The organism is Amycolatopsis sp. WAC 04197, from assembly GCF_003947475.1.
Classification (GTDB): domain Bacteria; phylum Actinomycetota; class Actinomycetes; order Mycobacteriales; family Pseudonocardiaceae; genus Amycolatopsis; species Amycolatopsis japonica.
On the sequence record NZ_QHJK01000001.1, the window covers coordinates 1,010,620 to 1,425,514 of the forward strand.

Annotated in this window: 392 protein-coding genes, 1 rRNA gene and 1 other RNA gene (1 of these 394 cut by a window edge); 216 read left to right on the plus strand and 178 right to left on the minus strand. The window is 68.9% G+C overall.

What is annotated here, in order from left to right:
- On the plus strand, positions 1-594 hold the 3' portion of the coding sequence (locus DMC64_RS05070; RefSeq protein WP_125732304.1) for a triacylglycerol lipase. The gene continues 261 nt to the left of window position 1, outside the view; only the last 594 of its 855 coding nucleotides appear in the window; its start codon lies off the left edge, out of view; the stop codon is at positions 592-594.
- 3 nt (positions 595-597) lie between these two features.
- On the opposite strand, the gene DMC64_RS05075 is transcribed toward DMC64_RS05070, so the two are convergent.
- The 3 genes from DMC64_RS05075 to DMC64_RS05085 form a co-directional block, all read right to left on the minus strand.
- Complete coding sequence (locus DMC64_RS05075) at positions 598-1,593, minus strand: DUF2203 family protein (RefSeq protein ID WP_125732306.1); 996 nt, start codon at positions 1,591-1,593, stop codon at positions 598-600.
- A gap of 21 nt (positions 1,594-1,614) precedes the next feature.
- Positions 1,615-2,208, minus strand: coding sequence for a hypothetical protein (locus DMC64_RS05080; RefSeq protein WP_125732308.1), 594 nt, complete (start codon positions 2,206-2,208; stop codon positions 1,615-1,617).
- 82 nt (positions 2,209-2,290) lie between these two features.
- Positions 2,291-2,800: a hypothetical protein gene (locus tag DMC64_RS05085; RefSeq protein ID WP_233629569.1), complete on the minus strand. Its 510-nt coding sequence runs from the start codon at positions 2,798-2,800 to the stop codon at positions 2,291-2,293.
- Positions 2,801-3,046: 246 nt separating this feature from the next.
- Here DMC64_RS05085 and DMC64_RS05090 point away from each other — a divergent pair, with 246 nt between their 5' ends.
- Together DMC64_RS05090 and DMC64_RS05095 are read left to right on the plus strand one after the other, a co-directional pair.
- Positions 3,047-4,270 carry an NADP-dependent isocitrate dehydrogenase gene (locus DMC64_RS05090; RefSeq protein WP_037332460.1) on the plus strand — a complete coding sequence of 408 codons (1,224 nt, stop codon included), beginning with the start codon at positions 3,047-3,049 and terminating at the stop codon, positions 4,268-4,270.
- Positions 4,271-4,460: 190 nt separating this feature from the next.
- Positions 4,461-4,766 (plus strand): hypothetical protein, encoded by a 306-nt coding sequence (locus tag DMC64_RS05095; RefSeq protein WP_081975676.1) that lies wholly within the window; start codon positions 4,461-4,463, stop codon positions 4,764-4,766.
- Positions 4,767-4,826: 60 nt separating this feature from the next.
- On the opposite strand, the gene DMC64_RS05100 is transcribed toward DMC64_RS05095, so the two are convergent.
- The gene (locus DMC64_RS05100) at positions 4,827-5,570 is read right to left on the minus strand and encodes an MBL fold metallo-hydrolase (RefSeq protein ID WP_125732310.1); all 744 of its coding nucleotides are present in this window, start codon (positions 5,568-5,570) and stop codon (positions 4,827-4,829) included.
- Between the two features lie 45 nt (positions 5,571-5,615).
- Here DMC64_RS05100 and DMC64_RS05105 point away from each other — a divergent pair, with 45 nt between their 5' ends.
- Together DMC64_RS05105 and DMC64_RS05115 are read left to right on the plus strand one after the other, a co-directional pair.
- Entirely contained in the window at positions 5,616-6,422 is an 807-nt protein-coding gene (locus DMC64_RS05105) for an exodeoxyribonuclease III (protein WP_037332458.1), read from the plus strand.
- Positions 6,423-6,751: 329 nt separating this feature from the next.
- Complete coding sequence (locus tag DMC64_RS05115) at positions 6,752-7,606, plus strand: hypothetical protein (protein ID WP_125732314.1); 855 nt, start codon at positions 6,752-6,754, stop codon at positions 7,604-7,606.
- Here the strand turns inward: DMC64_RS05115 and DMC64_RS05120 are convergent.
- Positions 7,600-8,100 carry a cupin domain-containing protein gene (locus DMC64_RS05120; protein WP_125732316.1) on the minus strand — a complete coding sequence of 167 codons (501 nt, stop codon included), beginning with the start codon at positions 8,098-8,100 and terminating at the stop codon, positions 7,600-7,602. The two genes, DMC64_RS05115 and DMC64_RS05120, sit on opposite strands and share 7 nt — an antisense overlap.
- A gap of 65 nt (positions 8,101-8,165) precedes the next feature.
- On the opposite strand from DMC64_RS05120, the gene DMC64_RS05125 reads away from it, so the two are divergent.
- Positions 8,166-8,669 carry a MarR family winged helix-turn-helix transcriptional regulator gene (locus tag DMC64_RS05125; protein WP_125732318.1) on the plus strand — a complete coding sequence of 168 codons (504 nt, stop codon included), beginning with the start codon at positions 8,166-8,168 and terminating at the stop codon, positions 8,667-8,669.
- A 56-nt stretch (positions 8,670-8,725) separates the two neighbouring features.
- Here DMC64_RS05125 and DMC64_RS05130 read toward each other — a convergent pair whose 3' ends face one another.
- A complete protein-coding gene (locus tag DMC64_RS05130; protein ID WP_038519463.1) occupies positions 8,726-9,613 on the minus strand; it encodes a glycoside hydrolase family 19 protein in 888 nt (295 codons plus the stop codon).
- Between the two features lie 399 nt (positions 9,614-10,012).
- Between DMC64_RS05130 and DMC64_RS05135 the strand changes: the two genes are divergently transcribed.
- The gene (locus DMC64_RS05135; protein WP_037332451.1) at positions 10,013-10,342 is read left to right on the plus strand and encodes a hypothetical protein; all 330 of its coding nucleotides are present in this window, start codon (positions 10,013-10,015) and stop codon (positions 10,340-10,342) included.
- A gap of 470 nt (positions 10,343-10,812) precedes the next feature.
- Here DMC64_RS05135 and DMC64_RS05145 read toward each other — a convergent pair whose 3' ends face one another.
- Positions 10,813-11,559, minus strand: a complete 747-nt coding sequence (locus DMC64_RS05145; RefSeq protein WP_037332450.1) for a trypsin-like serine protease — start codon at positions 11,557-11,559, stop codon at positions 10,813-10,815.
- A 163-nt stretch (positions 11,560-11,722) separates the two neighbouring features.
- On the opposite strand from DMC64_RS05145, the gene trpS reads away from it, so the two are divergent.
- Both trpS and DMC64_RS05155 read left to right on the plus strand, forming a co-directional pair.
- Positions 11,723-12,742: a tryptophan--tRNA ligase gene (trpS, locus tag DMC64_RS05150; protein ID WP_125732320.1), complete on the plus strand. Its 1,020-nt coding sequence runs from the start codon at positions 11,723-11,725 to the stop codon at positions 12,740-12,742.
- A gap of 41 nt (positions 12,743-12,783) precedes the next feature.
- Positions 12,784-13,806, plus strand: a complete 1,023-nt coding sequence (locus DMC64_RS05155) for a YhjD/YihY/BrkB family envelope integrity protein (RefSeq protein ID WP_037332446.1) — start codon at positions 12,784-12,786, stop codon at positions 13,804-13,806.
- A 1-nt stretch (position 13,807) separates the two neighbouring features.
- On the opposite strand, the gene DMC64_RS05160 is transcribed toward DMC64_RS05155, so the two are convergent.
- The gene (locus tag DMC64_RS05160; RefSeq protein WP_037332444.1) at positions 13,808-14,032 is read right to left on the minus strand and encodes a hypothetical protein; all 225 of its coding nucleotides are present in this window, start codon (positions 14,030-14,032) and stop codon (positions 13,808-13,810) included.
- A gap of 130 nt (positions 14,033-14,162) precedes the next feature.
- Entirely contained in the window at positions 14,163-15,401 is a 1,239-nt protein-coding gene (locus DMC64_RS05165) for a D-alanyl-D-alanine carboxypeptidase family protein (RefSeq protein ID WP_125732322.1), read from the minus strand.
- A 43-nt stretch (positions 15,402-15,444) separates the two neighbouring features.
- Here DMC64_RS05165 and DMC64_RS05170 point away from each other — a divergent pair, with 43 nt between their 5' ends.
- Together DMC64_RS05170 and DMC64_RS05175 are read left to right on the plus strand one after the other, a co-directional pair.
- On the plus strand, positions 15,445-15,699 hold the full coding sequence (locus DMC64_RS05170) for an SCO4848 family membrane protein (protein WP_125732324.1): 255 nt from the start codon (positions 15,445-15,447) through the stop codon (positions 15,697-15,699).
- 78 nt (positions 15,700-15,777) lie between these two features.
- Positions 15,778-17,190, plus strand: coding sequence for a S8 family serine peptidase (locus tag DMC64_RS05175; RefSeq protein WP_125732326.1), 1,413 nt, complete (start codon positions 15,778-15,780; stop codon positions 17,188-17,190).
- A gap of 52 nt (positions 17,191-17,242) precedes the next feature.
- Here the strand turns inward: DMC64_RS05175 and DMC64_RS05180 are convergent, their stop codons facing one another.
- Entirely contained in the window at positions 17,243-18,160 is a 918-nt protein-coding gene (locus DMC64_RS05180) for a hypothetical protein (protein ID WP_125732328.1), read from the minus strand.
- Positions 18,161-18,300: 140 nt separating this feature from the next.
- On the opposite strand from DMC64_RS05180, the gene DMC64_RS05185 reads away from it, so the two are divergent.
- On the plus strand, positions 18,301-19,515 hold the full coding sequence (locus tag DMC64_RS05185; protein ID WP_233629570.1) for a M14 family zinc carboxypeptidase: 1,215 nt from the start codon (positions 18,301-18,303) through the stop codon (positions 19,513-19,515).
- 73 nt (positions 19,516-19,588) lie between these two features.
- Here the strand turns inward: DMC64_RS05185 and DMC64_RS05190 are convergent, their stop codons facing one another.
- The 5 genes from DMC64_RS05190 to sdhC form a co-directional block, all read right to left on the minus strand.
- The gene (locus tag DMC64_RS05190) at positions 19,589-20,554 is read right to left on the minus strand and encodes a hypothetical protein (protein WP_125732330.1); all 966 of its coding nucleotides are present in this window, start codon (positions 20,552-20,554) and stop codon (positions 19,589-19,591) included.
- A 170-nt stretch (positions 20,555-20,724) separates the two neighbouring features.
- On the minus strand, positions 20,725-21,495 hold the full coding sequence (locus DMC64_RS05195) for a succinate dehydrogenase iron-sulfur subunit (protein ID WP_016331256.1): 771 nt from the start codon (positions 21,493-21,495) through the stop codon (positions 20,725-20,727).
- Positions 21,495-23,249 (minus strand): succinate dehydrogenase flavoprotein subunit, encoded by a 1,755-nt coding sequence (gene sdhA / locus DMC64_RS05200; RefSeq protein ID WP_125732332.1) that lies wholly within the window; start codon positions 23,247-23,249, stop codon positions 21,495-21,497. The genes DMC64_RS05195 and sdhA overlap by 1 nt, the downstream gene beginning before the upstream one ends.
- A 31-nt stretch (positions 23,250-23,280) precedes the next feature.
- Positions 23,281-23,700, minus strand: coding sequence for a succinate dehydrogenase hydrophobic membrane anchor subunit (locus DMC64_RS05205; protein WP_007032045.1), 420 nt, complete (start codon positions 23,698-23,700; stop codon positions 23,281-23,283).
- A gap of 2 nt (positions 23,701-23,702) precedes the next feature.
- A complete protein-coding gene (gene sdhC, locus DMC64_RS05210) occupies positions 23,703-24,146 on the minus strand; it encodes a succinate dehydrogenase, cytochrome b556 subunit (protein ID WP_073847418.1) in 444 nt (147 codons plus the stop codon).
- A 546-nt stretch (positions 24,147-24,692) separates the two neighbouring features.
- On the opposite strand from sdhC, the gene DMC64_RS05215 reads away from it, so the two are divergent.
- The 6 genes from DMC64_RS05215 (at position 24,693) to DMC64_RS05240 (ending at position 31,527) form a co-directional block, all read left to right on the plus strand.
- Positions 24,693-25,832 (plus strand): BMP family protein, encoded by a 1,140-nt coding sequence (locus DMC64_RS05215; protein WP_037332429.1) that lies wholly within the window; start codon positions 24,693-24,695, stop codon positions 25,830-25,832.
- Between the two features lie 81 nt (positions 25,833-25,913).
- Entirely contained in the window at positions 25,914-27,494 is a 1,581-nt protein-coding gene (locus tag DMC64_RS05220) for an ABC transporter ATP-binding protein (RefSeq protein ID WP_073847419.1), read from the plus strand.
- Positions 27,491-28,588 (plus strand): ABC transporter permease, encoded by a 1,098-nt coding sequence (locus tag DMC64_RS05225; protein ID WP_038519432.1) that lies wholly within the window; start codon positions 27,491-27,493, stop codon positions 28,586-28,588. The genes DMC64_RS05220 and DMC64_RS05225 overlap by 4 nt, the downstream gene beginning before the upstream one ends.
- Positions 28,585-29,859 (plus strand): ABC transporter permease, encoded by a 1,275-nt coding sequence (locus tag DMC64_RS05230; RefSeq protein ID WP_037332425.1) that lies wholly within the window; start codon positions 28,585-28,587, stop codon positions 29,857-29,859. Before DMC64_RS05225 ends, DMC64_RS05230 begins: the two co-directional genes overlap by 4 nt.
- Position 29,860: 1 nt before the next feature.
- A complete protein-coding gene (locus DMC64_RS05235; RefSeq protein ID WP_016331264.1) occupies positions 29,861-30,250 on the plus strand; it encodes a cytidine deaminase in 390 nt (129 codons plus the stop codon).
- A complete protein-coding gene (locus tag DMC64_RS05240; protein ID WP_125732334.1) occupies positions 30,247-31,527 on the plus strand; it encodes a thymidine phosphorylase in 1,281 nt (426 codons plus the stop codon). The genes DMC64_RS05235 and DMC64_RS05240 overlap by 4 nt, the downstream gene beginning before the upstream one ends.
- Positions 31,528-32,007: 480 nt before the next feature.
- On the opposite strand, the gene DMC64_RS05245 is transcribed toward DMC64_RS05240, so the two are convergent.
- A complete protein-coding gene (locus tag DMC64_RS05245; RefSeq protein WP_016331266.1) occupies positions 32,008-33,096 on the minus strand; it encodes a hypothetical protein in 1,089 nt (362 codons plus the stop codon).
- 209 nt (positions 33,097-33,305) lie between these two features.
- Here DMC64_RS05245 and DMC64_RS05250 point away from each other — a divergent pair, with 209 nt between their 5' ends.
- Both DMC64_RS05250 and DMC64_RS05255 read left to right on the plus strand, forming a co-directional pair.
- Positions 33,306-34,406 (plus strand): adenosine deaminase, encoded by a 1,101-nt coding sequence (locus DMC64_RS05250; RefSeq protein ID WP_125732336.1) that lies wholly within the window; start codon positions 33,306-33,308, stop codon positions 34,404-34,406.
- Between the two features lie 65 nt (positions 34,407-34,471).
- Complete coding sequence (locus DMC64_RS05255) at positions 34,472-35,677, plus strand: MFS transporter (protein ID WP_052120351.1); 1,206 nt, start codon at positions 34,472-34,474, stop codon at positions 35,675-35,677.
- Positions 35,678-35,697: 20 nt separating this feature from the next.
- Here the strand turns inward: DMC64_RS05255 and DMC64_RS05260 are convergent, their stop codons facing one another.
- On the minus strand, positions 35,698-36,942 hold the full coding sequence (locus DMC64_RS05260; RefSeq protein ID WP_037332421.1) for a hypothetical protein: 1,245 nt from the start codon (positions 36,940-36,942) through the stop codon (positions 35,698-35,700).
- Positions 36,943-37,093: 151 nt separating this feature from the next.
- Between DMC64_RS05260 and DMC64_RS05265 the strand changes: the two genes are divergently transcribed.
- Positions 37,094-39,598, plus strand: a complete 2,505-nt coding sequence (locus DMC64_RS05265) for an RNA helicase (RefSeq protein ID WP_125732338.1) — start codon at positions 37,094-37,096, stop codon at positions 39,596-39,598.
- Positions 39,599-39,816: 218 nt separating this feature from the next.
- Here DMC64_RS05265 and DMC64_RS05270 read toward each other — a convergent pair whose 3' ends face one another.
- Both DMC64_RS05270 and DMC64_RS05275 read right to left on the minus strand, forming a co-directional pair.
- Positions 39,817-40,443 (minus strand): hypothetical protein, encoded by a 627-nt coding sequence (locus DMC64_RS05270; RefSeq protein WP_125732339.1) that lies wholly within the window; start codon positions 40,441-40,443, stop codon positions 39,817-39,819.
- A 54-nt stretch (positions 40,444-40,497) separates the two neighbouring features.
- Positions 40,498-41,088 carry an NADPH-dependent F420 reductase gene (locus tag DMC64_RS05275; protein ID WP_125732341.1) on the minus strand — a complete coding sequence of 197 codons (591 nt, stop codon included), beginning with the start codon at positions 41,086-41,088 and terminating at the stop codon, positions 40,498-40,500.
- 76 nt (positions 41,089-41,164) lie between these two features.
- On the opposite strand from DMC64_RS05275, the gene DMC64_RS05280 reads away from it, so the two are divergent.
- The gene (locus DMC64_RS05280) at positions 41,165-41,524 is read left to right on the plus strand and encodes a helix-turn-helix domain-containing protein (protein ID WP_125732343.1); all 360 of its coding nucleotides are present in this window, start codon (positions 41,165-41,167) and stop codon (positions 41,522-41,524) included.
- 82 nt (positions 41,525-41,606) lie between these two features.
- On the opposite strand, the gene DMC64_RS05285 is transcribed toward DMC64_RS05280, so the two are convergent.
- A complete protein-coding gene (locus DMC64_RS05285; RefSeq protein WP_125732345.1) occupies positions 41,607-42,587 on the minus strand; it encodes a sugar-binding transcriptional regulator in 981 nt (326 codons plus the stop codon).
- Positions 42,588-42,716: 129 nt separating this feature from the next.
- Between DMC64_RS05285 and DMC64_RS05290 the strand changes: the two genes are divergently transcribed.
- The 4 genes from DMC64_RS05290 to DMC64_RS05305 are packed head-to-tail and all read left to right on the plus strand — an operon-like array spanning position 42,717 to position 46,801.
- Positions 42,717-43,721, plus strand: a complete 1,005-nt coding sequence (locus tag DMC64_RS05290; protein WP_125732347.1) for a zinc-dependent alcohol dehydrogenase family protein — start codon at positions 42,717-42,719, stop codon at positions 43,719-43,721.
- Positions 43,714-45,054, plus strand: a complete 1,341-nt coding sequence (locus DMC64_RS05295) for a sugar ABC transporter substrate-binding protein (RefSeq protein WP_125732349.1) — start codon at positions 43,714-43,716, stop codon at positions 45,052-45,054. The genes DMC64_RS05290 and DMC64_RS05295 overlap by 8 nt, the downstream gene beginning before the upstream one ends.
- Entirely contained in the window at positions 45,054-45,989 is a 936-nt protein-coding gene (locus tag DMC64_RS05300) for a carbohydrate ABC transporter permease (protein ID WP_125732351.1), read from the plus strand. The genes DMC64_RS05295 and DMC64_RS05300 overlap by 1 nt, the downstream gene beginning before the upstream one ends.
- Positions 45,986-46,801, plus strand: coding sequence for a carbohydrate ABC transporter permease (locus tag DMC64_RS05305; RefSeq protein ID WP_125732353.1), 816 nt, complete (start codon positions 45,986-45,988; stop codon positions 46,799-46,801). Before DMC64_RS05300 ends, DMC64_RS05305 begins: the two co-directional genes overlap by 4 nt.
- A 71-nt stretch (positions 46,802-46,872) precedes the next feature.
- Here the strand turns inward: DMC64_RS05305 and DMC64_RS05310 are convergent, their stop codons facing one another.
- Together DMC64_RS05310 and DMC64_RS05315 are read right to left on the minus strand one after the other, a co-directional pair.
- Positions 46,873-47,067: a ferredoxin gene (locus tag DMC64_RS05310; protein WP_037332400.1), complete on the minus strand. Its 195-nt coding sequence runs from the start codon at positions 47,065-47,067 to the stop codon at positions 46,873-46,875.
- An 8-nt stretch (positions 47,068-47,075) separates the two neighbouring features.
- The gene (locus DMC64_RS05315) at positions 47,076-48,290 is read right to left on the minus strand and encodes a cytochrome P450 (RefSeq protein ID WP_125732355.1); all 1,215 of its coding nucleotides are present in this window, start codon (positions 48,288-48,290) and stop codon (positions 47,076-47,078) included.
- 216 nt (positions 48,291-48,506) lie between these two features.
- Here DMC64_RS05315 and DMC64_RS05320 point away from each other — a divergent pair, with 216 nt between their 5' ends.
- Positions 48,507-49,145, plus strand: coding sequence for a TetR/AcrR family transcriptional regulator (locus DMC64_RS05320; protein WP_037332398.1), 639 nt, complete (start codon positions 48,507-48,509; stop codon positions 49,143-49,145).
- Positions 49,146-49,261: 116 nt separating this feature from the next.
- On the opposite strand, the gene DMC64_RS05325 is transcribed toward DMC64_RS05320, so the two are convergent.
- Genes DMC64_RS05325 through DMC64_RS05345 form a run of 5 tightly spaced genes read right to left on the minus strand, consistent with a single transcriptional unit; the run spans position 49,262 to position 54,350 of the window.
- Positions 49,262-50,128, minus strand: a complete 867-nt coding sequence (locus DMC64_RS05325; RefSeq protein WP_125732357.1) for an aldehyde dehydrogenase family protein — start codon at positions 50,126-50,128, stop codon at positions 49,262-49,264.
- The gene (locus tag DMC64_RS05330) at positions 50,121-51,554 is read right to left on the minus strand and encodes an aldehyde dehydrogenase family protein (RefSeq protein WP_125732359.1); all 1,434 of its coding nucleotides are present in this window, start codon (positions 51,552-51,554) and stop codon (positions 50,121-50,123) included. The genes DMC64_RS05325 and DMC64_RS05330 overlap by 8 nt, the downstream gene beginning before the upstream one ends.
- 3 nt (positions 51,555-51,557) lie before the next feature.
- Positions 51,558-52,532: a deoxyribose-phosphate aldolase gene (gene deoC, locus DMC64_RS05335; protein WP_016331285.1), complete on the minus strand. Its 975-nt coding sequence runs from the start codon at positions 52,530-52,532 to the stop codon at positions 51,558-51,560.
- A gap of 19 nt (positions 52,533-52,551) precedes the next feature.
- Positions 52,552-53,712 (minus strand): serine hydrolase, encoded by a 1,161-nt coding sequence (locus DMC64_RS05340; RefSeq protein ID WP_125732361.1) that lies wholly within the window; start codon positions 53,710-53,712, stop codon positions 52,552-52,554.
- Between the two features lie 26 nt (positions 53,713-53,738).
- Positions 53,739-54,350 carry a DUF1707 domain-containing protein gene (locus DMC64_RS05345; RefSeq protein ID WP_125732891.1) on the minus strand — a complete coding sequence of 204 codons (612 nt, stop codon included), beginning with the start codon at positions 54,348-54,350 and terminating at the stop codon, positions 53,739-53,741.
- A gap of 105 nt (positions 54,351-54,455) precedes the next feature.
- Between DMC64_RS05345 and DMC64_RS05350 the strand changes: the two genes are divergently transcribed.
- From DMC64_RS05350 to DMC64_RS05365, 4 genes are all read left to right on the plus strand, one after another.
- Complete coding sequence (locus tag DMC64_RS05350; protein ID WP_125732363.1) at positions 54,456-54,899, plus strand: protein-tyrosine phosphatase family protein; 444 nt, start codon at positions 54,456-54,458, stop codon at positions 54,897-54,899.
- Positions 54,900-54,917: 18 nt separating this feature from the next.
- Positions 54,918-55,541: a uracil phosphoribosyltransferase gene (gene upp / locus DMC64_RS05355; protein ID WP_037332384.1), complete on the plus strand. Its 624-nt coding sequence runs from the start codon at positions 54,918-54,920 to the stop codon at positions 55,539-55,541.
- 80 nt (positions 55,542-55,621) lie between these two features.
- The gene (locus DMC64_RS05360; protein WP_125732893.1) at positions 55,622-56,215 is read left to right on the plus strand and encodes an RNA polymerase sigma factor; all 594 of its coding nucleotides are present in this window, start codon (positions 55,622-55,624) and stop codon (positions 56,213-56,215) included.
- Positions 56,212-57,468 (plus strand): hypothetical protein, encoded by a 1,257-nt coding sequence (locus DMC64_RS05365; RefSeq protein ID WP_125732365.1) that lies wholly within the window; start codon positions 56,212-56,214, stop codon positions 57,466-57,468. The genes DMC64_RS05360 and DMC64_RS05365 overlap by 4 nt, the downstream gene beginning before the upstream one ends.
- A 300-nt stretch (positions 57,469-57,768) precedes the next feature.
- On the opposite strand, the gene DMC64_RS05370 is transcribed toward DMC64_RS05365, so the two are convergent.
- A complete protein-coding gene (locus DMC64_RS05370; protein WP_037332377.1) occupies positions 57,769-58,365 on the minus strand; it encodes a TetR/AcrR family transcriptional regulator in 597 nt (198 codons plus the stop codon).
- A gap of 84 nt (positions 58,366-58,449) precedes the next feature.
- Between DMC64_RS05370 and DMC64_RS05375 the strand changes: the two genes are divergently transcribed.
- From DMC64_RS05375 to DMC64_RS05385, 3 genes are read left to right on the plus strand one after another with little or no spacing between them, the layout of a single operon-like run.
- Positions 58,450-58,851, plus strand: a complete 402-nt coding sequence (locus tag DMC64_RS05375; protein WP_037332376.1) for a MerR family transcriptional regulator — start codon at positions 58,450-58,452, stop codon at positions 58,849-58,851.
- Positions 58,848-59,831 carry an aldo/keto reductase gene (locus tag DMC64_RS05380; protein ID WP_199754883.1) on the plus strand — a complete coding sequence of 328 codons (984 nt, stop codon included), beginning with the start codon at positions 58,848-58,850 and terminating at the stop codon, positions 59,829-59,831. Before DMC64_RS05375 ends, DMC64_RS05380 begins: the two co-directional genes overlap by 4 nt.
- A gap of 25 nt (positions 59,832-59,856) precedes the next feature.
- On the plus strand, positions 59,857-60,858 hold the full coding sequence (locus DMC64_RS05385) for an aldo/keto reductase (RefSeq protein WP_125732367.1): 1,002 nt from the start codon (positions 59,857-59,859) through the stop codon (positions 60,856-60,858).
- Positions 60,859-60,906: 48 nt separating this feature from the next.
- On the opposite strand, the gene hisS is transcribed toward DMC64_RS05385, so the two are convergent.
- The 8 genes from hisS to DMC64_RS05425 form a co-directional block, all read right to left on the minus strand.
- Positions 60,907-62,193, minus strand: a complete 1,287-nt coding sequence (gene hisS / locus DMC64_RS05390; RefSeq protein ID WP_125732369.1) for a histidine--tRNA ligase — start codon at positions 62,191-62,193, stop codon at positions 60,907-60,909.
- Positions 62,194-62,229: 36 nt separating this feature from the next.
- Positions 62,230-62,619: a hypothetical protein gene (locus tag DMC64_RS05395; protein WP_073847440.1), complete on the minus strand. Its 390-nt coding sequence runs from the start codon at positions 62,617-62,619 to the stop codon at positions 62,230-62,232.
- Positions 62,620-62,680: 61 nt separating this feature from the next.
- Positions 62,681-63,859, minus strand: a complete 1,179-nt coding sequence (locus DMC64_RS05400) for an amidohydrolase family protein (protein ID WP_125732371.1) — start codon at positions 63,857-63,859, stop codon at positions 62,681-62,683.
- Entirely contained in the window at positions 63,856-64,989 is a 1,134-nt protein-coding gene (locus DMC64_RS05405) for an MAB_1171c family putative transporter (protein WP_125732373.1), read from the minus strand. The genes DMC64_RS05400 and DMC64_RS05405 overlap by 4 nt, the downstream gene beginning before the upstream one ends.
- Positions 64,986-65,507: a hypothetical protein gene (locus DMC64_RS05410; protein ID WP_037332365.1), complete on the minus strand. Its 522-nt coding sequence runs from the start codon at positions 65,505-65,507 to the stop codon at positions 64,986-64,988. Before DMC64_RS05410 ends, DMC64_RS05405 begins: the two co-directional genes overlap by 4 nt.
- On the minus strand, positions 65,504-65,896 hold the full coding sequence (locus DMC64_RS05415) for a helix-turn-helix domain-containing protein (protein WP_125732375.1): 393 nt from the start codon (positions 65,894-65,896) through the stop codon (positions 65,504-65,506). Before DMC64_RS05415 ends, DMC64_RS05410 begins: the two co-directional genes overlap by 4 nt.
- Before the next feature lie 403 nt (positions 65,897-66,299).
- Positions 66,300-66,752 (minus strand): flavodoxin family protein, encoded by a 453-nt coding sequence (locus DMC64_RS05420; RefSeq protein ID WP_125732377.1) that lies wholly within the window; start codon positions 66,750-66,752, stop codon positions 66,300-66,302.
- A 1-nt stretch (position 66,753) separates the two neighbouring features.
- On the minus strand, positions 66,754-68,391 hold the full coding sequence (locus DMC64_RS05425; RefSeq protein WP_199754885.1) for a phospho-sugar mutase: 1,638 nt from the start codon (positions 68,389-68,391) through the stop codon (positions 66,754-66,756).
- A gap of 29 nt (positions 68,392-68,420) precedes the next feature.
- Here DMC64_RS05425 and DMC64_RS05430 point away from each other — a divergent pair, with 29 nt between their 5' ends.
- Positions 68,421-69,578, plus strand: a complete 1,158-nt coding sequence (locus tag DMC64_RS05430) for a glycosyltransferase (protein ID WP_125732380.1) — start codon at positions 68,421-68,423, stop codon at positions 69,576-69,578.
- Between the two features lie 72 nt (positions 69,579-69,650).
- On the opposite strand, the gene DMC64_RS05435 is transcribed toward DMC64_RS05430, so the two are convergent.
- The 3 genes from DMC64_RS05435 to DMC64_RS05445 are packed head-to-tail and all read right to left on the minus strand — an operon-like array spanning position 69,651 to position 71,831.
- Entirely contained in the window at positions 69,651-70,436 is a 786-nt protein-coding gene (locus DMC64_RS05435; RefSeq protein ID WP_037332359.1) for a purine-nucleoside phosphorylase, read from the minus strand.
- Positions 70,429-70,860, minus strand: coding sequence for an ABA4-like family protein (locus tag DMC64_RS05440; RefSeq protein WP_125732383.1), 432 nt, complete (start codon positions 70,858-70,860; stop codon positions 70,429-70,431). Before DMC64_RS05440 ends, DMC64_RS05435 begins: the two co-directional genes overlap by 8 nt.
- The gene (locus tag DMC64_RS05445; protein WP_125732385.1) at positions 70,857-71,831 is read right to left on the minus strand and encodes a hypothetical protein; all 975 of its coding nucleotides are present in this window, start codon (positions 71,829-71,831) and stop codon (positions 70,857-70,859) included. Before DMC64_RS05445 ends, DMC64_RS05440 begins: the two co-directional genes overlap by 4 nt.
- 75 nt (positions 71,832-71,906) lie before the next feature.
- Between DMC64_RS05445 and DMC64_RS05450 the strand changes: the two genes are divergently transcribed.
- Positions 71,907-72,629 carry a MerR family transcriptional regulator gene (locus DMC64_RS05450; protein WP_199754886.1) on the plus strand — a complete coding sequence of 241 codons (723 nt, stop codon included), beginning with the start codon at positions 71,907-71,909 and terminating at the stop codon, positions 72,627-72,629.
- Here the strand turns inward: DMC64_RS05450 and DMC64_RS05455 are convergent.
- Positions 72,573-74,339 (minus strand): serine/threonine-protein kinase, encoded by a 1,767-nt coding sequence (locus DMC64_RS05455; protein WP_125732387.1) that lies wholly within the window; start codon positions 74,337-74,339, stop codon positions 72,573-72,575. The two genes, DMC64_RS05450 and DMC64_RS05455, sit on opposite strands and share 57 nt — an antisense overlap.
- 362 nt (positions 74,340-74,701) lie before the next feature.
- Between DMC64_RS05455 and DMC64_RS05460 the strand changes: the two genes are divergently transcribed.
- The 6 genes from DMC64_RS05460 (at position 74,702) to DMC64_RS05485 (ending at position 82,742) form a co-directional block, all read left to right on the plus strand.
- Positions 74,702-76,582 carry a methylmalonyl-CoA mutase family protein gene (locus DMC64_RS05460; RefSeq protein ID WP_125732389.1) on the plus strand — a complete coding sequence of 627 codons (1,881 nt, stop codon included), beginning with the start codon at positions 74,702-74,704 and terminating at the stop codon, positions 76,580-76,582.
- Entirely contained in the window at positions 76,582-78,750 is a 2,169-nt protein-coding gene (gene scpA / locus DMC64_RS05465) for a methylmalonyl-CoA mutase (protein ID WP_125732391.1), read from the plus strand. The genes DMC64_RS05460 and scpA overlap by 1 nt, the downstream gene beginning before the upstream one ends.
- 3 nt (positions 78,751-78,753) lie before the next feature.
- The gene (meaB, locus tag DMC64_RS05470; protein ID WP_125732394.1) at positions 78,754-79,752 is read left to right on the plus strand and encodes a methylmalonyl Co-A mutase-associated GTPase MeaB; all 999 of its coding nucleotides are present in this window, start codon (positions 78,754-78,756) and stop codon (positions 79,750-79,752) included.
- Between the two features lie 72 nt (positions 79,753-79,824).
- Positions 79,825-80,124, plus strand: a complete 300-nt coding sequence (locus tag DMC64_RS05475) for a hypothetical protein (protein WP_038519335.1) — start codon at positions 79,825-79,827, stop codon at positions 80,122-80,124.
- A gap of 238 nt (positions 80,125-80,362) precedes the next feature.
- Entirely contained in the window at positions 80,363-81,661 is a 1,299-nt protein-coding gene (locus tag DMC64_RS05480; protein WP_081975674.1) for an amidohydrolase, read from the plus strand.
- Positions 81,662-81,899: 238 nt separating this feature from the next.
- Positions 81,900-82,742, plus strand: a complete 843-nt coding sequence (locus DMC64_RS05485) for a DUF559 domain-containing protein (protein WP_125732901.1) — start codon at positions 81,900-81,902, stop codon at positions 82,740-82,742.
- Positions 82,743-82,825: 83 nt separating this feature from the next.
- Here the strand turns inward: DMC64_RS05485 and DMC64_RS05490 are convergent, their stop codons facing one another.
- Positions 82,826-83,278: a gamma-glutamylcyclotransferase gene (locus DMC64_RS05490; RefSeq protein WP_179948472.1), complete on the minus strand. Its 453-nt coding sequence runs from the start codon at positions 83,276-83,278 to the stop codon at positions 82,826-82,828.
- Between the two features lie 127 nt (positions 83,279-83,405).
- Here DMC64_RS05490 and DMC64_RS05495 point away from each other — a divergent pair, with 127 nt between their 5' ends.
- From DMC64_RS05495 to DMC64_RS42650, 5 genes are all read left to right on the plus strand, one after another.
- Complete coding sequence (locus tag DMC64_RS05495; RefSeq protein ID WP_016331316.1) at positions 83,406-84,809, plus strand: NAD(P)H-quinone dehydrogenase; 1,404 nt, start codon at positions 83,406-83,408, stop codon at positions 84,807-84,809.
- 104 nt (positions 84,810-84,913) lie between these two features.
- Complete coding sequence (locus DMC64_RS05500) at positions 84,914-85,354, plus strand: hypothetical protein (protein WP_125732903.1); 441 nt, start codon at positions 84,914-84,916, stop codon at positions 85,352-85,354.
- A gap of 151 nt (positions 85,355-85,505) precedes the next feature.
- Positions 85,506-86,159 (plus strand): class F sortase, encoded by a 654-nt coding sequence (locus DMC64_RS05505; protein ID WP_125732396.1) that lies wholly within the window; start codon positions 85,506-85,508, stop codon positions 86,157-86,159.
- A gap of 5 nt (positions 86,160-86,164) precedes the next feature.
- Complete coding sequence (locus DMC64_RS05510) at positions 86,165-86,707, plus strand: hypothetical protein (protein ID WP_125732397.1); 543 nt, start codon at positions 86,165-86,167, stop codon at positions 86,705-86,707.
- 13 nt (positions 86,708-86,720) lie between these two features.
- The gene (locus DMC64_RS42650) at positions 86,721-87,302 is read left to right on the plus strand and encodes a hypothetical protein (protein WP_158634206.1); all 582 of its coding nucleotides are present in this window, start codon (positions 86,721-86,723) and stop codon (positions 87,300-87,302) included.
- An 81-nt stretch (positions 87,303-87,383) separates the two neighbouring features.
- Here the strand turns inward: DMC64_RS42650 and glpK are convergent, their stop codons facing one another.
- Together glpK and DMC64_RS05525 are read right to left on the minus strand one after the other, a co-directional pair.
- Positions 87,384-88,895 carry a glycerol kinase GlpK gene (gene glpK / locus DMC64_RS05520; protein WP_037332341.1) on the minus strand — a complete coding sequence of 504 codons (1,512 nt, stop codon included), beginning with the start codon at positions 88,893-88,895 and terminating at the stop codon, positions 87,384-87,386.
- Between the two features lie 14 nt (positions 88,896-88,909).
- The gene (locus DMC64_RS05525) at positions 88,910-89,665 is read right to left on the minus strand and encodes an MIP/aquaporin family protein (RefSeq protein ID WP_199754887.1); all 756 of its coding nucleotides are present in this window, start codon (positions 89,663-89,665) and stop codon (positions 88,910-88,912) included.
- Between the two features lie 235 nt (positions 89,666-89,900).
- On the opposite strand from DMC64_RS05525, the gene DMC64_RS05530 reads away from it, so the two are divergent.
- Positions 89,901-91,640 carry a glycerol-3-phosphate dehydrogenase/oxidase gene (locus tag DMC64_RS05530; protein WP_052120197.1) on the plus strand — a complete coding sequence of 580 codons (1,740 nt, stop codon included), beginning with the start codon at positions 89,901-89,903 and terminating at the stop codon, positions 91,638-91,640.
- A gap of 97 nt (positions 91,641-91,737) precedes the next feature.
- Positions 91,738-93,201 carry an aldehyde dehydrogenase family protein gene (locus DMC64_RS05535; protein ID WP_125732400.1) on the plus strand — a complete coding sequence of 488 codons (1,464 nt, stop codon included), beginning with the start codon at positions 91,738-91,740 and terminating at the stop codon, positions 93,199-93,201.
- Between the two features lie 121 nt (positions 93,202-93,322).
- On the opposite strand, the gene DMC64_RS05540 is transcribed toward DMC64_RS05535, so the two are convergent.
- The 5 genes from DMC64_RS05540 to DMC64_RS05560 all read right to left on the minus strand — a co-directional run bounded on the left by DMC64_RS05540 (position 93,323) and on the right by DMC64_RS05560 (position 97,026).
- Positions 93,323-93,853: a GNAT family N-acetyltransferase gene (locus tag DMC64_RS05540; RefSeq protein WP_125732402.1), complete on the minus strand. Its 531-nt coding sequence runs from the start codon at positions 93,851-93,853 to the stop codon at positions 93,323-93,325.
- 21 nt (positions 93,854-93,874) lie between these two features.
- Positions 93,875-94,249 carry a DUF1707 domain-containing protein gene (locus DMC64_RS05545; RefSeq protein ID WP_037332336.1) on the minus strand — a complete coding sequence of 125 codons (375 nt, stop codon included), beginning with the start codon at positions 94,247-94,249 and terminating at the stop codon, positions 93,875-93,877.
- A 41-nt stretch (positions 94,250-94,290) separates the two neighbouring features.
- Entirely contained in the window at positions 94,291-94,755 is a 465-nt protein-coding gene (locus DMC64_RS05550) for a DUF1707 domain-containing protein (RefSeq protein ID WP_037332334.1), read from the minus strand.
- Between the two features lie 46 nt (positions 94,756-94,801).
- On the minus strand, positions 94,802-96,592 hold the full coding sequence (locus tag DMC64_RS05555) for an acetyl/propionyl/methylcrotonyl-CoA carboxylase subunit alpha (RefSeq protein ID WP_125732404.1): 1,791 nt from the start codon (positions 96,590-96,592) through the stop codon (positions 94,802-94,804).
- Positions 96,593-96,741: 149 nt separating this feature from the next.
- Positions 96,742-97,026 (minus strand): SAV_915 family protein, encoded by a 285-nt coding sequence (locus tag DMC64_RS05560; RefSeq protein ID WP_037332331.1) that lies wholly within the window; start codon positions 97,024-97,026, stop codon positions 96,742-96,744.
- A gap of 83 nt (positions 97,027-97,109) precedes the next feature.
- Here DMC64_RS05560 and DMC64_RS05565 point away from each other — a divergent pair, with 83 nt between their 5' ends.
- Complete coding sequence (locus DMC64_RS05565) at positions 97,110-97,793, plus strand: hypothetical protein (RefSeq protein WP_125732907.1); 684 nt, start codon at positions 97,110-97,112, stop codon at positions 97,791-97,793.
- 116 nt (positions 97,794-97,909) lie between these two features.
- Here the strand turns inward: DMC64_RS05565 and DMC64_RS05570 are convergent, their stop codons facing one another.
- Together DMC64_RS05570 and DMC64_RS05575 are read right to left on the minus strand one after the other, a co-directional pair.
- Positions 97,910-99,274 carry a dicarboxylate/amino acid:cation symporter gene (locus tag DMC64_RS05570; RefSeq protein WP_125732406.1) on the minus strand — a complete coding sequence of 455 codons (1,365 nt, stop codon included), beginning with the start codon at positions 99,272-99,274 and terminating at the stop codon, positions 97,910-97,912.
- Between the two features lie 100 nt (positions 99,275-99,374).
- Entirely contained in the window at positions 99,375-100,001 is a 627-nt protein-coding gene (locus DMC64_RS05575) for a nucleoside triphosphate pyrophosphatase (protein ID WP_125732408.1), read from the minus strand.
- A 166-nt stretch (positions 100,002-100,167) separates the two neighbouring features.
- On the opposite strand from DMC64_RS05575, the gene DMC64_RS05580 reads away from it, so the two are divergent.
- Complete coding sequence (locus DMC64_RS05580) at positions 100,168-101,973, plus strand: glycoside hydrolase family 3 protein (protein ID WP_199754888.1); 1,806 nt, start codon at positions 100,168-100,170, stop codon at positions 101,971-101,973.
- Positions 101,974-102,098: 125 nt separating this feature from the next.
- Here the strand turns inward: DMC64_RS05580 and DMC64_RS05585 are convergent, their stop codons facing one another.
- From DMC64_RS05585 to DMC64_RS05635, 11 genes are all read right to left on the minus strand, one after another.
- On the minus strand, positions 102,099-103,709 hold the full coding sequence (locus tag DMC64_RS05585; RefSeq protein ID WP_125732412.1) for a DHA2 family efflux MFS transporter permease subunit: 1,611 nt from the start codon (positions 103,707-103,709) through the stop codon (positions 102,099-102,101).
- Positions 103,690-104,316: a PadR family transcriptional regulator gene (locus tag DMC64_RS05590; RefSeq protein ID WP_125732414.1), complete on the minus strand. Its 627-nt coding sequence runs from the start codon at positions 104,314-104,316 to the stop codon at positions 103,690-103,692. The genes DMC64_RS05585 and DMC64_RS05590 overlap by 20 nt, the downstream gene beginning before the upstream one ends.
- Positions 104,317-104,416: 100 nt before the next feature.
- Complete coding sequence (locus DMC64_RS05595) at positions 104,417-104,737, minus strand: hypothetical protein (protein ID WP_016331336.1); 321 nt, start codon at positions 104,735-104,737, stop codon at positions 104,417-104,419.
- Positions 104,734-104,940 (minus strand): DUF397 domain-containing protein, encoded by a 207-nt coding sequence (locus DMC64_RS05600; RefSeq protein ID WP_037332315.1) that lies wholly within the window; start codon positions 104,938-104,940, stop codon positions 104,734-104,736. The genes DMC64_RS05595 and DMC64_RS05600 overlap by 4 nt, the downstream gene beginning before the upstream one ends.
- A 197-nt stretch (positions 104,941-105,137) precedes the next feature.
- Positions 105,138-105,971: a helix-turn-helix transcriptional regulator gene (locus DMC64_RS05605; protein ID WP_125732416.1), complete on the minus strand. Its 834-nt coding sequence runs from the start codon at positions 105,969-105,971 to the stop codon at positions 105,138-105,140.
- A 61-nt stretch (positions 105,972-106,032) separates the two neighbouring features.
- Positions 106,033-106,251 (minus strand): acyl-CoA carboxylase subunit epsilon, encoded by a 219-nt coding sequence (locus DMC64_RS05610; protein WP_016331339.1) that lies wholly within the window; start codon positions 106,249-106,251, stop codon positions 106,033-106,035.
- Entirely contained in the window at positions 106,248-107,885 is a 1,638-nt protein-coding gene (locus DMC64_RS05615) for an acyl-CoA carboxylase subunit beta (RefSeq protein WP_125732418.1), read from the minus strand. Before DMC64_RS05615 ends, DMC64_RS05610 begins: the two co-directional genes overlap by 4 nt.
- Before the next feature lie 140 nt (positions 107,886-108,025).
- The gene (locus tag DMC64_RS05620) at positions 108,026-108,688 is read right to left on the minus strand and encodes a response regulator transcription factor (protein ID WP_037332311.1); all 663 of its coding nucleotides are present in this window, start codon (positions 108,686-108,688) and stop codon (positions 108,026-108,028) included.
- Positions 108,685-109,836 (minus strand): sensor histidine kinase, encoded by a 1,152-nt coding sequence (locus DMC64_RS05625; RefSeq protein ID WP_125732420.1) that lies wholly within the window; start codon positions 109,834-109,836, stop codon positions 108,685-108,687. Before DMC64_RS05625 ends, DMC64_RS05620 begins: the two co-directional genes overlap by 4 nt.
- A gap of 68 nt (positions 109,837-109,904) precedes the next feature.
- Positions 109,905-110,723, minus strand: coding sequence for an SRPBCC family protein (locus tag DMC64_RS05630; RefSeq protein ID WP_125732422.1), 819 nt, complete (start codon positions 110,721-110,723; stop codon positions 109,905-109,907).
- Between the two features lie 52 nt (positions 110,724-110,775).
- Complete coding sequence (locus DMC64_RS05635) at positions 110,776-111,546, minus strand: NAD(P)H-dependent oxidoreductase (protein WP_125732424.1); 771 nt, start codon at positions 111,544-111,546, stop codon at positions 110,776-110,778.
- A gap of 43 nt (positions 111,547-111,589) precedes the next feature.
- On the opposite strand from DMC64_RS05635, the gene DMC64_RS05640 reads away from it, so the two are divergent.
- The 5 genes from DMC64_RS05640 to DMC64_RS05660 are packed head-to-tail and all read left to right on the plus strand — an operon-like array spanning position 111,590 to position 115,930.
- The gene (locus DMC64_RS05640; RefSeq protein ID WP_072028828.1) at positions 111,590-112,600 is read left to right on the plus strand and encodes a GlxA family transcriptional regulator; all 1,011 of its coding nucleotides are present in this window, start codon (positions 111,590-111,592) and stop codon (positions 112,598-112,600) included.
- 52 nt (positions 112,601-112,652) lie between these two features.
- Positions 112,653-113,351: a lysoplasmalogenase family protein gene (locus tag DMC64_RS05645; RefSeq protein ID WP_125732428.1), complete on the plus strand. Its 699-nt coding sequence runs from the start codon at positions 112,653-112,655 to the stop codon at positions 113,349-113,351.
- Between the two features lie 59 nt (positions 113,352-113,410).
- A complete protein-coding gene (locus DMC64_RS05650; protein WP_125732909.1) occupies positions 113,411-113,728 on the plus strand; it encodes a helix-turn-helix transcriptional regulator in 318 nt (105 codons plus the stop codon).
- The gene (locus DMC64_RS05655; protein WP_125732430.1) at positions 113,725-114,165 is read left to right on the plus strand and encodes an SRPBCC family protein; all 441 of its coding nucleotides are present in this window, start codon (positions 113,725-113,727) and stop codon (positions 114,163-114,165) included. Before DMC64_RS05650 ends, DMC64_RS05655 begins: the two co-directional genes overlap by 4 nt.
- A gap of 4 nt (positions 114,166-114,169) precedes the next feature.
- Positions 114,170-115,930 (plus strand): prolyl oligopeptidase family serine peptidase, encoded by a 1,761-nt coding sequence (locus DMC64_RS05660; protein WP_125732432.1) that lies wholly within the window; start codon positions 114,170-114,172, stop codon positions 115,928-115,930.
- On the opposite strand, the gene DMC64_RS05665 is transcribed toward DMC64_RS05660, so the two are convergent.
- The 5 genes from DMC64_RS05665 to DMC64_RS05685 form a co-directional block, all read right to left on the minus strand.
- A complete protein-coding gene (locus DMC64_RS05665; protein ID WP_125732434.1) occupies positions 115,927-116,352 on the minus strand; it encodes a VOC family protein in 426 nt (141 codons plus the stop codon). The two genes, DMC64_RS05660 and DMC64_RS05665, sit on opposite strands and share 4 nt — an antisense overlap.
- Before the next feature lie 46 nt (positions 116,353-116,398).
- A complete protein-coding gene (locus DMC64_RS05670; RefSeq protein ID WP_125732436.1) occupies positions 116,399-117,022 on the minus strand; it encodes a LysE/ArgO family amino acid transporter in 624 nt (207 codons plus the stop codon).
- Between the two features lie 153 nt (positions 117,023-117,175).
- Positions 117,176-117,511 (minus strand): thioredoxin, encoded by a 336-nt coding sequence (gene trxA, locus DMC64_RS05675; protein ID WP_125732438.1) that lies wholly within the window; start codon positions 117,509-117,511, stop codon positions 117,176-117,178.
- The gene (locus DMC64_RS05680; RefSeq protein ID WP_016331353.1) at positions 117,512-117,907 is read right to left on the minus strand and encodes a MerR family transcriptional regulator; all 396 of its coding nucleotides are present in this window, start codon (positions 117,905-117,907) and stop codon (positions 117,512-117,514) included.
- A 42-nt stretch (positions 117,908-117,949) separates the two neighbouring features.
- Entirely contained in the window at positions 117,950-118,345 is a 396-nt protein-coding gene (locus DMC64_RS05685; RefSeq protein WP_125732440.1) for a nitroreductase/quinone reductase family protein, read from the minus strand.
- A gap of 27 nt (positions 118,346-118,372) precedes the next feature.
- On the opposite strand from DMC64_RS05685, the gene DMC64_RS05690 reads away from it, so the two are divergent.
- From DMC64_RS05690 to DMC64_RS05700, 3 genes are read left to right on the plus strand one after another with little or no spacing between them, the layout of a single operon-like run.
- Positions 118,373-119,203: an alpha/beta fold hydrolase gene (locus DMC64_RS05690; protein ID WP_125732442.1), complete on the plus strand. Its 831-nt coding sequence runs from the start codon at positions 118,373-118,375 to the stop codon at positions 119,201-119,203.
- Complete coding sequence (locus DMC64_RS05695; protein WP_233629571.1) at positions 119,182-119,763, plus strand: histidine phosphatase family protein; 582 nt, start codon at positions 119,182-119,184, stop codon at positions 119,761-119,763. The genes DMC64_RS05690 and DMC64_RS05695 overlap by 22 nt, the downstream gene beginning before the upstream one ends.
- A complete protein-coding gene (locus DMC64_RS05700) occupies positions 119,748-119,972 on the plus strand; it encodes a PASTA domain-containing protein (RefSeq protein WP_125732444.1) in 225 nt (74 codons plus the stop codon). Before DMC64_RS05695 ends, DMC64_RS05700 begins: the two co-directional genes overlap by 16 nt.
- Before the next feature lie 101 nt (positions 119,973-120,073).
- Here DMC64_RS05700 and DMC64_RS05705 read toward each other — a convergent pair whose 3' ends face one another.
- Positions 120,074-120,550: a hypothetical protein gene (locus DMC64_RS05705; RefSeq protein WP_125732446.1), complete on the minus strand. Its 477-nt coding sequence runs from the start codon at positions 120,548-120,550 to the stop codon at positions 120,074-120,076.
- A gap of 53 nt (positions 120,551-120,603) precedes the next feature.
- Entirely contained in the window at positions 120,604-121,719 is a 1,116-nt protein-coding gene (locus tag DMC64_RS05710; protein ID WP_199754889.1) for a C40 family peptidase, read from the minus strand.
- A gap of 80 nt (positions 121,720-121,799) precedes the next feature.
- Here DMC64_RS05710 and DMC64_RS05715 point away from each other — a divergent pair, with 80 nt between their 5' ends.
- The 6 genes from DMC64_RS05715 (at position 121,800) to DMC64_RS05740 (ending at position 125,963) form a co-directional block, all read left to right on the plus strand.
- Complete coding sequence (locus DMC64_RS05715) at positions 121,800-122,624, plus strand: biotin--[acetyl-CoA-carboxylase] ligase (RefSeq protein WP_125732448.1); 825 nt, start codon at positions 121,800-121,802, stop codon at positions 122,622-122,624.
- A gap of 97 nt (positions 122,625-122,721) precedes the next feature.
- On the plus strand, positions 122,722-123,294 hold the full coding sequence (locus DMC64_RS05720; protein WP_037335809.1) for a PH domain-containing protein: 573 nt from the start codon (positions 122,722-122,724) through the stop codon (positions 123,292-123,294).
- Positions 123,294-124,226 (plus strand): hydroxymethylglutaryl-CoA lyase, encoded by a 933-nt coding sequence (locus tag DMC64_RS05725; RefSeq protein WP_125732450.1) that lies wholly within the window; start codon positions 123,294-123,296, stop codon positions 124,224-124,226. Before DMC64_RS05720 ends, DMC64_RS05725 begins: the two co-directional genes overlap by 1 nt.
- A complete protein-coding gene (locus tag DMC64_RS05730) occupies positions 124,223-124,717 on the plus strand; it encodes a hypothetical protein (protein ID WP_233629572.1) in 495 nt (164 codons plus the stop codon). Before DMC64_RS05725 ends, DMC64_RS05730 begins: the two co-directional genes overlap by 4 nt.
- A gap of 173 nt (positions 124,718-124,890) precedes the next feature.
- On the plus strand, positions 124,891-125,691 hold the full coding sequence (locus tag DMC64_RS05735) for a TNT domain-containing protein (protein WP_125732452.1): 801 nt from the start codon (positions 124,891-124,893) through the stop codon (positions 125,689-125,691).
- The gene (locus tag DMC64_RS05740; protein ID WP_007031910.1) at positions 125,688-125,963 is read left to right on the plus strand and encodes a hypothetical protein; all 276 of its coding nucleotides are present in this window, start codon (positions 125,688-125,690) and stop codon (positions 125,961-125,963) included. The genes DMC64_RS05735 and DMC64_RS05740 overlap by 4 nt, the downstream gene beginning before the upstream one ends.
- A 6-nt stretch (positions 125,964-125,969) precedes the next feature.
- Here DMC64_RS05740 and hisN read toward each other — a convergent pair whose 3' ends face one another.
- Positions 125,970-126,755: a histidinol-phosphatase gene (gene hisN, locus DMC64_RS05745; protein WP_125732454.1), complete on the minus strand. Its 786-nt coding sequence runs from the start codon at positions 126,753-126,755 to the stop codon at positions 125,970-125,972.
- A 42-nt stretch (positions 126,756-126,797) separates the two neighbouring features.
- On the opposite strand from hisN, the gene DMC64_RS05750 reads away from it, so the two are divergent.
- The 3 genes from DMC64_RS05750 (at position 126,798) to DMC64_RS05760 (ending at position 129,365) form a co-directional block, all read left to right on the plus strand.
- On the plus strand, positions 126,798-127,502 hold the full coding sequence (locus DMC64_RS05750) for a response regulator transcription factor (RefSeq protein ID WP_016331364.1): 705 nt from the start codon (positions 126,798-126,800) through the stop codon (positions 127,500-127,502).
- Between the two features lies 1 nt (position 127,503).
- On the plus strand, positions 127,504-128,787 hold the full coding sequence (locus tag DMC64_RS05755; RefSeq protein ID WP_037332277.1) for an ATP-binding protein: 1,284 nt from the start codon (positions 127,504-127,506) through the stop codon (positions 128,785-128,787).
- A gap of 65 nt (positions 128,788-128,852) precedes the next feature.
- Entirely contained in the window at positions 128,853-129,365 is a 513-nt protein-coding gene (locus DMC64_RS05760) for a hypothetical protein (protein WP_233629573.1), read from the plus strand.
- Here the strand turns inward: DMC64_RS05760 and DMC64_RS05765 are convergent.
- The 8 genes from DMC64_RS05765 to DMC64_RS05800 form a co-directional block, all read right to left on the minus strand.
- Positions 129,343-129,756 (minus strand): hypothetical protein, encoded by a 414-nt coding sequence (locus DMC64_RS05765; RefSeq protein ID WP_037332271.1) that lies wholly within the window; start codon positions 129,754-129,756, stop codon positions 129,343-129,345. The two genes, DMC64_RS05760 and DMC64_RS05765, sit on opposite strands and share 23 nt — an antisense overlap.
- 4 nt (positions 129,757-129,760) lie before the next feature.
- The gene (locus DMC64_RS05770) at positions 129,761-130,393 is read right to left on the minus strand and encodes a response regulator transcription factor (protein ID WP_037332269.1); all 633 of its coding nucleotides are present in this window, start codon (positions 130,391-130,393) and stop codon (positions 129,761-129,763) included.
- Positions 130,394-130,528: 135 nt separating this feature from the next.
- Positions 130,529-131,176: a response regulator transcription factor gene (locus tag DMC64_RS05775; RefSeq protein ID WP_125732456.1), complete on the minus strand. Its 648-nt coding sequence runs from the start codon at positions 131,174-131,176 to the stop codon at positions 130,529-130,531.
- A 220-nt stretch (positions 131,177-131,396) separates the two neighbouring features.
- A complete protein-coding gene (locus DMC64_RS05780; RefSeq protein ID WP_125732458.1) occupies positions 131,397-132,233 on the minus strand; it encodes an NAD(P)H-binding protein in 837 nt (278 codons plus the stop codon).
- 11 nt (positions 132,234-132,244) lie between these two features.
- Positions 132,245-133,603 (minus strand): MDR family MFS transporter, encoded by a 1,359-nt coding sequence (locus tag DMC64_RS05785; protein WP_125732460.1) that lies wholly within the window; start codon positions 133,601-133,603, stop codon positions 132,245-132,247.
- Between the two features lie 237 nt (positions 133,604-133,840).
- Positions 133,841-134,380: a GtrA family protein gene (locus tag DMC64_RS05790; protein ID WP_016331373.1), complete on the minus strand. Its 540-nt coding sequence runs from the start codon at positions 134,378-134,380 to the stop codon at positions 133,841-133,843.
- A gap of 180 nt (positions 134,381-134,560) precedes the next feature.
- Positions 134,561-135,061, minus strand: a complete 501-nt coding sequence (locus tag DMC64_RS05795) for a GtrA family protein (RefSeq protein WP_125732462.1) — start codon at positions 135,059-135,061, stop codon at positions 134,561-134,563.
- A 10-nt stretch (positions 135,062-135,071) separates the two neighbouring features.
- The gene (locus DMC64_RS05800; RefSeq protein WP_125732464.1) at positions 135,072-137,324 is read right to left on the minus strand and encodes a sigma-70 family RNA polymerase sigma factor; all 2,253 of its coding nucleotides are present in this window, start codon (positions 137,322-137,324) and stop codon (positions 135,072-135,074) included.
- Between the two features lie 257 nt (positions 137,325-137,581).
- Here DMC64_RS05800 and DMC64_RS05805 point away from each other — a divergent pair, with 257 nt between their 5' ends.
- The 6 genes from DMC64_RS05805 (at position 137,582) to DMC64_RS05830 (ending at position 143,557) form a co-directional block, all read left to right on the plus strand.
- Positions 137,582-138,454, plus strand: a complete 873-nt coding sequence (locus DMC64_RS05805; protein ID WP_037332256.1) for a hypothetical protein — start codon at positions 137,582-137,584, stop codon at positions 138,452-138,454.
- A gap of 82 nt (positions 138,455-138,536) precedes the next feature.
- Positions 138,537-139,889 carry a glycosyltransferase 87 family protein gene (locus DMC64_RS05810; protein WP_037332255.1) on the plus strand — a complete coding sequence of 451 codons (1,353 nt, stop codon included), beginning with the start codon at positions 138,537-138,539 and terminating at the stop codon, positions 139,887-139,889.
- Entirely contained in the window at positions 139,864-141,069 is a 1,206-nt protein-coding gene (locus tag DMC64_RS05815; RefSeq protein WP_125732465.1) for a glycosyltransferase 87 family protein, read from the plus strand. The genes DMC64_RS05810 and DMC64_RS05815 overlap by 26 nt, the downstream gene beginning before the upstream one ends.
- A gap of 13 nt (positions 141,070-141,082) precedes the next feature.
- Positions 141,083-142,267, plus strand: a complete 1,185-nt coding sequence (locus DMC64_RS05820) for a 5-(carboxyamino)imidazole ribonucleotide synthase (protein ID WP_125732467.1) — start codon at positions 141,083-141,085, stop codon at positions 142,265-142,267.
- 12 nt (positions 142,268-142,279) lie between these two features.
- A complete protein-coding gene (gene purE / locus DMC64_RS05825; protein WP_037332250.1) occupies positions 142,280-142,777 on the plus strand; it encodes a 5-(carboxyamino)imidazole ribonucleotide mutase in 498 nt (165 codons plus the stop codon).
- Positions 142,778-142,930: 153 nt separating this feature from the next.
- Positions 142,931-143,557 carry a DUF3558 domain-containing protein gene (locus DMC64_RS05830; protein ID WP_125732469.1) on the plus strand — a complete coding sequence of 209 codons (627 nt, stop codon included), beginning with the start codon at positions 142,931-142,933 and terminating at the stop codon, positions 143,555-143,557.
- A 3-nt stretch (positions 143,558-143,560) separates the two neighbouring features.
- On the opposite strand, the gene DMC64_RS05835 is transcribed toward DMC64_RS05830, so the two are convergent.
- On the minus strand, positions 143,561-145,210 hold the full coding sequence (locus DMC64_RS05835) for a class I adenylate-forming enzyme family protein (RefSeq protein WP_125732471.1): 1,650 nt from the start codon (positions 145,208-145,210) through the stop codon (positions 143,561-143,563).
- A gap of 105 nt (positions 145,211-145,315) precedes the next feature.
- Between DMC64_RS05835 and DMC64_RS05840 the strand changes: the two genes are divergently transcribed.
- Together DMC64_RS05840 and DMC64_RS05845 are read left to right on the plus strand one after the other, a co-directional pair.
- Positions 145,316-146,488, plus strand: a complete 1,173-nt coding sequence (locus tag DMC64_RS05840) for an acyl-CoA dehydrogenase family protein (RefSeq protein WP_174492065.1) — start codon at positions 145,316-145,318, stop codon at positions 146,486-146,488.
- 164 nt (positions 146,489-146,652) lie between these two features.
- Positions 146,653-147,081 carry a hypothetical protein gene (locus DMC64_RS05845; protein ID WP_037332246.1) on the plus strand — a complete coding sequence of 143 codons (429 nt, stop codon included), beginning with the start codon at positions 146,653-146,655 and terminating at the stop codon, positions 147,079-147,081.
- On the opposite strand, the gene DMC64_RS05850 is transcribed toward DMC64_RS05845, so the two are convergent.
- On the minus strand, positions 147,029-147,481 hold the full coding sequence (locus DMC64_RS05850) for a hypothetical protein (protein WP_125732475.1): 453 nt from the start codon (positions 147,479-147,481) through the stop codon (positions 147,029-147,031). The genes DMC64_RS05845 and DMC64_RS05850 overlap by 53 nt on opposite strands.
- Positions 147,482-147,615: 134 nt before the next feature.
- On the opposite strand from DMC64_RS05850, the gene DMC64_RS05855 reads away from it, so the two are divergent.
- Positions 147,616-148,041, plus strand: a complete 426-nt coding sequence (locus DMC64_RS05855) for a DoxX family protein (protein ID WP_125732477.1) — start codon at positions 147,616-147,618, stop codon at positions 148,039-148,041.
- Positions 148,042-148,104: 63 nt separating this feature from the next.
- On the opposite strand, the gene DMC64_RS05860 is transcribed toward DMC64_RS05855, so the two are convergent.
- From DMC64_RS05860 to DMC64_RS05870, 3 genes are all read right to left on the minus strand, one after another.
- Positions 148,105-148,812, minus strand: coding sequence for a TIGR03089 family protein (locus DMC64_RS05860; RefSeq protein ID WP_125732478.1), 708 nt, complete (start codon positions 148,810-148,812; stop codon positions 148,105-148,107).
- Positions 148,813-148,822: 10 nt separating this feature from the next.
- Positions 148,823-150,142: an LCP family protein gene (locus DMC64_RS05865; RefSeq protein WP_199754891.1), complete on the minus strand. Its 1,320-nt coding sequence runs from the start codon at positions 150,140-150,142 to the stop codon at positions 148,823-148,825.
- A gap of 88 nt (positions 150,143-150,230) precedes the next feature.
- A complete protein-coding gene (locus DMC64_RS05870; protein ID WP_125732480.1) occupies positions 150,231-151,763 on the minus strand; it encodes an LCP family protein in 1,533 nt (510 codons plus the stop codon).
- A gap of 151 nt (positions 151,764-151,914) precedes the next feature.
- Between DMC64_RS05870 and rfbB the strand changes: the two genes are divergently transcribed.
- Both rfbB and rfbD read left to right on the plus strand, forming a co-directional pair.
- Positions 151,915-152,898 (plus strand): dTDP-glucose 4,6-dehydratase, encoded by a 984-nt coding sequence (gene rfbB, locus DMC64_RS05875; protein ID WP_125732482.1) that lies wholly within the window; start codon positions 151,915-151,917, stop codon positions 152,896-152,898.
- A gap of 4 nt (positions 152,899-152,902) precedes the next feature.
- Complete coding sequence (gene rfbD, locus DMC64_RS05880) at positions 152,903-153,775, plus strand: dTDP-4-dehydrorhamnose reductase (RefSeq protein WP_199754893.1); 873 nt, start codon at positions 152,903-152,905, stop codon at positions 153,773-153,775.
- A gap of 58 nt (positions 153,776-153,833) precedes the next feature.
- Here the strand turns inward: rfbD and DMC64_RS05885 are convergent, their stop codons facing one another.
- Genes DMC64_RS05885 through DMC64_RS05895 form a run of 3 tightly spaced genes read right to left on the minus strand, consistent with a single transcriptional unit; the run spans position 153,834 to position 158,372 of the window.
- A complete protein-coding gene (locus DMC64_RS05885; protein ID WP_125732486.1) occupies positions 153,834-154,922 on the minus strand; it encodes a glycosyltransferase family 1 protein in 1,089 nt (362 codons plus the stop codon).
- Positions 154,915-157,428, minus strand: coding sequence for a glycosyltransferase (locus DMC64_RS05890; RefSeq protein ID WP_125732488.1), 2,514 nt, complete (start codon positions 157,426-157,428; stop codon positions 154,915-154,917). Before DMC64_RS05890 ends, DMC64_RS05885 begins: the two co-directional genes overlap by 8 nt.
- A gap of 32 nt (positions 157,429-157,460) precedes the next feature.
- Positions 157,461-158,372 carry a glycosyltransferase family 2 protein gene (locus tag DMC64_RS05895; RefSeq protein WP_125732490.1) on the minus strand — a complete coding sequence of 304 codons (912 nt, stop codon included), beginning with the start codon at positions 158,370-158,372 and terminating at the stop codon, positions 157,461-157,463.
- A 19-nt stretch (positions 158,373-158,391) separates the two neighbouring features.
- On the opposite strand from DMC64_RS05895, the gene DMC64_RS05900 reads away from it, so the two are divergent.
- The 4 genes from DMC64_RS05900 (at position 158,392) to DMC64_RS05915 (ending at position 162,773) form a co-directional block, all read left to right on the plus strand.
- Positions 158,392-159,447 carry a glycosyltransferase family 1 protein gene (locus tag DMC64_RS05900; RefSeq protein WP_125732917.1) on the plus strand — a complete coding sequence of 352 codons (1,056 nt, stop codon included), beginning with the start codon at positions 158,392-158,394 and terminating at the stop codon, positions 159,445-159,447.
- Positions 159,448-159,517: 70 nt separating this feature from the next.
- Positions 159,518-160,654: a glycosyltransferase family 1 protein gene (locus DMC64_RS05905; protein WP_037332234.1), complete on the plus strand. Its 1,137-nt coding sequence runs from the start codon at positions 159,518-159,520 to the stop codon at positions 160,652-160,654.
- Between the two features lie 156 nt (positions 160,655-160,810).
- Positions 160,811-161,674 (plus strand): glycosyltransferase family 2 protein, encoded by an 864-nt coding sequence (locus DMC64_RS05910; protein ID WP_199754895.1) that lies wholly within the window; start codon positions 160,811-160,813, stop codon positions 161,672-161,674.
- Positions 161,675-161,732: 58 nt separating this feature from the next.
- Positions 161,733-162,773 (plus strand): serine hydrolase, encoded by a 1,041-nt coding sequence (locus tag DMC64_RS05915; protein WP_125732491.1) that lies wholly within the window; start codon positions 161,733-161,735, stop codon positions 162,771-162,773.
- 61 nt (positions 162,774-162,834) lie between these two features.
- Here the strand turns inward: DMC64_RS05915 and DMC64_RS05920 are convergent, their stop codons facing one another.
- Together DMC64_RS05920 and DMC64_RS05925 are read right to left on the minus strand one after the other, a co-directional pair.
- Positions 162,835-163,335: a hypothetical protein gene (locus DMC64_RS05920; protein ID WP_185927248.1), complete on the minus strand. Its 501-nt coding sequence runs from the start codon at positions 163,333-163,335 to the stop codon at positions 162,835-162,837.
- A 125-nt stretch (positions 163,336-163,460) separates the two neighbouring features.
- Positions 163,461-163,913, minus strand: coding sequence for an HldE family cytidylyltransferase (locus tag DMC64_RS05925; protein ID WP_016331402.1), 453 nt, complete (start codon positions 163,911-163,913; stop codon positions 163,461-163,463).
- A 74-nt stretch (positions 163,914-163,987) separates the two neighbouring features.
- Between DMC64_RS05925 and DMC64_RS05930 the strand changes: the two genes are divergently transcribed.
- On the plus strand, positions 163,988-164,884 hold the full coding sequence (locus DMC64_RS05930; protein ID WP_037332224.1) for a DNA-3-methyladenine glycosylase: 897 nt from the start codon (positions 163,988-163,990) through the stop codon (positions 164,882-164,884).
- 1 nt (position 164,885) lies between these two features.
- On the opposite strand, the gene DMC64_RS05935 is transcribed toward DMC64_RS05930, so the two are convergent.
- From DMC64_RS05935 to DMC64_RS05965, 7 genes are read right to left on the minus strand one after another with little or no spacing between them, the layout of a single operon-like run.
- Entirely contained in the window at positions 164,886-165,077 is a 192-nt protein-coding gene (locus DMC64_RS05935; RefSeq protein ID WP_125732495.1) for a hypothetical protein, read from the minus strand.
- Between the two features lie 9 nt (positions 165,078-165,086).
- Positions 165,087-165,437 (minus strand): GntR family transcriptional regulator, encoded by a 351-nt coding sequence (locus tag DMC64_RS05940; protein WP_037332219.1) that lies wholly within the window; start codon positions 165,435-165,437, stop codon positions 165,087-165,089.
- 20 nt (positions 165,438-165,457) lie between these two features.
- Positions 165,458-166,120, minus strand: coding sequence for a hypothetical protein (locus DMC64_RS05945; protein ID WP_233629594.1), 663 nt, complete (start codon positions 166,118-166,120; stop codon positions 165,458-165,460).
- A gap of 30 nt (positions 166,121-166,150) precedes the next feature.
- Positions 166,151-166,696 (minus strand): NUDIX hydrolase, encoded by a 546-nt coding sequence (locus DMC64_RS05950; protein WP_125732497.1) that lies wholly within the window; start codon positions 166,694-166,696, stop codon positions 166,151-166,153.
- Positions 166,693-168,030: a coenzyme F420-0:L-glutamate ligase gene (locus DMC64_RS05955; protein WP_199754896.1), complete on the minus strand. Its 1,338-nt coding sequence runs from the start codon at positions 168,028-168,030 to the stop codon at positions 166,693-166,695. The genes DMC64_RS05950 and DMC64_RS05955 overlap by 4 nt, the downstream gene beginning before the upstream one ends.
- Complete coding sequence (gene cofD, locus DMC64_RS05960) at positions 168,023-169,021, minus strand: 2-phospho-L-lactate transferase (RefSeq protein ID WP_125732501.1); 999 nt, start codon at positions 169,019-169,021, stop codon at positions 168,023-168,025. Before cofD ends, DMC64_RS05955 begins: the two co-directional genes overlap by 8 nt.
- Positions 169,018-169,752: an N-acetyltransferase gene (locus tag DMC64_RS05965; protein ID WP_125732920.1), complete on the minus strand. Its 735-nt coding sequence runs from the start codon at positions 169,750-169,752 to the stop codon at positions 169,018-169,020. Before DMC64_RS05965 ends, cofD begins: the two co-directional genes overlap by 4 nt.
- A gap of 52 nt (positions 169,753-169,804) precedes the next feature.
- Here DMC64_RS05965 and DMC64_RS05970 point away from each other — a divergent pair, with 52 nt between their 5' ends.
- From DMC64_RS05970 to dapC, 3 genes are all read left to right on the plus strand, one after another.
- A complete protein-coding gene (locus tag DMC64_RS05970) occupies positions 169,805-170,005 on the plus strand; it encodes a hypothetical protein (RefSeq protein ID WP_037332209.1) in 201 nt (66 codons plus the stop codon).
- A 110-nt stretch (positions 170,006-170,115) separates the two neighbouring features.
- Positions 170,116-170,436 (plus strand): ferredoxin, encoded by a 321-nt coding sequence (gene fdxA / locus DMC64_RS05975; protein ID WP_016331413.1) that lies wholly within the window; start codon positions 170,116-170,118, stop codon positions 170,434-170,436.
- On the plus strand, positions 170,433-171,524 hold the full coding sequence (gene dapC, locus DMC64_RS05980; RefSeq protein WP_038519157.1) for a succinyldiaminopimelate transaminase: 1,092 nt from the start codon (positions 170,433-170,435) through the stop codon (positions 171,522-171,524). Before fdxA ends, dapC begins: the two co-directional genes overlap by 4 nt.
- Positions 171,525-171,530: 6 nt before the next feature.
- Here dapC and DMC64_RS05985 read toward each other — a convergent pair whose 3' ends face one another.
- A complete protein-coding gene (locus DMC64_RS05985; RefSeq protein ID WP_125732503.1) occupies positions 171,531-172,139 on the minus strand; it encodes a TetR/AcrR family transcriptional regulator in 609 nt (202 codons plus the stop codon).
- Between the two features lie 79 nt (positions 172,140-172,218).
- Here DMC64_RS05985 and DMC64_RS05990 point away from each other — a divergent pair, with 79 nt between their 5' ends.
- Entirely contained in the window at positions 172,219-173,622 is a 1,404-nt protein-coding gene (locus DMC64_RS05990) for an FAD-dependent monooxygenase (protein WP_125732505.1), read from the plus strand.
- On the opposite strand, the gene DMC64_RS05995 is transcribed toward DMC64_RS05990, so the two are convergent.
- The 3 genes from DMC64_RS05995 to DMC64_RS06005 form a co-directional block, all read right to left on the minus strand.
- Positions 173,598-174,566 carry a CHAD domain-containing protein gene (locus tag DMC64_RS05995; RefSeq protein WP_125732507.1) on the minus strand — a complete coding sequence of 323 codons (969 nt, stop codon included), beginning with the start codon at positions 174,564-174,566 and terminating at the stop codon, positions 173,598-173,600. The two genes, DMC64_RS05990 and DMC64_RS05995, sit on opposite strands and share 25 nt — an antisense overlap.
- A 241-nt stretch (positions 174,567-174,807) precedes the next feature.
- Positions 174,808-175,794, minus strand: a complete 987-nt coding sequence (gene dapD / locus DMC64_RS06000) for a 2,3,4,5-tetrahydropyridine-2,6-dicarboxylate N-succinyltransferase (RefSeq protein WP_125732509.1) — start codon at positions 175,792-175,794, stop codon at positions 174,808-174,810.
- 28 nt (positions 175,795-175,822) lie between these two features.
- Positions 175,823-176,212, minus strand: a complete 390-nt coding sequence (locus DMC64_RS06005) for a hypothetical protein (protein ID WP_233629574.1) — start codon at positions 176,210-176,212, stop codon at positions 175,823-175,825.
- Positions 176,213-176,260: 48 nt separating this feature from the next.
- Here DMC64_RS06005 and dapE point away from each other — a divergent pair, with 48 nt between their 5' ends.
- Positions 176,261-177,334, plus strand: a complete 1,074-nt coding sequence (gene dapE, locus DMC64_RS06010; RefSeq protein WP_125732513.1) for a succinyl-diaminopimelate desuccinylase — start codon at positions 176,261-176,263, stop codon at positions 177,332-177,334.
- Here dapE and DMC64_RS06015 read toward each other — a convergent pair.
- The 6 genes from DMC64_RS06015 to DMC64_RS06045 form a co-directional block, all read right to left on the minus strand.
- Complete coding sequence (locus DMC64_RS06015; RefSeq protein ID WP_199754898.1) at positions 177,327-178,214, minus strand: aminoglycoside phosphotransferase family protein; 888 nt, start codon at positions 178,212-178,214, stop codon at positions 177,327-177,329. The two genes, dapE and DMC64_RS06015, sit on opposite strands and share 8 nt — an antisense overlap.
- Positions 178,211-179,464 (minus strand): helix-turn-helix transcriptional regulator, encoded by a 1,254-nt coding sequence (locus tag DMC64_RS06020; RefSeq protein WP_125732515.1) that lies wholly within the window; start codon positions 179,462-179,464, stop codon positions 178,211-178,213. The genes DMC64_RS06015 and DMC64_RS06020 overlap by 4 nt, the downstream gene beginning before the upstream one ends.
- A gap of 85 nt (positions 179,465-179,549) precedes the next feature.
- Positions 179,550-180,605, minus strand: a complete 1,056-nt coding sequence (locus DMC64_RS06025) for a chitinase (protein ID WP_038519138.1) — start codon at positions 180,603-180,605, stop codon at positions 179,550-179,552.
- 374 nt (positions 180,606-180,979) lie between these two features.
- Positions 180,980-182,566 carry a M28 family peptidase gene (locus DMC64_RS06030; protein ID WP_125732517.1) on the minus strand — a complete coding sequence of 529 codons (1,587 nt, stop codon included), beginning with the start codon at positions 182,564-182,566 and terminating at the stop codon, positions 180,980-180,982.
- A gap of 96 nt (positions 182,567-182,662) precedes the next feature.
- Positions 182,663-184,930, minus strand: a complete 2,268-nt coding sequence (locus tag DMC64_RS06040) for a M4 family metallopeptidase (RefSeq protein ID WP_125732519.1) — start codon at positions 184,928-184,930, stop codon at positions 182,663-182,665.
- A gap of 277 nt (positions 184,931-185,207) precedes the next feature.
- Positions 185,208-186,524 carry a helix-turn-helix domain-containing protein gene (locus tag DMC64_RS06045; RefSeq protein WP_233629575.1) on the minus strand — a complete coding sequence of 439 codons (1,317 nt, stop codon included), beginning with the start codon at positions 186,522-186,524 and terminating at the stop codon, positions 185,208-185,210.
- A 183-nt stretch (positions 186,525-186,707) separates the two neighbouring features.
- Here DMC64_RS06045 and DMC64_RS06050 point away from each other — a divergent pair, with 183 nt between their 5' ends.
- From DMC64_RS06050 to DMC64_RS06060, 3 genes are all read left to right on the plus strand, one after another.
- Positions 186,708-188,570, plus strand: a complete 1,863-nt coding sequence (locus DMC64_RS06050; protein ID WP_125732523.1) for a glycoside hydrolase family 9 protein — start codon at positions 186,708-186,710, stop codon at positions 188,568-188,570.
- 112 nt (positions 188,571-188,682) lie between these two features.
- Positions 188,683-189,468 carry a TIGR00730 family Rossman fold protein gene (locus tag DMC64_RS06055; protein WP_016331429.1) on the plus strand — a complete coding sequence of 262 codons (786 nt, stop codon included), beginning with the start codon at positions 188,683-188,685 and terminating at the stop codon, positions 189,466-189,468.
- On the plus strand, positions 189,468-190,046 hold the full coding sequence (locus DMC64_RS06060; RefSeq protein ID WP_037332184.1) for a TIGR00730 family Rossman fold protein: 579 nt from the start codon (positions 189,468-189,470) through the stop codon (positions 190,044-190,046). The genes DMC64_RS06055 and DMC64_RS06060 overlap by 1 nt, the downstream gene beginning before the upstream one ends.
- Positions 190,047-190,425: 379 nt before the next feature.
- Here DMC64_RS06060 and DMC64_RS06065 read toward each other — a convergent pair whose 3' ends face one another.
- A complete protein-coding gene (locus DMC64_RS06065) occupies positions 190,426-191,100 on the minus strand; it encodes a 1-acyl-sn-glycerol-3-phosphate acyltransferase (protein ID WP_037332183.1) in 675 nt (224 codons plus the stop codon).
- 51 nt (positions 191,101-191,151) lie between these two features.
- Between DMC64_RS06065 and DMC64_RS06070 the strand changes: the two genes are divergently transcribed.
- On the plus strand, positions 191,152-192,054 hold the full coding sequence (locus tag DMC64_RS06070) for a glucosyl-3-phosphoglycerate synthase (protein WP_125732525.1): 903 nt from the start codon (positions 191,152-191,154) through the stop codon (positions 192,052-192,054).
- Here the strand turns inward: DMC64_RS06070 and cydC are convergent.
- The 4 genes from cydC to DMC64_RS06090 are packed head-to-tail and all read right to left on the minus strand — an operon-like array spanning position 192,043 to position 197,333.
- Complete coding sequence (gene cydC, locus DMC64_RS06075) at positions 192,043-193,593, minus strand: thiol reductant ABC exporter subunit CydC (RefSeq protein WP_125732527.1); 1,551 nt, start codon at positions 193,591-193,593, stop codon at positions 192,043-192,045. The two genes, DMC64_RS06070 and cydC, sit on opposite strands and share 12 nt — an antisense overlap.
- On the minus strand, positions 193,590-195,149 hold the full coding sequence (gene cydD, locus DMC64_RS06080) for a thiol reductant ABC exporter subunit CydD (protein ID WP_125732530.1): 1,560 nt from the start codon (positions 195,147-195,149) through the stop codon (positions 193,590-193,592). The genes cydC and cydD overlap by 4 nt, the downstream gene beginning before the upstream one ends.
- A gap of 9 nt (positions 195,150-195,158) precedes the next feature.
- Complete coding sequence (locus DMC64_RS06085; protein ID WP_125732532.1) at positions 195,159-196,151, minus strand: cytochrome d ubiquinol oxidase subunit II; 993 nt, start codon at positions 196,149-196,151, stop codon at positions 195,159-195,161.
- Between the two features lie 3 nt (positions 196,152-196,154).
- Positions 196,155-197,333 (minus strand): cytochrome ubiquinol oxidase subunit I, encoded by a 1,179-nt coding sequence (locus DMC64_RS06090; RefSeq protein ID WP_125732534.1) that lies wholly within the window; start codon positions 197,331-197,333, stop codon positions 196,155-196,157.
- Positions 197,334-197,473: 140 nt separating this feature from the next.
- Here DMC64_RS06090 and DMC64_RS06095 point away from each other — a divergent pair, with 140 nt between their 5' ends.
- The 7 genes from DMC64_RS06095 to DMC64_RS06125 are packed head-to-tail and all read left to right on the plus strand — an operon-like array spanning position 197,474 to position 201,087.
- On the plus strand, positions 197,474-197,800 hold the full coding sequence (locus DMC64_RS06095) for a helix-turn-helix transcriptional regulator (RefSeq protein ID WP_005155407.1): 327 nt from the start codon (positions 197,474-197,476) through the stop codon (positions 197,798-197,800).
- Complete coding sequence (locus DMC64_RS06100; RefSeq protein WP_125732536.1) at positions 197,797-198,462, plus strand: permease prefix domain 1-containing protein; 666 nt, start codon at positions 197,797-197,799, stop codon at positions 198,460-198,462. The genes DMC64_RS06095 and DMC64_RS06100 overlap by 4 nt, the downstream gene beginning before the upstream one ends.
- Positions 198,459-199,109 carry a permease prefix domain 1-containing protein gene (locus tag DMC64_RS06105; RefSeq protein WP_125732538.1) on the plus strand — a complete coding sequence of 217 codons (651 nt, stop codon included), beginning with the start codon at positions 198,459-198,461 and terminating at the stop codon, positions 199,107-199,109. The genes DMC64_RS06100 and DMC64_RS06105 overlap by 4 nt, the downstream gene beginning before the upstream one ends.
- The gene (locus DMC64_RS06110) at positions 199,106-199,780 is read left to right on the plus strand and encodes a permease prefix domain 1-containing protein (RefSeq protein WP_081975670.1); all 675 of its coding nucleotides are present in this window, start codon (positions 199,106-199,108) and stop codon (positions 199,778-199,780) included. The genes DMC64_RS06105 and DMC64_RS06110 overlap by 4 nt, the downstream gene beginning before the upstream one ends.
- Complete coding sequence (locus DMC64_RS06115) at positions 199,777-200,079, plus strand: DivIVA domain-containing protein (RefSeq protein ID WP_072028781.1); 303 nt, start codon at positions 199,777-199,779, stop codon at positions 200,077-200,079. The genes DMC64_RS06110 and DMC64_RS06115 overlap by 4 nt, the downstream gene beginning before the upstream one ends.
- Positions 200,076-200,525 carry an SRPBCC family protein gene (locus DMC64_RS06120; protein ID WP_037332167.1) on the plus strand — a complete coding sequence of 150 codons (450 nt, stop codon included), beginning with the start codon at positions 200,076-200,078 and terminating at the stop codon, positions 200,523-200,525. The genes DMC64_RS06115 and DMC64_RS06120 overlap by 4 nt, the downstream gene beginning before the upstream one ends.
- Positions 200,518-201,087, plus strand: coding sequence for a DNA-3-methyladenine glycosylase I (locus DMC64_RS06125; protein WP_125732540.1), 570 nt, complete (start codon positions 200,518-200,520; stop codon positions 201,085-201,087). Before DMC64_RS06120 ends, DMC64_RS06125 begins: the two co-directional genes overlap by 8 nt.
- Before the next feature lie 94 nt (positions 201,088-201,181).
- On the opposite strand, the gene DMC64_RS06130 is transcribed toward DMC64_RS06125, so the two are convergent.
- Entirely contained in the window at positions 201,182-201,976 is a 795-nt protein-coding gene (locus tag DMC64_RS06130; protein WP_037332165.1) for an enoyl-CoA hydratase/isomerase family protein, read from the minus strand.
- A gap of 195 nt (positions 201,977-202,171) precedes the next feature.
- On the opposite strand from DMC64_RS06130, the gene DMC64_RS06135 reads away from it, so the two are divergent.
- Together DMC64_RS06135 and DMC64_RS06140 are read left to right on the plus strand one after the other, a co-directional pair.
- The gene (locus DMC64_RS06135) at positions 202,172-202,339 is read left to right on the plus strand and encodes a DUF3117 domain-containing protein (protein WP_005155393.1); all 168 of its coding nucleotides are present in this window, start codon (positions 202,172-202,174) and stop codon (positions 202,337-202,339) included.
- Between the two features lie 90 nt (positions 202,340-202,429).
- Positions 202,430-203,893: a M17 family metallopeptidase gene (locus tag DMC64_RS06140; RefSeq protein ID WP_125732542.1), complete on the plus strand. Its 1,464-nt coding sequence runs from the start codon at positions 202,430-202,432 to the stop codon at positions 203,891-203,893.
- Between the two features lie 8 nt (positions 203,894-203,901).
- On the opposite strand, the gene DMC64_RS06145 is transcribed toward DMC64_RS06140, so the two are convergent.
- Together DMC64_RS06145 and DMC64_RS06150 are read right to left on the minus strand one after the other, a co-directional pair.
- Positions 203,902-204,513 carry a phosphatase PAP2 family protein gene (locus DMC64_RS06145; RefSeq protein WP_125732543.1) on the minus strand — a complete coding sequence of 204 codons (612 nt, stop codon included), beginning with the start codon at positions 204,511-204,513 and terminating at the stop codon, positions 203,902-203,904.
- A gap of 69 nt (positions 204,514-204,582) precedes the next feature.
- Entirely contained in the window at positions 204,583-205,467 is an 885-nt protein-coding gene (locus tag DMC64_RS06150) for a LysR family transcriptional regulator (protein ID WP_199754922.1), read from the minus strand.
- 105 nt (positions 205,468-205,572) lie between these two features.
- Here DMC64_RS06150 and DMC64_RS06155 point away from each other — a divergent pair, with 105 nt between their 5' ends.
- The gene (locus DMC64_RS06155; protein WP_125732924.1) at positions 205,573-206,808 is read left to right on the plus strand and encodes an MFS transporter; all 1,236 of its coding nucleotides are present in this window, start codon (positions 205,573-205,575) and stop codon (positions 206,806-206,808) included.
- Positions 206,809-206,831: 23 nt separating this feature from the next.
- On the opposite strand, the gene DMC64_RS06160 is transcribed toward DMC64_RS06155, so the two are convergent.
- Positions 206,832-207,482 (minus strand): O-methyltransferase, encoded by a 651-nt coding sequence (locus DMC64_RS06160; RefSeq protein ID WP_125732548.1) that lies wholly within the window; start codon positions 207,480-207,482, stop codon positions 206,832-206,834.
- A 178-nt stretch (positions 207,483-207,660) separates the two neighbouring features.
- Between DMC64_RS06160 and sigE the strand changes: the two genes are divergently transcribed.
- Both sigE and DMC64_RS06170 read left to right on the plus strand, forming a co-directional pair.
- Positions 207,661-208,281, plus strand: a complete 621-nt coding sequence (sigE, locus tag DMC64_RS06165; RefSeq protein ID WP_037332153.1) for an RNA polymerase sigma factor SigE — start codon at positions 207,661-207,663, stop codon at positions 208,279-208,281.
- Complete coding sequence (locus tag DMC64_RS06170; RefSeq protein ID WP_125732550.1) at positions 208,278-208,973, plus strand: anti-sigma factor; 696 nt, start codon at positions 208,278-208,280, stop codon at positions 208,971-208,973. Before sigE ends, DMC64_RS06170 begins: the two co-directional genes overlap by 4 nt.
- A 9-nt stretch (positions 208,974-208,982) precedes the next feature.
- On the opposite strand, the gene DMC64_RS06175 is transcribed toward DMC64_RS06170, so the two are convergent.
- Positions 208,983-209,618 carry a hypothetical protein gene (locus tag DMC64_RS06175; RefSeq protein WP_199754899.1) on the minus strand — a complete coding sequence of 212 codons (636 nt, stop codon included), beginning with the start codon at positions 209,616-209,618 and terminating at the stop codon, positions 208,983-208,985.
- A 160-nt stretch (positions 209,619-209,778) separates the two neighbouring features.
- On the opposite strand from DMC64_RS06175, the gene DMC64_RS06180 reads away from it, so the two are divergent.
- Positions 209,779-211,320, plus strand: a complete 1,542-nt coding sequence (locus DMC64_RS06180; RefSeq protein ID WP_125732552.1) for a trypsin-like peptidase domain-containing protein — start codon at positions 209,779-209,781, stop codon at positions 211,318-211,320.
- A gap of 55 nt (positions 211,321-211,375) precedes the next feature.
- The gene (gene tatB, locus DMC64_RS06185; protein ID WP_037332145.1) at positions 211,376-211,786 is read left to right on the plus strand and encodes a Sec-independent protein translocase protein TatB; all 411 of its coding nucleotides are present in this window, start codon (positions 211,376-211,378) and stop codon (positions 211,784-211,786) included.
- 96 nt (positions 211,787-211,882) lie between these two features.
- Here the strand turns inward: tatB and DMC64_RS06190 are convergent, their stop codons facing one another.
- The 4 genes from DMC64_RS06190 to DMC64_RS06205 form a co-directional block, all read right to left on the minus strand.
- Positions 211,883-213,028: an Mrp/NBP35 family ATP-binding protein gene (locus tag DMC64_RS06190; protein WP_037332142.1), complete on the minus strand. Its 1,146-nt coding sequence runs from the start codon at positions 213,026-213,028 to the stop codon at positions 211,883-211,885.
- 159 nt (positions 213,029-213,187) lie between these two features.
- The gene (locus DMC64_RS06195; protein WP_037332140.1) at positions 213,188-213,697 is read right to left on the minus strand and encodes a DUF1003 domain-containing protein; all 510 of its coding nucleotides are present in this window, start codon (positions 213,695-213,697) and stop codon (positions 213,188-213,190) included.
- Positions 213,690-214,988 carry a magnesium transporter MgtE N-terminal domain-containing protein gene (locus DMC64_RS06200; RefSeq protein ID WP_063272129.1) on the minus strand — a complete coding sequence of 433 codons (1,299 nt, stop codon included), beginning with the start codon at positions 214,986-214,988 and terminating at the stop codon, positions 213,690-213,692. The genes DMC64_RS06195 and DMC64_RS06200 overlap by 8 nt, the downstream gene beginning before the upstream one ends.
- A 44-nt stretch (positions 214,989-215,032) precedes the next feature.
- Entirely contained in the window at positions 215,033-215,944 is a 912-nt protein-coding gene (locus DMC64_RS06205) for an aminoglycoside phosphotransferase family protein (protein ID WP_125732553.1), read from the minus strand.
- 88 nt (positions 215,945-216,032) lie between these two features.
- Here DMC64_RS06205 and DMC64_RS06210 point away from each other — a divergent pair, with 88 nt between their 5' ends.
- Complete coding sequence (locus DMC64_RS06210; protein ID WP_125732555.1) at positions 216,033-216,878, plus strand: slipin family protein; 846 nt, start codon at positions 216,033-216,035, stop codon at positions 216,876-216,878.
- Here DMC64_RS06210 and DMC64_RS06215 read toward each other — a convergent pair.
- Genes DMC64_RS06215 through DMC64_RS06225 form a run of 3 tightly spaced genes read right to left on the minus strand, consistent with a single transcriptional unit; the run spans position 216,875 to position 218,286 of the window.
- A complete protein-coding gene (locus DMC64_RS06215) occupies positions 216,875-217,510 on the minus strand; it encodes a DUF4190 domain-containing protein (RefSeq protein ID WP_125732557.1) in 636 nt (211 codons plus the stop codon). The genes DMC64_RS06210 and DMC64_RS06215 overlap by 4 nt on opposite strands.
- A gap of 52 nt (positions 217,511-217,562) precedes the next feature.
- Positions 217,563-217,937 (minus strand): DUF4190 domain-containing protein, encoded by a 375-nt coding sequence (locus DMC64_RS06220; protein ID WP_125732559.1) that lies wholly within the window; start codon positions 217,935-217,937, stop codon positions 217,563-217,565.
- 31 nt (positions 217,938-217,968) lie between these two features.
- Positions 217,969-218,286, minus strand: a complete 318-nt coding sequence (locus tag DMC64_RS06225; RefSeq protein ID WP_125732560.1) for a DUF4190 domain-containing protein — start codon at positions 218,284-218,286, stop codon at positions 217,969-217,971.
- A 158-nt stretch (positions 218,287-218,444) separates the two neighbouring features.
- On the opposite strand from DMC64_RS06225, the gene DMC64_RS06230 reads away from it, so the two are divergent.
- The 7 genes from DMC64_RS06230 (at position 218,445) to DMC64_RS06260 (ending at position 225,634) form a co-directional block, all read left to right on the plus strand.
- Complete coding sequence (locus DMC64_RS06230; RefSeq protein WP_037332128.1) at positions 218,445-219,641, plus strand: acyl-CoA dehydrogenase family protein; 1,197 nt, start codon at positions 218,445-218,447, stop codon at positions 219,639-219,641.
- 60 nt (positions 219,642-219,701) lie between these two features.
- Entirely contained in the window at positions 219,702-220,217 is a 516-nt protein-coding gene (locus DMC64_RS06235) for a general stress protein (protein WP_037332126.1), read from the plus strand.
- Positions 220,218-220,442: 225 nt separating this feature from the next.
- On the plus strand, positions 220,443-221,765 hold the full coding sequence (locus DMC64_RS06240; protein ID WP_125732562.1) for an ABC transporter substrate-binding protein: 1,323 nt from the start codon (positions 220,443-220,445) through the stop codon (positions 221,763-221,765).
- Positions 221,762-222,712 (plus strand): carbohydrate ABC transporter permease, encoded by a 951-nt coding sequence (locus DMC64_RS06245; RefSeq protein WP_125732564.1) that lies wholly within the window; start codon positions 221,762-221,764, stop codon positions 222,710-222,712. Before DMC64_RS06240 ends, DMC64_RS06245 begins: the two co-directional genes overlap by 4 nt.
- Positions 222,712-223,554 carry a carbohydrate ABC transporter permease gene (locus DMC64_RS06250; RefSeq protein WP_038519055.1) on the plus strand — a complete coding sequence of 281 codons (843 nt, stop codon included), beginning with the start codon at positions 222,712-222,714 and terminating at the stop codon, positions 223,552-223,554. The genes DMC64_RS06245 and DMC64_RS06250 overlap by 1 nt, the downstream gene beginning before the upstream one ends.
- A 3-nt stretch (positions 223,555-223,557) precedes the next feature.
- A complete protein-coding gene (locus DMC64_RS06255; RefSeq protein ID WP_125732566.1) occupies positions 223,558-224,736 on the plus strand; it encodes an ABC transporter ATP-binding protein in 1,179 nt (392 codons plus the stop codon).
- 136 nt (positions 224,737-224,872) lie between these two features.
- Positions 224,873-225,634: an NPP1 family protein gene (locus DMC64_RS06260; protein ID WP_125732568.1), complete on the plus strand. Its 762-nt coding sequence runs from the start codon at positions 224,873-224,875 to the stop codon at positions 225,632-225,634.
- 7 nt (positions 225,635-225,641) lie between these two features.
- On the opposite strand, the gene DMC64_RS06265 is transcribed toward DMC64_RS06260, so the two are convergent.
- Positions 225,642-225,842 carry a PspC domain-containing protein gene (locus DMC64_RS06265; RefSeq protein ID WP_063774594.1) on the minus strand — a complete coding sequence of 67 codons (201 nt, stop codon included), beginning with the start codon at positions 225,840-225,842 and terminating at the stop codon, positions 225,642-225,644.
- 199 nt (positions 225,843-226,041) lie between these two features.
- Between DMC64_RS06265 and DMC64_RS06270 the strand changes: the two genes are divergently transcribed.
- Positions 226,042-226,965, plus strand: a complete 924-nt coding sequence (locus tag DMC64_RS06270) for a hypothetical protein (protein ID WP_125732570.1) — start codon at positions 226,042-226,044, stop codon at positions 226,963-226,965.
- Between the two features lie 67 nt (positions 226,966-227,032).
- On the opposite strand, the gene DMC64_RS06275 is transcribed toward DMC64_RS06270, so the two are convergent.
- Positions 227,033-227,713, minus strand: a complete 681-nt coding sequence (locus DMC64_RS06275; protein WP_125732572.1) for a TetR/AcrR family transcriptional regulator — start codon at positions 227,711-227,713, stop codon at positions 227,033-227,035.
- A gap of 122 nt (positions 227,714-227,835) precedes the next feature.
- Here DMC64_RS06275 and DMC64_RS06280 point away from each other — a divergent pair, with 122 nt between their 5' ends.
- Positions 227,836-229,359, plus strand: coding sequence for an MFS transporter (locus DMC64_RS06280; protein WP_125732574.1), 1,524 nt, complete (start codon positions 227,836-227,838; stop codon positions 229,357-229,359).
- A gap of 78 nt (positions 229,360-229,437) precedes the next feature.
- Here DMC64_RS06280 and DMC64_RS06285 read toward each other — a convergent pair whose 3' ends face one another.
- From DMC64_RS06285 to corA, 3 genes are all read right to left on the minus strand, one after another.
- Positions 229,438-230,277: a ParB N-terminal domain-containing protein gene (locus DMC64_RS06285; RefSeq protein WP_037332111.1), complete on the minus strand. Its 840-nt coding sequence runs from the start codon at positions 230,275-230,277 to the stop codon at positions 229,438-229,440.
- The gene (locus tag DMC64_RS06290) at positions 230,274-230,921 is read right to left on the minus strand and encodes a metallophosphoesterase (RefSeq protein ID WP_037332110.1); all 648 of its coding nucleotides are present in this window, start codon (positions 230,919-230,921) and stop codon (positions 230,274-230,276) included. Before DMC64_RS06290 ends, DMC64_RS06285 begins: the two co-directional genes overlap by 4 nt.
- A gap of 178 nt (positions 230,922-231,099) precedes the next feature.
- Positions 231,100-232,188, minus strand: coding sequence for a magnesium/cobalt transporter CorA (gene corA / locus DMC64_RS06295; RefSeq protein ID WP_037332108.1), 1,089 nt, complete (start codon positions 232,186-232,188; stop codon positions 231,100-231,102).
- Between the two features lie 250 nt (positions 232,189-232,438).
- On the opposite strand from corA, the gene DMC64_RS06300 reads away from it, so the two are divergent.
- Together DMC64_RS06300 and DMC64_RS06305 are read left to right on the plus strand one after the other, a co-directional pair.
- Complete coding sequence (locus DMC64_RS06300) at positions 232,439-233,017, plus strand: MaoC family dehydratase (protein ID WP_225949972.1); 579 nt, start codon at positions 232,439-232,441, stop codon at positions 233,015-233,017.
- Positions 233,018-233,050: 33 nt separating this feature from the next.
- The gene (locus DMC64_RS06305) at positions 233,051-234,154 is read left to right on the plus strand and encodes a DUF2332 domain-containing protein (RefSeq protein ID WP_037332105.1); all 1,104 of its coding nucleotides are present in this window, start codon (positions 233,051-233,053) and stop codon (positions 234,152-234,154) included.
- 611 nt (positions 234,155-234,765) lie between these two features.
- On the opposite strand, the gene DMC64_RS06310 is transcribed toward DMC64_RS06305, so the two are convergent.
- Entirely contained in the window at positions 234,766-235,179 is a 414-nt protein-coding gene (locus tag DMC64_RS06310) for an NUDIX hydrolase (RefSeq protein WP_125732576.1), read from the minus strand.
- Between the two features lie 186 nt (positions 235,180-235,365).
- Between DMC64_RS06310 and DMC64_RS06315 the strand changes: the two genes are divergently transcribed.
- The 7 genes from DMC64_RS06315 (at position 235,366) to DMC64_RS06345 (ending at position 240,066) form a co-directional block, all read left to right on the plus strand.
- A complete protein-coding gene (locus DMC64_RS06315) occupies positions 235,366-235,527 on the plus strand; it encodes a hypothetical protein (protein ID WP_005167589.1) in 162 nt (53 codons plus the stop codon).
- Positions 235,528-235,551: 24 nt separating this feature from the next.
- Positions 235,552-236,112 (plus strand): PH domain-containing protein, encoded by a 561-nt coding sequence (locus DMC64_RS06320; protein ID WP_016331479.1) that lies wholly within the window; start codon positions 235,552-235,554, stop codon positions 236,110-236,112.
- A 51-nt stretch (positions 236,113-236,163) separates the two neighbouring features.
- Positions 236,164-237,027, plus strand: coding sequence for a PHP domain-containing protein (locus tag DMC64_RS06325; protein ID WP_125732578.1), 864 nt, complete (start codon positions 236,164-236,166; stop codon positions 237,025-237,027).
- Positions 237,024-237,653, plus strand: coding sequence for a MarC family protein (locus DMC64_RS06330; RefSeq protein WP_016331481.1), 630 nt, complete (start codon positions 237,024-237,026; stop codon positions 237,651-237,653). The genes DMC64_RS06325 and DMC64_RS06330 overlap by 4 nt, the downstream gene beginning before the upstream one ends.
- Positions 237,654-238,068: 415 nt before the next feature.
- The gene (locus tag DMC64_RS06335; RefSeq protein ID WP_037332100.1) at positions 238,069-238,929 is read left to right on the plus strand and encodes a PD-(D/E)XK nuclease family protein; all 861 of its coding nucleotides are present in this window, start codon (positions 238,069-238,071) and stop codon (positions 238,927-238,929) included.
- A 34-nt stretch (positions 238,930-238,963) separates the two neighbouring features.
- Positions 238,964-239,302: a hypothetical protein gene (locus DMC64_RS06340; protein ID WP_037332099.1), complete on the plus strand. Its 339-nt coding sequence runs from the start codon at positions 238,964-238,966 to the stop codon at positions 239,300-239,302.
- Positions 239,303-239,421: 119 nt separating this feature from the next.
- Positions 239,422-240,066 (plus strand): hypothetical protein, encoded by a 645-nt coding sequence (locus DMC64_RS06345; protein WP_125732580.1) that lies wholly within the window; start codon positions 239,422-239,424, stop codon positions 240,064-240,066.
- Between the two features lie 41 nt (positions 240,067-240,107).
- Here DMC64_RS06345 and DMC64_RS06350 read toward each other — a convergent pair whose 3' ends face one another.
- Together DMC64_RS06350 and DMC64_RS06355 are read right to left on the minus strand one after the other, a co-directional pair.
- Positions 240,108-241,502: a hypothetical protein gene (locus DMC64_RS06350; protein ID WP_125732582.1), complete on the minus strand. Its 1,395-nt coding sequence runs from the start codon at positions 241,500-241,502 to the stop codon at positions 240,108-240,110.
- Between the two features lie 36 nt (positions 241,503-241,538).
- Positions 241,539-243,137 carry a DEAD/DEAH box helicase gene (locus tag DMC64_RS06355; RefSeq protein WP_125732584.1) on the minus strand — a complete coding sequence of 533 codons (1,599 nt, stop codon included), beginning with the start codon at positions 243,135-243,137 and terminating at the stop codon, positions 241,539-241,541.
- Positions 243,138-243,600: 463 nt separating this feature from the next.
- On the opposite strand from DMC64_RS06355, the gene DMC64_RS06360 reads away from it, so the two are divergent.
- From DMC64_RS06360 to DMC64_RS06370, 3 genes are all read left to right on the plus strand, one after another.
- Positions 243,601-244,254: a ferritin-like fold-containing protein gene (locus DMC64_RS06360; protein ID WP_037335764.1), complete on the plus strand. Its 654-nt coding sequence runs from the start codon at positions 243,601-243,603 to the stop codon at positions 244,252-244,254.
- 60 nt (positions 244,255-244,314) lie between these two features.
- On the plus strand, positions 244,315-244,545 hold the full coding sequence (locus DMC64_RS06365; protein ID WP_005167610.1) for a DUF3107 domain-containing protein: 231 nt from the start codon (positions 244,315-244,317) through the stop codon (positions 244,543-244,545).
- Positions 244,546-244,659: 114 nt separating this feature from the next.
- Positions 244,660-245,940 carry a heparan-alpha-glucosaminide N-acetyltransferase domain-containing protein gene (locus DMC64_RS06370; RefSeq protein ID WP_125732586.1) on the plus strand — a complete coding sequence of 427 codons (1,281 nt, stop codon included), beginning with the start codon at positions 244,660-244,662 and terminating at the stop codon, positions 245,938-245,940.
- 112 nt (positions 245,941-246,052) lie between these two features.
- Here DMC64_RS06370 and DMC64_RS06375 read toward each other — a convergent pair whose 3' ends face one another.
- Together DMC64_RS06375 and DMC64_RS06380 are read right to left on the minus strand one after the other, a co-directional pair.
- Entirely contained in the window at positions 246,053-246,379 is a 327-nt protein-coding gene (locus DMC64_RS06375) for a DUF4873 domain-containing protein (protein WP_125732587.1), read from the minus strand.
- Complete coding sequence (locus DMC64_RS06380) at positions 246,376-247,143, minus strand: TetR/AcrR family transcriptional regulator (protein ID WP_038519016.1); 768 nt, start codon at positions 247,141-247,143, stop codon at positions 246,376-246,378. Before DMC64_RS06380 ends, DMC64_RS06375 begins: the two co-directional genes overlap by 4 nt.
- A gap of 50 nt (positions 247,144-247,193) precedes the next feature.
- On the opposite strand from DMC64_RS06380, the gene DMC64_RS06385 reads away from it, so the two are divergent.
- The gene (locus DMC64_RS06385) at positions 247,194-248,102 is read left to right on the plus strand and encodes a diiron oxygenase (protein WP_037332087.1); all 909 of its coding nucleotides are present in this window, start codon (positions 247,194-247,196) and stop codon (positions 248,100-248,102) included.
- The gene (locus tag DMC64_RS06390) at positions 248,099-249,022 is read left to right on the plus strand and encodes an alpha/beta fold hydrolase (RefSeq protein ID WP_125732591.1); all 924 of its coding nucleotides are present in this window, start codon (positions 248,099-248,101) and stop codon (positions 249,020-249,022) included. Before DMC64_RS06385 ends, DMC64_RS06390 begins: the two co-directional genes overlap by 4 nt.
- A gap of 469 nt (positions 249,023-249,491) precedes the next feature.
- Here DMC64_RS06390 and DMC64_RS06395 read toward each other — a convergent pair whose 3' ends face one another.
- Positions 249,492-250,028 carry a carboxymuconolactone decarboxylase family protein gene (locus DMC64_RS06395; protein ID WP_037332083.1) on the minus strand — a complete coding sequence of 179 codons (537 nt, stop codon included), beginning with the start codon at positions 250,026-250,028 and terminating at the stop codon, positions 249,492-249,494.
- 102 nt (positions 250,029-250,130) lie between these two features.
- On the opposite strand from DMC64_RS06395, the gene DMC64_RS06400 reads away from it, so the two are divergent.
- Positions 250,131-251,171 carry an amidohydrolase family protein gene (locus DMC64_RS06400; protein WP_125732593.1) on the plus strand — a complete coding sequence of 347 codons (1,041 nt, stop codon included), beginning with the start codon at positions 250,131-250,133 and terminating at the stop codon, positions 251,169-251,171.
- A gap of 35 nt (positions 251,172-251,206) precedes the next feature.
- Positions 251,207-252,625, plus strand: a complete 1,419-nt coding sequence (locus tag DMC64_RS06405) for an amidohydrolase family protein (RefSeq protein WP_125732594.1) — start codon at positions 251,207-251,209, stop codon at positions 252,623-252,625.
- Between the two features lie 73 nt (positions 252,626-252,698).
- Here the strand turns inward: DMC64_RS06405 and DMC64_RS06410 are convergent, their stop codons facing one another.
- Entirely contained in the window at positions 252,699-253,322 is a 624-nt protein-coding gene (locus DMC64_RS06410) for a TetR/AcrR family transcriptional regulator (RefSeq protein ID WP_037332079.1), read from the minus strand.
- A gap of 244 nt (positions 253,323-253,566) precedes the next feature.
- On the opposite strand from DMC64_RS06410, the gene DMC64_RS06415 reads away from it, so the two are divergent.
- From DMC64_RS06415 to moeZ, 3 genes are all read left to right on the plus strand, one after another.
- Positions 253,567-254,424 (plus strand): alpha/beta fold hydrolase, encoded by an 858-nt coding sequence (locus DMC64_RS06415; protein ID WP_199754901.1) that lies wholly within the window; start codon positions 253,567-253,569, stop codon positions 254,422-254,424.
- Positions 254,425-254,505: 81 nt separating this feature from the next.
- Positions 254,506-255,672 carry a DUF3152 domain-containing protein gene (locus DMC64_RS06420; protein ID WP_125732596.1) on the plus strand — a complete coding sequence of 389 codons (1,167 nt, stop codon included), beginning with the start codon at positions 254,506-254,508 and terminating at the stop codon, positions 255,670-255,672.
- A gap of 118 nt (positions 255,673-255,790) precedes the next feature.
- A complete protein-coding gene (gene moeZ / locus DMC64_RS06425) occupies positions 255,791-256,969 on the plus strand; it encodes an adenylyltransferase/sulfurtransferase MoeZ (RefSeq protein WP_016331501.1) in 1,179 nt (392 codons plus the stop codon).
- 312 nt (positions 256,970-257,281) lie between these two features.
- Here the strand turns inward: moeZ and DMC64_RS06430 are convergent, their stop codons facing one another.
- Positions 257,282-258,250: a hypothetical protein gene (locus DMC64_RS06430; protein ID WP_233629576.1), complete on the minus strand. Its 969-nt coding sequence runs from the start codon at positions 258,248-258,250 to the stop codon at positions 257,282-257,284.
- Positions 258,251-258,355: 105 nt separating this feature from the next.
- Between DMC64_RS06430 and DMC64_RS06435 the strand changes: the two genes are divergently transcribed.
- Positions 258,356-259,153 carry a TIGR02569 family protein gene (locus DMC64_RS06435; protein ID WP_125732599.1) on the plus strand — a complete coding sequence of 266 codons (798 nt, stop codon included), beginning with the start codon at positions 258,356-258,358 and terminating at the stop codon, positions 259,151-259,153.
- A gap of 1 nt (position 259,154) precedes the next feature.
- Here DMC64_RS06435 and DMC64_RS06440 read toward each other — a convergent pair whose 3' ends face one another.
- The 3 genes from DMC64_RS06440 to DMC64_RS06450 are packed head-to-tail and all read right to left on the minus strand — an operon-like array spanning position 259,155 to position 262,615.
- On the minus strand, positions 259,155-261,398 hold the full coding sequence (locus tag DMC64_RS06440) for an FtsX-like permease family protein (protein WP_125732601.1): 2,244 nt from the start codon (positions 261,396-261,398) through the stop codon (positions 259,155-259,157).
- Positions 261,395-262,075 (minus strand): ABC transporter ATP-binding protein, encoded by a 681-nt coding sequence (locus tag DMC64_RS06445; RefSeq protein WP_125732603.1) that lies wholly within the window; start codon positions 262,073-262,075, stop codon positions 261,395-261,397. The genes DMC64_RS06440 and DMC64_RS06445 overlap by 4 nt, the downstream gene beginning before the upstream one ends.
- Positions 262,076-262,090: 15 nt before the next feature.
- On the minus strand, positions 262,091-262,615 hold the full coding sequence (locus DMC64_RS06450) for a PadR family transcriptional regulator (RefSeq protein WP_016331506.1): 525 nt from the start codon (positions 262,613-262,615) through the stop codon (positions 262,091-262,093).
- Positions 262,616-262,807: 192 nt separating this feature from the next.
- Here DMC64_RS06450 and DMC64_RS06455 point away from each other — a divergent pair, with 192 nt between their 5' ends.
- The 6 genes from DMC64_RS06455 to DMC64_RS06480 are packed head-to-tail and all read left to right on the plus strand — an operon-like array spanning position 262,808 to position 271,637.
- Complete coding sequence (locus DMC64_RS06455; protein WP_233629577.1) at positions 262,808-264,877, plus strand: molybdopterin oxidoreductase family protein; 2,070 nt, start codon at positions 262,808-262,810, stop codon at positions 264,875-264,877.
- A complete protein-coding gene (locus DMC64_RS06460; RefSeq protein ID WP_125732606.1) occupies positions 264,874-266,301 on the plus strand; it encodes an FAD-dependent oxidoreductase in 1,428 nt (475 codons plus the stop codon). Before DMC64_RS06455 ends, DMC64_RS06460 begins: the two co-directional genes overlap by 4 nt.
- Positions 266,302-266,330: 29 nt before the next feature.
- Positions 266,331-267,689 (plus strand): NarK/NasA family nitrate transporter, encoded by a 1,359-nt coding sequence (locus DMC64_RS06465; protein ID WP_125732608.1) that lies wholly within the window; start codon positions 266,331-266,333, stop codon positions 267,687-267,689.
- On the plus strand, positions 267,689-270,193 hold the full coding sequence (gene nirB, locus DMC64_RS06470) for a nitrite reductase large subunit NirB (RefSeq protein WP_125732610.1): 2,505 nt from the start codon (positions 267,689-267,691) through the stop codon (positions 270,191-270,193). Before DMC64_RS06465 ends, nirB begins: the two co-directional genes overlap by 1 nt.
- Positions 270,190-270,537 (plus strand): nitrite reductase small subunit NirD, encoded by a 348-nt coding sequence (gene nirD, locus DMC64_RS06475; RefSeq protein ID WP_125732612.1) that lies wholly within the window; start codon positions 270,190-270,192, stop codon positions 270,535-270,537. Before nirB ends, nirD begins: the two co-directional genes overlap by 4 nt.
- On the plus strand, positions 270,534-271,637 hold the full coding sequence (locus DMC64_RS06480; protein WP_125732614.1) for a uroporphyrinogen-III synthase: 1,104 nt from the start codon (positions 270,534-270,536) through the stop codon (positions 271,635-271,637). The genes nirD and DMC64_RS06480 overlap by 4 nt, the downstream gene beginning before the upstream one ends.
- Positions 271,638-271,699: 62 nt before the next feature.
- Here the strand turns inward: DMC64_RS06480 and DMC64_RS06485 are convergent, their stop codons facing one another.
- Positions 271,700-272,818, minus strand: a complete 1,119-nt coding sequence (locus DMC64_RS06485; protein ID WP_125732616.1) for a DNA glycosylase AlkZ-like family protein — start codon at positions 272,816-272,818, stop codon at positions 271,700-271,702.
- 9 nt (positions 272,819-272,827) lie between these two features.
- Complete coding sequence (locus DMC64_RS06490) at positions 272,828-273,223, minus strand: DUF3224 domain-containing protein (protein ID WP_038518972.1); 396 nt, start codon at positions 273,221-273,223, stop codon at positions 272,828-272,830.
- A gap of 60 nt (positions 273,224-273,283) precedes the next feature.
- Here DMC64_RS06490 and DMC64_RS06495 point away from each other — a divergent pair, with 60 nt between their 5' ends.
- The 3 genes from DMC64_RS06495 to DMC64_RS06505 are packed head-to-tail and all read left to right on the plus strand — an operon-like array spanning position 273,284 to position 276,398.
- Positions 273,284-274,252 (plus strand): YafY family protein, encoded by a 969-nt coding sequence (locus DMC64_RS06495; protein ID WP_125732618.1) that lies wholly within the window; start codon positions 273,284-273,286, stop codon positions 274,250-274,252.
- A complete protein-coding gene (locus DMC64_RS06500; protein ID WP_125732620.1) occupies positions 274,245-275,054 on the plus strand; it encodes a uroporphyrinogen-III synthase in 810 nt (269 codons plus the stop codon). The genes DMC64_RS06495 and DMC64_RS06500 overlap by 8 nt, the downstream gene beginning before the upstream one ends.
- 54 nt (positions 275,055-275,108) lie before the next feature.
- Positions 275,109-276,398 carry a sensor histidine kinase gene (locus DMC64_RS06505; protein ID WP_037332051.1) on the plus strand — a complete coding sequence of 430 codons (1,290 nt, stop codon included), beginning with the start codon at positions 275,109-275,111 and terminating at the stop codon, positions 276,396-276,398.
- A 258-nt stretch (positions 276,399-276,656) separates the two neighbouring features.
- Here DMC64_RS06505 and DMC64_RS06510 read toward each other — a convergent pair whose 3' ends face one another.
- Together DMC64_RS06510 and DMC64_RS06515 are read right to left on the minus strand one after the other, a co-directional pair.
- Positions 276,657-277,484: a siderophore-interacting protein gene (locus DMC64_RS06510; RefSeq protein WP_125732622.1), complete on the minus strand. Its 828-nt coding sequence runs from the start codon at positions 277,482-277,484 to the stop codon at positions 276,657-276,659.
- Between the two features lie 14 nt (positions 277,485-277,498).
- Positions 277,499-277,822, minus strand: coding sequence for an MGMT family protein (locus DMC64_RS06515; protein ID WP_037332048.1), 324 nt, complete (start codon positions 277,820-277,822; stop codon positions 277,499-277,501).
- A 54-nt stretch (positions 277,823-277,876) separates the two neighbouring features.
- Between DMC64_RS06515 and DMC64_RS06520 the strand changes: the two genes are divergently transcribed.
- Positions 277,877-281,092, plus strand: coding sequence for an ATP-dependent DNA helicase (locus DMC64_RS06520; protein ID WP_199754903.1), 3,216 nt, complete (start codon positions 277,877-277,879; stop codon positions 281,090-281,092).
- Positions 281,089-284,346: an ATP-dependent helicase gene (locus DMC64_RS06525; RefSeq protein WP_125732625.1), complete on the plus strand. Its 3,258-nt coding sequence runs from the start codon at positions 281,089-281,091 to the stop codon at positions 284,344-284,346. The genes DMC64_RS06520 and DMC64_RS06525 overlap by 4 nt, the downstream gene beginning before the upstream one ends.
- A 66-nt stretch (positions 284,347-284,412) precedes the next feature.
- Here DMC64_RS06525 and DMC64_RS06530 read toward each other — a convergent pair whose 3' ends face one another.
- Entirely contained in the window at positions 284,413-284,799 is a 387-nt protein-coding gene (locus DMC64_RS06530) for a hypothetical protein (RefSeq protein WP_125732627.1), read from the minus strand.
- Between the two features lie 88 nt (positions 284,800-284,887).
- Between DMC64_RS06530 and DMC64_RS06535 the strand changes: the two genes are divergently transcribed.
- Together DMC64_RS06535 and DMC64_RS06540 are read left to right on the plus strand one after the other, a co-directional pair.
- The gene (locus DMC64_RS06535; RefSeq protein ID WP_037332041.1) at positions 284,888-285,964 is read left to right on the plus strand and encodes a TrkA family potassium uptake protein; all 1,077 of its coding nucleotides are present in this window, start codon (positions 284,888-284,890) and stop codon (positions 285,962-285,964) included.
- A gap of 126 nt (positions 285,965-286,090) precedes the next feature.
- Entirely contained in the window at positions 286,091-286,498 is a 408-nt protein-coding gene (locus DMC64_RS06540; protein WP_125732936.1) for a hypothetical protein, read from the plus strand.
- 239 nt (positions 286,499-286,737) lie between these two features.
- Here DMC64_RS06540 and DMC64_RS06545 read toward each other — a convergent pair whose 3' ends face one another.
- Positions 286,738-287,823 carry a neutral zinc metallopeptidase gene (locus DMC64_RS06545; RefSeq protein ID WP_370323664.1) on the minus strand — a complete coding sequence of 362 codons (1,086 nt, stop codon included), beginning with the start codon at positions 287,821-287,823 and terminating at the stop codon, positions 286,738-286,740.
- Positions 287,824-288,039: 216 nt separating this feature from the next.
- Between DMC64_RS06545 and DMC64_RS06550 the strand changes: the two genes are divergently transcribed.
- The 6 genes from DMC64_RS06550 (at position 288,040) to DMC64_RS06575 (ending at position 294,040) form a co-directional block, all read left to right on the plus strand.
- Complete coding sequence (locus DMC64_RS06550; RefSeq protein WP_125732629.1) at positions 288,040-289,146, plus strand: hypothetical protein; 1,107 nt, start codon at positions 288,040-288,042, stop codon at positions 289,144-289,146.
- Complete coding sequence (locus DMC64_RS06555; protein WP_125732631.1) at positions 289,140-289,781, plus strand: DUF4129 domain-containing protein; 642 nt, start codon at positions 289,140-289,142, stop codon at positions 289,779-289,781. Before DMC64_RS06550 ends, DMC64_RS06555 begins: the two co-directional genes overlap by 7 nt.
- Positions 289,778-290,902, plus strand: coding sequence for a DUF4350 domain-containing protein (locus tag DMC64_RS06560; RefSeq protein WP_125732633.1), 1,125 nt, complete (start codon positions 289,778-289,780; stop codon positions 290,900-290,902). The genes DMC64_RS06555 and DMC64_RS06560 overlap by 4 nt, the downstream gene beginning before the upstream one ends.
- A 17-nt stretch (positions 290,903-290,919) precedes the next feature.
- Entirely contained in the window at positions 290,920-291,879 is a 960-nt protein-coding gene (locus DMC64_RS06565) for a MoxR family ATPase (protein WP_073847551.1), read from the plus strand.
- Positions 291,879-293,165, plus strand: coding sequence for a DUF58 domain-containing protein (locus DMC64_RS06570; protein ID WP_125732635.1), 1,287 nt, complete (start codon positions 291,879-291,881; stop codon positions 293,163-293,165). The genes DMC64_RS06565 and DMC64_RS06570 overlap by 1 nt, the downstream gene beginning before the upstream one ends.
- A 92-nt stretch (positions 293,166-293,257) precedes the next feature.
- On the plus strand, positions 293,258-294,040 hold the full coding sequence (locus DMC64_RS06575) for an RICIN domain-containing protein (protein ID WP_125732637.1): 783 nt from the start codon (positions 293,258-293,260) through the stop codon (positions 294,038-294,040).
- Between the two features lie 17 nt (positions 294,041-294,057).
- Here DMC64_RS06575 and DMC64_RS06580 read toward each other — a convergent pair whose 3' ends face one another.
- A complete protein-coding gene (locus DMC64_RS06580) occupies positions 294,058-295,131 on the minus strand; it encodes a hypothetical protein (RefSeq protein ID WP_125732639.1) in 1,074 nt (357 codons plus the stop codon).
- 17 nt (positions 295,132-295,148) lie between these two features.
- Positions 295,149-296,156, minus strand: coding sequence for a stage II sporulation protein M (locus tag DMC64_RS06585; protein WP_125732641.1), 1,008 nt, complete (start codon positions 296,154-296,156; stop codon positions 295,149-295,151).
- 61 nt (positions 296,157-296,217) lie between these two features.
- Between DMC64_RS06585 and DMC64_RS06590 the strand changes: the two genes are divergently transcribed.
- The gene (locus DMC64_RS06590) at positions 296,218-297,099 is read left to right on the plus strand and encodes an RDD family protein (protein ID WP_125732643.1); all 882 of its coding nucleotides are present in this window, start codon (positions 296,218-296,220) and stop codon (positions 297,097-297,099) included.
- Positions 297,100-297,347: 248 nt separating this feature from the next.
- Here DMC64_RS06590 and DMC64_RS06595 read toward each other — a convergent pair whose 3' ends face one another.
- Entirely contained in the window at positions 297,348-298,610 is a 1,263-nt protein-coding gene (locus tag DMC64_RS06595) for a neutral zinc metallopeptidase (RefSeq protein ID WP_125732645.1), read from the minus strand.
- Between the two features lie 268 nt (positions 298,611-298,878).
- Here DMC64_RS06595 and DMC64_RS06600 point away from each other — a divergent pair, with 268 nt between their 5' ends.
- From DMC64_RS06600 to nudC, 5 genes are read left to right on the plus strand one after another with little or no spacing between them, the layout of a single operon-like run.
- Positions 298,879-300,648 carry a DUF2207 domain-containing protein gene (locus DMC64_RS06600; RefSeq protein ID WP_370323668.1) on the plus strand — a complete coding sequence of 590 codons (1,770 nt, stop codon included), beginning with the start codon at positions 298,879-298,881 and terminating at the stop codon, positions 300,646-300,648.
- Positions 300,649-300,682: 34 nt separating this feature from the next.
- Positions 300,683-302,269 carry a DUF2207 domain-containing protein gene (locus DMC64_RS06605; RefSeq protein ID WP_125732941.1) on the plus strand — a complete coding sequence of 529 codons (1,587 nt, stop codon included), beginning with the start codon at positions 300,683-300,685 and terminating at the stop codon, positions 302,267-302,269.
- 21 nt (positions 302,270-302,290) lie between these two features.
- Positions 302,291-303,610 carry a pitrilysin family protein gene (locus DMC64_RS06610; protein WP_037332018.1) on the plus strand — a complete coding sequence of 440 codons (1,320 nt, stop codon included), beginning with the start codon at positions 302,291-302,293 and terminating at the stop codon, positions 303,608-303,610.
- Positions 303,607-304,983 (plus strand): pitrilysin family protein, encoded by a 1,377-nt coding sequence (locus DMC64_RS06615; RefSeq protein WP_125732647.1) that lies wholly within the window; start codon positions 303,607-303,609, stop codon positions 304,981-304,983. The genes DMC64_RS06610 and DMC64_RS06615 overlap by 4 nt, the downstream gene beginning before the upstream one ends.
- Positions 304,983-305,996, plus strand: a complete 1,014-nt coding sequence (gene nudC, locus DMC64_RS06620; RefSeq protein ID WP_037332016.1) for an NAD(+) diphosphatase — start codon at positions 304,983-304,985, stop codon at positions 305,994-305,996. Before DMC64_RS06615 ends, nudC begins: the two co-directional genes overlap by 1 nt.
- Before the next feature lie 259 nt (positions 305,997-306,255).
- Here the strand turns inward: nudC and DMC64_RS06625 are convergent, their stop codons facing one another.
- Both DMC64_RS06625 and DMC64_RS06630 read right to left on the minus strand, forming a co-directional pair.
- On the minus strand, positions 306,256-306,612 hold the full coding sequence (locus tag DMC64_RS06625; RefSeq protein ID WP_063276351.1) for a hypothetical protein: 357 nt from the start codon (positions 306,610-306,612) through the stop codon (positions 306,256-306,258).
- On the minus strand, positions 306,609-306,986 hold the full coding sequence (locus DMC64_RS06630) for a TetR/AcrR family transcriptional regulator (RefSeq protein WP_125732649.1): 378 nt from the start codon (positions 306,984-306,986) through the stop codon (positions 306,609-306,611). The genes DMC64_RS06625 and DMC64_RS06630 overlap by 4 nt, the downstream gene beginning before the upstream one ends.
- A 140-nt stretch (positions 306,987-307,126) precedes the next feature.
- Between DMC64_RS06630 and DMC64_RS06635 the strand changes: the two genes are divergently transcribed.
- From DMC64_RS06635 to DMC64_RS06665, 7 genes are all read left to right on the plus strand, one after another.
- Entirely contained in the window at positions 307,127-307,372 is a 246-nt protein-coding gene (locus tag DMC64_RS06635; RefSeq protein ID WP_125732651.1) for a hypothetical protein, read from the plus strand.
- A gap of 277 nt (positions 307,373-307,649) precedes the next feature.
- Positions 307,650-308,900, plus strand: coding sequence for an ROK family transcriptional regulator (locus DMC64_RS06640; RefSeq protein WP_037332012.1), 1,251 nt, complete (start codon positions 307,650-307,652; stop codon positions 308,898-308,900).
- Between the two features lie 10 nt (positions 308,901-308,910).
- Complete coding sequence (locus tag DMC64_RS06645) at positions 308,911-310,293, plus strand: extracellular solute-binding protein (protein ID WP_037332011.1); 1,383 nt, start codon at positions 308,911-308,913, stop codon at positions 310,291-310,293.
- A gap of 4 nt (positions 310,294-310,297) precedes the next feature.
- The gene (locus DMC64_RS06650; protein ID WP_199754904.1) at positions 310,298-311,287 is read left to right on the plus strand and encodes a carbohydrate ABC transporter permease; all 990 of its coding nucleotides are present in this window, start codon (positions 310,298-310,300) and stop codon (positions 311,285-311,287) included.
- Complete coding sequence (locus DMC64_RS06655; RefSeq protein WP_073847562.1) at positions 311,284-312,177, plus strand: carbohydrate ABC transporter permease; 894 nt, start codon at positions 311,284-311,286, stop codon at positions 312,175-312,177. Before DMC64_RS06650 ends, DMC64_RS06655 begins: the two co-directional genes overlap by 4 nt.
- Positions 312,174-313,439 carry a 6-phospho-beta-glucosidase gene (locus tag DMC64_RS06660; RefSeq protein ID WP_125732653.1) on the plus strand — a complete coding sequence of 422 codons (1,266 nt, stop codon included), beginning with the start codon at positions 312,174-312,176 and terminating at the stop codon, positions 313,437-313,439. Before DMC64_RS06655 ends, DMC64_RS06660 begins: the two co-directional genes overlap by 4 nt.
- On the plus strand, positions 313,424-314,428 hold the full coding sequence (locus DMC64_RS06665) for an N-acetylglucosamine kinase (RefSeq protein ID WP_037332006.1): 1,005 nt from the start codon (positions 313,424-313,426) through the stop codon (positions 314,426-314,428). Before DMC64_RS06660 ends, DMC64_RS06665 begins: the two co-directional genes overlap by 16 nt.
- Positions 314,429-314,485: 57 nt before the next feature.
- On the opposite strand, the gene DMC64_RS06670 is transcribed toward DMC64_RS06665, so the two are convergent.
- From DMC64_RS06670 to DMC64_RS06685, 4 genes are read right to left on the minus strand one after another with little or no spacing between them, the layout of a single operon-like run.
- Positions 314,486-314,995: an SRPBCC family protein gene (locus DMC64_RS06670; RefSeq protein WP_125732655.1), complete on the minus strand. Its 510-nt coding sequence runs from the start codon at positions 314,993-314,995 to the stop codon at positions 314,486-314,488.
- Positions 314,992-315,318, minus strand: a complete 327-nt coding sequence (locus tag DMC64_RS06675) for a helix-turn-helix transcriptional regulator (protein WP_016331552.1) — start codon at positions 315,316-315,318, stop codon at positions 314,992-314,994. The genes DMC64_RS06670 and DMC64_RS06675 overlap by 4 nt, the downstream gene beginning before the upstream one ends.
- Positions 315,319-315,361: 43 nt before the next feature.
- Positions 315,362-316,729, minus strand: coding sequence for a gluconate:H+ symporter (locus DMC64_RS06680; RefSeq protein WP_125732657.1), 1,368 nt, complete (start codon positions 316,727-316,729; stop codon positions 315,362-315,364).
- Positions 316,729-317,220, minus strand: coding sequence for a gluconokinase (locus DMC64_RS06685; protein WP_037331999.1), 492 nt, complete (start codon positions 317,218-317,220; stop codon positions 316,729-316,731). Before DMC64_RS06685 ends, DMC64_RS06680 begins: the two co-directional genes overlap by 1 nt.
- A 103-nt stretch (positions 317,221-317,323) precedes the next feature.
- On the opposite strand from DMC64_RS06685, the gene DMC64_RS06690 reads away from it, so the two are divergent.
- Both DMC64_RS06690 and DMC64_RS06695 read left to right on the plus strand, forming a co-directional pair.
- The gene (locus DMC64_RS06690) at positions 317,324-318,019 is read left to right on the plus strand and encodes a FadR/GntR family transcriptional regulator (RefSeq protein WP_125732659.1); all 696 of its coding nucleotides are present in this window, start codon (positions 317,324-317,326) and stop codon (positions 318,017-318,019) included.
- Positions 318,020-318,057: 38 nt separating this feature from the next.
- Entirely contained in the window at positions 318,058-319,011 is a 954-nt protein-coding gene (locus DMC64_RS06695; RefSeq protein WP_199754905.1) for a CobD/CbiB family cobalamin biosynthesis protein, read from the plus strand.
- A 546-nt stretch (positions 319,012-319,557) separates the two neighbouring features.
- Here DMC64_RS06695 and DMC64_RS06700 read toward each other — a convergent pair.
- Genes DMC64_RS06700 through DMC64_RS06710 form a run of 3 tightly spaced genes read right to left on the minus strand, consistent with a single transcriptional unit; the run spans position 319,558 to position 321,540 of the window.
- Positions 319,558-320,178, minus strand: a complete 621-nt coding sequence (locus DMC64_RS06700; protein ID WP_125732661.1) for an FMN-binding negative transcriptional regulator — start codon at positions 320,176-320,178, stop codon at positions 319,558-319,560.
- 55 nt (positions 320,179-320,233) lie between these two features.
- Positions 320,234-321,055 (minus strand): SURF1 family protein, encoded by an 822-nt coding sequence (locus DMC64_RS06705; protein WP_125732663.1) that lies wholly within the window; start codon positions 321,053-321,055, stop codon positions 320,234-320,236.
- A gap of 23 nt (positions 321,056-321,078) precedes the next feature.
- The gene (locus tag DMC64_RS06710; RefSeq protein ID WP_037331995.1) at positions 321,079-321,540 is read right to left on the minus strand and encodes a low molecular weight protein-tyrosine-phosphatase; all 462 of its coding nucleotides are present in this window, start codon (positions 321,538-321,540) and stop codon (positions 321,079-321,081) included.
- A 130-nt stretch (positions 321,541-321,670) separates the two neighbouring features.
- Between DMC64_RS06710 and DMC64_RS06715 the strand changes: the two genes are divergently transcribed.
- Positions 321,671-321,991, plus strand: coding sequence for a hypothetical protein (locus tag DMC64_RS06715; RefSeq protein WP_125732665.1), 321 nt, complete (start codon positions 321,671-321,673; stop codon positions 321,989-321,991).
- A 97-nt stretch (positions 321,992-322,088) separates the two neighbouring features.
- Here DMC64_RS06715 and DMC64_RS06720 read toward each other — a convergent pair whose 3' ends face one another.
- Positions 322,089-322,643 carry a chorismate mutase gene (locus tag DMC64_RS06720; RefSeq protein ID WP_125732667.1) on the minus strand — a complete coding sequence of 185 codons (555 nt, stop codon included), beginning with the start codon at positions 322,641-322,643 and terminating at the stop codon, positions 322,089-322,091.
- A gap of 31 nt (positions 322,644-322,674) precedes the next feature.
- Between DMC64_RS06720 and DMC64_RS06725 the strand changes: the two genes are divergently transcribed.
- From DMC64_RS06725 to DMC64_RS06740, 4 genes are all read left to right on the plus strand, one after another.
- Positions 322,675-323,496, plus strand: a complete 822-nt coding sequence (locus tag DMC64_RS06725) for a Nif3-like dinuclear metal center hexameric protein (RefSeq protein ID WP_038518888.1) — start codon at positions 322,675-322,677, stop codon at positions 323,494-323,496.
- A gap of 17 nt (positions 323,497-323,513) precedes the next feature.
- Entirely contained in the window at positions 323,514-324,251 is a 738-nt protein-coding gene (locus DMC64_RS06730; RefSeq protein WP_125732669.1) for a zinc ribbon domain-containing protein, read from the plus strand.
- Positions 324,248-325,357 (plus strand): bifunctional RNase H/acid phosphatase, encoded by a 1,110-nt coding sequence (locus tag DMC64_RS06735; protein ID WP_174492060.1) that lies wholly within the window; start codon positions 324,248-324,250, stop codon positions 325,355-325,357. Before DMC64_RS06730 ends, DMC64_RS06735 begins: the two co-directional genes overlap by 4 nt.
- A 112-nt stretch (positions 325,358-325,469) precedes the next feature.
- Positions 325,470-327,206: a hypothetical protein gene (locus DMC64_RS06740; protein ID WP_125732671.1), complete on the plus strand. Its 1,737-nt coding sequence runs from the start codon at positions 325,470-325,472 to the stop codon at positions 327,204-327,206.
- A 47-nt stretch (positions 327,207-327,253) separates the two neighbouring features.
- On the opposite strand, the gene sfnG is transcribed toward DMC64_RS06740, so the two are convergent.
- Genes sfnG through DMC64_RS06760 form a run of 4 tightly spaced genes read right to left on the minus strand, consistent with a single transcriptional unit; the run spans position 327,254 to position 332,161 of the window.
- Positions 327,254-328,345 (minus strand): dimethylsulfone monooxygenase SfnG, encoded by a 1,092-nt coding sequence (gene sfnG / locus DMC64_RS06745; RefSeq protein WP_125732673.1) that lies wholly within the window; start codon positions 328,343-328,345, stop codon positions 327,254-327,256.
- A gap of 33 nt (positions 328,346-328,378) precedes the next feature.
- Positions 328,379-331,204: an AAA family ATPase gene (locus tag DMC64_RS06750; protein ID WP_125732675.1), complete on the minus strand. Its 2,826-nt coding sequence runs from the start codon at positions 331,202-331,204 to the stop codon at positions 328,379-328,381.
- Positions 331,205-331,235: 31 nt separating this feature from the next.
- On the minus strand, positions 331,236-331,595 hold the full coding sequence (locus tag DMC64_RS06755; protein WP_233629581.1) for a zf-HC2 domain-containing protein: 360 nt from the start codon (positions 331,593-331,595) through the stop codon (positions 331,236-331,238).
- 11 nt (positions 331,596-331,606) lie between these two features.
- Complete coding sequence (locus DMC64_RS06760) at positions 331,607-332,161, minus strand: sigma-70 family RNA polymerase sigma factor (RefSeq protein ID WP_037331979.1); 555 nt, start codon at positions 332,159-332,161, stop codon at positions 331,607-331,609.
- 246 nt (positions 332,162-332,407) lie between these two features.
- On the opposite strand from DMC64_RS06760, the gene DMC64_RS06765 reads away from it, so the two are divergent.
- The 5 genes from DMC64_RS06765 (at position 332,408) to rnpB (ending at position 336,038) form a co-directional block, all read left to right on the plus strand.
- The gene (locus tag DMC64_RS06765; RefSeq protein ID WP_125732679.1) at positions 332,408-333,058 is read left to right on the plus strand and encodes a DUF4142 domain-containing protein; all 651 of its coding nucleotides are present in this window, start codon (positions 332,408-332,410) and stop codon (positions 333,056-333,058) included.
- Positions 333,055-333,864 carry a ferredoxin gene (locus tag DMC64_RS06770; RefSeq protein WP_125732681.1) on the plus strand — a complete coding sequence of 270 codons (810 nt, stop codon included), beginning with the start codon at positions 333,055-333,057 and terminating at the stop codon, positions 333,862-333,864. Before DMC64_RS06765 ends, DMC64_RS06770 begins: the two co-directional genes overlap by 4 nt.
- Complete coding sequence (locus DMC64_RS06775) at positions 333,861-335,144, plus strand: NAD(P)/FAD-dependent oxidoreductase (protein ID WP_125732683.1); 1,284 nt, start codon at positions 333,861-333,863, stop codon at positions 335,142-335,144. Before DMC64_RS06770 ends, DMC64_RS06775 begins: the two co-directional genes overlap by 4 nt.
- Positions 335,065-335,625 (plus strand): hypothetical protein, encoded by a 561-nt coding sequence (locus tag DMC64_RS06780; RefSeq protein WP_233629582.1) that lies wholly within the window; start codon positions 335,065-335,067, stop codon positions 335,623-335,625. Before DMC64_RS06775 ends, DMC64_RS06780 begins: the two co-directional genes overlap by 80 nt.
- 14 nt (positions 335,626-335,639) lie before the next feature.
- An RNA gene (gene rnpB / locus DMC64_RS06785) (RNase P RNA component class A) lies at positions 335,640-336,038 on the plus strand.
- Between the two features lie 98 nt (positions 336,039-336,136).
- Here the strand turns inward: rnpB and DMC64_RS06790 are convergent.
- From DMC64_RS06790 to DMC64_RS06805, 4 genes are read right to left on the minus strand one after another with little or no spacing between them, the layout of a single operon-like run.
- Complete coding sequence (locus DMC64_RS06790; protein ID WP_125732685.1) at positions 336,137-336,772, minus strand: hypothetical protein; 636 nt, start codon at positions 336,770-336,772, stop codon at positions 336,137-336,139.
- A 50-nt stretch (positions 336,773-336,822) separates the two neighbouring features.
- Positions 336,823-337,965 (minus strand): hypothetical protein, encoded by a 1,143-nt coding sequence (locus DMC64_RS06795; RefSeq protein WP_037331972.1) that lies wholly within the window; start codon positions 337,963-337,965, stop codon positions 336,823-336,825.
- A 5-nt stretch (positions 337,966-337,970) separates the two neighbouring features.
- Positions 337,971-338,303, minus strand: coding sequence for a hypothetical protein (locus tag DMC64_RS06800; RefSeq protein WP_037331971.1), 333 nt, complete (start codon positions 338,301-338,303; stop codon positions 337,971-337,973).
- Between the two features lie 25 nt (positions 338,304-338,328).
- On the minus strand, positions 338,329-338,829 hold the full coding sequence (locus DMC64_RS06805; protein WP_037331969.1) for a YbaB/EbfC family nucleoid-associated protein: 501 nt from the start codon (positions 338,827-338,829) through the stop codon (positions 338,329-338,331).
- Between the two features lie 305 nt (positions 338,830-339,134).
- On the opposite strand from DMC64_RS06805, the gene DMC64_RS06810 reads away from it, so the two are divergent.
- The 9 genes from DMC64_RS06810 to DMC64_RS06850 all read left to right on the plus strand — a co-directional run bounded on the left by DMC64_RS06810 (position 339,135) and on the right by DMC64_RS06850 (position 349,430).
- Positions 339,135-339,998 carry a hypothetical protein gene (locus DMC64_RS06810; protein WP_038518857.1) on the plus strand — a complete coding sequence of 288 codons (864 nt, stop codon included), beginning with the start codon at positions 339,135-339,137 and terminating at the stop codon, positions 339,996-339,998.
- A 443-nt stretch (positions 339,999-340,441) separates the two neighbouring features.
- Positions 340,442-340,708 (plus strand): hypothetical protein, encoded by a 267-nt coding sequence (locus DMC64_RS06815; RefSeq protein WP_005166545.1) that lies wholly within the window; start codon positions 340,442-340,444, stop codon positions 340,706-340,708.
- Between the two features lie 9 nt (positions 340,709-340,717).
- Positions 340,718-341,194, plus strand: coding sequence for a hypothetical protein (locus DMC64_RS06820; protein WP_076153445.1), 477 nt, complete (start codon positions 340,718-340,720; stop codon positions 341,192-341,194).
- A 3-nt stretch (positions 341,195-341,197) separates the two neighbouring features.
- Positions 341,198-344,152 carry an ATP-binding protein gene (locus DMC64_RS06825; protein ID WP_125732687.1) on the plus strand — a complete coding sequence of 985 codons (2,955 nt, stop codon included), beginning with the start codon at positions 341,198-341,200 and terminating at the stop codon, positions 344,150-344,152.
- Entirely contained in the window at positions 344,149-346,314 is a 2,166-nt protein-coding gene (locus DMC64_RS06830; protein ID WP_037331964.1) for a hypothetical protein, read from the plus strand. Before DMC64_RS06825 ends, DMC64_RS06830 begins: the two co-directional genes overlap by 4 nt.
- 3 nt (positions 346,315-346,317) lie before the next feature.
- Positions 346,318-346,914: a hypothetical protein gene (locus DMC64_RS06835; RefSeq protein WP_037331963.1), complete on the plus strand. Its 597-nt coding sequence runs from the start codon at positions 346,318-346,320 to the stop codon at positions 346,912-346,914.
- Positions 346,915-346,918: 4 nt separating this feature from the next.
- Complete coding sequence (locus DMC64_RS06840) at positions 346,919-347,917, plus strand: C40 family peptidase (protein ID WP_037331962.1); 999 nt, start codon at positions 346,919-346,921, stop codon at positions 347,915-347,917.
- 93 nt (positions 347,918-348,010) lie between these two features.
- Entirely contained in the window at positions 348,011-349,198 is a 1,188-nt protein-coding gene (locus DMC64_RS43620) for a hypothetical protein (RefSeq protein WP_305016977.1), read from the plus strand.
- Between the two features lie 34 nt (positions 349,199-349,232).
- On the plus strand, positions 349,233-349,430 hold the full coding sequence (locus DMC64_RS06850; protein WP_037331961.1) for a hypothetical protein: 198 nt from the start codon (positions 349,233-349,235) through the stop codon (positions 349,428-349,430).
- A gap of 151 nt (positions 349,431-349,581) precedes the next feature.
- Here the strand turns inward: DMC64_RS06850 and DMC64_RS06855 are convergent, their stop codons facing one another.
- Positions 349,582-350,547: an AAA family ATPase gene (locus tag DMC64_RS06855; protein WP_037331959.1), complete on the minus strand. Its 966-nt coding sequence runs from the start codon at positions 350,545-350,547 to the stop codon at positions 349,582-349,584.
- Between the two features lie 134 nt (positions 350,548-350,681).
- Between DMC64_RS06855 and DMC64_RS06860 the strand changes: the two genes are divergently transcribed.
- A complete protein-coding gene (locus DMC64_RS06860; RefSeq protein ID WP_125732949.1) occupies positions 350,682-352,091 on the plus strand; it encodes an RNB domain-containing ribonuclease in 1,410 nt (469 codons plus the stop codon).
- Positions 352,088-352,849: a helical backbone metal receptor gene (locus DMC64_RS06865; RefSeq protein WP_125732691.1), complete on the plus strand. Its 762-nt coding sequence runs from the start codon at positions 352,088-352,090 to the stop codon at positions 352,847-352,849. Before DMC64_RS06860 ends, DMC64_RS06865 begins: the two co-directional genes overlap by 4 nt.
- A gap of 39 nt (positions 352,850-352,888) precedes the next feature.
- On the opposite strand, the gene DMC64_RS06870 is transcribed toward DMC64_RS06865, so the two are convergent.
- Positions 352,889-354,319 carry an aldehyde dehydrogenase family protein gene (locus tag DMC64_RS06870; protein ID WP_125732693.1) on the minus strand — a complete coding sequence of 477 codons (1,431 nt, stop codon included), beginning with the start codon at positions 354,317-354,319 and terminating at the stop codon, positions 352,889-352,891.
- A complete protein-coding gene (gene gabT / locus DMC64_RS06875) occupies positions 354,316-355,647 on the minus strand; it encodes a 4-aminobutyrate--2-oxoglutarate transaminase (protein WP_199754906.1) in 1,332 nt (443 codons plus the stop codon). Before gabT ends, DMC64_RS06870 begins: the two co-directional genes overlap by 4 nt.
- Before the next feature lie 110 nt (positions 355,648-355,757).
- Here gabT and DMC64_RS06880 point away from each other — a divergent pair, with 110 nt between their 5' ends.
- Positions 355,758-357,227: a PucR family transcriptional regulator gene (locus DMC64_RS06880; protein ID WP_199754907.1), complete on the plus strand. Its 1,470-nt coding sequence runs from the start codon at positions 355,758-355,760 to the stop codon at positions 357,225-357,227.
- On the opposite strand, the gene DMC64_RS06885 is transcribed toward DMC64_RS06880, so the two are convergent.
- A complete protein-coding gene (locus DMC64_RS06885) occupies positions 357,211-357,945 on the minus strand; it encodes a cache domain-containing protein (protein WP_125732699.1) in 735 nt (244 codons plus the stop codon). The two genes, DMC64_RS06880 and DMC64_RS06885, sit on opposite strands and share 17 nt — an antisense overlap.
- 32 nt (positions 357,946-357,977) lie before the next feature.
- Positions 357,978-358,721: a FadR/GntR family transcriptional regulator gene (locus tag DMC64_RS06890; RefSeq protein ID WP_037331950.1), complete on the minus strand. Its 744-nt coding sequence runs from the start codon at positions 358,719-358,721 to the stop codon at positions 357,978-357,980.
- Positions 358,722-358,879: 158 nt separating this feature from the next.
- Between DMC64_RS06890 and DMC64_RS06895 the strand changes: the two genes are divergently transcribed.
- From DMC64_RS06895 to DMC64_RS06915, 5 genes are all read left to right on the plus strand, one after another.
- Positions 358,880-360,301 (plus strand): gamma-aminobutyraldehyde dehydrogenase, encoded by a 1,422-nt coding sequence (locus DMC64_RS06895; protein ID WP_125732701.1) that lies wholly within the window; start codon positions 358,880-358,882, stop codon positions 360,299-360,301.
- Positions 360,302-360,321: 20 nt separating this feature from the next.
- The gene (locus tag DMC64_RS06900) at positions 360,322-361,416 is read left to right on the plus strand and encodes an ABC transporter ATP-binding protein (protein WP_370323669.1); all 1,095 of its coding nucleotides are present in this window, start codon (positions 360,322-360,324) and stop codon (positions 361,414-361,416) included.
- 28 nt (positions 361,417-361,444) lie between these two features.
- Positions 361,445-362,650: an ABC transporter substrate-binding protein gene (locus DMC64_RS06905; protein WP_073847580.1), complete on the plus strand. Its 1,206-nt coding sequence runs from the start codon at positions 361,445-361,447 to the stop codon at positions 362,648-362,650.
- A 73-nt stretch (positions 362,651-362,723) separates the two neighbouring features.
- A complete protein-coding gene (locus DMC64_RS06910) occupies positions 362,724-363,608 on the plus strand; it encodes an ABC transporter permease (protein ID WP_125732705.1) in 885 nt (294 codons plus the stop codon).
- A 9-nt stretch (positions 363,609-363,617) separates the two neighbouring features.
- Positions 363,618-364,424 (plus strand): ABC transporter permease, encoded by an 807-nt coding sequence (locus DMC64_RS06915; protein WP_037331945.1) that lies wholly within the window; start codon positions 363,618-363,620, stop codon positions 364,422-364,424.
- Between the two features lie 45 nt (positions 364,425-364,469).
- Here DMC64_RS06915 and DMC64_RS06920 read toward each other — a convergent pair whose 3' ends face one another.
- The gene (locus DMC64_RS06920; RefSeq protein ID WP_125732707.1) at positions 364,470-367,460 is read right to left on the minus strand and encodes a PQQ-dependent sugar dehydrogenase; all 2,991 of its coding nucleotides are present in this window, start codon (positions 367,458-367,460) and stop codon (positions 364,470-364,472) included.
- A gap of 440 nt (positions 367,461-367,900) precedes the next feature.
- On the opposite strand from DMC64_RS06920, the gene DMC64_RS06925 reads away from it, so the two are divergent.
- Positions 367,901-377,443, plus strand: a complete 9,543-nt coding sequence (locus DMC64_RS06925) for an RHS repeat-associated core domain-containing protein (protein ID WP_125732709.1) — start codon at positions 367,901-367,903, stop codon at positions 377,441-377,443.
- Between the two features lie 29 nt (positions 377,444-377,472).
- A complete protein-coding gene (locus DMC64_RS06930) occupies positions 377,473-377,709 on the plus strand; it encodes a hypothetical protein (RefSeq protein ID WP_125732711.1) in 237 nt (78 codons plus the stop codon).
- Between the two features lie 551 nt (positions 377,710-378,260).
- On the opposite strand, the gene pip is transcribed toward DMC64_RS06930, so the two are convergent.
- The 3 genes from pip to panB form a co-directional block, all read right to left on the minus strand.
- The gene (pip, locus tag DMC64_RS06935) at positions 378,261-379,232 is read right to left on the minus strand and encodes a prolyl aminopeptidase (protein WP_125732713.1); all 972 of its coding nucleotides are present in this window, start codon (positions 379,230-379,232) and stop codon (positions 378,261-378,263) included.
- Positions 379,233-379,321: 89 nt separating this feature from the next.
- Positions 379,322-380,296 (minus strand): right-handed parallel beta-helix repeat-containing protein, encoded by a 975-nt coding sequence (locus DMC64_RS06940; RefSeq protein WP_125732716.1) that lies wholly within the window; start codon positions 380,294-380,296, stop codon positions 379,322-379,324.
- A 408-nt stretch (positions 380,297-380,704) separates the two neighbouring features.
- Complete coding sequence (gene panB / locus DMC64_RS06945; protein ID WP_125732718.1) at positions 380,705-381,580, minus strand: 3-methyl-2-oxobutanoate hydroxymethyltransferase; 876 nt, start codon at positions 381,578-381,580, stop codon at positions 380,705-380,707.
- Between the two features lie 244 nt (positions 381,581-381,824).
- Here panB and lysX point away from each other — a divergent pair, with 244 nt between their 5' ends.
- Positions 381,825-385,142: a bifunctional lysylphosphatidylglycerol synthetase/lysine--tRNA ligase LysX gene (lysX, locus tag DMC64_RS06950; RefSeq protein WP_125732720.1), complete on the plus strand. Its 3,318-nt coding sequence runs from the start codon at positions 381,825-381,827 to the stop codon at positions 385,140-385,142.
- Positions 385,143-385,202: 60 nt separating this feature from the next.
- Here lysX and DMC64_RS06955 read toward each other — a convergent pair whose 3' ends face one another.
- On the minus strand, positions 385,203-386,438 hold the full coding sequence (locus tag DMC64_RS06955) for a cytochrome P450 (RefSeq protein ID WP_037335719.1): 1,236 nt from the start codon (positions 386,436-386,438) through the stop codon (positions 385,203-385,205).
- 454 nt (positions 386,439-386,892) lie between these two features.
- On the opposite strand from DMC64_RS06955, the gene DMC64_RS06960 reads away from it, so the two are divergent.
- The 8 genes from DMC64_RS06960 (at position 386,893) to DMC64_RS06995 (ending at position 400,542) form a co-directional block, all read left to right on the plus strand.
- Complete coding sequence (locus DMC64_RS06960; RefSeq protein ID WP_125732722.1) at positions 386,893-388,539, plus strand: condensation domain-containing protein; 1,647 nt, start codon at positions 386,893-386,895, stop codon at positions 388,537-388,539.
- 42 nt (positions 388,540-388,581) lie between these two features.
- Positions 388,582-391,932 carry a non-ribosomal peptide synthetase gene (locus tag DMC64_RS06965; protein ID WP_125732724.1) on the plus strand — a complete coding sequence of 1,117 codons (3,351 nt, stop codon included), beginning with the start codon at positions 388,582-388,584 and terminating at the stop codon, positions 391,930-391,932.
- Positions 391,929-395,513 (plus strand): type I polyketide synthase, encoded by a 3,585-nt coding sequence (locus DMC64_RS06970; protein ID WP_125732726.1) that lies wholly within the window; start codon positions 391,929-391,931, stop codon positions 395,511-395,513. The genes DMC64_RS06965 and DMC64_RS06970 overlap by 4 nt, the downstream gene beginning before the upstream one ends.
- Positions 395,503-396,813 carry an MFS transporter gene (locus tag DMC64_RS06975; protein ID WP_125732728.1) on the plus strand — a complete coding sequence of 437 codons (1,311 nt, stop codon included), beginning with the start codon at positions 395,503-395,505 and terminating at the stop codon, positions 396,811-396,813. Before DMC64_RS06970 ends, DMC64_RS06975 begins: the two co-directional genes overlap by 11 nt.
- Positions 396,810-398,066, plus strand: coding sequence for a cytochrome P450 (locus DMC64_RS06980; RefSeq protein WP_125732730.1), 1,257 nt, complete (start codon positions 396,810-396,812; stop codon positions 398,064-398,066). Before DMC64_RS06975 ends, DMC64_RS06980 begins: the two co-directional genes overlap by 4 nt.
- Entirely contained in the window at positions 398,063-398,752 is a 690-nt protein-coding gene (locus DMC64_RS06985; protein ID WP_125732732.1) for a thioesterase II family protein, read from the plus strand. The genes DMC64_RS06980 and DMC64_RS06985 overlap by 4 nt, the downstream gene beginning before the upstream one ends.
- 46 nt (positions 398,753-398,798) lie before the next feature.
- Positions 398,799-399,800: an aldo/keto reductase gene (locus DMC64_RS06990; RefSeq protein WP_125732734.1), complete on the plus strand. Its 1,002-nt coding sequence runs from the start codon at positions 398,799-398,801 to the stop codon at positions 399,798-399,800.
- Positions 399,801-399,954: 154 nt separating this feature from the next.
- Positions 399,955-400,542 carry a DinB family protein gene (locus DMC64_RS06995; RefSeq protein WP_125732736.1) on the plus strand — a complete coding sequence of 196 codons (588 nt, stop codon included), beginning with the start codon at positions 399,955-399,957 and terminating at the stop codon, positions 400,540-400,542.
- 12 nt (positions 400,543-400,554) lie between these two features.
- Here DMC64_RS06995 and DMC64_RS07000 read toward each other — a convergent pair whose 3' ends face one another.
- Positions 400,555-401,091: a methylated-DNA--[protein]-cysteine S-methyltransferase gene (locus DMC64_RS07000; RefSeq protein WP_125732738.1), complete on the minus strand. Its 537-nt coding sequence runs from the start codon at positions 401,089-401,091 to the stop codon at positions 400,555-400,557.
- A gap of 90 nt (positions 401,092-401,181) precedes the next feature.
- On the opposite strand from DMC64_RS07000, the gene DMC64_RS07005 reads away from it, so the two are divergent.
- Entirely contained in the window at positions 401,182-401,808 is a 627-nt protein-coding gene (locus DMC64_RS07005) for a VOC family protein (RefSeq protein ID WP_037335714.1), read from the plus strand.
- Here the strand turns inward: DMC64_RS07005 and DMC64_RS07010 are convergent.
- Positions 401,779-403,536 (minus strand): NAD+ synthase, encoded by a 1,758-nt coding sequence (locus DMC64_RS07010; protein WP_125732740.1) that lies wholly within the window; start codon positions 403,534-403,536, stop codon positions 401,779-401,781. The genes DMC64_RS07005 and DMC64_RS07010 overlap by 30 nt on opposite strands.
- A gap of 149 nt (positions 403,537-403,685) precedes the next feature.
- Complete coding sequence (gene secA2, locus DMC64_RS07015) at positions 403,686-406,013, minus strand: accessory Sec system translocase SecA2 (protein ID WP_037331922.1); 2,328 nt, start codon at positions 406,011-406,013, stop codon at positions 403,686-403,688.
- Positions 406,014-406,162: 149 nt separating this feature from the next.
- Between secA2 and DMC64_RS07020 the strand changes: the two genes are divergently transcribed.
- Both DMC64_RS07020 and DMC64_RS07025 read left to right on the plus strand, forming a co-directional pair.
- The gene (locus DMC64_RS07020; RefSeq protein WP_199754926.1) at positions 406,163-407,734 is read left to right on the plus strand and encodes an alpha/beta hydrolase; all 1,572 of its coding nucleotides are present in this window, start codon (positions 406,163-406,165) and stop codon (positions 407,732-407,734) included.
- Between the two features lie 52 nt (positions 407,735-407,786).
- Entirely contained in the window at positions 407,787-409,337 is a 1,551-nt protein-coding gene (locus tag DMC64_RS07025) for an alpha/beta hydrolase (protein ID WP_125732742.1), read from the plus strand.
- A gap of 79 nt (positions 409,338-409,416) precedes the next feature.
- Here DMC64_RS07025 and DMC64_RS07030 read toward each other — a convergent pair whose 3' ends face one another.
- Entirely contained in the window at positions 409,417-410,085 is a 669-nt protein-coding gene (locus DMC64_RS07030) for an LppX_LprAFG lipoprotein (RefSeq protein WP_125732744.1), read from the minus strand.
- A gap of 89 nt (positions 410,086-410,174) precedes the next feature.
- On the opposite strand from DMC64_RS07030, the gene DMC64_RS07035 reads away from it, so the two are divergent.
- The 4 genes from DMC64_RS07035 to DMC64_RS07050 form a co-directional block, all read left to right on the plus strand.
- Positions 410,175-411,440, plus strand: coding sequence for an MFS transporter (locus DMC64_RS07035; protein WP_125732953.1), 1,266 nt, complete (start codon positions 410,175-410,177; stop codon positions 411,438-411,440).
- A gap of 68 nt (positions 411,441-411,508) precedes the next feature.
- Positions 411,509-412,852 (plus strand): type I glutamate--ammonia ligase, encoded by a 1,344-nt coding sequence (glnA, locus tag DMC64_RS07040; RefSeq protein WP_016331613.1) that lies wholly within the window; start codon positions 411,509-411,511, stop codon positions 412,850-412,852.
- A gap of 14 nt (positions 412,853-412,866) precedes the next feature.
- The gene (locus tag DMC64_RS07045) at positions 412,867-414,429 is read left to right on the plus strand and encodes an amidase (protein ID WP_125732746.1); all 1,563 of its coding nucleotides are present in this window, start codon (positions 412,867-412,869) and stop codon (positions 414,427-414,429) included.
- Between the two features lie 400 nt (positions 414,430-414,829).
- Positions 414,830-414,895, plus strand: a 16S ribosomal RNA gene (locus DMC64_RS07050); the annotation flags it as partial.

Sequence of the window (414,895 nt, forward strand, 5' to 3'; positions counted from 1 at the left end):
TTGTTCGGCGGGCTCGCCTCGATGCGGAAGAGCGCGGTCGAACTCGGCGCGTTCGTCGACCGTGTACGCACGAGCACCGGCGCGGACAAGGTCGACATCGTCGGGCATTCCGAGGGGACGACGATGCCCGCGTACTACCTCAAATTCGAGGGAGGCGCGGAGAAGGTGAAGCATTTCGTCGGCTTCGGCTCGAACTTCAAGGGCACCTCGCTCAACGGGTTCTCCGAGCTGGCGAAGGCCGTGCTGTCGCTGCCCGGGATCGACCTGCTCGCCGACGGTGTCTGCGGGGCGTGTCGTGAATACCTCGCGCCATCGGCGTTTCTCGACGACCTCGCCCGCGGTGGGGTGAGCGTGCCCGGGCCGACGTACACGAGCATCGTGAGCCGGCACGATCGAGTGGTCACGCCGTACACCAGCGGCGTGCTCGGCGAGCCTGGCACGACCGACATCGTGTTGCAGGACCATTGCGGCGTGGACGTTTCCGGGCATCTCAGCCAGGCGATCGACCCGAACGTGACGGGCCTGATCCTCAAGGCGCTCGACCCGGAGAACGCGCCCGCGCCGAGGTGTGTGCCGTTCTTCGCGCCGCTGTAAGCCTCAGGGCCTGGTCGCGTGCACGACGAACACCGACCGGACCCGATCGTCGGACTCGACGTCGAGCCGCTTCACGGTCACCTCGGTGAAGCCGGCTTCGGTGGCCAGTTCCGCCGCGTCGTCCTCGGTTTCCGGCAGCTTCAGGTCGGCGGGGACGATCGCGGCGAACGCCTCCGACGGCCGGAACGCCGACGCGATCGGCAGGCTGAAGCCGACGCGTCCGCCCGGGCGCAGCGCACGCAGCCAGTCGCGCAGGGCGGCCGCGCCGAGGAAATGCAGCGAGGACGCGCACAGCACGGCGTCCGCGCCCTCGTCCTCCACCGGTGACGGGACCGCGGAGGCGACCTGCCAGGTGATGCGCTTGCCGGGATCGTGCGTCGCCGCCTTCGCCTCGGCCTGGGCGATCATGCCCGGCGAGATGTCGATCGCCAGCACTTCGCCCGGCTCCAGGCGCAGCGCGGCGAACGCGGCCACCCCGGTCCCGGTCGCGACGTCGAGAACACGCTCGGGCGCGGTGCTGCCGAGACCGTCGACGAGCGCGTCGGCGACGAGGCCGTGGAAAGTGTCTTCGTCGTAGTGCGCGGCGATGCCGTCGAACAGCCCGGCCGCGATCTCCTCGCTCACGACCGAGACCCTATCCGGGAGGCGGCGCCGCCCGGCGAAACCCAGGTCGACGCGGTGATACCAGCACAGCTCCGGGTCGCCTTCGAGCCAGCAGAGCAGGACGTCGACGCCGTCGAGTTCGGCGGGGAAGTCGACCAGGAGCGGGGCGAACCCCTTCAGCTCCGCCCCCGTCCGCTGGACGGTGGTCATCAGGTCGTCCAGCCGGGCCTGCGCGGCCTTCCACTCCGGCATCCCGCCGAGCGAGGTCTCCCGGCCGCCCGGGCGCAGGGAAGCGGCGAGCTCGGCCGCGTCGGCGCGGAGACGGACGAGCTCGTCGAGCACCGGGCGTAGCCGGGCGAGCTCGGCGCGGGCTTCGGGAACGGTGAACAGACCCATGCGCCGATGGTCCCAGCCCGCTCAGCGGCGCCTCCGGCCGAGTCTCGACGCGAGGCCCGCGCCGATCAGGAGGAAACCGGTCGCGAGCAGGCCGCCGATGAACAGCCAGCTCGTGACGCCGTAGGTGACGTCGTTCTGCGGCAACAGTTTCACCAGCCGGAAGCCCCATTCGGGCACGGCGATGGTGGCCACGCCGGGGGCGACGCCCCAGACGAGGCCGCCGAGGATCGGGCCGGTCGCCGAGAGCGCGCCGAGCAGCCCGACGGCGAGCAGGAGGATCCCGCCGCCCACGAGCAGGCCGATGCTGAAGACGTCACGCTGGGTGCTGAGCGTCGCCTGGACGAGCATCTGCTGCCGCAGCCCGCCCCAGGCCAGCAGGCCGAGGGCGACCGGCGTCAGGATCAGGCCACCCGCCCCGCTGAGAACGCGCCGCACACCTCGGCCGGCGCGCGGGTCTTCGGCGCCCAGGTCGTCGTCGAACGGCTCGTACGGTTCGTACGACTCGACGTCTTCGTACGGCCTCCGGGGGTCTCGCGGGTTTTCGGGTTGCTCGTACTCGCCGTACTCCTGGTAGTCCTCGTCGTCGTACTCCGCGACGTACCGGTGCGATGACATGGGCGGGTCACCTCCCTGACCCGGACTACGGACGCCGGCCCCCTTCGGTTCACTTTGATCTCCGCGGAGCGCGTTTAGCCCGCTAAACGCGATTTGAACGACGGCGCGAGAGGGTGCCCACCAGACCCGCCCCGATCAACAGGAAACCGCTCCCGACCAGCGCGCCCATCACCAGCCAGGTCACCAGGCCGACACCGAGGCCGCTGCCGCCGGCGTCGTAGATGACGCTCATGACGTCGCGCGGGCTCAGGAGGAACCCCACGCCCGGCAGTACACCCCACACCAGCCCGCCCAGCGCCGGACCGAGTCCGGACAACGCCCCGAGGAACGCCACACCGAGCAGGAGCAGGCCGCCCAGGAACAGGAGGATGATGCCGAGCGGGTCCTCGCTGATGGACAGGGAGCGCGAGAAACCCCGCTGGACCAGCGTGCCGCCGTAGATGGTCACGCCGAGCGCGACCGGCGTGAGCAGGAAACCGCCGAGCCCGCTGATCACCCGGGGCACCGCCCGGCTGCTTTGCCTAGGCTGGAGGTAAGGCTCCGGCGTCGCCGGCTGCCCGTGCGGTGGCACGGCGTAGGGGTCGGTGGTCATGAGGTCCGCCTTTCCGGTGGCCGACGTGCCGATTGTCGGGTTCGGTTCGATGATGGCGCGGTCGCCGACGTTCCCGTGACGGCCGGATGGCCGTCGTACGACCGGGTGACGTCGGACACATCAGCCTCGTGGAGACTTGATACCGACCACTACTGGAACCATCCAGGACCGTTAAGCAGTACGCTTGTACCGCTACCGGAGACTGAAGAAGAAACGCGAAGATCCGCGGAAGGAGCACCGCTGCTCATGGCCAAGATCAAGGTCCAGGGCACCGTCGTCGAGCTCGACGGTGATGAGATGACCCGCATCATTTGGCAGTTCATCAAGGACAGGCTGATCCACCCGTACCTGGACGTGAACCTGGAGTACTACGACCTGGGCATCGAGGAGCGGGACCGCACCGACGACCAGATCACCGTCGACTCCGCCAACGCGATCAAGAAGCACGGCGTCGGCGTCAAGTGCGCCACGATCACGCCGGACGAGGCGCGCGTCGAAGAGTTCGGCCTGAAGAAGATGTGGCTCTCGCCCAACGGGACGATCCGCAACATCCTCGGCGGCGTGATCTTCCGCGAGCCGATCGTCATCCAGAACATCCCGCGCCTGGTACCGGGCTGGACCAAGCCGATCATCATCGGCCGTCACGCGCACGGTGACCAGTACAAGGCGACCAACTTCAAGGTCCCCGGCCCGGGCACGCTGACCATGACCTACACCCCGGCCGACGGTTCCGAGCCGATGGAGTTCCAGGTCGCGCAGTACCCCGAGGGCGGCGGCGTCGCCATGGGGATGTTCAACTTCCGCAAGTCCATCGAGGACTTCGCGCGTGCCTCGCTGCAGTACGGCCTCGACCGCGAGTACCCGGTCTACATGTCGACCAAGAACACCATCCTGAAGGCCTACGACGGCATGTTCAAGGACGTGTTCGAGGAGATCTACCAGGCCGAGTTCAAGGCCGACTTCGACGCCAAGGGCATCACCTACGAGCACCGCCTGATCGACGACATGGTCGCCGCGGCGATGAAGTGGGAGGGCGGCTACGTCTGGGCCTGCAAGAACTACGACGGTGACGTGCAGTCCGACACGGTCGCGCAGGGCTTCGGCTCGCTGGGCCTGATGACCTCGGTGCTGCGCACCCCGGACGGCAAGACCGTCGAGGCCGAGGCCGCGCACGGCACGGTGACCCGGCACTACCGCCAGCACCAGCAGGGCAAGCCGACCTCGACGAACCCGATCGCGTCCATCTTCGCGTGGACCCGTGGCCTCGAGCACCGCGGCAAGCTGGACTCGAACCCGGAGCTGATCGGCTTCGCGAACAAGCTGGAGCAGGTCGTCATCGAGACCGTCGAGAGCGGCAAGATGACCAAGGACCTCGCGCTGCTGATCAGCAAGGACCAGCCGTTCCAGACCACCGAGGAGTTCCTCGCGACGCTGGACGCCAACCTGGCCAAGAAGATCGCCCAGGCCTGAGTCCCGTAACCGCTTGAAGGCCCCCTTCCCTCGCGGAAGGGGGCCTTTTCGCGTTGTGACGGTGGGTAGCCCGTGTCCGGCCGGGTTGGCGCCTCCGGGTGGTAGGCGATCCGGGATCTGGGCGGCCGCCCCGGCTTCTGCCACTCTGGACCGGACAGAAAACGATTCCCTTGTTCGAGGAGTGACCATCATGGCCATCTCGAAACCGGTCTTGTTCATCGGCGGTGGACTGGCGCTGATCGTCGTCGTCGCCATCTCGGGACAGGACAGGGAGTCGAGCGCGTCGAGCCCGACCGGTTGCCAGGTCGTGGTGACGGCGGACGTGCTCAACGCGCGCGACGCCCCCGGTGGGCAGAAGATCGTCGGCAAGTACGTCAAGGACGCGAAGATCGACGCGCAGCCGGTGGTCGAGAACGGCTTCCGCAAGATCGCCGAGGGCAAATGGGTTTCGGCCGAGTTCGCGCCGCCGGTCCAAGGTTCGAAATGTGGCCCGTGACCTGCGGCTTCGCGTTTAGCCCGCGAAAGGCGACGTGGGCGTTGACCTGCGGCTTCGCGATTAGCCCGCGAAACGCAGGTGGGCGCCTTCCGCGGCCGCCAGGACCTCGCCGCTGAACTCCTGCCGCGCTTCGGCCACCGAGATCCCGCGGTCGGAGCCGGGCCAGAAGTGGGTGAGCAGCAACCGCCGGGCACCTCCGCGCTCGGCCCAGTACCCGGCCTCGCCCGCCGTCGACACCAGGCGTGGCGTCTCGTCGGGGGAGGGGCCCTGGAGCGTGGCGTCGGCGATGAGCAGGTCGGCGTCGCGCGCCAGCTCCGCGAGGATCGGACTGGGCCCGCTGTCGCCGGTGTAGGCGACGGTCAAGCCGGGCGCGGTCAGCCGCACCCCGTAGTTCGGCACGTGGTGCGGCAGCAGGAACGTCGTCATCCGGAACGGCCCGACGTCGCGCGGCGGGCCGAGTTCGTGCACGTCGAAGATCGTCGTGGGATGCGGGCGCGCTTCCATCGCTTCGAGCCGTCGCACCGTGCCGGGCGTGCAGTGCAGCGGGATCCGCGGCTCGTCCGGCAGCCCGTAGGCGCGGGCGCGGCCGAGCGCGCTCACGTCGGCGCAGTGATCGGGATGCTCGTGCGTCACCACCACCGCGTCGACCCGGCCTTCGGGGCAGTGCTCGAACAGCCGTGACGCGGCGCCGTAGCCGAGGTCGAGCACCACCTTGAAGCCCCCGTGGACCAGGAGGAAGCCGGCGCAGGCCCGGCCGGGTTCCGGCCAGGCGCCGCAGCTGCCCAGCACGGTCAGCTCGCTCATGCGCGCAGTCTCCCAGTGCCGTTTCTGTCGGACCCCCCAGGTAGCGTGCGAAGGGTGCTGACCGTCTCCACTGTGAATGTCAACGGCCTCCGTGCCGCCGCGAAAAAGGGCTTCGTCGAGTGGCTGGGCTCGACGAAGGCGGACGTCGTCGCCTGCCAGGAGGTCCGGGCCGAGCTCAAGGAGCTCCCGGCCGGTGCCGCCGCGCCCGAAGGCTGGCACGTGGTGCACGCGCCGTCCGTGCAGAAGGGGCGCAACGGCGTCATGCTCTTCAGCCGGGCGGAGCCGGAAGAGGTCCGCATCGGTTTCGGCGAGCCCGAATTCGAGGACAGCGGCCGCTACGCCGAGATCCACCTGCCGAACGTCGTCGTCGCGAGCCTGTACCTGCCCAGCGGCGATGTCGGGACACCGCGCCAGGACGAGAAGGAGCGCTTCATGGCGGCGTTCCTGCCATACCTCGTCGACCTGCGCGCCAAGGCCGAGGCCGGTGGCCGCGAGGTCGTCGTCGTGGGCGACTGGAACATCGCGTACGACAAGATCGACCTGAAGAACTGGCGCGGGAACCAGAAGAGCTCGGGCTTCCTGCCGGAGGAGCGGGAGTGGCTCGGCCGCGTGTTCAGCGAGGCCGGCTACGTCGACGTGCAGCGCAAGCTCGATCCGGAAGGTCCCGGCCCGTACACGTGGTGGTCGTACCGCGGGAAGGCGTTCGACAACGACACGGGCTGGCGCATCGACTGCCAGATCGCCACTCCCGGCCTGGCCGAGCGGTGCACCTCCGTCGTGGTCGAGCGCGCCGAGACCTACGACCAGCGCTGGTCCGACCACGCGCCGGTGACGGCGACGTACGGCATCTGAGCGCTGGGTCCCGGAGGTCGTGACTTCCGGGATCCGGTCAAAAGCGTGAGATCGAGGAGCTTGCCGAGCACACTCAGTGCACCGCCTCGATCTGTTCGGCTCGGTTGTGAGTGACAGGTTCGACCTGCGATCCAGTGATGTCGACCTGCTCGTCGAGTTCTCGGCTTTCCGAATTGGACAGTGGACTCGCGGCGCAGGTGCCGGATCTCGGACGGGTCGTCGCCTTTGGCGGCATCCTCAGCCACGGTTACGCGACGGGTTGACGCTGCCTAGATCCGACAACGCGACGTACTCCGGATAACCTGCGCGCAGGAGATCCGGGGGTTGCGATGGAGACGAACGAAGCCAGGCGTATCGAGGCGACCAACGCCGAGCGCTACGCGATGTCCGGCCAGTACGGGTGGGAGTTCAGCCCGGACGCGCCGAACCTGCTGGAGCGCTGGACGGTCCTGCCGTTCAACCAGCGCGGCGACAAGCGGATGGCGTTCGGCGCGCTGAGCGGCGCGTACAACGGCCTTCGCTTCAGCGTCTTCGATTACCACCGCCGCCCGACGGTCACGAGCGTGCACACGCGGTGGACCAACAAGAAGGTCAACGAGCTCGACACGATCTCGATCGACACGGTCTGGGTCGTCACCCTTCCCGCGCCGATGCCGAACTTCCAGATCGTGTCGAGTATCGAGTCCGCCTGGGACGTCGATCAGTACCCGGAGCCCGCCACCGCGGACCGGAAGTTCAACCGCTGGTACAAGCTGATCGACACCGACCCGAACGTCGCGGTCGCCGTGCTGACGCCGCAGGTCGCCGCCACGATGCGGTCGTCGAAGCTGCACACCTGGTCGCTGGTGGGCGCGGAACTGGTCTACGTCGAGAATCCGACCTTCGGCCGGACCAAACCGGACGACGTGCTCTCCACGCTCGGGAGGCTCGCGCAGCTCGTGTCGCTGCTGCCGTTCCACCTCGGTGGGCAGCCCGCCGCGCCGCCTCCGCCGCAGCCTTACCATCCGCCGCAACAGCAGTATCCGCCGCAGAACCCCGGGTATCCGCCGCAGTACCCGCCCCCGCCGCAGTACGGTCAGCCACCGTATCCGCCGCAATATCCGGGACACCCGCCGCAGCACTATCCGCCACAGCAGTACCCGCCGCAGTACCCGCCGCCGGGATACCCGCCGCGCGGCTACTGACGGGGCTTCGCGCTCTCCGTCCACACTGGACTTTCGACGAAGTGGTTGTCGAACTTTTCCTGACTGTCCAAGAGATCCTGGACGGTCGCCTCGCCGTGCCCGACCTTCTCCAGTAGCCGGAAGTAGTCGAACCGTTCGACGCCGGGAATGAACACGATCAGGACGTCCGCCGCCGAGTCCACGGCCGCCCGGAACGCGTGTGTGGTCAGCGGCGGCACGACGAGCATGTCGCCCTCGGAAACGGTCACGATCTCTTCTCCCACAAGGACTTCCAGCTTTCCGCCGAGCATGAAGAACATCTCGGACGAGCCGGTGTGGTAGTGCGGCGCCGCGCCGTCGGCGCCGACGCCCAGCTGTGTTCTCGCGCTGCTCATGACTCCGCCTGTGGTCGAGACGTCGGCGAGCAGCGTGACGAGGGTGGGGGCCGCGCCGACGGTCTCGGCTTCGGCGGCGCGGACAAGGACGGGTTCGCGGGCTTCGATGCGCTGTGTCATGACCGAGATAGTTCCACTGCTGGTAGTTCGCTGTCAAACTATCTCCCGTCGAATAGACTGCGTTCGTGAGTGAACAAGGAAGCGCGGACGCGATCGACGCCGTCGTCGACGCCTGGCACCGCGAGCGGCCGGAGCTGGACTTGACCGCGATCGGGGTCGCCGGCCGGCTCGGCCGCGTCACGATGCTGACCACGCCGATGGTCGAGGCCGTCTTCGCGAAGCACGGCTTGAAGCAAGGGGAGTTCGACGTGCTCGCGGCGCTGAGGCGGTCCGGGAAGCCGTACACGCTGATCCCGTCCGAACTGTCCGCGACCCTGATGATGTCCAGGGCGGGGATGACCAGCCGGATCGACCGGCTCGAGTCGGCCGGGCTGGTCGAGCGGGCGCTCGATCCCGAAGACCGGCGCAGCTTCCGGGTCACGTTGACCGAGCGCGGCTTCGAGGTCGTCGACGCCGCGATGACCGAGCACACGGCGAACATCGCGAAGCTGCTCTCGCCGCTGGGTGAGGACCTCGGTGTCCTCGACGCTTCGCTGCGTCGGCTACTGGCGTCCCTCGACGAAAACTGAAGGGGCCCTTCGTCGCGTCACATGCGGCGAAGGGCCCCTTCAGTTCCCTGGACGGATCAGCAGTACAGGTTGCCACCGGGGTCGACGCCGAGGATGCCGGTGAACTGCTGGTACTTGCTCACGCGGCTCTGCACCTGGGCGGGGTTGCCGCCGTTGCACTCGATGCTCCCGTTGATGCTGCGGATCGTCTCGCCGAAGCCGCGGCTGTTGACCATCGCGTTGTGCGGGGTCATCGTGCCGGGACCGTTCTGGGTCATCCAGTACCAGATGCCGGTCTTCCAGGCGACCGCCGCGTCGTTCTGCACCAGCCACGGGTTGGTCAGCAGCGGCAGGCCCAGCGCGTCGCCGGCGGCCTTGTAGTTGAAGTTCCAGCTGAGCTGGATCGGGCCGCGGCCGTAGTACGCGGCGTTGCCGGCGGGGCAGCCGTAGGACTGGCTCGTGTCGCAGTAATGCGGGTAGTTCGCCTCGTTCTGCTCGACGATGTGGACCAGGCCGCCGGTCTCGTGGCTGACGTTCGCCAGGAAGGCCGCCGCTTCCTGCTTCTTCACGGTGTCGCTGCCCGTGCCCGCGAAGGCCGGGTACGCGCTGAGGGCGGTGACCAGGCCGTTGTAGGTGTAGAAGGGGTTCCGGCTCGGGAACATCTGGTTGAACTGCGCCTCGCTGACCACGAAGCCGGACGGGTTCGGCGGGTTGGTCGTCCCGCCGCCGCAGGCGCCCTGATCGGCCCAGACCTGCGCCGTACCTGGGGTTTCGTTCTGCGTCCACCACTTCGCGGACCAGTTGTGCCCGTTGTAGGAGGCGGTGTTGCCGCCCCAGTAGACCGAGCTCGCGTTCCACGGCGCCACGCAGTCCGCGGCGGAGGCGGACTGGGTCGGGACGACCACGGCGACCGTGGTGGCGGCGAAGGTGGCGGCGACCGCCGCGAGAATACGTCGAAGAGACATCGGTGGCTCCTTCGTACGAGGGGACCATGCAGGGAGATTGGTCTATACCTTTTAAGGGGTATGGCCAACAGGTATAGACCATTGCGCACAAGAAACCAACCGGGGAAAGTCGGATCGTGCCTGTTCGGCCGCGTGCGACAACCGAATGGCCTAACCCCTGTCCGGTTTTGTCAGAAACCGATTCCCCGCATGGCAACTCTGAGGCGAGGGGTGCTCGAAACATCCCCCCTGTGAGGGGCTAGTCTCGGGCCCCGAGTTGATCAGAACCCACAGGTCTTGACACGCTCGGTAGTTTTTTGACCAGCAACCTGGAAATGCTCACTCGTTCGGGTTAGCGTTCCGGTTCGGCAAAGTCACGTCACGGGAGGCACTCCGGTGCGGAACCCAGTTCATCTCCTGATGCGATCGTCCGTGCCCGCGGCCCGGGCCGCGGCGGTCATCGCGATCCCGGTCGCGTTGCTCGTCGCGGGCGCCGTTCCGGCGTCGGCCGCGGAGTCGGCGTCACGTTCGGAGATGGCGTTCGGCCTGCTGGGCCCGGTCGGCCTGATCGCCGTCGCGCTCGGCATCGTCGGCATGGCCTTCGGTGTGTTCCGTCAGCGCCGGAAGGCCCGCGCGGCCGCCGTCGCCCCCGCTCCCGTCGTCCCGCCGCAGCCCGCCGCCCCGCATGTGGCCGCGATGGCCGAGGCCGTGCTCGCGGACGACGCCCTTACTCGCCAGCAGCGCCCCTGACCTGCTTTTCCCCGTTTCGGATCGCGTTTAGCCCGCGAAACGCAGGTGGGTGCCCTGGGCCCGGCGGATCGCGGTTAGCCCGCGAAACGCAGGTCGGCGGATTTCTTGGGTAGGTACACCTAGTCCCGCCCGGATTGTTTCGCCGCGCGCTGATCGCCACGCTCGGGTCCATGACGGTGACGCGGCGTCGCAGCCGGCCCGGTGACCCCTTCCCCCGCGCCCTGGACCGGGCGATCACGGAAAGCGGCCTCGGGCTCGACCGGATCCGGCACCGGCTCGCCCAGCAGGGAGTCCGGATCAGTGTCGCGACCTTGAGCTACTGGCGGACAGGAAGAAGCCGCCCCGAGCGGTGCGACTCCCTGAAGGCGGTCGCGCTGCTGGAGCGGCTCTTCGAACTACCGCACGGTTCCTTGCTGAACCGGCTGGGCCCGCGTCGCCCCCGGGGACGGTGGGGCGACGCGGGGACCGGGTCAGACGCCGGAGTTGGTGCGGATCCAGCTGCGGAAGTAGGGGACGTCCACGTAGATCGACGGCCCGGTCGCGCAGGTGCTGCTGTTGTTCCCGGCGCGGCTGGTGGCGCCGACCAGCTGCCAGACACCGCTGACCTGCTTCACTTGCGGGCCGCCCGAGTCGCCGTAGCAGGCGCCCGAGTTGCCGTTGGGGTTGTTGGTGCAGATCTCGCTGGCGGCGTTGATGCCGCTGCACCGGGTGTCGGCGACGATCGAGGTGTTCAGCTCCTGGAGGTTGATCGGGGCGCCACAACCACCGCGGACGGGGCAGGTCTGGCCCCAGCCGATGATCCGCGTCGCGGTGCCAACGGCCCCGGACGAAGCGGCGATCGTGACCGGCGCCTGCGACACCGCCGTCGAGAGACGCAGCAGCGCCAGGTCGGCGCTCGGGTGGGCGATGCGCTGGGCGACGCGGGCGACGGAACCGCCGCTGGTGCGGTTCGTGGTGCCGACCCGCACCTGGTACGGCGTGCCACAGTGCGCCGCGGTGACCACCCAGGTCGAGCTGATCAGTGAGCCACCACACTGGTGGCTGCCGGAGCTCGACTGCTGGGACACCATGAACGAGTAGACCTGGGTCGCGTTGCCGCCGCCGACGATGTTCGGCTGGACGCCTCCGGTGGGCTCGGCCGCCGCCGCGACGCCGGAAAGCGAGAAGACGGCCGCAGCCGCCATGGCCAAGCCCATCAGCAGGGATCGTGCCTTCATCTGGGTTCTCCTTCGGTGTGGCCGGAAGATCCGGTGCCATGAACGCTAGGAATCGGACACCGCGCCCAGAACCGTCGGAAGTATGTGGCGTTTAACCGTTTAGCCCGTTCGGCCGGGCCGAGGCCGGATGACCCGCCGCGGCGTGGCCTGACAGAATCCGGGCGTGTCCGACGAACAGAAGCGCCCGCGCGTACTCTCCGGGATCCAGCCGACCGCCGACTCGTTCCACCTGGGCAACTACCTGGGTGCGCTGCGGCAGTGGGTGCGGCTGCAGGACACCCACGACACCTTCTACATGGTCGTCGACCTGCACGCGATCACCGTCGAGCAGGACCCGAAGGTGCTGCGCGAGCGCACGCGCCGGTCGGCCGCGCAGCTGCTCGCGCTCGGGGTCGACCCCGCCCGCAGCGCGCTGTTCGTCCAGAGCCAGGTGCCCGAGCACGCCCAGCTGAGCTGGGTGCTGGAGTGCCAGACCGGGTTCGGCGAGGCGAGCCGGATGACGCAGTTCAAGGACAAGGCCGCGAAGCAGGGCACGGATCGCGCCAGCGTCGGCCTGTTCACGTACCCGGTCCTGCAGGCCGCGGACATCCTGCTGTACCAGGCGAACGAGGTGCCCGTCGGCGAGGACCAGCGGCAGCACCTGGAGCTGACGCGCAACCTCGCGCAGCGGTTCAACAACCGCTACGGCAAGACGTTCACCGTGCCGGAGCCGCATATCGTCAAGGACACGGCGAAGATCTACGACCTGCAGGACCCGACCGCGAAGATGAGCAAGTCCTCGTCGACCGGCAACGGCCTCATCGAGCTGCTCGAAGACCCGAAGAAGTCGGCGAAGAAGGTGCGCTCGGCGGTCACCGACACCGGCCGCGAGATCGTCTTCGACGCCGAGAACAAGCCGGGCGTCTCGAACCTGCTGACGATCCTGTCCGCCCTGACCGACCAGCCGGTCGCCGAACTCGAGAACGCCTACGAGGGCAAGGGCTACGGCGACCTGAAGAAGGGCGTCGGCGAGGCGTTCGTCGAGTGGGTCACGCCGGTGCAGGAGCGCGTCCGGTCCTACCTGGACGACGTCGCCGAACTCGACAAGGCCTTGGCACTCGGTGCGGAACGGGCCAGGGAGGTCGCTTCGGTGACCTTGCGGAACGTCTACGAGAACATCGGGTTCCTTCCCCCGGCAGGCTGATTCGCGCTGCGCGGCCGCGGCCGTGTGGTTAGCGTTTCAAGGTGGCGAAAGACGACGGCGCGAAGCCGGAAGAGGACAAGCTGCTGCCGCGCCTGAGGCGCAAGTACGCCTGGCTCGATCACCTCATCCGGGCCAATGACGCCTTCACCGAGCGCTACGGCAACCACTACGCGGCCGCCATCACCTACTTCAGCGTGCTTTCGGTGATCCCGATCTTGATGGTCGCCTTCGCGATCGTCGGGATCGTGCTCAAGGGCGACACCGCGGTGACGAACCAGCTCGTCGACGGCATCACGAAGTCCGTACCGGACGGGCTACGGGGTCTCGTCGGCGAGATCATCGGCGCGGCGCTGAAATCCGGTGGGGGCATCGGGGTGTTCGGTCTGCTGCTCGCCCTCTACTCGGGCGTCGGCTGGATGTCGAACCTGCGCGACGCGCTGACCGCCCAATGGGGGCAGGAAAAGCAGAAGCTTCCGCTGGTTTCGACCACCATCAAGGACCTGCTGTCCCTCGTCGGGCTCGGTCTCGCGCTGGTGGTCTCGTTCGGCCTCACCGCGGCGGGCAGCGGGGTCGGACGGTTCCTGCTCGAACTGGTCGGCCTCGAGAACCAGGGCTGGGCCGTTTTCCTGTTGAAGGTCGCGACGATCCTGCTCGGTCTTCTCGCGAACACCCTGGTGTTCCTGTGGGTCATCGCGAGGCTGCCTCGTGAGCACGTCGCGTTGCGCAGCGCGGTCAAGGGCGCGATCTTCGCCGCCGTCGGGTTCATCGTGCTCCAGCAGGCCGCGACCGTCTACCTCGGCAGCGTCACGAAATCACCGGCGTTCACGCTGTTCGGCCCGGTGATCGGGCTGCTCGTGTTCGCGAACCTCGTGTCGCGGTTCCTGTTGTTCGTCACCGCGTGGACGGCGACGGCGAAGGAGAACCAGCAGACGGTCATCGAGCCGCCGGCCCCGGTGCTGATCCACCCGAGGGTGACCGTGCAGCAGGGGCCGGGGCTCGGTGCCGTCGGCGGGGCTTTCGCGACCGGTGCCCTGTTGGGCTGGTTCGGCCGCCGGAGGTCCTGACTTACCGGCCGGGCTCCTGTGTGACCGGAGCCGGCTGTGCCTGCGCGGCCTTCTTGGTGCGGACGATGCCCGCGACGAGCAGGACGACACCGAGTACGCCGACGACGATGCCGAGCACCGGCTGGTAGTCCTCGGCCCACATCAGCAGGATGAACTGACGGTCGGTGTAGGTCAGCGCGACCGAGCCGAAACCGAGCAGGATGAACAAGAACGCGAGTCTCTGCATGGAAAGAACACCTCGGAAACGAGTACTGGAAATCGGGGACACCCACGGCCGTCCCCCGAACGGCGCGCGGGTGGAGACCGAAGGTTAGCGGTCGCGGCCGTCGTTGTCCGCCGATTTCGTTTTCCGCGGTCTACTCGCCCGCCATGGCCTTTTTCCGCTGGTGACCGACGACGAACGACGCCACGATGATCAGGAACACGACCAGCGTGATGATCCAGCCCGTCACCCCGAACGGATCTTCGGCCGCGGCCGCGGCGCCGCTGTTCGACGCTCCGTCCCCGTTCGGCGTGGCGTTCGCCGGGTCCGCGTTCACGACTTCCGGTGACCGGTATTCGATGCGCCCCACCGATTCGGCCTTGGCCTCGCGCAGCGCGATGCCGTAGTCGAGGAGTTTCGCCGCCTGCTCGACGACCCGCGTCGGGCGCTGCTCGGCGCGCAGCATCACGACCCCGATCCGGTGACCGTTCTGGACCGCGCTGCCCGCGTAGGTGTGGCGCGCGTCGTCGGTGAAACCGGTCTTCCCGCCGGTGAACCCGGGGTAGGTGCCGAGGAGTTTGTTGTCGTTGTAGATCGTGATGAGCGGCTTTCCCGCGGTCGGCGGGATTTCGAAGCTCTTGGTCTTGACCACCTTGGCGAATTCGGGCTTCTTCATCGCGTAGTGGAAGATCAGGCTCATGTCGTAGGCCGACGTCGACATACCGGGGCCGTCGAGCCCGGACGGCGTCGCGGCCCGGGTGTCCGTGGCGCCGATGCGGGTGGCCAGCGCGTTCATCTTCGCGACGGTCGCGTCCACCCCGCCGAGCACGGTGGAGAGCGCGTGCGCCGCGTCGTTGCCCGAATGCATCAGCAGGCCGTGCAGCAGCTGGTCCACTGTGTACTGACCGCCCGCGGCGATGCCCATGCAGGTGCACTCCTGCTCGGCGTCCTCCTTGGTCGGCACGATGATCTTGCCCGGCGGGAGTTCGGTGACCACGACCAGCCCGAGCAGCACCTTGATCAGCGACGCCGGCCGCTGGCGCGCGTGCGGGTCCTTCGCCGCGATGATGTCGCCGTTGTCGAGATCCTGCAGCACCCACGACGCGGAGGTGTTCCCCTCGGGCGGGTTCAGCGCGCGCTTCGGGAGCACGAGCCCGCATTCGGCCATCCGGTCGCCGCCCACCGGGACCGGCGGGACCGGCAGCGGGGCCGGCGCAGCCTCACCGGGACGCGGCTTCTCGGAGGTGTCGATGGGCGGGGGAGGCGTCGTCTTGTTCGCGCACGGCTGCGCCTGGGCTGGTGGCTTCGGGGCGGCTGTGGCCACCGGCGTCACCGCGAGGGCGAGCACACCGGAAACGAGGACCAGGAGCGACCGGGAGATAGCGCTGTGCACCCGAGCAATGTAGCGTCGCCGGGCCCGCTGCATACTCAGGGGCATGCGCATTTCGCGAGGTACTTCGATGTTCCTGCTGGGTTTCGGCGTGTGGTCGTGGATCATCTGGATCACGTTCGCCAAGAACCTCTGGGACAGTGACCGCGCCTGGGCCGCGGACGGCTCGCCCACCGCCTACTTCATCGTGCACGCGGTGCTGACGGTGGTCTCGTTCGTGCTCGGCACCATCATCGGCGTCATCGGTCTGCGCACGCTTCGTGGCGCCAAGTCACGGGACGCGGAGAAGGCTGACGCCTGATCCGGTTTGTCGTCCTTTTGACGGTGGTGGCCCGCCTTCGGCTCGCTTACGTTCACTCCACCGAATCATGGAGGTGGAATGTCCCGGATCAGACGCCTGCTCGTCCCCGCGCTCGTCGCGGCGGCGGCGGGAAGCGTGTTCGCGGCCCCGTCGGCGAGCGCCGCGCCCGCGCCGCAGTGCGACACCGCGAGCGCGCCGTTCAACTACGTGGTGCTCTACAACCCGCGTACCCCGGAGCGCAAGGTCGACAGCGAGCTGCGCGCCAAGTGCGGCGAGAAGGTCGCGTACTACCCGGAGATCGGGGTCGCGGTGGCGACCTCGCGCAACGCCGACTTCCAGGCGAAGATCGGCGTCTTCCGCGCCTACTCGGGCGGCCGTGACGTCGCGTTCCCGCCGGCGGCCACCGCCCGCGCGACCCGCTCCGCCGTGGTCGACACCAAGGAGAACGAAGAGACCACCAGCGTCGCGGTCGAAGAGGACCTGTCGGCCCAGCAGTGGGACATGCGGGCGATCCAGGCTCCCGAGGCGAACAAGATCTCCGGTGGCAGCAGCTCGGTGACCGTCGGCGTGCTGGACTCGGGCATCGAGCCCACCCACCCCGCGCTGAAGGCGGCCCTCGACCCGAACGTGTCGGCAGGCTGCAACAGCGGCGCGCCCGACACCACGCCCGCCGCCTGGGCGCCCACGACGTCGGACCACGGCACGCACGTCGCCGGCACGATCGCGGGCAAGGACGCCTCGCGCGGCTTCACGGGTGTGGCGCCCGGCGTCAAGCTCGCGTCGGTGAAGGTCGTGAACGACGACGGCCTGATCCTCCCCGAGGCCGCGGTGTGCGGGTTCATGTGGGCGGCGAAGCACCGCTTCCCGGTCACGAACAACAGCTACTACATCGACCCGGGCATGTTCTACTGCGCGAAGGAGCCGGGCGACGCGGCCGCGTTCGAGGCCGTCCGCCGCGCGGTGACCTACTCGACCGGACGTGGCGTGCTGAACGTCGCCGCCGCCGGCAACAGCGGTTTCGACCCGGACAAGCAGACCACCGACCCGAACCGCCCGCACCCGGTCGACGAGAGCTGCGGCATCCTGCCCAAGGCCATCGACGGCGTCGTCAACGTCTCGGCCATCGGCTACGCGGGCACGAAGTCGTCGTACAGCAACTACGGCGACGACGTTTCGGTCACCGCCCCCGGTGGCGACCGCGCCCAGCTGCCGCCCGCCGGCCAGGGAGTGGGCTGCCCGCTGTCGACGATCTTCAACGGCGGCTACGGCGCCAAGTGCGGCACCTCGATGGCGTCCCCGCACGCCGCCGGTGTCGCCGCTCTGCTGGCTTCCCGCTACCGCCACGCTCCGCCGCGGCTGCTGACCTGGCTGCTGGAGCACCAGGCGGACGAGGTTCCCTGCGGGACCGCGGCGCCGGTCTGTGAAGGCCCGGCGAAGGACAACTCGTACTACGGGCACGGCCGCGTCAACGCCCTGGACGCGGTGAAGTAAAAGAATTTCCGCTTTTCGGAGGCCGGCCCGGGTGATTCGGGCCGGCCTCCGGTCACGCGGGCGGTCGTACGTCGGCGATGAACCCGAAGCGGTCGCCGCGCCGCGGTGATGTTCCCGAAAGCCGGAGTATCGTGTCCTGGCCATCACGTGAACGTTCCACTTGCGTCGTAGGCAGGGGTTTCACCTTCAATGCGGTGTCGTCTTTGAGATTTCGGAATTTCACGTGGAAATCGAACTCGGCGACCGTGGTGGTGAAGAAGGTGTCGAACGCCTCGGGGCGGATTCCCTTCATGAGTTCAGCAGAGTGTTTCGGCCAATGCCATTCAGCGGTGACCACGTCTCCTTCTTCCACCGCACGGCCGAGATGAACGTAGATCGTCAAGCTCGAATGGCCCCGTTCCGTCTCTGACCACCTAGAAGTCGTGGGCACCCGTACTCCGGATTCTGGTGTCGAAGCCGTGGCGTGGACGAAGTCGTACTTGACTTTCCGCTTGTCGCGATTCGTGAGCTTGTTTTGGCTGTAACAAGTCGTCGTCAAAGTGAGGTATCGAAGGTGGCGGTCCTTGGCCTCAGCCATCGTCACCTCGCGACGAATCCAGGCATCACCGTTTTCCTCGATCGACGTTTCCTGCTTCCAGCGACGAATGCCCACTGGGTCTGTCTTGGGCAAGTCCGGCAAGTAGGAGTGAAGGAGTTGCTCGGTCTGAGCCAAGCGATCTCGTAGCCTCCGGGGCGCGGAGAACGAAATGAGTGCGGCGATCAAGAACAGAAGAGCGGCCGCTGTCGCGAAGATCGTGCGCAACCAGGCGAGCCCGAGGACTTGGCCGAGCAACCCGATGGTGCCCAACATGGCGACGGCTCCGGCGACCACCCGGAGGTAGCCGTGGCGGTATACGAGGTCTTCGAGGTCCGACAGCAGTGGCAGGAGCCGACGGGACAAGGTCTTGCGCAGTTCGGTCGTCGTTTCCATGGGATCCCCTCGGATCGACCAGCCGATGACCTATCAGGCTAGCTCGATCACGCGTTCGCCGGGGCTCGGCACTTTTGCCGGATTCGCGACCGGTGCGTTCTCGCTACGTTGTGAACACCTTCGACAGTGGGGAGTTCACGATGTCGGTGTTCGGTCGGTTGGTTCCCGTGGTGGTGGGGCTGGCGATGCTCCCGCTGGTCAGCACGCCCGCGGCGGCGGCTCCGGTGGCGCCCTGCAGCGAGGAGCCGCGGGAGCTGCCCATCGACGAGTTCACCGACTACCGCGAAATGGTGCGGGAACTCGGCAGGCTCGAGCGCGTGAGCAAGGGGCGCGTGGCGGTCAAGGAGGCCGGGCGGTCCAACCGCGGCCGGGTGATCCATCAGGCGACCGTCGGCACCGGGCCGAAGGTCTTCGTGGTCTCCAGCGAGATCCACGGAAACGAGAAGACCGGCACCGACGCCCTGCTCCGGATCCTGGACTACCTCGGCACCTCGGAGTCGCGGGACGCCGAGCGGCTGCGGAAGACCATCACCTTCGTCGCGGTGCCGAAACTGAACCCGGACGGCGCCGAACTCGACCGGCGCGGCAACGACCTGTCGTGGGCCGAGGTGCAGCGCAAATTCCCCCAGCTGAAGGACCGGCCGCCCGCCTGGAACTACCTCAGCGACGTCCTGCAGGGCGACGACTACCGGAAGCGGCCCGGGTTCGACGTCAACCGCGACTTCAATCCGGACCTGAACTACGTCCCGCGCGCGGAGGACTTCCCGGGCGCGCCGGATCGGCCGGGCTGGTTCATCACGCCCGAGGCGCGTGCTCTGCGGTCTGTGTACATGGAGCTGACCGCCCGGCGCGGGAAGGTGCCCGACGTCTACGTCGATCTGCACCACCAAGGCGCGTGCGTCCGCCAGGAAGGCAGCAACCGGCTCCTCGACGTCGGCATCGACTACCCGCCGCTGCCGGACAAGTTCTTCGAGCCCGGCCAGAAATACGCGAAGTACCGCGACGTGTACACAAAGGACGAATCGCGGCAGCTGGCGATCAGCGGCTTCAACGGGATGACGTCGCGTGGGTTCGTCGGGGCGCGGTACCCGCATGGCGCGGATCGTGATCTGCCCGGGCAGGCGCGGTGCTCGTTCGCGTTGAACGGGACGGGGACGGTGCTGTTCGAGGTGCGCGGGCAGACGCAGACGCTCGGGCAGCAGCACCGGGAGCACTTCACGCGCGCGGTGATGGCGGGGCTGTACAACATGCTGCGGGATGTGAGCACGGGCGCTGTGGACCGCATCGACCCGGAGGCTTTCGACCTGCTGCCCGGCACTGCCGACTCAGGTGCCGCTGCCCGCATCCTGGAGTAGCTCGTCAGTCCGAGGAAGTACATGATGGCCCCCTTCCTGTACCTAGGCGCAAGGAAGGGGGCCATCATGTACTTCAGGCGGCCGTTGAGAGATGGATATCGGGTCGAGGCCTGGCCGAGGCTACGTCGTGCGCGGCCGTGAGGTCGGCGAGGACGCCATCGGGGTCGTCTCGCAGGCGGAAGGGCAGAGTCTGCACCACGACCAGGCCCGCCGCCGCATACCGTGTGTTGCGCTCGACGGTTCGCGCATAGTCCGACTTGCGGAAATGAAACTCGAAAGAGTCGATTTCCCAAACGAGACCGACGTCGTCCCACAACGCATCGGGGCGTCCGATGTAGCGTCCTCGCCGGTCGTGGATCGCCGCGTTCCAGTGGCTCGGTGGGACCGGCATGCGTTGGCTCAGAATCCTGGCGCGCGATTCCGCCATGGACCGAAGGTCTACCCAGTTCGTCAGCAGACGTCTAGGTACAGCGCTACCACGAAGAGAGCCGCTATCGAGTTCGCGAAGCAGAGCCTTCGGGTGGCATCCGCCTTTCTGGACCGCTTCGATCAAGATCGCCTCGACCTGCTCCACGTCCCCCAACCGCCGCGCCGTATCCGTCGTCGCCCGGATCAGCGGCGCCAAGGGAAAGCCGTGTCGGATGATCGGCGTCGGCAAGTGGATCGTCCGTTCCATCGTCACGAAGCCGGTGCTACGGATCTTCCGGTCGTGCGGGATCAGCAGATGCAGCCCCATGTCCGGTGGCATCGCGGTCGGACGCAGTCCGTGCAGTCGGCAGGCTTCGATTCCGGTGAGAACCGCGTCCGCCCCGCCGTGCAGTAGCCCCGCGGTAACGAGCTGCTCGCTCGTGGGTTCGTTGTTGTGCAACAGGATTATGCCCGGCAGTAGGCGTTGCCATGGACCACCGGGCAGGCATCGGGTGTAGATCGTCCGGCTGCTCATTTCGAGGCACTCCAGGTCGGAAGCCCGGATCACGCCGTCGCGACTTCGTTCTCGCAGCAGTTCGGGATGCTGGGCCCATCTCCCCCGTTTGGTCATGTGATCAGCGTGACGGCAGGAACGCCGGCGCCGCCAGAGCCGATTCGCCGGCCTGTGGATAAGTGTCCCGTTGTGGATAACTCAGCTACAAGTACATGAAGGCCCCATTCCTTGCGCCTAGCGCAAGGAATGGGGCCTTCATGTACTTGGTCCAGAAGCCGCCAGAAGCGTTAGACGCGCTTGAAGAGCAAAGCGCGCTTAACCTCCTGAATCGCCTTCGTCACCTGGATACCGCGCGGGCAGGCGTCGGTGCAGTTGAACGTCGTCCGGCAGCGCCAGACACCCTCGGAGTCGTTCAGGATGTCGAGACGCTCTTCGGCGCCTTCGTCACGCGAGTCGAAGATGAACCGGTGCGCGTTCACGATCGCGGCCGGGCCGAAGTACGAACCGTCGTTCCAGTACACCGGGCACGAGGACGTGCAGCAGGCGCACAGGATGCACTTGGTCGTGTCGTCGAACCGGTCGCGGTCGGCCTGCGACTGGATCCGCTCGCGCGTGGGCTCGTTCCCGTAGGCGATCAGGTACGGCTTCACAGCCTTGTACGCCTCGAAGAACGGGTCCATGTCGACGTAAAGGTCCTTGAGCGTCGTCAGGCCCTTGATCGGCGCGATGGTGATCGTCGTCTTCTTGCCGTTGGTCTCGAGCAGGTCCTTCATCAGGACCTTGCACGCCAGCCGGTTGATGCCGTTGATCTGCATCGCGTCGGAACCACAGACGCCGTGCGCGCACGAGCGCCGGAACGAGAACGTCCCGTCGATGTAGTCCTTCACGTAGAAGAGCAGGTTCAGCAGCCGGTCGGTGCGCTGCGCCGGGACGTCGTAGGACTCCCAGTGCGGCTCGTTGTCGATCTCGGGGTTGAACCGGAGGATCTTCAGCGTGACGGTGATCGGCGTGTGGTCGGAGGACACGGCCTCCGACTTCTCGGGGGTTGCCGTGGTCATCAGTACTTCCGCTCCATCGGTTCGTAGCGGGTGAAGGTCACCGGCTTGTAGTCCAGGCGGACGTCGGCGGTGAGACCTTCGCCCTCCTTGTAGGCCATGGTGTGCCGCATGAAGTTCGTGTCGTCGCGGTTCGGGTAGTCCTCGCGCGCGTGCCCGCCGCGGGATTCCTTGCGCGCCAGGGCGCCGACGACGAGGACCTCGGCGAGTTCGAGCAGGAAGCCCAGCTCGACGGCCTCGAGGACGTCGGTGTTGTACCGCTTCCCCTTGTCCGACACGGTGATCCGGCTGTACCGCTCCTTCAGCGCCTGCACGTCGGTCAGCGCCTGCTTCAGCGTGTCCTCGGTGCGGTACACCGAAGCGTGCGAGTCCATCGTGCGCTGCAGCTCGGTGCGGATGTCGGCGACGCGCTCGTCACCGTGCTCCGAGAGCAGCAGCGCGAGCTGGTCCTCGACGACCTTGGTCGGGTTCTCCGGCAGCTCGATGTGGTCGTGCGCCAGCGCGTACTCGGCGGCCGCGATGCCGGCGCGACGGCCGAACACGTTGATGTCGAGCAGCGAGTTCGTGCCGAGCCGGTTCGAGCCGTGCACGGACACGCACGCCACCTCGCCCGCGGCGTACAGGCCGGGGATGACGTTTTCGTTGTCCCGCAACGCTTCGCCGTGGACGTTGGTCGGGATGCCGCCCATCACGTAGTGGCAGGTCGGGAACACCGGCACCGGTTCGGTGACCGGGTCGACACCCAGGTACGTCCGCGAGAACTCCATGATGTCCGGGAGTTTCGCGTTCAGCGTCTCTTCCGGGATGTGCGTGACGTCGAGGACGACGTAGTCCTTGTTCGGCCCGCAACCGCGGCCCTGCAGCACTTCCTGCACCATCGACCGGGCGACGATGTCGCGCGGCGCGAGGTCCTTGATGGTGGGGGCGTAGCGCTCCATGAACCGCTCGCCGTCGGCGTTGCGGAGGATGCCGCCCTCGCCGCGCACGGCCTCGGAGATGAGGATGCCGAGCCCGGCCAGACCTGTCGGGTGGAACTGGAAGAACTCCATGTCCTCCAGCGGCAGGCCCTTGCGGAAGATGATGCCGAGGCCGTCACCGGTGAGGGTGTGCGCGTTCGACGTCGTCTTGAAGATCTTGCCCGCGCCACCGGTGGCGAACACGATCGACTTCGCCTGGAAGACGTGCAGCTCGCCGGTCGCCAGCTCGTAGGCGACGACGCCGGAAGCGGCCGGGTTGCCGTTCTCGTCCGGGGTCAGCACCAGGTCGAGCACGTAGAACTCGTTGAAGAACTCGGTGCCGTGCTTGACGCAGTTCTGATACAGCGTCTGCAGGATCATGTGCCCGGTGCGGTCCGCGGCGTAGCAGGCGCGGCGCACCGCGGCCTTGCCGTGGTCACGGGTGTGCCCGCCGAAGCGGCGCTGGTCGATCTTGCCTTCGGGCGTCCGGTTGAACGGCAGGCCCATCTTCTCGAGGTCGAGGACCGCGTCGATGGCTTCCTTCGCCATGATCTCGGCGGCGTCCTGGTCGACCAGGTAGTCGCCGCCCTTGATCGTGTCGAAGGTGTGCCACTCCCAGTTGTCCTCTTCGACGTTCGCGAGCGCGGCGCACATGCCGCCCTGCGCGGCGCCGGTGTGCGAACGCGTCGGGTAGAGCTTGGTGAGGACCGCGGTGCGGGCACGCTGGCCGGATTCGATGGCCGCGCGCATGCCGGCGCCACCGGCGCCGACGATCACCACGTCGTACTTGTGGAACTGCATGAGGACTCCGCTTTGAACGTGTGGTGGGGCGTCAGTTGGCCGAGATGCCGGGATCGAAGGTGAAGATCACCATCGTGCCGACGGCGAGGATCAGCACCATCGAGACGTAGAGCACGATCTTCAGCCAGAACCGGGTGCTGTCCTTGCGGGCGTAGTCGTCGATGATCGTCCGCAGGCCGTTGCCGCCGTGGATCTCGGCGAGCCACAGCATCGACAGGTCCCAGAACTGCCAGAACGGCGAGGCCCAGCGGCCGGCGACGAAACCCCAGTTGATGCGGTGCACGCCGCCGTCGAGGATGTTCATGATGAACAGGTGGCCGAGCACCAGCACGATCAGGGCGAGGCCCGAGATGCGCATGAACAGCCAGCTGTAGAGCTCGAAGTTGCTGCGGCGGGCGGCGGGGCGCTTCGGCGAGCGCGGCTTGTCGAGGGTGAGGACTTCGGATGCCATGGTCAGTTACCCCCGAAGAGCGTCTCGACGGTGCGCTTCATCATGAAGAACGCGCCCGGAATCATCACCACGACCCAGATGGCCAGGATGGTCCAGAGCATCGGCTTCTGGAACTTCGGTCCCTTCTCCCAGAAGTCGACCAGCATGACCCGGATGCCGTTGAGCGCGTGGAACAGCACCGCGCCGACCAGGCCGACCTCGAGGAGGTTGACCAGCGGGGTCTTGTAGGTCTCGATGACCTCGTTGTACGTGTCGGGCGACACGCGCACGAGCGCGGTGTCGAGCACGTGCACGAAGAGGAAGAAGAATGTCAGCACGCCGGTGATGCGGTGCAGCACCCAGGACCACATACCGGGGTCTCCCCGGTAGAACGTCCCTTGCCGGCGTGAGGCACCCGCCCGATCGCTCGCGGCCGCCTCGGTGGCGGTGCTAGCCGTGGTGGACATCGGTGAACGGCCTCCAACGTCATGGCTTGGGCCCGCTGACCGCTGGTTTCCGCGCCTGCCGCCGGGACGTCCACCTGGGGACGGCTCCGGCGACGGTGCCGAGATCATGGTCATCGAGCGTGGATGAAAAGGATGCTAGACCCGCACCTCACGGTGGGCTCACCTCCGGGTTCCTCTGTGTGATGGACCAGACATTGGGACCGTCGCACGATCGGGTGACGAGGGCCGGCAACTCCCCGGTTCGTCCACTGTGGACGCGCGAGCGGACCCGCCGGAGGGGCCTGAACGGTGCGTGACGATCTTCGGCGCGTCACGCGCCTCGGGGGCCCGGCACTGCCTGCGATTACTCCATTCCGATCACCGTGAGTACTCCATTCGTCGCGCTTACGACTCATGAGTAAACGTTTGTGTTACGTAGCGTGCCTTTCCTATGGCGGCAAAGCGGCCGTTAGGTACCGTTCCTCGGTCGAACCCGGCAGTGTCGCCGGGTCGCTTTCTTCGGACCATCCGCTGGATCAGCGGGGAGGGAGACACACGTTGCGTCGCATGCGTGGAACCGCGCTGGCCGCCGCCGCCATGGCCGGTGCACTGGTACTGGCCGGGTGCGCGAAGGATTCGGGTGCGGGGAACAACAACAACGCGAGCACTGGGGACCAGTCCGCCAGCTGCGTGACGGCGCCGAAGCCGCCTGCCGCGGCGGCCGCCTCGACCAGCTCCAGCCAGGCCGGTGAGAAGGTCGACGGCAGCAAGCTCAAGGTCGCGCTGGCCTTCGACGTCGGCGGCCGTGGCGACGCGTCGTTCAACGACTCCGCCGCCGCCGGTACCGACAAGGCGAAGAGCGAACTCGGCGTCACCTCGGTGACCGAGAGCACCGCCGCCGCGACCGAGGACGAGGCCGCGAAGTCGCAGCGTCTCGACCAGCTCGCTTCGCAGGGCTTCAGCCCGGTCATCGCGGTCGGCTTCGCCTACGCCAAGGCCGTCGGCGCCATCGCGCCGAAGTACCCGAACACCCAGTTCGCGATCGTCGACGACGACTCCGTCAAGGCGCCGAACGTCACCCCGCTGGTGTTCGCCGAGGAGCAGGGCTCGTTCCTGGCCGGTGTCGCCGCCGCCTACAAGTCGAAGAAGTGCCACGTCGGCTTCGTCGGTGGCGTGAACACGCCGCTGATCCAGAAGTTCGAGGCCGGCTTCCTCCAGGGTGTGAAGGCCGCGTCGAGCAAGGCCAAGATCGAGGACGAGTACCTCACCCCGGCCGGTGACTTCTCCGGGTTCCAGGACCCGGCGAAGGGCAACGTGAAGGCCGCCGCCCAGATCGCCAAGGGCGCGGACGTCGTCTACCACGCCGCCGGTGCCTCCGGTAAGGGCGTTTTCGAGGCGGCCAAGTCCAACAACGCCATGGCCATCGGCGTCGACTCCGACCAGTACAACCAGAAGACGGTCGAGGCGTCGAAGGACGTCATCATCACCTCGATGCTCAAGCGCGTCGACGTGGCGGTGTTCGACTACCTGCGCGCGCTGGCGAAGGGCGACCTGACGTCGCTGCCGAAGCGGTTCGACCTCAAGGTCGACGGCATCGGCTACGCCACCTCCGGCGGCAAGGTCGACGACATCAAGGACGTCCTCGACGGCTACAAGGCGCAGATCGTCTCCGGGGCGATCACCGTCTCGGACAAGCCGCAGAAGTAAGGTTCGTCTGGCAGCGGGGCTCGGGAGGGTAACCCCTTCCGAGCCCCCACCTGTTTACCCCCAGAACTGGATGGCTTTTTCATGAGCGCTCCCCAGGCCGAGGTCACCGACGCCCCCGACCGGGGTGAACCGGCCGTGCAGCTGACCGGGATCACGAAGCGTTTCCCCGGTGTCGTGGCCAACTCCGACGTCAACCTCACCGTCACCAAGGGCGAGGTGCACGCAGTCTGCGGCGAGAACGGCGCGGGCAAATCGACCCTGATGAAGATCCTCTACGGCATGCAGCAGCCGGACGAGGGCGACATCGCGATCAACGGTCAGCCGGTGAAACTGCGCAACCCGCAGGACGCCATCAAGACCGGGATCGGGATGGTCCACCAGCACTTCATGCTGGCCGACAACCTGACCGTCGGGGAAAACGTCTTCCTCGGCGCGGAGAACCTGCACGGCATCGGCCGCGCGGCGAGGGCGAAGCTGGCGGAACTCGCCGGACGCGTCGGCCTGCGCGCCCGCCCGGACGCGCTGCTGGAAGAGCTCGGCGTCGCCGACCGCCAGCGCGTGGAGATCGTCAAGGTGCTCTACCGCGGCGCGCGGATCATCATCCTCGACGAGCCCACCGCGGTGCTCGTGCCGCAGGAGGTCGACGCGCTGTTCGAGACCGTCCGCGCCATGCAGAAGGACGGCTTCACCTTCATCTTCATCTCGCACAAACTCGACGAGGTGCGCGCGATCGCCGACACGGTCACCGTGATCCGCCGCGGCACCACCGTCGGCACGGCGGATCCGAAGACGATCACCTCACGGCAGCTGGCGGAAATGATGGTCGGCACGGAGCTGCCCAGCCCGGAGACCCGCGAGTCCACCGTCACCGATCGGGACGTCCTGCGCCTGGACGACGTGTGCCTGAGCGTCGAGGGTTCCGAGCGGAACGTGCTCGACCACATCTCCTTCACCGTGCACGCGGGTGAGGTGCTCGGGATCGCCGGCGTCGAGGGCAACGGCCAGACCGAACTCGTCGAGACGATCATGGGCATGCGCAAGGGCGGCGGCCGGATCGAACTGACCGAGGCCGACGGCAAGGTCGTCGAACTGCACAAACTGGGGACGCTCGCCCGCCGCGAGGCGGGTATCGGCTACATCGCCGAAGACCGCACACGGCACAGCCTCCTGCTCACGCAACCCTTGTGGGTCAACCGGATCCTCGGTTACCAGACGCGCAAGCCGGTCGCGAAAGGACAGTTGCTCGACATCGACGGCGCGCGGGAGGACACCCGCCGCATCGTCGAGGAGTACGACGTCCGCACACCGGGTATCGACGTCCCCGCCGCCGCGCTTTCGGGTGGTAACCAGCAGAAGCTGATCGTCGGGCGCGAACTTTCCGGCAACCCGGTCCTGCTGATCGCGTCGCATCCGACGCGCGGTGTCGACGTCGGCGCGCAGGCGCTGATCTGGGAACAGATCCGCCAGGCGCGTGCCGCCGGGCTGGCCGTCCTGCTGGTTTCGGCCGACCTCGACGAGCTGATCGGGCTTTCCGACACCATTCAGGTCATGCTTCGCGGACGGCTGGTCGGCGAGGCCGACCCCGCGACCGTGACCCCGCAGCAACTGGGCTCCGCGATGACGGGTGCTTCCGAAGACTCCGAAGAGGACGGTGCGGCGTGAGTTCCTGGCGTACGAGGCTGCTGCCGCCTCTGCTCGCGATCGTTTTCGCGGTCATCCTGACGGCCATCGCGCTGATCATCTCGGGGGCGGATCCGCTCCAGGCCTACGGCACGATGATCGGCCAGCTCTTCAAGGGCTCGACGGCCGTCGACACGGTGAACCTCGCGACGGTCTATTACCTGTCCGGGCTCGCGGTGGCCATCGGCTTCCAGATGAACCTCTTCAACATCGGTGTCGAGGGCCAGTACCGGTTCGCCGCCATCGTCACCGCCATCATCGGCGGGGCGTTGCAGCTGCCGCCGGTGATCCACGTGATCGCTATCCTGATCGTCGCGGTGGCCAGCGGCATGCTCTACGCGGCGATTCCCGCCGTGCTGAAGGTGACCCGCGGGGTTTCCGAGGTCATCTCGACGATCATGCTGAACGCGATCGTCGGCGGCATCGTGGCGTTCCTGGTCAACGCGGACCAGTTCGGCGTGCAGACCGGCAACAACATCGCCACCCGCGAGATCGCCGAGACCGGCCGGATCCCCGGTATCCCGATCGGGTCCGGCGAGCTGTTCGGCTTCGTGATCATCGCGGCGCTGATCGGCGCGGCCTACTGGTTCATGCTCAACCGGACCCGGTTCGGCTTCGAACTCAAGGCCTCCGGCGAATCGACGACGGCCGCCGCGGCGGGTGGCGTCAACGCCAAGAAGATGACGTTGATCGCGATGCTGCTTTCCGGTGGTGTCGCCGGCCTGGTCGCGATGCCGGAACTGCTCGGCCGCGACTTCAGCTACGGCATCACCTCGACCCAGATGTACGGCTTCACCGGCATCGCGGTCGCCCTGCTCGGGCGTAATCACCCGGCCGGGATCGCGCTCGGCGCCCTGCTGTGGGCGTTCCTCGACCGGTCGGCCGTTTCGCTGGAGCAGATCAACGTGTCCAAAGAGATCGCCACGATCATGCAGGGCGTGATCGTGCTGTCGGTCGTCATCGCGTACGAGATCGTGCGCCGCGCCGACCTGGCCGCTGAACAACGCCGCGTGGGTCGCGCGCTGGCGGGCAACGGCCGCAAGGGTTCCAGCGTGTCCGAGGGAGGTGCGGTGTGACCACCGCGGACGTTCTGTCGCCCAACACGGGCGGCACCACCATGCCGGTGAAGCCGCCGAAGCGGCGTATCCCGGGCTGGCTCAAGGGCGCCATCTGGGGTCTGCTGGCGGTCGGCGTACTCGCGATCGCGTCGTACGCCACCGGCGTCAACACGCTGACCTCGACCAACACCGCGCACACCGCGTTGCGGCTGGCGCTGCCGATCCTGCTGTGTGCGCTCGGCGGGCTCTGGGCCGAACGCGCGGGCGTGATCAACATCGGCCTCGAAGGCATGATGATCCTCGGCACCTGGGGCGCCGCGTGGGGCGCGTACCACGGCGGGGTCTGGGCGGGGCTGATCTCGGCGGTCGTGTTCGGCGCGCTCGGCGGGCTGCTGCACGCCGTCGCGACGGTGACCTTCAACGTCAACCACATCGTCTCCGGTGTGGCGATCAACCTCCTGGGTCTCGGTGTCGCGAAGTACCTGGCGAACCTGGTGTTCACCCCGCTTTCGGGTAACCCGCGCCAGTCGCCGCCGGTGCCGAAGTTCGACACGTACTCGGCGACGTTCCTCTCGGACTGGTTGTCGGATCTGGAAAAGATGCAGCGGGTCTTCATCTCCGACCTCGCCGGCATCCTCAACGGCCTGATCACCGAGGTCGCGCCGCTGACGATGATCGCGATCGCGCTGGTGCCGATCAGCTACTTCGTGCTGTGGCGCACGCGGTTCGGGTTGCGGCTGCGGTCGTGCGGTGAGAACCCGGTGGCGGCGGAATCCCTCGGCGTGAACGTCTACCTGCACAAGTACGTCGCCATGATCATCTCCGGTGGGCTCGCCGGCATGGGTGGCGCGTCGCTGGTGCTGCTCGCGGGTGGCGCGGACTACCTGGAGAACCAGACCAACAACCGCGGTTACATCGGCCTCGCGGCGATGATCTTCGGCAACTGGCGGCCGGGCGGTCTGCTCGGCGGTGCGGCGCTGTTCGGCTACGCGGACGGTCTCCAGCTCGCCGGTGGCGGCACCGCGGTGCTCGCGCTGCTGTACGGGGCGGTGATCCTGCTGGCCGTGATCGTGGCGGTGCAGTTGTTCCGCCGTCAGTGGATCGCCGCCGCGCTCGGTGTCGTCGGCGCCGCCGCGTTGTACGCGATCTACTGGACCAATGACGACCTGCCGAGCGACCTCATCCCGTACACGGCGCACTTCGTGACGCTGATCGTGCTGGCGGTGGCTTCGCAGCGGCTGCGGCCGCCGAAGGCCGACGGCGCGCTGTACCGACGAGGTGAGGACTGACATGGCTGAGTACGACTGGGAAGCCTTGCGGGCTCAGGCCATCGAGGCGGCGAAGTCGGCGTACGCGCCGTACTCCGGCCTGCACGTCGGTGTCGCGGCCGTGGTGGACGACGGCCGGATCGTCGTCGGCTGCAACGTCGAGAACGCTTCGTACGGCTTGGGAATGTGCGCGGAATGCACGATGGCGGGGCAGCTGCGGCTGACCGGCGGCGGCAAACTCGTCGCCGTCGCGTGCCGCAGCGGTGAAGGCGCGCTGCTGATGCCGTGCGGGCGCTGCCGTCAGATCCTGTTCGAACACGGCGGTTCCGACTGCCTGGTGGACACCCCGAGCGGCATCCTGCCGATGTCGGCGGTGCTGCCGGACGCGTTCGGACCGGACGACCTGCCGTGAGCGCTTTCGCCGCCGTCGACGTCATCCGCGCGAAGCGGGACGGCGGACGGCTGTCCGACGAGCAGATCGACTGGACGATCGACGCGTACACGCGCGGCGACATCGCCGAGGAACAGATGGCCGCCCTCGCGATGGCCATCTTCCTGCGGGGGATGGACTCCGGCGAGATCGCGCGCTGGACCGGCGCGATGATCTCGTCGGGGGAGCGGCTGGACCTGAAGGTCAGCCGTCCGACGATCGACAAGCATTCGACCGGCGGGGTCGGTGACAAGATCACGCTCCCGCTGGCGCCGCTCGTCGCGGCGTGCGGCGCGGCCGTGCCGCAGCTGTCCGGGCGCGGGCTCGGGCACACCGGCGGGACGCTGGACAAACTGGAGTCGATTCCGGGCTGGCGTGCCTCTTTGTCGACATCGGAGATCATCCGGCAGCTCGACGAGGTCGGTGCGGTGGTCTGCGCGGCCACTTCCGGTCTGGCGCCCGCGGACAAGAAGCTGTACGCGCTGCGCGACGTGACGTCGACGGTGGAGTCGATCCCGCTGATCGCGAGCTCGATCATGAGCAAGAAGATCGCCGAGGGCTCGGCCGGGCTGGTGCTCGACGTGAAGACCGGTTCGGGCGCGTTCATGAAGACGCTTCCGCAGGCCCGCGAACTCGCGCGGACGCTGGTGGAGATCGGGACCGCGCACGGCGTCGCGACGACGGCGCTGATCACGGACATGAACGTGCCGCTGGGGCACGCCGTCGGCAACGCGATCGAGGTCGCGGAGTCGGTCGAGGTGCTGCGTGGCGGCGGTCCTTCCGACGTCGTCGAGCTGACCGTGGCGTTGGCGCGGGAGATGCTGGCGCTGGCCGGGCTGTCCGATGTGGACCCGGCGGCGGTGTTGGCTTCGGGCCGGGCTTACGAGACGTGGTGCCGGATGATCGCCGCTCAGGGCGGGGATCCGGAGGCTGCTTTGCCGCGGCCTGAGCATGTTCACGTCGTCTCGGCGCCTGCTGATGGTGTCCTGACGTCTTTGGACGCGTACTCGGTCGGGGTCGCCGCTTGGCGGCTGGGGGCCGGGCGGGCGCGCAAGGAGGATCCGGTGCAGGCCGCGGCCGGCGTCCTGTGCCTGGCGAAGCCGGGAGACACCGTGTCGGCCGGGCAGCCGCTGCTGGAGCTGCACACCGATACGCCTGAGGCTGTTCCTTCGGCTCTCGCTGCGCTCGAAGACGCCTACGCCGTCTCCTCGGAGGCTCCGGCCTCCGCTCCGCTCGTCCTGGAAACCGTGCGCCCCTGACCTGCGTTTCGCGGGCTAAACGCGATCCGGTGGTCGCCCTGCCCTGCTCGCGGCTCCTGTGTCCTGAAGGCCCCCTTTGAGACGTTGAACGTCCCAAAGGGGGCCTTCGCGCGTCCGCGCCCCTGACCTCCGCGTTTCGTCCTCTGGATGCGGTACTTGCGCGTGCAACTACCGCATCCAGAGGACGAAACGCGGGGGCGCCGGATCGCGTTTAGCCCGCGAAACGCAGGTCGGCGCGGGGCGGGTGTCCCCAATGTGGCGTTGGGGACGCTGAGTGCCTCCAATGCCACATTGGGGACGTCGGGCCCGGCCCGGCCGACGCCGGGCCCCAGGGTGCGCACCGCATTTAGAGGACGAAACGCGGGCGACCGCCGGATCGCGTTTAGCCCGCGAAACGCAGGTCGTGGCCCGAGAAAGCGTGAAGGCCCCCGTCCCAGGCGAAGCCGTGGGAAGGGGGCCTTCACGCGTTAAGCGAGGGCGTCAGTCCGAGGACTCGTCGCCGCCGTCGGCCTTCGCCTTGGCGTCGGCCGCCTTGGGCGCCCGGCCGTTGCGCGAGCTGCGGCGCGGCTGACGCGGGGCGGGCGGCGGCGGGGAGATCTGCTGCACGGCCGGGCCACCGCCGAGCATCAGCTCCGCGAAGGTCGCCATGGCCTCGTCCAGCTGGCCACCGATACGGCGCACGGACTCGTCGTTGCTCTTGCGCACCAGCGAGTCGACCGAGTCGGTGTCCGGCTGCTTCTGCAGCGTGCTCTCGACCTTCGACAGACCGGAGCGGATCGAGCCGTCGAGGTCGCCGAGGCGGCCGGTGAAGCCGTCCTCGACCTTGTCGAGCCGCTCCGCCAGGTCGTCGAGCCGCGAGGTGACCTTCTCGAGCCGGTCGCCGAGGCCGTCGAGGCGCTCCGAAGCGTCGATCATCTCGCCGGTCTCGGTCAGCGCGGTCTTGAGCGCCTCGGTGTTCGCGGTGAGGCTTTCCTTGGTGGCCTTGTCGAGGTTCTCGACGCGGGTGCGCAGCTCGCGGTCGACGGTGTCGACGCGGTCCCGCAGGGTGGACTCGGCCTGCTCGACGCGCTCGCGCACCGGCCCGATCACCGACTGCGGCAGCGTGTCGGTCTTCACGTCCTGCTTGTCGAGGTGCGCGCCGAGCTCGTCGAGACGGCGGTGGATGTTCTGGAGCTTGTCCTCGAGCCCGTCCATCCGGCCCCCGACGCCTTCCAGACGCGCGGCCATGCCGTCGAGGCGGCCGTCGAGCTGAGCGAACGGCTTGGCCAGCTTGTCGACGATGCTTTCGACGGCGCGGGTCAGCGCGGCGATCGCGGTGTCCTGCGCTTCGAGCCGCGACATGGTCTCGTCGAGCCGCTCGGCGAGCACGCTGGTCTCGGTGCGGTCGGGCATCTCGGAGAGCCGCTTGCGCACCGCGCCGAGCGAGTCGACGGGGGCCAGACGTGCGTAGATGTCGTCGAGGGCGTCGAAGATCTGCTGCTGTTCGCTCTCACGCACTTCGGCCGCGCGCACCAGCATGTTGCGCATCCGGTCGAAGGACGGGGCTGCAATGTGGTTGTCAGTGGTCACTGCGGTGTCCTTCGTGGGCGGGGAAATGGGAGGGACGTGACGTGAAGCTTATCCATTGCGAAATTGCTCTGCGTATGGCCCCCGGGTATCGGACAATGCCGAGCTCTGCCCTGATGGCCGATTCAGCCGGTGATCCACAAAGCCGAGGGTTAAGTCAAGCATGAGACTTACAGCCATGTAGGGGAATGACAGGCTGGTTACCGTTACGTATGTCCTCTGAAAGCAGCAGACCACGCGTCCCGGAGGCGGTACTGGCCCGCGCTCCCAAGGTTCTCCTCCACGACCACCTGGACGGCGGATTGCGTCCCGCGACGGTCGCCGAACTCGCCGAACAGACCGGCTACGAGGCCTTGCCCACCACTGATCCCGTGGAACTCGGCCGCTGGTTCCGCGACGCCGCCGATTCCGGCTCCCTCGTCTCGTACCTTGAGACGTTCGCGCATACCTGCGGCGTCATGCAGACCGAGGAAGCGCTGGTCAGAGTGGCCGCCGAGGCGGTGGAAGACCTGGCGGCCGACGGCGTCGTCTACGCCGAGGTGCGTTATGCCCCCGAACTGTTCGTCGAACGCGGACTGTCACTCGATGCGGTGGTCGAGGCCATTCAGGCCGGGTTCGCCGAAGGTGAACGGAGAGTGGCGGCCGACGGCGGCCGGATCCGCGTCGGGACGTTGCTCTGCGCGATGCGCCAGCACGCCAGGGCGCTGGAGATCGCCGGGCTGGCCGTCCGCTACCGCGACGCCGGCGTGGTCGGGTTCGACATCGCCGGACCGGAAGACGGATTCCCGCCTACCAGAAATCTCGACGCATTCGAGTTTCTGCGGACGAATAATGCGCATTTCACCATTCATGCCGGGGAGGCGTTCGGGCTCGCGTCCATTTGGGAGGCGATTCAGCATTGCGGCGCGGAGCGGCTGGGCCACGGCGTGCGCATCGTCGACGACATCAAGACCGGCAGTGACGGCACGGTCCATTTGGGACGGTTGGCCGCCTACGTCCGCGACCGGCGGATCCCGCTCGAGATCTGCCCCACGTCCAATGTCCAGACGGGAGCGGCGCGCTCGATCGGCGAGCATCCCATCGGCCTGCTCGCCAGGCTGCGGTTCCGGGTCACCGTCAACACCGACAACCGGCTGATGAGCGGCTGCTCGATGACCAGCGAATTCGCCGCCCTGAGCGAGGCGTTCGGCTTCGGGCTGGCCGATCTCGAGTGGTTCACGATCAATGCGATGAAATCCGCCTTCCTCGATTTCGACCAGCGGCTCGACATCATCAACACGGTCATCAAGCCCGGGTACGCGGCCTTGCGTTAGTTAGCAGCGACAACTATCGTTCACTATGTAGGAGTGATATCCCAAATAGTGGAACGGTGGCGAAGATGGCGCAGGTCGTGGACGTGGGGATCGGCGGCAAACGACGCTGGCTCATCCTCGCGCTCGGTCTCGCCGCGCAGACCGCGAGTTGCTCGTTCCTCTACGGGCTCCCGTTCCTGGTGCCGTCGATGCAGCGTGCGGAGGGGCTCACGCTCGCCGAAGCGGGAACCGTGGTCGCGGCGCCGAGTCTTGGCCTGCTGTTCACCTTGATCCTGTGGGGCGCGGCCGCGGACCGTTACGGAGAGCGTTTGGTAATGGCCATCGGGCTCGGCGTCTCGGGGTTACTCCTCGTGTACGCGGCCGCCGGTGACCACTCGCTCGGGATCCTCTTTGGGGTGTTCCTGCTCGCCGGCGCGAGCACCGCGTCAGTGAACGCCGCGAGCGGCCGGGCCGTCCTGGGCTGGTTCGGCCCGGCCGAACGCGGTTTCGCGATGGGCATCCGCCAGATGGCCCAGCCGCTCGGGGTGGGCGTCGCCGCCTTCGGCCTCCCGCCGCTCGCGGACCGCTGGGGTTTCCAGGTCTCGCTCCTGCTGCCCGCGCTGACCGCGATCGGCGTCGCGCTCCTGGTCGCCTGGCTCCTGATCGACCCGCCGCGTCCGGAATCCGGGACGGCGGGGGAGAAACCGCCGTCGCCGTACCGGAGGCCGGCGTTGTGGCGGGTCCACGGCGCGAGCGCGCTGCTCGTCGTCCCGCAGTTCACGGTCTCCGCGTTCACCCCCGTGTACCTGGTGACCATGCACGACTGGACGGCGGCGTCCGCGGGCTGGTTCGTCGGCGCCGTCCAGGTCCTCGGCGCGCTGGGCAGGCTGGTGTCGGGCTACTGGTCAGACCGCGTCGGCAGCAGGCTGCGGCCGATGCGGCAGCTGGCGATCGCGAGCGCCGCGGTGATGCTGCTGGTCGCGCTCGGCGACGCGACGTGGCCGTGGCTGGTGCTGCTGGCGCTCGTCCTGGCCGCGGTGATCACCGTGTCCGACAACGGGCTCGGGTTCACCGCGTCGGCGGAGATGGCCGGGCTCGCGTGGGCGGGGCGGGCGATGGGCACGCAGAACACCGGCCAGAACATCGCCGCCGCGTTGACGCCGCCGATGCTGGGTCTCGTGATCGGTGATTCGCGGTACGCGCTGGCGTTCTGCGTGGCCGCGATCTTCCCGGCGCTGGCCGTCGCCCTGGTGCCCGTCAGAGACGAAAAGGGCCCCTCAGGACGAACCTGAGGGGCCCCTTCGCGGGTGGATCAGAGAACCGTGAGGCGGTTCTCGAAGGTCTCGACGAGCTTGCGCCACTCGGACTGCTCGGCGTCGAACGGAGCGCTCGGCTCCAGCCGCGACGGGTCCGGCCGCAGCACGAACGACACCAGCCAGCCGAGGCTTTCGTTGGCGGCCAGCGCGGTTTCGACGCTGTCGTCTTCGGCCCACTCGGCGGCGTCGGTGATCAGCTCGACGGCCAGCTCCAGCTGCGTCGGGTCGATCGACTCCGGGCCTTCGGCGATGTCGTCGGCGATCCCGTTGAGCACGTAGGTGTTCTCGGTGTCGACCTCGATCTCGAGCTCGCCCGCGGTGGCCTTCGTGGTCACCTCGTCCCAAGTGGACACTCCGGCGAGGTCGTTGCCCGCCAGCTCCTTGCCGTCCGCGATCGCGCGGATGAGGGCCTTCTCGGAGGTGAAGACGTCGATCTCGCCTTCGCTGCCGAGGAAGATCGGCTTGTCGTCGAGGTAGCAGCGCAGCGTGTAGTACTCGGCACCGGAGGTGATGATCTTGATCGGGTCGATGCCGACCTCGCCCCAGAAGCCGACGGGCTCGTCGTCTTCCTCGTCGTCCTCGTCCGAGTCGTCGATGAGGTCCGCGTCGACGGCGGCCGCTTCGGCCTCGGCGGACTCCGCGAGGAAGGTCGCGAGCTCCTCCGCGGTCTGCTCCAGCACCTTCTCGTCGACGTCGGGGACGGTCACGAGGCCGTCGATCGCGTCGAGGACGGTGTCCCACTTCTCCGAGACCGCTTGCGACAGGTCCGCCCAGAGGCGCTCGCCGTCGCGGCCGGAGAAGGGCAGCGTGCCCTGGTCCAGCAGCGAGAAGCTCTCGTGCGCGTCGAGGACTTCGTGGACCTCTTCGAGCTCGCACACGTCCGCGAGCGAACGCACGATGCCGATGATCTCGGCCAGCTCGCCGAGCGTCCACTGGTCCGGCTTCTCGGCCACCAGCTCGGGGACGCCCACCAGGTCGTAGGTGTGGTCGTCGTCCGGGATGAGCTCGGGCACGTTCAGCGCCGGGACGACCTCCCACGCGGGGTGGTCGAGCAGGTCGTGCTGCTCGGAGGTCCGCACGAAGGCGGCGAGATGCGCGGCGTCCGGGAAGGCGTACAGGTCTTCCTCGTCGCCGAGGAAGGCTTCCCATTCCTCGCCGTCTTCCCGCCAGCGCGGCGCCCAGAGGGTGACGACGTCACCCTGTGGCAGGCCGAGTTCGATCGGGATGATGTCCTGTGCCATTCCTTTAGCCCTCTCGGATTACCGCCTGTGTGCGCGGCCGGGTGATGGTGCCCGGAAGGTGCGCGGTACCGCGAAGCCTACGGGTTTCCGCCGATGGGCGCGATCACCCCTGGGCAAGAAGCGACCAACGGATGGCACGATAGGTCCTCTGATGACACTTACAGACCTCCTGCCTGCGGATCCCGACCCCGACTCGCTGTTCGAAGCCTTCTCCACCTGGACGGCCGAGCGCGGGTTGGAGCTGTACCCCGCGCAGGAAGAGGCCATCATCGAGGTGGTCTCCGGCGCGAACCTGATCCTCTCGACGCCGACGGGCTCGGGTAAGAGCCTGGTCGCCGTCGGGGCGCACTTCACCGCGCTCGCACACGGCCGCCGCAGCTACTACACGGCACCCATCAAGGCACTCGTCTCGGAGAAGTTCTTCCAGCTCATCGAGATCTTCGGTGCGGACAACGTCGGCATGATGACCGGCGACTCGGCGGTCAACGCCGACGCGCCGATCATCTGCTGCACGGCGGAAATCCTGGCGAACATGGCGTTGCGCTTCGGTGCCGACGCGCCGGTCGGCCAGGTCGTCGCGGACGAGTTCCACTTCTATTCGGAGCCGGATCGCGGCTGGGCCTGGCAGGTGCCGCTGCTCGAACTGCCGAAGGCGCAGTTCGTGCTGATGTCGGCCACGCTGGGCGACGTCTCGTTCTTCGAAAAAGATCTCACCCGCCGGACCGGCCGTCCGACCGCGGTGGTCACCTCGGCGCAGCGGCCGGTGCCGCTGACCTTCCGTTACGCGCTGACACCGTTGCACGAGACGATGTCCGAGCTGCTCAACGGCGGGCAGTCGCCGGTCTACGTCGTCCACTTCTCGCAGGCCGCGGCGATCGAGCGCGCGCAGACGCTGATGAGTATCAACGTCACTTCGAAGGCGGAGAAGGAGGCCATCGCCGAGATGCTCGGCGACTTCCGCTTCTCGGCCGGGTTCGGGAAGACGCTGTCGAGGCTGGTCCGGCACGGGATCGGCGTGCACCACGCCGGCATGCTGCCGAAGTACCGGCGCCTCGTCGAGCAGCTCGCTCAGGCGGGGCTGCTGAAGGTGATCTGCGGGACCGACACGCTCGGCGTCGGCATCAACGTACCGATCCGCACGGTGGTCTTTTCGGCGCTGACGAAGTACGACGGTGTGCGGCAACGGCATCTCAAGGCGCGCGAGTTCCATCAGATCGCCGGCCGCGCTGGCCGCGCGGGGTACGACACCGACGGCTACGTCGTCGTGCAGGCACCGGACCACGTCGTCGAAAACGCCAAGGCGCTGGAGAAGGCGGGCGACGATCCCAAGAAGAAAAAGAAGATCGTCCGCAAGAAGGCGCCCGAGGGGTTCGTCAACTGGACGGAGAGCACCTTCGACCGGCTGATCGCGGCCGAGCCGGAGCCGCTGACGTCGAGCTTCCACGTCAGCCACTCGATGCTGCTGAACGTGATCTCCCGCCCGGGCAACGCGTTCGACTCGATGCGGCATCTGCTGGAGGACAACCACTCCGACCGTCCCACCCAGCGGAAACTGATCCTGCGCGCGATCGCGATCTACCGCGCGCTGCTCGCGGCCGGTGTCGTGGAACGGCTCGACGAACCCGACGAGCAGGGCCGCATCGTCCGGCTGACCGTGGACCTGCAGTTCGATTTCGCGCTGAACCAGCCGCTTTCGCCGTTCGCGCTCGCCGCGATCGAACTCCTGGACGTCGAGTCACCGTCGTATCCGCTCGACGTCGTGTCCATTGTGGAATCCACTGTGGACAACCCGCGTCCGGTGCTGTCGCAGCAGCAGTTCAAGGCGCGCGGCGAGGCCGTGCAGGCGATGAAGGCCGAAGGCATCGAGTACGACGAGCGGATGGAGCTGCTCGAAAACGTCACGTACCCGAAGCCGCTGGAGGAACTGCTGGAGGCGGCGTATTCCCGCTACCGGCAAGGGCATCCGTGGGTCGAGGACTACGAGCTCAAACCGAAGTCCGTCGTGCGCGACATGTACGAGCGCGCGATGAACTTCGTGGAGTACATCGGTTTCTACCAGCTCGCCCGCTCGGAAGGGCTGGTGCTGCGGTACCTCACCGACACCTACGACTCGCTGCGGCACACGGTGCCCGACGAGGCCAAGAGCGAGGGGTTGCAGGACCTCATCGAATGGCTCGGCGAACTCGTGCGCCAGGTCGACTCCAGTCTTCTGGACGAGTGGGAAGCCTTGCGGCATCCCGAAGAGGAGGGCCCGGTTTCGACGAGGCCGCCGTCCGAGCCGCCCGCGGTCACGCGGAACGAGCGGGCGTTCCGGGTGCTCGTGCGCAACGAGCTGTTCCGGCGGGTGGAGCTGGCTTCGCGGCGTGCCTACGACACGCTCGGCGAGCTGGACGCCGCGTCGGGCTGGGACGCGGACGCGTGGGAAGACGCCATCGAGGACTACTACGACGAGCACGAAACGCTCGGCATCGGGCCGGACGCGCGCGGGCCGAAGCTGCTGATCATCGAGCAGGAGCCGGAGATCTGGCGGGTGCGGCAGATCTTCGACGATCCGGCGGGCGATCACGACTGGGGCATCAGCGCCGAGGTCGATCTGGCCGCTTCGGACGAGGCGGGCTCGGCGGTCATCCGGATCACGGCGGTGGACCAGCTCTGATTTCGGCATTCCGCTGAAACGACTGTGCGACCCAGCGGATCGGTGTTACATTCGTCAGGTAAGTGTCACAGGGGCTGGGAGGAATCATGGGTGTCTTCAAGCGTGCGCTGGTCGTCGTGGCCATAGCGGCGGGACTGGGAATCGCGGGCGGGGCGTACAAGAAGTAGCTCGTTCCGTGAAGGCCTCCTTGAGGGACCCAGAGTCCCTCAAGGAGGCCTTCACGGACTTGTGACGGCGCGCCGCCGGACCAGCTGAACGATCAGCACCACCAGTGAAAGCGCCGGCAGCGGATAGCCGAGGAGCAGGCCCACCGTGATGTCGGTGAGCGGCGCGAGGACCGCGGCGACGAACACCCACGTCGGCGCGGTCGGCAGTTTCACGCCGGAGCGGGCCTTGCCCCACGGTTTCGCCACCGAAAGCCAGGCCTGGAAAGCCAACGCGCTCGCCATCAGCGCGGTCCCGGCGACCAGCGCCACCGGCGGCGCGTCGCCGGCCCTGGCGGCGTCGACGGAATCCCGCAAAGCGCCCGACAGCAGGAAGATCCCGGCGCAGAGCTGGACGAGCGTGATCGCGAACTTCGCCAGCACCCACCAGTGCCGGGTGAACCCCCACGCCGTCGCCGCCGCGAGCATGAAACCGGTGAAGGCCGACGCGTTGGCCAGCGGCGCCAGCAGGAACGAGTCGATCTCGTGCGCCATCGACGTCGCCGCGACGCGGATCTCACCGTCCGCGCTCGTCCGGCCGATCGCCAGGAGGGTGAACAGGGCTAGGGCCTGCCCCATCCAGCCCATCGAGGTGACGACGTGCAGCCACACGGTCAGCTGCCGCCAGGTCTTCGTCCGCATGGCGCACAGATTCGCGCGACCGCCAGGCCCGGCACATCGGGGACGACCCTGAAATCAGGCCGGAAGGGGCGGGAAACAGGCCTGGGCGTCGTGGCCGTCGAACCAGAGACCGACCATGAACGCCATGGTCGCCTCCATGAGCCCCGCCCGGTCGAGCCCGCCGGCGTTCAGCGGCGTGCAGCCGAGGTCGCGGACCAGCGAACTCACCACTTCGACGGCCTCCGGCGCACCGCAGAGCGGCACCGCGAGCGGGCGGCCGCCGAACACCGGGGGCGTCATCCGCCAGACGTCCACCTCGCAGAGGTTGAACGCCTTGACCACGTGCGCGCCGGGTGCGGCGGCGGCGATCCGGGCGGCCTGGTCGGGGACCGTGAGCACGGCGCCGGGACCGACGGCGTTCGTGCAGTCGATCAGTACCTTGCCGTCGAGATTCCCCGCCGCGGCAAGGACTTCCGGTACCGAAGCGGCGGGGAGGGCGAGCAGGATCACGTCGCTCGCGCGGGCGGTCTCCGCCCACGTGCCGACCCGCGCGGAGATCTTGGCGGCCTTGGCCCGATCGCGCGCCGCGACCATCACGTCGTGCCCGGACCACTGGCCGCCGAGCGCCTCCGCCATCCCGCCCGCCCCGAAAATACCGATACGCATGTGCTGCTCCCTAAGATCGAGTGACGACACCGACCGTAGAAAGCCGCGTGGGTACCGAATGGTTACCGGAGGTCCGATGAACGACGTCTTCCTCGCCGATTGCCGTGCCCGGCTGGCCTTCGACCTGATGGCGAACACGTGGAACCCGGTCGTGCTGTGGGCCCTGCGCGAAGGCCCGCTGCGCCCGGCGGAACTGCGGCGAAGGCTGGGCGGGATCAGTACGAAGGTGCTCACGGAGACGGTCCGGCGGCTGGAGGCCAACGGTCTCGTCCACCGGCGCGACTGCGGGCGGACGGCGAAGGTCGAGTACTCGCTGACGGATCTCGGGACCACGTTGCTGGCGCCCATCGAGGCCTTCGGGGAGTGGGCGTTCCGGTACGGCGACGAGGTCATGGCGGCGCAGGACGAGGCGGCCCGGTTTCGCGATCATGCGTGATCGGGCAGCGATCTCGCGTGATTGAAGGCGGAACTCGCGTGATTGGAGGGCGATCTCGCGTGATTGGGCGGACGACACGGGGTCAGGGGAGTGGGCGGGCTTCGGCCAGCCGGAGTAGCGGGACGGCCGCGGCGGCGTCGGTGATCAGGGTCGAGACCATGCCGGAGCGCAGGACGGCGTCTATCGCTTCGGCCTTCGGTTCCGTGTAGCCCAAGGCGATCACTTCGGGGACGGCGAGGAGTTCCTCGGCGCTGATGGCCAGCACGTGGTGGGCCAAGCCGGTGGACATCGGGTTGCCGTCGGCGTCGAACAGGCGCGCCGAGACCTCGGCCTTGGCACCGCGTTTCGCGATCGCGCTCCGCTCGGCCTCGTCGAGCGCGTCGTACACCGTCGACTCTTCGGGTTTCCACGCGCCGATGCTGACGACGGCCTTGGTCAGGTTCTTGAACTGCCCGAAGGTCTCCGCGATCCCCGGCTGCCTGCGCAGCGTTTCGGTGGTGCGGCGGTCGGGGAGGACGAGCGGGCCGAAGATCGGGTACGGCGTGCCGCCCGAGACGGAGGCGACCCGGCTGACCGTCTCCACCGACCGGTCGCGCATGTCCATGCCCGCCTGCACGCCGCACAGTTGCACGATCGGGCATTTCGGCAGCGACTCGATCGCGTCGGTCATCGCGTTCACCGACCGTGCCCAGGAAAGGCCGAGGACGTCGCCGGGGGTGACGATTTCGGCCAGGAGGCGGGCGGCGAGCGAGCCGATCTTGCGCCGGGCCACCTCGCGGGATTCCGGTTCCGGCGCTCGTTCGAGCACGAGGACCCGGTCCAGCCGGTACGCGGCGCGGATCTCTTCGGACAGTACGAGATCGACCGGCGCGGGCAGGTGGAACTCGACCTTGACGATGCCGCTTTCCCTGGCCGTGTCCAGCATTCGCGCGACCTTGAACCGGCTGATCCCGAACTCTTCGGCGATCTCGAGTTTCGAGGCGCCCTGTTCGTAGAAGCGCCGGGCCACCGCTGCCAGGCGTAGCGACTCCACCAGGCCTAAGCCCTGTTTCTTGGCGCTCATATGAGCACTATAACGCGAAATCAACCCGAAAGGTTGACGTAACACCAGGGAAAAGTTCACCATGCCTGGACATGCAGTCCGAAGCATAAGCCCTGCCCGCTCATTTGAGCGGAGAGAAGAGGAGCTGGCATGCGTGCCGCGATCGTGGACAAGCCCGGGGAGATCAGGGTCGGCGAGGTGCCCGATCCGAAACCGGGGGATCGCCAGGTCGTCGTCAAGGTGGGTGCCTGCGGGATCTGCGGGACCGACCTCCACATCGCCGACGGGCATTTCCCGCCGACGCCCTATCCGATCGTCCCCGGCCACGAATTCGCCGGCGAGATCGTCGAACTCGGCGCGGACGTGCCGGGTGGCTGGAAGATCGGCGACCGGGTGGCCGTCGATCCGTCGCTGTTCTGCGGCTACTGCAAGCCTTGCCGGTCCGGCCGCGGCAACCTCTGCGAGAACTGGAACGCGACCGGCGACACCGTCGACGGCGCTTTCGCCGAGTACGTAGCCGTTCCCTCCGCGAACTGCTACCGCATGCCGGACACGATGACGTGGGAACAGGGCGCCCTCGTCGAACCGGTCTCCTGCGCGGTGCACGGCGTGCGCCGGATCGGGGTCGAGGCGGGTGAGCGGTTCCTCGTCGTCGGCGCGGGCACGATGGGGCTGATCATGCAGCAGTTGCTGCAGCGCGCGGGCGCCCACGTCACGGTGGTCGACCGCAACACCGCCCGCCTCGGCCGGGCCATGGACCTCGGCGCGGCCGCGGTCGCGGGTGACGTGAAAGACCTGGACGACGAGAAGTTCGACGCCGCCGCGGACTGCACCGGCGCCGCGCCCGCCATCGAAGCCGCTTTCGACTCGCTTCAACGCGGAGGCCGTCTGCTGGTCTTCGGGGTCGCGCCCGCCGAAGCACGCGTCGCGCTTTCGCCGTTCCGGATCTACAACGACGAGATCACCGTCGTCGGCTCGATGGCCGTCATGAACAGCTTCGGCGCCGCGCTCGACCTGGTCGCCGACGGCGCCGTCGACACCGCCGCGCTGCTCACCGACACCCTTCCGCTGGAGCAGTACCCCGACGCCCTCGCCCTCATGCGCAGCGGCGCCGGCTTGAAGGTGCAGGTCGTACCGGGAGGCGAAGGTGCGTAAAGCGGCCGCTCTGCTCGCGGTACTCCTGCTGACCCTCACCGGATGCGCCGGTGCGGGCGCGCTCGGCACCGGTGACCGGACGCTCGTCGTCGCGATCGTCGCGAACCCGCAGATGAAGGACGCCATCGAGCTTTCCGGCGAGTTCGAGAAGGCGAATCCCGGCGTCAGCCTCAAATTCGTGTCGCTGCCGGAGAACCAGGCACGCGCGAAGATCACCGCGTCGACGGCCACCGAGGGCGGCGAATTCGACGTCGTCATGATCAGCAACTACGAGGCGCCGCAATGGGCCGCGAACGGCTGGCTCGAAGACCTCGGCCCGCATATCGCGGCGAATCCGTCCTACGACGCAGACGACTTCATCCCGAGCATCAAGGAATCTTTGTCGCACAACGGGTCCATGTACGCGGTGCCGTTCTACGGCGAGTCGTCGTTCCTGGCCTACCGGAAGGATCTGTTCGAGCAGGCCGGGATCACCATGCCCGCCAAGCCGACGTGGACCCAGATCGCCGAGTACGCCGCGAAACTGGACGACAAGGCCAAGGGCATCGCCGGGATCTGCCTGCGCGGCAAGCCCGGCTGGGGTGAGAGCCTCGCGCCGTTCACCACGGTCGCCAACACCTTCGGCGCGCAGTGGTTCGACAAGGACTGGAACGCGAAGCTGACCAGCCCCGAGTTCAAGGCGGCCGCCGAGTTCTACGTGAACCTCGTGCGGAACCACGGCGAGGTCGGCGCGTCGAGCGCGGGCTTCTCCGAATGCGGCACGCGGTACACCCAGGGCCAGGCCGCGATGTGGTACGACGCCACGGTCATGGCGGGCACCAACGAGGACCCGTCGGCCAGCAAGGTCGTCGGGAAGTCCGGCTACGCCCCGGCGCCGGTGGAGAAGACGCAGGCGAGCGGCTGGCTCTATACCTGGGCTTTGGCGATCCCGAAGGTCGCCAAGGACAAGGAAGCCGCTTTCAAGTTCATGTCCTGGATGACCGACAAGGCTTACGTGCAGCGGGTCGCGAAGGAGTTCGGCGACTGGAACCGTGTCCCGCCGGGCGTGCGGAAATCGACCTACGACATCCCGCAGTACCGCGAGGCCGCCAAGGCCTACGCGCAGCCGACGCTGGACGGTATCGCGGACGCCGACCAGCGCAAGGCGATGGCGAATCCGGTGCCCTATCCCGGCATCCAGTTCGTCGGCATCCCCGAGTTCCAGGATCTCGGCACGCGGGTGAGCCAGCAGCTTTCGGCGGCGATCGCGGGCCAGATCACCGTGGACGAAGCGCTCGAGCAGTCGCAGGAGTACGCGCAGACCGTCGGCAAGTCGTATCAGGAGGTGCAGTGATGGCCACGATCTCCGCCCCTGCTCGCCCAGAGCCCGCCCATGCGAAGAAGGTGGCTCCGAAACGCGGCACCGATACTCCGTTCAAACGACGGCTGCCGCTGCTGCCCGCGCTGCTGTTCGTCGTCGCCGTGACGCAGTTGCCGTTCGTGCTGACGGTGTTCTACTCGTTCCAGTCGTGGAACCTGGTGCGGCCGGGGTCGCGGCATTTCGTGGGGCTGCGGAACTACATCGACGTCTTCGCCGACTCGACGTTCCTCGGTGCGCTGCTGAACACCGTCGTGCTCACGGTGGTGTGCGTGTTCTTCTCGCTGCTGCTCGGCCTGGGGCTGGCGATCCTGCTGGACCGCAAGTTCCTCGGCCGCGGGGTGGTCCGGACCCTGCTGATCACGCCGTTCCTCATCCTGCCCGCGGCGGGCGCGCTGCTGTGGAAGACGACGATGTTCGACCCAACGTACGGGTTGCTGCACTTCGTGTTCGGCACCGACGTCGACTGGCTTTCGGAGTTCCCGCTGGCCGCCGTGATGGCGCAGGTCGTCTGGCAGTGGACGCCGTTCATGATGCTGCTGATCCTGGCCGGGCTGCAGAGCCAGCCGAAGGACGTGCTGGAGGCCGCGTCGGTCGACGGCGCCGGCCGCTGGCGGACGTTCACCGCGATCACGCTGCCGCATCTGAGCCGGTTCCTGCAGCTGGCGACGTTGCTGGGCGCGATCTACATCGTGAACAGCTTCGACGCGATCTTCCTGATGACCCAAGGCGGCCCGGGGACGGCCAGCACGAACCTGCCGTTCTACATCTACCAGCGGGCGTTCCAAGGGTTCGACATCGGGCAGTCGTCCGCGATGGGCGTGATCGTCGTGATCCTGACGATGATCGTCGCGACCTTCGCGCTGCGGCTGATGTTCCGCACGTTCTCGGTACAGGGAGGCGCGAAATGAAAAGCCGTTTCGGCCCCGGCGCGCTGACGGTCGCGACCTGGGTGATCGCGATCCTGTTCGTGTTCCCGCTGCTGTGGATGATCCTGACGGCCTTCAAGCAGGAGGCCGACGCCTACACCGATCCGCCACGCCTGGTCTTCACCCCGACGCTGGACCAGTTCGCGGGCGTGCTCGAACGCGGATTCCTGCCGTACCTGTCGAACTCGGCGTTCGTGACCGTGGTGTCGACGCTTTTCGTGCTGCTGCTGGGAATCCCGGCGGCGTACGCGCTGTCGCTGGCGCCGGTGAAGGGGACGAGCAACGCGCTCGGCTTCTTCCTGTCGACGAAGATGCTGCCGATCGTGGCGGCGATCATCCCGCTTTACGTGATCTCGCAGAACACCCAGCTGCTGGACAACGTGTGGGCGCTGATCATCCTGTACACCTCGATGAACCTGCCGCTGGCCATCTGGATGATGCGGTCGTTCTTCCTGGAGGTGCCGCACGAGATGATCGAGGCCGGCCGGATCGACGGGGCGACGCTGCCGGTGCTGCTGCGGAAGATCATCATGCCGGTGGTCGCGCCCGGGGTGGCCGCGACCGCGCTGATCTGCGTGATCTTCTCGTGGACCGAGTTCTTCTATTCGGTCAACCTCACCGCCGCGCGGGCCGGGACGGTGCCGGTGTTCCTGGTCGGCTTCATCACCAGCGAAGGCCTGTACTGGGCGCAGCTTTCCGCCGCCGCGCTGCTCGCGTCGCTGCCGGTGATGATCGTCGGCTGGATCGCGCAGAACCACCTGGTGCGGGGCCTGTCGATGGGCGCGGTCAAGTAAGGCGTCGGTACAGGTGGTCGTGAGTGATTTGGGTCGTTAGAACGACCCAAATCACTCACGACCCCCACGCCTCACGCGAGCGACAAGGCCTGCCCCGGACAGATGTGCACGGCGGTGCGCGCGTTCTCCTCCGCCTCTTCGCCCTCGGGCTCGGCGTTCAGCAGCAGGACCGTCCCGTCGTCCTCGTTCTGGTCGAACAGATCGGGATCGGTGAGCACGCACTGGCCCGCACCGACGCATTTCCCGGTGTCCGCGATGATCTTCATGGCTCCTCCTACCAGGTGACCGGCAGGGCGTGGAGGCCGTAGATCGTCGAATCGTGCTTGAACGGCAGTTCGTCGACCGGTACGGCGATCCGGATGCCCGGCACTCGCCGGAACAACGTATCGAACACGATCTGGAGTTCCAACCTCGCCAAGTTCTGCCCGAGACATTGGTGCACACCGAATCCGAAGGCGACGTGATGCCGCGCGCCCCGTTCGATGTCGAAGGCGTCCGGGTTCTCGAAGCCCGCCGGATCGTGGTTGCCCGCGTTGCTCAGGCCGACGACGCCTTCACCCGCGCGGATGAGCGTGCCGCCGATCTCGACGTCCGCCGTGGCGAAACGTGAGGTCGCCGTCTCCGCGATGGTGAAGACCCGCAGGAGTTCCTCGATCGCGGCGAGGGTCTTGTCCGGATCCGCCTTGATCTTCGCCAGCTGATCCGGGTTCTCCAGCAGGGTCACCGTGCCGAGCGAGATCATGTTCGCCGTGGTCTCGTGGCCGGCGATGAGCAGCAGGAACGCCAAACCGACGAGTTCGCCGTGGTCGGCCTCGCCCGATTCACGCTGCTTCAGGATCTGACGGCCGAGGAGGTCGTCCTCGGTGGCGTTCGCTTCCTTCTTGGTGACGAGGTCGTCGAGATAGTTCCGAAGGCCCTCGAACGCCGTCTGCCGTTCTTCGGCGCTGACCTCCCGGTTGAGCATGCGGGAACTGCACGACTGGAAGAAATCGTGGTCCGCGTAGGGAACGCCGAGCAGTTCGCAGATCACCAGCGACGGAACCGGCAGGGAAAGCGCCTGGACCAGGTCGGCGGGTTTGGGGCCGGCGAGGAGGGCGTCGATATGGTCGTCGACGATCTGCTGGATCCGCGGCTGCAACGCCTTCATGCGTTTGACCGTGAATTCGCCGACGACGTCGCGCCGGGCCTGGCTGTGCTCCGGCGGATCCATCCCGATGAGGGACGGGCGGAACGAGTCGTCCTCCGGGCGGACCGGGCGTGCCACCATCAGCGGGAACGACGGGTTACGCCGGTCGGAGCTGAAATGCGGGCTGCTCAGCATTTCGCGGATGTCTTCGAGCCGGGTGAGTGCCCAAGCCGTTTGCCCGGACGGGAGACCGACCCGGGAAATCGGACTTTTCTCGCGAAGCGTCTCGTATTCGGGAGGCGGCGAAAACGGGCATTTACGCGCCAGCGGCAAGGTCGCGGTGGTTTCCTCGACGTCGGTCATCGGGTTGTCCTTCCCCAGAATGTCGGGTGGGTTCGGGCGATATCGGACAGCGAGCCCCAAAACGTATGCGGATGGTTTCATTCCGCTTATGCACCCAAGGTACTCAAGTGGAGACAGGTCGTCCACTCGCGAAGGGGTGGTTTCCCGGGAGGCGTGAAGGGCACGCCCTTACGTGCGAGAATCACGGCCCTGAAGGACCTTCGAGAGGCGAGGACCATGACAGCCGACCCCGAGACCCGCTTGCGTGCCGACGCGCGCCGGAACCGGGATCAGATCCTGGCCGCCGCGAGAGTCATCTTCGCCGCCCAGGGCGCCGAGGTCCCGATGGAGGAGATCGCGCGCTCGGCGGGCGTCGGAGTCGGCACCCTTTACCGTCGCTTCCCGGATCGGGACGCGCTGATCCGGGCGGTCGCCGTCGACAACTTCGACCGGGTTCTCAGGGACGCGAAGGCCGCGAAGGACCAGGAGTCCTCGGACTGGGAGGCGCTGATCCGGCTCCTGCACCAGTCGATGGAACTGCAGCTGAGCATTCAGCTCGCGATGGTGTCGCCGCGGGCGCTGGCGATCCTGAAGAGCGACCCCGCGATCAAGGCCCTGCGCGACGAATTGCTCCTGGTGATGGACTCGTTCGTCCAGGGCGCGCAGGCGGAGGGCAGGCTCCGGACGGACGTCGCCACCGGTGACGTCGCGATCCTGTTCGCGACGCTGCTGCGGCAGATGCCCGGTAAGGGCGAGGAGGTCGCGCGGATGGCGACGCGGCGGTGCATCGGGATCATGATCGACGGTTTGCGGGCCGTGGGCTCGAACGAGCCGTTGCCGGGCCGGGTGCTGACCGGGGCCGATCTCGATCCGTGAGTCTGTGAAGTCCCGGATGTCAGGAAAGGGTCGTTCAGGACATAAAACGTCCTGAACGACCCTTTCCTGACATTTGCCCGCGCGGTCAGGTGTCCAACTGTGGAAAACGGACCGGCTTAGACACCCAGCGGGTGCCAGACGGTCTTCGCCTCCAGGTACCGCCGCAGCCGCGCGATGTCGGCGTCGGCGGTCCAGTCCGGCTCGGCGTCCGGGACGGTCAGGACCCGCTTCACGGTGCTCGCGGCCTCACGCGCCAGATCCGCCCGCGCGGACGGCTCCGCGCCGGTCGGGTCGAGGGCGTTGACGTCGCCGTGCGACGCGAGCCACGGGCCCAGCTCCGACGCGCGGCCGGTCAGGATGTTCGCGACGCCGCCGGGCAGGTCGGAAGTCGCCAGGACCTCCGAAAGCGTGATCGCGGGCAGCGGCCGGTCCGCGCTGGAGACGACCACCGCGGTCGAGCCGGTCGCCAGCACCGGGGCGAGCACGCTCACCAGCCCCAGCAACGACGACTGCTGCGGCGCGAGCACGCCCACGACACCGGTCGGCTCGGGCACGGTGAAGGAGAAGTACGGGCCCGCGACGGGGTTGGCCGCGCCGAGCACGGTCGCGATCTTGTCCGTCCAGCCCGCGTACCAGACCCAGCGGTCGATCGAAGCGTCCACAATGGACTGAGCCTTCTTCGCCGCGACGCCTTCGGACGCGGAGACCTCCGCGACGAACTGTTCGCGGCGGCCTTCCAGCATCTCCGCCACCCGGTACAGCACCTGGCCGCGGTTGTAGGCGGTCGCCGCCGACCAGCCGCCGAAAGCCTTGCGGGCGGCCGAAACCGCGTCACGGACGTCCTTGCGCGACGCGTGCGAGGCGTTCGCCAGGAATTTGCCCTTGGTGTCGGTGACCGGGTACACCCGGCCCGACTCCGAACGTGGGAACTTGCCGCCGATGTAGAGCTTGTAGGTTTTCGCCACCGAAATACGGTCAGACATCGAGGTAAGCCTCCAGTCCGGTGCGTCCGCCTTCGCGGCCGAAACCCGACTCCTGGTAGCCGCCGAACGGCGCGGCGGGATCGAAGCGGTTGAACGTGTTGGCCCAGACGACGCCGGCGCGGAGCTGGTTCGCCATCCAGAGGATGCGCGAGCCCTTTTCGGTCCAGATTCCGGCGGAGAGCCCGTACGGCGTGTTGTTCGCCTTGGTGACGGCCTCGTCCGGCGTGCGGAAGGTCAGCACCGAAAGCACCGGACCGAAGATCTCCTCGCGGGCGATGCGCATCGACTGCTGGACGTCGGAGAACACCGTGGGAGCGAAGAAGAAACCGCGTTCCGGCACCGGGCACGGGCTGGTCCAGCGCTGCGCGCCCTCGGCGTCGCCGGACTCCACGAGCCCCTTGATCTTCGCGAGCTGCTCGGCGGAGTTGATCGCGCCGATGTCGGTGTTCTTGTCTAGCGGGTCGCCCAGCCGCAGCGTCGAAACGCGGTAGCGCAGCTTTTCGAGCAGTTCCTCGGCGATCGACTCCTGCACCAGCAGTCGCGAGCCCGCGCAGCAGACGTGACCCTGGTTGAAGAAGATCCCGTTGACGATCCCCTCGACGGCCTGGTCCAGCGGGGCGTCATCGAAGACGACGTTCGCCGCCTTGCCGCCGAGCTCCAGCGTCAGCTTCTTCGCGGTACCCGCGATCTGGCGCTGGATGGCCTTGCCGACCTCGGTCGAGCCGGTGAAGGCGACCTTGTTCACGTCGCCGTGGCCGACCAGCGCGGCGCCGATGTCCCCGGCGCCGGGCAGGATGTTGACCACGCCGGGCGGGAGTTCGGCCTGCTGGCAGATCTCCGCGAACACGAGCGCGGTCAGCGGTGTGGTCTCCGCGGGCTTGAGCACCACGGTGTTGCCGGTGGCCAGCGCGGGCGCGATCTTCCACGCCAGCATCAGCAGCGGGAAGTTCCACGGGATGACCTGGCCCGCGACGCCGAGCGGCTTCGGGTTCGGGCCATAGCCCGCGTAATCGAGCTTGTCCGCCCAGCCCGCGTGATAGAAGAAGTGCGCGGCGGCCGTCGGCACGTCGGAATCACGCGATTCCTTGATCGGCTTGCCGTTGTCGAGACTTTCCAGCACGGCCAGTTCCCGCGACCGTTCCTGGATCAGGCGCGCGATGCGGAACAGGTACTTGGCGCGTTCGGAGCCCGGCATTTTCGACCAGACATTGTTGTACGCCTTGCGCGCGGCCTTCACCGCGGTGTCCACATCGGACACCGACGCGGTGCCGACCTCGGCGAGCACCTCTTCGGTGGCCGGGTTGATCGACTTGAGCGGCTCACCCGAGCCGTCGACGAATTCGCCGTTCACGAACGGCCGGTAATGCGACTTGAGGTTCGCGAGGTCGCGCGATTCGGGCGCGGGCGCGTACTCGAAGATGCCCATGGATCAGTCCACCGTCACGTAGTCGGGACCGCTGTAGTGGCCGTCGGCCTGGGTGCGGCGCTGCAGCAGGAGGTCGTTGAGCAGGCTGGACGCCCCGAACCGGAAGAGATCCGGGTTCAGCCACTGCTCGCCGGCGACCTCGTGCACCGCGACCAGGTACTTGATCGCGTCCTTGGTCGTCCGGATGCCACCGGCCGGTTTGACGCCGCGCAGTTCACCGGTCTGGACGAACCAGTCGCGGACGGCCTGCAGCATCACGTGGGTGACCGGCAGCGTCGCGGCGGGCGAGACCTTGCCGGTGGAGGTCTTGATGAAGTCGCCGCCCGCCAGCAGCGCGAGCCAGGAGGCGCGGCGGACGTTGTCGTAGGTCGCGAGCTCGCCGGTTTCGAGGATGACCTTGAGGTGAGCGCTGCCACAGGCGGCCTTGATGGCCTGGATCTCCTCGAAGACCTCCAGGTAGCGGCCTTCCAGGAACGCGCCGCGGTCGATCACCATGTCGATCTCGGCGGCGCCGGCGTCCACGGCGATCTTGGTGTCGGCCAGCTTGATCTCGCGGCTCGTGCGGCCGGCCGGGAAGCCGGTGGCCACACTCGCGACGTGGATGCCGGTGCCGCGAAGTGCCTCGACAGCCGTCTCGACCATGTCTGGGTACACGCAGACGGCCGCGACCTGCGGGGTGTCCGGCCGTTCCGGGTCCGGCCGCTTGGCCTTGGCGGCGAGCGCGCGGACCTTGCCCTGGGTGTCGGCGCCTTCGAGGGTCGTCAGGTCGACCATCGAGATGGCGGTGTCGATCGCCCAGAGCTTGGCGGCCTTCTTGATGCTGCGCGTGCCGAGTCCCGCCGCCCGCTGCTCGACGCCGACCTGGTCGACACCAGGCAGCCCGTGCAGGAACCGGCGCAGGCTCGCCTCGTCGCGAGTCGCGTCCGCCAGCGGCGACGGGGTGGCCGTCGCCGCTGACGAGCTGGTCGTAGCTGTCATACGGGTGAGTGTAAGCGGCCTACAGGCTGGGCACCGGGGCCTGGGCGACGGCCCTGGTCGAGGGCACCACCGGGGTGCAGAACTCGCTGATCATGGGCAGCTGGCGCTTGAGCGCGGCGTCCGGCGACGCGGTGAGGTCGACGGTGGCCAGCGTGGAGATGTCCTTGCCGGAGTCGTCGTGGAAGCTCAGGGTGTTGAAGCCCGGCAGGTCGCCGCCGTGACCCCAGACGACGTGGTCGTCCGCGCAGGCGCCCGCGGTCTTGAGGTTCAGCTTCATCAGGCCGAGGCCGTACTCCATGCCGCCCGCCGGGACCGTCGTCTTCATCTGCTTCAGCTGCTCCGCGGGCAGCAGGCGGCCACCGAACAGCGCCTCGAAGAAGCGGTTGAGGTCCTTGCCCGAAGACACCATGCCGCCCGCGCCGAAGTAGCGCGAGTAGTTGTAGGTGGTGACGTCGGTGAGGCCGCGCGGCGCGTCGTACAGCTGCTCGTAGCCGCGGGCGGCCGGGCGGATCAGGAACGGGAAGTCGCGGGGCAGCGAGGTGTCGCGCAGGTGCAGCGGCCCGGTGATCCGCTCGGCGAGCGCGCGTTCCAGCGGTTTGCGCGTGGTCTTCTCGACCAGCAGGCCGAGGACGTTGTAGCCGGTGTTCGAGTACGCCCAGCTCGTCCCGGGTTTGAACTGCAGCGGCTGCTTCGTGACGCTCAGGCGGATCTGGTCGTCGCTGTCGAAGTGCTCGAAGCGTTCGGTGTCGACCTCCGGACCGGACGCCCAGGTGTCCTCCGGGGCCAGGTCACGCGGGAGGCCGCTGGTGTGCTGCAGCAGCTGGCGGACGGTGATCGGCTCCGGATACGGCAGCAATCCGGGCAGATAACGCTGGACGGGCTCGTCGAGCCCGACACGCTTCTCCGCCACGAGCTGCAGGACCAGCGTCGCGACGAACACCTTGGACACACTCGCGATCCGCCAGCGGCCCGACGCGTCGGGCTTGCCGGGACGCTCGATGTCCGCGACGCCGCTGACACCGCGGAATTCGTCGGAGACGGCGACCATGCCGGGGATGCCCGCGGCGACCGCCGCGTCCATCGCGGTCTGGCGCGGATCAACCTCCTCGGCGGCCACCGCCGGGAAGGCGGTGGCGGAAAGCAGTGCGGCACAAGCGATCGCGACGACGGTTCGGCGCATCGGATGAATCCCCCCCCAGATTGTGTTCAGCCTTCGATTCCAGGCACGTCCTTCTTGCGTGGCTTCCGCTTCACGACGACCCCACCCCAGAATGCCAGGCCGGTGACCTTCACGGTGGGCGCCGTCGGCGGTGCCGGGGGCGTCCCGGCACGGTCTTCCAGTTCGAACGCGCCCATGAAGCCGATTCCGGTGACGTCCACGTTGATGTCGTCGGGCACGATGATGTCGATCCCGCCCATGATCGCGACCGCGGTGATCGTCGAATGCTTCTCGGCGAACCGCGCGTGCCGCAGATCGAGTTCGGCACCGCCCCAGAACGCGAAACTGTTGTGCTGCGGCGGGACGACCCAGCTGCCCTTGCGCGACGCGCCGGACATGACGGCGATCGAGGCGCCGGAGCCCGGATGCCCGCCGATGCGGTCGTCGGGCAGGCCGAGCGCGCGCGAGGTCGCCGGCTCGATCGCCGACCGTGACTGCTGCGGCAGATCCGCGGTGACCGGCTTGAGGTCGCCGACGGTCTTGGCCGCGTACACGGTGGTGAGCCGCTCTTCCAGCTCGTTGATGGTGATGCGCCCTTCGGACATCGCCGCGTGCAGCACCTGCGCGACCTGCTCGCGATCGGCGTCGGAGATGCGCATCTGTTCGGGGCCCGGCAGGGCCGGTTCTTCACTCACGTGGAGGAGCCTAGCGCCGCCGGGAGGGCCAAGCGTCCATCTTATGGTCGACAGTGGCATCCTCCGGAGATGGGGAACTCACTACCCGGCGCCGTCGAGCTGCCGGACGGGATCAAGGTGCGCGGACGGGGCCTGGGGCGTCCCTGGCCGGACGGGCCCTCGCCGGATTTCGGACTGTATTTGGGCGGCGCGAAGCTGCGCCGGAAACACGATCACAAAATGGACTGGGAGCGGGCGTGGATCCGCTGGCCCGACTTCCTCCTGCCGACGGACTGGGCGGACGCGCGGCGGCGCATCGTCGACCTGCACGAGCGGGCGGCGAAGGGTGAAGGGGTCGAGGTCGCCTGCTACGGCGGAGTCGGGCGGACCGGCACGGTGCTGTCCTGCCTCGCCACCCTTTCCGGGCTGAGCGCAGACGAAGCCGTGGCCTGGGCGCGAGCCAACCACGACAAGCGTTCGGTGGAGACGCCCTGGCAGCGCCGCTGGGTCGGCTGGTTCGCGCGGCAGGCGTGAACGGCTAAATTGACCGGCATGGATGTGCACGTCGTTGATCACCCGCTGGCCAAGGCCAGGCTCTCCACCATGCGCGACGCGCGCACCGACAGCGCCGCCTTCCGCGCGGCGCTGCACGAACTGACCGTCATGCTGGTCTACGAAGCCACGCGCGACATGCCGGTGCGGATCGAGCGGATCCACACGCCGGTGGCGCGCACCGACGGCTACGCGCTGGCGAGCCCGCCGCTGCTCGTGCCGGTGCTGCGGGCCGGGCTCGGGATGGCGGATCAGGCGCACAAGCTGATCCCCGACGCCCAGATGGGTTTCGTCGGCCTCGCCCGCGACGAGGAGACGCTCAAGCCGACGCCGTACCTCGAATCGCTGCCCGAATCGCTCGCCGACCGGCCGGTGATGGTGCTCGACCCGATGCTGGCGACCGGTGGGTCGATGGAGTACACGATCCGGCTGCTCACCGACCGCGGCGCCACCGACGTCACGGCGATCTGCGCGCTGGCGGCGCCCGAGGGCATCGAGCATCTGGAGAAGACCGGGCTGCCGCTGCGGGTGGTGACCGCGAGCATCGACGAGCGGCTGAACGATTCCGGGTTCATCGTTCCGGGCCTCGGGGACGCGGGGGACCGGCAGTACGGCGCCGTCTGACCCCGGATCGCGTTTAGCGGGCTGAACGCGATTCGCAACATCTCCGCCGTCGCCGGTCACTGACAGGTGTGACCAGAACAGTGACCGGAACGGTGGGGGTACCGGTGGACTCACGCGAACCTCCTTCCGACAGGAGCGACACGGAGCTGTGGCGGACGGCCGCGGGCGGTGATCACGAGGCCTTCACCGAGCTGTTCGAACGGCATGTCCAGTCGGTGTGGAACCACGCCTACCGGCTGACGGGGTCGTGGGCGTCGGCCGAAGACCTGACGTCCGCGGCCTTTCTCACCGCCTGGCGGCGCAGGGCGGACATCACGCTCATCCGCGACAGCGCGCTGCCCTGGCTGTACACCGTCGTGGGCAACCTCGCGCGCACTGAACACCGCAGCGTCGGGCGGCGGCTGCGGCTCGTCCGGCGGCTGCCGGAACCGCGGTCGGTGTCCGACCACGCCGACACCGTCGTCGATCAGCTCGACGGCGAAGACCGTCTCCGGCAAGTGCTCGCCTTGGTCGCGAAACTGCCGAAGTCGCAACGACAAGCCGTCGAACTCTGCCTGCTCGGCGATCTCTCCGTGCCGGACGCCGCCGAACTGCTCGGCGTCGCCGAGGTGACCGTTCGCGCCCACATCTCGCGGGCCCGCGCCCAGCTGCGGGCCGCCCTGGAGGAGAAATGACCGACGACCTCGGCCTGCCGGGCAGGCGTGAACTCCCTCCGGAAGTGCTGGACAACCTGCGGATGACACTGCGGGAGGGAATGGGAAAACCCGCGCGGCGGCGCTGGCCGATCGTCGCCGCGGCCGCCGCCGTCGTCCTGGTGCTCGCGGGTGCGCTGGTCGCGACCGTGGTCATCCGGGAGCCGGACGAGCAGGGGCCCGTCGTCGCGAACCCTGACTTCTCCCTCGACTGGCCGAAGGCCGTGATGGCGATGGACCGGTGCTGGGCCGTCGTCGAGTCGAAGGCGGGCTTCCCCGGCCGGAACGAATGGATCCCGCGGTTCACCGCCGTTTCACCGTCGGTCACCGTCGTCGCGGTGGTGGCACGCGGCAAACCGTTCTTCTGCGAGACCACGCTGATGACGGCGACCGTGTCCGACCCGGACGCCGCTCCGCTCTACCTGCCGGGCACGGGAACCGCTGCCCTGCTGATGACCCCGGCGGGGACCGTCGCGGGCATCGCCGATCCCGCATGGCCGAAGGTGGAAATGACGGGGCAGAACGGGGCGTCGTTGTCCACAAGGGACATTCCGGTCTTCCGGCCGGGGAACCTGTTCGTGCACCTCGCGCCGATGAAGCCTTCACGGACCACCTACGCCGTCGGACCGACGCCCGGAGAGCAATCCCGACCCCCCGGGTACCACGCGCCGTACCCTCTGCGTCCCGCGCCGGAGCCGGCCGCGACGGAGCTCGACAAGCCGGTGTTCCCGGTGCCCGACCGGGCCACACCGGCGGGTGAGTTCTTCAACGTCTGCGTGGAGAGGGCGTCCGAGGTGCTGGCCGACAGGGACGCCTATGAGCTGGGCGCGTTCCTCGAAGGCGAGGACGTCGGGGTCGTCGTCGCCCGTCTCGGTGGGATGGTCACCGTATGCCAGGGAGGGCTCGGGTACGGCGACGGGAAGACCGAGTACTACCGGATCATGTACGACCAGCCGAAGCCCGCGGGACCGGTGTACGCGTTGCGGACCGAAACGGTCGGCAGGACGGGCGACAAGCCTCTGAATGCGTACCTGGGGGTCGTGCCCGAGGCCGCGGCCGCCGTGAAGCTCGACTTCGGGACCGGCAAGACCGTCGACGCGGTGGTCGGGGCCGGGACCTTCGGGGCCTGGATGCCGGACGGCGTCAGCCGGGACTACGAGAACGCGCGGGTGGGGATCACCGTCCTGGACGCGGCGGGGGCGATCCTGCACCAGGGCACGCTGCCGCTCTACTGATCGCGTTCAGCCCGCTAAACGCGATCCTTCACGCGCGTCGGCTGGGGATGGCGCCGGCAGAGCGCGTTAGCAGGCTAAACGCGATTCGCACCCGACCGCCGAGGTAGTGAAGGCCTCCTTGCCTACCCTGAAAGTAGGGAAGGAGGCCTTCACGGCATGCCGCAGCAGGTCCCGCCGCCGGATCGCGTTTAGCAGGCTAAACGCGATCCGGAAGTACATGAAGGGGGCCTTCACGGAGCTAGGCGCAAGGATGGGGGCCTTCATGTACTTGGGTGCCGCCGGCGGATCGCGTTTAGCCGGCTAAACGCGACGCAGCCAGCCCGAGGCGTTCGCCCGCAGCGCGGCCTCGTAAGCCGCGCTCACGGTGAACTCGTCCGGCAGGTTCCCGTTCAGCTCCAGCGACACGAGCCCGTGCACGATGCCCCAGCAGCTCACGGCGATGACCTCGGGCGGCACGTCGAGGAAGGCGCCGTCGGCGACGGCCTTGCGGATCGTCTCCTCGAGCGGCGCCATCGTGGCGCGCGCCTGGCCCGCCGTTTCGTCCGCCGGCTCGAAACCCGGCACGGATTTCGTGAACATGATCGCGTAGAGGTGCGGGTCGGCCAGCGCGCTTTCCCGGTACGCGACGCCCAGCCGCACCAGGTCCTCGACCGGGTCACCGCTCAGCGTGACTCCCGCCATCCGCCGTCCGAATCGGCGGAAGCCCTCGGTGAAGAGCGCGCTCACGAGATCCGTCTTCCCGCCGAAGAGCGAGTAGACCGCGGTGGTGGACGTGCCGACGTCGGCGGCCAGTTTGCGGAGGCTGAGCGCCTTCGGGCCGTCGGCCGAGATGAGCTCACCGGCGCGGTCCAGCAGTTTCAGCCGGAGGTTCTCGTCGTGCGTCCTGGGGCGGGGCATGAGCCCAGCGTAACGCAACGCTGTTATCAATCGCTCGGATTCGGAGTTGACCTGGAGCGCACTCCAGGTCGTAGTGTCGTTCACATGAGCTACTCGATAGCGGAAGCCGCGCGACGTAGCGGACTGTCCATCGACACTCTCCGGTACTACGAGCGCATCAAACTCGTCGAGCCCCCGGCGCGGGACGCCGCGGGACGGCGCGCCTACACCGACGACGACCTCGGATGGCTGGGGTTCCTGACCAAACTGCGCCTGACCGGCATGCCCATCAAGCGGATGCGGGAGTACGCCTCCCTGCGTCACCACGGGGCGGCGAGCGCGGGGCGGCGCAAGTCGATCCTCGTCGACCAGCGCGCCTCCGTCGCCGAGAGGATCGCCGAACTGCAGGCCTGCCTCGACATCCTCGACTACAAGATCGACCACTACGACCAGGTGGAGCGCAAGGTGCTCGGCACCGGAGCCACCGTGGAGGGAATTTCAGCGTGATCAGCACCAGGAGGCTCGGCGGTCTGGAAGTCGGGGCCCAGGGGCTCGGCTGCATGGGGATGAGCCAGGCCTACGGTGTCCGCGACGACGACACGGAGTCGATCGCCACCGTCCACCGCGCCCTCGAACTGGGCGTGACCCTGCTCGACACCGCGAACGTCTACGGCGCGGGAGCGAACGAGGAGCTGGTCGGCCGCGCGATCGCGGGCAAACGGGACCAGGTCGTGCTGGCGACCAAGTTCGGCATCGTCTGGGACAAGGACGGCGGGATGTCCGCCCGCGGCGACGCGGCGTACGTCAAGCAGAGCTGCGAAGAGTCCCTTCGCCGGTTGAACGTCGACCACATCGACCTCTACTACCAGCACCGCGTCGACCCGGACACGCCGGTCGAGGAGACCTGGGGCGCGCTCGCGGAGCTGGTCCAGGAAGGCAAGATCCGCTTCGCCGGGATCTCCGAGGCCAGCGCCGAGACCATCCGTCGCGCACACGCCGTCCACCCCGTGACCGCGCTGCAGAGCGAGTGGTCGCTGTGGACGCGCGGCATCGAGGGCGAGATCCTTTCGACCGCGCGTGAGCTGGGCGTCGGCATCGTGCCGTTCTCGCCGCTCGGCCGCGGTTTCCTCACCGGCAGCGTGACGTCGGTGAAGGACCTTCCGGAGGACGACATGCGCCGCGGACTGCCCCGGTTCGCCGAGGGCAACTTCGAGCGCAACATGGCCATCGTCGAGGCGCTGCGCGCGCTGGCCGAGCAGAAGGGCGTCACCGCCGGACAGCTCGCGCTCGCCTGGGTGCAGGCGCAGGGCGACGACGTCGTGCCGATCCCGGGCACCAAGCGCCGCAAGTACCTCGAAGAGAACACCGCCGCCGCGGACCTGGAACTGTCCGAAGTGGACATCGAAGCCATCGAAAAGGCCGCGCCCGTCGAGGCGATCGCCGGTGAGCGTTACCCGGAGCGGCTCGCCCGCGCGGCCGGCAAATAACCCGAGAGAAGTGCGAGAAGAAATCATGACGGGTTCCACCCTGCCCACCCGCGGGCTCGGCACGCTGGAAGTCGGCGCGCAAGGGCTCGGCTGCATGGGCATGAGCGAGTTCTACGGCCAAGGTGACGACACCGAATCCATCGCGACGATCCACCGCGCGATCGAACTGGGTGTCACCCTGATCGACACCGCCGACATGTACGGCTTCGGCCGCAACGAGGAACTGGTCGGCCGCGCCCTCGCCGGCAAGCGCGACCAGGTCGTGCTGGCGACCAAGTTCGGCATCGTGCGCGACGAGGCGGACCCCTCGAAGCGTGGCATCCGCGGTGACGAATTCTATGTGCGCCAACAGGTCGAGGCTTCGCTGCGCAGGCTGGACGTCGACCACATCGACCTCTACTACCAGCACCGCGTCGACCCGGAGGTGCCGATCGAGGAGACCGCGGGTGCGCTGTCCTCACTGGTCGAGCAGGGGAAGATCCGGCACATCGGGTTGTCCGAGGCCGGTCCGGAGACGATCCGGCGGGCGCACGCCGTGCATCCGGTGACGGCCGTGCAGACGGAATGGTCGCTGTGGTCGCGCGACATCGAGGACGAGGTCGTCCCGGTCTGCCGCGAACTCGGCATCGGGCTGGTGCCGTATTCCCCGCTGGGCCGTGGTTTCCTCACCGGTCGCTTCAAGTCCAAAGAGGACTTCGCGGACGGCGACTTCCGTCAGACGACCCAGCCGCGGTTCGCCGAAGGCAACCTGGAGCGGAACCTGGCGATCGTCGAGGCGCTGCGCGCGCTGGCCGAGCAGAAGGGTGTCACCGCCGGACAGCTCGCGCTCGCCTGGGTGCAGGCGCAGGGCGACGACGTCGTGCCTATCCCGGGCACCAAGCGTCGCAAGTACCTCGAAGAGAACGTCGCGTCCGTCGGCCTGAAGCTGACGGCCGAGGACGTCGCCGCGATCGAGGCGGCGGTCCCGGCCGACGCGGTCGCGGGGGAGCGGTACCCCGAAGCGTCCATGCGGACGTTGTCCCGCTGAACACGAAAAAAGCCGGCGCCCCGGAAGGGCGCCGGCTTTTTTCGTTTGTCAAAGCGAGGAGTTGACCGCGTCGACCACGCCGTCGAGGGCCACGGTCTGCTGTTCGCGGGTCGCGAGACCGCGCACCGTCACGTTCCCGGCGTCCCAGTCCTCCTGACCCACGATCACGACGGCCTGCGCCCCGGCCTTGTCCGCCCGGGTGAGCTCCTTGCCCAGCTTGCGGAGTTCGACGGGCGTGGACGTGCGCAGACCGGCCTTGCGGAGCCGTCCCGCGACCTCGCGCGAGGCGTCGGTGAGCTCTTCGGTCACCGGGATCACGACGACGTCGACCTCGCTGCGCGGCTTCGGGGTGAGGCCGTGCGTGTCGAGGAAGTCGATCAGCGTGACGTCGCCCATGCCGAAGCCGATCCCGGGGATCTGCTGCGACGTGAACAACGACGCCAGGTCGCTGTACCGGCCACCGCCGAAGAGGGCGCGACGGTTCTCCGGCGAGGTGTCGAAGACCTCGAACACGGTCGACGTGTAGTACGCGAGCCCGCGCACGATCATCGGATCGAACGTGATGAGCTCCGCTGCGCCGCTGTTCAGCACCTTGACCAGGTTCGAGTTCTCCTTGACCTGCTCCGGCAGTTCGTCGAGCAGGGCCGCGCCCGAGGACAGGGTCTCGGTCAGCTTCTCGAACTGCTTGTCGGTCAACCCGATCTCGGTCGCGGTGTCGCTCAGCTTCGTGCGGTCCGACTTCTCCCAGCGGTCCACCAGGGTGAACACCTGCGGCAACTGCTCCGCGGTCACGCCGACGATGTCGGTGAGCGCCGAGGAGAGCAGGTTCCGGTCGTTGGCCCGCACCTGGAACATGTCCGGGGTCGCCCCGAGCGCGCTCATCATGTCGTGGACCAGCTCGAAGATCTCGATCTCGCAGTTCGCGCTGTCCGAGCCGAAGATGTCCGCGTTGATCTGCCAGTGTTCACGGACCCGCCCGCGCTGCGGCCGCTCGTAGCGGTGGCAGTTCGGGTGGCTGTACCAGCGCACCGGGAACTGCAGCGATTTGGCGTTGCCCGCGATCATCCTGGCGACCGACGGCGTCATCTCCGGGCGCAGCGCCAGCCGCTCGCCGCCCTTGGTGGTCAGCGTGTACAGCTGCTGGTCGGCGATCTCCTGCCCGGACTTCCGCTCGTAGATCTCGGCCGGTTCGAGGATCGGCCCGTCGTAGCGGAGGAAACCCCGCAGTTCGAGCACGTCGTAGAGATGGCCGAACACCTGCGTCCGGACGGACATCTCGGCGGGCAGGAAGTCGCGGGTCCCCTTGGCGGGGGCTGTCGGCAGGTATTCAGGCACGTCAACAAGCTTAACGAGCCGATTCCAGCGGTTTTGTCAGGGGAAGGCGACGCCGTACGCGGTGGTCAGGATCGCCGCCCCGAGCAGGACCGCCCCGGCGCCGGTGACCCGCCCGCCGAGCTTGCCCTTGCCCGGCGCCAGGTGCAGGAAGAAGCCGCCGGACTGGGCGAGCACGCCGAACAGCAGCAGGAAGCAGACGATCCATCGCGCGGTGTCCGGGAGCCCGGTCTGCCCGAGGATCTGCAGCGCGACCAGCGCGAGGACCAGCAGGACGCCGGCGTGCGCGTGGCCGGCGCGGAACATCCCGCGCTGGTGTTCGGTCAGCTTCTTGTCGCGCAGGACACCCATCAGGGCGTAACCGCCGTACATCACCGTCGGCAGCGAAACGAGGGCGATGACGGTGAAGAGTTTGATCGGTCCTTCCATGAACAAACCATAACACTGTTTTAAAACACTGTCACCAAACTTGGCGTCCCACTTCCGGGAATCAGGCCCGCACGCCGCGCGAAAGCACCAGGCGGAGGTTCCGCAGGGCGGAAAGATCGGCGAGCGGATCTCCGTCGACCGCCAGGACATCGGCGCTCAGCCCCGGCGCGAGCCGTCCGGTGACGTCGCCGAGGCCGAGCCCGGCGGCGGAGTCCTCGGTCGCGATCTCGAGGATCCGGCGCCTGCCGAAACCGAGCCATTCGTAGAGTTCGAGGGCGCCGACGGGGTCGTCGAAGACCGAACCGGGCAATCCGGCGTCCGTGCCCGCGAGGAGCGGGACACCCAGCTCCTCCAGCCAGGACAGCCTGCCGTAGACGGTCTTCGCGAGCTCCTCGCCCATGCGCTCGGCGAGCATCCGCCAGTTGCGGCTGCTGGTCGAACAGGCCGCGATGCCCTCGGCGGCCATCCGCTTGGCGACGCCCTCGCGCCGGTCCTGCCGCTGCGGTCCGGTCATCCAGGTGCAGTGCTCGATCGTGGCCACACCCGCCTCGACCGACGCCTCGATCGCGTCGGCGCCGTGGGCGTGCGCCGCGACCGGGAGCCCGTGGCGCCCCGCGTGCTCGACGATCAGGCGCAGTGCCCGGACGTCGAACTGGGACTCCCACATGTCCGCGCCGCCCTCGGTGATCTGGCCGCCGCTGGCCATCACCTTGATCACGTCCGCGCCGGCGGCCGCGTTCGCGTCGATCAGGGCGCGGATCGCGTCGTCGCCGTCGACCTCGCCGCCGAAGAAGTGGCAGTGTCCATTGAGGACGGTCAGAGGGGAGCCCGCGGTCAGCAGACGCGGCGCGGCCGCGCCTTCGAGTTCCGCACGGACCCGCGCGCCCAAAGCGCCGCGATCGCCGAGATCCCGCACCGTTGTGACGCCGCTGCGCAGCAGTTGCCCCAAACGCTCCTTGGCGCCCGCGCGCAGGGCTTCGTCGTCGCTCGCCAGGAAGTTCGGCAGCATCTCGCGGGTGGCGTCGAACGCCAGGTGCACGTGAGCGTTGAACAGGCCGGGCAGCAGGGTCGCGCCGGGGAAGTCGAGCCTTTCGGCCTCCGGCGACGCCTGTGCCGTGACCTCGGCGCGCGGGCCCGCCGCGAGGATGCGATCACCCTCGACGAGCACGGCGCCGTCTTCGACCGGCGTGCTCGGACGCGGCAGGATCCGGCTCGCCGTCAGCAAAAGCTGTTTCGTCATGCGTCGCTCCTGGAGACGGCGGCGGAGAGCGCGAGCAACGGCCGCACGTCGGATTCGATGTCGGAGGCGCCACCGGGGAGCACGAGTTTCGCGCGCCCGTCGGTCTCCTCGCCCGCGGTCTGCCGGGCGATCGCCCGCTTGAGCGCTTCCGCCGCCGCGTGCGGATCGTCCGCGGCGAGTGCGGTCAGATCGGTTTCCAGATAGGGGCTCAGCTGCACGAGCCCGTCCCGGATCTCGATCACCCGGCGGTAGTACCGGCGGTGGACCGTGCGCGGGCGCCACCGCTCCCACGCGCCCTGCGGGGTGGTCCGGAGCACGATGTTCGGGTAGATCCCGGCCAGCGCGGTCCACAGCGGGGTGAGCTCGTCGTGATGCCGCCGGTGCTGACGGCGCCGTCGCAGCGCGGCGAACCGCGCGCGGGCGCCGGGATAGGTGATCCCGGCGAGGAAGAGCACGATTCCGAGGAGCACCAACGGCACGGCGACGGTGAGCAGAATCGGGACCGACGGTCCGAACGCCCACGCGATCACGATGTAGAGCGCGCGGAAGACACTGCCGACGGAAAGGCAGATCAGCCCGGCGGCGCTGAGTTTCAGCCCGATCTTCAGATGGCGGTCCGCGGTGCGGATGTACCGGAAGATCCACCAGGCGCAGGCGGCGAGGCCGTAGATCAGGTAGATCCCGGCGCCGAGGTAGAACAGCGCCACCCCGGGCACGTGCACGAGCTTCGGGCTCAGCGCCAGCCCCCGCACCTCCGGCGGCGTGACGGCCATGGCGACCAGCATCAGCGCGATCGCGGCGGACAAGGGGATCAGCTCGAACAGGACGCGCCCCGGCCGGCGCGGGCCCAGCGCGGAGCCGAGGAACACGATCAACAGCGCGCAGACGCCGATGGCGAGCAGGACGTTGTTGACCAGGCGGCCGGTGCCCTTGCCGGTCAGGTCGTCGAGCCAGCCGACGATGACCTTCTGCTGGGCGAGGAAGGAGCCCGCGACGCAGACGATCGTGATCGTGATCGCCCAGTTCGGCAGCAGGCGGGGTGCTCGGTAGGTCTGGTAGATCCGCCAGGCGAGCGCGGTCGCGAACAGCGCCATCGCCACGACGTTGATGGGGGAGAACAGTGGAGTCACAGCCACCCTTGATGGTCGCCCAGCGCGCCTTGGACGCGGCGGACGTCATCGTCGTCGGCGCGACGGGGAATCGTGTAGTTCAAGACCGACGCCCATTCGAGGATGATGGTCGCCACGGTCTCGGCTTCCCATTCGTGCGCCTCATCGTAGGAGGTGCGGCGTAAAGCGCGGTGTACCGCGTCGTCGTCGAGGCCGGGGGCGGGGCCGCGCAGGAAGTCGGCGGGTTCGGCGTCGCCGCCGGGATGGTGATCGGCGAGCATGTGCCCGAGTTCGTGCAGGATGATGTGGTCCTGGTGGGATTTCGTGGTCTCCTGCTGGAAGAAGATGTAGTCCGCCGAACCGGTGGCGATCCAGCAGCCGAACGGGCCGGGGACCTCCAGCGGATACGGCATCAGGCGGATCGGCCTGCCGCGCTGTTCGCCGAGCCGTTCGCAGAGCACGCCGACGTCGAGCGGCGGCTCGATGTCGAGCTTGTTCAGCATCTTGCGGCAGCGTTTGCGGAGTTCCCGTTCCTTCATCGGTTCTCTTCCGGCTGCTCGCGCTCGGCCCGTTCGTAGCGTTCGACGAGCTCCAGGAGGTCCATCACCTGGCGACGGCCCTGCGGGGAAAGTTCCTGTGCGCGCATGGCCATGAGCGTCGCCTCTCCGGCCGGTTGGGGCTCCTGCTCGTCGAAGAAGTACGTGATCGGCACCCCGAAGAGTTTCGCCAGCGCTTCGACGTAGTGGATCTTCGGGTTGACCCGTTTGCCCGTGGCGAGCTGCTGGAGGTACGCGGGCGACATGGTGGGCCCGCCGGCGCGGTCGATGGCCGCGGACAGCTCGCGATAGCTGTGCGGGGCGCCTTCGTCCGCGCGCGCCGAATCGATCAGCGCGGTCAGTTTCTGGGCGAAGGTCTGATACGGCGACATGACCCCCCAACCGTTCCGTAGTCCCGTTCCGTAGTTGGAGTGTAACGCGATACAGCCTGTCCGCAGCTGTTGACAGCGCATGTATGCAGTGGTTTACAGTTGTCAAGCGGTTTCGTGCCGTGTCCGGTCTCTCGCTCCGGAATCCGTGCCCTGGGGGTGTACGGACGCCGGAGTGAGAGCCGTTTTTCCCGGTGGGTGCACAAGATCGTGCCGGATGTAGTACGCTGAGGCAGCCAAGGTTGATCGCCATCACGGCGAACCCTTGGCCTAGGCCTGTTGCCGGAGGTCGACCCCCAGGGCTTCCGGTGACAGGCCCCTTTACTTTCACCCCCGCGTTTCGTCCTCTGAATGCGGTCGTTCGCGATGCGGACTATCGCATTCAGAGGACGAAACGCGGGCAGGGTCAGGGCATGAGCGTGGCGGCCAGGGTGCCGCCCAATTCGAAACAGGCCTCGAGATCCGCTTTGCCCGGTTCGCCGGTGACGAGCACCGGCGAGGCCGCGCTTTCCCAGCCGAGGCCGGTCGTGATGGCCTCGATCCCGCGGACGGTGCCGGACGTGTCGTTGTTGCCGTGCACGAAGAACCCGAACGGCCGTCCCCGCGTGGAATCCAGGCACGGGTAATAGACGGTGTCGAAGAAATGCTTCAGCGCGCCGGACATGTAGCCCAGATTCGCCGGGGTGCCGAGCAGGTAGCCGTCGGCGTCCAGGACGTCGGGCACGGTCGCGCCCAGCGCCGCGCGGCGCACGACGTCGACGCCCTCGATGTCCGGATGGTTCGCGCCGGAGAGCACGGCTTCGAACATCGCCTGCGTCGAGGGCGACGGCGTGTGGTGGACGATCAGCAGCTTCGGCATGTCAGGCCAGCCGGGACTCGATGTCGGCCCGGAGTGCCGCGAGCCGCGCGTCCGCGGCGGCACGCGCCTCGGCGAGATCGCCGGTGACCGGCTCCTTGATCTGCAGGTACGCCTTCAGTTTCGGCTCGGTCCCGGACGGCCTGATGACGACACGCAGCCCCTCGCCGGTCAGGCGGAGGACGTCGGCGTCGGGCAGGAGATCCTCCATCGTGACATCGGTGCCGCCCAGCGACGCCGGGGGAGTGGCGCGCAGACCCGCCATCAGGCGTTCCCGCACCGACAGGTCGGTGACCCGCAGCGAGACCTGATCCGTCACGTGCACGCCGTGCTTCACGGCCAGTTCGTCGAGGACGTCCAGTGGCCCGCGGCCCGCCGCGCGCAGGGAGGCGGCCAAGCCCGCCGCGAGCACGGCGGCGGAGATGCCGTCCTTGTCGCGCACGAAACCCGGGTTCACGCAGAGGCCGAGCGCCTCTTCGTAAGCGAACACGAGCCCTTCGCCGGCACGGACCAGCCATTTGAACCCGGTCAAGGTCTCCGCGTAGCGCGCCCCGAATTCCTTCGCGACTTCGCCGAGCATCGACGACGACACGATCGTCGTGGCCACCAGTGGATCGGCACTGTCTACAGTGGACAGAACATGCCAGCCGAGCAGGACGCCCGTTTCGTCCCCGCGCAGCATCCGCCACGAACCGTCCCGCTCGCGCACGCCCAGCGCGCAGCGATCGGCGTCCGGGTCGAGCGCGATCGCCAGGTCGGCGCCGACCTCGGAGGCCAGTGCCAGCAAGAGATCCGTCGCGCCCGGTTCCTCCGGATTCGGGAAGGCGACCGTCGGGAAGTCGGGATCCGGCGTGGTCTGCTCGGCGACCAGGCTCAGCTCGGTGAACCCGGCGCGCTCGAACGCGGCGCGCAGGGTCTCCGCGCCGACGCCGTGCAACGCCGTCGCGGCGACCTTGACCGCGCGTTCCGGCCCACGTGGCAGCAGCGCGACCTTGGCGAGGTACGCGTCGCGGAGGTCGTCGCCCAGTACTGCGGCGCCGGGCTCGCGGGGCACGCTGATCGCCGGGGGAGCGGCTTCGATGGCGCGCTCGATCTCGCCGTCCGAAGGCGGGACGATCTGGCCGCCCGTCGCGTCGTAGAGCTTGTAACCGTTGTCGGCCGGGGGATTGTGCGACGCGGTGATCTGGATACCCGCCACCGCGCCGAGTTCCAGTACGGCGAACGCGAGCACCGGCGTGGGCAACGGACCGGGCAGCGTCTTCACCGCGAACCCGGCGGCCGTCAGCACCTCGGCGGCGGCCTTGGCGAAGGCCTCCGAACCGTGCCTCGCGTCGCGGCCGACCACCACGACACCGCCCGAATGTCCTTGTGCGGTCAGCCAGGCCGCGACCCCCGCCGTCGTCCGGGTGACGACCGCGACGTTCATTCCATTGGGGCCCGCGCGCACCGGGCCGCGCAGCCCGGCGGTGCCGAATTCGAGCGGTCCGGCCATGCGGTCCGCGAGTTCGTCCGCCGCACCGGCTTCGCCGCCCATCGCGCGCGCGAGGATGTTCTGCAGCTCGACGCGGGAATCGTCGTCCGGGTCGTCGGCGATCCAGCGGAACGCCCGATCCCGGAGATCCGAGGTCAAGGAAGTCGTCACCGAGTCAGCCTACGGGTACGTTGGAGAGGGTGCGATTGATCTTCACTTCTCTGGTGAGTCATGGTCATCTCTATCCCCTACTACCGCTCGCCGTCGCCGCTCGCGACGCCGGGCACGAGGTCGTCTTCGCCACCGGGGACGACATGCTGACGGTGGTCGAAAAGGCCGGTCTGGCAGTGGAAAGCGCCGGATTCGGGATGCGGGAGGCGTTCGAGCTGGTCGCCGGCCCCGACGCTCCCAAACCCAACGCCTCCGACGCCCCGCCCGAGTCGTTCCATCCCGTCATCGGCGAAGTGTTCGGGAATGTGCTGCCCCGGCGATTCGTCGCCGATCTCACACCGGTGCTGGAACGGCACCGGCCGGATCTCGTCGTTTACGAAAGCGGCAACGCCGGTGGTGCCATCGCCGCCCATCTCGCCGGGATTCCCGCGATCGGGCACGGTTTCGGCCGGTTCTCGCCGGGTGACGTCATGGACGTCATCTACGGCCGCCTCGCGGAATTCACCGCGGAAGTCGGTTTGCCGGATTTGGATCCGCAATCCTTCGGTGATCCCGTCGTCGACATCTGCCCGGAATCGGTGCAATCGCCGGAATTCCTGGCCGGGGCGAACCGGATCCCGCAGCGTCCGGTCGGCTGGGCCGAACCGGGTGACCTGCCGGCGGGCGTGGTGGGCCGGGACAAGAGCCGACCGCTCGTCTACCTCACGCTCGGAACGGCGTTCGGTGACGAAGACGTGCTGAAGCGGGCCATCGGCGGGCTGGCGCGGCTCGACGCGGACGTCGTCGTCGCGGCGGGCCCGACGGTGGATCCGGCGGCACTGGGCGAAGTCCCGGGCAATGTCCGGGTCGAGATGTGGGTGCCGCAGGTCGAACTTCTGCCGCACGTCGATCTCGTGGTCCACCACGGCGGCAGCGGGACGACGCTGGGTGCCTTCGGCGCCGGGCTGCCACAGCTGGTGCTGCCGCAGGGGGCGGATCAGTTCACGAACGCCGAGGCCGTCGTCGCGGCCGGGGTGGGCGTGCAGCTGATCGGTGCCGAAGTCGTCGAGGACGTCATTTTCGAGCAGGCGCGCAAGCTGCTCGCCGACGAGGCCGTCCACGGCGCGGCGCGTCGGCTCGCCGACGAGGTCGCCGCGATGCCTTCGCCCGCGGAGGTCGCCCAGCGGCTTCCCGAGTTCGCCGGCTGAGAACTGCCCCGGATGTCATGAAAGGGTCGTTCAGGACGAAAAACGTCCTGAACGACCCTTTCATGACACTTGTCAGGCGCGGGAGACGAGTTCCTTCAGCAGGGTGCCCATCCGGGTGGCGGACTGGCGGCCCGCCTCGAGGACCTCTTCGTGGTTCAGCGGTTCCCCGGTCATCCCGGCCGCCAGGTTGGTCACCAGCGAAAGCCCGAACACCTCGACCCCGGCGGCGCGGGCGGCGATGGCCTCCAGCACCGTCGACATGCCGACGAGGTCGGCGCCGAGCGTCCGCAGCATGCGGATTTCCGCGGGCGTCTCGAAATGCGGCCCGGTGAGCCCCGCGTAGACGCCCTCCTCCAGCGAAGGGTCGATTTCGCGCGCGATGTCGCGCAGCCGCTTCGAGTACAGATCCGTCAGGTCGACGAAGTTCGCGCCGACGATCGGCGAGCGCGCGGTGAGGTTCAGGTGGTCGGAGATCAGCACCGGCTGTCCGACGCGGAAGCCCTCACGCAGGCCGCCCGCGGCGTTGGTCAGCAGCACGGTCTTGGCCCCGGCGGCCGCGGCGGTGCGCACGTTGTGCACCACCGGGTCGATGCCCTTGCCCTCGTAGAAATGCGTGCGGCCCAGCAGGATCAGCGCGCGCTTCTCGCCGACGCGGACCGACCGGACGGTTCCCCCGTGCCCGACCGCGCCCGGCGCGGCGAATCCGGGCAGTTCGCCCAGCGGGATCTCCGCCTCGGGCTCCCCGATGACGTCCGCCGCCGGGCGCCAGCCCGAACCGAGCACGACGGCGATGTCGTGCTTCTCGACGCCGGTGCGTTCGGCGATGGCGGCGGCCGCCGCGACCTCGTTCTCACTCATGCGACGAGCGTATCCGGACGGTTCGCACGAGCAGGAACGCCACCAGCCCGAACGGGGACAGGAAGATCGTGAGCGCCAGGATCGGGCCGGTCACCAGCGGGTGGATCCGGTGCTCGCGTGATTCGAGGTACATCCAGCGCGCGATGAACAGGTCGAAGGCGATCAGATGGGCCCAGATCGTGGCTGCCCCGTACGGCGATCCGGTGAACGCGGCGAGCACGCCGAGGTCCGGCCTGCTGACCGCCGTCCAGAGCTCGCCGAAATGCGCGATCGCGAGCACGAAGTACGGGATCAGCGGCAGCAGCGGCGTCCAGGGCGAGGACATGATCCAGCGGGTCCACGACCAGCCCGGCAGGAAGATCATCAGCAGCCAGAACGGCGTCGCCAGCGGGAAGGTCCAAGTGAACAGGGTCTCGACGCTCATCGCAGCGAGGCCTCCAGCTCCCTGTCCTTCGCCGGCCGCCCGATCGCGATCAGCCCGCTAAAGGCGACGCCCGCGATCAAGAGGGCGAAGGCGGTGAGGGTCTGGCTGTCGGGGGAGACGATCGACTGGCCGCGCAGGGCTTGCCAGGTGAGCAGCGCGAGCAGGCCCGCGTAGCCGACGCCGGCGATCACCACGAGCCGCAGCCGGAGGACGTCGTCGCGAAGCCGCGGGTAGCGCGCGGCCAGGACGCCGAGGACGAGCGCGAGCAGCGGAAGCGCCTGGAGGCCGTGCAGGCCGAGGAAATGCGGGATCCGCAGGTCGCCGCCGACCGTGCTCCAGCCGAGGATCGGCAGGCCGGGGCCGCCGTCGGGGAGGCCGACGGTATGCGCGCCGATCATCGCGGACTGGCCGGTCGCGTCGAGCAGGGCCTGCTGGTCCGGGGTGGGGCCGCTCATCAGTGTCGCCAGCGAGATCCCGATCATGCCGAGGATCGCGCCGATCCGGGCCGCCCACGCCGTCGCGCGGTCGGGGATCCGGGTGAACATGACGGCGATCGTCAGGACGAGGTTGACCACCCAGAGCACGGCGATCATCCCGCCCATGATCTGGAAGATCGTGTTGTCGAGCGGCGTCGCGTTGTTGAAGTGGCTCGCGCGGACGCGGGCGGCCTGGAAGATCACGAGCGCGTACTCGGCGCCGAAGATCACGACGAGCGTGTTCGCCAGCCAGCTCGCGGTACGCCGGAACTTGGGCAGCAGGGAGACGAGCCAGCTCCAGGTGAAGAAGTACAGCGTGGCGGAGACGGCGAATTTGAACGGTTTCGCCCAGAGCGGGGCGCCGTTCAGCGTCCGCTGGTCGATCAGCATGGCCAAGACGCACAGCACGGTGATCACGGCGAAGGCCTGGGCGAAGCGATACGAACCCCGGTGCCAGGTGCGGGTTCTCTCGCGGAGATCGGTCAAGATGGTCATGGGTCCCTCCCAGAATGGATAGTCAAGCTCTCCGTTATGGGAAGCTAAACTATCCATCCTGAGAAGTCTTCAGGGATGACCCTGGAACCGTCCCCGAGATGGGAGAGCGCACGCGTGCGGATGGCCGAACTGAGCGAAAAAGCCGGGATCCCGGTCGCCACGATCAAGTACTACCTGCGGGAAGGGCTCCTTCCGCCGGGCGAGCGGACCAGCCCGAACCAGGCGAAGTACGACGACGGGCACGTGCAGCGGATCAAGCTGATCAGGGCGCTGATGGACGTCGGCGGCCTTTCGCTCGCGACGGTCGGCGAAGTGCTCGCCGCGGTCGACGCCGGGGAGGCCAGCCCCCACCACGTCCTCGGTATCGCCCAGCAGGGCATCACGACGTCGAAGCGGGTCGTCGACGACGAAGCCCGCGAATGGGCGCTCGCCACGGTCCGCGACCTCGCCGACCGCCGCGGCTGGCCCTGCAAGGACGAAGACGACCTGGTCATCCAGGCCCTGGTCGGCGTCCTGTGCACGATCCGCGAGGTCGGGCACGGCTGGTATCTCGAGAAACTCGACGCCTACGCCGAGATCGCCGACCGGACCGCCGACCTGGACCTCGAAGGGATCTCGGGGATCGAGTCGCTGGAGCAGATCATCGAGATCGCCGTCGTGGAGACGGTTCTGGGCGACAGGCTGCTCTCGGTGCTGCGAAGGCTCGCGCAGCAGCGCGCGTCGAAGGCGTACTTCGCCGGGCTAGCCGTCGACGATGAACGACAAGGCGACCGGCTCGAAGATCCCGGTCTTCGCTGAGTTCTCCTGCTCGATCGTCGAGGTCACCGACAGGATCCACAGATCCGTGCCGCCGCTGAACAGGTCCATGTACGTCGTCCGCGTGATGCTCTCGTTCACGGCGTCCCGGTTGCCGGTGGCGCGCTCCGTCGTCCGGTAGGTGTACCGCTGGCTGTCGTCGCCGCGGCCCGGGACGGTGGTGGGCCCGCCGATCGGGGCGATCTCCGGATGCTGGCTCCTCAGCCAGCTGAAGTAGGCGGGCGGCGGGCTCTCGGCCAGGAAACCGCTCAGCCGCTCGACCCGGATGACCTGGCGGCCGTCGGGCGAGACGTACTGGACCACCGTGCTCGGCACACCCCTGGTGATATGCGGCGCGACGAACTTCTGCCAGCCCTCCGGGACACCGAGGCTGAACCGGCCGCCCTTGAGGCCGTTCACCGTGCTCGCGTCACCCTGCTGTGTGATCAGCTTCGGCGGCGGCTGGGTGATGATCGTGTCGCCTTGCTGCAGCTTCTCCGGCGGCCGCAGATCCTGCCCGCCGACGGCCCTGGCCAGCACGAAACCGCCGCCCGCGGCCAACAGGAACAGGACGACCGACGCGAGCGCCAGCACCACGGTGCCCACCGTCGACCGGCCGGGCCGTCGAGGCGGCTGTGGCGTGACGGTCGGCATCGGCGCGAGCTCGGCGGGAGGCGCCGGCGCGGGCTGGTTGAGGAACGGCAGCGGACCGGGGTCGGCGGCGAGTTCGGAACTCGTGCCCTCGCCCGGCTTCTCCGGCGCGACCGGCTTGATCACCTGGGTGTCGGTGGCGTCCAGATGCGCGGTGGTCTTCTTGCCGTCGGGCGTGTGGAACAGCTCGGCGGGGAACAGATCGATGAGCGTCTTGGCCTGCAAGGGGTACAGGCGGCGCCGCACCTCGCGCAGGGTGATCCGCTTCGACGGCTCCTTCTTCATGAGCGCGCCGATCACGTCGGCCAGCGGACCGGGGCCGGGCTTCGGCACCTTCCCGTTGACGACCTTGCCGACCGTTTCGAGCGGGTCGCCGTCGGCGTCGTACGGCGGCGAGCCCTCGATGGCGGCGAACAGCGTCGCGCCGAGACCCCACAGATCGGCGGCGGGGACGACGGCGCCCCCGGAGGCGACTTCGGGCGCGATGTAGGCGGGCGAGCCCAGCATCATCCCGGTGCGGGTCATGGTGGCTTCGGAGACGTTGCGCGCGATGCCGAAGTCCGTGAGCTTGATCCGGCCGTCACCCGCGACGAGGACGTTGCCCGGTTTGACGTCACGGTGGGTGATCCCGGCGGCGTGCGCGGCTTCGAGCGCGGACGCCACCGCGATGCCGACCGCCGCGGTCTGCTCGACCGTCAGCGGCCCGTGGTCGCGCAGGATGTGCGCGAGGCTGCGCGACGGCAGCAGCTCCATGACCACGAACGGTTCGTCGTTCTCGCGGGCGACGTCGTGCAGGATGATCACGTTCGGGTGGCTCAGGACGGCGATCGCGCGGGCTTCGCGCAGGGTCCGTTCGCGCAGTTCGTCGGCCTGCGACGCCGGGACGCCGGGCGGGAGGCGGACTTCCTTGACCGCGACGGGGCGGTGCAGGAACTCGTCGTAGGCCGACCAGACCGTGCCCATCGACCCTGATCCGATGACCGAGCGCAACCGATATCGCCCGGCGACTACCCGCTTCTCGTCGCCGGGACTCTCGTTGGACTCGGTGGTGTCGGACGGCACGACCCAATTGTGTCGTATGCCCGCGTGGCGGCCCTATGCGCCGTGCCCTGTCGGAGTGAACGGGGCCGGCCCGGACCGTGGCGCCCGCGCGGTGCACTGCCGGGTGTTTTCGTGTGATCAGACGGACGACACTCGTGACTGGCCGGACGACACACGTGATCAGACGGACGACTCGAGGCGGAAGCCCGGCTCCGAGCGTGTCGTCCATTCCATCACGCGTGTCGTCCGTCTGATCACACGTGCCGTCCGGCCAGTCACGCGAAACCGCCGTTCACGACCGCCCGGCAGCGCCCCCTAATCACCCCCTAGGCGCGACTAGCGTCACAGGTGGTGCCACTTGAGGGCCGTTAGCATCGTTGGCTATGACGGAAGTGGCCGAGACGGAGTCAGTGCCGACCCCTGGCGAGCCCGACGCGCCGGAAGAATTGGAACTCGCGGCGGAGTTCCCCGAAGCGAGCCGGGACCAGTGGCGCGAGCTGGTCGCGGGCGTGCTGCGCAAGAGCGGCGCCATCGACGAATCCTTCGACGGCCTGCCCGAAAGCAAGCTGGTCACGCGGACGTACGACGGCCTGGAGATCCAGCCGCTCTACACCGCCGAAGACACGGTCGACGGGACGGGTTTCCCCGGCCTTCCGCCGTTCGTGCGAAGCGCACGGCCCGAGGGCGCGGTGACGACCGGCTGGGACATCCGTGCCCGGTACGCGCGCCGCGACGCCAAGGCCACGAACGCCGCGATCCTCGCCGACCTGGAAGGCGGCGTCAGCTCGATCTGGCTGCGTGCCGGCGCGACCGGTGTTCCCGTCGCCGATCTGGGCGACGCGCTGAACGAGGTCTACGTCGACCTCGCACCCGTCACGCTCGACGCGGGCGAAGAGTACGAAGCCGCCGCGAACGAGTTGTTCACGCTCTTCGCCGAGCGCGAGATCCCGGCGAGCGCGGTCACGGCGACGCTGGGCGCCGACCCGATCGGCTCGACCGCGCGCACCGGCACCGCGCATCCGCTCGCCCCCGCCGCGGAATTGGCCGCGCGCGTCGCCACCAGTCACCCGAAGGTGCGGACGATCGTCGCCGACGGCCTCCCGTTCCACGAAGCGGGCGGCTCGGACGCGCAGGAACTCGGCGCGGCCATCGCCGCGGGCGTCGCGTATCTGCGGGCGCTCACCGAAGCGGGATTGGACGTCGACACCGCGGCCGGCCAGCTCGAATTCCGGCTCGCCGCCACGGCCGACCAGTTCCTCACGATCGCCAAGTTCCGTGCCGCGCGGCGCCTGTGGGCCCGCGTCACCGAGGTTTCCGGCGGCAAGGGCTCGGGTATGCGGCAGCACGCGGTCACCTCGCCCGCGATGCTGACCCAGCGCGATCCGTGGGTGAACATGCTGCGGACCACGCTCGCCTGTTTCGGCGCCGGGGTCGGCGGCGCGGACGCGATCACCGTGCTCCCGTTCGACGCCGCGATCGGCCAGCCCGACGCGTTCTCCGCGCGGATCGCGCGCAACACGCACGCCGTGCTGCTGGAGGAGTCCAAACTGGCCGGTGTCATCGACCCGGCGGGCGGCTCCTGGTACGTCGAGAACCTCACCGACGAGCTGGCCAAGGCCGCGTGGCGCGAGTTCACCGCCATCGAGGCGGCGGGCGGAATCGAGGCGGAACTGGCGTCCGGCGCGCTCGCCGCACGGCTCGCCGAGACCTGGGAGAAGCGGTCGAAGCGGATCGGGACCCGTCGCGATCCGATCACCGGCGTCAGCGAATTCCCCAACCTGACGGAGAAAGCGGTCGTCCGCGACCCACTGGACGACGTGCCGGGCGGTGGCCTGCCGCGTCACCGGTACGCCGAGGCCTTCGAGGCGCTGCGAGACCGGGCGGACGCGCATCCCAGCCGTCCTCGCATCTTCCTCGCCACGCTCGGCCCGGTCGCGGCGCACACCGCGCGGGCGAGTTTCGCGGCGAATCTGTTCCAGGCGGGCGGGATCGAGGCGGTGAACCCCGCTGCGCCCAAGGACATCCCAGCCGTCGTCGCGGAATTCCGGGCCAGTGGAACGAAGATCGCCTGCATCTGCGGCAGCAACACTTCCTACGCCGAAGAAGCGGACAGCGTCGCGAAGGCGTTGAAGGAAGCGGGCGCCACGTCGGTGCTGCTCGCCGGGAAACCCGGTGACCACCCGGACGTCACGGGCTACCTCTTCACGGGCTGCGACGCCCTGGAAATCCTGACCGGCACGTTGAACGAGCTCGGAGTGCAGTGATGACCATCCCGAACTTCGCCGGAATCGACCTCGGCAGCCCCGAGCCGGGCGACCGTCCTCAGTGGACCGAAGCCTTGCACGCCGCCACCGGCAAGGGCCCCGACGCGCTCGCCTGGGAGACGCCGGAGGGCATCGGCGTCAAGCCGGTGTACACCGCCGACGATCTGTCCGGAGTGGACTTCCTCGGCACGTATCCCGGTATCGCGCCGTATCTGCGCGGCCCGTACCCGACGATGTACGCCAACCAGCCGTGGACCATCCGCCAGTACGCGGGTTTCTCCACCGCCGAGGAGTCGAACGCCTTCTACCGCCGCAACCTCGCCGCCGGGCAGAAGGGCCTCTCGGTCGCCTTCGACCTCGCGACACACCGCGGCTACGACTCCGATCACCCGCGTGTCGCCGGTGACGTCGGCATGGCGGGCGTCGCGATCGACTCGATCTACGACATGCGCCAGCTCTTCGACGGCATCCCGCTCGACAAGATGAGCGTTTCGATGACCATGAACGGCGCCGTCCTGCCGGTGCTCGCGCTCTACGTCGTCGCGGCCGAGGAACAGGGGGTCACACCGGACAAACTGGCCGGGACCATCCAGAACGACATCCTCAAGGAGTTCATGGTCCGCAACACCTACATCTACCCGCCGCAGCCGTCGATGCGGATCATTTCGGACATCTTCTCGTTCACCTCGCGGAACATGCCGAAGTACAACTCGATCTCCATCTCCGGCTACCACATGCAGGAAGCCGGGGCGACCGCCGACCTGGAGCTGGCGTACACGCTCGCGGACGGTGTCGAGTACATCCGCGCCGGGGTCGAGGCCGGGCTGGACGTCGACAAATTCGCGCCGCGCCTGTCCTTCTTCTGGGCGATCGGGATGAACTTCTTCATGGAGGTCGCGAAACTCCGCGCGGCGCGCCTGCTGTGGGCGAAGCTGGTGAAGGGTTTCGAACCCAAGTCGTCGAAGTCCCTGTCGTTGAGGACGCATTCGCAGACCTCCGGCTGGTCGCTGACCGCGCAGGACGTCTACAACAACGTCGTCCGCACCTGCGTCGAGGCGATGGCGGCGACCCAGGGCCACACGCAGTCGTTGCACACCAACGCCCTCGACGAGGCGCTGGCGCTCCCGACCGATTTCTCCGCCCGCATCGCGCGGAACACGCAGTTGTTGCTGCAGCAGGAATCCGGCACCACGCGCGTGATCGACCCGTGGGGCGGCAGCGCGTTCGTCGAGAAGCTGACCTACGACCTCGCGCGCAAGGCATGGGGGCACATCACCGAGGTCGAGCAGGCGGGCGGGATGGCGAAGGCGATCGACGCCGGCATCCCCAAGCTGCGCATCGAAGAGGCCGCGGCGCGGACCCAGGCGCGGATCGACTCCGGCCGCCAGCCGGTGATCGGCGTCAACAAGTACCAGGTCACCGACGACGAGCAGATCGACGTGCTCAAGGTCGACAACGCGGGCGTGCGCGCGCAGCAGCTGGAGAAACTGCGGCGGCTGCGCGAAGAGCGTGACGAGGACGCCACTCAGGACGCGCTGCGGCGGCTCACCGCGGGCGCCGAGTCCGACGGGAACCTGCTCGCGCTGGCCATCGACGCCGCGCGGGCGAAGGCCACCGTCGGCGAGATTTCCGACTCGCTGGAGAAGATCTGGGGGCGCCACTCCGGCCAGATTCGTACCATCTCCGGTGTGTACCGCGAGGAGGTCGGCAAGACCGAGAACGTCGAGAGGGCCCGTGAACTGGTCGAAAGTTTCGCCCAGGAAGAGGGCCGCCGTCCCCGGATCCTGGTCGCGAAGATGGGCCAGGACGGCCACGACCGCGGCCAGAAGGTGATCGCGACCGGCTTCGCCGACATCGGTTTCGACGTCGACGTCGGCCCGCTGTTCTCCACCCCCGGCGAGGTCGCGCGGCAGGCGATCGAGGCGGACGTGCACGTGATCGGCGTTTCGTCGCTGGCCGCCGGGCACCTCTCGCTGGTGCCCGCGCTGCGCGCCGAACTCGCCGAGCAGGGCCGCGAGGACATCATCGTCGTGGTCGGCGGCGTCATCCCGCCGCAGGACTACGAGGAGCTGCGCGCGGCGGGCGCGGCGGCGATCTTCGGCCCCGGCACGGTGATCGCCGAAGCGGCGATCGACCTCATCGGACAGCTGACCGCCCAGGAGTCCTGAACCTTGCCGCGCAAGATCGACGTCGGGGCGCTGGCCAAAGGCGTCCTCGCGGGTGACCGCGGCCTGCTGTCGCGGGCGATCACGCTCGTCGAGTCCAATCGGGACGATCACCGGGCGCAGGCGCAGGAGCTCTTGGTCGAGCTGCTCCCGCACGCGGGTGGAGCGCGGCGCGTCGGCATCACCGGGGTCCCCGGTGTCGGCAAGTCGACCTTCATCGATCAGCTCGGCACTGATCTGACCGGGGCCGGGCACAAGGTCGCCGTGCTGGCCGTCGACCCGTCGTCGACGCGGACCGGCGGCTCGATCCTGGGCGACAAGACCCGGATGGCGCGGCTCGCGGTGGACCCGAAGGCGTTCATCCGCCCTTCGCCGACTTCGGGCACGCTCGGCGGGGTCGCGCGGGCGACCCGCGAGACGATCGTGCTGATGGAGGCGGCCGGGTACGACATCGTGCTGGTCGAGACCGTCGGCGTCGGGCAGTCCGAGGTGACCGTGGCGAACATGGTCGACTGCTTCCTGTTCCTGACCCTGGCCCGCACCGGAGACCAGTTGCAGGGGATCAAGAAGGGCGTCCTCGAACTGGCGGACGTCATCGCGGTCAACAAGGCCGACGGCGACCACGAACGCGACGCGAAACGCGCGGCTCGCGAGCTGGCGGGCGCGCTGCGGATGATCTACGGCCGCGACGCCGAGTGGACGCCCCCGGTGCTGACCTGCAGCGCGCTCACCGACGTCGGGCTCGACGAGGTCTGGGCCGAAATCGGGCGCCACCGTGACGTGCTGACCGCTTCGGGTGAACTGGACGGGCGACGACGGCGGCAGCAGGTGGAGTGGACCTGGGCGATGGTCCGCGAACAGCTGCTCGGGCGGCTCGCGGCGCATCCGGACGTGCGAGCGGTCGTTCCGGACGTCGAACGGGCGGTCCGGGACGGTGAGCTGACCCCGACGCTGGCCGCGCAACGGATTCTGGAGGCGTTCTCCGGTCCTCCGCGTGGCGGCTGACGCGGGAACCCGGCAGAGTGCAGAATCGGAGAAGCACTCTGTCGACAAACAGAGCGCCGACGAAAGGGAGTCATGCCGAAAAGGTCTCGTCTCGGGCAGCTGGCCGGACTGGTCGCCGCCGGGCTCGTCGTCTGCGCTCCCGTCGCGCAGGCCGTTGAGATCCAGGCGCCCGCGCCGGTGATCATGCAGGCAGCGGCGGTGCACGAAGCGCTCGAGCAGGCGCCTCCGGGGCCGGTGCTCGACCCCGCCGAGACCGACAAGGCCAACAGCCAGGAGACCAAGAACAAGGTCATCGCGGGTATCGCCGCGGCCATCCTGCTCGGCTTGGTGATCCTCGGGCGCCGCTCCCGTTCCAAGAAGAAGAAGTCCTGAACCGCTACCCGTAAGTAGAAGGACTCTCCGCTTAGCCCGGGCCGAACTCTCGCAGCCGTTCATCGCAGATCCACTACCGGCCGTCTCCGGCTCGATCACTCGACGAGCGGCTTGTCATTCGCATGGTGCACGATCTATCGCAAATGCGTATCACAGATCGAACGGCACCCAGCGTGCCTTCAGCGACCACTCGTACGGTGGTAGACGAAGGTGACTGTGTTGCGGGAGGAGGTGCGGCGTGACGGTGCTCGATTCACGTCCGGACATTCCAGGCGACCCCGAGGGTCGCGTCGTTGCCCCTATCGAGGCGCCCACCGCGCTGATCTCCGAGGCCGGCGTCAGCATGGCACCTGTGCATGATCTGGGTGCCGGGCGTGGCCCCTTCTGGCTCGACGACTGGCTCCGCGCGAACGCCACCGACGTCGTCGCGTGGCGTCGTCGCATCCACGCGCACCCGGAGCTCTCCCGCCACGAGTTCGCCACGACCGAACTGGTCATGTCCCTGCTCCGCTCGGTGGGGCTCAAGCCATGGGTGCTGCCCTCGGGCACCGGCGTGGTCTGCGACATCGGCAGCGGCGACCGCTGCGTCGCGCTGCGCGCCGACATGGACGCCCTGCCGCTGACCGAGGCCACGGGGCTCCCGTACGCCTCCAAGACCGACGGCGCCGCGCACATGTGCGGGCACGACGCGCACACGGCGATCCTCCTGGGCGCCGCCCGGGCGCTGGCGGGCGCGCCGGAGCTGCCGGGCCGCGTACGGCTGATCTTCCAGCCCGCCGAGGAGGTCATGCCCGGCGGCGCGCTGGACATGATCGCGGCGGGCGCGATGGAAGGCGTCGAGCGGATCTACGGGCTGCACTGCGACCCGCGGCTCGAGGTCGGCAAGGTCGGGCTGCGCGTCGGTGCGCTGACCTCGGCCGCCGACCTCATCGAGCTGCGGCTCACGTCGCCGGGCGGGCACACCTCGCGGCCGCATCTGACCGCGGACCTGGTGCACGCGCTCGGCACCGTGATCACGTCGCTGCCCGCGGTGCTTTCGCGCCGGGTCGACCCGCGATCCGGGACCGTGCTGGTCTGGGGCGCGGTGCACGCCGGGCAGGCCGCGAACGCCGTCCCGCAGGACGGGGTGCTGCGCGGCACGCTGCGCACGGCGGACCACGAGGTCTGGACGATGCTGGAGCCGCTCGTCGCGGCTTCGGTGGAGTCGCTGCTCGCGCCGACCGGGGTCGGGTTCTCCCTCGACTACCGCCGCGGCGTGCCGCCGGTCGTCTCCGATCCGGAGTCGCACGCGCTGATGCGGGCCGGCGTCGAGGCCGCCCTCGGCGAGACCGCCGTGGCCGGGACCGAGCAGTCGTCCGGTGGCGAGGACTTCGGGTGGTACCTGGAGCACGTCCAGGGCGCCTTCGCGCGCCTCGGCGTGTGGTCCGGTGAAGGCCCGATGGCCGACATCCACCGCCCGACCTTCACCCTCGACGAGCGTTCGCTCCTGTGCGGAGTCCGCACGCTGGTCCACACCGCCCTGGCCGCCCTGGCCTGAGTTCCGCCCCCAATCACGCGAGTTACGTCTTCAATCACGCGAGTTCCGCCCCTGTGCACGGATGTTTGCCCTAACGGGTCCGGACATCCGCGCACAGGGTTATCCACAGCCTGGACGAGTTATCCACAGCCCGGGAAATCGGGGCTTCCCAAGGCCGATCCGATCTTCGATTCTCGAAGACGTGATCAACTGGGGAGGACGTCATGGGGTGGTCTCGCGTGGTGAGGCCGACAGGATCTTGGGGCGGAGAGCCGTCCTCGAAGGCTTGGCGCGCGGTGCGCTGGCGCAGCCGTGGCGAGGCGTCGTCGTCCACGCCGCCGATCTGCTCAAACTGCCGACGCTGGCGCAGGCGGCACTGCTCGCGATCGGACCGCCCGCCGTCCTATCCGGCGTCACTTCTCTTGCCCTGCATGGGATTTCGGCTGCGGAAGGCACTACGGTCCACCTGACCGTCCCGTACTCGAGACGGGTCGGATCGAGGCCCGGGCTCGTCGTGCACAGGGCGGAATTTCACCCGTCCGATATCGTCGAACTGGACGAACTTCCCCTGTTCTCGTTGGATCGCGCGCTGGCCGATCATCTCTGCGACGGTGCCGAACGAACAGCGTTCGCCGCGCTCGAAGAGGCCATGCACAACCTCGCGCCGGACCATCGGGCGGTCCTCCGCACCAACGTCCGGGATCGCCTTCTCGACCGTCGCGACCGGCGAGGTATCCACAGGGCACAGATGCTGCTCGCGCTCGCGACGGGCGAGGCCGAATCGCCGTCGGAGAGCATCCTGCGCTTGATCGTCGTGGAGGCCGGGCTGCCGGTGCCGGTGGCCCAGTACGAGATCGACACCATCGACGGGCGGAAGCTGTACGTCCTCGACCTCGCGTGGCCTGAGCTGCGTATCGCCCTGGAGTACGACGGCTACGCCGCTCACGAGGGCAGGCAGGACTACGACGCGGAGCGGGACGCCCGGATGGCGGCACGCGGGTGGATCACGGTTCGCGCGACGGCGGCCGACCTGCGGGATCCGCGACGGTTACTGGCGGAGTTGCGGGGCGCGTTCGAGCGTCGTACGGCGCGACTCGCGTGATTGAGGCCGTGATTCGCGTGATTAGGGGCGGAACTCGCGTGATCGAGGGCGGAACTCGCGTGATTGGGGGCGGAACTCGCGGGTCAGCCGGAGATGCCTTGGCAGGGGCGGGTGCGGAGGGCGTCGACGTAGTCGGCGGGGGCGCCGGCGGCCTCGGCCGCGTCGGCCAGTACGCCCAGGTAGCGCGCGGACGGGAGGCCGCCCTCGTAGGCATCCAGGACGTACAGCCACGCCAGCACGGAGCCGTCCATGGTCTGCACGCGGAGGCGGATCTTGGAGTGGATGCCCAGCTCGCCGCCTTCCCAGCGGTCGAGATTGGGCTCGTCCAGCGAGGTGACGTCGTACAACACCACGAAGACCCGGGAGCCCGGGTCTTCGACGATGGTCGCCAGCGCGCCTTCCCAGCCGAGGTCCTCGCCGCCGAAGGTCAGTCTCCAGCCCTCCAGCCAGCCGGTGCCGGCCATGGGCGAGTGCGGAGCGCGCTCCAGCATCTGGGCGGGCTCCATATTGGATCCATACGCGGCATACAACGGCACGGCGACAGCCTAGCGACCTACCGCTCACCCGGCTGGACGCACATGCCGTGTCCGGCCACTCAATCCGCCCAACGGTCGCCCGCGTACGGTAAACGCAGTCACAGACACCGGTGCGAGGAGGAGACCAGTGACCAAGATCGTGATCATGGGCGGAGGCCCCGCCGGTTACGAAGCGGCACTGGTCGCGGCCCAGCACGGAGCCGACGTCACCATCGTCGAACGGGACGGTCTCGGCGGCGCGTGCGTGCTCTACGACTGCGTCCCGTCGAAGACGTTCATCGCCTCCTCCGGCGCGCTCGCGAACATGCACGACCTCCGTGAGCTCGGCATCAACACCGACATGGCCGACACCAGCGTCGACCTGCCGACCGTCCACGGCCGCGTGAAGGGCCTCGCGCTCGCGCAGTCCGCCGACATCCGCGCCCGCGTCCAGCGCGAGGGCGTCCGCGTCGTCATCGGCCAGGCCCGGTTCGACGACGAAGAGGCCGGGCTCGCCACGCACAAGGTCGCCGTCACCGCCCCCGACGGCTCGACCGAGGTGCTCGACGCCGACGTCGTCCTCATCTCGACCGGCGCCACGCCGCGGGTGCTGCCCGGCGCCGTGCCGGACGGCGAGCGCATCCTCGACTGGCGTCAGCTCTACGACCTGCGCGAACTGCCCGAGCACCTGGCCGTCATCGGTTCGGGTGTCACCGGCGCCGAGTTCGCCTCGGCCTACACCGAGATGGGCGTCAAGGTCACCGTCGTCTCCAGCCGCGACCGCGTGCTCCCGCACGAGGACGCCGACGCCGCCGCCGTGCTCGAAGAGGTCTTCTCCCAGCGCGGCACCACGGTCGTCAAGCAGGCCCGCGCCGACAAGGTCGAGCGCACCGAAAAGGGCGTCGAGATCCACCTCTCCGACGGCCGCGTGATCGAAGCCAGCCACGCGCTGATGACCGTCGGTTCGGTGCCCAACACCACCGACATCGGCCTGGAGAAGGTCGGCATCGAGCCCGGTCCCGGCGGCTTCATCGGCGTCGACCGCGTTTCCCGCACCAGCGCGCCCGGTATCTACGCGGCAGGCGACTGCACCGGGGTGCTCATGCTCGCCTCCGTGGCCAGCATGCAGGGCCGCATCGCGATGTGGCACGCGCTCGGTGAGGGTGTCGCGCCGATCAAGCTCAAGACCGTCGCCGCCAACGTGTTCACCCACCCCGAGATCGCGACCGTCGGCATCAGCCAGCAGGCGATCGACTCGGGTGAGGTGCCCGCCCGCACCATCATGCTCCCGCTCGCGACGAACGCCCGCGCGAAGATGGAAGGTCTGCGACGCGGTTTCGTGAAGCTGTTCTGCCGCCCCGCCACCGGCGTGGTCGTCGGTGGGGTGGTCGTGGCGCCGACGGCGAGCGAACTCATCCTTCCCATCGCGCTCGCCGTCCAGAACCAGCTCACAGTGGAACACCTGGCACTGACATTTTCGGTGTACCCGTCGCTGTCGGGGTCGATCACCGAGGCTGGCCGCCAGCTGATGCGGCACGACGACTTGGACTGATCCCCGTCGGCCGAGCAACCTTCGCGGGGGTGCCCGCGTCTAGCGCGTGTCGGTGTTTCGTTGACAGCTAGGGGTTTTTCGTGATTCGCAGGGTGCTCGCCGGAGTGGTGGCGATCGGTGCGGCGGTGCTGGCGGGGCCGGCGACCGGTTTCGCTCAGCAACCCCAGCCGGATCCCGGTGTCACCGTGCAGCTCAACGACGACACGGCGTACGAACTCGGGCTCGTCAACAAGTACGTGCACGGCGACGCGAACGTGGCGCTGGCGCAATGCCCCGGCGGAGACGGCATGAAGGCGCCGACGTCGACGACGTTCTCTTCGCCGGTGCTGACCATCGGGAAATACGACTACGGCCCGCTCATCGGGGTCCCGGCGAATGTCAGCGCCGACGTCGAACTCAAGGCCGGCACGGCTCCCGGCAGCTACCCGCTGACCGTCAACTGCAACGGAAAGTCTTATACGGCAACGTTTTCCGTTCCGCCCCGGCAGGTGAGCGCGGTACCCGCGGGCGCCGCCCACGCGGGAGACGGCAGCATGGCCTCCTGACTTCCGTCCTCTCGCACCGGCGGTCGCGATCATTTCGTGACCCTGGCGGGCAACCGCCGGGCCGTCTGTGGCGTTTGGCAGTCGTGGGGTGAACGACGAGCCGGTCCCGGTCTGGGGGCCGGGACCGGCTCGTCGCGCCCGGGAGGTGGACATGAAAGCGAACTGGGTGCGGGGGCGACGGGCGCCGCTGGTGCTCGCGGTCGTCCTGTTGGCCGTCTTGGCGACGCTGGCGATCGTCCTGTCCGGTCCGGGGGAGACCGGCCAGGCCGCGCCTCCGGCGAGCACGGAGCGGACAGAGGTGCCGGTGGCACCGGGCAGCGAGCCGGAGGCCGAGCCGGTCGGCGGGATGCCGAAGGCCGATCCGGTGTCGATCGACGTGCCGAAGATCGAGGCGAAGTCCAGCCTGATCCCGCTCGGGCTCAACGCGGACAACACCATCGAGGTACCGCCGGTGACCCGGCCGTTGCAGGCGGGCTGGTACGTGAACGGCCCGACCCCGGGGGAGGTCGGGCCGTCGGTGATCCTCGGGCACGTGGACGGCAACAAGCAGAAGGGCATCTTCTTCCGGCTGAAGGAACTGGCGCCCGGCGACAAGGTCTCGGTCGCCCGCAAGGACGGCACGACGGCCGAGTTCGCGGTCACGAAGGTCGAGAGGGTGGCGAAGGACAAGTTCCCGACCGACGCCGTCTACGGCGACACCGCCGAACCGGAACTGCGGCTCATCACCTGCGGCGGGGTCTTCGACAAGGCGTCGCGCAACTATCTCGACAACATCATCGTTTTCGCCCGGTTGATCGCGAGGTGAGTTCCATGATCAGGTCCGCCCTGGTGCTGGCGTGCGGGGTCGCGCTGGTCGTCCCGGCCGTCGCGTACGCGCAGGACGCCCCGTCCACGAGCCCGAAGGCGGATCCGTACCCGTTCCTCGGTCTCTCGCCCCGGCAGTCGGTGGCGGGGGAGGAGATCCTGGTGTCGGTCGGCTGTCCGGTCGGCGAACTGGGCGAGGTGAAGTCGAAGGTGTTCGACCGCATCGGCGAATTCACGGTGACCAACGAGGTTCCGGTGATCCAGGGCGCCGTCGCGCATATCGACGCCGAGGCGCGGCCTGCCTTCTACACGGTGACGGCGATCTGCAAGACCACGAAGATCACGGCGAACCTCGAAATCGTGCCGGACAAAACGCCGACGTCGTCGAGTAAACCGCCTGCGCCGAAGCCGACAGTGCTGCCGAAGCCTTCTTCGCCGGGGAAACCGGCTTCGGGGCGTCAGGTTTCGAAAATTCCGGTGGGCGCGCCGCAGACCGGGGCAACCGATTCCCTTTCCCGATGGTGTTCTCAGTGCGAGGGCTCGCATTGAGGGAGAAAAGATCATGGGAATGAAGGGAATCGTCGCGGGCGCCGGTTTGCTCGCGATGACGGCGGGAGTGTTCCTCGCTCCGCAGGCGTCGGCCACCGCGCCACCGCCGAAATTGTCGGTCAGTCCGGCGAAGGTCGCGCCGGGGCAGGCGCTGGACTTCAGCGCCAGTTGCCATGGCACGGCCACCGCCGTGACGTCGCCGGGCCTGACCGGTCCGGTCACGCTCTCGGCCCAGTCCGGCGCGGCGTACACCGGGCACGGGAAGGCCGCGGGGAGGACCGGCAAGTTCAAGGCGAGTTTCCGGTGCGACGGCGGGCCGAACCTGCCCGCCGCCAGCGGGACGGCGACCGTCGAGTTCGAGATCGTCTGCCCGCCGCCGACGACCACGCCCACCAAACCGCCGTCGAGCAGCAAGCCACCGTCCAGCAGTCAGCCGCCGTCGAGCAGTGAACCGCCGTCGAGCAGCAGCGCGCCGTCGTCGAGTTCGGCGCGGGTCGTCCCGGCCGCGTTGACGAAGCCGTGCGGTACACCGGGCAAGACGCCGCAGGTGAAGGTCAAGCCCGCCGGTGCTCCGCAAACCGGCGGCGGCATTTAGTCCTCTGAATGCGCCAAGTAAGTGAAGGCCTCCTTGAGGGACGCAGGGTCCCTCAAGGAGGCCTTCACGGACAACCGCAGGTCAGTCTTCGTCGACCCAGTCGAAGGTCTTCGTGACCGCCTTCTTCCAGTTCCGGTACTCCGACTCGCGGCGGGTCTCGTCCATCGACGGGTCCCACTGCTTGTCCTGCGCCCAGTTGTTGCGGATGTCGTCCTCGCTCTTCCAGAAGCCCACCGCGAGACCGGCCGCGTACGCCGCGCCGAGCGCGGTGGTCTCGTTGACCACCGGCCGGATCACCGGCACGCCGAGGATGTCGGCCTGGAACTGCATGAGCAGCTCGTTGACGACCATGCCGCCGTCGACCTTCAGCGACTTCAGCGGGACACCGGAGTCGGCGTTCATCGCGTCGATCACCTCGCGCGACTGGAACGCCGTCGCCTCCAGGACCGCCCGCGCGATGTGTCCCTTGTTGACGAACCGGGTGAGGCCGACGATCGCGCCGCGGGCGTCGGAGCGCCAGTACGGCGCGAAGAGACCCGAGAACGCCGGCACGAAGTACGCGCCACCGTTGTCCTCGACGGTCCGGGCGTGCTGCTCGACCTCGGCCGCGGAGCCGATCAGGCCGAGGTTGTCCCGCAGCCACTGCACGAGCGAACCGGTGACCGCGATCGAACCTTCGAGCGCGTACACCGTGTCGTTCGAACCGATCTTGTAGCAGACCGTGGTGAGCAGCCCGTTGTCCGACATGACCTTCTCGGTGCCCGTGTTGAGCAGCATGAAGTTGCCGGTGCCGTAGGTGTTCTTGGCTTCGCCCGGCGACAGGCACGCCTGCCCGAAGGTCGCCGCCTGCTGGTCGCCCAGGATGCCCGAGATCGGGACCCCGGCCAGCGCGCCCTTCTCCCGGACCTTGCCGTAGGTCTCCGACGACGACCGGATCTCCGGGAGCATCGACAGCGGGATCGTCATCTCCTCGGCGATCTCCGCGTCCCAGGCCAGCGTGTCGAGGTCCATCAGCATGGTCCGCGACGCGTTGGTCGGGTCGGTGACGTGCACGCCGCCGTCGACCCCGCCGGTCATGTTCCACAGCACCCAGGTGTCCATGTTGCCGAAGATCAGGTCCCCGGCTTCGGCCTTCGCGCGGGCGCCGTCAACGTTGTCGAGGATCCACTTGATCTTCGGTCCGGAGAAGTAGGTCGCCAGCGGCAGGCCCACCTTCGCGCGGTAGCGCTCCTGCCCGCCGCCGAGCGCGCCCAGGTCGGCGACGATCTTGTCGGTGCGGGTGTCCTGCCACACGATCGCGTTGTACACCGGCTTGCCGGTGGTGCGGTCCCAGACCAGCGTGGTCTCGCGCTGGTTGGTGATGCCGACGGCGACGATGTCGCTAGCGACCAGGTCGCCCTTGGCCAGCGCGCCCGCGGCGACGGCCCGCGTGTTCTCCCAGATCTCTTCGGCGTTGTGCTCGACCCAGCCCGCCTTCGGGAAGATCTGCTCGTGTTCCCGCTGGTCGACGGCGACCACCCGGCCGGAGTGGTCGAAGATCATGCAGCGGGTCGACGTGGTGCCCTGGTCGATCGCGGCTACGTACGAAGTCATCGAAAACTCCAGTCTCAGGTGAGGTTGTGGACGGCGAGGAAGAGCAGGGCGGCCAGGGCACCGCCGACCAGCGGGCCGGCGACCGGGATCCAGGAGTAGCCCCAGTTCGGGTTGGCCTTGTTCTTGATGGGCAGCAGGAACGCGTACGCGATGCGGGGGCCGAGGTCTCGGGCCGGGTTGATGGCGTAACCGGTCGGGCCGCCGAGGGACTGGCCGATGACCAGCACGACGAACGCTACACCCGCGTAGCCGAGCGCGGAGTTGCCGAAGTTCGGCGTGCCGCCCTCACCCGTGGCGTTGGCGTAGACCGGGCTGAGCAGGATCCACGCGACCAGCACGAAGGTGCCGATGATCTCGGTGACGAGGTTCCACGCCTTGTTCGGGATCTGCGGCGCGGTCGAGAAGATGCCGAGCGTCTCGTCGCGCTGCGGGTGGTCGTCGAACTGCAGCTTGTAGGCGGCCCAGCAGAGCACGGCGCCGAGGATCGCGCCGACCATCTGCCCGGCGAAGTAGATCGGGACGTCCGCCCACTTCGTCTTGTCCGCGATGGCGAGGCCCAGCGTGACCGCGGGGTTCAGATGCGCGCCGCTCGGCGCGGCGATGCTCGCGCCGGCGAAGACCGCGAACGCCCACCCGAGGGTGATCATCACGACGCCACCGTTGTGGCCGTTGTTCTTCCGCAACACGTGGTTGGCGACCACGCCGTTACCCAACAGGATCAGGACCGCCGTTCCCAGCAGCTCCCAGACGAATATGGCTCCTGCACTCACCGCTTGACCTCCACTTTGGACATTCCGCGCAGGGTCGAACACGGTGTGCTACGGCGCCCTTGCCGACCCACGTCCGTGGCACGTTACCGTCGCGTATTTGTTCCTTCCAGGCGTCGCGGGAACCAATCCTTCCAAGATCGACGAGGGTTACGCCACACGTGTCACCCGCATAACGGACCGGTCGCGGCCGATCGTGCGATGCTGGAGTCACAGCGGCACCAAGGAGGAATGTCACGTGGCAAGCTCTCAGCGCGAAGCCGAAAACAGCCCCGCCAGGCTGGGACCGCTCAAGCGGGAAGAGTCTTGGCAGCGGCTGGGTGAGGACAAATTCGACCTCGTCGTCATCGGCGGCGGAGTGGTCGGGGCGGGCACGGCGCTCGACGCCGCGACACGCGGCCTGCGGGTCGCCCTCGTCGAAGCGCGCGACCTCGCCTCGGGAACGTCGAGCCGGTCCAGCAAGCTCTTCCACGGCGGGCTCCGTTACCTCGAACAGCTGGAATTCGGGCTGGTGCGGGAAGCCCTGCGGGAACGCGAGCTGATGCTCACGACGATCGCCCCGCATCTGGTGAAGCCGGTCAGCTTCCTGTACCCGCTGACCCACCGGATCTGGGAGCGTCCGTACACCGCCGCCGGCCTGCTGATGTACGACACGATGGGCGGCGCGCGGTCGGTCCCCGGCCAGAAACACCTGAGCCGCGCGGGCGCGCTGCGGATGGTCCCGGCGCTGAAGCGGTCCGCGTTGATCGGCGGGATCCGTTACTACGACGCGCAATCCGACGACGCGCGGCACACGATGACGGTCGCCCGCACCGCCGCGCACTACGGCGCCGTCGTGCGCACTTCCACCCAGGTGGTCGGTTTCCTCCGCGAGGCGGACCGTATTTCCGGTGTCCGCGTACGCGACGTCGAGGACGGTCGCGAGACCGAGATCCACGCCTCCGCGGTGGTCAACTGCACCGGCGTGTGGACCGACGAACTGCAGCGTCTTTCCGGTGGCCGCGGCCGGTTCCGCGTGCGGGCGAGCAAGGGCGTGCACATCGTCGTCCCGCGCGACCGGATCGTCTCGGAATCGGGCATGATCCTGCGCACCGAGAAGTCCGTGCTGTTCGTCATCCCGTGGCGCAACCACTGGATCGTCGGGACCACCGACACCGACTGGAACCTCGATCTCGCGCATCCCGCCGCGACCAAACACGACATCGACTACCTCCTCGAACACGTCAACACCGTGCTCGCGACACCGCTCACGCACGACGACATCGAAGGCGTCTACGCCGGGCTCCGGCCTTTGCTCGCCGGGGAAAGCGAAGAGACGTCGAAGCTTTCGCGCGAGCACGCGGTCGCGCGTGTCGCACCGGGACTGGTCGCGATCGCGGGCGGCAAGTACACGACGTACCGGGTGATGGCGGCCGACGCCGTCGACGCCGCGGCCGTCGACCTGCCGGGCAGGCCGCAGTCGTCCATCACGGACAAGGTGCCGCTGCTCGGCGCCGACGGCTACCACGCGCTGGTGAACCAGGCCGATCATCTGGCCAGTGAGCACGGGCTGCACCCGTACCGCGTGCGTCACCTGCTCGACCGGTACGGCTCGATGGTGCACGAGGTCCTCGCGCTCGGCGAAGGACGGCCGGAATTGCTGAAGCCGCTGGAGCACGCTCCGGACTACCTGGGCGTCGAGGTCGTGTACGCGGCCAGCCACGAGGGCGCGCTTCATCTGGAAGACGTGCTCGCGCGGCGGACGCGGATCTCGATCGAGTACGCGCATCGCGGCGTCGACTGCGCGGCGCAGGTCGCCACGCTGGTGGGTGAGGTGCTCGGCTGGTCGAAGGACGAGGAGAAGCGCGAAGTCGAGGTGTACAAGGCACGGGTCGACGCGGAACGGGAGTCCCAGTCGCAGCCGAGCGACGAGGCCGCCGACGCGTTGCGCTCCGCCGCGCCGGAAGCACGCTCGGGGATCATCGAGCCGGTGAGTTGATCGCCGCCGCCGGGTGGTGTGCCACGCGCGCAGGGATCGTTGCCTGATCCGGTGAATCTGGCATAGCGTCGGCCTTCCCGATACGGAAGGCGGCCTTGTGGTGTTTCTCGACGCGTCGACGTGGACGGACCGGATCTTCGCCGGCGGTGCCTGGGTGCCCGGATCCGGTGGCGTCCGTGACGTCACGGAGCCCGCGACCGGAGCGGTGCTGGGAAGCATCGGGATCGCCTCGGCCGAAGACGCCGCGAAAGCGGCGGAGACGGCGGCCGAGGCGCAGCGGGCTTGGGCGGCGACACCGCACGTCCAGCGGGCCGCGATCCTGCGCAAGGCGGCCACGTTGTGGTCGGAGTACGCCGACGAGATCCGCTGGTGGAACGTCCGCGAGGTCGGCGCGGTGCCGGGAGTCGCCGACTTTTCGCTGCATGTCGCGGAGCAGGAGTGCTACGAAGCGGCGGCCCTGCCCGGCCGCCCGTACGGCGAACTCCTGCCGAGCGAGGAGCCGCGCCTTTCGATGGCGCGCCGTGTCCCGGCCGGTGTGGTCACCGTGATCTCGCCGTTCAACATGCCGATCATCCTCGGCATCCGCTCCGTCGCCCCGGCCCTCGCGCTGGGGAACGCGGTCATCCTGAAGCCGGATCCGCGCACCGCCGTCACCGGCGGCTTCGTCCTCGCGCGGATCTTCGAGGAGGCGGGGCTGCCGCCGGGTGTGCTGCAGATGCTGCCGGGCGGCGCGGACGTCGGCGAGACCCTGGTGACGCATCCGGCGGTCCGGGTCATCTCGTTCACCGGGTCGACCGGCGCCGGGCGCAAGGTCGGCGAACTCGCCGGAAAGCATTTGAAGCGGGCACATCTGGAGCTGGGCGGGAACTCCGCGCTCATCGTGCTCGACGACGCGGACGTCGACGAGGCCGCCGGAGTAGCCGCCTTCGGCTCGTTCTTCCACCAGGGCCAGATCTGCATGACCACCGGGCGGCACCTCGTGCACGAGCGGCTCTACGACGACTTCGTCGAGCGGCTGGCGGCGAAGGCGGCCGCGTTGCGGGTGGGCGACCCGGCGCGGGACGAGGTCGCGCTCGGGCCGATCATCGACGCCGGACAGCGGGACAAGATTCACGACCTGGTGACGGCCAGCGTGGCGGCGGGGGCGCGGGTCGCCGCCGGCGCCGAGTACGACCGGCTGTTCTACTCCGCGACGGTGCTCGCCGACGTGCCGCCGACGGCGCCCGCGGTCGCCCAGGAGATCTTCGGCCCGGTCGCGCCGGTCGTGCGGTTCTCCGACGCGGAGGAGGCGATCCGTCTCGCGACGGCGAGCGAGTACGGGCTCTCGCTGGGGATCGTCACGCGCGATGTCCTCAAAGGACTGGAGCTCGCGGATCGCGTCCCGACCGGGATCGTGCACATCAACGACCAGACGGTCAGCGATGAGGCGAACAGCCCCTTCGGTGGCGTCGCCGCTTCGGGCACCGGAAGCCGCTTCGGCGGCGCGGCGGCGAACATCGAGGCGTTCACCGAGACCCGCTGGGTCACCGTCCGGAACCCGCCGCCGACCTACCCCTTCTGACCGCCCGCATTCAGAGGACTAAATGCGGTAGGGCGTAGTGCGAAGCCCCGCATTTCGTCCTCTGAATGCGGTAGTTGGTGTCGCGTACTACCGCATTCAGAGGACGAAATGCGTAAGGGGGTCAGGCGGTGCGGCGCCAGCGGATGAGGCGTTCCCCGGTCGGGGCCGGATCGAGTTCGGGCCCGACCAGGGTGAACCCGCATTTGCGGGCGACCGAGGCGGACACCTCGTTCGTCTCCTCGTAGCGGTAGCTGACCTCGCGCAGGCCGAGCCCGCCGAAACCGAAGCGCAGGGCCGCGTTGAGCGCGGTGCTCGCGACCCCCTTGCCCCGCGACGCCGCGCGCACCCAGACCGACGCCTCCGCGTACCCGGCGTCGAGATCGAGATCCCGCAGGCCGACCTCGCCCAGCAGATCCCCGGTCGTCGGTTCGGCCACCGCCCAGGAACAGCGCTCGTCACCGGCCCACTGGGCGGCGCGCAGCGCGACGTACTCGGTCGCCTCGTCCAGGTCCCGCAAGCGGTAGTTGAGGACGTACTTGCGGTGCGTCGGGTCCGCGAAGGCCGCGACCAGCGCCGGACGGTCGTCGAGGGCCTTGTCCGCCCGCAGCTGCCGCAGGTAGTACTCGCCCGCGTTGATCTCCACCGGTTCCACCCTTCGAGGGTAACCGGCGCTTCAGCGGCGGCGGCTCATGATCAGCGCGACCGCCAGCGGCAGCAGGAAGACCAGGAACGTCCCGCGCGTGAAGAAGAACAACGCGATCGCGACGGCGGCGGCGATCGGCACGGCACTGGCCGTCAGCCATTTCGACGGCTGGATCTCGTTCTTCTCGGCCGCCTGCGCGACGCCGGGCATCGGCGGCAGGGGGAGCAGCGCGCTGGGCCGGGGCGAAGGCAGGTCTGTGAACAGCGGTTCGAGTTCGCTCGCCATCCTCGCGGCGCTGACCTTCGCCGACCGCGAACCGAACTCGTCGAGGTCGAGTCTGCCGGTGCGGACATGCTCTTCCAGCGCCTCGAGCGCGTCTTGGCGTTCGGCGTCGCTCAGCCGCATGTCCGGTCTCTCGGCACCCACGTCCCGAGTCTACGGGCGGATCAGCCGTCGAGTTCCCGCCGACGCTGCTTCCCGAGCTTCTTGTGCGAGTTCTCCCAGCCCTTGCCCCAGATGCCCTCGCCGACGGCGCTGATCCCGATCGGGACGAGGATGAACCACCAGGTGATGCCGGTGGTGATGATCAGCGCGATGGTGGCGATGAACAGGATCGGCAGGAGCGCGCCCATGACGCGTTGCGTCGGCGAGATGCCCGCCCACGGCGACGCCGGTTTCTCAGGTTCGCCGACGGCCGCCTTCGGAGCGTCGTAGCGGGGGTGCGGCTCGGGCAGGTCGAGGAAGATCTCGGCCAGCTCGCCGCGGGTTTTGGCGGCCGTGATCCGGGCGGACCGGTCACCGAATTCGTCGATGTCGATCCTGCCGACGGTCATATGCTCGCCGAGCGCGGTCAGCGCGGACTCGCGATCCTGATCACTGATCCGCAGCCGCGGAGACGGAACCTCGCTCACCCTCTCGAGAATAGGCCGGGCGAGGTCCCGTCAACCACGACATTCGTCAGTCTTTGAGCTCGAACAGCTGCGTGCCCTGCGTCACCGCGGCCCCGACCTCGACCGAGAGCCCGGTGACGGTGCCCGCTTTGTGCGCGGTGACCGGGTTCTCCATCTTCATCGCTTCGAGCACGACGACCAGCTCGCCCGCCTCGACGCGCTGGCCCTCTTCGACGGCGACCTTGACGATGGTGCCCTGCATCGGCGCGGTGACCGCGTCCCCGCTCACCGCGGCCTTGGTGCCGCCCGCGCGCTTGCGCGGCTTGGCCTTCACAGCCGTCCCGCCGCCACCGGCGTCGAGCGAGAAACCACCGGGGAGCGACACTTCGAGCCGTCGGCCGCCGACCTCGACGACGACGTTCTGCCGGGGCTGCTCTTCCTCGGCCTCGACGGTTTCCGGCGCCACGAACGGCTCGATGGTGTTCTCGAACTCGGTCTCGATCCAGCGGGTGTGGACGCTGAAACCGTTCTCGTCGCCGATGAAGGCCGGGTCGTTCACGATCACGCGGTGGAACGGCAGGACCGTCGCCATCCCGTCGGCGACCATCTCGGCCAGCGCGCGGCGGCTGCGCTCGAGCGCGTTCTGCCGGTCCGAGCCGGTGACGATCAGCTTCGCGAGCATCGAGTCGAACTGGCCGCCGATGACGCTGCCGGACTCGACGCCCGAGTCGACGCGGACGCCGGGGCCGCTCGGCGCGACGAACTTCGTCACGGTGCCGGGCGCGGGCAGGAAGCCGCGGCCGGCGTCCTCGCCGTTGATGCGGAACTCGATCGAGTGGCCGCGCGGTTCCGGGTCCTCGGTGATGCGCAGCTTCTCGCCGCGCGCGATGCGGAACATCTCGCGCACGAGGTCGAGGCCCGTGGTCTCCTCGGACACCGGGTGCTCGACCTGCAGTCGCGTGTTGACTTCGAGGAACGAGATCGTGCCGTCGACGGCGACGAGGTACTCGACGGTCCCGGCGCCGTAGTAGCCGGCTTCCTTGCAGATCGCCTTCGCGGACTCGTGGATGCGCTTGCGCTGCTCGTCGGTCAGGAACGGCGCGGGCGCCTCCTCGACCAGCTTCTGGTGGCGGCGCTGCAGCGAGCAGTCACGGGTGCCGACGACGATGGCGTTGCCGTGCTGGTCGGCGAGGACCTGCGCCTCGACGTGGCGCGGCTTGTCGAGGTAGCGCTCGACGAAGCATTCGCCGCGGCCGAAGGCGGAGATCGCCTCGCGCGTCGCCGATTCGAAGAGCTCGGGGATCTCTTCGCGGGTGCGGGCGACCTTCAGGCCACGGCCGCCACCGCCGAACGCCGCCTTGATCGCCACCGGCAGGCCGTGCTCGTCGGCGAAGGCGATGATCTCGTCGGCGTTCGCGACGGGGTCCTTGGTGCCGGGCACGAGCGGGGCGCCGGCGCGCAGCGCGATGTGGCGCGCGGTGACCTTGTCCCCGAGGTCGCGGATGGCCTGCGGGCTCGGCCCGATCCAGGTCAGCCCGGCGTCGATCACCGCCTGGGCGAAGTCCGCGTTCTCGGAGAGGAACCCGTAGCCGGGGTGGACCGAGTCCGCGCCCGACCGCTTGGCGGCGTCGAGCAGCTTGTCGAAGACGAGGTAGCTCTCTGCCGCGGTGGTGCCGCCGAGCGCGAAGGCCTCGTCCGCGAGGCGCACGTGGGGTGCGTCGCGGTCAGGATCGGCGTAGACGGCGACGCTGGTCAGCCCGGCGTCCTTCGCCGCCCTGATCACCCGTACCGCGATTTCCCCGCGGTTCGCGATCAGGATCTTGGTCACCGGACCACCTGTGCCGGCCTGCTCGGTCACGCCGTACCTCCTGCGTTCGCACGTCGGGCCGCCCCGATGCGGCTCCGCAGCAGTTTACGGAAGTTCCCGCTCTGATTAGTGAGAGCAAGGCCACCCGGTGACACTGTTTATAGCAGTGGCTTACGGTGGCGTAGTTCTTCTAACAGGCCCTACACCAGGGCTTCGCGATGCCGTAGTTCTTCCGGAAGATCGGAATCGAGCACGATCAGGTCGTACGGCTGGGCCTGGTGGACCCGGCCGAGGTGCTCGGATTTCACCAGTGCCCACGGCTGGTGCGGCCCGCAGCACTCGACCAGGCGCTGCACGGAACTGAAGGCGATCAACGCCATCCGGCCGTCCTTGGTCGCGCGGAGTTCGATTTCCGCGCTCGTGTAGTCCTTCGGCTTCTTCGCCGTCGGAAGGAACAGTGCGGTGGGCAGTCCGGGGTTCGTCACAGGAACAACATAGACGTGCACTCTGCGCTAGATCACTTACGCTCTGGGATATGCGGACACAGGAAGCGCGGGCGCCACTATCCGTGCTGTTCACCGCCCTGCTGGCGGTGGTGGTGACGGCGGGCGTGATCGTCGCCGTGATCCTGCTCCGCCCGGCCGCCCCGACGCCCGACGGCGACCCCGGCGTGCCTCCGGTTTCCGATGGTGCCCCGAGCGCGCCCGGGGTGAACTGCGGCGACTCGGCCTGCCGCGAGATCGGCGCGATGACCGTCGGCGGGCTGCCCGTCGTGCTGCTGGCCGACGGCGCGGGGAAACAGGGTGTGGTCCGGATCGGCGCGGACACCGCGTACCCGCTGATGATCAACGACATGGGGGTCACCCTGAAGGGCGATTCTTTGCGCTGTGTCGACGGGGCGACGCCGGTGTGCCTGGTGCGCGGCGAGACGGGCGCCGGTGCGGCGGGGGAACTGTTCGTCGCGCGCGGCGGCATCTGGCGGGACACCGGGAAGCCGTACTTCTCCGACGCCGGGACGGTCGCCCTGAACGACGTGACCGCCGACGGGGTCGCGGACGTCATCGTCGTGCGGCACGAATGCCCCGGCGCGCAGTCTGGCTCGGCGCGGTGCCAGGCGGCGCCGGTGCTCGCTGAGGTCTACGACGTCGCCCGCGGTTCCGTGGGGTGCACGCGGCGGTACACCGCGCCTTCGGAGCTGCGGGGCTGGCCGGATGTCCGGCTGACGAAGGCGGATCTGCGGGCCTGCCCCTGACAGGGAGCAAGGGACCTTTGCTACCACTCGGGCGGCCGCTCCCGACCCAAGTACGTGAAGGCCCCCTTCACTGCGCTAGACGCAGTGAAGGGGGCCTTCACGTACCGGCAGAAGGGTCACGCACCAGCGGTGGCAGGCTCCTTCGCGGAGGCGGTAGCCGCTTCGCCGCTCTCAGTCGGCGAAGGGTCCGTCGGCGAGTTGAGCACCTCGTCGTCCAGAAGGCCTTCGCTGCGGGCGACGACGACCGGCACGACGATCTGGCCCGCCACGTTGGTCGCGGTCCGCATCATGTCCATGATCGGGTTCACCGAGTAGATCAGCGCGATCCCGAGCGCCACCTGCTGCGCGTCGAGGCCGATGAACGCGGTGGTCAGGGTCAGCGCGGTCAGCCAGCCGGTGGTGCCCGCGGTGGCCAGCGCACCGAGCACGGCGACCACGACGATCCCGACGTACTGCCAGATGTTCAGCGAAACCCCGGACAGATTCGCGATGAAGATGGCGCCGATCGCGGGGAACACCGCGGCGCAGCCGTCCATCTTCGTGGCGCTGCCCAGCGGAGTCGCGAAGGCGGCGTACGCGGGCTGGACGCCCAGGTTCACGGCGGACTGCCGGGTGAGGGGCAGCGTCGCGGCCGAAGACTGCGAAGCGAACGCGAACTGGATCGCCGTGCCCGCCTTCGAGAAGAACTTCAGCGGGCTGACCTTCGCCACGAACTGGAGCAGGATCGGGTAGACCACCAGCAGCACCACGAGGCAGCCGACGTACACCGCGAGAGTGGTGGTGAACAGCGGCCGGAACAGGGCGTCACCGTAGTTCGCCACCGCGGCGCCGATCAGGCCGACGATGCCGATCGGGGCGAGCCGGACGATCCAGCCGAGGTAGCGCTGGATGATCTCGAAGACGCTGGTGGTGAAGTCGACGAACGGCTTGGCCTTGTCACCGAGGCTGTAGGCCGCCGCGCCGATCAGCACGGCGAGGAACAGCACCTGAAGCGTCGAGCCTTCGGTGAAGGCGGCGAAGAAGTTCTTCGGCAGGAAGCCTTCGACGAAGGCGCTCCAGGAGCCCCAGTTGTCGACGCTCTTGGTGGCCTTGTCCGCGTTCTTCGCGGTCGCGGCGACGCCTTCGCCGAGGCCGCCGCTGCCCGGGTTGAACAGCTTCGCGACGGCGATGCCGATCAGCGACGCGATGAACGAGGTGATCGCGAACCACAGGACGGTCTTGCCACCCAGCCGTGCGGCCTTCTTGCCGCCGCCGAGGTTGCGCAGGCTGTTGATGCCGACCACGATCGCCGTGAAGACCAGCGGGATCACCGCGATCTGCAGCAGCGTCGTGAAGATCGTGCCGATCTGGTCGAGCAGGTCGGTCAGCCAGCTCGCCTCGGTCGTCCTGGCGAGGACGCCGAGCAGGGCGCCCACGACGAGCGAGCCGAGGACCGCCGCCGCGAAGACCCTTGGCCTTGTGTAGGTCCGAATGAAAGACACGGGGCGACTCCGGTGCGTGAAAGTTTCCTGATTTCCCGAACGTGAAGAACGTTCGGCGAAGCAGGACTCTTCCGGATCACCTGATCGTGTGGGAGTCGTCTCAGGATGCGGGACGGGACCAGAGATCGATGACACTCACGCCGACCTCCGTCAGCAAACGCCGGGTCAGCGGCAGGCTGATCCCGATGACGCTCGAGAAATCACCGTCGATCCCCTCGATGAACCAGCCGCCGAGCCCGTCGAGGGTGAAGCCGCCGGCCACCTGAAGCGGCTCTCCGGAAGCGATGTACGCCTCGATCTCTTCTTGCGACGGTGTGCCGAAGCGAACAGTGGTCCCTTCGGTCCCGGAGGCTTCCTTCGTCCTCTCACCGTTCTCGACGCGGATGATCGCGTGGCCGGTCAGAAGTTCACCGGTTTTGCCCGCCATCGACGCCCAGCGCTCGCGCGCGGCTTCCGGCGTGATCGGTTTCCCGACCATTTCGCCGTTGATCGACAGCATCGAATCGCAGCCCACGATGACCATGTCGGAGTGCCCGTCGAGGGCCTCGAAAACCGCTTCGGCCTTCGCGGCGGCGAGTGCGCGGACCAGCTCTTCGGGGGCCGGATCGGTCAGGGACGCGGCGACCGCGTCCTCGTCGACGCCGGACACGACGACGCTCGGATCGAAGCCGGCGGAACGCAGGACACCGAGGCGGGCGGGGGACTGGGACGCGAGAACGAAACGCACGTGAGGAAGGTACTCGACGGCTCGCCGTTGCCTGATTGTGACCTGGAACACCCGACGGTGGAGTTAGTTTGTTGTGGCGCGCAACATATGGATTGTTCGAGCTACGGAGGAACCAATGTCGCCCCGCCTCCGCGTCAGAAGATCTCTTCGCACGACGCAAACCACAGTGCTCGCAGGACTGCTCCTGGCCGGTTCGGCCCTGACCCCGGTGGCGTCCGCCGCCCCGGGACCGCTCTACAAGAACCCGCACGCTTCGACGTCCGCGCGGGTGAACGACCTGCTCAAGCGGATGAGCCTCGACGACAAGATCGGCCAGATGACCCAGGCCGAACGCGGCGCGGTCACCCCCGACCAGGCCGCCGCGCTCAAACTGGGGTCCTTGCTCTCCGGCGGTGGCTCGGTGCCCGCCAGCAACACACCGAACGGGTGGGCCGACATGGTCGACTCGTATCAGAAGGCGGCGGTCTCGACGCCGCTCGGCATTCCCACGCTCTACGGCGTCGACGCCGTGCACGGCCACAACAACGTCTACGGCGCCACGATCTTCCCGCACAACATCGGCCTCGGCGCCGCGAACAATCCGCGCCTGGTCGAGAAGATCGGGCGGGCGACGGCGCTGGAAGTCGCCGGAACCGGTCCGCAGTGGGACTTTTCGCCCTGTCTGTGCGTCGCCCGCGACGACCGCTGGGGCCGGACCTACGAATCCTTCGGCGAATCCCCGCGTGACGCCATCGCGAACGCGACGGCCATCACCGGGCTTCAGGGGCGCAGGCTCGGCGAGAAACCGGGATCCGTGCTCGCGACGGCGAAACACTACGTCGGTGACGGCGGCACGACGAACGGCGTCGACCAGGGCAACACCGAGGTGAGCGAACGCGAACTGCGCCAGATCCATCTGCCGCCGTTCCGCGAGGCGATCGACCGCGGGGTCGGCTCGGTGATGATCTCGTTCTCCAGCTTCCAGGGAGTGCGCATGCACGCCCAGAAGTACCTCATCACCGACGTCCTCAAGAAGGAACTGCGGTTCCGCGGGCTGGTGATCTCGGACTACAACGCGATCAACCAGATCGACGGCAAGGAGGGTTTCACCCCCGAAGAGGTGCGGCTCTCGGTCAACGCGGGCATCGACATGTTCATGGTCCCGTGGGACGCGCCGCAGTTCATCGCCTACCTCAAGGCCGAGGTCGAGGCGGGACGTGTCTCGCGTGAGCGGATCGACGACGCGAACCGCCGCATCCTGGCGGAGAAGTTCGAACTCGGCCTGTTCGAGCACCCGTACACCGACCGGTCGCTTCAGAAGACGTTCGGCAGCAAGGAACATCGCGAATTGGCCCGCCAGGCCGTCCGCGAATCCCAGGTGCTGCTGAAGAACGACGGTGTACTGCCGCTGGCGAAGACGAACAACAAGATCTTCGTCGCGGGCAAGAACGCGAACGACATCGGCAACCAGGCGGGCGGCTGGACGCTCACCTGGCAGGGACAGAGCGGCCCGGTGATCCCGGGCACGACCATCCTCGACGGCATCAAGTCGGGGGCGGGGAAGGGAACCACGGTGACCTATGACCGTGCGGGTGACGGAATCGACGGCAGCTACCAGGTCGCCGTCGCCGTGGTGGGCGAAACGCCGTACGCCGAAGGACAGGGAGACCGGCCGGACGGCTTCGGACTCGACGCGGAAGACCTCGCCACGATCGCCAAGCTGAAGAGTTCGGGTGTCCCGGTCGTCGTGGTGACCGTGTCCGGGCGTCCGCTCGACATCGCCGCGCAACTGCCGCGGTTCGACGGGCTGGTCGCGGCCTGGCTGCCGGGCAGTGAAGGCGCCGGCGTCGCCGATGTCCTCTACGGCGACTACAACCCGACCGGGAAGCTGACGTTCAGCTGGCCGGTCAGTGCGGCGCAGGAACCGGTGAACGTCGGTGACGGCAAGAAGGCGCTGTACCCGTACGGCTACGGCCTGCGGTACCGCCGGTAGCTTCCGCCTCCCGCGCGGATGAGAGGAACGGTCCTTTCCTTGCGAAATTTGCAAGGAAAGGACCGTTCATTGCACCGGTGGTGGGCCCACGACCCGCATTCAGAGGACTAAATGCGGGAGGAGGGTCAGGCGGCACTGGCGGCGGGTTCGCGAGCGGGCGGGTGGGGCGCCCGGGCAGGGCGGCGCATGGTGAGCGCGGCGAGCACGCCCAGCACGAGCACCGCGGCCGGAAGCAGCAGTGTCACCCGGGCGGCGTCGGTGAGTCCATTGTGGACGGCTTCGAGTGCGAGCCGCTGTGCCTGCTCGGCGACCCCGGACGGCAAGCCGGGGAACGCGGCCGCCCCGGAAGAACCGAACTCCCCGGTCGATTCCGCGGCCTTCGCGACGCCTTCCGCGAACGGTGCCCGGTACTGCTCCGGCAACGCGGTCGCGGCCGACGCCGCCTCGTCGGCGATCGACCTGCCGATCCGCGCCTGCAGCAGCACACCGACGGCCGCGCTGCCCAGTACGCCGCCGACCTGCCGGGCGGTGTTGAAGATGCCCGACGCGGTCCCGACGAACCGCGGTTCGACCGAGCTCATCGCCAGATTGCCCATCGGCGGGAAGATGAAGCCGATGCCGACGCCCGCCACCAGCAACGCCGGGGTGAGCGTCCACGCGTTCGCGCCCGCCTCGGCGATCAGGGCCGCCAGTCCCATTCCCGCGGCGAGCGCGGTGAGCCCGACGATCAGCAGGACCTTCCCGTTGACCTTGTCCGAAGCGCGGCCGACGAACGGGCCGATCAGGCCGGCCAGCAACGACATCGGCGCGAACAGCAGACCGGACATCGTCGGCGACTCGCCCAGCACCGCCTGGATGTAGATCACCAGCGGCAGGAACATGCCGGTCATCGCGAAACCGACGGTGACCGAGGTCAGTGTGCCCGCCGAGAAGTTGCGGTTCGCGAAAACGCCGAGCGGGAGCAGCGGTTCGCGGCGGTTGAACCGTTGCCACGCCACGAAAGCGACCAGCAGGGCGACACCGAGGCCGATGATCTCGAACACGGTGATCGGCCCGAACACCCGTCCCCAGTCGTAGTGCTGTCCATTTTGGACGCCGTAGACGACGCAGAACAGACCGGCGCCGGACAGCAGGATCCCCGGCACGTCGAAGGAATGCGAGTGCTTCGGCTGCCAGTCCGGCACCTTGAGCAGTGCCAGCGCGATCGCGACCACGCCGACCGGCAGGTTGACGAAGAAGATCCATTCCCAGCCGAGGTGGTCGACGAGCACGCCGCCGAGCACCGGCCCGACGATGGCCGCGATCCCGGCGACGCCGCTCCAGAGACCCATCGCGGGGCCACGCTTCGACGGCGGGAACAGATGGCTGATGAACGCCAGGGTCTGCGGCGTCATCAAAGCGGCGCCGAGTCCTTGCACCGCGCGGGCGGCGATCAGCATTTCGACCGAACCGGACAGACCGCACCACAGCGAGGCCAGGGTGAACACCACGAGCCCGGCCAGGTAGACGCGTTTCGGGCCGAAGCGGTCGCCGAGGCGGCTGGCGAACAGCATCGGCACCGCGTAGGTGAGCAGGTAGACGCTGATCACCCAGACGATCGCGTTCAGTCCGGCGCCGAGTTCCCGCAGCATCGCGGGGATCGCGGTCGAGACGATCGTGGTGTCCAGCAGGATCATGAAGAAACCCAGGCACAGCGCGGAAAGCGCGGCCCAGGGGTTAGCTTGTCTTGCGTTCATCGCTGTCGTCCTCGGTGACCAGGTTCAGTTTTGGCGTGCAGTGGCCCTGGAACCGGATGCGGCCGGATTCCAGGTCTTCGACGAGTTTTTGGGTCCACTCGAGCTCGAAGGCCCGCCGCGCGGTGGCGTAGGACCAGTCGAGCCAGTAGATCTCGGGGAGTTTGTGCTCGTTGACCAGGTTTTCGAGCACGACCTGGTCGGAGGCGATGGCGGCCTGCAGCCGCAGCACGCGGTGCTTGAGCTGGGTGAGCGACATTTCCGGGCCGAGCTCGTCGATGACGGCGAGCGCGCTGAGGTACTCGGGGTACTCCTCGGCGGGGGTGGCCAGCATGTCCTGCGCCCGGTCGACGAACTCGTCGCGGCCGGTGTCCGTCATCGCGTACACGGTGCGCTCGGGGCGTTTCCCGTCCCGCTGTGTTTCGACGACCTCGACGAAACCGTTCTGCACCAGGCGATCCACCGTGTGGTAGAGCGAGCCCGCCTTCACCTTGACTCGTGTGTTGACGAAGCGCTCGCGCATCAGCTGCGCCATCTCGTACGGATGCATGGGCCGCTCATGCAGGAGTTCGAGCACCGCCATGGCGAGCGGGGTGAGCTTCGCGGCCATGAATGTCCCCCTTGGAAGATTCCCTACTGATTATTCCACGTGGAATATATGTCAGACAGGGCTGAACCTTCAAGGGGGGTGTCAGTGCTTCGGCCGGCCGCTAGTCGAGCGGTCGCGGCCCGATCTCGCGTTCGAGGAAGCGGTGGTACTCGATGGCCGCGATCGAGTTCTCCAGCTGTTCGAACGTCGGCGCGGGGAGCGCGCCGTTGAAGACGATGGTCAGGCTCTTCCGCGGGATGTTGATGACATACGGATCGACGTCGAGTTCTTCGCAGTGCCCGCGCAGGACGGCGGTCCAGTGGTCGAGGTCCTCGTCCTCGCCGAGGTGCTCCCACCGCGCGACGATCCAGTTGCCGTTGATCAGCTGGCCCGCCATCTCCCGCGGATCGTGGACCATGTACGGCTCGGCGACGTCGTTCATCGTCCGAGGTGCTCGAGGAGCGCGGTGAAGGACTCGGCCGGGACCACCAGGATCGGCCGGGTCTCGTCCGGCAGCGCCCACTGTTTGGTGTCCCGGATGCCCACGAGGCCGGGTGCGGTGCCGACCTCGACGCAGGCGTTCTCTTCCCAGTGCGTGTAGGTCGACTTGTGCCAGCCGGTCATGTTTTCGTGCCAGGTGGTCATAGGAGGGCCTTTCCCCAGTGACTGTTTCGGCAAGTAGACGGGTTGCGCGGCAGCAAGGTTGGCGAGATCGGGTGATCTGTGCCGATCGGTCGGTGAGCGGCTCCGCTGATCGCGTTCGGCGCACGGAAAGGGACCTTCACCGACAGCTGCTTTACACACGATGCACTCTCGGAGTGCATAAGGCCAAGGGTCTTAGGTCACCGAAGTGAACCGGCCGCGAGCTGTCGGTAGTCGGCGGCGATCCGCGTCAGATGCCCGCAGGCGATGTCGCCGTAGGTGGCGTAGCGCTCGACTTCGGCGAAGTTCTTTTCGTAGTCGGTGACTTCGCGTTCGTCCGTGACGAGGGCCGTGGCCGTCTGCGTGCCGAGGAGCACCGCGCGCGAGTCGTAGATGTCGAAACCGTGGAGGACGGGGACCGACACCGGAGTGGTCCACGGGATCACGCCGAGCCGTACGCGATCGCGGCGGGAGATCTCGATGAGGTGGCCGAGCTGGGCCAGCATGGTCGCCGCGCCGCCCATGTTCCAGCGCAGGGCGCCTTCGGTGAGCACGAAATGGAACTCACGGTTCGAATCGAGGATCCGCTGACGCTCCAGCCGGGCCTCGACCGTCTGGTCGCGTTCGTCCTCCGGCAGCGCGTCGCCGAAGAGCGCGGTGATGTAGTCGCGGGTCTGGAGCAGGCCGAACACGATGGTCGGCTGGAAACTCCGGATCCGGGCGGACGCCGTCTCGATCTTGCCGATGCGCTGCTGCATCCGCCAGGCACCGCGCTGAAGCACGACTCGGGCGGACGACGCCTCTTCACGGAGGTCCCGGGTGATCGCGACCAGTTCGCGCCGGATCTTCGCGGGCGCGCGATAGACGCGGCACAGCGCGACGACCTGCTCCTCGGTCGGCATGAACGCGCCGGTCTCGACCCGCGACACCTTCGACTGACTGAGGCCGGTGAGGCTCGCCGCTTCGGTACCGGACAGCCCGGCGGCCTTGCGCAGACGGCGCAACTCGGTGGAGAGATGGTCCTGGTTCGTCACGCACGGCTTTCTGAGGCGATCGCGGTCGGCAGGACTGCCACGATAGCCCGCCGAGCCCGTCTCAGCGAGGAAGCGCGGAAGCCCGCCAGGCGCCCTCTCCCGGGGCGAGCGGGGCCCGCACGAGCGATGCCTTGTCCGCCCACCACGAATCCCGTTTCGGCGCCGGTTCCGGTGCCCGCGCACCGGCCGCCGCCGCGACGACGGCGGTCAGCGCGGCGAGCTCGGCGTCGTCCGGGTTGCCCCGGACGACGCGCAGCAGCGGGGTTTCGGGCGCGGTCACAGCGGGATGTTCCCGTGCTTCTTGGGCGGCAGCGACTCACGCTTGCCCTGGAGCAGCGAGAGCGCCTTCGCGACGTGGCCGCGGGTGTGCGCGGGCACGATCACCGAGTCGACGTAACCGCGCTCGGCCGCCGCGTACGGGTTCAGGAGGGTGTCTTCGTACTCCTGGATGAGCTCGGCCCGCAGCGCGTCGACGTCCTTGCCGTCGGCGGCGGCCGCGGCGAGTGTCTTGCGGTGCACGATGTTCGCCGCGCCCTGCGCGCCCATGACCGCGACCTGCGCCGTCGGCCAGGCCAGGTTGATGTCCGCGCCGAGATGCTTCGACCCCATGACGTCGTACGCGCCGCCGTACGCCTTGCGGGTGATGACGGTGACGAGCGGGACGGTCGCTTCGGCGTAGGCGTAGATCAGCTTCGCGCCGCGCCGGATGATGCCGTTCCACTCCTGGTCGGTGCCGGGCAGGAAGCCGGGGACGTCGACGAAGGTCAGCACCGGGATGTTGAACGCGTCGCAGGTGCGCACGAACCGCGCGGCCTTCTCGGAGGCGTCGATGTCGAGGCAGCCGGCGAACTGGGTCGGCTGGTTCGCCACGATGCCGACGCTGCGCCCGTCCACCCGGCCGAAGCCGACCAGGATGTTGGGCGCGAACAGCTCGTGCACCTCGAGGAAGTCACCGTCGTCGACGACGCGGTTGATGACCTCGTGCATGTCGTACGGCTGGTTCGGCGAGTCCGGGATCAGCGTGTCGAGCTCGCGGTCGGTGTCGGTGACGTCGTCGAAGAACCCTCCGGGCGCCGAGTCGGTCTCGAACTGCGGCGCTTCGGACAGGTTGTTCGCCGGGAGGAACGCGAGCAGTTCCTTCACGTACGCGATGGCGTCCTCGTCGTCGGAACCGAGGTAGTGCGCGACACCCGAACGGGTGTTGTGCGTGCGCCCGCCGCCGAGTTCCTCGAAGGAGACCTCTTCGCCGGTCACGGTCTTCACGACGTCGGGGCCGGTGATGAACATGTGCGAGGTCTTGTCGACCATCACCACGAAGTCGGTCAGCGCGGGGGAGTAGACGTGCCCGCCCGCGTTGGCGCCCATGATCAGCGAGATCTGCGGGATGACGCCGGACGCCTTGACGTTGCGGTTGAAGATCTCGCCGTACAGCCCGAGCGAGACGACGCCTTCCTGGATCCGCGCGCCGCCGCCCTCGTTGATGCCGATGATCGGGCGGCCGGTCTTGATCGCCAGGTCCATCACCTTGACGATCTTCTCGCCGTACACCTCACCGAGTGAACCGCCGAAGACGGTGACGTCCTGGCTGAACACGCACACCGGGCGGCCGTCGACCGTGCCGTAGCCGGTGACGACGCCGTCGCCGTAGGGGCGGTTCTTCTCCTGGCCGAAGTTGACCGAGCGGTGTTTCGCCAGCTCGTCGAGCTCGACGAAGGAGCCCTCGTCCAGCAGCAGGTCGATCCGCTCGCGGGCGGTCTTCTTGCCCTTGGCGTGCTGTTTCTCCACCGCCCTCGCGGAACCCGCGTGCACCGCCTCGTCATACCGGCGGTACAGGTCGGCCAGCTTGCCGGCCGTCGTGTGGATGTCCGGTTCGTCCTCGGGCGGCGTCCCGAGCGGCTCCGTCGCACTGCTCATGAAACCGCAGCCTAGCTACTCGACGGTCACTTCGCGTGTGGCGTAGGCAACGTCCTGGGGGTCTGGGGCCTGAAGTACATGAAGGCCCCCTTCCTGTACCTGGGCGCAAGGAAGGGGGCCTTCATGTACTCGACCAGCCGCTAGACCGAGGCCCGCACCAGCCCGGACTCGTAAGCCGCGATCACGAGCTGCGCCCGGTCCCGCGCCGCGAGTTTGTGCAGCAGATGGCCGATGTGCGTCTTCACCGTCGCCAGTCCGAGGTGCAGGGTCCCGGCGATCTCGTCGTTCGACAGGCCGCGCGCGATCAGGCTCAGTACCTCGCGTTCCCGCGCGGTGATGTTGTCCAGCGAGGCCGCGACGCGCTGGCCGGGTTCGGGCAGCCGCGCGAACTCCGCGATGAGCCTTCGCGTGATCGAAGGGGCGAGAAGTCCTTCGCCCGCCGCGACGACGCGGATCGCGGTCAGCAGTTCGGCGGGCGGGGTGTCCTTCAGCAGGAATCCGCTCGCGCCCGCGCGCAGGGCCGAATAGACGTAGGCGTCGAGGTCGAAAGTCGTCAGCATCAGCACGTGGACGCCTTCGGTGGCGGGCGACGCGCAGATCCGCCGGGTCGCTTCGATCCCGTCCAGTTCGGGCATGCGGACGTCCATCAGCACGACGTCGGGGCGCTCCTTCTCGGCGAGTTCGGCGGCTTCCGCGCCGTCGCTCGCCTCCCCGACGACTTCGAGGTCCGGCGCGCTGTCGACGAGCACGCGGAAACTGCCGCGCAGCAACGCCTGGTCGTCGGCGATCAGTACGCGGATCATCGTGTCCCCACTTCCTTGGCGGCGTACGGAAGCCGCGCGAACACCCGGAATCCCCCGGCGGGCAGCGGGCCCGCCTCGAAGTCGCCACCGTAGACGGCGACGCGTTCGCGCATGCCGATCAACCCGTGCCCGCCCACGGCGGGCGGTGAGCCTTCGCCGCGCCCGTCGTCGACGATTTCGACGCTGACCTCACCGGGGCCTTCGGTGATCGTGACCCAGCACGCCGACGGCCCCGCGTGTTTCACGACGTTGGTCACCGCCTCCTGCGTGATGCGGTAGACCGAAAGCGCGACGCCCTCGGGCAGGTCGTCCACCGCCTCGCCGGTCAGCTCGACCCGCACCCCGGCCTGTCCGGCGCGTTCGGCCAGGGCCCGCAGGTCGGCGAGTTTCGGCGCGGGCCCGAGCGCGGCCTCAGGCGTGCCGTCACCGGAACGGAGGACGCCGAGCATCCGCCGGAGTTCGACGAGGGTCTCGCGGCTGGTGAGTTCGATGACCCGCAACGCCTCACGTGCTTCTTCGGGCTGTTGCTCCGCGACGTGGTTGCCGACGGCCGCCTTGACCGCGATCAGGCTCATGCTGTGCGCGACGACGTCGTGCATCTCGCGCGCGATACGCAGCCGTTCGTCGGAAACCGCCTGATCGGCCTGGGTTTCGGCGAGCTGGGCGAGGTTCGCGCGTCGTTGCCGCGTCATCCAGCCCAGCGCCCACGAGCCCGCGACGCCGCCGCCCGCGAAGGCCGTCGAAGCGATCGTGTTCGGCCCGAGCCGCAGCACTTCGAAGATCATGACGACGACGAGCCCGAGCCCCATCGCGATCAGCGAGCGGGCCCGCGGGTGTTCCAGCGCCACGGTGTACAGGGCACATCCGGTGGCCAGGAGCGCGGCCGGGGCCAGCCCGTTGCCCGCGATCAGCGCCGGGACGAGGCTGCCCAGGCCGAGGCCGTAGGCGAGCAGTGGGCGGTGCCGCCGTAGCGCGATCGCGATCCCGCTGGCGGCGACGGTCGCCCAGGCGAGCCACATCGGGATGACGACGAGGAACGTCCAGGTCTGTGCCGCGAGGTTCCCGCCGACGGCCACGACGAGCACCAGCGCGAGGAGCGCGTCGATCGTGTACGCCACCCGCTGGGAGAGCGCCGACGGCTGTTTCATACGGCGAACTCAACCAGACGGGCGGCGTCTCCGCGTCCGTCCGGTGGAGGTCATCCCCAGGGTGGAGATCAGCTCCCGTGAGCCGCCGCGAAGAACTCCTTCAGCTTCTCTCGCCAGCTTCGCAGCGCTTCGGGTACGACGTCGTCCTGTCCGGCGGGGACGGTCTGGGTCAGCTCGACCATGGTGCCGTCGAGTTCGGAGTGGCTGAACTCCCAGCGGACGACGCCGCCTCGCGGCAGGCCGATCTCCAGCACTCGCGGAGGCTCTTCGCGGATGACCGTCCCCGCGGTCTTTTCGGCGGCGAGAAGGGCCCAGACCTCGTCGAGCGGTTTCCAGATCAGATCGCGGCGGAAGCGGATCACCTTGCCGTCGCCGGTTTCCAGGACCTCGCCCTCGGCGAGCCCGAACTCCTCGATGTAGGCCTCGATCGGGCCGACCCAGTCCTGCTGGGGCTCGTGATCCTCGCCGTCGAGCAAGGCGGTGAGCGCGACGAGGCAGCTGTCCCAGCCGGCGGCCGTGCGGCCCGCGGCGATCCTGGCGATGGCGGGTTCACCCCGGCCGAACGTATGCGTGAACAGCAGACGGCTGCCTTCACCCTCCGGGATGATCTCCCAGCGCAGCACGTCGTCGTTCCAGCTGAACGCGAAGACACGGGGCTCGTCGGCTTCGAGGACTTCACCCGCAGTCGGCTTCTCTTCGCCTTCGAAGGTGAACTCGATGGTCCCGCCCGGTCGCAGGTCGACGGTGACCGCGGCGGGGAACCAGTTAGCGAGCTCCGAAGGTTCGGTGATCGCCCGCCAGACGCGTTCCGGCCGATGCGCGAGCCGGCGTTCGATCCGCAGCGCCGGACGTTCTCCGACGGTTTCCAACCGGGCGCGAGCGTTCACGGTTACCTCCTAATGTGCCGTGAGGGAAATATAACCGCGACGTAATATTGGGTCAACCGGCGAGGTGGACGCCGATCCCGCTCCGCCCCGGCGCCAGCTCCTCACGCAGGACCAGGGCGTCGTCGTAGTCGCCGCCGTTCTGGCTGCGGAACGGGATCGGGTCCTGAGTGGACAGTGTCCGCAGCCGCGCGCGGAGTGCCTCCGCGGCGGCCTCGTACTGCTCGGGCGAAACGCGGTCGGCGCCGCAGATCGTCAACGGGGGCAGCACGGACATGCCCGCGTACCACAGCGTTCCGTGCTGCAACGGGAACAACAGATCGCCGATCTCGCCGTTCACGCCACGCGGTCCGATGGTGGCCTCCGGCGCGCCCGCGGTCAGCACGACCATGGCGCGTTTCCCGGCCAACGCTCCTTCGCCGTAGCGTGCCGTCCGGCCGTCGGGACGTTGGACGCCGTAGGCGAAACCCTTGACGAAGACGCGGTCGAACCAGCCCTTGAGGATCGCGGGCATTCCGTACCACCACAACGGGAACTGGAAGATCACGGTGTCCGCCCACGCCAGCTTTTCGTGTTCGGCGCGGATGTCCTCGCCGAGCTCGCCGGTCCGGAACGCGTCCTTCGATGTCGAGCCGACGATGAGCCGCTCCGTGGAGGCGGCCCGGCCGAAGTCGTCGGCGTCGACGACGGCCTTCCATTTCATCGCGTACAGATCGGATTCCCGGACGTCGGCGCCCTGCGCGCGGAGGGTGCGCAAGCCCTCGTCGCGCAGTGAGCCGCCGAGGGAACGGGGTTCGGGGTGGGCGAAGATCCACAGCACGTTCATGGTTCCACCGTCGCCCGGGCCCGGCGCCGAAACGAGTGGCCCGATGGACAACATGTGCAAGAATCGAGCCATGGGCTTTTTCGCGCATCCCGGCCGCCACCGGGTCGCCGTGCTGGTCCGGCACGGAATGCTGGTGATGGAGCTGGGCATCGTCACCCGGCTGTTCGGCACGGCCAAATCGGCCGATGGCGAGCCGCTCTACGAAGTCGTCACCTGCACGCCGGAGCCGGGGCAGATCCGGACCGACGCCGACGTCACCATCTCGGTCGCGCACGGGCCGGAAGTGCTGGCCGAGGCCGACACCGTCGTCATCCCGGCGTCCTCCACCGAATACGAACCCTCCGGGCACGACCTCACCGAGCCGCTCGCCCGGGCGCTGGAACTGATCCGGCCAGAGGCCAGGATCGCGTCGATCTGCACGGGGGCCTTCGTGCTCGCCGCCGCCGGCCTGCTCGACGGCCGGAAGGCGACCACGCATTGGCGTTCGGCGCTGGACTTCCAGGCGAAGTTCCCGAAGGTCGCCCTCGACCCGAACGTGCTCTACACCGATGACGGGAACGTCCTCACCGCGGCGGGCGTCGCGTCCGGGATCGATCTCTGCCTGCACATGATCCGCTGTGATCACGGTGCCGCGGTCGCGAACGAGGTCGCGCGCGGAACGGTCGTCTCGCCGCATCGCGAGGGCGGGCAGGCGCAGTTCATCCGGCGGCCGGTGCCGGAGCCGCAGTCCTCGTCGACGGCGGCGGCCCGGGCTTGGGCGCTGGAGAACCTCGACAGGCCGCTGACGCTGCGCGAGCTGGCGGCGAAAGAGGCGATGAGCACGAGGACGTTCACGCGGCGGTTCCGCGACGAGGTCGGGATTTCGGCGTTGCAGTGGCTGACCCAGCAGCGGATCGAACGGGCACGTCAGCTGCTCGAAGAGACCGATCTGCCGGTGGACAAGGTCGCCGCCGAGGCGGGTTTCGGCACCGCCGCGTCGCTGCGTCAGCATCTGCAGGCGGCGCTGGGGGTCTCGCCGAGCGCGTACCGGAACACCTTCCGCGAAGCGGTCTGAATTCGACTGACCTCCTGGTAACTTACCCGGAAATAAGTTCCGGAGGTGGTTCGTGAAAGCCCTCAAGATCGCCGAACGGGTGTTGTTCGGCGCCGCCGCGATCGGCACGGTGTACTCCGCCAGGACGGGTAATCGGAAGCTGCAGCTGGCGGCCAAACCCGCCGCGGTGCCGGCGCTCGCCGCCCGGGTCGCGCGTTCGCGGGGGCTCGCGCCGGGGGAGAAGGGGCTGCTCGTCGCCGCGTTGGTCGCGGCCGGGGCGGGCGACCATTTCATGGGCCGGTCCGATGAAGACGGTGAGCTGATCAAGGGCGCGACCTCGTTCGGCGTGATGCAGGTGCTGTACTCCGCGCTGCTGTGGCGCCGGGGTGCCCGTCCGCGCGCGGCGACCGCGCCGCCCCGGCTGGCGGCCTGGGCGGCGGCCGCGGTCGCGATGGCGTTGCCGAAGCCGTCTCCGGTGTCTTCGGTGCTTTCGGTCTACGGGGGACTGCTGAGCACGACGTCGACCCTCGCGGCGGACCCGGTGCTGGCGCCGAAGGCCAAGGTTTCGGGCGGGATGGTGATCCCGTCGGGTGACCGCCGGACCTGGATCGCCGCCGGTGCGCTGCTGTTCTCCGCGTCGGATCTGGCGATCCTGATCCGCCGCAACTTCGTCACCAGCGAACGCGTGCGGGCCAACCTCGAAACCTTCGTGCTGACCTCGTACCTGGCGTCGCAGTGGCTGCTCGTCGAGGGGATGACCGCGGAAAGTTAAGCATCTACTTGACTATTGCTCGGCGTGGGCGGATGGTTAAGCATGTGCCTAACCAACGGATGGATCAGGTGTTCAAGGCGCTGTCCGACGGGACGCGCCGCGAAATGATCGAGCGCCTCACTAAGGGACCCGCCTCGGTGGGGGAGCTCGCGCAGCCGCTGTCGATGTCGCTGCCCGCCGTGATGCAGCACCTCCAGGTGCTGGAGGCGAGCGGGCTCGTCCGGTCGGAGAAGGCGGGGCGGGTCCGCACCTGCCACCTCGAACCGGACGGCCTGCGGCTGGCCGAGGACTGGCTCGGCGGACAGCGCACCGGCTGGGAACACCGGCTCGATCGTCTTGGTGGCTTTCTGGACTCCGACGAAGGGAACAGGTCATGACCGTCAAACACGCCACGTTCACCCTCGAACGCGTCTACCCCGTGTCGCCGGAACGCGTTTTCGCGGCCTGGGCCGATCCCGCCGAGAAAGCCGGCTGGTTCACCGTGCCGGGCGGCGAGCATTCCCTGGACTTCCGCGTCGGTGGCCGGGAGATCACCACGGGCCCCAATGGCGACGGCCGGAAGCTGATCGCGGACTCGCGCTACGAGGACATCGTCGACAACGAGCGGATCGTCTACGCCACGTCCTTGTCCACCGACGACGTCCTCGCGACCGTCTCGCTCACGACAGTGCTGCTCGAACCCGAGGCGGACGGCACCCGCCTGACGCTGATCGAGCAGGGCACCTTCCTCGACGGGCAAGAAGAACCGGCTTGGCGCGAGCAAGGGACCGGATGCTGGCTCGACGCACTGGGGAAGGCTTTGTCGGCAGTATGAACACATGCTGACCGCTGAGCTGATCGTCGACAGCCGAGTCCCCTCGAATCCCGCGCTTTCCGCCGACGGGCGGTGGGTCGCCTATCAGGTCGACACCATCGCGAAGGGCGTCCCCGAGATCTGGCTCGCGTCCGTCGACGGTCGCGAGGAACCCCGGAAGCTGGCCGAGGGTTCCTCGCCCCGGTGGTCGGCGGATTCCCTCTATTTCCTCCGGGACGGCCTGATCCACACGGTGGACGGGCCGCTGTTCGCCTGGCGGAGTGAGATCACCGCGTTCCTCCCGATGCGGGAGCGGATCGTGTTCGTCGCCGAGGACGAGACACCGGCCGCGGAAATCTGGGTTTGGAGTGAGAGCTTCCGTCCGGCACGGCTCCGGAGCTTCGATCGGCGGACCGGGGAGATCACGACACTGGTCGACGAGCACGTCGTCGATGTCGCCCGCCGTCAGGACGACGGGGCGCTCGCGGTGCTGACCTGGCCCACCCCGGAGCTCGATCCCGGCGGGCTCGAACCCCGGCTTTCCGTGCTGGACCTGGAAACCGGAGAGCGGCGCGATCTCGGGAGGACCGCGGTCGAAGCCACGAGCCCGGTCTGGTGGCGGGACGGCGAAGACTGGCACGTCGCCTATCTCGCGACACCGGAGATGGTCGGTGGCTGGGCGGTCTTCGACGTTCCCGTGGACACGGCCGACCATCGGAACCTGACGCCGGAATCGACCTGCCCGATCAGGCTCGCGCAGGTCGATTCCGGTGCGCCGCTGATGCTCGTCGCTGACGGGCTCGACACGGCCCTCCACCGGCTCGGATCAGGTGAAGTGGCCTTCTGGCGCGGGCAAGCGGACGCCATCGCGTCGAACGGCGAGATCGTGGCCATCGTGCTGAGCACCGCCCACCGGCCGAAGGATGTCCACTGTGGACCGATCGGTGAACCCTTGACGCGGGTGAGCGACACGGCGCCGGAGTTCGCCGAAATCACTTGGGGTGCGCAGGAACGCTTGTCCTACAAGGCTCCTGATGGACTGACGCTGGACGGGCTGCTCGTCCTCCCGCCGGGAAAGACCCGGGAAGACGGCCCGTTCTCCCTGATCACCTTGCCGCACGGCGGGCCGTACGACCGGTACGCGGACGGCTTCCGGCTCGGCTGGTTTCCGTCCGCGCAATGGCTCGCGCTGGCGGGGCACGCGGTCTTCCTGCCGAATGCCCGTGGGGGACAAGGACATGGCCACGAATTCGCCGCCGCCGTCGCGGGACGCGTCGGGCTGGAGGAATGGAGCGACCTCGAAACCGGGATCGATCTGCTCGTCGCCGAAGGGGTGGCCGACCCGGATCGGCTCGGCATCGCGGGCTGGAGCCACGGCGGGTTCGTGTCGGCCTGGGCCGTCGGGCGGACCAGGCGGTTCAAGGCGGCGTTGATGGGCGCCGGAATCTGTGACTGGGGGATGCAAGCCGCGACCGGCGAGCTCGGCCCGCTCGAAGCCGCGCTCGGCGGGAGTACCGGTTGGGAAGGGACCGGCCCGCACCGGCACGATCGGCTCAGCCCGATCTCCTTCGCGTCGGAGATCGAGACCCCCGTGCTGATCGTGCACGGTGCGGACGACACGAACGTCCCGTTGTCCCAGGCGGAATTCTTCCATCGCGCGCTACGCCACTTCGGCGTCGAACACGACTTCGTGGTCTATCCCGGCGAAGGACATTCGATTCGCGGACGGGCGCATCAGCTGGATCTGCTGCGCCGCACCCGCGAATGGTTCGCGCGGCTGCTCTAACCCTGCGGCTCGCCGGGGACGTACGTGCCGAACGTCCATTCGTACCCTTCGAGATCGTCGACACGGCAACGGTAGTTGCCCCATTCGGTGTTCTCCGGCTTCCAGACCGGCGTCGCACCGGCGTCGACAGCGGAAGCGAAGACGGCGTCCACGGCCTCTTGCGTCGGAAGGCTGACGTAGAGGCCGTGGCCGACGGTTTCGCCCTTGCGGGCCGGGCGGTCGTAGTCCTCTTCCGCGCTGAACACGATGATCCGGACTTCGCCGCGCCGCAGTTCCGAATGCAGGATCAACCCCTTGTCGTCGGGGTACTCCGTGGTGGTCTCGAAGCCGAAGGCGCGTTCAAGCCAGCGAAGCGCCTTCGGGGCATCGCTGTACGCGAGGTAGGAGTGGAGGGAAGCCGGACGTTCTCGGGTTTCGGTCATGAGGGCAGCCTCGCAAGCGATCAGGACAACTACGGCCCTCGATTCGTCACCAAACGAGGCGAACACCGAGGACGGCGATGAGCGCGCTGGAAGCCAGTGCGGTCACCAGCCGTCCACGACGTCCGGTCAGCGCCTTGCCGAGCACGGCGCCGCCGCCCGCGAGGAACAATTGCCAGCTGGCCGAGGCCGCGAACGCCGCGAGCACGAAGACGACGTGTTCCGCTCCGCTCGCCGCGGCCATGTCCTCGCTGCCCAGCACGAGCGCCGCGAAGTAGACCACCGTCATCGGGTTCAGCAGAGTGATTCCGAGAAGGCTCACGTAGGCCTTCACCGGCCCGATCGCGACCGGTTCGGTCAGCTCGGCCTTCGCGGAGTCGCGGTAGTTCCGGATTCCGGTGAATCCTATGTGGACGGCCAGCCCGAGCAGCACCACCACCGAAATCCAGCGCAGTGGCACGGCTATCGGCTCGATGACCGGAATCAGCGTGCCCCCGCCGAGGACCGCCACCAGGGCGTAAAGCCCGTCCGCGGTGGCGACCCCCAGCGCGGCGTACGCGCCGATCCTGAGCCCCGCCCTGACCGTCAGTACCACCAGATACGTCCCGACCGCGCCCACCGGGATGGCGATGCCATACCCGGCGAGCAGGCCCGCGACGAACGCGGCGCTCACGGTCGGACTGGTGTCGGCCTCCACCCGGACGCGGCCTGCTGCTGCTTCCGCACCCGTCGGACGACGGTGGACGGCGGCAGGAAGGCGGGGGTCGATGTCATGGGTGAAGGATGCGAGCGGGGTGTCGCTCGCGCAACACAATTATCTCGCGGTTCACGAGAGGGACGGCTGAAGAACGGCGTCCAGGTCGGCCAGCAGCCGCGCCTTCGGCCGGGCGCCGACGGTCGTCCACACGGGACTCCCGTCGCGGAACAGGATCAGCGTCGGCAGGGACATGACCTGATAGTTCCTGGCCGTGAGCGGGTTTTCATCGGAGTTGAGCTTGCGGATGATCAGCGATCCGGCGCGCTCTTCGGCGATCTGCTCCAGCACCGGCGTGATCATGTGGCAAGGCGGGCACCATTGCGCCCAGAAGTCCACCAGGACGGGCTTGTCCTGGTCCAGGACGAGGGCTGGGAAGGTTTCGTCGGTGACGACGGAAAGGGACACTCAGGCCTCCTCGGTTCGCGGCACGACGACGCACGGTCCCGGCGGCGTTTTCAGCGCGCCGGCGAGTTTGGTCAGCAGGCTGTCCCGCACGTCGTTGAGCCTGGCCAGACAGGCGTCCACCTCGGCGAGTTTGCGTTGGTAGACCTCGATCGAATCGGCGCACGAATCGCCGGTCTCGTGCCCGGCGCGCAGGCACTCGACGAACGGCCTGGTGTCCTCCAGACTGAGCCCCACCGCTTGCAGGGTCAGGATCTCGTTCACCAGACGGAAGTCGTCCTCGTCGTACTCCCGGTACCCGTTCGACGCGCGCCGTGCGTCGAGAAGCCCTTGTGACTCATAGAAACGCAGCGCGCGGGTGGTGGTTCCGGTACGCGCGGCGAGTTCGCCGATCCGCATGGTCCCGAGCGTAAACCTTGCCCTTGGCGTCAAGGCAAACGTTCAATCGTCGAGATCGACCCGGATGGTGAGGAGGTTCGTGCCGATCGCGCGTACGGCGGCGCTGTTGAGCCTGGGGAGGGCCTTGAGACGCGCGCGGGGGTCGTCGCCGGGGAGCAGGTGCGCCGTGCCCGTGTGCCAGCGGCCCCGGAGCCGGACGCGGACCCGCGGATCGGCCTGGATGTTGCGGACGTACTGCGACTTCTCGCCGAACTCCGAGACGATCCAGAACTCACGGCCCACCCGGCGGCCACCGATCGGCGTCCGCCGGGCCTCGCCGGATTTGCGGCCCGTGGTCTCCAGGATCGGCTGGTTCGGCAGCCGGACGAGGATCGGATTGCCGACGTGGCGCTGGAACGTCGTGGCCACCCGGTGCTTGATCTCGTGATAGCGGGACATGGCTCCAGGGTGCCCTACGCTCGGGCCATGGTGAACGAGTCGGACGTGGACCTGGGGGACGGGGCCACACTGCACACGTACGACACGGGCGGGACCGGGCCGGTGGTCTTCTGGCACCACGGGACCCCGAACATCGGCGCCCCGCCCGCCCCGCTGTTCCCGGCCGCCGAGCGGCTCGGACTGAGATGGGTCTCCTACGACCGGCCCGGCTACGGCGGTTCGTCGCCGCGGCCCGGCCGGGATGTCGCGTCGGCGGCGTCGGACGTCGAGAAGATCGCCGACGCCCTGGGAATCGAGCGGTTCGCGGTCTTCGGGCATTCCGGCGGCGGCCCGCACGCGTTGGCCTGCGCGGCTCTGCTGCCGGACCGGGTGTCGGCGACGGTCTGCGTCGCGGGCATGGCTCCGTACGGCGCCGCCGGGCTGGACTGGTTCGCGGGGATGGGCGCGGCGGGCGTCGCATCCCTGACGGCCGCCGTGGCGGGGCGGGCCGAAAAAGAGCGGTACGAGGCGACGGCCGAATACGACGCGGAGATGTTCACGCCGGCGGACCATGCCGCCTTGTCGGGTGACTGGAAGTGGTTCCTCGACGTCGTCGGCCCCGCGGTCGAGGGCGGACCCGGTGCGCTGATCGACGACGATCTCGCGTACGTCACGCCATGGGGTTTCCAGCCGTCCGACCTCCGTGCCCCGGCGCTGTTCTTGCACGGCGGCGAGGACCGGGTCGCGCCGCTCGCGCACGGCGAGTGGCTGGCGCGGCAGTGCGCCACGGCCGAGGCCCGCGTGTTCCCTGAGGACGGGCATGTGTCGGTTCTGCGCCACGGGGAGGACGCGCTCGAGTGGCTGGCCGCTCATTCGTGAGCTGCGAGATCGTCCTCGTCCGGCATGCCGAGTCCGTTCCGCCGCCGCCGGGGAAGCCCGACGACCCGGAGCGGCCGCTGACCGCGGCGGGCGTGGCGGCTGCGGAACTGCTCGCGCACGAACTCGTCGCGATGAACCCGACGGTGGTCGTGTCGAGCCCGTACCGGCGAGCCGTCGCGACGGTCGCGCCCGCGGCCACCGCGGCGGGGCTCGAAGTCACGACGCGCTGGGAGCTGCGCGAATGGGACTCGGGCCTGGAGCCGACACCGGACTACGCCGTCCACTACGAGCGCAGCTGGGCCGATCCGGATTTCGCGCGTCCGGGTGGCGAGAGCCTGCGGCAGCTGACCGTACGGGCGATGGCCGCGGTCGATCGGCTCGCGGAGGAGTATGACGGCGGTGTCGTGCTGGTGGGCAGTCACGGAACCTTCGTGTCCCGCCTTCTCGCCGGACTCGGGCCGGGAATCGGCTGGCCGTTCTCCCGGGACATGCCGATGCCCGCCGTTCATCAGCTGCGTATATCGGGAGGTGCCATATGGGTGGCGTGTCACGGAACCTGAACTACGACATGCCGTGGCCGATCCCGGAGTTCGTGGGACTTTCGGTCGCTCAGGCTCTCGCCCTAGCGGCGGAAGCGGAGATCGTGCTGTACGAGGCAGACGCGACGACGCCGTTGACGGGGCGCTCGGAGGGGCGAGTCGTGCGTCAGTCGTCGCCGGGTTCGCGGCGTCATCGGCCTACCCGGGTGACGGTCTGGATCGCGCCGTGAGGCCGTGTCGCGAAAGCCACTTTCGGGGCGTCTGATGTCCCGAAAGTGGCTTTCGCGACACCGACACCGGCTCCGGCTGGATCTGTCGGATAGCCGAAAGTTCAGCTGCCGAAAGCGGCGCGAAGCGACCTCTCGTACTCCTGGCGCGAGAACGTCAGAACACCCATCGAGTCGTAGTTCCAGTCCCGGTACGTGTTCCGGAGATCCGACCACGTCACCGTGTCTTCGTCCGCCTCGATCTTCGCCACGAGTGCCCAGCACTCCTCGATACCGCACGCGCACCCCAGCAACAGGTACTCGTCGTCTTCCGCGCCATGCGGAACGCGATCCGGCGCTTCGCCTAGTAGATGCCCGGCGGAAAGGTGCGTCGAATTCGCGTAATCCCCGGCGAGCAAGGGCGCGGGCTCCGTCGGGAACTCCTCGCTGCGCTCCTTCTGTTCCGCGAGCGCGTCGGGAAGTTCGGCCTCGCGCACCAGGTCCAGGAAGGAAACGCCGTCGATCAGGAATTCGAGCCACGTTTCCCGCTCGTCCGGTCGCCTCGGCTCCGTGGAAAACCGGCGGAACTCGATCTCACGCATGAGCACACGGTAGGCATCGGCGACGGCCGCCATCGCCGATTGGCCGGTTGAGGTCAGGCCGCGGGCCGTCCCGCACCCGTGTAGTCGTCGCCCTTCGAGTGATACGTGTGGATCTGGATCGCCTGGCCCTCGGTGGGCGCGTTGATCATCAGCCCGTTCCCGAGGTACAGCCCCACATGGTGGATCCGCGTCGACGGGTTCCCGTAGAACACGAGATCGCCGAGCTTCGGCTCGCCGGCCACCTGCGGCAGCGCGCGGAACTGGCTGTCCGCGGTCCGCGGGAGCGCGACACCGGCTTCGTCGTAGGACGCCTTGGTCAGCCCGGAGCAGTCGAAGCCCGCCGCGCCCGCTTCGGGGCCGTTGCCGCCCCACACGTACGGGAGGCCCAGCTGGCCGAGGGCGAAGCGGGTCGCCTTCACGGCGGGGCTGGCGGAGCGCGCCGGGTCGAGGGACAGGGTCGCGTACAGCTGCGCGTTGCCCAGGACACGCTGGCGGAACAGTTCGGCCTCGTTGCCCTTGCCGCCCTGGTAAGCGGCGATGGCCTTCCACCAGCCGTTGCCGCCGCCGAGGTCGGCCCCGGAAGCGCACAGGGCGCGGCCCGCGGCGACCGAAGCGGAGTCGGGGTCGGCGAGCGCGGGTTTCGCGATGCCGGGGATCGACGCGCCGTGCTTCTTCCACTGCTGCGCCGACAGGCCGAGGGGGTTGTCGCCGCCACGTCCGTGGTTCGAGCTCGCCGCGCCGATCCCGGCCAGGGTGACCCAGGACAGGTGACAGTTCGGCTGCTCGCCGCGCAGCGCCAGTTCGCCGTTCGCGTAGCCCATGAGCGACTTCGCCGGGATGTCGAGCGGCCCGGCCAGCTTCCCCGCCCACTCTTCGAGCGGCCGGGCGCCCTTCGGCGTCTCCTGCGCCTTGACCGGCGCGCTGACCTCCAGGACCGACGGACCCGCGCCGCCGCCGACGGTGGCCGGGTCCTGCTTCGCGGCGGGAACGGGCACGGGCTGACGTCCGTCGACCGGGGCGGGATCGTTCCCGCCCGCGAGCAGCCAGCCCGCCGTCGCGAGTCCCGCGACCAGCGGGAGCGCGACCAGGCCGCGCATCGCCACGCCGTGCGCCCACGACTTCTTCGGGCTGGGTTCGGACGCGCTCGGGGCGGGCTCGGGCTCGGTCACGCCGTCCAGATTATTGGAGACCACCTCTGCGTAACGAGCGAACGCCTTGCACGTTAGGGGGACTCTCATATTCTGGACGAATGAGTGAGACGGGAGCGCTCGACGCCGGGCGTCTGAGTGCCGCGCTGTCCGGCCGGTACGCCGCGATCCAGGTCGTGGCGAGCACCGGGTCCACCAACGCCGACCTGCGGGAAGCCGCCGCGAAGGGGGCTGAAGACCGCACGGTGCTGATCGCCGAGGAGCAGACGGCCGGGGTCGGCCGCCGCGCCCGGCACTGGTCTTCGCCGAAGGGATCGGGCCTCTACGTCAGTGTGCTGCTGCGCCCGGGCGGCGTCCCGTTCGCCAATTTGGGTTCACTTTCCGTGGTCGCGGGCCTCGCGGTCCGGGAGATCGCCGAGGGACTGGGCGTCGACGCCGTCCTCAAGTGGCCGAACGACGTCCTCGCCGGCCCGGACCGCGCCAAATGCGCGGGCATCCTGGCGGAGGCCGTCGCCGGTGACGACACCACCGTGATCCTCGGCGTCGGCGTGAACGTGCTGCCGCTCGGCGAGAGCGTCCCGGCCGGGCCCGGCGGCCTGCCCGCGACCTCGCTGGCCGAGCAGGGGGCGACGGAGACCGACCGCGCCGAGATCGCCGTCCGGCTGCTCACCGCGTTCGACGAGCTCGAACGCCGCTGGCGGCTCGCGGGCGGGTCGCTGGCCGAGGCCGGCCTGCTCGGGGACTACCGGCGGTACTGCGCCACGCTGGGCCAGGACGTCGAGGTCCAGCTGCCCGACGGCTCGGCGCTCACCGGCCGCGCCGCAGACATCGATCCCGCCGGCCAGCTCCAGGTCGACGTTCCCGGTGGTGAGCGGTACACGGTGTTCGCCGGAGACGTCGTCCACGTGCGGCCAGCCAAGGCCTGATCCGTGCGTCTCGATTTCCGGCGTCTCCTCTTCCGCCGGGACCGTTCGCCGGTACGGTGAGCTCACCAGCGCCGAACACACTTTGGGAGCGTCCGTCGTGGCCTATCCGGACGATTTGCTCAGCGAGAACGAGCACGTCGTGGTGCACAGTCACCCGCATTTCAAGATGCTGATCTTCCCGTTCCTCGCGCTGATCGTCACGCTCGGCGTGGGGATTTGGCTGGCCGTCATCGCGAAGGACGCGACGGCCCCGTGGGACCTGATCTCCGAGATCGCGATCGCCGCGGTCGGGCTCGGTCTCGTCGTGTGGCTGTTCCTGGCGCCGTTCGTCCGGTGGCGCACGACGCATTTCATCGTCACCACGGACCGGTTGATCGCCCGCGAAGGTGTGCTCAAGCGGACCGGTATCGACATCCCGCTGTCGCGGATCAACAGCGTCCAGTTCGAGCACGGGCTGCTGGACCGCGTGTTCGGCTGTGGCACGCTGGTGATCGAGTCCGCTTCGGACGAACCGCTGAAGTTCGACGACATCCCCAAGGTCGAGCGCGTGCACACGGTCATCTACCGCGAAGTCAACGACAACCCGTACGACGACTTCGCGCCGGGACCGCAGCAGACCGAGCCGCTGCCGCCGCAGGGGCACCCGCCGCGCGGAAACCGGCGCCGCTGATGGGCACGCGAGAGCTGGGGCTGCCCGAAAAGGTCCCGTCCGTCTACTCCCTGCCGGAGCGGGTGACGATCTGGGAGGTCGGCCCGCGTGACGGTCTCCAGAACGAGAAGTCGATCGTCCCGGTCGAGGTCAAACTCGAATTCCTGGACAGGCTCGCCGATTCCGGGCTGACCACGCTCGAGGCGACCAGCTTCGTGAGCCCGAAATGGGTGCCGCAGCTGGCCGACGCGGAGCAGCTCCTGGCCGGGCTCGAGAAGCGCGAGGGCGTCCGGTACCCGGTGCTCGTGCCTAACGAGCGTGGGCTGGACAGGGCACTGGAGGCCGGTGTCTCGCATATCGCGATCTTCGCCAGCGCCACCGAGACCTTCGCCAAGAAGAACCTCAACTCGACGGTCGACGACCAGTTCGCGATGTTCGAGCCGGTCGTCACGAGGGCGCGGGACGCGGGGCTCGACGTCCGCGGGTACGTGTCGATGTGCTTCGGCGACCCGTGGGAGGGCGCCGTCCCGGCCGCGCAGGTCGCCGGAGTGGGTAAGCGGCTGCTGGACCTGGGCTGCTCGCAGCTCTCGCTCGGCGACACGATCGGCGTCGCCACCGCGGGTCAGGTCGAGACGCTGATCGGGGAGTTCGCCGGCGTCGACACCCTGGCCGTCCATTTCCACGACACCTACGGCCAGGCGCTCGCGAACACGTTGGCCGCCCTCCGCTGCGGCGTGTCCACTGTGGACTCTTCGGCCGGCGGCCTCGGCGGCTGCCCGTACGCCGAATCGGCCACCGGGAACCTCGCGACCGAGGATCTCGTGTGGATGCTCGACGGTCTCGGCGTCGAAACCGGTGTCGATCTCGACGCGCTGGTGGCGACGAGCAAGTGGATGGCGGGCAAGCTGGGAAGGCCGAGTCCGTCCCGGGTGGTCAACGCGCTCGCCGGATGAGGTTCGCGGAACTCACGGATGAGACCTGGCCGCTTTTCGAGCGGCTGTTCGGGCCGGGAGGGGTGCAGGGCGGCTGCTGGTGCGCCTTCTTCCGGCTGACCGGGCCCGAGTTCAAGCAGGCGGGCAAGGACGGCCGCAAAGCCCACGTCCGCGACGAGGTCGCTGCCGGGAAACCGTTGGGGCTGCTGGCCTTGGCCGACGACGAGCCGGTCGGCTGGGTCGCCGTCTCGCCCCGGCTGGACAATCCGAGGCTGGCGAGGTCGCCGGTCGCGGCGTCGCCCGGCGACCACACCGGGGTCTGGTCGGTGACGTGCTTCTACATCGGCCGGAAGAGCCGCCGCCAAGGGGTTTCCGCCGCCAAGGGGTTTCCGCCGCCTTGCTGCGGGCCGCGGTCGACTTCGCGGCGGGGCGTGGGGCGCGCGTCGTCGAGGGTTACCCCGTCGAGGTACTGGGCAAGAGACCGGGTGCGGACCTGTACCACGGCACGGTGAGCGTTTTCGCGAAAGCGGGATTCGAACTCGTCGAACGTCGTCCGCCGTCCCGGGCCTTGATGCGCTTTCGGGTATCCGCCGACGAGAACGCCGGTCGGCGCTAAGGTCGTAACGCGTCCTGTCCGCTGCCTCCCCCGTTCACCGGTGGGAACCGATTCCTTGGGGGAGGTGCGGTGACCGATCCGAGCGAGGCCGGAACGGGCCCGATCCGGCTGCCCGTCGAGTACGACGCCCCGACACCACCGCACGGGGCTCGCGCTCCGTACGCGCCTTCGCCGTGGCCGCCTTCGGTGGCGCCCTTGCGGGTGCCCTTCCCGCCGAAGCCCGCCGCCCCACCGCCCATGGGGGCGTTGCGGACGGAACGCGAGAGCGTGATCGCGCTGTTCCTCGTGCACATGTTCCCGATCGGGCATCTCCCGGTCGCGATGGGCAAACCCGCGCGTCAGCTGCCGCTGCCCGAGGGCGGTTCCGGCCCGCAGGACCATCCCGAGGCGGACGTGCTCGACGACCTGGACGCGTTGTCCCATGTCAGCAGCGGATTCCGGCGTTCGCCGACGACTCCGGCCGCCGTTCCGCCGCCGGAGTTGACCAGGGGTCACCATCCGTGGGGCGAATTGTCCGAAGAGGACTGGAAAGAGCGCTTCACGACCGGAACGGGCTATCTGTGGCCCTCCGACAGTGATCCGGCGACGCCGACGATGCTCGAGGCCGGTACCCATCTCGACCGTTTCGGGGATCAGCACGGCCGGGTGTTCGCCGAGGACGCGACCCTGTTCCCCATGCGCTCGCTGCCGCCGGACCGGGCCGGTGCCTACCGGCGTTACCGCGTCGTCCGGCCGCTGCCGGTCTGGCGCTCGGTGACCGCCGGATGGTTCGGGCAGCCGGGCGGCGGAGTGCGCTTTCGCACGGTGCTCGGCGCCGATGAACTCGTCACGCTGGGCTTCCTGGCGGACGTCACGGGGGAGGTTCGGTGAACACGGGGACGATCCTGCGGTGGCTGGCCGCGCTGGGCGTGCCGCCCGAAGTGGTCTCGGTCGGCGCGGAGGTGGACAACGCCTGGTGCCTCATGCGCACCGAGGAAGAGGGGGCCGAGCCCGCCTGGGAGGTCTTCTGGCGGGAGCAGGGCAACCGGTACGACTGGGCGCGGTTCACCAGCGAACAGGTCGCCTGCCACTACCTCTTCGGACGTCTCGCCTGGTCGCAGGTCGCGCGCGGTGCCGTCGGGCTGCTGCCCGGCGCGCAGTGAGCGCGTTCAGCGCTTCAGGATCGCCAAGACCTCGTCGTGGAGCAGCCCGTTCGTCGAAAGCGCCGACCCGTTGTCGTAGCGCGCTTCGCCGTTCAGGTCGCTGAAGCGGCCACCGGCCTCGGTGACCAGCACCTGGGCCGCGGCGACGTCCCACGGGTTCACGATGCATTCCGCGGTGACGTCGAGCGCGCCCTCGGCGACCAGGCAGTGGTGCCAGAAATCGCCGAAAGCGCGGCTTTCCCAGCACGCGTCGACGAGGTCGAGGTACTTCTCGCGTGAGTGGTACTCCACCCACGAGTTCAGGTCCGTTGTGGACAGATACGCGTCTTCGAGCGACGCGACCTTCGACACCGAGATGCGGCGTTCCCCGGCGGAGTCGCTCATCCAGGCGCCGTCGCCGGTCGCGGCCCACCAGCGGCGGCCGAGCAGCGGTGCGCTGATCATGCCCACCACGGGGTCGCCGTCCTCCACCAGCGCGATCAGCGTCGCCCACACCGGGACGCCGCGCAGGAAGTTCTTGGTCCCGTCGATCGGGTCGAGCACCCAGGCGCGTCCGGTCGCGGCGGTGCCGCCGCGTTCTTCGCCGAGCACCGCGTCGTCCGGCCGGTCCGTGGCGAGGATCGCGCGGATGGCGTCCTCGACGGCGGTGTCCGCGTCGGTGACCGGCGTCCGGTCGGGTTTGCGTTCCACGGCCAGGTCGAGCGCGCGGAACCGGGCGGTGGTGATGGCGTCGGCGGCGTCGGCCAGCCGAGTGGCGAGTTCAAGATCATTCTCGTAGCCGGGCACGGTCACGATGGTTTCACGCCCGGCAGTCGTAGAGTTGGCCAGGTGAGCATGGTGCTACTCGCCGAGGACGACCCGGCCATCGCCGATCCGCTTTCCCGCGCACTCCAGCGGGAGGGGTACGAGGTGCGGGTCGTCGGCGACGGGCCCGCCGCCCTCGACGCGACCGAGAGCGACCGCGTGGACCTCCTGGTGCTCGATCTCGGCCTCCCGGGGATGGACGGGCTCGAGGTGTGCCGCCGCCTGCGCGCCAGCGGCACCGAGGTGCCCGTGCTGATGCTCACCGCGCGCACGGACGAGGTCGACTTCGTGGTCGGGCTCGACGCCGGCGCCGACGACTACGTCGCCAAGCCGTTCCGGCTGGCCGAACTGCTGGCCCGCATCCGGGCGCTGCTCCGCCGCCGGGCGCCCGACGTGCTGGAGGCCGGGGGAGTGCGGATGGACCTCGGTGCCCGGATGGTCACCGTCGACCTGCACGAGGTGCAGCTGGCGAACAAGGAGTTCGAGCTGCTCCGGGTGCTGATGAGCCGGGCCGGCCAAGTGGTCAGCCGCGACGAGATCCTCGCCGAGGTGTGGAATGACCTCGAATCCAAGACCTCGAAGACACTCGACATGCACATGTCGTGGCTCCGGCGGAAGCTCAGCATCGCGGCCGACGAGGCGGCGGGCCGCGCGGGCAAACCCGGCGGGAACGGCGACGGCGAACGGCGGATAGCCACCGTCCGCGGCGTCGGCTTCCGCTTCAACGCGGAATAGCATGCGCCGCCGCATCCTCCTGGCGATCCTGCTCGCCGTCGCGGTCACCGCGGCCGTGCTGGGCATCCCGCTGGGGATCACCGCGTGGCAACTCGTCGAGAACCTCAACCGCGAGAACCTCGCGTCCTCCGCCCGTGGGATAGCGGCGACGCTGGACAGCGAGATCGCCGTCGGCCAGCCGATCAACCTCGACCTGGTCCGGGTCGCCGTGCCGCAGGGTGGTCTGCTGACCGTCCGCGCGCAAGGGCAGATCGAGAAGCGCTACGGCTCCGACCCCGGCTCGGACGTGGTGTCCGAGCGGGCGCCGATCGCGCTGCACGGCGAGGTCGAGCTGTCCGTGCCCGCCGGGCCGATGCGCACCCGCCAGACGCAGGTGACGCTGCTGGTGCTGCTGCTGGTCGTGCTGTCGGTGGGCACCGGCACGGTGGTCGCGACGGTGACCGCGCGAAGGCTCGCGAAACCGCTGAGACACGTCGCGGATCGCGCGGTCAAACTCGGCGGCGGTGATTTCCGGCCGGATCCGAAGCGCTACGGCGTCGGCGAGCTCGACATGGTCGCCGAAGCGCTCGACGCGTCCGGCTCGGCGCTCGCCCAGCTCGTCCAGCGGGAACGCCAGCTCGTCGGCGACGTCTCTCATCAGTTGCGGAGCCGGTTGACCGCGTTGCAGCTGCGGCTCGAACCGCTGACCGTCCACTCCGATCAGGACGTCGTCGACGAGGCGAAGGCCGCGCAGGAACAGGCGGACCGGCTCGCCGAAGCGCTGGACGAACTGCTGGCCGCCGCGCGGGCGGCGCGCGAGGTCGGCGCGGAACCGGTGAATCTGCCGGAAGTGCTCCCCGAGGTTTCCGAAGAGTGGCGGCAGCTGCTTCGCGCCGAGGGCAGGCATCTGCGGATCCGCGTCACCGACGGGTTGCGGGCGAGGGCGACGCCCGGCCGGTTGCGCGAGGTCGTCGGCGTCCTGCTCGACAACGCGCTGCGCCACGGCGCGGGAACGGTCACGCTCGCCGCCCGGCGCGGCGACGCGGACGGCACCGTCGTCATCGAGGTCGCCGACACCGGCTCCGGGGTGCCCGACGAGCTGGCTCCGCACATCTTCGAACGCGGATTCTCCGGCGGCGGCTCGACCGGTGTGGGTCTCGCGCTCGCCCGCGCGCTCATCGAGGCCGACGGCGGCAGGCTGGAGCTGTCGAGCAAGCAGCCGGCGGTGTTCAGCCTGTTCCTGAAGGTGCCCCGGCCGGGAGACGTGGCCGAGGTGCGGTGGCCGGCCGAGCGGGTCCCTCGCTAAGAAACGCCCCAAGGACGTCCCGATCGGGCAAGGCCGGTGTCAGCGCGGCGACTTACCGTCGGGGGGTGCATGCGACGGCGTTCCGGTACCGCCCACCGGTGAGTCCGGTGGCCGCGGCGACCCTGGAGATCGGCAAGGTGGCGGTCACCGTGCGGTTGTCCTTCGACGGCGCGCTGTACGCGTGCCGCCGCCCTCCCGGCGTGGTGGAGCGGATGGAGGCCGAAGCGCTCGACCTGCTCTCCAAAGGCCTGTTCGTCAGCGGGATCGACACGCCGGTCGCGACCGTCACCGGGGCGGCGGGCCATCGGTTCGTCCAGCGAAGCGCCGAGTTCGAACCGCCGGACGGGAGGCTCTACCGCGGCATGTGCGGGGTCGGCGCCAGCCGGAACGGGCTGACCCTGACCGGCATCCTCGGCTACCGCCTCGAAGTCCGCGCGGAATGGGCGAGACGGGCGGGTGACTGCGGCCCGCCGGGGAACGCCGCCGAATGGTGCGAGCTCTTCGGCGGCGAGCTGGCGTCCATCGGCGGGGTGGTCCTGCGGCGGGCCTCGGTGCTCAGTCTCGGTACTCCGCCGTGACCGTGACGACGAACGCCGCACGGGCGGGCAGGCCGAGGCTGACCCACAACCCGGTCGGATCGGTCTCCTCCAGGGTGATCGGCAACGGCTGCTCGTCGACCACGAGGAACTCCGTCCCGATCAGGACGCCCAGCGAGCGGTCGAGCAGCGTGTGCTCGTCGCGGACCTTGTCCGCCCGCGCGGTGACCAAATAGGACAGACGGCACCGCTTCGCCCGCACGGCGCCGGTTCCCGGGCCGGCGCCGTGCAGGGCGAAGAGGAACAGATCGACGCTCGACACCCGTGTCTCGGTCTGCCAGGTGGGTTTCGGCGGATCGAGCCGGACCACCGTCCCCTCCGGCAGATGGGGTGCGATGAGCCGGCACAACGCCTCGTCGACCTGGCTGATCACGGGGTCAGATCAATCCCTCACGCAGTGCGTAAGCCACCGCGTGCGAGCGGTTCCGGAGCTGGAACCGGTTGGTCACGTCGTGCAGGATGCTCTTCACCGTGCGCTGCGAGTAGCAGAGCTGGTCGGCGATCTCCTGCGTCGAGAACCCCGACGCGACCAGCTTGAGCACCTCGGTCTCCCGGTTGCTCATGCCACCGAGGTGCAGGCCGCGCGGCTGCAGCACCTGACGCTGCAGCCGTGAAACCCGGTGCAGCAGCCTGCCGAGCAGGTCGGGCGGCAGCGCGCCCTCCCCGGCCGCGGCCGCCTTGATCAGCCGGACCAGGACGTCGGCGCCCGCGTCGGAGCGGCGGGCGACGGCGCAGACGCCGTGTTCGATGGCGCTGAGGATCTCGTTGTCGTCGACTTCGCCCGCGATGAGCACGATGCGGGTGAAGCCCTGGTGGTGCAAGGCGGACAGCAGTTGCGTCATCGCCTCGTCGAGGCGATCGGTGACCAGGAGGGCCACCATGGTCGGGTCGGCGGTCTCCCCGTCCACCAGCCAGACGTCGTCACGGGAGCGGAGCGTCATGCAGACGCCGTTGTGCAGGATCGGATCGGTCGCGCGGACGACCACCGGTGTCCGGTTCGGTTCGAACATGTGATTCCCATTCCCCTCGAACGGTGCGAGGGCCCCACCCCTCGCCCTACTCACCCTGCCGGGTGAGGTGTCCCGAGCGCATGGGACTCCGGTCCCGGAATTGCCCGAAAAGCCGCCCTTATCGGGGTCGCTTTTTCAGCGACCCAGCCCCGCTTCACGGGCGCGCACGATCGCTTCGGCGCGATCCGCGACGTGAAGCTTGCTGAAGACGTTCGAAATATGGTTCCGCACGGTCTTCGGGCTGAGACACAGCGTGCTGGCGATGGCGGTGTTGCTGTGCCCGCCCGCGATGAGCGAGAGGACCTCTCGTTCGCGGACGGTGAGTTCCGGGAACACCGTGTCCGTCGTCGGCTGAGTGTGGTTGAAGAAGCCGAGAACCCGCGTCGCGATGTCGGGCCCGAAGATCGCTTCGCGCCTCGCGACGGCGTGCACGGCACGAATGATTTCGTCGGGTTCCGCGTCTTTCAGCAGATATCCGCGGGCTCCGGCCCGCATCGCGGAGAAAACGGATTCGCTTTCGTCGGCCATCGTCAGCATGAGCACGCCGACGCCGGGCCGTTCGGCGACGATATGCCGGGTCGCCTCGGCACCGCTGATATCGGGTAAATGCAGGTCCATGACCACGACGTCGGGCGAGAGCGCGCTCGCCGCGCTGATCGCGTGCGCGCCGCTCGCGGCCTCGCCGACCACGTCGATCAGCGGTTCGTTGTCGAGCAGTGTGCAGACCCCGAACCGGAACAGCGGATGGTCGTCGACCACGAGCACGCGAAGGCGTTCGTTCATACGGTTCCCCCTGTCTCCCCGACGCGGCACGTTAAGCGAGAGGGCCGGTCACGAACAACGCGAGGTCCGGACAGCGGACCGGCGAGAATTAAACGCCTGATGAGTATCGCGTACCGCGGGGGCCAGCCCAACCCATTAACCCTTTCGGCCCACGTTCGGGTCTCAAGTCCGTGAAGGCCTCCTTCCCTACCCTGAAGGTAGTGAAGGAGGCCTTCACGGATCAGGCGAAGGAAGCGGCGTGCTCGTGAGCCCAGTCCGCGAACGTCAGCGGCGCCCGGCCGAGGAGTTCGCGGACGGTGTCGAACACGATCTCCTCCTTCCCGGCGGACTGCCGTTTCAGCTCGAAGATCCCGTCGACCGCCGAAGCGGGCCAGCCGAACCCGAGCATCCGGGCGCGCGAAGCGGCTTCGGGCTCTTCGACGTAGGTCAACAGCCGCCCGAGCGCGTCGCCCAGGATCTCGACCTGCCGCCGCGTCGTGAGCGCTTCGCCGCCGGTGATCGGGTAGGTCTTGCCCGCGTGTCCGTCACCGGTCAGCACCGTCGCGGCGACCTCGGCGATGTCGCGGACGTGCACCAGCGCGGACGCCGGATCGCCTTCGGGGACGCGGATGACGCCGTCGCCGCGAACGGCGGGCAACCAGGCGAACCGGTTGTCCATGAACGTGCCGGGGCGCAGGATCGTCCAGTCGGGCCCGGCGTCGCGCACGGCCCGCTCGGCCTCGGCGTGCACGAGGGAGATCGGGTCCGTCTGTCCGAAGTGGACGCCGGTGGTGGAGAGCTTGACGACGTGCGAGACGCCGGCGGCGGCCTTGAGCACGGCTTGTTCCTGGACGAGCGGGTCCGAGCCGTGGCCGGAGGTCAGGACGAACAGGCGCTCGACGCCGTCGAGCAGCGCCGGATCGAAGGCGTCGAGGTCACCGACGGCGACTTCGGCGCGCGGATCGATCCGGGCGCGGGAGGGATCGCGCGTCAGGGCACGGACTCGGGCGCCCCTGTCCAGCAGCGCGGGAACGAGTTCGCGGCCGATTTTGCCGGTGGAACCGAGTACGAGGATCATCGGAAGACTCCTTAGTGGTTGCGCCGCAAGGAAACGCGCGGCAGGAAGAGGGAAGCGACGAGGCCGGCGGCGAGGGCGGGGACCATCACCCAGAACACGCCGCCGAGCGCGGACGAGTAGCCGGCGGGACTGTCGTCGGTGAAGGCGTTCGTGAACACCGCGCCGAAAACGGTCAGCCCGGCGGTGGTGCCAAGGGAGCGAAGGAAACCGACGGTCGCCGAAACGGCGCCGAGGTCGGTCCTGGCGACGTTCTGCTGGGCCGCCATGGAAAGCACCTGCATGTTGAGTCCGGCGGCCGCACCGAACACGACGAGATAGGCGACGACGAGCGGCAACGGCGTAGTTTCGTCCATTGTGGACATCGCGAGCGCGGCGGCGAGGCCGAGCGTCATACTGAGGATCGGCGCCCAGCGGTAAGCGCCGGTCTTGGCGATGACGCGGCCCGCGACCATCGACGACGCGGCGACCGCGAGCGTCATGGGCAGCAGCAGAAGCCCGGCTTCGGACGGCCCAGCGCCACCCGCGGTCTGCAGGAAGAGCGCCAGGTAGTTGACCGAACCGAGGAAGACGAATCCGGCCGCGGCGCTGGCCAGCACGCTCAGGCTGAACATCCTGGAGCGGAACAGCCGGAGCGGGACGACCGGTTCGGCCGCGCGGCGCTCGATGAGCAGGAAGGCGACGAGCAGCACCGCGCCGATCGACGCCGACAGGGGAGTCGCCAGGGTCAGGCCGACGATCGCGCCGGACAGGACGACGATGCCCGCGAAGTCGAACGGTGCGGCCGTCCGGCGTCGTTCGAGCCGCAGGAAGCGTGCGACGACACCGAACGCGACCAGGCCGATCGGCACGTTGAGGCCGAAGATCGACCGCCAGCCCGCCAGATCGGTCAGGACGCCGCCGACGACCGGGCCCGCCAGCGAGGACCCGGCGAAGCAGATCGAGAACCAGGCGAAATAGCGAGCGCCTTCGCGACCGGGGAACAGTTCGCCGATGATCGCGGCGACCGCGACGAACAGGCCGCCGGAGCCGATGCCCTGCAGGACACGGGCGGCGATCAGCAGCGGCATCGTCGGCGCGAGGGTGCAGGCGAGGGAGCCGAGGACGAACAGCGCGATCGCGACGAGGACGACGCGTTTGCGGCCGAAGAGATCGCCGAGCTTGCCGTAGACGGGTGCGCTGACGCTGCCGGCCAGCAGGTAGGACGTGGTGACCCAGGCGAACGACGTCGCGCCGCCGAGCTCGCCGACCATGCGCGGTAGCGCGGTCGCGACGACCTGGGCGTCGAGCATCGCCAGGAACACGGCGGCGAAGAGCCCGACGAGGGCAAGGGTGTTTCGGGCGCGCGGAGGCGCGCCGAGAGTGGTGCTCAAGAAAGAGATCCGTTCACTGGAAGAAACGAGGGAACGCGAGGGACGCGGAGCAGTACTCCGGATCCCCGCCAAGACGGGAAAAGGCTCAACCGTCATCCGAACCGGATGCGGTCCTCTTCGCGCTTGGCGATCACCTCGAATTCGTCCCGCTCGACCGTACGAACCCGGCCGGCGTCATCAGTGAAGGAACGTTGATATGGATGACCCTAGACAATCACATGTCTTTTGACAAGTGTTTCAGTGGAGCGGAACGACGTCGTCGTCCGGCTCGTCGCTGTCCCGGCGGCGTTTGCCCAGCTCATCGGGGAAGACCCACTTCTTGAAACCCCAGAAGCGGAAGAACATCGCCAGCAGCATGCCGATGATCGACCCGCTCGTGAAGTCCGCGAACTCCTGGACGAACCGGGTCACGTGCGGCACTTCGAGATCGAAGATGTAGCGCGACGTGTAGAGCGGGATCAGGTTGACCACCACGGCGATCCCGCTGATCACGAAGAAGAGTGCCGCCTCGTGATGCCGCTCACGGCCGCCGCGGGTGCGGAAGGACCACTCGCGGTTGAGGATGTACGACACGATCGTCGCGACGATGATCGCGATCGCCTTCGCCGTGGTCGGCTTCGACTCCAGCACGCTGAGTTTCAGCAGGTACCAGACGCCGTTGTCGACCAGGAACGTCGTGCCGCCCACGATCGCGAACTTCAACAGCTCACGGTGCTTGATCAGCACGGATCGGAGCGGCTCGGGCGTCCTGGAAAGGACGGATTCGACCACGGTCACCAGATCAGTCTAATTCGCGTCGCCCGCCGAACGGGTCGGCAGGGGATGGACAGCGCGATATATGACGTTTTGGGTGTTTCGATCCCGTGGGTCGTGAGTGGCGATTCGGGTTAGAACACGAAACGCCACTCACGACCCACGGGACCGGGGGAGCAAGGGACCTTTGCTACCAAGTGGCGGTCAGGCGGCCGGATCGTCGGGAATGCCGGAAATCTCCCGTCCACCGCCCCGCACCAGCCGCGGCCGCGCGCCGGCCTGCGGGAAGACCCACTTCTTGAACGACCACCACCGGAACGCCGTACCGAGCAGGGTCCCGGCGAGCACCCCGCTGACGAAGTCGGCGACCTCCTGGGTCAGCAGCGAGACATGCGGCTCCTCCAGCTTGAACACGTACCGCGAAATCAGCTGCGGAAGCGCGTTGAGCCCGAGCGCGATCGCGCTGAGCAGGAAGAAGAGCGCCGCTTCGTGCGCGCGCTCGCGGCCGCCACGGGAGCGAAAGGACCATTCGCGGTTCGCGACGTACGAGAAAACGGTGGCCACCAGGACGCCGATGACCAGCGCGGTCACCGGTTTGTCGGTCAGCACGGTGAACTTCAGCCCGTAGGTGATCGTCATCGTGATGACGAAACTCGCGCCCCCGACCAGGACGAACCGCACCAGCTCGCGATGCTTCCCCAGCATGCGGGCGACGCTACTGGAAAATGCGGTCGACCACTCCGTTGGGCTGGGTGGACGGCTTGGACTTTCCAGGCCTCGGCGGCGCGCTCGTGGTGGTGGTCGTCTCCGGCTGGGCCGGCTCTTGCTGCGCGGGCTCCGAAGACGTCACAGCCGGCGAAGGCTTCTTCGTCGGGACAGGCCATCCAGGGCGCCCAGGCTTCGTCGTGTCCGGAGGGCCCGAAGGCTTCGAAGTGACCGAAGGCAGCGAAGGCACCGTAGTCGGCGGAAGCAGCGAGTTGTTGTCGTCACACATGTGGCGCCAGCAGTCGAAGTAGACCGCGACCGGCTCCGCCTTGGCAGCGCCCAGGGTGGCGTTCACGGCTACCGGCATCCCGTTCGCCGGACGGCCCTTCAGCGTCACCGACAGGTTCGCCCCGCGCCCCGGAGCCAGCGAACCACGTGAAGTGCAAGACGCGCCTTCGCCGGTCGGCGTGCATCGGATACCGGCGAAGCTCGACCAGTGGATAATGCGGTGGTCGAGAGTGATCGTCACCGGCTTCGTCGATTCACCGGTGTTCCTGACGTAGATGTTCACCCGCGGATTGCGGAACCAGGGGAACGCGGACATCCAGTCGGCTTCGGCGCTCAGCGTGAGTTTGTCCTTGGGCGCGGGCGGCGCCGGTACCTTGACCTTCACCTCGATCGACACCTTGATCTGCGCCCCCGCCGTCACCGAACCGGTGACCACGCTGCCGTCCTCGGCCGTCCCGTCGGCGCGCAGCCGGAACTTCAGCACCGCCGACTGGCCCGGTTCGAGGCCGGTCCCGGTCCGGCAGGTCACCGTGCCGGTGCCGCCGGGGCAGTTCACCGTGATCGGGCCGGGTGCCTGCTGCCGGAAGCCGTTGGCGCCCATCGCCCCACCGCCGCCGGCGGCGGGAATGGCCCGCACCCCCTTCGGCAGATTCAGCGAGACGGCCACGGGCTCGGACTTCGATCCGCCGTCGTTACGCACGGTGATCGGCAGGTCGGCCGGTTCGCCCGGCCTCAGCTGGACACCGCCGGGCGGGGTCGACGCCGTCATCACCGGAGGCGCCGGGATCACCGGCGTGGGCGCGGGCGCGGACGGCTCGGCGGGGGTGGTCGTCGGGTTGGGTGCCGGGGTCTGGGCCGGAGGCGGCTCCTGCTGGGCGGGCGGCACGGGCTGCTGCGCCGGCGGGACGGCGGGCGGAGCCGGGGGAGGTGCGGCAGGCGGCGCCGGGGGTGCGACGGCGGGCGGAGGGACCGCGGCGGCGGCCGGGATCTCCTGGGTGCCGCCACCGGCGGCGAGCGCCACCGCGACGGCGGCGACGATGGCCACACTCGATCCGGCCACACCGGCGAACTGGCGCGGTCCGGCCGCGGCGGCACCGGCGGCGCCGCCCGAGGTCGAACCCGCGGCGGCGGCCGTCGCGGCCGCGGTGACCGCGCCCGCCTTGCCGGCCCCGGTCGTCGCCAGGTACCCGAGAGCCGCGCCACCGAGCACGATCGGCGCGATGATCCCGCGCAGCCCGGTGTTGACGTCGGCCAGTTCCGCGGCCAGCGCGCGGCATTTCTCGCATTCGTCCAGGTGGTTCTCCACCTGGGCGCGTTCGCGTTTGGACAACCCGTCGCGGGTCCACGCGCCGAGCTTGTCCGCGCTCGCGCGGCAGCGTTCGGCGGAGTTCTCGGCCAGGTGGACCTGCAGATACGCCTGCCGCAGGCCTTCACGCGCCCGGTAGGCGAGCGCGGAGACACCGTTCGCGGTCAGCCCCAGCAGCGGCGCGACCTCGGCGGGCGTCTGCCCTTCGATCTCGGTGTGCCACAGCACCGCCTGCCACCGCTCGGGCAGCCGGGCGAACGCCTTCGCGGCGAGCGTGCGCTCGAGCCCGGCGACGGCCGTGTCGGAGAAGGGGACCGTCAGCGCTTCGCCGACGGCACCGCCGACGTCGGACATGTCCTCGTTCAGGTCGACGCGTTTGTCCTTGCGCGTCTTGTCGTAGGCGGTGTGCCGGAGCGCGGTCAGCAGGTACGCGCGGAACGCGGCGTCGGGGCCTTTGCCGCCGCGCAGCGTGTCCAGCACCTTCGCGAAGGCTTCCGAAACGAGGTCGTCGGCTTCGGAACTCGAGCGGGCGAGCTGGCGGGCGAGGTTGTGAGCCGCGCCGGCGTGACGCTCGTAAAGGGTTCCGTAAGACGCGATCTTCCCGTCACGCACCTCGGCGATCAGCTCGGCGTCACTCTTACCGGAGAGATCGGCGGGAACGGTGGACACGGGGCTCCTTCATCTGCGGGTTAGGCGGGTCTACTCTTCCTAACGCCCGAACACGCTCAGTGTGACGGAACGGGCGACGCACGTCACCTCGCGGTCCCTTCGATGACCCGGAGGGCGCAACGCCATCACCCAGGACGGGTTACCGAAGAGTTCGGAAAGATCCTTGAAAAACGCCGTCACGCGCGGCGTGGACGGGCGTCCCCACCGTGAAGCGATCGCAAGATCGAAAAGATCGGAACGGAAAGGGGCGGTGGGCAGTGGACGTACCGGCCACCGGTGCGCCGTCCGGGGGATCCGACGGGCAAGCCGCCTGGAACCGGTTCGAACGAGATCGCACGCTCCGCGCACTACGGGCCCGCTGGCGGACGGCCAGCCTGGCCGCGGGCTGGCGTTTCCCCAGCGACTGGGGCCTGCCCGAGGTCGACGCCGTCTGCGCGGCGGTGATCAAGAACGGCCGGGTCGCTCCCGCGGAAGTGGCGGAGACCGCCCTCGCGGGGCTGGGCCGGGCTCGGGCCGCCGCGGGCGCGGGACTGGCCGAGACGCTCGCGGACCTCGCGGCGTTGCACGCCGTGCTCGCCGACCCGGACGCGGTGGACGGTTTCCTCGCTCCGGATGTCGACTCCACACCTTCCCGGCTACTCCGGGTGACGGCGCTGGCCTGGGCGGACGTCGCGACCGATCAGCTGGTGAACACCGAGGTCACCGAACCCCTGACCGGTCTGCCCACCGCCGCGTACCTGAGGACCCGGTTGAGTGAGCTGTACCGCCAGGCCCGCCGCGACGAGCGGCCGGTCGCGGAGGCGCACACGCTGCTCGTGGTCTCGATGGACTTCAGTTCGGTCGCGGGCTGGCCCCGGCTGACCGGGATGATCCTGGTCGCGGACGCGTTGAAGCAGGTGTTCGACGGCGGGGAGAGCGTCGCCTCGATCGGGCCGTCCGTCGCGGGCGCCCTCGTGCCGAAGGACGTGAGGCTCGCCTCGTCCGGCGTCGCGCTGCGAAGGGCGCTCAACGAGCGGCTTTCGGTGGACGCGCAGTTGCGCGACACCGGCCGTCCGCAGATCTCGGCGGTCCGGCTCCCGGCGACCTACGATCTGGCGTGCGATCTGCTCGGCTCCCTCGCCCGCTCCTGACGCTGGGTTAGCGTAAGAGGTTCTCCAGGTCACGGGCGACCCTGTCGACCAGGCACAACCCGGTTCATGATTTCCTGTTTGCGTGACCCGGACTGTTGACGCCGACGCCAACGGCGACGTTTCGGCGAGCCGACCGCAGCATCGTCTGTCGCTGCGGAAGTCGCTCGCCCGCTTGTCCGTCCGGCCGAGGTCGATCCTGATCCTGTCGGTGATCCCGCTGGTCGCGATCGGTTTCGGCATCTGGGGATGGCAGCACGAATGGGTGCTGGGCGTGGACAGCGCGGTCTACCGCGCCGGTGCCGAGACCTTGCTCAACGGTGACCCGCTGTACGACGCGAACACCCTTCCGGTGGAGCCGTGGTGGGCGCTGTTGCCGTTCACCTACCCGCCGACGGCCGCGCTGCTGTTCATCCCGCTCGCGATGGTCCCGACGCAGGTCGCCTGGGGGCTCCTGACCGCGGTTTCGCTGCTCGCGCTCGCGCTGTGCGTCCGGATCGCCATCGGCGCGCTGCCGAAGCCCTCCACCGACGGCCCCCGCTGGTGGGCCTCGCCCGCCCGGTCGACGATCGCGTTCTTCCTGGTCTTCCTCGGCCTCGAACCGGTGTGGCGCACGATCTTCCTCGGCCAGATCAACATCATCCTGATGGCGCTGGTGATGCTCGACATCCTGGTCATCGGGGCGCGGGGCAGCCGCTGGGGCGGCGTGCTCGTCGGCGTCGCGGCCGCGGTGAAGCTCACCCCGATCGTGTTCCTGGGGCATCTGTTCATCACCGGCCGCCGGATGGACGCCGTCCGCGGGCTCGTCACGTTCGTCGTGATGCAGGGCCTGATGTTCCTGATCATCCCGCACGACGCGGCGCGCTACTGGACCTACACGCTGCCCGACACCGGCCGCATCGGCCCGGTGCACTGGGCGGGCAACCAGTCGCTGAACGCGCTGATGAACCGCTTCACCGAGCTCGCGCCCTGGGCGTCGAAGGCGGCGATGGGGATCGGCGCGCTGCTCGCGATCCCGGCGATCTGGCTGGTGCTGCGGTTCCACCGCAAGGGCCAGGCGCTCGCGGCGATGCTGGTGACGGCGTTCTGGATCCTGCTGATCTCGCCGATCTCCTGGACCCATCACTGGGTGTGGGTGGCGCCGCTGGTCGTCCTGCTGGTCTCGCGCCTGCCGAAGACCACGCCCGCCACCGCGTGGAAACGCTGGCTCGGCACCTTCGCGGTGTTCTTCGTCTTCATCAGCTGTGTGCTGTTGATCCTGCCGAACGGCCGCAACGTCGAGCTGCACTGGAAGGTGTGGCAGAACATCCTCGGCAGCGCGTACATCTTCATGCCGTTGGTGCTGGCGGTCGCGCTCGCCGGACGCTGGTGGTACCTGCGGCGGAAGCAGGGCACGGGGGACACCGGAAAGCATGCTGAAGTCACGTCCGGCGGCTGAGGCCCGGCTCGTCGGGATCACGCTGGCGGGTGTGCTCGCGCTGGCGATGCTCACGCTGGGTGTCGTCGCGTGGCTCGGCGAATGGCATCTCGGCGCGGACAGCGCCGTCTACCGGGCCGGCGCCCTCACGCTGCTGAAGGGTGAACCGCTCTACACCCGCGAGGCGCTGACGACACTGCCGCCGTGGGTGCTGCTGCCGTTCACCTACACCCCGGCCGCGGCGCCGCTGTTCCTGCCGCTCGCGATCGTGCCCGCCGGGCTGACCTGGGGCGTCGTCGGCGCATTGTCGCTGGTCTGCCTCAGCGTCGTGATCTCCGTCGTCGCCCGCGCCTGCGGTGCCCCGCTCACCCGATGGTGGGTGCTGCCGCTGGCCACGGCGGGCGCGCTGGCGCTGGAGCCGGTCTGGAAGACGATCTTCCTCGGGCAGATCAACCTCATCCTGATGGCGTTGATCGTCGTCGACGTCCTGGTGCTTTCGGCGCGCGGTTCGCGCTGGGCCGGGGTGCTGATCGGGATCTCGGCCGCGATCAAGCTGACGCCGCTGATCTTCGTGCCGCATCTGCTGTTCACCGGACGCTGGAAGGACGCGCTGCGTGCGCTCGGCACGTTCGTCGCGCTCGAAGCCGTGATGTTCGCGGTGATCCCCGGTGACGCCGTCCGGTTCTGGACCGAGTCGGCGACCGATCCCAGCCGGGTCGGCTCCGTGCACTGGATCTTCAACCAGTCACTCAACGGCCTGGTGAACCGCGCTTCGGAACTCGCGTCGTGGTCACTGGCGGTGGCCATCGCCGTCGCCGCCGTCCTGGCCGTTCCCGCCGTCTGGCTGGTCGTGCGCCTGCACCGCCGCGGCGACCCGGTCGGCGCGCTGCTGGTGACCGCGTTCTACGGGCTGTTGCTCTCGCCGGTGTCGTGGTCACACCACTGGGTGTGGACGGTGCCGCTACTCGTCCTGCTCGTCGTCCGCCGGGCGTGGGTTCCGGCCGCGGGCGTCGCGGTGCTGTTCGCGAGCGGTGTGATCATGTTCGTGCCCAACGGCGGGGACACCGAGTTCGGCTGGGGGCTGGGCTGGTCGCTGCTCGGCAACGTCTACGTCCTCACCGCTGCGATCGCCATCACAGGCCTGGCCGTGCGGGAGCTGCGACGCGGGTCCGCCCAGGTCGCGGCGGTGGCGGCCAAGTAATCTGCACGACGTTATGGACAAACGAACCGGTCTTCCGATCGTGGGCATGGTGGGCGGCGGACAGCTGGCCAGGATGACCCACCAGGCGGCGATCTCCCTCGGCCAGTCCCTGCGCGTGCTGGCCGCCGGGGAGAACGAATCCGCCGGCCTCGTCGCGGGCGAGGTCGTGCAGGGGCACCACACCGACCTCGAAGCGCTGCGCTCGTTCGCCGCCGGGGTCGACGTGCTGACCTTCGACCACGAGCACGTTCCCGGCGAGCACCTGCTGACGCTCGCGATGGAAGGCGTCACCATCCGGCCGGATCCGGCCGCGTTGTCGATGGCGCAGAACAAGCTCGTCATGCGCGAGATGATGGCCGGGCTCGAGATCCCCGGCCCCGCCTTCGCCGAAGTGTCCTCTGTGGACGATGTGATCACCTTCGGCGACAAGCACTCGTGGCCGGTGGTGCTCAAGGCCGCGCAGGGCGGCTACGACGGCCGCGGCGTCTGGATGCTCGACACCGCGCAGCACGCCCGCGAGACCGTCCCCGAACTGCTCGACGCCGGAACCCCCTTGCTGGTCGAGGAAAAGGTCGTCATGCGGCGCGAACTGTCCGCGCTCGTGGCCCGGTCGCCGTTCGGGCAGGGTGCGGCGTGGCCGGTGGTGGAGACCGTGCAGTCCGGCGGGATCAACACCGAGGTGCTCGCCCCCGCCCCGGGGCTGAGCCTCGAACGCACGCAGGAGGCACAGGATCTGGCGCTGCGGATCGCCGCGACGCTGAACGTGACCGGCCTGCTCGCCGTCGAGCTGTTCGAGACAGACGAAGGCCTGCTGGTCAACGAACTCGCGATGCGCCCGCACAACTCGGGGCACTGGACCCAGGACGGTTCGAAGACCTCGCAGTTCGAGCAGCACCTGCGGGCCGTGCTCGACTACCCGCTCGGGGTGACCGACCTGATCGCCCCCGCCTGCGTGATGGCGAACGTCCTCGGCGCGCCCGAGGCACCGGAGATGGGCCCGGACGAGCGGCTGCACCACCTGTTCGCGCGGTACCCGGACATCCGCGTTCACCTGTACGGCAAGGGAGAACGCCCCGGCCGCAAACTCGGCCACGTCAACCTCGTCGGCGAACGCATGGAGGAGCTGCGCGACCGCGCGCTGCTCGCCGCGCATTGGCTTTCCCACGCCGTCTGGCTCGACGGCTACGAGATCCACTAGGAGTAACTGAGTATGTCGCCGCAGGTTGGCCTGATCATGGGCAGCGATTCGGACTGGCCGACGATGGAAGCGGCCGGGCAGGCGCTGGCCGAGTTCGGCATCGAATACGAAGTCGGCGTCTACTCGGCGCACCGCACTCCGCAGCGGATGCTCGACTACGCGACTTCGGCCGCTTCGCGCGGTGTGCGCGTGATCATCGCGGGCGCCGGCGGGGCCGCGCACCTGCCGGGCATGGTCGCTTCGGCGACCGTGCTGCCGGTGATCGGGGTGCCGGTGCCGCTGAAGTACCTCGACGGCATGGACTCGCTGCTCTCGATCGTGCAGATGCCCGCCGGTGTCCCGGTCGCGACGGTCTCCGTCGGCGGGGCGCGCAACGCGGGTCTGCTCGCGGTGCGCATCCTCGCCGCGTCCGATGAGGCGCTTCAGGCGAAAATGGCGCGATTCCAGGCGGATCTGGAGCAGCTGGTGCTCGACAAGGACTCCGCGCTGCGGAAACGCGTCGAAGGCTGACCCCCGCGTTTCGTCCTCTGAATGCGATAGTTCGCCATCGAACCACCGCATTCAGAGGACGAAACGCGAGCGTAGTGCTCCCCGCGCGCCGATGACTGTAAGGTGTCAGCCGGGCACCATCGGTCAATTCGATCGGTGGTCGGGGAGGGGTTCATGACGCGCACGCTGAAGATGCCCGTCGCGGTACTGACATCACTGCTGATCGCCGGTTGTGGCAGCGGTGGAATTCTGGAGAACAGACCCTCGCCCGCCTTGACGGGGCCTGCGATTCCGGCCGTGCCGGTGCAAGACCCGTTGCGTCTGGATTCCTTCAATGTGGACCCTTGCGGCGTTCTCGGTCGTGCTGATGTCGCCGCGCTGATCGCTGATCCGCCGGACGAAGTGAAAGCGGAGCGCTACTCCGTCGGATACGACCGCGCCTGCAAGTGGGACCAGTTCCGAGCGGGTTCCCTGACCGTCGGGATTCCCCGGGCGGCTACGGGCAGTCTTGAGGAGCGGGTGGACCAGCACAGGCGAGATCCGTCGAATTTCTCTCACTGGCGGGAGTTGTCGATCAGTGGCCTTCCCGCGGTCGAACAGGTCGGGAATCCGCCGGCCTTCGAGTACAACGGGTCCACGCTCAAAGCCTGCACTGTCGAGGTCGGAGTCACGGACAGCGAACTGCTGGAGTTCAACTATTCCCAGGTCAACGACACCAAGTCGCAGTACTGGGGCGATGATCGGTGTGCGGCGGCGCTCAAGGCCGCGGAGCTGGTGATCGGCAACCTCCGCGGCCGCTGAGCGTCAGTCGGCGAGCTGCTTCCGCAGTTCCCGTTTGAGCACCTTCCCGGCCGCCGACACCGGGATCTGGTCGACGAAGTGGATCGCCCGCAGTCGTTTGTACGGCAGGACGCGGGCGCCGACGGCTTCCAGGAGTTGTTCGGCCGTGACGTTCTCGTCGCTGCGCACCACGAACGCGACCGGCAGCTCGCCGACCTCGGTGTCCGGTTTGCCGACGACGGCCGCCGCCGAGACGCCGGGCAGGGTGATCAGCAGCTCTTCGAGCTCGCGCGGGAAGACGTTGTATCCCTTGTACAGCAGCATGTCCTTCTTGCGATCCACAATGGACAGATAGCCGTCTTCGTCGAGGACGCCGATGTCGCCGGTGTGCAGCCAGCCGTCGACGAGTGCGGCCGAGGTCTCCTCGGGGCGGTCGCGATAGCCGATCATCACCTGCGGGCCGCGCAGGCAGACCTCGCCGCTTTCCCCGGCGGGCAAAGGATCTTCGCCACCTTCGGCCGGGACGATCTTGATCTCGGTGTCGGGGAGCGGAAGGCCGACCGAGCCCACCTTCCGGACCGCGGAGCGGTAGGCCGGCGCGATGACGGCTCCCATGGTGACCTCGGTGAGGCCGTAGCCCTCGATGATGAGCACACCGGGGAAGCGTTTCTGCAGCGCGCGGATCATCTCGTGGTTCATCGGCGCCGCGCCGGAACCGATGGTCAGTACCGAAGACAGGTCGGCTGTGTGAAACTCGGGGCAGGCGAGCAACGCGGCGAACAGCGCGGGCGCGCCGCCGATCGTGGTGACCCGCAGCAGTTCGGCGTCGGCCACGTACGCGGCCGGGTCGAAGCGGTCGTGCAGGACGATGGTGCCGCCGTCGAGCAGCGGGACGTTGAGCGCGGCGATGGTGCCCATGGCGTGGAACCACGGCGTCAGGTTGAGGGCGATCCCGGTGCCGATCCGCGACGGCCACTCGTCCGGGCCGCCGAGCTGCTCGACGATCACCTCTCCCGAATCGTCGACCGCGGGGACCGCGCCCAGTCGCCAGCAGGAGCTCTGCAGGCTGTTGACCACGACGTTCCGATGCGGCAGGCGGACACCCTTCGAGCGTCCGGTGGTGCCGCCGGTGTACGCCAGGTGGGCGAGGTCGTGATAGATGTCGATCTCGACGTCCGGCCGCTCGTCGGAGTGACTGGAGTGGAACTTCGTGAACTCGACCTCTCCCTGCCCGAGTGCCTCCGGCGGGTGAACGACGATGGTCAGCCGGACCGACGTCCGATCACGCACCGAAGCCAGCACGCGTGCGAACGGGCCGACGGTGACGGCGGCGACCGCTCCGGCGTCGGCCAGTTGGACGGCGAGGTCCTCGGGCGGGAGCAGGGGATTCGCCGGGCTGAAAGTCGCCCCGGCGAGCAGTGTTCCGTAGTAGGCGACCGGGTACGCCAGGCAGTTCGGCAGGTGGAGCGCGACGACGTCGCCCCGGCCGATGCCCTCGGCGCGCAGGGCGTTCGCGAACCGGCAGGCCGCGCTGTACGTCTCGGCGAAGGTGAGGCTCTGGTCTCCGTGGGCGAACGCCGTGCGGGAGCCCCAGCGAGCGGCGGCGCCGGCGAGCACCGAGCCGACCGGGACCTCGGGATAATCGAGCGACCGGGGGAACGGGGTGAGCTCCATCACTCGAACGTACGGACTTTGCGGTCAAAGACACAAGCGCTCGCGATGTCGCACCATGTGAACGAGCGCTAACATCGGTCAAACTCCCAAACGCGGTTAGAAGAGGTGACGAAGGTGTCTGACGGCCCGGGTCTGTACCAGCTTGCCGAAGAGCACGAGGAGCTGCGGGCCGCGGTGCGTGCCCTCGCCGAGAAGGAGATCGAGCCGTACGCGGCCGAGGTCGACGAGAACGAGCGGTACCCGATCGAGGCGTACAACGCGCTGGTCAAGTCGGGTTTCAACGCCGTGCACATCGACGAGGCCTACGACGGCCAGGGCGCGGACGCCATCGCCGCCTGCATCGTCATCGAAGAGGTCGCGCGCGTCGACGCGTCGGCGTCGCTCATCCCGGCGGTCAACAAGCTGGGCACGGTGCCGATCATCCTTTCGGCGTCGGAAGACCTCAAGAAGCTCGTGCTGCCTTCCATCGCCTCCGGTGAAGCCTCGGCGTCCTACGCGCTTTCGGAGCGCGAAGCCGGCTCGGACACCGCCTCGATGCGAACCCGCGCGAAGCTCGACGGCGACCACTGGGTGCTGAACGGCACCAAGTGCTGGATCACCAACGCGGGTGAATCGTCCTGGTACACCGTGATGGCGGTGACCGATCCCGAGGCCGAGAAGAAGGCCAACGGCATCTCCGCGTTCGTCGTGCACAAGGACGACCCCGGCTTCACCGTCGGCTCGAAGGAGCGGAAGCTCGGCATCAAGGGCTCGCCGACCCGCGAGATCCACTTCGAGAACGCCACCATCCCGGCCGACCGCATCATCGGCGAGCCCGGCACCGGCCTGAAGACCGCGCTGCGCACCCTCGACCACACCCGCCCGACCATCGGCGCGCAGGCGCTGGGCATCGCGCAGGGCGCGCTCGACGCCTCCATCGCGTACGTCAAGGAGCGCAAGCAGTTCGGCAAGTCGATCTCGGAGTTCCAGGGCGTCCAGTTCATGCTGGCCGACATGGGCATCAAGATCGAGGCCGCCCGGAACCTCGTCTACGCCTCCGCCGCGGCGACCGAGCGTGGCGACAAGCGCGGTGGCTACATGGCCGCGGCCGCGAAGGCGTACGCGTCGGACATCGCGATGCAGGTGACCACCGACGCGGTGCAGCTCTTCGGTGGCGCGGGCTACACGCGCGACTTCCCGGTGGAGCGCATGATGCGCGACGCGAAGATCACCCAGATCTACGAAGGCACCAACCAGATCCAGCGCATGGTCATGGCGCGCGCCCTGCTCAAGGGTTGATTCTGCGGTAAGTACATGAAGGCCCCCTTCCTTGCGCTAGAAGCAAGGAAGGGGGCCTTCATGTACTTCCGCGCAGGTGACGAAATGCGCAGGTGAGATCGGCCCTCGGTGAGATGCTTCACGGAAGTACGGCGATCATGGGCCGCCGGTGTCACTCTCGAAGGATGTTCTGGTTCGCTCCGGTGTCGTGGACACCGCACGACGAGGCCGAGCTGATCGCCGGCTGGCGGTTGTGGCTCGAACTCGGGGATCGCACGTGGCCGTCGGCCGCGTGGGACGGGACGGCGGCCGACGTCGTCAGGCCGCTGCGGGAGCTGGTCGCGGCCTGCGACGAGATCGAGACGGGGTACCGCGGCGCCGTCGACGAGCCGTCCGAGGAGTTCATCCGGATCATCCAGTTCCTCGTGTGGACCGTCAGCACGGTCATCGAGCTGTGGGCCGACGACGAGGTCCCGCTCGACGCCGAGCGGATAGCGTTGCTGCACGCTGATCTGGCCGGGTTCGCCGAGCAGGCGGAGCGGGTGCTCGAGTTGCTGGCCGTCAGCGGCGGCTGGACGGGTCTGGCCGCGGAGCATCGGCGGACGGGTCGCTGAGCGATTCCGGTTTCTCGACCCAGACGAACCGTGATCCCGCCAGGTGCTCATCCAACGCGCGGTCCAGCGAGAGCAGGGTCACCGGATTGCCGAACGGATCCTCGCCGGGCGCGATTTCGTAGCCGAGCCGGACGACGGATTCTTCTTTCTCGTCGGACTCGACTTCGTGACGGGTGACACCGTCTTCGATCGACCACGTGCCGCCGAGAGCGCGATGGAAATTCAAGACCAGTTCGCCCGGAGTCGCCCAGGTGAAGCGCGACACCGCGAATTCGGTGCTCCAGCTCGACCAATAGAGCCATCCGGAGCCGTTGTCCAGGAACGCCAGGTCGACGGACTCGACGCTGCCCGGATACACGATCTCATCCGACCAGAGGCCGATCAGCCGTTCGTCCGTCACGGCGAGGATTCTGCCGTACACGCGTTCCTGTCGGGTACCTGTCGATCACGCTCCGGAGGTGCCGTCGGAGGCGCTCGGTGCCCTACCGTGATCCGGGTAAGTTGAATATTCACCGACCAGAAAGCTGATACCCGATGTTCGCTCGTTTCAAGGATGTCGCCCTCCTGCTGGGCCGGATCGGTGTCGGTGTGGTCTTCCTCGCACACGGCCTGCAGAAGTGGGAAAACGGGATCGACGGCACCGCGAAGTTCTTCGAGCAGACCGGAATCCCGCTCCCGACGCTCGCGGCGATCTTCGCGATCGCGGTGGAGATCGTGGGAGCCATCTTGTTCATCGTCGGTTTCCTGACGCCGCTGGTGGGCCTCGGCTTCGTCGTGGTCTCCGTCGGCGCCCTGCTCTCGGTGCACCTCGACAACGGCCTCACCGGTCAGGGCGGTTACGAACTCGTCCTGGTGCTGGCGGTCGCCGGGCTCGCGCTCGGTTTCAGCCCCGGCAAACTGTCGCTCGACCACGCGCTCTTCGGGCGCAAGCGTGAGGCGAAGCAGCTCCAGGACGCCTGACCCGAACGCTAGGAACGGTCCTTTCCTCGCAAAATTTGCAAGGAAAGGACCGTTCCTTGCATTTCAGGAGGGGAGATCCGCGGTAGTCCGCTCCGCTTCGCGCCGAGAAGCGAGTTTGGCCGGATCCGCGTCGGTGACCTGGACCAGATGGGCACCGGCCGCCAGCGGCGTCAGGAAGCCCGCCAGGATCTCTTCCGCACCAGTCCATTCCACAGTGGACAGAACGCGGTCGTCGGCGGACAGGCCCAGATCGGAAGCCCGAGAACGAGCCTCGGCGAGCACTTCGTCCACAGTGGACGAGCCCAGGGCGGGAGTGTCGCCGGGCACCGGGAACAGCGGGCTGAACTGGTCACCCGAAAGCCGGGCTTCGGTCAGGTAGTCCATCGCCCCGTCGGGTACGGAGCCGGCGGGCAGCCCGAGACCCATGGGGTGCAGCGAGACGACGGCGGTCGCGGCCGCGTCGGAGGCACCGCCCGGCGCGACGAACGCCACCCGGGCGCCCGCGGTCTCCGTCACCACCCTGGCGCCGCACCACCACGCGCCCAACAGCACACCGGCGGTCTGCCAATGCGACGGCAGCACCACGGCGACCTCGTCGCCCGGCTCGACGTCGAACTCGTCGACCAGCCAGTTCGCCGTTTTGGCGGCCCAGTTCACCGTGGTCGCCACGGACAGTTCGACCCGGCTGCCCTGCTTGTCGTCGTAGTGCGTGATCAGCGGTTTCGCGGGCGACCCGAGTACGGGCCGCAGCAGCAGTTCGGTGAGGCTCACGCCCCCAACGCTAGTTCACGCAGGGAACGCTCGACGCGGCGAGCAGCGGAGCCGCCCCAGGCGCCCCACCGCCACCACCCCGGCCCACCAGACCGGAGACGAACGACCGCACGGCGGCGGGGTCGATCTCGACGATGCTCTGGCCGTCGGCGCTGCGGCCGTTGATGTTCACCACCGGGATCGTCGTGAACGTCAGGTCGCCCGACGCGATCCCCTTCGCCTGCTGCGCGAACTCCAGCAGGTCCAGCCCTTCGTCGAGGACGATCGACCGGCGCACGACGTCCATCAGGCCCGCCATCGTCGACGGGCTGGTCAGCGTCCCCGCGGAGAGTACCTGGTTCAGCGCCGACGACAGGAACGTCTGCTGCCGCACGATGCGATCGAGGTCGCCGCGCGGCAGGTTCTTGCGCTGCCGGACGAACGAAAGCGCCTCACCACCCGACACGGTCTGCTCACCACGCCGGAAGTTCGCGCCGGAGTCCTTGTCCTCGGTCGAGTGGTTCAGGCAGACCTTGACGCCGCCCAACGCTTCGGTCAGCAGATAGAACCCGAGCAGATTGACCTCGGCGTAGTGGTCGATGCGGATCTGCGTCAGGTCCTGAACGGTCTGGACCAGTGCCTTCCGGCCTTCCTGGTCGGAATCGCGTTCGAGTTTCGCCTGATCGGATTCCCCGCGATGCGCGTTGGCGTAGTTGGCCTTCGCGACGCCGTAAGCCGAGTTGATCTTGTTCGGGCCCCGGCCGGGGATGTCGGTCCAGGTGTCCCGCGGGATCGAGACGCCGGACGGTTTCCCGCCGTTCTTCGGGATCCGCAGGATGATGATGGTGTCGGTGTTGACGCCCGGCTTCTCCTCGGTGCGCAGTTCCTTGAGCACCCGCAGCGGCAGCGGATTGCCCTGCGCGTCGGTGCGCGCGTCGCTGCCGACCAGGAGGATGTCGTTCGCGCCGTCGTCGGCGGGCGGGGCGGCGGGATCGTCGGCCTTGCTCAGGGCGTTCGTCGTGGGGACGTTGTTCTGCAGCTGGTCCTTGGTGACGTACGCGTAGCCCGTCGTGCCGAGGGCGAGCAGGGACACGAGGCCGACCGCGATCCGACGGGTGATCCGGCCGGCGCGGCGCAGCGGGCGCTCGGGAACGGCGAGCGTGCCAGAGACGGCTTCGTCCTCGGCCGGAGTGGACGGCTGGGGGAGCGGCGGATTCCGCGGGTACGGCGTCGGGACGAACCGGGGCTCTTCGTCACTCTCGGTGTCCGATTTGGTGTCCTCTTCGGACTTCGGCTCCTCGTCGTCCAACTGCTCAGAACGTGCGTTGACGCTCTTTTCCTCGTCGCTCATCCCTGATCACCTCCCCTTGCGCTGTCGCTCGTCCGATCGTAGGAGAAGGCTAGGCCACCGTGAGGTCGGCCACGCTGAGTACCCGGGATTAATTGACGCAGGGCACATTGCCCGCGACGATCGGCGTCGTGCTGGGCGCCGCCGGGGCGCTGGAGGGCGGCTGAGCGGGTTTCGAGGGGATCGAAGTCTTCGACGGGGCCGTGGTCGCGTTCGCGCCCTTGAAGTCCTTGCCGAGCAGCACCCGCACCTTGCCGGGGGCGACGTCACGGTCCGCCTCGGCCTGCACCGCGGTGCCGAAGACCTGCTTGATCAGGGCCAGCGCGTCGTCGTCACCCGGCGCGTACCGGACGACCGTCGAGTTGCGGGTGCTGAGCTTGGTATCGGCCGCCAGTTTGAAACCCTTGCCCTGCAACAGGTTCCGCGTTTCGGTGGCCACCGTGGGCGAGCCGGATCCGTCGAAGAGTTCGACGGTCACCGCTTCCGCGCCCGGCAGGGTGGCCGGGGTCTCGGCCGGCGCCGTCTCGCCGTCGGCGGTCAGGCGGGTGACCTCGGCCTGCACCTGTGCCGGGTCCACCCGGAGCACGGCGGCGCCGCCGATATTCGCGTCGCCTTGGGTCGGGATGGTGTGGAACTCGACGTTTCCGCTGGTCATCCCCCGCATCTGGGCGGCGAACTCGGGCAGGTCCCAGCCTGCCGACAGCACGACCGACTTCTTCACCGCGTCGATCAGGTCGGAGATCTTCGCCGGGTTCATCAGGACGTCGGAGGAGAGCACCTTGTTCGCCAGCCCCGACAGGAAGGCCTGCTGCCGCGCGATCCGGTCGAGGTCCCCGTTCAGCAGGTCGTAGCGCTGCCGGACGAACGCGAGCGCCTGCACGCCCTCGACGGTCGACTTGCCCGCGGGCAGGTCCACGCCGGACTTCTTCTCCTTGACCGCCTTGTTGAGGCAGACCTCGACGCCGCCGATCGCCTTGGTGATCTCGTAGAAGCTCGACAGGTTCACCTCGGCGTACCGGTCGATCATCTTCGGCTTGCCGATGAACTTCTCCAGCGTCGCGATCAGGTTCTTGCGGCCGGCGTCCTTGGCCTTGGCGTCGACGTCCTTGAGATCGGAGTTGCCCTGCTGCTGCAGCGTCTTCGACGTGTCGTTGTAGGCGTACACGTACGCGCTGTTGAGCTTGTGCTTGCCGAAACCGCCGGTGATCTCGACCCACGAGTCGCGGGGGAAGGAGATCGCGACCGCCTTCTTACCGTTCTGGGGGATGTGCACCAGGATCATCGTGTCGGTCTGGCGCTCGCCGTCGGAAACCCCGGCGTGCAGCATGTCGAGGACCTCGCGCGGCAGCGGGTTGCCCTGCGCGTCGGTGCGGCTGTCCTGGCCGACGAGCAGGATGTCGATCGCGCCGTCCAGCGGTTTCGCCGGCGGATGGCCGTTGTCCTCGAAGATGTTCGTGGTCGCGAAGCCCCGCGACGGGTCACCGATGAACTGCCAGCCCCACCAGGTCAGCGCCAGGATCGTGATCGAGACCAGGCTGAACACGACCTTCACGCCGCGGCGGGCGAACACCACGACGCCGCCGCCACGGCGCGCCGGAATGGGTGGCCCGGGCCACTCGGTCACGTGCGGTCCTCCACGAATCTCCCCAGGGCACACGCGTGCCTCGCCGGTAACTCTACTGATCCTCGTGTTAGACGTCCGTAGGCTGGTGAAAGGTTGCCCCGGTCGTGACACACTCGGCCGGTCGGTGAAGTCGTAGAGGGAGGATCGCGGGATGCGAGTGCTGGTCACCGGGGGTGCCGGGTTCATCGGTTCGCATTACGTCCGGCAGGTGCTGACGGGCGCGTACCCGAGCTTGGCCGACGCCGAGCTGATCGTGCTCGACAAGCTGACCTACGCGGGCAACGAGGCGAACCTGGAGCCGGTGCGCAAGAACCCGCGCTACCGGTTCGAAAAGGGCGACATCTGTGACGGTGCCCTGGTCAGCGAGCTCATGCGGGGCGTCGACCTCGTCGTGCACTTCGCCGCCGAGTCCCATGTGGACCGTTCGATCGCCGGTGCGGCCGACTTCGTGCTGACCAACGTCCTGGGCACGCAGACCCTGTTGCAGGCCGCGCTCGAGGCCGAGGTCGGGAAGTTCGTCCACGTGTCCACCGACGAGGTCTACGGCTCGATCGACGAGGGTTCCTGGTCCGAAGACCACGCGCTGGAGCCGAATTCGCCGTACTCGGCGTCGAAGGCGTCCTCGGATCTGTTGGCGCGTTCGTTCTTCCGCACGCACGGGCTGCCCGTCTGTGTCACGAGGTGCTCGAACAACTACGGTCCGTACCAATTCCCGGAGAAGGTCATCCCGCTCTTCGTGACCAATCTGCTCGACGGCAAGAAGGTCCCGCTCTACGGCGACGGGCTCAACGTGCGTGACTGGCTGCACGTGGACGATCACTGTCACGGCATCCAGCTCGTCGCCGACGGCGGGCGGCCGGGCGAGGTCTACAACATCGGCGGCGGCACGGAACTCACCAACCGCGAGCTGACCGAGCGGCTGCTGACCGCCGTCGGCGCGGACTGGGAGAGCGTCGAGCCGGTCGAGGACCGCAAGGGGCACGACCGCCGGTACTCGGTCGACATCACCAAGATCTCGACTGAGCTCGGTTACGCGCCGCGTCAGTCCTTTGAGGACGGTCTGGCCGAAACGGTCGCCTGGTACAGCGGAAACCGGTCGTGGTGGGAGCCGCTGAAGAACCGTGCGGGGGCGTGAGCGGGTGCTGAGCATTCTCGTACCGGGTGGATCCGGTCAGCTCGGGCAGGACCTCGCGGCGCTGGCCCTCCAGGTCGCGGCACCGTCGTCTTCGGAGCTGAACGTGCGCGACACCGGCCAGGTCGTCGCCGCGGTGACCGAACTGGCGGACCGGGCGCGGGCGACGGGGACGTCGCCGGTGGTGATCAACGCGGCGGCCTACACCGCGGTGGACGCGGCGGAAACCGATGAAGAGCGGGCGTTCGCGGTGAACGCCGACGGACCCCGGGTGCTCGCCGCCGCGTGCTCGTCGCGCGGGGTGCCGCTGATCCACGTGTCCACGGACTACGTGTTCGCCGGTGACGCGACTTCGCCGTACGAGCCCGGCGACCTGCTGGGCCCGCTGAACGCCTACGGCCGGACGAAGGCGGCCGGCGAGGACGCGCTGCTCGGATCCGGGGCCCGGTCCTGGATCGTGCGGACGTCCTGGGTGTACGGCAAGACCGGGTCGAACTTCGTGAAGACCATGGCGCGCCTGGAAAAGGAGCGCGAAGAACTGTCCGTAGTGGACGATCAGACCGGTTCGCCGACCTGGTCGCGCGACCTCGCCGCCGGGCTGCTGGAGCTGGCAGGCCGGATCGCCGAGGGTGAAGGGCCTTCGCAGCGGGTGCTGCACTGCACGGGCGGTGGGTCGACGACGTGGTGCGGCTTCGCGAAGGCGATCTTCGCGGAACTCGGCGCGGACCCGGCTCGGGTGAAGCCGTGTACGACGGCGGAATTCCCGCGTCCGGCGGCGCGTCCGGCGTATGGGGTGCTGTCGAACGCTTCATGGCGCGAGGCGGGTCTCACGCCGCTTCGGGACTGGTCCGATGCCCTGAAGGCCTACTTCGCTTCCTGACTCCTCTCGCATTTAGTCCTCTGAATGCGCTCGCATTCAGAGGACTAAATGCGGGAGGTCAGTGCTTCGTGCTCGCCTGGCGGTACGCGGCGACGGTGAGTTCGGCGCACGCCCGCCAGGTGAAGTTCGCGACGTGGGCGCGGCGCGCGGCCGAGGTGGCGACGGCGTGCGGATCGCTGACGGCCATCCGCAGCGCCTCCACGAGTCCGTCGACGTCCTCGTAGGGCACCAGGCTCGCGCAGTTCCCCGCGACCTCGCGCAGCGCCGGGATGTCCGTGCACACCACGGGAACGTCCGACGCCAGCGCTTCCAGCACCGGAAGCCCGAAGCCTTCGTCGCGTGACGGCAGCACCAGCGCGCTGGCCCCGGCGACGACCCGCCGGAGGTTCACGTCCGACAGGTAGCCGACGTGCCGCGAACGTGAGCCCACCGAGAACGAACCGGGGCCGACGAACACCAGATCCGGCAGATCCGGCGCGGCCTCGTGGGCCTGCTGGAGCCAGTGCAGGCCCTTCCGGGGGCCAGGAGCACCCGCGAAGAGCAGGTACTTGTCCGGGAGGCCGAGTTCCTTGCGGCGCTCGGGATCCGGCGGGCGCGCGGTGAACCACGCCGGGTTCACGCCGAGCGGCGTGACGATGATCTTGCCGCGGTCCACGTCGAGCCGTTCGGCGACCTGATCGGCGACGGCGTTGGTGGGCGTGCAGATCGCGTCGGCGAGCTTGGCGCCGCGCCGGACCAGCCGCGGCAGCTCGTGATCGCTCGGCGCGAGCTCCTCGGGAGCGTCCAAAAAGGCCAGATCGTGGATGGTCACCACACCCGCCGCGCGGAACCGGCCGGGCAGCACGAAGTTGGTGCCGTGTACGACATCCGTCGGCCCGGCGAACAGTTCGACCGGCGGCAGCTGCGAACGCAGCCACGCCTTCCGCAGCAGTCGTGCGGCCACCGGCATGCCACGGGCCCGGACGCCGTGCGGGAGCACGTGCCGCAACCGTCGCCAGCCGCGCAAGGTGAACGCGACCGCACGAGTGTCCACTTCGGACATCGAGGCGAGCTCTTCGGACAGGGCGACGGTGTACCGGCCGATACCCGTCCTGGCGCCGAGCAGCGGGGTCCCGTCGAGCAGGACGCGCAAGGGGCGGTCAGCCACGGCCGAGCCTCTGCTTGGCGACCTTGACCACCCGGCCGCCGACGCGCCGCACGAGTTCCTTCGGTCCGCCGTCGGCGAGATACTCGCGGATCAGGTCGACGTCGCGGCGCAGCATTTCCTTGCCCCGCACCGGAGCCGTGACCACGAGGTCTTCCGAACCGGGCAGCCGGTCCGCGGCGGGCCGCGGGTTCCGGCAGAACTCCACCAGCGGTTTCAGCGCCTCGGGCCAGGCGTAGCGCTGGGCGACGGCGGCTATCCGCTCGACACAGCCGGCGGCGAACTCCTCGTCGTACAGCGCCTTTTCCAGCGCGTCGGCCAGTGCGTCCACGTCCTCGGCCGGGACGACGACGCCGAGCTTCTCCTCGCGGACCAGGTCGGCGAACGAGTCCCCGTCGGTGGTGACGATCGGCAGCCCGGCCCACAGGTAGTCCAGCACCCGCGTGCGGAACGCGAACGTCGTCTCGACGTGCTCGTAATGCGTGGTGACACCGCAGTTCGCGTCGAGCAGCCAGTTCTGGCGTTCCTCGTAGGGCACCCACTGCTGGTTGAAGAACACGTGCTTGCCGGTGAGGCCGAGCGTGTCCGAGAGCAGCATCGTGCGTGCGCCGATGTCCATCTCGGTGACCTCGGGATTGGGATGCTTCATCCCGAGGAACACCAGGCGGACGTCACCGCGGCGCTGCCGCAGCCGTTCGATCGCCCGGACCAGGGTCAACGGGTCGAACCAGCTGTAGACCCCACCCGCCCACAGCACGACGTGATCGGTCTCGCCGATACCGTCCAAAGTGGATCGAAGGCCGGGGCCGGTGCGGACCGGTGCCTGCGGCGACAGGCCGAACGGCACGATCGACAGCAGTGACTGGGTGGTCGGGTCGGCGTCGTACAGCCGCGGCGAGAGCCTGCCCATCGCGGCGAGGTGGCCCAGCCAGAAGTGACGCTGACGCTCCGAGGCGCACAGGAAGAAGTCGCCGCGTTCCAGCTGCGCGTCGAGGACCTTGGTGACGCCGATGAGGTCCAGCGCCCGTTTGTCGTCGGGCACGCCCTTGCCCTGTTCGAGCAGCTCCAGATGCATCGGGTCGTACAGGTCCGCGACCACGATCTTGTGCGCGTACTGCTTCTTGAGCGACGGTGCGAGCTCCAGCACGTGCCCCTGCAGGATGATGATGTCGGCCCACGCGATCGGTGTCTCCAGATCGCGCCTGGTCGCCGCGCTGACCCGGAACGGCGCGGGCGGCGGGTCGGCGAGGGGATTGATCGTCACCAGGTGGACGTCGTGCTCGGTGGCCAGCGTCGCGGCCATGTTCCAGGCGCGGATCGCCGGTCCGGCCATCCGCTCGGTGATCGCGTCGCCGGTGATCACCAGTACCTTGCGGCGCTGCCCGAAGAGCGCGTCGATGCCGAAGGTCTCGACCAGGACGTCGTGCGCGGCGAGATAGCGCGGCAGCGGATACGCGGGCTCCAAGGCCTTGCGCAGCAAGGGAAGCAGATCGGCGTCGGTGCGGACGCGGGCGGCCTGTTCGGTGGCGCGCGCCTCGGCGAGCGACGGCAGGAGTTCGACGAACTGGTCGATCGCCAGCACCCCGGCCAACGTCGTACGCGGCACCTCGACCGGGCCGGTTTCGGCCGGGCCGACACCCTGGGCGAGATCGAACTGGGTGGCATCGAGGTCTCCGCGCGCCGTCGCCCGGCGGACGGCCAGCGCCAATGCGGCGGGCAGCGCACGCGAGAGAGTCTCGTCGGAGAGGTTCTTGTACAGCGCCGCCAAGGCGTTGCGCTCCAGCAAGAACGTCTCGCGCCCGGAGTCCGGAGCGTCCACTGTGGACATCGTGGCGTGGTGCTTGTGGTAGGTCAGCGACTCGGGCACGTAGCGCACGCGCCAGCCGCGCAGGTTCAGCCGCCAGCCGAGGTCGACGTCCTCGTAGAACATGAAGAACCGCTCGTCGAAGCCGCCGAGTTCGGCGAACACCCCGGCGCGGACGAACATCGCCGAACCGGTCGCGAACAGGACGTCCTTGGCGATCTCGTGTTCGGCGGCGGGAACGTCGGCCAGCGGCCTGCCGGCGTGGCGTTTGTAGCCCATGCCGAACCAGGTGAGGCCCGCGTCGACGAAGTCGGTGCCGGTGCCGTCCCAATCGAGGACCTTGCTGGCCACCGCGGCGACGGTCGGCTGCGTGCGCAGCTCGGCGACGGCCGCGCCGACCCAGCCGGGAGCCGGGCGGGCGTCGTTGTTCAGGAAGGCGAGGACGGTGCCGGTGGCGTGCCGCGCGCCGAGGTTGCAGCCGCCCGCGAAGCCGGAGTTCACCGGGGATTCGACGAGCTTGACGCCCGGTGCGGCGGCCTTGATCTCGGCGACGTCGGTGCCGCCGGAGGCGTTGTCGACGCAGATGACCTCGAGGTTCGGGTAATCGTGTTCGGCGAGTGCGCGCAGGCAGGTGACGGTGTCGGCGGCCCCCCGGTAGTTCACGACGATCACCGAGACGACCGGTTGCGTTTCCCCCTGCGCCAAAGCCGTACTCCCTGCTCTCGATTGGGGCAAGCTTAATTGCCCGCCCACGCCTCCCAGACCGCGCCTCGGCCCAGTGTCGCCCGTCGCCCGACGGCCCGCCGCTCGACCAGCGTGCGCGGCAGGCGGACGGCGACGGCGCCGAGGACCCGGCACCGGAGGCTCGGACGGAAGTTCGGCGCCGCTGGTTTCCCCCGGAGGGGCAGCACCAGGGTGAGCACGGCGAACTTCACCAGCTGGCGGATCGCCACCGCGCGCGGAGCACACCGCAGGAGGGTCAGGAGGCGGTTGCGCTCATTCCACAGGTGGAACCGGACCGAACCCGGCCGGGTGCTCGCGCCATGCTGATGGGTGACGTCGGCTTCGGCGCTGACGACGTCCCAGCCCGCCAGCCGCAGCCGCCACGCGGTGTCGGTGTCCTCGTAGTAGCAGAAGTAGGAGGCGGGGACGCCGCCGACGGAACGGAGCGCCTCGACGTCGAGCACGGCCGCGCCCCCGCAGAAGCCGAAGATCTCGTCGGCGGGTTCCGGCAGGTCGGCGCCGTGACCGTCGGCGGTCAGGCGGACGCCGGTGGACTGGACGGTCCCGTCGGCGAGCGTCAGGCGGGCGCTCACGGCGGCGGCGAGCGGCGCCTTCGCGAGCGTGTCTTCGCAGGTCGCGAGCCAATCCGGGCTCGGCGCGGCGTCGTCGTTGAGCCAGGCCATCAGCGGAGTGTCCACTTTGTCCAGTGCGGCGGCCATGGCGCCCGCGTAACCGGTGTTGTGCCGCAGCCGGAGCACGTCGGGTTTCGACGGATGGGCGGCGAGCAGGGCGGCCGTTCCGTCGTCGGAGGCGTTGTCGACGACCAGGGTCCGGTGCGCGCGGGACTGGGCGGCGAGAGCGTCGAGGCAGGCGGTGATGTGCGCGGCGCCGCGCCAGGTGACCACGACGACGGTGGTGCTGGTCATGGTGGAGAGAATAGAGACCATGCCCGAACTGGTCGTGCTCGCCGAGCAGCTGCTGGCACCCGTCCCCGGCGGGACCGGCCGCTACACCGGTGAGCTGCTGCGCGCGCTCGCCGAGACGGCGCCGCCGGGCTGGACGGTGTCGAGCGTCGTCGCGCGGCACGCCGACATCGAAGCCGCGGTCGTCGAGGGGGTCGCGGGGCCGCGCGTGCTGCCGATCCCGCCCCGGGCGCTCATCGCCGTTTGGCAGCTGGGCCTGCCGTGGTGGCCGGGCGGCGACGCGGTCCACGCGCCGACACCACTCGCGCCCGCTCGGGTGCCGAAGGGGCGGACGCTGTCGGTCGCGGTGCACGACACCGTGCCGTGGACGCATCCCGAGACGTTGACTCCGCGCGGCGTCGCTTGGCACAAGGCGGTGATCGCGCGGGCCGCGTCACGGGCGACGGCGCTGACCGTGCCCACGCAAGCGATTGCGGACGAGCTCGCCGCGCTGGTGCCGGTTTCGGTGCCGGTGCGCGTGATCCCGCACGGAGTGCGGCCGCCCGCCGGGTTCGCCGAGGTCGCGCTGCCGGAGAGGTACGTGCTCGCGATCGGGACGATCGAGCCGCGTAAGGGCATCGACGTGCTGATCGAGGCCGCCGGCCGGATCGGCGTGCCGCTGGTGCTGGCCGGTCAGCCGGGGTGGGGCGGTATCGATCCGTCGGCGCTCGCGCGCGAGCACGGCGCCGACGTCCGGGTGCTGGGGAAGGTGAGTGACGCGGAGCTGGCGTTCGTGCTGCGGGGCGCGTCGGTGCTGGCGATGCCGAGCCGGGCGGAGGGGTTCGGGCTGCCGCTGATCGAGGCGATGGCGGCCGGGGTGCCGGTGGTGCATTCGGATGCTCCCGCCCTGGTCGAGGTCGCCGGGGGAGCGGGCGTCACCGTCCCCGTCGGCGACGCGCAAGCGCTTGCGGATGCCCTTCGCGGCGTCCTCGACCAGCCGGAGCGTGCGGCAGCCCTGCGTGACAGTGGTCTCAGTCGTTCGAGTGAGTTCACCTGGCAACGAGCCGCTTCGGCGGTTTGGAGGCTCCACCTGCGCTAGCAGTTTATCGGTTCCCCACCGCGGACCTGGTGCACGGCCGTACCCTCCTAGGGTGACCGATGACCCTCGCGTGCTTATCGACGCGACCGCCGTCCCCGCGGACCGGGGTGGCGTCGGTCGTTACGTGGATTCGCTGGTCGCGGCGCTGGACGAGGACGGCGCGCGGATCACCGTCGTCTGCCAGCCGCGGGACGCGGTGCTGTACGACCGGCTCGCGCCCGGCGCGCGGATCGTGCCCACCTCGCCGTCGACATCGACCAGGACGGCCAGGCTGACCTGGGAACAGGCGACCCTGCCCCGGCTGGTCCGCCGGCTCGCCGCCGATGTCGTCCATTCACCGCACTACACGATGCCGCTGGCCAGCCCGGCCGCTTCGGTGGTGACGCTGCACGACGCGACCTTCTTCACCGACGCGGTCCTGCACTCTTCGGTGAAGGCGCGCTTCTTCCGCGCCTGGACCGCGACGGCGCTTCGCCGCGCGACGCTGTGCGTCGTGCCGAGCATCGCGACGGCGGCCGAGCTGGAACGCGTCGGCCAGGTCCGCACGGCGGAACTGGAGATCATCCACCACGGCGTCGAACCGGACCGGTTCCATCCGCCGTCGCCCGCGGAGATCGAGGCCGCGCGCAAGGCCGTCGGGCTCGGGAAGACGCCGTACGTCGCCTTCCTCGGCGCGCTGGAACCGCGCAAGAACGTGCCCGCGCTGATCCGTGGCTTCGCGCACGCCGTGATCGGCAGGCCGAATCCGCCCGCCCTGGTGCTGGCCGGGCAGCCTGGCTGGGACTCGCAGGTCGAACGCGCGCTGGACGCCGTTCCGCACCGGCTGCGGGTGATCCGGGCGGGATACCTGCCGTTCGACACGCTCGCCGGTTTCCTCGGCGGCTCCGAACTGGTCGCCTATCCGAGCCTCGGCGAGGGCTTCGGGCTGCCGGTGCTGGAGGCGATGGCGTGCGGCGCGAGCGTGCTCACGACGCGACGGCTTTCGCTGCCGGAGGTCGGCGGGGACGCGGTCGCCTACTGCGGTGTCGGCGCCGGAGACGTCGCCGCGGCCATCTCGGAGCTGCTCGACGCCCCGGCCCGCCGGGCCGAACTGGCCGAAGCCGCGCTTCGGCGGGCGAAGGAGTTCTCGTGGGCGACGACCGCGGAGCGGCATCGGGAGGCTTACGCGAAGGCTTGGCACCGGCATGCGCAGCGGCGGGCGAGCTAGTTGGCTGTCCTGAAGGCCTCCTTTGAGACGTTGGATGTCTCAAAGGAGGCCTTCAGGACTCCCGCGCTCGGGGGCGGGCGGGGAGCAAGGGACCTTTGCTACCGCCCGATGGGGTGGGGCCGAAGTCGCGTTCGGTGACGGGTGGACAATGACCGCGTGACCGAGCACCCCAGCTACGGCGACGGGATCGCCGTCGTGACCGTGACGTACTTCCCCGGCGAGACCCTCGAGAAGTTCCTCGACACCCTCGAGAAGGCGACGGACCGGGACGTCCAGGTCGTCGTCGCCGACAACGACTCCACGGACGGCGCGCCGGAGAAGGCCGCCCGCCGGGACAACGTCAAGCTGCTCAGCATCGGCGAGAACGTCGGCTACGGCACCGCCGCCAACCGGGGCGTCGCGGAACTCGACGACAGCTACGGCTGGGTCGTCGTGGTGAACCCGGACCTCGAATGGGAGCCCGGATCACTCGACGCGTTGCTCGAGGTGGCCGAACGCTGGCCGCGAGGGGGCGCCTTCGGCCCGCTCATCCACGATCTCGACGGCACCGTGTACCCGTCGGCCCGGTTGCTGCCGTCGTTCGGCCGCGGGATCGGGCACGCGGTGTTCGGCAAGATCTGGCCGGGCAATCCGTGGACGCGGCAGTACCGGCAGGAGACCGGCACCCCGGTCGAGCGCACGGCGGGCTGGCTTTCCGGGTCCTGCCAGCTGTTCCGTCGCGAGGCCTTCGACTCGGTCGACGGGTTCGACACGCGCTACTTCATGTACTTCGAGGACGTCGACCTCGGCGACCGGCTGTCCCGCGCCGGCTGGCTGAACGTGTACGCCCCTTCAGCCAGCGTCATGCACATCGGCGGGCACTCGACGTCGCAGGCGTCGGCGAAGATGCTGCGCGCGCACCACGACAGTGCGTACCGCTACCTCGCGGACCGTCACCGCGGTCTCCTGTGGAAGCCGGTCATGCTCGCGGTGAAGGCCGGACTCGCCCTGCGTCTCAAGCTCGAAACGCGCCGGAAGTAGCCGTTCCGGCCACCGGAATTCACGCGACCGGGTTCCTCGTCGTCGTTACCGTCGGTGCATGGACTTCGCCGCACTGGACACCTGGCTGACGGAACGCGCCGGGGAGGACCGCTTCTCCGGAGTCGTGCTGATCCGGCGCGGCGACGAGACCCTGTTCGAACGCGGCTACGGCCTGGCCAGCCGCCGCTGGTCGGTGCCGAACGCGCCGGACGTCCGGTACGACACCGCGTCGATCACCAAGGTCATCACCTCGATCGCCGCAGTGCAGTTGGCCGACGAAGGCCGCTTGGACCTCGACCGCCCGATCGCCGAGATCATCGACCTCGGCGGCACGATGATCACGGCCGGGGTGACGACGCGGCAGTTGCTCACGCACACGTCCGGGATCGCCGACGACGCCGACGAGGAAGCGGGCGAGAGTTACGAGGCGCTGTGGGTCGACAAGCCGGTGTACTCGGTCGTCGAGACGCGTGACCATCTGCCCAATTTCGCTTACCGGCCACCGAATTTCGCGCCCGGCGAGGGCTGCCGGTACTGCAATTCGGGCTATGTGCTCGCGGGGCTGGTGATCGAGGAGATCACCGGAAGGCCGTATCGCGACCACGTCCGGGAGGCCGTGCTCGACCGCGCGGGGATGACCGATTCGGGGTTCTTCGACCGGCGTGATCCGCAGCCGAGGGTCGCCGAAGGCTGGGACCCGATCCTCGACGGCGATCGGATCACCGGCTGGAAGCAGAACATCTTCAGCTATCCGCCGATCGGTTCACCCGACGGAGGGGCGTACTGCACCGTCGGCGATCTCGTGCGGCTTCTGTGGGCGATCCGCGAAGAACGGCTCTTGAGCCCTGAGCGCACGAAGGAGTTCCTCACACCGCAGGTGCTCCACAGCAGCGGAGTCTGGTACGGCTTCGGCCTCGAATTCGTGCCGGCACCGGACGGATCGGTGCGGCACTACTACAAGGACGGCGGGAACGTCGGCGTCTGCTCGCTCATGCGGCACTACCCGGCCGAAGGCCTGGATGTCGCGATGCTGTCCAACGCCACGTACGGCGGGGGTGCGGCGATCAAGGAGATCGATCGGCTGATCCGGATGCCATGAAAGGTCCTTTCCTTGCAAATTTTGCAAGGAAAGGACCTTTCATGGCACGCGCGTGGAGGGGCTAGATGCCGTCCAGCCGACGCGAAAGGTTCGAACGCCCCGAAGGGTTCTGCTTCACCGTCGGCACCAAGCCGCCGACCTCGTTCTCGACGGTCTCCGGCTCCGGCTGCTCGATCAGCGGGCTCTGCACCGGAGCGGCGGGCGGCCGCCGGGTGAGCGGGGTCGTCGCCTGCGGGAGCGGTCTGGTCTGCTGCGGGGCGCCGGGACGCCGGGGATACGGCTGCGGCTGGGTCGAGCCCTCGCCCCGCGCCGGCGGCAGGTCCAGCCGCGTCGTCGGTTCGGGTCCCGCGAGCGGGTGGTCGTTCTCCGCGATCAGCGAAGCCGGCAGCTGAGTGGTCGTGTCCGGGTCCGACGAACGGTCGATCTCGGCGACCACCGACCGGGGGATCTGCTGAGTGTTCGCGGAGTCCATCGGAGACGTCGCGTTGTCCGGTGTCACGACGAAGGCTCCACGCGCGCTTGCGCGTGCGAGCAAGGCGTCCGCCCGAGCACGGGGGTCCATTCCCCTAGGCCTCCCGACTGACCTGGGGCCCTCTGGGTTCAGGGCCGACTGTGTGATGTCTAGGGTAGGCCCTAGGAGCGGCCGCCGTCAGCAGACCCGCGAACGTCGTCCGACAAATATCGGTGTCAGGCTTCCATGTCCGAAAGGATCCGGGTGCTGGAGTCGGCCTTGTCCGTGCCGCCGATGCCGTAGATCATCGAGATGTTGTTCCGGGCCCCAGCCTCGACCTCGTCGGCGGGCAGCTCGTCGACGTTGCGCCGATCCCCGCCGTTGCAGAACTCGAGCTCCGTGTCCGGGTACGCCGCGCGGATCAGGTCGAACGACTCGTTGATGCCCGGCCCCTGCTCGACGGCGATGTACACGTCGTCGACGATGCGCAGCGCGCGGACGATCCGGGCCCGGACGTCCTCGACCTGGATCACCCTGCCCTTCTTGAGGACCTGCTGGTGATCGTTGTTGACGATGACGATCAGGTAGCCGGACCTGGCCTGAGCGGCCTCGAACAGGTCGAGATGGCCCTGGTGGAGCGGGTTGAAGTACCCGCTGACGATCGAGGCCTTCGCCGGTCGCTCGGTCATCGTCGGTGTCCTCCGTAGGCTTACGGTTTCGGGTGGCCCGCTCACCCTAGCCGAGTGCGGGGTAGTTTCCGTGTGTGCGATTCCGTCCTGCCTTCGAGCTGGACCTGGACACCGTTCTGGGCCCGCTGAGCCGTGGGTCGCGTTCGCCCAACGTCGTCCGGACCGAGGGCGGGGTCACCTGGCTGGCCGCGAACACCGCGGACGGCCCGGGCACGCTCGCGCTGCTGCGGCGCGCGGACGGCGAGATCGAGGCGGAGGCCTGGGGCCCCGGCGCGGACAGGCTGCTCGAAGGCGTCCCGGCGATGCTCGGCGCCCACGACGACGACTCCGGATTCGTCGCGCACCACGACGTCATCGCGTCGGCTCGGCGCCGGAACCCGGGGCTGCGCCTCGGCTCGACCGGCCGCGTGTGGGACGCGCTGGTGCTCGCCGTGCTGGAACAGAAGGTGACCAGTACGGAGGCGCTCCGGTCTTGGGGCGAACTGTGCCGCTGGTTCGGCGAACCGGCGCCAGGCCCGGCGCCGTCACGGTTGCGTGTGCCGCCGACGCCCGTCGCCATCCGATCCATTGTGGACTGGAAATGGCATCGCGCCGGGGTGGATCTGAAACGGCGGACGACGTTGATCGCGGCGGCCCGTGTCGCGCCGCGGCTGGAGAAGGCCGTCGAACTGAAGGGTGTCGAAGGCCGGGCCTGGCTGCGGAAGGTGCCCGGCATCGGCGTGTGGACCGCGGCGGAGATCGCGCAGCGCGCCTGGGGAGACCCGGACGCGGTCAGCTTCGGCGACTACAACATCCCGTCGATGGTCGGGCACGCGCTCGTCGGCACGAAACTCGACGACGCCGGGATGTCCGAAGTGCTGGCGCCGTATTCGCCGCAGCGGCAGCGCGCGGTGCGCTACCTCTCGACGGCCGGATTCCGGCGGCCGAGGTTCGGGCCGAAGATCGAACTCCGCGACTACCGCGCGATGTGACTCAGTTGCCCCAGCCCTGCGGCGGGTAGGGCTGCTGCTGGCTGGGGTACTGCGGCGGCTGCTGCGGGTACTGCTGGTACGGGTACACCGGGGGCTTCGGCTTGCTGAGGGCCTTCACCAGGAAGAAGATCCCGACGCCGACGCCGGCGAGGAACAGGAAGAGAACCAGCAGCATCAACACGGAGACTCCCATTCGGTGAGGCTAGCCCAGCGCGGCGTCGACGATCGCCTTGGCCTCGTCGCGGCCGAGCCCCAGCTTCCTGGTCAGCGCGGCGTAGTCGGCGGCGGCCTGCCGCGCCCGCTCCCGGCTTTCGTCACCGACCGCGCTCACGAAGGTCCCCGCCCGGCCACGGGTCTCGATGAGACCGGCTTCTTCGAGTTCGCGGTAGGCCTTGGCGACCGTGTTCGGGGCGATGCCGAGGTCTTCGGCGAGTTTCCGCACGGTCGGCAGTTTCGCCCCGACGGGCAGCGTGCCGTCGTTGATCCGCTCCGCGTAGGCGGTGCGGACCTGCTCGAACGGCGGGACCGAAGAATTCGGGTCGACCCTGACCATGCGGTTTCTCCCTGCTGGGGTTACTGGCTTGGCGGGACCACCTGGGTACGGTCGCCGCCGCCACCGGGTACGACCTGGGTGGCGTCACCGGAAACCACCTGCGTGCGGTCGGCGTTCGCGGGCGACACGACCTGGGTGCGGTCGGCGTTCGCGGGGGAGACCACCTGCGTGCGGTCGGCGGCCGCCTGCTGCTGCGGGGACACGACCTGCGTGCGGTCGGCGTTCGGGTCGATCGGCGGCCCGGCCTGCGGAGGCGGCGGCGGGAAACCGGGCTGGGGCATACCGGGCGCGCCGAACGGGCTGGGCGCCGGGGCGCCGGGCGGCGGCGCGAAACCCGCCGGGGCCGGGGCCGGAGGCGGCGGGAAGCCGGGCGCCTGGCCGAAGCCGGGCTGAGGGGGCGGCGGGAAGCCGGGCTGCTGCTGCCAGTTGCCCTGCGGGGCGGGGCCGCCGGCGGGCGGAGGCGGCGGCGGGAAGCCCGGAGCCGGGCCGCCACCGCCGAAGTTCGGGTTCTGCGGGAAGGTCATCGGCGGTTTCTTCGCCTGGTTGACCTTCACGATGATCACCACGATCACGATGATGACGACGATGATCGCCAGCACCAGCAGAAACCAGCCGAAGCCTTCACCGTCACCGCTGCTGTGGACCCGGACCCGGTCCAGGTATGGCGTCAGTGTCGTCAGCATCATTCCCCCTTAAGAACGTCAGCCGACACCCTAACGGCCGGACGCCACGGGCACGGCGGCTTCCACCAGTTCGGCGAGATCTTCCGACCCTTTCGGGAGGGAATTCACCGGCCACCAACGAAGATCGTCCGATTCGTCGCTTTGGACCGGTTGTGCCCCGCGGGGTGCGCGCACCACGAAACGCACGTCGAAATGCCGGGTCGGCACGCCGAGCGAGCAGGTGATCGGGTGGACGTCGAGGTGCACCGGAGCCGGGTCGATCACGAGGTCTTCGATACCGGATTCTTCGCGTGCCTCACGAAGGGCGGCGTCCGCGAGCGTCGCGTCGCCGGGTTCGCAATGCCCGCCGAGCTGCAGCCAGCGGCCGACCCGCGGATGCAGGGTGAGGAGCACGTTCTCCGCGTCGGCGTCGAGAAGGACGGCCGAGGCGGTGATGTGCCCGGCCGCGCATTCGCGACGGCAGACGTCGTCTCGTGCGGCGAGGAAACCGAGATAGGCCTGGCGCAAGGATTCCTGGGCCGCGTCCGCCGGTCGCCAACCGGACAATGTGGACACGACGTCTTCGTGCAGGGTCACAGTTCGAGAAGTCCTTCACCGGGTTCGACGGGGCCGCGTGCGGGCGGGAGGGCGGCGGGATGGCCGATCGCGACCGCGCCGAGCGGTTCCCAGCGCTCGTCGAGGCCGAGGACGTCGCGCACGATGGCGGACGCGAAGATCGTCGACCCGATCCAGCACGAGCCGAGGTCTTCGGCGGCGAGCGCGACCAGCAGGCCCTGCACGGCCGCTCCGCCGGCGACGGTGAACATCGTGTGTTCACAAGCGTTCCGGCGGTCGTCGGGGTAGGTGTGCGCGCCCTCGGCGACGAGGAACGGCACCACGACCTCGGGCGCGTTGTACAGGATGTCGCCGCGGCCGAGCCGTTTCGCGACCTGCTCCGGCGTGAAGCCGTCGCCTTCCAGATCGGCCTGCCACGACGCCTTCATCGCGTCGAGAAGCTTGCGGCGCAAGCCTTCCTCGCGCAGCCACACGAACCGGACCGGCTTCGTGTGATGCGGCGCGGGCGCCGTCAGCGCCGTCCCGACCGCGCGGCGCAGCACCTCGGGATCGACCGGCTCGTCGGTGAACGACCGGATCGACCGCCGCGCGAGCACGGCTTCCCGGCGGCCCTGCGCGATGGATTCGTTGGTACCGAGGCGGAACAGGTCCTCCTCGACCGGCCGGAGCAGTTTCCTGGCGGTCGAGCCGTCGTCGGTGAGCCGAAGACCGCGCACGACGGCGACCGGCGTCCCGCCGAGCTTGCCCTTCACCAGATCCGCCGCGGCGGCCAGTTCGTCGGCGATCGCCACCTCGGTGACGGCGAGTTCGTTGCCCTGGCTGTCGACCTCGCCCGCGTACGAATGCAGCACCCGCAGGCCGGACGCGCCGATCGCGGCGTCGGTCTGCCCGACCCGCCACGCGCGGCCCATCGTGTCGGTGACCACGACCGCGATTTCCACGCCGAGCCGCTCGCGCAGCCCGTTCCGCAGCGCGAGCGCGGACGCGTCCGGATCCGACGGCAGCAGCGCGACCTCACCGGAGGCCACGTTCGACGCGTCCACGCCGGACGCCGCCTGCACGATGCCGAGTTTGTTCTCGGTGATCACCGTCCGGTTGATCCGCGCGATCACGCGGACGGACTCCTCCTCGACGAGTTTGCGCCGGGCGGCGTCACGCTCCTCGGGATCGGACGGGACGCGGATCAGCATGCCCTCGGCCTTGGAGACGATCTTGCTCGTCACGACCAGGACGTCGCCCGAACGCAGCCACGGGGCCGCCTCGACGATCGCGCCGGTCAGGTCGTCACCGGGCCGGAACTCCGGCAGGCCCTCGACCGGCAGGATCTCGATCTTCGCCGAAGCGTGGTCAGTCAACGGAAACTCCAGCCAGATCGAAGGCGGCACGCACCATGGCCGCCGTAGCGTCCACATCGGACATCAGCAGGGGCACGTCGCGGACCGCGACACCCGGTACGTCGACGGTTTCGCCCTCGGCCACCAGCCAGCCGTCGAGCACACCGTCGGTGGATTCCTTGCGGGAGCCGTAATGCCGCCCGACGGCTTCGGCGGAGGTCTCCACGCCGATCGCGCTCAGGCACGCGTCGGCCATACCGCGCAACGCCTTCCCGCCGATGATCGGCGAGACACCGACGACCTTGGCGCGCGTTTTCCGCAGCGCGTCGCGGATTCCCGGGACACCGAGCGTCGTGCCCACCGAGACCACCGGATTGGACGGCGCGAACAGCACGACGTCGGCGGCCGCGATCGCGTCGAGCACGCCCGGCGCGGGCTTGGCCTCGTCGGCGCCGACGGCGATGATCGAATGCGCCTTCGGCTCGGAGCGGTAGCGCACCCACCACTCCTGGAAGTGGATCGCCTTGCGCTGGTCCGGATCCTCCGGATCGTCGATCACGACATGCGTTTCGACGCGGTCGTCCGACATCGGCAGCAGGCGCACGCCCGGCTGCCAGCGATCGCACAGCGCCTCGGTGACCTGGGACAGCGGATAGCCCGCGCGCAGCATCCGCGAACGGATGAGATGCGTCGCGATGTCCTTGTCGCCCAAGCCGAACCAGGTCGGCTCGGCGCCATAGGCGGCGAGCTCCTCCTTGACCGTCCAGGTCTCACCGGCGTGGCCCCAGCCGCGTTCGGTGTCGATCCCCCCGCCGAGGGTGTACATGCAGGTGTCCAGGTCCGGGCAGATGCGCAGACCGTGCATCCACACGTCGTCCCCGGTGTTCACCAGCGCGGTCACCTCGTGCGGCGATTCCGGTGCGGAACCGGTCGCGGGCAGACCCAGTGCTTGCTTGACCCCCAGCAGGAAGCGGGCCCCGCCCACTCCGCCGACCAAAATGACGACCTTCACGACGGGCGATCCTCGCACGCGCCGGGACCCGGGGCCCAGTAGCGGTACCTGTGGTGCTCCGTACAGCCCAGGCTTTCGTACAGCTTCAGCGCGCCGGAGTTCGCCATCGCGACCTGCAGGAGCATCCCGGTCGCGCCCTGACCGGCGCCCCAGGCGCCCACGGCGTTCATCAGCCCGCGGGCCAGCCCTCGCCGCCGGAACTCCGGCCATACCTCCAAACGGGCGATGTGCAGCCACTCGCCGACGACCGCTCCGCGCACCGCGCCGGCCGTGACGCCGTCCAGTTCCACGATCCCGAAGCCGACCTTGCCGGTGCCGAGGACGTGGCGCGGCGCCTCCGGCGGGTCGGCGCTGCCCGCCGTCATCTCCCACCATCCGGACGTCGGCTCGTCGAGAATCACCGCTCCCGCCGAGGTCCCGCGTGAGATCGGGCCGGTGAGCAGGCGAACCTCGTGCGCGGGCCGGTGTTCCACATAGTGGACCCAGCCGGACGCGGCGAGTTCGTCTTCGAGAGACGTGTTCTGGATCACCTGAACGACCGGCGGGATGGCATGATCGTGGGCGAAGTCACAGACCGCCCGCAGGGCGTCTGGCAGCGGTTTTCCCGGGTCACCGATCGCCAGGGCGCTGTTGGCCCGGGCGGTGAACCCGTCCGCCCAGCGGAGCCGCCAGTCACCGATCCGGCTCTCCAGCAGGGGAGTCCAAGCCCGGCTACAGGTGAGCTCGAGCATTTCCGCACTGTTCACGGTTAGATTGTGCCAAGGAAGGCAGTGGAGGGACCCGATGAGCATCGCGCGCAAGGACGACCGGCACAACGAAGACCTGGTTCGCGAGATCTCCGACGGCTTCAACCGGGCGTTGGGCGCGGAAAAGGCCGTCGAGCAGGACGAGAAGGACGCGGCGGCGACGAAGCCCGCCGCGCCGCAGTTCGTCATCACCGGGGACAGCAGGGCCACTCCGCCGCCACGCCGGAAGGACCGCTGAAGGCCCATACCCGGGGTATGGATAAGGGTGGCCTAAGCGGGCCGGTCGCGCCCGTGGGCGCGTAATGTCCGTTGCAGACTGGTGAAGCAGAGATAAAGCAGGAGTACGCAGTGACCTACGTGATCGCCGAGCCCTGCGTCGACGTGCTCGACAAGGCGTGTATCGACGAGTGCCCCGTGGATTGCATCTACGAGGGTGACCGCATGCTGTACATCCACCCGGACGAATGCGTCGACTGCGGTGCCTGCGAGCCGGTCTGCCCCGTCGAGGCGATCTACTACGAGGACGACGTCCCCGACGAGTGGAACGACTACACCAAGGCCAACGTCGACTTCTTCGACGAGCTCGGTTCGCCCGGTGGCGCCTCCAAGGTCGGCAAGACCAGTCACGACCCCGCCTTCATCAAGGCTCTTCCCCCGCAGGGCGAATGAGCCGGGTCGCTCTTCCCGATTTTCCCTGGGATTCCCTCGCCGAAGCCAAGGCGAAGGCCCAGGCACATCCCGGCGGCATCGTCGACCTGTCGATCGGTACGCCGGTGGACCCGGTCCCCGAGAGCATCCGCGCGGCGCTCGCGTCCGTGTCGGAGATCCCGGGGTACCCGACCACACACGGGATCCCCGAGCTCAGGGCCGCCGCGATCGAAGCGCTTTCGCGGCGGCACGGCATCTCGGGTGTTCCCGAGGCCGCCGTGCTGCCGACGATCGGCTCGAAGGAGCTGGTCGCTTCGCTGCCGCGGCAACTGGGCTTCGGCCCCGGTGATCTCGTCGTCATCCCCGAGGTGGCGTACCCGACCTACGAGGTCGGCGTGCTGCTGGCGGGTGCTTCACTGCTGCGCGCGGACAGCACGTTCGCGCTCGGCCCCCAGCGGCCTTCGATGCTGTGGCTGAACTCGCCGTCCAACCCGACCGGGCGCGTGCTCGGAGTCGACCATCTGCGCAAGGTCGTCGACTGGGCGCGGGAACGCGGCGTCGTCGTGGTGTCCGACGAGTGTTATCTGGCGCTGGGCTGGGAAAGCGAGCCCGTGTCGATCCTGCACCCGGACGTGCACGGCGGCTCCCTCGACGGTCTGCTGGCCGTCCATTCGCTGTCGAAGTCCGCGAACCTCGCGAGCTACCGCGCCGGATTCGTCACCGGTGACCCGAAGCTCGTCGCCGGCCTGCTGGAGATCCGCAAGCATTCCGGGCTGATCGTGCCGCGGCCGGTGCAGGAGGCCATGGTCGCCGCGCTGAAGGATGACGAAGCGCTTGCCGTGCAACGGGAACGCTACGCGCGCCGTCGGTTGGTGCTGCGGAAGGCGTTGCTGGACAGTGGTTTCGAGATCTCGCATTCCGAGGCGGGGCTGTATCTCTGGTCCACGCGCGGCGAATCCGCGCTCGACACGGTCGACTGGCTCGCCGGACGCGGCATCCTCGCCGCGCCGGGCACGTTCTACGGGCCGACCGGTGGGAACCACGTCCGGATCGCCTTGACGGCGACGGACGAGCGGATCGACGCGGCCGTGGAGCGGCTCACCGCCTGATCGGCTTCAGGACACGTCGCGACCGGTGAAACCCCGGTAGACGAACCGTGTCAGCGCCTCGACGGCTTCTTCTTCGGAGATCGCCGACGGGTCGAGCAGCCACGTGTGCGCGAAACCGTTGACCAACTCGGCCATCATCGCGAGCGTGACCTGCTCCGACGCCGGGAGTTCCATACCCGCCGCGGTGATGTACCCGAGGTGGTCGAGGATGTCCGCCGCCTGCTCGGCGCCGAAGCGCGCGTAGGTGCGTGCGAACTCGTCGCTGACCATCGCGGCCTGACGCAGCGCGAGCATCGTCGCGGCGTTGTCGCGGTGGAAGTTCCAGTACTCGCAGACATGCCAGCGCACGGCCTGCGGGTCGGTGAAGTCGGGGATGTGCTCCGGTGAGGCCGCGTTGACGTCGCTCTCCGCCGCCAGATCCTCGAGAAGCGCTTCGAGCAGTTCTTCCTTGCTCGCGAAGTGGTTGTAGAACGAACCCGCCGCGCGTCCGGCCTCCGCCGTGATGTCGGTGATCTTGGTGTTCAGGTACCCCTTCGCCGCGAAAACGCGCTTCGCCGCCTCCTTGAGTGCGGCCTCGGTCTCCGCTGCCTTCTCCTTGCGGCTCATCGCCGTCATCGGCACCTCCTTGACACGGAAGGCTAGCAACGAGCATAGTGAATTCATATTCACTGAATCCCAATTCACTGGAGGAGAGATGACCGAGGTGCTGATCGCGGGGGCCGGGCCGACCGGACTCACGCTGGCCATCGACCTCGCGCGCCGCGGCGTCGGCGTGCGGATCGTGGAGAAGGCCGAGACGTTCTTCGAGGGCTCTCGCGGCGACGGCCTGCAGCCGCGCACGCTGGAGGTCTTCGAGGACCTCGGTGTCCTGGACGCGGTGCTGGCCGCCGGGCAGCCGCCCGTGGCGATGAAGATCCATCTGGGCGGGGAGGTCGTCGGCGAGCGCTGGATGGCCGAGCTCGCCGACCCGACGCCGGACGTGCCGTATCCCAACGGCCACTTCCTCGGCCAGTCCCGGACCGAGGGCATCCTTCGCGAGCGACTCGCCGAATTCGGCGTCCAGGTCGAGCTCGGCACGCCACTGCTCGGTTTCGAGCAGGACGCCGACGGGGTGACCGCCGAGCTGCCGGGCGAGCGCGTCCGGGTCGACTACCTCGTCGGCGCGGACGGGGGGAAGAGCTTCGTGCGTAAGGCGCTCGGAATCGCGTTCGAGGGCACCACCGACGAGTCGGTCCGCATATTGCTGGGCGACGTCCAGGCCGAGGGGCTCGATCGCGCGTACGGGCACTGGTTCGCGAAGCCCGAGGATCCGATGTCGGGGATCGTGCTCACGCCGCTGCCGGGGGTGCCGCATTTCCAGTTCGGTGCGCCACTGGGCGAGGAGGAGGTCGAGGCCTCGCTCGGCACGTTGCAGTCCCGGCTCGACGAACTGTCCGGCGGCGGGGTCCGGCTGCACGATCTCGCCTGGTCGACGGTGTGGCGGCCCAATATCCGGCTCGCGGAGCGGTTCCGTGACGGTCGCGTGTTCCTCGCGGGCGACGCGGCGCACGTCCACCCGCCGACCGGCGGGCAGGGGCTCAACACCGGCGTCCAGGACGCGTACAACCTGGGCTGGAAACTCGCCGACGGTTCACCGGAGCTGCTCGACAGCTACGAGCCCGAGCGTCGCGGGGTCGCCGCGCGGGTGCTGAAGATCAGCACCGAGATCCTCGAGAAGTACAAGGAAGGCACCGAAGACGCGCACGAGCGCGGCGAGAACACGCGTCAGCTCGACATCGGCTACCGCGGCGGCCCGCTCGCGCCCGCGGCGACCGGCCGGATCCGGCCCGGCGACCGTGCCCCGGACGCGCCGCTGAAGGACGCGAACGGCAAACCCGTCCGGCTGTTCGAGCTGCTGCGCGGCCCGCAGGCGACGCTGCTGGTGTTCGGCGACGGTCCGGCGCCCGAAGGCGCGCGGCGCATCCTGCCGTCGGGCAGTGCACTGTCCGATGTGGACTTCGAAGACGTGGGCGGGCACGCTTTCGCGGCGTACGAAGCCGAGAACGGGCGGCAGGTGGAGATCCGCCCGGACGGCTATATCCGCGGGCTCACCGCCTGAGCGGCCGCGTCGACCTCCGCCCAGACGTCGCGCCACACGGCACGGACCTCGGCGCGGCGCAGTAGTTCCTTCTCCGCGACCCGGCCCGCGATGAACGCGACTTCGGCGTCGACGGACGCCACCACGCCACGCATCCGATCCGCGGCGACGCAGGCGTCCTGGTGCTCTCCGAGGACGGTCTGGAAGCTCTTCGTGGCCTTGATCAGCCGCTGGATTCGTTCCGCTTGCTTCTTCTTCGCCGCGGGCTTGGCCATTTCGGCGGCGTAGCGGAGTTTCTTGCCGTAGATGCGAAGCGCGTGAAGGTCGTCGTCCGGGGGATCGGCGGGAAGCGCCTTCACGGCCTTCGCGAGCTTTCGATGCGGCTTCGCGAGGCCGGCGACGAGGTCGGCCGAGGTCTGGGGGCTTTCATCGGCTTCCTCGGTGGCGGGCTGCCGGGCGAGACGGCCGATGTCCTGCAGCATCGAGGCGTAGCGGGGACTGGCGAGCGCCCGGGTGAGCCGCCGCTTCGCGACACCGCGTTCGGTGACGAATTTCGAGACCAGACGGCGCGCGGCGGGCTGGTCGCGCACCTCGAATTCGGCGACGACCTCGCGAAGGTGCCCGATCAGGACGTCGTAGTCGCGGACGTCGCCGAGGGACTGGCCGAGCCAGCCGAGTTCGGTGCGCACGGGCTCGGCGTCCGGGCCGACGAGGCGGCCCGAGAGTTTGAGGACGCTTCGCATGCGGCGCAGCGCGACCCGCATCTGGTGGAGGTCTTCGGGGTCGGCACCGGATTTGGTGCCCGGTTCGTGCGCGAGGAGGGCGCGGATCTCGACGTCGAGTTTGACCCGGACGTGGGTGGCCGCCGGATCGCCCGGCCCCGCTTTCGCGGGCCGGTCGCCGAGCCCGAGCGCGGCAGGAGTGGTCGAAGGGACGTTCTTGCGCGGCAGGGCCTCGGCTGTCACAAGATGAATTCTAGGTGAACCGGCAAGGTGGTCCAGGCCGTGAGAGCGGCAAGGGACCTTTGCCACCGCCCTCCGGGGGAGAGTGGTAGCAAAGGTCCCTTGCTGTCGTTCAGGGCTTCGGGCGACTCGGTCGAGGATGTCGCGAAAGCCACTTTCGGGACATCAGACGTCGCGAAAGTGGCTTTCGCGACAGCCCTGGCCACCAGGTGGTAGCAAAGGTCCCTTGCTCTCTTTTCGCAGGTCAGTTGGCGTGCAGGGCCGCGTTCAGCTCGATGCCGACACCGGTGCGCGCGACGACCTCGACGGCGCCGGTCCCGGAGTTCCGCCGGAACACCGCACCCGAGATGCCGGACAGCTCCAGCGCCTTCACGACCTTGCCCTCGAAGGTCACCTTCGTGCCGGCCGTGACGTACAGGCCCGCCTCGACGACCGAGTCGTCGCCGAGTGAGATGCCGACGCCGCCGTTCGCGCCGATCAGGCAGCGCTCGCCGATCGAGATGGTCTCCTTGCCGCCGCCGGACAGCGTGCCCATGATCGACGCGCCACCGCCGACGTCGGAGCCGTCGCCGACCACGACGCCCGCCGAGATCCGGCCTTCGACCATCGAGGCGCCGAGCGTGCCGGCGTTGAAGTTGACGAAGCCCTCGTGCATGACCGTGGTGCCGTTGGCCAGGTGCGCGCCGAGGCGGGCGCGGTCGGCGTCGGCGATGCGGACGCCGGTCGGCACGACGTAGTCCACCATCCGCGGGAACTTGTCCACGCCGTAGACGGTGACGTTGCCGCGCGCCCGCAGCCGCAGCCGGGTCGCCTCGAAGCCCTCGACGGGGCACGGCCCGTGGTTGGTCCACACGACGTTCGCCAGCAGGCCGAAGATGCCGTCGAGGTTCGCGCCGTGCGGCCGGACCAGACGGTGCGACAGCAGGTGGAGGCGCAGGTAGACGTCGTGCGTGTCGCCGGGGGCGTCGGCGAGCCTGGCGATGGTCGTGCGGACCGCGACGACCTCGACACCGCGGTCGGTATCCGGGCCGAGCTGGGCGGCGGCGGCCTCGCCGAGAGCCTCGGAGGCCTCCTCGGCGGTCAGCCGCACCGTGCCGGCCTTGCCTTCGGTGCCTTCGATCAGCTTGGGCAGCGGGAACCAGGTGTCCAGCACCGTGCCGTCGGTCGTGACGGTGGCCAGTCCGACGCCGGTGGCGCCGGTCGTTTCGGGGTCAGGGGTCTGCTCGCTCACGTCCTGAACGGTAACCCAGTGACCCTCCTCAGCCGCCGACGAGGCTCTTCACACTGGTCAGCGCCGTCGCCATGTCGCCGAGTGCCTGGCCGCACGGCCCGCCGGGAGCCGCCACGTCCTGGCAGTTCGCGGCGCGGAAGGCGGCGATCGGGCGGTCGAGGACGTCGGCGTGCGACGACAGGTCCGGGCGGCGCTTGCGAATCGTGCCCGCGGCGCTGGAGAGTTCGGTGACGTACTTCTGGCAGCCCCTGGGCGATTCGGTCCCCGGCGCCAGGTAGCACTGGTCGGTCGTCAGCGCTTTGAGCTTGATCGGCAGCACGTCCGGCCCGGTGCTCTGGGTCGGACGGACCTTCACCGGGACTTCCCCCGATCCGCAGCCGCTGAGTACCAGGAGGAGGGCGACCAAGATCGTTCGCATGCGCACTCCTTCACGGTAGCCTCGGGCGCCCGGCGGTACGGTGCGGGCATGCCTTCGCTCGATCTGCACGCGGACCCCGTCGACCTCACCGCCGCGCTGGTGGACATCTTCAGCGTCTCGGAGGAGGAGACGGTCATCGCGGACACCGTGCAGGCCGCGCTCCAGGCGCAGGCGCCGCATCTCGAGGTGATCCGCAACGGTGACGCGGTCCTCGCCCGCACGAACCTCGGCCGTCCGTCGCGGGTGCTGATGGCCGGGCATCTCGACACCGTTCCGGTCAACGAGAACATGCCCGTGCGCCGCGAGGGGACCGGTGACGACGAGATCCTGCACGGGCTCGGCACCGTCGACATGAAGAGCGGCGACGCCGTCTTCCTGCATCTCGCCGCCGCCCTCCGGGAGCCGAAGCACGACGTCACCTTCGTGTTCTACGACTGCGAAGAGATCGAAGCGACGAAGAACGGTCTCGGGCGCATCGAGCGCGAGCTGCTCGAGTGGCTGCGGGCCGACCTCGCGATCCTCGGTGAGCCGTCGAACGGGGGAATCGAGGGCGGCTGCCAAGGCACGATGCGGATCGAGATCCGTGTCGAAGGCGCCCGCGCGCACACGGCGCGCGGCTGGATGGGCGTCAACGCGATCCACGGACTCGCCGAACCGCTGCGCAGGCTGGCCGAGTACACGCCGCGGGTGGTCGACATCGACGGCCTGACCTACCGCGAAGGGCTCCAGGCCACGAAGATCGGCGGCGGGGTCGCGGGCAACGTCGTGCCGGACGAGGCCGTGCTCACGATCAACCACCGCTTCGCTCCCGACAGGAACGGCGAGCAGGCCGAAGCGCACCTTCGCGAGCTCTTCGAGGGCTACGACGTCAAGGTTGTCGACTTGTCGCCAGGAGCGTTGCCCGGGCTGAGCGCTCCCGCGGCGGCCGAGCTGGTCGCCGCGGCCGGCGGCAAGGCGGTCGCGAAGCTGGGCTGGACCGACGTCGCGCGCTTCGCGGCTCTCGGGATCCCGGCGGTCAACTTCGGACCCGGCGACCCGACGCTCGCGCACACCCGCCAGGAGAACGTGCGGGCGGGCGAGATCCGGCAGGTCGCTACCGTGCTGCGCGCGTTCCTCAGCTAGCCAGGGCCAGGAACTCCTCGAGAGCCGCCTCCGGACCGCCGTAGGTGAGGTGCGAAATGGCGAACATCGGGGCGATCACGCGGCTCCAGGCGTACAGCCGGTCGCCGTCGAGCCCGCACGCGGCCGCCACCACCTGACACCGGGCTTCGACCCCCTCGCGTCCGGCGCCGCCCACCACGTAGTCGACGGCGTCGAAGCACGGATCACCCACGCACGCCTTCGGATCGATCGCGATCAGGCCGCGCGGGCCGCCGTCCAGGACGTTGCCGAGATGCAGATCGCCGTGGAGCAGTACGACCTCGGCCTGCGTGTCCAGCAGCCGCTCGCAGCGTTCGATCGCCCGCCGCCAGGTGGCCGGGCCGACCCGGGCGGCGATGTCCGGTTCGGTGATGCGGCGGCCGATCCGGTCGAAGGACTCCTCGAACCGGCCGCGCAGGCTCCACGGCCAGCCTTCGGGCGGGGCCACGGCGTGCAGGGCGGCGAGCAGCTCTCCCCATCGCCCCGGCAGGGTCGATGACGGCAGGTTCTCGGCTTCGGTACCCGGCTGGATCTCCTCCAGCACCATCGCGCCGGCGTCCGCGTCGGCGGCCAGGACGGCGGGCACCCGGCCCGACGGCGCGAACACCCGCAGCATTTCGAGCTGTTTGGTCAGCAGCGGCCCATCCGGGCTGAGTTTGAGTACCGCCGGTCTCCCGTCGGACCACCGGCAGCGCAGGACGACGGACGAGGCTCCGCTGTCGAACAACTCGCCGAGCGCGAAGTCCCATCGGGAGGCCAGGCGTTCGGCGAGGGCGGGCACACCGGCGAGCCACCCTTCGGCGTCGGCGCCGAAGCGGCCGACCAAACGGGTGCCGATGTCGTCCAAGTCCACTTCGGTCACTGGGAAACGTCCTCCTCGGCTCCGAGAAGGAGCAGTCCACGCCGCAGTAGGTCCGCGGCCTCTTCGAAGCGCCCCTGATCGCGAAGGAGCTCTCCCGCCTTGTCGATCGACGCGGCCAGGACGCCGCGAGCGTCGCGGAGGGCCGCTACGTCGATGGCGTGCGCGAAGCCCGCTTCGGCTGCTTCGAGGTCTCCGCGAGCCAGCGCCAGCGACCCCTGCTGGAACACGAGGGACGCGAAGAGCGGCGAGTCCGCGGGGATGGCTTCGGCCGCTTCGGAGAGTAGACCGGCGGCGTCGTCGAGACGACCGAATTCGCGGCAGACGTCGGCGAGCTCCAGCGTGACAGCGTGATCGGGCGCGGCCGCGCGTGACGCGCGAAGATCCGCGAGAGCGCCTTCGAGGTCGTCGGCACGCCGGACCAACGCTCGCGCGAACAGGCACCGGGCCAGCACCGGCCGCAGGGCTCGTTCGTGGAGCAGGTCGTGCAGCGCCGACACGGCGGCGACGGCGTCGGCCACCCGTCCGTCACCGAGATACGCCTCGGCCAGCCGACGCTGGTTCTCGGCGAGCTCGGCCAGGATCTCCTCGTCGCCGCGAGCCAGTCGCAGTGCCTCTCCCGCGTGATGCGCGGCCTGGACGGTCTCGCCGAGACGGAGCTGCCCGTCGGCGAGGTACGCGTGCAGAGTCAGCAGGAGTACCGGATGTGGATGCCGGTCGAGGCTCGCGTCGAGCGCCGTCCGAAGCAGGTGCATCGCGTGGTGCGGCTCGCCCCGGTCGACCAGGACGTTCGCCCGCAGCGCGGCGGCCAGTCCCCGGTACGCCGGGATGTCGTTCGCGAGCGCGGTTTCGGCGGCGGCCACCAGCCGGGGCCGGGTGTCGCCGTGGGCGGATCGCGCGAGCCACAGCCAGGCGAGCCCGGCCTGGCGGTCACGGCCGATCTCCTCCGCCCGCCGCGCCAGCCGTCGCATCTTCGGCGCCGAACCGTTCCCCGCCAGGAAATCCGCCGCGGCCGCCGCGATGTCCAGGTCGAGCCGGACGTCGTCGCGCGGCGAAGTCACGCCCAACAGCTCACCGGTGTCCACGCCGAGCCGGGTGGCGAAATGGCGCACCGCGTCGCCGGACGGGGTCCGCGCACCCGTCTCGACGGAGGAGACGTACGCGGCGGTGTAGTGCGGCTCGGCGAGCTCGCGCTGGGTGAGGCCGCGTTCGGCGCGCAGCCGCCGCAGTCGTCCACCGACCTCCTCGTCCATACCCGAGAACGATACGGGCGACCGCGGCAATACTGACTCGTGAGTGGTAAGGAGGGTGGGAACCGTCCTTACCACTCACGAGGCTTCAGCGTCCCTGCAGGGATTTCACGTTCTGGCCGAAGGTCCAGTTCCGCGAACCGTCCCAGTTGATCGACCAGGTCATGAGGCCCTTGAGCGATGGAATGCTGCGGTATGCCTGGGAAACCAGGCTCGGCGACATGTAACCGCCACCCGCACCCGCCTGCGCCGGCAGACCGGGTGCCTGCTTGTCGAAGGGGACGCGGATCGTCTGGCCCTGGATCACCAGGCCCTTGTCGAGGCAGTTGGTCTGCGCGACGAAACCCTGGACCGTCCCGGCCTGGTACGAATCGCCGGAGCAGCCGTACATGCTTCCGTTGTAGTACTGCATGTTCAGCCACCACAGCCGGCCGTTGTCCGCGTATTTCTTGACGATCGGCAGGTACGCGCCCCAGATCGAGCCGTAGACGACGCTGCCGCCGGTGACGTACGCGGTCTCGGGCGCCATGGTGAGACCGAAGTTCGGCGGCATCGCGGCGAGGACGCCGTCGATGATGCGGATGAGGTTCTTCTGCGACGCGGAAAGCGTGTTGATGTTCCCGCTGCCGGTGAGGCCGGTTTCGATGTCGATGTCGATCCCGTCGAAGTTGTACTTCTTCAGGATCGGCACGATGGTCGCGACGAATTTGTCCGCGACGGTGGCCGAATTCAGATCGATGCCCGCGGTGGCGCCGCCGATGGACATCAGGATCGTCGCGCCCGCGTCCTTGGCGGCGCACATTTCGGACGGGGTCGCGACCTTCACAGTCGCGTCCATCCCATCCTCCCATTTGGCCGTTCCGTCGGACAGGATGACCGGAAAGGCAGCGTTGATCACGTTGTACCCGTTGGCTTTGATCCGGGCGTCGGTGATCGGGATCCAGCCCAGCGGCGGATGGACGCCGTTCGAAGCGCCGTCCCAGTTCTCCCAATAGCCTTGCAGGACCTTGCCCGCGGGCTTCGATTTGACCGCGCAGACCTCGGCGTCGGGCGAGGCGTGTGCCGGGCTCAGTACGACGAGTGTGGTGACGGCGAGTACCGCCGCGCCGGTGATTGCGAGCAGCCGTGAGACGCGACCGAACATACCCAGCTCCCATCTCGAAAGCGGTTTGAACGAACAGGAAGCGGCCGTTCGGCTCAACATAGGTCGCGGTGCCCGGCCCCCGCTACCGACGATCGGGTGGTCTAGACCAGATATCGAAGAGTTGTCCGAAAATCCCTCTCACGCACGAGGGCCATCTCACGAGGCCGGGTGTCCTCGTGAGATGGCCCTCGCCATTCGGATGGTCAGGAAGTGTCTCGCACGGTGAGGCTGGTCAGGCGAGGACACGCGCGCGCGTTCTTTCGGCCGGAGGCCTCGGGTTTACGGAGTCGGGCCGCTGACACGGCTGAGTGAGTGATCAACCGATGCCGCGGCCCGGCTACGGAAACCCGACAGCGCGCCTTGAGAGACACAGCTCAGACGGTGATGGTCCAGCTGTCGAGCGTGCCGGTGTCCTGCGCGTAGGCGTCGTAGATCACGAGCGTCCAAGTGCCGGAAGCGGCTTCGTTGGTCACCGGGACCGAGTAGTTCCGCGTGCCGAGGTCGGTACACGGAAGGGATCCGGTGGGCTTGACCGAGTACGTGCTGCCGTCAGGCGCCTTGAGGCTGATCCGCAGATCCTCGGAGCAGGTGTGCGTACCGGTGATCGACACCTTCACCGGCGACGTCGCCGTACCCGTCGCGGTGGACGTGATCGGGCTGTTGACCGTCGCGTAGTCATTGAGCGCGTAGTCGGTGCCGTTGGTGAACGTGCGCACGCTGACGTCGCCGACGGTGAGCGTGTACTGCGCCGTGCGGTCCACCGAGGTCCCGTCACCGGTCACGGTGATCGTGCTGGTGCCGTTGGGGGTGCTCGCCGACGTCGCGATGGTGAGCGTCGAAGAACCGCCCGACTGCACCGAAGCGGGGTTGAACGTCGCGGTGGCTCCGGCGGGGAGGCCGCTGGCGCTCAGCGAAACCGCTTGTGCCGCACCGGAAGTCGTCGTGGTGTTGACCGTGACGGTCGTCGACTGTCCGGCTTGGACGGTGCCGGAGGACGGCGACAGGCCGAGCGAGAAGTCGGGTCCCGTCGACGTGCCGACGGCGAGCTTCCAGAGCGCGTAACCGATCGCGTCGCTGTTCTTCTCCAGCGGGGTGTCCGGGATGTTGGACAGCGTGTCGCACGCGCGGTGGTAGCAGCTGTCGAACGCCTGTCCGGCGGTGCCGCCCCATTTCTGTTGCTGCGCGGAGCTCTTCGTATAGCCGGCGCCGGTCGCGAGGCCGCCGACCGGGATACCCGCGCTCTTGAACGACGCGTGGTCCGAACGGCCGTCGCCTTCGGTGTCGCCCTCGGTCTGGATGCCGATCGTCCGGAAGTATTCGTCGAACACCGCCTTGACCGAAGCGACGTCGTCATAGACGAAGTAGCCCCAGTTGTCGGAGCCGATCATGTCGAAGTTCAGGTAGGTCTTGATCTTCGTGCGTTCGGTCTGCGGCAGGCTGTTGACGTAGAACTTGGAGCCGCGCAGGCCGGACTCCTCGTCGGCCCACCAGCCGAAGCGGACGCGCTTGGCCATCGCCGGGTTCTCGCGGGCCAGCGTCAGGGCGACTTCGAGGATCGAGGCCGAACCCGAGCCGTTGTCGTTGATACCGGGACCGGCGCTGACGCTGTCGAGGTGCGCGCCGAGCATGATGACCTGGCTCGCGTCGCCCTGCGGCCATTCCGCGATGACGTTCTGGCTCGAACCCGCGCAGCTCGAACAGGTCTGCAGCGTGACGTTGTAGCCGGCGTCGCGCAGTTTCTGTGCCACATAGGACACCGATGCCGGATAACCCGGCCGCCCGGAGGCGCGGTTGCCGCCGTTCTGGTTGGCGATCGTCTGCAGTGCGCTCAGGTGTGCCTTGACGTTGGCGAGCGAGATGTCCGGTGCGGCGGTGGTGGTCGCCTGCGCGGGCGCGGTGACGACACCGAGTACGGCGGCCATGCCGACGACGGCCGCTCCTATTCGCTTTCCCCACTTCATGCCGGGGTGTTCCTTTCTGGGTAATGGTCCGTGAAGGCCTCCTTGAGGGACCCTGGGTCCCTCAAGGAGGCCTTCACGGACTTGTGGAGTCGGGAGCTAGACGGTGATCGACCAGCTGTCGAGCGTGCCGGTGTCCTGCGCGTAGGCGTCGTAGACCACGAGGGTCCAGGTGCCCGCCGCGACCTCGTTGGTCACGTTCACCGAGTAGTTCCGCGTGCCCAGGTCGGTGCAGGGCAGGGAACCGGTGGGCTTGACCGAGTACGTGCTGCCGTCGGGCGCCCGCAGGCTGATGCGGAGGTCCTCGGAGCAGGTGTGCGTACCGGTGACCGTCACCTTCACCGGGGACACCGCGTTACCGGTGGCGGTGGAGGTGATCGGGCTGTTGATCGTCGCGTAGTCGTTCAGCGCGTAGTCGGTGTCGTTGGTGTACGTCCGCAAGTCGCCGCCGGTGCCGACGGTCAGCTTGTACTGAGCGGTGTGCGTGCCGCTCGCCGCGGTGCCGGTCACCGTGATGGTGCTGGTGCCGTTGGGGGTGCTCGCCGACGTCGCGATGGTGAGCGTCGAGGAGGCACCGGACTGCACGGTGTCCGGGTTGAACGTCGCGGTCGCCCCGGCCGGGAGGCCCGAAGCGGTGAGCTTCACCGACTGCGCCGCACCGTTGACGGTCGCGGTGTTCACCGTGACGGTCGCCGATTCGCCCGGCTTGACCGAGCCGGACGCCGGGGTGACGCCGACCGAGAAGTCGGGGCCGGACGGCGTGCACGAGGTCGGCTCGCCGGTCGCCGCGGTGACGCTGATGGCGTCCCACGCCGCCTTGGTGGTGTTGAACTCGGTGCAGGAACCCGGGTACAGCGCGAGCGCCGCTTCCAGGGTCGCCTTGCGGGCGGCCTTGTGGTTCCAGCTGGAGGTCTTCTTCAGCAGGCCGTTGTAGAAGATCTTCGCGGCCTTCTGGATGCCGAGACCGGTGATCGAGGTGTTGTTGCAGGTCGGGCTGGCCGGCTTGCCGACCGGCGCGGTGCCCTCGGCGAGCAGGTAGAACCAGTGGTTCTGCGGGCCCGCGGCGGCGTGCACCTCGGTGTTCGGGATGGACGACGTGTAGCAGTCGGGGTTGCCGGAGATCCTGCTCGGCTTGTTCATGTAGCGGATCGGGCCCTGGCCGACCAGGTTCACGCCCTCGCCGACGTCGTAGTCCGGGACGTCCTTGGCGTTGTTGGCGTAGTGCTCGGTGATGGCGCCGAAGATGTCACCGGTGGACTCGTTGAGGCCGCCGTTCTCGTTGCCGCTGCCCGCGCCGCCCGGCGTGGTCTGGAAGATGGCGTGGCCGTACTCGTGCGCGACGACGTCCATCGGGGTGGCCTGGCGCTGGTTGTCCTGCGAGTGGCCGAAGGTGGTCGACGAGCCGTTCCAGTAGGCGTTGACCTGGTTGAGGCCGACGTAGGCGGGGAAGCCGCCGCCGCTGCCGTTGATACCGTTGCGGCCGAGCCATTCGCCCAGCATCTTCCACTCGGTCTGGACGCCGAAAAGCGTGTCGACACAAGCGGTTTCCAGGTCGGTGCCGGAGCCGTTGCCCCAGTTGTCGTCCGGTCCGCTGTAGGGCGAGCCGTTCTGGCGGGCACAGCTGATGTTGCTGCGCTGCGGGTCGCGCATCGTGTACGTGCCGCCGGAGTTCGTCGTGTCGATGGTGACGTTGCCGACGTAGTAGCTGTTCCCGGCGCCGAGCGTGCCGAGCTCGTTCGACGTGGACTTCTTCGCCGCGGTCGGGAAGTTCGACATCTTGACGTCGTCACGGGTTTCGAGCACCGCGCCGGTGGCGCCGTCCACGAACACGTGCAGGTTGCTCGGTGCCGTCGCCTTGGTGCCCGCGACGACGACCTCGTAGGCGAGCTTGGGGGAGTTCCCCGCCAGCACGACGAGCTTCGGCGCGACCACGCTGTCTACTTTGGACAGCTGGCCGCGGGCGACCTCGGTCGCCTTCGCCGCGGAGATCTTGGCCTTGGTGTCGACCGAGATCGTCGCGGTCTCCGCGGCGCTGGTGCCGCGGACGCGCCCGGCGCCGTCGGCGACCACCACCGCGTCCCCGCCGACGACCGGCAGGCCACGGTAGGTTCGTTCGTAAGCGGCGTAGAAGAGTCCTCCGCCGCCCTGGGTCAGCCCGACGCGACGGAAGTCCTCGTTGGCTCCCCTTCGCAGGTGATCCACTCCGGCCGCGGCGGCCTGGTCGGCCGCGCTCGCGGCCACGGCGTCGGGGCTCGCGGGCTGGATGGTGGCGGTGGTCGCGTTCGCCGGGGTCACCGGGAACGTCATGCTCAGGGCAAGGCCGGCGACGGCCGCCAACCCTGTTCTGAGCCCTCGCTGAACGGTCATGTGAACCTTCCATGGGCAGGACCGTGTACCCGGACGGCCAGTGGCGCGGCGGGGAATTCGACCGGGGCGGGTGCACGGCGGGGGACGGAGAGCGTGCCCATTCGGATAACTGGAGTTATCCCGATGGACACGTCCGAGTAAAGGAGCCGCTCACAAGGCCGTCAATGGGCCGGATGGCCTAGCGGAGCGGACGAAGATCCACATGCGAGGAATAAAATCCCTGTGTAGTAAGAGTTTTTCCCGCCATGTGCGATATATGGCGACTTTCGTATGGTTTTCAGTCCGCCGGCCCGGAATCGGACATAGCGGCCGCGCGTACACCGCGCCGATAGGCCTCCGCCGCTTTTTCGATTAATCCGCGGGCTCGCAACGTGTCGCCCAAATGCAGTGAGGTGGCGACGAGCGCGCCGCGCAGTTCGGACTTTTCCTGTGCGGTGGCGGCTTCTTCGAGCAACGCGGTCGCCGCGGGCAGATCACCTCGGGCGCGGGCGATGAGTCCCAGTAACCGGAGAACCTCGGCCTTCGCCTCGATATCGGGGGATCGATCCAGAAGCGGCCGGATCCCTTCGGCGAGTTCGGCCGCCTCGTCGAGTTCCCCTTGGCGGCGGCGGACGTCGGCGAGCTCGATCGTCGCGCCGAGTACGCCCTCCCGCGACCCGGCCTTGGCGAGCAGATCGCGAGCGAGCCGGAGTTCGGCGTGCGCCTCCTCGAGTTTTCCCAGCCGTCGCCAGAGGAAGCCGCGGGCCCAGCGGCTCCGGGCGGCGTCACGGTCGTAGCCGATCGACGTGAACAGCCGCAGTGCCCGCGAAAGGTCCTTCTCCGCGCGGTCGACCAGACCGATCTCCTGCCACAGCTGCGCCGCCTGCCGGTGGTAGCGCGCGGAGATGTCCTTGCGGTGGGCGGCAGGAAGGACGCGTCGGCCTTCTTCGGCGGCCCGTCGCGCCCGGCGCAGCGCGCCCATTTCGATGAGCGGATGGATCAACGCGGTCAGCAGCGCCAGTTCGGCGTCCGGATCGCTCGTGCCGGTGGCGCGGAGTTCGGCGAGCGCCGTTTCGACGAGCGCGACCGACGCGCCCAGATCGCCCGACAGCGCGCGGCAGGCGGCCAGCCGGTTGACGATCATCGCGCGCAACCGGGGCGAAGCGGCGTCGGCGAGCTCCATGGCGTGCGCGAAACCCTTGTCCGCCAACGGGATATCGTAACGCTGCCACTGGACTTCGCCGAGATAGAAGCGGGCGTGGCACTGGACGTCCGGCAGCCGGTACTCGGCCGCACGTCGCTCCACACGGGAGAATTCGCGCTCCGCCGCTTCGAGCCCGCCCTTCTGCAACTCGCGATACGCGGTTTCGAGGGCGTCGGTGAGTTCGTCGGCCGCGCCCGGCGGCCGATCGAAGCGGAGTTCGTCCGGCGTGAGGCCGAGCCGTCGGGCGAGGTGGGAGAGCACGTCGTCCGAGGGCAGGCGGCCGCCCGACTCGACCTTGGCGAGGAAGCCGCGGTCGTAGCGGGGCTCGGCCAGCTCGCGCTGGGTCAGCCCGCGTGCCCGGCGCAACCGCCGGATCCGCGCGCCGAGTGGTTCTGCCCCGCTGGACGGCACCTCGACCACGGTAGACGATTTCCCGGCGGGGATCCGGGTTGAGCAGGACGGATACCAGCCAACAACGCCGGGATCCGGTGACTTTCGACCGTCGAAACGGACATATTGACTGGTGGCGTTCCGGACGCTAGCGTCTTGCGCCATAAAAAGGAAACTTTCTTAACTAATTCGAGCGGGGCGCCGATGATGGTGAGTTCCTGGTCCCGGACGGTGGCCGCGGTTTCGGCACTGGTCCTCGGGGGTTTGACGGTTCCGGCGGTTTCGGCCGCGGCGGCGGTGCAGGGTGAAGTCCGGGTCGACCAGGTCGGCTACGGCATCACCGAGACCAAGCACGCCTATCTCCTCTCCAGCGCGCCGGGTTCGTTCTCGGTGATCGACGAACGCGGCCGGACCGTCCATCGTGGACGGACCGGACAGTCGCTCGGCGCCTGGAACGCGAAATACCCGGCGGTGTACCAGCTGGACCTGTCGAAGGTCTGGCTGCCGGGCAAGTACCGGATCGAGGTCACCGGCGAGACCAAGGCGACGTCGCCGACGTTCCGGGTGGACACCAAGGACCGGCTCTTCACCCCGCTCGTCCGCGCCACCAACGAGTTCTTCCAGGCGCAGCGCGACGGTGACGACATCATCCCCGGCAGGCTCGACCGCAAACCCTCGCATCTGGCCGACAAGCAGGCCACGGTCTACGAATGGCCCGCGTTCGGCGGTGAATTCGGTGACGAGATCACCGAACCGCTGAAGCCGGCGGGCGGGCCGATCGACGTCGAGGGCGGCTGGGTCGACGCGGGCGACTTCGTCAAGTTCACCTCGAACACCGCGTACTCGCTGGCGGAGCTGGGATACGTGCTCCGCGAGGGCTATGACCCGGTGCTGGCCAAGGAGGTCAAGCTCGGTCTCGACTGGCTCGACAAGATGTGGGACGAGAAGAGCAAGACGCTCTACGCCCAGGTCGGCATCGGGACGGGCAGTGACAAGTTCGGCTTCCTCGGCGACCACGACGTCTGGCGGAATCCGCACGACGACGACCCGCTCGACGTGAAGCCGGGTGACCCCAAGTACTTCGTGAAGCACCGGCCGGTCTTCCCGGCGAACCCCGGTGGTTCCGCGCTCAGCCCGAACCTCGCCGGCCGCGTGGCCGCCGCGTTCGCCCTCGGCGCGCAGGTCGAGGCCAAGCGGAACCCTTCGCTGGCAAGGAAGTACTTCGCCGAGGCCGCCTCGGTGTTCGCGCAGGCCAAGACCGAGAACGTCGGCGAGCTGGTCACCGCGTTCCCGCACGCGTACTACCCGGAATCGTCCTGGCGGGACGACATGGAACTCGGCGCGACGCAGCTCGCCCTGGCGGCCAAGGCCCTGCGTGACCCGCGGTCGGCCGAATGGACCCGGCAGGCGGCGCACTGGGCGAAGGCCTACATCGACGTCGAAGAGAAGAGCACGCTCAACCTGTACGACACCAGCGCGCTGGCGCACACCGAGCTGGCGAAGCTCTTGCGGCACGGTGTCCCGGGCGCGGCGCTGGGGCCGAAGGAGCTGGTCGGCGACCTCCGCCGTCAGCTCGACGAAGGTGTCGCGAGTGCGGCTCAGAGTCCTTTCCGGACCGCCGTCTCGGTGAAGGAATTCGACGCGGCCAGCAAGAGCTTCGGGTTCGCCGCGACCGAGCGGCTGTACGCGGACCTGACCGGTGACCGCCGGTACTCCGCGTTCGGCTCGCAGCAGCGGAACTTCACCCTCGGTGCGAACGCCTGGGGCATCTCGCTGGTCGTCGGCGTCGGCACGACGTCGCCGAAGTGCCCGCACCACCAGGCGGCGAACCTCGCCGGTGAGGAGAAGGTGCTCTACGGCGCCGTCGTGAACGGCCCCAACGGAGCGGAGAACTTCGAGCACATGGAGCTCCCGCCCGGTTCGAAGGACTGCAAGAAGCCCTTCGACGCCTTCGACACCCCCGAGGCCCGCTACGCCGACGACCTCGCCTCGTGGCCGAGCAACGAGCCCGCCATCGACTTCACCTCGACGGCCATGCTCGCGTTCGCGCTGACCGGACGTTCCTGAGGCGTGATCGCGGGGCCCGCTCACCGGCGGGCCCCGCGTTCGCGTACCCGACAACTCCTGTTCGCGGCGATGCCGCCGCTCCGGACGGTGACGACGTCGTAGTCTTGGCGGGGTGAGTGAGACAAGCGAGTTCCCCGACGGCCAGTACCCGGAACGTCCGATCGAGCGCCACAAGGGCCCGGTCGTGCTGCGGCGGGATCGCCGTGACCAGGGCAGCACCACCGACCAGCGCCTGCTGGACTCGCGGGGGCCGAGCGATTGGGTGCACACCGACCCGTGGCGGGTGCTGCGGATCCAGGCCGAGTTCGTCGAGGGCTTCGGCGCGCTGGCCGAGGTGCCGCGCGCGGTGACGGTGTTCGGTTCCGCGCGGACCAAACGGGAGCACCCGGAGTACGAACTCGGCCGCAAGATCGGCGCCGCGCTCGCGAACGCGGGCTTCGCGGTGATGACCGGCGGCGGCCCCGGCGCGATGGAAGCGGTGAACCGCGGCGCCAACGAGGCGGGCGGGTTCTCCGTCGGCCTCGGCATCGAGCTGCCGTTCGAGCAGGGCCTGAACCCGTGGGTCGACCTCGGCGTCAACTTCCGGTACTTCTTCGCCCGCAAGACCATGTTCATCAAGTACTCGCAGGCGTTCATCTGCCTGCCCGGCGGCTTCGGCACGCTCGACGAGCTGTTCGAGGCGCTGACCCTGGTGCAGACGAAGAAGGTCACCAAGTTCCCGGTCGTGCTGTTCGGCAGCGACTACTGGGGCGGGCTGTACGACTGGATCGCCAAGACGCTGCTCGCCGAGGGCAAGATCGGCGAGAAGGACCTCGACCTGCTGCACGTCACCGACGACATCGACGACGCCGTGCGTGTCGTGCAGGAGTCGTACCAGGCGTGGGAGGACACCCACTGATGGCGGCGCCGCGCCGGATCTGTGTCTTCTGCGGCTCGTCGATGGGCTTCGACCCGAGGTACGCCGACGAGGCCCGAGCACTGGGCACGCTGCTGGCCTCGCGGGGGATCGGGCTGGTCTACGGCGGGGCCTCGGTCGGCACCATGGGCGTCGTCGCGGACGCCGCGCTCGCCGCGGGCGGTGAGGTGATCGGCGTGATCCCCGAGGCGCTGGGCAGCGTCGAGATCGCGCACGCGGGCCTGACCGAACTGCACGTCGTCGCCGACATGCACCAGCGCAAGGCGAAGATGGCGGCTCTGTCCGACGGTTTCCTCGCGCTGCCCGGCGGGGCGGGGACGCTGGAGGAGCTGTTCGAGGTGTGGACGTGGGCCCAGCTCGGGCTGCACGAGAAGCCGATCGGGCTGGTCGACGTCGGCGGGTACTACGCGCCGCTGCTGAAGTTCGCCGACCACATGGTGTCGGAGGGCTTTCTGTCGGCTGGGTACCGGGACATGCTGTCGATCGACTCGGACGCTTCGGTGCTTCTGGACGGCTTCGTGGACTACGTGCCGCCTCCTCGTCCTAAATGGGCTAAGTAGGGCTTGGGTCACGACCACCTGTACCGATCGGCCTGCTGGCGCTTGATCGACGCCGGAACACGCGAGTGCGGCCTCCAGTCACGCGAGTTACGTCCCTGATCACGCGAGTCACGCCTTTGCCCACGCCGCGCGTGTGTGTCCAGTCCGTGAAGCCCTCCTTGAGGGACTCTGGGTCCCTCAAGGAGGCCTTCACGGCACTTCACCCAGGTAGGGCACCGTAATGCGTCAAATGTCCCTTTAGTCTCACTCGCGCGTGCAATGAAAGGCTCTTTCCTTGCAAAATTTGCAAGGAAAGAGCCTTTCATTGCAGCGGCAAGGGCGGAGCCGTGAGCAGTGGGGGAGCAAGGGACCTTTGCTACCACCCGCGCCACCGCGACCGTCAGGCAGCGCTCTGATCAGGCCGTTTGTGATAAGAGTCGACGTACTCCTGCCCCGAAAGCTCCAGGATCGCGTACATGATCTCGTCGGTCACCGAACGCCGGATCGCCGGCGACGAGTCCTGCCCCTCGTACCGCGAGAAGTCCAGCGGCGCACCGTAGGTGACGGTGATCTTCGCCCGCCGCGGGATCCGCTTCCCGGCGGGCTGCAGGTTTTCGGTACCGGTCAGCGCGACGGGCACGACCTTCGCCCCGGTCGCCAGCGCCAGCGCCGCGACACCGGTGTGCCCGCGGTGCAGCCGCCCGTCCAGCGAGCGGGTGCCTTCGGGGTAGATCGCGAAGGCGCCGCCCGCGTCGAGCACCTTCCGTGCCGCTTCGAGCGCGGCGAGACCGGCCTGCGCGTTGCCGCGTTCGACCGGGACGTAGCCGAGGCCGCCCAGGAAACCGGCCATCAGTTTGCCCTTGAGCCCGCGGCCGGTGAAGTACTCCGCCTTGCCGAGGAACTTGACCTGTCGCATCGCCGTGAAAGTGATCACGCCGGTGTCCAGCGCCGCCCGATGGTTGGGTGCCAGCAGCACCGGACCGGTGGCGGGGATGTTCTCCACGCCGCGGATCTCGGGGCGGTACAGCGCTCTGACCAGCGGGCCGAGCACGAAACGGACGAGCAGCGGTAGCAAGGTTCCTCCATCGACAGGGTGTCGGACTCCAGCATGGCACGATCACTACTCATGAGTTGGTTCGAGCGGCGCACCTGGCAGAACCCCGATTGGACGCTCGACGACATCGTCGCTGCGAAGGGTGACCGGACGGTTTCGGTCGTGCTACCGGCGCTCGACGAAGAGGACACCGTCGCCGAAGTCGTCGGCACGGTCCGCCCGTTGCTGGGCACGGTCGTCGACGAGCTGATCGTGATGGATTCGGGCTCCACCGACGCCACCGCCGAGCTCGCCGCCCGCGCCGGCGCGCGCGTGGTGCACCGCGAGGACGTGCTCCCCGGGCTGCCGCCGGTGCCGGGCAAGGGCGAAGTGCTGTGGCGGTCGCTGGCCGCGACGACCGGTGACGTCGTCGTGTTCCTCGACTCCGACCTCGTCGACCCGGATCCGGCGTTCGTGCCGACCCTGCTCGGGCCCCTGCTCTGCGAGGAAGGCGTCCACCTGGTCAAGGGCTTCTACCGGCGGCCGCTGCGGCTGGAGAGCAGCGGCGGCGGCCGGGTCACCGAGTTGCTGGCGCGACCGGTCCTCTCCGCGCTGCGCCCGTCGCTCTCGGGGCTGATCCAGCCGCTTGGCGGCGAGTACGCCGCGACACGCGAGTTCCTCGAGTCGGTGCCCTTCGCGGCCGGGTACGGCGTCGAGATCGGGCTCATCCTCGACGCCGAAGCGCGCTACGGCCTCGAAGGGCTCGCTCAGGTCAACCTCGGCGTACGCAAGCATCGCAACCGCTCGCTGCTTCAGCTGGGTGTGATGGCGCGCCAGATCCTCGGGACGGCGCTCGCGCGCTGCGGCGTCAAGTCCGACGACCCGGCCCAGCTCACCCAGTTCGCGCAGGTGGGTGACGAATGGCTGCCGGAGGTCGCCGAGGTGTCGGTCAGCGACCGGCCGCCGATGCGCGAAGTGCGTGGCCTAGAGGCGTAGCACCTCGTCGAACCCGGCGACCTGCGATTCACGATGCGTCACGAGCACGACGGTCCCGCGCGCGGCGGCGAGCACGTCGGCCAGGACGGCGTCGCCGTGCGCCGGATCCAGACCCTCGACGGGCTCGTCCAGGACGAGGATCGGCGGTGCCGAGAGCACTGCTCTCGCCAGGATGAGCCGCTGGCGTTGCCCACCGGACAGCGCGTCGCCGTCGGAGCCGACTTCGCGATCCAGCGGTAAATCGAATCCGGCCGTCGCGCACGCGTCGAGCAGTTCGGCGTCGGAAGAGCCGGGTTTCGCGAGCAGGAGGTTCTCGCGGACGGTCGTGTGGAAGACGTGCGCGTCCGCGAGCGCGCCCGAAATCACCGACGGCAGCAGCGCCGGGTCGTAGGCCTCCAGCGGCTTCCCGTTCAGCAGGGCGCGCCCGGACGTCGGCGCAACGGCTCCCAGCAGGACGTTCAGCAACGTCGTCTTCCCCGCCCCGCTCGGCCCCACGATCCCGATCCGCTTGCCTGGCGGCAGGTCGAGGTCGACACCGTCCAGCGCCGCCGCCCTGCCCGCGAAATGAACGCCGACGCCTTCGAGCCGCAGATGTCCCGGCTCGGGCACCGCGGTCCCGCGCGCGGGCGGCGGTTCGGCCAGCAGCGTGCGCACCCGCTCGGCCGACGCGCGGACCTCGACCCAGCGCTGGGCGGCCGCGGTCAGCGGCAGGACCAGCTCGAACACGGCCAGCGCGCCCAGGGCCAGTGCCGCGGTCAGTGGCGCTGAAACCCCGGCGGTCAGCGCGATCGCGACGCAGGTCAGCAGCTGGACGAGGATCCCGGCCGCGGTCAGCAGGCTCGTGCGGTTCGCCGTCGCCCGATCCCGCGAAGCGAGGGAATCGACCGCGGTGTGCGCGGCGTCCACAGTGGACTCGTGGACGCCGTAGGCGATCAGTTCACGTCGCCCGGTGATCAGCTCGACCGTCCGTTCGGCGAGGTCGGCGCGCGCCGGAGCGCTCGCTTCCGCCGCCGCGCGGGTGATCCGCACGCACAGCCACGGCAGGCCGATCCCGGCGACGGCGAGCCCTGACGCGAGCACGAGCCCGGCGGCCGGGCTGACTATCAGCGCGACGGTCGTCGACACCGCGCCGACGAAGGCGGCGACCCCGGCGGGCAGCAGGCAGCGGAGGATCGCGTCCTGTACGGCGTCCACATCGGACACCAGACGCGTGACGAGGTCGCCGCCCGAATGCCGCGAGACCCGGTGCGGCAGCAACGACGTGTAGACGCGGGTCCGCAAGGCACCGAGATAGCGCAGGACGACCTCGTGCCCGGCGAGCCGTTCCGCGTAACGCAGCCCGCCGCGCAGCAACGCCAGCGTCCGCACGGCGACGATCGCCACGGTGAGCGACGCCAGCGGCGGCTGCTCGGCCGCCTTGAGCAGCAGCCACGCGGCGGTCGCCATCAGCGCCAGTCCCGCCAGCTCGGCACCGGCCGCGATCAGCCCGGCACGGGCCAGCCGTACGACGTCCTTTGTGGACACTCCCCAGACGTTCACACCAGTTCCCGTTCTCGTACGGCGCCATCGTGGACTTCGAGGACGCGGGTGGCCAGCGCGGTCATCGCGGGCCGGTGGGCGACGAGTACCGCGGTCCGGCCGGTGAGCAGTTCACGGGTCGCGCCGAGTACGGCCGCTTCGGTCCCCACGTCGAGCCGTGCGGTCGGCTCGTCGAGCAGCGCCAGGCCCGCGTCGGTGCGGGCCAGTGCCCTGGCCAGACCGAGCCGTTGCCGCTGACCGGCCGAAAGCGGCGCGCCCAGTTCGCCGATCCGGGTCCGGTAGCCGTCGGGCAGGCCGCGCACGACCTCGTCGAACGCCGCCGCGCGTGCCGCGGCCTGGACGTCCGGCACCTGGCCCATGGCGATGTTCTCCTCGACGGTCCCGGTGAACAGCGTCGGCCGCTGCGGCACCCATGCCGTCCCGGCCAGCCACGCGGCCGGGTCCAGTTCGCGCAGGTCGACGCCGTCGACGAGGACCCGGCCGGACGTCGGCGTGACGAAGCCCAGCAGCACGGCCAGCAGTGTGCTCTTCCCGGAACCACTGGGCCCGACGAGCGCGACGTGCTCACCCGCCTCGATCGTCATGTCCACTTCGGACAGTACGGTCTCGTCGCCGTACGCCACGCTCACCTTCTCCAGCACGATCCGCGGCGCGCCGCGGCGGGCCACCCGCGAGCCCCCGGTGACCACTTCCGGACGCACGGCCAGCGCTTCCCGCAGCGTGGCGAGCCCTTCCGCGCTGGCGTGGAACTTCGCCCCCGCGGCCCGCAGCGGCAGATAAGCCTCAGGCGCGAGCAGCAGCACGAGCACCGCGGTGTGCACCACCATGCCGCCTTCCAGCAGCCGGAAACCGATCGGTACCGCCACCAGCGCCACCGAAAGCGTCGCCACCAGCTCCAGTACCAGCGCGGACAGGAACGCGACCCGCAGCGTGCGCATCGTCGCGTCGGTGTGCGCGTCCGCCATCGCCCGCACCGTCTTCGCCTGCGCCTCCGCGCGGCCGAACACCTTGAGCGTGCCGAGCCCGCGCACGACGTCGAGGAAATGCCCGCCCAGCTTGGAAAGCAGCGACCACTGCTTGGCGGTCTTCGCCTTCGTGTGCTGGCCGACCAGGATCGCGAACACCGGGATCAGCGGCAGCGTCGCGGTGATGATCAGCGCCGACGACAGATCCGCGGCGAACAGCCGGACGAGCACCGCGACCGGGATGATCGCCGAGAGCACCACCGTCGGCAGATACCCGGTCAGGTAGGCGTCGCTCGCGTCGATCCCCTTGGTCACCAGGGTCGCGACCTCGCCCGGATTCTCCGCTTCCGCGCCGAGAAGCCGTTTGCGCAGCCCGGATTTGACCTTCGCCGCGAACCGGCCGCCGACGGAACCCTGGACGCCGGCGAGCAGCGCGCGCACCGCGATGGCGGCCACGAGCGTCCAGGTCACGCCGCCGCCGGTGAGCAGCGTCGCGAGACCGTCGGCCTGGACGAGGATCGCCGCGGCGGTCAGCGTTCCGAGGACGGCCAGTACGCCGAAGTGGCGCCGCAATCCGGGAAGGGGAGGCATTTCAGGCTCCTAGAAGTGCAGCAGCGAACGCTGGTCGACGCGGGTGTCGTACCTGCGCCAGGTCACCCACTGCACGGCGGCGATCGCCACGAGCGCGGGCGGCAGGACGAAGGTGAGCAGGCCGAGCATCTCGGTGCTGGTGGCCGCTTCCGTCAGGCTCAACGAGAAGCCTCCGTCCACAGAGGACACCAGCGCGGCCGGCAGGCGCAGGGTTCCGACCGCCAGCACCGGCGACGCGGACAGCGTCATCGTGGCGACCAGCGCCGCCTTGTGCCGTCCCGCACGCAAGGCCGCGGCCGCGACGCCCAGCGCGCCGAACGCCAGCACGATCGCGGGCAGCACCGACCACGACGCGGTGGTCTCGACGGCGCCCCAGACGACCGCCACGACCAGGAACGCGAGCGACGGCGCGAGCAGGGCCTTGGCGATCCGGTTCGCGCGGGCGGTGAACTCGGCCGGTGCCCGGACGGCGAGGAAAGCCGCTCCCTGCAAGGCGAACAGTGCGACGAACCCGGCGCCCCAGAGCAGCGCGTACGGGCTGAACACGGTGAGGACGTCGCCGGTCGGCTTCCCGGCCGCGTCGAGCGGGAGCCCGAGCACCAGGTTGCCGAGGAACACGCCCCACGACACCGCCGTCACCCAGGCGCCGACGGTGATCGCCAGCGTCCAGGCGCCGCGGCCCGCGTCCGGCCGCCTGCTGCGCAACTGCACCGCCGCGGTGAACGTGACGAGCCCGAGCAGCAGGGTGACGACCGGGAGGTACGCCCCGGAGAACACTTTCCCTTCCAGATGCGGGAAAGCGCCGAACAGGACGCCGACCGCGGCCACCAGCCACACCTCGTTGGCCAGGAAGAACGGGCCGAAAGCACCGAGTACGCGCCGTCGTCCGGCCTCGTCACGGCTGAGCCTGCCGAGCAGCATCCCGACGCCGTAGTCGTAGCCTGCCAGCGCGAAATAGCCGGCCGTCAGGAAACCGAGCACACACCACCAGAGGATCACCATCGGTCAGACTCCGCTCAGGACGGGAAGTTCGGGACGAGGCGCGGCCGCCTCTCCGCTCGGGTCGGGGCCGCGTTTGGCGACCCGCGACATCAGGACCCAGTCGGCGATCGCGAGCGCCGCGAACAGCACGGTGAACGCGATGAAGGAGAACAGGATCTGTCCCGCCGGGATCGACGCGACGGCGTCCGCGGTGGTCAGCTGCCCGCGGATCAGCCACGGCTGGCGGCCGATCTCCCGGACGAGCCAGCCGGAGATCGCGGCGATGAACGGCAGGGGAATGGCCAGCACCATCACGTACAGCAGCGGCCGCACCTTGGTGATCCAGTTCCGGAACAGCAGCAGCGTGCCGAGCATCGAGGCGAGGAACGCGATGAAGCCGATCTGGATCATGAATCCCAGCGGGGCGCCGACCAGCGGATCAGGCGACTTGAGCTTGTCGGGGTGGTACTCGCCCAGCGGGCCGAACTGGCCGAAACCGAAGCCGATCACCAGTGTGCTGCCGATCAGCGAGGCGAGCACGCCGATCCGCATCGAGCGCTGGAAGAACTCGATCTCCTTGGTGCGCTTGATGAAGTGGTACGCGCTGACGCCGACCACGAAGAAGCCGCCGGTCATGAGCGCCGCGCTCAGCACGTGCGGCAGCGAGCTGGTCAGTGCCGGGTTGGTGAACAGCGCGCCGAAGTCGTCGAGCTTCAGCACGCCGTTTTCGGCGTGCGTGCCGACCGGGTTCTGCAGGAACGAGTTGGCCACCATGATGAACAGCGCCGAGGCGTACGCGGTCAGCGTGACCAGCCAGATCAGCGTCAGATGGACCCATTTGTTCAGCCGCCCCCAGCCGAAGATCCAGAGCCCCAGGAAGGTCGATTCGGCGAAGAACGCCACCAGCGTCTCGATGGCCAGCGGGGCGCCGAAGACGTCGCCCGCGACCGCGGACAGGCCGGTCCAGGTGAGTCCGAACTGGAATTCCATCACGATTCCCGTGACGATTCCCAGCGCGTAATTGATCACGTAAAGCTTGCCCCAGAAACGTGTCATCCGCGTGATTTCCGGCTTTCCGCCGAACGCGGAGCGTGTCTGCATCACCGCGACGAGTGTCACGAGCCCCAGTGTGAGCAGCACGAACAGGAAGTGGAACGAGGTCGTCGTCGCGAACTGGAGTCTCGCGATCGGGAGTGCGTCCATGTCGAAGCACTGTATACGTAGGCTGGCTACATGTAGCCACTAAATCTATGAAATCGGGGTGATCTCGGGGACATTCCCTGAGGCCGGTCCGGGAAAGTCCCGGCTACCCTGGCAGGCGGCGATGTGTAGACTGTCTATCTATGAAGGCCGACAGCCTGCGCGGGCACCTCGACGCGCTGCTCCTCGCCGTCCTCGACGGCCGGAAGCTGCACGGATACGCGATCATCGAGGCGCTCCAGCTCCGCAGCGACGGTGCGCTCGACCTGCCGACGGGCACCGTCTACCCGGCGCTTCGCCGCTTGGAGCGCGCCGGATTCCTCGCCAGCGAATGGGACGTCGTGTCCGGCCGCAAACGTCGTACGTACAAGCTCACCCGCTCCGGGCAGAAGGCCTTGGCGGCGGAACGGGCGGAGTGGCAGGAGTTCACCACCGTGATCGGTGGTGTCCTCGGGGGGAGCACGGCATGAGCACGATCGAGGCCTACATCGGTGATCTGGACAGACGGTTGAACGGGTCGGCGAGGGCGAAGGCCGATCTGCTCACCGAGGCCAGGGACGGTCTGATCGACGCGGCCGAGGCGTATCGCGAGGGCGGTACCTCCGGCGAGGAAGCCGAACGCCGTGCCGTCGCCGATTTCGGCCCGGCCGCCGTGATCGCCCGCGACTATCAGGCCGAACTGGCGTTGCGCGGCGACATCGGCACGTTGTGGAAGGTCATCGTCGGCATCCCGCTGATCCAGGCCTGCTGGGAGCTGGCGCGGATCTGGACCTACGGCGACTGGAGCCGGAGCGGGAACGCGCATCCGGAGTGGTACATGTCCGTCATCGAGCTCTTCGGCGTCCTGGTCCTCGTTCCGCCCGTGATCGGAGTGGTCGCGCTGTTCGGGACGCGGCGGCTGGGGCGCAGGCTCGACAGCGTGCGGCTGGGGAAGGTGACGCGGTGGACGGTGGGCGCCGCGGCGAGCACGAACCTGCTGGCGTTGCTGCTGCTCACCGTGGGTACGGCGGCCCTCGATCCGTCCAGGCTGAACGTGAGCCTGGTGTGCAACGTGCTGGCGATCGGCTGGGTCGCGTTCAGCTTCTGGCTGCTCCAGCCGGCCTTCCGGCCCCGGCCCGCGCTCGCCGCATGAACGCGATCGAGGCCTACCTCGGCGAGCTGGACGGCCGTTTGCGCGGGCCGCGGTCGGCGAAGGCCGATCTGCTCACCGAAGCGAGGGACGGTCTGGTCGACGCGGCCGAGGCGTATCGCGAGGGTGGTGCCGACGAGGCGGAGGCCGAACGCCGTGCCGTCGCCGATTTCGGGCCCGCCGACCTGATCGCCCGTGACTACCAGGCGGAATTGGGACTTCGGCGCGACATCCGCGTGCTGTGGGAGCTGATCGCCGGTGTCCCGCTGCTGATTTTCGGCTGGGATCTCGCGCGGGGCTTCGGTGACTGGTCGCGGTTCGGCGACGCGCCGTCCTGGTATCACCGCGCGATCGGTGCGGCCGACACGCTCGCGGCGCTGTCCCCGGCCATCGCGGTCGCCGGGGTGCTCGCGGCGCGGTTGCTTTCGCGGCGGACTGGCGGCCCGCCCGTCGCCCGCGCGGTCTCGTGGTCGCTGGCGGGCGCGGTGGGACTGAACCTGCTCGCGGTCGCGACGTACGGCGGCGCGACCGGCCTGCTGGAACCCGCGCGCATGCTCGTCAGCATGCCGTGTGCGGTGATGTCCGGAACCTGGATCCTGTTCAGCATGCGGCTCGCGGTCGCCGCGCGGAGTCGGAGAGCCACGGCATGACGGTGATCGAGGCGTACCTCGGGGAACTGCGCACCCGGCTGGACGGCCCGGCGTCGGCGAAGCGGGATCTGCTGCGCGAGGCACGGGACGGACTCAACGACGCCGCGGACGCGTACCGCGACGGCGGTTGGAGCGAGCACGAGGCGCAGCGGCGCGCGGTCGCCGATTTCGGGCCGGTGCATCTGATCGCGCGGGACTATCAGGCCGAACTGGGGATGCACAGCGGTACCCGCACCCTGTGGAAACTGATCCTCGGCGTGCCGATGATGCAGCTCGCCTGGGAGTTCGCCCGCAAATGGACCTTCGGTGACTGGTCGCAGCTTTCGACGCCGACCCCGGGTTGGTACAAGTACGTCGCCCAGTTCACCCACGGCTCGGTGTTCATCGTGCCCATGCTGGGCGTGCTCGCGCTGCTCTGCATGCGCTGGCTTTCCCGGCGGATGGACGGCGCGCGGCTGGTCAGGACCGCCGGCGTGCTGATCGGCGAGGCCGTCGGGCTGAACCTGCTTTCGGTGGCGCTGCTGGTGATCGCCACCGGGTTCATCGACGCGTCGAGACTGTTCCTGTCGGTGCCGTGCGGGATCCTCATGGTGCTCTGGGTGGTGCTCAGCGTGCGACTCGCGTTGCTGGCGCGACGATCGTGGCGTTCGTGTGCCACGATCGTGGCGTGACGACCGCCCTGATCTATCTCGTAGTCATGCTGCTGGTGGCCGCCGTGGTGTTTTTGCTGGCCGCCGTGGTGTTCGGCAGGGGTGAGGAGCTGGCCCCGCTGCCGCCCGGCGGCTCGCCGACCAGGCTGCCCGCCGAGGACATCACCGCCGAGGACGTCCACGCCGTCCGCTTCCAGACGGTGCTGCGCGGCTACAAGATGTCCGAAGTGGACTGGGTGATGCGGCGGCTCGGCGTCGAGATCGAGGACCTGCGGGCCAAGGTGGCCGAGCTGGAGGCCGAGCGCGAGGGCGCCAGGTGACCGACGTCGTCGTCTCCGTCGACGTCGCGGTACCGGCCGGGACGGCTTGGCTCGCCCTGACCGACTGGGAACGCCAGGGCGAATGGATGCTCGGCACCGAGGTCAAGGTCGTCGAGGGCAACGGGCGCAGCGTGGGATCGAAGCTGTCGGCGTTCACCGGTGTCGTGGGGATCGGCTTCACCGACACCATGGAGATCACCAGCTGGGAGCCGCCGCTGCGCTGCGTCGTGCGGCATACCGGCAAGATCGTGCAGGGCACCGGGGTCTTCCAGGTGATCGAGAAGGGGCCGCATGCCTCGACGTTCGTCTGGGCGGAGCATCTGCGGCCGCCGTTCGGCGTCGTCGGACGGCTCGGCTGGCCGGTCGCGAAACCGGGCTTCGAACTGGGACTGCGGTTGAGCCTGCAGAGATTCGTGAAGTACGCGGAGGGGTACCGGGTTGGCTGAGGCGGGTCTGCTGGGCGCGGACGGGATCAACCGGTGTTCGTGGGGCAATTCGGCGCCGGACTACGTCGAGTACCACGACACCGAATGGGGCGTCCCGCTCCACGGCGACGAAGAGCTGTACGAGCGGCTGTGCCTGGAGTCGTTCCAATCCGGGCTTTCGTGGATCACGATCCTGCGGAAACGGGAGTCGTTCCGGAAGGCGTTCGCCGGGTTCGTGCCGGAGAAGGTCGCTTTGTTCACCGACGACGACGTCGCCCGGCTCATGGCGGACGCGTCGATCGTGCGGAACCGGGCGAAAATCCTGGCGGCGATCAACAATGCGCGGGCGATCGCGGAACTGGATGTCTCGCTGGACGACCTGCTGTGGTCGTTCGCGCCTGCGTCGCACACCCGGCCGCGGCGGATGGCGGACGTCCCGGCGATCACCGACGAGTCGAAGGCGATGGCGAAGGAACTCAAGAAGCGCGGCTTCGTGTTCCTCGGGCCGACGACCTGTTACGCGCTGATGCAGGCGACGGGGATGGTCGACGACCACGTGAAGGACTGCTTCCGGGCCGCTTAGCCCGCCGGAGCGCGGAGGTCCCGGATGTCATGAAAGGGTCGTTCAGGACATCTTTCGTCCTGAACGACCCTTTCATGACATGTCCGGCGAGCGGCTACTTGCCCTGGAAGTTCGGCTTGCGCTTGCCCACGAAGGCCTCGACGGCCTCGGTGTGGTCGGCGGTCGCGCCGAGCGCGGACTGCGCGGCGTCCTCGGCGTCCAGCGCTTCTTCGAGCGTGGACTCGGCGGCGACCGCGAGGACGTTCTTGATCTTCGCGTACGCGACCGTCGGGCCGGCCGCGAGCTTCGCGGCGACCTTCTGCGCGCGGGCGGCCAGTTCCTCGTCCGGAACGACCTCGCTGACCAGCCCGAGCGTCAGCGCCTCGGCGGAGTCGACCGTGCGCGCCATCAGCATCAGCTCGGCCGCGCGACCGAGGCCGATCAGCCGCTGCAACGTCCACGACGCGCCCGAGTCCGGGCCGAGGCCGACGTTCGCGAACGCCATCAGGAAGTTCGCCGACGTCGCCGCGATCCTGAGGTCGCTCGCGTACGCGAAGGCCGCGCCCGCGCCGGCCGCCGGGCCGTTCACCGCCGCGATGACCGGCTTCGGCATCCCGACGATCGTCTTGACGATCGGGTTGTAGTGCTCCTTGACGGTGTGTAGCGGAGCGGGGTCACCCGCCTGCAGCAGCCCGACGTGCTCCTTCAGGTCCTGCCCGGCGCAGAAGGCCTTGCCCGAACCGGTCAGCACGACCGCGCGGACGCTGTCGTCGGCCGCGGCTTCGGTGAGGCCCGCCAGCAGCAGTTCCTTGAGTTCGACGGTCAGCGAGTTGTACGCCTGCGGCCGGTTCAGCGTGAAGGTGCGCACGCCATCGGCGTCGGCAGTCAGCAGAACGTCGGATGTGGTCACGGGATCTCCTAGTCGGCGAAACTGCGGTCCGAGACGAGTCTTTCAGCCTCGCGAGCCGCATACCAGCACCGATACGGCGGCAAAAGATCGGTCCGCGTTCGCGCTCGGCCGCTGATGAGGGACAATGGACAGTAGACCCGGCTGGCTTTGACGAGCGCGACCCGGGCGCGCCGGTTGAGACGGAGGGAGCACGCTATGGCGGCCATGAAGCCCCGGACCGGAGATGGTCCCCTCGAAGTGACTAAGGAGGGGCGGGGCCTCGTGATGCGCGTACCACTCGAAGGTGGTGGGCGCCTCGTCGTCGAACTCTCCGCGGAAGAAGCGAAGGATCTCGGCGCGGCCTTGCAGGAGGTCACCGGCTGAGCCGGACCGCACCAACGTTCAACCACCCGCACCCCGGTCTCCCTTCGGAGGCCGGGGTCGCGGTTCATCTGCGCCCGGAGGTCGCTCACTGTGCGTAACCCGCTACCCCCCGTTCCGGGGAAGCTGCTCGAACTCGAGGTCTCGGACGACCTAAGGCGCGGTACGCCGCTGGCCACGCTGATCGCGGCGCCGTCCGAAGAGGACGGTGACGCCGGACTCGCGGAGATCGGCGGCGTGCGGCCCACCGGCAAGGCCGGTGACGTGCAGACCGTGCCGACCGGCGGCGTCCGCTGGCTTGCCGGCGTCGGAGACGGCGAGCCCAAGCAGTACCGCAAGGCCGGTGCCGCGCTGGTCCGCGCCGTTTCGTCGGCGCTGGAGGACGACGTCAAGGCGGGCCAGAAGGCGTTCCGTGCCTTCGCCGTCGAACTGCCTGAGGACGCGGGCGCTGAGCACATCGAGGAACTCGCGTACGGGCTGCTTCTCGGTGGCTACCGGTTCACGGTGACGGCCGAGGAGCCGAAGCCGAGTTTGCGGACCGTGCGCTTGATCACACGCCACGAGCACGCCGCGGACGCCCTGGAGCGGGTCCGCGAACTCGCCGCGGCCGCCGCGTTCGCGCGCGACCTGGCGAACACGCCGTCGAACATCAAGACCCCGGCCTGGCTCGCTGACACGGCCGTCCGCGTCGTCGGCGGCCTGCCGAACCTGACCGTGACGGCCAGGGACGAGAAATGGCTGGCCGAGCAGGGCTTCGGCGGCGTCCTCTCGGTCGGTGGCGGCTCGGCCGCGCCGCCGCGGCTGATCGAACTGGAGTACCGGCCGCGCGGGGCGACGACGCATCTGCTGCTGGTCGGCAAGGGCATCACCTTCGACACCGGTGGGCTTTCGATCAAACCGGCCGACGGCATGCACCTCATGCGCACCGACATGGCGGGCGGCGCGGCGATCATCGCCGCGGTCCGCGCGATCGCCGCGTTGCGCCTGCCGGTCAAGGTGACCGCGCTGGTGCCCGCCGCCGAGAACCACGTGTCCGGTTCGTCGTACCGGCCCGGCGACATCGTCCGGCACTACGGCGGCAAGACGACCGAGGTGGGCAACACCGACGCCGAGGGCCGCATGGTCCTGGCCGACGCCCTCGTCTACGGCATCAAGAAGCACAAACCGGACGCGGTGATCGACGCGGCGACCCTGACGGGCGCCATGAAGGTCTCGCTCGGCGTCCGCACCGGCGGCGTCTTCGCCAACGAGGACGCGCTCGCGGAGCGGGTCACGAAGGCGGGCGAGCGCGTCGGCGAGGCGTGGTGGCGGATGCCGCTGCTGGAGGACCTGGCCGAGACCGTGCAGGGCTCGCTCGGTGACGTCCGGCAGGCGCCGGGCGGCCCCGGCGGCATCGTCGCGGCGCTGTTCCTGCGCGAGTTCGTCGGGGACGTGCCGTGGGCGCATCTCGACATCGCCGGCCCCGCGCGGGCCGACAAGACCTACGCGGACGTCGTGCCCGGGGCCACCGGCTTCGCGGCGCGGACGCTGGTCGAACTGGTCGCGTCCTACGCCTGACCTGCGGTTTACCTGCGGGGTGGTAGCAAAGGTCCCTTGCTCCCATCCCGCAGGTCGACCTTGGGCATGGGCTGGGTCGGCGCGTCACCGGCGTGGGCGGTGAGCCGCCGGGCGATCCCGGTCGCGGGACCGGTCAGGTATCGGTACACGAGCCACGCCGTCACGGATCCGAGGACGAGCCCGGCGAGTACGTCGTGCGGGTAGTGCGCGCCGACGAAGACCCGCGAGAAGCCCATCAGCATCGCACCCGGGAGCACCCATGGCGCGAGTCGCCGCCAGGCGAGTGCCAGCCCGACGGCGGCCGCCGCCCCGATGGTGGAGTGGTTGCTCGGGAAGGACCAGTCGCCGATCGGCGGGCAGTCGACGAGCGTGACGAGGTTCCGGCACGGCCGGTCCTCCTGGATCACGCTTTTCAGGCCCTCGCTGATCAGGTACGCGATCACGGTCGCGGCGGGCGGCAGCAACGCCACGGCGATCCGGACGGGTGAGGTGCGCGCCCGCCACAGCATCCAGGCGAAGAGCGCCGCGAAGACGAGCAGTCCTGCTTCGGTGAACAGGATTCCGGTCGCCTGAAGCCAGCTCGGGCTTTCCCCCGCCAACTCCACGATGTCGTCGTACATTCACCCGAAGTTAGCGAAAACGTCGCACCCGCGGGGTGGACGAACGGCAGGGACCGACCCTGACGATCGTCACCAGGGGTGCGCGCGGACCCGTTCCCGGAACCTCAAGACGGCGGGCGGCAGGACGACGTCCTTGCGCCAAGCCAGCCCGATGGTCCGACCGACCGGCGGCACCAGCGGGACTTCGGCGACACCCGCCGGGCTGCCCGGCTCGAAACGGGGGAGCAACGCGACGCCCAGCCCGGCCGCGACGAGGCCTCGCACGGTGTCGGACTCCTGCCCTTCGAAGGCGATCTTCGGCTCGAAGCCGGCCGCGGCGCACAGTTCGTCGGTGATGGTGCGGAGGCCGTAGCCGGTCTCGAGGAGCACGAACTCCTCGTCCTTGAGGTCCTCGATGGCGGCGCTGGGCCGGTCGGCGAGGCGGTGCGACGTCGGCACGGACAGGAAGATCTCCTGCTCGGACAGAACGGCGGTGTCGAGCAGCGGGTCGTCGACCGGGGCCGGCGCGAGCAGCGCGAGGTCGAGTTCGCCGCTGGTCAGCCGGTCGACCATGTCCTGGCGCGAGCCCTGGACCAGGGTGAACCGGACTCCCGGGTGGTCCGCGCGATAGCCGCGGAGCAGCGTGGGGACCAGCGATCGGCCGAGGAGGTGCAGGAAGCCGAGGACGATGTGCCCGGATTCGGGGTCGACCTCCTCGCGGGCTTGGCGGACCCCGGCGTCGACGGCGGCGAGAGCGCGCTCCGCGGCGTCGGCGAGCAACTCGGCGGCCCGGGTGAGCCGGATGCCGCGGCCGTCGGGGACCGTCAGTGGTGCGCCGAGGGCCTCGCCGAGTGCCGCGATCCGGCGGCTTACCGTGGGCTGCGGGACACCGAGCAGTTCCGCCGCGCGTGTGACGTTCGTCGTGCGGCGCAGTGCGGTGAGCAGAGCGAGCTGGGGGGCTAGCTGGGCGGTCATCCTTTCATTCAGCACGGTATCGATTGTGGCAGATGAGCGTATTAGACGTATCGTTTAGCGAGGCTTAGCTTCGAGGTCGTGCCTGCTCCCGGAACCACCCGCCGCGTGACGATCGCCGTCGCCGCGGCCGGGATCTCCTCGTTCGCGCTGCTCTACGCGCCGCAGCCGGTGTTGCCGCAACTGGCCGAGCAGTACCACCTCGATCCCGGTGGCGCCTCGCTCGCGGTGAGCGTCGCGACCGGCGCGCTCGCGATCGCCGTGCTGCCGATCGCGGCGCTTTCGGAGGTGGTGGGACGGCGTCCGGTGATCATCGCTTCGGTGGTCGCGTCGGTCGTGTTCGGTTTCCTGCTGCCGCTTGCCCCGAGCTATCCGGCGCTGCTCGTGCTGCGGGCGCTGCAGGGGGTCGCCATCGCGGGGTTCCCCGGCGTGGCCGCGGCCTACCTCGCGGAACGGCTCGGCAAGGCCGGACTGGCGGCGGCGGTGGGCGCGATGATCGCCGGGAACACCGTCGGCGGCATGGTCGGACGGCTCGCGGCCGGGTTCACCGCCGGACCGTTCGGCTACCAGGGCGCGCTGCTCGTCGTCGCGGGGGTCGGGCTGGTCTGCACGGTGGTCACGGTGCTGGCCCTGCCGCCGGGGGAGCAAGGGACCTTTGCTACCACTTTCGCGGATCGGCGCAGGTCAGAGCGCTTTCGCGACCAGGGCAAGGCGGTGCTGGCCGGGCTCGGCGCGGCCGTCCGGAAGCCGGTCCTGCTGGTCCAGTACGCGGTCGCGCTGCTGGCGATGGGCTCGTTCGTCGCGCTCTACAACGCTGCCGGCTTCCGCCTGACCGGGGAGCCGCTGAACCTCTCCCCGGCGATCGCGTCGCTCGTCTTCCTCGCGTACGCGATCGGCTCGGTCTCGTCCGCGACGGCGGGGAAGCTCGTCGGCCGCTTCGGGCGTCGCCGGTCGCTCGCCGGTGCCCTGCTGCTCACGATCGCGGGCGCCGCGCTGACGCTGTCCGACTCGCTGCCCATGGTCGTCGCCGGGTTCGTGGTGCTGACCGGCGCGTTCTTCGCCGCGCACGCCGTCGCCAACGGCTGGGCCGCGGCGGAGGCGCCCGAAAACGCTCGCGGCCAGGTGGGCGGGCTCTACACGCTTTCGTATTACCTCGGCAGCAGCGTCGGCGGTGCCGTCGGCGCGACCGTGTACGGGCACGCGGGCTGGACGTGGCTGATCGTGCTCACCGCCGCCTGGCTGGCCATCGCCGCGGTGGCCGTGGTCGCGGTGGTCCCCAAGTCCGTGAAGGCCTCCTTGAGGGACTCTGGGTCCCTCAAGGAGGCCTTCACGGAACGGGTCTGAAAAGTGGTAGCAAAGGTCCATTGCTACGCGATCGCGGCGACCAGCAGCCCGCCGCCCACCGGCAACAGCGCCGGGACCAGCCGCTCGTCCTCCCGGAAGGCCCGCGCGACCTCCCGGAGCGCGAGGGTGTCCGGATCACGCCGTGAGGGATCGGTCACCCTGGTGCCCGAGACGTTGTGGAACGCCAGTATCCCGCCGGGCCGCAGCAGCGCGACGGCCTTCTCGTAGCAACTCGGGTACTCCACCGGCGCCGAATCGACGAACACCAGGTCGTAACCGCCGGGGGTGAGCCGGGGGAGGACGTCGAGCGCGCGCCCCATGATCAGGCGGGTCCGCCCCGGCGGGTAGCCGGCCTCACGGAACGCCGCCCGTGCCGCCCGGTGGTACTCCGGCTCGATGTCGATCGAGGTGAGGACCCCGTCATCGACCATGCCGCCGAGCAGGCACAACCCGCTCACCCCGGCCCCGGTCCCGACCTCGACGACGGCCTTCGCCCGCAGCGTCGTGGCCAGAAAACGGAGAGTCGCGCCCGCGCCCGCGCTCAGCGGACCGCATCCCAGATCGGCCGACCGCGCCCGCGCGGCGGCCAGTACCTCGTCGTCGGGGACGTAGCCGTCGACGAGATCGGCGTCGGCGGCCTCGGCAGGCGAGCCCGCATGCGTCCCGGAATTCACACGCGGAGGTTAGCGCTGCCTATCGCCAAAAGAGCAGAAGACTCCTGGTAACGACTTCTCAGCCTCCTCTCAGTCCAGTCTCACTAGAAACATAAGCAGGCCGGACAGACTGGTCCTCGACAACGGGAACACCGTGCTCATCGCCCGCGTTGGGTGGAGTAGTTGGGAGAAGACGCTGATGGAGGTGCCTACTTCCCCGATGCAGGACACGATGCAGGACCAGCACGCGGACCAGGTCACGCCGGTGACGGTGGACGAGGCCGCATGGACGCCGCCCTCGTGGGACGAGGTCGTGCGTGAGCACGCCGACCGCGTGTACCGGCTGGCATACCGCCTGACCGGTAACGCCCACGACGCCGAGGACCTGACGCAGGAGACCTTCATCCGGGTCTTCCGCTCCCTCGCGTCCTACAAGCCCGGCACGTTCGAAGGCTGGCTGCACCGCATCACCACGAACCTCTTCCTCGACATGGCCCGCCGCCGCTCGCGCGTGCGGATGGAAGGCCTCCCCGAGGACACCGACCGCATCGTCGGTGACGACCCGAGCCCCGAGCAGGTCTACTCGGACACGCATCTCGACCCGGACCTGCAGGCCGCGCTCGACGAGTTGCCGCCCGAGTTCCGTGCCGCGGTCGTGCTGTGCGACGTCGAAGGCCTCTCGTACGAGGAGATCGGCGCCACCCTCGGTGTCAAGCTCGGCACCGTGCGCAGCCGGATCCACCGTGGCCGCCAGGCGCTTCGCGCTTCTTTGGAGCGTCGTCGCGCCGCGGCGCAGGAGTCTGCGAAGGTGGGGGTATGACCGCACCGCGAGGTTGGGGACTCCCCGAGTCGCATCTGCTTCCGGACGCCATCGTCGCCTTCGTGGACGGCGAGCTGACCCTCGGCGCCCAGGACAGGGCTTCGGCGCATATCGCCCGATGCCAGTCCTGCGCCGCCGAGGTGACCGCCCAGCGCCAGGCCGTCGCGGCCCTGAAGCAGGCGGGAGCCCCGTCGATGTCGGCGGGTTTCCTGGCCAGCCTTTGCTCCATCCCGCAGAACACCGAACTTCCCGGCACGCCGGACAATCTGGCGATGACCGCGGACGGCCAGCTCGTGGCCATCCAGCGGCCCGACCGGGTCGCCGGCCTTCGCGACACCGGGGTCTTGGGCGGTACAGGGGTTTTGGGAGGCACAGCGCCGTTGGGATCATCGGCGCCGCTGGGCCAGTCGCCGAACGTCCTCGGCGGCGGGCGGTTCGGTCTCGCCCGGCGGAAGTACGCGCAGGGCGCCGGAGTCGTCGTTTCGGGCCTGGTCCTGAGCGCCCTGGCCCTGGTCGCGACCTCGGGTGACGGCACCGAAGAGCAGCCGAACACCGGCCTCACCCCGCCGCAGGGCGTCAACGCCGGGCTGCTGCCCGCGCAGCTGGGCGGCGGCACCCAGCCGGAACCGCCGCGCAGCCCCACGCCGAGCCCGAGCACGTCCAGCCGGCCCATGCCCGTCTCGGCCCGCTGATCCGCTCCGTCAGGGTTTGACGAAGCAGATCGTCGCGCTCTTGAACTTCTGCGTCGCGCCGTACGCCGAGTAGGAGATCACCTCTTCCGTGCCCTCCTTGCACGGACTGTTCACGTAGCTGGCCTTGTCGAACACCTCGCTGATCTTCAGCCGCGCTCCCGAGCAGTCCACCAGCGGCGGCGGGGTCTTGGTCTTGATGACGTCGAAACACAGGCCGATCCGCGCGTTGATCCCCAAGCAGAGTCCGACGCCTTCACCGCGCAGCGGCGTCGCGACCGAGTAGCTGTAGAAGCCCTCCGGGCAGTCGCCCTTGACCGTGCCCTTGACGCTCACGACGTACGGCGTCCGCGGGTCGTCGCAGGCGGCCTTCACCGCGTCCGCCTCTTTCCCCGCGCCGGTCAGCTGGACGCAGTCGCCGGCCTCCACCTTGGTGGCCTGCTTCTCCGGCCCCGCGACCGATTTCATCACGACGACCAGGCCGATCCCGCCGCCGACCACGACGAGCGCCGCCACGAGCAGCAGCACCTTCACCTTGGTGCTCAGGCCCTTCTTCTTCGGTGGTTGCTGCGGCCAGCCCTGCTGCTGCGGCCACTGCTGGTGAGGGACGTTCTGGGGCGGATAAGGGGCCCCCGGATTCTGCGACATGGCCGTCAGCGTGCCATAAGTGAGACATCTTCGCGGCAAGTGTCACATTTCTGTCCGGTCCGGGGAATCAACGCGCACTTCACCGTGGTCACGGCAGAATCCACGGTGAGGCTTGGCGTACTCTCGCGTCCGGCCAACCTGATCTCAGCCCCGGGGAATGATGACCGAGCAGCCGAACGCGAAACCGCAGCAGCCTGGTGACCCGGCGGGGGATCGGCTGGCACCGCGCCCGCTGGCCCGGCCCGCCGTCGATCCGGCGCAGGCGGCCACGTTCGGGAGGCCGCATGGCGTCGATGGCGCCTTCGACAGGCTCTACCAGCCCAGCGCGAACGGACAGCCCGCGCCGGGCCTGAATCTGGCGCCGCCGACGCCGGAATCGCTCGCCGAAGCCTTCCGCCGCCCGCCGGGCGCCGAAGGTGTCGTACTGGAGCGGCCGCACGGGACCAACGGCTCCGGGCCGTCCGCGAGCGGTGCGGAAGATCCGCTTTGGACCACGACGTCGGACCCGTGGCGTGATCCCGGTTCCGGTGCGGTGCTCGCCGGGCCCGCCGTGCAGCAGGACACGGAAGAGGAGAAGCAGGCGAAGCGCCCGCAGGGTGCGCTGCTGAGCCTTCCGGAGGTCCTCTTCGGGCGGCGTGTGCAGACGAAGGCGCTGGCGATGCTCGCCGCGGTCGCGCTGGCCATCGGCGCGGTCGGCGGGCTGATCGGCTGGTGGTTCGCCGACACCGGCACCGAGCTGACCGGCCAGGCCAGCATCTCCGAGGCCGACGCGGCCAAGGAGCGGCCGGCGGGTTCGATCGCGGACATCGCCCACCGGGTGGCGCCCGCCGTCGTCTCGCTCGAGGTGTTCAAACCCGGCGCCGACGCGGGCCAGCAGGGCTCCGGTGTCGTCATCGACAACCAGGGCTACGTGCTCACCAACGAGCACGTGATCTCCGCCGCGACGGCCGACGCGGCCACCAAGGTCACCGCCGTGTTCTTCGACGGCAAGCGCGTCGAGGCGAAGGTCGTCGGCGCGGACGCCAAAACCGACTTGGCCGTGGTCAAGGTCGACGTCAAGAACCTCACCGCGCTGCAGGTCGGGAAGTCGTCCGACCTGGCCGTCGGCGACTCGGTGATCGCCGTCGGTTCGCCGCTGGCGCTGCAGAACTCGGTCACCGCCGGCATCGTGAGCGCGCTCAACCGCCCGGTGACCGCGGGCGGCGACGGCGGCAGCGCACCGGTGATCTACGAAGCCATCCAGACCGACGCCGCGATCAACCACGGCAACTCGGGTGGGGCGCTCGTCGACGCGACCGGTGCGCTGGTCGGGATCAACTCGGCGATCCGCTCGTCCAGCGCCGAAGGCGGCAGCATCGGCATCGGATTCGCCATCCCCAGCGACTACGCGGTGAAGATCGCGAAAACACTGATCAAGGACGGCAAGGTCGTCCACCCCGACATCGGCATCAACGCTTCGTCGACCGTCGCGGGCTCCAGCACCATGGGCGCACAGGTCCGCAACGTCGCCCCCGGGGGCCCCGCGGCCTCGGCGGGGATCAAAGAAGGCGACGTCATCACGGAAGTCGGCGGCAGGCTCGTGCGCGACTCGGCGGAACTGCTCGTCGCGGTCCGCGCTCGCGAAGTCGGCGAAGTGGTCCCTGTCCGGCTTGTCCGGGATGGGTCTTCACTTGTCGTGGACGTGAAACTGGCCTCGGACTAGCGAGTTCGGCCGGGTACCCTGAACGGGGAAGACGCCGAGGCGGAGGTTCACACGGGTGTTCGAGAGTGTCGGCTGGGGAGAGATCCTCATCATCGTCGTCGCGGGTCTTTTCATCCTCGGTCCGGAACGGCTGCCTGAAGCGGCGTCCTGGGTGGCGAAGAGTGTCCGCAAGGTCCGCGACTTCGCGACCGGTGCCAAGACGCAGCTGCGCGAGGAGATGGGCCCGGAGTTCGATCAGCTGCGCAAGCCGCTGGAGGATCTGCGGGGCCTGCGGAACTTCGACCCGAAGCGGGTCGTCACCCAGCACCTGTTCGACGGTGACACGGATCCGCTGGGGCTCAACAACGTCAACGGCACCAACGGTTCCAACGGCGCTTCGAAGCCCAACGGCCACCCGGCGCCGGCTTCGCAGCCCGAGCCGCTGAAGCCCGGTGAGCGCCCGCCGGTCGACCCGGACGCCACCTGACCCCGGCTTTCAACCCCATGCATTTAGTCCTCTGGATGCGATCCTTGCGTGTGCAAGTACCGCATCCAGAGGACTAAATGCATGAGCAGGGGGCGGTCAGCGGCCCGCGGGGGTGACGTTCAGCATCATCCCGGCCAGCCCGCGCGCCCGGACGGTCAGCTTCTTCGCCGCCTCCTTGAGCACAAGCGACGCCGGCGCGTCCGGCTCGGCCAGCACGATCGGCGTGCCCGCGTCGCCGTTGGAGACCACGCGCGGGTCCATCGGGACCTGCCCGAGCAGCGGCACCGTCGAGCCGACCGACTTCGACAGCGAGTCGGCGACCGACTGCCCGCCGCCGGAACCGAAGATCTCCATCTTCTGGCCGTCGGGCGTCTCCAGCCACGACATGTTCTCGATGACCCCGGCCACCCGCTGCCGCGTCTGCAGCGCGATCGCGCCCGCGCGCTCGGCCACCTCGGCGGCCGCCTGCTGCGGCGTGGTGACGACGAGGATCTCCGCGTTCGGGATGAGCTGCGCCACCGAGATCGCGATGTCGCCGGTGCCCGGCGGCAGGTCCAGCAGCAGGATGTCGAGGTCGCCCCAGAACACGTCGGCGAGGAACTGCTGCAGCGCGCGGTGCAGCATCGGCCCGCGCCACACCACGGGGGTGTTGCCCGGGGTGAACATGCCGATCGAGATCACCTTCACGCCGTGCGCCTGCGGCGGCATGATCATGGTGTCGACCTTGGTCGGCTTCTCCCGCGCACCGAGCATCCGCGGCACCGAGTGCCCGTAGATGTCCGCGTCCACCACACCGACGGACAGCCCGCGTTCGGCCATCGCGGCCGCGAGGTTCACCGTCACCGAGGACTTGCCGACGCCGCCCTTGCCGGACGCGACGCAGTAGACGCGCGTCAGCGAGCCCGGCTGCGCGAACGGGATCACCGGTTCGGCGGCGTCACCGCGCAGGGATTTCCGCAGCTCCGTGCGTTGCTCGTCGCTCATCACGTCGAGCTCGACCCGGACGTCGTTGACGCCGGGGAGCTTCTTGACGGCTTCGGTGGTGTCGTTGGTCAGCGTCGCCTTCAGCGGGCAGCCGGCGACCGTCAGGTAGATCCCGACGGTGACCACACCGTCCGAGCCGACCTCCACGTCCTTGACCATGCCGAGTTCGGTGATCGGTTTCTTGATCTCCGGGTCGTACACGGCCTTCAGCGCGGTGCGGACATCGTCGACGCTGGGGAGTTGCTGCGTACTGGTCACCCCACCATGTTACGTACCGGTAGGCGGAGCTGGACGAACCCGCCTGGCCGAAGGCTCCGGGATCACGGCGGCAGGGCGCCCTGACGAGCAAGAAGTGACCTGTTCGGCCAGCGTGCGCCCTGGCGACGGGATCGCGGCCGGGGGCTCATCCGCAAAAAATCAAGTACCGGTAGGCGTGCGGTCGGGTTTGGCCTTGCGCGGCTTGGCGTCGAGATCCTCGCGGAGCCGGTCGAGCTCGCCCCGCAGGAAGTCCCGGGTGGCGACCTCGCCGAGCGCGATCCGCAGCGACGCGAGCTCCCGCGCGAGGTATTCGGTGTCGGCCTTGGTCTGCGCGGCGCGATTCCGGTCCTCGTCGAGGGAGACGCGGTCGCGGTCGTCCTGCCGGTTCTGCGCCAGCAGGATCAGCGGCGCGGCGTACGCGGCCTGCGTCGAGAACGCCAGGTTCAGCAGGATGAACGGGTACGGGTCCCACCGCAGCGAGACCGCGACCAGGTTCAGCACGATCCAGACGATGACGATCAGCGTCTGCCAGAACAGGTACTTGCCGGTGCCGAGGAACCGCGCGATCCGTTCGGTGAACCGGCCGAACGAGTCGGGGTCGATGTTCAGCCTGAACCGGCTCTGGCCGCGGGGCTGGTCCAGCCGCCGCCCGGACGTCAGTTCAGGCACGTTCGGCCTCCTCGGTGATCTCGCCGGTGATGTCGTGCAGCCCGGTCTCGCGCCAGTCCTCCGGGAGCAGGTGGTCGAGCACGTCGTCGACGGTGACCGCGCCGAGCAGGTGGTCCTCGGCGTCCACCACCGGCCCGCAGGTGAGGTTGTAGGCGGCGAAGTAGCGCGTGACCTCGGACAACGTGGCCTTCGGCCGCAGCGCGGGCAGCTGGGAGTCGATGGCGCTCGCCACCATCTCGGCGGGTGGTTCGCGTAGCAGTCGCTGGAAGTGGACGACGCCGACGAAACGCCCCGTCGGCGTCTCCGTGGGCGGACGGCAGACGAACACCATGCTCGCCAGCGCCACCGGGAGGTCGGCGTTGCGGATGTGCGCGAGTGCCTCGGCGATCGTGGCGTCCGGGGTCAGCACCACCGGCTCGGGGGTCATCAGACCGCCCGCGGTGTCGGAGGAGTACTCCAGCAGCCGCTTCACCGGCGCCGACTCCTCGGGTTCCATCAGCTCCAGGAAGCGGTTCTGCTCGGCGGGCGCCAGTTCGGCCAGCAGGTCGGCGGCGTCGTCGGGGTCCATCGCTTCGAGGATGTCGGCGGCCCGTTCCTCGGCGAGGTAGGACAGCAGTTCCTTCTGGTCGTCCTCGGGAAGCTCCTCGATGACGTCGGCGAGGTGCTCGTCGTCCATCGCGTCGGCGACCTCGTGCCGTCGTTTGAGCGGCAGGTCGCGGACCGTGGCGGCGACGTCGGCCGGGCGCATCGTGTCGAACAGCATCAGCAGCTGCGCCGCGCCCTGGGTCTGGCCGGTCAGATCGGTGAGCCCGAGCCCGGACACCTCCGACCACGGCAGCACCTGCATCGCCGAACGCCGCCTGCCGAGGCCGAGCCTGCTCGACCGTTCGCGGATCGCGAGTTTCGCGAGCACCCAGTCCCGCGTCCGCGTCGGTTCCATGGCGGCGTCGACGACGGTGATCCTGGTGTCCGAGCCCGCGAGCGTGGCGTACGCGTCGAAGAGCTGCCCGACCACGAGCACCTCGTTGGGCCGCTGGTGGAAGCGCCGCATGTTCACCGATCCGGTCGCGAGGGTGACCGCGCTGGGCTCGATCGAGGTCACCCGCAACATCGGCACGAACACGCGGCGCCTCGTCGTCAGTTCGACCACGATGCCCAGGATCCGGGGCGGCTGCTGATCGAGGCGCAGGCCCGCCACCAGGTCCCGCACCTTGCCGATCGATTCGCCATCGGGCCCGAAAACCGGCAAACCGGCCAGCTGGGCTGCGAATACCCTGTTCACGGCTGCCATGCCCGAAGGTTATCCGCTCCCGGGGTCCACGACGATTCGTGTGATCACCGCAATGCCCAGGCCGCGATTCCGGGGACGGCGGCGTAGGCCGGGTCTTCGGCGACGGTCTCGGGCGAGGCGCCCTCGGCGAGGTCTTCGTACAGCCAGGTCCAGTTCTGCACCGCGCGCACGAGCGTCCACGCCCGCGCCCGCTCCGCGTCCACCCCGGCCGCCGCGCAGAACCACTTGAGCTTGTCGTCCATTGTGGACTCTTCCGCGCGGTTCCAGAGGATCGAGATCGCGCCGAACTCCAGATCACCCGAAAGCGGCTTCGGGTCGATCACCAGCCACGGTTCGCGCGCTCCGGCGAGGACGTTCTCGAAGTGCAGATCCTCGTTCACCATCAGCTCACCGGCTTCCGGCCCGAGGTTCGCGCAGATCTCCACCGCCGCGTCGACGTACTTGCGGTCGAACGGCTCGCCCAGTTCGCTCCAGGTCTCCGGAAGTTCGGCGACCAGCTCCGCGGCCTCTTCCCGAAGAGATCGCCGCAGCGCTTCGGGAGCGGGGACGGCCAGCCGCCGCGCCAGCGCTCCGACCGTCTCGACGGCCTCCTGGATCGGCTCCGTTTCCAGCGACCGGGTGGCGTCGAGCCGCTCCAGGAGCAGCACGCCGTCCTCGGGCACGTTGTCGTACATCAGGACCGCGCCCTGACCGGCCCAAGTGGACAGTGCGAGCGGTTCGTCGTCGGACTCCTCGTGCGGCCAGCCGAGTTTGAGGATCGCGGGGGAGCCGTCCGCGCGGCGTACGGGCTGCGCGACACCGACGAAACCGTGCATGGCCTCGCCGTCGTATTCGAGTTGCCACTTGGCGGTGTACTTCCCGGCGAGGAACGGGAGGGAATCGAGCCACTCGGCGGCTCCGGGGCCGAGGTCGGCGGCACGGTCGAGGAACTTGGGCGGGATCTTGAAACCGGTCACGAACCCACCTTGGCAGGCCTGTCCACCGTGTTTCCCCCGTGACTCGCCGGGCGTACCGTGAACAGCGAGAACAACCCCGGGAGCAGCCATGGTGGTGGAGATTCTCAGTGCGGTCGCCGTCGCGGGCGGAGCTTGGCTCGCGGCCAGCCTTCGCGTGGTGAAACAGTACGAACGCGGTCTCGTGTTCCGGTTCGGGCGGGTGCGCCCGGCCATCCGGGAGCCGGGGCTCGCGCTGCTGGTGCCGTTCGCGGACAGACTGCAGAAGGTCAACATGCAGATCGTCACGATGCCGATCCCCGCGCAGGACGGCATCACCCGCGACAACGTCACCGTGCGGGTGGACGCGGTCGTGTACTTCAAGGTGATCGACCCGGTGCTGGCCGCGGTCAACGTGCAGGACTACCGCTCGGCCGTCGGCCAGGTCGCGCAGACCTCGCTGCGGTCCATCATCGGCAAGAGCGACCTGGACGACCTGCTGTCCAACCGCGAACGGCTGAACGAGGGCCTGGAACTGATGATCGACAGCCCGGCGCTGGACTGGGGCATCCACATCGACCGCGTCGAGATCAAGGACGTCGCGCTGCCGGAGTCGATGAAACGCTCGATGTCACGCCAGGCCGAAGCCGAACGCGAACGGCGGGCGCGGGTCATCTCGGCCGACGGCGAACTGCAGGCGTCGCACAAACTCTCGCAGGCGGCGGCGACCATGGCCGACACCCCGGCGGCGTTGCAGTTGCGGCTGCTGGAGACGGTCGTTCAGGTCTCGGCGGAGAAGAATTCGACGCTGGTCCTGCCGTTCCCGGTGGAACTGCTGCGCTTCCTGGACGCGAACACGCCCAAGAAGGAGGCGCCTCCGGAGGACGCGCCGGCCAACGGTCAGGTGGCGCCGGCACCGCGCGAACCGGGCGACGTGGAGCACGAGGCCCAGCGCTAATCGAGCTCGCCGTTCACCCCGAGGATGATCATCGTCCCGATGAACCCGACGTACAGCGCGATGACGACGTACGCGATGACCACCGCCGCGAGCGCGATGCCGCGTCCGCCCGCTTCGCCGCGGTTCGCCTTCGCCAGCCCGATGTGCCCCAGGATCAGCCCGACGATCACGGTGACGCACGAGCAGATCCCGACGAGCGAGCACACCAGCCCGGCGATCGCCATCCCGTTGTCCTGCGAACGCGGGGGCGCGGCCATCGCGTACGGGTTGTACGGCTGCGGCGGCGGATAAGCGGCAGGCAACGGCACGGGCGTGTACACCGGAGGAACCGAAGTGTCCGGAGCCGTGAAGGGCGGCGGGACGGGCTCGGCGGTCAGCGGATCGATGGTCTGCCCGTACGTCTCGACCGGAACCGGTGTCGGCTCCGGAGCCGGAGCCGACACCGAAGGCACCTCGAACGGAGCAGGCGGCTCGAACGGCGGAGGCGGCGTGAAGGGCGCGGGCGGCTGGAACTGCTGCGGTTCCGCCGGGCTCGAAACCGTTTCGGACGACGCGGACGTCGGATCCGAGAAGGTGTTCGAGTCGGTGTAGGACGACGTCGACGGTGTGTCCTGCGAGTCGGAACTGCTCATCCTGCTGGCCCCCTGGTTCGTGCGGGACACCACCGTATCGTCCGGCGACGGGTCACGAGACGCCCGCGGCACCGATCGCGAGCACCACGAAGACGAACCACAGGATGACCGGGATCAGCCACAGCGCGGTGACGACGTACCCGATGATCATGCCCGCCTGCGCCATGCCCTGGCCGCCGGCTTCACCGCGTTTGGCCTTCGAGAGCGCGATGTGCCCGAAGATGATCCCCAGGATCGCCGGGAAGCACATGAGCAGCCCGATCAGCGAGCACACCAGCGACGCCACCGCCATGCCCTGGTCCGGCGGCCGCACATAGGCCTGCTGGACGTAGTACTGCTGCGGCGGCGGTTGGTACGGCTGGAGTCCGTAGGGCTGCTCGAACTGCCCGGACGGCTGATGTCCGTACGGGTCGTGCGGATTCGTCATGCTGGTCCCCTCGTAGACGAGGACCGTATCGCTACCGGAAAGCGCCGTGTTTCGCGGCGACGTTGAGCAGGACCGGGATCGCGATGGCGTACAGGACGATCATCAGGTAGCCGACGACGAACGCGGCGAGCGCCATGCCCTTGCCGCCGGCCTCGCCGCGCCGGGCTTTCGCGAACGCGACGTGCCCCAGGACGATCCCCGGGATCACGGACACCAGCCCGATCAGCCCGAAGAGTGAAAAGATCAAGGCGGCCGTCGCGAGGCCGGAATCCTTGCTCCGCGCCGGAGGCTGGTTCGGGAAGGCGTACTGCTGTTGCGGCGGGAACCCGCCGAAAGGCTGCTGAGCCACGTTTCGTCCCCCTCGGACTGTGATCGGCTTGTCACTGTAGTGGCATGCTCACGGATGGCGTACGCGTGACTGCGCTCATAGCGAGCTCCCACGTCAGACGGCATACTCACCGGTAACCCAGCGCCGGGAGCCCGGTGCGCGCGAATTTAGGAGCAGCGATGGCTCGCCTCGCCCAGACCGCCGGCTTGACCGACGTGCAGTCCGAAATCCTGGCCACGGTCCGCCAGTTCGTGGACAAGGAGGTCATCCCGCGCGCGCAGGAGCTCGAGCACTCCGACACCTACCCCGCCGAAATCGTCGAGGGGATGAAGGAGATGGGCCTGTTCGGGCTCACCATCCCGGAGGAGTACGGCGGCCTCGGCGAATCGCTGCTGACCTACGCGCTCGTGGTCGAGGAGATCGCGCGCGGGTGGATGAGCGTCTCCGGCGTCATCAACACGCATTTCATCGTGGCGCACATGATCAAGCAGCACGGGACGCCCGAGCAGAAGCAGCACTTCCTCCCGCGGATGGCGACCGGCGAGGTCCGCGGCTCGTTCTCGATGTCCGAGCCGGACCTCGGCTCCGACGTCGCCGCGATCAAGACCCGCGCCCGCAAGACCGACGACGGTTACGTCATCGACGGTTCGAAGATGTGGCTGACCAACGGCGGCAGCTCCAACCTGATCGCGCTGCTCGTCAAGACCGACGAAGGCGCGGAGAAGGCCCACCAGAACCTCACCACGTTCCTCATCGAGAAGCCCGAGGGCTTCGGCGAGGTCGCGCCCGGGCTCACCATCCCCGGCAAGATCGACAAGATGGGCTACAAGGGCGTCGACACCACCGAAGCCGTGTTCGACGGCTACAAGGTCGGTGCCGACAAGGTCCTCGGCGAAGCGCCGGGCAAGGGCTTCGCGTACATGATGGACGGTGTCGAGGTCGGCCGGGTCAACGTCGCCGCCCGCGCCTGCGGGATCGCGATCCGCGCGTTCGAACTCGCGGTGGAGTACGCCCAGCAGCGCAAGACCTTCGGCAAGGCGATCGCCGAGCACCAGGCGATCGCGTTCAAACTCGCCGAGATGGCCACCAAGGTCGAGGCCGCGCACCTGATGATGGTCAACGCCGCCCGGCTCAAGGACTCCGGCGCGCGCAACGACGTCGAGGCAGGCATGGCGAAGCTGATCGCGAGCGAGTACTGCGCCGAGGTCACCCAGGACTCCTTCCGCATCCACGGCGGCTACGGCTACTCCAAGGAGTACGAGATCGAGCGCCTCATGCGCGAGGCGCCGTTCCTGCTCATCGGCGAGGGCACCAGCGAGATCCAGAAGACCATCATCAGCCGCGGTCTGCTTCGCGAGTACAAGTCCCGCTCCTGAACGTTCGCGCCTTTCGCCCGTCCTTGAGAAGATGGACCAGGACGGGCGAGAGGTGATTACGTGAGTGCTCCCTTTGGCGGAGGCGGCCGGGCCGCGGGTGGGCTGCCCAGGCTGCCGACACCGCCTTCCGGCTGGCCGATCGGTTCCTACGCGACGTACGGCGAAGCCCAGCAAGCCGTCGGCTTCCTCGCGGAGAAGGAGTTCGGGGTCGCCGACGTGACCATCGTCGGTGTCGACCTGATGCTCGTCGAGCGCGTCGTCGGCAGGCTGAGCTGGGGCCGGGTGCTGGGCACCGGCGCGGTGTCCGGCGCGTGGTTCGGCCTGATCATCGGGCTGCTGCTGGGCATGTTCAACAACCAGGGGTTCGCTTGGCAGCCCATGATCGGCGGGCTCGTGCTCGGCATCCTGGCGTGGACGGTCTTCGCCGCGATCAGTTACAGCATGTCCCGCCGCGACTTCTCCTCCGCGAGCCAGCTGGTCGCCGGCCGGTACGACGTGCTCTGCCAGCCGCGTTCGGCCGAACAGGGCCGTGAGCTCCTGGCCCAGCTGGCGTTGGGCGGCCGCCCCGCCGGATGACATTCGGCGGTACTCGTTCACCTGTTCGTCGTGCGGTCCGCTGAATCGTTACCGATACTGCTTGCGGGCGGTGATCGCCCGGAATAGGTTGCACAACACCAGTCGGGCGGTCATGTACTCCAGCGTGTCCGCCCGAGCACTAGCACGTCGGGGTGCTGGCGCGCGGGCTTCTTCAACGCGTCCTAGTGCCGCCGTTCCCCAGGCGTGCGCGGGTGAGGAGGCCTCATGGGGAAGAGGATGAGCGCGAGCCGGAGGGGCCGCTCACCAGGCCGCACCGGCTCGCTACTCGGCGCGACAGCGCTGACGGTCGGGCTGCTGGCGGGCTGCGGTTCGGACGCCGGACTGAAGATCAACGTCTACTACGCGCCCGAAGACAATTTCCAGTCCGTTGTGGACGATTGCACGAAGGCCTCGGGCGGGCGGTACGAGGTCGTCTACAACAAGCTTCCGCGACCGGCCGACGGCCAGCGGGAGCAGATGGTGCGCCGCCTGGCCGCCGGGGACGAGTCGCTCGACGTACTGGGGCTGGACGTCACTTGGGTCTCGGAGTTCGCCGAGGCGGGCTGGGTCGACGAATGGACGGGCGAGGCGAAGGCCGAGGCGACCGAGGGTGTCCTGCCGGGACCGCTCGAAACCGCCACGTGGAACGGAAAACTCTACGCGGCGACCAAGAACACCAACGTCCAGCTGCTCTGGTACGACGACCGGTTGACGCCGACACCGCCGAAGACCTGGGACGAGATGATCGACCAGGCGAAGGCGCTCAAGGCGCAGGGCAAACCGGCGAACGTCGTGTTCACCGGCGCGCAGTACGAGGGCCTCGTCGTCATCTACAACACGCTCGTCGAGTCCGCGGGCGGCAAGATCCTGTCCGACGACGGCAAGTCGGTCGTGATGGACGCCGGCGCGGTCAAGGCGCTGGAGATGCTCAAGAAGGTCACCACGGCCGGGATCACCGACCCGTCGCTGACCAACTCGAAGGAGGACGAGGTCCGCCAGTCCTTCCAGCGCGGCAACGCCGCCTTCGAATTGAACTGGCCGTTCGTCTACGCCTCCTACGCCAAGGAGAAGAAGGACGAGCTGAAGCACTTCAAGTGGACCACCTATCCGCGGCTCGAAGCGGGGAAGCCCGCCAAGACCACGATCGGTGGCTACAACCTGGCGGTCAGTTCGACCTCGAAGCACAAGGCCGAGGCCTACGAGGTCGCGCTGTGCCTGCGCAGCGCGAAGAACCAGAAGTTCTCCGCGCTCAAGGACGGCGTCCCGCCGACGATCGAATCGCTCTACACCGACACGCTGCCGCTCGACGCGACGGCGCCGCAGAGCGACGACAACCCGAGTATGGAAACGAAGTACCCGATGCGGGAGACGATCCTGGACGCGCTCAAGGACGCGGCGGTCCGTCCGCTGACCCCGGCGTACCAGAACGCTTCGACAGTGTTGTCGAAGGTGCTTTCCCCGCCTTCTGAAATCGATCCGCAGAAGACGGCGGAGAAGCTGAAGGAACAGCTCGCCGACGCGCTCCAGTCGAAGGGAGTGATCCCGTGACCGTGCAGGAGACCGCCGGTTCGGCGACCGCGAGCAAACCGGGCAAGAAGGCGAAACCGGTTCTCAGCGAAGGAAAGAAGGCCGAGCGCAGGCTCGGGCTGTGGCTGTGCGCCCCGGCGGCGATCGTGATGATCGCGGTCACCGGGTACCCGATCATCTACTCGATCTGGCTCTCCCTGCAGCGCTACGACCTCAGGTTCCCGGCGCAGCAGGAGTTCGTCGGCCTCGACAACTACATTTCGGTGCTGTCCAACGGTTACTGGTGGACGGCGTTCGGGACGACGATGGGGTTGACCATCGTTTCGGTGGCGATCGAGTTCGTGCTGGGCATGGGCCTGGCGCTGATCATGCACCGGACGCTCGTCGGCCGGGGCCTCGTGCGGACGGTCGCCCTGATCCCGTACGGCATCGTGACCGTGGTCGCCGCGTTCTCCTGGTATTACGCCTGGACGCCGGACACGGGCTATCTGGCCAACCTGTTCTTCCCGGACAGCGCGCCGCTGACCGAATACTGGCCTTCGCTGGCGATCATCGTGCTGGCCGAGGTGTGGAAGACGACGCCGTTCATGGCGCTGCTGCTGATGGCGGGGCTGGCGCTGGTGCCGGACGACCTGCTGAAGGCCGCGTCGATGGACGGTGCGACGGCGTGGCAGCGGTTCACGAAGGTGATGCTGCCGGTGATGAAACCGGCGATCCTGGTGGCGCTGCTGTTCCGCACCCTGGACGCGTTCCGCATCTTCGACAACATCTTCGTGCTCACCAACGGGGCACAGGACACGTCGTCGGTGTCGATGCAGACCTACAACAACCTGGTCAAGGGGTTGAACCTCGGGATCGGGTCGACGATGGCGGTGCTGATCTTCCTCACGGTGGCGATCATCGCGTTCATCTTCATCAAGGTGTTCGGCACGGCCGCACCCGGTAGTGACAATGGGGGTAAGCGCTGATGGCCATCGGTGGAGCGGTCACTCCCGGCCGCAAGTTCAAATGGGGCCTGGTCGACCTCCTGGTCCTGGTGTTCGCGCTGTTCCCGGTGCTCTGGGTGGTCTCGCTTTCGTTCAAGACCAAGGAGACCTTGGACGACGGGAACTTCATCCCGTCGGAATGGACGTGGCAGAACTACGCGGACATCTTCGAGACCACGGAGTTCATCAGGGCACTGGTGAACTCGATCGGCATCGCGATCATCGCGACGGTGATCGCGGTCGTCCTCGGCACGATGGCGGCGTACGCGATCGCGCGGCTGGACTTCCCCGGCAAGCAGGTGCTGGTCGGGATGTCGTTGCTGATCGCGATGTTCCCGCAGGTCTCGCTGGTGACGCCGCTGTTCAACATCGAACGTGAGCTGGGGTTGTTCGACACCTGGCCGGGGCTGATCCTGCCCTACATCACGTTCGCGCTGCCGCTGTCGATCTACACGCTTTCCGCGTTCTTCCGGGAAATCCCGTGGGAGCTGGAAAAGGCGGCGAAGATGGACGGCGCGACCCCGGCGCAGGCGTTCCGGAAGGTGATCGCACCGCTGGCGGCGCCGGGCGTGTTCACCACCGCGATCCTGGTGTTCATCTTCTGCTGGAACGACTTCCTGTTCGCGATCTCGCTGACCTCGACCGAGGCCTCGCGCACGGTCCCGGCGGCGTTGTCGTTCTTCACCGGGTCCTCGCAGTTCGAAGACCCGACCGGGACGATCTCTGCGGCCGCCGTGGTGATCACCGTCCCGATCATCCTGTTCGTGTTGTTCTTCCAGCGTCGCATCGTGGCGGGGCTGACGTCCGGTGCGGTGAAGGGCTGACCCATGGCTGAAATCGTTCTCGAAAAAGTGTCCAAGAAGTACCCCGACGGCGCCCTCGCGGTGTCCGAAGTGGACATCACGATCGCCGACGGTGAGTTCATCATCCTGGTCGGCCCGTCCGGCTGTGGCAAGTCCACGACGCTGAACATGGTCGCGGGCCTGGAGGACATCTCGTCGGGCGAACTGCGCATCGACGGCCAGCGCGTCAACGAGAAGGCGCCGAAGGACCGCGACATCGCGATGGTGTTCCAGTCCTACGCGCTGTACCCGCATATGAGCGTGCGGGAGAACATGGCGTTCCCCTTGCGGCTGGCCAAGGTCGACGACCGGACGGTGCGGGCCAAGGTCGAGGAGGCGGCGCAGATCCTCGATCTGACCGGCCATCTCGACCGCAAGCCGGCGAACCTGTCCGGTGGGCAGCGGCAGCGCGTCGCGATGGGGCGCGCGATCGTCCGCAACCCCAAGGCGTTCCTGATGGACGAGCCACTGTCCAACTTGGATGCGAAGCTCCGCGGCCAGATGCGGACCTCGGTGTCGAAGATCCAGAAACAACTCGGCACGACGACGCTCTACGTCACGCACGACCAGACCGAGGCGATGACCCTCGGCGACCGGGTCGTCGTGCTCCGGGCGGGCCACGTGCAGCAGATCGGATCGCCGCAGTTCCTCTACGACAACCCGGCGAACCTGTTCGTGGCCGGCTTCATCGGCAGCCCGTCGATGAACTTCGTGCCCGCGACGCTGGAGAACGGGACCGCCCGCAGCGCGCTGGGCGACATCCCGCTCACCGACCGGGTGCGGCAACTGGTGGAAGCCGCCGACGCGCCGCGTGAGGTCATCGTCGGCATCCGGCCGGAGCATTTCGAGGACGCCGCGCTGGTGGACGCCAACGCCCGTCAGGGTGCGACGTTCACCGCCCACGTCGACGTCCTCGAGTCGATGGGGTCGGAGAAGTTCGCGCACTTCTCGGTCGAAGGTGCGGCCGCGTCGTCGTCCGACCTCGCGGATCTCGCCGCCGACAGCGGATCCTCGGACGTTCCGGGTGCCGAGTCGCAGATCGTCGCCCGCCTCTCGGCGGCGTCTTCCGCGGCGGAGAACCAGAACGTGGAGCTGTGGTTCGACGCGGACAAGATCAAGTTGTTCGATGGGGCCAGCGGCAAGAACCTGACCTACACCGACTAGTCCTGTAGCGCGTGAAGGCCCCCTTCCCTCGGCTCAGCCGCGGGAAGGGGGCCTTCAAGCGCTTCCCCACCTTCGGCGGTTTACGTCACCTGAGGTGATCGGGAATCCTCCGGGTACCGAGAGAAGGGTGCCTGCCTTGCCGAAGAAGCTGACACGCCGTCTCCTGCAGGGTCTGGTCGGCGCGGTCCTGATCACCACGCTCGCCCCGGCCGTCGCCTGGGCCGAACCCCCACAGGCGCTGCCGTCGAACGCGACCGAGGCCGACCGCACCTGGCAGCCCGCGTTCGACTACGACACCGACGGCTGCTACCCGACGCCCGCGATCTCGCCCACCGGCGCGGTGGCGACCGGACTCAAGAACTCCGGAGCCCTCAACGGTCAGTGCCGGGACCGGTCCGACCTGGACAACACGAACTCCTACGCCCGATCGAAGTGCAACAACGGCTGGTGCGCCCACCTGTACGACCTGTACTTCGAAAAGGACCAAGCCGTCCCGCTCATCGACTGCTGCGGGCACCGGCACGACATCGAACACGTCGTCGTCTGGGTCAACGAGGGCCAGGCCCGGTACGTCTCGACGTCCGCGCACGGCAACTACTCGACTTACGACCGCTCGAAGGTCTCCTGGGAGGGGACGCACCCGAAGATCGTCTATCACAAGGACGGCGCGAGCACCCACTGCTTCCGCATCGCGAGCGCGACCGAGCCGCCGGAGAACCACTACAACGCCTGGCAGTACCCGGCTCTCGTCAGCTGGGACGGATTCCCGCCCGGTGTCCGCGACACGCTCGTCCGCGCCGACTTCGGCAGCGCGAGCCTGGCGATCAAGGACGGCTCGTTCGAGTACAACCTCGGCAAGGCCAAACCGGCGGGCATCCCCTTCGATCCCAACGCCTGAGGCCGGCTCAGTACTCGCTTTCGGGCAGGGCGAGCCACAGCACGAGATAGACGATGAACTGCGGACCGGGCAGCAGGCAGGACAGCACGGCGAGCAGGCGGACCTTGCCCGGCGTGGTGCCGAAACGTTTGGCGATCCCGGCGCAGACGCCGCCGATCATGCGGCCCTGGCGCGGTCGGGTCAAGCGGGCGGCTACGGGGTTCGTCACGGGTCTTCCCTCTCTGTCATCACTGTGTGTGAAACCCATTTTCGTCGAGTGGCGGCCCGCCCGCATCCCACCGCGGAACGAAACGCACCCCTAAGGGCGTGAAATCGAGGTAAAGCACCCACCTGGGAAAACGCGGCGAGCCCTGTGTTCTTCGCCCGTAGGGGGTGGTGTTCCCGGATCTTTTGACCATACTGCTCCGGTGCCCCCGAAGAGACTGAGCGCAGTACTCTGCGGCCTGTTCCTCGCCGCGGCCTGTGCCACACCCGAACCGGCGGCGCCTTCGCCGACCACGGCGGGCGACGAGGCCTTGACCGCTTCCGAGGCGCTCGGCGAATACTCGTCGCTCGATTACTGCAGCCTTGTCGACCAGCGGAAAGTGATCGGCGCCGGAAACGCGGTCAAACCGCCACTGTCCTCTTTCGAGTTCTGCCGCCTCGAATTCGTCGAGGGCGCCAATCGCTACACCGTGACCACCGGCCCGATCACTTCCGGGCAGGATCCGAACAATCAGCCCTACGAATACGCCGGGCCGCTGCCGGAAGGCCTCAGCGTCCAGCGGTCGACGTTCAACGAGGACACCGTCTGCACGCGGCTGCTCACCTTCGCCGACGGGATCCGGCTGTCCATCGCCGTCACCTCCGACGCCAAGGCGCCCGCCGACCAGGCCGGCCGTTGCCGGACCGCGGACGCGACGGTCGGCAGCGCGGCCGGGGTGATCTCGGCGCGCAAGGTCGGACGGCTGAACCTGGACCAGCGCTCGTGGGGTCGCGTCGCCCCGTGCGCGCTGCTCGATCAGCACGAGCTCGACGCCGCCGCCGGGGCGGAGACCAAGCCGGCACCGGCGCTGTCCGGGCACAGCTGCATCCGCGGCAAGGTCAGCTTCTCGCTGTCCGTCGGCGCGGACACCACGCCGGGCGCGACGGAGGCGCTGGGCGGACGGCAGGTCCAGGTCGCCACTTCCGGCGCGTTCTGCCAGGTGACCACGCACCGGCCGATCCCGGGCACCCCGGACCGCGTCGAGCAGGCGGCGCTTTCCGTGGTCGGTGTCGACGGTGCGGCGGAGGACGTCACCTGCGGGGCGGCACGGGAGGTCGCCGCCGCCGTGTTCCCCAAGCTCCCCTGACGCGTTTCGTCCTCTGGATGCGGTCCTTGCACGCGCAACTACCGCATTCAGAGGACGAAATGCGGGGTCAGGAGCGCAGCTTCGGCAGCCGGAAGGAACACATCACTTCGTCCAACGCCTCGAAGTCCAGCGGCGGATGCGGCAGCGGGGTCGCGCGGCCGGGTTCGGCGCGCAGGCCGTCCAGCAGCATCGCGAGGCACCGTCGCCACAGGTCCGGCTGGATACCGTGCGTGAACTCGATGACGGAGCCGATCATCTGGTGCAGGAGCGGCATGTCCGTCGGCACGAAATCGGCGCGGAGCACTCCGGCCGTTTGAGCCCGTTCGACGAGCTGTGTGATCAACGGCACCATGCGCGATTTCGCCTCGGCGACGCGCTCCTGGCCGAAGACGTTCGACAGCATGACTTCCCGTAACCCGCGGTCACCGGCGTGCAGTTCGGCCGCGCGCCAGGTGAAGTCCGCGAAGCCCTCCCACGGGTCTTCGGCGCGAAGCGCTTCTTCGGCGAACTCGCGGATCGTCTCGAACTGGTCGACGAACATCGCCTCGACCAGGTGTTCCTTGCTGGGAAAGCGGCGATAGACGGTGCCGACGCCGACGCCGGCGTGATGCGCGACGTCGTCGAGTGTCGCTTCGAGCCCGCGCTCGCCGAAGACATCGCGTGCCGCCGCGATGATGCGTTGCCGATTGAGTTCAGCGTCGCGCCGCAGCGGCCGCGCCGGTGCGGCGGGAGCGAGGTCCCGAGCCATTCGTCCAGCTTAACAAACGAAGTAGAGGACACTTCTCCACTTCTTGTGTACCTTGGGCGCGGAAAGGGGAGATACCTACTCCACATAGCTTCTTCGTCACTATCGGTGAGGAAACCGCCCGTATGTCTGACTCATCCACCGCTGTCGCCACGCCGCCGGGGGACGCGGCCGCGCAGCACACCAACCCGCACCACGCCAGGAGATGGCTGATCCTGGTGATGATCGGGCTCGCCCAGCTGATGGTGGTGCTCGACGCCACCGTCGTGAACATCGCGCTCCCGTCGGCGCAGCAGGACCTCGGATTCTCGAACGACGCCCGCCAATGGGTCGTCACCGCCTACGCGCTCGCGTTCGGCAGCCTGCTCCTGCTGGGCGGGCGGCTCGCGGACCTCTTCGGCCGCAAACGCGCGTTCCTCGTCGGGCTCGCCGGCTTCGCCATCGTCTCCGCGATCGGCGGCGCCGCGAGCAGTATCGAAATGCTGCTCGTCGCCCGTGCGGCACAGGGTGTCTTCGGCGCGCTTCTGGCTCCTGCGGCCCTTTCGCTGCTGACCACGACGTTCACCGATCCGAAGGAACGCGGCAAGGCGTTCGGTGTCTTCGGCGCCATCGGTGGTGGCGGCGCGGCGATCGGCCTGCTGCTCGGCGGCGTGCTGACCGAGTACCTCGACTGGCGCTGGTCGATGTACGTCAACATCATCTTCGCGGTGATCGCGTTCGCCGGTTCGTTCGTGCTGCTGAAGAACTCCGAGACCGAGGGCCCGCGCCCGAAGCTCGACATCCCCGGCACGATCACCGCGTCGGCCGGTCTCTTCGCGCTCGTCTACGGCTTCGCGAACGCCGAGCGCGACTCGTGGTCCTCGATCTCGGTGTGGGGTTTCCTCGCCGCCGGTGTCGTGCTGCTCGCCGCTTTCGTGGTGATCCAGCAGCGGGTCTCGCATCCGCTGCTGCCGCTGCGCGTGCTGCTCGACCGCGACCGCGGCGGCTCGTACCTCGCGATGTTCCTGCTCGCCATCGGGATGTTCTCGATCTTCCTGTTCCTCACCTTCTACATCCAGCTGAACCTCGGGTTCACACCGGTGCAGAGCGGTGTCGCGTTCCTGCCGATGGTGGCCACCCTGATGGCCAGCGCGACGTCGGCGACGGCAGTGTTGCTGCCGAAGTTCGGCGCGAAACCGTTGGTGTCATTGGGAATGCTTATCGCGGGGGCCGGGCTGTTCTGGCTCTCGGCCATCGACGTCACGAGCACGTACACCGGCGGGGTGCTGTTCCCGCTGATGGTCATGGGCGTCGGCATCGGCCTCGCGATGGCGCCCGCGATGAGCGTCGCGACCTTCGGCGTCGACACGCACGACGCCGGTGTCGCGTCGGCGGCGGTCAACACCGCGCAGCAGGTCGGCGGCTCGATCGGGACCGCGCTGCTGAGCACGCTGGCCGGTAACGCGGCGACGTCGTTCACGGCCGGGAAGGTGCCTTCGGCGCAGCTGGCGGCCGAAGCCGCGGTGCACAGCTACACGACCGCTTTCGTGTGGGGCGGGTGGATCTTCGTGATCGGTGCGGTGATCTGCGGGCTGCTGCTGCGGTCGGGTGCTCCGGCGAAGGCTCCCGAAGGCGCTTCGGAGGCTACGCCGGTCGCCGTGCACATGTAGCTCACCGGATGTCATGAAAGGGTCGTTCAGGACGTTTCTTGTCCTGAACGACCCTTTCATGACACTTGAAGTGGAGCGTCAGCGGGACTGTGACCGCACCGCCTCGAAGACCTCGTCGTCCCACCGGTGCGTCCGGATCAGCCGGTACCGTTCGCACGCCACCCACAGATACGCCTCGGCGTCCGTCCGCGCGCCGATCAGGTCCGCCTGCCGCAACATCGCCACCACCGGCACGAACTCCTCGTCGAACCACCGCTGCGCCAGCGTCGCCCGGTCCGAGTACGCCCCTTCGTCCTGCATCAGCCGGAAACCCCACGCCTCCACGTGCTCGCCGAGCCGCGCGTAGTCCCACGGATCGGTGAACACCACCGAAGCCCGCGCGTGCCCCGAAAGCGGGACCCGCTCCAGGAACAGCCGCCGGTAGTCCTTGACGATCAGGTCGCCGCGGTACCGGATCCCGCTCGGGTCCAGTTTGGTCCGCACCTCGGTGACCATCGCCTCTATTGTGGACAGTCGCATCGCGTGCGCCACCGAGACGCGGTGGTGCCCGTCGATGATGAAATGCAGTTCGCCCACGCGGTACACCTCGATCGGCGGGATCGATTCGCCGCGCCGGGTGGCGAGTGCCAGCCGTTCCCAGCGTTCGCGTACCCGCCCGGACGTCGGACGGAAACGGCGGTCGAAATCGCGGCCGCGGTCGACGCTGCCGACGATCGAGTCGAGCCGGATCACCCGCGCCCCGATCTTCCGCTCGCCGAGGTAGCCGAGCGCGTCGACCACCTCGTGGAACGGCAGCATGATGTTGACGTCGTCGGGTTCGCGGCGCAGCCAGTTCGCCAGGCGTGACAACACCTGACGTCGTCGCGCGCGCAGGAAGTCGTGTTCCGCGTCCGCACGGGGAAAACCGGTGTCCTTCATACGAACTCCATGATCCGGTGCCCGACCACGTTGCGTACCGTGGTCCCGCCGACCACCCGGTCCGGCACGGGTTCACCGTGCGGGTGGATATGCCCGTGCAGCAACCATTTCGGCCGCAGCAACTCGATCGTGCGATGGAGGCAGTCGAATCCGCGGTGCGGCGGATCCTCGCGGTCGCCGCAGTGCCGCGGTGGGGCGTGCGTGAGCAGGACGTCGACGTCCCGCCCGTCCCGCCAGCGGCGGAACCGGGCCCGGCGCACCAGTCGCCGGGCCCGCCGCGCCTGCTGGCGTTGCGTCCACTGGTTCGGGCCGTCGTTGTAGCGGACCGAGCCGCCGAGCCCGGCGAACCGGAGCCCGCCGACGTCGACGATCCGGCCGTCCGCGTTCACCCCGCCCGCCGGCCCGGGCCACACCGCGGGAAAACCGTCCTTCATGGACAGTCCGCCGTAGCGGGTGTAGCCGGACAGGTCGGGGTCGTGGTTCCCGGGGACGAACACGCACGGCACGTCGAGCGCGCCCGCGAGGAACTCGAGGTAGTCGTACGGCAGGTCGCCGGCGCCGATCACGAGGTCGGCCGGGTGGTTGCGGACGGCGGACGTCCACAGTCGCTCTTCGACCTCGTCCGCGACCACCAGCGCTTTCATGCGCTCCAGGGTAAGCCCGGCGGCGCTACTTCGTGCCGTGTGCGAACGCGGGGTCCTTGGCGATGATCGCGATCACGATGCCGAGCCAGACGACGCAGAAGGCCAGCGCCCAGAACTTGAGGTTGGTCAGGATCCTTGGCATGAGGGAACTCCAGAACTACCGAAAGGGGAAGAAAGGTCAGAGCCAGCGGTTCTTCCTGAATATTCGGTAGAGCAGGATGCAGACGCCGAAGATGACCGTCATCGCCACCGGATAGCCGAAGCGCCAATGCAGCTCGGGCATGTAGTCGAAGTTCATCCCGTAGATGCCGGCGAGCGCCGTCGGGACCGCGATGATCGCCGCCCACGCGGTGATCTTGCGCATGTCGGTGTTCTGCTGGAGCGTGATCTTCGCCAGCGTCGCGTCCACCAGGGTGGTCAGCAGCTCGTCGAAGTTCGAGACCCGCTCCGAAACGGTCGTCAAGTGGTCGGAGACGTCGCGGAAGTACGAGCGGACCTCGTCCGGGATCAGCCGCGTGTAGCCCTCGGCGAGCCGCTGCAGCGGGGTCCCCAACGGCATGACGGCGCGGCGCAGTTCGAGCACCTCGCGCTTCATGAAGTAGATCTGCTCGGCGCTCACCTTGGAGCGCGGCGCGAAGACGTGCGTCTCCATCTCGTCGATGTCCGACTCGATCGCCGTGGTGACGTCGAGGTAGTGGTCGACGACGTGGTCCGCGATCGCGTGCAGCACCGCGGACGGCCCGAGGTCGAGCCGCTCCGGATCCTGGTCGAGTTCGCGGCGCAGCCTCGCGAGCCCCGAGTGGTTCCCGTGCCGCACGGTGATCACGAAGTCGCGGCCGAGGAAGGCCATCAGTTCGCCGGTCTCGACGATCTCGTTCGCCGTCGCGGGCGACTCGTGCTCGACGTACCGGACGGTCTTCAGCACCATGAACAGCGTGTCGTCGTAGCGCTCCAGCTTGGGCCGCTGGTGCGCTTCGAGCGCGTCCTCGACGGCCAGCTCGTGCAGGCCGAAGGTGTCCGCGATGCCCTGGATCTGGACCGCGTCGGGCTCGTGCAGGCCGATCCAGACGAACCCGGCGTGCCGCTTGCGCACCTCTTTGATGGCCTCGGCGTGCGTCCAGCGGCCGGGCAGGCGCTTGCCCTCCACGTACACCGCGCAATCGACGACGTACGCCGAAAGGGGGACGGGCAGCGGGCGTTCGGGGACGCTCTTGGCGCGGCCGTTGCTCCGGCCGCGAAGGCCGCCGAGCGAGGGAATGGCAGGCATGGGATCTCCTGGGCAGACGTCGTGCGTTGAAGCGCGAAGACGACGGGCCAAGCGGTCGGGGGGCCGCTCGGCTAGGCCAGCGTTCCCGGTTTCGTCAGCCCTGCCAGGTGGGGATCCGGCGAGATGTGAAGGCGGAAACGCTGCGACTACTAGGAAGCGGACTATCGCCACTGGACATCGGGTTCCTCACCTCCTTCGGCTCGGCGGACGGTTACGCAGTGGTGTGGGTCGCGTTGACGACCCGACACCAATGGTCGAGGGTACTCCTCAACACGAAGGCCTGTCGTTCCAGGCTCACGCCGCGTTACTCGTGCAGGAGGAATGGGTGCAGTTCGGTCGCTATTACGAAGAGTTCGAGGTCGGTGCGGTCTACAAGCACTGGCCGGGCAAAACGGTCACCGAGTACGACGACCACCTGTTCTGCCTCATCACCATGAACCACCATCCGCTGCACCTCGACGCGCATTACGCCGAGGAGACCACCGACTTCGGCAAGAACGTCGTGGTCGGCAACTACATCTACTCGCTGCTGCTGGGGATGTCGGTTCCGGACGTGTCCGGCAAGGCGATCGCCAACCTCGAGGTCGAATCGCTGAAACACGTGAAGCCGACCTTCCACGGCGACACCATCTACGGCGAGACCGAGGTGCTGGACAAGACGCCGTCGAAATCGAAGGACGACCGTGGTGTCGTCTACGTCGAGACCCGCGGCTACAAGCAAGACGGCACGATCGTCTGTGTGTTCCGTCGCAAGGTGATGGTGCCGAAGCGGTCTTACGGTGACTCCAGGGGCGGTGAACAGCCCGGCCGTCCCGTGCCGCACGAATAATGGGTGTCACGAACGGGAAAAGGGAGCGCGTCGATGCCCATCGGGCTGGATGAGATCAAGGACCGCCTGCGGAAGTTCGCGACGGTCGAGGCGGCCGGTGTTTCGCCGCTGTACGAGCACCTCGCGGCGAAGGCGGCCGAGGACGACGACGTCGCCGGGCTGCTGACCGACGCCCGCGGCGGTGAAGCACGCGGAACGCTGCTCATGGCGACCGCGCACCGGCTCATCCAGGCCGACCCCATCCACCCGCTCTCGCGGTACTACCCGTCCGTCGGCGGTTTCGACGGCGTGGACTCGGAGACGTGGCCCTTGTTCCGCTCGTTCCTGCTGGAGCGGGCGGACAAGGCGCGCGCGATCATCTCGTCGCGGTACACGCAGACCAACGAGGTCCGCCGGGCCGCGCTGCTCTACCCCGCGGTGACGGCGGCGGCGAAGGAGGCGGGCGGCAAGATCGCGCTGCTCGAGGTCGGCTGCAGCGCGGGCCTGCTCCTCGGCCTGGACAAATACGCCTACCGCTACCAGTGCGACGGCGGCGAACAGCTCACCGCCGGGCCCGCGAAGACCGCCGTCGGCCTGCATTGCGCGCTGGACCTCGCGCCCGGCGCCGTCACGCCGAAGGTGCCGAAGAAGCTGACGATCACCGCCCGCGCAGGCCTCGACCGCGCCCCGGTGGACCTGGCCGACGAAGACGAACTCGCGTGGCTCGAAGCGTGTGTCTGGGCCGACCAGCCGGACCGGATCCGGCTCCTGCGCACGGCCGCGGCGGCACAGGGCAAGCAGCGGCCGGAACTGATCGCCGGCGACGCCGTCGACGATCTCGCCTCGGCGGCCGCCACACTGCCCGCCGACGCCCCGCTCGTCGTGCTGACCAGCCACGTGCTGGCGTACCTGGGGGAGCGGCGCGCCGACTTCCTCGAAGCGCTCCGGAAGCTCGCCGCGGACCGGCCGCTGTGGTGGGTCAGCGAGGAGTTCTACGCCGCCGCGCTGGAGCCGCTGGTGCCCGGCAGGGCCGATCTGGCCGAACCGGTGGACCAGGCCGTGCTCGGGCTCGTCCGGTGGGAGTCCGGCGTCCCGGACGTGCGGGCGCTGGCCAGGACGGCGCCGCACGGGCAGCGGATGACCTGGCTGCCCGTTTAGTCGTGCGCCGCACTCACGTGATTGAGGCCGGATCTCGCGTGCTCAGGGGCGGAACACGTGAGTGCGGTGTCCAAGCACGCGAGTTCCGTGCCTGATCACGCGAGTCACGCCCCTGATCACGCGAGTTCCGGCTTTGCTCACGCCGCGCCTTATGTGTCCAGTCCGTGAAGGCCTCCTTGAGGGACTCTGGGTCCCTCAAGGAGGCCTTCACGGATTTCGGGCCGGTAGGTACGTGTGATCCGATGGACGACACGACCGCGGCGAGCCCTTCGCCGCGAGTCGTCCGTCCAGACACGCGTGTCGTCCGTCGGATCACGTGTGTCGTCCATCCAGTCACGCAAGATCGTCAGTAGGTGCCCAAGACGCCGTTGGCGGCCAGCCCGAATGGCCACTCACGACCACCCTGGGCCGAACGGGTACTTCCGCGCGCCTGAGTGGACGTCACGCGTGATCAGACGGACGGCATGCGTGAGGGGGCGGTCGGCGCGAACCCGGCCGGAGCCCCGTCAGCGACTGATGGTCGTTAGCGTTTCCGCTCTTCGAAGGTGACGGGAAAGCATCGGCGAGGATAATTTTCACCTTGCGCACTGCTTTATCCCGCGTCTTTCGGGCTAACCGGTCGGCAGCACTCCCCAGTCGCGGAGAGTGACGAACAGGAGTTCGGCCAGCCGGCCGCCTTTGTCGAGTTCGATCAAGGTTTCGGCGTCGATCCACCGGGCGTCGGTGGCGTCGTCCCCGGCACGGAGAGTGCCGCCGGTGACCGTGCAGGCGTAGTCGTGGATGTCGTACGGGCCGCGGCGGACGTTGCCGACAGGTGTGCCCGGTATCACGTCGAGCCCGGTCTCTTCACGCATCTCGCGAATGACGGCCGCTTCGTCCGTTTCGCCTGGTTCGACGCGTCCGCCGGGGACCGACCACAGTCCACGTCCGGGTTCATTCGCGCGCCGGATCAGCAGAATCCGGCCGAGTTCGTCGTGGACGATGCCGCCGACACAGCGGACGGTGCTGTCCGAAACGGTGTTCATTCCCGAATGGTAGACGCGGGCTTCCTGACAATGGCTGTCCTGTACACGGAGAGTAGCCGTGCGGTACACTTCCCCCTGCCGGCTGACCCAAGCGCGGGACTTCTCTCCCGCGCCGGTGGAAGGTGCGGTACAAAATGAATGGTCAGTATCCGCAGTCAGTCACCGTAAGAGACAGGATTGATCGCTGTGAACGCGAAAAAGCTCCTCACTTTCGCAGGAATCGCGTTGGTGCTGTTCTTCGTGATCGCGCAGCCAGGTCAGGCCGCGGGCCTCGTGGGAAACATCATCGGCTTCCTGCGTGACTCGGCCGAATCGGTGATCACCTTCGTCAGCAACGTCTTCAGCTAGCGGAGGAGCGGATACTCTATCGGTATGTTCGCCCCACGCGATCCAGACGAGTATCTCCTCGACACCGAGCGGCGGGTCATCAGGATTCGCCGTCACTGGGCGGTGCTGCTGTGGGACACCTTCGAGGCGGTGGCCTTGCTGGCCATCTGCGTCCTGGTGTCCTACCTGCTGCCGCCCGCCGCGTGGGTCATCCAGAACATCCTCTGGTATGCCGCGTTGCTCGTCATCCTGCGCTTCGCGTACGTGGTGATGGAGTGGTGGGTCGAGCGACTGGTCGTCACGGACAAACGGTTCGTGATGACGACCGGCGTCTACACCACCAAGGTGCTGATGATGCCGATCACCAAGGTCACCGACCTCACCTACGAACGTTCGGCCTGGGGCCGGATGATGGGGTACGGGACCATGGTGGTCGAGTCCGCCGGTCAGATCCAGGCACTGAACCGCATCGACTACCTGCCGAAGCCGGAAGAGTTCTACGACACCATTTCCGAGCTCGTCTTCGGCGACAAGCAGAAGCAGGCCGAGCGCTTTTCGATGATCAAGGCGCAGCGTGCGGCCCGCGGCAAGAAGAAGGTCGGTTAGCGCAGGTCCCGGGGTCGCTGTGACCTGGCGCATCGTCGATACTGATCCGCGATGCGCATCGACCTGCACGCCCACTCCACCGCCTCCGACGGTACCGACAGCCCTGCCGGGCTGATCGCCGCCGCCGCGAAGGCGGGCCTCGACGTCGTCGCGATCACCGATCACGACACCACGGCCGGCTGGGCCCCGGCCGCCGAGGCACTTCCGCCGGGGCTCACCCTGGTGCCCGGCGCCGAGCTGTCCACCATCTCCATCGACCCGGTGACCGGGCGGCACATCAGCGTCCACCTGCTCGCGTATCTCTTCGACCCGGAGTCGGCGGCGGTCGTCGCCGAGCAGACCCGGCTTCGGTCGGAGCGGCGCTGGCGGTTGCGGGTGATGGCCGAACGGATGGCCGCCGACGGTCTCCCGGTGGATCCTGACGAGGTCATGTCGCTGCTTCCCGAGGACGGTTCCGCCGGACGTCCGCATCTCGCGCAGGCCTTGGTGCGTGCCGGTGTCGTCTCGTCGGTCAACGAAGCCTTCGCGAGCTATCTAGGCAACGGCAGCGGATACTTCGTGGCGCGGCAGGACACGCTCGTGGAGGACGCGATCGACATGATCGCGGAGGCGGGCGGAGTCACCGTCATCGCGCATCCCTTCGCTTACACGCGCGGGGCGACCATCAGCGTCGACGTGCTCGCAGGGCTGGCCGAGCACGGGCTCACCGGGGTCGAGGTCGACCACCCGAACCACGACGAGGAGACCCGCGTCCGGCTGCACGGGCTGGCAGGGGAGCTGGGGCTCGTGCGCACCGGGTCGAGCGACTACCACGGCACGAACAAGACCATCGACCTCGGCGACGAGACCACCGATCCGCTCGCGCTCGAAGAGCTCGTCGCGCGGTCCACCGGCTATCAGGTCGTGACCCGGTGACGATCACGGACTTCTTCGACGCACGCCTGTTCATGAGCGCGACGATCACGCTGATCGTCATCATGGACCCGCCCGGCACGGTGCCGGTGTTCCTCAGCCTGACCGGCCGCAAGTCGGTGGCGTTCCGCGCCAAGGCCGCGCGGCAAGCGGTGCTGGTGTCGTTGCTGGTGATCTCGTTGTTCGCCGTCGCGGGACAGGCGATCCTGTCCTACCTCGGCATCGGGATCCCGGCGCTGCAGGGCGCGGGCGGGCTGTTGCTGCTGCTCATCGCGCTGCAACTGTTGACCGGCAAGACCGGCGGCGAGGCCGAGGCTGCGGGCGACGACGTCAACGTCGCCCTCGTCCCGCTCGGGACGCCGCTACTCGCGGGCCCGGGCGCGATCGCCGCGACCATCGTCTTCGTGCGGCAGGCGGATGGCCACGTCGGCGCGTACGTGGCTCTCGCGCTTTCGATCGTGACGGTGCACTTCGTGCTGTACCTGTGCATGCGGTACTCGGGCGTGGTCATCCGGCTGATCAAGGAAAGCGGGATCACGCTGCTGGCGAAGATCGCCGGTCTGCTGCTGGCCGCGATCGCGGTCGAACTGGTGGCGAACTCGGTGAAGGGCTTCATCTCGGGCACGTGACGGCCGGGTGGTAGCAAAGGTCCCTTGCTGTCGCTCTGGCTTCGCAGGCGTGCCGTGAAGGCCTCCTTCACTACCTTGAGGGTAGGGAAGGAGGCCTTCACGGACTGCCGCTTAGGGTCCTTCACGGAGCCAGGCGCGAGCAAGGGGCCCTTCCGGTACCTGGCCCAGCGGTGCGGCGATAGCAAAGCTCCCTTGCTCCTCCCGCCTCGCGCTCCCGCCTGCCCGATGCAATGAAAGGCTCTTTCCTCGCAAATTTCGCAAGGAAAGAGCCTTTCATTGCACGCCCGACCCACCCGGCCCCCGTGCGGACCACCGCCCGGCCGCGGGTGGTAGCAAAGGTCCCTTGCTCCCTTCGGCGGGGATCCCCTCGAAAAGTGTCGGTGGGGGTGCGTAGCGTTGCGCGCGGGGTGATCCGATGGAGCAGATTGGTTTCGACTTCGGCGTCGAAGCGCCGCGCAAGCTGACGAAGGTCTCGCCCGCGCGCCTCGCGACGTTCGAAGATTGCCCGCGCCGCTACCGCATGTCGTATCTGGACCGGCCGTCCCCGGTACGCACCGGCGCGTGGGCGCACAGCACGCTGGGTGCGGTGGTGCACAACGCTTTGCGGGCGTTGTTCGACCTGCCGGTGGTCAAGCGCGTGCCGCAGCGGGCGATGGCGCTCGTCGCCGAGCACTGGAAGGACGCCGGGTTCGAAGACGCCGACCAGGCCGCCCGGTACCGCGCCAGGGCCAAGGCATGGGTCGCGGAGTACGTCGAGCACAACGACGTCAGCGTCGACCCGGTCGGGCTGGAGCGCTGGGTTTCGGCGCCGGTCACGCTCGAGCCGGGCAGCGGGCCCAGCCTCATCATCGAGGGCCGCGCCGACCGGATCGACCAGCGTGGCCGGGAATTGGTGATCATCGACTACAAGACCGGCCGCCGTGAGCCCGACGAGTACGAGGCACGCTCGTCGCAGGCCTTGGCGCTGTACGCGGTCGCGGCCGCCAGGACCCTGCGCACGCCGTGCTACCAGGTCGAGCTGCACCACGTGCCCACCGGCACCATCGCGGCCGCCGAGCACACCGAGCAGAGCCTCAAGCGGCATCTCCAACGCGCCGACGAGACCGCCGGGGACCTGCGGCTGGCAACGGATACCCTGGACGCCGGCGGCGACGAGGACGTGTTGTTCCCGGCGCGCCCGGGCCGCCGTTGCTCATGGTGCGACTTCCGGCCCAGTTGTGCGGCGGGCCAGGAGGCCGGTCCCGCGGCTCAGCCGTGGGAGTTGCTGGCGCCCTAGATTCTCGAAACCCGACGATTGGACAGGCGAGGACGTGTCGTCACCGGACACCGAAGAGCTCGCGACCACCCCACCGCCCGCGGACGAGCCCAAGACGCCCGAACGCGGCCGGTTCTGGCGCGGGCTGACCGGATCGCTCGCGGCCGGGATGGTCGTGCTCGCGGTGTGTGTCCTCGCCATCGCCGGGATCTGCCTGCTCACCGGGGCGCCGGGGCCGGGGACGCTGATGCTGATCGGGCATCCGGTCGCGGCGGTCCTCGCCTTGCTGGCACAGCGGGTCGCCGACACGCGTAATGGTCGCGTCGCGGGCTTCGCGGGTCTCGGTGTCGTGGTGAGCGTGACGGCCGCGCTGAGCCTGTTCTGGTGGAGCTGACCACGGCAGGAAAGTGCCAGTTCGACCGAAAACCCCTTCCTCCCCTGCGAAACTGTGGCTCACTGGGCATGTCGTGGAGAACACGCTGCCCCGCAGCGAGGACGAAGGGCACCGTTGAAATGACCTACCCACCCCAGCCAGGACAGCCCGACGGCCAAGGCGGGCAGCAGTACCCGGGACAGCAGTACCCAGGGCAGCAATACCAGCAGGGCGGTTACGACCAGAGTGGCGCGTATCCGCAACAGCAGCAGTACCCCGGCTACGGCCAGCAGCCCTACGGCCAGAACCAGCAGTACCCCCAGGGCTTCGGCGGGCCGCCCGCGCCGCCGAAGAACAACAAGACCGGCCTGATCGTCGGCATCGCCGCCGCGGCCGTGGTGGTGATCGTCCTGGGTATCACCGGATTCGTCGCCCCCGGGTTCTTCCTCGGCGACGACAAGGCCGACAAGGCGGCGGGCCCCGAGGGCACCGCGCAGGCGATCGTCGACGGTATCAACGCCCATGACAAGGCCGGCCTGACGGCGCTCAAGTGCAGCGACGCGGAACAGGATGTCGTCCAGTCCATCGAGCGCGTCAACGACGTTTCGAGCGCCACGCTCGACGGCGTCACGAAGGTCTCCGAAACCGAGTACACGGTGACAGTCACGGTGACCGTCGAAGGGCGAGCCCGGAGCGGTTCCGGCAAGCTCGCCTCCGAGGGCGGCAAGTGGTGCTGGAAGGAAATCGGACGGCTGCGGAGCAAGACCTCGACGACGACGCGATGACGGCGGGCCGGTAGCAAGGGACCTTTGCTACCACTCTCCGGTCACTTGAGGGCGACGACGGTGGGGCCGCGCTGCTCAAGCAGCACCGGCCCGACCGAGGAGAGCAGCACCGGGCCGGTGTAGCCGCGCCTGTCGACACCGACGGTCCGGATGGTGGCACCGGTGGTCTCGTCGAGTACGGCCAGCCCGCCCTGGATGGGCACGACCAGCTGTTCCCCGAAGGTCACGCCCGGACCGGTCGAGTTGTTCAGCGTCCAGCGCGGAGTGAGGTCGTCCCGCGAGAACGCCATGGTCTTCGAGCCGGTGAACCAGTAGACGCCCTGCGCGGTCCACGACGTCGTCATGACGCCGCCCACCGGATCCTGCGTGATCTCGGCTTCGGGCACGTCGAGCGGATACGCCGACTTCTGCAGGCCGTCACCGCTGTAGATGACCAGCAGTTTCTGTTCGGGCAGCACGATCAGCGCGAGATCGCCGGACATCGCGACGACCTTCGCGTTCTTCCCCGCGAGCACAGTGCTGTAGTCGACCTTCGGGTCGTCGGCCTCGTCGTTGGTCGCGCGGTAGACGGTGAAGCGGTCGGCCGGGTCGCCGGGGCAGCGCTCGATCACGCCGATCTTGCCCGCCGCGGCGGCCACCGTGCCGTAGGTGCAGCCCGTCCTCGGCTGCTTGTTCGGGTTCACGATGGCGGGGACCTGGCCGTACTCCATGCTCTTGACCAGATCGTCGCGCCAGGTGTTCAGCAGTTTCTTGCCGGTCGTGGTGACGTGCGATCCGTCGACGACCAGCCTCGTGCCGAGCTCCGCGTCGCCGTTGCGCTGCGCCGTGCGGCGCCCGGTGCCCGCGTCGAGCTGGGTGACCTCGCTGCAGCCGGTGTCCTTGCGGTACACCGCGTCCACCTTGATCCCGGCGAGGGCGACGGTGCACAGTTCCAGATCGCGTGAGTACCGCCAACGGACGTCGCCGGTGTACGGATCCCGGCCGAGTACTTCGCCCTTGTCGGCGGTGACGACGCTGTTGGCCTCGCCGATCGGGACGGGGGTCGATGCACTCGGCGCCTGCCACAGTTCGCTCAACGAGCCGGGAACCTGCGCCGGCGCGGGCGGGAGCCCTGGCGGCAGGGTGGTCGCGACCTGCGCGACCGTGGCCGCGTTGTCGCTGGTCACGCCGATGACGACGCCAGTGACCGCGACGACCACGACGATCGCCGCGGCGATCACGCGGTCCCGTTTGCGGTTCCACGGTGAGGGCCGGGCGCGTTTCCCGCCCAGCGGCGGCTCGGTGGCCACCGGCTGAGCGGGGTCGGCGTCCAGCACGTCCTCGGTGCCGATCGCGTTCTCGGCCGTCTCCGGCTCGCCGCCGTTCGACTGCTCGGGATCGGCGGGCACGGGCCGCGCCGGTTCGTTGTCCGGCGCGGCGTCCCAGCGTTCGCTCACGTGCCCCTAGCTCCCCACGTCTGCGGTCTGAAAACCTCAGTCTGCCGACGCAGGTGTATCAGAAGTCGCCGACGGACGGCGACGGCGGCGTCGGCGAGCCGGACGCTCGGCGCTGTCGCCCGCCTCCTTCTCGACCGCCGGACCACTGACCTCGGGGCTCGGCTTCGCGGCACCGCGGCTGCGGCGACGGGTCCGCGTGCGGCCCTCCGAAGAGGTCTCGGCGGCCGCGCCCTCGGTGCCTTCCGCCGACGCCGCCGCGGCGGCGTCGGCGGCTTCGATCTTGGCGGCCGCGTTCGCACCGCCACGGGTCCGCTTGCGCGGCGCGCGGTTGCGCTTGCGGGGAGCTTCTTCGTCAGTGGCCGTGCGACCACGGCCGCGGCGCTTGCCGCCCAGGTCCTCTTCGGCCTCGGCCGAAAGACCGGCGCGGGTCCGCTTCGACAGCGGCAGGCGTCCGGTGGTGCCCTCCGGGATTCCGAGGTCGCTGAACAGGTGCTTCGACGACGAGTACGTCTCGACCGGCTCGGGCTTGTCCAGGCCGAGGGTGTCGGAGATCAGCTTCCAGCGCGGCTCCTCGTCCCAGTCGACGAGGGTGATCGCGACGCCGGTGCGCCCCGCGCGGCCCGTGCGGCCGATGCGGTGGACGTAGGTCTTCTCGTCCTCCGGCGTCTGGTAGTTGATCACGTGCGTGACGTCGTCGATGTCGATACCGCGGGCGGCGACATCGGTGGCGACCAGCACGTCGACCTTGCCGGAACGGAACGCGCGTAGCGCCTGCTCGCGGGCACCCTGGCCCAGGTCACCGTGCACGGCGGCGGCCGCGAAGCCGCGCTCGACCAGCTCGTCGGCGACCTTCTGCGCGGTGCGCTTGGTGCGGGTGAAGATCATCGTCAGGCCACGGCCCTCGGCCTGCAGCGCGCGGGCGATCAGCTCGGGCTTGTCCATCGAGTGCGCCCGGTAGACGAACTGGGTGGTGCGCTCGTGGATGGCGCCGGCGTCGTTCTCCTCGGCGCGGATATGCGTCGGCTGGTTCAGGAACGTGCGGGCCAGCGTGATGATCGGCCCCGGCATGGTCGCCGAGAACAGCATCGTCTGGCGCGCGTCCGGGACCATCCGCAGGATGCGCTCGATGTCGGGCAGGAAGCCCAGGTCGAGCATCTCGTCGGCCTCGTCCAGCACCAGGCCGCGGATCTTGCCGAGCACCAGGTGCTGCTGCTCGGCCAGGTCCAGCAGACGGCCGGGCGTGCCGATGACGACGTCGACGCCCTTGCGGAGCGCCTCGATCTGCGGCTCGTACGGGCGGCCGCCGTAGATGGCCAGCGTGCGGATGCCGAGGTGCTTGCCCGCGCCCTTGAGGTCGTTCGCGACCTGGATGCACAGCTCACGGGTCGGCACGACGACCAGCACCTGCGGGGTGCCGTCGCCGGGGACCTCGACGCGGTGCAGCAGCGGGACGCCGAAGCCCAGCGTCTTGCCCATACCGGTGCGGGCCTGGCCGATCAGGTCGTCGCCGGCCATGGCCAGCGGCAGCGTCAGCGCCTGGATGGCGAAGGTGCGCTCGATGCCGGCCTCGCCGAGGGCCTTCACGATCTCCGGCTTCACGCCGAAGGAGGCGAAGGTGGGGGATTCGGGCTCCACCGGGGCGCCCGCCTGCAGCGGGTGCGACGTGTCCAGCGCGGCCGGACCGGTCTCGCTGTGCTCCAGCGCGACGGCCTCCGGGACGCCGGTGGTGGTGTTCTCTTCGGTTGTGGTTTCGTTCGTGGTCAGGGTGCTCGCCTCTCTCGTGACCAGCGCGCACTGCCCTGGTCACCGATCGACACTCGACCACGAAATTTCGCTCGGGCTCCGCGCTACTGGCGCTGGAGCGGCCCTTCGTGGGAATGCCGCAGGATGGCGTGCACGCACATCATTCTTGTGCTGACCGGGGCCACACCGGCTGTCCTTCAGCCGCAGCGGCGTCCCGATCCGGGACGGAAGATCCGTCGTATCCGGCGGCCAGTCTACCTGATCTGCGGTTTTTCGATAGCCCCCGACTCGCCAACCGGCGTGGGATCGGTCTCTTCCGGACCCGGCGGGTGTGTTCGGCGATACCCTTTCCGCCGTGACCGAGGCAAAGCAGATCAGTGAAGGCGTAGTCGATTTGCTCGGCGTACTCGCCTATGGGGAATTGTCCGCATTCGATCGCATGGCCGAGGACGCGCGCACCGCTCCGACGCTGTCCGGACGGGCCGCGCTGGCGTCGATGGCGGCCGCCGAGATCGGGCACTACGACCTGCTCGCCAAGCACCTCGGGGGGCACGGCGTCGCGATCGAGGACGCGATGCGGCCCTTCGTCGGGCACATCGACGCCTGGCACGCCTCCACGGCGCCGCGTTCCTGGCTCGAGTCCCTGGTGAAGGCCTACGTCGGTGACGGGCTCGCCGCGGACCTCTACCGCGAGATGGCCAGCTGGCTCGACCCCGAGACCAAGGACCTGGTGCTCACCGTGCTCGCCGACACGGGCCATTCCGCGTTCGCCGAGCGCGAAGTCGCGGCCGGTATCGAGGCCGACCCGAAGGCGCGCGACAAGCTCGCGCTGTGGGGCCGCCGCCTGCTGGGAGAGGCGTTGACGCAGGCCCAGTACGTCGTCGCCGAGCGGGACGGGCTCGCCGAGCTGATCGTCGAGGGCTCGGGAGACCTTTCGGGAATCGCCGCGCTCTTCCGCCGGTTGCAGCAAGGGCACACCAAGCGCATGCAGGTGCTGGGCCTCGGCTGAGGTCACTTCGGCTAGCCTTGGCGCACCAGTAAATTTCGAACTTTCAAGCGGAGGTCCCACGTGGAGGTCAAGATCGGCATCAAGGACACGCCGCGGGAGCTCGTGGTGTCCAGCAGCCAGTCGCCCGACGAGGTCGAGGAACTGGTCGCGAACGCCTTGAGGGCCGGCGACGGGATCTTCCGCCTCGACGACGAAAAGGGCCGTAAGTACATCGTGCCCACCGACCGGATCGCCTACGTCGAGATCGCGCCGTCGGATGTTCGCAAGGTCGGCTTCGCTGTTGGTGGCTAACCCGATCGGGTTGTAGTCGGATGTCACAGTGGCGTCACCGCCGCGTCTCAGCCAGCTCTCAGATTTGATCGTCACGCTAAGGCGGGGACGGCAGGGGGCTAGCCGAGAAATGAGGTGGACGGCGTCACTGTGATGGACCGCGCGCTGGTCGACGGCGTGCGCACTGTTCCCGACCAAGGCAAACGGGCCGTAGGGCGGCTGACCGGTATCGACGTCGCCCGCGGCCTGGCCGTTCTCGGCATGTACGCGGTGCATGTCGGCCCCGATCCGGCCAAAGGCGGCGTCGGGGTGCTGTTCAAACCGTTCGAAGGCCATTCCGCCGCGTTGTTCGCGGTGCTGGCCGGGGTCTCGATCGCGCTGATGTCCGGCGGACGCCGTCCCAAAGAGGGCCGCGACCGGACCCGTGTCGCGCTGAAACTGGCGACCCGCGCCCCGCTCCTGGTGGCGCTGGGGCTGTGGCTGACCAGCCTCGAAACCGGCTACATGGTGATCCTGGCCTACTACGGGGCCTGTTTCCTCTTCGCGATCCCGTGGCTGCGCGCGGGCGCGAAGACGCTGGCGATCGCGGCGGTCACCGTCGCCGTGGTGGGCCCGCTGCTCTCACATCTGATCAGGGCGCAGCTGCTTCCCCGTGACCTGCTGTTCTTCGCGCCGGACCTCACCGCGGACGACGTCACCTCGACCGGACTGCTGAAGGCCGCGACCGTCCTCGTCCTGACCGGCACGTTCCCCGCGTTGACGCTGATGGCGTACGTGTTCGCCGGGATGGCGATCGGGCGGATGGACCTGACCTCGCGCGGCGTGTGCCGGCGGCTGTTCTTCGGCGGTTCGGCGCTCGCGGTGGGCGGATATTTCGTTTCTTGGCTCGCGACCGGGCCGCTCGGTGGCATGCAGGCGATTTACCGCTCTTTGGAACCGGCCGCCGCGCAGATGGGCATGACGCCGCCGGAATTCCTGCGGCTGCACCAGACCTGGATCCACGGCACGCCGCCGACCACCAGCTGGGCGTGGGAGCTGCTCCCGACAGGGACCTCGTATACGCCGTTCGACCTGCTGATCTCGATCGGGATCGCGGCGGCGGTGATCGGCGGCTGCCAGCTGCTGATGCCGAAGTTCGAGCGCGTGCTTCGGCCGCTTTCGGATCTGGGCGGGCGGGTGCTGAGCGCGTACGTGCTGCATTTCGTGGCGATCGCGCTGCTGTGGGACGAGAGCGACGGCGATTCGATCTTCAGCGTGCTGCACTTCGTCGAATTCTCGGTGGTGGCGCTGACCGCCGCGGTGCTGTGGCGGAAGTTCGTCGGTCGCGGGCCGCTGGAATGGGCGATGAACAAGCTGTCGAGCTGGCCGAAGTACCTGGTGCCCAGTGCCCGCGTACCTGCCCAAAGGCGGGGCTGACCTGCGAAGTGGTAGCAAAGGTCCCTTGCTCCCCGCGCTCACGGTAAGTACATGAAGGCCCCCTTCCCTGCGCTAGACGCAAGGAAGGGGGCCTTCATGTACTTCCGCCTGGTCAGGCGTTGAGTTCGTTCAGTTCTTCGAGGCTGGTCGGCACGTGGAAGGGCGGCGTGCTGGTGCCCATGATGCGGTAGCGGTCCCACGGGTCCGGGTCGGAGAGCTCGCCCTTCGCGCTGTACTCGCCCGCGCGGATCTCGACGGCGGTCTTCTTGCCGCCGGCGGCCGCGGACACCTGTTCGTTGGTGGCGACGCGGCCGTACCAGCGGTAGTACCCGTCGATGGGCTGGAAGTAGCCCCGCAGATCCACCGTCGTCACGATCTCGGTCCCGTCGATCACGAGGACCGCTTCGCCGGCGTAACCGTCTTCGTCGTGCTCGCTCACTGTGCCTCCGATTCCTTCCGCATTTGGACGACCTTGTTCTCTTCGAGCGGCAGGTTCGGGTCGATGACGATGCCCTGCTGCCGGGAGAGGCCGTCGATCGCGGCCCAGATGATCTGCGTCAGGTACTCGACGACGCTGTCGCGGCCCATCGAGCGCCGGTCCAGCCACCATTCGCCGGTGCTCTGCACCATCCCGACGATGCCGTGCGCCCACGGTTCGGCGGCGCCGGAGTCCATGTTGAACATCCGCATGTAGTCGCCGAGCAGCGCGGTCAGCGCGGTGGCGATCAGTTCCTTGTCCTCGGCGACGACGTCGGATTTGACGACCACCTTCTCCTGCAGGCCGCCGCGTGCGAGCAGGCGGTACAGGTTCGGGTGCTCCTCGATGACGCTGAAGAAGGAATCGAGCGCCATCCGGATCCGGGGGACCGGGGCGAGCTCGGAGTTGATGGCCGGGATCAGCCGCTGGAAGAGGATCTCCGTGCCGCGCTGCCCGAGCGCGACGTACAGATCCGCCTTGTCGTCGAAGTGCCGGTACAGCACGGGTTTCGTGACGCCCGCTTCGGCGGCGACGTCCTCCATGCCGAGGTCCGGGCCGTGCGTGTCGAGCGCGCGAAGGGCGGCCTCGACGAACTCCGCGCGACGCGCGATCCGGTGCTTGCGCCAGCGGTCGCGGCGGGCGTCGCCCGTGTCGGCCTCACCCGCCGTGGGGTGCTTGCTCGACTGCTTGCTGTTGCGCTTGACACGTTCGATCACCCCAGTCATGCTACCAGAGGTAACTGTTACCACGAGTTACAGATAGGGGTGTGTCGGCAATGACGCGGGCGCTGAAGGAAACAGACCGGGAGAAGACAGCCGAGCGGCTGCTCAAGTCCTCCGCGAACAAGTTCTACGATCCCGACGTCGACATCGACTGGACCGCCCCGCTCGTCGACGGGAAGCGCTTCATCCCGGCACACCGTTCTTCGCTCTACGGCACGAAATTGTGGGACTCGCTGTCGGAAGAGCAGCGCATCGAACTCGGCAAGCACGAGGTCGCCAGCGTCGCCACGACCGGGCTGTGGTTCGAAATCCTCCTGATGCAGATGCTGCTCAAGGAGGTCTACGAAGAGGACCCGACCAGTTCGCACGCCCAGTACGCGTTGACCGAGATCGCGGACGAATGCCGTCACTCGACGATGTTCGCGCGGATGGCTTCGCGGATCGGCTGCCCGTCCTACGGGCCGGTGCCGTGGTTGCGGCGGCTGGCGAAACTGATGCCGGCGATCAGCTACGGCCCCGCGCGCTACGGCGCGATCCTGGTCGCCGAAGAGGTACTCGACCGGCTTCAGCGCGAGCAGATGAACGACCCGGACATCCAGCCGCTGGTCCGCATGGTCAACCGGATCCACGTGCTCGAAGAAGCCCGGCACGTCACCTTCGCCCGCGAAGAGGTGACTCGCGGGATGGCGAAGCTGTCGAAGAAGGAAATCGTCTATCAGCAGTTCATCATCGCGCTTGTTTCGTACTTCGTGACCCGGGCCTTCATCAACCCGAACGTCTACAAGGCCGTCGGCATCCGTCCGCGTGACGGCGTCGAGGCCGCGCTGAACAACCCCAACTGGCGCGAAAGCATCCAGTGGGCGGGCGAGAAGATCATGCCGTTCCTGCAGGAATCCGGCCTGGTCGGCAAACCGGGCATGTACTTCTGGCGCAAGTCCTTCCTGCTGCCGGGGAAGCGATGAGGAGCGTCAAGCAGCGCGACGCCGTCTCGTGGGACCCGTCGCGGCAACATCGGTTCGTGACCGGTGACGGCACCGCCCTGCACGTCGAGACGAGCGGGCCCGCCGACTCCGAACTCACGCTGGTGCTCGTGCACGGCTGGACGCAGGACCATCGGACCTGGGACGGTGTGGTGTCGCGGCTCGGCGACTCCGTCCGTACCCTGCGCTACGACCTGCGCGGCCACGGCGGTTCCGCGCCGGCGAAACCGGGCACGGCCACGATCGCGACCCTCGCCGACGACCTCGCCGAGCTCATCCAGGACCGCGTCCCGACCGGGCCGATCGTGCTCGCCGGACACTCCATGGGCGGTATGACGATCATGGAACTGTCCCGCAGGCATCCCGATCTCGTGGCCCGGCGCGTCGCAGGGGTCGCGTTCGTCGCCACGTCGTCCGGTGAGATGGACCGGATCACCCTCGGCCTGCCGGGGATCGCGGGCAGCGGCGCGGCGAGGTTCGAACGGAGGCTCGCGAAGCTGCTCGCGAAGAACCGCCGGGACGCCTTGCCGTTGCCGCTGTCGGTGGTGCGGCCCGGTGCGCGGCTGCTCGTCTTCGGGCGGCGGCCTCAGCGGGCCGACGTCGACTCGGTCGCCGAGCAGTTGCTGTGCGCGCATCCGGCGAGTGTCGCGGGATTCCAGGACGCGATTTCGCGGCACGACTGCCGGGTGACGCTGGCCGCGCTGCAGGGCAAGCCGGTGGTCGTGCTGGCGGGGGAGCGGGACCGGCTCTGCCCGCCGCCGCACGCCAAGGTCATCGCCGACGAGCTGCCGGAGGCCGAGTTCGTGCGGTATCCGGGGGCGGGGCACATGCTTCCGCAGGAACGGGCTCAGGAGGTTTCGGACCGCATCGCGGCGCTTGTCCGCCGCGCCGCGAGGGTCTGAAAGGGGAGCGAGGGACCTTTGCTACCACTTCTCTCGACATTGAGACAGGTGGTAGCAAAGGTCCCTTGCTCTCTTTCTGCAGGTCAGGGTCCCGGGTGAGGTGGTTGTGCTTGCCTGAAGGGAGGGTGCGTGTGATCAGGCGGACGACACGCGTGATGGAGTCGGCGGCGCGAGCGGCTCGTCACTGAGATCCAGCATCGTGCCCTCAGACTGTCCTAAAAGGACAATTCTCGAGATCAAGGCGTCCAATTTGGGTACTTTGCGCAGTATTGCCCGGGGGTCGTGAGTGGCGATGGTCGTTCTAACCCTCTTTACCACTCACGACTCCCCGCAAAACCGGACTTACAAGCATAAAGCGGGCGTATGCTGCCCGGAAAGTGACCGCCCCTCAACAACCGGCCCAGACAGGGCCAAGTGGCTTTCGCGACGGGTGGCCGGCGCGGGTGGTAGCAAAGGTCCCTTGCTCCCTTCAGAGGGAGGTGTAGCCGTTCGCCAGGAGCCGGACCCCCGCCTCCTGGTAGGCGTCCTGGTCGTCGACGGCGAGCGTGGCCAGCCCGTCGACATAGCGGTTGAACATGCAGAACGCGGCCGCGATCAGGACCGTGTCGTGGATTTCGACGTCCGTCGCGCCCTCCGCGCGGGCGGTCTCGATCAGGTCTTCGCCCACCGACTTCCCGCTTTCGCGAACGGCGAGCGCGACATGCAGGAGTGCCTTCAGCTTCGCCGACACGGGGGCGTCGTCGACGTCCTTCCACGCCGCCTCTACGACCGGCATGCCGCCTTCGAGCGCTTCGGCGGCGACGGCGGCATGACTGCGTGAACAGAACGTGCAGTCGTTGCCGCGCGAGACGACGGCGCCGATCAGTTCGCGTTCGCCCACGCTGAGGCTGCTCGGGCCGCGAAGCAGGACCTCGGCGAGCTGCCCGAGCGGCGCCGCCGTCTCCGGCCGGTAGGCGAACAAGGCGGTGATGCCGGGAAGGTTCTCGTCGAGCGCGATATGCGGCATGGTGACTCCTCGCGGATCGGCAACGCGGTCGCTTTGATTCATAGCCGAAACCCGGCTCGTCGCGATGTCGCTGGATTGCTCGACACGAGAGCGAGGGGCATTGTGATCGTCAGAATCCGAGGCCGTGCGCTTCCCGACGGCGAGTACGTCGATCTCTACGCCGACGGTGACCGATGGACCACCGATCCGGTTCCGGGGGTGGATCTGGTCGCCGAGGGCTGGCTCTTGCCGGGCCTCGTCGACGCTCACACCCATCCCGGAGCCGAGGAGCCCGGCGACCCGATGGACGAGGAGATCCTGCGCGCCGATCTGCACCGGCACGTCGACGCCGGGGTCACGATGATCCGTTCGCCGGGGCTGCCCGGTGAGCCGCCCGAGTGGTTCGGCGCCGAACCCGGCTTGCCCCGCGCGGTGCACGCCGGGCCGTGGATCGCGCAGCACGGCCAGTTCTTCGACGGCTGGGGCCGCCGCGCCACGCACGCGGAGCTCCCCGGATTGGCCGCGGCGCAGGCGAAACGCACCGGCTGGGCCAAGATCATCGCCGATTGGCGGGTCGGGGACGAAGCCGTGCCGTCCGACGTCATGACCGCCGTCGTCGAGGCGGTGCACGCGGTGGGCGGGCGTCTCGCCGTGCACTCGCAGCACGCCGCCGGCGGTGAAGCGGTGGTGGCCGCGGGAGTCGACTCCGTCGAACACGGGATGTGGCTCGATCCCGGGTACCTGCCGGACATGGCGGCCCGCGGGACCGCGCTCACCCCGACGCTCTCGGTGTTCCAGGCGGCGCTCGGGCGGGCGCGGAACCGTGAGGACACCCCGCGGAAACGGTGGTTCGTCGGCGGGGCGGAGGCGCATCCGGGGTTGATCGTGGCGGCGGCCGAAGCCGGGGTGAAGATCCTCGCCGGGACCGACTCCCGGCCGCATGGCCGCGTCGGCGTCGAGATCCGCGCCCTCGCGGAAGCGGGGCTGCGACCGCACGACGCCCTCGCCGCGGGTTCGTGGGCCGCGCGCGAATACCTGGGATTGCCCGGGCTGGTCCCGGGCGCGCCCGCCGACGCCGTCGTCTACGCGGAGGATCCTCGTGAAGACGTGGCACGGCTGGAGCATCCCGTCGCGGTAATTCTGCGGGGCGTCCGCGTCAGGTGAGCTAGCGTGATCTTTTCGACTGGGGAGTTGGAACGATGAAACGAAACAGATCGATCCTGTCCGTTTTCAGCCTCACCATCGCCGTGGTCCTCGGAGCGGCTCTGCTCACCGATCTGGGTGGCGAGACCACCGAAGCCGGCGACGCGGAATTCACCGGCGCCGGCCGGGTCGTCATCCGTGACGCTTCGATGGTGCTCACGATGGATCCCGGCCTCGGCGAAGGACCGCTCGGCGCCCTCGCCGACGCCGACGTCGTACTGGAAGGCACCAAGATCAAGCAGGTCGGCAAGGACCTCGACGCCGGCACCGCGAGAGTCGTCGACGGCCGGGGCAAGATCGTGCTGCCCGGCTTCGTCGACCTGCACAACCACCTGTGGCAGTCGCTCATCCGCGGCTGCGCGGCCGACAAGGAACTCATCGGCTGGCTCGGCAAATGTGTCATCCCGCTGTACCGCGCTCCCGTGACCGACGCGGACGCGTACGCGGGCACGAAACTCGCCGCGGCCGACGTCGTCTCGACCGGGATCACCACGGTCACCGACTGGTCGCACGCGTTCAACACCGACTTCGCCAAGGGCGGTCTCCGCGCGCTCGGCGAGTCGAAACTGCGGTTCCTCTACTCCTACAACGGCACCACCGATCCCGCGCTGCAGAACGAGATCCGCCGCGTGAAGCGCGAGGTCATCGATCTGAACCCGTTGGCACGCCTGCAGATCGGCACGCATCCGTCCACGGGGAACTTCCCGAGCGTCGAAGCCTCAGAGAAGCTCGCGCGCGAACTCGGCGTCCCGCTGAACGTGCACCTGCTCGAATCGAAGGCCGATCTGACCGCGGGGCAGATGGACGCGCTCCGGCGCGCGAACGCGTTGCACCCCGGGCTGGTGGCGAACCACGTCATCCAGACCACCGACGCCGATCTCGACGAACTCGCGGCCGCCGGGGTCGGCGTGGCGCACAACCCGCTGTCGAACATGCGGCTCGCGTCGGGCGTCATCCGGTTGCCGGAGATGAAGAAGCGGAACATGAAGGTCGGGCTCGGCCTCGACGGCGGCACCAACGACACGAGCGACATGTTCAACGTGATGCGCGCGGCCGTCGGTCTCCAGCGGGCGACCACGACGGATCCGGCGGTCTACCCGACCACGACGGACGTCTTGCGCATGGCGACCCTCGGCGGCGCGGAGGCGCTCGGGATGGACAAGGAGATCGGGTCGCTGACACCGGGGAAGCGGGCGGACCTCCAATTGGTCGACGCCCAGGCGGTCAACTTCGCGCCGAAGGTGGACTGGGTGAATCAGCTGGTCTTCAACACCCAGCCCGCGAACGTCGCATGGGTGTTCGTCGACGGGCGCGCCCTCAAGCGCGAAGGCCGCGTTGTCGGTATCGACACCGCGAAGGTCGTCGCCGACGCCCAGGCCGCCGCCGACCGCCTGAAGAAGCTCCTGCCCCAGTGACCTGACGCAATTCGTCCTCTGAATGCGATCGTTGCGCGTGCAAGGACCGCATTCAGAGGACGAAACGCGGGGGTCAGTGCTGGAGCGGGAAGCCACCGCCGATGCCTCGCCAGGCGAGGTTGGCGGTGAGCGCGACGGCCTCTTCGCGGCTCATCGACTTGTGGTGCGCCAGCCAGAAGCGCGCGCTGACCTGCGAGAGGCCCACGAGGCCGACGGCGAGCAGCCGGGCCTTGTCCTCGTCGAGGCCCGCGTCGGCGGTGATGGTCTCGGTGATCGCGTCGACGCTGGCCGACGTCGCCCGGTCCACCGCCTCCTGGACGGCGGGCTCGCCGCGCAGGTCGGACTCGAAGACCATGCGGAAGGCGCCGGCGTCGTTGTTCACGAAGTCGAAGAACGCGCCGACGGTCGCCGGCACGCGCTGCTTGTTGTCCGACGTGGAGTCGAGCGCGTCCTTGACCCGCCGCACCAGTTCGTCGACGTGGCTCTCCAGCAGCGCGATGTAGAGGTCGAGCTTGCCGGGGAAGTGCTGATAGAGGACCGGCTTGCTGACTCCGGCCTCTTCGGCGATCTCGTCCATCGCGGCGGCGTGGTATCCGTTCGCGGCGAACACCCGCTGCGCGGCGGCCAGCAGCTGGGCGCGGCGTTCCGTTCTGGGCAGGCGGACGCCTCGGGCCTGCAGTCGCGCCATTTCTGTCATCGTTCCTCCAGTAGCCGCGGGCTCCGCGGGGCGGGGTCACCGCCGCGTGAAGTGAGCTCGAGATTACTCGCCGGTACGGCCGGACCGCCAAGGGTCGGGCATCCTTGATGCTGTGTCTTCTTCAGTTTCCCGTGCCGCCGGGGGCCGCTCTCCGCTGACCCATGTGCCGCTCTCGCGCAGGTCATTGCCGTCGCTGGACCCGGCGCCGCCCCCTTGGCCCGGGGAAACAATAGGTGTCGGCGGGGTGAAATTGCACATCCGCCGGACTCCGGGCGGTCCCGAGACGGCCGTCTACGTCCACGGTCTCGGGGGATCGTCCACTAACTGGACCGACCTCGCCGCCCTCTTGGCGCCCCAAGCCTCGGGCACGTCGGTCGATTTGCCGGGTTTCGGCTATTCGGAGCCGCCCGACGACTTCGACTTCAGCCTCGACGCGCATGCCGAGGTCGTGGCGAGCCACATCGAGAGTCTCGAAGCGGGGCCGGTGCACCTGTTCGGCAACTCGATGGGCGGCGCAGTCGCGCTGCTCGTCGCGGCCCGCCGCCCGGAGCTGGTGAAGACGCTGACGCTGATCTCGCCCGCCATGCCGGACCTCCGGCCCAGCATGAAGCGGCTGTCCGACCCGCGGATGGCGTTCGCATACCTGCCGCTGATCGGCCCTGCCGTGCGCCGTCGACTCGCCGCGCTCGGCCCGCGCGAACGAGCCATGCAGGTCATCAAGCTGTGCTTCGCCGACCCGGGCCGCTTCGCGCAGAGCCGGCTGGACGAGCTCGAAGAGGAACACAGTGCCCGCGCCGGGTTCGCCTGGGCCGCCCCCGCGCTGGCGCGCAGCACGTTCGGCATCTTCCGGACGTGGTCCGCGCGCGGTCCCGCGTCGCTGTGGGCGGTCGCGCCGACCGTCGACGCGCCGACGCTCGTCGTGTGGGGGCAGCACGACCGGGTGATCTCCGTCCGGCGCGCCGAGCGCACCGCTCGGCTACTTCCGCACGCGCGGTTGCTCGTTCTGCCCCGAACCGGCCACGTGGCGCAGATGGAACGCCCGAATGTCGTAGCGAAGGCCGTTTTGGGGATGTGGGAATCGGTCGAATCGGGCACTTGGTAGCCCATTCGGGTGGGTAGGACACGCCGGGCGAAGCGCCGGTCGCTCACAACATCACAGTTCGGTTATGGCACCCTGGTGCGCGTGGATCGGGTAAAGCAAGGCGCGCAGGGCGAGGGTCGGCGGTCTCAGTACTCCGCATCCGCCCGCCGTCCGCCGCGCGCCCAGCCCCGGTCCTCCGACGTGCCGCGCACAGGCCAGTACCGGCCGACGCCGCCGCCGTCGCAGCGGCTCGACGAGGACCGTTACCGTCCCGGCGGCCGCCGGACCAGCGCCCAGCCGCTCAGCGCGTCCTGGAAGCCGCACGAGACCGGCGCCGCCAAGGCCAAGGCCGCCAAACGCAAGGGCGGCATCGGCCAGTTCGCCAAGACCTACGGCTGGCGCGTGTACGCACTGCCGATCCTCGTGGTGATCACCGCGCTGGTCGTGTTCAACACCGCCACCGGCCCGGCCGAACCGATCGCCTCCGACGGCACGACCCAGGCCGCGGCCGATGGATCCGCCGGCAACGGCGGAGAGCCGGGCGCGGGGGTCGACGGAGGCGGCGATGTCCTCCCGGAGAACCCGGCCAAACCGGTCGACCTCAAGATCCCGACCGCGGACCTGCCCAAGGGCGGCCCCTTCACCGAGTCCGGCAAGGGCACCTATCACGTGGTGCCGGGCAAGGGCGACAAGGTCGGGACGGGCCAGCTGTACACGTACACCATCGAGGTCGAGGACGGCATCGATCAGGCCAGCTACGGCGGTGACGACAGCTTCGCCGCGATGGTGGAAGGCACCCTGTCGAATCCCAAGAGCTGGACGTGGGACGGCAAGAAGGCGCTCCAGCGCGTCGACGCGAGCTTCCCGAATCCGAGCTTCCGGGTGAGTCTCACCACACCGAACACCACGCATCGCGCGGACGTCTGCATGTTCCAGATCACCTATGAGACGTCCTGCTACCGCTCGAGTTTCGACAAGCGCGTGGTGATCAACCTCGCCCGCTGGGTGCGAGGGGCGCTGGCCTTCGAGAGCGACATGACCGGGTACCGCCAGTACGCCATCAACCACGAGGTCGGGCACGCGCTGGGCGGAAAGCACGTGGGCTGCCCGGAGAACGGCGCCGTCGCGCCCGTCATGATGCAGCAGACCTTCGGCGTCTCGAACGACTTCGTGGCGCAGCTGAACAATCTCCCCGGCGGCGACCGCGGCAAGGTGCTCGCGGACGGCAAGGTCTGCAAGCCGGGCTCCTGGCCGAATCAGACACCCTAGTCCACGCCGTCTCACCTGCTGGAACATCCCAGGATATGAAACAGGGGAAGTCGTTTCCGCCTGTCGGTGTTGTAGATACTGGGATGCGACCCGCGATCCACGCGAGATGGAGGACCCGATGTCAGGCACGCTGCCGCCGCTCGTCGAGCCGGCCGCCGAGCTCACCAAGGAAGAGGTGGCCCGGTACAGCCGTCACCTGATCATCCCGGACGTCGGGGTGACCGGGCAGAAGCGGCTGAAGAACGCCAAGGTGCTGGTCATCGGTGCCGGTGGCCTCGGCAGCCCGGCGCTGCTGTACCTGGCCGCGGCCGGGGTCGGCACGCTCGGCATCGTCGACTTCGACGAGGTCGACGAATCGAATCTGCACCGCCAGGTCATCCACGGACAGTCCGACATCGGCAAGCTCAAAGCCGCGTCGGCGCAGGAGACGATCGCCGAGATCAATCCGTTCGTGAAGGTGCACCTGCACACCGACCGGCTCGAGTCGTCGAACGCGCTCGAACTGTTCGAGCAGTACGACCTGATCCTCGACGGCACCGACAACTTCGCGACGCGGTACCTGGTGAACGACGCCGCCGTGCTCACCGGCAAGCCCTACGTGTGGGGCTCGATCTACCGGTTCGAGGGCCAGGCGAGCGTGTTCTGGGAGGACGCGCCGAACGGCAAGGGCCTCAACTACCGCGACCTCTACCCCGAGCCGCCGCCGCCCGGCATGGTGCCGTCGTGCGCCGAGGGTGGCGTGCTGGGCGTGCTGTGCGCGTCGATCGGCTCGATCATGGTCAACGAGGCGATCAAGCTGATCACCGGTATCGGCGAGCCGCTGCTGGGCAGGCTCGTCAGCTACGACGCGCTCGAGATGAAGTACCGCGAGGTCAAGATCCGCAAGGATCCGGAGACCCCGAAGATCACCGAGCTCATCGACTACGAAGCGTTCTGTGGCGTCGTGTCCGACGAAGCCGCTTCGGCCGCTTCGGGAAGCACGATCACTCCGGCGGAACTCAAGGCCAAGTTCGACAACGGCGACAACTTCGCCCTCATCGACGTCCGCGAGCCGCACGAGTACGAGATCGTGAACATCAAGGGCGCGACGCTGATCCCGAAGGACAAGATCCTTTCGGGCGAGGCGCTGTCGGAACTGCCGCAGGACAAGCCGATCGTGCTGCACTGCAAGTCGGGCGCGCGTTCGGCGGAGGCGCTCGCGGCGCTGCACAAGGCCGGGTTCAAGGACGCGACCCACCTCGGTGGCGGCGTGCTGGCCTGGGCGCGGCAGATCGACCAGAGCCTGCCGACCTACTGACGTTTTGCGCGCGGAGCCTTGGGTGCCCAAAGTGGTAGCAAAGGTCCCTTGCTCTCTTTGGTCTTGGCGGTGCCGTGAAGGCCTCCTTGCCTACCCTGAAGGTAGTGAAGGAGGCCTTCACGGACATTGGGCCTCGGCGATGGCGTCTATCCCGGTGGTCAAGCGCCCAGGGATTGGGCCTGATTTGGGCGTTTTCGGCCGGGTCGTGAGTGGTAATGATCGTTCTAACCGTCTTTGCCACTCACGACCCCGACTGAAAACCGTGCATATATGCATCAAGCGGACATTTTCCTGTCATTTGGTGTCCGAGCGTCAGTAGCCGATCGAGCGGCCGGTGAAGATCGCCCGCACGAAGGCAGTGAACCCCGCCAGGACATCGGTCCGGTTCCCGCCCCGCGACTTCGGCACGGCGGCGATGATCTCGGCGTCGGTCAGCGGATGGGTCTTCCCGGCCAGTTCCCGCAGTTCCTCGGGTTTCCAGTTGTGGTTGCCCGCGACGTGCACCGACAGCGCGCCGCGGCGCTGCACGAACTCGATCCGCTCGGTGTCACGTCGCACGAACTCGCCGTCGCCGACCTGGGTGCACGTCGCGGTTTCGAGGCGCCAAGCGGTCTTCACCGCTGTCTCGCAGCTCTCGACGACGTCGGTCGCGAAGGTCCAGACGGGCGATATCCACAGCTGGGGCGCGTACTCGACGATCAGCGACCCGGAGTCTTCGGTCGTTTTGGTCGGGAGCCGATGCGGGCCGAGATCCGCCGCGAGGGTGCGGTCGTGCGGGACCCCGGTCGCGGCGAGCCGCCGGGCGGCGGTGTCCGAAGGCAGCGATGCGGGGACGGCGATCCCGCCCGCGACCACCGCGATCAGAAGGACTCCCGCGCCCAGCCGGACGCCCGGTCCCCGCGCGAACAGACCCGCGACGAGCAGCACCGGCACCCCGAAGAACGGCACCGCGAACCAGGGATCGAACGCCTCCGCCACCTCCAGCACGAAGATCGCGCCGAAAACGCCGGAGATCCCCGCCACGAAAGCCCACGCGAGCCGCGGCCAAGGCTTCGCGACGGCCGGGAAAGCCTCTGGCGCCGCGAAACCGACGACGTAGACCATCCCGATCGACGCGAGCGGAACCGGCAGCGCGATCCACGGGACGTGCAGGAACGCGGCGAGCAGGAGCAACAGGCCCATGGTGACAGCGCCCAGCGTGCCGAGCAGCCACAGTGAACCGAGTGCGAGGGCGGTGAGTTGCCCGTCGGTGAGGCGGCGCTGCGCCGTTCGGGGGAGCACGGTCGAAGAATGGCAGGTCAGAAGCGATCGTGTCATGAGTATCGCTACTCAAGACCAGCGCGTCTTCTCGTTCGTGGCGCGGAAGACGGGGTAACGTGCCGAGCCGTGCGTGCCACCCTTCAGAGCCCTCCCGAACACGTCTGTGCGGCGTTCGGCGGACGTACCGGTGACGCGGAACCGATGCCCGGCACCGATTCCTGGCGCTACAACGATCTCGTGCTCAAGCCGGTCGTGGACAAGTCCCGGACCCTGTGGACGGCACGGGCGCTGGAAGCCGTCGACGAGCCGGGCCTGCGGGTCGCGAAACCGGTCCGGTCCAGTGACGGCCGGTGGGTGGTCGGCGGCTGGTCGGCGAACCGGTTCGTGTCCGGCACGGCCGAGCACCGGTACGACGAGGTCGTGCACGCGGCGGTCAAACTGCATCGCGCGACGGCCGGTCTGCCCCGGCCGGACTTCCTGGGGCGGCGCACCGATCTCGAAGCGCTGGCCGACAAACTCGCCTGGGGCGAGGCGGACATGCCCCTCGACGAGAACAAGGGCGGCCGCTGGTTCGAGGTACTGGCGGGGTCCCGAAGACCGGTCAAACTGCCCGACCAGGTCGTCCACGGGGAGCTTCTCGCCGGCGTGCTCTTCGACGGCGACGCGGCGCCCGGCATCGTCGATTTCGTGCCGTACTACCGGCCGGGTGAATGGGGCGCGGCGATCGTCGCGGTCGACGCGCTGGCCTGGGGCGGCGCCACCATCGATCTCCTCGAACGCTGGGCGCATCTCCCCGAATGGCCGCAGCTTCTCCTGCGGGCGGTCCTCTTCCGCCTGGCGGCCAACGCCCTCGACCCGCGGTCGACCCGGGCGGCGCACGACGGACTTCGTGCCGCCGCCCGGGACGTGAGCGCCGTGCTGTAGGTCACTCGGTGCGCAGGTTCTCCGTCTTCGCCGCCGAGCGCACGGACGGCACCGTCGACGCCGTCACCAGCAGCACCATCACGACGGCCGCCGCGGCGAGCAGTGCGACCGCGGACCAGTCGACGTACAGCCCGTCCCAGAACAGCCGCTTGCCCAGCGCGGCGACGGCGATCCCGGTCGCCGTCGCGAGCACGATTCCCAGCAGCAGCGGAATCCCGTTCTGCCACATGAGGGATCGCACGATCACCCGCACCGGGACACCGGTGGCGGACAGCGCGCCGAGGGCCCGCCGCCGTTCACGGACCTGTTCCTGGGCGAGCACCAGCAGGCTCACGCCGGCCAGCAGCAGGACGAACAGCGCGCCGCCGAGCAGGATGTCCCGCGCGTCGTCGAACATCCGGGCCTCGGTGGAGGCCCGCTCCCCGTTGAAGGCCGCCACGGTGACCTGCCCGCTGTACGGCGCCACCGAGTTCCGCACCAGCTCGACGAAATCCGGATTCCCGGTCGTCCCGCGCACGGTCGCCGTGACCAAGGCCGCGGCCAGGTCGACACCCGCCACCGCCGCGGGCGTCGCGAGCACTCGCGGCGCCAGGGTCTCGGTGACGCTCGATGGCTTCACCTCGAACGGCCGCGGGGTGACCGGAACGGTCCACGGCTGCTCCCGTTTGTCGTTGTCCGTGATCTTCGTCGACTGTCCTATGTGGAGAGAGGAGGGATCGGCGAACACGTCGCCGTCGCGGCAACCGGTCGCGGTGGTCGTCGCCTCGATCGTGGCGCAGTCGGCGACGGCGATCGGCACGAGCGCCCCGTCCTGGCGCTTCCCGTCGACGAACAGCGAACGCAGCGCCTGGAGATCGGCGGCGCCGGGGACCGCGCGGACCGCGGCGATCGCCCGATCGGCCACGGAACCGTCCGCGTAAACGGTGATCCGGCCTCCCGTGCCGTCTTGGCGAACGGCCTCCATCGCGGCCTGTCCCGCCAGGAGGCTCTGCAGCGCGATCGCCCCGGCGAGGACCACGCAGAGCCCCGCGACCACCCGTGACGGGGTCCCGCTGTCGCTCTGCAGACGGCGGATCGCGAGCTGGAACGACGGCGGCCCGCCCTTGATCCGGGAAACGGCGCGTTCCAGCAGCCACGGCAGCAGCGCGGGAATCCCGACCATCAGCAGTGCCGCGCCACCGATCAGCGCCCAGCGGCCGAGTTCGCTCGCGACACCGAGATCCGGAGCGATCACCAGGATTCCGAGGACGACCGGGAGCAGCCGCCACCACAACCGGCGCTTCGGCGGCGCGGTCTCGCGGACGACGCCGAGCGGTTCGACGACCAGGTGCCGTTGGGACGCCCAAGCCGTCGCCACGGTCAGGGCCGGGACCGCGAGCACGATCAGCACCACCAACGGCCACGACGGCGTCAGGTCGTCCGGGTACAACCCGAACCGGAACACCTGGAAATCCGCCGCCGTGCCGCGGAAGAGCAGGAACAGCGCGGTACCGACGACCAGCCCGGCCGCGGCGCCCACGAGGGATTCCGCGGCGGTGATCCGGCGTAGCTGCGCGAGGGACGAGCCCGCCAGCCGCAACGCGGCGAGCCGCCGGTCCCTGGCCGCGCCGCCGAGCCGGGAGACCGTCCCGACGAAGATGAACACCGGCGTGAGGAGGACGAAGAGCCCGAGCAGCAGGAGGATCAGGATCCCGTTATCGATCAGGGCGTGATAGCCGGGTTCGGCGCCGAAGCCGTAGACCGTGCGTGCGTCCCGCATCGCGTCCGTGCCGACGTAGGCGACCAGGTCGTTCGGATTGAGCGTGGTCTCCCCGGCGATGAGCCCGGCGGGCTTCCCGGGCAGACGGGGCCGCAGCAAGCCGGTGGTGTCGGCCGCGACGAGCTCGGCCAGCTTCGGCGAAAGGAAGACCTCGCCCGGTGCGGGCAGCCGGTCCACCCCCGGCGGGATCGGCGAATTCGGGCCGGTCGGCCGCAGGTGGACGAGTGAGATCGCCTCGCCGCGGAAGTCGGTCGTCGTCGCCGCGTACTTCAGCGGGTCGACGCCCGGGATCGGTTCGCTCCGCACGGAAGCGGCGAACGTCCGGTGGTCGCGGTTCTCCTTGATGGTGCCCGCCGAGGCGCCGAGCAGCAGGATCGCCACCGCGAGCCCGATGCCGACGGTGCTCAGGACGAGTCTGACGATCGAGCCCCGGCCGCCCCCGACGGCCAGCCGGAACCCGAGCATCAGGTCTTCGCGCCCGGTCATCGGGTCACCACCGGTTCCCGTGTCCGGCCGTCGCGCACGATGACCTCCCGGTCGGAGTAGGCGGCCACCCGCGGTTCGTGGGTGACCAGGACGACGGCGGCGTCGGTTTGTTTCGCCGCCTCGGACAGCAGGCGCATGACCAGTTCTCCGCTGAGCGTGTCCAGCGCGCCGGTCGGTTCGTCGGCGAAGATCACCGACGGTTCGGTGACCAGTGCCCTGGCCATCGCGACCCGCTGGCTCTGCCCGCCGGAAACCTGGCCGGGCGTGCTGTCGCCGACTTCGCCGACCGTCAGCCGGTCGAGCCAGCCGCGCGCGGTCCGCTCGGCGGGGCGGCGCCTCATCCCGCTCAGCCGCAGCGGCAGCGCGACGTTCTCCAGGCAGGTCAGCTCCGGCACGAGCTGCCCGAACTGGAAGACGAAACCGAATTCGGTGCGCCGCAAGGCACTGCGTTCGGCGTCGGACATGCTCGCGAGATCACGCCCGCGGAAGAGGACCTGGCCTCCATCGGGCCGGACGATCCCGGACAGGCAGTGCAGCAGCGTCGACTTCCCGGACCCCGATGGCCCCATGACCGCGACGATCTCGCCGGGTTCGAGCGTCAGCCCGGCCCCGGCCAGCGCCTGATTCGGACCGAAGGCCTTGTGCAGGCCCAGCCCGTGTAACAACGGTGTTTCCACTGTGTGGTCCCCAGATCAGCGCGTCAGCTGGCGCGCGAGGTCGTCGAGGCGGGCGGCGGTGAGCTCCAGCCACCGCAGATCCGCCTCCAGGTGGAACAGTGCGTGGTCGCAGATCAGCTGGTCGGCGAGGTCGCCGTCGGTTTTGCGGGCGGTGAGCTCGCGCATGGCGCGCAGATGGGAGCTCCGCTGCGCGTCGAGCAGATCCTGGGCGCCGCGGCCGGACAGGAGCGCGAGCACGACCTTGGTGTAGAGCGTGTTCTGCAGGTAGACGGAGGGGTTTTCCGGGCTCTTCAGCCATTCCTCGACGTTGGTGACGCCGGCGTCGGTGATCGCGTACCGCTTCCGGTCCGGTCCGCCGCCCGCTTCGACGCCGTTCTCCTCCACGAGGCCGTTCTTCAGGAGCCGGTTCAGCGTCGAGTAGACCTGCCCGTAGTGCAGTGGACGGTCTTGGCGGAACTGCTTGTCGTAGAGCTGTTTGAGGTCGTAACCGTGCTTCGGACCGGCTTCGAGCAGGCCGAGCAGGGTGTTCCCGATGGACATGCGGGCGACTATACACAGTGTGTATACGCACGGTCTATACACATGGTGAATAGTCCCGAGCGTCGCTCTTCCGACCTCACGGTGTGACGTCCATCGGGGGCGGGCAATGTCAAACGCCTGAAACATTCAGGAGTTTTCAGGTAACACGGCCTACCTACCTTCGAGCGCTATCGACGCCTGGAGGAGGTGCCCGTGCCGCTCGCCGCCCCCACCGTGACCGCGGTGGACACGCACTGCCCCTACTGCGCCCTGCAGTGCGGGATGAGCCTCGACGGCGCCCGGGTCGCCCCGCGCGACTTCCCGGTCAACGCCGGCGGCCTGTGCCAGAAGGGCTGGACGTCGGGGGAGCTGCTCACCTCGCCGTCCCGTCTGACGACGCCGCTGATCAGGGTCGACGGCGAACTCCGGCCCGCGACCTGGGACCAGGCCCTCGACCTCGTCGCGAAGCGCCTCACCGAGATCCGCGCGGCCAAGGGCGCCGACGCGGTCGCCGTCTTCGGCGGCGGCGGGCTGACCAACGAGAAGGCCTATCTGCTGGGGAAATTCGCCCGCGTCGCGCTGGGCACGTCGCAGATCGACTACAACGGCCGGTTCTGCATGTCTTCGGCGGCCGCCGCCGGGATCAAGGCGTTCGGCGCCGACCGCGGGATGCCGTTCCCGGTCACGGATCTCGCCGACGCCGACGCGGTATTGCTGATCGGCGCGAACCCGGCCGAAACGATGCCGCCCTTCACGCAGCACCTGCGGGGCGCGGACCTGATCGTCGTCGACCCGCGCCGCACGCCGACCGCCGAGCTGGCCGGACTGCATCTGCAGCCCGCGCCGGGTACCGATCTCGCGCTCGCGCAGGGAATCCTGCACGCCGTCGTCGCCGACGGCCTGCTCGATCAGTCCTATGTGGACAAGCGCACGAACGGTTTCGAAGAGTTGTGGCGTTCGGTCGCGGCCTGGTGGCCGGAGCGTGTCGAGCAGATCACCGGCGTCTCCGCCGCCGACCAGCGACGCGTCGCCGCCAAGCTCGCCGCGGCCCGCAACGCCTACGTCCTCACCGCGCGCGGCACCGAACAGCACGCCAACGGCACCGCGATGGTCAACGCCTGGATCAACCTCTCGCTCGCCCTCGGCCTGCCGGGGCGCAAGGGATCCGGTTTCGGCTGCCTGACCGGCCAGGGCAACGGCCAAGGCGGTCGTGAGCACGGGCAGAAGGCGGACCAGCTGCCCGGCTACCGCAAGATCGACGACCCCGCCGCGCGCGAGCACGTCGCCGGAGTCTGGGGTGTGTCGCCGGAATCCCTGCCGGGGCCGGGGCGTTCGGCCGTCGAGCTGCTCGAGGCGCTCGGCACCGAAGACGGGCCGAGCGCGCTGATGGTGTTCGGCAGCAACCTCATCGTTTCCGCGCCCGGCGCCGGGAACATCCAGGACAAAGTGTCCTCTTTGGACTTACTGGTGGTCTCGGATCTCGTCCTCTCGGAGACGGCGGCGATGGCCGACGTCGTCCTGCCGGTCACCCAGTGGGCCGAGGAGGACGGCACGATGACCAACCTCGAAGGCCGGATCCTCCTGCGGCGCAAGGCGATCGATCCGCCGTCCGGCGCGAAGACCGATCTCTATGTGCTTTCCGAACTCGCCCGTCGGCTCGGCCAGCCCGACGGACGGTTCCCGACGGACGCGGAGACCGTCTTCACCGAGCTCCGGCGTGCGTCCAAGGGTGGCGTCGCCGACTACTCGGGTGTCACCTACGACCGGCTCCGCGCCGGTGAGGCCCTCTACTGGCCTGTCCCGACGGAATCGCATCCCGGCACACCGCGGATGTTCCTCGACTCCTTCGCCCATCCGGACGGCCGCGCGCGGTTCGTGCCGGTGGACCACGTCGGCCCGGCCGAACCCCCGGACGCCGAATTCCCCTTGCAGGCCACCACCGGACGGGTCCTGCAGCACTACCAGTCCGGGGCGCAGACCCGGCTGGTCAAGGAACTCAACGACGTCGTGGCGGAGGCCTTCGTGGAAGTTCATCCCGACACCGCTGCCCGCGCGGGGCTGGCCGAGGGCGACCTCGCGCTCGTGCGCTCCCGTCGCGGGGAGACCGTCGCACGTGTCCGCTGTGTGGCGTCGCTACGCCCCGATCTGGTGTTCCTGCCGTTCCATTTCCCCGGTGAGGGCAGGGCGAACCTGCTGACCAACCCGGCGCTCGACCCGACGAGCCGGATGCCCGAGTTCAAGGTGTGCGCGGTCGCGCTCGCCCCGGCCGAGGCCGTCGCGTGAGCCCCCGGTCGGTGGTCATCGCCGGATACGGGATGGCGGGCGCGCGGCTCGCGGACGAGATCCAGCGCCGCGACCCCGAGGGCGAGCGCGTGCGGCTCACCGTCGTCGGCGCGGAGGAACACACCGCCTACAACCGGGTGCTGCTCTCGTCGGTGGTCGCCGGCACCATGCGGCCCGAGGCCGTCCGGCTGCACGACGACGAATGGCCGTCCCGTACCCGCGCTGACCTGCGCCGAGGGGTCTCCGCGACGTCGATCGACCGTGATGCGCGGCGGGTCCACCTCGACGACGGGTCCACAGTGGACTACGACGCGCTCGTGCTCGCGACCGGCGCCAATCCGTGGATGCCGCCGGTCGAAGGGCTCGAACCCGGTCCGGACGTCGTCGCGTTCCGCACCCTCGACGACTGCGCCCGCATCCTCGACGCCGCCAGGCTGGGCGCGCCGGTCGCGGTGCTCGGCGGCGGGCTGCTCGGCCTGGAGGCCGCGCGCGGCCTCGCCGGACGCGGGAACCTCGTCACCGTCGTGCATCCGATGCCGCACATCATGGAACGGCAGCTGGACGCGGAGTCGGCACGGGTGCTGACCAGGAAGCTCGAAGAACTCGGCGTCGCCTTCCGGCTCGGTGTCGGGGCCGCGCGCTACGTCAGCGGCGACGGGCTCAAACTCGACGACGGCACGCACGTCCCCGCCGATCTCATCGTCGTCTCCACCGGCGTCCGGCCGGAGACGAAACTGGCCGTGGACGCCGGGCTGACCGTCGAGGGCGGCGTCGTCGTCGACGATCTGCTGCGCACCAGCGACGGCCGGATCCACGCGATCGGCGATTGCGCCAAACATCCCGGCGCGTTCGGCGGGCTCGTGCAGCCCGCGTGGGAACAGGCCGCCGTCGTCGCGGATCTGGTCACCGGAACGAAATCCGCGTCTCGGTACCGCGGCACCCAGGCGGTGACGAGGCTGAAGGCTCGCGGCATCGACCTCACCGCGCTCGGTGAGACGATGACCGGCGCGGACGATCCGACCGCCGAGGTGCTCACTTTCAGCGACCCGGCGGGCTGCCGCTACGGCAAGCTCGTCATCCGCGAAAACCGCGTGGCAGGCGCCATCCTGCTCGGCCTGCCCGACGCGGCCGCGACGATCACGCAGCTCTACGACCGGGGCACCCCGGTGCCCGAAGACCGCCTGGCGGTCCTTTTAGGACGCTCGCTGCCGCCAGGCGCGCCGTCGGCGTCGAGCCCGGCCGATCTGCCCGCGTCGGCGGTCATCTGCCGCTGCAACGCGGTGACCAAGGGGCGGCTCGTCGAAGCGTGGCGCGGCGGCGCCACCGACGTCCCCGCCCTCGCCGGGGCGACCCGCGCGACGACCGGCTGCGGCGGCTGCAAGGACGCCGTGAGCGGGGTCGCGAAATGGCTGGCCGCCCAGTGAACCCGAACGCATCCACCAAGGAGGACCTCATGGAAGCTCGTGGAAAGCGCTGGATCGAGCACTGGGATCCCGAGAACGAGCGGTTCTGGGAGGAGACCGGGAAGAAGATCGCCCGGCGGAACCTCTGGTTCTCCATCCTCGCCGAGCACATCGGCTTCTCCGTCTGGACACTGTGGTCGGTCATGGTCCTGTTCATGGGCCCGCAGTACGGCTTCTCCGCCGCCGACAAGTTCCTGCTGGTCTCCACCCCGACGCTGATCGGCGCGCTGATGCGGCCGCTCTACACCTTCGCGGTGGCGCGGTTCGGCGGCCGGAACTGGACGATCGTCAGCGCCCTGTTGTTGCTGGCGCCCACGATTCTGGCGGCGATCGCGATGCAGCCGGGCACCTCGCTCGGCACGTTCCTGCTGATCGCCGCGCTCGGCGGGGTCGGCGGCGGGAACTTCGCGTCGTCGATGACCAACATCAACGCGTTCTACCCGGAGAAGTACAAGGGCTGGGCGCTCGGGCTCAACGCGGGCGGCGGAAACCTCGGCGTGGCGGCGATCCAGCTGATCGGCCTGCTGGTCATCGGTACCGTCGGCGCCACGGCGCCGCGGGTGGTGCTCTACATCTACATTCCGCTGATCGTGGTCGCCGCGACCTGCGCGTACTTCTTCATGGACAACCTCGCCTCGATGAAGGGCGACACCAAGGCGATGCGCGAGATCGTCAAGGACCCGCACACCTGGGTGATGTCGTTCCTCTACGTCGGCACGTTCGGTTCGTTCATCGGCTACAGCTTCGCTTTCGGCCTGGTGCTGCAGAACCAGTTCGGCCGGACGCCGCTGCAGGCGGCCGCGGTGACCTTCCTCGGCCCGCTGCTCGGCTCGTTCTCGCGGCCGACGGGCGGCTGGCTGGCCGACCGGATCGGCGGCGGCAAGGTCACCTTCGTGACGTTCGTCGGCATGGCCGCGGCGACCGTGGTGCTGATCCTGGCCTCGACGTCGAAGTCGCTGGCGCTGTTCACCGTCGCGTTCATCGTGCTGTTCGTGCTCACCGGTATCGGCAACGGCTCGACGTACAAGATGATCCCGGCGATCTTCCGCGCCAAGGCGAAGGTCGCGATCAGCGAGGGCGCGGACGAGACGTTGGAGATGCTCAAGGCGCGCAAGCTTTCCGGCGCGCTGATCGGGCTGGCCGGCGCGATCGGCGCACTCGGCGGGTTGTTCATCAACCTGGCCTTCCGCCAGTCGTTCGCGGACACGAAGAGCGGGGTGCCGGCGTTCGTCGCCTTCCTGGTCTTCTACGGCCTGTGCTTCGCCGTCACGTGGGCGGTGTATCTGCGCAAGCAGCAGTCGGAGGTGGCGAGCACCCGAGGCCTGGCGCTCGCCGGAGCGGAGGTCTGATGCGGAAACTCGTCGTCGTCGGACATGGCATGGTCGCGCACCGGCTCGTCGAGGCGGTGCGCGCGGAGGACAAGGACGGCCAGTGGCAGGTCGTGGTGCTCGCCGAGGAGGCGCGCCCAGCGTACGACCGGGTCGCTCTGACGTCCTATGTGGACACCTGGGATCCGGCCTCTCTCGCCCTGGATGGCGCGGACTACGCGGGTGATCCGCTGGTCGAGCTGCGGCTCGGTGACCCGGTCGCTTCGGTGGATCGCGAGCGCAAGATCGTCGTCACCGAAGCGGGCCACGAGCAGCCGTACGACACGCTGGTGCTCGCGACCGGTTCGCGGCCGTTCGTCCCGCCGGTACCGGGACACGACCTCCCCGGCTGCTTCGTCTACCGGACGATCGAGGACCTCGACGCCATCCGGGAAGCCGCTCAGCGGCCCGGCCGCGGACGTCGTTCGGCGGTCGTCATCGGTGGCGGGCTCCTGGGACTGGAGGCCGCGAAGGCGTTGCGGGACATGGGTCTCTCGCCGCACGTGGTCGAGATGGCGCCGCGCCTGATGCCGCTGCAGGTCGACGAGGGTGGCGGCGGGCTGCTCCGGCGGCTGATCACCGACCTCGACGTGACCGTCCACACGGGAACGTCGACCGACGCCATCGAGCCGGACGGCGAACGCTACATCGCGCGGCTCGGCAACGGCACCGAGCTCGACGTCGACCTGGTCGTGTTCTCGGCCGGTATCCGGCCGCGGGACGATCTGGCCCGCTCGTCCGGGCTGGAAGTCGGTGCGCGCGGCGGGATCCTGGTCGACGACACCTGCCGGACGGCCGATCCCGCGGTGTACGCGATCGGCGAATGCGCGGCCGTCGACGGCAAGGTGTACGGCATCGTGGCCCCCGGTTACGCGATGGCGGAGATCGTCGCGGCGCGGCTGACCGGCGGCGAGGGCACGTTCCCCGAGCCGGACATGTCGACGAAGCTCAAGCTCATGGGCGTCGACGTCGCCAGCTTCGGCGACGCGCACGCGGCGACCGAGGGCGCGCTCGAGGTCGCGTTCAACGACGCCGTCGCCGGGACGTACAAGAAGCTCGTCGTCTCGGACGACTCGAAGACATTGCTCGGCGGCGTCCTGGTCGGCGACGCGAGCGAGTTCAACACGCTGCGCGCGATGGTCGGCAGGCCACTGCCCGCCGAGCCGGGCGCGATCCTCGCCCCGGCCGGTGGCGGAGCGGCGGTCGGCGTCGACGCGCTGCCGGACGCGGCGCAGATCTGTTCGTGCAACGCGGTTTCCAAAGGCGCGATCACGCACGCGATCACCGAAGAGGGCTGCGATTCGGTCGCCAAGATCAAGGGCTGCACCCGGGCCGGAACCGCATGCGGCTCCTGTGTCCCGCTACTGGGCAAGCTGCTGACGGCGTGCGGTGTCGAGCAGTCGAAGGCGTTGTGCGAGCACTTCACGCAGTCGCGCGCGGAACTGTTCCAGATCCTGCAGGCCACCCGGATCACCACGTTCAGCGAGATGATCGACCGCTACGGCACCGGGACCGGCTGCGCGATCTGCAAACCGGCGATCGCGTCCATCCTGGCCACGCTGGGCAACGGGCACATCCTCGCCGGCGAGCAGGCGACCCTGCAGGACACCAACGACAAGTTCCTCGCGAACCTGCAGCGCAACGGGACGTACTCGGTGGTCCCGCGGATCCCCGGCGGCGAGATCACGCCGGAGAAGCTCATGGTGATCGCGCAGGTGGCGATGGACTTCGGGCTGTACACCAAGATCACCGGCGGGCAGCGGATCGACCTGTTCGGCGCCATCGTCGACCAGCTGCCGCTGATCTGGCGGCGGCTCGTCGACGCCGGGTTCGAATCGGGGCACGCGTACGGGAAGTCTTTGCGCACGGTCAAATCCTGTGTCGGTTCGACGTGGTGCCGCTACGGCGTGCAGGACAGCGTCGGGCTCGCTATCGAGCTGGAGCTGCGGTACCGCGGCCTGCGCTCGCCGCACAAGCTGAAGTCGGCCGTTTCGGGCTGTGCGCGGGAATGCGCGGAGGCGCGGAGCAAGGACTTCGGCATCATCGCCACCGACAAGGGCTGGAACCTCTACGTCGGCGGGAACGGCGGCGCGACCCCGCGGCACGCGGATCTGCTCGTGTCCGAAGTGGACACCGAGACGCTGATCCGCACGATCGACCGGTTCCTGATGTTCTACGTCCGCACGGCCGACCGCCTGCAGCGCACCGCCCCGTGGGTCGAGGAGATGGAAGGTGGGCTCGACCACCTGCGCGCGGTGATCGTCGACGACAAGCTCGGCATCTGCGAAGACCTCGACGCGGCGATGGCCAAACACGTCGGGGACTACGCCGACGAGTGGCGCGGTGTGCTGGAGGATCCGGAGAAGCTGGCGAAGTTCAGCTCGTTCGTCAACGCGCCCGGCACCCCGGATCCGACGATCTCGTTCCGTACCGAACGTGACCAGAAGGTTCCCGTCCTGCTGGGCATCCCGGAGGTGAAACAGTGACGACGTCGATCGAGCGCACCTGGACCGCCGTCTGCGCGGCGGGCGCGGTCCCCGAATGGTCCGGTGTCGCGGCCCTGCTCGACGGTGGGACGCAGGTGGCCATCTTCCGGCTTTCGGGCGACCGATGGTACGCGCTGTCCAATGTGGACCCGATCAGTGGTGCGGCGGTGCTTTCGCGAGGGATCGTCGGCGACGCGGGCGGTGTTCCCGTGGTGGCTTCGCCGGTGTACAAGGAACGCTTCGATCTGCGCACCGGCTCGTGCCTCGACGCCGAAGGGGTCTCGGTCGCCGCGTATCGGGTCCGGGTCACCAGGGGTGTGGTGGAGGTGGAATTCTCACCGTGACAGAAGTCCTTCCCCTGGCGGGATTCGTCATCGGGATCACGGCGGCGCGACGGGCTGACGAGCTCGGCGCGCTGTTCGTGCGTAAGGGTGCGACCGTGCGCTACGGCCCGGCGATCCGGATCGTGCCGCTCGCCGACGACACCGAACTGCGGTCGGCCACCATGCGCCTGCTGGAAGACCGGGTCGACGTCGTCGTCGCGACGACCGGGATCGGCTTCCGCGGCTGGGTCGAGGCGGCCGAAGGCTGGGGGCTGGGGGAGGAGCTGCTGGCCAGACTGGGGCAGTCTTCGCTACTCGCGCGAGGCCCGAAGGCCAAGGGCGCGATCCGCGCGGCCGGACTTTCGGAGGACTACTCGCCCGCCTCGGAAAGCAACGCCGAGGTGCTGAGACATCTGCTCGATTCCGGTGTGGACGGTCAGCGGATCGCGGTGCAGCTGCACGGCGAGCCGCTTCCGTACTTCGTGGACAGTCTGCGTTCCGCGGGCGCCGACGTGATCGAGGTGCCGGTGTACCGGTGGGTCGGGCCGTCCGATCCCGGGCCGCTGGACCGGCTGCTGGACGGTGTCCTCGACGGTTCGGTGGACGCGTTGCCGTTCACCAGCGCACCCGCGGTGGCGTCCCTGCTGGCGGTGGCGAAGCGGACCGGACGGCTGCCGGGAGTCGTGGGAGCGCTGGAGAAACGGGTCGTGGCGGCCTGCGTCGGGCCGATCACCGCGGCACCGCTGGCCGCGCTCGGGATCCCGACGGTGCAGCCGACGCGGTCGCGGATCGGGGCGCTGGCACGGACGGTGTCCGACGCGCTCGAGTCCCGTTCGCCGCGGCTGACCGCGGGCGGGCGGAGTATCGAACTGCGGGGTCAGGCGGCGCTGGTCGACGGTCAGTGGTGCGACATCGCGCCCGCGCCGATGGCCCTGCTGCGGGCGCTGGCGGAATCGCCGGGGCGGGTGTTCTCCCGGCGGGAACTGGTCTCCGCGCTCCCCGACGGCGGCGAGGAACACGCCGTCGAGACCGCCATCGGCCGCCTGCGGAGCTCTTTGGGCGCGCCGAAACTGGTCCAGACGGTGGTGAAACGCGGCTACCGCCTGGCCGTCGACCCCTGACGCCCGCATTTCGTCCTCTGAATGCGGTATTCGCATCCAGAGGACGAAATGCGGGAGGTCGTTCAGGAGAAGGTGACGCGGTGGTCGGGGAATTCCCGGGCGGCGGCGACGCGGGCGGCCTCCTCCTCGGCCGCCTTCCGGACGGCCGGGCGGAGGGCGTCGAACGGGGTGACGGTGAAGTCGAGCCGCTTCTTCCCGCTCCCCTTGGCGCGCCACACGCCGGCGATCTCGCCGTCGGCCAGCAGCGCGCCGGGGCTGCCGAGGATCTTCCAGACCTCCTTCTGCCGGGCCTTGTCCGGCACCAGCACGGCTCGGTCGCGCGCCTGGACGAACGGATCGAGCGGCGGCAGCAGGCGCACCACGTCCGGCTCGGGCGGATTCTCCAGCAGCGTCACCCGGTCTTCCGGCAGGAAGGCCTTCTTGCCGCCGACGCGGACCTCGGCCAGGCCGTCCGGCCACATGGCGTCGACCCCGGTGCGGGTCGTCCCGACGTAGGCGGCGGCGTCGCCGGGAGCGGCGGGACCGTTGATCCGCAGGTAACCCTCGACCACGCGGGTGGCCGCCTGGACGTCCGGCGTCGTCTTGAGCCGCCCGCGCCTTTCCAGCGGTGCCAACGTCGCCGGGGTCGCGCCCGCCTCCAGCCGGACCCCGGCGTGGATCGACGCGACCCGCATCAACTGCTCGTAGATGTGCACGACACCGCAGCCGCGGCAGGCGTACGACAGGCCGTCAGGGATCAGCTTCGTGACCGCGCCGCTCACCGTGCCCTTGGTCTGGACGCCGGTGACGACCTCGCGGATCGCCTTCGCCGCGGTGAACAACGCGTCCGTCGCGGACATGCCCGCGTCGTCGACCTGCTTGCGCTGCCAGAGGATCCGGGCCATCGCGTCCTTCTCGTCGAGAGGCACGAGAGCGGCCCGGATAGCGTCCAGCTCCGCACGGCGGTGGAAATGCGGCGCGCCGCGATGCGTCCACGCGAGCACGAACCGGTCGTCGCCCCAGACACCGGGCGTGATGTCGCCGTCGATCCGGGCGGCGAGGCCCAGCAGGGCGGTGTCCCGCACGGAATCCTGCAGCCCGAGGTCGAACACGGCCGCCGCGGCCGGATCCGTCTCCTCACGGTGCAGGCCGTGCGCGGCGATCCGGTACGCCAGCACCTGCTCGCGATCGACCTCGAGCACTGGTCCTCCTTAAAGCGAGTAGTCGAGCGTGTACGACATCGTCGGCTCGCCGAGGGCGCCCGTCGTGGTGCCGCTGCCGGTGATCCCGGCGAGTTCACCCGTTCCGGAACCCTCGACCACCGTGAACGCCGACCTGATCCCCTGTGTGTCGAACCCGGTGTCGTGCTTGATCACGAAGCTGCCCTTGCGTCCGTCCACGCTGCCCTCGATCCGTTCGAGGCCGGGAGAGGTCGTGTCGCCGCCGTCGTAACCCTCACCCGCGTAGTACAGCAGGTAGTCGAGGACCGACTCGCCCTCGATCAGCCCGCTGTAGGCGAGCGTGGCGTGTGCGTAAGCGACTCGCGGCGCGCCCTCCGTGCCGCTGACGACGGATTCTTCCCAGTTCTTCATGGCGAACGTGTTCATGGGTTCACCCTGTCAGCCATACCTGTCAGGATGTGTCAGGTTTTAGGGGATACTGGATTCATGCGCGCGAGCAGGCTCCTGTCCGTCCTCCTCCTGCTGCAGAACCGCGGCCGGATGACGGCCGAGGAGCTGGCGACCGAGCTGGAGGTGTCGGTCCGCACGGTCTACCGCGACGTCGAGGCGCTGTCCGCGGCCGGCGTGCCGGTGTACGCCGATCGCGGGCGCACGGGCGGCTATCAGCTGGTCGACGGCTATCGCACGCGGCTGACCGGGCTGACCGAGGAGGAGGCGCAATCGCTTTCGCTGGCGGGTCTGCCCGGCGCGGCCACCGAACTCGGCCTCGGCACGGTCCTCGCGGCCGCTCAGCTCAAACTGCACGCGGCCATGCCGTCGGAGCTGCGTGCCGGGGCGAGCAAGATCTCCGAACGGTTCTACCTCGACGTCCCCGGCTGGCATCGCGGGATCGAAAGCCTGCCGCGACTGTCCGAACTGGCCGACGCGGTCTGGCACGGGCGGCGCGTCAAGGTCCGGTACGAACGCTGGGGGCAGAGGAAGGTCGACCGCGTACTCGATCCGCTGGGCCTCATCCTCAAGGCGGGGAACTGGTATCTCGCGGCGCGGTGCGACGGCACCGACCGGACGTACCGCATCTCCCGGATCGAAGAACTCGAAGACCTCGGCGAGACCTTCGAGCGGCCTTCCGACTTCGACCTCGCGCGTTACTGGCACGAATGGTCGGAGCAGTTCGAAAAGCGGATGTACTCGCGGACGGCGGTGGTGCGGCTGAACGAGTTCGCCCGCATACTGCTGCCGTTCTACCTCGGGGCGGTCGGGGCCCGGGCGTTGCGGGAAACCACCGCGAAACCGGACGAAGACGGCTGGCTGACGATGGAACTGCCCGTCGAACCGGGAGAATCGGCCGTCGGCGAACTGCTGCGGTTCGGCGGGAACCTCGAAGTGCTCGAACCGCCGGAGCTGCGCGAGCGGCTGGCGGAGGAGATCGGGAAGATGGGCGCGGTTTATGGCTGACCTGGACGGCATCACGATCGGGATCACCGCGGAGCGGCGGGCCGACGATTTCATCGGCGCGCTGACCCGGCAGGGCGCGAGGGTGCTGCACGCGCCCACCATCCGGATCGTCCCGCTGCCCGACGACACCGAACTGCGGGCGGCGACGGACGCCGTGCTGGCCGGGCCGGTCGGGTTCACCGCCGTCACCACCGGCGCCGGATTCCGTGGCTGGCTTTCGGCGGCCGAAGGCTGGGGACTGCACGAGCCGTTGTTGGACCGGCTGGCGGCGTCACGGATCTTCGCGCGCGGGCCGAAGGCGGTGGGCGCGGTGCGTGGTTTCGGCCTCCGGGAGGAGTTTTCCGCGCCCGAGGAGAGCAACGCCGAGCTGTTCGAAGGATTGCGGGACGCCGGGGTTCGCGGCGAACGGGTCGCGGTCCAGCTGCACGGCACCCTGCTGCCCGAACTCACCGCGTCGTTGCGGGACGCGGGCGCGGACGTCGTCCAGGCACAGCCGTATCGCTGGCTTTCGCCCGTGGACGTCGCACCTGTGCACGAACTCGTCGAAAGCGTGATCGCCGGACGCGTGCACGCTTTGGCCTTCACTTCCGCTCCCGCTGCGGCGAACCTGCTCACGCTGGCGGGCCCGCGCCGTGAAGAACTTCTCGCCGCACTGCGAGGTCCGGTGCTGTGCGCGTGCGTCGGACCGGTGACCGCGGCGCCGTTGGAAGCCGCCGGGGTGCCGACCGTCCAGCCCGAACGTCAGCGGCTCGGCGCGTTGGTCAAACTTCTCGTCGCGGAACTGCGCATTCGGCCGTCTTGACGCGGGAAGACCGCTTTGCCAGGCTCGACACATCGGACGCGGGGAGGGCGGCGGATGTCCGAGTCTCAATCGGTCACCTTCGTGCGCGCGATGTTGCGAAAGGGTTCTTCGGTACTGGGCGCCAGCCCCGCCGACGAAGCACCCGACCCGGATTCGGTGCCGGACTGGCGCTATCGCGAGGACTCCGCGGACACGCTGCTGATGCGCGCGATCCGGTACTCCGCGCTGGGCCCGATCTTCTACCGCGTGGCCGCGTTTCCGAAGGTGTACATCGGTTTCCTGGTCGCGAACGGCTCGGCGGGGATCGTTCCGGTGCTGAGCACGACGATCCTCGGGATGCTGCTCAACGTCTTCGCGGTCTGGTGGGTGGTGCGCGGCCGCGGGATCCGGGCGAAGACGTCCGGACGGCTGATGTACGCGGATCTCGCCGTCGGCGTGGTGCTGACGACGATCGTGGCCACCGCGGCGCCGACCGAGATCCAGCCGTTCGCCATCGACGTCGCGTGGACGTGGATGGTCGGGACGGTGGCGTTGTGGACGCTGTCGTTCGGGCTGCCCGCGGCTTGTCTGCTGCTGATCGCGGCCGTGCCGTTCCGGGCCTTCCTGACCTGGGCCGGCGGGCTCCCGCTCGACCATCCGCTCGCGACGAGCCGGTCGGTGGGGTGCATGGTCGCGCTCGTCGTGGCGATGGTGACCACGGCCGGGATCCTGATCCTGCTCGGTGTCGGCACCCGGTTCGCGCTGGGCATCGGGATGCGGCGGGGGCAGCGCGCCGAACGCCTGCGGACCCAGCGGGTGATGCACGATTCCGTGCTGCAGACGTTGGAAGCGATGGGACTCGAAGCGCCGGACGACGATTCCGCCGCCGCGGAACGGCTCGCGGAGATGCGCGCGACGGCGCGGGCGCAAGCGGCAGAACTGCGGCGTGAACTGACCGGCCCTGACGCGCCTTCGGCCCGGGGTCTCGCGGCGGACCTCGCCGAGGTCGCCACCGAAATGGCGCGCGACGGCCTCCGCACGCAGCTCGTCGCCGCCGAGACCGAAGAGGACTACCGCCTCTCACACGCGCGCCGGACCGCCATCCGTGACGCCGTCCGCGAAGCGCTTCGAAACACCGTGAAGCACGCCGGGACGAAACAGGTCGTGCTTCGCGTCGAGGAGTGCGAAGGCGGCGTCGCGGTCATCGCGCGGGATCAGGGGACCGGCTTCAGCATGCTGGACCGGCCGCCGGGTTTCGGGATCAGCCAGTCGATCATGGCGCGGCTGGCGGAGGTCGGCGGGCGGGGGACGATCGATTCGCATCCGGGGCGGGGGACCCGGGTGACGCTCTGGGTGCCGCACTGAGGTCGGTGGTAGCAAAGGACCTTTGCTCTCGCTTGCTTAGCATGGCTACGTAAGTGGTAGCAAAGGTCCCTTGCTCCCTTCCTGCAGGTCAGACGCCTGCCGGGCGGGTGCTGATGTCTCAAAGGGTCCCTTCGGGACGTCCAACGTCCCAAAGGTGGCCTTCAGGACATGCCACCGGCGGCCCGCATGTCATGAAAGGGTCGTTCAGGACATAAAACGTCCTGAACGACCCTTTCATGACACATCGCGAGAAGCCCCTCAGTCCTCCTCGGCCGGAGCCTCCCCCGCCTCCGCCTGCCGCATCGCCTCACGGCCGGCGGCCTCTTCGCTGACCCCCTGCCGCCAGTACCCCGTGAAGCAGATCGCCCGCTTGTCGATCCCGCGCTCCCGCACGAGGTGCCGCCGCACCAGCTTCACCATGTTCGCCTCGCCGGAAATCCACGCGTAGGCCGTCCCGCCCGGCAGTTCCGCCTTCCGCACGGCCTCCAGGACCGCCGAGCCGACGTCACCGGAACCGCGCACCACCCAATGCAGCTCCACGGTGCCTTGGGTTTCGAAGACCTGCCTGTCTTCGCGATCACTGATCTCGATGTAGACCAGCGCTTGCGTGCCGGCGGGCAGCGCCTCGACGATCGCGCCGATCGCCGGGATCGCGGTCTCGTCGCCGATCAGCAGCTGCCAGTTCGTCTCCGAAGGTACGTCGTAGAGCCCGTGCGGCCCGAGGAAAGCGACCCTGTCGCCCTCCGAAGCGCGCGAAGCCCACGCGGAGGCGGGGCCTTCGTCGCCGTGCAGCACGAAGTCGATGTCGACCTCCTGCACGGACGGCCGCAGCGCGCGCACGGTGTACGTGCGCATCGGCGGGCGGACGTCGTCGGGCATCGCGAGGTAGGTCCGGTACCAGGACAGCACTTCGTCGCCGTTCAGCGGCGCGGGCAGCACGGGTTCCGCCTGGCCGGGCTGCGGGAAGAACACCTTCAGGTACTGGTCGGGCGCCTGGTCCACCAGCGACGCCCCCGAGAAGGTCACCCTGCTCATATGCGGGGTGAGCCGCCTGACGCCGGTCACCTTCGCCTCGATGTAGCTCATTAGGGGAGGCTAACCTAAAAGAGCGCGCCGGGACCAGCGTCGTCGCCGGGATCACGTTGCCAGCGGTATTTCCGCAGGTCGACGCGCTGTCCGTCGGGTATGACGCCTTCCGCGCGCAGTCGTTGCAGCTGTTCGTCGACCAGATGCGGAGCCGGCGTCCCGTCGGCCCGCAGGATGCGGTGCCAAGGCAGGTCCTGGCCGTCCTCGCCGAGGATCCGGCCGACCAGCCGCGGTGACGGCGCCCCCGAAACCGACGCTATATCCCCATAAGTCGCGACCGAGCCGGCGGGCACGCTCGCGATGACCTCGCGCACCCGCTCGTGCAGTTCGTCATCCATGGGACCACTTTGCCGTGCCGCTGCGAGGTTGTGTCGGCGGGGCGTGGTTCCATCGTGGGCGTGAACGGGCGGCGAACAGCGGCAGGAACCGACGCGCGGCTGGTCCGCACGCCGGTCACCGGCACGCCGTCCTTCCAATGGGATCACGGCGCCCGCCGCCTGCTGGCAGCCCCGGACGGGTTCCGCAGGGTCCTCGGCGGCCCCGGCACGGGTAAGACGGCCTTGCTGGCGTCGGCGGCGTCGCGGCGTATCGCGGAGGGCGCGAATCCGGAGAGCGTGCTCATCCTGACCACCTCCCGCAAGGCGGCCGAGGCCCTGCGCGCCGACATCACCCATCGGCTCACCACCGATCCGGAAGAGGATCCGCTGCCCCGCACGATCCGCGAGCCGCTTGTGCGCACGGTGCATTCGTACGCGTACGCGCTGTTGCGAATGGAGGCGCAAGCCGACGAGCTCCCCCCGCCCCGCCTGCTGGCCGGGGCGGAGCAGGACGTCGTCGTCCGCGATCTGCTCGCCGGCGACATCGAGGAAGGCGCGCTCGACTGGCCGGAACAGCTGCGTCCCGCGCTGGGCGTGCCCGGTTTCGCCGAGGAGCTGCGTGACCTCCTGCTCCGCGCCGCCGAACGCGGGCTCGGCCCGGAGGATCTGGTCGAACTCGGCAGGCGGCGCGGCCGCGAAGAGTGGATCGCGGCCGGACGCTTCTGGAGCCAGTACGAAGAGGTCACCCTGCTGCAGGGCGCGGGCGGCAACGCGCTCGGCGTGGCGAGCGCGCCCGCGCTGGACGCGGCGGAGCTCGTCACTTCCGCCCTGCTCGCCTTGGAGGACGACCCGGACCTGCGTGAACGCGAGCAGCGGCGCGTCCGGCACCTGTTCGTCGACGACGCGCAGCATCTCGACCCGCTGCAGACCCAGCTCGTCCGGCTCATCGGGCACGCGGCCGACGAGTTCGTCGTCGCGGGTGACCCCGATCAGTCCGTGTTCTCCTTCCGTGGCGCGGATCCCCGCCTGTTCGCCGACGCGGACGAGGACGGCGAGCGCACGGTCCTGCTGACCACGGCGCATCGGCTCGCGCCCGTCATCCGCACGGCCGTCACGAAACTCGGTTCCGTGCTGCCCGGCTCGTCGCCGCAGCGCAAACTCGTCGACGCGCCGGACGCCGAGGGCGGTGTCGTCCGTGTCCGCCTGATGCCGACCCCGGCCGCCGAGGCGAGCTGGATCGCCGATCAGCTGCGCCGCGCGCATCTCGTCGACGGCGTGCCGTGGTCGGAGATGGCGGTGCTCGTCCGATCGCCCGCCCGTACTTTCCTTGTCCTGCAACGTGCTCTGCGCGCGGCCGGGGTGCCCATCGGCTCGGCCACGGAGGAGCTGCCGCTCGCGAAGCAGCCCGCAGTTCGTCCTCTGCTGGCGATGCTGCGGCTCGCCGCGGATCCGGAACTGCTCGACGTCGACCTCGCCGAGATGCTGCTCTCCTCGCCTTTGGGCGGCGCGGATCCGCTCGCCCTGCGGCGGCTGCGGCGCGGGTTGCGCAGGCTGGAGCTCGCGGGCGGCGGGCAGCGGTCCAGCGACGAACTGTTGGTCGAAGCCTTGCGCACCAACGATGTTCTCACCGGCCTCGCCGAAGCCGAGTCGCTCCCGATGCGCCGGATCGGCGGTCTGCTGCACGCGGCGCATCAGGCCGTGGTGCGCGGGGACGGCGTCGAGCAGGTGCTGTGGGATCTGTGGCAGGCCAGCGGTCTGGAACAGCGTTTGCTGCGGCTGGTCGATCGTGGTGGATCGCTGGGTTCGCAGGCGGATCGCGACCTCGACGCGATCGTCGCGCTCTTCGACGCGGCCGGTCGCTATGTCGACAGATTGCCGAAGGCGAGTGTCGCCTCGTTCGCGGATTACCTGTCCTCGCAGAACATCGCGGGTGACACGCTGGCTCCCGCGGCCATGAAGAGCGAGGGCGTCTCGCTGCTCACGGCACACGCGTCCGCGGGTCGCGAGTGGACGGTCGTGTCAATCGCCGGTGTCCAGGAAGGCAGCTGGCCGGATCTGCGGTTGCGCGGATCCGTGCTCGGTGTCGAGCGGCTGGTCGACCTCATGTCCGGGGTCGACGACGAAAAGGTGTCCGCCACCGCGCCGATCCTCGCCGAAGAGCGGCGGCTGTTCTACCTCGCCGCCAGCCGGGCGCGGAAGACGCTGCTGGTCAGCGCGGTCGCGGGGGAGGACGAGCAGCCCTCGCGGTTCATCGACGATCTGGAGGAGAACGGCGCGGACGACGGCGGACTCGACTCGCGGATGAAACCGGCGGGACGTTCGCTGGTGCTCGCCGAACTCGTCGGTGAGCTGCGCGAGGTCGTCTGTGCTGAGACAAGCGACCCGGAACGGCGGCGGCGCGCGGCGCGTCAGCTCGCGAAACTGGCCACGGCCGGGGTGCCGGGCGCGCATCCGAGCACCTGGTACGGCCTGCTGGAACCGTCGACCGGCGAACCCGTGCACGGGCCGGGTGACCTCATCCGCATCTCACCGTCCACTGTGGAGGTTCTGGTCAAATGCCCGTTGCGCTGGCTGATCGAACGCCACGGCGGCAGTGACCCCGCGCAGCTCGCCGCGGTCACCGGAACACTGGTGCACGGGCTCGCGCAGGCGGTCGCCGGCGGCAGCAGCGACGAGCAGATCCGCGCCGCCCTCGACGAGGCATGGGTACGGGTCGACGCCGGGGCGCCGTGGTTCTCGCGCCGCGAGCGGTCGCGGGTCGAGCAGATGCTGCGGAACTTCATCTCCTGGCTGGAATCCAGCCGCAAGGAGCTGATCGAAGCCGGGGTCGAGCAGGACATCGAGGTCGAACTGCCCGTCGGCGATGACGACGTTCGCGTGCTCCTGCGCGGCCGCGTCGACCGGGTGGAGATGGACAAGGACGGCCGTCCGGTCGTCATCGACATCAAGACCGGCAAGGTCCCGATCTCCGCCGCCGACGCCGAACAACATCCGCAGCTGGCCGCGTATCAGCTCGCCGTGCTGCTCGGCGCGGTCGAGGGCGGTTCGAAACCCGGTGGCGCGCGGCTGGTCTACGTCGCGAAGTCCAACAACAAGACCGGATCCACCCAGCGCGAACAGGCGCCGTTGGACGAGGACAGCGGCAAGCAATGGCTCGAACTGGTGCGCTCGGCGGCCGGATCCGCCGCGGGCCCGGAGTACGGCGTCACCGAGAACCCGGACTGCGATCGTTGCCCGGCAAGGGGTTGCTGTCCGCTGCGCCCCGAGGGCAGGCAGGTGACCGGCCCTTGATCTCCGAACTCCAGCGCCGCCAGGTCGAGCCGGGTGAGATCGCCCGCGCGCTCGGCCTGCACAGCCCCACCGACGAGCAGGCCGAGGTCATCGCGGCACCCATCGAGCCGTCGCTGGTCGTCGCGGGCGCCGGCGCGGGCAAGACCGAGACGATGGCCGCGCGCGTCGTCTGGCTGGTGGCCAACAGTGTCGTGCCGCCGGAACGCGTGCTCGGCCTGACCTTCACCCGCAAGGCCGCTCGTCAGCTCGGCGAACGCGTCCGCACCCGGCTGCGACGGCTCGTCGGATCGGGACTGCTCGACAAGATCGACCCGACCGGCGACCTGCGCACGACGGTGACCGCGGGCGAGCCGACCGTGCTCACCTATCACGCGTATGCCGGGCGGCTCCTGTCCGAACACGGCCTGCGGCTGCCCGTCCAGCCTGGCGTCCGGCTGCTTTCGGAGACGTCTTCGTGGCAGTTCGCGCATCGCGTCGTGTCCACTTGGGACAATGACCTCGACACCGATCGTGTGCCCTCGACGGTGACGGCGCAGTTGCTGGCGCTGGCCGGGGAACTCGGCGAGCACCTCGTCGAGACCGAACGGCTGGCGCAGTACACGTCTTGGCTGTGCGAGGTCATCGAGAACGCGCCGAGGGCGAAGGGGCAGCGTGCTTCGCTGCCGCAGAAGCTGGCCGAAGTCATGACGGCGCAACGGTTCCGGCTCGCGCTCCTGCCGCTGGTCGAGGCGTATCACACGCGGAAGCGGGCGGAAGGCGCGCTCGACTTCGCCGACCAGATGTCGCTGGCTGCGCAGCTCGCCAGTAGCTATCCGGCGGTGGTCGCGGGCGAGCGCGAACGCTACGGCGCCGTCCTGCTCGACGAGTACCAGGACACCGGGCACGCCCAGCGGATCCTGTTGCGTTCGCTGTTCGGCGGGGTCGAACATCCGCCGATGCCGGTGACCGCGGTGGGCGACCCGGCGCAGGCCATCTACGGCTGGCGCGGTGCGAGCGCGGCGAACCTGCCCCGGTTCACCACGGACTTCCCGCGCGACAACGGCGAACGGCTCGTTCCAGCCCTGGATTTCGGGCTGCTGACCAGTTTCCGCAATCCGCCCGAGGTGCTCGAACTCGCGAACGCGATCTCGGAACCGCTGCGGGAACGCGGCCTCGGTGTCGCGCGGCTGCGCGCGCTGGAGGGCGCGGGGGCCGCCGACATCGCCGCCGCGCTGCTGCCGGACATCCGCGCCGAACGCGAGTGGGTGGCCGACGCGGTGGCGAAATGCTGGTTCCAAACCGTGGAGGAGACCGGAAAACCACCGACCGCGGCGGTGCTGGTGCGCCGTCGTGCCGACATGGCGCCGATCGCGGCGGAGCTGCGGGCGCGTGGACTTCCGGTGGAGGTCGTCGGTCTCGGTGGCCTTCTCGACGAACCCGAGGTCGCGGATCTGGTGAGCACGTTGCGGGTGCTCGCCGATCCGCTCGCGGGCAGCGCCGCCGCTCGGCTGCTGACCGGGGCGCGCTGGCGGATCGCGGCGGCCGACCTCGCGGCGTTGTGGCGCCGGGCGGGCGAACTCTCGTCGCCGGTGCCGCCGTCGGGAAAGTCCGATGTGGACGAACCGGTGCTGGTGACCGAGCGGGTCGAGCAGGCGGGGCTCGCCGACGCGATCGACGATCCCGGGACGCCGGAACGCTATTCGCCCGAGGGATACCGGCGTATCCGGAAGATCGGCGCCGAGCTCTCGGCGTTGCGACGACGGCTCGACCAATCGCTGCCCGAACTGGTCGCCGACGTGGAACGCACGATGCTGCTCGACGTCGAGTCGCTGGCCCGTCCCGGCCCCGCCGGCCGCGCGCACCTGGACGCTTTCGCCGACGTCGTCACGGATTTCGCCGAGACGTCGCCGACGGCCACTCTTTTGTCCTTTGTGGACTATCTGAACACGGCCGCGCACGCGGAAGACGGGCTCACCCCCGGCGAGGTGGAGGTGGTCCCGGATCGGGTCCAGGTGCTGACGGTGCACTCGGCCAAGGGGCTGGAATGGCGTATCGTCGCGATTCCGCATCTGGTCAAGGAGGTCTTCCCCGGGCGGCGGCGTTCGTCGTCGTGGCTGCGGACGTCGACCTCGCTGCCCGCCGCGCTGCGCGGGGACTCGGAGGATCTGCCGGAGCTGCGGATCCCCGAAGGCGCGGACCGCAAGGAAGTCCAGGAAGCGCTGGAACTGCACGAAGAAGGTTTCGTCGCGCGGGAAGCGGATGAAGAGCGGCGGCTCTGCTACGTCGCGCTGACCCGCTCCGAGCACACCATGCTGATCTCCGGCCATTGGTGGAACGAGAGCAGCGCGCGGCCGAAGGGGCCGTCGGAGTTCTTGCTGGAAATCGGCGAGGTGATGCGGGGGAACTCGGTCGGCCGGATCGAGCACTGGGCCGACGAACCCGAGACCGACGGCGAGAACCCGCTGGTCGCCGACTCCCGCCGGTCGCGATGGCCGGTCGATCCGCTGTGGCCGCGGCGCGAGGGCGTCACGAACGGCGTCGACATGGTGCTCGGGGCGATGGAAGACGCCGAGCATGCCGAGGAGGAGGAAGAGGACGATCCGGACGGCTGGATCTCCGACACCAAGGTGCTGCTGGAGGAGCGGGCGCGGGCGCGGGACCGGGTGCAGCAGGTCGTCCTGCCGCCGCATCTCTCGGTGAGCCAGCTGGTCGAGCTGTCGGCCGATCCCGCCGCGCTGGCCAAACGGCTGCGGCGGCCGCTTCCCGTGCGCCCCAACACCTACGCGCGGCGGGGCACGGCGTTCCACGGCTGGCTGGAGCAGCGGTTCGGCGGCGAGCAGCTGCTGGAGATCCACGACCTGCCGGGGGCTGCGGACGTCGACGAGGCGCCCGACACCGAGCTGGAGGCGCTGCAGACCGCGTTCGAGAAGAGCGAGTGGGCGCATCGGGTGCCGCACGCGGTCGAGGTGCCGTTCTCGGCGGACGTCGTGGGCGTGACGGTGCGCGGGCGGATGGACGCCGTGTTCGCCGACGCGGACGGCGGCTGGACCGTCGTCGACTGGAAGACCGGTGCCGTCCCGGAAGCCGACCGGCTCGAATCGCTGGCCGTGCAGCTGGCGGCGTACCGGCTGGCTTGGGCGGCGTTGAAGAACATCCCCGTGGAGAAGGTGCGGGCGGCGTTCCACTACGTGAAACACGACAAGACCGTCCGCCCGGCGGATCTGCTGGACGCCGAAGGACTACGTCAGCTCCTGCGAAGCGTCCCGACGATCTAGCGTTTAGTCCTCTGAATGCGGTCCTTGCGCGCGCAACTACCGCATCCAGAGGACTAAATGCGGGGGTCAGGCCCGGTCGCGGACCTTGAGTGCCCAGGTCACCAGCGGGATCTGAAGCGGGACTCGGGCCCAGAAGGCCGCCCGCCAGTGCTTCGGTGCCTTCCGGCGGTCGGCGTCGACGGCCATCTTCACGTTCCCCGGCAGGACCACGACGAACAGCAGCGCGGCCGCGAGCCCGCCGAGCCGTCGCGTCTTCGGATTGGCGATCGCGGCGGCGACGCCCAGCTCGGCCACGCCGGATCCGTAGGTCCACGCCCGAGGGGAGCCGGGAAGCTGCTTCGGGATGATGGCGTCGAAGGGTTTCGGCTGGACGAAGTGCAGGACACCGGCCGCGCCGAGCAGGCCGGCGAGGAAATGGGCGGGCCGCTGAGACGGTCGAGAATCCGAAGACATGCCTTGAGCTTCGCATACCGAGCTGAACGGAAGGTTCTTCGGCTATCCTCCCGACCGTGAGTGACGCGGACCAGGCCGGAGCCTGTGCATGAGGGTTCTCAAGCGTTTCCCGGTCAGGCTGAGCGACCGCCCGGACCACGAGCTCGTCGGCGTGATCCGGATGCCGGAACTGACGGTCAGCCCGCTGCGGTCGATCCTCAAACGGATCATCGGCGCGATGCTCGCCCTGCTCGCGACCGTGCTGATCGTCTACCTCGACCGGGACGGCTACCGCGACGCGAACGGCGACGGGCTCACGTTCCTCGACAGCCTCTATTACGCGACGGTGTCGCTGTCGACCACGGGTTACGGCGACATCGCGCCCGCGACGCCGTCCGCGCGGCTGGTGAACGTCCTGGTGATCACCCCGCTGCGGGTGCTCTTCCTCATCGTCCTGGTCGGTACCACACTCGAAGTGCTCACCGAGCGCTCCCGCCAGGCTTTCAAGATCCAAAAGTGGAGGACGAAGGTGCGTGACCACACGGTCGTCGTCGGATTCGGCACGAAGGGCCGGTCGGCGGTCAACGCGCTGCTCGGGGACGAGAACGTCGAACCCGACCACATCGTCGTCGTCGACACCGATCAGCAGGCCCTCGAAGCGGCCACGTCACTCGGGCTGGTGACCGTGCACGGCTCGGCCACCCGCGCCGACGTGCTGCGCGTCGCCGGGGTCCAGCGGGCGCGCGCCGTCGTCGTCGCCCCGAACCGGGACGACACCGCCGTGCTGGTCACGCTGACGGCCCGTGAGCTGGCGCCGAAGTCGCATATCGTGGCGTCGGTGCGGGAGGCGGAGAACGTCCACCTGCTGAAGCAGTCGGGCGCGAACCAGGTCGTGGTGTCGAGCGAGACCGCCGGGCGCCTGCTCGGCATGGCGACGTCGACGCCGCTGGTGGTCGACATGGTCGAGGACCTGCTCACCCCGGAGTCCGGTCTCGCGATCGCCGAACGCCCGGTGGAACCGTCCGAAGAGGGCGGGTCGCCGCGGCATCTGCCGGACATCGTGCTGGGTGTCGTCCGCGACGGCGTGCTGTACCGGGTGGACGCCCCGCAGGCGGACGCGATCGAGCCGGGGGACAAGCTGCTCTACATCCGCAAGGTGACCGCGGCGGAGACGATCGAGCGGTAGCAGGGGACCTTTGCTACCACGCTCGCGGGCTCCTGTGTTTTGCCGCGAGGTTCTGGGAGCATGGCGTTCGTGCGCAAGCGATCGGACCCCGCCAGAGGGCTCACCCCGGGGTGGAACTCCCTGGCCGTGGCGGCCGGGGTCGGCCTGCTGGTGATCTTCCTGGCGTGGCTCGCCGGGCCGGGGCTGTTCGGCATCTCGAACGAGACCAAGGGCGCGACCGTCCAGGCGGAGGTCGTCGAGCCCGCGCCCTGCACGGGCGGCGGCGCGACCGAGAAGGTCAAGTTCGAGTTCGGCGGCAAACCGACCGAGGGCTCGCTCAACGGCTGCGGACACGGCAAGGGCGAGCGCCTCGAGGTCGTCGTCCCGGACGGGGCTTCGGGGGACACCATCGCGGTGCACGCGGCCGACGCGACGGCCGGAGCGAGCGACGCGCGGCGGCCGCTCGGGCTGGCGCTGCTGGTGTTCAGCTGCTTCGCGGGCGGGATGTACGTCTTCCTGGTGTTGCGGGGGCCTCGGGTTCCGGTGGCGGCCTGATCGTCGGTCCAGGTGGTCGTGAGGGGTGTGTGGAAATAGGGACGTTCAATGTCCCTATTTCCACACACCCGTCGTGACCGGACCGGTCATGCGGGGACCGTGTGGATTTCTGGTCATCCAACGCCCCAAAATCCACACAGTCGGCGTCCTGGCGCGACCAGCCGCACCGGGCAAGCCGGAATCGCCCACGGCACCGCATCCGTCGGCGAGCGGCAACCCCCCACCCGAAACGCGTGAAGTCAGGAAACGGCGCTCGAAGGAGCCGAGAAGGTGTTGCAGTCGGCGATCCGGTTGTTGCTCGCACCGGCCCGCCACCACGACGCGTAGTGCGCGTTCGTCCCGTGGTCCTGGCTGCGCGAGGTGTTGTCGCCGCGCGTCTCCTGGTCGTTCCAGGCCTTGTTGTACATGTCCCGGCTGACCGTGCCGCCCTGGTCGACGTGCGCGCCGAGGAACATCCCGGAGAAGCACTGCGCCTGCAGTTCCTTGCGCCGCGACATCTCCAGCCCGGCCGGGCTGTTCTGGCCGGCGTCGTAGATCTTCTGCCAGGCCGCGTCCATCAGCCCGGCGACCTCCTGCACGTGATGTCCGTACTCGTGCGCGAAAAGGGCCAGGTAGACGCCGGGGTTGTTGCCGTACTGGTCGGTCTGCAGACCGCGGAACGGCACGTAGAGGTTGTTCTCGCAGTAGTACGCCGCCGTCGCGATGCCCACCTGGATGGTGCCGCATTCGGTTTCGAAGCTGGATCCGGTCGGGAAGTGCAGGGCGGGCGGGGTGAACGGCAGGTCGTAAGCGTCGAGGAACGGGCCCCACGCGTTGTCGAGGCATTTGCCCGCAGCGGTGAAGAACGCCTCGGCGGCCTGCTGGCTGCTCTGCCACTGCGGCAGCGTGCAGACCCGGTTCTGCAGGCCGGCGTTCGGGTCCTGGAGGATCGGGTGGTCACCGAGTTTGAGGATCTTCTGCGGCCCGCTCGACGAAGACGGCGCCTTGGTCGGTGACGAGGGGAACGGGTTCGTCGACGACGAGGGCGACGAAGACCCGCTCGGCGGCAGTCCGGCCTGCGAAGGCGTGTTCGGCAGGGTGCTGTAGCCCGCATTCGCTACGTGATCGGAGTCGTCACGATTGAGTGAAACGATCGCGACCAGGCCGAGGACCAGCACGGCGACCGCGCCGAGGCAGATCGCGACGATCGCGCCCACGGACCGGCGCGGCGGCGGAGGCGGGAAGTGGTGCGGCGCACCGTGCCACTGGGCAGGGGGCTGGCCGTGCACCGGCGGTGGCTGGACGGCGCCGCGTGGCGGCCACTGGCCGTGGGGCGGTTGCGTCATCAAGTCGGTCCCGGTGGTTCTAGGGGCGAACCGGGGGCACCCGGTCCGATGTTCAGCATAACGAGCTAACGGCGTCCCCACCCACAGCTCGGCTGCAGAGGGTATCCAGCGTGAGGCGAGCGGTCACCCATCAGTGTCGTCCCCCCAGCTCTGGCTGGGTGTCGGGCCCTCTGGAAGAGTGTTCGTAAGCAACGTGAACGGGTAAGGGGCTGTCGCATGACGGAGACCGGCGGACCGTCCGGGCCGGAAGGCACCGAGACGCCGAAGCCGCAGGCGGACACACCACAGCCGCAGGCGGACCCGCCGACGCCGCCGCAGGGGCAAGCGGCGCAGCAGTGGCAGTCACCCTCCGGGGCGACGCCGCCGCCTCCGCTGCCGTCGTACCAGCCCCCGCCGCAGCAGCAGTATCCGAACTGGAAGGTCGGCCTCGGCAGGCCCGGCGTCATCCCGCTGCGCCCGCTGAACCTCACCGACATCCTCGACGGCGCGGTCACGGCCATGCGCAAGTACTGGCGGATGGTCTTCGGCGCCGCCGCGGTCACCGCCGTGCTCACCGCGGCCATCAACCTGGTCGGGCTGCTGCTGGTCGACACGACCGGCGATCTCGAGAAGGTCCGCGATCTCGGCCCGGCGGCCACCGATCAGGAACTGATGAACCAGATGGTCGGCATCCTCGGCGGGACGCTGGCGACGTCGTTCATCACCCTCGTCGCCACCCTGCTCGGGACGACCGTCCTGACGGGATTCCTGACCGTCCTGATGGGCAAGGCCGTCCTCGGCAAACCGGTCACGTTCAAAGAGGCCGCGAAAGAGGCGGCGCCCCGGCTGCTGCCGCTGCTCGGGCTGACCGTGCTCTACACGCTGGCGATCCTGGTCGGGGCCATCTTCTGCCTGCTGCCCGCGATCATCCCCTACACCTTCTGGGCGCTGGCCAGCCCGGCGTTCATCCTCGAACGCGGCACCGTGATGGAGGCGTTCCGCCGGTCGGTGAAGCTGGTGTCCGGCATGTTCTGGCGGGTCTTCGGCATCCTGTTGCTGGCGTACGTGATCTCGTCGTTCCTGGCGTCGATCATCACGATCCCGTTCAGCTTCAGCGCCTTCCTGTCGATCTTCGGCAATCTGGACCAGATCTACGTCCCGTCGACCGGCGACCTGATCCTGCAGTCGGTGGGCACGGTGATCGCCCAGACGATCGTCGGCCCGTTCACCGCGCTGGTCACCGTGATCCTCTACATCGACCAGCGGATGCGCCGCGAGGGCATGGACATCGAGCTGGCCCGCGCGGCCGGTATCCAGACGCCGCCCCCGCCGCAGGCATGGTGACGCGCTTCCTCACCGAAGTCCCGGTCGACATCGACCGGGACACCGCCCGGCTGCGCGCCGCCGAGGAGCTCTCGGGACAGGCCTACCAGGCCGCGAAACCGAGCTGGCTGTCCGAGGCGTTCACCTGGGTGGTCGAGAAACTGCTGGGTTTCCTCGAAACGGTCAACGGCGTCGTGCCCGGCGGGATCTTCGCCGTGGTGCTGCTGGCCGTCGTGCTGCTCGTGCTGGTCGTGGTGATCCGGCTGAAGTCCGGACCCTTGGCGACGTCGGCCAAGAGCGGGCGCGCAGTGTTCGCCGGGCAGCGCAAGGCTTCCGGCGAACATCGCAAGGCGGCCGAGGAAGCCGCGGCGCGGGGCGACTTCGACGACGCCGTGCGTGAGCGGTTCCGTGCCGTGGTGCGGTCCTTGGAGGAGCGGGCGCTGCTCGACGAGAAGTCCGGGCGGACCGCCGACGAGGCCGCCCTCGAAGCCGGACGGCTGCTTCCCGACGTCGCCGGGCCCCTGCGTGCCGGCGCCCGGCTGTTCGACGACGTCCACTATGGAGACATCCCCGCCACGGCGGACGGCTACCGGTCACTGTCCGATTTGGACGAACGCTGCCGTCGTGCCCGGCCGGTCGCCTTGGCGGCCGGATGACCTCGGTTTCGCCCGACGCCCGCCGGATCTGGCGCGGGGTGCGGCTCCCGCTCGCGGTCGTCCTCCTGATCGTGCTGACCGGCACACTGCTCGTGCTCTTCCAAGGCGAGCAGACCACCGGCGCGCTCGAACCGGGTTCCTACGAGCCCGGTGGCGGCCGCGCGCTGGCGACGCTGCTGGAACGGGAGGGCGTCAAGATTCCGATCGTGCGCACCGCCGCCGAGGCCAAAGGGGTCGCGAGGGACGCGACGGTCTTGATCACCAAACCCGAGTACGTGCCCAAGAGCGCCTTCGCCGAGATCAGGCAGAACGCCGAACACGTCGTGCTGGTGCAGCCGAGCCCCGGCACGGTCGAGGAGGTCCTTCCCGGCGTGCGAGTGAGCGGCCAGGCCGAGACCGAGACCCGCGCGCCCGACTGCGACGCCGCGGATCCGGTCGCGGCCGGGAGCGCGACGATGGGCGGCCTGAAGTATTCGGCCACGCAGTCGAGGGCGCGGGAATGCTACGGCGGTTCGTATCTCGAGGTCCCCGGTCCACAAGGGACGGTGACCGTACTCGGCACCCCCGCCCCGCTGACCAACGAGTGGCTGGCCGACGAGGGCAACGCGGCGCTGGCGATGCGGATGCTCGGCAAGCACGAGCGGCTGGTCTGGTACCTGCCGACGCCCGCCGACCCGTCGCTGGAGACCGAGAAGAAGCCGCTGTCCGAACTGATCCCGGCGGGCTGGTCGTACGCGGCGTTGCAGGCCGGGGTCGCGGTGGTACTGCTGGCGTTGTGGCGCTCGCGGCGGCTGGGGCCGGTGGTGACCGAGCCGATCCCGGTCGTGGTCCGCGCGGCCGAGGCCACCGAGGGCAGGGCGAGATTGTATCGCAAGGCGAAGGCCGCCGCGCATGCCGGGGAGACCTTGCGTGAGGCGGCCCGCGCGCGGCTCCGGCCGTTGCTGGGGCTCACCCGCGACGCCGAACCGGCCGCGCTGGTGGAATCCGTCGCCGCGCGGACCGGCCGGGCGCCCGCGGAGATCGGCGCGCTGTTGTACGGGGATCCGCCTGGGGACGACGCCGCGCTGGTGCGGCTGGCGGACGGACTCGATGTCGTGGAACGAGAGGTGGAGCGGTCTTGAGTAGCGAGCAGTCCGGTATGGACGGTGCGGCCGAAGCCCGGGCGGCGCTGATCGCCCTGCGCGCCGAGGTCGGAAAGGCCGTGGTGGGCAACGACGCGGCCGTCACCGGCCTCATCATCGCGTTGCTGTGCCGGGGACACGTGCTGCTCGAAGGCGTGCCCGGGGTGGCGAAGACGTTGCTGGTGCGGGCGTTGGCGGCCGCGCTGGACCTGGAGACGACGCGGGTTCAGTTCACGCCGGACCTCATGCCGGGCGACATCACCGGCTCGATCGTCTACGACGCGCACAGCGGCGAGTTCTCCTTCCGCGAGGGCCCAGTCTTCACGAACCTGTTGCTGGCCGACGAGATCAACCGCACGCCGCCGAAAACGCAGTCTTCGCTGCTGGAGGCGATGGAAGAGCGTCAGGTCTCCAGCGACGGCAAGACGCGGCCGCTGCCCGACCCGTTCATCGTCATCGCGACGCAGAACCCGGTCGAATACGAAGGCACGTACCCGCTGCCGGAGGCTCAGCTGGACCGGTTCCTGCTGAAGCTGACCATGCCGATGCCGTCCCGCGAGGACGAATTCGGCATCCTTTCCCGGCACGCGCAGGGTTTCGACCCGCGTGACCTCGGCGCGGCGGGGGTCACGCCGGTCGCCGGGATCGCCCAGCTCGACGCCGCGCGGCGCGCCGTCGCCGGGGTCACCGTGCGGCCCGAGGTGCTCGCCTACATCGTCGACGTCTGCCGGGCGACACGGTCGATGCCGTCCGTGCGGCTCGGCGTCTCCCCGCGTGGCGCCACCGCACTGCTGGCGGCGACGCGGGCGTGGGCGTGGCTCGCGGGCCGTGACTACGCCACCCCGGACGACGTCAAAGCCTTGGCACGGCCGGCTTTGCGGCACCGTCTCGACCTGCGGCCCGAGGCCGAGCTCGAAGGCGCGACCGCCGACGGCGTGCTGGACCGCGTCCTCGCGTCCGTGCCCGTTCCGCGCTGATGGCCGTCACCGGGCGGCTCGGGCTGCTGGCGCTCCTCGCGGCGCCGGTGGTCGGATTCCTGCTGCCCTCGTGGGCCGGGATCGGGCTGGCCGCGGCGGTGCTGCTGCTGATGGTGGTGCTGGATCTCCTGCTCGCCGGGAGTGTGCGACGGCTTCAGTTCGCGCGATCCGGCGCGACGTCCGTGCGGCTCGGGGAGGAATGCGAGGTCACGCTGACCGTGGCCAATCCCGGCGGCCGTCCGGTGCGCGCGTGGCTCCGCGACGCCTGGCCGCCCAGCGCCGGCGCGGACGACCGGCACCGCCTCACCCTGCCCGCGGGCGAACGCCGTGTCGTGACCACACGACTTCTGCCGACCCGTCGCGGCGACCGGACGGCGGTCCGGGTCACCGTCCGGTCGACCGGGCCGCTGGGGCTCGCCGCCCGGCAGGGTTCGCACGACGTGCCGTGGACCGTGCGGGTGCTGCCGCCGTTCCACAGCCGCAAGCATCTGCCGTCGCGGCTGGCGCGGCTGCAGCAGCTCGACGGCCGCAACGCGGTGCTGATCCGGGGCCAGGGCACGGAATTCGACTCGTTGCGCGAGTACGTGATCGGCGACGACGTCCGGTCGATCGACTGGCGGGCTTCGGCGCGCGCGTCCGATGTCATGGTGCGGACCTGGCGCCCCGAACGCGACCGGCACGTGGTGCTGGTGCTCGACACCGGCCGCGTTTCGGCGGGCCGGGTCGGGGACGCGCCGCGGCTCGACGCGGCGATGGACGCGGCCCTGCTGCTGGCCGTACTCGCCGCCCGGGCGGGTGACCGCGTCGACCTGCTCGCTTACGACCGGCAGGTCCACGCGGCGGTCCAGGGATCGTCGGATCTGTTGCCCGCCTTGGTGAACGCGATGGCGCCGCTCGAACCGTCGCTGGTCGAGACCGACGCGCGGGGCATGGTCGCGGAGGTACTGCGGCGGACCCGGCGGCGCGCGCTGGTCGTCCTCCTGACCGGGCTGGACGCGGCGCCGCTGGAAGAAGGCCTGTTCCCGGTGCTGTCGAAGCTGACCTCACGGCACCAGCTGATGATCGCTTCGGTCGCGGACCCGCGGGTCGCCGAAATGGCGGCGGGCCGTGGCGACGCGGAAGCCGTTTACGACGCGGCGGCGGCCGAACGGGTGCTGGCCGAACGCCGCCAGGTCACCGCGCGGCTGGCGCGGCACGGGGTCGAGGTCGTCGACGCGGTGCCCGAGGATCTGCCGCCGCGGCTGGCGGACCGGTATCTCGCGCTGAAGGCGGCCGGACGGCTTTGACGCCGAACCCGATGGGGTGGTGCCGGTTGGCGGGCGCGGTCGCGGGCGGTTAGCTCGGAAGGGGATCCGGACCGACGCGATTGGGGCCAGGTTTGCGCAAGCTCGTGCTGTTCTTCGCGGTACTTCCGGCGGTGCTGCTCGTGTCACCCGCTTCCGCACAATCCGCCGGGAAGCCTGTCTATCTCGCCGACGGGGGCGGAACCGTTTCCTTGGCCGCGGCCGACGGCAAGCTCTCGCTCGCGGACGCGAAGGACGCCAACGCGCAGTGGGTGTACGACAAGGCGGCGTTGTCGTACAAGCATGTCGCGAGTGGACAGTGCCTGGCGGCGATCAGCCCGGTCGACGGGATCGGCGTCAAACTCGTGGCGTGCGACGGCAAGGACCGTCTCCAGCAGTGGCGCCGCAACGCCGGGCTGCCCGGGCTGGTGCTGCTGGCGAACGTGGCGACCGCGCGCTGCCTGACCGCGGAGACGCCGGCCGTCGGATCGCGTCTGTACCAGGAAGTCTGTTCCCTGCCCGGGCTGTCCAACACGTGGGCGGCCGGGGTGCGGACCCTCGCGATCCTGTCGGGGAACGGGCAGCGGCTGTCCACGAAGACGCCCGGCCAGGCGTTCGTGGTGCGCGTGATCGGGGAGAACGGCCAGCCCGCGGCGGACGTGCCGGTGAACTTCTTCGTCCGCGCGGCACGACCGAAGAACGTCCTGGTCTTCGAAGGCGGCGCTGAGACGGCGACGGCCAAGACCGGCGCCGACGGTTCGGCGGCCAGCCCGAAGATCGTGCTGACCGAACCGGGCGAGTTCGAGATCCGGTTCACCGGCAGCGCGAGCCTGGAGGACGGGAACAGCATCACCTTCGAAGGCAGCTGCACCTGTTGAGCTTCGGCCGGGTGGGACTAGGCCACCAGCGCGAAACTCGAGTAGTACTCGCCCGAGGGATCCCGCGAACCGCTCCGGTCCGGGCTGACCTCGGCGCCGACCCAGCCCTGGAACGCGCCCGCGTCGTCGATCACCTGCAGCAGCGGGCGGACGTGACTGTTGCCGAGGTAGCAACCGTTGTAGGACAGGCATTCGCACCAGAACTCGTAGCTGTTGCGCCGTCCGCCGAAAGCGTCGCTCAGGTAGTAGAACCGCCTGTCGCCGGTGTCGATGATCTTCTTCGCGCAGGCCTCGTATCCGGCGCCCGGGAGGCAACAGGAGGACGGGTCGCATCCGGAGTCGTACTGCACGTACCCGAGGCAGGAGCCGTCGTCGCACTTGTTCCACCCCGGGCCGACGCCGAGCGCGCCGCTGCCGCCGCGGGTCCAATTCGTGATCGCGCGGCGGTTCACGCCCTGCCCTTCGAGCAGGTACGACCGCTGGGTCGCGCGGACCGAACTCATCGGGGCCTTGCTGGTCTGCGCGAGGGAGGCGTTGCTGCCGTAGGCGATGCCGCTGGTGATCGAGTAGTTGTCGCTCACCAGTTGCAGACGTCCGAGACCGGGCCGCGTCTCCGAAACCGCCCACGTCTCGGTGAGGTTCACGGCGGTGGTGGTGCCGTCGACGGTGCTGCTGGTCCAGGTGATGGCCACCTGACCGGAGTTCTCGGCGTACGTGCCGGTGAAGTGGCCGTTCGGAGCGCCGGTGAAACCGGGCGCGGTCTTGATCGGGCAGTTGTTGCGGGGATTGGTACCCGGCGCCCAGTCACCGCAGTAGTAGACGTCGCCGCTGTCGACCGGGACGGGGAAGCCCGCCTGGCTCCAGGTCCAGAAGTTGTGCGCGACGGTGTTGTCGGCCGGGTTGAACACGAGATAGCCGAGGCGGACGTAATTGCGGTCGGCGTCGGTCCGGAATCCGCCGACGCTCACCACCCAGTTCTGCTTGCCCGACGGCGCGGACACGGTCCGGGCCTGGGACGCGCCGACGAGGAGCGTCGAGGCGAGTACGGACAGGACGACGATCGCGAAGGCGCGTAACCGTTTTCTCCCCATGAAAGGAGCTAACCAGGTCAGCCCGCTTCCGGTCGAGAATCTCCAGCGTATCGCCAGTCGACATCACCCACTTCGCCCGCTTTCGCGGCACGACGCCCGACGACGAACACGTAAAGTAAGAAAGCGACCTCGGCGATTACTCCGATTCCTATCCTCGCCCAGGTCGGCAGGCCCGACGGGGTCACGAAGCCTTCGATCACGCCGGAGATCAGCAGCATGACGGTCAGCCCCAGCGCCATCACCACGACCGACCGCCCCTGTTCACCGAGCGCCGCCGTCCGGGAACGGCGTCCCGGGTCGATGACCGTCCAGCCGAGTTTGAGGCCCGTCCCGGCCGCGACGAAGACCGCGGTCAGCTCCAGCAGGCCGTGGGGCAGGATCAGCCCGAAGAACACGTCGAGCCGCCCGGCCGAGGACATCAGCGCCGCGCCGATCGCGAGGTTCAGGGAGTTCGCCCAGAGCGCGTAGATCACCGGGACGCCCAGCACCACGCCGAGGAACAGGCAGGTCGCGGCCACCCAGGCGTTGTTGGTCCAGACGCGCGCGGCGAAGGAACCCGCGGGGTCGGACGAGTAGTAAGTCTCGTACTTCCCGCCCGGCGCGGTCAGGTCCTTGAACTCCTCGGGCGACGCCAACGACGCGAGCACCTGCGGATCGCCGGCGATCCACACCGCCGCGATCGCCATCACCGCGATCGACGCCGCCGCCGACGCCAGCCACCAGCGACGGCTCAGATACAGCGCCGCCGGGAACCGATGGGTGAAGAACAGGCCGACCTCGCGCCAGGCGGGACTGTGCGAACCGGTGACGGCCGAGCGCGCCTTCCCGACGAGGCCGGACAACTGCGCCACGAGCACCGGGTCGGGCGCGACCGAGCGGATGATCGAAAGATGCGTCGCGACGCGCTGGTACAGCGTCACCAGCTCGTCGGCGTCCGGGCCGCTGAGCTTCCCGGCGCGGCCGACGAGGTCGCGCAGCCGGTTCCATTCGGCCTGGTGCGCGGCGACGAACACGTCCACGTCCAACTCGGAGCCCTCCCGGCGATCGTCCTTGGTCGCCCAGCCTATTCGTCACTACGCTTGCCGGGTGGAACAAGAGTCCGAACTCGTCACCGGCGAGGCCGTCGTCCTGGACGTGCGCGCGGCGAAACTGGCCAGCCGCGGGCTCGCCATGATGCTCGACGTCGCCCTCCAGCTGATCGCCCTGGTCGTCGCGATGCTGGTGCTCAGCCAGGTCGCCGTCTTCGGTGACGAGGCGCTGGCGCTGACGCTGTTCCTGGTGACCCTTGTGCTGATCATGGTCGGCTACCCGGTGATCTGCGAGACACTGAGCCGCGGCCGCACGCTCGGGAAGATGGCGCTCGGCCTGCGGGTGGTCCGCACCGACGGCGGCCCGGTGAGGTTCCGGCACGCGCTGGTCCGCGGGCTCGCCGGCTTCTTCATCGACTTCTGGGCGCTGGGCATGCTCGGCGTCGTGGCGGTGGTCACGTCGCTGCTGTCGCCCAACGGCCGCCGCGTCGGCGACTACCTGGCCGGCACGCTGGTGATCCGGGAACGCATGCCCGCGGCGCGGACGCCGTACGTCGGGATGCCGCCGCAACTGGCGTACTGGGCTTCGCAGCTGGACCTGACCCGGCTGCCGAACGATCTCGCGCTGGCCGTCCGTCAGTACCTGAGCCGCACGAGCGAGCTTCGGCCCGAAGCAGCCGAAGCGCTCGGCTACGGGCTCGCGCAGCAGGTCGCGGCGGCGATCGGGACGCCGGTGCCGCCGGGGGTGCCGTCCTGGGCGTACCTGTCGGCGGTGCTGGCCGAGCGGCGGCAGCGGGATCAGGCGAAGCTGCAGCCGGCGGTCCAGTACGGGCCGCCTGTCGTGCAGTCCTATCCGCAGCCTGCCGCCCCCGCCCCGGTCGCCCAACCGCAGCCGCCCGCGGAACCGGCCCCGGAAAACCCCTTCGCACCGCCGAGCTGACCGGCAACGTCGCATAGCCGCCGCTCGGGTGGGTCGTGAGTGGTAAAGAGGGTTAGAACGACAATCGCCACTCACGACCCACGCGGCCCAGGCCGGCACTCGCGCGTGACTGAGTGGACGGCACGTGTGATCAGACGGACGACACTCGCGCGGCCGGGGTGCCGCCGTGTGTCGTCCGCCTAGTCACGCGTGTCGTCCCGCTGGTCACGCGAACCCGCCGCCGTACGGGCTTCACGGACAGTCGCGCATCAGGAGACGTCGGCCGACTTCGCCGCCCACGTGTTGCACTGGAACATACGGTTCTTCTGCGCGCCGTGCTGCCACCACGAGACCGCGTGCGCGTCGGAACCGTGGTCGCGCGGGCCGCCGTTGTGGTCACCGCGGTCCTGTGTCTGCCAGGCGTCGCGGTACATCGCCTGATCGACCGACCCGCCGCGCCCCACCGTCGAACCCAGGAACGTCCCGGAGAGACACTGCGCCGAAAGCTCGTTGCGCCGCGACATCTCAAGGCCCGCCGCCGAGTCGGTGCCCGCTTCGTACCGTGCGTCCCAGTAGGCCTCCGAGATCCCCGAAAGCGCCTGGATGTGATGCGCGTACTCGTGGGCGAAGACCGCCAGATAGACCCCGGGCCGGTTGCCGTACTGAGGCACCTGAAGGCCTTCGTACGGCATGTACAGCGTCTCGTTCTGTGAGCAGTAGAACGCCGCCACCGAGCCGCCGCTGGCGTCACCGCACGGGCTCGACCAGTTCTTGCCGGACGGGTACTTCACGGTCGGCACCCGGAACGGCAGTTTCGTGTAGTTCATGACCTGCTGCCAGACGCTGTCCAGGCACGGCCGCGCGCTTTCGAAGAACGCCGCCGCCGCGTCCGGGTTGTTCGCCCAGCGCGAGAGGTTGCACGGCTGGTTCGGCAGGCCGACTTCGTCGTCGAGCCACAGCGGGTTGTCCGCCAGCTTGTGATGCGGTTGCGGGCCGGACGGGGCGCGGCTGGCGGACGTCTCCCGGGTCGAGCCGGTCGACGTCTCGCGTGTGCCGGTCGAGTCACGCGAACTGGTGGCCGTCGTCGTCGACGAAGCCGTATCGCTGGTCGTCGTGTAGTCCGAAGTGGAGGTTGTCGGATAGCTGGAGTAGCCGACGTCCGCGACGTGTTTCGACTTGCCGTTCGCGATGGTGATCACCATGAGCAGCCCGCCCATGACCGCCATCACGGCGACGATCGCGACCGCCGCGATCACCCCGCCGTTCGACTTCTTGGCTTGGTATCCGCCGTAGGGCGCGAAAGCGGGCTGAGCGAACCGCGGGCCGTACGGAAGCTGCGGCGGGCCGACGGCACCGGGCCGGAACGGGACCGGCGCGCCGATCTGCGGCGGCGGCAGCGGTGCCGCGCCCGGCGGGGGCAGCGGCATGCCACCGCTCGGCGGACCCGGCCGGAACGGCGGCGGAACCGGCGTCGGCCGGGAAACCGGCGGACGAGCTGGCGGGACGGGACCCGGCCGGTTCGGCGGCGGCATCGGCGGGCCCCCGCGCGGTGGAAGCGGACGCGCTCCCGGTGGCGGGAGCGGACGCCCGCCTTGCGGCGGAAGCGGTCGGCCACCCTGCGGCGGCCGGGGTGGCTGCCGTGGCGGTGGCGGAGTCGGCCGGCGCCGCGGATCAGGCGGGCCGGGCGGCTGCTGGTTCATCGAGTGGATCCCCCATGCGGTTCGGCAACGCCGTTCGCCCAGGTGGCGGATTCGGCGTTTCGGCGGTCAGCATAGATCGGCTGCCCTAGAGTGTGTGGCTGTGTTGACGAAATGGGGGACGGCGGTCGTGGCCGTCGCGGCGAGCTCGGCCTTGATGGCCCCGCCGTCGGATACGAACGTTCCGGAGGCGCCCGGAGCGGGCCCTTCGCTGACCAACGCGCCACAGCTGCCGAAGCCGCCGCCACTGGGCGCGCGCGGCCAGCTCGGCCTGCTCCAGCCACCGAGCGGAGCGTCCGCGAACGTCGCGGTGAAGGTGGAACGCGACGGTTCGCTGTCGATCACCGAGCAGGTGACCGTCCCGGGTGGACAGCACCTGGTGCGCCGGATTCCGTTGAAGGTTCCCGCGGGTGAAGAGCAGGACCGCGTGTACGCGATCCGTGACGTCTCGGTCGAGGGCGCGGGCAAGACGGAGCCGAACGGCGAACAGCTGGTCGCCACCTTCGACGGCGGCGCGGCCACCCTCAAGTACAAAGTGGACGGCGCGGTCGCGGACGTCAACGGCGCGCAGCAGGTGCGCTGGCAGGTCGCGAGCGGCTGGGACGGCGAACTGTCCCGGGTGTCCGCTTCGTTCAGCGCGCCGACGCGCGAAACGCCCACAGTGGACTGTTTCGCCGGGCCGCTCGGCTCGGACCGGCAGTGTTCGCTCGCGGAGACCGACCACAGCGGCGTCGTCCGCATCGAGCAGGACAAGCTCGCGCCGGGCGAACGGGTCGACCTCGCCGTTCAGTTGCCGGCGGGCACGGTGCCCGCGAACGCGCGCTTCGAGCAGATCGCCTCGGTCGGCGGCGCCTTCGCCCTCACCACCCTCGCCGGTATCGGATTCGGGGCGCTGGCCCTGTTCCTGGTCCTCGGCGCGCTCGCCGTCTGGCTGCTGCGCCGCCGTGACCGGGGCGCGCTCGCCGCGGGCACCGGCCCGGTCGACGTCCTCATGCGGGAGGGTGATCGGGTTTCGTTCGCCTCGCCCGACGGTGTCCTGCCCGGGCAGGTCGGGACGGTCGTCGACGAGACGGTCGACGTCGTGGACGTCAGCGGAACGGTGGTCGACCTCGCCGTCCGCAACTACCTGTGGATCGCCGAAGTCCGCGGTGCCGGCACGGTCGACTGGCAGATCGCGCGCCGAAACGCGCCGGACGAGCACCTCGCCGCCTTCGAGCGCGAGATCTACACCGCGCTCCTGCCCGAGGGCACCGATTCCGTGCTGCTGTCGGAACTCCGCGGCCGCGGCACCGTCGATCTCCGTGTCGCGGGCGAGGCGATGTACGCCGACGTCGTGCGCAAGGGCTGGTTCTCGCGGCGCCCGGACAAGGGCAAGAGCAAGCTGACTTGGGCGGGTATCGGGCTGATCGCGCTCGGTCTCGTGGCCACCGTCGTCCTGACCTTCACGGCGGGCCACGCGCTGCTCGGTGTCGCGGTCGCGCTCGCCGGGGTCGCGACGCTGCTGGGTGCTTCGTGGGTGCCGCCGAGGACGACGCGCGGCAGGCGTCTGGTCGGCCAGGTACGCGGACTGCTCGAATACCTGCACACCGTCAAGGTCGCCGACATTCCGTTGGGGGACCGGGAAATGGTGTTCTCCCGGTCGCTGCCGTACGCCATCGTGCTCGGCGACACCGAACACTGGCTCCGGACGTTCGAGGGGCTCGACCCGTCGGCGGACGGTTCGGCCGGGCTGTACTGGTTCGGCGGCCTCGAAGGCGATCGGGATCTGCGCCGGTTCGCCGCGCATCTGCCGTCGTTCCTGTCCGCTTTGGACGGTCTGCTCGCCGAATCCGGGCATCTGCGCTCGCTGCGTCCGGAACCGGTCCCCGCCTGAGGTGAAGTACCGCATTCAGAGGACTAAATGCGTGCTGTTGCCGGTGCTCCTCCTGCTGGTGCTGGGTGCGGCACCGGCGGGAGCGCAGAGCGAACCGCAGCTGCCCGCACTGCCGAACAGCGCGGAGATCTCGCTCAAGGTGGAACGCGACGGCGCGCTCACGGTCGTCGAGGCGGTGTCCGTGCCGAGCGAGGCGACGATGACCCGCCGGATCCCGCTCCGCACGGCCGCCCCGCGCGACCGCGACCGGATCATCGGCATCCGAGACGTCGTCATCGAGGGGGCGGGCAACGCCGAGCTGACCGATGACGAGTTCACCGTCAAGCTCAAGGGCGGCACCTCGATCGTCCGGTACACAGTGGACGGTGCGGTCGCCGAAGCCGACGGTCTGACCCGGGTGAGCTGGCAGCTCGCGGGCGGCTGGGACGCCCGGCTCGAACTCGTGCGGGCGAGCTTCGCCGCGCCGGCCATCCCGAACGCGGTCTCCTGTTACGCCGGGCCTGAGGGTTCGCGCGCGCATTGCGCGACCGCCCAGATCGCGCATTCCGGGCTGACCCGGTTCAGCCAGCAGAACCTCGCGCCGGGGCAGCGGATGGAGATCTCCGTCGAACTGCCCGGCGGCACCGTCCCGGCGAACGCGCGGCTGGAGCCGTCGAAGACCTTCGCCGGGGCGTTCGTGCTCACCGCCCCGGTCGGCTGGGCGTGGGGCGGCCTCGCCCTCGTGCTGATCGCGGCCGCCGTCGGCCTGGCCCTCCTGCGAAGGCGGGACAGGCACCCGGGTGATGCGCTCCCGGTCCGCTTGCTCACCGGGAAGGCGTTCTCGTCACCCGATGGCGTGCTCCCCGGACAGGTCGGGACCGTCCTCTCGGGCCGCGCCGACGCCGTCGACCTGGCCGCGACGGTCGTCGACCTCGCGGTCCGGAACTACCTCTGGGTGAGCGAGGAGCCCGGCGAGCTGACCACCTGGCGGCTCGTCCGCCGCAATCCGCCGGACGAGCAGCTGACCACCTACGAACGCGCCGTGTTCGACCTCCTCCTGCCCGGCGAAAGCGAGTCGGTGCTGTTGTCGGAGATCCAGGCCGCGCTGATCGGCGTCGAATCGGTGCGGGAGGCGCTGGACGACAGCGTTGTCGAGCGCCGCTGGTACTCGCGCCTGCCGGGCAGGCTGACCCGCGTCGGCCTGCGGATCTGCCTCTACGGCCTGTTCCTCACCGTCTTGCTGGCTTTGACCGTCGGCTACGCCCAGCTCGGACTGATCGTCATCGCCGCGGGCGCGGTACTCGCCGTCGCCGCCCGATGGCTGCCGGTGCGCACCGGCGCCGGCGTCGTGCTGCACCGGCGGCTGCTCGGCGTCCGCGAGGCGCTGTTGGCGACCAAGGCGAAGGACGTTCCGAAGCTCGAACGCGAGGTACTCCTTTCCCGGGCGCTGCCGTACGCGCTCGCTCTCGGCGAACAAGAACGGTGGGTCGCCGGATTCGCCGAACTGAAGGGTCCGCCCAAGATCTACTGGTACGGCAAGGAAGACGACGGCGAGGTCCCGATCGCGCGGGTGAGCGACTTCACCGCCGCACTGGTGGGAACCTTCGCCGCGACCCGCCAGGGTCGTCGCCTGGAGGCCTGAGTAGCCCGTAGGGTGGTGCGCATGGCCGATCCCGAGCTTGTCCGATTCACCCTCGACAACGGTCTGCGCGTGGTGCTCGCGCCCGACGCGACCGCTCCGGTGGTGGGTGTCAGCGTCCACTACGACGTGGGCTTCCGTTCCGAGCCCGAAGGGCGCACCGGTTTCGCGCACCTCTTCGAGCATTTGATGTTCCAGGGGAGCGAGAGCCTGGAGAAGCTCGCGCACTTCCGGTACGTCCAGTCGAGTGGTGGCAGCTTCAACGGCTCCACCCATCCGGACTACACGGACTACTTCGAGGTCCTCCCCGCGGCGGCTCTCGAGCGCGCCCTGTTCCTCGAAGCGGACCGGATGCGGGCGCCGAAGCTGACGCAGGAGAACCTGGCCAACCAGATCGACGTGGTCAAGGAGGAGATCCGCCTCAACGTGCTGAACCGGCCGTACGGCGGGTTCCCGTGGATCCTGCTCCCGCCGGTGCTGTACTCCACGTTCCCCAACGCGCACAACGGTTACGGCGGTTTCGAGGATCTCGAACAGGCCACCTTGGACGACTGCGCGGCCTTCTTCGACACCTACTACTCGCCCGCGAACGCGGTGCTGACCGTCGCCGGTGACTTCACCGTCGACGAGGCCCGCGAGCTGATCGAGAAGCACTTCGGCGACGTTCCGCACCGGCCCGCTCCGCAGCGTCCGTCGTTCGCCGAGCCCGCCCCCGAGGGCGAACTGCGCGGCGAGCACGTGGACCCGCACGCCCCGCTGCCCGCGGTCGGCGTCGGCTACCGCATGCCGGACCCGATCAACGACCTCGACGGCTACCTGGCGAACCTCGTGCTCGCCGGCGTGCTGACCGACGGCGACGGCTCCCGGCTGCAGCAGCGGCTGGTGCACCGCGAGCCGCTGGTCGTCGACATCGGCGCGGGCGCCGGGCTCTTCGGCCCGTTCGAGGCGCGCGACCCGGACACGTTCACCATCACCGCGATCCACCCGCACGAGGTGAGCACCGACCAGGTCCTCGCCGCGCTGGACGAGGAACTGGAGAAGCTGGCGGCCACGCCGCCGGAGGACCAGGAACTCAAGAAGGTCACCGCGCGCTGGGCCGCGAGCCTGCACTCCGAGCACGACAAGCTGGTGTCCCGCACGCTGGCGCTCGGCTCGTTCGAGCTGCTCTACGGCGACGCGTCGCTGGTGTACCGGCTCGCCGAGAAGATGTCGGCGGTCACCGCAGAAGCCGTTTCGGCGGCGGCGAAGGCGCTGCGGCCGGACTCGCGCGCCGTTCTCGTGGTCCGCCCCGGCAGCGCCGATTCCGAGCAGGCTGATTCCGATCAGGAAGGTTCCGAGCAGTGAGCGCACCGCACCGCACCGCCGAGGAGATCGGCCGCACGGCCGCCGGGCCGCGTCCGGTCCCGTCGCTGGGGACGCAGCGCGCCGCCGCGGATCTGTCCCATGTGGACACCACGCTGAGCAACGGCCTGCGGGTGCTCGCCGTCCGCAAGCCCACCGTGCCGCTGGTCGAGCTGCGCGTCTGGATCCCGTTCGCCGGTGAGGACAAGCTGCACCCGGCCACCGCCGAGGTGCTGGCCGAAACCCTGCTGACCGGCACCGCCCGCCGCGACCGCATCGAGATCGACGCGGATCTGGCGCTGATCGGCGGCGACCTCGCGTCCGGCGTCGACCCGGAGCGCCTGGTCGTCACCGGTACCTCGCTGGCCGACGGCCTCCCGACGATGCTCGACGTCCTCGCCGACGCGCTCACCGGCGCGTCGTACGCGGACGCCGAGGTCGAGCGGGAACGCGAGCGGCTCATCGAGCGGATCGCCGTGTCCCGCACGCAGCCGAGGACGATCGCCCGTGAGGCGCTGCAGAAGCACCGCTACGGCGACCACCCCGCCGTGCGCGAGGTCCCGCAGGCCGAAGACGTGGCCGTCGTGACGCCCGAGCAGGTTCGCGCGCTGCACCGGGCTTCGGTGCTGCCGCGGGGATCCGTGCTGGTGATCGTCGGCGACATCGACCCCGAGACCGTCATCGGCGACCTGGAGAAGGCGTTCGGCGGCTGGGCTTCGGACCGTTCCGCCGTCCGCCTGCCCGCGCTGCCCGACCTCGTCGGCGGCAATGTCCTGCTGGTGCCGCGGGCCGGTGCCGTGCAGTCGCAGATCCGGCTGTCCGCGCAGACGGTGTCGCGCACGGACCCGCGGTACCCGGCGCTGCAGCTGGCGAACCTCGTCTACGGCGGGTACTTCTCCTCGCGGCTGGTCGAGAACATCCGTGAGGACAAGGGTTACACCTACAGCGCGCATTCCGGATTCGAGTTCACCGACCAGACCGCCGTGGTGAACGTCGACGCGGACACCGCGACCGACGCGACCGCCGCCGCGCTCATGGAGACGCGGTACGAACTGGCCAGGCTCGGTCTCGTGCCGCCGACCGCGGAAGAGGTCGAGTCGGTGCGCCAGTACGCGATCGGTTCGCTGGTCACGGCCGCGTCGTCGCAAGGCGGCCTGGCCGCGCAGCTGTCCGCGCTCGCCGCGACCGGGCTGGGCGTCGAATGGCTCGCCGGGCATCCGGAGCGCCTCGCCGCGGTCACCGCCGAAGACGTCGCGAACGCCGCGCTGGAGTTCTTCGCCCCCAAGCGGTTCACCGGTGTCGTCGTCGGCGACGCGGACGTCCTCGCGCCGAAGCTGACGGCGTTGGGCGACGTGACCGTCGGGGAGCCCTCCTGATGGAGACGCCGTTCGGGTTAGGGGCGCTCCCGACGCTTTCGCGCTCCACGGCGGACCGTCAGGAATCCTTGCGCACCAACCCGGACCGGCTCGCCGAGCGCTGGCCGAACGCCCGGATCGTGCTGCTCGACGAGCACGCGCGCACCCCGGTGGTGGAGGGTTCCGGCAGCCTCGCGACCCGCAAGTCGCAGGAGTTCGGCACCGAGCCGCCCGCCGAGGCGGTCTTCCTGGGGGAGTGGCAGGGCACCGACTACTGGTCGATGCCCGGCCGCCCCGCCGGCGAGACCGAGACCGTCGAAATGGCGGGCAGCTGGGGCGTCGTGGAACAGGTCGCCCGGCACGAAGGCGAGATCTGGGTCGATCTGCGCGGCTACGGCGACCTGCTCGACGACACGTCGGCCGGGTTGTTCACCACCGCGCAGGCGCTGCAGGCCTGGCGGCGGCAGGCGAAGTTCTGCACGCGCTGCGGAAGCCCGACCGAGCTGATCCAGCTGGGCTGGGCGAGCAAATGCACCGGCTGCGGCCGGGAGGAGTACCCGCGCACCGACCCGGCCGTGATCTGTCTCGTGCACGACGACGCCGGTGTCAACGGCGAGCACGTCCTGCTGGCCCGGCAGCCGATCTGGCCGCCGGACCGGTATTCGATCCTCGCCGGTTTCGTCGAGGCGGGGGAGTCGCTCGAAGGTTGTGTCGAGCGGGAGATCCGCGAAGAGGTCGGTGTCGAGGTGCGCGACGTGCGGTATCTCGGCAGCCAGCCGTGGCCGTTCCCGCGGTCGATCATGCTCGGCTTCACCGCACGGGCGGACATCTCTTCGACGATCGTGCCCGCCGAGGGTGAGATCGAAGAGGCGTTCTGGGTTTCGCGCGAGGAGGTGCGGGCCGCTTTCGCGAACAGTCAGCTGCGGAACGCGGGCGCCGTGCCGACCCCGATCGCCGGCGGGACGCGGCAGCTGGTGCTGCCGGGGAACTCGTCGATCGCGCGCGTGATGCTGGCGGCCTGGGCCGGGGTCTGACAGCCGGCGGGTAGCAAGGGACCTTTGCTACCACTTTCCGACTCGTTCCGTGAAGGCCTCCTTGAGGGACTCTGGGTCCCTCAAGGGCCTTCACGGATTTGGTAGTCACAACTGCACCAGCAGTAACGGCTGCGCGTGAAGGCCTCCTTCCCTCGGCTCAGCCGAGGAAACTCGACCTTCACACCTTGCTGAGTACATGAAGGCCCCCTTCCTTGCGCCAGACGCAAGGAAGGGGGCCTTCATGTACTCAGCAAGGTACTCACGCGATCGCGTTGTTGACGGCCGTGACGATCTCGGCGGGATCGTCGACCGTGAGCACGAGCCGGTTGAAGTCCTCGGCCTCATCGAGGGTGATGACGACCGTGCGGTCGAACCCGGAGACGTTCCAGAACTGCCGGTCGCCGTCGGCGTGAAAGGTGCCGGAGAGTTTGCCGGGGATCCGGAGACCCGGTCCGCGCCAGCCCTTCGGCTCGTCGCGCATCCCCGGGTCGTGGGTCGCGCCACGCACGTGGGCGAGCGGGATTTCGAGCCGCCGGGTGAACGACCAGACCTTGTCGATCCCCACGGGTTCGACCACGAGCCGGTCGCCGCTGATGGTGACCCGGTTGTTGCTCATGCCTTTTCTCCTTCGTCGTGGATGTCGTGCACGCGGGCGCGAGCAAGCAGCCGTCGTCCCAGCTGGTCGGGGGTCGTCCCGAGGTCCTGGATGACGGCCCGGGCACGGGCGCGCAGCCGCTCGTCGGTGGGCGCCAGTTCGAGCAGCGCGACCAGCAGGATGTCGAGTTGCTCGTCGCGGTCCGCGGTGACGTGTTCCAGCACCCGGGCGAACAAGCCGTGTTTGCTGCCGAACGCGCCGTACAGGCTTCCCCGGTGAACTCCTGTCGCCTCGACGAGGTGATCGACCGAAGTCGCGTTGTATCCCCGTTGCCGGAAAACCGCCGCCGCGGCTTCGATCGCTGTCGTCTCGTCGAACTGGCGTGGTCGGGCCATGGGTTTGAGAATAGTCATTCAAGAATGACCAGTCAAGAACTCCCGGCGAAGGTTGGTGATTCGCCCTCAAGGCGGCGTCGTGCCCGCTATTCTCCTGCTGTCCGTTTTCAGGACCATCGAGTTAGGACACTGGGGAAACCATGAAGAACACCTTGCGGCGGTTCGCCGTCGCCGGAGCCGCCGTGGCGGCCTTCGCCTCGATCAGCGCCGTGACCGCGGGAGCGGCGCAGGCCTCGGACTACGAGTACTTCGGTTCGTACAGCCAGGAAGACTGCGGGATCACCGGCCACCACGGCCAGCTCGCCGGGGACTGGAACGGGTGGATGTGCTATCCCTCGCCCACGTTCCCTTGGGTGTACGACCTGTACGTGCAGCCCAACTTCTGATCCACCGCCGCGTCGCCGAAGGGCCGCCCGGGAGGCCTCGAACCTCCTGAGCGGCCCTTCGTCGTCTAGCCCGGACCACTCGCCAGGCAGGTCCGCCCGGACGGCCACCCTCCGCGCCGGTACGTATACCCGCTGTGCGGAACACGGCAAGCGTTACCTCCCCGTTTCCCGACCCCGTTGACGGCTGTGGCTCGGCTCACTACAGTCCCCGGAAACCGTCTGTAAAGTTTCCTAACGAAGTCGGGAGTGAACTCCAGTGCGAGCCGGCAGTCCGCGAATGCTGCGCGAGATCAACGATCGCGCGGCCATCGAGGTCCTCCTCAGGGAGGGCCCGCTGACGCGCTCCGAGCTCGAAGTCGCGATCGGCCTGTCCAAACCCGCGACGGCGCAGCTGCTCACCCGCCTCGAACAGGACGACGTCGTCACCAAGGCCGGCGTCCGCGGTGGCGGCCGGGGCCCGAGGGCGCAGCTCTGGCAGGTCAACGGCGGCGTCGCCTACGTCGCGGCCGTGGACCTGACCCCGCAGACGGCCGACTTCGTCGTTTCCGACGTCACGGGCGCGGTGCTCGCCGAGTACCAGGTCCCGCTGCCGGTCCACGAGGGCGCGGACGTCGTCGGCACCTTCGGCGCGGCGCTCACCCACGTCGCGAACAGCGCCGGGCTCGCCGCCACCGATCTCCGCCACGTCGTCATCGGCGCGCAGGGCGCGTTCGACCCGCGCACCGGTCTGCTCTCCTCCGCGCCGCACATCCCCGGCTGGCTCGGGTTCGACGTGCCGAGCAGGCTCAGCCGGGAGCTCGGCGTCGAGGTCACCATCGAGAACGACGTCAACCTCGTCGCGATCGTGGAGATGACGGTCGGCCAGGCCGTCGGGCTCGACGACTTCGTGATGATCTGGCTCAGCGACGGCGTCGGCGGCGCGGTGGTGGTCGGCCGCAGGCTGTTGCGCGGCGCGACCGGTGGTGGCGGCGAGATCGACTGGATGCGTGTCCCCGATCCGGTTTCCGTCGCCACGGCGAAGAAGAAGACCCGCGAGGGAGATCGTTTCGGCGACCTCGTCGCGTCGCCGGCCGTCGTCGAGCTGGCCGCCGCGCACGGCTTCGAGGCCGAGACCGGCGCGGACGCCGTCGCGAAAGCCCGCGAAAACGGCAACGAAGCCTTCCTCGACGACCTCGCCCGCCGTGTCGCGGGCGGAGCGGCCAGCCTGATCGCGGTCGTCGACCCCGAACTCGTGCTGCTTTCCGGCGACACCAGCCGGGCCGGCGGTGACGAATTCGCCGCGCTGGTCGCGAAAAGGCTGCACGAACTGGTCCTGCCCCGCACCCCCGTCGGGGTCGCCTCGGTGCAGGGCAACGCGGTCCGCGCGGGCGCGCTCCAGTCGGCGCTCGCCACCGTGCGCAGGGACGTCTTCGGCGTCAACACCCCTTCGCTCCTCGGGCCGAGACGGTCCGGGGCGGGAGAGCCGAACCCGATCGTGGCTATCCCGGATTCACGAACAGAACCACCGTCTCCCGCCCCAACCAACTAGGAGGAGGGTCATGAGTTCCACGACCCAGGTTCGGAGAAGCGGCCGCCGTTGGCGCGGCTCGATAGTGCTCGGCGCGGTCACCGTCGCCGCGCTGGTGTCCGCCTGTTCGGGCGCCGCAAGCGGCCCGAACGGCGGGTCGGGCGACGCGGCGGCCGCCCCGGCCGCGGACGCGAAGCTCACGCTGACCGTCTACAGCAAGTTCACCGACCGTGAGTACAACGTGGTCACCGCCGGGCTCAACAAGCTCAAGGCGAAGTTCCCGAACATCGAGATCAAGCACGAAGGCCAGCAGGACGACGACAAGATCACCCAGTCCATCCGCGGTGGCAACCCGCCGGACGTGGCGATCTCGTTCTTCACCGACAACCTCGGCGCGTGGTGCTCGACGGGCAGCTTCCAGGATCTCAAGCCCTACATCGACCGCGACAAGATCGATCTGAACCAGATCCCGGACGCCGTCCGCAGCTACACCGAATACCAGGGCAAGCGCTGCGCCATGCCGCTGCTCGCCGACGTCTACGGCTTCTACTACAACAAGGACATGTTCGCGGCGAAGGGCATCACGTCGCCGCCGAAGACGACCTCGGAACTGTTCGAGGCCACCAAGAAGCTCACCGAGTTCAACCCGGACGGCTCCATCAAGGTCGCCGGTTTCCTGCCGTCGATGCCGTTCTACGCCAACATGGCGCAGTACTGGGCGCCGAACTTCGGCGCCACCTACATCGGCCCCGACGGCCAGTCGCACCTCGCCGACAGCCCCGAGTGGAAGGCGATGTTCGACTTCCAGAAGCAGCTCGTGGACTTCTACGGTGGGCACGCCAAGGTCGAGCAGTTCAAGGCCGGTCTCGGCGAGGAGTACTCGGCGGACCACGGTTTCCAGCGCGGCAAGCTCGCGATGATGATCGACGGCGAGTACCGCACCGCGTTCATCAAGGACCAGGCGCCGGAGCTCAAGTTCGGCACCGCGGCCCCGCCGGTGCTCGACAGCAAGCCGGACCGGTACGGCGGCGCGTTCACCACGGGCACGATCATCGCGATCCCCAAGGGCGCCAAGAACCCCGGCGCGGCTTGGGAACTGATCAAGCAGGTCACCCTCGACACCTCGACGCTGGTCGACCTGTCGAACGGCCTGAAGAACGTCCCGAGCACCAAGGCCGCGCTGACCGACCCGAAGCTCGAGGTCACGCCGGAGTTCAAGACGTTCCTCGATCTGTACAACGGCGGAAAGCTCATGCCCAACCCGTCGACCCCGATCGGTGACGCACACCTCAAGGCCGTCAACGACTTCGCGGAGAAGTGGCAGGCGGGCAACGTCCCCGACATGATCGCGGGACTCAAGCAGGTCGACGCTCAGATCAACGACGAGCTGGCCCAGAAACGCGCCGGCGGCTGATCGCATGACTTCGACCCTGGATTCCAGGGCGGTCGCCTCCCCTTCCGCGTCCATCCGGACGCGGAAGGGGAACGCAGCGCGCCGCCGTCGCACCGTCTTCTACTTCATCGCACCGGCGACCCTCGGGTTCCTGATCTTCTTCGGGTATCCGCTGATCGCCACGCTCTACTACTCGTTCACGCGCTACGACCTGATCAACGCGCCCGAGTTCATCGGCTTCGACAACTACATCCGCATGTTCACCAGCGAAGCGCTGGTCGGCACCGCCGCGTACAACACGTTGTGGCTGGTGATCGTGCTGACGTTCTGCCGGGTCGTGTTCTCGCTCGGTGTGGCGTCGATCATCTCGCGGCTGAAATCGGGCGTCGGCCTGGTGCGGACGCTCTGCTACCTGCCCTCGCTGGCCCCGCCCGCCGCGGCGACCCTGGCGTTCGTGTTCCTGTTCAACCCGGAATACGGCCCGGTCAACGCGTTCCTGCGGGCGGTCGGCATCGACGGCGGCCTGTGGTTCAACGATCCGGCGATGTCGAAGCCCGCGCTGACCCTGCTGGTGATGTGGGGTTCGGGCGAGCTGATGATCATCATCCTGGCGGCGCTGCTCGACGTGCCGCAGGAACAGTACGAGGCCGCCGAACTCGACGGCGCCGGGCCGGTCCGCCGGTTCTGGCACGTCACGCTCCCGTCGATCTCGCCGGTGCTGCTGTTCGGCATCGTCAACTCGATGATCTTCGCGTTGCAGTTCTTCACGCAGGCGATCGTCGCGGGGTCGGCGGCCGCGGGCGCGGCCGACGTCGCGGGCAACACGAGATTCATCGGCGCACCACAGAATTCGACGCTGACCTATCCGGTTTGGCTGTACGTCCAGGGTTTCCGGTACTTCAACATGGGTTACGCGGCGGCGATGGCGGTCCTGCTGTTCATCGTGTCGGCCGGGTTCACCTGGATCCTGGTCCGGCAGCTGCGCAAGACCCAGCATCAGGAGGAGGGCGGATGACCACACTGGCCGAGCCCCGGCACACCGCCCCGGCATCCGAACCGCCGAAGGTGCGGGTGCGGCGCCAATGGGACAAGAAGCTGTACTGGATCGCGACGCACAGCGTGGGCATCGCGATGGGCGTGATCTTCATGCTGCCCATCCTGTTCGTGTTCCTCACCGCGGTGATGTCCAGCGATCAGGCGCTCTCGTCGAACTTCTGGCCGAAGGAATGGCACTTCGAGAACTTCATCGAGGTGTTCGAAAAGGCGCCGCTGCTGCAGTATTTCGGCAACAGCATCCTGTATTCGACGCTGGCCACCGTGGGGGCGCTCGTCTCGGCGATCCCGGCGGCGTACGCGCTTTCGAAGCTGAAGTTCCGCGGTCAGAACCTGTTCTTCATGCTGACCATGGCCGCGATGATGCTGCCCCCGCAGGTCACCGTCGTCCCGTTGTACGACCTGTGGGTGCGGCTCGGGTTCACCGGGACCCTGGTTCCGCTGATCGTGCCGTACTTCTTCTTCGACGCGTTCTCGATCTTCCTGCTGCGGCAGTTCTTCCTCACCATTCCGAAGGACTACCTCGAAGCCGCGAAGATCGACGGCTGCAACGAGTTCCAGGCGATGGTCAAGGTGCTGATCCCGATGGCGAAGCCGGGGATCGCGGCCACCGCGATGTTCTGTTTCCTGTTCACCTGGAACGACTACTTCGGTCCGCTGCTCTACACCGGTGAGACGCGCGACAGCTGGCCGCTTTCGCTGGCGATCGCGTCGTTCCGCGGGATGCACCACGTGGAATGGAACCTCACCATGGCGGCCACCGCGCTGATCATGCTGCCGGTGATCGTGCTGTTCGTGTTCGCGCAGAAGTCCTTCGTCAAGGGCATCACATTCACAGGGGTCAAGGGATGAAACTGGCAGTCGTCGGTGGTGGGTCCACTTACACGCCCGAGCTGATCGACGGGATCGCCGGGCGGCGGTCCACTTTGGACGTCGACGAGATCGTGCTGATCGATCCGGACACGTACCGGGTGGAGGCGGTCGGGGAATTCAGCAACCGGTTGCTGGGCCACGCCGGGCATCCGGCGCGGGTCCGCACCACGTCGAGCCTCGAAGAGGGCGTCGACGGCGCGTCGGCGGTGCTGATCCAGCTGCGGGTCGGCGGGCAGCGCGCCCGCCGCGGGGACGAGACGTTCCCGCACGCCTGCGGCTGTGTCGGGCAGGAGACCACGGGCGCGGGCGGCCTCGCGAAGGCGCTGCGCACCGTGCCGGTGGTGCTCGACATCGCCGACCGGGTCCGCAAGATCGCCGGGGACGACACGTGGATCGTCAACTTCACCAACCCCGTCGGCATCGTCACGCGGGCGCTGCTGAACGAGGGCCACCGCGCCGTCGGCCTCTGCAACGTCGCCATCCACCTCCAGCGCACGTTCGCGCATCTGCTCGGTGCCGGGATCGACGACGTCAAACTCGTCCACACCGGACTGAACCACCTGAGCTGGGAACGGAAGGTGCTCGTCAACGGCGAGGACCGCCTGCCGGAACTGCTGGCGGAGCACGCGGAATACCTCGGCGAGCACGTCACCGCGCCCGTCGAATGGATGCGGCGGATGAACGTCGTGCCGTCGTACTACCTGAAGTACTACTACGGGCACGACGAGCAGGTCGCGAAGCAGCGCACCGAGCGGCCGCGCGCGGACGTCGTGAGCGACGTCGAGGAGGAACTGCTCAAGGTGTACCTCGACCCGGAGGTGGTGACCAAACCGGAGCAGCTCGAAAAGCGGGGCGGCGCCTACTATTCCGAGGCCGCGGTGCAGCTCGTGCACGCGCTCACCTCGGGTGGCCCCGCCGAAGAGCACGTCGTCAACGTCCGCAACGAAGGCACTTTCGACTTCCTGCCGGACGACGCCGTCATCGAGGTTCCGTCCCTTGTGGACGGAAACGGCCCGCGCCCGATCGCGCAACCGCCCGTGGAGCAGCGGTTCGCCGGGCTCATCGCCGGGGTGACCGCCTACGAGCATCTCGCGCTGGAGGCGGCGATCAAGGGCGGCCGGGACCGGGTGGCCGACGCGTTGCTCGCGCATCCGCTGGTCGGCCAGTACACCAAGGCGGATCAGCTCGCCGACTCGCTGGTGCAGATCAATCGTGAGTTCCTGCCGTGGGCGGGGGCATGACGGCCGGCTCACAGGACGTCGTCGTCGCGATCGACGGCGGCAACAGCAAGACCGATGTCCTGATCGTCTCGCGGGACGGACGGGTGCTCGGGCAATCGCGAGGACCGGGCGCGTCCCCACAGAACATCGGGGTCGACGGCAGCGTCCAAGCGTTGGAGAAGCTGGTCCTGGAAGCCCTTCGCGGGGCAGGGCTTCCCGACGAACGTCCTTTCGCGACACATACGTCGGCCTATCTCGCGGGGCTGGATTTCCCGCGGGAGGAAGAGATCCTGCACGCCGCGCTGGCGGCACGCGGCTGGAGCGACACCCTGATCGTCGGCAACGACACGCTCGCGCTGCTGCGTGCGGGCAGTTCCGACGGGACGGGAGTCGCGGTGGTGTGCGGCGCCGGGATCAACGGTGCCGGCGTCAGCGCCGACGGCCGTGAACACCGGTTTCCCGCGCTGGGCAAGATCTCCGGTGACTGGGGCGGCGGCTACCGGCTCGGCGAGGAGGCGCTGTGGTGGGCCGTCCGCGCCGAGGACGGCCGCGGCCCGGGTACGGCTCTGCAAGCCGCTGTCACCGCGCATTTCAAGGCGTCGTCCGTGCTGGACGTGGTGCAGCGCCTGCACTTCCAGGATCTGCACTCCGATTCGATCCACGGCCTGTGCCCGCTGCTGTTCGCCGTCGCGGCGGACGGCGACGAGGTGGCGCAGGACGTGGTCGACCGGTTCGTCGAAGAGGTCGCGCTGCTGGTCTCGGTCATCCTGCGGCGGCTCGAACTCACCGAGGAAGCACCCGAAGTCGTCCTCGGCGGGGGAGTGCTGACCGGGGTCGGCGCGCAGGTGATCGCGGAGATCGAACGGCGGTGCCTGAAAGTGGCGCCGCGGGCGTCGATCCAGGTGGTCGACGTGGCGCCCGTGGTCGGTGCGGCGCTGTTCGCGCTGGACACCATCGGCGCTTCCGCCTCCGCGAAGGCCTCTCTGAAGGCCGCGACCAAACGGGTCTGATCGCGCGTGAAGGCCCCCTTCCCTCGGCTCAGCCGAGGGAAGGGGGCCTTCACGGGCTCAAGAGGCGGCGGGGACGAGCGGCTCGTCCGTCTCCAGCAGCGTCTTGAGGTCGGACAGGATCCAGGCCCAGCCACCGCCGGCGTTCTCGCCCGGTCCGGCGTTGATGTCCTCCTGCGAGCCGTTGACCAGGGCGGCCGTCGTCGGCGCGTCGGTGACGTCGTGGGTGACGGTCAGCCGGGTGCCCGCGGTCTTCGTCTCTTCGATCTCGTAGGTGAGCTTGGTGTACGGCTCCTTGTCGAAGGCGGGATCCATCCGCAGTTTCCAGGTGATGACCAGCTTGCGTGGAGGATCCACCTCCAGGACCTCACCGTCGACCAAGTCGTTGGTGAAACCCGCTTCGACGTATTCGGGCGTCGGATGGGTGACGTGCTTGCCGCCCGGCCGCAGGTCGAAGTCGACGAGGCCGGTGTAGCCGTACTTCCGCGACCACTCGGGCTTCGTGATCGCGTCCCAGATCTTCTCCGGGGTGGCCTTGATGTAGACGCGGTAAACCTGGGTGTCGGTCATGAGGGCTCCTCGGTCTCGAGTTCGGCTTTGAGGTCGAGCAACGCGGTCACGTTGCGCTCCGTGAACTTGTCGATCCACCTGTCGTGGATCTGCCGGATCGGCACCGGGTTGAGGAAGTGCTTCTTCTCCCGGCCCTCCTTGCGCGTGACGACAAGTCCGGCTTCTTCCAGCAGTTTCAAGTGCTTCATCACGCCGAACCGGCTCATGTCCACTTCGGACTCGAGTTCGGTCAGCGTGCGGCCGTCACGCGCGAACAGCTGGTCGAGCAGGAACCGGCGAGTCGGATCCGCCAGGGCCTTGAAAACCAGGTCGTCGTCGGGCACGTCGGAAGAATAGGTGACTAAAAGGTCACGTGTCAAGCCGGAGCTACAACAAGGCACCGAGCGGCAGGATCAGCGCGATCGCGACCACCGAGATCACGGTCTCCATGATCGACCAGCTCTTCAGCGTCTGCCCGACCGAAAGCCCGAAGTACTCCTTGACCAGCCAGAACCCGGCGTCGTTGACGTGGGAGAAGAACAGTGAACCGGCGCCGATCGCCAGCACCAGCAGCGCGCTGTGCGACGGGTCCATGGTGGCCGCGAGTGGCGCCACGATGCCCGCGGCGGACACGGTGGCGACCGTCGCCGAACCGGTGGCGAGCCGGATCGCGACCGCGACCAGCCAGCCGAGTAGCAGTGGCGACAGATTCGCGCCGGTGGCCAGGCTGGTGATGACGTTGCCGACCCCGGCGTCGACGAGGGTCTGCTTGAACCCGCCGCCCGCGCCGACGATGAGCAGGATGCCGGCGATCGGCGGCAGCGAATCGGCCACAGTGGACGAAAGCTTGTCGCGGGTGAAGCCCGCGGACTTGCCGAGGGTGAGCATGCCGAGCAACACCGCGGCGAGCAGCGCCACCAGCGGGTCGCCGATGAAGTCGAGCACGCGGCGGAGGTGGTTCTCCTTTTCCAGCAGGATGTCCGCGAGCGCCTTGCCCATCATCAGCACGACCGGCAGCAACACCGTCGACAGCGTCGCGAGGAAGCCGGGACGTCGTCCGTCCGAAGAGGACGATTCCGGGACGAGCCGCTCCGGCGCGACGGCGTCCGGGACCATCTTCGCGGCCAGCCTGCCGAACAGCGGTCCGGCGATGATCACCGTCGGGATCGCGACGAGCAGGCCGAAGGCCAGGGTGAGGCCGACGTTCGCGTTCAGCGCGCCCGCGGCGGCGAGCGGGCCGGGGTGCGGCGGGACGAGACCGTGCAGCACCGAAAGTCCGGCGAGCGCGGGGATGCCCAGCATCAGCAACGGTTTCCCGGTGCGCTTGGCGACCAGCAGGATCACCGGGATGAGCATGACCAGGCCGATCTCGAAGAACATCGGCAGCCCGATCAGCGCGGCGACCAGCGCCATCGCCCACGGCAGGGCGCGGTCACCCGAGCGGCGCAGGATGGTGTCGACGATCTGGTCGGCGCCGCCGGAGTCGGCGAGCAGTTTGCCGAGCATCGCGCCGAGCGCGATCAGCACGCCGACCGACGCGACGGTGGAGCCGACGCCGGAACTGAAGCTCTTGATCAGCTTGTCCACCGGCATGCCGCCGACGAGCCCGAGCACGCCGGAGCCGAGGATGAGGGCGAGGAACGGATGCTGCTTCGCCTTGGTGATCAGGACGACGATCACGGCGATGGCGAGCACCGTCGCGCCGATGAGGCGGGTGTCGTGTCCGGTCCAGGCGGCGGCGAGGGTGGTGGTCATCAGCGGTCCTTGAAAACGGAAAGGGCGGTTTCGACGATCTCTTCCGGCTTCTTCGCGATGTCGGCGACGAGGCCGTGCTCGTCCGGACGCAGCGGTTCGAGGTCGGCGAGCTGGGAGTCCAAAAGGGACACCGGCATGAAATGGCCGGAGCGGGTCTTCATCCGATCGGCGAGCAGGTCGCGGTCGCCGTGGAGGTGCAGGAACCAGACTTTCCCGCCGCCGCGCAGGATGTCGCGGTAGCGATACTTGAGCGCGGAAGACGTCACGACGCCGCCGGAGCACTGGTGGTCCCGGATCCAGGTGGCGATGGCTTCGAGCCAGGGTTGCCGGTCTTCGTCGTTCAGCGGGTGGCCGGAGCTCATCTTGTCGATGTTCGCCTTCGGATGGAACGTGTCCGCTTCGGCGTAGTCGACGCCGAGGCGTTCGGCGAGTGCCGTGCCCACGGTCGTCTTGCCCGAGCCGGAAACGCCCATTACCACGATGACGGTCATCCGTACCTCCCACGTCGTTGTAGCCGGGACGAGTACAGCTCAAAAGTACTACTTAAGCAACATCAAGTACTACTTAATCGAGTCAGAACGTTAGAGTCGCCTGGTGGGCAACGACAGGCATGCCGAAGTGCTCGACGCGCTCGGCTCCGCGATCGCGAACGGGGAGCTCCCGCCGGGCTCCGTACTGCGCTCGGAGGAGCTCCAAGAGCGGTTCGGCGCCTCGCGCACGGTGGCGCGCGAGGTGGTGCGTGTCCTCGAAACGATGTGCCTGACCAGCAGCAAACGCCGGGTCGGGGTGATCGTGCGCGAGCCGGGCGAGTGGAACCATTACGACCCGAGACTGCTCCGCTGGCAACTCGACGGCTCCGAGCGCAAGACCGCGCTGCGCACCCTGACCGAACTGCGTTCCGGTGTGGAACCGTGCGCCGCCCGGTACGCCGCGCTGCGGGCGACGCCGGAGGAGGGCGGCCGACTCCGGGCCTTGGCGAAGCGGCTTGAGGAGACAGCGCACCGGCGAGATCTCGACACCTTTCTCGGGCACGACGTCGCTTTCCACGATCTGCTGCTGTCCTCGTCGCGGAATCCGATGTTCGCTCAGCTTTCGGCGGTCGTCGCCGAGGTGCTCGCCGGGCGGACCGGCCACGGCCTGATGCCCGAGGAGCCGCAGCCCGAGGCCGTCGCGCTGCACGTCGAGGTCGCGGTGGCCGTCGACGCCGGTGACCCTGACCGGGCCGAACGCGCGATGCGGGACATCGTCATCCAGGCGCGTGACGAGATGGCCGTCCTTCTGGACGGATGATCTTCGAGTAATCTCTGCAGGTCTTCGAGGGATACTGCATGCAGGGGGCGACGGTGAGCGCGGCGCGCGCGATCGGCTTGGTGTTGGGGGTGGCCGCGGACGGGGCGATCGGGGACCCCCGGTCGCGGCGTCCGGTGACGGCGTTCGCCAGGGCGGCTTCGGCGGTGGACGCGAAGGTCCGGTCGAAACACCCGGTGGCCGGGGTCCTGTGGACCGGCGGCCTCGCGGGCTCCGCCGTGCTGGCGGGAGTGCTCGCCGAGCGAGCGGGACGGCGCAGCCCCGTTTTGCAGGCGACCACGACCGCGGTGACCACCTGGGCCGTCCTCGGCGCCGCCGGCCTGGCCGCGCACGGCACCTCACTGGCCCGGGATCTCGAAGAAGGCGAACTCGAGACCGCGCGCGGCACACTGTCCACACTGGACCCGCGAGTCGCCGACGACCTCGGCGTCATCGGCCTCTCGCGCGCTTCGGTGGAAACCCTCGCCGAGAACACCGCGGACGTCGTCGTCGCGCCGCTGGTGTGGGGAGCGCTCGCCGGCGTCCCCGGCCTGCTCGGCTCGCGCGCGATCAGCCTGCTGCGCGGCATCGGCCGCGGGCGCCCCGAGCGGTACCGGTGGCTCATCGCCCGGCTGGATGAAATCGTCCATCTCGTGCCCACGCGGGTCGCGGCCGGCCTGACCGTGCTCGCGGCCCCGGTCGTCGGCGGCTCGGCGGGCGGCGCGTGGCGGGCGTGGCGGCGGGACACCGCCGCGCACCCGAGCCCGAACGCCGGCCGCGTCGAGGCCGCTTTTGCCGGGGCGCTGGAGATCCGCGTCGGCGGGCGGACGGTGTATCCGCACGGGGTCGAGGAACTGCCGGTGCTCGGCATCGGGCGCAACCCGGACGCCGGGCACGTGACGCGGGCCGTGGAGCTCTCGCGGGTGGTCGGTTGGCTGGGCGCGATCAGCTCGGTGGTGCTGGCGGGTCTCGTCGGGCTGCGGCGCCGTCGCTGACCTGCGCTTTCCCCGCGGCGGGGGAGCAGGGGACCTTTGCTACCACCCGGCCCCTGACCTGCGGAAAGGGAGCAAGGGACCTTTGCTACCACTTTGGGTCGGGGTGTGTGGATATAGGGACGTTGAGTGTCCCTGTTTCTACACACGTCCTACTCCGCGTGGTGACCGTGTGGATTTTGTTGCGTTGGGTGACCCGAAATCCACACGGTCCTCATGCAGGGGGAGCAGGGGACCTTTGCTACCACCCGGCCCCTGACCTGCGGAAAGGGAGCAAGGGACCTTTGCTACCGCGGGGGACTGTGTGGATTTTGGGACGTTAGATGTCCCGAAATCCACACAGTGACCGCAGGCAGTCCTGGCTGGGCGACGGGCGGGGAAGCAAGGGACCTTTGCTACCACTTTGGGGCGGGGGTGTGTGGATACAGGGACGTTGAGTGTCCCTGTTTCCACACACCCCTTACTCCGCGTGGTGACCGTGTGGATTTTGTCGCGTTGGGTGACCCGAAATCCACACGGTCCTCGTGCAGGGGGAGCAGGGGACCTTTGCTACCGCTCCCGCTGAGCCAGCCGCGCCCGCGCCCCCGCGTCCATCGGCCCATCGCGCCGCGCGAGCTCGGCGTCGATCCGTGACCGGTCGGCCGGCTGCTTGTTCCCGCCGAACTTGAACTTCGCCCGCACCCCGGTCACGGTCAGTTCGACCCCGCGGATGCCGGGGAGCAGCCGCTTGTCCGGCGCCTCGGTCGCGCTCACCGCCGACCTGCCCGAACCGGGCTCGAAACGCGCGAGCTGCCGGTCCAGGAGCGCTGCCTTCTCCGCGGCGTCGTCGATCAGCCGGACGTCGCATTCGAGCTGGACCGACGAGTAGTACGACGTCGGCACGCCGTGCGGCGGGTCGGCCGGGGTGTTCCAGTCGGAGCGGATGTAGGTGTGTTCGTCGATCACCGCGAGCAGCGCGCGCGGGTGTTCCTCCAGCAGTGGCCAGACCGGATTGGGGCGGGCGAGGTGCAGCAGGACCGTCTGGTCGCCGTCGTAGGCGAAGTGCACCGGGTTGACGATCGGCAGGTCACGGCCCACGCCGCCGGCGATCAGCTGGCCGAAGTCGTGCGTCGAAAGCCAGGTCCGCCATTCGGCGTCGTCGTGGGCGGCGTCCCACGGGTGAATCAGCATGCTCGAAGCGGAACACGGAGAAATGGACCTGCGAAAGGTCCATTTCCGGGTCGGATCAGGTGGCCACTTCGGAGCGTTCGTCTTCGGCCAGCATCTCCGCGACACTCTTGCGCCGCTGCGGCCGCTCCGTCGTCAGTGCACCGCCCGGCTTCAGCTCGCGGACGGTGAAGTACAGCCACCCCATCAACGCCATCGCGCCGAACGCGATCCACTGCAGGGCGTAGGAGAAGAACGGTCCGGCGTCGGTCTGCGGCAGCGGCAGCGCGCCCAGCACGCCGGGCTGGTTCACGTCGAGCTGGAAATAACCCGGACGGATGTCGAGCTTCGCGGCCCGCGCGACGACCTGCGAATCGACGACGTAGCTCTGCAGCTTCCCGCCGGTCGACTCGTCGGCGAACGCGTCGCGGTTCTTCCCGTCTTTTTCGTCGTGGCGTGCGCGCGTGACGATGTCGACCGTGCCGGCCGGAGGCGGGGCGAAGGGGAGCGCGCGCGATTTGTCGTCGAGCCGGACGTACCCGCGGTCCACCAGCACGACCGTCCCCTCGACGGTCCGGAACGGTGTCAGGACCTCGAAGGCCGCTTCGCCCTGTACGGAGCGCAGACGGGCCACGACCTCGCCCTCGGGCAGGTACGTTCCCTTCAACGCGACCAGGTGCCATTCGGTGCGCTGATCAGGCACGGCGCCGTTGGGGAGCAGCTCCTCCAGTGAGCGCGGCTGCCCGGAGAACGACTCCCGCAGCGCCGCGTTCTGGTGCTCGCGTTCGGTGTTGCGGGAGAACTGCCACGGCGCCAGCAGGGTGAAGCAAGTGATGGCGAAGGTGAACACCACCAACGTCAATGCCAGCCACCCGGGCTTCAGCAGGAACTTCAACCGCACCCCACCACGGTAAGCGGTCGGCCTCAGGCGTGTGCGCGCACCCAGTCGAGCAGGCCCGGAACGGCCCGCTCGATCATGCCGAGGACGTCCTCGAAACCGTCGTCCTCGCCGTAGTACGGGTCCGGGACCTCGGCGCCCTCGGGCGCGGACGGATCGAACTCGCGCAGCAGACGGACCTTCGCCGGGTCCGACACCTTGCGCCGGAGGAACGACAGATGTCCTTCGTCCGCCGCGAGCAGCAGGTCGGCGGCCAGATGTCCGCGGTCGACCTCGGCCGCGACGTGGCCGGTCGGGTAGCCGTGTTCGGCGAGCTTCGCGCGGGCCCGCTTGTCCGCGGCCTCGCCCACGTGCCAGCCGCCGGTGCCCGCGCTGGACACCTGTACGAGGTGATCGAGACCCGCCTCCTCGGCCTTCGCGCGGAAGACGAGCTCGGCCATCGGGGAGCGGCAGATGTTGCCGGAACAGACGAAGACGATGTGCAGCACCTGATCAGTGTGAAGGCCGACGGAGATCGACCGCTCACCGGCTCCGAACGGCTACCGGGCGCGCGAAGCTGGAAAGCCGGGACGAAGCGGGAGTAGACCTCCTGGAGAGAAACACGCAGGAAGGTCGCGTATGAGCGCACCAACACCCAGCGTCGAGTCGCCGGCAACCGGGCTCCGCTGGTACCGCATCACCGTCAAGCTTCCGCACCCCTACGAGGTCGGGCGGATCCTGTCGGAGCACCACTTCGTCCAGGCGAGATCGCCGAAAGAGGCGATGACCAGGATGCCGCTGCACCTCCGGTCGAGCGCGTCCGTCTCGCCGTACGAGGTCGTCCGGCCCGACGTCCCCGATCAGGCGACGAAGGCCTATCGCGCGGTGCTGTGGACGGGGCGCGCGATGCGTGCGGCCGGCCGTTGGGCGATCAACAAGGACGCGAAGGCCCTGGACTGAGCCGGGGTGGTAGCAAAGGTCCCTTGCTCTCTTTTCGCAGGTCAGCGACGTCTCCGGGCCAAGTGGTAGCAAAGGTCCCCTGCTCCCCATCCGCAGGTCAGGAGCGGGAACAGGCCGACCGCACGGCCTCCGCAAGCGCCCCCGAGTGCAGCCGGTCCAGCCCGCGCCGCGCGTCGGCCAGCCGCACCGTGACCGCGAGCCGCACGTCGCACGACCGTCGCGCCCGCGCGTCCCGGGTCTCCGCGAGTTCGGTGAGCAGCCCCGCGTTGAGCCGGTCGATCACCGGCCGCACCTCGGTCCCCAGATCGGGTCGCCCGGGCGGCCGCGTGCCGGGGTGCTCGGTCCACCGCGCGTACAGACCGCGCTGCACGACCTTGTTCGCCTCGATCTGGTCGCGGAAGAACCGCACCACGCCTGCCGGATCGAGGCCGAGGCCGGGCGCCTTCGCGGCCATCGAGTCGAGGATCTGCCGCTCGCGCACCGGGTCGTCGATCGGCGACGGCGTGCCGAATTTCGCGGCCGCGACCTTGTCGGCGATCTGGACGCGCTGAGCGGCCAGGTCGGTCAGTTCCCAGAGGCCCGGAGACGCCGACGCGGGCGCGGGTGACACCACGAGAAGCAGCGAAACAGCACAGAGCACCCGAAGTCGCATGCCCGGAAACGCTACATGCGAAAATCCCCGGGTGCCCGCGCTAGCCGAAGTCATCGCCGCCCTGGAGCAGGCGTATCCGCCCGAACTCGCCGAATCGTGGGACGCCGTCGGCCTCGTCTGCGGCGACCCGGCCGAGCACGTGGACAAGGTCCTGTTCTGCGTCGACCCGGTCGACGAGACCGTCGACGAGGCGATCGCCGGGGGCGCGCAGCTGATCGTCGCGCACCATCCGCTGCTGCTGCGCGGAGTCCACGGCGTACCGGCGGACAGCACGAAGGGGCGCCTCGTGCACCGCCTGATCCGGGCCGGCGTCGCCCTCTACTGCGCGCACACCAACGCCGATTCCGCGTCCCCCGGCGTCTCCGACGCGCTCGCCGACGCCATCGGCCTGACCGTCCTCGGCCCGCTCGACCCCCGCGAAGACGGCGTCACCGGCATCGGCCGCATCGGTGAATTGCCCGCGCCCGAACCGTTCTCCGCCTTCGTCGAACGCGTCGCGAACGCCTTGCCCCGCACGGAGCCCGGCGTCTACGGCGCGGGCGACCCGGATCGCCCGATCCGCCGCGTGGCCGTTTCCGGCGGCTCCGGCGACAGCTATCTCAAGCGCGCCACCGCCGCCGGGGTCGACGCGTACGTCACCGCCGATCTCCGGCATCATCCCGCCGGCGAGCACCTCGCCGACATCGCCGAAGTCCCCGCCCTGGTCGGCGTCACCCATTGGGCGAGCGAGTGGCCGTGGTGCGAGCAAGCCTCGGGCGTCGTCCGTGCCGCGTTTGCGGGTAACGTCGACGTTCACGTCTCCACGCGGTGCACCGACCCGTGGACGCTACGGGCCACCCGAACCGAGCACTAAGAACTCCAAGGAGCACCGTGAAGGCCGACCCCGCCGTCCAGCGCCAGCTGCTCGAACTCGCGAAGGTGGACGCCGAACTCGCGCGTACCGCCCACCGTCGTCGCACCCTGCCGGAGATCGCCGAGATCGACGCGGGCGAGAAGACGGTGCGCGAACGACGTGACGCGCTGGTCTCGGTCCAGACGGCGGCGTCCGACCTCGACCGCGAGATCGCCCGCCAGGAGAAGGAGATCGAGTCGGTGCGCGCTCGCGGAGACCGCGACCGCAAACTCCTCGAATCCGGTTCCGTCGCGGCGAAGCAGATGACCGACATCGAGCACGAGCTGAACAGCCTCAGCCGGCGTCAGGCCGCGCTCGAGGACGACCTGCTCGAACTGATGGAACGCCGCGAGGCGCTCGAACTCGACGCCCAGCGCACCAGCGCCGAGGTCGCGAAGGCCGAGGGCGAGGTCGCCGAAGCCATCGGGCGCCGCGACGAGCACTTCACCGACCTCGACACCACGAAGGCACGCCGCGACGAAGACCGCGCCAAGCTCCTGCCGCGCTTCCCGGAAGACCTGCTGAAGCTCTACGAGCGGGTCCGCGCGCACAAGGGCATCGGCGCGGCGCTGCTGCGGGCCCGCCGCTGTGGCGCCTGCCAGCTCGACATCGACCGCCGCGAGATCGCCGAGATCAAGGCGGCCCCGGAGGACAACGTCATCCAGTGCGAGAACTGCGGCGCCATCCTGGTGCGCACGCTGGAGTCCGGCCTGTGACCGACCATGTGCTCGTCGAGGCCGACGGAGGTTCGCGGGGCAACCCGGGGCCCGCCGGGTACGGCGCGGTCGTCAAGGACGCGGCCACCGGCGAAGTGCTCGCCGAGCGCAAGGCCTACGTCGGCATCGCGACGAACAACGTCGCCGAGTACGGCGGCCTGATCGCCGGGCTCGCCGCGGCCGCCGAGCTCGGAGCGTCCACTGTGGACGTCCGGATGGACTCGAAGCTCGTGGTGGAGCAGATGTCCGGGCGCTGGAAGGTCAAGCACCCGTCGATGCAGCCGCTGAACGCCGAGGCCAAGGAGCTGGCGGCGCGGTTCTCGCGCGTGCGCTACGAGTGGATCCCGCGCGCGGAGAACTCCCACGCGGACGGCCTCGCGAACGAAGCGATGGACGCCGGGAAGCAGGCGGAAGCGCCGAAGAAGACCGTGAAGCAGGACAGGGTCAGCCCCGTCGGCTGGACCGGTGCGACCGGGACCCCGACCAAACTGCTCCTCGTACGGCACGGCCAGACGGCGATGTCGGTCGAGAAGCGGTACTCCGGCCGCGGCGACGTGCCCCTCACCGAGCACGGCAAGCAGCAGGCGGCCGCCGCCGCGAAACGCCTCGGCGCGATGGAGGGCCTGGTCGTCGACGGCGAGGCGGCGCCGATCATCGCCTCACCGCTGATCCGCACCCAGCAGACCGCGCAGGCGATCGCGGACGCGCTCGGCGGCCGGGTCGAGACCCACCCCGGACTGATCGAGACCGACTTCGGCGAATGGGAAGGCCTCACCTTCAAAGAGGCCATGGACCGCGACCCCGAATTCCAGACCAGCTGGCTTTCCGACACCTCGATCGCGGCGCCGGGCGGGGAGAGCTTCGACGGCGTGCACCGGCGGGTCCGCAAGGCCCGCGACGAACTGATCGCGAAGTACGGCGGCCGGACGCTGGTGCTGGTCAGCCATGTCACGCCGATCAAGGCGCTGCTGCGGATGGGCCTGGACGCCGGGCCGTCGCTGCTGTTCCGCCTGCACCTGGACCTGGCCTCGCTGTCGATCGTCGAGTTCTACCCGGACGGCAACGCCTCGGTCCGGTTGGTGAACGACATTTCGCACCTCTCCTAGCCAGGAGAATGTGGCGCGGATCACGCCTGGATATGACGTGTCGCGGGCGGCCGATGGGGTATTGGCTACAGTTTCGGCGACGGCACGTGAGCGAAAAGGCAAAGACGGGGACATGACGGCGAGCGCACTCAGCGAAGCTTCCGAACAAGGCGTGCCCGATCCGGCGGAGACGCCGGCCCGTCGTGGCCTGGCCGCCCGTGTCGCACCGTACCTGGCGGTCCTCGCCGGAGTGGCGGCGCTGGCCTGGCACGCCACCCTCTACGGCCACTGGATCGTCGACGACGCGGCCATCACCTTCTCCTACGCGCGCAGCTTCACCGACGGCCTCGGCCCGGTGCTGCAGCCGGGGCAGCCGTCGGTGGAGGGCTGGTCGAACTCGACGTGGCTGGTGATGCTGGCGCTCGGCAAGCTCGTCGGCGTTTTCGACAGCGGCATGCTGTTCGGCCTCCCCGACTACGTGCTGTTCCCGAAGCTGCTGGGGCTCCTGTTCACCGCCGGGACGCTGGCCGCCTGCCACATCGCGGCGAAGCAGATCTTCGCGCGCTTCGCGTGGCTGGCGACGTTGGTCGTCGGGCTGACGCTGGCCGCGATCCCGTCGTTCGTCATCTGGACGATCTCCGGGCTGGAGAACTCGCTGTTCGGGATGGCCGTCGCCTGGCTCGCCGTGCTGCTGTTTGTGGCCGTGCGCAAGGACACCCTGCTCACCGCGAAGGTCGCCGTCTGGTCCGGAGTACTGGTCGCGTTCGCCGCGCTGACCCGCCCCGAAGGCCTGATCTACGGCGGCGCGTACCCGCTCGTCGTCCTGTTCCAGCTGCGGAAACCGCTGCTGGGGCAGAGCGTCAAGTTCGTCGTGGTGTCGGTGGTCGCGTTCGCGATCCCGTTCGGGGCGTACCTCGCCTGGCGGATCACGGAGTTCGGCAGGTTGCTGGCGAACCCGTCCATCGCCAAGGGGCAGGGGCTGCCCGGGCTTTCGGCGCTGAAGCAGCCGTTCGAGCTGGTCGGTTACGCCGGTGTCGCCGGCACGATCCTGCTGGCGCTGACCATCGGGTACGCGCTGGTCCGCGCGGAATGGCGGCGCGCGCTGATCGCGCTGCTGGTGCCGCTGGCGCTGGGCATCATCGCCTACGGCGTGATGGTCCCGGACTGGATGGGCCAGCACCGTTTCGCGACCCCGATCTGGATCCTCTCGGTGCTGGCGGGAACGCTGGCCGCCGGTGAACTCCTGCGCCGTTCGCGGGCGGCGCTGCGGACCGTCGTGGTGCTCGTGCTGGTCGCGGCCGCGATCCCGTCCGGGATGGGGTTCGCGTCGGCGTCGAAGAAGTTCCAAGAGGTCCCGACGGTGCCCGCGTGCCTCATCGCCGACCGCTTCGGCCGCGGCTTCAACACCATGGCCGACATCCTGGGCCTCCAGCAGGCGTCGCTGCTGCTGCCGGACCTCGGCGGCTCGTCGATGACCAGCCGCCTGCACCTGGTCGACATGGCCGGGCTGGTCGAGGCGGACGTCGCGGACTTTCTCAAGAAGGGCGACCTGCCGGGGCTGCGCGACTACGTGTTCGACAAGGTCAAGCCGACCTTCATCCACTCGTGGGGCCCGTGGGCCGCGGGCAACGGCATCACCGTCGACCCGCGGATCGACCGCGACTACGAGCCGATCTTCGTGTACCCGGGCAGCGGGCCGCGCAACGGCGACTTCGTGCGCAAGGACGCCGTCTCCAGCCCCGAGAAGCTGAAGGCCGTCCGGGACTACGCCGCGAAGACCATGCCGGATGTGGAAAAGGCGCGCTTCGGCGGGCCGCTCAAGGACTGCGGCCCGACCATGCACCCGGGCCAGACCGTCTACCTCCCGTAACCCGACCGCATTTCGTCCTCTGAATGCGGCCTACCGCATTCAGAGGACTAAACGCGGTCGAGGGCGGCCTCCTTCTCCCGGATCACCGGCAGCACGTGCTTCCCGAAGTGCTCGACGTCCTCCAGGTAGTGCAGGAAGCCGAGCAGCAGCAGGTTCGCCCCGCGCTTCTTGTACTCGATGGCCCGGTCCGCGATCTGCTCCGGCGTGCCGATGAGCCCGGTGCGGAAGCCGTCGTTGTACTGCACCAGATCCTTGAACTCCGAGTCGGCCCACATCCCCTTCTTGTCCGATGTGGAGCTTCCCGCCTGTTTGACCGCACCGCGGAAACCTTCGACGGCCTCGGTGTTCGCCTTCTCGACGATCTCGCGCAGCACGGCCTTCGCCTCGCTCTCGGTCTCCCGCGCGATCACGAAACCGTTGAGCCCGAACCGAACGGCGTGGTCGTTCTGGGCCGCGTAGCCGCGGACCTCCTCGACCTGCTCGCTGAACCCTTCGAAGTCCTTGCCGTTGCTGAAGTACCAGTCGGAGACCCGGCCCGCGAGCTTCCTCGCCGCGGTGGAGTTGCCGCCCTGGAAGATCTCCGGATGCGGCCGCCCGACCGGTTTGGGTTTGATGTCGAAATCGTGGATCCGATAGAAATCACCGGCGAATTCGGCGTGGTCGCTCGTCCAGAGTTCCTTCAGTACGCGGATGAATTCTTCCGAACGACGGTACCGTTCGTCGTGTTCGAGCCACGGTTCGCCGAGGTTCGTGAATTCGTCCTTGAACCAGCCGCTGACCACGTTGACCGCCGCGCGCCCGCCGGAGATCACGTCCGCGCTCGCGATGAACTTCGCGAGCACCCCGGGATGCCACAGCCCGGGATGGACGGCCGCGATCACCTTGAGCCGCTGCGTCGCGAGCAGCAGCGCGAGGCTGAACCCGGTCGATTCGTGCTGGTAGGCGGCACCGTAGCTGGCCGTGTAGCGGACCTGGCTCAGCGCGTACTCGAAGCCGCTGTTCTCCGCGAGGACGGCGAGATCCCGGTTGTACTCGTATCCCCAGTCGGTGCGCTGCTCGATGTCGCTGGTGACCAGACCGCCGCTCACATTGGGGACCCAATAGGCGAATTTGAGTGGTTCGGATTCGATTCCCGGCATGCCGCGGAGTGAACCCGCCGTCCCCGGAAACCGTCAATCGGTGTCCACGCGCTGAGACCGTCCGAGCGCGGAACCCAATTCGGTGCGTCCGGTGATGCCCAGTTTGCGGTAGGCCCCGGACAAATGCAGTTCGACGGTGCGGCGGGTCAGGTGCAGTGCTTCGGCGATCTCCCGGTTGGTGAGACCCTGTGACGCCATCAGCGCGACGCGGTATTCCTGTTTGGTGAGACCGTGTTCGTTGTCCTTCGCCGTCGCGAGGCTCGCCCGCGCGTCCCGCAACGCCTCCGCGGCCCGCCTCGCGAGCGGCCGCGCCCCGCAATGCTTGCTCGACTGCGCGGCCGTCCGCAGCGTGCCGACCGCCTTTTCGGCCTGCCCGTGCCGGGTCTGCAGCACGCCGAGCTCGGTCAGCGCCTCGGCCAGCGCGAGTTTCGCGGTCGACCCGCCGAGGACGTCGACGGCCTTGGTGAGCAGGCGTTCGCCCTCTTCGTCCTCGCGGACGAGCCCGGCCGTGGTCAGCGCGCCGCCGAGGATCCTCGGCGCTCCCCAGCGTTCCGCGGCCTCGAGATCCTCCTCCGCGAGCCGGGCCGCCGCGTCGGTACTACCGAGCGCCAGCGCGGTGCGAGCGGCGTGCGCCCGCCAAGGGGCGAAGCCGGGGAAACGCATGCCGTGGTGTTCGAGACGGCGCCCGCAGCCGAGCAGGTCTTCGTACCCGAGCTCCGGTTCACCGGTGGCCGCACGAAGTCTGCCTCGGGCGTAGAGCAGGTAGTTGTGCGTGAAAAGCGCTTGTGTGGCACCGAAATCGATTCTGTCCAGCAGGGCTTTCGCGAGGTCGGGGCGGCCGAGGTCCACCGAGACCTCGATCAGTCTCGCCGCGCACAGCACCGCGATCGGGCAGCGGCCGGTGACCCCGCGTTCGTCGAACTGCCGCACCAGCGATTCGAAGTGGACACTCGCGCGCACCAGGTCTCCGCCCGCCTGCAAAGCAATGCCGCGGGCCAGAGTGGCGAGGGCGCCCTTCGGCACGTGGAAGTCCCACGGCAGGCGTTCGGTGTCGAGCACTTGGCAGAGCTTGTCGGTGAGCGCGGGTTCGTCGGCGAGCGCGGCCGTCGCGAGCGTGAAGAAATACGGCTGCTCGAACAGTTCGGGCTGTTCGCCGGACAACGCCTCTCCGAAATGCCGGACGGCGTTCGCCGAGGACTTGCCGCCGCGCACCGCGTCGAGCGCGAGGAGACCGGATCGGCTCTGTTGCGCGGCGGGATCGTTCAGCGGCGCCCATTGCCGTTCGAAATCGCGGAAGTCCGGCGGTGGCCCGAGTCTGCTGCCCGCTTCGGCGAGATAGGTCATGCAGAGCAATGGCCAGACGGCGTCGGGCCCGCCCGCGTCGAGCCGTGCGGCGAATTGGCCCGCGGAGTTGATCGCCAGCCGCGCGTCCGGGCCGCAGCACAGCGAAAGGATCATGGCCGTCGCGACGAAGGCCGCGGTTTCCCGGTCGTCGATATGGTCGATGGCCTCGCGCACCCTGGCCGGCGCCGAATCCCGGTCGCAGTGGAATTCCGCGTGCGCGAGCTGGAGCAGGATCGCCATCCGCTTGCGCTCGCTCAGACGTTCTTCCAGCGCGCGTGAAAGGAACCGGACGGACAGCTCCGGGTCGCCCTCGACCACCGAATGCCGGGCGGCCAGCCGCAGGACGTCGACCGCCCAAGGGATCCTGATCGCGGTCGCCTCCAGGAGATGGACGCCGACCCGCTCCGGCGCGGCACCCGCGTCGTGCAAGAGCCGCGCCGCCCGCGACTGGGTGACCGCCCTGGTGGTGAGCGGCATGTCGGCGAGCACCGAGTTGCGGACGAACCGGTAGGTCAGCGACGGCCGGTGGCTGTTGGTCAGCAGGTGCACGCGCACCATCGTGTCGATGGCCTCCAGCGCGGTGCTCTCGTCGACCCCGGCGAGTTGTGCCAGCAGGTCGAAACTCGCGTCCTCGCCGAGGATCGCGACGGCTTCGAGCACCTTCGGCGCGGCGGTGTACTGGTGCACGCGGACCCGCAGCACCTCGCCGATCATCGCCGACCCCGCGGTGGCCGGATCCATCCCCGGGACCAGGCGGCGGCGCAGCGCGCCGAGCAGGAACGGGTTGCCGCCGGTGACCTCGCGGCATTCCTCGGCGAACCGTCCGACGGAGACCTGGAGGAACTCGGCGACGTGCCGGGTCCCGAGCCCGCGCAGCAGGATCGTCGCCGGGGTGCAGCCGGACATCTCCAGCAGGGCGACCTCGCCGGTCTGCAGATGTCCGATCAGCGAGGTCAGCACGACCACCACCGGCAACTGCTCGACCCGGTGCCGGATGTAGGCGAGACAGCGCATCGACCACGGGTCGGCGAGGTGGATGTTGTCGATGCCGAGGAAGACCGGCCCCTGCTCGGCGGCGTGCCGGACGATGTGGAAGAAGGCGTCGAGCGCCTCCGTCTGCTCCCGTTCGGTCCGGGGAGGGTGATCCGGCAGGATTTCGGCCGCGTGCGGCGTGCGCGGCCGCGGCGATCCGGGTTCGGGGGGCGCGTGGGTGAGCCCTTCGACCAGCTGACGGCAGACACCGCCGCTCAGGTGGGTTTCCAGCCGGGAGGCGGTGGCGATCGCGACGGTGAACCCGGCCGCTTCGGCGAGCTCGCCGGCCGCGGTGAGCATCGAGGACTTGCCCATCCCGAACTCGCCGACCACCACCGCGCTGACGGCGCGGCCCCGCAGGGCGGCGCGGAGCAGTCCGGTGATCGTGTCGAGTTCGCCGTCTCGACCCAGTAACCCGGCGGCGCGGCGCTTCGGTACCGAAGGCCCGCCGAAGGGACTCTCGGGATTTACTTCGGTATGCACCGTAGAGACCTTCGTGTCGGCTTGCGGCAGACTACTCGCATGTAAGCGGTAACGGGAGTGATCGCTGGTCGTCGAGGGGAGCAGGAGCCGGGATGTCCGCATCCGTCGAGATCCGCCGGGACGATCGTTGCGACGACATCAAGGCCGCGACGACGCACGCCAGGAAGACCACGACGAGGTTCGCCGTGATCATCGACAGCCGGCCGCGACATCGCGCGGCGACGGGGGACAGGTAGCGCAGATCGGCCTTCGCCAGCGCGTGTTCCACCGACGCGAATTCCGCGACCTGCCGTCCGCATCGCGCGCAGCCCTTCAAATGCTTCTCGAAGGCGTGCGCCTCGGCGCGGTCCAGCACGCCGAGTACGTACGCCGCCACATCGGTGTGTTTCACCTTTCGCTTCCTCATCGGGACCCCAGTTCTCCTAACGACCGTCGCAATGTCTTCATGGCCGCGTACAGCCGTGATTTGACCGTTCCCTCCGGGATCCCCAATATCACCGCCGCCTCCCGGACCGTATGCCCGGTCAGATACGTCTCGTAGATGACGGCCTGGTATTTGCCGTCCAGATAACGCAGTGCTTCGGAAATGACGAGTGCGGACAGTGACTGTTCGGTCCGGTCCGCTATTTCGGCGTTTTCGGAACTGTCCAGCTCGACCTCCTGTGGTCGGGCGCGCCGGTTTCGCCAGCCGTCGATCACGATCCGCTTGGCGACCGTGAGCAGCCAGCCGCGCAACATTCCCGGCTCGCGGTTCAACGTGTCCGAATGCTGCCAGGCGCGGATCAGTGTTTCCTGGACGACGTCTTCCGTCCATTGTTGATCATGGCCCGTCAGGTACATCACCTGCCCGAACAGTGTGTCCCGGAAATCCTTGTACAGCACCGAAATGAACTCATCTGGAACCTCGCCCGGCCGATGGTCGCCATCGAACCGGCATCCTCTGCCCACTGCTTCCATAAGATTCGCTACCTCCCCGGCGGTGGAGGATTTCACGGGTTCGTACACCGTAGCGCAGACTATCGCCGTGAGCCATGTGCAGTAGTGGTTCGTTTACATTTAGTCGGCCGGTACGTATCGCGGCGATAAACGGTTCTAAATGTGTCGTGTGATGCACATCACATCGACCTGCTCCGGCTAGATCGAACCGGCCGCTCCGGTTCGCCGTACTCCCAGTGAGGCACTTCGAGGACGGGGACGGGTGAAATGATCTATCGGCTGTTCGGACTGGTGATCGCCTGCTTGGTGATATGGGCGGGAACGCCCATCCAAGCGTTCGCGGAAATCGACGCCCATGATCGTGAACTGCTCGTCCGCGTGCGCCAAGCGGGTTTGTGGGAAGGGCCGATCAGCCGTCAGGCGGAACAGCGCGGGAGCGGGCAGCGGGTACGGGAGGTCGGCCGGAAACTCGCCGACGACCACGACCGGCTCGACGCCCAGGTTCGCGCGCTCGCTTCGAAGGTCCGCGTCGAACTCCCCGCCGAGCCCACCGCGGAACAGCGTTCCTGGATCGACGAGATCACCGGGGCCGCCGGCGCCGACTTCGACCGCCTCTACGTCAATCGCGCCCGCGCCGCGCACGGGAGCGTCTTCGGTCTCGCCTCCCAGGTGCGGGCCGCCACCCGCGACGACGCGATGCGGTCCTTCGCGCAGACCGCCGTCGAAACCGTCATGCGGCATATGACCCTGCTCGAAAGCACCGGAATCGCCGAAACCACCTCGCTGATGGTCGCACCCGGCGGCGGTGACGAACTCGACGGCGGCGACCTCGCGCTCGGCGTGCTCATGGCGGGGATCGCCGGGGGCGCGACCTTCGGGCTCGTCCGGCTGCTCGGGGCATCGGGCAGGCGCGGATGAACGCCGCGCTCCTGGCCGTCATCCCGGCCCCGTCACCTCATGACAGCGGGGTGCGGGACATCGCCGCCCTGTCGGCCCGGTTCGCCTACGTGACCATGTGCCTCACGCTGGTGTGGGGCGTGCTGAGCGCCACCGGCTGGATCAGGCGCGTCACCGGTCACGAGGCGTTGCGCGGAGGTCACGTCGTGCTCGCGGTGTTCAGTCTCGCCACCGGTGTCGTCCATGGACTGTCCTATCTGTTCCTCGACGACGAGTCGTTCGGCGTCCTCGCACTGCTGATCCCGTTCGCGGGCGGCGGGTTCGCGCGGCACGCGGCCGGTGTCGTCGGGCTGGAACTGTTCATCGCCGTCTCGGTCACCGCGGCGGTGCGCCGTGGCGCGGCCGATCCACGGGGGCAGCGGTTCCATCAGGCCGGCTACTTCGCGGTCGGCCTGCTCGCGATCCACTCCTGGCTGGGCGCGTCCGCGAACGGGAACCTCGCGACGGTCTGGCTCGGCGGGATCACCGTGCTCACCCCGGCCGTCGTGCTCACCGTGCTGCGGGTGCTGCCGCCGCGGGCGCTGGTCCTGCTGGGACTGCTCGAAGGCGGCACCGGCCGGGCCGAACCGGTCCGGATCTCCGTCGACGACCAGAAGTGCCACCGCTACGCCATCTGTCAGGCCGAAGCGCCGCAGGTCTTCCAATTGCAGGGCGACGGACAGCTGCGCTACCTCCGGAAACCCGGCGCCAAACAGATGCCGCTCGTACAAGCCGCGGCCAGAGCCTGCCCGATGCGGGCGATCCGATTACAGGGGGCGCGACGATGAGCGAACGGATCGTCGTGGTCGGCGGCGGGCTGGCCGGGCTGCGCTGTGCGGAACGGTTGCGGGAACTGCGGTTCGACGGCGAACTGGTGATCGTCGGCAACGAGCCCGAGCCGCCGTATCACCGGCCGGCGTTGTCCAAGCAACTGCTGACCGGCGCCACCGGCCCGGCGGAGATGCTGCTCGCCAGGCCCGACGAGATCGACGCCGAATGGCGATTCAACACCCCGGCGACGCATCTGCAGCCGGGCCGCCAGGTCGTCCATCTGCCCGGTGCCGAGGAACTGCCCTACGACGGGCTCGTCATCGCCAGCGGCGTCGAACCGCGAAGGCTTTCCGGTGTGCCGCACGGACATCCGCGGGTGGTCGTGGTCCGGACCCTGGCCGACGCCGCGGAACTGCGCGACAACCTGGCCGCCGACCACGGCCCGGTCGCGGTGCTGGGCAGCGGGTTCATCGGCTGCGAGGTCGCCGCCAGCCTGCGCGAGATCGGCCGGGAGGTCACCGTCATCGGCCGGTCGGCGCATCTGCTCGGCGAGGTCGTCGGCAAGCACATCGGGCAGAAGCTCTCGGCGCTGCACCGCGCGCGCGGGGTGCGGCTGGCGCTGGGCGCGTCCATCGACAACTGGCAGACCACGCCGAACGGATTGCGGCTGCGGTCGTCCGACGGCTGGATCCTGGACGTCTCGTGCGTCGTGGTGGCCGTCGGCACGGTGCCGTCGATCTCTTGGCTGCGCGGCGCGAAACTGCCGCTCGACGACGGCGTCGTTTGCTCGCCGACCTGTCACGTGCTGGGGATGGACAACATCGTCGCCGCCGGAGACGTCGCGCAGTGGCCGAACCTGCGTTTCGACGAGACGCCGCGGCGGGTCGAGCACTGGCTCAACGCCGTCGAGATGGGCCGTGCGGCCGCGGAGAACCTCCTCGCCGGGCCGCAGGCTTCGCGGCCTTTCGCGCCGGTGCCGCGGTTCTGGTCCGAACAGCACGGCATGCGCATCCAGGCGGGCGGAATCCCGAAGCTCGGCACCGACACCGTCGCGCTCGCTTCACCCGTCGGTGGCGAACGGCCCGTCACCGGTTTCGTCCGCAAGGGACGGCTCGTCGGCGTCGTCGGCCTCGACAGCCCGTCCGCCGTCCTGCACTGGACCAACGAGATCGCGGCACAGAACCCCGTCAGCCATCCGGGAGAAACGGAGACGCCTGATGCGCCGATCGCGGTTGACCATGCTCGTCGTCATCGCGGCGCTCGTCGTGGGCGCCGCGATGTGGTGGCAGGCGGCTGAACCCGCGTCGCTGACGGCTCAGGCTCCGGTGACGGAATCCCTCCCCAGCCCGCGGGTGTCGCAGCCCGTCACTTCGCGAGCCAGTACTCCGACGGACCCTCCGCCCGGCACGCGGCTCACCGCCGTCTACATGACACGGATGGGGCAAGCCGTCCTCGACGAGACCGGCGCCGTGCTCTTCCGCTACGAACGCGACAACCCGCACAAGGCCCGTTCGGCCTGCCTCGGGGACTGCGCCGCGGTGTGGACCCCCGTCACGACCACCGGCACGCCCTTGGTGACCGGCATCGATCCGGCACTGGTCGACACCATCAAGCGTCCCGAAGGCGCCAAGCAGGTGACTTTGGCCGGCTGGCCACTCTACAAGTTCGCCAACGCGCGGCCCGGCGAATGGACCGGGCAGGGCACCGACCACGTGTGGTTCGTGGTCGAACCCGACGGACGGCGCAACCTGAACTGCCTGCCGGCACCCGTGCAGTAGGATTCGCCGACGGACGAGTCGGCGGGGCGGCCGCGAGCCGGGAGACCGGTTCGAGGAAAGTCCGGACTCCACAGGGCAGGGTGGTTGTTAACGGCAACCCGGGGCGACCCGCGGGACAGTGCCACAGAAAACAGACCGCCTTCGCTCGCTTCGCGGGCGGAGGTAAGGGTGAAACGGTGGTGTAAGAGACCACCAGCGTCCTGGGTGACCAGGACGGCTAGGTAAACCCCACCCGGAGCAAGGCCAAGAGGGAGCCGCGAGGCTCCTGCGCAGGCGATCGAGGGCTGCCCGCCCGAGCCTGCGGGTAGGCCGCTCGAGCCCGTCGGCGACGGCGGGCCTAGATGGATGGCCGCCACCCGCTCAGCCGTAAGGCGGGGCGGGGACAGGATCCGGCTTACACGCCGGCTCGTCCGTACTACTTCTCGAAGGGGCGTCGGCAAAAGCGGCGAAGGACGCCTTCCTCGCATCGCATGCGGGGAAAGCGTCCTTCAGCCCTCAAGAACCGAGCGAGCTACTTCGGCCCGTCCGGCCGTCCGGTCCAGTTAATCGTGTCCGGGAACTCGAAACGCTCCCGCAGATACCGCTCCTCAGTGCGTCCGTGCAGCGTGAACGCGAAACTCGACCCGTCCGGCCAAGTCAGGACGCGTTTGCGGAAGTCGATCGCGGGTGCCTGCGGTTTCCTGGCCTGCCAGAGGATCTCCGGCGGCGGCGCGTCGGCCAGGTCCCGGTAGGTCGAACCGGTGTCCACCACCGCGATCGCGGACGGCGAGCACACCAGCCAGGGCCCGCTCGCCTTCCGGACCCGATCGGCGGGCTCGAGTGCCATCGCGTTCGCCGGGCCCTTCACACGGATCTCCCGCTGGAACGGGTGACCGCCCTTGCCACCGCCGCTGCCCGCACCGTTCAGCAGTGCGAAGACGTAGACGAACGCGCCGCCGACACCGCGGAACACGTTCCAGAAGAACCGCCGGACGAGCCGCTTCCCCTTGACCGTGCCGTCCAGGCGCCTGCCGGGCACGTCGAAACCCAGATCGGTGTCGCCGAGCCGCAGCACGATGACCGGCTCGCGCCACTGGGCGGTCATCAGTTCCTCGACCCGTTCACGGAAGCCAGGACGGACAAGGGCCTTCTCCGCCTTGTCCTCCATGCGCTCTTGGTGCGCGAAGATCTTTTCCGCCGCCCGCTGCCGGGAGTCGCTCAGATGTCGAGGTTCCCCCGCGTCTCCTCCGGGCTCTTGTCCCCGCCGATCTCGCTCTTGTTGAACCACGGCTCGTTCTCCCCCTCCGGCATGACGGCTTCCTTGCCCTCGGTGTACGCGGCCTTCCCGGCACCGATGCCGCCCTTGACGGCCGCGCCGGAGACCAGCGGGCGCACGCCGACCGAGGTGCCGAACATCGTGGTGAGCACCCGGTTGCTCGGCGTGAGCGCGACCCCGGCGGTGTTCTCCAGGACGTTCAGCGAGAACTTCGACTCACCGGCGTAGGTACCGATCCGGAACTTCCTCGTCATGTCCACGACCTTGGTCGCGTACTTCGCGAGGTACTCGATGAAGGTGTCGAGCAGCTTGCCGAACTTGCCGAGATACTTGGTCACCTTCTGCAGCACGCTGGCGGCCTTGGCGATGGACGCGGTCATCGCGGCGGCGACCGAGCTGCCGAAGCTGATCACCGACGCGGCCAGCGCGGGCAGCCAGATGGTGATCAGCCAGGAGATCAGTTCGGTGATGATGCCCTTGATCAGCTCTTCGATGACCACCATGACCATCGACCACATCTGCAGCACCTCGGCCACCGATCCGGCGGCCGAGCCGACGCCGCGGATCCCGGCGGAGAAGTCGCCCAGCGCTTCCTTCGCGGCCTTGCCCGCGTCGTCCACCCACTCGGCGAGCGCCGCGTCACCGGTCTTCTCGAAGTCGTCGGCGAGGGCGACGAAGCCGTTCGCGAGGGCCACGAAGTTCTCCGACGCGTGCCCGATGGCCGGGCCGTCGCCGGTGACCTGGTGCAACGCGTCCTGCAGCGGCTGGACCAGCTCGAGCAGCATGTTCAGCCCGTGGCTGACCAGCCAGCCGATCGGGTCCATCGCGAAGGTGACCATGTCGGTCGCGGCGGCGCCGACGAACGCGGCCCCGTCCCCGACCAGCGCGGCACCCGCGGACGCCAGTTCGGCCGGGTTGTCCGCCTGGGCCGCCTGCTGGGCGTGCGAGGCGATCGACTTGCCCGACTTGTAGATCGTGCCCGCCACCGGCACGTGCCCCATCGCGCGATCGAGGTTCGCGCTCATGCTCTCGTCGTACGCCTGGACGTCGACCCCGTCGGCGATGCTCGACTTCTCCTCGGTCATGACCCCTACTTTCCGAGCGTTTCGTCGATGGTCGCCTCGTGCTTGCCGAACTCGACCTTTCCGGCTTCTTCGATGCCCCGGTACATCTCGGAGGCCTTGTTCAGCTTGGAGATGAACCCGTCCACGCCGTCCTTCATGTCGTTCATCAGCGAACGGAGTTCGCCGAGCCGATCGGTGTAGCCCTGCTTGGCCCAGATCCCGACGATGCCCCACGCCTCGTCGGTCACGTCGGCGGCGTCGATCTTGGCGCCGAACTTCTCCGCTTCCTGCTCGTAATAGGGGAGTTGCTGGGCATACGCGGCGATCGCCGCGATGTTCGTCTCGATTCCCTTTGACATCGTGGGAGTCCCTCGGTCGGTTCGGTCAGCTGCGGCGCAGGAAGGAGCCGTCGTCGAAGTAGTCGTCGTCGTCCCGCGGGGCGGGGCGGCGCGCCGGGCGGGATGGCTGCTGCGGTTGCTGCTGCTGTGACGCGGGTTCTTCCTCGACGGTTCCGAACGCCTCGGCCTGTGCCTCGCGAACCTGCTGCGACGTGTTGACGCCGAACGCCTCACCGAACGTCTCGTCCACGATCCCGGCCTGCTGCTGGGCGGCGCCGGCGACGGCCTTGCGCAGGGTGCTCATGATCACCGAGGAAAGGTGACCCGCTTCGAGGCGCATGGCGCCCGCGCTGAGCCGGAGGTCGGTGACGGTTCCGCCGGCCCCGGCGACGACCGTGACCTCGCCGGAGGGGGACGTCACGGAGGTCTCGACCTGCGCGATCCGCTCCTGCATGTCGCCGACTTCGGCGAAGCGCGCCTCGGCCTGGCGCACCTTGGCCTGGAAGTTCTCGAACTGGGCGATCAGTTGTTCCATCTGGGCGGACATCGTCGCTCCCCGTGCGCTGTGGTGATCCGGCTTCAGGAGTATGACGTAGCCGAGCGGGTTCGGTTCCCGCGTCGTCGCGGGGGTGGTAGCAAAGGTCCCTTGCTTCCTCTGTGCGACGACTGTGTGAATTTCGGGTCACCCAACGCGACAAAATCCACACGGTCACCACACACCCCCGCCCCAAGTGGTAGCAAAGGTCCCCTGCTCCCTTTTCGCAGGTCAGCGGCCCGAGTGGTAGCAAAGGTCCCTTGCTCTCTCGGCGGCGAAACCTGCGCCGGATACCTACCTGCCGGTAGGGTGCCCCCATGGGTGAAGCGAGTCGGGTCACGGGACGTTTCCGCGGGACGTTCGATGTACTGCATTCCCTTACCTACTTCGCCCCCGAGACGGAAGAGGCGCTCACGGGCGCCGGTCTCCGTCCGGGGCGCATGACGTACTTCGCGGGCCGCGCGGCGCCGATGGGCGCGGTCGGGCCCGGCGTGGTCGCGGCGACGTTCTACAACTTCAATCCCGAACTGGTCGCCCGCCACATCCCGCGCGCGTGGACGCTGGCCACGCCCGAAAAGATCATCGAAGCCCGGTTCGAAGCCGTCGACGCGGCGCTGACCCGGCTCCTCGGCAAAGAGACCCTCGGCTCCGAAGCGGTCGCCGAGGCGGCCGAACTCGCCCGCGAGGCGACCGGCGGCTGCCAGCCGGATGGCCGTCCGCTCTACGCCGGGCACGCCGGCCTCGACTGGCCCAGCGAGCCGCATCTCGTCCTCTGGCACGCCATCACCCTGTTGCGCGAGCACCGCGGGGACGGCCACATCGCCGCGCTCGTCGCCAACGGGGTCGACGGGCTCGCCGCTCTCGTCTCGCACACCGCCACCGGCAAGGGGTTCCTGCCCGAGGCGGCCAAGGCCTCCCGCGGCTGGAGCGACGAGCAGTGGGACGCCGCGGCGGCCAAGCTTCGCGAGCAGGGCGTCCTCGACGACCAGGGCGGCCTGACGGAGGCCGGGAACGATCTTCGCGAGCGGCTCGAAGTCGCCACGAACGCGGCTTCGGCGGGGCCCTGGGAGCATCTCGGCGAAGAGAAGACGAAGCGGCTTCACGAGCTGTGCGGGCCTTTGAGCCGCCAGGCCGTCGAAGCCGGCGCTTTTCCCGCGAATGTGTTCTCGACGGGCCGATAATCACGCTATGTAGTGAAAATGGCCGTCCTGATTTCGCTTTGGGTAACGGAAGCGTGACTTTCGCTTGATCGGCGTTCGCGTTTTTTGTCGAATGCGTGTTCACCCAGCGGACTCGTGAGAAGCCACCGAACGAGTCATGTCACACTGGTCGAGGCCGGATTCTCCCCGGCCGACCCGTACTCACAGTGAGCAAGATGCCTCGCAAGCGAGTGAGGCCGTTCGCACACTGCGAAATACGGGTGGCCGGGGTTAATCCAGACGACCCTTGCAACGATGATGGAGACCGAGGATGGTCGTGGTGCTGTGCCTCGCTCTGTGAACTGTAGACAAAACGACATCTACAGAGCGCGCTTTGACCACTACGCCTCGTGACGCCATGATGTTCGAAGCACCACCGAGCCAGAACCGCGCGAACCCCCTCTCCGCGCACCGGGAGTAATGCGATGATGACCTTGACCACCCTCGACACGCTGGCCGCCGGCGAGCTCGGCACCGGCAACGTCCGTACCTGGCTGATCGACAACATCATCCCCCTGGTGCTGCTGGCCGTCGCGCTCCTCCTGTTGTGGCTGGGCGGTGGCAAAGGGGACAACGCGGGTGTCATGCGCCGACTCGCCGGTGTCGTGATCGCGCTGGCGATCATCGGCCTCGCCGTGAGTGGCGCCGGAGTCAACGTGGGCCAGTGGATCGCCGGCCTCTTCACAGGCTGAGGGCTCGCGTTGCGTATCCGCACCGATGACGAGGTCTACCGGGTCGATGCCGTATGGCTCGGCCCGCCGAAAGCGACTTTTCCCTGGAGAGCCCGCTACGTCGCGTGGCTCGTCGGTATCCCGGTCTTCCTGCTCGTGCTCACCGTCGAACGGTGGGCGGGCTGGAGCTTCGGGTTCTTCTCGACCGCCTGGGCCTTCGTCGCCACAATTGTGATCACCAGATTGATCACGGCCAAGATCAGCCACGAGCGTCCGCTGGGCGCCGTGGCCGCGATGGCGGCGAAAGAGCTCAACACACCGAGAGAACGGACCACGGGCACGGGGGGCGCGGCCAGCGCGTCCCGCGTCCGGGTACGGGCGAACCGCCCGCTACCGAAGCACCGCAGGAGACGGCAGTACCAGCACCACGGCTACGGCGGCGGCGCCGGAGCTCAGGGAACACCACGAGCGCGTCGGAGCCGCCCCGCGGCTCGGGCCGGGAGGTAGTCGTTGTTCGGTCGCGGCGGAAGCCGAGGAAAACGTGATCGAGACCTGCAGCAAGGGGCCTGGAACCCGCCCCAGCAGGTCCGCTCCGCGCAGCCCAAGAAGGCCGGCAAGGGGAGGCGGTTGCCCGGAGAGGCGGCCATACCCTCGTATACCCCGTCGATCGCGGCGCGAAGCATCGACGGGCACCTGTTACGCACCGGTTATGAGGTGTACGCCTGGTACCGGCTCGCGCCGCAGCGCTGGTCGTTCCGGTCGGACTCGCAGCGCCGCGACCTGATCGCGGCCATCGCCGGGCAGTACGCGGAGCTCCAGGGCCGCTGGCTGCACCTGCGCGTGACCAACCGGCCGTACCCGATCCGCATGTGGGCCGAGGCCCACGTGCACAACGCCGTCGGCCGTCCCCAGGACGTCCAGGGCGCGTTGTCCTTCGACGACTATCTCATCGGCGAGCAGCAGCAGCTGATGGGCCGCTCGATGGCCGAGAAAGAGGTCTATCTCGGCGTCCAGGTGCAGACCCGGCGGATGATCGACCGCGCGGTCGAGAGCGCCGCCCCGGTGCTGCGCAAGATCCTGCCGGAGGCCGTCGACGCCGAGCTGGCCGCGCTCGACTCCGAGGTCGAGCATCTCGACCAGGTGATCGGCTCCGCCGGGCTCGAAGGACGTCCGGTGCACGCCGAGGAGATGTCCTGGCTGATGCACCGCTCGTGCTCGCTGGGCCTGCCCGCGCCGCGCAACATGCCCGCGGTCCCGGGCGCCGCCTGGGAGCCCGAGGATCTCGCCAGTTTCACCGACGCGGCGGATTTCCACGCCGAGCCGTACGCGCCGACGGTCACCGTCCGCGGCCGCACCGGGTCGAACGCCGGCGTCTCGCGGCATCTCGCGGTCCTCACCGTCGGCCAGATGCACGGCCTGCAGATCCCCGAGGTCGACGACCCCTGGATCCAGCACGCGGACCGGCTGCCCGCCGCGGTCGAGGTGTCCGCGCGGATCTACGTCCGGCGCCCCGAAGAGGTCGCTGGCGAGCTGCAGCGCCAGATGAACAAGGTGCGTTCGCAGGTCAAGCACTACACCGACGAGCACGAACTGGAGCCGCCGCAGTCGCTGGCGCGCCAGGCGGGCCGGGTGCTGGAGATCGACGACGAGATGACGTCGGGCTTCACCGCGCTGGCCACCCGCGTGCGTTCGTGGTGGCGGCTGGCGGTGTCCGGGCCGACCGAGCGCGACGCGCTGCGCCTGGCCCAGCAGCTTCTCGACCTCTACAAGCCGAAGATCGCCGTCGAGCATCCCGAGGCGCAGTACGCGCTGGCCAGGGAGTTCATCCCCGGCGAGCCACTGGCCTCGGCGGCGTACATGCGCCGCGGTTCGGTCGTGTGGGCCTCCTCGGCGGTGCCGACGGCGACGGCCGAGGTGGGTGACCGCCGCGGCATCCTGCTCGGCGAGACCGTGACCGCGACCCGGCGCCCGGTGGCGTGGGACCCGTGGATGGCGCAGGAGATCCGCGACGGTTCCGGCCTGACGGCGATGGTCGCCGGCCTCGGTGGCGGAAAGTCGTTCCTCGGCGGCGGCATCGTCTACAAGACGCTCCGCGCGGGCGCGCACTGGACGATCCTCGACCCCTCGGGTCCGCTGTCGCGGCTGTGCGACCTGCCCGAGCTGCGTCCGTACGCGCGGCCGATCAACCTGCTCAACGCGCAGCCCGGCATCCTCAACCCGTACCGGGTGGTCGCCGAGCCGCAGATCGAGCACTTCATGGACGAGGACGACCCCGAGCGCTCCTGGCGGCGGGAGAAGGCCCTCGCGGGCGCGACGCGCCGCCGTCTCGTGCTCGACGTCCTCACCGGTGTCCTGCCGTACGAGGTGTCGCGGATGGCGCAGACCCGCATCGTGCTGCTGCGCGCCGTCCGCGCGGTCGGCGGCCGGTTCGACGCCGACCCCGGCCAGGTCATCGACGCGCTGCGCCGGGACTCCAGCGAGCACCACGAGCACGCCGTCGTCGTCGCGGACTTCCTCGACGAGATGCGCGAGCGGATGGCGCTGCTCATCCCGGAGACCGACGCGGACCCGTACTCCGAGACCCGCGACGACCGGATGACCGTGCTGACCATGGCGGGGCTGACCCTGCCCAAGGACGGCGTCCCGCGCGAGTACTGGACGGACGCGGAATCGCTCGGCGTCGAGATGCTGAACCTCGCCGCGTGGCTGACGCAGCGGTCGGTCTACGAGAAGCCGAAGGAACTGCGCAAGGGCGTCTGGATCGACGAGGCGTTCTTCCTCTCCGAGGTCCCGACCGGTCGCGTGCTGATGAACCGCTTCGCCCGTGACTCGCGAAAGTGGAACGTCCGGGTGCTGCTGTCCTCGCAGATCCCCGCGGACTTCCTGAAGATCCAGGGTTTCGTGGCGCTGCTGGACTCGGTGTTCGTCGGCCGTCTCGACGACGACGACGCCCAGGCCGACGCGCTGCGCCTGCTGAAGGTCCCGGTCGGCGTCGGCTACGAACAGGTCGTCGCGGCGCTGGGCCGCCGTCCCGGTTCGCAACGCGACATCCAGCGCGACGTCGAGCCCCGGCAGTTCATCTTCGGCGACGGCGCCGGCGGCGTGGAGCGGATCCGCGTCGATTTCTCCGGCCCGCACCTGGAACACCTGCGCCGGGTCATGGACACCACGCCGGGCTCGCCCGACGCCAAACCGTCGAAGCCGGGCAACGAGATCGCGGTCCCGGAGGAGAAGCAGTACGTCCCGACACCGCCCGAGGACGACTTCGAGCTCGAAGAAGACCTCGAGCTCGCGGCCGAACTCGAGGTCGGCCTCACCGATGAGCAGATGCTCGGCGCCCCGGACCCGTTGGCGGCCGAAACCGGAGAAGTGCAAGGCGCTGTCCAAAATGGACACAACGGGAACGGGAGTCAAGGCGAGCACGCGCGCGCCGGCAAGGGTGGCACCGGCAGGGACGCCGCATGAACACAGTGCTGACACTGGCGTTCGTGCTCGCGTTCGCCGCCGGCTGGCACGCGCTGCGCCGCCGCCTGAAAGAGGGGCCGCGGCCCGGTAAGACCAGACCGAGCCGCCGGGCGACGATGTTCGTCGTCGTGCTGATCCTGGGCCTGCAGGCCGTGGCGACCGCTCCGGCGGCGTCGGCCGCGGCCTGTGGTGAGGCACCGAACCCGGAACGCCCCGGCGCGGGCATGGTCGGCGCGCTCGACCCGCCCGCCACGGCCAAGGGCGAAGGCGGCAGCCCGTACAACGTCTACGGGTACGCGGGACACGTCTGGGACACCTTCGAAACCGACTGTGGCCCGCTCGCCGGGATCACCTCGCCCAACTCGACGATCGACACCTGGGCGGGCAACCAGCTGTTCAACATCGGCAAGAACATCGTCGGTGCCACGAACTCGTTGCACTACACGGTGTTGCAGGGCAGCCTGCTCAGCCCGCTGTACAACGCCGTCAAGGCCGGGGCCGAGAAGGTCTACAACAACATCTACGCCCAGCTGTTCGGCCTGGCCGCGCTGATCATGTCGATCATGTTGTTCCGCAACATCTGGCGCGGTGATCTCGCCGCGGTCAGCAAACGGGCGCTGTACGGGCTCGCCGCGGTCTGGCTGGCCGCGTCCTCCCTGGCGTTGCTGCGGTTCCTCGATCCGATCGACAACGCGATCGTGCAGACCACGACCAACATCCAGGCCGGGTTCATCGACGAGGCCAAGACCCCGCCGCCCACCGAACCGTCGCCGCCCGCGGCGCAACCGTGCCAGGCGACCCCGGAGGCCGTCGCGGCGCGCCAGCCGTGGGACCGGGTCCCGACCGAACTGCATTGCCGGGTCGTCTACGACAACTGGCTCCGCGGGGAGTTCGGCAGCCCGGATTCGCCGCAGGCGATCCAGTACGGCCCGCCCCTGCTGGACGCGCGGGCCTTCACCTGGAGCCAGATCCAACAGGGCGGGGACGCCGACGCCGCGCTGGTGGACTCCAAGAAGGCGGCGTTCAAGGACATCTCCACCAAACTCGGCCCGGCGACCGGCTACTTCACCGGTGAGGACGGCAGCCGCGTCGGCGCCGGATTCCTTTCGCTCGGCCAGGGGATCTTCTACTCGCTGTTCCAACTGCTCGCCAAGGCGACGGTGCTGCTCGCGCAGGTCCTGATCCGGATCTTCGTGCTGACGGCTCCGTTGATCGGCCTGATCGCGTTGCTGCAGCCGCAGATCATGCAGCGCATCCTCAAGGTGGTCGGCGCGGTCGCCTTCAACCTGATGGTGCTCTCGGTACTGGCGGGCGTGCACACACTCCTGCTGGAGGCGATCTTCACCGCGGGGAACTCCTTGTCCCTGCTGACGAAGATGGCGCTGGCGGCCATCATCACCGTGCTGCTGTTCATGGTCGGGCGCCCCGTGCGGCGGCTGTGGCAGATGGTCGAGATGTCCGTCGGCATGGTCGGCGGCGCGATGCCCTCGCCGCGCGGCGGGCTCTTCTCCCGCTTCCGCAAGAAGAACAACGAACCGACCCCGCAGGACGCGTTCTGGCAGAACGTCCGCGACACCGACGACGTCGTCGACGGAGACCTTCGCGGTCCCGTGGGCGCGACGGTCGGCGGCGGGCGGTTCCGGCCCGAGGCGACGATCTTCGCCAGCTCCCAGCGACTCGACAACGGTTCCGGCGCCATCCGCCCCGCGGCGGCGTGGTCGGGAGCGCCGTGGCCGGGCGCGGTCGGCGGTGGTGGTGGTCTGCCCGCGCTGCCCGCCGGTGGGGGCGGAGGCGTCCCGGTGTTCGGCCAGTACAACCCGTCCGCGGGAAATCCGGGCGACTCGATGTTCACCTCGGGCGGGCGGAGCCCGATCCAGGTCCCGAGCCGCCGGGTCGACACCTCGCCGGTCGCCGACCGGCGCTGGAGCGACGAACCGGAGCCGGTCGTGGTGCCGTCGCGGATGAACTCCGCGGGCGGCGGCTACACCACCCCGGACTATTCGGGCGCCGTTCCGGTGCAGGCCGGGCCGTCGACGCCGCGGCCGCGGCGCGTCGACCCCGAAGTCGTCGCGGGCAAGCCGGTCTTCGTGCTGTACCGGCCGTCGCGCGGGCTGGAGGTCCGCGAGGAAGTCCGCGACACAGACCACGCCGTGGGTCGGTGACCCATGCCGATCCGGACCAACCGCGGCCGTACCGCGGTCTACCGCAGACTGTGGGGCTGGCCGCTGCGCTCGCCCCGGCACCTCATCGGCACGCTGGTGATCCTCGCGGTGGTGCTCACCGCGCTGGGCATCCTGCTGCCCAAGGCCATCGGAAAACCGGGACAGACGGCCAACGGGCCGGGTGCTTCGGCGACGACCACCTCGCGAACCGGCGTCGCGGCGCCGGTGACCGTGACGTCGACCTTGCCGCCGAGGCTCACCACCCAGCCGCCGCCGTCTTCCGCGCCACCTGACCAGGACGGGGTCCGGGTCGCCAAGGAGTGGGTGACGGCATGGGCGAATCATCCCGACGGCACGACGACCGAGCAGTGGCTGAACGGCTTGAAGCCGTACACCACCGAGGAGTACCTCGCCGGGGAAATGACCTCGGTGGATCCCGCGAACATCACCGCGACCAGGGTGACCGGGGAGCCGCAGGTCGCCTCCTCGGTGACCGGGTCGATGGAGGTCGACGTCCCGACGGACGGGCCCAAGGTCCGGGTCACCGTCGTCAAGACGAACCCGGGATGGCGGGTCACCAAGTACACCCAAGCGGGCTGACCCGATGAAGATCGGGATCATCGTCGGCGTGCTGATCGCCGCGGTCTTCGCCGCGGTGGTCACCACGAGCACGGTCACCAAGGTGGTGACCGACCATGTCGAGGCGCAGTCGGGCGGGGTCGTCAAGACCTCCTGCGACGCGTCGATCGGGCCGACCCTGCCGGGGCAGACCGATCGCGGTTCTTCGGACATCAGCAAGCTGGACGAGGAACAGAAGGGGATCGTCGCGCTGATCATCTCGATCGGCAAGCAGCGCACGCTGTCCCCGCGCGCGTGGCAGGTGGCGATCCAGGCCGGGATGACCGAGTCGAAACTGCGGAACCTGACCTACGGCGACCGCGACTCGCTCGGCATCTTCCAGATGCGGCCGTCGATGGGCTGGGGCACCGTCGCGCAGGTCACCGACCCGCCGTACCAGGTCAACAAGTTCTTCGACGTGCTGCTCGCGGTGCCGGACTGGGAGAACATGCGGCCCGGCGACGCCGCCCAGCGCGTCGAGCGGTCCGGGTTCCCCGACCGGTACCACAACTGGGAGCCGATGGCGGCGCTCCTCGTGCAGAACGAGGGTCAGATCGTCGACGTCGTCGGCTGCGGGACGAGCGTCGGCAGTGTCGTGCCGCCGAGCCAGGCGGCCGCGCAGGCCATCAAGTTCGCCCTCGCCGAGCAGGGCAAGCCGTACATCTGGGGCGCGACCGGTCCGAACAGCTACGACTGCTCCGGGCTGATGCTGCGGGCCTACGAATCGGCCGGGATCATCCTGCCGCGTGTTTCCCGCGACCAGTACAAGGCGGGCGCGATGCTGCCGGTGCGTCAGGCGCAGCCGGGTGACCTGCTGTTCCTCGCCACCGTGCCGTCGAACCCGGCGACCATCCACCACGTGATGATGTACCTGGGTGACGGCAAGATCGTCGAAGCGCAGCAGACCGGGGTGCCGGTGCACATCCGCGACTTCTCCTTCGACGAGGCCGAAGTGGTCGCGCAGGCGGTCCGTCCTGGCGTTTAGCATGGTGAAAGCGTGGTATCGCGATCGCGGGACCATCCGATTCACCCGAAGTGGCGGCCTGTCCACCGGCGAGCGGCCGCACACTGGCAGAGGATGAAGAACGTGGCACGGAAATTCGGAAGGCGAGGCAAGCCCGCGGCGGGGAACGGCCCGGAGGTCGATCCCCGCGATCTCTTCGGCACCGCCCAGCCGGCACGGCAGGCGGCGCGGCCGGCGTCGAGCACGCCGCTGGCCGATCAGCTGAACCAGGGCTGGCCGGGCGTCGACCCCGGTTACGTCGTGTTGCCGCGTTCGCTGGCCGAGGGGATGTCGCTGCCCTGGCAGCAGCAGATGGCCGCGTTGCTGGCGCAGTTCCACCAGGAGAACGGCAGGCTCGCCTGGCCGATCTACCGGGTCGTCCCGTCGCGCTACGAAAAGCTCGTCGACCTCGACGAAGAGCAGCTGGCGGAGGCCGGCTACCTGGTCGAGATGGACACCGAAGGCGAGATGATCTACCGCGAGCGCAGTGGGCGGAAGGTCGAAGATCCGGCGAACACCACTGTGCTCGTCTCGTGCCTGGACCCGATCCCGAAACCTTCGCAGCGCCAGGCGCCTCCGCCGCCTTCGCAGGCCGCGCCGCCGGCGACCGGGCAGCCGCCGCGTGCTCCGGCGCCGATGAACATCGGGCCCGCGCCGGTGTGGCGTACGGTCGCGCCGCCTGCCGGGCCACCCGCTCCGCCGTTGCCGGGCAATCACGGGGCTCCGCAGGCTCCCGCGCCTCAAGCGCCTGCACCTCAAGCCCCTGCGCCCCAGGCGCCCGCGCCTCAGACTCCCGCGCCTCAGGTGGCCCAGACTCCCGCGCCCCAGGTGCCCGCTTCTCAGCAGGCGCCCGCGCCTCAGCCGCCGGTGTCCCAGGCACCCCCGACCCAGCCGCCGGTGTCCCAGGCGCCGCCTCCGCTGCCTCAGCCCAGCCGGATGCAGCCGCCGCCGGTCAGTGCCCCTCCGGCCACTCCGGAGGTCCCGCCCGCCGCGGCGAGCCAGGCCGAGCCGGAGCCGCCCGTGAGCCCACCCGACCCGCCGGTCACGGCGCCGCCGTCGGCCGCGATGCCGGCGTCACCCCCGCAGGGGATTCCCATCGCGCCGGAACCGGCGACTCCGCCACGGGGTGTGCCGATGCACCGGGGCTGGTTCGACGAGCTCGCCGAGAACGTGCCGGAAAGTTCGAAGGTGGATCAACCCGAGGGCGGCGAGTTCGGCCCGACCGGCGATCCCACGGAGATCCCCTACCGCTATCGCAAGTGATGACAGGACGTCCCGGTGATGTCAGGCTTGGCGTATGTCGAGCGACCCGAACCCGGATCAGGGCTGGTACTTCAACACCAAGACGAACCAGGTCGAGCACCTGGAACGAGGCCGGGGCATCGACCTCCTCGGCCCGTACCCGGACGAGGCGACGGCCAGGCGCGCCTTGGAAATCGCCAAGGAACGCACGAAGCAGGCCGACGCCGAAGACGCCAAGTGGAACGGCGACTGACCCGCTGCGGCTGATCGCGGGTCCGTGAAGGCATCCTTGCCTACCCTGAAGGTAGTGAAGGAGGCCTTCACTACCTTCCCCAAGTACATGAAGGCCCCCTTCCTTGCGCCAGGCGCAAGGAAGGGGGCCTTCATGTACTTCCACGAGGAGTTCAGGCGTCCTGACCGGCGAGGGCCGGCCCCAGCACGAACTCCGGGTCCACCTGGGCCGTGAGGTCTTCCCCGGCCCGCCCGCTGCCCCACGCCCGCGCGTTGCGGAGGTGGAACTCGACACCCTGCCGCTGATAGCGGGCCCAGTCGCGCCGCTCGCCGTCGACGGTCGCGAGCATCGAGCCCAGCGTCCCGAGGTTGTGCGCCTCGAGTTCGCCGATCGGGCGCGCCCGGCCGCGTTCGGCGGCGCGGACGTGCCGCGAGTTCTCCATCCAGCCCAGCAGGGCGTCGCCGACCTCTTCGCGCAGGAACTCGATGTCCTCGTCCTCGGTCACCTTGTTGCCCACGACGACCAGCCGCACCCCGAAGTCCCGCGCGTAGTCGGCGTACTGCCGGTACACGCCGACACTGCGCACAGTCGGCTCGCACACCAGGAACGTCACGTCGAACCGCGTGAACAGCCCGGACGCGAACGCGTCGGCGCCCGCGGTCATGTCCATGACCACGTACTCACCCGCGTCGTCGATCATGTGGTTCAGCAGCAGTTCCGCCGCGCCGACCTTCGAGTGGTAGCACGCGACGCCGAGGTCGTCTTCGTCGAACTGCCCGGTGACGCCGAGCCGCACGCCGCCGAACTCGCGGAAGCACGCCTCGAAGATCGGGTTGTCCTCGAACGGCCGGACCAGCCGTGACCCGCGCCCCGGCGGCGTCGTCTTGATCATCGAGGCCGCGTCGGCGATCCGCGGGTTGTCGCCGCGCAGGTACTCCTTGATCAGGCCCATGTTGTCGCCCAGCGTCGGCCACGCGATGGCCTCTTCCTCGCTCGCGCCGAGCGCGACGGCGAGGTGCTGGTTGATGTCCGCGTCGATCGCCAGTACCGGTTTCCCGTCGCCTGCCAGGTACGCGGTGAACAGCGACGCCAGCGTGGTCTTGCCGCTGCCGCCCTTCCCGACGAACGCGATCTTCACGCCACGGCCCTTCCTGTCGTTTTGAAAAGGGTATCGGTTTTCATTTCGATCCGTAACGTACACCCGACCGGCCCGCACCCGAACGGGCGATCAACGGCGCCGGATCGGGATAGGGTTGGGTGGTGCCTCCACTCGTGATCAGGACACATGCGGCGGGAGGGGACTTCGGTCACCTGCGCGCCGAGTTCGCGCTGCCGGAGTCGTTCGGGCCCGACGTGCTCGCCGAGGCGGAGGCGGCGGTCGTCGACCCGCTCGAATCGGCCGGGGAACGCGAGGACGCCACCGGCCTGCCCTTCGTCACCATCGACCCGCCCGGCGCCAAGGACCTCGACCAGGCGGTGCTGATCGAACGCGTCGTCGGCGGCGGCTTCCGGGTCCATTACGCGATCGCCGATCTGGCCGCGTTCATCCCGCCGGGTGGTGCGCTCGACAAGGAGGCACGCCGCCGCGGGCAGACGCTCTACCTGCCCGACGGGAACGTCCCGCTGCATCCGCCGGTGCTGTCCGAAGGCGCGGCGAGCCTGCTGCCGGGGGAGACCCGGCCCGCCGTGCTGTGGACCATCGACGTCGACGCGCACGGCGAGCCGACAGCGACCAAGGTCCGCCGGGCACTGGTCCGGTCCACCGCGCAGTTCGACTACGAGACCGTCCAGGCCGCGATCGACGCGGGCGACCCGCATCCCTCGGTCGCCGCGCTGCCGGAGCTGGGCCGCCTGCGGCGCGAGCTGGCGATCCGGCGCGGCGCGGTCGAACTGCAGCTGCCGGAGCAGGAGATCAGCGGCGATCCCGACGGCGGCTGGGCGCTGATCCAGCGGCCGCGCAACGACGTCGACGCGTGGAACGCCGAGATCTCGCTGCTCACCGGCATGGCCGCGGCCAAGATCATGATCGACGCGAAGATCGGTGTCCTGCGCACACTGCCGCAGCCCGATCCCGAGGCGGTCGAATGGCTGGGCCGGTCCGCGCAGGCGCTGAACATCGACTGGCCGGAGGGCAAGAGCGTGTCGGAGTTCCTGGCCGCGCTCGACCCCGGGCAACCCGCGTCCATGGCGCTTTTCGCCGACACCACAAGGCTTTTGCGCGGCGCCGGGTACACCGTGTTCGACGGCGAACTGCCGGAGCTGACGACGCACGCCGGGATCGGCGGCGCGTACGCCCATGTCACCGCGCCGATCCGGCGGCTGGTCGACCGGTTCGCCACCGAGATCTGTCTCGCGGTGAGCGCCGGCCGCGAAGTGCCCGAGTGGGTTCGCGCGGCGCTTTCGGAGATGCCGGAACAGATGTCGGCGTCCGACACGCTGGCGGCCAAGGTCGAACGCGCCACCATCGACCAGGTCGAGGTCTGGGTGATGGCCGAGCACATCGGCGGCGAGTTCAGCGCGATCGTGCTGCGCGCGGAGGAGACCAAGGCCGAGATCCTGGTCGAGGATCCGCCGGTGATGTCCAAGTGCACGGGCGAGAAGCTGCCGGAAGGCGAGCGGATCCGCGTCCGGCTCACCGCGGTGGACGTCGACAAGCGGAAACTGTCGTTCGAGCGGGCATGATCGACGACCTCGGCGAAGTGGTCCCGCTGCGCGAACCGGCGTCGCGGGTGGTCTCGCTCGTGCCGTCGCTGACCGAGGCCGTCGAGGTGAGCGCGCCGGGACGGCTCGCCGGCGCGACGGACTACTGCACCCATCCGGTCGATCTGGACGTCCCGCGGGTCGGCGGCTCGAAGTACCCGAACGTCGACAAGGTGCTCGAACTCGGACCGGATCTGGTGCTGGCCAACTCCGAGGAGAACCGGCCGGAGGATGTGGAACGCTTACGCGCCAACGGAATCCCGGTTTGGGTGATGGAGGCGTCGGCGACCGTGCCCAGCGCGCTCGCCTCGATCCGGCGGATCCTGACGCAGGCCTACGACCTCGCCGAGCCGGAGTGGCTCGTCGAGGCGGAGGAGATCTGGCGGGAGACGGTGCCGGAGCGCTTCCGCGCGGTCGTGCCGGTCTGGCGGAAGCCGTGGATCGTGCTCGGCCGGGACACCTTCGGCGGTGACGTGCTGCGTCGCGTCGGAATCGGCAACGTCTACGCGGACCACGAAGAGCGTTACCCGCGTCCGAAGCTCGACGAGCTCCAAGCGCGCTTCGCGGCCGAAGAGGCGAACCTGCTCGTGTTGCCCGACGAGCCCTACGAGTTCACTGCCGACGATGGCCCCGAAGCGTTCCCCGGCGCGAAACACGTCCTAGTCTCTGGCCGCTATCTGACCTGGTACGGCCCCTCGCTCGTCGAAGCCCACGCCCACCTCACGCATTTAGTCCTCTGAATGCGGTCATAGCGCATCCAGAGGACTAAATGCGGGGTGTCAGAGGGTCAGGCCGGTCAGGACGGTGACGCGCTCTTCGGTGAAGTCCGCCATCGCCGACGCCGGGCCTTCGCGGCCGACACCGGAGTCCTTCACGCCGCCGTAGGGCATCTGGTCGGCGCGGAAACTGGGCACGTCGCCGACGAGCACGCCCCCGACGCGCAGCTTCGCGGACACGTCGAACGCCGTCGGCAGGTCACGCGTGAACACGCCCGCCTGCAGACCGAAACGCGAGTCGTTGATCCGGCGCACGCCGTCTTCCACCGAGTCCACCCGGGTGATCGACACGACCGGCCCGAAGACCTCGTCGGCCATCACCGACGCGTCCTCCGGCACGTTCGCGAGCACCGTCGGCTCGACGGTGGCGCCGTCACGCTTGCCGCCGGTCAGCAGCTCGCCGCCCGCCTCGACCGCGGCCGTGATCCACGATTCCACCCGGGAGGCGGCGGCGGTGTTGATCAGCGGCCCGACGTCCACGCCGTCGGTGCGCGGATTGCCGGTCCCGAGCGCGCGCACCTGCTCCAATACCTTGGCCTGAAGTTCCTCGTAGACGTCGGCGTGCGCGTACACACGCTGCACGGAGATGCACGACTGACCGGCCTGGTACATCGCGAACGTCGCGATCCGCTGCGCCGCGAAGTCCAGATCCGTCCAATCAGGACAGACGAGCACCGCGGCGTTGCCGCCGAGTTCGAGCGCGACGTGCTTGCGCGGCACGCTGTCCCGGATCCCCCAGCCCACCGGCACGGAACCGGTGAACGACACGACCGGCAGGCGCGGGTCGGCCACCAGCTTGGCCGATTCCTCGTTGCTCACCGGGAGGATCGACCAGCTGCCGGCGGGCAGCTGGGTCTCGGCGAGGATCTCGCCGAGCAGCAACGCGGTCAGCGGTGTCGCGGGCGCGGGCTTGAGCACGATCGGCGCGCCGACCGCGATCGCCGGCGCGACCTTGTGCGCCACCAGGTTCAGCGGGAAGTTGAACGGCGTGATGCCCAGCACCGGGCCCTTCGGCACGCGGCGCACCAGCGCGAGCCGTCCGGTGCCGCCGGGGTCGGTGTCGAGCCGCTGCAGGTCACCGGAGAACCGGCGGGCCTCCTCGGCGGCCCAGCGGAACGTCGACGCCGCGCGCCCGATCTCGCCGCGAGCCCACTTCAGCGGCTTGCCGGACTCGGCGGTGATCAGCTGCGCGATCTCTTCGGACCGCTCACCCAAAACTCGGGACACGTGGTCCAACGCGCCCGCCCGGACGTGCGCGGGCAGCGTCGCGAACTCGTCCTGGACGTCGTGCGCGGCCTGGACCGCGGCTTCGGTGTCCGAAGTGGACGGAACGTGGTGCGACCCGGCCTCGCTTCCGTCGAAGGAGTGACGGACGACGACGGTCTCGTCGCTGGTGACCGGCTTTCCGGCTACCCAGTAAGGGAAGGTGGTCACTTGGAAGCCTCCGTGCGGACAGCGTGCTCGAGGACGGACAGGCCCTCTTCGAGCAGTTCGGTGGACAGGGACAGCGGCGGCAGCAGACGGACGACGTTGCCGTAGGTGCCGCAGGTGAGGACGACGACGCCCGCCTGGTGGCAGGCCTGCGCGACGCGTTTGGTCAGGTCGGCGTCGGGTTCGGTGGTGCCCGGCTTCACGAACTCGGCGGCCAGCATCGCGCCGCGGCCGCGGACGTCGCCGATCACGCCGGTCTCCCCGGCCAGCGCGCGCAGCCGCGGCAGCACCGTGTTCTCGATGCGCTTCGCCGACGCGGCGAGGTTCTCCTGACGCATGATCTCGATCGAGCCGAGCGCCGCGGCGCACGCGATCGGGTTACCGCCGTAGGTGCCGCCGAGGCCACCCGGCGGGACGGCGTCGAGCAGTTCCGCGCGGCCGGTGACCGCGGCGAGCGGCAGCCCGCCCGCGATGCCCTTGGCGGTGGCGATCAGATCGGGCACGACCTCTTCGTGGGTGGACGCGAACCACTCGCCCGTGCGGCAGAACCCGGTCTGCACCTCGTCGGCGACGAACACGACACCGTTTTCGGTGCACCAGCGGGAAAGCGCGGGAAGGAACCCGGGGGCGGGCTCGATGAAACCGCCTTCACCCTGCACCGGCTCCAGCACGACCGCCGCGACCTGGTCGCCGCCGATCTGCTTCTCGATCCGGTCGATGGCGATCCGCGCGGCCTCGGGACCGGACAGGCCGTCGCGGTACGGGTACGAGCCGGGTACGCGGTAGACCTCGGGCGCGAACGGGCCGAAACCGTGCTTGTAGGGGATGGACTTCGCGGTCAGCGCCATCGTCAGGTTGGTGCGGCCGTGGTAGGCGTGGTCGAACACGACGACCGCCTGACGTCCGGTCGCGGCGCGGGCGATCTTCACCGCGTTCTCGACGGCTTCGGCGCCGGAGTTGAACAGCACTGAACGCTTCTCGTGTGTGCCCGGCGTCAGCTTGTCGAGTGCTTCGCACACCTCGACGTAGCCCTCGTACGGCGTGACCATGAAACACGTGTGCGTGAAGCGTCCGGCCTGCTCGCGGACGCGGTCCACGACGGCGGGGGCGGCATGGCCGACGTTGGTCACCGCGATACCGGAACCGAAGTCGATCAGGACGTTGCCGTCGGCGTCGGTGAGCAGGCCGCCTTCGGCCGAGGTGACGTAGACGGGCAGCACCGAGCTCACGCCGGCGGCGACGACGGCCGCGCGTCGTTCCTGCAGGGCGCGCGAGGCGGGGCCGGGGATCTCGGTGCGCAGCCTGCGCTGCGTTGCGGTGGTGGCGGTCACGGCCAAACTCCTGCGGACGCGAGGGACGGTGGTCGCCCTCCAGGATGGGAGCCGCGCCCGGCGCCGTCAGCTCGACATCTTGTCGATATCGAGGCGTAGAGTTGGACAACATGGCACTGACCCTCGCCGCGCTCGTGGCCGAACGTTCGCTCGGCCTGCGGGTGCGCGCGGCCGAGGCGGCGCTCGACCGGCCGATCGGCTGGATCCATCCCACCGAACTGACCGATCCGCAGGCCTTCCTCGAAGGGGGCGAGCTGCTGCTGACCACTGGTCTCGCCCTCGATGAGACCACGTCACCCGGGTACATCCGGCGACTGGTCGACGCGGGCGTGGCGGGGCTCGGTTTCGGGGTCGGACTCAGTCACGAGAGCATTCCTCAGTCTCTTGTGGACACCGCGGACGAGGTCGGGTTCCCGGTGCTGGAAGTGCCGAAGAAGACGCCGTTCATCGCGATCACGCGCGCGGTATCCCGTGCGGTCGCCGCCGACGAGTACGCCTCGCTCGTGCGCACCGGCAAGGGGCAGCAGGAACTGACGAGGACCGCCGTCGGCAAGGGCGGCCCCGGCGGGGTGGTGCGGAAACTGGCGAAGCTGGTCGATGGCTGGGTGCTCCTGCTCGATTCGGCAGGCGCGGTCACCGAGGCTTCGCCCTCCGCGCGGGCCTTCGCCGAAGGCCTCCAGGACGACTTCGCGCGGCTGCGTGCGGGCACGCTGGTGACGGTGGCGGGGGAGTACGAGGTCGTTCTGCAGACGCTCGACACACGCGCGCGGGGTGTGCTCGCCGTCGGCACCCGTGAGCCGCTCGACGCCGCGGGGCAGCACATCGTCAACACCGCGGTGTCGTTGCTTTCCCTTGCCCTGGAACAGAACCGTGAGCACAGCGGAGCCTTGCGGCGGTTGAGGACGGGGCTGTGTGACCTGCTCGCCGCGGGGCACGGCGAACTCGCCACGCGGACGATGAAGTCGCTCTGGGGCGGTGTTCCGGAAGCGCCGTGGTCCGTGCTGGCCGTCGCCGGTCCCGCGAGTGCGCGCCGGTCGCTCGCCGACGCGCTCGACGCAGAGACTTCCGGAGACAAGGTGTTCTTCGGCGAGTCCGGAACGTTCGTGCTCGCTCTCGGCGACGTGGAGGCGGTCGCCCGGCACGCTTCCCGGATCGGCGGATTGCACGCCGGGCTGTCCGAACCTGTATCCACTGTGGACTTCCCGGCCGGGTTACGGCAGGCGAAACAGGCGGCGGAAGCGGCGAAGGCCGAACGTTCCCCGTTGGTCCGGTTCGCCGAACACGCCGGGCGTGGCTTCCTGGAGCTCGTCGATTCCCAAGCGGCGCAAGCGTTTTCGGACAACTTGCTGGCGCCGCTGCGGCACCACGACGAAACCGGCAGGGGCGAACTGGTCGCCTCACTGACCTGCTGGCTCGAACACCACGGTCACTGGGATCTGGCGTCCGCGCGGCTCGGCGTCCACCGGCACACCTTGCGCAACCGCATGCGCAAGGTCGCCGAACTCACCGGCCGCGACCTCGATTCCCCTGGCGTGCGCGCCGAATTCTGGCTCGCGCTGCAGGTCAGCGCTCGGACCTGACCAAGGCGATCGGCGAGTCCCCGCAGCGCCGCAGCTGAGCGCCGGACTCCGTCGTGACCGGCTCCGCGCCGGCGGACCACCACGCCGGGACGTCGACCTCGCGGACCAGCGAGCCCGTCGCCTGCCGCGCGTTGTTCGACACGATCACCCTGCCCTGCGCGTTGACCAGTGCCGCGCGGCCGCCGAGGGCGCGCAGCTTCGGCTGCAGCAGGCGCTCGACCTCGCGCACGTAGATGTCCGCGCCGACGACGCCCGCGAAGGCCCCGTCGCGCTGGACGGGCACGGTGAAGGTCAACGTGTATTCGTCGGTGCAGAGGTAGTCGACGTACGGGCCGTTGATGTGGCGTCGGCCCGTGTCACGCGGGACGGTGAACCACGACTGCCTGGTGTAGTCCAGGAAGTTCTCGCTGTCCGGATCGAGGCTGATGACCAGCTGCACCGGCTCGGCGTCGCCGGTCTCGGTCCACCATTCGAAGCCGAATTCCTGATCGGCCAGTGCGTTCGGCGCGCTGATGAACCCGGCGCCGACGACCAGGCCGCCGAGGACCTCGAAGACCTGCGGCCGGAGACGGGTCAGGTCTTCCGCGGTGGCATCGGCGGATGCGGCCAGGAGCCCCTCGGCGCCGGCCAGTACCGGCTTCAGCCGACCGAAGACGTCTTCGACCAGGGCGGATACCTGTTCGACGACCTCGGAACCGGCGGACGGTGTGTCGTTCACGATGCTCACCTCGGATGCGCGGATGTCGCAGCTTAAGGGGCCAGAAGGTCTAAATGCACGTCCGCCAGCCGGTCTATCGCTTCGAGGATGTGCTCCTCGGTGAGCTTCCTGGCCAGCTCGCCGTCGCCCTGTGCGATGGCGGCGGCGATCGCGCGGTGTTCGGCGTAGGCGTTCTCGCGGGTGCCGTGCGGCTCGAGCGGAAGCCACAGCAAACCACCACGTTCGCTCTGCAACTGCACTTCTTCCCTGGTCAACCGCGGCGATTGGGCGGCCGCGGCGACTTCGAGATGGAACTGGCGCTCGGCACGCGACGCTTCCGCGCCGGTGGCGGTGCGGATGTCCTCGGTCGCCAGTTCGAGCCGCTCGATGTCTTCGGGCGAACTCCGCTCGGCGGCGAGTTTGGCCGCCGAGCCCGCGATGGCGAGGTAGTGATCGCCGACGTCACGAAGCTCGGACAGCGAGACCGTGCGAAGGCGCTCTCGCCACGAAGCGGCCGAAGGGTTGGCAGGCGTTTTTACGAAGCTTCCGCCGCCTCGGCCGCGTCGCGTCTCGACAAGGCCCTGCTGTCGCAAGGCCACGAGCGCTTCGCGAACCGTCACGGTGGAGACGCCGAACTGGGCGGCCAGCTCGGCTTCGCTCGGCAGCTGTTCCGAATCGGCCAGCAGCCCGAGCGTGATGGCGTCGACCAGCCGCGAGGTGACCGCTTCCGCCCGGCCGATCTGGTCGAGCGGAGCGAACATCGCTGATCGCGCGCTGTGCGACATCCCCTTACGCATGGTGGCCCTTCGCCCGTACCGCTACCCGATGGAACCAATCTTGCACCATCGTCTTGTCATTTAACCTATGGACTTATATGTTTTAGCTCCCGCGCCGCCCCACAAGGGAGCAAGGGACCTTTGCTACCACCTCACGCCACCAGGCCCCTGGAGGTCTCGTGCAGCAGTTGAAGCACTTCATCGGCGGTGAGTACACCGGATCCGCGTCGGGCAAGGTCGCCGACGTCGTCGATCCCGTCACCGGCCGCCCGTATTGCACCGCCGCCGTCGCCGGCCCCGAAGACGTCGACCGCGCGCTCAAGGTCGCGGCAGCCGCCTTCGAAACCTGGCGCGAGACCACACCCGCGCAGCGGCAGCTCGCGCTGCTGAAGATCGCGGACGCCGTCGAAGCCCGCGCGGACGGCCTCGTCCTCGTCGAATCGGCGAACACCGGCAAGCCGGTCGCGCTCACCGCGGCCGAAGAACTGCCGATGATCGTCGACCAGTTGCGGTTCTTCGCGGGGGCCGCGCGTGTCCTCGAAGGACGGTCGGCGGGCGAGTACATGGAAGGACATACCTCTTTCGTCCGCCGAGAACCGATCGGCGTGTGCGCGCAGGTTACGCCGTGGAACTATCCGCTCCTCATGGCGGTCTGGAAGATCGCGCCCGCGCTCGCCGCGGGGAACACCGTGGTGCTCAAACCGGCCGACACGACGCCAGCGTCGACCCTTCTCTTCGCCGAGATCTGCGCCGAGTTCCTGCCACCCGGTGTGCTCAACGTGATCTGCGGCGACCGCGAAACCGGGCGGGCGCTCGTCGAGCACGAGATCCCCGCGATGGTGTCCATCACCGGTTCTGTGCGAGCCGGGATCGAAGTCGCCGCTTCGGCTGCGAAGGACGTTAAGCGCGTACACCTCGAGCTCGGCGGTAAAGCGCCCGTAGTCGTCTTCGCGGACGCCGACATCGAAGCGGCCGCAGAAGGTATCGCTGCCGCCGGCTACTTCAACGCGGGCCAGGACTGTACGGCGGCGACGCGCGTCCTGGTCGCCGACGAAGTCCACGACACCTTCGTCGCGGCTCTCACCAGGCAGGCGCGGGCGACCACCACCGGCAAGCCCGACGACACGTCGGTCAGCTACGGGCCGCTCAACAACGCCGCCCAGCTCGACCGGGTCGCCGGTTTCGTCGACCGGCTGCCCGCGCACGCGATGGTCCACTGTGGAGGCAAGCGGCATGGGGACGAGGGTTACTTCTACGAACCGACGGTGATCTCCGGGGTCCGTCAGGACGACGAGATCAGCCAGACGGAGATCTTCGGTCCGGTCATCACCGTGCAGCGCTTCGAGACCGAAGCCGAGGCGTTGGCCACGGCCAACGGCGTCGAGTACGCGCTCGCGTCGTCGGTGTGGACCACCGATCACCAGCGGGCGATGCGGCTCGCCGGGAAGCTCGATTTCGGCTGCGTGTGGATCAACACGCATATCCCGCTGGTCGCCGAAATGCCACACGGCGGCTTCAAGAAGTCCGGCTACGGCAAGGACCTCTCGCTCTACGGCCTCGAGGACTACACCCGCGTCAAGCACGTGATGAGCGCGCTGTGACGACCACCGAAAGGCACGCCATGCCTCATCAAGCGCCCACCGCCGCCGCGGGGGAGCAAGGGACCTTTGCTACCACTTCCGCAGGTGGAGGCGACATTCCGGCCATCCGGCTGCGCGGCCTGCGCAAGGAGTTCGGCCAGGTCCACGCGGTCGACGGCGTCGACCTCGACATCCCGCCCGGCGAGTTCTTCTCCATGCTCGGCCCGTCCGGTTCCGGCAAGACGACCGTGCTCCGCATGATCGCCGGCTTCGAACTCCCGACGTCGGGCACGATCGAACTCCACGGCCGCGACGTCAGCCGTCTCGCGCCCTTCGACCGCGACGTCAACACCGTCTTCCAGGACTACGCGCTCTTCCCGCACATGACCGTGCAGCAGAACGTCGAGTACGGCCTCCGGGTGAAACGCGTCCCTCGCGCGGAGCGCCGTCAGCGCGCGAAGGAGGCTCTCGACACCGTCCGGCTCGGCGAGTTCGGGGAGCGCAAACCCGACCAGCTCTCCGGCGGCCAGCGGCAGCGGGTCGCGCTGGCCAGGGCACTGGTCAACCGGCCCAAGGTGCTGCTGCTCGACGAACCGCTCGGCGCGCTCGACCTGAAACTGCGCCACACCATGCAGACCGAGCTGAAGCAGATCCAGCGCGAGGTCGGCATCACCTTCATCTTCGTCACCCACGACCAGGACGAGGCGTTGACGATGAGCGACCGCATCGCGGTGTTCAACGCCGGCCGCATCGAACAGGTCGGCTCACCGGTCGAGGTCTACGAGCGGCCCGCGACGGCGTTCGTCGCCGGCTTCGTCGGCACCTCGAACCTGCTCAGCGGTGGCGGCGCCGAGAACATCATCGGCAAACCCGGTGTGTTCAGCATCCGCCCCGAGAAGATCCGCATCGACGCCGATCTCTCGAAATCCGCCGGGGTCGGCGAGACCAGCGCCACCGGCACCGTCACCGACACCGTCTACGCCGGCGCGACCGTGCGTTACGAGGTCACGCTCGACGCCGGTGGCCAGCTCTCCGTGGTCCGGCAGAACACCGCCGAACCCGCGGACTTCGAAGGCGGCCGCGTCCGCCTGAGCTGGCGCCACGAACACAGCTTCCGCGTCCCCGAAGCCGGTTAGTTCTCCCCCTGTACCGAAAGGTTGTTCAATGAAGAACAGGAAACTCGCGCTCGCCGGCCTGCTCGGCGCCGGCCTGCTCGTGGCCGCCTGCGGAACGTCCGGATCCAGTTCGACCGCCGCCGCGCCCGGCGGACAGGGTTTCACCCCGCCGAAGCTCGACGCGCTCGCGCAGCTCGGCCAGCCGGAAGGCCAGGTCAACGTGCTGGCCTGGCCCGGCTACGCGGAGAACGGCTCCAACGACCCGGCCGTCGACTGGGTCACCGGCTTCGAGAAGGAGACCGGCTGCAAGGTCAACGTCAAGGCGTTCGGCACCTCCGACGAGGCCGTGAGCCTGATGAAGACCGGACAGTACGACGTCATCTCCGCCTCCGGTGACGCTTCGCTGCGGCTCATCGCGTCCGGCGACGTCGAACCGGTGAACACCGCGCTCGTCCCGAACTACGCCGACGTCTTCGACTTCCTCAAGAACCGCCCGTGGAACAGCGTCAACAACGTGTCCTACGGCGTGCCGCACGGCTGGGGCGCGAACCTGCTCACCTGGCGCACCGACAAGGTGACCCCGGCGCCGACGTCGTGGTCGGTCATGTTCGACGCGAACAGCCCGTACAAGGGCAAGATCTCGGCTTACGACTCGCCGATCTACATCGCCGACGCCGCGCTGTACCTGCAGACGCACAAGCCCGAACTCGGGATCAAGAACCCGTACGCCTTGGACGACAAGCAGTTCCAGGCCGCCGTCGACCTGCTCAAGCAGCAGCGCCCGATGGTGGGGGAGTACTGGTCGGACTACCTGAAGGAAAGCCAGGCGCTCAAGAGCGGCGACGCCGTCGTCGGCACCGCCTGGCAGGTGACGGTGAACCTGACCAAGAGCGAAGGCGCGCCGGTCGAGTCCGTGCTGCCGTCCGAAGGCGCGACCGGCTGGTCGGACACCTGGATGGTGGGCGCGAAGTCGCCGCACAAGACGTGCTCCTACAAGTGGCTGAACCACATCGTCAGCCCGAAGGCGAACGCCCAGGTCGCCGAGTATTTCGGTGAATCGCCTTCGAACCCGAAGGCGTGCGCCGAAACCAAGGACAAGAAGCACTGCGAGACCTACCACGCCGGTGACGCCGCGTACGCCTCGAAGATCCAGTACTGGACGACGCCGATCACGCAGTGTCTCGACGGCCGCACCGACGTCAAGTGCAAGGACTACGGCGAGTGGACCCGCGCCTGGACCGAGATCAAGGGCTGACCTCCCGACTCCGGGAGCGGCCGGTGGGCCCCCCACGCCGGCCGCTCCCGGTCCCATCTCAAGGCGGAAGAAGATGACGACCACCCTTGACTCGCCACGGCGGAAAGCCTCCGCCTACCTGTACCGCAAACCCAAGCTGCGCCTGGGAATCCTGCTCTCCGCGCCGATGCTGTGGCTCGGCCTCGCCTACCTCGGCGCACTGGCCGCGTTGTTCGTGACCGCGTTCTGGAGCACCGACGTCTTCACCGGCCAGGTCGTGACCGAGTGGTCGCTGAACAACTTCGTCACCCTGTTCAGCGACGCGGTGTATCGCACGATCACCCTCCGGACGGTCGGAATCGCCGCGCTGGTCACGGTGGTCACCGCGATCATCGCCTTCCCGATGGCGTTCTACATGGCCAAATTCGCCTCACCCAGGGCACGGCGGCTGCTGGTGATCGCCGTCATGACCCCGCTGTGGGCGAGCTACCTGGTGAAGGCCTACGCGTGGCGGACCATGTTGTCCGGCAACGGGGTTCTGCACTGGCTGCTCGACCCGTTCGGCCTCGACACCCCCGGCTACGGCGTGCTCGCGACCGTGATCACGCTGTCGTACCTCTGGCTGCCGTACATGATCCTGCCGATCTACGCGGGCCTGGAGCGGCTGCCGAATTCGTTGGTGGACGCCGCGAGCGACCTCGGCGCCCGGCCGTTCCGCACGTTCCGCTCGGTGGTGCTGCCGGTGACCTTCCCTGCCGTCGTCGCCGGTTCGATCTTCACGTTCTCGTTGTCGCTGGGCGACTACATCGCGGTGAAGATCGTCGGCGGCACGTCGCAGATGCTGGGCAACGTCGTCTACGACAACATCGGCGCGGCCAACAACCTGCCGTTCGCGGCGACCGTCGCGACCGTGCCCGTGGTGATCATGCTCGCCTACCTCGCCGCCGTGCGCCGCACGGGCGCGCTGGACAACCTGTAGGAGCGCGCGATGCGGCTTTCCCGGACGACCAAATACCTGCTGCTGGCGGCGCTCGTGCTCGGCCTCGGCGTCATCTACTTCCCGCTGCTCGTGGTCCTGCTCAACTCGTTCAACGCGGACACCACCTTCGGCTGGCCGCCGTCGAGCTTCACCCTCGAATGGTGGAGCCGGGCCGCGGAGAACGAAGGCGCGCTGAACGCACTCGGCACGAGTGTCCAAGCAGGACTCGCGGCGACCGCGATCGCACTGGTACTCGGCACGATGGCGGCCTTCGCGCTGCAGAAGTACCGCTTCTTCGGCCGCAACCAGGTGTCGCTGCTGATCATCCTGCCGATCGCGCTGCCCGGTATCGTCACCGGTATCGCGCTGAACAACGCCTTCCGCACGATCCTCGGCATCGACCTCGGCCTGTTCACCGCGATCGTCGCGCACGCGACCTTCTGCATCGTGGTGGTGTTCAACAACGTCGTCGCCCGCCTGCGACGGATGGGCGGCAACCTCGAAGAGGCGTCGATGGACCTCGGCGCCGACGGGCTCACGACGTTCCGGCTGGTGACCTTCCCGATGCTGCGGTCGGCCCTGCTGGCCGGCGGCTTGCTCGCCTTCGCCCTGTCGTTCGACGAAATCATCGTCACGACGTTCACCCTCGGGACCGGTCTGGAGACCCTGCCGATCTGGATCCTGAACAACCTGTTCCGGCCGAACCAGGCCCCGATCGTCAACGTCGTGGCGGCGGTGCTGATCCTGGCCTCGACGGTGCCGGTCTATCTGGCGCAACGGCTTTCCGGCGACACGACGTCGGGCGGACGGCTGTGAGACAACGCCGGTGCGACCCTTTGCGGGCCGCACCGGCGTTTTCACTCAGTAACGACGGTCTTCGATCGCTCCCGTCGATCCGTTGTAGGTGATGTAACCGTTCTGGAAGTCGCTGCGCTTGCCGGTCGGGATGTTGTATTCACCGCTGGTGGGGAAGCCGAGATACGACGTTTCCCAGCCGAGATCCCGCCAGCGCAGCCGGATCATCCCCTTGACCTCCCAAGCGACGTTCGTCCCCGCCCGCCAGTAGATCGAGTGATCGAATCCGCCTTGGCGGAAGTGGTTGTACTTCCCGGTACTCCCGGGCGTCCACGTCTCGTCGGTGATGGGGTAGCCGACGCCGTTTTGCCAGCCGGTCGCCGCGAAACGGTCACGGATCGATCCGTGCACTTCGAAGGCGTCCGTCGACGGTGACCAGAAGATCGAGCCGTTGCCGCTGAAGTGGGTGAACCGGCCGACGCCGTCCGGCGTGGCCACCTCGTCGGTGGTCGGGTAGCCGAAGAACTTCTCCCAGCCCAGCGAACGCCACTTCTGCCAGATCCGGCCCATCACGTAATGCGCGCCGGTCGCCGCGGTCCAGTAGATCGAGGCGTTGTTGTTGTTGAAGTGGTTGACGCGGCCGATCCCGTCCGGTGTCGTCAGCTGGTCGGTGGTCGGGAAGCCGAGCGGCCCCGCCTCGCCGTTGGTCGCCTGCCACTTCGCCCGGATCTCGCCGTGGATCGCCATGGCCCCGATGCTCGAGGTCCAGTAGATCGAGCCGACACCCGTGGTCGGCCCGCCCGTGAAGTCGTTGTAGCGACCGTTGTTCGCTCGAGCCACCAGTTCGTCCGTGGACGGAGAGCCGAGGAACGCGTGCGCCCCGAGCGTGACGTACTTGGTCAGGATCTCTCCGGAGACTGCTTTGACGCCGTGCTGATCCGTCCAATACAGACGGCCGGAAGCGTACTGCTGCCAATGGCCGTCACCCTCGATGAGTTCCAGTCCCACCGGAGCGCCCATCAAGGTCCGGATAGGCGCCTCGTCCGCGTAGCGCTTCTGGATGGGGGTCTGATACTCCGCGCGGAGGGTGAGCCCCGCGACGGGCATCTGGACCTGACGGACCGGCTCGGTGCTCTGGTTGTCCGGCCATTTGACGAAGTTCGCCGCGTCCAGGGATTTGGGGGGAGCGGAGATCTGGACGGGGGAGTTCACGGTCACCAGCCGGTTGGCACTCTCGTTCACCCCGATCTTGAGCCGCGCCGGGCGGGTGCCGGCGACGGCCAGCCGAGCCGTCCGAGGATTGACGGAGTACCGCTGACTCGTGATGACGCCTCGGCCGTTCTCCGCCGTCGCGGTGACCACGACACGGGTGTCGGTCTCGTTCGGGAAGGCGAACGAGAAGGTGGGGCCCGTGCCGGTACGCAGCGTGGTGTAATCGCAGGTGCTGCTCTGAGGACAGCGCATCCGGTCTGCCCGCCACTTCACGGCCAGCGGTCCGTCGATGGGATCCTCGGCCGAAGAAACGCCCACGGATACAGTTTCGCCGCCGGAAAAGACGGCGTTCGGGTCAGGAGCCGCGAGCGAGAGCGTGGGTGTGGCTTCACCGGGAAGGAAGGTCTGGCTGGCGTTCGTCACCGCACCGTGCGCGTCGCTCACCGTGAGACTGACCGTCACCACGTCGCCGGTCGAGTAGGTGTGCTCCACGACCTGACCGCTACCGGTGGTGCCGTCCCCGAAGGTCCATTGGTAGTCGAGGGTGTCCAGATCCGGGTCACTCGACCCTCCCGCGTCGAGTGAGATCTTCTTCGTGTCCGGCGTCACGGTTCCGGTGAACGCCGCGAAGGGGGCCTTGTTCGCCGGCTTGTAGCTCAACCTGCGCAGTTTGGAAGATGCGGAGTCGGCCAGCACGACGTCGCCGTTCGGTGCCGTCAGAACGGCGACCGGATCGCCGATGTCGGAGGCGATCGCGTTGATCGCCTGGGTGACCTTGCCCCCGGCGTCGAACGCGAAAGTCGAAAGCGTGTGACCGCTCTTGTTGGCTACGAAATGAAGTCCCCGATAAATCTCGGGATACGAAGTCCCGGTGTAGGGAACTCCGCCGACGAGGGTATCCGTCGCGCCCTGGGTCGTCTCACTGATCGGTGCGGAGTTCGCGACGTTCGCGCATTCCGGGAGGTCGCGATAGCCAGGCGCACGCGTGGTCCCTTCCCAGCACGGCCATTTCAAGTTCTGGCCGGGGAAGGCGAGATTCGCTTCGCTGCGGGCCGCCCAGCCGATGTCGGTGACGACGACACCGCCTCGCGGATCCACCGCGATCCGGGGATCGCGCAGTCCGCTCGTGTAGTTGCGGCTGCGCCAGGACGTCGGAGCCCCCGGGTCGTAGAACGGATTGTCCACCCGGCCTTTGCCGTCCGTGCCGATGCGAAGCACCTTGCCTGTCGGTTGAGCGGGATCCAGTGCTCGCAGCGCGAACTTGTCCACATTGTCCTTGGTCGCACCGGCCGGAGCCTGAACTGTCGCGTTGTCCCCGACAGCGACCCAGAGGACGTCGCCGCCGGGATCCACGACGACGTCCTGGATTCCCTTGCTGTCGGCGTTGACCGGGAACTCCAGGACCGGAGCCTCGTCGGTGAGTCCCGTCGGTGCGCCCACACCCTCCGCCCGCCATTTGCTGAGGCGGAACACCTGAGTGGACGTACCGGTCGCGAGTGCCCGAGTGGTATAGACCGTTCGGCTGGTGGTGAAGTCCGGCGCCACCGCGATGCCGGTGAGGCCGAGCGAACCGGCGGTGTGCACCGGAAGTGAGGCGATCTGTACCGGCTGGCCACCTCGCGGTACCAGCTGTACCGATCCCAGGCGGCCGGTGGTCAGCGCACTTCCGTCCGGGAGGTAGGCGGCGTCGGTGAGATCTCCGGCCTGCTGACCGGTGGGTGTGTCGATCAGGGCGAACCCCGTCGGGAGCGCCGGCGCGGCCTGTGCCGGGGGTGCCGAGGTGACCACGGTGCCGAGCAGCACCGTGGCGGCCGCGGAGACGACCAGGGATCTTCGAGTCCGCATTGGACCTTCCTTCTCCGAATACGGAGAGTGCCATGCGCGGAAAGTGCTCACGAACGCACAAAAAATCGCGTCGGCGCGACAGAGTTGCCCATTCTGTAACGCGACGCGACCTTCCGCCCCCAGCGCCCTCGTTTTTGACTATGAGCACGCCGGACGCTAGCGGCTGGTCAGAGCGCCGTCATTCGGCCGAAAGTGTGATTCGGCCGACCCTGTCGAAGATTTGTGATCTAGCTCATCATCGGCTAACGCGCTAATCGAACTATCGAACGCATGGTCGACTACCGTTCGGTCATCCACGCGTGCCCATTCGGCCACGGCCATTTGGCCCAAAATCGGCAAAAGGCCTTGCCGGACGTCTCGTCGCCCAGCAATATCAACTCGCCGACCTGCTCTCAAGGAGCCGAGGGCTGTCCTGGGTGGGCAGCCCAAGGGGGGAAGTCATGAAGCGGATCCGTCGTGGACCTGTCCTGCGCGCAAGACTCCGGGTGACGCTCGCGTTGCTGCTGATCGTCGCACTCGTGGCGACGCTGGGGCCGGCGGCTTCGCAACGGTTTCCGTCGTCGGACGAGGCGGGTGCGTCGGCTGTGGCGGACGCTCCGAAGCAGGAGTCGGGATCCGCGGAAGGCGTCGCGGACCGTCCGACCCCCGACAACGCCGCCACTCCCGCGGTCAATCGGGCGACGGCCACTTCACTTCAGTCGAAGTACCCGCCGATCGCCTTTCCCGAACCCGCCTCCGACAAGCGCAGCAGCGCGACGGTCGTACCGCCGCCTGCCGCCCAGGTGCGTGGTTTCGACGCGCAGGCCAGCAAAGAACTGCCGCAGCAGCGCACCACGCACAGCAGTGTTTACGACAATCCCGACGGTACGCAGACCACCGTCTACGGCCAAGACCCGCTGAACTTCCCGCTGCCCGAGGGCGGATTCGGCCCCGTCGACACCCGCGCCGTCCCCGATCAGGCAGGCGGCTGGCGCAAGGCGGGTGACGAGCTTCAGGTCCACATGGGACAGACAAGCGGCTCGATGCGAGTGAGCGACGGCGCCGGGCATGAGGCGGCCTTCAGCCTGCTGGGTGCGCGGGCGACGGCCGGGCACGCGGAAGGCAACGCGGTCGGGTACCCCGACGTTCTGCCGAACGCCGACATGCGGGTCGAGTTCACCGCGGGCGCGGCCAAGGAGTGGTTCGTCCTCAAGAATCCCGACGCTCCCCATGCCTGGGAGTTCGCGCTGGATCTGAAGGGACTCGAGGCGAGGATCGCCGATGGTCAGGTGGTCTTCGTCAATCAGGCCGGCGCCGTCGTCCTGCGTGTCCCGCTGGGTTACATGCTCGACTCGAGCCGTCAGGAAAGCGGTGAACCCGCGACCTCCTATGGCGTCACCTACCGGCTCGGAAGCCGTGATGGCAAGCAGATCCTCCGGGTGGAACTCGACTCCGCGTGGCTGCGGGACCCGGCAAGGGTCTACCCCGTGCGCGTTGATCCCACCGTGGTCAAGGAGTCGGTCAGCACCGGCAACCTCGTGGTGGAGAACGGCACCCGGTACACCAACGCCAACGAGTTGCGCATCGGTCGCAGCGGTGGCAAGACCGCATCGAGCTACCTGCGTTTCGGTGGCATCGGCGGAGATCTGAAGGACAACCGGATCTTCGGTGCGCAGCTGCAGTTGACCAACTTCTGGTCCGGCTCCTGTACTCCCCGTCCGATGAGTGTGCACCCGGTCACCGCGGACTGGGGGTCCTCCGGAACACCCCCGATCGGCGGCGCGCTGGGTGGCGGGGTCTTCTCGCACGGGTACATGGCCCCCTTGGCGACCAGGTCGAACTGCCCGACCGCCCACGAACTGATCGACCTGGGCGTCGGCGGCCGGGAGCTCGTCCAGCAGTGGGCGGGCGGCGCTCCGAACCATGGTCTCGCCCTTCAGGCGCCGACGGACCCGGCGGCGTGGAAGCGCTTCACCGGCTTCGGCACGGCCAACCCGCCGCGGCTCTACGTGACGCACTCGCCTTATAACGCCGACTACCGCATCGACCGTGCCACACCGGAACCGCCGGTCACCCGTGCGGCCTCGGGCAAGGTCAAGATCACCGTGACGAACCGCGGTGCGCAGACCTGGTCACGCAACGACTTCGCGCTGGGTTACCGCGTCTACGACCGGAGTGGGAACCCGCTCGGCTCCCAGATCGCGGCCGAGCTCCCCGGTGACGTGGCGCGCGGCGCTTCCGTCACACTCGACGCGGAGATCAAGGCGATCGGGGTGGGCAGCTATCTCCTCGACTTCAGCATGCTCCGCAAGCCCGGCGACTACTTCACCGATCACCAGGTCGCGCCCGCCCGTATCGGCCTCGACGTGTACGACGTGCCGCCGTTCATCAAACAGCAGTACCCGCTCAACGGCGCCTCCGTCCAGACGCTGACCCCGCAGTTGTGGGCGAGCGGTATCGACGTCGACCCGCCCGCGGGCAGCACCCTGAAGTACCGGTTCGAGGTTTGCGAAAAGGGGGCGAACGACAACCCGGTCAACTGCTTCAGCTCGGCACACCAGACGAGTCCGACGTGGACGGTTCCGGACAAGAAGTTGTTCTGGAACAAGATCTATCTCTGGCGCTCGTTCGCGTTCGACGGCACCAGCGAGAGCGAAGCGCTGCCGTTCAGTGCCATCTTGAGCGCGGTCCCGCAACCGGCGATCACCTCGCATATGGCCATGACCCCGCACAGCGGAACCGACCGTGACTTCGACCCGATGGTCGGCAATTACCACTCCAGTGCGATCGACGTCCAGATGCCGACGGCCGGCCCCGGCCTGAGCGTCATCCGGACCTACAACACCTTGGACCCCCGCCGCGACCACTGGTTCGGCACGGGATGGGCGACGAAGTACGACATGCGCGTGGCCCGGGACTACGCGGGGAACGCCCTGGTCACCTATCCCGACGGCCAGCAGTTGAGGTTCGGGCTGAACCCGGACGGCACCTACGCGCCGCCGCAGGGCCGGTTCGCCGGTTTCAAATCCGAGCCGGACGGCGGCTGGTCGCTGACCGACAAGTCGGCGACCACGTATCGCTTCGACGCCGCGGGCAAGCTGACCGGTTACACCGACGGCGTCGGGCGCGGCGTCAGGATCTACTGGGAGGGTGACGCCCTCACCCGTGCCCTCGATCTGGCCAGCGGGCGGCAATTGGTCTTCCTGATCCAGGATCGCAAGGTCGCCGAGGTGTTCGCGACCGAGGTCAACGGCCAGATCCGGAACTGGAAGTACTCCTACGAGGGCAACCGGTTGCGACAGGTCGAAGACCCCCTGGCGAACATCACCCGGTACGACTACGCCGATCAGTCCAGGTTCCGCACGGTCGTCAATGACACGGCGCCGGACGGCTACTGGCGATTGGGTGATCAGAACGGCGAGACGGCCGTCAGCCAGGTGGCGCTCAACCGGGGCAAGGACAACGGCAAGTACAAGAACGTCGTGCTCGGCACGGCCGGTGCGGTACCGGGTTCGGCCGACACCGCGGCGACCTTCAACGGGTCGACCTCGGTGCTGCAACTCCCGGACGGGGCGATCAAGAAGAGCAGGGATCTCTCGGTCGGGCTGTGGTTCAAGACCAGTGGTGCCGGTGTCCTGCTGGGCTATCAGCAGAACGAGCTCTCGGGTTCCCTGCAGAACGCCTACACCCCGGCGTTGTACGTCGGGACGAACGGAAAGCTCTACGGGCAGTTCGCGGACGGCACGACCGCGCCGATGAGCACTTCCGGTGTGGTCAACGACAACAAGTGGCATCACGTGGTGCTTTCCGGATCGCTGGCGACACAGTGGCTCTATCTCGACGGTGTCCAGGTCGCGACCAAGCAGGGCGTGATCGAGCACGGCAACCAGACCAAGACGTACGTGGGCGCCGGCTTCGTCTCCGGTAACTGGCCTGCCAAGCCCGGCAACGACCACGGGTACTTCGCCGGAGCGATCGACGAGGTGGCCGTCTACACCAAACCTTTAGGGGACAACGCGGTCCGCGAGCAGTTCCAGGCTGCTCAGCCGTCCGAAGGGCTCAGCAAGATCACTCTGCCCAGCGGCAGGATCGCCGCCGAGGTGGAATACGACACGGTCAGCGAGCGGGTGAAGAGCTACACCGACCGCAACGGCGGGGTCTGGCGGCTCGGCGTTCCGGTGATCACCGGTGAAGAGAACAATCTGATCCGCACCGTTCAGTTCACCGATCCGGGAAACCGCAACCACACCTTCGACTACGACCCGGTTCGGGGCCGGATCCTGCGGACGGTCACTCCGTTGGGGCTCGGCGTCCGCCCGGAAGACCAGGCCGGGCAGCCCGCCGGGGAAGTCGGTTACGGGATCCGAACCTACGACTACGACGACGAAGGCAACCAGAACACCATCGTCTCCGAGAACCTCAATGAGGTCACGCTCGGATTCGACCAGCGGGGCAACGTCATCAGCAAGCGGACCTGCCAGATGCCCGGCCGCTGCCAGACCGAATATTTCGGCTACCACTTCAGCCCGGACAACCCGCTCGATCCGCGTAACGACAAGGTCGTCTGGAGCCGGGACGGAAGATCCACGAACGCCGAGGACAACCGGTATCTGACCACGTACCTCTACAACGCCAAGGGCGACCTTCTCAGTCAGAAGATGCCCGACGGCGGCGAGGTCGTGCACAGCTACACCACGGGCACCGAGCAGCCGCTCGACAACGTGGGCGTCCCGGTTCCGGCCGACCTGTTGCTGTCGACGGTGAGCGCGACGGGGGAGAGCACGAATTTCCGGTACTACAGCACCGGCGATCTCGGTGAGATCCAGCAAGCGTCCGGAATGCGGACAAGATTCGTCTACGACGCCGCCGGACGGCGGACCTCTTCCACGATCTACGTGGACGCGTACCCCGACGGCATCACGACCACTTATGAATACGACGCGCTGTCGCGCGTGAAGGCCGAGACAGGGCCCGAGACCACGAACGCCGTCACCGGTGTCAAGCATCGTGCCCGGACGGTCACGTCCTACGACAAGGACGGGAACATCGAGCGCGAGGAGGTTTCGGACCTCGTCGGTGGCGACCCGGCCCGCGTCACCACTCGTGAGTACGACGATCATGGCCGTCTCGTGCATCTCGTCAACCCGGAGGGCAAGGGGACACGGTACGGCTTCGACGTCTTCGGCAACCGGATGTTCGAAATCGACGCGAGCGGTGTGAAGAAGTCCTACGCCTATACGGCTCGCAATGAAGTCGCCGAGGTGCGCCTGCACGGTTGGCACGGTGGCGTGGTCGACCCTGCCGACGGGGACGGCCGCCCGGGTGACGGTGAAGGGGATACCGATCCGGCGAATTCGAAGCCGACGGTGCTCGAGTCCTTCCGGTACGACGAGTCCGGACGACAGATCCTGCACGTCGACGCGATGGGCCGTACGACGCGGAACAACTACTACGCCAACGATCTGGTCGCTCAGGTCGTCGCGGAGGGCTACAAGGATCCTGTCACTGGATACGTTCGCGACCTCGTGCTGGAGAACAACAGCTACGACGGCGCCGGTAACCTGACCAAGCAGACCACGGCCGGAAACCGGACCACGACCTACGACTACGACACGGTCAACAGGCTCACACAGTCGATCGAAGACCCCGGCGGACTCGATCGCAGCACGAGGTTCACCTACGACCGCAGCGGCAATGTGATCCGCACCGAGAAGTCCGGTAACCCCTCGAACACCGGTGGCGGACAGGTGAACACCCTTGAGGTCACCGAATTCGAATACAACGCCTCCGGCCAGCGAATCAAGCAGACCGTCCACAATGGTCAGGAACGGCTGATCACCAGCTGGGACTACGACGAGCGCGGGATGCCGGTGTCCGTCACCGATCCTCGTGGGAGCCAGTCGTCGTCGCAATACACGACGACGATGGCGTACGACCAGCTGGCCAGGCCCATCCGGGCCACCGGTCCGCGAGTCCGCACGGAGTCGAACGGCGGCGCGCCGGTGGACGCGCAAGCGACCATGATCACCGGCTACGACACCTTCGGTTCGGTCACGCACACGAAGGACCCGCTCGGTCGCGTCACCACGGCCGAGTACGACAAACTCGGGCAGCTGGTGAAGGCGAGCCTGCCGTCGTACACGCCGCCCGGCGCCACGGCGCCGATCACGCCGACCAAGGAGATCCGCTACGACGCCGTGGGGCGCGTGATCAAGCAGATCGACGCCCGGCAGCACGCGACCGAACTGCGGTACGACCAGCTGGGAAGGCTGCTGGAGCGGCACGACCCGCAGGACAACGGCACGGCCGCCGGTGTCTGGAAGTACTCGTACACGATGACCGGCCTGCCCCTGTCCGCGACTTCGCCGACGGGTGCCCGGGTCGAAGCGACCTATGACGAACTGGGCCGCAAGGTGACCTCGACCGCGGTGGAGCGGTTCCCGGCGCCTGCCGCGTACACCACGAAGTACCGGCACGACGACGCGGGCAACGTGGTGGCGGTCGAGAATCCGGCCGGCGAGAAGAGCCTGAACACCTACGACAAGCTGAACCAGCTGATCACCGCGGTCGACCCGGCCGGGGTCACCACCAAGCGGGGCTATGACCGGCAGGGCAGGCTGGTCCGGGCGAGCGACGGTGCGGGCGTCACGAAACGGCTCAACTACGACCTGGCCGGACGCGTGATCTCCGAGTTCGACGTCGACGGCCAGTGGACCGGCTCGCAGCCGCTGTTGCGGGAGCGCAAGTTCACCTACGACCCCGCCGGCAACATGCGGACGTCGGAGGACTGGGAGAAGCGGGTCACCACGTTCAACTACGACGCGGCGAACCGGCTGTCCAGCCAGATCGAGCCCGTCGCGGACGGGAAGACGATCACGACGTCATTCGGCTACGACGCGGCCGGAAACCGCACCAGGTTCACCGACGGCCGATCGAACAAGACCGTCTTCACCTACAACAGCCTGAACCTGCCGGAGTCGGTGGTCGAGCCGTCCACAGCCGCGCATCCCGCGGCGGCGGACAGGACCTGGACGCAGTCCTACGACGCCACGGGCAACGCGACCCGGCTGACCGCGCCCGGAAACGTGAACCGCGACCGGACGTTCGACGCGCTGAACCGGATGCTCACGGAGACGGGCTCGGGCGCCGAGACGCAGACCACCGGCAAGGCGCGGACCTACGACGCCGACGGCCGTGTGCGGGTGGCAGGAAGTAACGCGTACACCTACAACGACCGCGGTGGTCTGCTGACCGCGACCGGTACCTCCGGCGCGTCATCCTTCGAGTACGACAACGCCGGGCGCGTCATCACCCGGAAGGACGCCGCCGGCACCACCGGTTACGGCTACCTCAAGGGCCGTCTGGACTCCGTGACCGACGGCGCGACCGGCGGCAAACTGACCTACGGCTACAACGAAGCAGGCAAGGTCAAGACGATCGACTACGGCGCCGGTCGCGTCCGGACCTACGACTACGACAACCTCGCACGGCCGAAGTCCGATGTCCTGAAGGAAGCGAACGGCACGGTCCTCTCGTCGATCGCCTACACCTACGACCCGAACGACCGGGTCAAGACGAAGACGACCGCGGGGTTGGCCGGCTCCGGTCAAAACAGCTACTCGTACGACTTCCAGGGCCGGATGCTCTCCTGGACGGACCCGTCGGGTAAGTCGAACGAGTACGGCTGGGACGACTCGGGCAACCGAGTCAAGGCGGGTGACAAGAACGCGACCTACGACGAGCGGAACCGTGTCCTCGCCGACGGCGACTACACCTACGCCTACTCGCCGCGCGGTTCGCTGAGTTCACGCACGTCGTCCGGCATGGAGGAGAAGTACTCCTTCGACGCCTTCGACAGGCTGGTCAAGTTCGGCACGACCGAGTACACCTACGACGACTTCGACCGGCTCGCCACCCGAGGCGGACAGAAGTTCTCGTACGCGGGCATGGAACGGGACACTGTCAGCGACGGCGTCTCGCGCTTCGGCCGCGGTCCGGATGGCTCTTTGGTATCGCTCTCGCAGGGAGCCGATTCCCGGCTCACGCTTTCCGACCGGCACGGCGACGTCGTCGGCGCGCTGGCGCCCGCGTCGGGTGGCGTCGTCGACTCGACGGCGTACGACCCGTACGGCAAGCGGATCGCGTCGACCGGTGCCTCGCGGACGGTCGGTTTCCAGGGCGACTGGACGGATCCCGACAACGGGAACGTCAACATGGGGGCGCGGTGGTACCAGCCGGGTTCCGGCACGTTCGCTTCACGCGACAGCATCGAGCTCCCGTTCTCGCCGTCGATCAGCGCGAACCGGTATTCGTATGTGCTGGGTTCGCCGCTGAACTACTTCGACCCGGACGGCCACGGCTGGTTCAGTGACCTGTGGGACAAGGCGGGCACGATCGTGCACACCGCCCTGGACGTGGCGGGCATGATCCCCGGCATCGGCGAGATCGCCGACCTCGCGAACGCCGCGATCTACGCCGCCGAAGGTGACTGGGAGAACGCCGCCTGGTCGGCGGCGGGCGCGATCCCGTTCGGTGGCAACGCCGCGACCGCGGCGAAGTGGGCCCGAAAGGCGGGCGACTTCATCGGCAACGGCCGACGGGCGGGCCGCCACGCCGACGACGCGATCGGTCTCGGCCGTCGCTATGGCGATGACGTCGCCGGCGCCGCTCGGCGGGGTGTTGATGATGCCGCTGCGGCTGCTGCTCGGAAGGCTTCTGCTGTTGCGGCTGCTCGTAAGGCGGCTGCCGCCGCCGCTGCGGCCGCGGCTCGGCGGGCCGCGGCGATCCTGGCGAAGAAGAAGGCGGCCGCGGCCGCCGCGCGGGGTGCCGCGGAGCGGACGGCGAAGCGGAATCCGATTCCGACGTTGAAGGCGGCTTTGAAGCCGGTGTTCAAGGGGACGGATCTGGTGTCGTCGTCGCCGTTGACGCCGGCTCGGGTGGTGCAGGCGTTCAAGGCGGATGTGCAGGATTCGGGTCGGGTTTTCGATTTCTTCAAGAAGCAGGTGGTGGGGGACGGGAACGTCGTCCAGAACGTCGCGGAGACTGTGACGGCGGTGTCGGAGGTTGCTCAATCGGGGGCTTCTCCTGATGATCTTTTGTCCGCTCTGGGTGGTTTGGCTGGGCGGAACAAGAGCCGGGGTAAGCATCACGACGAGTCGTCGAGCGGTTCGGCTACGAGTTGTGTGTCGAAGAACAGTTTTGATCCGAACACGCTGGTGGTGATGGGTGACGGGTCTCGTAAGCCGATCAAGGATGTGAGGGTCGGGGACAAGGTCCTGGCGAAGGATCCGACGACGGGGCGTACTGCGGTTCGGGTGGTGACGGATGCCCGTTCGCATGCGAGTAAGCGGACTCTGGTCGAGGTCGGTGTCGCGAGCGGTGCCGATCGTGGGTCTGTGGTGGCGACGGATGAGCATCCGTTCTGGGTGGAGTCGGAGAAGCGGTGGTCGAACGCTGTTGATCTGAAGGCCGGTCATCGGTTGGAGACCGGGGATCATCGGGACGCCACTGTCACGGGGACGCGGTCGTGGTCTGAGACCCGGCGGGTCTACAACCTGACCGTCGACACGGACCACACGTACTACGTCGTCGCAGGTCAGACACCTGTCCTCACCCACAACTGTGACAAGAAGCTTGATTTCGTGCATGGGACGACATCAACACACGCGGACAACATTGACGCCAATGGCCTGAGCGGTCATGCGGCGCGGGCGAACGCCCACGGAGGCGCCTTGAACCAGCCGGGAAGCTTGTTCACTTACCAGGTGAACTCGACTGATAGTGAAACACTGAGCGCCGCGGCGTCGTTCGGTGCGACGCGTACTGGGGCTGGGGAACGGCCGTCGATTCTCATCTTCCAGATGTGCCAGTGCGACTATGATCGGTTGAAGGAAGCTGGGCACATCCGAACCCGCGTCACGGACGAAGTCAGCAACAGGGTTGAGCACATCTTCAGGCCGGCGGCGATGCCGTACCTGGAGAGGATTTATCGGAGGGATTTCTGATGGATCGGTCCGTTCGGAAGAATAGGAGCGTGGCGATGTCGGGTGCGGGAGGCTACGACGACAAGATGCCGAACGTTGAAGATTACCTACACGACTACCGAAAAGTCCTGGAGCGGGTACGGGCGTCTCGCCAAGGCTATCCTATCAGTGAAGTACGTCAGGCGTTGAGAGAGGGCTTCGAATCGGAGGGAGTCGAAGTATGGGATGAAGTGCTCGAAGATGCTGCTAAGTTGATTTCAGCAGGAGATGCCGATTCCTCTGCGTGACTAATTTCTGCCAATAGTGAAACGACGAATTGTCGAGCGAATTTCGAGTGTAGGATATCGACAATCTGACACTTGAAGAGCGTGTGTGCTTGGACGACTCAGGTGTTCAAGTGGTTCCCCGGATGACGTGCTGTGCACTCCTCTATAGTAATGGGTAGAGCCTTGGTCTTCTGCATGAGGAGATGATCTAACATGTGGGGCGAAAGGTTGTGGGGTGTGTTTCTGCAAATTTCCGGTGGTTTCTGCTCGATCTGCAATATTTCTGGGCGGGGGCGGACGGAGCTGAGGGTGCCCGCAGAAACCGGTTGATGCGAACGTGTGTGACGCGTTCTTTGCCTCGGTGGGTGCAATTTCACTGCTGCAATATGCGCTCGCGCGCCCACGTCATTCCTCCGATAAGAAGGTGGCGGAAGAATTGCTGATAGTGGCGTGAAGGGATGCCGGAGGGCAACTTGGTTTGTCTGGGGGTCGGGAGGTCTTGGCGCGTCGATCCAGTGCAGGCGTTTCAAGCGGGGCGAAGTCCTCGATGATGCGGTGCGGACGATTTCGGCTCAGGAGACCTGATCGCGCCGTCGGAAGGAATCAGTCGCCTCCCGCAGCGCCGCCAGCATCCCCGGATCCGTCACCGCGTGCCCGGCAGCCTCCACCAGCTCCAGCTTCGAGTCCGGCCAAGCCCGGTGCAGTTCGTAAGCCGTCGCCGGTGGGCACACCGCGTCGTAACGTCCCTGCACGATCACGCCAGGAATTCCCGCCAGCTTCCCGGCCTCCCGGATCAACTGTCCTTCCTCAAGCCATGCTCCATGGCAGAAGTAGTGCAGCGCCAGCCGGGCGAAGGTGACCGCGAACTCCGGCGACGCGTACTGGTTGTGGAACGCGGGATCCGGGCGCAGGCAGACGATCGCGCCTTCCCAGGTGCTCCAGGCGATGGCCGCACGTTCCCGGATCGCCCGATCGGGGTGATAGACGAGCTCGCGGTACGCCGACAGCGGGTCGTCGCGGCGGTCTTCGGGGATCGGCGCGAGGAAGTCTTCCCACTCGCGGGGGAAGAGGTTCGCGGCGCCGCCGTTGTAGATCCAGTCGAGTTCGCCGCGGCGGACGGTGAACACGCCGCGCAGGATGATCTCGCTGACGCGGCTCGGGTGGGTTTCGGCGTAGGCGAGGGCGAGGGTCGCGCCCCATGAGCCGCCGAAGAGCTGCCACTGGTCGAGATTCAGCCGTTCGCGCAGCTTTTCCATGTCCGCGACGAGGTGCCAAAGGGTGTTGGCCGACAGGTCGACGTCCGGCGTGCCGATATGCGGAGTGCTGCGGCCGGCGCCGCGCTGGTCGAACAGGATGATCCGGTAGGCGTCGGGGTCGAAGTGCCGCCGGGCCATGGAGGAGATGCCGCTACCAGGGCCTCCATGCAGGACGACCACGGGTTTGCCGTCCGGGTTCCCGGCTTCTTGGCAGTAGATCCGGTGCCCGTCGCCGACGTCGAGCATGCCCTCGGCGCGCACCTGGATCGGCGGGTACAGGTCGTCCATAAGAACACTCTGCCCGAATCGGCGAATGTTCGAAGGGTGGGGGCCCGCCCCCGCCGCCGGGCTGAGCGGGCCCCCGGTCTTCGGTCGCGTCAGCAGCCCGCCGTGGCGGCCACGTTCGCGAATCCCTTTCCGGCACCGGTCACCTTGTTGCTCGCGCAGACCTTGTTGCCCGTCGCGGCCTTCACGAGATAGAAGCCGTACGCGTAGCTGGACTGCACGTCCGCGGTGTTGCCGGAGAAGGTGTTGCCGCGGCCCCAGCCGTCGAGCTGGACATGGACCTCGAAGCCACCGTAGGTCGCGTCGTGCACGAAGACCTTGCTGCCCCGGTTGTCCGCGACCATGTAGTTGTTGCCCTTCATGTCCACCCAGCTGTCGGCGAAGTGCTCGCCGCTCTGCCCGGTCCCGTCGAAGACGTTGCCGCGCAGTTCGCCGCCGGTGGTGCCTTCCTTGATGTCGATCGACTCGGCTCGTACGTTCGGGCCGATCTTGTTGTTCAGTGCCTTGTTCCGGTCGCTCCGGTCGGGCGTGCCGCCGGGCCAGTTGCCCTTCGCGGAACCGAAGTAGATGCCTTCGCCGTAGCCCGCGTACTCGCGGCCGGTGTCGGTCACCTCTGAGTTCTTCACGACGTTGTCGGTGCTCGTGTACTGGAAATGGATGCCCTCGTGGCCGACACCGGTGACCTTGATGCCGTCGACGACGGTGTTCTTGACGCCGGTCGCCATCAGGCCCTTCTGACCACCGGTGAGGGTGAAGCCGGTCAGGTTCCAGTAGCTGCCGGTCAGTTCGAGCGTGCGCCCGGCCGAGGCCTTGATGACCGCGCTTCGCGGACCCTTCAGCGTGATGCGGCTGCTGGACGTGCCGCTCTTCGCCGCCTTGAAGTTGCCCGTGAAGGTCGTGTCGGCCGCGAGCTCGATGACGGTGCCTGGCGTGACCGAAGCGAGCGCCGCCGTGAGCTGCTCCGAAGTCCCTACGCGGACCGTCGCGGCCTGTGCCGGGTACGCCGCCAGCGTCGACAGCAGGGCCGCACCGGCCGCAACGGCCAGAACCCGCTCACGAACACGCATCCGTGGTCCTCCTCGTCGAGGGATCGAAATTCGGTCGTGGCGGCGACGGGCTAGACGTTAAGCCTCTTTACGAATGAGAGTCAAGGACATGATTGAAGTTCATATACGTGAACGACTAAAGGAGGGTGGTCGAGCAAGGACCGCCTGGAAAGGGAGCAAGGGACCTTTGCTACCGCGCACCCTGGCGGGTGGGGGTGTGTGGAAATAGGGACGTTGAGTGTCCCTATTTCCACACACCCTGTACTCCGCGTAGCGGCGCTGACGGACTGTGTGGATTTTGGGGCGTCAGATGATCAGAAATCCACACGGTCACCACGGCGCGGAGAGCAAGGGACCTTTGCTACCGCGCTCCTCGATCGGGAGTGGTAGCAAAGGTCCCTTGCTCTCTTTTTGCAGGTCAGAGGCGGGTCAGTCGTGGAACGAGTGCTCCGGAGCCGGGAACTCGCCTCGCCGCACGTCCTCCGCGAAGGCGGAAGCGGCTTCGGCCAGGACGCCGGCGAGGTCGGCGTACTTCTTCACGAAGCGAGGGGTCTTGCCGCGTCGAAGCCCGGCCATGTCCTGCCAGACGAGCACCTGGGCGTCGCAGTCCGGCCCGGCGCCGATACCGACGGTCGGGATCTTCAGTTCGTGTGTGATCCGCTTCGCGGCTTCGGCGGGCACCATCTCCATGACGACCGCAAAGGCGCCGGCCTCCTCCAGGGCGAGCGCGTCGGCGAGCAGCGCTTCGGCCGCTTCGCCGCGCCCCTGGACGCGGTAGCCGCCCAGATTGTGTTCACTCTGCGGCGTGAATCCGATATGTCCCATCACGGGGACGCCGGCCGACGTCAGCGCCTCGACGTGCGGAGCGAATTTCCGCCCGCCTTCGAGTTTCACCGCGTGCGCGCGGCCCTCCTTCATGAACCGCACCGACGTCTCCAGCGCCTGCTGCGGTGAAAGCTGATACGAACCGAACGGCAGATCGGCCACGACCAGGGCCCGCTTCACCGATCGGGTGACCGCGCGGACCAGTGGAAGCAGTTCCTCCACGGTCACCGGAAGCGAAGTGTCGTACCCGAACACGTTGTTCGACGCGGAATCCCCGACGAGCAGCACGGGAATGCCCACTTCGTCGAACAGCGCGGCGGTGTACATGTCGTAGGCGGTGAGCATCGGCCAGGCTTCGCCGCGCTCCTTCATGTCGCGAAGGTGATGTACGCGGACCTTCTTCCCAGATGTGGCCTGGGGCGCCGCGCCGGTCCCGTACGGAGCGGTGAGCTCGCCGGAATCCTTTTCGGTGGCAGACATCCTTGTCGACCGTCCTTCCCTCGAGGCCTCGAAGAGGTCCCCGGGTAGTGGAGCTGAACAGGACAAAGCCTGACATGCCCGGATACCGCTCCCAAGGCCCTGCGACCAGCTTCACACCGCGGCGTCACGCCTGTGGATGAGGAAATTCAGACCAGAGGATGATGATCGTTGACAACCACACAGGGTTGTGTGACGTCAAGTAAGTACAGCTGTCGATCCCCTGTGTGTACCGAGAAGGACCAGAATGGCAAACCCAGTGAGCCGAGTCGCGCCGTGGAAGGCGAGGGCCGGCGGGATCGTCGCCACCCTCGTGCAGCTCGCGGCCGTGTTCTCGGTGATCCTCCTGCTCGCCGGCGGTGTGAAGGGGCCGGTGCTCAGGACGGGTGACATCGCCTTCTCGGCCTTGAGCATCCCGACGAACGCGAGCCTCGTGATCGTCCTGCTGCTCGTGGTCCTCGGTGCTGCGCTCCGCCGCCGCAAACGCGCGGCTCTCTACACGCTTCTGCTGTTCCAGGTCGGCGGCCTGGCGGTGACGCTGGCCTTCCAGGCCGCCCTGCTGTGGTCGCCCGAGCTGCTGAAACTGGGTCCGTGGCAGGTCCGGCACATCCCGCACCAGGTGTGGGTGCTGGCCATCGCCGACCTGATCTCGATCGGGATGATCGCGTTCCTCTGGGTCCTTCGTCCCGCGTTCCCCGCCCGGCTCGCGCCCGGAGCCTGGCGTGACGGCTTCACGGTGCTGTTCGGTGGCTTGGCCGCGGTCATCCTGGTCGGCTGGGGCCTGAGCGAAGCCTTCCCCGGCCGTCTCGCCGACACCTGGGCGCGGTTCGCGTGGGTGGTCAACCACACGACCGGGGAGAACATCCAGCTGCGCCGGGTCGGTATCGGCGAAGGACCCGCCTGGCTCGACCTCGTGCTCGACCTCAGCGCCACGGCGGTCGCGACGGCCGCGCTGTACACGCTCTTCCGAGGTGTGCGCAGCCGTCGCTTGAGGACAGACGAGGAAGAACTGCGCGTACGCCGCCTTCTGGCCGAACACGGCGAAGACGACTCTCTCGGCTATTTCGCCACCAGGCGCGAGAAGAGCGTCGTCTTCTCGCCGAACGGCCGCGCGGCCGTGGCGTACCGCGTGCTCGCGGGCACCAGCGTCGCGAGCGCGGATCCCATCGGCGATCCCGACGCGTGGCCCGACGCGGTCCGCGCCTGGCTGAGCGAGGCACGCACCTACGGCTGGACGCCCGGCGTGCTCGGCGCGAGCGAACGCGGCGCGAAGGTTTACGCCGACGCAGGTCTTCGCGCGCTTGAGATCGGCGACGAAGCCGTCCTCGACGTCCGTGACTTCAGCCTCGCCGGGCCGGAGCGTCGCTCGGTCCGGCAAGCGGTCAAACGGATCGAACGGGCCGGATACAGCACGAAAGTCCGGCGGCACAGCGAAATCCCGGCGGACGAGATGGCCAGGCTGCTGCTGCAGGCGCAGCAGTGGCGCGGCGCCGAGACCGAACGCGGATTCTCGATGGCGCTCGGCAGGCTCGGTGATCCGAGCGACGGCCGCAGCGTGATGGTGGAGGCGTACGACGCCAAGGGCGAGCTTCGCGGAATGCTGTCGTTCGTGCCGTGGGGCCGTCGCGGCCTGTCGCTCGACCTGATGCGGCGCGACCGCGACGCCGAGAACGGGCTCAACGAGTACATGGTCGCCGAGGTCGTCGCGGCGAGCTCACACCTTGGCGCGCAACGGATTTCGCTGAACTTCGCGATGTTCCGCGCGGTCTTCTCCGAGGGGGAGCGGATCGGCGCGGGCCCGGTGCTGCGTGCCTGGCGCGGCGTGCTCAGCATGGCGTCACGGTTCTTCCAGCTGGAATCGCTCTACCGGTCCAACGCCAAGTACGGGCCCGACTGGGAGCCGCGGTTCCTGTGCTATTCCTCGGCTCGACGGTTGCCGCGGGTCGGCATCGTCGCCGGCGCGCTCGAGGGATTCGTCCCGACAGGACGATCGGCGCGGGCGCTGAAACTGGAGACGGTCACCGACGATTTCGTCGCCGAAGTCCACCGTATCGAAGCGAACGCGGCCACTCCCGCACCCAAGGAGGTGCGACGCCCCGACCAGGTCCGCGTGCGGATGGCGAAGCTGGATCGCTTGCGGGAAGCCGGGATCGATCCGTACCCGGTCGGTTTCGCGCGGGACGATCTGCTCGGCGACGTCGTCTCGAAGTTCGGGGACCTGAGCCCGGACACCCACACCGGTCATCGGGTCCGCGTCGCGGGCCGGGTGCTCGCGATGCGCAACCTCGGTGGGCTCTGTTTCGCGCGGGTCAAGGATTTCAGCGGCGAGATCCAGCTGATGCTCGATGCCTCCGTGCTCGACCTCGGCGGCTGGCGGCGAGGCGTCGACCTCGGTGACCATGTCGGCGTGAGCGGGCAGGTCGTGACGTCGCGGCGCGGTGAGCTTTCCGTGCTCGTCGACGACTGGACCGTGACGGCGAAGAGCCTGCATCCGTTGCCGGACAAGCGAAAAGGTCTCACCGATCCGGAGACGCGGGTGCGGCAGCGATACCTGGACCTCGCGGTGAACCCGGACTCGACGGCGATGCTGCGGATGCGCTCGACCGTCGTGCGCGCGGTGCGGGAGCGGCTGCACCAGGGCGATTACCTCGAAGTCGAGACGCCGATGCTGCAGACCGTGCACGGCGGCGCGAACGCGCGGCCGTTCATCACGCATATCAACGCCTACGACATGCGGATGTATCTGCGGATCGCGCCCGAGCTCTACCTGAAGCGGCTTTGCGTGGCGGGCGTCGAGCGCGTTTTCGAACTGAACCGGAACTTCCGCAACGAGGGTGTCGACGCGACGCACAACCCCGAATTCACCATGTTGGAGGCATACCAGGCGTATGCCGACTACAACACTATGCGGACCTTGACGCGCGAGCTCGTGCAATGCGCTGCGGAGGCCGCGTACGGCGCGCAGGTGGTTCGCCGACCGGGGCCGGACGGGAAGGTCGTCGAGTACGACATCTCAGGTGACTGGCCGGTGATCCCGGTCCACGAAGCCGTCTCTGCCGCGCTCGGGGAGAAGATCGACGCGAGTACCTCCGTCGCCGAACTCCAGCGGCTGTGCCGCGCGGCCGGGGTGCCGGTGAACGAGGACGCCGGGCACGGCGATCTCGTGCTGAAGGCGCACGAGCATCTGGTCGAAGGCGCGACCGTGCTGCCGACCTTCTACACCGACTATCCGACCGACGTCTCGCCGCTGACCCGGCAACATCGCGTGGACCCGCGGCTGGCCGAGCGCTGGGATCTGATCGCGTTCGGCTCCGAGGTCGGCACGGCGTACACCGAGCTGACCGACCCGCTCGAGCAACGACGGCGGCTGGAGGCCCAGTCGCTGCGCGCGGCGAGCGGGGACGTCGAGGCGATGGAGCTGGACGAGGACTTCCTGCTCGCGCTCGAACACGGCATGCCGCCGACCGGCGGGCTCGGCATCGGTGTCGACCGGCTGCTGATGATGCTGACCGGGGCGTCGATCCGGCAGACGGTGCTGTTCCCGTTCGTGCGCCCGCAGGGGTAGCAAGGGACCTTTGCTATCACTCGGCCCGCTGACCTGCGAAAAGAGAGCAAGGGACCTTTGCTACCGCCGGGCCGCGGTGATCGGCACCCGCTTGTACCCGGACACGAAGTTCGACGTGATCCGCTCCGGCTTCCCCGCCGGGGCGAAATCGTGGAACCGGCTCAGCAGCTCCTCGAACAGGATCCGGATGCTCATCCGCGCCACACTGTGCCCGACGCAGTAGTGCGGCCCGATCCCGAACGCGAGGTGCTTGTTCGGTTTGCGCCGGATGTCGAAGGTGTCCGCGTCCGGGAACTGCTCCTCGTCGCGGTTGGCCGAACCGAGCCAGACCACCACCGCGTCGCCGGCGGAGATCTTCGTATCGCGCAGCACGACGTCCTGGGTGGCGTACCGCAGCATGTGGTTGACCGGCGAAGACCAGCGCAAGGCCTCCTCGACGGCGGTCTGCCCGGTCTCCGGATGCCGCGTCCAGTCCTCGAGCACACCGGTCTCGATGAATTCCGCGAACACGAAGTTCGGCGCGTGCGGCGTCGTGACGTTCGCGCCGAGCAGGAGGCTGTAGCAGTTGGCCACGATCTCGCTGGGTGACATGTGCCTGCCCTCGAACTCGGTCGAGATCAGCACGCTGAGCAGGTCGTCGCTGAGGTGGTCGCGCCGGTACGAGACCAGATCCTGGAAGTAGACGAACAGTTCCCGGTGCGCGCTGGCCAGCGTCGCGTCCTTGCCGTCCGCGATCTGGAACTCCGGATCGTCGGCGGCGACGCAGGCGCTGGTGAGCTTCGTCAGCCACGGCCAGTCCTCTTCGGGCAGGCCGATCATCCGCCCGGTGACCGCCATCGGCATGGTCATCATGGCTTCCGCGAAATCGAAGACACCGCCGTCGCCCAGCGGGGCGATGAGGCCCAGCACCAGTTCCCGGACCATGTCGCGCTGCTTGTCCACCGCGCGGACCGCGAGCGCCTTCTTCAGCCGCGCCTGCATGATCGTATGCCGAGGCGGGTCGGTGACGACGAGCTGCTTGCCGCCGGCCGGATCGTCCATGCCCAGCAGTTCGAGCATGGTGCCGCGTTCGGAGGTGAACAGTTCCGTGGTGCGCATGACGAAGTCGGTGTCGGCGAACTTCACCACCGACCAGAAGCCGCGCTCGGCGTCTACCTGGTGCCAGGTCAGCCCGTCCTGCGCGCGGAGTTCACGCCATATCGAATGCGCGTCACCGTCGGCGTACAGGAAAGGGTCGACCAGGTCGGCGCCGCTGAAATGCACCGGACAACCCCTGGTGGTGTCCTCGAGCGTCATGCGCGTTCCCTTCATTTCGCGGCGGACCACCATGATTTATCCGCACCCGAATGGCATAGTGGCCGTATGCGCTGAACACCCCAGTGGCCACTGCGTCCAATGGACCAGTGAATACGGCGGCGGCACTGCTCGCCGTATCAACTTTCCTTGCAGCACAACGCATCCACGCCCATGTGGGCAGGTTCGTTGCTTCTTCCCCAGATGTCGGCCGAGTCAAGCACGCGTGTTCGAGCAGTGTCAAGGGTGTCCGAATCACTGCTTTCGTAGCTCAGTGGTGAGATGTCCACGAATGGACGAGTTGACAGTCGCGGCGGTGTCCTCGTAGCGTCTGGATGGCAATTGGGGGTTCGATTTCTGGGGAATTCAGCCACCGCGTTGATTTGATTACGGCTTTTCGCCGTGCATTTCTTCTTTCCATTCAGGCTGTCCACCGACCGGGGGAAGCGGCAGAGGTATGCCATCTGAATCGGCCAGTGTCTGGCATGTCGCCACGCCCACTCAGCAGGGCATTTGGATCGTCGACCGCATCGATCGGCTGCGCCCGACGTACCTGATCCCGTCGGTCATCGAGTTCACCGGACCGATCGATCACGTCGCGCTGGCGGATGCCGTCAGCCGCGCGCTGGCACGGCATCCCGCGCTGCGATCGCGGTTCCGCCTCGAGACCACGCACCGTCGCGTCGAGTACCGGACCGACGGCGAGCCCGCGGAGGCCGGCTTCCTCGACGCCGTCGAAGAGGACTGGACCACTGACGAGGTGAAGCGGCTCGTCGAGGTTCTCTGCTACACACCCTTCGACCTCGGCGACGAACCGCCGGCCCGAGCGGAGCTCATTCGCGTCGGCCCGGACACCACGTTGTTCGTCCTGACCGTGCACCACATCGTCTTCGACGCCACGTCACGGAAACTGCTGCTCGACGAGATCGGCCGGTTCTACCGCGCCGCGCTGAGCGGTGAAGAAGTCGTTCTGCCCGAACCGATCCATCCCGCCCAGGTACAGGTCCCGATCCCGGAAACCGAGCTGGCGCCCCGGATCGTGGACGCCGTCGAGCGACTGCGGGGCGCGCCGACCACGGTCGACCTGCCCTATGACCGGCGTCCGGACCCGGACCTGTCCATGATCGGCGCCGAGGCCCGCACCACCTTCGACGAACAGGTCACCGCGCGGGTCCTGGCGGCGTCGGCCGAAGCGGGCTGCACCGCGTTCATGACCGGGGTCGCGATCCTCGCCGCGACCCTCGCCCGCCGCGGCGGGCAACGCGACTTCCTGTTCTCGGTGGTCTGGCCCGGTCGCGACGACCCGGTCTCCGCCGGTGTCGTCGGGATGTTCATGTCCACCCTTGTCCTGCGGATCCGCCTCGACGAAACGACGACGTGGCGCGAACTCCTGCTCGAAGCGCGGAATTCCGGCATGGAGACGTTCATCGACGCGGATGTCCCGTTGGACGCGCTCGCCGCCGAACTGGACGACGAGCGCGACGTCGGCAGGCTGCCGTTGACCCCGGTGCTGGTGAACCTCGCCGAGGTGCCCGCCCCGTTCGACCTCGCGCCCGGCGTCACCGGCCGGTTCCGGCCGCTGGAACCCCAGTACAGCAAGTGGGATCTCGCGCTGTTCGTGCATGTGACGGACGGATCCCGCCTGGAGCTCACCCTCGACTACCCCGCCGATCTCTTCACCGACGAAACGATCGACGGCCTGCTTCTCGATCTGCGACGCGGTGTCGCGGATCTCGCCCGAACCCCGGAGGATGCCGTGCTCAAGCCCGCCACCGAAGCCCTCGACCTCGACGATCCGGCCGTGCGCCTGGACCTCGTCCGCGGTGTCTGGAGCGAGGTGCTCGACAACAAGGAATTCGGCGACGACATCAGCTTCTTCGACGCGGGAGGCGATTCGCTGCGCCTGGTGGTGCTGGTGGAGAAGCTGCGCGAAGTGTCCGGCCGGATGGTGAAGACGGTCGACCTGTTCCGCGCCGGCACCGTCCGCGGCCACGCCGATCTGCTGGTCGGCGCGGAGAAGAAGCAGACGGGGGGAGCGCGCGGCAGCCGTGAGCGCCTGCTCGGCGCCGCCCGCGAACGGCGCGCGGCCGAAACCCAGGCCTGACCCTCGCCTACGCCAGCCCCTCGTCCCGACCGGAGAAAAGCCATGTCGTTCCACGAGTACGCCAGTGCCGTCCTCGGCCAGGACATCGAGGCCGGCGCGTTCGCCACCACCAGTTTCGTCGGCCTCGGCGGGGATTCACTGCGCGCACTGCGGCTCGTCGCGATCACGCAGGAGAAGCTCGGCCTGCGAGTCCCCGTGGCCGCGTTGCTCAGTGACACTCCGGTCGCCGAGGTGTTCGCCGGTGCGGTCCCCGCCGGGAAACCGGTCGGCGGATCAGAACCGGCCGCCGAAGCGATTTCCCATGCCCAGCGCGGGATGTGGCTGATCGAGCGGGTTACCGGCGGGTCTCCGTACAACCTGGTCTTCACCTGTTTCGTGGAGACCGGGACGCTGGTGCCGGAGTTGTTCGAGCGGGCGGTCGCGCGGACCGTGGCGAGACATCCCGGACTCCGCACGGTCTACCGCGGTGACACCGGTGATGTCGTGCCCGAGGTGCTCGAGTCGTACGTCCCGGCCGTCGAGGCACACTCCTGGGAAGGCGAAGCGGGCGAGTTCGAGGAGCGGGTCCGGTCCCTGGCGGCCCGGCACGGACGGCGGCCGTTCGACCTCGCGGAGGCGCCGGCGTATCGGTTCCTCCTGGCCCAAGGTGGCACGGGCGGTCGGGCCGTGGTGCTGGTGGCGCACCACATGGTGCTCGACGGCTGGTCGGTCGGCCTGCTGCTGAACGAATTGTTCGCCCGCTACGCGAACCTGGCGGGCGGCGGGCCCGAGACCGTGGGGGAGCCCGGTGTCTCGCCCCGGGTTCTCCTGCGCCATCAAGAGGAGGCCCGCGCCTCCGGGGAATGGGACCGGCAGGCCGAGTTCTGGACCAAGCACCTCGACGGCGTGCCGTCGGTGCTGGAAGTCCCGTCCGATCGGCAGCGTCCTCCGATCCAGGACGCCGCGGGCGCGCGGCTGCCGATCGAGTTCGGCGTGCCCGCCGGCGCGGCGGTGGCCGAACGCGCCAAGGCGCTGGGGATCACGCCGTTCGCCTTCCTGCTCGGCGCCTTCGGCTTGACGTTGAGCCGCTGGACCGGCACGCGGCATCTGCTGGTCGGGGTTCCGCTCACCGGCCGGGGGAGCACCGAACTCGAAGAACTCGTCGCCGTCGCCGGGAACCTGGTCCCGGTCCGGATCGACATCGCCGAAGACGCCGCCGTGGCGACGTACCTGCGCTCGGTGCACCAGTCGCTCGGGCAGAGCATCGGCGCGGGCGACCTGCCGTTCGAGGAGCTGGTCACCCGGCTCGGCATCGAACGCACGCTCGGCTGTCATCCCTTGGTCCAGGTCTCGTTCGGCATGCACGATCAGCTTGTCCCGCAACGGATCGAGACCTCGGGCGCGCGGCTGCGGATCGAAGAGGGCCACGGTGGCGGCGCGCAGTTCGACCTTTCCCTGCTGATCGGCCGGGCCGAGCCGTCATTCGGTGGCCATCTGGAATACGCGTCCGCGGTCTTCGGTCCGGCCGACGCCGAAGGGTTCATCGCGGACTTCCTCGCCGCCGCGGACCAGCTGGCGACGGCCGGCGACGTCGCGGTCGAGGAGATCCGTTGCCTGTCAACGGAACGGCGGGCCCTGCTCGACGGCATCAACCGGACCCGGGAGGATTTCCCGGCCACGTCGATCGACGCGCTCTTCCGCGAAACGGTGCTCCGGGACCCGGACGCGATCGCCGTCCGCGAACACGAAGTCCAGCTGAGCTACCGCGAACTCGCCGCCGCGGCCTCCCACCAGGCGCGGCTGTTGCGAGAAGCCGGTGTCCGCCCCGGCGACCGCGTGCTCGTCGGGCTGGACCGATCGATCGCGGAAGCCGTCGCGGTGCTCGGCATCGTCTGGGCGGGCGCCGCGTACGTCGGCGTCGATCTCGCCGTCCCCATCGAGCATTCCGGCAAGATCGTGCGATCCGCCGCTCCGGTCGCCGCCCTCGTGCCCACGGCCTTGGCGGAACGCTTCCGCCAACTCGGGATTCCCGTGGTGGCGGCGTGGGATCGGTCCTGGGAGATGCGGGAGGTCGTCGAAGCGCCGGTGGATCCGGACACGACGCGTCCGGCCTATGTCGCCTTCACTTCCGGCTCGACCGGTGAACCGAAGGGGGTCTGCGTCCCGCACCGCGCCATCGTCCGGCTGGTGCACGAGGCGGACTACGTCCACCTCGGCCCGGAGGAACGGGTGCTGCGGTTGTCCCCGCTCGCCTTCGACGCGTCCACTTTGGAGCTTTGGGGCGCGCTCCTGACCGGTGCCACGCTCGAGGTGTACCCGGCGGGACTGCCGACGCCCACCGAACTCGGCGAATTCCTGCTGGACAACGAAGTCACCGTCGCCTGGCTCACCGCCGGACTGTTCCGGCTGGTGGAGGAGTTCGCGCCCGACGCGTTCGCCGGGCTGCGGCAACTGCTCACCGGCGGCGACGTCGTCCCGCACGAGCACGTCGCCCGGGTCCTGCGGCGCCATCCCGGCCTGGTCATCACCAACGGCTACGGGCCGACCGAGAACACCACGTTCACCACCACGTATTCGGTGACCGACGCGGACGACGTCGACGGTCCGCTGCCGATCGGCACGCCGTTGCCCGGAACCCGGGTGTACGTGCTGGACGCCCGGCATCGGCTCGTGCCGCCGGGCGCGGTCGGCGAGCTGTACACCGGCGGTCTCGGCCTCGCCGACGGGTACCTCGGCGACGAGGCGGAGACGGCCCGCGTGTTCGGCGAGTTCTCCCCGGACGTGCCGGAACGCCTGTACCGCACCGGGGATCTGGTGCGCATCGACACGAAGGGCCGGGTCCGGTACCTCGGCAGACGCGACGATCAGGTCAAACTGCGCGGCTACCGCGTCGAACTGTCGGCGATCAGCGAGGCGCTCACCGCGGACGAGCGGGTGCAGGACGCCGTCGTCGCGGTCAGCGACGGCGACAGCGCGGAGAAGCGGTTGATGGCCGCCGTCGTCCCGGCGCCCGGTGCCGTGTTCGGCACGGCGGACCTGCGCGACGCCCTGAACGGACGCTTGCCGGCGTACATGGTCCCGACGCTGTGGGCGCTGGTCGAGCGGATCCCGGTGACTGGCAACGGGAAGATCGATCGCCGCGCGCTGGCCGCGGTGGCGGCCCCGGCGACCGCGGCCCCGGAACCTCAGGACGACCTCGGGCCGGCGCTCGCGATGTTCATCGAGGCGATCGGCGAGCCCGCCGTGGAAATCACCGCGCGGACGGATTTCTTCACCGTCGGCGGGAATTCGATGGCGGCCATCCGGTTGGTGACGCTGGCCAAGGAACGCACCGGAGCGATCCTCAAGGTGCGCGACTTCCTGCGCGACCCGACGCCGGAAGGCCTGGGCAGGCTCCTCGCGAGCGCTTCATGACCAGGCAGGAGCCGGTCGCCGTCATCGGGATGGCCTGCCGGTATCCGGGCGCGCCGGACGTCGGCCGGTTCTGGTCGTTGTTGCGCGCGGGCGCCGAAGGCATCAGCAGGCTGGACGCCGAGGAGGTCCTCGCGGCCGGTGGCGACCCCGAGCTGACCCGGCGTCCCGATTTCGTCCCGGCGATGGGGTTGCTGACCGGCGCCCGCGGCTTCGACTGGACGTACTTCGGCTACAGCCGTGCCGAGGCGGCGAGCATCGATCCGCAGCAGCGGGTGTTCCTGGAATGCGTGGTGGCCGCCCTCGACGACGCCGCGCTCGACCCGGCCCGCTTCCCCGGCTGGATCGGCGTGTACGGCGGGGCGGACCAGGTCACCGCCGAGCCGGACGGCGAACTCGGCGAACTGGCCCGCTACATCGGGCTCGGCCCCGACTTCCTGGCGACGCGGGTGGCCTACAAACTCGGCCTCCGCGGGCCGGCCGTCACCGTGCAGACGGCGTGTTCGACGTCGTTGACGGCGGTGCACATGGCGGCCGCGAGCCTGCGCGGCGGCGAATGCGACGTCGCGCTCGCCGGTGGGGTCGCGGTCATCGACGGCGGCGAACGCGGCTACCTCTACGAACCCGGTGGAATCCTTTCCCCGGACGGCCATTGCCGCACGTTCGACGAACGGGCCGGGGGCACCGTGCCCAGCGAGGGCGTCGGCGTGGTCGTGCTCAAGCGGCTGGCCGACGCGCGGCGCGACGGCGATCGCGTCCTCGCGGTGATCCGCGGTTCGGCGATCAACAACGACGGCGCGGAAAAGATGGGCTACACCGCTCCGTCGGTCGAGGGGCAGAGCGAACTCATCGCCTACGCGCAGAGGCTGGCTGGCGTCGATCCGCGCGACATCGGATACGTGGAGGCGCATGGCACCGGCACCCGGATCGGCGATCCGATCGAGGTCCAGGCACTCACCGACGTCTTCCAGGCGGACACCGGCGCCACCGGCTGGTGCCGGCTCGGCGCGGTCAAGAGCAATATCGGGCACACCGGTTCCGCGGCGGGGGTGGCGGGCCTGATCAAGGCCGTGCTGATGCTGCGGCACCGCGAACTGGTGCCGTCGGTGCACTTCACCCGGCCGAATCCGTTGCTGGAACTGGAAACCACCCCGTTCGTGGTGAGCACCCGCACCGAACCGTGGACCGGCCGGGACGGCAGGCTCGCCGGCGTCAGTTCGTTCGGCGTCGGCGGCACCAACGCGCACGTCATCCTCGAAGAGGCGCCGGCCCGGACGGCGCCGCCCGTGCGTGGCGGGCGCCGGGTGCTGACATTGTCCGCGGCCGCGCCGGAAGCCCTCGGCCGCCTCCGCGCGAACCTGGCCGAGCACCTGCGCGCCACACCGGACCTGCACCTGTCCGAAGTCAGCGCGACGCTGGCGTCCCGCCGCGTGCATCAGCACCGGCAGACCGTCGTCGCAGAGGACACCGCCGAAGCCGCGACGCTGCTCGCGGCGCCGGGGGCGTCCGTGCCGGGTGCGCTCGACAAGGTCGCGTTCGTCTTCCCGGGGCACGGTCTGCTGACCCATCCCGCGGGGGTGGCCGCGCACCGGCTGCTTCCCGGCTTCCGGGCCGCGTTCGACGAAGTCCGGGACCTCGTCCGCGAGCGGCACGGGCTCGACCTCTCACCGATCGTCACCGAGAACGCCGAACCGGCGTGGTTCTCGCGACTCGTCCCTCACCAGGTCGGGCTGTTCGCGCTCGGCTACGCGCTGGGCAGGCAACTCCTGGAGCTCGGTATCCGGCCGGTCGCGATGCTCGGCAACAGCATCGGCGAGTACGCGCCCGCCACGCTCGCCGGGCTCTGGACCCTGCCGGACGCGGTGGATCTGGTCCACCTGCGGGCTTCGGCGATGCTGGCCACCCGGCCCGGCCGGATGGCCGCCGTCGGCGCCGCCGCGGACGAACTCGCGGACCGCTTGGCGGACAAGGGTTTCGGTGAACTCTCCCTCGCCGTGCGCGGGCCGGGACGAGTCGTCGTCTCGGGTCCGGAAGCGGCGATGACCCGGCTGCTCGACGGAGACCTCCTGGTCGGTCTCGACGTCCGGGTACTCGACATCCCGCGAGCCTTCCACAGCACGCTGATGAATCCCGCCGCCGACGAACTCGCCGGGGCGGTGGCCGCCAAGCCGAACGCGGCGCCGCGAATCCGGCTGGTGTCCAACACTTCCGGCGGATGGGCGGAACCGGACTCGTTGCGCGGCCCCGGTTACTGGGCGGGGCAGCTCCGCGAACCGGTGCTGCTGGAGGAGTGCGCGGGCACCCTGCTCGAATCCGGCTGCGACACCTTCCTCGAGCTGGGGCCCGGCACGTCCATGCTCGCCACACTTCGCCGTCACGAAGCCTGGAAGGCAGGCAACGTGACCGTGCCGCTGCTGGGCCGGGCCGAGGACGGCGATCGCGGTGTCCTCCGCGCGCTCGGCTCGATCTGGGAACGTGGCGCGGACGCCGTCGCCGGATTGCTGGAAGAGCCCGGTGAACGGCCGCCCGTCTGCTCGCTCCCGACTTACCCCTTCAGCGACGAGGAGCCGGATTTCGCCGTCAGACGTCCGCCTTCGATCAAGTCCACTGTGGATGGTCCAGGTGAGTCCACAGTGGAACGACTGTGGTGTGCGGCGCTCGGCGTCCCCTCGGCCGACGCGGCGGACGATTTCTACGCGCTCGGTGGTGAATCGCTGATGGCGGTGAACCTGATGTCGAAGATCCGCGAGCGGACCGGCGCTTCCGTACCGGTGGCGGAGTTCGACCAGGAAGCCACCTTCGGCCGGTTGTCACGACTGGTCGCGGAGCGGTCTGCCGCACCGGGGCCGCGGCACACGGTCGATGTCGTGACCTTCCACGAAGACGGCCCCGGCACGCCCTTGCTGCTCATCGCGGATTCCGCGGGCAGCGCGCTCAGTTATCGCGCGCTGGCGGACGAACTGGCCGGTGCGCGCCCGGTCCACGGATTCGAAATCGTTTCCGGCCGGGAAAAAGGCATCGACGCGATCGCGGCCCACTACGTCGACGCGGTGCTGCGGACGCGGTCCGACGGCCCGTACCTCCTGGGCGGCTGGTCGTTCGGGGCCGTGCTGGCGCACGAGGTCGCGCGGCAGCTGACCCGCCGCGGCGCGGACGTGGACACGGTGGTCGGCCTCGACGGCTTCGTGCAGGGACGCCGCGACCTGCCGATGGCCGTCGATCCCGGCTTCTTGGCGAGCCACGGGCGAACCCTCGTCGACGCGGCCTTCGGGTTCGGCGCGATCGGCCGTGAGGTGCGACGCAATCCGGCGCTGCGCACGCAATTGCTGGGCAAGGCACGCGCGCTGGTGCCGTACCGGCCTCCTTTCGTTCCCGCCAGGGCCTTGGTGTTCCGGGCGGGTTCGGACCGGCGAGGGGCCGCCCGGCTCCGCGCCCGTCTCGCCCCGCTGTACGGCGGCGGTGTCCAGGTGTTCACCACTCCCGGCGATCACTGGTCACTGCTCACGCAACCCCATGTGGGCGTTCTCGCCCGCGAATTGAACGGTGCTCTCGCGGGCGCCGAGAGGATGGATCATGTCGGCTGAATCCACAGCGACGAGTCAACCCACCGTCACGGCGGCGCCGGAACCCCCGGTCCAGGAGAAGCCGCTCTTCCGTAACCGTGATTTCCAGGCCATGTGGATCAGCCAGTTCTTCGCCGCCTTCGGCAAGGAAGCGGCGGAGATCGCGTATCCGCTGCTGATCCTCGCGACCACCGGTTCGGCGACCTACGCCGGCGCGGTCGGCGCGGTGCAACTGGTGGTGGCCGGGGTGATGTCACTGCCCGGCGGGAGCCTGACCGACCGCTTCAACCGCAAGCTGATCATGATCGTCTGCGATCTGGCGCGGCTGGTGCTGCTGGCGTTGTTCGCCGTGCTGGTGATGAGTGACGGCGTCAACGTCTGGTTCACCTTCGCCATCGTGATCCTGTCCGCGACCTGTCTCGGCGTGTCCAACCCGGCCGGGATGGCGGCGATCAAACAGCTCGTGCCCGCCTCCCAGCTGACCCAGGCGACCGCGCAGAACCAGATCCGGTTCTTCGGCGCCACCGTCGCCGGCCCGCCCGCCGGCGGCGCGCTGTTCGCCCTCGCCAGGGCGCTGCCGTTCTTCGCCGCCGCGCTCTCGTTCCTGGTGTCCGCGGTGATCCTGCTGCTGGTCAAGAAGCCGACCCAGGCACCGCGGACCGTCGAAACCAAGGCCGCGCCCAAGGGGAGCATGCTCGACGGCTTCAAGTTCATCGTGAAGCAGCCGATCATCCTGACCCTGGTGCTGTGGGCGATGGGCTCGAACATGGCCTTCAACCACTCCGGGATGTTCCTCGCCCTGATCGCCACCGCGCAGGACCGCGGCGCGTCGGAAGCCCTGATCGGCACGACACTCGCCATCGCGGGCGGCGGCGGTCTGACCGGCGCGCTGCTCGCGGGCATCGTGCTGAAGTACGTGCGGCCGCCGGTGATCATGGCCTACGCCATCTGGATCGGCCCGGTCGCGGCGGTGCTGCTGACCTTCGTGCCCGGCACGCTGCCGCTCGGCATCATCGTCGCCTGCATCTTCCTGCGCGCCGGTGTCGTCGGGGCGCTGATCTACGGCTACATCGCCGCACTGGTGCCGGACAACCTGCAGGGCCGGGTCATCGGCGCGGTGATGTTCGTCGGCATGATCGCCCAGCCGATCGGCATCTTCGCCGTCGGCGCGATCTTCGACCTCGCCGGCCCGACGTGGGTCTTCGTCTTCATGGCCGTCGCCGGGACCCTCTTCGCGCTGCCGACCCTCAGCAAACGCATCCGCACCTTGCCCGCCCCTGAAGAGCTCGCCAAGCAAACGACTTCGGAGGATGGAAAATGAGCCTGGAAACCCCTGAGCAGACCACCGCGTCCCCGGAGCCGCTTCCCGCCGAGTTCTGCACCCACCCCGGCCCGGATCCGTACGCGGGCTACGCCGAGGTGCGGGCCACCTGCCCGGTGCGGCCGATCGAGTACCCGCCGAATTCCGAGGCCTACGTCATCGCCGACTACGAAACGGTGAGCAAGGGTTTCGCCGACCGCCGGCTGTCGAAGAGCGTCGACAACGCGCCCGGCTGGTTCCGCGAGGCACTCGAACAGAGCAGCCCGATCCTGATCAAGAACATGCTCACCGCGGACCCGCCGAAGCACACCCGCCTGCGCAAGCTGGTCGGAAACGCCTTCGTCCCGCGACGGATGAACGAACTGCGGCCGCGGATCCAGGAGATCACCGACGACCTGATCGACGCATTGCCCGGCGAAGGCGTCGCCGATCTCTACAACGACTTCGCGTTGCAGCTGCCGATGCGGGTGATTTGCGAGTTCCTCGGTGTCCGGATCGAAGACTGGCCGCTGCTGCACGACTGGGGCATGGTGCTCAGCAACGCGCCGTACCTGGACGAAGAGGGCAACCGGCGGCTCAAGCAGGTCAGCGACGACGTCGAGAAATATCTGCTGAACCTGATGGCCGAGCGGCGCGCGGATCCGCGCGAGGACCTGGTCAGTGTCATTCTCGAGACGGCCGACGCGGACGAGGCGTACAGCGACGAGGAGATCGTCTCCACGTTGATCCTGCTGATCATCGCGGGCCACAAGACGACCGCGAACCTCGTCGGGAACGGTATGCAGGCGTTGCTGCGGCATCCGGACCAGTTCGAGCTCCTCAAGCGCGAACCGGAACTCGTGGCGACGGCGATCGAGGAGTTCCTGCGCTTCGAGGGACCGGTTTACCGTGCGCCGCAACGGTTCGCGGCCGAGGACCTGGAGCTGTGCGGCCAGCGGATCGGCAAGGAGAGCGTCGTCCACCTGCTGATCAACTCGGCCAACCACGACCCCGAAGTGTTCGAAAACCCCGAAAAACTGGACATCACCCGCAAACCGAACCGGCATCTTTCGTTCGGGGTCAACGTGCACTTCTGCCCCGGCGCGCCGCTTTCCCGGATCGAAGGCGCAGTCGCGTTCACCACGCTGCTGCGGCGGCTGCCCGGGTTGAGCCTGGCCGTGGCGCCGGAGGACCTGCCGTGGCGCTTCGACAACTCGGCCAGCCGGGGCCTCGAACGACTGCCGATCCGCTACGACCGGAAGCTGCCGCGATGACTTCCTTGGTGTGCCTGCCTTTCGGTGGGAGCGGGGCCGCCTTCTTCCACCCGTGGTCGGCCTTCGCCGCCGACGGTCTCGAAGTCGTGCCGATGCGGTTGCCCGGCAGGGAACGGCTGATCGACGAAGAGCCGTACCGGTCGGTGCACGACGCCGTCGACGCTTTCGTCGGCGACCTGGGTGAGGCGTCGGACGTCGTGTTGTTCGGGCACAGCGTCGGCGCCGTGCTGGCCTACGAACTCGCGCACCGGCTGCCGTCCGTGCGTCATCTGTTCGTCAGCGGGTCGCCCGGTCCGCGCACGGAACGACCGCTCGAGATCCGCGCGTCCGTCCACGAAGACGACGATGCTTTCCTGGCGCAGGTCCAGGTCCTGTCCGGACACGTCGATCAGGCGCTGTATCACCCGGATCTGCGGGAACTGCTCCTTCCGGCGTTGCGCGCGGACGTGACGATGCACGAAAACTACGTCCCCAGCACCACCGAGCCGCTCACGGTGCCGATCACGGCCTTGCGCGGCACCGGCGACGAACTGGTCTCCGCCGACGGCATCCGCGAGTGGGCCGAGTTCACCACCGCCGGCTTCGAGGCGGTCGAACTCCCCGGCGCGCACATGTACGTGGTCGATTCCGGGGAAGCCGTGATGAATCTGATCCAGAGCGCGATTCGTTCCGATAGCGTTGTGTGAGTACCTGATCGCTCGCCAACCGTGACCGCAGGAAGTGATGGGACCCATGAAATTTCGCACGATCGGCCTGAACCCGGATTCGCGGCGCGAAGTGAGCGCGCTGGCGCTGGGTGCGATGCCGTTCGGCACCGGCGTCGACGAGGAGACGTCGTTCGCGATCCTCGACCGGTTCGTCGAGGCGGGCGGTTCGTTCGTCGACACCGCGAACAACTACGCCTTCTGGCACAACGGAACGCAGGGCGGCGAGAGTGAGGCACTGCTCGGCCGGTGGCGCGCCGACCGCGGTATCGGCGGTGAGGTCACCATCGCCACCAAGATGGGCGCGCGGGCGAAAGCGCCGGGCATGAGCTTCGCCGACACCGGCAAGTTCGAGAACATCGAAGGCCTCTCCCCGAAGGCGATCAAGGAAGCCGTCGACCGCAGCCGGGAGAACCTCGGCGTCGACAAGCTGGACCTGCTGTACGCGCACGTCGAAGACCGGTCGGTTCCGCTGGAAGAGACCGTCGAGGGTTTCGCGCAGGTCGTCGCCGACGGTTCGGTGGGCCTGCTGGGGGTGTGCAACCACTTCGCGTGGAAGGTCGAGCGCAGCCGTGCCCACGCCGCGGCGAAGGGGCTGCCGGGGTACGACGTGCTGCAGTACCAGCACACCTACCTGCGTCCCCGCACCGACCGTCCCGCCCGGCGTTCGCCGGAAGGTGCCAACGGGTTCGTCTCCGGCGAACTGCTCACCTATCTGACCGAGAACCCCGGTCTCTGGCTCGTCGCCTACTCGCCGCTGCTGGCCGGCGCGTACGTCCGCGAGGACAAACCGCTGGAGTTCGACTACGACCACCCCGGCACCCCGAACCGGCTCGCCGCGCTGCGCGAGGTCGCGAAGGAGATCGACGCGACGCTGAACCAGGTCGTGCTCGCGTGGCTGATCGGTGGCGACGTTCCGGTGATCCCGCTCGTCGGCGCTTCTTCGGTCGCCCAGCTGAACGAGAGTCTCGAAGCCGTCGACATCACGCTGACCGCCGAGCAGCGAGCGAAGCTGGACGCCGCCGCCTGACCCTCCACACCTGAGGGAGCAGGGGACCTTTGCTACCACTTTGTCTCGACGTCGAGACAAGTGGTAGCAAAGGTCCCCTGCTCCCTTCCGGGCCGAATCGCCCCAGGAAGCGCCTGCCGGGTGCCATGATCGCCTTCCCACGGAAGGAGCCATCATGGCTGGAAACGTTCCCCCGGTCGCCGACGAGCGCGAAGGACTCCTCGCGTACCTCGAGCAGCAGCGCCACGTCCTGCGCATCGCCGCGCACGGCCTCACCGAAGAACAGGCCAGAGCCGTCCCGACCAGAAGCTCATTGAGCGTCGGCGGCCTGATCAAACACACGGCGTTCACCGAAGACGGCTGGATCGACATCCTCCTTCAGAAGCCCTCGAAGCCGATGGACGAGGCGATGAAGGAGTACGAAGCCGGCTACGTGATGGCTGACGGCGAGACACTCGAAGACGTTTTCGCGCGCTACGACGAAGTCGCCCGCCGTACCGCGGACGTCATCGCGGGCATCGCCGACCTCGGCCAGCCGGTCCCGGTGCCCAAGGGCGTGCCCTGGTACCCGAAGGACGTCGACGCGTGGTCGGTCCGCTGGGTGCTGCTCCACCTCATCGAGGAGACCGCGCGGCACGCCGGGCACGCCGACATCGTCCGCGAGCACATCGACGGCGCGACGGCGATCCCGTTGATGGCCGCCGCGGAAGGCTGGCCGGAGACGCCTTGGCTCAAGCCCTGGTCGCCGGGTCAGCGCGACTAGAGCCCAGAGCGGCTAGAACAAGGTCGGTTCGTCCGCCAAAGCGCCTTCGATGACCAGCATCCGGCGCTTGGTGGCGACCCCTCCGCGCGCGGAGAAGCCGCCGTCCTTGCCGCCGGCGGCGAGGACGCGATGGCACGGCACGATGATCGGGACCGGGTTCCGGCCCATCGCCTGCCCCACGGCCTGCGCGCCGCCGGGCATGCCGAGGATGTTCGCGATGTCGCCGTAGGTCAGCGTCTTGCCCGCGGGGATCGTGCGGATGAATTCGTACACGCGGTGGTGGAAGTCCGGTACTCCTTCGTAATCGAGTTCGACGCCGGTGAGGTCCGTGCGCTTGCCGTCCATCAACGAGACGATCCCGTCGATCGCGCGCTGGATCTCGTCCGGCGGGGTGGATTCGATCGCCTGGGGAAGGCGCGCGGTCAGTCGCGCCCTCGTCTTCTCTTCACTGCCCTCGGGGAGCTGGACCGCGATGACCCCGCGTTCGCTCCACGCGATGCCGCAGTCGCCGATCGCGGTGCCGAACACGGAGTAGCCCGGTGCCGTCATGAGCCCAGGGTACGAGAGCGGTCCGACAGTTTCGGATCCATCGCCAGGCCGCGGTGCCGCCGGACCCGTCGCTGCGGTAGGAGTATGGACATGAGCGACCTCGTGCTTGATCACCTCGTCTACGCCGGGCCGGACCTCGAAGAGGCCGTCGAGCGCGTCGCCGAGCTGACCGGCGTCACGCCGGTACGCGGCGGAAGGCATGTCGGTTTCGGTACGGCCAACTACCTGGCCGATCTGGGCGCCGGTGCCTATCTCGAGGTGGTCGGGCCCGATCCGGATCAGCCCGAGCACATCGGGCCGCGTCCGTTCGGCATCGACGAGCTGACCGCTCCCGCCCTGATCACCTGGGCGGCGCGGGTGGACGGCATCGACGAGGCGATCGCTGAGGCACGCCAACGCGGTTACGACCCGGGCGAAGCGTCCGAGATGTCGCGGACCACCGACGACGGCGAACTGCTGACCTGGCGTCTCACCGGTGCGGGCGGGCTCGACGGGCTCGCGCCCTTCCTCATCGACTGGGGCAGCACCCCGCATCCGACGACGCGGGGGCTCCCGTCGATCCCGCTGCTCATGGTCACCGGCGTCCACCCCGAGCCGGCCGCGGTCGAAGCCGCGGTCCGCGCGCTCGGGATGGACATGCTCGTCCGGCGCGACGAGAAGCCCGGCCTGGTGGCCGTGCTGACGAACTCAGCCGGGAAGCAGGTCGCGCTGAGCTGAGCGGGTCACGACGGTGCCCTCCCGCCAGCCGTTGGTCATCGGCAGCCGCCGGTCCCGCCCGAACGCCTTGAACGTGATCTTGGTGCCCGGCGGGTACTGGCGGCGCTTGTATTCGGCCTTGTCGACCATCCGCACCACGCGGTCGATGGTCTCCGGCTCGAAGCCCGCGTCGACCAGGTCGACGTAGCCGCGGTCTCCCTCGATGTAGTCGTCGAGGATGTCGTCGAGCATCAGGTAGTCGGGCAGCGAGTCGCTGTCCAGCTGGCCAGGCCGCAGCTCGGCGGACGGCGGTTTGGTGATCGAGTTCTCCGGGATCGGCGGGGTTTCGCCGTTCTTCTCGGCTTCCTTGTTGCGCCACTTGGCCAAGTGCCAGACGTGCGTCTTGAACAGGTCCTTGATCGGCGCGAAGGCTCCGACGGCGTCGCCGTAGATCGTCGAGTAGCCGACGGCGAGTTCGGTCTTGTTGCCGGTGGCGAGCACCAGGTGACCGTCCTGATTGGACAGTGCCATCAGCAGCATGCCGCGTACGCGGGCCTGGATGTTCTCCTCGGCGAGCCCGGTCAGCTGCAGCTGCTCGACGTAGACCTTGACCATGTCCGCGATCGGTTCGACGCGATAGTGCGCGCCGATCCGGCGGGCGAGGTCTTCGGCGTCGCCCTTCGAGTGCTCCGAGGAGTACTCCGATGGCATCGAAACGCCGTAGACGTTGTCGCCGCCCAGCGCGTCGGCGGCCAGCGCCGCCACGACCGCCGAGTCGATACCGCCCGAGAACCCGAACGTCACCGACGAGAAACCGTTCTTGTGCACGTAGTCCCGCAGACCGACGACGAGCGCGTGCCACACCTCGGCTTCGTCCGACAGCGGCTCGCTGATCGCGGACTCGGTGCTCGGGGTGTACGCCGGGACCGGGTCTTCGCTGAGCACGCGGCGCTTGACCCGCAGGCCCTCGAACTCGCCTTCGGCGGTGTGACCACCGGCGACGAGGTCCGTGTCGACGACGAGCAGGTGCTCGACGAACTGCGGCGCGCGCGCCAGCAGCCGTCCGTCCGCGCCGACCACGATCGAGTCGCCGTCGAAGACGAGGTCGTCCTGACCGCCGATCTGGTTCGTGTACACCAGCGGTGCCCCGGCCTCGGCCGCGCGGCGGGCGATGAGCGGCAGCCGGATGTCGTCCTTCGCGCGCTCGTAGGGCGAGGCGTTGGGCGCGACCACGAGGTCCACCCCGGCCTTGCCCAGCGCGGAGATCGGGCCGCCGTCCTGCCAGACGTCCTCGCAGATCACCATGCCGACGTCGACGCCGTGGAAGCGGACGATCTCGAGCTCCTGGCCCGGCTTGAACCAGCGGTGCTCGTCGAAGACGCCGTAGTTGGGCAGGTGGTGCTTGAACTGGCGTGCGACCACTTCGCCGCGGTACAGCGCGGCGGCCGCGTCGCGCGGGCCGGTCTCGTCCAGGTCGAGGTACCCGATGTAGGTGAGCACCTCGCCACAGCCGGCTTCATCGAGCCGCCGGGCGAGCGCTTCGACCATCTGCTTCGAGGCGGACGCGAAGGTCGGGCGGAGGGAGAGGTCCTCGACGGGGTAACCGGTGAGGGACATCTCCGGGAAGACGACGATGTGGGCGCCTGCTTCGGCGGCCTTGCGAGTCCACTCGACGGTGAGCTCGGCGTTGCCTTCGAGGTCGCCGACGGTGGTGTTGACCTGGGCCAGTGCGATGCGCAGTTGCGGCATGCCGACATTCTCACCCACCGGCGTCCGCGGGGACGACCGGATGTGCCGAATCGCCCACCCGGGTGCGGCCGGTGCGAAAAGAGAGCGGGGGACCTTTGCTACCGCTCTCCAAAAGAGAGTGACAGCAAAGGTCCCCCGCTCCCTGCGCGCTACTTGCGCTTGATCATGCTCCGAACCTTCTTGATGGTCTGCTCGAAGTCGGAGTCGAACGGGTTGTCGTGCACCAGGTACGTCCACGTCGTGTTCGCCCGCCGCACCCCCGCGTCGCCGAGGTCGATCCCGTTGTCGGTGATCTCAGCCTCCTCGAGCGTCTTCGCCGCCCGCTCGGCCGCTTCCGGGATGATCTTGTGGAACTCGGGGATCGCCGCGCGGTGGAACTCGTCGATCGGCGTCTCCCGCGCGAGCGCCCGCAGGTGGATGCTCTCCCGCACGTCGGTCAGGAACGCCAGGTGGTCCGACCACAGCTGGTCGATGTGGAACAGCAGCACCTCACGGCACAGCTGCTCGACGCGGGCCTCGTCGTCGACCTTCTCCGAAAGCTCCTTGAACTTCTCCGGGTGCGCCTTCTCCAGGATCTCCGCCGCGTGCGCCGTCCGCAGCACCTTGTCCCGGTGCTCCAGCAGCTCACCGCGCTGCCGCTCGATCAGCCGGGTGTAGCGCCAGGTGTTCCGGTGGATCTCCAGGTCGACACCCTCGGCGACGCGCTGCGCGTGGTTGATCTGCCGCAACGCCGCCGGGTCGACGATCTCGCCGCTGCCCACGTCCGAGCTGATTCCCTCGGGGATGTCCGGCGCGTTCGAGAGCACGAGCTCGTCGTTCAGGCTGGCGAAGAACACCGCGCTGCCCGGGTCGCCCTGCCGCCCGGACCGGCCGCGCAGCTGGCCGTCCAGCCTGCTCGACGGGTAGCGGGCGGTGCCGATCACGTGCAGGCCACCCAGCTCCACGACCTCGTCGCGGCCTTCGCCGTCCTTGCCGCCCAGCCGGATGTCGGTGCCTCGACCGGCCATCTGGGTCGAGACGGTGACCGCGCCCTTCTTGCCGGCGTCGGCGATGATCGCGGCCTCCTCGGCGTCGTTGCGCGCGTTGAGCACGACGCATTCGAGGTCGACCTTCGCCAGCTTCTCGGCCAGCTCTTCGGATTCGGCGACGTCCTGGGTGCCGACGAGGATCGGCCGCCCGGTCTCGTGCACCCGCCGGATCTCCTCCTCGATCGCGCGCAGCTTCTGCGACGGCGACCCGAAGATCCGGTCCTCCTGGTCTTCACGGATGTTCGGCGTGTTCGGCGGGATGACCGCGACCTCGAGCTTGTAGAACTCGCGCAGCTGCTCGGCGACCGCGACCGCGGTACCGGTCATACCCGCGACCTCGGGGTAGCGCGCCAGCAGCGCCTGCACGGTGATCGAGTCGAGGATCTCGCCCCGGTCGGTCGCCTTGACCTGCTCCTTCGCTTCGACGGCGGCCTGGAGACCGTCCGGCCAGCGCTGGAGTTCGGCGACGCGGCCGCGCGCGGCGTTGATCAGCTGCACCTTGCCGTCGCGCACGAGGTAGTCGACGTCGCGGGTGAGCAGCGCGTGCGCGTGCAGCGCCACGTTCACCGCGGGCAGCCTGTCCGAGCCTGTCTCGTCGTAGAGGTTGATGTCGTCGCCGAGGGCCTTCTCGACCACCGAAGCGCCGGCCTTGGTCAGCCAGGCGTTGCGGCCGTCGGCGTCGGTCTCGTAGTGGAGCCCGAGCCGCAGCCGCCGGACGATGTTCGCGACCTCTTCGTCGGCGTCGGTGTGGTCGATCGATCCGGCCATCACCAGCGGCACGCGGGCCTCGTCGACCAGCACGGAGTCCGCCTCGTCGACGATCGCCACCTCCGGCTCGCGCTGGACGAGGTCTTCTTCGCGCGTCACCAGGCGGTCGCGCAGCACGTCGAAGCCGATCTCGCTGACGGCGCCGTACGTGACCTCCTTCGCGTACGCCTCGCGGCGCTCGTCGCGGGAGTGCGCGGGCTCGACCCAGCCGACGGAGACGCCGAGCAGGGCGTAGATCGGGCCCATCCACTCCGCGTCACGACGGGCGAGGTAGTCGTTCACCGTGACGACGTGGACGTGCTTCCCGCGCAGGGCGTACCCGGCACCGGCCAGCGCACCCGCCAGCGTCTTGCCCTCACCGGTCTCCATCTGCACTATATGCCCGCTGAGCAGGCCCATCGTGCCCAGCAACTGGACGTCGAAGGCACGCTCGCCGAGCGCCCGCCGCGCGGCCTCGCGACCGAGCGCGCAGACCTCGATCAGCTGTTCGTTGCCGAAGGAAGCGGCTTCCCGAAGCTTGCCGGCCCGCTCTGTCAGCTCCTCGTCGGAGAGCTTCTCCAACTCGGGCTCGAGCTTCTCGATGGCCGGCAGCAGCGCTTCGTAGCGGGTCAGCTCGACGCTGCCCGGCCGCTGGATGATCCGGCGCAGCTTCTTGCCCACCCGGCTGATCAGTGCTGCCACCCCTGTGCTCCCGTCTGCTCTTCTGCCGTCCGCACCCGTATCACCAACGCAGTGGTGGTGCGGCCGAGTTCCACGGCCGATGGCACGATCCAACCGTGTCCACTCATGTCAGCGCCAGGTCCCGTGCCCGCCGATTCGCCGCGATCACGCTGTCCGGCCTGCTCGCGGTCACCGTCGCCGCGTGCTCGTCGGGAGAGGGTAGAACCCAGCCGCCGCCTCCGGCCACCGAGTCGCACGCTCCGACCGGACCGGTGCCCGCCGGACTCGAGAAGTTCTACGGACAGAGCCTGACCTGGGCCGACTGTGCACCCTACGCGACATCCGATGACGCGAAAGCGGCGTTTCGAGTGAAGGACGCACAGTGCGCCCGGCTCACCGTCCCGCTCGACTACGCGAAGCCCGAAGGCGACTCGATCACGCTCGGGCTGCTGCGCCGGAAGGCGCTGGATACCGACGAAAGGATTGGGGCGCTCGTGGTCAACCCCGGTGGCCCCGGCGCCTCCGGGATGCAGGCCGCGGCCGGTCTCGCCTCCCGGACGGCGACGAACGAGCTGGGCAAGCGCTTCGACATGGTCGGTTTCGACCCGCGCGGCATCGGCGCGAGCCAGCCGCAGGTCCGCTGCCTGACCGACGCCGAACGCGACGCGGACCGCGCGGACGACAGCGAGACCGACGGCTCACCCGAGGGGGTGAAAAAGCAGGAGGCCGAGTCGCAGGACTTCGCGGCGAAGTGCGCCGAGCGGACCGAACACGGCCCCGCGATGCTCGCGAATCTGGGCACGCGTGACGTCGTCAAGGACATGGACATCCTGCGATCGGTCCTCGGCGAGCCGAAGCTGAACTACCTCGGCTACTCCTACGGGACGCGGATCGGGTCCGCCTACGCCGAGGCGTTCCCGGCGAACGTCCGCGCGCTGGTGCTCGACGGGGCCGTCGACCCGGAGCAGGACGCGGTGGAGTCGCTGGTCGCGCAGGGGCAGGGTTTCGGCAAGGCGTTCGGGGAGTTCTCGAACTGGTGCGCCGCGCGTGAGGACTGCGCACTGGGGCGCGACGCCGCCGGCGCGACGAAGGCGTTCCAGGACCTGGTGCGGCCCCTGATCGACTTCCCGGTGCCGGTCAGCGACGGCCGGAAACTGTCGTACGAGGACGCGACGACGGGCGTGATACAGGCCCTCTACCAGGAAGATCTCTGGGAACCGCTGAACACCGCGCTCAACGACCTGAAGCGACAGCGCGGCGACGGCCTGGAAAAACTGGCCGACCTCTACAACGAGCGCGGCGCCGACGGCCGCTACGGGACGACGCAGGACGCCTTCGTCGCGATCCGTTGCGTCGACGACCCCCGGGTCACCGATCCGGCGAAGATCCTCGACGCGCAGAAGCGGTACGCGCAGGCGGCGCCGTTCCTCGACGACGGCAAGCCGGACGGAGCCGCGCGTGACTCCTGCGCCTTCTGGCCCGTGCCGAACACCTCGGAACCGCATCAGCCGAACGTCGAGGGCCTGCCGAAGACGCTGGTCATCTCGACCACGAACGACCCGGCGACCCCGTATCAGGCGGGCGTCAACCTCGCGAAAGCGATCAAGGGAGCTTTGCTCACGTTCGAGGGGAACCAGCACACGGTGTTCCTCCAGGGCGTGTCGTGCGTCGACCGGATCGGCATCGACTACCTGGTGAACGGCACCCTGCCGGACGAGGGCACGCGCTGCGCCGCCAAGTAACGAGTTCGGCGCGAAGGGCCTTGAGCGGCCGGGACGCTGCAAAGATCGCGAGATGAGCCTTCGCCGCGTTCCGGCCGTGCTCGTCGTCGCCGTGCTGGTCGCCTCCTGCACGACGCAGCAGCCACAGCCCGCGCCGTCGGCATCGCCGACCACCACTGCGTCGCCGACTCCGGACCCGAAGGCACTCGAGAAGTTCAGCAAGCAGAAGCTGGCGTGGGGCGCGTGCGCGTCGTTCAAGGACAAGGCGTTCGACTGCGCGAAGCTCACCGTGCCGCTCGACTATCTGAAGCCGGACGGCGACACGATCTCGATCGGCGTCCTCCGGCACAAGACGAAGAACCCCGGCAAACGGATCGGCTCCCTCGTGCTCAACCCGGGCGGCCCCGGTGGCTCGGGCGTCTCGGCCGCGGCTCGGATCGCGAAGTCCCGGCCCGCGGCTGCGCTGGCCGAGCGTTTCGACATCGTCGGATTCGATCCGCGTGGGGTCGGGACCAGCGAGCCGAAGCTCGTCTGCCTCACCGATGCCGAACGCGACGCGGACCGCGCGGAGGATTCGGAAAGCGACTCGACGCCCGCTGGGATCGCGAAGCAGCTCGCCGACGCCAGGGCGTACGCCGCGAAGTGCGCCGAGCGCACGAAGCACGGCACAGAGCTTCTCGCCAACATCGGGACCAGGGACGTCGTCCGCGGTCTCGACGTCCTGCGCTCGGCCCTCGGCGACGAGAAACTCACGTACCTGGGCTTTTCGTACGGTACGCAGATCGGGACCGCCTACGCCGAGGCATACCCGGACAAGGTGCGGGCGCTGCTCCTCGACGGCGCGGTCGATCCCGAACTCGACACCGCCGAATCGCTGGTCACGCAGATGGCGGGGTTCCAAAACACGTTCGCCGAATTCGGCAAGTGGTGCGCGGCACGCCCGGATTGCGCGCTCGGTCGTGACGCGGACGCGGTGACGAAGGCGTTCCAGGACCTGGTCCAGCCGCTGATCGCCGACCCGGTGCCCGCGGGGAACCGTGAGCTCTCGTTCGAGGACGCCATCACCGGGACCAGCGCCGCGCTGTACTCGCAGGACGCGTGGAAATTCCTCAACGACGGGTTCGCCGAGCTCAAGCGGGGAAGCGGCAAGACGCTGGTCGCGCTCGCCGACAACTACTACGGCCGCGAGCCGGATGGCCGGTACACCGGCATCCTCGACGTGTACTTCGCGGTCCGTTGTGTCGACAGTGCGCGGATCGCCGACAGACGCGTCATCGACGACGCTCACCAGCGGATGCTTCAGGGCGCGCCGTTCCTGTCCGGCGGCACCCCGGACATGAGCGAGCTGGACATCTGCTCGGTGTGGCCGGTGCCCGCGACGTCGGAGGTGCACAAGCCGGATGTCGACGGCCTGCCGCGGCCGCTGATCATCTCGACCACCGACGACCCGGCGACCCCGTATGTGTCCGGTGTGAACCTGGCGAGGGACCTCAAGGGAGCTTTGCTCACGTTCGAGGGCGCGCAGCACACCGTCTTCCTCGACGGCAACGAGTGCGTCGACAGCGCCGGTCTCGCCTACCTGATCGATGGCGAACTGCCCGCCCCCGACACCCGCTGCCCCTAGCGGGGGAGCAAGGGACCTTTGCTACCACCGACCCCGCTGACCAGGCAATTCCCGCCCCAAAGGGAGCAGGGGACCTTTGCTACCGCCCGGCCCCGACGACCACCGCGTTATGCCTGGTCAACGCCAGCTCCAGCATCACCGCGAACTCCTCCGGCTTCGTCGGCGGCACCTGCAACCACACCCGCACCAGCCGCCGCGGCTCGTCCCGCGAAATCCACAGCTTCACGAACACGTCGGACTTGATCTCCGGCACGATCCCGCCGATCACCGCGGCCGGCACCTTCGCGGCGATCCGGAACGACTCGGTGTCCTGAACCCGCTCCCACCGCTCGCCCCGCAACTCGGTCGCCCCGGTCAGCAGCCGCCGAAGCCCACCTTCAGGCCCGAGCATCGCTTCAGGTGTGTACGGCGGCGAAGCGGCAATCACCCGCTCCCCACCGGGCCCACTGAGCGTGATCTCCGAGCCGGACAGCCGGTAGTCGACCTTCATCCGTTCGAAGTCGTCCTGCAGATCGGCCTTGCCGACCGCACCACCCTCGAGACTGACTTCGCCGTCGAGCCCGCGCACCGGCAACCCGGTGACGACACCGTTCACCCCGAGCGTGAACCGCACGCTGCGCAACGAGACGAGGGAGTCGGCCGCCGCGCTCACGTAGTCCTGAGCAGGCGGCAGCGGGGGAGACCCCGCGCAGCCGCCGATGAGCCCGAGCGTGAGCAGCAGCGCCGGCACGAGGTGACGGCAGCGCATGGCCAGAGCCTATGGCCATGGCCCAAATCTTGCGCACAGTGTCCTTCCGGCCGCTTTCGCCGAACGCCGCCGCCGATGACGCTGTATCCGTGCAAACCGAGACCCGTCTCCACCGCGCGTGGTTCGTCGCCGCCGCCGCGTTCATCGCCCTGCTCGCCGCCGCCGGCTTCCGCGCAGCCCCCGGCGTGCTCATCGACCCGCTTCACAACGAGTTCGGCTGGTCACGCGCGACGATCGCGTCAGCCGTCTCCGTGAACCTCGTCCTCTACGGACTCTTCTCGCCCTTCGCGGCGGCTCTCATGGAGCGCTTCGGCATGCGACGCGTCGCCTCGACGGCGTTGTTCGTCGTCGCGATCGGCGCGGGCGGCACGGTGTTCATGAACGCGAGCTGGCAGCTCATCCTCTGCTGGGGCGTCCTGGTCGGCGTCGGCACCGGCTCGATGGCGATGAGTTTCGCCGCCACGGTCGCCGCCCGCTGGTTCGTCCGCAGCCGCGGCGTCGTCACCGGCGTCCTCACCGCGGCGGGCGCCACCGGCCAGCTGATCTTCCTGCCGATCGTGGCGAACCTCGCCGTCGACGAGGGCTGGCGGACGGCGTCGCTCGTCATCGCCATCGCCGCGCTGGCCGTCGTCCCCGTCGTTCTCCTGGTGGTCCGCGATCACCCGTCCGACGTCGGAACGACCGCCTACGGAGCGGAGCCGGGCGAAGTCGCTCCCGTCGCCCGCACGGGTGGTTCCGCCCGCCGCGCGCTGTCGGTCCTCGGTGCGGCGGCACGCACGAGGACGTTCTGGCTGCTCGCCGTCGGCTTCGCGATCTGCGGCGCGACGACGAACGGCCTGGTCAGCACGCACTTCGTGCCCGCCGCGCACGACCACGGCATGCCACAGACGACCGCCGCCGGCCTGCTCGCCCTCGTCGGCATCTTCGACGTCGCAGGCACGATCGCCTCGGGCTGGCTCACCGACCGCGTCGATCCCCGGATCCTGCTCGGCGTCTACTACGCCCTTCGCGGCGTTTCGCTCGCTCTGCTCCCGCAACTGCTGAGCGGAACGGTGGAACCGAGCATGTGGGCGTTCATCGTCTTCTACGGCCTCGACTGGGTGGCGACGGTTCCGCCCACCGTCGCGCTCTGTGTCCGGCAATACGGCGCCGCCGGGCCGATCGTCTTCGGCTGGGTCTTCGCCAGCCACCAGCTGGGAGCCGGTCTCGCGGCCTTCGGCGCCGGCGCGATCCGCGACGCCTCGGGCAGCTACGCGCTCGCTTGGTACATCGCCGCGAGCCTCGCCGTGCTCGCTTCGGTCGCTTCGCTGTCGATCACCAAGGCGGCCAAGCCCGAGCCGGTCCTCGTGGGGTGATCCACCACTTCCGGTCGATCGGCGCGTCGCGAAACATGTCGTTAACACGTTCTCGTTAGGGTGCGGCCATGGATCGCCAGCAGGAGTTCGTGCTCCGTACCTTGGAAGAGCGCGACATCCGTTTCGTCAGGCTCTGGTTCACGGATGTGCTGGGGTTTCTCAAGTCCGTCGCGGTGGCGCCGGCCGAGCTCGAAGGCGCCTTCAGCGAAGGCATCGGCTTCGACGGATCAGCCATCGAAGGATTCGCACGCGTCTACGAGTCGGACATGGTCGCGAAGCCCGACCCCGCCACGTTCCAGGTCCTTCCCTGGGAGACCCCGGACGGCGGCCCGTACTCGGCGCGCATGTTCTGCGACATCGCGATGCCGGACGGCTCCCCGTCCTGGGCGGATCCGCGGCACGTCCTGCGCAGGCAGCTCTCGAAGGCGGGCGAAGCGGGCTTCACCTGCTACGTCCACCCCGAAATCGAGTTCTTCCTGCTCTCGAACCTGCCGGACGACGGCAGCGAGCCCGAGCCCGCGGACAACGGCGGCTACTTCGACCAGGCCAGCCACGCGACCGCGACGCACTTCCGCCGCCACGCCATCGAGACGCTCGAAGCGATGGGGATCTCGGTCGAGTTCAGCCACCACGAGGGCGCGCCCGGGCAACAGGAGATCGACCTCCGGTACGCCGACGCGCTGACCATGGCCGACAACGTGATGACCTTCCGTTACGTGGTCAAGGAGGTCGCGCTCACCCAGGGGGTCCGCGCGACGTTCATGCCGAAACCCTTCACCGACCAGCCGGGTTCCGGCATGCACACCCACGTGAGTCTGTTCGAGGGCGATCGCAACGCCTTCTATGACGCGGAAGACCCGTACGAGTTGTCCGCGACGGGCAAGGCCTTCGTGGCGGGGCTGCTGCACCACGCGAAGGAGATCTCGGCGGTCACCAACCAGTGGGTGAACTCCTACAAGCGGCTGATCAGCGGCAGCGAGGCCCCGACCACCGTTTCGTGGGGCCGCGCCAACCGTTCCGCGCTGGTCAGGGTGCCGATGTATTCGCCGGGCAAGGCGTCGTCACGCCGCGTGGAGATCCGCACGCTCGACTCCGCGTGCAACCCCTATCTGGCGTACTCGGTGATCCTGGCCGCCGGTCTCAAGGGCATCGAGAAGGGTTACGAGCTCCCGCCGCCCGCCGAGGACAACATCTGGCAGCTGTCGGACGCCGAGCGCCGTGCGGCCGGATACGCCCAGCTCCCGCAGAACCTCGGGGAGGCGCTGGCGGAGATGGAAAAATCGGAACTTCTGCCCGAAGCGCTCGGAGAGCACGTTTACGACTTCTTCCTTCGCAACAAACGTGTTGAATGGGATAACTACCGCAGCGCGGTGACCCCGTACGAGCTGCGGACCCTGCTTCCGGTTCTCTAGACGAAGGAGACCTGATGGTGCGGCGGCCGATGTTCGGAGTTCTGACGGCGTTGGTCGCCGCGACCATCGCGGCGAGTGCCGCACCAGCGGCATCGGCCGCCGGAAAAGCACTCGATCTCGACGCCGCCGACATCCCCGCGCTCCAGGCCCGGATGTCCTCCGGTCGGCTGACCGCGGTCGGCCTGACCTCGGCCTATCTCGACCGCATCCACAAGGTCGACCGGAAGGTGAACGCGGTCATCGCGGTCAATCCGGCCGCGATCGCGCAGGCCGCGGAGAGTGACGTCCGGCGCCGCGCCGGCAAGACACGCGGACCGCTGGACGGCATCCCGGTCCTGGTGAAGGACAACGTCGACACCCGCTCCCAGCAGACGACGGCGGGGTCTCGCGCACTGCGCAGCAAACCCGCGAAGGACGCGACTCTGATCCGCCGCCTGCGCGACGCGGGCGCGGTCGTCCTCGGCAAGGCGAACCTGTCCGAGTGGGCGAACTTCCGCGCCGCCAAACCCACTTCCGGGTGGTCGGGCGTCGGTGGACAGACGAACAACCCGTACGTGCTCGATCGCAACCCGTGTGGGTCGTCCGCCGGATCCGCCGCGGGCGTGGCCGCGTCACTCGCCCAGGTGGCGATCGGCAGTGAGACCGACGGCTCGATCGTCTGCCCGGCCGGGATGACCTCGACCGTGGGCCACAAACCGAGCCTCGGCCTGGTCAGCCGCACCGGCGTGGTGCCGATCTCGGCCGAACAGGACACCGCCGGCCCGATGGCCAGGCACGTCGTCGACGTCGCGCTGACCCTGTCCGCGCTCCAAGGCCGCGACCCGAGCGACCCCGCCACCGGCACGTACCCGCCGAACCAGCCGACCGACTACGCCGCGCACCTGCGGCCCGGCGTGCTGAAGGGCTCCCGGATCGGGCTCTGGCGGCTGCCGGTCCTCGGCCCGGACGTCGAAGCGGTGATGACGAAGACCAAGAACTCGCTGGTCAAAGCGGGTGCCGAGGTCGTCGAGGTGACACCGCCGTACCAGGCCAGGCTCGGCGAACTGGAGTTCCCGGCGCTGCTCACCGAGTTCCACCGCGACATCGATCGCTACCTGGCCACGCGCCCCGAAGGTCCGCGCGACCTCGCCGCGCTGATCGCCTACAACCGGTCCGACCCGCTGGAGCAGACCTGCTTCGCCGGACAGGAACTCTTCGAACAGGCACTCGCCGCGCCCGGCCCGTCCGACCCCACCTACCAGGCGAATCGCCGCGAACTGACCGATCTGGCGAAACGCTCGATCGACGAGACCCTCGCGAAGTACCGCCTCGACGCCATCGCCGCGCCCACGAACCCGCCCGCCTGGAAGACCGACTGCAAGACCGGCGACAACGACGTGATCCCGTCGTCGACGCCGGCCGCGGTCTCCGGCTATCCCGCGGTGACCGTGCCCGCCGGTTTCGTCGGCGAGCTCCCGGTCGGGGTTTCGTTCATGGCGGGGCAGTGGTCGGACGCCCGAGTGCTCGCCTACGCGGCCGACTTCGAACGCGTCGTCCCCGTCCGCAAACCGCCTCGCTACCTGAAGACCGTCGGATGACGGAGGTTTGTACCGGCTGACCTGCGGCGATGTCGTTAAGTGACCCCCCTGTTTTCGGGGGGTTCCGGGGCATGTAATCTTCTCTTCGTCGCCAGGAACACCGGGCCGCCGGGGCCGAAAGCCCCGAGGTCAGGAACCAGGGCCGAGCGGGTTGACACCGCGAACCGGACCAGGTAACGTTCAGCGTCGGCCCACGAGCGGCCGCCGACCCCCTACGACTAAGACCGTAGGATTCGGCATGCTCGACCAAAAAGCTTGTGAATATCGCTTTGAAACAAAGCGTGTTGCTTGAGAACTCAACAGTGTGCTAGTGAACTAAGCCAGTAGAGCTTATATTTGAACCTCGTAAGAGGTTCCTTTGAGAGCAAGTATTTATTTGCCTCGATTGAATTCGAAGACATTGTTGGAGAGTTTGATCCTGGCTCAGGACGAACGCTGGCGGCGTGCTTAACACATGCAAGTCGAA

Excerpts from the sequence above, each read along its gene's own strand:
- DMC64_RS05075 (WP_125732306.1), bottom strand. The coding sequence starts at position 1,593 with ATGGGTCTGTTCACCGTTCCCGAAGCCCGCGCCGAGCTCGCCCGGCTA.
- DMC64_RS05080 (WP_125732308.1), bottom strand. The coding sequence starts at position 2,208 with ATGTCATCGCACCGGTACGTCGCGGAGTACGACGACGAGGACTACCAG.
- DMC64_RS05085 (WP_233629569.1), bottom strand. The coding sequence starts at position 2,800 with ATGACCACCGACCCCTACGCCGTGCCACCGCACGGGCAGCCGGCGACG.
- DMC64_RS05090 (WP_037332460.1), top strand. The coding sequence starts at position 3,047 with ATGGCCAAGATCAAGGTCCAGGGCACCGTCGTCGAGCTCGACGGTGAT.
- DMC64_RS05095 (WP_081975676.1), top strand. The coding sequence starts at position 4,461 with ATGGCCATCTCGAAACCGGTCTTGTTCATCGGCGGTGGACTGGCGCTG.
- DMC64_RS05100 (WP_125732310.1), bottom strand. The coding sequence starts at position 5,570 with ATGAGCGAGCTGACCGTGCTGGGCAGCTGCGGCGCCTGGCCGGAACCC.
- DMC64_RS05115 (WP_125732314.1), top strand. The coding sequence starts at position 6,752 with ATGGAGACGAACGAAGCCAGGCGTATCGAGGCGACCAACGCCGAGCGC.
- DMC64_RS05120 (WP_125732316.1), bottom strand. The coding sequence starts at position 8,100 with ATGACACAGCGCATCGAAGCCCGCGAACCCGTCCTTGTCCGCGCCGCC.
- DMC64_RS05130 (WP_038519463.1), bottom strand. The coding sequence starts at position 9,613 with ATGTCTCTTCGACGTATTCTCGCGGCGGTCGCCGCCACCTTCGCCGCC.
- DMC64_RS05135 (WP_037332451.1), top strand. The coding sequence starts at position 10,013 with ATGCGATCGTCCGTGCCCGCGGCCCGGGCCGCGGCGGTCATCGCGATC.
- DMC64_RS05145 (WP_037332450.1), bottom strand. The coding sequence starts at position 11,559 with ATGAAGGCACGATCCCTGCTGATGGGCTTGGCCATGGCGGCTGCGGCC.
- DMC64_RS05160 (WP_037332444.1), bottom strand. The coding sequence starts at position 14,032 with ATGCAGAGACTCGCGTTCTTGTTCATCCTGCTCGGTTTCGGCTCGGTC.
- DMC64_RS05170 (WP_125732324.1), top strand. The coding sequence starts at position 15,445 with ATGCGCATTTCGCGAGGTACTTCGATGTTCCTGCTGGGTTTCGGCGTG.
- DMC64_RS05175 (WP_125732326.1), top strand. The coding sequence starts at position 15,778 with ATGTCCCGGATCAGACGCCTGCTCGTCCCCGCGCTCGTCGCGGCGGCG.
- DMC64_RS05180 (WP_125732328.1), bottom strand. The coding sequence starts at position 18,160 with ATGGAAACGACGACCGAACTGCGCAAGACCTTGTCCCGTCGGCTCCTG.
- DMC64_RS05185 (WP_233629570.1), top strand. The coding sequence starts at position 18,301 with ATGTCGGTGTTCGGTCGGTTGGTTCCCGTGGTGGTGGGGCTGGCGATG.
- DMC64_RS05190 (WP_125732330.1), bottom strand. The coding sequence starts at position 20,554 with ATGACCAAACGGGGGAGATGGGCCCAGCATCCCGAACTGCTGCGAGAA.
- DMC64_RS05195 (WP_016331256.1), bottom strand. The coding sequence starts at position 21,495 with ATGACCACGGCAACCCCCGAGAAGTCGGAGGCCGTGTCCTCCGACCAC.
- sdhA (WP_125732332.1), bottom strand. The coding sequence starts at position 23,249 with ATGCAGTTCCACAAGTACGACGTGGTGATCGTCGGCGCCGGTGGCGCC.
- DMC64_RS05205 (WP_007032045.1), bottom strand. The coding sequence starts at position 23,700 with ATGGCATCCGAAGTCCTCACCCTCGACAAGCCGCGCTCGCCGAAGCGC.
- sdhC (WP_073847418.1), bottom strand. The coding sequence starts at position 24,146 with ATGTCCACCACGGCTAGCACCGCCACCGAGGCGGCCGCGAGCGATCGG.
- DMC64_RS05215 (WP_037332429.1), top strand. The coding sequence starts at position 24,693 with ATGCGTGGAACCGCGCTGGCCGCCGCCGCCATGGCCGGTGCACTGGTA.
- DMC64_RS05220 (WP_073847419.1), top strand. The coding sequence starts at position 25,914 with ATGAGCGCTCCCCAGGCCGAGGTCACCGACGCCCCCGACCGGGGTGAA.
- DMC64_RS05235 (WP_016331264.1), top strand. The coding sequence starts at position 29,861 with ATGGCTGAGTACGACTGGGAAGCCTTGCGGGCTCAGGCCATCGAGGCG.
- DMC64_RS05250 (WP_125732336.1), top strand. The coding sequence starts at position 33,306 with ATGTCCTCTGAAAGCAGCAGACCACGCGTCCCGGAGGCGGTACTGGCC.
- DMC64_RS05255 (WP_052120351.1), top strand. The coding sequence starts at position 34,472 with ATGGCGCAGGTCGTGGACGTGGGGATCGGCGGCAAACGACGCTGGCTC.
- DMC64_RS05260 (WP_037332421.1), bottom strand. The coding sequence starts at position 36,942 with ATGGCACAGGACATCATCCCGATCGAACTCGGCCTGCCACAGGGTGAC.
- DMC64_RS05265 (WP_125732338.1), top strand. The coding sequence starts at position 37,094 with ATGACACTTACAGACCTCCTGCCTGCGGATCCCGACCCCGACTCGCTG.
- DMC64_RS05270 (WP_125732339.1), bottom strand. The coding sequence starts at position 40,443 with ATGCGGACGAAGACCTGGCGGCAGCTGACCGTGTGGCTGCACGTCGTC.
- DMC64_RS05275 (WP_125732341.1), bottom strand. The coding sequence starts at position 41,088 with ATGCGTATCGGTATTTTCGGGGCGGGCGGGATGGCGGAGGCGCTCGGC.
- DMC64_RS05280 (WP_125732343.1), top strand. The coding sequence starts at position 41,165 with ATGAACGACGTCTTCCTCGCCGATTGCCGTGCCCGGCTGGCCTTCGAC.
- DMC64_RS05285 (WP_125732345.1), bottom strand. The coding sequence starts at position 42,587 with ATGAGCGCCAAGAAACAGGGCTTAGGCCTGGTGGAGTCGCTACGCCTG.
- DMC64_RS05290 (WP_125732347.1), top strand. The coding sequence starts at position 42,717 with ATGCGTGCCGCGATCGTGGACAAGCCCGGGGAGATCAGGGTCGGCGAG.
- DMC64_RS05300 (WP_125732351.1), top strand. The coding sequence starts at position 45,054 with ATGGCCACGATCTCCGCCCCTGCTCGCCCAGAGCCCGCCCATGCGAAG.
- DMC64_RS05305 (WP_125732353.1), top strand. The coding sequence starts at position 45,986 with ATGAAAAGCCGTTTCGGCCCCGGCGCGCTGACGGTCGCGACCTGGGTG.
- DMC64_RS05310 (WP_037332400.1), bottom strand. The coding sequence starts at position 47,067 with ATGAAGATCATCGCGGACACCGGGAAATGCGTCGGTGCGGGCCAGTGC.
- DMC64_RS05315 (WP_125732355.1), bottom strand. The coding sequence starts at position 48,290 with ATGACCGACGTCGAGGAAACCACCGCGACCTTGCCGCTGGCGCGTAAA.
- DMC64_RS05320 (WP_037332398.1), top strand. The coding sequence starts at position 48,507 with ATGACAGCCGACCCCGAGACCCGCTTGCGTGCCGACGCGCGCCGGAAC.
- DMC64_RS05325 (WP_125732357.1), bottom strand. The coding sequence starts at position 50,128 with ATGTCTGACCGTATTTCGGTGGCGAAAACCTACAAGCTCTACATCGGC.
- DMC64_RS05330 (WP_125732359.1), bottom strand. The coding sequence starts at position 51,554 with ATGGGCATCTTCGAGTACGCGCCCGCGCCCGAATCGCGCGACCTCGCG.
- deoC (WP_016331285.1), bottom strand. The coding sequence starts at position 52,532 with ATGACAGCTACGACCAGCTCGTCAGCGGCGACGGCCACCCCGTCGCCG.
- DMC64_RS05340 (WP_125732361.1), bottom strand. The coding sequence starts at position 53,712 with ATGCGCCGAACCGTCGTCGCGATCGCTTGTGCCGCACTGCTTTCCGCC.
- DMC64_RS05345 (WP_125732891.1), bottom strand. The coding sequence starts at position 54,350 with ATGCGCATCTCCGACGCCGATCGCGAGCAGGTCGCGCAGGTGCTGCAC.
- DMC64_RS05350 (WP_125732363.1), top strand. The coding sequence starts at position 54,456 with ATGGGGAACTCACTACCCGGCGCCGTCGAGCTGCCGGACGGGATCAAG.
- upp (WP_037332384.1), top strand. The coding sequence starts at position 54,918 with ATGGATGTGCACGTCGTTGATCACCCGCTGGCCAAGGCCAGGCTCTCC.
- DMC64_RS05365 (WP_125732365.1), top strand. The coding sequence starts at position 56,212 with ATGACCGACGACCTCGGCCTGCCGGGCAGGCGTGAACTCCCTCCGGAA.
- DMC64_RS05370 (WP_037332377.1), bottom strand. The coding sequence starts at position 58,365 with ATGCCCCGCCCCAGGACGCACGACGAGAACCTCCGGCTGAAACTGCTG.
- DMC64_RS05375 (WP_037332376.1), top strand. The coding sequence starts at position 58,450 with ATGAGCTACTCGATAGCGGAAGCCGCGCGACGTAGCGGACTGTCCATC.
- DMC64_RS05385 (WP_125732367.1), top strand. The coding sequence starts at position 59,857 with ATGACGGGTTCCACCCTGCCCACCCGCGGGCTCGGCACGCTGGAAGTC.
- DMC64_RS05395 (WP_073847440.1), bottom strand. The coding sequence starts at position 62,619 with ATGGAAGGACCGATCAAACTCTTCACCGTCATCGCCCTCGTTTCGCTG.
- DMC64_RS05400 (WP_125732371.1), bottom strand. The coding sequence starts at position 63,859 with ATGACGAAACAGCTTTTGCTGACGGCGAGCCGGATCCTGCCGCGTCCG.
- DMC64_RS05410 (WP_037332365.1), bottom strand. The coding sequence starts at position 65,507 with ATGAAGGAACGGGAACTCCGCAAACGCTGCCGCAAGATGCTGAACAAG.
- DMC64_RS05415 (WP_125732375.1), bottom strand. The coding sequence starts at position 65,896 with ATGTCGCCGTATCAGACCTTCGCCCAGAAACTGACCGCGCTGATCGAT.
- DMC64_RS05420 (WP_125732377.1), bottom strand. The coding sequence starts at position 66,752 with ATGCCGAAGCTGCTGATCGTCCACCACACGCCGTCGCCCTCGACGCAG.
- DMC64_RS05435 (WP_037332359.1), bottom strand. The coding sequence starts at position 70,436 with ATGAGTGAGAACGAGGTCGCGGCGGCCGCCGCCATCGCCGAACGCACC.
- DMC64_RS05440 (WP_125732383.1), bottom strand. The coding sequence starts at position 70,860 with ATGAGCGTCGAGACCCTGTTCACTTGGACCTTCCCGCTGGCGACGCCG.
- DMC64_RS05445 (WP_125732385.1), bottom strand. The coding sequence starts at position 71,831 with ATGACCATCTTGACCGATCTCCGCGAGAGAACCCGCACCTGGCACCGG.
- DMC64_RS05450 (WP_199754886.1), top strand. The coding sequence starts at position 71,907 with ATGACCCTGGAACCGTCCCCGAGATGGGAGAGCGCACGCGTGCGGATG.
- DMC64_RS05460 (WP_125732389.1), top strand. The coding sequence starts at position 74,702 with ATGACGGAAGTGGCCGAGACGGAGTCAGTGCCGACCCCTGGCGAGCCC.
- scpA (WP_125732391.1), top strand. The coding sequence starts at position 76,582 with ATGACCATCCCGAACTTCGCCGGAATCGACCTCGGCAGCCCCGAGCCG.
- DMC64_RS05475 (WP_038519335.1), top strand. The coding sequence starts at position 79,825 with ATGCCGAAAAGGTCTCGTCTCGGGCAGCTGGCCGGACTGGTCGCCGCC.
- DMC64_RS05505 (WP_125732396.1), top strand. The coding sequence starts at position 85,506 with ATGAAAGCGAACTGGGTGCGGGGGCGACGGGCGCCGCTGGTGCTCGCG.
- DMC64_RS05510 (WP_125732397.1), top strand. The coding sequence starts at position 86,165 with ATGATCAGGTCCGCCCTGGTGCTGGCGTGCGGGGTCGCGCTGGTCGTC.
- DMC64_RS42650 (WP_158634206.1), top strand. The coding sequence starts at position 86,721 with ATGGGAATGAAGGGAATCGTCGCGGGCGCCGGTTTGCTCGCGATGACG.
- glpK (WP_037332341.1), bottom strand. The coding sequence starts at position 88,895 with ATGACTTCGTACGTAGCCGCGATCGACCAGGGCACCACGTCGACCCGC.
- DMC64_RS05545 (WP_037332336.1), bottom strand. The coding sequence starts at position 94,249 with ATGCGGCTGAGCGACGCCGAACGCCAAGACGCGCTCGAGGCGCTGGAA.
- DMC64_RS05585 (WP_125732412.1), bottom strand. The coding sequence starts at position 103,709 with ATGAACGCAAGACAAGCTAACCCCTGGGCCGCGCTTTCCGCGCTGTGC.
- DMC64_RS05590 (WP_125732414.1), bottom strand. The coding sequence starts at position 104,316 with ATGGCCGCGAAGCTCACCCCGCTCGCCATGGCGGTGCTCGAACTCCTG.
- DMC64_RS05595 (WP_016331336.1), bottom strand. The coding sequence starts at position 104,737 with ATGAACGACGTCGCCGAGCCGTACATGGTCCACGATCCGCGGGAGATG.
- DMC64_RS05600 (WP_037332315.1), bottom strand. The coding sequence starts at position 104,940 with ATGACCACCTGGCACGAAAACATGACCGGCTGGCACAAGTCGACCTAC.
- DMC64_RS05615 (WP_125732418.1), bottom strand. The coding sequence starts at position 107,885 with ATGAGCAGTGCGACGGAGCCGCTCGGGACGCCGCCCGAGGACGAACCG.
- DMC64_RS05620 (WP_037332311.1), bottom strand. The coding sequence starts at position 108,688 with ATGATCCGCGTACTGATCGCCGACGACCAGGCGTTGCTGCGCGGCAGT.
- DMC64_RS05625 (WP_125732420.1), bottom strand. The coding sequence starts at position 109,836 with ATGAAACAGCCGTCGGCGCTCTCCCAGCGGGTGGCGTACACGATCGAC.
- DMC64_RS05635 (WP_125732424.1), bottom strand. The coding sequence starts at position 111,546 with ATGAACGTGCTGTGGATCTTCGCCCACCCCGAACCCCGTTCCCTCGGC.
- DMC64_RS05640 (WP_072028828.1), top strand. The coding sequence starts at position 111,590 with ATGGACAACATGTGCAAGAATCGAGCCATGGGCTTTTTCGCGCATCCC.
- DMC64_RS05650 (WP_125732909.1), top strand. The coding sequence starts at position 113,411 with ATGGATCAGGTGTTCAAGGCGCTGTCCGACGGGACGCGCCGCGAAATG.
- DMC64_RS05655 (WP_125732430.1), top strand. The coding sequence starts at position 113,725 with ATGACCGTCAAACACGCCACGTTCACCCTCGAACGCGTCTACCCCGTG.
- DMC64_RS05660 (WP_125732432.1), top strand. The coding sequence starts at position 114,170 with ATGCTGACCGCTGAGCTGATCGTCGACAGCCGAGTCCCCTCGAATCCC.
- DMC64_RS05665 (WP_125732434.1), bottom strand. The coding sequence starts at position 116,352 with ATGACCGAAACCCGAGAACGTCCGGCTTCCCTCCACTCCTACCTCGCG.
- DMC64_RS05680 (WP_016331353.1), bottom strand. The coding sequence starts at position 117,907 with ATGCGGATCGGCGAACTCGCCGCGCGTACCGGAACCACCACCCGCGCG.
- DMC64_RS05685 (WP_125732440.1), bottom strand. The coding sequence starts at position 118,345 with ATGTCCCGCTATCACGAGATCAAGCACCGGGTGGCCACGACGTTCCAG.
- DMC64_RS05690 (WP_125732442.1), top strand. The coding sequence starts at position 118,373 with ATGGTGAACGAGTCGGACGTGGACCTGGGGGACGGGGCCACACTGCAC.
- DMC64_RS05705 (WP_125732446.1), bottom strand. The coding sequence starts at position 120,550 with ATGCGTGAGATCGAGTTCCGCCGGTTTTCCACGGAGCCGAGGCGACCG.
- DMC64_RS05715 (WP_125732448.1), top strand. The coding sequence starts at position 121,800 with ATGAGTGAGACGGGAGCGCTCGACGCCGGGCGTCTGAGTGCCGCGCTG.
- DMC64_RS05725 (WP_125732450.1), top strand. The coding sequence starts at position 123,294 with ATGGGCACGCGAGAGCTGGGGCTGCCCGAAAAGGTCCCGTCCGTCTAC.
- DMC64_RS05730 (WP_233629572.1), top strand. The coding sequence starts at position 124,223 with ATGAGGTTCGCGGAACTCACGGATGAGACCTGGCCGCTTTTCGAGCGG.
- DMC64_RS05750 (WP_016331364.1), top strand. The coding sequence starts at position 126,798 with ATGGTGCTACTCGCCGAGGACGACCCGGCCATCGCCGATCCGCTTTCC.
- DMC64_RS05755 (WP_037332277.1), top strand. The coding sequence starts at position 127,504 with ATGCGCCGCCGCATCCTCCTGGCGATCCTGCTCGCCGTCGCGGTCACC.
- DMC64_RS05770 (WP_037332269.1), bottom strand. The coding sequence starts at position 130,393 with ATGTTCGAACCGAACCGGACACCGGTGGTCGTCCGCGCGACCGATCCG.
- DMC64_RS05775 (WP_125732456.1), bottom strand. The coding sequence starts at position 131,176 with ATGAACGAACGCCTTCGCGTGCTCGTGGTCGACGACCATCCGCTGTTC.
- DMC64_RS05780 (WP_125732458.1), bottom strand. The coding sequence starts at position 132,233 with ATGATCCTCGTACTCGGTTCCACCGGCAAAATCGGCCGCGAACTCGTT.
- DMC64_RS05795 (WP_125732462.1), bottom strand. The coding sequence starts at position 135,061 with ATGCTGGGGAAGCATCGCGAGCTGGTGCGGTTCGTCCTGGTCGGGGGC.
- DMC64_RS05815 (WP_125732465.1), top strand. The coding sequence starts at position 139,864 with ATGCTGAAGTCACGTCCGGCGGCTGAGGCCCGGCTCGTCGGGATCACG.
- DMC64_RS05820 (WP_125732467.1), top strand. The coding sequence starts at position 141,083 with ATGGACAAACGAACCGGTCTTCCGATCGTGGGCATGGTGGGCGGCGGA.
- purE (WP_037332250.1), top strand. The coding sequence starts at position 142,280 with ATGTCGCCGCAGGTTGGCCTGATCATGGGCAGCGATTCGGACTGGCCG.
- DMC64_RS05830 (WP_125732469.1), top strand. The coding sequence starts at position 142,931 with ATGACGCGCACGCTGAAGATGCCCGTCGCGGTACTGACATCACTGCTG.
- DMC64_RS05835 (WP_125732471.1), bottom strand. The coding sequence starts at position 145,210 with ATGGAGCTCACCCCGTTCCCCCGGTCGCTCGATTATCCCGAGGTCCCG.
- DMC64_RS05845 (WP_037332246.1), top strand. The coding sequence starts at position 146,653 with ATGTTCTGGTTCGCTCCGGTGTCGTGGACACCGCACGACGAGGCCGAG.
- DMC64_RS05855 (WP_125732477.1), top strand. The coding sequence starts at position 147,616 with ATGTTCGCTCGTTTCAAGGATGTCGCCCTCCTGCTGGGCCGGATCGGT.
- DMC64_RS05865 (WP_199754891.1), bottom strand. The coding sequence starts at position 150,142 with ATGAGCGACGAGGAAAAGAGCGTCAACGCACGTTCTGAGCAGTTGGAC.
- rfbB (WP_125732482.1), top strand. The coding sequence starts at position 151,915 with ATGCGAGTGCTGGTCACCGGGGGTGCCGGGTTCATCGGTTCGCATTAC.
- DMC64_RS05895 (WP_125732490.1), bottom strand. The coding sequence starts at position 158,372 with ATGACCAGCACCACCGTCGTCGTGGTCACCTGGCGCGGCGCCGCGCAC.
- DMC64_RS05900 (WP_125732917.1), top strand. The coding sequence starts at position 158,392 with ATGCCCGAACTGGTCGTGCTCGCCGAGCAGCTGCTGGCACCCGTCCCC.
- DMC64_RS05915 (WP_125732491.1), top strand. The coding sequence starts at position 161,733 with ATGGACTTCGCCGCACTGGACACCTGGCTGACGGAACGCGCCGGGGAG.
- DMC64_RS05920 (WP_185927248.1), bottom strand. The coding sequence starts at position 163,335 with ATGGACCCCCGTGCTCGGGCGGACGCCTTGCTCGCACGCGCAAGCGCG.
- DMC64_RS05925 (WP_016331402.1), bottom strand. The coding sequence starts at position 163,913 with ATGACCGAGCGACCGGCGAAGGCCTCGATCGTCAGCGGGTACTTCAAC.
- DMC64_RS05935 (WP_125732495.1), bottom strand. The coding sequence starts at position 165,077 with ATGGGAGTCTCCGTGTTGATGCTGCTGGTTCTCTTCCTGTTCCTCGCC.
- DMC64_RS05940 (WP_037332219.1), bottom strand. The coding sequence starts at position 165,437 with ATGGTCAGGGTCGACCCGAATTCTTCGGTCCCGCCGTTCGAGCAGGTC.
- DMC64_RS05945 (WP_233629594.1), bottom strand. The coding sequence starts at position 166,120 with ATGCTGACGACACTGACGCCATACCTGGACCGGGTCCGGGTCCACAGC.
- DMC64_RS05965 (WP_125732920.1), bottom strand. The coding sequence starts at position 169,752 with ATGCTCGAGCTCACCTGTAGCCGGGCTTGGACTCCCCTGCTGGAGAGC.
- DMC64_RS05970 (WP_037332209.1), top strand. The coding sequence starts at position 169,805 with ATGAGCATCGCGCGCAAGGACGACCGGCACAACGAAGACCTGGTTCGC.
- dapC (WP_038519157.1), top strand. The coding sequence starts at position 170,433 with ATGAGCCGGGTCGCTCTTCCCGATTTTCCCTGGGATTCCCTCGCCGAA.
- DMC64_RS05985 (WP_125732503.1), bottom strand. The coding sequence starts at position 172,139 with ATGACGGCGATGAGCCGCAAGGAGAAGGCAGCGGAGACCGAGGCCGCA.
- DMC64_RS05990 (WP_125732505.1), top strand. The coding sequence starts at position 172,219 with ATGACCGAGGTGCTGATCGCGGGGGCCGGGCCGACCGGACTCACGCTG.
- DMC64_RS06005 (WP_233629574.1), bottom strand. The coding sequence starts at position 176,212 with ATGCGAACGATCTTGGTCGCCCTCCTCCTGGTACTCAGCGGCTGCGGA.
- dapE (WP_125732513.1), top strand. The coding sequence starts at position 176,261 with ATGCCTTCGCTCGATCTGCACGCGGACCCCGTCGACCTCACCGCCGCG.
- DMC64_RS06020 (WP_125732515.1), bottom strand. The coding sequence starts at position 179,464 with ATGGACGAGGAGGTCGGTGGACGACTGCGGCGGCTGCGCGCCGAACGC.
- DMC64_RS06025 (WP_038519138.1), bottom strand. The coding sequence starts at position 180,605 with ATGTTCGGTCGCGTCTCACGGCTGCTCGCAATCACCGGCGCGGCGGTA.
- DMC64_RS06030 (WP_125732517.1), bottom strand. The coding sequence starts at position 182,566 with ATGAAGTGGGGAAAGCGAATAGGAGCGGCCGTCGTCGGCATGGCCGCC.
- DMC64_RS06040 (WP_125732519.1), bottom strand. The coding sequence starts at position 184,930 with ATGACCGTTCAGCGAGGGCTCAGAACAGGGTTGGCGGCCGTCGCCGGC.
- DMC64_RS06050 (WP_125732523.1), top strand. The coding sequence starts at position 186,708 with ATGATGGTGAGTTCCTGGTCCCGGACGGTGGCCGCGGTTTCGGCACTG.
- DMC64_RS06060 (WP_037332184.1), top strand. The coding sequence starts at position 189,468 with ATGGCGGCGCCGCGCCGGATCTGTGTCTTCTGCGGCTCGTCGATGGGC.
- DMC64_RS06070 (WP_125732525.1), top strand. The coding sequence starts at position 191,152 with ATGAGTTGGTTCGAGCGGCGCACCTGGCAGAACCCCGATTGGACGCTC.
- cydD (WP_125732530.1), bottom strand. The coding sequence starts at position 195,149 with ATGCCTCCCCTTCCCGGATTGCGGCGCCACTTCGGCGTACTGGCCGTC.
- DMC64_RS06085 (WP_125732532.1), bottom strand. The coding sequence starts at position 196,151 with ATGGTGATCCTCTGGTGGTGTGTGCTCGGTTTCCTGACGGCCGGCTAT.
- DMC64_RS06090 (WP_125732534.1), bottom strand. The coding sequence starts at position 197,333 with ATGGACGCACTCCCGATCGCGAGACTCCAGTTCGCGACGACGACCTCG.
- DMC64_RS06095 (WP_005155407.1), top strand. The coding sequence starts at position 197,474 with ATGAAGGCCGACAGCCTGCGCGGGCACCTCGACGCGCTGCTCCTCGCC.
- DMC64_RS06100 (WP_125732536.1), top strand. The coding sequence starts at position 197,797 with ATGAGCACGATCGAGGCCTACATCGGTGATCTGGACAGACGGTTGAAC.
- DMC64_RS06105 (WP_125732538.1), top strand. The coding sequence starts at position 198,459 with ATGAACGCGATCGAGGCCTACCTCGGCGAGCTGGACGGCCGTTTGCGC.
- DMC64_RS06110 (WP_081975670.1), top strand. The coding sequence starts at position 199,106 with ATGACGGTGATCGAGGCGTACCTCGGGGAACTGCGCACCCGGCTGGAC.
- DMC64_RS06135 (WP_005155393.1), top strand. The coding sequence starts at position 202,172 with ATGGCGGCCATGAAGCCCCGGACCGGAGATGGTCCCCTCGAAGTGACT.
- DMC64_RS06145 (WP_125732543.1), bottom strand. The coding sequence starts at position 204,513 with ATGTACGACGACATCGTGGAGTTGGCGGGGGAAAGCCCGAGCTGGCTT.
- DMC64_RS06150 (WP_199754922.1), bottom strand. The coding sequence starts at position 205,467 with ATGACCGCCCAGCTAGCCCCCCAGCTCGCTCTGCTCACCGCACTGCGC.
- sigE (WP_037332153.1), top strand. The coding sequence starts at position 207,661 with ATGGAGGTGCCTACTTCCCCGATGCAGGACACGATGCAGGACCAGCAC.
- DMC64_RS06170 (WP_125732550.1), top strand. The coding sequence starts at position 208,278 with ATGACCGCACCGCGAGGTTGGGGACTCCCCGAGTCGCATCTGCTTCCG.
- DMC64_RS06175 (WP_199754899.1), bottom strand. The coding sequence starts at position 209,618 with ATGTCGCAGAATCCGGGGGCCCCTTATCCGCCCCAGAACGTCCCTCAC.
- DMC64_RS06180 (WP_125732552.1), top strand. The coding sequence starts at position 209,779 with ATGACCGAGCAGCCGAACGCGAAACCGCAGCAGCCTGGTGACCCGGCG.
- DMC64_RS06200 (WP_063272129.1), bottom strand. The coding sequence starts at position 214,988 with ATGGCAGCCGTGAACAGGGTATTCGCAGCCCAGCTGGCCGGTTTGCCG.
- DMC64_RS06210 (WP_125732555.1), top strand. The coding sequence starts at position 216,033 with ATGGTGGTGGAGATTCTCAGTGCGGTCGCCGTCGCGGGCGGAGCTTGG.
- DMC64_RS06215 (WP_125732557.1), bottom strand. The coding sequence starts at position 217,510 with ATGAGCAGTTCCGACTCGCAGGACACACCGTCGACGTCGTCCTACACC.
- DMC64_RS06220 (WP_125732559.1), bottom strand. The coding sequence starts at position 217,937 with ATGACGAATCCGCACGACCCGTACGGACATCAGCCGTCCGGGCAGTTC.
- DMC64_RS06230 (WP_037332128.1), top strand. The coding sequence starts at position 218,445 with ATGGCTCGCCTCGCCCAGACCGCCGGCTTGACCGACGTGCAGTCCGAA.
- DMC64_RS06240 (WP_125732562.1), top strand. The coding sequence starts at position 220,443 with ATGGGGAAGAGGATGAGCGCGAGCCGGAGGGGCCGCTCACCAGGCCGC.
- DMC64_RS06250 (WP_038519055.1), top strand. The coding sequence starts at position 222,712 with ATGGCCATCGGTGGAGCGGTCACTCCCGGCCGCAAGTTCAAATGGGGC.
- DMC64_RS06255 (WP_125732566.1), top strand. The coding sequence starts at position 223,558 with ATGGCTGAAATCGTTCTCGAAAAAGTGTCCAAGAAGTACCCCGACGGC.
- DMC64_RS06275 (WP_125732572.1), bottom strand. The coding sequence starts at position 227,713 with ATGGCTCGGGACCTCGCTCCCGCCGCACCGGCGCGGCCGCTGCGGCGC.
- DMC64_RS06280 (WP_125732574.1), top strand. The coding sequence starts at position 227,836 with ATGTCTGACTCATCCACCGCTGTCGCCACGCCGCCGGGGGACGCGGCC.
- DMC64_RS06285 (WP_037332111.1), bottom strand. The coding sequence starts at position 230,277 with ATGAAGGACACCGGTTTTCCCCGTGCGGACGCGGAACACGACTTCCTG.
- DMC64_RS06290 (WP_037332110.1), bottom strand. The coding sequence starts at position 230,921 with ATGAAAGCGCTGGTGGTCGCGGACGAGGTCGAAGAGCGACTGTGGACG.
- corA (WP_037332108.1), bottom strand. The coding sequence starts at position 232,188 with ATGCCTGCCATTCCCTCGCTCGGCGGCCTTCGCGGCCGGAGCAACGGC.
- DMC64_RS06300 (WP_225949972.1), top strand. The coding sequence starts at position 232,439 with ATGGTCGAGGGTACTCCTCAACACGAAGGCCTGTCGTTCCAGGCTCAC.
- DMC64_RS06305 (WP_037332105.1), top strand. The coding sequence starts at position 233,051 with ATGCCCATCGGGCTGGATGAGATCAAGGACCGCCTGCGGAAGTTCGCG.
- DMC64_RS06310 (WP_125732576.1), bottom strand. The coding sequence starts at position 235,179 with ATGAACACCGTTTCGGACAGCACCGTCCGCTGTGTCGGCGGCATCGTC.
- DMC64_RS06320 (WP_016331479.1), top strand. The coding sequence starts at position 235,552 with ATGTTCGCCCCACGCGATCCAGACGAGTATCTCCTCGACACCGAGCGG.
- DMC64_RS06325 (WP_125732578.1), top strand. The coding sequence starts at position 236,164 with ATGCGCATCGACCTGCACGCCCACTCCACCGCCTCCGACGGTACCGAC.
- DMC64_RS06335 (WP_037332100.1), top strand. The coding sequence starts at position 238,069 with ATGGAGCAGATTGGTTTCGACTTCGGCGTCGAAGCGCCGCGCAAGCTG.
- DMC64_RS06345 (WP_125732580.1), top strand. The coding sequence starts at position 239,422 with ATGACCTACCCACCCCAGCCAGGACAGCCCGACGGCCAAGGCGGGCAG.
- DMC64_RS06380 (WP_038519016.1), bottom strand. The coding sequence starts at position 247,143 with ATGACTGGGGTGATCGAACGTGTCAAGCGCAACAGCAAGCAGTCGAGC.
- DMC64_RS06385 (WP_037332087.1), top strand. The coding sequence starts at position 247,194 with ATGACGCGGGCGCTGAAGGAAACAGACCGGGAGAAGACAGCCGAGCGG.
- DMC64_RS06390 (WP_125732591.1), top strand. The coding sequence starts at position 248,099 with ATGAGGAGCGTCAAGCAGCGCGACGCCGTCTCGTGGGACCCGTCGCGG.
- DMC64_RS06395 (WP_037332083.1), bottom strand. The coding sequence starts at position 250,028 with ATGCCGCATATCGCGCTCGACGAGAACCTTCCCGGCATCACCGCCTTG.
- DMC64_RS06405 (WP_125732594.1), top strand. The coding sequence starts at position 251,207 with ATGAAACGAAACAGATCGATCCTGTCCGTTTTCAGCCTCACCATCGCC.
- DMC64_RS06410 (WP_037332079.1), bottom strand. The coding sequence starts at position 253,322 with ATGACAGAAATGGCGCGACTGCAGGCCCGAGGCGTCCGCCTGCCCAGA.
- moeZ (WP_016331501.1), top strand. The coding sequence starts at position 255,791 with ATGTCAGGCACGCTGCCGCCGCTCGTCGAGCCGGCCGCCGAGCTCACC.
- DMC64_RS06440 (WP_125732601.1), bottom strand. The coding sequence starts at position 261,398 with ATGACCGGGCGCGAAGACCTGATGCTCGGGTTCCGGCTGGCCGTCGGG.
- DMC64_RS06450 (WP_016331506.1), bottom strand. The coding sequence starts at position 262,615 with ATGTCCATCGGGAACACCCTGCTCGGCCTGCTCGAAGCCGGTCCGAAG.
- DMC64_RS06465 (WP_125732608.1), top strand. The coding sequence starts at position 266,331 with ATGGAAGCTCGTGGAAAGCGCTGGATCGAGCACTGGGATCCCGAGAAC.
- nirB (WP_125732610.1), top strand. The coding sequence starts at position 267,689 with ATGCGGAAACTCGTCGTCGTCGGACATGGCATGGTCGCGCACCGGCTC.
- DMC64_RS06490 (WP_038518972.1), bottom strand. The coding sequence starts at position 273,223 with ATGAACACGTTCGCCATGAAGAACTGGGAAGAATCCGTCGTCAGCGGC.
- DMC64_RS06495 (WP_125732618.1), top strand. The coding sequence starts at position 273,284 with ATGCGCGCGAGCAGGCTCCTGTCCGTCCTCCTCCTGCTGCAGAACCGC.
- DMC64_RS06500 (WP_125732620.1), top strand. The coding sequence starts at position 274,245 with ATGGCTGACCTGGACGGCATCACGATCGGGATCACCGCGGAGCGGCGG.
- DMC64_RS06505 (WP_037332051.1), top strand. The coding sequence starts at position 275,109 with ATGTCCGAGTCTCAATCGGTCACCTTCGTGCGCGCGATGTTGCGAAAG.
- DMC64_RS06510 (WP_125732622.1), bottom strand. The coding sequence starts at position 277,484 with ATGAGCTACATCGAGGCGAAGGTGACCGGCGTCAGGCGGCTCACCCCG.
- DMC64_RS06515 (WP_037332048.1), bottom strand. The coding sequence starts at position 277,822 with ATGGATGACGAACTGCACGAGCGGGTGCGCGAGGTCATCGCGAGCGTG.
- DMC64_RS06530 (WP_125732627.1), bottom strand. The coding sequence starts at position 284,799 with ATGTCTTCGGATTCTCGACCGTCTCAGCGGCCCGCCCATTTCCTCGCC.
- DMC64_RS06535 (WP_037332041.1), top strand. The coding sequence starts at position 284,888 with ATGAGGGTTCTCAAGCGTTTCCCGGTCAGGCTGAGCGACCGCCCGGAC.
- DMC64_RS06545 (WP_370323664.1), bottom strand. The coding sequence starts at position 287,823 with ATGACGCAACCGCCCCACGGCCAGTGGCCGCCACGCGGCGCCGTCCAG.
- DMC64_RS06550 (WP_125732629.1), top strand. The coding sequence starts at position 288,040 with ATGACGGAGACCGGCGGACCGTCCGGGCCGGAAGGCACCGAGACGCCG.
- DMC64_RS06555 (WP_125732631.1), top strand. The coding sequence starts at position 289,140 with ATGGTGACGCGCTTCCTCACCGAAGTCCCGGTCGACATCGACCGGGAC.
- DMC64_RS06560 (WP_125732633.1), top strand. The coding sequence starts at position 289,778 with ATGACCTCGGTTTCGCCCGACGCCCGCCGGATCTGGCGCGGGGTGCGG.
- DMC64_RS06565 (WP_073847551.1), top strand. The coding sequence starts at position 290,920 with ATGGACGGTGCGGCCGAAGCCCGGGCGGCGCTGATCGCCCTGCGCGCC.
- DMC64_RS06570 (WP_125732635.1), top strand. The coding sequence starts at position 291,879 with ATGGCCGTCACCGGGCGGCTCGGGCTGCTGGCGCTCCTCGCGGCGCCG.
- DMC64_RS06580 (WP_125732639.1), bottom strand. The coding sequence starts at position 295,131 with ATGGGGAGAAAACGGTTACGCGCCTTCGCGATCGTCGTCCTGTCCGTA.
- DMC64_RS06595 (WP_125732645.1), bottom strand. The coding sequence starts at position 298,610 with ATGCCGCCGCCGAACCGGCCGGGTCCCGTCCCGCCAGCTCGTCCGCCG.
- DMC64_RS06610 (WP_037332018.1), top strand. The coding sequence starts at position 302,291 with ATGGCCGATCCCGAGCTTGTCCGATTCACCCTCGACAACGGTCTGCGC.
- nudC (WP_037332016.1), top strand. The coding sequence starts at position 304,983 with ATGGAGACGCCGTTCGGGTTAGGGGCGCTCCCGACGCTTTCGCGCTCC.
- DMC64_RS06625 (WP_063276351.1), bottom strand. The coding sequence starts at position 306,612 with ATGAGCAACAACCGGGTCACCATCAGCGGCGACCGGCTCGTGGTCGAA.
- DMC64_RS06630 (WP_125732649.1), bottom strand. The coding sequence starts at position 306,986 with ATGGCCCGACCACGCCAGTTCGACGAGACGACAGCGATCGAAGCCGCG.
- DMC64_RS06635 (WP_125732651.1), top strand. The coding sequence starts at position 307,127 with ATGAAGAACACCTTGCGGCGGTTCGCCGTCGCCGGAGCCGCCGTGGCG.
- DMC64_RS06640 (WP_037332012.1), top strand. The coding sequence starts at position 307,650 with ATGCTGCGCGAGATCAACGATCGCGCGGCCATCGAGGTCCTCCTCAGG.
- DMC64_RS06645 (WP_037332011.1), top strand. The coding sequence starts at position 308,911 with ATGAGTTCCACGACCCAGGTTCGGAGAAGCGGCCGCCGTTGGCGCGGC.
- DMC64_RS06650 (WP_199754904.1), top strand. The coding sequence starts at position 310,298 with ATGACTTCGACCCTGGATTCCAGGGCGGTCGCCTCCCCTTCCGCGTCC.
- DMC64_RS06655 (WP_073847562.1), top strand. The coding sequence starts at position 311,284 with ATGACCACACTGGCCGAGCCCCGGCACACCGCCCCGGCATCCGAACCG.
- DMC64_RS06660 (WP_125732653.1), top strand. The coding sequence starts at position 312,174 with ATGAAACTGGCAGTCGTCGGTGGTGGGTCCACTTACACGCCCGAGCTG.
- DMC64_RS06670 (WP_125732655.1), bottom strand. The coding sequence starts at position 314,995 with ATGACCGACACCCAGGTTTACCGCGTCTACATCAAGGCCACCCCGGAG.
- DMC64_RS06680 (WP_125732657.1), bottom strand. The coding sequence starts at position 316,729 with ATGACCACCACCCTCGCCGCCGCCTGGACCGGACACGACACCCGCCTC.
- DMC64_RS06685 (WP_037331999.1), bottom strand. The coding sequence starts at position 317,220 with ATGACCGTCATCGTGGTAATGGGCGTTTCCGGCTCGGGCAAGACGACC.
- DMC64_RS06695 (WP_199754905.1), top strand. The coding sequence starts at position 318,058 with ATGCAGGGGGCGACGGTGAGCGCGGCGCGCGCGATCGGCTTGGTGTTG.
- DMC64_RS06700 (WP_125732661.1), bottom strand. The coding sequence starts at position 320,178 with ATGCTGATTCACCCGTGGGACGCCGCCCACGACGACGCCGAATGGCGG.
- DMC64_RS06715 (WP_125732665.1), top strand. The coding sequence starts at position 321,671 with ATGAGCGCACCAACACCCAGCGTCGAGTCGCCGGCAACCGGGCTCCGC.
- DMC64_RS06720 (WP_125732667.1), bottom strand. The coding sequence starts at position 322,643 with ATGCGACTTCGGGTGCTCTGTGCTGTTTCGCTGCTTCTCGTGGTGTCA.
- DMC64_RS06740 (WP_125732671.1), top strand. The coding sequence starts at position 325,470 with ATGACGGCGAGCGCACTCAGCGAAGCTTCCGAACAAGGCGTGCCCGAT.
- sfnG (WP_125732673.1), bottom strand. The coding sequence starts at position 328,345 with ATGCCGGGAATCGAATCCGAACCACTCAAATTCGCCTATTGGGTCCCC.
- DMC64_RS06760 (WP_037331979.1), bottom strand. The coding sequence starts at position 332,161 with ATGGAAGCAGTGGGCAGAGGATGCCGGTTCGATGGCGACCATCGGCCG.
- DMC64_RS06765 (WP_125732679.1), top strand. The coding sequence starts at position 332,408 with ATGATCTATCGGCTGTTCGGACTGGTGATCGCCTGCTTGGTGATATGG.
- DMC64_RS06770 (WP_125732681.1), top strand. The coding sequence starts at position 333,055 with ATGAACGCCGCGCTCCTGGCCGTCATCCCGGCCCCGTCACCTCATGAC.
- DMC64_RS06775 (WP_125732683.1), top strand. The coding sequence starts at position 333,861 with ATGAGCGAACGGATCGTCGTGGTCGGCGGCGGGCTGGCCGGGCTGCGC.
- DMC64_RS06780 (WP_233629582.1), top strand. The coding sequence starts at position 335,065 with ATGCGCCGATCGCGGTTGACCATGCTCGTCGTCATCGCGGCGCTCGTC.
- DMC64_RS06790 (WP_125732685.1), bottom strand. The coding sequence starts at position 336,772 with ATGGAGGACAAGGCGGAGAAGGCCCTTGTCCGTCCTGGCTTCCGTGAA.
- DMC64_RS06795 (WP_037331972.1), bottom strand. The coding sequence starts at position 337,965 with ATGACCGAGGAGAAGTCGAGCATCGCCGACGGGGTCGACGTCCAGGCG.
- DMC64_RS06800 (WP_037331971.1), bottom strand. The coding sequence starts at position 338,303 with ATGTCAAAGGGAATCGAGACGAACATCGCGGCGATCGCCGCGTATGCC.
- DMC64_RS06805 (WP_037331969.1), bottom strand. The coding sequence starts at position 338,829 with ATGTCCGCCCAGATGGAACAACTGATCGCCCAGTTCGAGAACTTCCAG.
- DMC64_RS06810 (WP_038518857.1), top strand. The coding sequence starts at position 339,135 with ATGGGTGAAGCGAGTCGGGTCACGGGACGTTTCCGCGGGACGTTCGAT.
- DMC64_RS06815 (WP_005166545.1), top strand. The coding sequence starts at position 340,442 with ATGATGACCTTGACCACCCTCGACACGCTGGCCGCCGGCGAGCTCGGC.
- DMC64_RS06830 (WP_037331964.1), top strand. The coding sequence starts at position 344,149 with ATGAACACAGTGCTGACACTGGCGTTCGTGCTCGCGTTCGCCGCCGGC.
- DMC64_RS06835 (WP_037331963.1), top strand. The coding sequence starts at position 346,318 with ATGCCGATCCGGACCAACCGCGGCCGTACCGCGGTCTACCGCAGACTG.
- DMC64_RS06840 (WP_037331962.1), top strand. The coding sequence starts at position 346,919 with ATGAAGATCGGGATCATCGTCGGCGTGCTGATCGCCGCGGTCTTCGCC.
- DMC64_RS43620 (WP_305016977.1), top strand. The coding sequence starts at position 348,011 with ATGAAGAACGTGGCACGGAAATTCGGAAGGCGAGGCAAGCCCGCGGCG.
- DMC64_RS06850 (WP_037331961.1), top strand. The coding sequence starts at position 349,233 with ATGTCGAGCGACCCGAACCCGGATCAGGGCTGGTACTTCAACACCAAG.
- DMC64_RS06865 (WP_125732691.1), top strand. The coding sequence starts at position 352,088 with ATGATCGACGACCTCGGCGAAGTGGTCCCGCTGCGCGAACCGGCGTCG.
- DMC64_RS06880 (WP_199754907.1), top strand. The coding sequence starts at position 355,758 with ATGGCACTGACCCTCGCCGCGCTCGTGGCCGAACGTTCGCTCGGCCTG.
- DMC64_RS06890 (WP_037331950.1), bottom strand. The coding sequence starts at position 358,721 with ATGCGTAAGGGGATGTCGCACAGCGCGCGATCAGCGATGTTCGCTCCG.
- DMC64_RS06900 (WP_370323669.1), top strand. The coding sequence starts at position 360,322 with ATGCCTCATCAAGCGCCCACCGCCGCCGCGGGGGAGCAAGGGACCTTT.
- DMC64_RS06905 (WP_073847580.1), top strand. The coding sequence starts at position 361,445 with ATGAAGAACAGGAAACTCGCGCTCGCCGGCCTGCTCGGCGCCGGCCTG.
- DMC64_RS06910 (WP_125732705.1), top strand. The coding sequence starts at position 362,724 with ATGACGACCACCCTTGACTCGCCACGGCGGAAAGCCTCCGCCTACCTG.
- DMC64_RS06915 (WP_037331945.1), top strand. The coding sequence starts at position 363,618 with ATGCGGCTTTCCCGGACGACCAAATACCTGCTGCTGGCGGCGCTCGTG.
- DMC64_RS06920 (WP_125732707.1), bottom strand. The coding sequence starts at position 367,460 with ATGCGGACTCGAAGATCCCTGGTCGTCTCCGCGGCCGCCACGGTGCTG.
- DMC64_RS06925 (WP_125732709.1), top strand. The coding sequence starts at position 367,901 with ATGAAGCGGATCCGTCGTGGACCTGTCCTGCGCGCAAGACTCCGGGTG.
- pip (WP_125732713.1), bottom strand. The coding sequence starts at position 379,232 with ATGGACGACCTGTACCCGCCGATCCAGGTGCGCGCCGAGGGCATGCTC.
- DMC64_RS06940 (WP_125732716.1), bottom strand. The coding sequence starts at position 380,296 with ATGCGTGTTCGTGAGCGGGTTCTGGCCGTTGCGGCCGGTGCGGCCCTG.
- panB (WP_125732718.1), bottom strand. The coding sequence starts at position 381,580 with ATGTCTGCCACCGAAAAGGATTCCGGCGAGCTCACCGCTCCGTACGGG.
- lysX (WP_125732720.1), top strand. The coding sequence starts at position 381,825 with ATGGCAAACCCAGTGAGCCGAGTCGCGCCGTGGAAGGCGAGGGCCGGC.
- DMC64_RS06955 (WP_037335719.1), bottom strand. The coding sequence starts at position 386,438 with ATGACGCTCGAGGACACCACCAGGGGTTGTCCGGTGCATTTCAGCGGC.
- DMC64_RS06960 (WP_125732722.1), top strand. The coding sequence starts at position 386,893 with ATGCCATCTGAATCGGCCAGTGTCTGGCATGTCGCCACGCCCACTCAG.
- DMC64_RS06965 (WP_125732724.1), top strand. The coding sequence starts at position 388,582 with ATGTCGTTCCACGAGTACGCCAGTGCCGTCCTCGGCCAGGACATCGAG.
- DMC64_RS06970 (WP_125732726.1), top strand. The coding sequence starts at position 391,929 with ATGACCAGGCAGGAGCCGGTCGCCGTCATCGGGATGGCCTGCCGGTAT.
- DMC64_RS06975 (WP_125732728.1), top strand. The coding sequence starts at position 395,503 with ATGTCGGCTGAATCCACAGCGACGAGTCAACCCACCGTCACGGCGGCG.
- DMC64_RS06980 (WP_125732730.1), top strand. The coding sequence starts at position 396,810 with ATGAGCCTGGAAACCCCTGAGCAGACCACCGCGTCCCCGGAGCCGCTT.
- DMC64_RS06985 (WP_125732732.1), top strand. The coding sequence starts at position 398,063 with ATGACTTCCTTGGTGTGCCTGCCTTTCGGTGGGAGCGGGGCCGCCTTC.
- DMC64_RS06990 (WP_125732734.1), top strand. The coding sequence starts at position 398,799 with ATGAAATTTCGCACGATCGGCCTGAACCCGGATTCGCGGCGCGAAGTG.
- DMC64_RS06995 (WP_125732736.1), top strand. The coding sequence starts at position 399,955 with ATGGCTGGAAACGTTCCCCCGGTCGCCGACGAGCGCGAAGGACTCCTC.
- DMC64_RS07000 (WP_125732738.1), bottom strand. The coding sequence starts at position 401,091 with ATGACGGCACCGGGCTACTCCGTGTTCGGCACCGCGATCGGCGACTGC.
- DMC64_RS07005 (WP_037335714.1), top strand. The coding sequence starts at position 401,182 with ATGAGCGACCTCGTGCTTGATCACCTCGTCTACGCCGGGCCGGACCTC.
- DMC64_RS07010 (WP_125732740.1), bottom strand. The coding sequence starts at position 403,536 with ATGCCGCAACTGCGCATCGCACTGGCCCAGGTCAACACCACCGTCGGC.
- DMC64_RS07025 (WP_125732742.1), top strand. The coding sequence starts at position 407,787 with ATGAGCCTTCGCCGCGTTCCGGCCGTGCTCGTCGTCGCCGTGCTGGTC.
- DMC64_RS07030 (WP_125732744.1), bottom strand. The coding sequence starts at position 410,085 with ATGCGCTGCCGTCACCTCGTGCCGGCGCTGCTGCTCACGCTCGGGCTC.
- glnA (WP_016331613.1), top strand. The coding sequence starts at position 411,509 with ATGGATCGCCAGCAGGAGTTCGTGCTCCGTACCTTGGAAGAGCGCGAC.
- DMC64_RS07045 (WP_125732746.1), top strand. The coding sequence starts at position 412,867 with ATGGTGCGGCGGCCGATGTTCGGAGTTCTGACGGCGTTGGTCGCCGCG.